Origin of the sequence: Aeromicrobium sp. CFBP 8757 (assembly GCF_014841755.1) — a bacterium.
In the GTDB taxonomy this organism is placed as follows: domain Bacteria; phylum Actinomycetota; class Actinomycetes; order Propionibacteriales; family Nocardioidaceae; genus Aeromicrobium.
This window is the reverse complement of the sequence record NZ_JACYUM010000001.1, coordinates 226,019-679,552: the sequence shown is the minus strand read 5'-3', so window position 1 is coordinate 679,552 and position 453,534 is coordinate 226,019. Positions and strand designations below refer to the sequence as shown.

Here is a 453,534-nt window from a genome sequence, read left to right as displayed (position 1 = left end):
ATCGGTCGATGCCGCCCGGGTGCCGTCCCGCCTAGCGTCGGAGCCATGACGAGGCGGACGCGGTGGCTCCCGGTGCTGGGTGTGCTCGTGGCCGCACCGTGGTTCGCTGAGATGGCGTGGGGCGGCATCGCCGTGACCGAGCTGCCGCTGGTGCTGCTGTTCCTCGCCCCCCTCTACGGCAGCGCGGCGCTGCTGGTCCGCGAGGTCGCGCGGCGCGCCGGGGGCGGGTGGCCGTCGATGCTGATGCTCGCCGCGGCGTTCGGCGTCGTGCAGGCGGGCGTCGTCGACCAGTCGCTGTTCAACCCCGCCTACGGACGCTTCGACTTCCAGCATCCGGTGCACGTCGCCGGGCTCGACGTCAGCCTCTACTTCCTCTTCGCGTTCGTGAGCGGTCACGTCGTCGCGAGCATCGCGACGCCGATCGCCCTGGCCGAGGCGTGGACGCGCGCGCCGTCGCGGCGCAGGCCGTGGCTCGGACGGCGCGGGCTGCCGGTCGTGGCGACCGTCTACGTGCTCGCGAGCGTCGTCAACCACCTCGGCGTCAAGGACGAGGAGGGGCACGGGTTCCAGGCGGCACCCGTGCAGACGGTCGCCGCGGTCGTCGCGGCGGCGCTCCTCGTGGCGGGCGGCGTGCTGTGGCGCAGGCGCGACGTGACGGACGTCCGGGTGCCGTCCACCGTCGCCGTCGCGGCCATCGGCTTCGCGGCGTACTTGCTGTACCTGCCCGGGGAGTCCGGCGCCGCGCTCGCGGTGGGGGTCGTCGTGGCGGCCGGCGTCGTCGCGGTGGTGGGCAGGTGGTCGACGAGCCCGCGCTGGACCGACGACCACGTGACGGCGCTCGCGATCGGCTCGGTGCTCGTGGGCGTCGTGATGCCATTCCTGGTCGAGCCGTACGACGACGGGGTGACCGCGGGCCGCGAGATCGTCCAGGACACCGCCGCGGCCGTCGTCTGCCTCGCCGGCGTCGCCGTCACGTGGTGGCGACTGCGCGTGCTGGCGAGGCGCCGCCCTACATCAGGTCCTTGAGCTCCTTGGGCAGCTCGAACGGCTGGTCGCCCTGTGCGGGGAAGCCGAAGGCGTTCGCGCCGTCCTTGGCGGGTGCCGCACCCGTCGCGGCTGCCGCACGCTTGGCCGGGTTGCCCGACACGCGCTTGCCCTTCTTCTTCTGCTGGGGCTTCTGCTTGGCGCCGGCCCGCTTGCCGGCACCGGGCATGCCGGGCATGCCCGGCATCCCGCCGCCCTTGGCCATCTGCTGCATCATCTTGCGTGCGTCGAAGAACCGGTCGACCAGGCCGTTGACGTCCTTGACCTGCGTGCCCGAGCCCTTCGAGATGCGTGCGCGGCGCGATCCGTCGATGATCTTGGGGTTCTCGCGCTCGGCCGGCGTCATCGACAGGATGATCGCCTTGATCTTGTCGACCTCGCGGTCGTCGAAGTTCTCGATCTGCTCCTTGTACTGGCCCATGCCCGGCAGCAGACCCATGATCTTGGTCATGGAGCCCATCTTCGAGATGGCCTCCATCTGCTTGAGGAAGTCGTCGAGGGTGAACGAGCCCCCCATGAGCTTCTCGGCGTCCTTCGCGGCCTGCTCGGCGTCGAAGGCCTTCTCGGCCTGCTCGATCAGGGTCAGCACGTCGCCCATGTCGAGGATGCGGCCCGCCATGCGGTCGGGGTGGAAGGCGTCGAAGTCGGTGAGCTTCTCGCCCGTCGACGCGAACATGATCGGGCGGCCCGTGATGGAGCGCACCGACAGGGCGGCGCCACCGCGGGCGTCGCCGTCGAGCTTGGTCAGGACGACGCCGGTGAAGTCGACGCCCTCGAGGAACGCCTCCGCCGTGACGACGGCGTCCTGGCCGATCATCGCGTCGATGACGAACAGCACCTCGTCGGGGTCGACGGCGGCGCGGATGTCGGCGGCCTGCTGCATCAGGTCGGCGTCGATGCCCAGACGTCCGGCGGTGTCGACGACCACGACGTCGTGGAGCGTGCGTCGGGCCTCGGCCAGACCCGCCGTGGCGACCTGGACGGGATCGCCCACGCCGTTGCCGGGCTCGGGCGCGAACACCGTGACGCCCGCGCGCTCACCGACGACCTGCAGCTGCGTGACGGCGTTGGGCCGCTGCAGGTCGGCCGCGACGAGCATCGGCGACTTGCCCTGCTCCTTGAGCCACAGGCCGAGCTTGCCCGCGAGCGTCGTCTTCCCGGCGCCCTGGAGGCCCGCCAGCATGATGACGGTCGGACCGTTCTTGGCGTAGCGGATGCGCCGCGTCTCGCCGCCAAGGATCTCGATCAGCTCGTCGTTGACGATCTTGATGACCTGCTGGGCCGGGTTGAGCGACTGGCTGACCTCGGCGCCGAGGGCGCGCTCCTTGACCCGCGCGATGAACTCGCGGACGACCGACACCGCGACGTCGGCGTCGAGCAGGGCGACCCTGATCTCGCGGGCGACGGTGTCGATGTCGGCCTCGGAGAGCCGGCCCTTGCCGCGCAGGTTCTTGAACGCGGACTGCAGGCGGCCTTGCAGGGTGTCGAACATGGGGCTGCGACGTCCTCTGGTGGAAGAAACGAGATCGTCCCAACTCTAACCGAGCCCGCCGAGGAGTCGCGTACGCCCGGCGAGGAGTCACTCCCGCCCGTCCGCGAGTCACTCCCGCCGCTGCGCTGCTCGGCGTACGTGACTCGCCGCCGGGCGTACGTGACTCGTCGGCGGATGGGGGCTAGGCGAGGGCGGACGCGATGGCGTCGCGCAGCGAGGCGGACGTCGCGTCGTCCGGGCGGTGCCCGTCGGCGTCGACGACGTAGAAGACGTCGCGCACCTCGTCGCCGTACGTCGACATGTGCGCCGACCGGATCGACAGGCCCGACGAGGCGATCTGGTCGCACACCGTCCACACCAGTCCGCGCCGGTCGAGCGCCCGCACCTCGATCGCGGCGGCCGTCTCGGTGACGCGTCCCAGCAGCCGCACGCGCGCGTCGGGCGCATCGGGGATCGACGACAGCTCGAGACGCCCGGCCAGATCGAGCTCGCCGGCCATCGCAGGCCGCAGCCGCTCGGTCAGGCGGCCCGCGTCGACGTCGGCCCGCGACACCTCCCACAGCGTCACCGCGGCGTCGCCCAGCGTCACGGTGCGGGCCGACCGCACGGCCAGGCCGGCCAGCGCCAGCCCGCCGGCGAGATCGGCCATGACGCCGGCCCGGTTCGCCGTCACGATCGTCAGCAGCGACCCGCCGCGGTGCGACTCGACCGTGAGGGTGAAGTCGGACGGGCCGGTGGTGCCGTGGTCGGGGATCGGGACGTGCGCGGGCCACCCCTCGTACGTCGTCGCGTCCGGGGTGACGACCGAGTCGTCGAGCACCCGGCGCACCTTGCCGACCAGTCCCTCGATCAGACCCTGCCGCCAGCCCGACCACGCCGTCGGGCTGGTGGCCCGCGCGTCGGACGCCGTCAGGGCGCTCAGCAGGTCGAGGAAGTCCTCCGTGCCGACGATCTCGGCGACGTTCGCCGCGGTCGACGGGTCCTCGATGTCGCGCCGCGTCGCGATCGTGGGCAGCAGCAGGTGCCAGCGCACCAGACGCCCGATCGTCCGCGCGTCGTCGTCGCCGAAGCCCCACCGGGTCGCGATGCGGACGGCCATGGGCTCGCCCACCTCGGAGTGGTCGCCCGCCACGCCCTTGCCGATGTCGTGGAGCAGGGCGGCGACCGCCAGCAGGTCGGGGCGTGCGACGTCGCGCTTGAGCCCCGCGGCGATGACGCACGTCTCGAGGCTGTGCCGGTCGACCGTGAACCGGTGCACCGGCGACGACGAGCCGCGCAGGCGGATCGCCGCCCACTCGGGCAGCAGACGGTCCACGACGCCGGCGAAGTCGAGCTCGTCCCACACCGGCAGGAGGCCCGGACCCGCGGTCAGCAGGTCGACGAGGTGCCGCGTGGTCGAGGCCGGCCAGGGCTCGGGCAGCTCGCCCATCGCGGTCGCGAGCCGCCGGGCCGAGCCCGGGCTGATCGGCAGCCCCTGCCGTGCCGCCGCGGCTGCGGCCCGCAGGGCGAGCTCGGGGTCGGTGCCGGGATCGGCGTCCTTGGTCACGATGACCTCGCGGTCGAGCACCCCCACCCCGTCGTCGAGCGCGACCACGAGCGGCCCCCTGGACGTGAACGCGCCCTTGCGGGTGATGGGCTCGAGGGCGTCGTCGACCTTGCGCCACGCCAGCGACGCGAGGTGCGCGATGCGCCGCCCGACCTGGCGCGTGTGCAGGTCGAGCTCGACGGGCTCCATGCCGAGCAGGCGCGCGACGTCGGGGACGACCTCGGCGTCCAGCCGCTCGACGCGACGCCCGACCGTCTCGTGCAGCGCGTCGCGGACGTCGAGCAGCGCGCCCCGCAGCATCTCGGACTCGCCGTGCGGGACGTCGATCAGCCACGTCGCGACGAGCGCGCGCAGCGTGACGCTGTCGCGCAGGCCGCCGCCCGACTCCTTGAGGTCGGGCACCGCGGCGTGCGCCAGCCACCCCGCCCGGTCGATGCGGGTCGTGCGCGCCTCGCGGACCTCCGCGACGCGGGTGCGTGCGTCGCGACGCCAGTCGGCGAGCACCTGCGACCGCAGGGTCAGGACGAGCCCCGCATCGCCCGCGACGGCGCGGGCGTCGAGCATCCCCATGGCCGCCCGGTGGTCGGTCGCGGCGGCCTCGCGCATCTGGATCGTGTCGCGCACCGAGTGGTCGAGCGCCACGCCGTCGTTCCACAGCGGGTACCAGACGGCCTCGGCGACCTCGCGCACGAGCGCCTCGTCGACGGACGGGTCGTGCAGCAGGACGACGTCGAGGTCGCTGAACGGCGACAGCTCGGACCGCCCGTAGCCGCCGACCGCGACGAGGGCCAGGCCCGATCCCTCGCGGGGGTCGCCGCCGTGGGACGGTGCCGCGTCGGCGAACAGCTGCCGCAGCCGGCGGTCGGCGTCCAGCGCCCGGTCGGCCCGACGCTGGGCGAGCTCGCGGTGATCCGTCACGGCCACAGGCTAGTCACCCCGCACGCACCGCTGGGCCCGACGCGTGCACGCGTCGGGCCCAGCGGTGGAGGTGCAGCGGGTCAGAGGGCTGCCTCGTCGGTCTCGCCCGTGCGCACGCGCACGACCGAGTCGACCGGGACGACCCAGACCTTGCCGTCGCCGATCTTGCCGGTCTGCGCCGACGACGTGATCGTGGCGACGACGCTCTCGACGTCGGCGTCGTCGACGACGACCTCGAGGCGGATCTTGGGCACCAGCGAGACGTCGTACTCGGCACCGCGGTAGACCTCGGTGTGCCCCTTCTGCTGTCCGTACCCGCTGGCCTCGGTGACCGTCATGCCGGCGACACCGGCCGCGGCGAGTGCCTCGCGGACTTCTTCCCACTTGTGCGGCTTGATGACCGCGGTGACAAGCTTCATGCTCAGAGCTCCTTCAAGAGGTTGGACCCGCCGCTGCTGCTTCCGTAGTCGTACGCCGTCTCCAGGTGCTCGACCTGATCGATGCCGGTCACCTCGTCCTCCTCGGAGACGCGGAAGCCGATCGTGACGTCGATCAACTTACCGATCGCGTACGTGAGGACGAACGAGTAGGCCAGCACGACGAACGCCGCGACGAACTGCTTGCCCAGCAGGCTGAGGCTGCCACCGTAGAACAGACCGTCGCCGACGGCGAGCAGACCGATCAGCAGGGTGCCGACGAGACCGCCCACGAGGTGGACACCGACGACGTCGAGCGAGTCGTCGTAGCCGAGCTTGTACTTCAGGCCGACCGCGAGGGCGCACAGGACGCCGGCGACCAGGCCCAGGAAGATCGAGCCGAACGGCGACAGCGCACCGGCGGCCGGGGTGATCGCGACGAGGCCGGCGACGGCACCCGACGCGGCTCCGAGGCTCGTGCCCTTCTTGTCGCGGAAGAACTCGACCGCGAGCCAGCCGATGATCGCCGCGCCGGTGGCGACGGCGGTGTTGACGAACGCGAGACCCGCGAGGCCGTTGGCTCCGACGGCCGAGCCGGCGTTGAAGCCGAACCAGCCGAACCACAGCAGACCCGCGCCGAGCAGCACGAACGGCAGGTTGTGCGGACGCATGGGGTCGCGGCGCCAGCCGACGCGCTTGCCGAGCACCAGGGCCAGGGCCAGGCCCGCGGCGCCCGCGTTGATGTGCACCGCGGTGCCGCCGGCGAAGTCGACCGCCTCGAGCTTAGTCGCGATCCAGCCGCCGTCGTCACCGAAGTCGAAGACCCAGTGCGCGACCGGGAAGTAGACGATCGTGATCCAGATGACCGAGAACAGGATCCAGGCCGTGAACTTGGCCCGGTCGGCGATCGCGCCGCTGATCAGGGCGAGCGTGATGATCGCGAACATCAGCTGGAAGGCGACGAAGACGTACTCGGGGATCGTGCCGTACGCGGTGTCGACGGAGATGTTCTGCAGCCCGAGGCGGTCGAAGCCGCCGAGGAACTGGTTGCCGCCGGGGCTGAACGCGAACGAGTAGCCGTACAGCACCCACAGGACGGGGACGATGGCGAGCGCCGAGAAGCTCATCATCATCATGTTGAGGACGGTCTTGGAGCGGACCATGCCGCCGTAGAAGAACGCCAGTCCTGGCGTCATGAGCAGGACGAGGGCCGAGCTGGCCAGGATCCACGCGGTGTCGCCGGTATCCATGAAACCTCCGAAGTGATGGACGCGGGCGAGGTGCCGCCCGCTGCATCACAGCCTGATGTCGGAGGATTTCCGATTGCGGTGCCCGATGTTGCGCCCGTGTCACGAAACGCGCTGCTGCGTTAACAGCATGTTTCGGGACGGCCCCGGCGGCGTCAGGACAGCAGGGCGTCCACGAACTCGTCGGCGTCGAACGGCGCGAGGTCGTCGGCCCCCTCGCCGAGACCGACGAACTTGACCGGCACGCCGAGCTCGCGCTGGACCGCGATGACGATGCCACCCTTCGCGGTGCCGTCGAGCTTGGTCAGGACGATGCCCGTGACGTCGACGACCTCGCCGAACACGCGCGCCTGCGTCAGGCCGTTCTGGCCCGTCGTCGCGTCGATGACCAGCAGCACCTCCGTGACGGGCGCCTGCTTCTCGATGACGCGCTTGACCTTGCCCAGCTCGTCCATCAGGCCCGACTTGGTGTGCAGGCGTCCGGCGGTGTCGACCAGGACGACGTCGGCGCCGTCGGCGATGCCGCGCTGCACCGACTCGAACCCGACGCTGGCGGGGTCGCCGCCCTCGGGGCCGCGGACGGTCGGGACGCCGACCCGCTCGCCCCACGTCTGCAGCTGGTCGGCGGCGGCGGCGCGGAACGTGTCGGCCGCGCCCAGCACGACGGTCTTCTCGTCGGCGACCAGCACCCGCGCCAGGCGTCCGACCGTCGTGGTCTTGCCGGTGCCGTTGACGCCCACGACGAGCACCACGCCGGGCCTGCCGTCGGCGCCGGCGGACGACAGCGAGCGGTCGAGCGTCGGGTCGACCAGGCGCACGAGCTCGGCCCGCAGCGCCGCCTTGGCCACCTCGGGATCGGTGACGCCCTCGACCCGCAGCTTGGTGCGCAGGTTGGCGACGAGCTCGTCGGTCGCGCCGACACCCACGTCGGCGGCCAGCAGCGTGTCCTCGATCTCCTCCCACGCGGCGTCGTCGAGCGTCGAGCGTCCGAGAACGGCCAGCAGGCCCTTGCCCAGGGAGCCCTGCGACTTCGCCAGGCGGGCGCGCAGGCGGACCAGGCGGCCCTGCGGCGCCTCGGGACGCTCGAGCGTGTCGACCGCGGTGCCGTGGTCGGCCTCGGCGGGCTCGGGCTCGGCCGGCACCTCCGGGTCGGGCGAGATCGGGGTCGTCCCGTCCGGCTGGTCGATCTCGCGCGTCGGCGGGGCCGGGGGCAGCTGACGGCGGCCGCGCGTGATGACGAGGGCGGCGCCTCCACCCACGACGACGACGGCGACGATGATGCTGATGAGGGCGATGAGCTCGTTCGTGGTCACCGCACGATCCTAGGTCCTCGGGTGACGTGGTCCACATCACGGCGGGACGACCTCGGCGTCCGTGTGCCGGCAGCGCGCGTGTGCCACGCTGGAGACATCCATGGACCCCGCACGGGGCCGTGAGACGAACAGGAGAACCACCATGGTCGACGCGACCCCAGAAGAGACCGCGCCCTACGGGGGCGGACCCGCCGCTCCCCCGGCCGCCCGCAAGCGCATCCGCACCCACACGCTGCAGCAGATGAAGGACCGCGGCGAGAAGTGGACGATGCTCACGGCGTACGAGCAGTTCACCGCCGGCATCTTCGACGAGGCGGGGGTCGAGGTGCTGCTGGTCGGCGACTCGGCGTCCAACAACGTCTTCGGCAACGAGACGTCGCTGCCCGTCACGGTCGACGAGCTCATCCCGCTGGTGCGGGCGGTCTCCCGCTCGGCGAAGCACGCGCTGGTGCTGGCCGACCTGCCGTTCGGCTCGTACCAGGCCTCGCCCGAGCAGGCGTTCCACACGGCCGTGCGGTTCATGAAGGAGGCGGGCGCGCACGCCGTCAAGCTCGAGGGCGGCACCGCGATGGCCCCTCAGGTCAAGCTGCTGACCGACGCCGGCATCCCCGTCTGCGCGCACATCGGCTTCACGCCGCAGGCCGAGCACAACCTGGGCGGCTACCGCGTGCAGGGTCGCGGCGACGGTGCAGCCCGGCTCGTCGAGGAGGCGAAGGCGCTCGAGGCCGCCGGGGCCTTCGCGATCGTGATGGAGATGGTGCCGGCTCCCGCTGCCGCAGCGGTCACCGCCGCGCTGCGCATCCCGACCGTCGGCATCGGCGCGGGCGTCGAGTGCGACGCCCAGGTGCTGGTCTGGACCGACATGCTCGGCATCAACACGGGGCGCGTGCCCCGCTTCGTCAAGAAGTACGCCGACCTGCACGGCGTGATGCTCGGCGCTGCCCAGGAGTACGTCTCCGACGTCAAGGGCGGGTCGTTCCCGGCGGCCGAGCACTCGTTCGAGAGCTGACGCCCGCCGGTCCTCACCCCGTCAGGCGCCCCAGCCGCCCAGCCGGACGCCCAGGGCGGTGACGGCGGCGAGGACCGGCAGCCCGGCCAGCGGCACGAACGTGGACGCCGCCGGCCGGGTGCGCGCCCAGCGCGACGTCCAGACCGCGATCGGCACGATCGCCACGACGTGCAGCACCACGCCCCACCACGGGGCGTAGACCATCGTCGTGACGGCGAGCCACAGCAGCACCAGCAGGCCGACGACGCCGATCCACGGGCCCGAGCGCTCGAGCTGCAACCCGCTCCTGCGGCTGCGCCGCCGTCGACGCCGGGTCGAGCCGATCACGGCTCCTTCGGCGCCTCGTCGTTCCAGTCGGGGTCGTCGTCCCACGACTTGGTGCGCTCGGCGGCGATCTCGAGCGCGTGCGAGGCCTCCTCGGCGGAGTCGTACGGGCCGAGGCGGTCGGCCGCCCGGCAGCCCTCCTCACCCTCGACCGTCTTGTGCTTCGTGCAGTAGTAGAACGCGTGATCTGCCATGGCCCCATCCTGCACCAGGTGGCGCTGGGCCGCTGCCACTAAACTCGCCCGGTGACTGTGCTGACCGCCGGCCGGGTGTCCCCCGAGCGCGCCGTGCCCTCCTCGATCGACCGCCCCGAGTACGTCGGCCAGATCGCGCCGCTTCCCTACAAGGGCCCGCTGGTGCGGGACGAGCGGACGATCGAGGCGATGCGGGTCGCGAGCCGCATCGCCGCGCAGGCGCTCGACGCCGTCGAGGCCGCGATCGCCCCGGGCGTCACGACCGACGAGCTCGATCGCGTCGGGCACGAGTTCCTGGTCTCGAACGGCGCCTACCCGTCCACGCTCGGCTACCGCGGCTACCCCAAGTCGCTGTGCAGCAGCGTCAACGAGGTCATCTGCCACGGCATCCCCGACGACCGGCCGCTCGAGGACGGCGACATCGTCAACATCGACATCACGGCCTACATCGGCGACGTGCACGGCGACACCAACAAGACGTACCTCGTCGGCGACGTCGACCAGGAGTCGCGTCTGCTGGTCGAGCGCACCCGCGAGGCGACGATGCGCGCGATCCGCGCCGTCAAGCCGGGGCGCGAGATCAACGTCATCGGACGCGTCATCGAGACGTACGCCAAGCGCTTCGGCTACGGCGTCGTGCGTGACTTCACGGGCCACGGCGTGGGTCCGGCGTTCCACGACGGGCTGGTCGTCCCCCACTACGACGACCCGTCGGCCGACACCGTGATCCAGCCCGGCATGACGTTCACGATCGAGCCCATGCTGACGCTCGGCGGAACCGACTGGGACATGTGGGACGACGGCTGGACCGCCACGACCCGCGACAGGTCGCGGACGGCCCAGTTCGAGCACACCCTCCTGGTCACCCGCGACGGCGCCGAGATACTGACACTGCCCTGACCGCGGTGGCGGTCAGGGCAGCGTCGGTGGGGGTGGTGACCGTCAGGACGGGATGTAGTTGAACTCGTCCGGGTTCGGGCCGGTGCGCTCGTCCTTGTTGAGGGCGCTGATGAAGCCGACCTCGGAGTCGGACAGCTCGAAGTCGAAGATGTCGAAGTTCTCCTCGACGCGGCTGCGCGTGACCGACTTCGGGAACACGATGTCGCCGCGCTGCACGTGCCAGCGCAGGACGACCTGGGCCGTCGTCTTGCCGTGCTCGGTCGCGATGCCCTGGATGACGGGGTTGTCGAGCACGATGCCCTTCGCGATGGGCGACCAGGCCTCGGTCGCGATGCCGTGCTCGGTGTTGACCGCGCGCACGTCGTCCTGCGTCAGGAACGGGTGCACCTCGATCTGGTTGACCGCGGGGACGACGTTCGTCTCCTGCACCAGCCGGCGGATGTGCGAGGGCTGGAAGTTCGAGACGCCGATCGAGCGGGCGCGGCCCGTTGCGTAGATCTCCTCGAGCGCCTTCCAGGTCTCGACGAAGTCGACGTCGATGCCCGGCAGCGGCCAGTGGATCAGGAACAGGTCGACCTTCTCGAGGCCGAGCTTGTCCATCGTGCCGTCGAACGCCTCGAGCGCGTCGTCGTGGGCGTGGAAGCCGTTGTTGAGCTTGCTCGTCACGAAGATCTCGTCACGGGCGATGCCCGACTCGGCGATCGCCTCGCCGACGCCCTTCTCGTTGCCGTACATCTGGGCCGTGTCGATGTGGCGGTAGCCGACCTCGAGCGCCTGGAGCGTCGCGTCCTTCGTCTCGTCGGGATCGATCTGGAACACCCCGAAACCGAGCTGAGGAATCGAGACACCGTTGTTGAGATCGATGGTGGGAACGCTCATGAAGCCTCCTGGGCTGGACGTCTGGTGGGATGGCCTCACCTCTCGTGGAGGGGCCGCCATCGACACTACCCATCCTGGGCGAGCGGCAAACTCGCGCGCGTCCTCGACCCCGCGAGGACGCACGACCCGTAGCCCGCTCGCACCCGTGTAGCGTCCGGGCGTGTCCAGTGCCCGCCGATCCGGTTCTCGTCGGCGCAGCGCGTCGCGGGCCCGCAGCGCGAAGCCGCTGCCGCCGCTCCCGGTGCCGTCCGGTCCGGGCGAGCGCGTGTGGGTGCTCGACGTGCCCTACGGAACGCAGGTCGACGGCGCCACCTGGCATCCGGCGGTGAGGACCCACCTGTTCGTCGGGCGGTCGCTGCCCCCGCACCTCGCCCCCTACTCCCCCGGGGCGCACACGCTCGGTCGCTTCGTCGAGAACACCCTGAACCCCGACGACCCGGCCCCGAGCCCCGAGGCGACCGGCGCCCTGGAGCCGCGGAGGATCCAGTTCGAGGCGGCCGACGCGATCGCCGAGCGCGCCGCCGCGGGTGGCCGCCTGTTCCTGCTGGCCGACGAGCCGGGAGTCGGCAAGACGATCTCGGCCGTCCTCGGCGCGACGGCCGTGGGCGACCTGCGCGGCGCCCGACGGGTGCTCGTGGTGGCCGACCGGCCCGCTGCCATCACGATCGGTCACTGGTGCCGGACCATCACGGCGCTGGGCGACGGCGGTCTCGAGTGGGTCGTGATCACGTGGGACCGGCTGGACAAGGTCGCCGACCACGCGTGGGACGTGATCGTCGCGGACGAGGCGCACGCGTTGCGACGGACCACGACGAAGCGGTGGAAGGCCTGGGCGAAGGTGTCGGGGCACGCGCGACCCCACGACAGCGCGCCGTTCGTCATCGCGACGACGGCGACCCCCGGGCACACGCCTCTCGAGCTGCCGTACCTCGCCCCCGCCTACGCGCAGGCGTTGGGCGAGCCGATGCGGGAGTGGACCGCGACGACGCAGCCCGGCACGGCGTTCGTCGCGGCCCTCGAGCGCCACGGGGTGGGGGTCGAGCACGGCCGGTACGGCGCGACCTGGACGACCGATCCCGGCCGGCGTGCGACCGACCTGGCGCTGGTGCGCGGCTGGCTCGCCGACGAGCAGCCTCCGGCGATCCTGCACCGCGCGGCACCGTGGGGTCCGGTGCCGATCTCCGGCATGCCGGTGACGCTCACCCCGTCCGAGCGGGCCGCCTACGAGGCCGAGTGGGGCGAGTTCTGCCGCGAGATGGACATCGCCCGGCGCGGGCGCAGCGTCGCGAAGGGGCGGGCCGCCCTGCTGCGCTTCCGGCAGAAGGCCGGGTTGATCCGGGTCGACTCGACGGTCGACTGGATCGCCCAGCAGGTGCGCTCCGAGCGCCAGGTGGCGTGCTCGGTCGAGTTCGTCACGACCGCCGCCGAACCGATCACCGACAGATTGCGCGACTCCGGCATCGACGTGGCGACGATCTACGGGGACGGCCGCTTCGACGCCGAGGCCGAGCGGCTCCGGTTCCAGACGGGGCAGGCCCCGGTGTGCGTCTTCACGACGGTCGCCTCGATCAGCCTCCACGCCGGCGAGTTGCTGGCGGACGGCCGTCGGGCGAGCACCGAGCCGCGGGTCGGCATCTTCCACCAGGCTCGGTTCTCGGGCATCGCGGCGCGGCAGGTGACCGGCCGCACCCACCGCGACCACCAGGTCTCGCCGTGGCACATCGCCTACGCGGAGGGAACGGTCGAGGAACAGGTCGGCCGGGTCATGGTCGAGCGGATCGCCGCCGCCTCCGACTCCGTGGGCAGCGACACCGAAGGCCTCGTCGACGTCGCGCAGCTCCTCGGCGCCGACTGGCTGCCGCCCGCGACGATGACGGCGGACGACGGCTGATCGCGACACGGATCGCCGACCACAACGTGCTCATCGCGACACCCTTGTAGTTCCCGAGCCGTCAGCGGGACGTCGATCACGCCGCCCCGGCGTCGTGCACACCCTGCATCTCGCTACGGTTGAGTGTCGGTGGTGGCGTCTAGGTTGGATGTATGGCCACCTTCGCACCTGCTCCGATCGACGTCCTGGGTGATGTCGCGCGGGAGCAGGCGCGTGCTGAGGCGCGGTCGGTGGTGGCGATGCTGGAGTACAGGGACGCCGAGATGGCGCGGATCGAGCTGCTGGAGTCGCCGATGCGTCGGTTGGTCGAGCGCGGCGCGATCGCGTTGAGCATTGGTGAGGCGATGGGATTGTCGGAGGGGCAGGTGGTGCACCGGTTGGCGTTCGCCGACCGGGTCCGCGACCACTCGTCCACGACGTGGGAAGCGTTCCTGGACGGTCGCATCGACTTGGTGCGGGTGCGCGAGGTCGGGCACACGATCGGCCAGCTCAAGCGCACCGAATCGGTCGACCTGCTGGACCGGCGGGTGGTGCAGTACGCGCAGACCCACACGGTCGCCGAGCTGCGGGCCTGGCTCAAGCGATTCGTTCGCCGGGTCGAGGCCGATCTGGCGATCGAGCGGGCCGAGGACGAACGCACCAAGCGGCACGTGACGGTCCAGCACGGTGACGACTCGATGGGTTTCCTGGGCGCGTACCTGCCGTCGCACGAGCTTGCCGCGATCGCCGACCGGATCCGCAAGGGCGCCCGCCGTGGTGTCGACCCCGACGACGACCGCACCGTCGCCCAGCGTGAGGCCGACCTGCTGGTCGCGTGGTGCACCGACTCCGATGCCACCGAGGCTGCCGTCGAGGCGAACATCGGCGTCACGATCGGTGCGGACGTCCTGGCCGGCGCGAACCCCGGCTTTGCCGAGTCCACCGACGGCACCTGGGGAGTCCCCGCCCAGTGGATTGCTGACGTGGCCGAATCTGGCAGCGTGTTCTGGCACCGCATCATCACCGACCCGGTCGGCAACGACGTCCTGGCCCACGAATATCTCGGCCGATTCGCCCCGGATGTTCTCAACGTGGCGTTGAGGTTCTTGTACGGAACCTGCCAAGGCCCCGGCTGCATGGTCCCGGCCGAACGATGCGACATCGACCACCGCATCCCATACCCCGAAGGCCCCACCAGGGGAGACAACCTCGGACCCCTGTGCCGACGACACCACACCTACAAGGGCCACGGCGTCCTGCACTGGACCACCAGACCCGACGCCGCTTGACGAACGCCCGAGAGCCGCTAGCGTGCGGCGCATGCCCATCAAGCTCGAGAACATCGGGATCGCCGTGCGCGACCTCGAGGCAACGATCGCCTTCTTCACCGACCTCGGCCTGACCGTCCTCGGCCGCGACACGGTCAGCGGCGAGTGGACCGACACCGCCGTCGGGCTGGACGGCAACCACGCCAACATCGCGATGCTGCAGACACCCGACGGCGACGGGGTGATCGAGCTCTTCGAGTACGTCCACCCCGCCGCGATCGAGACCGAGCCCTCCCAGCCGAACCAGATCGGCATGCACCGGGTGGCCTTCTCGGTCGACGACATCGACGAGGCACTCGCGATCGCCGCCCGGCACGGCTGTCATCCGCTGCGCGGGGTGGCGACCTACCGGGACGTCTACAAGCTCACGTACGTGCGCGGCCCCAGCGGCATCATCGTGATGCTGGCCGAGGAGCTGAAGAAGGGCGAATGAGCCGGCCTGTAAGCCGGATCCTGTCGTGGGCGACCATCCATCTGGGACGCCCATTGCTGGGCGCCTCGTGCAACCTACCCGCTGACATCGGACGAGCAGCCCGTCAGCGCAAGCCACCCGCCGCCGAAGCGTCACGCGGCCCTCTTGGTCTTGCTCCCGGTGGGGTTTACCTAGCCGTCCCGGTCACCCGGGACGCTGGTGAGCTCTTACCTCACCGTTTCACCCTTACCCGCACCCGCGCTCCGAGGAGCACGGGCCGCTGGCGGTCTGATTTCTGTGGCACTGTCCCGCACGTCGCCGTGGGTGGCCGTTAGCCACCACCGTCGCTCTGTGGAGTCCGGACTTTCCTCGACGCCCCGCGAGGGACGCCGCGGCCGCCCGGCCGACTCATTCGCGTCGCCGATCCTACCGTGGGCCCTTCCGGTAGGTTCTGCGCGTGACGCACGACCTCGGATCCCTCGCGGAGATCATCGGCTTCCTCGTGGCGATGACCGTGCTGGCGCAGGCCTGCGCGGACGAAGGCCTCTTCACAGCACTCGGCGGTCGGGTGGCCCGCGGCGCCCGCGGATCGAGTCGCCGGCTGCTGGCCTACGCCGTCGCGACGGCCGCGATCGTCACGGCGACCCTCAGCCTGGACGCAACGGTCGTGCTGCTGACGCCCGTGCTGCTCGCGGCGTCGGCTCGGCGTTCGTACGCCTACGCGTCGGTACGGCTCGCCAACTCCGGCTCGACGCTGCTGCCGGTCTCGAACCTGACCAATCTGCTGGCCTTCGGGTCGACGGGCCTGACGTTCCTCGGGTTCACGTGGGCGATGCTGCCCGTCTGGATCGTCGCCGTGGTCGCCGAGTACCTGGTCCTCCGCGTGTGGTTCAGGAGCGAGCTGCGCGACGCCGCCCCGGTGCCCGTGGACGTCCAGCCCGTTCCACTCGTGCCCGTCACGGTCGTCGTGCTCGTGCTGATCGGGCTCGGCAGCGGGCTGACACCGTGGATCCCGGCCGCGATCGGTGCGGTGATGCTGAGCACGCGCGCCCTCGTGCGACGCCTGTCGACGTGGCGCGAGCTGCTCGACGCGGCCAACCTGCCGCTGGCCGCCGTGATCCTGGCGTGGGCCTTCTCCGTCGGCTACATCGGATCGACGAGCCTCGGCGACCGGTTGACCGACGCCCTGCCGTCCGGCGAGGGCCTCTGGTCGCTCCTGGCCGTCGCGCTGATCGCGATGATCGCTGCGAACCTGGTCAACAACCTGCCGGCGACGCTGCTGCTCCTGCCGGCCGCCGAGGCCGCCGGTCCGGGCCCGGTGCTGGCGCTGCTGGTGGGGGTCAACGTGGGCGCCAACCTGACGATGATCGGCTCGCTCGCGAACATCCTGTGGCGCAAGTCGGGCGGACGCAGCGTGTCCACGATCCGCGAGTTCCACACGATCGGGTTCGCCACGACGCCCGTGCTCGTCGCTCTCTGCACCGTCGTCCTGTGGGCCTGGACGTCCGTCATCTGGTGACGGATAGGGTCGGGGCGTGCTGATCCTGCTCCCCCCGTCCGAAGGCAAGACCCGGCCGGAGGACGGACCGCCGCTCGACCTCGACGCGCTGTCGTTCGCGCGGCTGAACCCTGTCCGCGAGCAGCTGCTGCGCAGTCTCGTGAAGCTGTCGTCGGGCAACCCGAGGCGTGCCGCCGAGGTGCTCGGCCTGGGTCCCACGCAGGCCGGCGCGATCGCGGTCAACGCCGTCCTTCCCGACGAGCCGGCGGCACGCGCCGACACCGTCTACACGGGCGTCCTGTTCACCGCCCTCGACCCCGCCAGCCTCGACGACGTCGCACGGCGGCGCGCCGACGAGTCCCTCGCGATCGCGAGCGCGCTGTTCGGGCTGGTGAGGCCCGGCGACCTCATCCCCGCCTACCGGCTGTCGGGCACCGTCAGCCTCCCGCGCCTGGGGCCCGTCGCCGGACGCTGGCGCACTCCCCTGCCCCGTGTCATGGCCGAGGCCGTCGGCGACGGGCTGCTGGTCGACCTGCGCTCGGGCACCTACACCGCGCTTGGCAAGCCACCCGTCGAGCTCGCCGAGCGCACCGCGACGATGCGGGTGCTGCACGAGCACAACGGCCAGCGCAAGGTCGTGAGCCACTTCAACAAGGCCACCAAGGGACGCATCGTCCGCGGCCTGCTCGAGGCCGGGGCCGAGCCGCGGACCGTCGACGAGCTGCAGGCGACGCTCGCCGACCTCGGATGGACGGTCGAGCGGGCCGGCACGCGTCTGGACGTCGTGGTCGACGAGGTCGCGACGAGCTGAGCCGGCCCGTCAGGGGACGATGTTGAAGCCGCGCAGCGACGCGGGGCCGTCGGGCCACCACGACACCGTCGTGATCGAGGCGGGCGACAGCTCCATCCGGTAGATCACGCCCATCGGGGCGTCGAGCGCGAGTCGCACCAGCATCTTGATCGGCGTCACGTGGCTCACGACCAGCACGGTCCGGCCCGCGTACCGGGCGGCGAGGCGGTCGCGCGCGTCGGCGACGCGCTCGTGCACGGCGTCCATCGACTCGCCGCCGGGCGGCGCGACCGAGCTGTCGGCGAGCCACGCGGTGAGCTCGTCGCCCCAGCCCTCCTGGATCTCGGCGAACGTGTGGCCGTCCCAGTCGCCGAAGGCCGTCTCGACGACACCCTCGTCGATCTCGACGTCCAGACCCAGCACGTCCGCGGCGGCGGCTGCCGTCTCACGCGTGCGGCGCATCGGGGAGGCGACGATGGCGTCGATCGAGCCGTGGTCGGCGAGCCAGCGGGCCGCTCGGCGCGCCTGCTCGCGGCCGGCCTCGGTCAGCTCGGGGTCGGCCGTGCCGCCGCTGCCGCTGAACGCCTTGCGCTCGGTGGCCGCCGTGACGCCGTGGCGCAGCAGGACGAACGTCGTGGCCGTGCCGGACGAACCGCCCCAGCCCTTGGACGGAGCGGGAGCTGCCGTGGCGGCAGGCGTGGCTGCCGCGGCCGGCCCCGTCACGAGCCCCGAGCCGCCGTCGCGCTGGCTGTCGAGCGCGGCATTGGCGAGGGCGTCGGCGGCCTTGTTCTGCTCGCGCGGCACCCACGTCCACGTGGTGCCGCGGGGAGCGAGCCGGCGGGCCTTCTCCGCCAGCGGGATCATGCTGGGGTGCTTGACCTTCCACCGTCCGGCCATCTGCTCGACGACGAGCTTGGAGTCCATCCGCACCTCGAGCTCGGCACCGTCGGCGTGCTCGAGGTAGAGCTCGAGACCGGCGATCAGCCCGGCGTACTCGGCGACGTTGTTGGTCGCGACGCCGATCGTCTCACCGCGCTCGACGATGACCCGGCCCGTGCCGGCGTCGCGGAGCAGCGCCCCGTACGACGCAGGACCCGGGTTTCCGCGCGAGCCGCCGTCGGCCTCGATGACGACCCGCGAGGTCACAGACCGGACTCGGCGGTGCGCACCAGGATGCGGCTGCACTCGGGGCAGCGCAGGACGTCGTCCTCCGGCTGCGCAGCGAGCTCACGCAGGTCGGCCCCGTTGATCTCGAGGCGGCAGCCCTCGCAGCGACGGGCCCGCAGCGCGGCCGCGCCGGTGCCGTACTGCCCACGCAGCTTGTCGTAGAGCGTCACGAGGTCCTCCGGCACGTCGGCGGCGGACGTCGCGCGATCGGCCTGCGCCGCGGACGCCTGCTCGTCGAGCACGGCGATCGCGGCATCGCGCGCCGCGACCTTCTGCTCGAGCTCGGCGGTGACGGCCGAGAGATCGCCCTGGACGTTCGTCAGCCGCGCCTGCGCCTCCTCGAGCGACTGCATGATCTCGAGCTCCTCGTCCTCGAGGGTGCCGATGCGGCGCTCGAGGGCGACGAGCTCGTGCTGCAGGCTCGCGAGGTCCTTGGGGTTGCTGACGGCGCCGGAGTTGAGGCGCTCCTCGTCGCGGGTGCGACGGGTCTTGACCATCTCGACCTCGGCGTCGGCCTTCTTCTGGGCGCGGGTCAGGTCGGACACGGCGGTGTCGTGCTCGATGCGCTGGCCGTCGAGCTCCTTGAAACGGGCCTCCAGCGCGGTGATCTCCGCGAGCTCGGGCAGGGTGTTCTTGCGGTGCTGCAGCTGGGCGAGGAGGGCGTCCTGGGCCTGGAGCTCGAGGAGCGCGGCCTGGGCGGTGGGATCGGCTTTCACAGTCACACCGTACCGGGCAGGCTCGCGGTCCACGGATCGGTCACGATCGTCGACACCCGTACCTCGAGCCCGGGCAGGGTCGACCTCAGCGCGTCGGCGGCGACCGGCAGCCACGTCCACTCGGCCGACCAGTGCGGCACGTCGATCACGGCGCACGGATCGGGCTGCTCGAGGTGCTCGCTCACGGGGTGGTGCCGCAGGTCGGACGTGACGTAGACGTCGGCTCCCTGAGCCTGTGCGGCTCCGAGCAGGAAGTCGCCCGATCCCCCGCACAGCGCGACGGTCTCGACCATCCGGTCCGGGTCGCCGGCGATGCGCACGGCGCTGTGGTGCGACGGCAGGTTCGTCGCGACACGGCGCGCGAACTCGTCGAGCGTGACCGGTGAGGCCAGCGTGCCGATGCGGCCGCTGCCGCGCTCGGGTGAGTCGTCGGGCTCGAGCGGGCGGACGTCCTGCACGCCCAGCGCGAACGCCATCGACTCCGAGACGCCGAGCGGTGGGCAGTCGGCGTTGGTGTGGCACGTGTGCAGCGCGATGCCGTGGCTGATCAGGGTGTGCACGACGCGACCCTTCGGCGAGTCGGCCGCCACCGACGTGACGCCCTTGAGCCACAGGGGGTGGTGGACGACCATCAGGTCGGCACCCCAGGCGACGGCCTCGTCGACCACCGCGGTGACCGGGTCGACGGCCAGGAGCACCTTGGTGACCGGCGCGTCGGGATCGCCCGCGACCGTGCCGACGGCGTCCCAGTCGTCGGCCCACCGCGGGTCGTACAGGCCGTCGAGCACCGACACGACGTCGCGCAGGACCGTCACGTCGCCGCTCACGACGGACGCGCGGCCGGCGTCTGCTCGGCCGTCAGCGAGGCGTCACGGACGACGACGTCACCGAGGGCCTCGTCGATCGCGGCCATGGCGTCGTCGCCCAGCGCGACACCCGACGCCTTGGCGTTGTCGGTGACCTGCTCGGGCCGCGAGGCACCGATGATCGCCGCGGAGATGTTGGGCCGGTGCAGCACCCACGCCACCGCGAGCTGGGCCATCGAGATGCCGGCCTGGTCGGCGATCGGCTCGAGCCGAGCGACGGCCTCGAGCACGTCGTCGCGCAGCCACCGGCTGATGTTCTGCGAACCACCCGACTCGTCGGTCGCGCGGGAGCCCTCGGGAACGGGCTGGCCCGGCTTGTACTTGCCGGTCAGCACGCCCTGCGCGATCGGCGACCACACGATCTGGCCGAGGCCGAGCTCGTCGCTGGCCGGCACGACCTCGTCCTCGATGACGCGCCACAGCATCGAGTACTGCGGCTGGCTCGAGATCAGCGAGAAGCCGAGCTCACGGGCCAGCGTCTGCCCCTCGCGGATCTGCTCGGCCGTCCACTCCGAGACGCCGATGTAGAGGGCCTTGCCCGACCTCACGACGTCCGCGAACGCCTGCATCGTCTCCTCGAGCGGCGTGTGCACGTCGAAGCGGTGCGCCTGGTAGAGGTCGACGTAGTCGGTCTGCAGACGGGTGAGCGATCCGTTGATCGACTCCATGATGTGCTTGCGCGACAGGCCGGAGTCGTTGGGGCCTCCGGGACCGGTGGTCCAGTAGACCTTCGTCAGGATCTCGAGCGACTCGCGCCGCTGGCCGGCCAGGGCGCGACCGAGCACCGACTCCGCCTTGGTGTTGGCGTAGACGTCGGCGGTGTCGAAGGTCGTGATGCCGACCTCGAGCGCCTGCCGGACGCATGCGGTCGCCGCGTCCTCCTCGACCTGCGAGCCGTGGGTCAGCCAGTTGCCGTAGGCGATCTCGGAGATCTTGAGACCGCTGTTGCCCAGATATCTGTGTTCCATGCCGACCAACGTACCGACGAATGCCTCAGCCGACCTGGGCCAGCACGAGCGGGAGCACCGCGCCGGCGCCGTGGCGGCGCAGCTCGCGCGCCGCGACCGTCAACGTCCACCGGCTGTCGACCCGGTCGTCGATCAGCAGCACGGGCCTGCCCCCGAGTGACTGGAGCCCGTCGGCGAGCGCCGGACCGACCGCGAGCTGGCCCCACACGTCGGCCAGCCGGTAGGCGCTGTTGCCGCCGGGCCCGCCCCGCGATCCTTCGCCGACGAGGTCGAGGGACCCGAGATCGGTCAGGCGGCCGATGCGCGCGATGCCTCGCGCCATCGAGTCGACGAGCTGCGGCTTGGACCGCGACGGGATGCTGACGACCGCGGCGGGGCGCTCGGCCCAGCCCCAGTCCTTCAGCACCCGGACGCAAGCCCCCAGCAGCTCGTCGCCGATGGGCCCGTCGGGCGCTCCGGCGGCGAACAGCTCGCGCAGCGCACCACCCCAGCCGAGGTCGGTCAGACGGGCGACCGCGCGGCCCGCCTCGGCGCGGTCGTCGACCGGGATCTTGCCCTTCGCCTCGACGCCCAGGCGCTCGGCCCCGGTCGGCCACTGACCGCGTGGCTCGACCTCGACGCCGACCTTGTCGAGCGTGCCGGACGCGACCTGGGTCGCGGCGGTGTCGACACCGGTCGGGAACCACGGGCCCGCGCAGTTGTCGCACCGGCCGCACGACGCCGCCGTGGTGTCGTCGAGGTCGCGCTGCAGCATCTCCATGCGACACGTCGCGTCGTGCTGGTAGGTCAGCATCGACTGCTGCTCGGCGTCGCGGGCCGCCGCGATGCGCTCGTAGCGCTCGCGGTCGTAGACCCAGGGCTGACCGGTCGCGACCCAGCCGCCCTGCACCTTACGCACCGCACCGTCGACGTCGAGCACCTTCAGCAGCAGCTCGAGCGGGGTGCGGCGCAGGTTGACCCGGGCCTCGAGGGCGGGCGTCGACAGCGGCGCCTCGCCGAGCTCGCCGATGACGGCCGCCGCCCGCTCCTCGCTCGGCATCGACGACGTCGCGAAGTACGTCCAGATGTCCTTGTCCTCGCGCCCGGGCAGCAGCAGGACGTCGGCGTTGTCGGTGGCGCGGCCGGCACGTCCGACCTGCTGGTAGTAGGCGACGGGCGACGAGGGTGCGCCGAGGTGGATGACGAAGCCGAGATCGGGCTTGTCGAAGCCCATGCCGAGTGCGCTGGTGGCCACGAGTGCCTTGAGCTCGTTGCCCTTGAGCTGGCCCTCGAGCTGCTCGCGCTCCTCGGGGTCGGTGCGCCCGGTGTAGGCGCGCACGGCATGGCCACCCTCGCGGAGCAGCCGCGCGGTGTCCTCGGCCGCGGACACCGTCAGCGCGTAGATGATGCCGCTGCCGGGCAGCTCGGCGAGGTGGCTGAGCAGCCAGCCGAGCCGGTCGCGCGCCCCGGGCAGCTCGAGCACGCCGAGGCGCAGCGAGGTGCGGGCCAGGGACCCCCTGATGGTCAGCACCTCGCCCGCGGCGCCGAGCTGCTCGGCGACGTCGGTGACGACGCGGGCGTTGGCCGTCGCGGTCGTGGCCAGCACGGGCAGGTCGGACGGCAGCTGCCCGATCAGCTCGGCGAGCCGTCGGTAGTCGGGGCGGAAGTCGTGCCCCCAGTCGGAGATGCAGTGGGCCTCGTCGACCACGAGCATGCCCATGCGCTCGATCAGCGCGGGCAGCTGCTCGTCGCGGAAGCGCGGGTTGTTGAGCCGCTCCGGAGAGACCAGCAGGATGTCGATCTCGTCGGCGGCGAGCTTGGCCCGCGTCTCGTCCCACTCGTGCGGGTTGGCCGAGTTGATCGCGACGGCACGGACCCCTGCTCGCGCCGCGGCCGCGACCTGGTCGCGCATCAGCGCGAGCAGGGGCGAGACCAGCAGCGTCGGACCCGCACCGCGCTGGCGGAGCAGCAACGTCGAGATGAAGTAGACCGCCGACTTGCCCCACCCCGTGCGCTGGACCACCAGGGCACGCCGGTGGCCGTCGACGAGGGCCTCGATCGCCTCGAGCTGCCCGTCGTGGAAGACGGCGTCGTCGCGGCTGGTGAGGCGCCGCAGCGCGGTCGTGGCGTCGGAGGCGGTGCTGGTCGCAGAAGGCATACGAGCATCGTGTCAGGAGCCCACGACACCTCGGTCGCGGCGGCCGTCAGGCGGTGGACGACACCAGCACCGCCGTGCCGTCGACGTCCTCGCACCGAACGACTCGTGCCGACAGCCCTGCCCGCTCGAAGGCCTCGGCGGTCAGTGGCGCCTGCCGCATGCTGGTCTCGACGAGCAGGTGGCCACCCGGTGCCCACCAGTCCGCCACCCCAGCGGCGAGCCGTCGGTGGAACGCGATCCCGTCGGGGCCACCGTCGAGCGCGGTGCGGGGCTCGTGGTCGCGGGCCTCGGGCGGCATCGACGCGATCGCGTCGGTCGGGACGTACGGCGCGTTCACGACCAGCAGGTCGACGCGCCGGCGCAGCTCGATCGGCAGCGCCTCGAAGAGGTCACCCCCGTGCAGGTGGCCGCCGAGCGGCTCGACGTTGCGGCGGGCGCAGGCCACCGCCGCCGGGTCGACGTCCGCTGCGTGCAGCTCGATGCCCGGCACCTCGTGGTGCAGCGCCACGCCAACGGCCCCCGTGCCGCAGCACAGGTCGACCACCACGGACCCCTGGCCGACCAGCCCGGTCCCGTGCTCCACCAGCACGCCCGAGCGGGCCCGTGGCACGAACACTCCCGCGTCCACGACGACCCGCCGTCCGTGGAACTCGGCCCACCCGACCACGACCTCGAGTGGCTCGCCCCGCAGCCGGCGAGCCGTCATCTGCTCGAGCTCGCCCGGCGAGGCGGCGGACGACCGCAGCACGTCGGCCTCGTCCTCGGCGAAGACGCTGCCGGCCGCGCGCAGGCGTGCCACGAGAGCAGAGGACATCGATGAAGTCACCCCGACATCGTGTCACCGCACGCGGACGCGGTACGTGCGCGTGAAGCCGGCCGTGCTGTCCGTCCCGGAGTACTTCACCGTCACGGTGCGGGTGCCGGCCGGGATGCGCGACAGCTTCAGTGTCGCGCGGCCCTGCCTGACCTTGACGGTCTTGACCCGCTTGCCGTACGAGACGGTGACCTTGCCGCCGGGACGGGTCTTGGTCACGGCTCGCCTGATCGACACGGACACCTTGACCGAGTCGTTGCCGCCCCTGCGTGCGACGGTCGCGCGCACCGCCGCCTTGAGCCTCACGTCGAGCCCGGAGACGTCCTTGCCGCGCTTGACCGTCACGACCCGCGCCGTCGGCCGGCTCGAGCCACCTCCGAGGTACCGAGACGCCCATGCCTTCCTCGGGTCGACGACCCGCACCACGTACGACCCCTTCGGGATGCCCGCGAGGGTGAACCGGCCGTTCGCGCGCGTCGCGACGGAGCGGCTGGCGGTCCCGTTGACGGCGGTGACACGGACGCTCGCGCCCTTCACCGCCTTGCCCGAGTAGCCCGTGATGCGGCCCGAGAGGGTCGACGACGAGGGCAGAGCCGAGAACGCCGCGAAGGCCAGATCGGCCAGGGCCTGCTCGCCCTGCGCGTTGGGGTGCAGGATCACCGGGTTGGTGCCGCCGATGACCGGCTCGACCCAGCGTGTCCCGATCGGCTTGCAGGCGTCGCGGCCCTCCGACGGTCCGTTCAGGTCGACGTACGTCGCACCGGTCGCGGACGCGGCCCTGCGGACGGCGTCGTTGAGGGTGCTCTGCAGGCTGCGCAGGTAGGGGACGTCGCCCGTCGCGACCGGCACGCTCACATAGCAACCGACGGTGGCCGGCAGGATCGACGGGTAGCCGAGGATGATGACGCGCGCGTCCGGCGAGCGCTGCTGCACCGCCGTCAGCGCCTTGACCAGGGCCGGGTACGTCGTGTTGCGCACCGTGTTCTCGAAGGAGTCGCCGTTCTGGTCCTTGCACGGGCTGCCCGTTCCTAGCGTGGACAGGCCAGCCGTGACGCATTTCTGGATCGCACCGCTGAACACGCTGCTGTCGTTGCCGCCGATCGTCATCGTCACCAGATCGGTGTCGGCCGTCAGCCGGTCCAGCTGCGGCGCGACGTCGGAGAACTGCGGCTGGAAGTAGTCCGTGGTGTCGGCCCCGCTGCACGACGCGTCCGTCAGGTTCGCGTTGAGCCTTGTCGCCAGCACGTGCGGGAAGTTGAGTGTCGACTGCGCGCAGTTCGGGGAGGCACCAGGGGCGAGAGGCAGCAGACCGGCTCCGGCGCTGTAGGAGTCACCCAACGCCACGTAGCGCAGCGGTGCCTGCGCCGGCTCGTCGGCGGACGCCATCCCGGATGGTCCACCGACGGCCGTCAGGCACACGACGATCCCGGCAGCAACTGTTCGACGCATACGCATTCCTCGACTCGATGTGAAGGGGACTCCCCCTGAGTGACCCACGTCACATCGAGACACGGTAGCCGCGCGATCTGGAATCCGCAGGCTTTCCGGGCGGCGCTACTTCACCGTGACCCTGACGGTCTTGGAGAAGCCGGCCGTGCTGCCGGTGCCCGAGTAGTCGGCGACGAGCTTGCGCACACCCTTGCGAAGGCCCGTCAGCGTCACGGTCGCCGTGCCCTTGGTGACCTTGACGGTCTTCGTGATGCCCTCGTACGAGAGCGTCAGCGTGCCACTCGGGGCGCTGCCCGAGGCCTTGCGCGTGATCCGGAACGCGACCTTGGCCGTGCCCGCACCGGTCCGGGTGGCGATCTTGGCCCTCGCGACGGACTTCAGCCTCGTGTCGACGGAGCGGACGGGCTGACCCGAGACGACCGTGATCGGCTGACGCACGGACTTGTCGGGGCCACCGCCCAGGTACTGCGACGCCCACACGCCGTCGGGGTCGTCGTACCGCACCTGGTACGAGCCGGAAGGAAGAACCTCGCGGACGGTGAAGCGACCGCTCGACCGCGTCACGCCGACCTCGCTGACGCCTGCACCGGTGATGCTGACGTGGATGCCCTTGAGGGACCGGCCCGAGGTGTCGGTGACCTGTCCCGTGACGGTCGTCGTCGGCGGCAGCGCCTTGGCCGCGGTGAGGGGTGGGACCTGCCGGCGCTCACCGGCGCCGACCGCGATGCGCTGGGCGACCGAGTCGTCGCAGTCGGCGAGCGCGTTGGTCGCCGGGGAGAAGCACTGGGCCGCGTACGGCGCTCCCCTGACGATCAGCGCGTTGTACGTGCCGGGGGCGACGCCGCCGAGCGTGAACGTGCCGTCGGCCTTCACCGTGGCGTCCTCGGCCGTGGCGAACTCCGGGACGAAGTAGTTGTCGCGCGTCTCCTCGTCCTCCTCGCTGGCGATCGTCACCTCGAGGGCACGCGGGTCGCCGCCGTCGGAGCGGGTCACCGTGCCGGTGATGATCCCGGCGCGCTGCGCCCAGACGTTGCGCGTCACGACCTTGCCCGCCTTGGGGCGGACGGACCGGTGCGTCCTGACGATGTTGCCGGAGCGGTCGCTGACCACGACGGCGTACCCGGCGGACTCCGACGAGAGCTTGACCAGCGACACGCCGGAGATCGTGTAGCGCCCCTTGCTGTCGGTGTTCGCGGTCTTGACCCGCGCGTACTCGGGGTCGTCGACGTCGTCGCCCATGTCGCGGTACAGCTGGACCCGCGCGAACGACACGGGCTTGCCGTCGAGCGTCACGACGCCCTTGACGGTGGCCTTGCTCGTCGCGGCGACCGCCGGCGACGTGAGCCCCCCGGCCAGCAGCGCGATCGCCGCCACCACCGCGGCGACGGCGCCGCTCCTCGTGATCGATGACGTCATGACACTCCCCTCTTGTTGCCGGCACGCAGGTTCGCGCCGGGTCCTGCAGCTGCTCGTTCGTCAGGAGCGAGACTCACCATGACCGAACGACACCCCGCGCGAAAGACCGGGCGGAACACGTTCCGTCACCTCGGCGAGAAGCCGCGCGTGAATCCCGCGGTGTTCGACGTCCCGGAGTAGACCGCCGTCACCGCGTGCCGCGATCCGGGAAGTCCGGTCAGCCTGACGGTGACCTTGCCGTTCTTCACCCGAGCCGTCGCCGACGAGCCCGCCGACGTGATCGTCATCGACCCGCTCGGCCGTCCACCCGACACGCGTCTCACCAGGGAGAACGTCACCTCGATGAATCCCTTGCCCGACCTGAACGAGACCCTGTTCTTGGTCGCCGACTTCAGCCGCGTGTTGAGCCCGGCGGCGGGCTGCCCCGGCGTCACGACGACCTGGCGACGCACCGTCAGGTCCGTGTCACCGCCGAGGTACTGCGACGCCCACACGCGCCGAGGATCGTCGTACCGAACGGTGTACTGGCCGGCGGGGATGCTCCCCCGCAGCGAGTACCGACCGCTCGACCGCGTCAGGACCGTCTCCCGCACGGAGTCGCCCAGCACGCTGACCTCGATGCCCTTCAGCGGTCTGCCGGACGTGTCGGTGACCGTGCCAGCCACCTTGGTCACGGGTGGGGCGAACGTCGTCTTGGTCACCGTCGGCAGGACGCGGGTCTCGCCGGGCCTCAACGTGATCTTCTTCTGCTGGAACGGGATCGACTCGCAGGAGCCCAAGGAGCTGCTGACGAGGTCGTAGCACTGCACGGCGTGTCGGCCGTCCATGAGCTGCACCGCGTCGTACCCGGTGGCAGGAACCCCGGCGAGACGGAAGGTCCCGTCGGCCCGCACGGCCGTGTCGAAGACCGGCTTCAGCTTGTCGTAGGACCCCGGGAGGAGATCGTCCCGGTTCGAGTCGAGGGTGATCGTCAACCCGGCGGGTGAGCGGCCGTCCGACGTGTTGACCGAACCCGTCACCGTGGCCGCCGCCGCGAGGCGCACGTTCCTCGTGAGGGTCCTGCCCGTCTTCACGACCACCGTCCGATAGGTCTTGACGCCCGCGCTCGAGCGGTCGGTCACCAGCACGGCGTACGTGCCGCTCGAGGACGTCGCCGACAGACCGGAGAAGTCGTACCGGCCCTTCCGGTCCGTGTTGTCGGTCTTGAGGCGCGACGAGACCTCGCGCTCCTCGGTCGTCGTGTCGTAGACGAGGCGGAACAGCTGCACCTTCGCGAACGGGACCGGCCTGCCATCGAGCGACACGACACCTGTGAGCCTCGCGGTGCTGCCGGCCGCGGAGGCCGGCGCCATCATCCCGGCGGCCACGAGCGCGACGGTGGCGAGGAGCGCCGAGGCGGCTCTGACGGCGGGTGTCTTCATGGGTCCCCCTCAGGACGGGCACCCCGTGCGGACGCCGATCCGAAGTTACGCCTGGGGCTGGTGTGAAAGCAACGACCTGTCACCCGGGCCCGTCCGTGTCGCTCGAGCCGGCGACTCGGCAGCGAATTCCGCGGGCACCCGCGACGTCACGACGAGCCGTCGTGCCCGGGATCGTCGTCCGGGTGAGCGGCGAGCAGCACCCGCCGATCGTAGGCACGATCGACGGGACGTGTGCGCAGCCGCACGTCGATCGTCCGTGCAAGCACCCGGCAGGGGTGGGCGAAGAGGGACTCGAACCCCCGACCGTCCGGGTGTAAACCGGAAGCTCTAACCAGCTGAGCTATTCGCCCTCAGGACAGCGGCACACTACCGCAACGACCGGCACGGGGCGGCACACGCAAAGGCTGCGGCTGCCAAGGTCTCGGGTCCCTGGCAGCCGCAGCACGTTCATCAAAGCGCATCGGCAGGCCCAGCCGCAGCCGATTCAGGAAGATTTAGGGAAAGCCGAGGCGCTCACGCCAGGTCGGCGAGCGCGGTCCGATAGTCAGCAAGATCGCGGGCCTCACCGATGCCGTTGACGACCTGCCAGCGCAGGATCCCCTCGCGGTCGATGACGAAGGCGCCGCGGTTCGGCGCGCCGGCGTCCTCGTTGAACGAGCCGTACGCGCGCGACACGTCGCCGTGCGGCCAGAAGTCGCTCAGGATCGAGAACGTGTAGCCGTCCCGGTCCGCGAATGCCCGGTTCGAGAAGAAGTGGTCGCACGAGATCGCGAGCACCTCGGCGTCGTCGGTCTCGAAGGCCTCGAGGTTGTCGCGGATCTCGCACAGCTCGCCCGTGCAGATGCCGCTGAACGCGAACGGGAAGAACACGAGCACGACGTTCTTGCCGCGCAGGGACGACAGCGAGACGTCCTCGCCGTGCTGGTTCTTGAGCGTGAAGTCGGGTGCGGCGTCGCCGATGGAAAGAGTCATGCACCGAGCCTAGTGCGCTGAAGTCCGCCAGGGAGCGAAGCGAGCGTGAGGGCCGAGCCTGAGGCGATTCGCGGGCGTCAGTCCCCCTCGCTCCGCTCACGGTCGGCCGCCGGCGGCCTCCCTGGGGGACGACGTCGAATCGCCAGGGAGCGAAGCGAGCGTGAGGGCCGAGCCTGAGGCGAATCACTGGCGTCAGTCCCCCTCGCTCCGCTCACGGTCGGCCGCCGGCGGCCTCCCTGGGGGACGACGTCGATACCCAGGGAGCGAAGCCCCAGGTCAGCACGAGCGTCAGCGGCGCGGCGCGGCGAGCTCGATCGCTCGCCACGCCTCGCGGTCCGGCGGCTTCGCCGCGCACGCTCACGCTGCGCTGGCGCGCTTCGACGCTCGGGCGCGGCGCGCCCTCGGTCTCAGCGCTTGTGGGCGGTGAGCCGGGTGGCGGCCCAGTCGGCCGTCGCGGCGGACGTCGTGGTGACCGACAGACCGGCCACCTCGGCGGCCTCGACGACGTCGGCGCCCGGGACGTAGTTGTCGCGGCCCACCTTCGGCGTCAGGAGCCACACGTTGCCGCCATCGACCAGGTCGGTCAGGGAGTCGACGAGTGCGTCGGTCAGATCTCCGTCGCCGTCGCGCCACCACAGGATGACCCCCTCGACGTCCTCGCCGAAGTCGCCGTCCACCAGGTCGTTGCCGGTGTGACGCTCGATCTCGACCCGAAGTTCCTCGTCGACGTCCTCATCCCAGCCAAGCTCCTGGATGACGGTGTCAGGACCGAAGCCCAGCTTGCCCGCGTCCACCGGTATGTCTCCTCGCGTTCGTCGAAAACCTACTCAAAAGTAGGTTCGTCGGCATGGGTTGCCGGTATCACAGTAGCGAACCGGAGGTGGAATGATGGACACGTCCACAAGACAACTGGGAGTGAACATGCCGCAATCCGGCCAGGAACGTCCGCCCGTCATCCACGAGGGTCTTCCGACCCAACTGCCTGACATCGACCCCGACGAGACGGCCGAGTGGCTGTCCTCGCTCGACGACATGGTCGACAGCCGCGGACGCAGCCGTGCTCGTTACGTGATGCTCAAGCTCCTCGAGCGGGCTCGCGAGCAGAACGTCGGCGTGCCGGCTCTGCGCAGCACCGACTTCATCAACACGATCCCTCCCGAGCGCGAGCCGTGGTTCCCCGGCAACGAGGCGATCGAGCGTCGCATCCGCTCCTACATCCGCTGGAACGCCGCCGTCATGGTGTCGCGCGCCAACCGTCCCGGCCTGGGGGTCGGCGGTCACATCGCGTCGTACCAGTCCGCGGCCAGCCTGTACGAGGTCGGCTTCAACCACTTCTTCCGCGGCAAGGACCACCCCGGCGGCGGTGACCACATCTACTTCCAGGGTCACGCGGCGCCCGGCATCTACGCCCGCTCGTTCCTCGAGGGCGGACTGAACGAGACGCAGATGGACCGGTTCCGCCAGGAGCACTCGCACGGCGAGGGCAACGGCCTGTCGTCGTACCCGCACCCGCGCCTCATGCAGGACTACTGGGAGTTCCCGACCGTCTCGATGGGCCTCGGCGGCATCAACTCGATCTACCAGGCGCGCTTCAACCGCTACCTCCAGAACCGCGGCATCAAGGACACCAGCCAGCAGCACGTCTGGACGTTCCTGGGCGACGGCGAGATGGGCGAGGTCGAGTCGCTCGGCGCGATCGGCGTCGCCGCTCGCGAGGAGCTCGACAACCTGACCTGGGTCATCAACTGCAACCTGCAGCAGCTCGACGGACCGGTGCGCGGCAACGGCAAGATCATCCAGGAGCTCGAGTCCACGTTCCGTGGTGCGGGCTGGAACGTCATCAAGGTCGTGTGGGGACGCGAGTGGGACGACCTGCTCGCCCGCGACACCGACGGCACCCTCGTCAACCAGATGAACCGCACCCCCGACGGCGAGTTCCAGACCCTGTCGGTCGAGACCGGTGCCTACAACCGCGAGAACTTCTTCGGGCCCGACCCGCGCCTGCAGAAGATGGTCGAGCACCTCACCGACGGCGACATCGAGCGTCTGCCTCGCGGCGGTCACGACTACCGCAAGGTCTACGCCGCCTTCGAGGCCGCCCAGAAGCACACGGGCCAGCCGACCGTCATCCTGGCGCACACCGTCAAGGGCTGGCTGCTGGAGTCGTTCGCCGGACGCAACGCGACGCACCAGATGAAGAAGCTGACCAAGGACGACCTCAAGGGCTTCCGCGACCGCCTCAACATCCCGGTCTCCGACGAGCAGATCGACGGCAGCGACATCGCGCCGTTCTACCACCCGGGTCCCGACAGCGAAGAGATCCAGTACATGAAGGCCCGGCGCGAGGCACTGGGCGGCTCGCTGCCCAAGCGCATCGTCAACCCGACGACCGTCAAGCTGCCCGACCCGAAGGTCTACGAGGAGCTCAAGAAGGGCTCGGGCAAGCAGCAGATCGCCACGACGATGGCGTTCGTCCGCCTGCTCCGCGACCTCATGAAGGATCCCGAGATCGGACGTCGCATCGTCCCGATCGCGCCCGACGAGTACCGCACGTTCGGCATGGACTCGATGTTCCCGTCGGCCAAGATCTACAACCCGGCCGGCCAGACGTACGAGTCGGTCGACCGCAAGCTGCTGCTCGCGTACAAGGAGTCGGCCCAGGGCCAGCTGTTGCACGAGGGCATCAGCGAGGCCGGCGCGATGGCGTCGGCGATCGCGGCGGGCAGCTCGTACTCGACGCACGGCGAGCCGATGATCCCGGTCTACATGTTCTACTCGATGTTCGGCTTCCAGCGGACCGCCGACTCGATCTGGGCGATGGCAGACCAGCTGGCCCGCGGCTTCCTGATCGGCGCCACGGCCGGACGCACGACGCTGACCGGTGAGGGCCTCCAGCACGCCGACGGCCACTCGCCGCTGATCGCGCAGACCAACCCGGCCGTCGTGCACTACGACCCGGCGTTCAGCTTCGAGATCAGCCACATCGTGAAGCTGGGCCTGGAGCGCATGTACGGCACGACCGACCAGCACCCGCACGGCGAGGACGTCATCTTCTACCTGACGGTCTACAACGAGGCGTTCAACCAGCCGGCCGAGCCGGAGGACGTCGACGTCGAGGGCCTGCTGAAGGGTGCCTACATCTACCGCAAGGCGTCCGGCGAGGGCGTGCCGGCGCGCATCATGGCGTCCGGCGTCGCGGTGCCGTGGGCGCTCAAGGCCCAGCAGATCCTGGCCGACGACTACGGCGTCGCCGCCGACGTCTGGTCGGTCACGTCGTGGAACGAGCTCGCCCGCGACGCCATCGCGGCGGAGAAGTGGAACCTCAACAACCCCGGCGAGTACAGCAAGATGCCGTACATCACGTCGCGGCTCATGGACTCCAGCGCCGTCACGGTCGCCGTCAGCGACTACATGCGCGCCGTCCCCGACCAGATCGCCCGCTGGGTCCCCGGTCCGTGGCAGTCGCTCGGAGCCGACGGCTTCGGCTTCGCCGACACGCGCGCGGCGGCCCGTCGCGTGTTCCAGATCGACGCCGAGTCGATCGTCGTGTCGGTGCTGCAGACGCTGGCCCAGCGCGGCTCGGTGCCGCCGGAGAAGGCCCGAGAGGCCTTCACCCGGTTCCGCATCGACGACCCGACCGCCGTGGCCGATGTCGAGCAGGTGGGCGGCGACGCTTGAGACAGACCTCGTGGCTGAGGTTGGGCATGGGCGCCTAAGATGGCGTCCATGCTCCGTTGGCCTCGTGCGTTCCTCCGCTGGCCGTACGCCTTCGCCTTCTGCCTGTCCGTCGCGGTGGGCGCGACCGCGATCTACTTCTCGCACGACCTGAACGTCGGTCTGAAGGATCCCGAGGGCTTCCTCGGGCCGGCCTACATCCGGTTGCCGCTGCTGGGCGTCCTGCTGTTCCTGGTCGGCATCGTGCCGCAGGCCATCCACCGGTACGGCGTCAAGAACACCCTGTCGGGCGTCCGCACGATCGTCCGCAACGAGTGGACGCTCAAGCGCGTCGCGTACGCCGCGACCGGCATGGTGTCGTTCTACGTCTGCTACGTCAGCTACCGCAACCTCAAGAGCTACCTGCCCGAGCTGACCAACACGATCCACGACCGTGCGCTGCTCCAGCTCGACCACGTCCTGTTCTTCGGCAACAACCCGGCCGAGGTGCTGCACTCGGTTCTCGGCACCACGGTCGCCGCGCAGGTGCTGGCGGTGCTGTACGTGCTGTACCTGCCCGTCGTGCCGATCACGGTCGCGGCGGTGCTGGTGCTGCACCGCGACGTCACGGTGGGCGCCTGGTACGCGACCGCCGTGAGCCTCAACTGGGTGCTCGGCGTCGTCAGCTACTACAGCCTGCCGACGCTCGGCCCCGCCTTCTACGAGCCCCAGCGCTTCGCCGACCTTCCGGAGAACGGCGCCACGCAGCTGCAGATGTCGCTGCTGAGGGGCGCGTTCGGCTTCAAGGAGGATCCGCAGGGCGACAAGATCTTCGGCATCGCCGGCTTCGCGTCGCTGCACGTCTCGGTCGTGTTCACGCTGGCCCTGTTCCTGCACTACGCCGGCATCGCCCGCGCCATCCGGTACACCGCGTGGATCTACCTCGGCTTCACGATCCTGGCGACCCTGTACCTCGGCTGGCACTACATCGCCGACGACATCGGCGGCCTGCTGATCGGCTGGATCGCCGTGGCGGTCGGCGCGTGGGCCACGGGCAACACCCGGTGGCAGAAGCGCCGACGACTCGCGGCCGACGAGGACACCCCCGAGGTCGAGCCGACCCCCGTCAGCTGATCGCCGGCTCCGCGGCCGCGACGGGCACCGGCTCGGGCACGACGCTCTCGAGCTGGTACTGGTCTCCTCGGCGCAGCAGCGCCCTCCACCGTCCGCGGTGGTACGAGGCCGGGGCGTTGGCCTCGACGAACTCGACGACGATGCGCGAGAACTCGTCGGGATGGTCGCGGTGCGGGAAGTGGCCGGAGTCCTCGAACACGTGGACGTCCGAGACCTGGGTCGGGGCCGAGTCGGCGTGCGACGCCGGGATCACCATGTCGTCGCGGCCCCAGATCACGAGCACCGGCATGAGCCGCGCCAGATAGCTGCGGTCGGTCATGGTGACGTACTGGCCGCGCCAGTTGAGCACGTGGCTCGTGACCCTCTGCACCGCGGTGCGCTGGGCGGGGTCGGCCAGCGCCTCGTAGATGCGGGCCACCTCGCCGAGGTCGCGCGTGGCGCTGATCGGCAGCCGCGACATCGACGTCAGCGCGCCCGAGACGAGCGGACGCCACGGACGGAACGTGGCCGCCGCCAGCGCGAGACCGCTGCCGGGGACGGTCAGGAAGCGGATGAGGGGCGTGACCTCCTTGCCGAGGCCACCCGTCGACACCAGCACGACCCGCTCGGTGCGGTCGGGGAACTGGTACGCGAACTGCATCGCGACGCCACCGCCGAAGCTGTGGCCGACGACCGTGACCTTGTCGATGCCCAGCACCGTCAGGAGGTCGCGCATGCCGTTGGCGTACCCGCCGAGCGAGTAGTCGGCATCGGGCTTGTCGGACTCGCCGTGCCCGAGCAGGTCGGGGGCGATGACGGTGTAGTGCTCGGCCAGCGCCGGCATGACGTCGACCCACGTCGAGGAGTCGCAGGCCAGACCGTGGAGCAGCAGCAGTGCCGGCCCGGACCCCGCGATGCGAAATGCCCTGCGATAGCCGTGCACCACGACGTACTGGACGTCCTCGATGCTCTCCATCGAGCCAGTCTAGGGCTGGTCGGGCCATCCGGTCCGGCGGATCGGTCGAGGATGCCGTGATGCGCGGCACGGCGTCGTTAGACTGACCCCGTGCCTTCTCCCTCCTCGATCCACGAGCAGCTGACCGACATCCTCGTGCGCGTCGTCGACTGCCGCGCCGACGCCGTCGTCCCGTCCGCCGCGCTGGCCGAGCTGGGCACCGACTCGCTGACGATCGTCGAGGTCGGGGAGGAGCTGGGCCGCCGGTTCGGCGTCCGCCTGTCGGATGCGGCGATCGACTCCGTGGTCACGGTGCAGGACGCGATCGACGCCGTCGTCGCCCAGTCCGCCGCCGATCGTCCGACCCGCACCACGACGGCTCTCGCGAGCCCGCCCCCGCCCCCGGCCCGGCCCGCGGGTGCCAGCCGTGCCCGCAAGACCAGCTACGTCGCGACGTTCGTGTTCTTCGGCCTGGTCATCGGCGGCGTGCTGGGCCTCGGCGGTGCGGCGCTCGTGAGCGCCACCGGCATCAGCAAGGTCGACCTGCCACCCATCGGGGGCACGCCGACGCCCACCGCGACGACGCCTGAGCCGGCCGAGGAGACGACACCGGCGCCCGCGAGCCCCACGGCCGACCCCAAGCCCACGATCAACACGTCGAGCGAGCAGGTGTCCCCCGGTGAGCGCTTCCTGCTCAGCGGGGCGTTCCCCGGCAGCTCGGACGGCGAGGACCTGCAGGTCGAGGTCAAGGACGGCGGCTCCGGCGCCGCGTGGGACGACTTCCCGATCCAGACGCAGGTCCGCGACGGCGGCATCTTCCGCACCGAGCTCTACACCTCGCGCACGGGCGAGCGTCAGTTCCGCGTGACCAACAAGGCCACCGGGGAGTCGACGCCGTCGATCACGGTCACGATCGGCTGACTCGGCCCGGGGTCAGATGACCTGGTGCAGCCACCGCACCGGGGCACCGTCGCCCGCGTGCCGGAACGGCTCGAGCTCGGCGTCCCACGCGACGCCCAGCAGGCCGTCGAGAGCCGTCTCGAGGTCGACCTCGCCCAGGGCGGCCTTGACCCGGAACGCCTTGATGCGGTCCTCCGGGATCATGACGTCGCCGTGCAGGCCCGTCAGGGCGTGGAAGATGCCGAGCTTCGGCGTGTACGAGTAGCGAGCGCCCTCGCTGGACGACGTCGGCTCCTCGGTGACCTCGAAGCGCAGCAGCTCCCAGCCACGCAGGGCGGAGGCGAGCTTGGCGGAGGTGCCGGCGGGAGCCTGCCACGACAGCTCGGCCCGGTACGTCCCGGGCTCGGCAGGCTGCGCGACCCAGGCGAGATCGGGCGTGCCACCGAGCACACCGGCGACGGCCCACTCGACGTGCGGGCACAGCGCAGAGACCGAGGAGTGAATGAAGAGCACTCCCCGGGTGGGGGTCGTCGGCAAAGACATGTTCATGGTGCCTCCCTAGTTCGCCTTCCCCAGCGTCTTGAGAGCACCTGCAGACATTGTGACGTACGTTGGCCAGTGCGGACAACCTCAACCCCGTCAAGGAGTGTCGGATGACCACCACCGTGCACGACAACAGCGCCGAGACGCGCTTCGAGATCACCGTCGACGGACGCCTCGCCGGCTACGTCGACTACCGGCGCGACGGCGACGAGTACGCCCTGCCGCACACGCGCGTGTTCCCCGAGTTCGGCGGTCAGGGCATCGGCAGCACGCTGATCGTGGGGGCGCTCGACGAGATCGCCGCGCGCGGCGGCACGGTGCTCCCCTACTGTCCCTTCGTCCCGAAGGTCATCCGCGACCACCCCGAGTACCTGGCGCTGGTGCCGGAGGCCCAGCGCGGCACGTTCGACCTCTGAGTCACCCGACGGGGTGCACGTCGATGCCGTGCTCGCGCCACAGGTCGATCACGGCGGGCTGGTCGTCCCACGCCTCCAGCACCGTGAACCCGTCGTCGGTGATCTGCTGCAGGATCTCCCTCTTGACCACGACGTCCTTGCGGTAGTCGCCGACGATCCGCATGTGCAGGGCGTCGTGCGGCACGTCGTGCGCGACGAGCCAGTCGAGCGAGAGGTCGCGCCAGACGAACTCGCGAGACGTCACGACGATGACGGCGCGCCCCAGGGCGGCCTGCTCGCGGGCCGCCGTCACGACGTCCTCGTGCGGCGGGCAGCCGGCGGACGCGGCATGGAAGGCCGGGAAGTCCTTGTCGTCCCCCTCGATGAGGTGCACGATCTCGGTCGTGTCGCACAACGTGCCGTCGAGGTCGAAGATCACGGCGTCGCGCATGGTGCCCCTTCGGTCGTCCGGTGGTCCGGTGGTCCTCGAACCTACAGGTGCACCAGGTCCCGACGTGGGCGAAGTTCAGCCTGAGGTGTAAACCTCGTATACATTTCTGGCCAGCGGCGCCGCCGGGTCCCCGTCCGACCCGACGACGTCACTTCCGTCCGGGCCCGCCACCGCGTGGGCACACTCCCGCCGGGCGCAGCACCTCCGATCGAGAAGGCTTCGATGTCCGCGCATCCTCACTCCAACGAACCAGACGCCTCGCCCGCCCTGTGGCTCTACAAGGTGGACACGCCGTCCGGCGCGGACGCGCTCACGGACGCCGCCGCCTCCGCCGGGCTCACCGCGACCTCGTTCGAGCACAGCGGGAGCACGTTCGCCGCGTTCACGTGCTTCGACCACGTCGACGAGCGCGTGCTGCACTCCTGCCTCGCCGAGCACGGTCCGACCGCCACGTTCATCCTGACGTCGGACGAGACCGATGACGATCCGCGCGGATGGCTGTGACCCGCGCACCCGTGATCACGTCCGCGCAGGTGAACTCTCGACCAACTGCGCGCCGCCGTCGATCGCGCCGCGTCACAGTGTCTGGATGCGCACACCGAGAAGACTCCTGCTGGCCGAGGACGTCATCGTCAGCTCCCGCACCACCGGCCTGTTCAAGGGACCGGCGATGGAGTGCGAAGCAGTGGTAGGGAGGGTGGGGCTCGAACCCACGACCCAGGGATTATGAGTCCCCTGCTCTAACCGGCTGAGCTACCTCCCCGTGGTGCGCCAAACCTACCGGCCGCCCGGTGTCTCGTGCCGCTGAGGGGCGATGGTGGCACGAGCCCCCGCTGCGGTGACAGGATCTCCCCGTGACCGACGCACCCCTCCCCCCGTGGGCGGCCCGAGCCAGAACCGCGGCATCGTTCGCGTTCAGCGTCTTCGGTCTCGTGCTGATCGTGCGGTACGTCCTGCTGGTCGGCAGCGTCCTGGTCGGAGACGGCTCGTGGGGCGACACGGCTCCCCTGTGGCTGCAGATCCCGGCCGCCACCGCCGTGGGTCTCGCGGCGCTCTTCGCCCTCGTCCGCCTCGCCGGCGAGGTCGTCGCCGGCATCCGCACGCCCCGGCCGTAGGGTTCGCCGGGCGCGGGTGCACGCGACGGGCACGACGGGGCCTACAGTGAGGGATCGTCCAACCGGGCGCCCAACGTCAGGGCCACCATGGCAGAGACACCGGACGAAGCCTTCGCTCGACTGGCGAGCGACCTCAGCGAAGCCGCCACCGTGGCCCAGACCGCCGCGCAGATCGTCGACTTCGGCACCACCACGATCGGCACGCAGTTCGCCGGCATCATGATGATGCGTCGCCGGCGGACGTTCGAGACGGTCGTGTCGTCGGCACCCGTCGTCCTCGAGGCGGACGGTCTGCAGCAGCGGCTGCGGGAGGGGCCCGGCGTCGACCCGGCGATGCCGTCACGGACGATCATGTCCGCCGATCTCGCGCGCGACACCCGCTGGCCGCGGTGGGGGCCGGTCGTCGTCGACCTCGGGCTCGTCAGCGTCCTCTCGGCCGAGCTGCGGGCCGCCGGTCAGCGGATCGGCGTCATCAACTTCTACGGCGACCACGTGCGGCAGTTCACCGAGCAGGACGCCCACGTGGCGAGCCTGTTCGCGAGCCACGCGGCGGCCGCGCTCGCCGCCGTCACCCTGCGCGAGAACCTCCAGAACGCCCTCGACTCGCGCACCATCGTGGGTCAGGCCCAGGGGGTCCTGATGGAGCGCTTCGACGTCGACGCCGACCGGGCGTTCACCATCCTGCGGCGCTACTCGCAGGACGGGAACGTGAAGCTGACCGACGTCGCCCGTGCGTTGGTGGACAGCCGCGAGCTCCCCGGGACGTCGCCCGGTCTCCGCTAGGTCCGCCTCGTGGACCTCACACGCCCATGTGCGCGCCGGCGTCGGTCAGCACCTCGTGCAGGCGTCCGACGATGTCGTCGAGCAGCGCCCCGTCGCTGATCAGCGGCGGGGCGATCTGCAGGACGGCGTCGCCGCGGTCGTCGCAGCGGGCGATGAGCCCGGCGCGACGCAGGCGCTTGGGCAGGAAGCCGCGCAGCAGGTCGTCACGCTCGGCCTGGTCGAACCGGGTGGCGTCGTCGTCCTTGACCAGCTCCATCGCCCAGAAGAAGCCAGCACCGCGGACGTCGCCGACGATCGGCAGGTCGAGCAGCGTCTTGACCCGGTCGCCCAGCGCACCCGCCTGCGAGCGGACGTTCTCGAGCACCTGGTCGCGCTCGATGATCTCGATGCTCTTGGCCGCCATGACCGCACTGAGGGGGTGACCGCCGAACGTGATGCCGTGACGGAAGACCTTCTTGTGCTCGACCAGCGGGGCGATGACACGCTCGCGGACCAGGACCGCACCCATCGGCGCGTACGCCGACGTCAGACCCTTCGCGACGCTGATGAGGTCGGGCGCCACGCCCTCGCGGGACGACGCGAACCACTCGCCGATGCGTCCGAACCCCGTGATGACCTCGTCGGCCATCAGCAGGACGCCGTACTTGTCGGCGATGGCTCGCAGGCCCGTCCAGTAGCCGGCCGGCGCCGTGAAGCAGCCGCCGGCGTTCTGCACCGGCTCGGCGATGATCAGGGCGACCTCGTCGGCGCCGGCCGCCACGATCGCGTCCTCGACCTCGGCCAGCAGCCGCGCGCAGAACGCCGCGTCGTCGTGACCGTCGGGCTGACGGAACCGGTTGGTGTTCGACACCTTCGTGACGGCGACCGGCGGGGTGCCGAAGCCCTCCTTGAACGGCTGCACGCCGGTGAACGACAGCGCCCCGAGCGTCACGCCGTGGTAGGCGCGATCGCGCGCGATGGCCTTGGTGCGCTGCGGCTGGCCGATCGCGATGAAGTGCTCGCGCACCATCTTCCACGCCGACTCGACCGACTCCGAGCCGCCGCCGGTGAAGAAGACCCGGTAGTCGTCGGCCGGCGCCAGGCTGCTGACCTTCTCGGCCAGGTCGATCGTGGCGGGGTGCGCCGTGCCCCAGCTCGTGTTGAACGCCAGCTGCGTCAGCTGCTGCGACGCCGCCTCGGCCATCTCGGCCCCGTAGGAGTACCCCAGCTGCGAGCAGAACAGGCTCGACAGGGCGTCGATGTACTGCGCGCCGTGGGTGTCGTAGACGTACGGCCCCTCGCCCCGGTCGAGCACCATGAGGTCGTCGATCTCCTGCTTCGAGAAGTGCAGGATCAGGTGGTCCTTGGCGGACTGCTGCAGACGGTCGTGGTCGGGGCTGGGGGTGCGGACGTTCATGGCTCGCCTCTCGGAGGTCAGTGGTTGATGATGTGGTGCGCCATCTCGGCGCCGACCCGCAGGGCTCCGTCGACGTGCTGGAAGCCCAGCCCGGCCACGTCGGAGCTGCCGATCTGGATCGGGCCGACCTGCTCGCGCAGACGCGCGCCGAACCGGGTCAGGCCGCCGAGGTCGAAGCTCGACGCGTACGCGCCCTGGCCCAGCTCCTCGGACGTCCAGTCGCTCTCGAAGTACGACGACGGCTCGAGCGCCTGGTCGCCGTAGTACGCCGCCAGGGACGCCAGGATCGCGCCGCGCCGCTCCTCCGGCGAGAGCCGCAGCACCCCGTCGGCACGCTCGTCCGACACGAACCCCACGAGCGTCCCGCGGGTGTCGCCGTGGTTGGTGTTGTCGTACGCCTCGTGCACCAGCTCGTAGGGGCTGAAGACGGTGCCGGACAGTCCCGCGTCCCGCCAGAACGGCGTCGGGTACGTGATGTGCAGCTTGATGACCTGTCCGAACGACTGGTGCTGGTGGGCCTCGCGCTGCTCGGTGGGCAGGGGCGGGTCGAACCGGATGCGCGACACGACGGTCGGCGGCACGGCCAGCACGAGGTGGCGGCCCGACACGACCACGTCGCCGGCGACGACCTCGACACCGTCGTCGCTCCACCGGACGCGCTCGACGTCGTGGCCGGGGCGCACGGCGTCGCCGAGACGCTCGGCCAGGGCCAGGGGGACGCTCTGCAGACCGCCGACGACGCGCTTGTCGAGGATGAACTCGGAGTCGACGAGGTGCGTGAAGCTGCCGGCACTGGCCGCCATGTGGACGGCCTGCAGGGCCGAGAAGTTGTGCGCGGGCTTGGTCAGCATGGCCTGGGCGATGAACATCGCGATGTTGTCGCGCGCCTCCGGCTCGTCGGACCCGGCCTCGAGCCACGCCGCGAACGTCTGGCGGTCGAGCTCGTCGGCGTACGGCGCCTCCCACGGACGGGCGGGATCCATCTGCTCGGCGAGGGAGTCGAGCAGCTCGGTCAGCCGCGTCATCTCCTTCTCGACCTCGGGCGACACCGGGACCTGCTCGCCCTCGAACGTGCGACGCTCCCCCGTGATGCCGATGTAGACCGACTCGCCCTCGCGGTAGCGCGAGAACGTCTCGAGGCCCAGCTCGTCGATCGTGCGCAGCAGCTCCTCCTGGTCGGGCGAGACCCACTGGCCGCCGAGCTCGAGGTCGACGCCGTCGACCTCGTCGGTCCACAGGCGTCCGCCGACGCGGTCGCGCGCCTCGAGCACCACCACCGATCGCCCGGCCTTCTGCAGGGTGTGCGCCGCGGACAGGCCCGTGGCGCCGGCCCCGATGACGACGACGTCGACCTCGGACCTGGTCTGCTGTGTGCTCATGCTCATGCCTCCACGTTGCTCATGACGTGCTTGACCCGGGTGTAGTCCTCGAGCCCGTACGCCGACAGGTCCTTGCCGTACCCCGACGCGCCGAACCCACCGTGCGGCATCTCCGACACGAACGGGATGTGCGTGTTGACCCACACGCAGCCGAAGTCGAGGTCGGCGGTCATCCGCAGCGCGCGACCGTGGTCCTTGGTCCACACGCTCGCGGCCAGGCCGTACGGCACGTCGTTGGCCAGATCGGTCGCCTCGTCGTCGGTGCTGAACGCCTGCACCGTCAGGACGGGGCCGAACACCTCCTGCTGGACGATCTCGTCGTCCTGCCGGACGCCGGACACGATCGTCGGCTCGAAGTAGAAGCCGTCGCCGTCGACGCGGTGGCCACCGGTCTCGATCGTGGCGTGGTCGCCCAGCCCGGCGACCATCCGCTCGACGGAGGCGAGGTGGCCCGCGTTGTTCAGCGTCCCGTAGGCGGCCGTGTCGTCGTCCGGCGCGCCGGGGCGCGAGGCCCTCGCCTGCTCGACGAGCAGGCTCAGCAGCTCGTCGTGCACGCTCTCGTGGACGATCACGCGCGTCGCGGCCGTGCAGTCCTGACCGGCGTTGAAGAACCCGCCGACCGCGATGCCCTCGGCGGCCTTCTGCAGGTCGGCGTCGGCGAAGACCACAGCGGGCGCCTTGCCGCCCAGCTCGAGGTGCGCGCGCTTGAGGTTCCTGGCCGCCGAGACCGCGACCTCGATGCCGGCGCGCACCGACCCGGTGATCGCGACGAGGCCGGGCACGGGGTGCTCGACCAGCAGACGTCCGGTGTCGGCGTTGCCGTTGACGACGTTGAGCACGCCGGCCGGCAGGATCCCACCGGCGATCTCCGCCAGCCGGACCGTCGAGCGCGGGGTCGTGTCACTGGGCTTGAGGACGATCGTGTTGCCGGCCGCGAGCGCCGGGGCGATCTTCCAGATCGCCATCGCGAACGGGTAGTTCCACGGCGTCACCTGCGCCACGACGCCGATCGGCTCACGACGGATGCTCGACGACAGTCCCTCGACGTACTCGGCCGTCGCCTTGCCCTCCAGCAGGCGGGCGGCACCGGCGAAGAAGCGCAGCTGGTCGACGCCCTGGTCGATCTCCTCGGTCGCGATGTGCGCCTTGATCTGCCCCGTGTCGCGCGACTGCAGCGCGACGAGCTCGTCGCGGGCCGCCTCGACCGCGTCGGCGATCTGCAGCAGGGCGAGCTGGCGCGCCTTCGGGGTCGTGCGCCTCCACGTCCTCGACGCGCGCTGTGCCGCCCGGAAGGCGGCGTCGACCTCGTCGGCCGTCGACACGGGCGAGCGGCCGTCGACACGTCCCGTCGTCGGGTCGACGAGCTCGATGAAGTCGGTCGCCGCGGAGTCGACGAGCGCACCGTCGACGTAGTTCTGGACGACGTCCGTGATGGGCGCTGTGGTCATGCGGGCGGATCCTCCGTGTCGGGCAGCAGGACGTAGATCTTGCGGAGCGTCTCGGTGATGGTCCAGGTGGTGCGCTCCCCGGCGCGCAGGCGCACGACGGTCCCCGGGGCGACCGGGACGACCTCGCCGTCGGCGAACGCCACCTCACCCCGGCCCGTGAGCACGATGAACACCTCGTCGACCTCGGTGTCGGTGACCGTGCCGGCCGTCAGCTCCCAGACGCCGACCTCGACGCCCCGGGCCGCCACCAGCTCGGTCGACGACGCGACGGGCGTCCCGGCGACCACGTCGGCCGGGTGGAGGCCGTCGACGGTCAACGTCGTGGCCAGCGCGTCGTCGGTGAGCACGCGGTCGGTCGTCACGAGTCGAACCCCAGGCCGAGACGGTCGAGGGTGCGCAGCAGCAGGTTGCGGTGGCCCTCGCGGTGGTCGGCACGGTCGAGCGACCACTTGGTGGCCTCGATGCCGATCTTCGCGAACGGCTCCGGCGGGAACGGCAGCGGCTTCTTGCGCACCATCTCGAGCTGCGTGCGGGGGGTGCTCTCGCCCGCCAGCCGGTCGAGCATGACCTCGGCGGCGAAGCGGGTCGCCGCGACGCCGAGCCCCGTGAAGCCCGCGGCGTAGGCGACGCGTCCGCGGCGCGCGAGCCCGTGGAAGGCGCAGAACTGGGTCGACGTGTCGATCGCGCCGCCCCAGCGGTGACTGAAGCCGAGGCCCTCGAGCTGCGGGTACGTCGTCAGGAAGTGGGACGCCAAGGTGCGGTACGACGCCTCGCGGTCCTCGTACTCGGGACGCACCCGGCCTCCCGCGTGGTAGACCGCGTCGTAGCCGCCGTAGAGGATGCGGTTGTCGGCCGTCAGGCGCGAGTAGTGGAACTGGTTGGCCAGGTCGCTGACGCCCTGGCGGTCGCGCCAGCCGAGGTCGGCCATCTGCGCGTCGCTCAGCGGCTCGCTCATCAGGACGTAGTCGTAGACCGGCACCGTCGACAGGCGTGCGCGACGCAGCAGCGGACGGAAGACGTTGGTGCCCAGCGCCACCTGCGTGCTGCGCACCACGCCGCGTCCGGTCTCGACCGCCACACCGCCCGCGCGCGTCCGCAGGCCCGTGACCGCGGAGTGCTCGAAGATCTCGACGCCGAGGTCGGTGGCCACCCGTGCGAGCTCCGAGGCCAGGCGCCCGGGGTGGACCAGAGCGCAGTGGTCCTTGGTCCACAGCCCCGCCGCGTAGACGGGGCTGGCGATCGCGGCCTGCACGGCGTCGCGCTCGAGGAGCTCGCCGTGCTCGGCCTCGCGCAGCCACTGCACCTGGTGGGGCTCGTAGGCGACCTCGAGCGTCCCGGTGCGCTCGAGCTGGACGTCCATGCCGAGCTCGGCGACGTCGCGCTCGATCGCGTCGAGGTTCTCCAGACCCATCCGCTCGAGGGTGTCGTACTCGTCCGGCCACCGGGTGCGACCGTTGTCCTCGCCATGGGTCAGGCTCGCCTCGGCGAACCCGCCGTTGCGGCCCGATGCCGCCCAGCCGATCGTCTGCGCCTCGAGCAGCACCACGCGGGCCGACGGGTCGCGGCGCTTGGCCAAGACCGCGGTCCACAGGCCCGTGTAGCCGCCGCCGACGACCGTCAGGTCGGCGGTGTGCGATCCGACGAGCTGGGGACGGCTGACGAGCGGTGCGTCCTCGAGCCAGAACACCGCCGAGCGGGTCGACCGCAGGGACTCCGTGACGGCGCTCGCGCTCGGCGCGAGGCGCTCGAAGACCGTCGAGTGCCGCGTCATGCTCCTCCTCGTCCGGTGATGACCCCATCCTCGCCGAGTTCGAGGCCCGACGCCATTCACACAGCGTCTCGATCCTGGTTGACAGCATGACAATGTGTGAACCCGCGGGTACCGTCGAGCCGTGCCACTGACCCTGCGCTCGATCCTCGACCTGGACGTCGTCGCCGACGGCGATCCGTTGGTGCTGGCCGGCGGCGACGCGCTCGACCGCATCGTCCGGTGGGTCCACGTCACGGAGGTGGACGACGTCGCGAGCGTCCTGGGCGGCAGCGAGGTCGTCCTGACCACGGGTCTGCCGCTCGTGGGGCCGACCGCCGACCCGGCACGGTTCCTCGAGCAGCTGTCGGTGGCGGGCGCTTGCGGGCTCGTCGTCGAGCTCGCCGACCTCGCGGCCACGCTCCCCCAGGACGTCGTCGACGAGGCGGAGCGGCGGCAGGTGCCCCTGGTCGTCCTGCGGCGACCGGTGCGGTTCGTCTCGATCACCGAGGCGGTCCACCGACTCATCGTCGGCGAGCAGTACCAGGGCCTGGCCTTCGCCCAGCGCACCCACGAGGTGTTCACCGCCCTGAGCCTCGACATCGCCGACGCCCAGACGATCGTCTCGGCGGCGGCCGACCTGATCGACCTGCCGGTCGTCCTGGAGGACCTGACCCACCGGGTGCTGGCGCTCGCGCCGCAGCGGCGTCCGCAGAAGTCGCTGCTGGTCGACTGGGACGAGCGATCACGACGCAGCCCGACCCGCGACGAGCCGGGGCCGTGGGGCGCCGACCGCTGGGTGACGTGTCGCGTGGGTGTCCGCGGTGCACCGTGGGGACGTCTGGTCATCCCCGAGGCGGTGGACGATCCCACCCGTGCAGCCCTGGTGCTGCAGCGCGCGGCGCAGGCGCTTCAGATCTCGCGCCTGGTCGAGCGCGACACCGAGAGCCTGCAGTTCCGGGCCCAGGAGTCGCTGCTCCTCGACCTCACCGAGGGGCGCCTGCAGGACGAGGACGACGGCGTCGCCCAGGCCCGCGCCCTCGGCATGCCGGCCGCTGCGCTGTACCTGCCGGTCGCCGTGATGTTCGAGTCGGCGCCGACGACCGCCTCCGACAAGATCTCGGGGCAGCGACGCACCAGGGCCCACCTCGACACCGTGTCGCGCGCGCTGCGAGAGGCACGCGTCGACGGGTTCGCCGGCGGGTTCACGCCGGGCGGTGTCGGCGTCATCGTCGCGTTGGGCCGCACGACCCCCGAGGACGCGACGCTGACCCGCCTCGCGGCGGCCCTCGACCGGCTCGCTCCGGGGCGTCCGGGATCGCGCGGGCCCGTCATGGGGGTAGGCCGGCCCGCGCCGCAGCTGCTGGTGGCCGCCTCGCGCATGCGCACGACGGTCAACATCGCGCAGGCGGCCCGCGCCATGCCCGTCTCCGACCTCGGCTACTTCCGGTCGACCGACGTCCGCATCCGGGGTCTGGTCGCGCAGCTGCAGGACGACGAGCGGCTGCTCGCGTTCGCGGAGTCAGAGCTCGGCCCACTGCTGTCGCTCGCGCCCGCTCAACAGCACGAGCTGCTCGACCTGTTGCGGGCCTACGTCGGGCTGCGCGGCAACAAGACGGCGCTCGCCCACGACGTCGGCATCAGCCGGCAGGCCCTCTACGGACGCCTGCGCAAGCTCGAGTCGATGCTCATGGTCGACCTCGATGACTCCGACTCCTTCATCTCGCTGAGCCTCGCGCTGCTGGTGCATGACTACAGGAGCACCCTTCCGACTCCCCCGCGCTGACGCCGCCGAGCGGCGGTCAGACGATCCCGTTCCTCGTCGCGTAGGTGGCAGCAGCAGCGCGCGACGAGATGTCGAGCGCTCTGTAGATGTTGGCCACGTGCCGGTGCACGGTGTGCGTGCTGAGGAACAGCTCGGCGGCGATCTCAGCGTTGGACAGCCCCCCGGCGAGCAGTCGCAGGACCTCGGTCTCCCGCGCGGACAGGACGCCGGCGACATGACGCCCGAGAAGGGTCCTCGCCCGATCGATGGACGGTCCGGTACCGAGAGGTGCGAGCAGGGCGAGAGCCCGCTCCGCGTGGTCGTGCGCGCCACCGACGTCCCCCTGTCCGTGCAGGACGGCGGCGTACGCCACGCGGTACTCGGCCTCGTCGAACCGAAGCCCTGCCGCCACCGCGTACCGAAGCGCGTCCTGCCACGCGCCCATCGCACTGGCGTCGTCCCCGGCGAGCCGCGCACGGGCGGCGGCCGACTCCGCACGGAGCGCATCGGTGCCGATGGCCGTCGCGATCCCGCGCAGCTCGACCTCGGCCGCTGTCGCCGCGTCGATCCTCCCGACAGCCACAGCCGCTTCGACCACCACGGCCAGCACTCTCGCTCGCGCCAACCGACCATCTGCTGACACGCCGCGCGACAGCTCGGTCACCATCGACCAGGCCCCGTCCCCGTCGCCCCGGTCGAGGTGCAGGCGGCAGCGGCTGATGAGCGCGTCGGGTCGGAAGTCGGCCTGGACGAGGAGCACCTCAGCCTCTCTCCGCCGACCTTGCCGGCGGCGCAGCTCCCCCAGCTGGGCCACGGCCTCCCATCGCGATCCCCGCACCGAACGCGTCAGTCCGCTCACCACGCCGGTCAGTACCGCGTCCGCGGCGACACACTCGCACCGTGCGATCTGCACGCTGGCGTACTGGACACGGCAGACGGACAGCAGAGGCGCCAGGTCGTGACGAGTGCAGATCTCGTCGATGCGGGCACACCACGTCGCCGCTCGGACCGGGTCGCGCGCGTCCTGGCACGCACTGACGAGCCAGCAGCAGATCTTGCCCATCCACATCAGGTCCTCGACGTCGCCGGCCGTGGCGGCGCCTGCGGCAGCATCCAGCAGCTCCATGCCGGCAGTGACGTCGCCGAGCTGAACCAGAGCCAAACCTTCGAGGGCCTGCCCGACCATCGTCAGATCGTCCGTCCCCGTCGTCCGACCCAGCAGCTCGGCCGCACGCGCGTGCTCCAGTCCCGCTCGCGCCGCCGAACCGACGGTGAGCGCGACCTCCGCGCTGCGGGCCTCGAGCCATCCGGCCTCCGGCAGATCGCCCAGTCCCGCCAGAAGATCTGCGGCGCGGGCCAACCATCCCCGTCCGACGGGCACGCCGTGACCGAAGAGGATGGAGTCGTATCCCATCGTCGCGGCGACAACCGCAGCAGCCCGCTGGTCACCCAGCTCGCGAAACCCCCGATAGGCGGCCTCCCGGGCAGCCATGGCGGTTTCGGCGTCATCGAGCCACCACGCCGCCTGCGCGAGACCGTCGTGAGCGCGTGGGTCGCCGGTCCGGTCGATGAGGCCCCCGAAGCCCAGGGCCGCCTCGTCCCACCGTCCGGCTCTCAGCGCCGCCTCGGCGGTGGCCAGCTCCTGGGCGATCATGGCCACCGCTCGACGGGCTGCCTCGAGGGGCGAAGCTCCTCACACCCCGGCGCCGGCAGCCAGAGCATGCACGTCGGCCGTCGTGAGCGCATTGCCCGCGATGCCCCAGTCACCGCTCTGGACCTCGCGCACGACGCACCAGGTGACGGGCCTGATGTTCTCACCCTCGATGCCGACGAGCGCGTCGGTGAGCCTCGAGATGATCTCGCGCTTCTGCTGCGGACTGAAGACGTCCTTGATGACACTGACCTCGATGAGTGGCATGACGGTGTTCCCTTCTCACGGTGCGATTCCCCTGCGGAACCTGCACCTCGAGAGTGGCCGGCGGCAGACCCCGAGCGCTTCGCCCGGAGGGGCCATGTCGGCCCACAGAGCAGATGGCCCGTCCGGGCCAGGCGCGGTCCTTCTCCACACTCCGTGACGTCCATCACCCCAGTGTGGGCGCCCATGCCGCCGCCGTCGACCACGACGTGGAGGCCGTCCTCACCTACCTGCGGTAAACACGATCGACCGCGCCTCGCACGCCGCAGCGAGCGCCGCCCGCAGGCGCTCGACCTCGGACGGAAGGAGTGCGAACAGCGACGGCAGCCGACGCTCCACGTCCCACACGTCGGCGGACGTGGCCGAGACGTACGGGAAGTCGGTGGCGTCCGCGAAGACGTCCATGGCCGAAGGCCAGGGGTTCGTCCCGCGTCCGTCCGGCCTAGAAGGTGACGTCGAACTCGTGGCCGAGCTCGGCCCGGAGCCGGGCGACGAGCTGCGTGCCGACCTGCTCGGACGGACTGCCCACCTCAGTGGCCAGTGCCCAGGACACGAGGTCGTCCCGGAGCTGGTCGCTGAGGGTCGGGAAGTCCTCCGGACCGGTGCCACCCCCGACGCCCCACAGGGGCCAGTCGCTGTAGTCGGCGTAGATCTGGATGGGGATGCTGCCCGGGTAGGGGCTCACGCGCACGACGTGAGCACTCCCGTCGAGCTGGCGGCGGAACTCGTTCTCGAGGCGTCGGGCCTCGGCGACGAACCACCAGCGGGTGTTCTCGCGCCAGGTGCCCGCCCGCACCGAGTCCTCCGGCGTGAAGTTCTCCAGCAGATGGTCCTGCCACACCGCGAGGTCGTCGAGAAGCCGCTGCGAGACCCGCGGAAGGGCGGCCGCCCGGTCGTCGCCGGTGACGAGGAATCGTTCGAAGAGGTTGTTCCACCCCACCCTGATCCGCACCTCGACCCGCGTCGTCCTCATCACGTCCTCCGGTTCCGCGCGCCGTCCGGCGACACCCTCATGGCCACCATGAACAGCGCGGTCACCCCGAAGATGACGACCAGCGGCGGGAGGAAGAGCGGTGTCACGTCGATGTCGCCGGCGTTGGGTGACGGGTCGAACCGGGCGTACGCCATCAGGGCCGACACGACGACGGAGGCGAGCAGCGGGACGCGGGCCCATCCCGACCGCGGCAGCGCGATCAGGGCGAGGACGACCGCCACGATGCCGCTGCCACCCACGAGGTTGTCGTAGGTGTCGTAGCCGTACCGGGACGACAGGTCCCACCCGACGATCCACGCGACGGTCCCGGCCAGTGCCACGCCGACGCACGCCGCCACGGTCTGTCCCCTGCGCGTCACGGCTCCGTCACGCCGATCATCACGACGACGGCGGCCACGGAGGCCGTCGGACCCGGCTGGTTCACGCCGTAACCGTAGCCTCGGAGGCGCGACCGTGGTGGGCTACCAGGTCCAGTCGTCCTCGGGCGTGCCGTACGGGACGATCTCGGCACTGACCCGGTCTGCTGCCTGGAGCCGTGCCATGGCGACAGCCGATCCACCCACGGAGAAGTTGTTCACCTCGTCGACGTCCCAGCAGACCATCCACGCGCGGTCGTGCGGCCAGATCATCTGGGGCAGTTCGATCGCTCCCGGCTCGAGGTCGAGTGACGTCGGGTCGAGGGCGTCCTCGACGGTGCCGGTCAGGAGCGCGAACTCGCGGGCGGGGATCTCGAAGTGGGCGGCGCGCGGAAGTGAGTGGCCGAACCCGACCCAGATGGCGACGTTCAGGGCGTCGGGGGTGGACGTGTGGTCGCCGAGGACCGCCAGCACCGCTGCCAGGATCCGCTTGTCGTCGGCCGGGTGGTGGGAGTACCCGTGCGCCGTCACGTCGTCACGGTGCAGTGCCACTCGCGCGTACGTCTCGAAGACCGGGGGGCCGTAGGTGCCGACGACGTACCACGGTCCCTCGGCCGAGACGATCCAGTTGGCCTCGGAGGCGTCGCGCGTCGGCAGGAGACTCATCCCGCCACGGTAGTGACACGGGCGCCGGTCCGGAGCCACAACCGCCGACGCCGTGGCACAGGTGCCGAGCCTTTCGTGCGAACTGCGAGCCGCGTACTCTGCTTCGGATGAGCGTCGGCGGATGGACCTTTCTCTCGAACCACGGGCACGTCCTGGTGTGCTTGTCCCGGGACCCTCACGTGCGCACGCGTGACGTGGCGACCGCGGTCGGCATCACCGAGCGAGCCGTGCAGCACATCGTCCGCGACCTGGTGAGCGAGGGCTACATCGAGAAGGAGAAGGTCGGCCGCCGCAACCACTACGAGGTCGTCCGGTCCGAGCGCTTCCGCCACGAGCTCGAGGCCGGCGTCACCCTGGGAGCCTTCGTGGACCTGGTCCAGGGATCGCATCCACCGACGACCTGACAGATCCGTGCCGCCCCCCGCCCGTGCCCGCGGCGAGCCCTGCGGACGCGGCGCCGCGAGACGGCACTGCTCGACGGCATCGGCACGCGACGGGGCGCGCGACGGGCGTCGGAAGGTGCAGGGTCGGACGGCAAGAGCGTCGCGCCACCGTTCACGGGCAGCATGGCTGGGCCGATTCCCCGCGGCGCCCATCGCCGGGCCACGGGCAGTGTCCGGAACCCCAGTGCTCCGATGACCAGGACGGAGACGATGACCTCCGTGATGTTCTCATCCATCATGCGAACCTCTTCCTTGTCGACTACGTGTTGGGCCGGTGAGTGATCGACGGTCGTCATCGATCTGCTGTCGTGGAATCCTCGGCACCGTCCGACCCGCCGGTGTCCGCGCCGTCGTCGCCGTGCTGGGCAGGTGCGTGGCGGGTCGCTCGCAGACTGAGGACGACGGCCACGCTGATGCTGGTGGCGATCACGGTGAGCGAGAGCCAGATCGGGACCTTCCAGACGTCGAGGAGGAGCATCTTGACGCCGACGAATACGAGGATCGCGGCCAGACCGGCCTTCAGGTAGATGAAGCGGTGGATGAGGTCGGCGAGCAGGAAGTACATCGCCCTGAGACCGAGGATGGCGAAGGCATTGCTGGTGTAGACCAGGAAGGGTTCCTGGGTGACCGCGAAGATGGCCGGGATGGAGTCCACGGCGAAGACGATGTCGGTGACCTCGACCAGCACCAGGACGACGAACAGCGGCGTCGCCACCCACGTGCCCGCCTTCTTCACCCAGAACTTCTGGCCGTGGTACTCGGAGCTGGTGGGCACCCATCGACGGAGGAGACGCAGCACGGGGTTCCGCGTCAGGTCCATCTCCTCGTTGCGATGCGTGAACATCCGCCAGCCCGTGAGGACCAGGAAGGCGCCGAACACGTACAGCACCCACGCGAACTGCTCGATCAGGATCACGCCGCCGCTGATGAAGATCGCCCTGAAGATGAGGGCGCCGAGCACTCCGTAGAACAGGACGCGGTGCTGGTACTCCCGGGGGACGGCGAAGTAGCTGAAGATGAGGGCGAAGACGAAGACGTTGTCGACGGCCAGGGACTTCTCGATCAGGTAGCCGGCGTAGTACTCGCCTGCGCGCTGGGCGCCGTAGGCCCACCAGATGACGCCACCGAAGGCGAGACCAAGACTCACCCAGATGGCCGACCAGGTGGCCGCCTCCCTGACGGAGACGACATGAGCCGTGCGATGCGCGACGAGGTCCACCGCCAGCATCGCCAAGATCACGACCAGGACCGCTGTCCAGGCCCACAGGGGAACATCCATGCTTACCTCCACGCCCGCCGATGCGGGCCGTTGGAGGTCTCTCCCGCCGCCCCACGACATCAGGGGCGGCCGACACACCGGGCCGGACCTTGCCGACCGAACTGACGGTGGTGCCGCGAGTGGGGTACTCCCCTCTTGAGAGAAAGTATTCACGAACTGAAGTTCAGATGTCAAGGCTCACGCTTGATCGCTGCTTCGGGTGCAGGCGCACCTCTCAGACCGGGTGACTCGTCGGGGCCCTGTCAGCGCAGTCGGCGAACATGTCCGGACACCAGCACCACGACTGTCAAGGCCCAGAGGACGACGATCACCCAGCCGCGCGATCGGTCATCGTCGGACAAATGACTCCAGGTTGCGAGGAGACACAGACACACGGGTGCAATCGAGTCACTCCACCAACGCCGGCCTCTCCCGCGTCCCACCCACCAGGTGGCTCGACGAGTGTCATCACGATCGTCGGGAGCCGAATGCACCAAACACGTATCGCGAGAGTGGCGCACCTCTGTCGCAGATCGCGGACGTCGCGGGTCACCGCGATCCATCGATGACGGCAACCACCTGTCGGCTCGCGACCTTGATGGAGACAAGTCCTGGCCCGCCGCGGTGCTGTGAACCTAGAGTCCCGGAGTCCACACCTTGGTCGAAAACAGCAGTGCCCCTGACCGGCCCGGACTCGCGTCCGCACTGGTCAGGGGCACTCCCTGCTCCCCCACTTGGACTCGAACCAAGAACCCTCCGATTAACAGTCGAATGCTCTGCCAATTGAGCTATGGGGGATCGGCGCCTCACGGATGAGGAGCACGGTGGACAACATTAGCAAGCCCCAGGCGCAGTTGTCGCATCGCCTTGCCCTCGATCGTCCGGACCTGCGAGATCGTCAGTCCCAGCCGCTCCCCCACCGCCTCGCGCGACAGTGGATCCTCCCCGGAACCCCCGCCGGCGAAGCGCATGCGGAGCACCGCGGCCCCGTCGTGGGGCAGGTCCCGGAGCAGGTCGTCGAGCCCGTCGGGGTCACGGGTCACGTCGTCTTCGGATGCTGGCTCGAGATCGTCGAGCGGCACCTCCGGACGGTGCCGGCGCACCATCTCGGCGCCGATCCACCGCCACGCGAACGTCGAGAGCCGGACGCCACGCTCGGGGTCGAACCGGTCGACGGCGCGGATCAGGCCCACGGCGCCCGACTGCACCGCATCGCTGAGGTCGTCGCCGCGGATGCCGAGCGAGCACGCCCTCAGCGCGACGGATCGCAGGCCGGACGTGATCAGCTCGTGCCGCGCCCGCTCGTCGCCGTCGCGGGCCCGCCGCGCCAGCGCGAGCTCGTCCTCGGCAGCGAGCGGTGAGGCCGACATGAGCGTGCGGACGAAGCGATCCATGCCGCCAGCCTGCTGTCGGGGCGAGGCTCGCGCAGCCGTCCTCCCGACGCCTGTGCACTCCCCCGGCACTCGCGGTCAGCTGGGGACGTCGCCGCTGAGCAGCCGGTCGCGCAGCTGGCGCAGCTGCTGCTCGAGGCCGATGAGCTCGCCGAACATCCGGTTGTAGTCGTCGGCCTGATCGATCGGGTTGGTGCGCTGCAGCCTCGACTTGGTCTCACCGATGCGACGCCCCAGCGTCAGCATCTGCAGGCGCAGGATCACGGACGTCACGACGGCCCCCGTGTTGCCGTCGCGGGCGCGCATGGGCTCGACCGCGGCGATCGACAGGATGCGCTTGGCGTCGTCGTCGGCGATCGAGTCGGCCAGCCGGGGCAGCCAGTTGGCGTCGGGCGTGCTGGGCCACGCCATCGCCTCGACGTGCTTCCAGATGACCTTCGAGATCGGGTGCGTGAAGTCGTCGTCGTCGAGGTCGGCGGCGTGCACCGCGACCAGGTGCGGGTGCTGCACGATCGCCTTGAGCGCCTCGCGCTCGTCGGCGAACTGCGGCTGCCCGAAGTTCACCGCGGGCGACGGCAGGGACGGCGCCGGGGCCTCCTGCGTCGCGGTGCCGGCCTGCACGCCGTGCGCCGGGGGCCCGTCCTTGGCCTGCTTGGCCGCGATCGCGACACGACGCCGGTGCTCGCCGCGCACCTGGTCGACGTCGGTGCCGACGCGGCCCGCGATCTCGCGCAGCAGCTCGTCGACCTTCGAGCGGTCGCGGATCGCCGAGGCGAGCCCCACCGCCTCGCGCACCGCGTCGACCCGCTGGTCGCCCCGGTCGAGGTCGTACTTGCCCAGCATGTTGTCGAGCACGAACCGGTAGAGCGGGATGCGGGACGCCACGAGGTCGCGCACCGCCGCGTCGCCGTCGGCCAGGCGCAGGTCGCACGGGTCCATGCCGCGCGGCTCGACGGCCACGTACGTCTGCGCGACGAACTGCTGGTCGCCGTTGAACGTCTTGATCGCGGCCCGCTGGCCGGCCTCGTCGCCGTCGAACGTGAAGATGACCTCGCCGTGGAACGCCTGGTCGTCGAGCATCAGGCGGCGCATGACGCGCGCGTGGTCCTCGCCGAACGCCGTGCCGCACGTCGCGACCGCGGTCTTGACGCCGGCCTCGTGGCACGCCATGACATCGGTGTACCCCTCGACGATGACGGCCTGCCCCGACGACGAGATCGACCGCCGCGCCAGGTCGAGCCCGTAGAGCACCTGGCTCTTCTTGTAGATGGGGGTCTCGGACGTGTTGAGGTACTTGGCCTCGACCCGGTCGTCGTCGAACATGCGGCGCGCGCCGAAGCCGATGATCTCGCCCGTCATCTCGCGGATCGGCCACAGCAGCCGTCCGCGGAACCGGTCGTAGAGCCCGCGGCTGCCGCGGGAGGCGAGCCCGCCGACGACCAGCTCGTCGTCGGTGAAGCCCTTGCCCTTCAGGTGCGCGACGAGCTGCTCGCCGCCACGCGGCGCGAAGCCCATGCCGAAGGTCTCGGCGGCGGCCTGGTCGAAGCCGCGGTCCTTGACGAACTGGCGTCCGGCCTGGGCGTCGGGCGACGACTGCAACGTGGTGGCGTAGAAGGCGCCGGCCTCGCGGTGCGCGGCCAGGAGCCGCGGGCGCTGGTTGGGGTCGCGCCGGGGCCCCGGCGTGCCGCCGTCCTCGTAGCGCAGCGTGATGCCGCTCTTGGCCGCGAGCCGCTCGACGGTCTCGACGAAGCTGAGCCCCTCGATCTCCATCACGAACTTGAAGACGTCGCCGCCGGCCCCGCAGCCGAAGCAGTGGTACGAGCCCACCGAGGGCCGCACGTTGAACGACGGCGACTTCTCGTCGTGGAACGGGCACAGGCCCTTGCGCGAACCGCCGCCGGCGTTCTTGAGCGTCACGTACTGCTCGACGACCTCGTCGATGCGGGTGCGTTCACGGACGAGCTGGATGTCCTCGTCCTTGATGCGCCCGGCCATGAGGTGATCGTAGTCCGGCGCACCGACCGTCAGGGCAGCAGACGGGCCGCCCAGACCCTGGCCGACACGTCGGTGAGGCTCGCGACCTGGTCGATCACGGCGCGGCGACGCCCGGCGTCGTCGACCGCGGCGGCGAAGTCGGCGGCGAACTCCGCCTCGAGCTCGCGTCCGTCGGAATCGGCGAGCACGTCGACGAGGGCCAGCAGCAGCTCGCGCTGACGTCCGAGGAGGCCCGCGCGGTCGTCGGCGAGCATGACGTAGTGGGCCGCGATCGACTTGAGCACCGTGATCTCGTCGAGGGTGTCCACCGGCACCTCGAGGTCGGCCTCGAACCGGGTGAGGGGTCCCCTGCCCCACGCCTCGACGGTCGCGCGCTCGGCCGCGTTGGCGAACCGTCCGATCAGGGCGCTCGTGAGGCTCTTCAGCACCGCCCGCTCGGCGCGGCTGCCGTCGAAGGACGTCGTGGGCCACTCCCGCATGCGCTGCAGGCGGTCGAGGGCGGCATCGAGCCGGTCGTCGTGGGCGGTCGGGTCGTACCAGTCGCGGGCGACGTCGTGGATCGAGGCGATGTCGATCTCGCCGTCGCGCAGGCCGAACCAGCCCCCGACCACACCGTCCTCGACGTCGTGCACCGAGTACGCGATGTCGTCCGCGAGATCCATGACCTGTGCCTCGACCGGCCGGCGCAACGCCGGTGCACCATCGCGGAGCCAGGCGAAGACCGGCATGTCGTCGGCGTAGACGCCGAACTTGCCCGACCCGTCCGGCGCGTCCCCTCGCGCCCACGGGTACTTGACGCACGCCGAGAGCGTCGCCCGCGTCAGGTTCAGCCCGACGCTGCGGCCGTCCGGCGCGAACGTCTTGGACTCGAGTCGGCTGAGGATCCGCAACGTCTGGGCGTTGCCCTCGAAGCCGCCGCACGCCTGTGCCGCCTCGTCGAGCGCCACCTCGCCGTTGTGGCCGAACGGCGGGTGCCCCAGGTCGTGCGCCAGCGCGGCGGAGTCGACGACGTCGGGGTCGCAGCCGAGCGCCTTGCCGAGCTCACGCGCCACCTGGGCCACCTCGAGCGAGTGCGTCAGGCGGTTGCGGACGAAGTCGTCGGAGCCGGGACCCATCACCTGCGTCTTGGCCGACAGCCGCCGCAGCGCCGCCGAGTGCACGATGCGTCCCCGGTCGCGCTCGAACGGCGTGCGTCCGGGACGCTTGGGCGGCTCGTCGACGAACCGCTCCGACGCCTCGACGCCGTAGCGGTCGGTCATCGGATCCGCTTGGCCATGGTGATGTCGGTGGTCTCGAAACCGGACGACTCGTACAGGCCGATCGCGGTCTCGTTGTGGCCGAACACGTGCAGCCGAAGGGTCGCGACGCTGTGGTCGGCACACCAGCCCTCGGCCGCCTCCAGCAGCGCTCGACCGAGCCCCTCGCCGCGGCGTCCCTCCACGATCTCGATGTCGTAGACGAACGACTCGGGCGGCACCGCCGCGGGATCGGTGAACAGCCACAGGAACCCGACCTCGTCGCCGTCCACCAGCGCAACGAACAGGTCGTGCCCCGCAGTGGCCACGCCGTGCGGCAGCAGCTGGGCGTTCTCGCGGGCGGACCGTTCGAGCGCGCCCTCCTCGGGCCAGCTGCCGGCGTCGATCTTGTCCTGGGCGAAGCTCGCGACCAGGTGCTCGTTCCAGAGGACGAACCGCTCGGCGCTCATCCGTTCCAGCGTCAGGGTCATGCGCGGAAGGCTACCGGGGTCAGAACCGGCCGTTGCGGGGGCGGGGCTGGCACACGGGGCACCAGAACGACGACCGGTTCATGAAGGCGTCGCGGCGGATCGGCGTGCCGCACCGCTCGCACGGCCGCCCCTCCTGCCCGTAGGCCTTGAGCGACCGGTCGAAGTAGCCGCTGTTGCCGTTGACGTTGACGTAGAGCGCGTCGAACGACGTGCCGCCCTGGGCCAGCGCCTCGGTCATGACCTCGCCGATGTGCCCCAGCAGCGCCTCGATCTCGCGGGTGCGCAGGTGCCGGGTGTTGCGGGCGTAGTGCAGCGGGGTGCGCCACAGCGACTCGTCGGCGTAGATGTTGCCGACGCCCGAGATCAGGGTCTGGTCGAGGATCGCCCGCTTGACGCCGGTCTGGCGCCGGCGGATGCGCGCGGCGAACTCCGCCGGGTCGAACCGCGGGTCGAGCGGGTCGCGGGCGATGTGGGCGATCTCGGGCGGCAGCTCGGCGCCGTCCTCGCTGAACGCCATGCCGCCGAAGATGCGCTGGTCGACGAATCGCAGCTCGTTCTCGTCGTCGAGCGTCAGCGTGATGCGCAGGTGACGGTGCGGCGGCGCGTCCGGCGCCGAGACGAGGAACTGTCCGCTCATGCCCAGGTGGCACAGCACGGCGTCACCCTCGTCGAGCTGCATCCACAGGTACTTGCCGCGTCGGGCGGCGCCCACGACCGTCCGCCCCTCGAGGCGGTGGACGAAGTCGGCCGGGCCCGCGAGGTGCCGCCGCAGCGAGCGGACGTCGTGGACCGTGACGCCGGCGATGCGGCGTCCGACGACGTGGTCGACGAGGCCCAGACGGACGACCTCGACCTCGGGGAGCTCAGGCACCGTCAGGCGCTGGGGGTCTCGAGGCCGGCACTGATGCGACGCCAGGCGATCTCGGCGACCATCTGCTCGGCCTCCTTCTTGGAGCGGCCGTGCCCGCCGTCGTACGTGCGGTCGCCGACGACGACCTCGGCGGTGAAGCTCTTGTCGTGGTCGGGGCCGGTGCCGACCAGGACGTAGTGCGGCACGCCCAGGCCGTTGTTGGCCGAGATCTCCTGCAGCGACGTCTTCCAGTCGAGGCCGGCGCCGAGCTCGGCGGCGACCGCGATCACGGGGTCGAAGACCCGGTGGACGACCTCGGCGGCCCGCTCGATGCCGAACTGCACGTAGATCGCGCCCAGCAGGGCCTCGACGGTGTCGGACAGGATCGAGGCCTTGTCGCGACCGCCGGTCGACTCCTCGCCGCGGCCGAGGCGCACGTGCTCGCCGACGCCCAGCGTGCGCGCGACCTCGGCGAGCGCCTTGGCGCTGACGACCGCGGCCCGCAGCTTGGCGAGCTGGCCCTCGGGCAGGTCGGGGTGGTTCGTGAACAGCGTGTCGGTCACGACCAGCCCGAGCACCGAGTCGCCCAGGAACTCGAGGCGCTCGTTGTTCGGCACCCCGCCGTTCTCGTAGGCGAAGGAACGATGGGTCAGGGCATGCTGGAGGAGCTGCGGATCGAGGTCCTGGACTCCCAGGACCTCCCGCAGCTCCCCAGCCTCTGCCGGTGTCTCAGGGATCAGAGGACCTGGCGGCGCTCGCCGCGAGCTCCGTACTGACCGCACTTGGTGCACGCGTGGTGCGGCTGCACCTTGGAGTCGCACGCGGGGTTGGCGCAGTCGACGATCGCCGTCGCGGTGGTCTTCCACTGCGAACGACGGTGACGCGTGTTGCTGCGCGACATCTTCCTCTTCGGAACGGCCACGATCTACTCCTTGCTGTCGTCGGACGAGGTGTCCGACTCTGACTGGTCGGCTGACGGGACCGGTTGCTCCGCCAGCTGGCTCAACGACGCCCATCTCGGGTCGATCGCCTCACCGTGTGTGTGCCCTGGGTCATCCGCGAGTCGCGCCCCACACTCGGGGCACAGTCCCGGACAGTCCGGAGCACACAACGGGTTCTGCGGCAGTGCGAGCACCACCGCGTCCCGCAGAACGGGCTCGAGGTCGAGCAGCTCGTCCTCGAGGACATGATCCTCCTCGTCCGCCTCCTCCTGGCTGGAGGGTGCGTCGTAGAGGTACAGCTCCTGGAATCCCACCACGACAGCTTCGTCGATCGGGTCCAGGCATCGCACGCACTCGCCCACGGCCCGTGCCGAGAAGGTTCCCGTTGCCAAGATCCCCTCCATGATCGCCTCGAGCCGGAGCTCGAGCTCGATCGTGGAGCCCTCGGGCACGGCGTAGACGTCGTAACCCATCTCTGCCGGCGCCTCGACGGACCTCGTGAAGGTGCGTTCGGCACCGGGCTTGCGACCCATCTCGTGGGTGTCGAAGACCAGCGGTCCGATATGCACGTTCACTCATCCATCCAAGAGCACGACGAAAGATCAACCTGCGAACAGGCCGAAGAGAATCGTAACCCGCCGGGCGGTGCCGAGGCCAATCGCCCCGCGGTTCGGCGCGCGTGTCGGTGGCGGGTGCGACAGTGGTGTCATGACCGACGGAGCACTGTCCGAAGGGACCGTGCTGCACGCCGACCTCGACGCCTTCTACGCCTCGGTCGAGCAGCGCGACGACCCGTCCCTGCGCGGACGTCCGGTCATCGTGGGCGGCGGTGTCGTCCTGGCCGCCAGCTACGAGGCGAAGGCACGCGGCGTCCGCACCGCGATGGGCGGACGCCAGGCGCTGCAGGTGTGCCCCGACGCCGTCGTCGTCCCGGCCCGGTTCGCGGCCTACACCGAGGCCAGCCGGGCGGTCTTCGAGGTGTTCCACGACACGACCCCGATCGTCGAGGGCATCTCGATCGACGAGGCGTTCCTCGAGGTCGGCGGCCTGCGGCGCATCCGCGGCCTGCCGTCGACGATCGCGGCGCAGCTGCGCGTCGACGTCCGCGAGCGGGTCGGGCTGCCGATCTCGGTCGGCGTGGCGCGCACCAAGTACCTCGCCAAGGTCGCGTCGGCGGTCTCCAAGCCCGAGGGCCTGCTGGTCGTCCCCGTCGACCGCGAGCTCGAGTTCCTGCACGCCCTGCCCGTCGAGCGGCTCTGGGGCGTCGGCAAGGTCACGTCGGGCAAGCTGCGCGACGCGCGGATCACGACGGTCGGCGACGTCGCCGAGATGTTCGAGAGCGAGCTCGTGGCGCTGCTGGGCCCGGGTGCCGGACGTCATCTGCACGCCCTGGCCCACAACCGCGACCCCCGGCCCGTGCAGACCGGGACGCGCCGCGGCTCGATGGGGGCCCAGCACGCCCTGGGCCGGGGCGAGCACTCCCCCGCCGAGCTCGACCTGATGCTGCTGAGCCTGGTCGACCGGGTCACGCGCCGCATGCGGTCGGCCGGTCGCACGGGCAGCACCGTGACGATCCGCCTGCGCTTCGGCGACTTCACCCGCTCGACGTCGTCCCACACGCTGTCGCGCCCCACGGCCCACACCGTCACGGTGCTCGACGTCGCGCGCACCCTGCTGGCGTCGCGCGCTGGCGTCATCAAGGAGAAGGGCATCACCCTGATCGGCGTCTCGCTGGGCTCGCTCGACGACCAGCCGGCGCAGCTGGCGCTGCCGCTCGACGTCACCAGCGGGGCCGAGCTCGACGACGTCATCGACGCCGTGCGCAACAAGTTCGGCGGTGCCGCGGTGCGCCGGGCCGTCCAGCTCGGCTCGTCCGACCCGACCGCGGCCCCCCACCTGCCCGACTGAGGGCTAGGTGTACTTCTTGGTCAGCTCGTCGTTGACGAAGGCGGGGATCAGGCCCGAGACGTCGCCGCCGTGCTTGGCGACCTCCTTGACCAGGCTCGACGCGAGGAACGAGTACTCCGGGGACGTCGGGATGAACACCGTGTCGACCTCGGTCAGGCTGCCGTTCATCTGCGCCATCTGCAGCTCGTAGTCGAAGTCGGTGACGGCGCGCAGCCCCTTGACGATCGCGTCGACCTCGTGGGTCGTGCAGAAGTCGACGAGCAGGCCCGTGAACGAGTCGGTCGTGACGTTCGGCAGGTGCGCCGTGGCCCGGTCGAGCAGTGCGATGCGCTCGTCGATCGAGAACAGGCCCTGCTTGTTCTGGTTGACCAGCACCGCGACCACGACCTCGTCGAAGAGGCGCGCGGACCTCTCGATGATGTCGAGGTGACCGTTGGTCACGGGATCGAACGAGCCGGGGCACACGACCTTCGTCATGGCAGCGACCGTACCGCAGGGCGTCCGAGCCACAGCGTGGTCTCGCCGTACTTCCTGCTGCGCAGCGCCTCGACGCCCACCGGCCACCCGAACGGGTCGCGCGTCGCGCGCTCCACCACGAACAGGGCCTCCGAGGCGCTGTACTCGGCGAGGGACCGCACCAGCCCCGTCACGACGTCGGTCGCCATCGCGTAGGGCGGATCGACGAACACCAGGTCGAACCGCGGGTCGTGCGGATGGAGGAGGAAGGCGCTGGCGGTGGTCTTGAGGACCTCGGCCCGCTCGAGGCCGAGCTCACGGACGTTGGCCCTCACGACGGCGGCGGCCCGCCCGTCGGACTCGACGAACGTCGCGTGCTCGGCGCCGCGCGACAGCGCCTCGAGCCCCAGCGCGCCGGAGCCCGCGAACAGGTCGAGCACGCGCAGCCCGTCGAAGCCGCCCAGCTCGGACTCCAACGACGAGAACAGGGCCTCGCGCACCCGGTCGGACGTCGGCCGGGTGCCGTCGCCCTTGGGCGTCTGGATGCGCCGGCCCCCGAGGGCTCCGGCGATGATGCGGGTCATGGGCGCTCCGTCACGTGCGGTCGAGGTAGTCGGCCTGCTCGGAGTGCTCGAGGTCGTGCACGGCGGCGGCCAGGGTGGGGTGCTGGGAGAGGGCTGGGTCGGCGGCGACCAGCGCGTCGGCGACGGCCCGCGCGTCGTCGATGACGTCGCCGTCGCGGACGACCGACAGCAGCCGCAGGCTCGAGCGCACGCCCGACTGGGCGGCACCCAGCACGTCGCCCTCTCGCCGCAGCTCGGCGTCGAGCCGCGACAGCTCGAAGCCGTCGGTCGTGGACGCGACGGCGTCGAGCCGCTCGCGGGCCGGGGAGTCGACCTCGCTGGAGGTCACGAGCAGGCACAGGCCCGCCTCGGAGCCACGGCCGACCCGTCCGCGCAGCTGGTGCAGCTGCGACATGCCGAAGCGGTCGGCGTCCATGATGACCATCGCGGTGGCGTTGGGGACGTCGACGCCGACCTCGACGACGGTCGTCGCGACGAGCACCTGCAGGTCGCCGGCCGCGAAGGCCGCCATCGTGGCGTCCTTCTCGTCGGGGGTCATGCGCCCGTGCAGCGCGCCGACCCGCAGGCCGTGCAGCTGACCGCCGACGAGCTCCTCGTGCAGCTCGACGAGCGAGTGGGTCTCGGACGTGCCGTCGTCGTCGGGCCCCCCGATGCGGGACACCACGACGTACGCCTGGCGCCCCTTGGCGACCTCCTCGCGCACCCGCTCCCACCCCCGCTCGAGCCAGGCCGGACGTTCGAGCGCCGGCACGACCGTCGTCTGGATGGGCTGGCGCCCGGCCGGCAGCTCGCGCAGGGTCGAGACCTCGAGGTCGCCGAACACCGTCATCGCGATCGTGCGCGGGATCGGCGTGGCCGTCATGACCAGCACGTGGGGCTTGACCTCGGCCCGGTCGACGAGGGCCGCGCGCTGCTCGACGCCGAAGCGGTGCTGCTCGTCGACGACCAGCAGGCCCAGCTCGGCGAACTGCACGTGGTCCTGGATCAGGGCGTGCGTGCCGATCACGATGCCGGCCTCGCCCGATGCCGCGTCGAGCAGCGCGGCGTTGCGGGCCTTGGCGCCCATCGAGCCGGTCAGCAGCCGGACGCGCGTCGCGACGTCGGCGCCGCCCAGCATGCCCCCCTTGGCCAGGTCGCCGAGCATCGCGGTGATGCCGCGGTAGTGCTGCGAGGCCAGCACCTCGGTGGGGGCCAGCAGCGCGGTCTGGGCTCCGGCGTCGACGACCTGCAACATCGACATCAGCGCCACGATGGTCTTGCCGGAGCCGACCTCGCCCTGCAGCAGGCGGTGCATGGGGCGGGTGCGCGACAGGTCGGTCGAGATCTCGTCGACGACGTGGCGCTGACCGTCGGTCAGCGTGAACGGCAGCTGCTGCTCGAACCGGTCGCGCAGCTCGTCCGCGACGGGCGGGCGGGCCGAGGCGCGCTCGAGCTCGAGGGCGTGCCGGCGCTGCGCGAAGACCGTCTGGACGACGAAGGCCTCCTCGAACTTCAGACGCTTCTGCGCCGTGACGGCCTGGCCCATGCCGTGCGGGCGGTGGACGGCCTCGAGAGCGGCCCGCAGGTCGCCGAAGCCCCGGGCCGCGCGGACGTCGGCCGGCAGCGGGTCGTCGAGGGGGTCGAGCGCGTCGAGGCACAGGCCGATGAAGCTCTCGAGCTTCCACGTCGGCACCGACCCCGTGGCCTTGTAGATCGGCAGGACGCCGCGCGACAGGCGCGACGAGGCCGTGTCGCCCTCGGCGTCGAACAGGTCGTAGTCGGGGTGGGTCAGCTGCAGGCGACCGTTGAACGCGCCGACCTCGCCCGAGAAAAGGCACATCTTCCCGGGCAGCATCTTCTCGGCGAGCCACCGCTGCTGGAAGAACGTCAGCGAGAGCCGGGCACCGGTGTCGTCGGTGACGACGACCTCGGTGCGGGTGCGCCGGCCGCCCGGCCCGAACGAGTAGTTCTTGGCCTCGACGACCGTCGCGAGCACCGTCGCGTGCTGGCCGACCTGCAGGCTCGCGAGGTTGCTGGCCCTGCCGAGCTCGACGTAGCGCCGCGGGTAGTGCCGCAGGAGGTCGCCGACGACGTGCATGCCGAAGTGCTTGGCCAGCGGCTTGGCGGTCTTGTCGCCCAGCACGTTGACGATCCTGGTGTCGAGGTCGGCCATCACTCGACCGCGATGAACAGCGGGTAGTTCTCCTGGCCGCCGTCGTAGACCACGACGTCGACGTCGGGGCGGACCGACCGCAGGCGGGCGGTGATCGCGTCGCCGTGCCCCGGGTCGGCCCCCTCGCCCAGCACGACCGTGACCATCTCGCCGGCCGGCGACAGGATGCGGTCGATGATCTCGAGCGCGACCGTCAGCACGTCGTCGCCGATCACGGCGAAGTCGCCCGTGATGGCCCCCAGCACGTCGCCCGGGCCGACCGGGCCGACCATCGTCATGCCCGGCTCGGTGGCCAGCGTGACGGCACCGTGCTGCGTGTGCGCCGCGGCGCTCGACATCGCGACGACGACCTCGTCGAAGCCCAGGCCGGGGTCGTGGACCGCGAGCGCGGCCAGGCCCTGCACCTGCGCGTGCGTCGGGATGACGGCGACCCGGACGCCGTCCTGCCGGGCGGCCTGCGCGGCAGCGACGAACTGGCGGATGTAGCGGTTGTTGTTGGGCAGCACGATGATCTCGCCGGCGTCGACGTCCTGCAGCGACGCGCTCATCTCGGCGACCGTCAGCGGACGCTCGCGGGTGAACTCGAGCGTCTGCGCGCCGGACTCGTGGCACAGCTCGGTGAGCCCGGCCCCCGTCGTGGCGGCGATGATGACGCGGCCCTGGCGCGGGCCCTTGGCCATCTGGTCGGCGAAGTGCGTGACGGCGATGCGGTACGGACGCCCGGCCGCGATGCCCGCCTCGATCGCGGCGCCGACGTCGTCGACGTGCACGTGCACGTTCCAGAGCCGTTCGCCGCCGACCACGACGAGCGAGTCGCCCAGGCCCATCAGGGCCGAGCGCAGGGCGGGGATCTGGTCGTCGTCGGCCTCGAGGAGGTACATGACCTCGTACGACGGGCCGTCGGCGCTGAGGTCGTCGCCCGTCACCGCGGCGGGCTGGGGGACGTGCGCCAGCACCTGCTCGGGCACCCGCCCCGTGAGCGCCTGCTCGGTCGCGTCGAGCACGACGACCAGCGCCCGTCCACCGGCGTCGACGACCCCGGCGCGACGCAGCAGGTCCATCTGCTCGGGGGTGCGGGCCAGCGCCTCGCGGGCCGCACGGGCGGCCTTGGCGAAGACCGTGCGGCCGTCGACCCCCGCCTCGGCGGCCTCGGTCGCACCGACCGCGGCGGCCTGGGCGACCGACAGGATCGTGCCCTCGACCGGGGCACCCACCGCGGCCCAGGCGGCGTCGGACGCGGCCACGAAGGCCTGCGCGACGTCGGCGGCACTGACCTCGCGGTCGATCGACAGGTCGCGGAAGCACGCCCGCACGAGCTGCGACAGGATCACGCCGGTGTTGCCCTTGGCGCCGGTCAGCAGGCCGTCGACGTACGCCTTGACGAGCTGGTCGAAGCCCGCGTCGACGGGCTGCGACTCCGCTGCGTCGGCGCCCGACATGAACGTCAGGTAGGCGTTGGTGCCGGTGTCGCTGTCGGGCACCGGGAAGACGTTGAGGGCATCGATCTCGGAGCGGGCCGACGCCAGCGCCGCGGCGCACAGCTGCGTCCACGCACGGAAAGCCGCGGCGTTGAGGGTGAGGCCCATGGGGCGAGGCTATCGGTCGCCGCCGTCACCGTGACGGACCAGACGGCCTGATTCGCGTCGACGTCGGGTCGTCGGCTATTCTTGAGCGGTTGTCTACGGGCCGGTCGGTCGGTGGGCGCCCCTTTCGTTCGAGCACCGTCTCGAGAAGTCTCAAGCTTTCAGGAGTTCGCCATGGCTGCGGTCTGTGATGTGTGTGCCAAGGGACCTGGTTTCGGCCACAACGTCTCCCACTCGCACCGACGCACGAAGCGTCGTTTCGATCCCAACATCCAGCGCGTGCGCGCCGTCGTCAACGGCACCCCGCAGCGGGTCAACGTCTGCACGTCGTGCCTCAAGGCCGGCAAGGTCTCGCGCTAGTCATCACCGGTCACGTCCTGCTCTGGTCACCAGACGGGATATGACTTTAGAGTCACTCTCGTGAGCAACGAGATGACCACCCGCGTCCACGCCTTCTGCGACGACGCCATCGGCGACCTCGACTCCGTCGGGGTCGCCGCTGCCGTTGCCGCGGGGACCATCAGCGCCCGCGAGGCCGCCGAGGCGGTCATCGCCCGGGCCGAGGCCCTCGAGCCCGTCCTCAACGCGATCCAGACGCCCGACTTCGACCGCGCCCTCGCCGCCGCCGACCGGCCGACGTCCGGGGTCCTCGCGGGAGTCCCCTCGTTCGTCAAGGACAACACCCGCGTCGCCGGGCTGCCCACCGACCAGGGGTCGCTGGCCGTGCGCTCGCGACCCGCGACGTCCGACGACCCGTTCACCGAGCAGCTCCGGTCGACGGGCCTCGGCGTGCTCGGCAAGACCGCGATGCCCGAGTTCGGCTGGAACGCGTCGGCCGAGTGGGCGACGCTCCCGCCGACCCGCAACCCCTGGCACACCGACCACTCCGCCGGCGGGTCGTCGGGCGGCTCGGCCGCCCTCGTCGCGTCCGGGGTCGTGACGATCGCCCACGCCAACGACGGCGGCGGCTCGATCCGCATCCCCGCCGCCGCCTGCGGGCTGGTCGGCCTCAAGCCGACCCGGGGTCGCGTCGTCCCGGCCGCCGAGTCGGCGAGCCTGCCGGTCGACGTGGTCTCCAACGGCGTCGTCACGCGGACGGTCCGCGACACGGCGTACTTCCTGGCCGGCACGCAGCGGTTCAGGCCGGCCGCGGGCATGAAGCCCCTCGACCTGGTCGAGGGACCGTCGGCCCGACGCCTGCGCCTCGGGCTCGTGCTCGACTCGGTGACCGGCGCACCGACCGACGACGACTGCCGCGCCGCGACCCTCGCGACCGTCGACCGGCTCACGGCCCTGGGCCACGACGTCGTCGAGGTGCCGATCCCCGGCGACGCCGTGCGGTTCATGCACGCGTTCAAGCACTACTGGGCCCTGCTGGCGTTCAGCACCCACCACTTCGGCAAGCAGGCGATGCACAGCCCCGACTTCGACAAGCGGCTGACCGACCCCCTGACCCGCGGGCTGGCACGCCGCTTCGTGCGCAACGCCTGGCGCACGCCGGGCGCGCTGCGCACCCTCAAGCAGTCCGAGCAGCTGTACCGGGACGCGTTCGCCGACGTCGACCTCATCGTGTCGCCCACGCTCGGCTACGTCACCCCACGGCTCGGCCACCTGAACCCGTCCGTCGAGTTCGAGGTGCTGTTCGACCGGCTCGTGCAGTACGCGGCCTTCACGCCGCTCAACAACGCCTCGGGCGGACCCGCTATCTCGCTGCCCCTCGCCCGGACGTCCGACGGCCGCCCCGTCGGCGTGCACTTCTCGGCCCTGCACGGCGACGAGCAGACGCTGCTCGAGCTCGCGTACGAGCTCGAGTCCGACCGGCCGTTCGCGCGGATCCAGGACTGAGGGTGCCGCTCGTACTGCGTCGCATCACGCTCGACGACGAGCAGCAGGTGCGCGCGGCCGCCGAGACCATGACGGCAGATGGTGGGAGGTGGTCGTACCGCTTCGAGCCCGAGCTGCCGTGGGACCAGTACATCGCACTCGTACGGGCCCGTGAACAGGACGCCGGGCCCGACGACGTCGCCCACGCCGAGCTGCTGGCCGACGTCGACGGCACCGTCGTCGGACGCGCCACGATCCGACTCGAGCTCGACGACTTCTTCCGCACGCTGGGCGGGCAGATCGGCTACCTGGTGCTCCCCGCGCACCGCGGACGCGGCCACGCCACCGCGATCCTGCGCCAGTCGCTGGTGTTCCTGCGCGAGCACGGCATCGGCGGGCCGGTCCTCGTCACGTGCGACGACGACAACCACGCCTCCGCGGCGGTCATCGAGAAGAACGGCGGGGTGCTCGAGTCCGTCGTGCCGGGCGTCGCGGACGTCCCCAAGCGGCGGTACTGGATCGGTTGAGCCGGGGGGCCCTGGGCTGGCGTCTGCTGGGGCCGAGCGGGCCCGATCGCTCGCCACGCCTCGCAGTCCGGCGGCTTCGCCGCGGTGCGCTCACAGTCGCTGCGCTCCTTGGCGCGCTTCGACGCTCGCTCGCTGCGCTCGCTCGGTCTCAGCGGAAGTGCTGGTGGCCCTCGGGGCCGTCGTACGTCTTGCCGTCGACCGTGACGCCCGCGCCGTCGGACACCCGGCCGACCCGCGTCCACGCCGACGGCAGCTCGGTCTCGGAGCTGAACGTCGCGACCAGGGCGTACGAGTCGCCCCCCGTCAGGACGAAGTCGAGGGCCTTGCGGCCCAGTGCCTCGCCGACCGTCGCGACCGCCTCGGGGATCACGAACGCCGACGAGTCGAGGTCGATCGCGACGCCACTGGCCTCGGCGACGTGGCCGAGGTCGGCCAGCAGGCCGTCGCTGACGTCGGTCATCGACGTCGCGCCGAGCCCCGCCGCCTGGGGACCGGCCGCGTACGGCGGGTGGGGCACCTTGTGCGCCTCGACCGCCGCCTTGGGCGAGCGGAACCCACGACTCAACGCCGCGAACCCCGCCGCCGCCAGACCCAGGTCGCCCGCGTACGCGACGACGTCGCCCGGCAGTGCGCCGGACCGCCGCACCGGGCGGGCCGCGTCGCCCATCGCCGTCACGGCGATCACGATCGCGTCGGACGCCGTCACGTCGCCGCCCACGATGTGCGCCCCGACGTGCGAGCACTCGATCTCGAAGCCCCGCACCATCTCGAGGGCCCACTCGGCGGGCAGGTCGGCGGGCGCGCCGAACCCCACCGTCATCGCGGTCGCGACCCCGCCCATCGCGTTGATGTCGGACAGGTTCGAGGCCGCCGCCTTGCGGCCGACCTCGCGGGCCGACGACCAGTCGCGCCGGAAGTGCCGTCCCTCGATCAGCAGGTCCGTCGACACCACGAACGTGCCGTCGTTGGTCGAGACGTGCGCGGCGTCGTCGCCGGGGCCCAGGAGGACGTGCCGGTTGTCGCCGATCTGCGCGCGCACCTGGTCGATCAGCCCGAACTCCCCCAGGTCGCCGATCGTCGGTCCGCCCGAGGTCTGAGAAGTCATGAGTCCATCTTCTCGCAGGCCCGGGCGGGCACGCCGCCGGGATCCGGTAGCGTGTCACAGTCCCGTCAGTTCTCGAAGGAGCACATCAGATGGCCGTGCAGGCTTACATCCTCGTCCAGACCGAGGTCGGCAAGGCGGCCGACGTCGCGAAGGCGATCGAGGCCATCGAGGGCGTCACGCTCGCCGAGGACGTCACGGGACCGTACGACGTCATCGTCCGCGCCGAGGGCCCCAGCATGGACCAGCTCGGCACGCTCGTCGTCTCGCGCATCCAGGCGGTCACGGGCATCACCCGCACGCTCACCTGCCCCGTCGTCCGCATCTGACGGTCCGCCACCCCCGCCCGCCGGCCCCACCCCCATGAGACGTCCCTGGCTCGCCGCCGTGCTCGTCGTGGCCGGCTGCAGCCCCGGCCTCGGGGTCGACGCGTATCCCACCGATCCCGCGAGCCGGGTCGACTGCAAGGCGCTGTTCGCCGACGCCCCCGCGAAGGTTGCCGGCCAGGACAGCATCCTGGTCAAGGACGACACCGCGATCGCGTGGGGCGCTCCCCCGATCATCCTGCGCTGCGGCGTCGAGAAGCCGGCCGCCCTGACCCGCTCGTCGGCCTGCTACCCCGTCAGCGGCGTCGACTGGTTCAGCGAGACGACCAACGACGGCTACCTCTTCACGACGGTGGGCCGGTCGTTCTACGTCAGCGTCGAGGTGCCGAAGGAGTACGACCCCGCCTCGGACGCGCTGGCCGACGTCGCGACCGCGGTCCAGAAGCACGACCGGTCGGTGCAGCCCTGCGTCTAGCGGGCCCCTCGGCCCCGCCGCAGGGTCAGCGCAGACCCGTGGAGCGACGCAGGGCGAGCTGGATCAGCCGGTCGACCAGCTCGGGGTACGAGACGCCGCTGGCCTGCCACAGCACCGGGAACATCGAGTACGGCGTGAAGCCCGGCAGCGTGTTGATCTCGTTGATGACCAGGCCGTCGTCGGTCGCGAAGAAGTCGACCCTGGCCAGACCCTCGCAGCCCACGGCCTCGAAGGCCTGCACGGCGTACGTGCGGATGCGCTCGCTCAACGTCACCGGGATGTCGGCCGGGACGACGTTGGCGCTCGTGCCGTCGAGGTACTTGGCCTCGAAGTCGTAGAAGTCGTGGCCCGTGTCGTCGGCGACCGTGATCTCGCCGACGACGCTCGCGACGGGCGTGCCGTCGGGCTGCTGGATCACGGCGCACTCGAGCTCGCGCTTGCCCTTCGCGGCCGACTCGACGATGACCTTGGGGTCGAACGCCCTGGCCTGCTCGACGGCGCCGTCGAGCCCGTCCCACGTGTCGACCATCGTGACGCCCGAGCTCGACCCGGCACGGGCCGGCTTGACGAACACCGGCAGCCCGAGGGCCCTGATGCGGTCCTCGACCCGCGAGCGGTCGTTGGTCCACTCCCACGGCCGGATCGTGACGTACGGGATCTGCGGCAGGCCGGCCGCCGCGAAGACCGTCTTGGTGAACGGCTTGTCCATGCTGACGGCGCTGGACAGCACCCCGGCGCCGACGTAGCGGACGTCGGCCATCTCGAGCATGCCCTGCAGCGTGCCGTCCTCGCCCCACGGTCCGTGGAGCAGCGGGAAGACCGCGTCGAACTCCCGCAGCCGCTCCCACGCGAACGACGGCAGGTCGGCGCGCACCGAGGGCAGCGTGCCGGGCTCGGCGTCGTCCCAGACGGCGGTCTCCTCGACCCACGAGCCGTCGCGGGTGATGCCGACGGCCTGGACGTCGTAGCGGTCGGTGTCGATGGCCGTCAGCACCTCGCGGGCGGTCAGGCACGACACGCCGTGCTCGCTCGAACGGCCACCGAAGACGACGGCGAGGCGGGGCTTGGCGGAGGCGGGGGTGGCGGGGCTCATCGCTCAGAACCCTATCGCCTCGGATGTTGGAGCCCGGTGCACAATGGCTGGATGCATGGACACGATCTGTCGCCCTCGACCATCGCAGTCGGAGCCGGCCGTCCTGACCGCGTGCCGGGGGGCCCTCTCAACGCACCCATGACGATGGCCAGCGCCCTCGTCCCGGGCGGCTCCTCGGAGTACGCCCGCCAGGGCAATCCCACCTGGGAGTCGTTCGAGTCGGTGCTCGGAGCCCTCGAGGGCGGGCGTGCGCTGGCCTTCTCGTCCGGCGTCGCGGCATCGGCCGCGCTGTTCGACCTCGTGCCGATCGGTGCGGTCGTCGTCGCGCCGCGCCACGCCTACTACGGCACGATCGCACAGCTCGTCGAGCGCGACCGCCGCGGCCAGGTGCAGCTGCGGCTCGTCGACATCGACAACACGCCGCAGGTCGTCGAGGCCTGCCAGGGCGCCGCGCTCCTGTGGATCGAGTCGCCCACCAACCCGGCCCTGCAGATCGCCGACATCGAGACGATCGCGCGCGCCGCGACCCAGGCCGGCGCCGCCGTGGCGGTCGACAACACCTTCGCCACTCCCCTGCGCCAGAAGCCGCTCGAGCTCGGTGCCGACTTCTCGGTGCACTCGGCGTCCAAGCTGCTGGCCGGGCACAGCGACGTCATCCTCGGGGCCATCGTGACGGCCGACGACCGGGCGCACGCGGCGCTCGAGAAGCGCCGCACGGTGCTGGGCGCGATCCCGGGCGCGATGGAGACCTGGTTGGCCGTGCGCGGCATGCGCACCCTGCACGTCCGCCTCGACCGTGCCGAGGCCAATGCCAAGGAGCTGCACCGCCGGCTGTCGGACTCGCGGCACGTCGTCTACAGCCGCTACCCCGGCTTCGGCACGATCATCGCGTTCGAGGTGTCCGGCGGCGCGGCCGCGGCGCAGAAGATGACCGAGCAGAGCGACATCATCACGTACGCGACGAGCCTCGGCGGCGTCGAGTCGACGTGGGAGCGGCGTCGTCGTCACCCCGGCGAGCCGGAGTCGGTGCCCGAGGGCCTCATCCGCCTGTCGGTCGGCATCGAGGACGTCGAGGACCTCTGGATCGACATCCAGAACGTCCTGGCCGCCGTCACCTGACCCAGGGCACGGCGCCGGGCCCGGTCAGACGGTCTCGGGCTTGGCGGTGCGCGAGATCAGGCGCTGCACGAGCTCGTCCGGGCTCATCTCGCCCGCGACGAGCGCGGCGACGTGCTCGACGATCGGCATCTCGACGCCGTTCAGCTTGGCGAGCTCGCTGACCGAGCGGCACGACTTGACGCCCTCGGCGACCTGGCGCGTCTGCGCCGTCACCTCCTCGACGCTCATGCCCTCGCCGAGCTTCTCGCCGAACGTGCGGTTGCGCGACAGCGGCGACGAGCACGTCGCCACGAGGTCGCCCATGCCGGCGAGCCCCATGAACGTCACGGGATCGGCGCCGATCGCAGCGCCGAGGCGTGCCGTCTCGGCCAGTCCACGGGTGATGACGGACGCCTTGGTGTTGTCGCCGAAGCCCAGCCCCACGCACACGCCGACCGCCAGCCCGATGATGTTCTTGGCCGTGCCCGCCAGCTCGCACCCGATGACGTCGGTCATCGAGTACGGACGGAACGCCGCGGAGTGGCACAGCTTCTGCAGCCGCTCGGCGACGGCCTGGTCGGTGCACGCCACGACGCTCGCGGCGGGCTCGCGATCGGCGATCTCGCGCGCCAGGTTCGGGCCCGACACCACGGCGATGCGCTCGGGGCCGGCACCGGTCATCTCGGCGATGACCTCGCTCATCCGCAGGTGCGTGCCGAGCTCGATGCCCTTCATGAGGCTCACCATGACGGCGTCGGACGGGATCGCACCACCCCACGTGTCGAGGTTGCCGCGCAGCTGCTGCGACGGCACCGCCAGCACGACGACCTCGGCCCCGGCCAGCGCCTCGGCCGCGTCGGACGTCGCCGAGATCGCGTCGGGCAGCACGACCCCCGGCAGGTAGTCGGCGTTCTGGTGGGTGTCGTTGATCGCGGCGCACAGCTCGGGCCGTCGTCCCCAGATGCGGACGTCGTTGCCGGCGTCGGCCAGCACCAGCGCGAAGGCGGTTCCCCACGACCCGGCTCCCATGACAGCGATCTGCGCCATTGACGACTCCCCATTCCCTCGTGTGCACGGTGTTGGACGAGCACGGTGCCTGACCCTCAGGGCTTGTAGTTGCTCTTGGGCCTGCTCAGCGAGTGCACGTCGATCCTCGGCGACGACGGCAGCTCGCCGCGCACCTCGGCCATCATCGCAGTCAGGGTGTCGATGAGCCGGTTGGTGGCCGTGTCGAGCAGCTCCTCGGTGAGCTCGCGCCCCTCGAGGTCCGACAGGTCGACGGGGTCACCGACGCGGACGTGGATCGTCTTGCGCGGGAACAGGCGCAGCTTCTTGCTGTACGGCCACAGGACGTCCTGCGGACCCCACTGCATGACCGGCACGAGCGGACGTCCCGTGGCCAGCGCGACCCGCACGGCCCCCGTGCGGCCGCTCATGGGCCATGCCGCGGGATCGCGGGTGATGGTGCCCTCGGGGTAGATCGTGACGACGCTGCCGGCCTCGACGGCCGCGATCGCCGCCCTCAGCGACTCGGCGGCGCCCCGGGTGCTGCGGTAGACCGGGATCTGCTCGGCGCTGCGCAGGATGCGACCGCCGACCGGCAACGTCATGAGCGTGTCCTTGGCCAGGAACCGCGGCGAGATGCCCTGGTCGACCATGAAGTGCGAGATCAGGAACGGGTCGAGGTGCGAGATGTGGTTCGGCGCCAGCACGAATCCGCCGGACGGGAGCTTCTCCTGGCCCTGCCAGTCGCGCTTGGTCAGCACCATCAGCAGGGGGCGGACGAACAGCACGATGAGGCGCATGGCTCTCGGGAAGTCGCGTCGCTGCATGCCGACGAGCCTAGTGCGTGCCGGCCGCGACTAGGCTCGGCCTCATGCAGGGAACCGTGGCGAGCTTCGACGCGACGACCCGGACAGGTCATGTGCTCACCGACGACGGCGTGCGGCTGGACTATCCGGCCGCCGCGCTCGCCGAGCACGTCCGGCACCTGCGGGTGGGCCAGCGGGTCTTCGTCGAGGTCGAGCCCGACACCCGCGACGTCACCCGCGTCGGCATCTGGCGCTGACGAGGGGTGGTGGCGGGGACGGCCCCCCTCGTCAGCGCGACGCGGTCAGAGCGTGACGGGCTTGTACGACGGGCGGGCCTTCTCGTACGCCTCGATGTCGTCGGCGTGGCTCAGCGTGATGCCGACGTCGTCGAGCCCCTCGAGCAGGCGCCACCGCGTGTAGTCGTCGATCGTGAACGAGTCCTCGATCGCGTCGGGGCCGTCGCCCGCGCGGACCGTGCGGTTCACGAGGTCGAGGCTCACCGTGGCGCCCGGGTTGGCGTCGAGGTGGTCCCACAGCCGCTGGACGACCTTGTCGTCCACCTGGGCGGCGAGCAGGCCCGACTTGCCAGAGTTGCCCCGGAAGATGTCGGCGAAGCGCGGCGACACGACGACCTTGAAGCCGAAGTTCTGCAGCGCCCACACGGCGTGCTCGCGCGACGAGCCGGTGCCGAAGTCGGGACCCGCGACGAGCACCGTCGCGTCGGCGTAGACCGGACGGTTGAGGACGAACTCGGGATCCTTGCGCCACGCCTCGAACAGGCCGTCCTCGAAGCCGTCGCGGGTGACCTTCTTGAGCCAGTGCGCGGGGATGATCTGGTCGGTGTCGACGTTGCTGCGACGCAGCGGGACGGCGACACCGGTGTGGGTCGTGAACTTCTCCATGGTCAGGCTCCTGCCTTCTCGAGCTGGGCGAGGTCGGCGGGGCCGGCCAGGTGGCCGAGGATGCCGGTCGCGACGGCGACGTCGGGCGAGACGAGGTGCGTGCGCCCGCCCTTGCCCTGACGACCCTCGAAGTTGCGGTTGGACGTCGAGGCGGCTCGCTCACCGACCATCAGCTGGTCGGGGTTCATGCCGAGGCACATCGAGCAGCCGGCGCCGCGCCACTCGGCGCCCGCGTCCTTGAAGATCACGTCGAGGCCCTCCTGCTCGGCCTGCAGGCGCACGCGCACCGAGCCGGGCACGACCAGGATGCGGGTGTCGGGCGCGACGGTGTGGCCCTCCATCAGCGCAGCGGCGACGCGGAGGTCCTCGATGCGTCCGTTGGTGCACGAGCCGATGAAGACCGTGTCGACCTTGATGTCCTTCATCGGCGTGCCGGCGGTCAGGCCCATGTAGGTCAGGGCGTTCTCGGCGGCGATGCGCTCGTTGTCGTCCTCGAACGAGGCGGGGTCGGGGACGTTGCCCGACAGCGGAACGCCCTGGCCCGGGTTGGTGCCCCACGTGACGAACGGCGTGATGGTCGAGGCGTCGATCGTGATGACCTTGTCGAACTCGGCGTCGTCGTCGGTGACGAGGCTGTCCCAGTGGGCGACGGCGGCGTCCCAGTCGTCGCCGGTCGGGGCCGACGGACGTCCCTTCAGGTAGTCGTAGGTGACCTGGTCGGGAGCGATCAGGCCGGCCTTGGCGCCCCACTCGATCGACATGTTGCAGATCGTCATGCGCGCCTCCATCGACAGCGCACGGATCGCGTCGCCGCGGTACTCCACGATGTAGCCCTGGCCGCCACCGGTGGTCTCCTGCGTGATGAGCGCGAGGATCAGGTCCTTGGCGGTCGAGCCGGCCGGCAGGTCGCCGACGACCTCGACGGCCATCATCTTGGGGCGGGCCTGCGACAGCGACTGCGTCGCGAGCACGTGCTCGACCTCGGACGTGCCGATGCCGAACGCGATCGAGCCGAAGGCTCCGTGGGTCGCGGTGTGCGAGTCGCCGCACACGATCGTCATGCCGGGCTGGGTCAGGCCGAGCTGCGGGCCGACGACGTGGACGATGCCCTGGTCGATGTCGCCCATGGGGTGCAGGCGGACGCCGAACTCCTCGCAGTTGCGGCGCAGCGTCTCGACCTGGGTGCGCGACACGATGTCGGCGATGGGCTTGTCGAGATCGGTCGTCGGGATGTTGTGGTCCTCGGTCGCGATCGTCAGGTCGGGACGGCGCACGGGACGTCCGGCCAGCCGCAGGCCGTCGAAGGCCTGGGGGCTCGTGACCTCGTGGATCAGGTGGAGGTCGATGTAGAGAAGATCGGGCTCACCCTCGTGGCTCCGGACGACGTGCTCGTCCCAGACCTTCTCGGCAAGTGTCTTGCCCATGGTGCTCTCCTCGTTCTCCTGCGCCGCAGGACCCGGTCGTCAGTGCCGCGATTGCAGGCACTTGCGTCTCACAATGCGATACGGCAGTATCAAGTCATGGACAACTCTAGCGGAGTCGGCGTTCTCGACAAAGCCGCGATGGTGCTCGCGGCGCTCGAGCCCGGACCGGCGACCCTCGCGGGTCTCGTGGCGAGCACGGGCCTCGCCCGCCCCACGGCACACCGGCTCGCCGTGGCCCTCGAGCACCACCGGCTGGTGGCCCGCGACATGCAGGGACGGTTCATCCTGGGCCCCCGCCTCGGCGAGCTCGCCGCCGCCGCCGGCGAGGACCGCCTGCTCGCCGCCGCCGGTCCGGTGCTGGCCCGGTTGCGCGACATCACCGGCGAGTCGGCGCAGCTGTTCCGCCGCCAGGGGGACTTCCGCGTGTGCGTCGCCGCCGCGGATCGTCCGACCGGACTGCGCGACTCGATCCCCGTCGGCGGCCAGCTGACGATGGCGGCCGGCTCGGCCGCCCAGATCCTGCTGTCGTGGGAGGATCCCGAGCGCATGAACAAGGGGCTGCTCAAGGCGACGTTCTCGGCCGCCGAGCTGTCGGCCGTCCGTCGCCGCGGCTGGGCGCAGAGCGTCGGCGAGCGCGAGAACGGCGTCGGCTCGGTGTCGGCGCCGGTGCGCTCCCCCTCGGGCAAGGTCGTCGCCGCGGTGTCGGTGTCGGGCCCGCTCGAGCGACTGACGCGTCAGCCGGGACGCATGCACGCCCCCGCCGTCGTCGCCGCGGCCGAGCGTCTGTCGCAGAGCCTGCGTCGCTCGTCGTGACCCCGCTCGGACGTCATCCCGAGCGGCTTGCACAGCCCTCGCTCGGGATGACGTCCAGCGGTTGCTAGGCCGCGAGGTCATCGGGGGCCACGATGCGAACGCGGTCGTCGGTGGCCAGGAAGACGGGCCAGACGTCGACGGGCACGCGACGCCCGGCCGCGTCGAGCTCGCGCGCCCACAGGCGGTCGCCCGCGCGCTGGTCGTCGCCGCCCGGGCGCGCGTACAGCAGCGCCACCGAGCCGCCCGGCACGCTGTCGAGCACCACCGACGTCAGCACGCCCAGCAGCTTGGCGACCTGCTCGACGTCGGGACGCTCGGGGCAGTCGTCGATCTTCAGCAGGATCGACGTCCACTTGCCCACGGGCCCCAGCACGACGCACCACACCTGCGGTCGCGAGAACCCCCACGGGCCCTTGAGCGAGCGCCACAGGCGGTCGAGATCGGAGATGGCGCGGATGGGCGGCAGCTGGTCGGGCGGCGGGGGCACGCACGAGTCGTCGTCAGTCATGCTCCGACCCTGCTGCGGACCGGCGCACGCGTCGAATGCCCCATCCACAGGCAGGACGTCATCCCGCGCGAGGCACGAGACGCACGCGCGAGATGACGTCAGAGGAGGTGGGTCAGGCCAGGGCGGCGATCAGCTGGTCCTTGCGCATGCGCGAGTAGCCCGGGACGCCCTGCTGGCGCGCGGCGGCCCGCAGCTGCGCGACGGTGCGCTCGGACGCGGCCGGGGCTGCCGGCTCGGCGGGCTCGGCCGGCAGGGCCGAGTCGGCGGGGGCGGCGGTCTCGACCGGCGCGGGCTCGGCAACGGGCTCCGCCGCCGGGGCGTCGTGGCGCACGACGGACTCGACGGTCTGCCTGACCTTCTTCGAGCTGGCGTCCTTGGCCTTCTTGGCCTTCTTGACCGAGGCCGAGGCGGTCGCGCGCAGCTTCTTGGCCTCCGCCTTGAGCTCGGACGTCTTCCGCTCGAGCTTCGCGACGCTCTTCTCGAGGGACGCGACCGTGGCCTTGAGCGTCTTGATCGTCGCGCGGGCGGCCACGAGCTCGGTGTCGTCCTGGGCGGCCCTCGACTTCTTCGAGGCCTTGGCCTCCTTCGGAGCCTTGGAGGCCTTGGGGGCCTTCGGCGGCTTGATCTTCGGGGCGGACGTGGTCTTGTTCTTGGCGGCCATGAGGCTCCTCCGGTGAGATGTCAGGGGCAGATCGTCGCACCCCAAGGTGAACAGAACGGTCAGATCAGCACGGCGAGCAGCTCGTCGCGGCTCATCCGCGAGTAGCGGGGCACCCCCTGCTCGCGGGCGGCGGCGCGCAGGCGGGTCACGGTCCACGTCGCCTCGGGCAGCTCGGGGGCGTCCTTCAGCGCCAGCGGCTCGGCCCGTGGTCGGTCGTCGCCGGCGTGATCGGCGATGGCCTGGCGGAGCTTCTTCTCGCTCTTGGCCGCCGACCGCTTCTTGGCCATCTCGGCCGCGTCCGCGATCGCGCGCTCGGCCCGCCGGGTGACCTTCTCGACCCGCGACTTGTGCTTGGCCGCACGGCGCTTCCAGGTGTCGACCTGGCCCTCCAGCATCTCGACGCGCGCCCTCAGCGCCGTGACCTGGGCGTTGAGCTCCTCGACCGTCGTGGTCGCGAGCTCGAGCTGCGCCTCGAGCGCCTGTCTGTCGGCCATCGTGTCCTCCGTCCGGTGTGCTGCTGGCAGCATCATGGCGGATCTGCGTGAACCGTGCGCGACGGACATCTCAGAACAGGCCCGGGCGCTCCAGGTCGAGCAGGGTCCGCTTGCGCTCGACGCCGCCCGCGTAGCCCGTCAGCGATCCGTCGGCACCGATCACGCGGTGGCACGGGACGACGATCGGGAGCGGGTTGGCACCGTTGGCGGCGCCCACGGCACGCGAGATGCCCGGCTCGTACCCGAGACGTCGCGCGATCTCGCCGTAGCTCGCGGTCTCGCCGTACGGGATGCGCAGCAGCTCGGACCACACCTTCTTCTGGAACTCGGTGCCGTCGCTGGCCAGCGGCAGGTCGAACCGCGTCCGCTCCCCCGCGAAGTACTCGCCGAGCTGCTGCTCGGCACGGTCGAGCAACGCGTCGGGCGCCTGCTCGCCGCGCGGCGCGTCGGCCCCGAAGCCGATCGCGGTGACCAGGCCCGCGGAGGTGTGGATGCGCAGGCCGCCGATGGGTGAGTCGATCCAGCGGGTCGTCATGGTCGGATCCCTTCGAAGGCGGCGGTCGCCCGCCACAGGTGCATGCCGGCGTACGAGCGCCATGGGCGCCACCGCTCGGTGTCGGCATCGGCGATGCCACGCCGGTCGAGCTCGCGACGGAGCACGAGATCGGTCGTGAGGAGGACGTCGGGGTGGGCCAGAGCGCGCATGACGACGTAGTCGGCGGTCCAGGGGCCGATGCCGCGCATCGCGAGCAGCTGGGCGCGCACGGCGTCACGGTCACCACCCGGGGCGAGCTCGAGCTCGCCGCCGGCGACGGCGTGCGCGAGGCCCACGATCGTGCGGGCGCGTGCGTGCGGCATGCCCATGTCGGTGGGATCGGCGCCCGCGAGGGCCTCGGGCGTCGGGAACGCGTGCGTCAGCCCGAAGGCCGTCGCGAGCCCGAAGTCGACGGGCGTGCCGCGCAGCGGCACCTGGCGACCCAGGACCGTGTTGGCACCGGCGACGGAGACCTGCTGCCCGACGATCGTGCGGACGGCGACCTCGAAGCCGTCGACGTGCGACGGGACGCGCAGACCGGGTGCGGACGCCACGAGGTCGCGCAGCTGGGGGTCGGCGCCGAGAACGCCGTCGATCGCCACCGGGTCGGCGTCGAGGTCGAGCATGCGGCGCGCGCGACCGATCGCGACGGCGGTGTCGCGCAGGTCGGCCAGCTCGAGCTCGCAGGCGACGTGGTCGTCGTGCAGGGTCAGCGCCATGACGCCGAGGCCGTGCGGGAGCCTCAGCACCCGGACGTACGTGGAGTCGCGGATCGCCTCGACGCCCGGCAGCACGTGCGCCGCGAGGAAGTCGAGCATCGCGTCGGCGTGGAACGGCTGCCGCACGGCCAGGCGCACCGTGATGCGACCCGTGGGCGTGGTCCGGCGGCGGCCCCGCATCTGCGTCGGGGTCAGCGCGTACGTCTGCCGCACCGATTCGTTGAACTGGCGGATCGACGAGAACCCCGCGGCGAACGCGACGTCGGACATCGGCATGTCGGTCGTCTCGATCAGCACCCGGGCCGCGTGCGAGCGGTTGCTGCGCGCGATCGCGAGCGGGCCGGCACCGAGCTCGTCGGTCAGCAGCCGCGTGACGTGCCGGCTGCTGTAGCCGAGACGATCGGCCAGGCCGTCGACCCCCTCGCGCTCGACGACGCCGTCGCCGATCAGCTGCATCGCGCGACCGACCGCGTCGGCCCGCACGTCCCACTCCGGCGAGCCGGGCGTCGTGTCGGGACGGCACCGGCGGCACGCGCGGTAACCGGCCTCCTGCGCCGCGGCGGCCGACGCGTGGAACGTGACGTTGCCGGGCTTGGGCGTGACGGCGGGACACGACGGACGGCAGTAGATGCCGGTCGTCGACACCGCGGTGTAGAACACGCCGTCGAACCGCTCGTCGCGGGCCTGGACCGCCCGGAAGCAGCGCTCGTGATCGGTGTGCATGCCTCCATCATGACGGTCCCCACCGACAGGCACTGGCGGGTATCGGACACGCACGCCCCCGACCGTCCGCCGCACCGTGATACACCGTGCTGGTGACCCCTGACGACGCCCGCGCCCTCGTGCACGTGACGTGGGTGGCTGCGGCGGAGCTCGACGACGCGCTGCTCGTGCGTCTCGTGGGCGACGTGACCGGGACGACCGACGGCGTCCGCGTCGTCCGCGCGTGCCGCACGTGCGGCAGCGACCGGCACGGCCAGCCGCGGGTCGTGCGCGAGCCGGGAGCGGCCCGCGTGTTCGTCAGCCTGGCACGCTCGGGCGGCCGGGCGGTGGTCGCCGTCACCGACGTCGGCGACGTCGGCGTCGACGTCGAGGAGGGCGGGGCCGCCGCCCCCCACGAGCTCGCCGACTGGGTGCGGGCCGAGTCGCTCGTCAAGGCGACCGGTCACGGTCTGACGATCGACCCGGCCACTCTCGACGTGGACCGGCGGACGGTCGACCTGGCGGCCCCCGCCGGTTGCGTGGCCGCCGTGACGGTGCTGACGGGCCGGCTCCTCGACGTCACGACGCGGTAGGCAGCTCCGGCAGCACCGTGCCGCGCAGCCACGCGTCGAACAGCGGACCGACAGCCGCGCCGCACAGCTCGGCCGCGACCGCCACGAACTCCTCGGTCACGACCGAGCCCGTCGCGTAGCGGGTCGTCCACGTGCGCAGCAGCGTGAAGAAGTCGTCGTCGCCGACCGTCAGGCGCAGGGCGTGCAGCAGCAGGGCGCCGCGCTTGTAGAGACGGTCGTCGAACATCAGGTCGGGCCCGGGGTCGCCGAGGACGAGGTCCTGCGGCAGCTGGTCGAGCTTCTCCCAGTGCTCCTCGGCCTGGTCGTCGGCCGACGGTCCGCCCGACTCCTCCGACCACAGCCACTCGGCGTAGCACGCGAAGCCCTCGTGCAGCCAGATGTCGCGCCAGTGCGCCAGCGTGACGCTGTTGCCGAACCACTGGTGGGCCAGCTCGTGCGCGACGAGACGCTGGTGCTCCCAGTCGCGCGTCATGAAGTTGGAGCCGAACACCGACAGGCCCTGCGCCTCGAGCGGGATCTCGAGCTCGTCCTCGGTGATCACCGCGGTGTACGACGCGAAGGGGTACGCGCCGAACAGCCGCACGAACAGCGCCATCATCTCGCCCTGCCGCTCGAACGCCGCGACGCTCTCGGACCGCGTGCCCGCCGGGAAGACCGTGCGGATCGGCACGGGGCCGGGGTCCTCGACGGACTCGTAGCGGCCGATCTGCACCGTCGCGAGGTACGTCGTCATGGGGCTGCTCTCGACGTGCCGCCACACGACCGAGCCCGCCCGGCGGCGCTGGCTCTCGAGCACGCCGTTGGCGACGACGACGTAGCCGACCGGGGCCGTCAGCTCGATCTCGTACGTCGCCTTGTTCGACGGGCGGTCGTTGCACGGGAACCACGACGGGGCCCCGTGCGGCTGGGAGGCCACGATGACGCCGTCCGCGAGCTCCTCCCAGCCCGCGTCGCCGTCGAGCCCCGGCATGGGGCGCGGCGAGCCGGCGTACGCCACGACGACCGTGAACGAGCTGCCGGCCGCGATCGCCGTCTTGGGGCGCACGACCAGCCGGCTCTTGTGGTGCGTGTACTTGGCGGCCGGCGCGCCGTCGACCGTGACCTTCGAGACGCGCAGGTGGTAGAGGTCGAGCTCGAAGCGCTCGAGGTCGTCGATCGCGGTGGCGGTGATGACGGCCCGACCGCCCAGGCTGTTGGAGTCGACGGTGTACGTCAGCTCGAGGGCGTAGTGGTCGACGTCGAACGAGTGGTCGCCGTGACCCGGGACGTACGGGTCGATCGTGTGGTCCGAGGCCGCCTGCGACTTCACTGGGCGTCGTCCTCGGCCCAGGGGCCGATGGGGTTGCCGATCCAGCGCGTCTTGCGGGGCACCGACTCGCCGCGCATGACCAGCGACATCGGTCCGATCGTGGCGTGCGAGCCCAGACCCGCCGCGGGCAGGATCACCCCGTGCGGTCCGAGGGTCGAGCCCTTCTCCAACGTCACCGTGTCCATGCTGAGTATCCGATCATGGAACAGGTGCGTCTGCACCACGCAGCCCCTGTTGACGGTCGTGCCGTCGCCCAGCACGATCAGGTCGGCCTCGGGCAGCCAGTACGTCTCGCACCAGACGCCCCGGCCGACCCGGGCGCCCAGCGTGCGCAGCCACAGGTTGAGCACGGGCGTGCCGGACGCGCTGCGGGCGATCCACGGCGCGCCGAGCAGCTCGACGAAGGTGTCGGCCAGCTCGTTGCGCCACACGAACGAGCTCCACAGCGGGTGCTCCCCCGCCCGGACGCGTCCGACCAGCACCCACTTGGCCAGCGCCGTGACGAGGGCCGCGACCGCGCCGACCACGATCATCACGACGCCCGCGAGCACCGCGGCCTGCCACCACCCGAGCCGGTCGGCCACCACGAGCTGCGCCACGACCGCGGCCAGGGCGGCGAGCGCGACACCCACCAGCGGCACGACGCGGGCGAGCTCGATGAGGGCCCGCGCGACGCGCAGGCGCCGGGCGGGCTCGTGCGTGCGCGACAGGTCGGCGTCGCCCGCGGTGCGGCGCAGCTTCTGCGGCGGGCTGCCGAGCCACGACGTGCCCTTCTTGGCCTTGGTGCGCTGGGGGGCTGCCGACAGCACCGCGACGAGCCCGCCCTTGGGCACCTTGCGACCCGGAGCCGTCATGCCGGAGTTGCCGACGAACGCGTGACGGCCGATCTTGACCTGCTCGACCCGCAGCCACCCGCCACCCAGCTCGTACATGCCGAGCATCGTGTCGTCGGCGAGGAAGGCGCCGTCGTTGACGGACGTGAGCGCCGGCAGCATCAGGACCGTCGAGGCCTCGACGCCGTCGCCGATGCGCGCGCCCAGCAGACGCAGCCACATGGGCGTGAGGGTGCTCGAGTACAGCGGGAACAGCCAGGTGCGGGCGTCGTCCATGAGGCGGAACACCGACCACGCCTGCCAGGCCTGACGGCTGTGGACGGCGTGGGTGCCGCTGGTCAGGCCGAACGACTGCACGCGCACCACGACGACCACGAGCACCGACAGCGTCACGAACGCGACGACCGCCGCGACGGGCGAGGCCAGGGCGAGGCGCACGGCGGCGTCGCCCAGGCCGTCCGCCGGCGCGACGAGCGGCACGACGGCGAGCCCTCCCACCACGACGGCGACGACCGGGAGGCACGCGAGCACGACCGCCGCGACCCCGTAGGCGACCGTCCAGCGCAGGTGGCGCGGGGCGCGCGTCGTGGTCTGCGGCCCCCGCGCCGGCCCGATGCGACGGGCCGGCGCGCCCGACCAGTACTCGCCGTCGGGCACGTCGCCGAACACCGCCGAGCCCGCACCGATCTCGGCACCCGCCCCGATCCGGGCCCCTGGCCCGAGCAGGCTGCGCACGCCGATCCGCGCATCGGCCCCGATGTCGACGGCGCCGACGTGCAGCGTGTCGCCGTCGATCCAGTGGCCCGTCAGGTCGACCTCCGGCTCGACCGACGCACCCGTGGCGACGGTCAGCAGGCCTGTGACGGGCGGCAGCGAGTGCAGGTCGACGTCACGGGCGACGCGCGCACCCAGGGCCCTCGCGTACAGACCGAGCATCGACGCCCCCGAGAGCGATCCGGCCCGCAGCTCGTCGGCGACGTGCTCGGCCAGCCACAGCCGCAGGTGCACGCCGCCGCCGCGCGGGTGCGTCCCCGGCTCGACGCCGCGCAGCAGCAGGCGGGCCGCCAGCGCGGCGAGCGTCATGCGCCCGGGCGGCGTGACGAGCAGCAGCGCGCCGACGACGATCCACGCCCACGACACCTGGGGCAGCCACGTCCACCCGAGCACGTCGGCGACGACGTGCGAGCCGGCGGCTGTCCACGTGAGCCAGCGCAGGCCAGTGATGGTGCGCAGCGGGATCGTCAGCAGCACCTGCGCGACCTGCGTCGACCGGCGCACCGGGCGGACCGACGCGTTGCGAGGCGCCTGCGCCGTCGACATCGCGTCGAGCGTGCCGGCCAGCTCGGCCACCGACGGGTGCGCGTACACGTCGGCCACCGTGACCTCGGGGAACTGCTCGCGCAGGCGGCCGACGAGCTGGGCCGCGCTGAGGCTGCCGCCGCCCAGGGCGAAGAAGTCGTCGGCCGGGCTCGTGACGACAGCACCGAGCAGCTCGAGCCAGATGTCCTTGAGCCACGAGGCGGTGCCTGCGAGCTCGGCCGCCGCCCCGGACGCGGCGACGCCGGGCAGCGGCCACGGCAGCGCGTCGCGGTCGATCTTGCCCGAGGTGCGGGTCGGCATCGACTCGAGACGACCCAGGCGCGGCACGAGGGCCTCGGGCATCTGCCGGCGCAGGATGTCGAGCGACGCGCGCTGGTCGAAGGTCTCGTCGGTCGCGACGTAGCCGACGAGGATCTTGTTGCCCGCACCGGTCGTGCGGATCGCGGCGGCCGCCGCGACGACTCCCGGCAGCCCGAGCAGCGCGTTGTCGATCTCGCCGAGCTCGATGCGACGGCCGCCGATCTTGATCTGCTCGTCGGCGCGTCCCCCGAACACCAGGCCGTCGGGATCGAACACCACGAGGTCGCCGCTGCGGTAGGCCCGCTCCCACCCCAGCGTCGGCATCGGCGCGTACTTCTCGGCGTCCTTGGCGGGGTCGAGGTAGCGCGCGAGCCCGACGCCGCCGATGATCAGCTCGCCGGTCTCGCCCGGTGCCACGTGCACGCCCTGCGCGTCGACGACCGCGAGGTCCCAGCCCGCGAGGGGCAGCCCGATGCGCACGGGCTCACGGGCGGCGAGCTGCGCGGCGCACGCGACGACGGTCGCCTCGGTGGGGCCGTACGTGTTCCAGACCTCGCGGTCGGGTCCGGCGAGGCGGTCGCCGATCTCGGGCGGGCACGCCTCGCCGCCGACGATGAGGAGCCGGACGTCGTCGAGCACGCCCGCGGGCCACAGCGACACCAGCGTCGGGACCGTCGAGACGACCGTGATGCCGTTCGCGATCATCCAGGGCCCGAGGTCTCCGCCGCTCTTGACCAGCGACCGCGGCGCCGGCACGAGGCACGCCCCGTGGCGCCACGCCAGCCACATCTCCTCGCACGAGGCGTCGAAGGCGACCGACAGACTCGCCATGACCCGGTCGCCCGGTCGGAGCGGCGCGTCCTGCAGGAACAGCGCGGCCTCGGCGTCGACGAAGGCGGCGGCCGAGCGGTGGGTCACCGCGACGCCCTTCGGCGTGCCGGTCGAGCCGGACGTGAAGATGACCCACGCGTCGTCGGTCGTCGAGGGCGGTCCGACGTCCGCCACGGCGCCTGCGGTCCTCCGGGGCGAGATCACGAGCTCGTTGCCGACCACCGCGGCGACGTCGGCCTCCTCGAAGACCGTGCGCGCCCGCGAGTCGGGGTCGTCGACGTCGACCGGCACGTACGCCGCTCCCGCGACGAGGATGCCCATGATCGCGACGTAGAGGTCGATCGTGCCGGAGTCGACCCGGACCCCCACCGTGTCGCCGCGCCCGACCCCCCACTCGTGCAGCTCGGCGGCGAAGGCGTCGGCCGCCTCGCAGAACTCGACGTACGTCAGCACGCCCGAGCCGTTGTCGAGGGCGGGCGCGTCGGGCGCCTCGAGGGCCGTCTGCCGCACGATGTCGACCAGGGTGCGGGGCCCGGGAGCTGCCGACGAGCGCAGGAGGGAGGAAGTGGCTGCATCGAGCCGCGGTGCCGTCACGGCACCAGCATGGGCCCATCACGTGAACGAGCGGTGAACGGCGCCGCGGTCGTCGGCGGCGCCGCGCCATGTTTCGACCGTGTGACCCCGTCTCATCTCCGCACGGCCGTCGACGCCCGGGACGACGGGCTTCTCCGAATCGTCACATTAACGCTCTGTTAACCGTAGCCAACCACGCGACCTTCAGGGCAGGCTGTCCTCACCCGTGGGTGCCCCCTCGCCGGGCGGCACCCGTCCGCACCCCACAGGAACGAGCCCATCCGTGAGGAACTCTCGCGCTCTCATCGGCGTGACCGGTCTCGCGCTCGCCGCGACCTGCGTGCTCTCGAGCACCAGCGTCGCGGCGACAGCCGTCGAGCCGTCGTCCGGCACCACGTCCACCCCGACCCCCGCACCCGGCCGCGGTCCCTCGACCGCCACGACGGTCGAGCCGCTCAGCAAGGCGCAGGTCGTCAAGCGCGCCGCCGAGACGGCCGTCGCGGGCGACCCGATCAGCATGCCGACGTCGTACCCGTACCAGCCCAACCTCAAGGTGTACCGCGACAACGCCGACGACGCGGCCCACTCGGCCGAGCTGATCGGGCACCCCGAGATCGCCCCGAAGCTGCTCGACCTGATGGCCGAGAGCGACCGGGTCTCGGCGCAGGTCGTGGGCCAGTCGACCGAGGGACGCGACCTGTACCTCGTCACGGTGACCGCACCCGAGTCGGAGGCCGAGACGGCGCAGCAGACCGCCTGGAAGAACGAGATGAAGTCCGATCCGGTCGCCGCCGCGCAGGACGCCGCCCTGCTGCGCGACTACAAGACGCCGGTCTGGATCAGCAACAACATCCACGGCAACGAGTGGGAGGGCACCGACGCGGCGATGAAGTACATCGACTACCTCGCGACGGCGCCCCTCAGCGAGGTGCGCAGCATCCTCGAGAACAACCGGCTGTACTTCTCGCCGTCGCTCAACCCGGACGGTCGCACCAACGCGACGCGTGCCACGGCCCTGGGGCTCGACCCCAACCGCGACATGATCACCAACTCGACGCCCGAGACGAAGTCGTTCATCCGCCAGGCCCAGGCGATCCAGCCGATCTACGCGGCCGACTTCCACGGCTACACCAGCGTGCTGCAGATGGAGCCCACCGGACCGCCGCACGGCTCGAACTACGAGTACGACCTCGTGATGCCGCACAACTACGCGCTGGCGCTCAAGGTCGAGAAGGACGTCGTCGACGCCGCGATCCCGGGCAACACGTACCGCAACATCACGACGGGCGCGATCGTCTCGGAGAACACGTCGGCCGACACGGCGCACATCAAGATCCCCTACCGCGACACCCCGGACGGCTGGGACGACTTCCCGCCGATCTTCACGGCGCAGTACGCGTCGTTCTTCGGTGCCGCGGCCGCCACGGTCGAGCTGCCCAAGGGTCGCAACGGGACGCCGGCAGGTCGCCAGTCGCCGGCCAACGCCGTCATCAACTCCGCCGTCGCCTACCAGACCATGACGAGCATCGTCGACTACATGAACACCGCCGGCACCGCCAAGGACATGATCAAGAACCAGATCGAGACCTTCCGTCGCGGCGTCGCGGGTGAGCCGAAGGACAACCTCACGGTCAGCAAGGTCAGCAGCGTCCCGGGCCCGACCCAGTGGCGCTCGCTCTGGGACGTCGCCGACGACCAGGAGAAGATCACCCTGCCCCGGGCCTACGTCATCCCCGTGGGCGACGGCCAGCGCTCCGCGAGCGACGCCGGCCGCCTGGTGCAGCAGCTGCTGACCCACGACGTCGAGGTGGGCACGCTGGCCGCCGACACGACGGTGGGCGGCACGACCTACCCGAAGGGCTCGTACGTCGTCGACATGCACCAGCCCCTGCGCGGACTGGCCAACGCCCTGCTCGACCTGGGCGAGGACATCTCGGCCAAGGTGCCGTCGATGTACGACATCTCGGCCTGGAGCTACGCGTACACGTGGGGCGCCACGGTCGACAAGGTCGGCCTGACGACGGACTCCCCGATCGGCACCGTCTCGCCGATCACGGCGCCCGCGTCGAACGTGTCGACGCCGGCGAAGGCCGGCTACCTGACGTTCGACGTCGCGGGCGTCGCCGACTACCAGGCGCTCAACGCCCTGCTCGAGGACGACGAGCAGGTCTCGATGCTCGCCGACGGATCGGCCGTCGTCGGTCCCGAGTCGTACGACGCCGCGAAGGAGGTCGCGTCGACGTTCGACATCGACCTCGACGTCGCGACGAAGGCCGATCTCGACGCGCTCGACGATGCCGGCACCAAGGCGCTGGCCGATCTGACGATCGGCTACGTCGGCACGCAGGACGACAAGCTCTCGCTGCAGCAGCTGGGCTTCGACGACCTCGTGGCCGTCACCGCCGCGTCGGTCAACGCCGATCCCACTGTGCTCGACGGGATCGACGTCCTCTGGGTCGGCTCGACCTTCAACACCGACGACCGCGCTGCGACCAGCACGACCCCCGCCGTCAGCTACCTGCCCGCCCGCACGGCCGTGCAGAAGCTCGTCGCACGTGGCGGTGCCGTCCTGGGCCGCGGCAGCGCGGGGTTCGGCGCCGCCGTCTCCGCCGGCCTCATGAGCGGGACCGTCGTCAACGGCAACAGCTCGGGCAACGGCATCGTCGACGTCGACACGCCGGCCGGCTCGGTGCTCGCGCCGTACGCGCAGGACAGTGCGTTCATCTACCCGGCGTTCTCCTTCACCGGGCTGGGCGAGGGCGTCAGGACCGAGCAGACGTACGCGGCCAAGCCGTTCCTGGCCGGGCACTGGCGTGGCACCACCGAGACGAACGGCCCCGCGACGGCGGCCGGCAAGGCCTCGGTCGTGTCGTACGTCAAGCCGACGACGGGTGCCAAGTCGATGGTGTTCGGCACCTCGGTGTTCTTCCGCACCCACCCCAAGGGCGGGATGAGCCAGGCCGCCCGCGGTCTGTTCTGGGCGGGTCCGACGGGTGACGCGGTCGTGGCACCCGGCGGATCGGGCGTCTCGATCACGTCGGTCTCGCCGGTCACCTACCCGGCGTCCGCGTCGGTGACGGTCGCCGCGTCCGACGCGTCGGGCGCCTCGCTCGACGGCACGGTGGAGCTCACGGCGGGCGGCACGGTCGTCGCCTCCGGCGCCACCAGTGGCGGCAAGGCCACGCTGACGGTCCCGGGCCTGACGCCCGGCACCACGTCGGTCGTCGCGACGTTCACCCCGTCGTCGGCGCGCTTCACGGCGTCGACCAGCGCCCCCGCCGCGATCTCCGTGGCGAAGGCGAGCCCGAGGCTGACGCTGAAGGCCAAGAAGTGGAAGGTCGCGAAGAAGGCGCGGGTCACCGTGTCCCTGTCGGTGCCCGGCGTCTCGACCGGCGGATCGGTCGTCGTGACCGACAAGGGCCGCAAGGTCAAGACGATCTACGTCAAGGCCGGCTCGTCGCGCACCGTCACGCTGAAGCTCAAGAAGGGCACGCACCAGCTGCGCGCCACCTTCTCGGGCAACGGCCTCGTGGCACCCGGCACGACCAAGGCGGTGAAGGTCCGCATCCGCTGACGTCGACCCTGCAACGACACCGCGGCCGGTTCCCCTCGGGGAGCCGGCCGCGGTGCTGTGCGGGACGGTACGGGTCTCTCGTGGTCAGCGCCCGGCCGCCACGTGGTTGGCGGCCAGGTACGACAGGCCCAGTGCCGGGAGCAGACCGTTGCCGGCGAGGTAGCCGCCGGCCCCGTGGCCCGAGATGCCCATCGCGGCGCCGCCGGCCGCGTACAGCCCGGCGATCGGCGTGGCGGAGTCGTCGACGACGCGGGCGTGCTCGTCGACGCGCAGCCCGCCCTGGGTGTGGAACAGCGCCGGGCGCACCGCGACCGCCGCGAGGCGTCCCGTGAGCTCCTGCTCCCACGACGTGCGGCCGAGCTCGTCCTGCGCGTCGCCGCGGGCCATGCGCTGCGTCCGAGCGAGCGTCTGCTCCAGCCCGTCGGCGTCGATGCCGACCTGCTCGGCGAGCTCACGCGCCGTGTCGGCCCACTTGACCGCACCGGACGCGCGCGTGTCGAGGTAGTCCTGGAACACCGAGCACGCCTCGTCGATGCGGGCGTCGAGGATGATCCAGGCCTGGCCGTCCGCGTGCTGCAGCACCGCGGCCGCGTACTCGGAGTAGCCGGTCGTCTCGTCGCCGAAGCGCCGGCCGTGACGGTCGACCAGGAAGGCACCGTGCATCACGGTCGCCCAGCCGGTCAGCGTCGCGGCGGGCATCGCGAGAGCGGCGTGCCCCTGGTACGCGTCGAGGTAGGCCGTCGCACCGCCGAGGCGCGTGCCGATCGAGAGCGCGTCGCCCGTCGAGGCCTCGCTGCCGTGGTAGACCGCGTCGGCGATCTCGGGGGCGTGCTGCGCGACGAGGTCGCGGTTCGCCGCGAAGCCGTTGGTCGCCAGCAGCACCGCGTCGGTCGGGATCTCCTCGGCGCCACCGGGCGTCGAGACGACGACCGCGCGCACGCCCGACTCCCCCACCAGCACGTCGTCGAGGTGCGCGGGGACGAGGAAGTCGATGCGCGGGTGGCGGCGCGCCTCACGGACGAGGTGCGACAGCATCGAGCGGCCGGACCGACCGGGCACGGTGTGGCAGCGGGTGCGGCTGTGGCCCGGATAGTCGAAGTCGGTGACGAGCGACAGGGGCATGCCCACCTCGTCGGCGAGCCACTCCACGAGCTCGGCGCTGACGCCGGCCAGCGTCGTGGCCAGCGCGGAGTCCGCCTCGTCGTGGGTCTTGGCCATGATGTCGCCGACGAACGTCTCGGCCGAGTCGTCGACGCCCGCGTCACGCTGCCAGCGGCTCCCGGCCCCCGGGATCATGGCCGTCGACATCGCGGTGTTGTTGCCCACCGCGAAGTGCTCGTTGGTCTCGACCACCAGGACGTCGAGGCCCAGCGACGCGGCGCGCAGGGCCGCGGCCAGGCCACCGCCCGCACCCGCGACGACCAGGTCGGGCCCGCCCTCGGCGTTCACGCGGCGCTCCCGTCGAGGGACGCTCGCAGACCGATCAGCCGCAGCGCGGTGGCCGTGGGATCGACCAGCACCGCACCGCCCGCGCTCGGGGCGACGTCGACCGCCGAGCACGCGTTGAAGACGAACCCGCCGTCGAGGTCGGCGACGCTGCGCTCCACCGTCTCGTTCCAGACCCGGTCGTCGGCGATCGCGTCGAACGACAGGTCGAGCACGCGCGTGTCGGGTGCCGTGAGGCCGTACGACGCGAAGCGACGGTCGAGCTCGGCCGCGATCGCGGGGTTGCGGGCCACCGAGAACAGGGGGGTCCCCTGGCTCGCCAGGAACGACGCCGTGAGCCGCCCGATGCCGAGCAGCGGACGGGCCAGGCCGTCCTGGTCGTCGATGCCCGGGTCGAGCACGCAGTCGGGCAGGAACGCGTCGAAGCCCTCCGGGTCGGCCGCGGCGAACGCCGCCAGCACGGCGCGCTCGGACGTCGCGACGTCCTCGGGCGTCTCGAGCGCCGTCGGGGCGCCTGATCCTGTGCCGATGTCGCGCAGCACGACCTCGACGCCGTCGGGGCTGTGCTCGTCGTAGCGGGCCTGACGGCGGGCCAGCTCCTGCTCGCCGACCGCGATGGGCGTGAACGACAGAATCCTCATGATGTCTCCTTCGTCGGCGCGGGCGGGTCGATGCCGAGCGCGCGCGGATCGTTGGGGTGCTCGGCCAACGGGTGCACCTGGATGTCCATCCACGGGTGCAGCGGCAGCGACGTCAGCGCCTCGTGCAGCACCGTCGCGTCCGGGACGTCGTACAGGCTCCAGTTGGCCCACCGGCCCGGGATGCGCCACAGCCGGCGCAGGTGTCCCGCACCCGCCAGCCGCTGGCCCTGCAGGAGCTCGGCGGCGAAGATCTCCTCGCGCTCCTGATCGTCGTCCCGCCCGGGGGGCCAGACGATCTCGATGTGCACCAGGAACTCGGGCATCAGGTGCCCAGGTAGGCGGCGCGGACCCGCGGGTCGTCGGCGAGCTCGGCGCCCGAGCCCTCCAGCACGATCGCGCCGCTCTCGATGACGTACGCCCGGTCGGAGATCGCCAGCGCCTGCGACGCGTTCTGCTCGACGATCAGCACCGTCACACCGGTGTCGCGGATCTGCCGGATCGCCGCCAGCACCTGGGCCGACAGGTTGGGCGCGAGGCCCACCGACGGCTCGTCGAGCGTCAGCACCGTCGGACGCGCCATGAGCGCGCGGCCGATCGCGAGCATCTGCTGCTGACCGCCCGACATCGTGTTGGCGCGCTGCGAGCGCCTCGTCGCGAGGATCGGGAACAGGTCGAAGACCTCGTCGAGCGACGCCTTGATGCTCGACCGCGGCTGCGAGTACGCACCCATCTCGAGGTTCTCGATGACGTCGAGGTCGCCGAAGAGGGCGCGGTCCTGCGCCACGTGCAGCATGCCGGCGCGCACGATCTCGTCGGGACGCAGCGACTGCACCGGCTCCCCACCGAGCAGGATCTCTCCCCCGGTGGCCTTGATGATGCCGGCGACCGCCCGCAGGGTCGTGGTCTTGCCGGCGCCGTTGGCACCGATCAGCGAGACGATCTCCTTCTCGTCGACCCGCAGGTCGATCTCGTGGAGGATCTCCAGGCGGCGGTAGCCGGCACTGAGGTTCTTGAGCTCGAGCATCTAGTAGTCCTCTCCGAGGTAGGCCTCGATGACCTGCGGTTCGGCGATGACCTCGGCGGGGACGCCCTGGGTCAGGACCCGTCCGTCGTGCATCACGACGAGCCGCTCCGACAGCGCCATGACGGCGGCCATGATGTGCTCGACGAACATCACCGTGAGGCCGTCGCCGTGCAGGTCGCGCAGCAGCTCGATCATAGGGGCGCGCTCGGCGGGGACGAGCCCCGCCAGCACCTCGTCGAGCAGGATCATGCGGGGCTCCATCGCGAGCGCCCGCGCGAGCTCGAGGCGCTTGAGCCCCGCCGTCGGCAGGCTGCCCGACGCCGCGGTCGCGTACTGCTCGAGCTGCACGCGCTCGAGCACGCCGAGCGCGTGCCGGCGGGCGTCCTTGCGGGACCGCCGGCCCAGCGACGCGATCGTCACGTTCTCGAGCACCGACATCGACTCGAACGGCCGCATGAGCTGGAATGTGCGCACCAGACCGGTGCGCGCGACCCTCTGGGCCGACCAGCCCGTGATGTCGGTGCCGTCGAACACGATGCGGCCCGACGTGGGCTCCTGGCTGCCGGCCAGCAGCGAGAACAGCGTCGTCTTGCCGGCGCCGTTGGGTCCGATGATGCCCAGGAACTCGCGGTCGTCCACCGTCACGTCGACGGTGTCGACGGCGGTGAGGCCCGTGTACTTCTTGGTCAGTCCCTCTACCTCGAGCAGGCTCATGAGCGCCACCGATCCCTGATGGTTCCGAAGATGCCCTTGGGCATCACGATGACGATGATGATGAGCAGGGTCGCGTAGACCGCGACGTCCAGGCCCGACGTTCCCTGCAGGAACGACAGGAAGCCGGGCGGGTTGCGCAGCACCGTCGCGACGAGCTCGGACAGCGGGCCGACGACGGCCGCGCCGATGACGGGGCCCCAGATCGTGCCGATGCCGCCGATGACCGCCGGGATGATGGCCTCGACCGACACCGCCGACCCGAACGCCTGCTCGGGCCCGACGAAGAAGTAGTACTGCGTGTAGTAGACGCCGGCGACCGCCGTGACGCCGCAGCTCAGGGCGACGGCGATCAGGCGCGCCCGCATGGTGTCGATGCCGAGCGACGACGCCGCGACCTCGTCGTCGCGCACGGCCTGGGCGTACTGCCCGGCCCGCGAGCGGACGTAGAGGATCGAGATCAGCACCGCGACGGCGAGGATGGCCAGCGGGATCCAGAAGTACAGGGGGCTGCCCTGCTGGAACTGCAGCATCGACCACGAGTCGCTCGGGAGGATCTCGACGTTGAACCCCTCGGTCTTGTTGAGCACGTCGAGGTTCTGCACGATCAGCAGGAACATCTGCGCGAACGCGAACGTGGCCAGCGCGAAGTACGAGCCCGCGAGCTTGTAGCGCAGGCACATGTACGCGATCGCGACGCCCACGGCCGCCGACAGCACGGCCGCCACGACCATCGAGATCCAGGGCGAGATGCCGTGGTCGACCAGCAGGTACGCGCCGGTGTAGGCGCCGATGCCGAAGAACGCGGCGTGGCCGAAGCTGAACATGCCGCCGAAGCCGCTCATCAGGTTCCAGCCGACCGCCATGATCGCGAAGATCAGGGTGCGGATCGCGACGCTCTGGGCCTGCTCGCCGAGGAGCAGCGGCAGCAGCGAGAGCACCGCGACGCCGACGACCAGCACGACGAGCTGGCGCCGCATCCAGGTGTCCTTGAGCCGCGGGTCGTCCGCCGCGGGGAGCTCGTGCGCCGTGGTGGGGCGCGGGGCTGTGGTGTCGGTCATCACTTGGCTCCGTACAGACCTTGGGGGCGCAGGAACAGCACCATGACGAACACCGCGAACACCAGGATCAGCGATCCGGTGCCGGGCAGGTACAGGGCTCCGACCGTCTGGACCAGGCCGATGACCAGGCCGCCGATCGTCGCGCCGAGCACGCTGCCGAGGCCTCCGAGCACCACGATGACGAAGGCGAGGATCGTGAACTGCTCGCCGACCGACGGGGTGAGGCTCGTGAACGGGGTCATGAGACCGCCGGCGACGGCGACGCTGGCCGCGCCGATGCCGAACGTCAGCGCGTAGACGCGCCGCACGTTGACGCCGACGAGCGCAGCGCCCTGGGCGTTGGCGGCGACGGCGCGGATCGACAGGCCCAGCGACGTGCGTCGCAGCACCAGCGTCAGCGCGACGCCCACCAGCACGGCGCCGACGAACGCGATGATGCGCGAGTACGACGCGATCGCGCCGAACACCTCGAACGACCCGTCGATCGGCGTGCCGACCGACTTCGGCCGGCCCGTGAAGATCATCAGCAGGACGTTGGCGATCAGCAGCTGGATGCCGAGCGTCACGAGCAGCGGGCCCTCGTGGCTGCCGGTCGACGTCAGACGGTTGAGCAGGAAGTGCTGCACCATCATGCCGAACAGGAACATCACGGGGATCGCGAGCAGCGTCGCGACGTAGACCGGGATGCCCGGGCCGGCGACGAGCGCGTACACGACGTACATCGACATCGTCAGCATCGAGCCCTGCGCGAAGTTGACGACGCCGAGCACGCCGAAGATCAGCGTCAGGCCGATCGAGACCAGCGCGTAGACACCGCCCAGCAGCAGGCCCGTGACGATCGACTGCGTGACGAGACCGCTGTCCTTCCCGCCCACCGCGAAGACCGCGGCGAGCAGGACGACGACGGTGACCGCCACGACCGTCGTGGGGTGCGTGCCGACCCGGACGACCCGGGTCGGCCCGTCACCACGGGTGGTCGCTTCGGTCATCGTGCCGGGGCCGCGGGGAAGACGAGGTCCTTCGTCGCGACCTCCTGCGGGAAGACCTGCTCGACGTTGTCGCCCTGCACCTGCATGACGATGACCGTCGCGTTCTCGTTCTGGCCGCGCTCGTCGAACGTGATGGGTCCGTCGAAGGCCAGCAGCGGGTCGTCGATCTCGATGCCGGAGATGGCCTCGCGCAGCTTCTCGGGGTCGTCCGAGCCGGACTTCTCGAGCCCGGCCGCGATGACCTCGACCGCCTGGTACGACAGGATCGACGCGGTCTCCATGGGCTTGCCGTACTTGGCCTCGAAGCGCGTGCGGATGTCGGTGACGCGCTCGTTGTTGGCGTCGTAGTGGTAGTTGGCGCTCAGCACGTTCTGGCCCGAGGCACCGGACGCGGCGGGGAACGAGCCGTCGTCGAAGGCTCCGTTGGCGATGCCGTACAGGCCCTGGATGTCGGGACCGAGCTCCGAGACCGCCTTGGCGATCAGGACGCCGTCGGGGAAGTACCCGGTGGCCACGATGACGTCGGGGTTGATCGATGCGGCCTCGCGCACCTGCGTCGTGGCGTCGGAGAAGTTGGTGCCGGGGTACGTGATCTCCTTGACCGTCGTGATGCCCTGCGCCTCGGCCTCCTTCTTGAACGCGTCGAAGACGCTGTCGCCGAAGGCGCCCTCGATGTGCAGGTAGGCGACCGTCTTGATCGGGGTGCCCTTGTCCTGGCCGATCTTGACCAGCGAGTCGGCGCCGGACGTGCCCATGCTGGTGGCGTCGGGCTGCACGCGGAACGAGTACTTGTAGCCCTGCTCGAGGATCTTGTCGTCGACCGCGACGTCGATCACGAACGGCACGCGTCCGCGCTCGGCGACCGCCGCGACGTTCTGGGTGACGTCGCTCTGGTAGGTGCCGATCAGCGCGACCGCGCCGTCGCCGATGAGGCGCTGCGCCTCGCTCTGGCCGACCTCGGCCTTGCCCTGGCTGTCACCGCCGGCGAGCTCGAGCTGGGCGCCGTCGAGCGCCTTGATGCCGCCCGCCGCGTTGATGTCGGCGACGGCGAGCTTCGCGCCGTCGTCCATCAGCCCGCCGACACCGGCGAGAGGACCCGAGGTGGGGTGGATCGAACCGATGGTGACGGTGTCCGAGTCCGAGGAGCCTCCATCGGAGCTGCCGCACGCGGCCAACCCTCCGGTGACGACCAGTGCGGTCATCACGCTCGCGATCTTCTTCATTCCAGGACCTGCCTTCCGTGCCGGGGGGCACCAGATGTGTGTTCCACTGAAAGGAACGCTCTTCAGGGCGTGTGTTCCGCTCAGCGAACTACTGCGCAGAAGCCGACGGCCACTTTCACGTCACTATTCCATGACAAGGCCGCGATTACTAGATCTAGATCACACCGAAACAAAGATGTTACAGTTCCGCTCAGCGGAACGCCTACGTTCGTCGAGAGGAACATCATGACGTCAACCCATCCTTCCCGTCCTCCGGCGGAGAGCGCCAGCGGCACCGAGTCGGCCGATCGCGTCGCCGACGTGCTGGTCTCGTTCACACGCTCGGACCGTCCGCTCGGCGTCTCGCAGATCGCCCGCGACCTCGGCCTGAGCAAGGCCGTCGTCCACCGCATCCTGCAGTCGCTGGCGTCGCGCGCGCTCGTGCAGGCCATCCCGGGCGACGCCCGGTACGCCCTCGGGCCCACCGCGGTCGGGCTCGGCACCAAGGCGTGGAGCCAGCTCGACGTCCGCAGCCTCGCGGCACCCGCCCTGCGCCGGCTCCGCGACCAGACGCGCGAGACCGCGACCCTCTCCGTGCTGGTCGGCAACCGGCGCATCTACCTCGACCAGTACGAGAGCCCGCAGGAGGTCAAGATGGTCATCGAGATCGGACCCCAGTTCCCCCTGCACTCCGGCGCGTCGAGCCGGTCGATCCTGGCCTTCCTCCCCCAGGCCTTCATCGACGAGGTCGTGGCCGAGCTCGTCGACCTGCGGCCCGACGTCGACCCGGACGAGTTCCTCGACGGCCTCGCGCAGGTGCGCGACCTCGGGTACGCGACGTCCACCAACGAGCGCAACACCGGGGCCGCCTCGATCGCGGCGCCGTTCTTCGACGCGAGCGGCAACGTCCTGGGCTCGATCAGCTCGTCGGGCCCGGCGGCCCGGTACGCCCAGCCCGCCGACGAGTCGCACCAGGAGCACGTCGCCCAGGTGCTCGCCGCAGCGCGCTCCATCACCCGCCTGCTGCAGCCGGCCCGCTCGTGAGCGCCACCGCACGCGTCCTGCCCCGGTCGTTCCTCTACGTCCCGGCCAATCGCCCCGAGCTGTTCGACAAGGGCGTGGGGGGCCCGGCCGACGCCCTGGTCGTCGACCTCGAGGACGCCGTGCCCGTGCCCGCCAAGGACGCCGCCCGCCGCGGGCTCGCCGCCTGGCTGGACGCCCGTCCGGCGGACGCCACCGGGCCGGAGATCTGGGTGCGGGTCTCCCCCGAGTTCCTCGACGCCGACCTCGACGCAGCGGTGCGCCCGGGCGTGCGCGGGCTCTTCCTCGCCAAGTGCTCGACCGAGCAGCTCGACGCCGCGGCGCCCCGCCTGGCCACCCTGGAGGACGAGCGGCACGTCTCCCCCCGGCTCGACGTCGTCGGCCTGGTCGAGACGGCCGAGGCGCTGCGCGACCTCGCCGCCCTCACCACCCACGCCCGGCTCACGACGCTGGGCATCGGCGAGGTGGACCTGCTCGGCGACCTGCGCATGACCCGCTCCCCCCGCACGGCCGCGGCGATCGACGCGTTCCGCACGCAGGTCGTCGTGCACTGCGCGGCGGCCGACCGCTCGGCACCCGTCGCCCCGACGTCGACCGACTTCCGCGACCTCGAGGCGTTCGAGGAGAGCACGCGCCACCTGCTCGACCTGGGGTTCCGGTCGAGGACCGCGATCCACCCCGCCCAGGTCGGGGTCGTCAACACCGTCGCCAGCCCGTCGGCCGAGAGCCTGTCGGCGGCGCAGGAGGTGCTCGACCAGTTCGAGCGCTCGCAGGGCGGCATCACCCTCGACGCGCGAGGCCGGCTCATCGACGCCGCCGTCGTGCGCGAGGCACGAGAGACGATGGGCCGGCGCCGCTGATCGCGGCGCCGGCCCGGCGTCAGGTCGTGCGGTGTCGGCTCCCGCCGTGCGGCGTCAGCTGCCCGAGCGCTTCTGGAACGTGCCGCGCGGCTCGCCGACGATCGCGCCGTCGGCCCAGACGACCTCGCCGCGCAGGTACGTGTCGGTGACCCGGGCGGTCAGCTCGAAGCCCTCGAACGGCGTGTACTCCTGCGTCGAGACCGAATCGGCCGCCCGCACCGTGTACTGCACGTCGTCGTCGACGAGGCTGAAGTCGGCGTCGTAGCCGACCTGCAGGTCGCCCTTGTTGGCCAGGCCGAAGCGGTCGGCGGGGTTGCGGGCGGTCAGCTCGGCGATCGCGTTGTACGACAGCCCGCGCTTGCGGCCCTCGGAGATCATGCCGGGCAGCAGGTACTCGGTGCCGCCGAAGCCGGACTTCGCGACGAACACGTCGTCGCGCGGCTCGCCGAACTTCGTCTCGTCCTTGCAGCACGCGTGGTCGGACGTGACCCACGAGAAGTTGCCCGCGAGCAGGTGGTCCCACAGCGCCTCGACGTCCTCGCGCGAGCGCAGCGGCGGGTTGACCTTGCCGCCGAGGTTCGCGGTGTGGAAGTCGGCCAGCAGGTGGCCGACCGTGACCTCGCGGCGGAAGTTGATGTGCGGGAACGTGGCCTGCATCATCATCGCGGCCTCGATCGCCTTGCGAGACGTCAGGTGCAGCAGGTTGATGTTGGGCAGCTCGGTCTCGTGCGCGAGGTACGACGCGATCGTGATCGCGAGGCCCTCGGAGTGCGGCGGGCGCGACGCGCTGTACGCCTCGAGGCCCTCGAGCGTGCCGTCGGCCTCGACGAGCTTGGTGTACGCCCGCATGATCTCGGCGGTCTCGCAGTGCAGCGACAGCGAGATGTGGTCGCGGTCGGCGGCGAAGCGCTCGTCCTCGCGGGCCTTCTGGATGCCGCGCATGACGAACTCGAAGTGCGCGATGTCGTACGACTCGTCCTCCGGCAGCATCAGGAACGAGCCCTGGTCGGTCGAGCGACCGTGCAGGCCGTGGCTGCCGTAGAACATGAAGACCTTGAACGACGGGACGCCGTTCTCGACGAGGTACGGGATCTCGTCGATGTGCTGGGCCAGGATCGGCGCGATGTGGAAGCCGTAGTCGATGTAGGCCTTCTTCTCGGTCGCGGCGAGCACCTCGGGGAAGATCTCGGTGTACGGACCCGAGCGGTTCAGGTAGTACGCGCCGGTGCGCATGTACGTGATGCCCGAGGTCACGCCGCCCTGGGCCGACGCCTGGCTCTCGCTCGCGGCGTCCTCGCCCAGCTCGTTGTAGATGCCCCAGTGCTGGTGCACGTCGACGGCACCCGGGAACAGGTGCTTGCCGCCGGCGTCGAGCACGGTCTCGGCGCGGCTCGCGTCGAGGTCGGCCTCGAATGCCGCGAAGCGTCCGTCCTTGACCGCGACGTCGAGGCGCTCGGGGGCCTCGTGGCCCGGGCGCACGACCTGGACGTTGGTGATGATGAGGTCGAATTCAGGCATGGGTCAGTCCTTTGCTCGGAGCAGGGTCGATCAGGGTCAGGGGTGTCAGCAGGTCGTCCATCGTCGACGCTCCCGCGAGGTCGCGGCACACCGCGGACAGCGCGGCGACGGCGGCGGGGTCGAGGTTGCGGCCCGCGTTGGTCGCGAACTTCGACGCGATCTCGTCGAACGACAGCGGTCGCTGCGGCCCTCCCCGCGTGGTCAGCACCTTCTCGACGACGGTACGCCCGTCCTCGAGCTCGGCGGTCAGCACCGCCGGGAACTGGTGCGGGAAGATGTCGGTGCACTCGTCGTCGGCCACGACGTCGACCTTCGCCATGATGGCGCGCCGCGCCGGGTCGTGGGCGAGCTCGTCGGTGTAGTCGTCGAGACCGGCTCCCAGACCGCTGCCGCCGAGCAGGCCGACGGCGACGGCGTACGGACCGCTGAACTGGGCCATGTACCCCGTCTCGGGTGACCGCTTGACGTCGATCGGCTCGCCGATCGTGCGCAGGTTCGGCGCGGGGACGCCCAGCGTCAGCCGGCGGACGTCGCCGGGTGCGATGCCGGCGACCCGCAGCGCGGACGCCGCGTCGACGGCCGCGTGCGTGAAGTGGTTGGCCGGGTAGGGCTTGACGAAGATGCCGGGCACCGACCAGGTCGTGCCGAGGCCGTCGCTGACCTGGGACGGGTCGTACGTGCCGTGCAGCCACGACTGGAAGAAGCCGAAGCGCCCCTCCAGGACGGTCGGGGGCCCGGTGATGCCGTACTCGACGAGGCTCGCGGCCGAGATCGCCGCGTGCGCCGCCCACCCGCAGTGGATGCGCTTGACGGTTCCGCCGGTGCGGTTGGCCTCGATGATGCCCGACGCCATCGACGCCGCGACGCCCATCGTGTCGGTGATCGCCGCGGCCGAGGCACCGCCGATGACCGCTGCCGCGACCGCACCGCCCATCGCGCCGCAGATCGACGTCGCGTGCTGGCCGTTCTCGAAGAACGTCGAGTTCTTCTTCTCGGCGTCGTAGCCGGCCATGCCGAGCCGGACGCAGACCTCCAGGCCGATCGCGATGCCGCGCACGAGCTCGCGCCCGTCGGCGCCGTGCGCCTGCGCCGCGGCGAGGGCCGCGGGGACCACGGTCGCGCTGGGGTGCAGCACCGACGGCAGGTGGGTGTCGTCGTAGTCGAGCGAGTGCGCCAGCACGCCGTTGACGAACGCGGCGAGGTTGGCCGGCAGCGGGGCGTCGACGCCGACCGCCGACGCCGGTCCCCCGCCGGCCTGGTCGCGGGCCCACGAGCGGGCCGCGCGGCTGGTGTCGAGGTCGGCGGCCGCGACGGCGATGCCGAGCGTGTCGAGCACGCGCATGCCGACGCTCTCGACGACGTCGGCCGGGAGGTCGTCGTACGACGTGCCCTCGGCGAAGGCCGCGATCTGCTGGGCCAGGGTCAGCTCGCTCATGCCGACGTCACCGCCAGCGGGCGCACCGGCGAGCCGGTCGCGCCGTAGATGTTGAGCGGGATCAGCACGAAGGTGAACTCGTGGCGCTGCTTCGCCGCGAGCTCCTCCAGGTCGAGGGCCTCGATGATGTAGATGCCGTTCTCGACGAGCAGCACGCGGTGTGCCGGCAGGAGGGCGTGACCGCCGCCCGGCGCGAGCCGCTCGAAGGCGATCGTGTCGGCTCCCGCGGCGTGCACGCCCCGCGCGGCCAGCCACTCGGCACCGGCCTCGCCGATGCCGGGCACGCCGCTGGGGCCGCCGACGTACGGCGCACCCTGCGAGAACAGGCTGCCCCAGCCGCTGCGGATGAGGACGACGTCGCCCTCGCGGACCTCGACGCCCTCGCGCTCGGCCGCGGCCTCGAGGTCGGCGACGGTGATCTCGTAGCCGCCGTCGCAGACGTCGACCCCGAGGAGGGCCGGGATGTCGAGCAGCACGCCGCGCCGGACCATCGGCGCGATGGTGTGCACGCCGAGCTCGTCGTACTTGCCGCCGACGCCCGCGGCCGCCGCGTCGACGCCGCCGAACATCTTGCCGTCGTGCGACACGTGGGCCAGCGCGTCGATGTGGGTGCCGACGTGCGTGCCGGTCGTGATCATGTCGTTCGCGGCGCTGCCACCGTCGGCGCGGGTCATGTCGCCGTGACGGCGCGGCAGGGTGTGCCAGAACTGCGGGTGGTTGGGCGACTGCGGCATGCCGACGCGCAGCTGGCGCCCGAGGTCGACCACGTCGACCCCGCCGAGGGTGGCCTGGAGGAACGCGTCGGTCATCGGACGACCCCCGCGCTCGTGAGCTCGGCGATCTCGTCGGCGGAGTAGCCGGACTCGGTGAGCACCTCGTGCGTGTCCTGGCCGAGGGCACGGCCCGTGAAGCGGATCGCGCCCGGGCTCTCGCTCATCCTCCACATCACGTTGTGCTGCAGCAGCGGACCGACATCGGGGTCGTCGACCTCGAGCAGCATCTGTGTCTCCTTGATGTGGGGGTCTTGGGTGATGTCACGGGCGTCGTAGACGGGCGCGATCGCGGCACCGGCCGCCTCGAAGACGTCGAGGACCTCGGTGCGGTCGCGCTGCGCGATCCAGTCGCCGACGTACTCGTCGAGCAGGTCGACGTGCTCGGCGCGACCGGCACCCGTCGCGAACCACGGCTCGTCGATGACCTCGGGGTGCCCGACGAGCGTCAGGACGCGCTCGGCGATCCGCTGCGCGCTGGTCGACACGGCGACCCAGGCACCGTCCGCCGTGCGGTACGTGTTGCGGGGCGCGTTGTTGGTCGAGCGGTTGCCGTGGCGCTGGGCGACGACGCCGAGCTGCTGGTAGTACGTCGGCGCCGGGCCGACGGCCGTCATGATGGGCTCGAGGATGCTGAGGTCGACGACCTGTCCGGTGCCGGTGGCGTCGCGGTGGCGCAGCGCCATCAGCACCGCCGACGACGCGGCGATGCCGCAGATGCTGTCGGCCAGGCCGAACGCCGGCAGCGTCGGCGGGCCGTCGGCCTCGCCCGTCGCGTCGGCGAAGCCGCTCATCGCCTCGGCCAGCGTGCCGAAGCCCGGGCGCGCCGAGTACGGGCCGGTCTGGCCGAAGCCCGTCAGGCGGGCCAGGACGAGTCCGGGGTTGTCGGCGAGCAGCACGTCGGGCCCGATGCCCCAGCGCTCGAGCGTGCCGGGCCGGAAGTTCTCGACCACGATGTCGGCCTCGGCGGCGAGCCGGCGGAACACCTCGGCGCCACCGGGTGCCTTGAGGTCGAGAGCGACGGTGCGCTTGTTGCGGCTGATCTCCTTCCACCACAGCGGGACGCCGTCCTTGCTGGCGCCGTGGCCGCGCATGTTGTCGCCGCCGGCGGGGTGCTCGATCTTGACCACGTCCGCACCGAAGTCGCCGAGGATCTGGCAGCACAGCGGGCCCGCCAGGATCGTGGACACGTCCAGCACCCGGACACCGGACAACGGCATGGGAAGGTCAGTCACGAAGACACCTGTTTCGCTGAGAGGAACATCTGTCCGGCTCACTCTAATGGTCCGATGCGGCGAGGGGAACCCCGTCGGCGCCGCTTTCTGACTCGTCGCCTGTCGTCTCGGCGCAGATCATTGACGCGCTCACGGCGCGCCGCGTAGCGTCCACACTCATGAGCACCTCACACACGTTTCGCCCAGCGGAACAGCGAGCCGCCACCGACGAGCTGGCACGGCTCGCGACCACGTGCCGGCGCGACGGGGTGCCGCCCGAGGTCCGCGACCGGGTCGCCACGATGCTGGTGGACCTGCTCGGCGTCACCCTCGTCGGCAGCAGGACCCCCGAGCTGCAGGTGCTGGCGGCGTCCTGGCAGGCCGAGCGCGGGACCCACGCGACCATCGGCTCGTCCGTGACCGGCACGGCCGAGACCGTGGCGCACCTGGACGCGATCGCCGCCTGCTGTCTCGAGCTCGACGAGGGCAACAAGCACGCCGCGGGCCACCCGGCCGCCCACGTCCTCTTCGCCGCCGTCGCCGCCGCCCGGATCGCCGCCAGGCCGGTGACCGGGCCCGAGCTGGTCGATGCCGTCGCGGTCGGCTACGAGGTGGCGGCCCGCTTCGGCCGGGCCACGACCCGCGACCCGCGATGGCACACCCACGGCCACTGGGGTGCGACCGGCGCGGCGTGCGCCGCCGCGCTGCTGCTCGACGCGACGACCGAGCAGGTCGCCGCCGCGATCGACGCGTCGACGACGCTGGTGCAGGTCGCCCCGTGGGAGGTCGTGCTGACCGGCGGGTTCAGCCGCAACCTGTGGATCGCGGGGGCCAACCGCGCCGGCCTGGACGCCGCCCGCCTCGCGCTGGCAGGTCTGGTCGACAACGCCGGCAGCGCCCAGCACACGCTCGGCGACGTCATCGGCACCCTCGACCCGACGAGCCTGGTCGACGGGCTCGGCGAGGACTGGCTGACGACGCAGGGCTACACCAAGCAGCACGCCTCGTGCTCGTACACGCACGCCGCGGTCGACGCGGTGCAGGCGCTGAAGGCCTCGTACGGCCTGCACGGCGACGACGTCGCGCGGGTCGTCGTGCGCACGCACTCGCTCGCCACCCCGCTGTTCCAGCGCGACCCGGGCTCGCGGTTGGCCGCGATGTTCTCGCTGCCGTTCGTCGTGGCCGCGGCGGTCGTCAGCCCGGCGATCGACGCGACGACGCTCGACCCGGACGGTCCGACGTTCGCGGTCGCGCAGGAGCTCAGCACGCGGGTCGAGGTGTCCGCGGCTCCCGCGCTCGACGCCCTGCTCCCCCACCGCCGCGCCGCCGAGGTCACGATCGTCCTGCACGACGGCACCGAGCTGGGCCTCGGCGTGCCGAACCCGATCGGCGACTCCGACCACTTCCCGATGTCGGCCGCCGACGTGACGGCCAAGGTGCGGCGCCTGGTCGGCGACGACGACACGCGACGCATCCTGGCCGTCGTGGCGGCACTCGCAACGAGCACCGACGCCGTCGCGACCCTCCGCGCGCTGCCCTGAGCGAGGCGCGCGGAGGGTCGGACCCGACTCACCTGACGCGAGCCGTCCTGGCGCTCCTGCTGCGGCCTACCTGACGCGGGCCGTCTTCCTGCTGTTCCGCGCCTCGGTCACGTAGCCCGGCTTGTTGGCCGTCACGCGCACCACCACCCGCTTGCCCCGGTAGGCCTTCGCGAGGCGGAGCGTCGGCCGGTTGCCGCCGACCCGGTGACCGTTGACGTACCAGCGGTAGGACAGCTTCACCCCGGCGTCGTATGACGCCCTGCGGACCGTCAGGGTGCGACCGACCTTGCGCGTCCCCTTGACCGAGGGCCGCGGGGACCGCGCCTGCGCGCCGGCGACGACACGCTGCCCGGCGCTGGTCTGCGAGACCGTGCGGTACCCGTCCTTCGAGCCGCGCACGGTCACCGCCAGCACCGCGCGATGGTCGGCCGGCGTCAGCGAGTACGTCGGACCGGTGGCACCGGTGACGGGTGAGCCGTCGCGGGTCCACTGGTAGGCCAGGGCCGTCCCGGCGTCCCACGTGCCGGCGTCCGCCGTGACGCTGCCGCCCACCTGCACCGTGCCCCTCACGGCGGGGACCGGTGTCAGGACGAGATCGCCCTCGACGACCGCGCCGGTCGGCTCGCTGGTCCGGGTCGCCGTCGCATAGCCGGCACGGCGACCCGTCACCTCGAAGGCCACCCGGTCACCGACCATCCCTGCCGCCGGGGTGAACGTCGTGCCCGTGGCGCCCTCGACCGCGTCGCCGTCGACGAGCCAGCGGTACGACAGCGTCGTGTCCGCGGCCCACTCGCCGGCCGATCCGGTCAGCTCCACGCCGACCTTCGCGACACCCTGCACGGTCGGGACGGTCGTGGCCTGGTCACCGGCGGCGACCTCGACCGTCGGCTCGCTCGTCGTGGTGACCGAGGTGTAGCCGTCCCGCTTGCCGGTGACCGCGAAGGTCACGATCTTGGCGGCAGCCGACGCGTCCGGGGTGAACGACAGCTCCATCGCGCCCTCGACCGCCGATCCACCGACGAGCCACTGGTACGTCAGCGTCGTGCCCGCGTCCCAGGCGCCCGGCGTGCCGGTCAGGGCCACTCCGACCTTCGGGGTGCCGCTGATGGTCGGCCGGGGTGTCTCCACCAGCGCACCCGGCGCCACCTCCGCCGTCGGCTTGCTCGTGCGGGTGACCGTCGCGTAGGCCTCCCGCGTGCCGGTCACCGCGACGGTGACGGTCTTGCCGACCGTCGCCGCACCCGGCGTGAAGGTCGAGCCCGTCGCTCCGTCGACGGCGACGTCGCCGGCGGACCACTGGAACGTCAGCGTCGTGCCGTCGTCCCAGGTGCCCGGGTCGGCCGTCAGCTCGGCACCCACCGTGGGTGTGCCGCTGATCGTGGGCACCGGTGTCGCCGTCTGCGCCGCGGGCGCGACCGCCACGGCCTCGCTCACCTTCGTGACCGCCGTCGGGTAGCCCGGTTTCGTGCCGGTGACGGCGACCGTCAGGCGCGCGCCGACCTGGGCGAGCGTCGGGGTGAAGGTGACGCCGGTGGCGCCGGTGACCGGCGAGCCCTCGACCGACCACTGGTAGGCGAAGGTCGTGTTGTCCTCCCAGACGCCCGGAACGGCCGAGACCGGCGCGAGCGCCCGTGGTGCGGCCGAGAGGGTCGGCGTCGGGACGTCACCGAACTCCCCCGCGACGACGGGCGCCGTGGCGGTGCTCGTCCTGGCGACGTTGCCGTAGCCGGACTTGGTGCCGGTGACCGTCACCGTGACGGTCTGGCCCACCTGGGTCGCGAGCGACGGGACGAAGCTCGGGCCGGTTCCGCCGTTGGCCGCGGTGACGTTCACCCCGTTGACCGCCCACTGGTAGGTGAAGAACGTCCCCGGCTCCCAGGTTCCGACGTCGAGCGTGAGCCGTCGGCCGATCTTCGGGGTGCCGCTGACGACGGGCGTGGAGCCGGTCTGGGTCGTGCGCGCGACGGCTGCCGTCGCCTCACTGGTGCGCGTGACGGGAGACGCCGAACCCTTCGACCCTGTGACCATCACGCGGACGGTCAGGCCGACCGCCGTCACGCTCGGCGTGAAGGTCGACGTCGTGGCGCCGGCGACGGGCGTCCCGTCGACGAGCCACTGGTAGGTGAACGTCGTGCCTCCGGCCCACCCCGCCGTGGCGGCCGTGAGGGGCTGACCGACCGTCGGCGCCCCACCCGTGACGGTCGGGACGGCGGACGGCGACACGGGCGGCGCACCGACCGTGACGGTCGAGGTGCAACCGGCGCACGTCGAGCCCAGCGTGCTGGCCCGCGCGGCGGCCTTCAGGCTCGCGCCCGTGGCGTCGTCGGCGACGGCCACCGGGATCGTGACGGTCGAGGTGGCCCCGACCGCGGTCGACGGGACCGTCCACGTCAGCGTCGTGCCGTCGACGCTCGTGCCCTCGGGCAGGGTGCCCAGGGACGCGTCGTCGAGCACGTCGGCGAGATCGACCGTCACGACGCTGCTGGTCTGCGCGACCCGGCCCGTGTTGCGGCTGGTGAGCGTGTACGAGGCCGCAGCGCCCGCCGAGACCGGGGTGGTCGGGCCGGCCAGGGCGAGGGTGAACTTCGCCGGCCAGGACGGCTTGCCCGCGCGGTAGATCCACTCGTCGAAGAAGGCCGTCAGGTCACGCCCCGAGATCTCCTCGGCGAGCGCGATGAAGTCGGTGGTGCGCTTGCTGGTGCCGATGTGGCGGTCCTGCCACGTGCGCATGAGCGTGGCGAAGTCGGCCGCGCCGATCGCGGTGCGCAGCGCCTCGAGCGTCATCGCGCCGCGGGTGTAGACCTGCGCGCCGAACAGCTGGGACGCCTCCGCCATGCGAGCGGTCGGGACCGCCCACAGAGAGCTGGTGGTGCTCGCGTTGCTCCACGACGTGAAGTACGAGCTCTCGGTGCTCGTGGTGGAGCTCCCGGCTCCCTCGTAGGCCGTCTGCGCCTCCGTGTACGTCGCGGTGCCCTCGCTGACCCAGATGTCGTTCCAGTCGGTCGGTGACACACCGTCGCCGAACCACTGGTGCGTCAGCTCGTGGATCGTGGTGGACCGGCCCGCGCTGTTGGGGAAGAACGACCGGTCCTGCGTCTCGAGCGCGTAGTTGATCGCGGACGGGACGACGTCGGTGACGAGACCGACGCTGTTGCCCGGGTAGGGGCCGTACTTCGTCTCCAGGAAGTTCAGGATCGACGTCAGCTGGGCGCGGGTCGCCTGGGTAGTCTGCTGGTTGGCCACCGAGATGGCGGGGTCGATGAACGACCACTCCGGCAGCACCCGTCCGCTCGCGAGCGTGATCGACGACTCGTACATCGTGTAGCGACCCACCGAGATCAGGCTCACCATGCTGGCCATGGGCTTCTTCTGCTCCCACACCCAGGTGGTGCGGGAGCCGTCCTTGCTGGGTGTGCGGGACGCGAGCTCGCCGTTGCTCACGACCGCGGCGTCCTTGAGACCGGGGTTGGCCGCCGCGGCCGTCGCGGACGTCGCCAGCTTGCTCGGCGCGTCGACCGAGATCGTGTAGGTCGCCTTGTCGCGCGGCGTGTTGTTGTTCGGGAAGGCCGTCATGGACCCGACGGGCTGGTTGACGAACGTCGCGCCGTCCGTCGTGTTGTTCCAGCCCTCGTACGAGCCGTCGGTGTCGGTGTGGCGCACCGGGACGCCGGAGTAGGTGACGACCGTCGAGAAGTCGCCCGACACGGGGGTCGCGGGCGTCACGACGAGCTTGTGGACGTCGGTCGTGGCGTCGTCGACCGTCGTGTTCTCGATGCGCGTGAACGTCGCGGGCCTGCCGTCGACCGTCACCGAGTCGACGTTGAGCGTGCTGGCCTCGAGCGTGCTGGCCGAGCCCTGGAAGTCGAAGGCGTAGGACGACAGCGGGGCGCCCGTCGTCCGTGCGTCGACGGTCGTGCGCGCGGTGCGGAACGACGTCGCCGCCGGGGCGTTGTTGGTGCCGGACACCGCCACGTCGACCGACAGGTCGATGTCGTAGTGCAGGGCGTCGTAGCCGGAGTTGCCCTGATTCGGGAAGAGGCTGTCCCCCGCCGTCAGTCCGCCGTCGACCGCGTCGGCGGCGACGGCCGCTCCCGTCCCGGTCGTGACGACGAGCGTCCCGGCGACCAGCGCCAGGGATGCGATACGTGCCAGGTGTCGTGATGCGAGCGCCATGCGCCCTCCCTCGGAGTCGTGCCCGCGTTGGAACCCCACCCCAGGGTCGACGGATCGTGGCTGATGATGCCCCGACCTGATGTCAGGGACGTTTCAAGATCGTTGCTGCAGGAAATGATCGGGCAACGACCTCGATCCGTCACGGGAACGGCCGGTCCTGGGACGTCCCGACATACAGAAGACCCCCTGGCCAGCGCTTCGGCTGATCAGGGGGTCTTGTCCATGGTAGCCCCGACGGGATTCGAACCCGCGCTACCGCCTTGAGAGGGCGACGTGCTAGGCCGCTACACAACGGGGCCATGGGTGGTCTTGCGACCTCGAGAACCCTACCAAAAGGCCTTCGCAGGCTGTTCGGAGGGTGTCGCTGGGATACTAGGACTCGAACCTAGAATGGCGGTACCAGAAACCGCTGTGTTGCCAATTACACCATATCCCACTGGCTGCGGACGCTGTCCGAACCGAGGTCAGACTTTACCCGACGGGGCGCCCGCAGCCCAAACCGGGTCACCCCAGCGCGGCGTCCAGGCGCGCGATCGTCCGGCGGTGGCCGAGCAGCTCGAGCGACTCGAACAGCGGCGGGGAGATGCGGCTGCCCGTCGCGGCGACGCGAACGGGCCCGAATGCCAGGCGCGGCTTGAGACCCATGCCGTCGATCAGGGTGAGCCGCAGCGCGCCCTCGATCGTGCTGGTGGTCCACTCGGCGGTGCCGGGGATCGCGTCGAGCGCGTCGCGGGCGGCGCGCACGACCTCGAGCCCCTTCTCGTCGAGGTTCTTGGCCGCGTCGGCCTCGTCGACCGAGAACTCCTCGTCCGAGACGAACAGGAAGCGGAGCATGTCGACGGCCTCCGTGAGCAACGTCATGCGCTCGTGCACCAGCGGCGTCGCCGCGGCCAGCACCCCCAGCTGCGTCTCGGTCGGCATCTCGTCGATCAGCCCGGCGTCCTGGAAGTACGGCACCAGGCGGTCGCGCAGGTCGGCGTCGGTCAGCAGGCGCACGTGCGAGCCATTGATCGCCTCGGCCTTCTTGATGTCGAAGCGCGCGGGGCTGGCGTTGACGCTGCCGATCTCGAACGCCTCGACCATCTCGGGGATGCTGAAGACGTCGCGGTCGTCCGCGATCGACCAGCCGAGCAGGGCCATGTAGTTGAGCAGGCCCTCGGGCAGGAAGCCCTTCGGCTTGTAGTCGAGCAGGTTCGACTCGGGATCGCGCTTCGAGAGCTTGCGGTTGCCCTCGCCCATCACGAACGGCAGGTGTCCGAACTCGGGCGTGAACCCTCCCCCGATGCCGATCTCGGCGAACGCCTCGTACAGCGCGATCTGGCGGGGCGTCGAGCTCAGCAGGTCCTCGCCGCGCAGCACGTGCGTGACGCCCATCAGCGCGTCGTCGGTGGGGTTGGTCAGCGTGTAGAGCGGCTGGCCGTTGGCGCGGACGATGACGAAGTCCTGCACGTTCTCGGCGCCGAACGTGATCTCGCCGCGGACCAGATCGGTGAACGTCCAGTCCTTCTGCGGCATCTTGAAGCGAATGACGGGCTCGCGGCCCTCGGCCTCGTACGCGGCGGCCTGCTCGGGCGTCAGGTCGCGGTGCAGGCCGTCGTAGCCACTCGGCTTGCCGGCGGCCCGGGCCGCGTTGCGGCGGGCCTCGAGCTCCTCGGCGGAGTCGTACGCCTTGTAGGCGTGTCCCGCGTCGAGCAGCTGCTGGGCCACGTCGGCGTAGACGTCCATGCGCTCGGACTGGCGGTAGGGGCCGTTCGGTCCGCCGACCTCGGGGCCCTCGTCCCAGTCGAGGCCGAGCCAGTGCATGACCTCGACGAGCAGCGCGTACGACTCCTCGTTGTCGCGCGACGTGTCGGTGTCCTCGATGCGGAACACGAACCGTCCGCCGTGATGGCGGGCGAACGCCCAGCTGAACAGGGCCGTGCGGGCCATGCCGACGTGCGGGTTGCCGGTCGGGGACGGGCAGAAGCGCGCCACCACGGGACGGGACGGGGAGTCGGTCGAGATGTCAGTCATTGCGGGAGACCACCTGGTTCGTGAGGGTGCCGATGCCCTCGACCGTCACGCTGACGCTGTCGCCGACCTGCATGGGGCCGACGCCGTCGGGCGTTCCGGTGAGGATGACGTCGCCGGGCAGCAGCGTCATGAAGGACGAGACGTAGGCGATGACGTCGGGCACCGTGAAGACCATGTCGGACGTGCGACCGTCCTGCTTGGTCTCGCCGCCGAGCTCGGTCGACACCCGGACGTCGGACGGGTCGAAGTCGGTCTCGATCCACGGACCGAGGGGGCAGAACGTGTCGAAGCCCTTCGCGCGGGCCCACTGGCCGTCCTTCTTCTGCAGGTCGCGAGCCGTGACGTCGTTGGCGACGGTGTAGCCGAAGATGACCTTCTTCGCGTCGTCGGCCGGGACGTCGCGGCAGATGCGTCCGATGACGACCGCGAGCTCGCCCTCGAACTGCACGTCGCTGCTCTGCTCGGGGTAGAAGATCGGCTCGCCCGGCCCGATGACGCTGGTGTTGGGCTTGAGGAAGATCAGCGGCTCCTCGGGCACGTCGTTGCCCAGCTCGGCGGCGTGCTTGGCGTAGTTCCTGCCGACGCACACGACCTTGCTGCGCGGGATGACCGGCGCGAGCAGCCGGACGTCCGCGAGCGGGATCTTCTGGCCGCTGAGGTTGAGGCCCGCGTAGAGCGGGTCCCCGTTCAGCACGGCGATGGTGGGGACACCGTTGTCGTCCCCGATGACTCCGAAACGAGGATCGTCGTCCCCGGCAAACCTGGCGATACGCATAGGACCCCAGCCTATCGGTCCTGGCCGGGGCCCCTCGACGCCTAGCCGACCGGGGCTGCCTCGCGCATGAGCAGGTGCTGCACGGCGGCCGCGCCGGCGACCATGCCGGCGGCCTGCGACGTGACGATCGACGACATCGGCATGGGCAGCGCCGGCACGTGTGCGGCGTCGCCGGCGGCGAACACGCCGGGCACCGAGGTCGCCTGGAAGGCGTCGACGCGGACGCAGCCCGAGTCGTTGAGCTCGAGGCCGAGCTGCTCGGCGAACGGTGCCGACTGGCTGAACGTCGGCGCGATGAACATGCCGCCGACCCGCAGCGTCCCGCCGTCGTCGAGGGTCAGGTCGAGGCCACCGTCGACGCGGGCGATGCTGCGCACCCGACCGTGGACGTCGACCAGTTCGGCTCCGATGCGGCCGAGCATCGCGGTGAGCCGGTCGAGGTGCGGCCCCTCGAGGTCGAGGGCGACCCGCTGCCCCGCCGTCTCGTGGCCGTGGCAGAACGGGCAGGCCGCGATCTCCTTACCCCAGGCCTCGGCCAGTCCGGGGATGTCGGGCAGGGCGTCCCTCACGCCGGTGGCGAGCACGAGGGTGGCCGCGCGCACGGTCGTCCCCCCGACGTGCACCGCGAAGCCGTCGCCGTCGCGCTCGACGCGCTCGGCCCTCGCCTCGCGCACCTCGACCGTCGCGTAGGCCGCCAGGTCGGCCCGGGCGAGGCGTCGGAACTCGGCGGGCGCGATGCCGTCGTGCGTCGCGTAGTTGTGGGCGTGGTCGACCGTGGCGTTGCGGTAGTCGCCGGAGTCGAGCAGCAGCACGTCGCGGTGCATGCGTCCGAGGGTGAGGGCTGACTGCAGGCCGGCGGGTCCGCCGCCGATGACGATGACGTCGTGCATGGTGATCTCCTGGGGTCGTGGGTTGCGTGACCCCTTCATCGTGTGAGTTCATGTCGACATGAAGTCAAGTCTGCGCTCGATCGGCGACACGGCGGCCCGGTTCGGCCTCGACACCCACGTGCTGCGGCACTGGGAGGACAAGGGGCTGCTGCGGCCGGAGCGCGACGGCGCCGACCGGCGGCGCTACGGCGACGACGACCTCGTGCGCATCGCCGTCATCCTGCGCAGCAAGGCCGCCGGCATGACGCTCGACCAGATCGCCGTCCTGCTCGACGACGACCACGGGCCCAAGCGCCACGCCGTGCTGCAGGAGCACCTGACCGACCTCGACCGCCGCATGGAGGAGATGCGGCTGTCGCGCGCCATGACGCTGCACGCCTTCGAGTGCGAGGCGCACGACGTGACGCGCTGCCCCGGCTTCCGCGCCACGATCGAGGACGTCCTCGCGGGCACCGCGCCGTGGCCCGAGGTGCAGGCGCTGCCGTAGCTGCGCCAGCGGACGGGAACGGTCAGGCGCTGCCGTAGCGACGGTTGCGCGCGGCGTACTCCTCGACGGCGGCCCACAGGGCGCGACGGTCGACGTCGGGCCACGCGATGTCGCTGAACACCATCTCGGCGTACGCCGACTGCCACAGCAGGAAGTTGCTGGTGCGCTGCTCGCCGGACGTGCGCCAGAACAGGTCGACGTCCTCCATGTCGGGCTCGTCGAGGTAGCGCGCGAACGTCTTCTCGGTGACCTTGTCGGGGTTGACCCGCCCCGCGGCGACGTCGCGGGCCAGCGCTGCCGCGGCGTCGGCGATCTCGGCGCGCCCGCCGTAGTTGACGCACATCGTCAGCGTCAGCACGTCGTTGTCGCGGGTCAGCTCCTCGGCGGTCTCGAGCTCCTTGATGACGCTGCGCCACAGGCGGGGACGGCGCCCGGCCCAGCGCACCCGCACCCCCAGCTCGTGCATCTCGTCGCGCCGACGACGGATGACGTCGCGGTTGAAGCCCATCAGGAAGCGGACCTCGTCGGGCGAGCGCTTCCAGTTCTCGGTCGAGAACGCGTACGCCGACACGGCCTTGACGCCGATCTCGATCGCGCCCTCCACGACGTCGAACAGCGCCGCCTCGCCCATCTCGTGACCCGCCGTGCGCGGCAGGCCACGCTGCTTGGCCCAGCGGCCGTTGCCGTCCATGACGATCGCGACGTGCCGCGGCACCTGCGCCAGCGGGATGCTGGGCGGCGTCGCCCCGGACGCGTGCGGCACCGGGCGGCGCACCGGTCGCCTCACCGGTCGACGTGGCTGAGCGAGCGCAGCCCCCGCTCGAGGTGCCACGACAGGTAGGCGCTGACGATGCTGCTGGCCTCGCGCCGCGACCGCTCGTCGGCCGTGCCGACGGTGGGCCAGTCGCCGCTGAGCAGCCCGGCCAGCAGCGTGACGGTGAACGGCGACGGGGCGGCCGAGCCGGCGACGCGACAGTCGTCGCACAGCATGCCGCCCGATGCGGCGTGGAAGTTGCGGTGGGGGCCCTCCTCGCCGCAGCGCGCGCAGCCGTCGAACGTCGGCGCGTAGCCGGCGATCGACAGGGCCCGCAGCTGGTACGAGTCGAGGATCAGGCCCGGTGCCATGGTGCGCTGGCGCAGCGCGCGCAGGGCGCCGACCAGCAGCTGGAACTGGGCGACGGCGGGCTCGCCGTCCTCCTGCACGAGCCGCTCGGCCGTCTCGAGCATCGCGGTGCCGGCGGTGTAGGCCTCGTAGTCGAGCCCGAGGTCCTTGGCGAAGGCGTTGACGGTCTCGACCTGCGTGATGATGTCGAGCGAGCGCCCCTCGGCGAGCTGCACGTCGACGTGCATGAACGGCTCGAGCCGCGCGCCGAAGCGCGACGTCGTCTTGCGGACCCCCTTGCCCACGGCGCGCACGATGCCGCGCTGCCGGGTCAGGAGCGTGATGATGCGATCGGCTTCACCCAGCTTGTGGACCCGCAGCACGATGCCGGTGTCGCGGTAGAGACTCACCCGTCCATTGTGCCGTGCGGCGGGGACGTTTGCGCCACCCGGCGCGCCACGGTCGGCCCGCACAGCCGACCACCTGCAGGCCTCAGTCGAGACAGAACTCGTTGCCCTCGGGATCGTGCATCGTGATGAAGCCGTGCTCCATGCGTCCGTCGGGCTCGACCCGGTAGGCGCGTCGGGCCCCGATGGCCTCCAGACGTGCGGCCTCGGCCTCGAGCGCCTCCATGCGCTCGTCGCCCACCAGGCCCGGGGCCGCCCGGACGTCGAGGTGCAGGCGGTTCTTGCCGGTCCTGCCCTCCGGCACCCGCTGGAAGAACACCCGCGGCAGGCCGTCCGCGACGATGGCCGAGCGGGAGTTGCGCTGGTCGGGCGGCACGCCGAACGCCTGCAGCGCGTCGTCCCAGGAGTCGAAGCCCGGCGGTGGCCCCTGCACCTCGTAGTCGAGGGCCTGGGCCCAGAAGGCGGCCAGCACCGCGGGGTCGGAGCAGTCGATCGTGATCTGGACGGTCTTCGGCATGACGACAGCGTCCCGCAGGCCGCCGACAGATTCCAGTGGCAGGATCGGACGGATGGGAGCGGTGCTGGGGGTCGACGGGTGCAGGCTGGGCTGGGTCGGCGTGCGGTGGGACGGCTCCACCGACGTGCTGGTCGCGGCGACGATCGCCGAGCTCGTCGAGGCCGCGGGGCCCGTCGAGGCGGTCGCGATCGACATCCCGATCGGGCTGCCCGCCGACGTGCCACGGGTCGCCGAGGGGCTCGCCCGCCGTCTCCTGCCGGGCCGGGCGTCGACGGTCTTCAACGCCCCGGCCGCGGCGGTGCTCGACGCCGCCGACTACCCCGCCGCGAACGCGGCCAACAAGGCCGCGCTGGGCCTGGGGCTCAGCAAGCAGACGTGGTACCTCGTGCCGAAGATCCGCGACGTGCACGACTGGCTGACGTCCGATCCCGGTGTGCCGGTCGTCGAGGCGCACCCCGAGGTGTGCTTCGCGGCCATGAACGGCGGCGTGCTGGTCGACGGCAAGACGACCGTCCCGGGCGAGGCGCTGCGCCGCGCGCTGCTGGCCGCGCACGGCATCGACGTGGTCGCCGAGCGCCGGCGGGGCGTCGCGGTCGACGACGTCCTCGACGCGGCGGCGACGGCCTGGACCGCACGCAGGGTCGCCGACGGCGTCGCCGAGCGTCTCCCTCCCGAGCCCCGGGACCACCCGCACCCCGCCATCTGGACCTGACCACGAGACGGTGACCTGGCGACGTGTCCCGGTGGAGGACAGGTCGCCAGGTCACCGCTCCCGGGGAGGACAGGTCGCCAGGTCACCGCGTCGCGGCGCGCTCGGCCTCGTAGAGGTCGTACGGATCGTGCAGGGTGCGGCCGAGGACGTCCTGCAGCCAGCTCGCGTCGCGGGCCGTGCCCTCGCGCGTGCCGTCGACCGATCCGTCGCCCGTCAGGTTGGACGCGAAGATGCCCGCCGCCGACTTCGGCAGGAAGTCCTCGTAGACGATCGGCTGCAGCGTGCCGTCGCCCGCCCGCGCGTAGTACGCCAGGTCGGCCGCGTCGAGATCGACGTCGGTGGACGGGAACGCGTCGACGCCCTGCGCGTCGTACAGGTCGCGACCCGCGGGCGTCAGCGCGACTCCCCTGGCCTCGACCTCGCCGAACCGCACCCGCAGGTCACCGGACGCCAGCGAGCCGTCGGGCTCGCGGAACGTCCGCGGCTCCGCCAGCGCCCGGAACGACGTCTGCCGCAGCAGGACGTCGGGCCGTCCGCCCTCGGCGCGCGGCGGCCCCTGGATACGGTCGATCATCTCGACGCCCCGCGCGGACATCCGCGCGTAGAGGTCGTCGATGTCGAGCACCCGCGGCGTCAGGTGGTTGATGTGCGTCGACGCGACGCCGCCGATGTCGGCCGCGACGCTCGACACCTCCTCGAGCCGCGCGTACCAGGCACGGTCGACGGGCTCGGGCGACAGCGCGAACGCGGCCGTCGCCAGCTCGAGGAACCGGTCGGCCTGGGCGGACGTCAGCTCGTGCTCGCCCTCCATGAGGTCGGCCAGCTCAAGCAGCTCGTCGGGGAACAGCGTCCGGGCCGCGAGGAACTCCCGCAGCTCGGCCTCGAGCCCCTCGTCGAAGAACCGTCGGTCGTCGACCACGAGCAGCGACGTGAACACGCGGAACGGGTTCTCGTCGAGCTCGGGCCGGGCGGTCGGGCGGAACGCCGTCGACACGACGGGGATCGCGGGCGTCGCCTCGCGCAGGTCGTAGAACCCCACGGGGTACATGCCGCACGCCCCGAAGATGCGGGCCACCTGCGCCAGCTCGTCGGTCGTCCCGAGCCGGATCGCCCCGTGCCGCTCGGCCGTGACCCGGCCGATCGACCCGAACCGCTCGGCGTCGTCGCGACTGGCCAGGACGTCGGCGTTGACCTCGGCCGAGACCTCGACCAGCGTCGTGTAGGCCGGCACCTCGGAGCCGTACAGCTCCGACAGCGCCGCGGCGAACCGCGCGCGCAGCGCCGTCGGCGACACGGCCACCCCGACGTCAGACAAACTCCACCCCCTGCGCCAGAGGCAGCTCGGTCGAGTAGTTGACGGTGTTGGTCGTGCGGCGCATGTAGGCGCGCCACGCGTCCGAGCCCGACTCGCGTCCGCCACCGGTCTCCTTCTCGCCGCCGAACGCGCCCCCGATCTCGGCGCCGGACGGGCCGATGTTGACGTTGGCGATGCCGCAGTCGGAGCCGACGACCGACATGAAGGTCTCGGCCTCGCGGACGTCGAGCGTGAAGATCGACGACGACAGGCCCTGCGCGACCTCGTTGTGCAGCGTCAGCGCCTCGTCGAGCTCGGAGTACGTCAGGACGTACATCAGCGGCGCGAACGTCTCGGCCCTGACGATCTCGGTCTGCCGCGGCATGTCGACGATCGCCGGGCGGACGTAGAAGCCGTCGCCCTCGACGTCGGCGCGCGTGCCACCGGTGACGAGCTCGCCACCGTCGGCACGGGCGATCTCGATCGCGGCGCCGAACGCGTCGAACGCCGCCTCGTCGACCAGAGGGCCGACCAACGTCGACGACTCGAGCGGCGAGCCGATCGGCAGCGTCTCGTAGGCGGCCTTCAGGCGGGCGACCAGGTCGTCCTTGATCGACTCGTGGACGATGATGCGGCGCAGCGACGTGCACCGCTGGCCCGCCGTGCCGACGGCCGAGAACACGATGCCGCGCACGGCGAGGTCGAGATCGGCCGAGGGCGCGACGATCGCGGCGTTGTTGCCGCCGAGCTCGAGCAGCGTCCGTCCGAGGCGGGCGGCCACCCGGGGGGCGACCTCCTTGCCCATCCGCGTCGACCCGGTCGCCGACACCAGCGGCACGCGCGGGTCGTCGACCATGACCTCGCCGACCGTCCGGTCGCCGACCAGCACGGCCGACAGGCCCTCGGGGACGCCGGCGCGACGGCCCGCCTCGACCGCCAGCGCCTGGCACGCCAGCGCCGTCAGCAGCGTCTTCTCGGACGGCTTCCAGACCACGGCGTCACCGGCCACGAAGGCCAGCGCCGCGTTCCACGACCACACCGCGACCGGGAAGTTGAACGCCGAGATGACGCCGATGACGCCCAGCGGCAGCCACTGCTCCATCATCCGGTGGCCGGGACGCTCGGTCGCGATCGTGAGCCCGTGCAGCTGGCGCGACAGGCCGACGGCCAGGTCGCAGATGTCGATCATCTCCTGCACCTCGCCGAGGCCCTCCGACACGATCTTGCCGGCCTCGATCGTTACCAGGGCGCCGAGGTCGTCCTTGTGCTCGCGCAGCAGCTCGCCGAGCTCGCGGACGAACTGCCCGCGCACCGGCGCCGGGACGGTGCGCCACCGGCCGAAGGCGTCGTGGGCGCGACCGATGACGTCGGACGCCTCGTCGGCGGTGTGCGACCGCAGTCGCCCCAGCTCGCTGCCGTCGATCGGCGACCGGCACACCAGGTCGCCGTCGGCGACGAACGGGTCGCCCGCACCGAGACGGTCGAGGATGTCTGCTGCCTGCTTCGCGACGCTCGTCGCCGATGATGCGCTCATGCTCACACCTTCCCCTGCTCGGCGAAGTGACGACCGGCCTGGGTCGAGAACAGCGCCTCGAGCGTGATGTCCTCCTGCTTGACGAAGCCCGTCGCGGGCAGCGTGCCGTCGGCCACGAGCTCGACGACGCTGACGGCCGAGGCCGCCGTGGTCCACGAGATCGCCCGCCACGTGCGTCCGGAGATGTCGAGCGGCTTGTATGCGCGCACGTGGTTCTCGCGGAACGGCTGACCGTTCTTGCGCCCCTCGACGGCGGCGTGGATGTAGACGACGTCGTCGTTGACCGGCGGCTTGGAGTCGACCAGCATCTGGCCGACCAGGTCGCGCTGCTCGCGCAGGTTGAGCTCGTCGAACAGGAAGTGCATCTGGTCGAAGTGGCCGGGGTAGCGCAGCGTCTTGTAGTCCAGACGGTGCACCGAGCCCTCGTACGTCTCGCACATCGTGCCGAGCCCGCCGGACGTCAGCGCCGCCTCGAGCTCGATGCCACCGATGAACACGCGCTCCTTCTCGGTCATGGCCGGCACCATCTGGCGGTGGCCCTGACGCAGCACCTCGCAGTCGTTGAGGTACTCGTTGACGACGCCCTCGGGCGACCAGTTGATGGCGTAGCCGAGCAGGCCCGTCGGGTTCTGCGGCAGCGCACCGACCTTCAGCTCGATCGACCGGATCTCGTCGAAGGTCTGGGCGATCGAGGCACCGATGATGCCGATCAGACCGGGCGCGAGGCCGCACTGGGGCGCGAACGCGGCACCGGGGCGGTCGGCCGCGAGCTCGATGACCCGGTTGGTCGTGGGCACGTCCTCGGTGAGGTCGAAGTAGTGCACCCGGGCGTCGTACGCGGCCTCCGCGACGGCGATGTTGAGGTGGAACGGCAGGCACGACACGACGGCGTCGACGCCGCGCAGCGACTCGCGCAGGCCCTCGGCGTCCTGGACGTCCAGCAGCTTGGTCTCGAAACCGAGGTCGGGACGCGACGCCGCGTCGTAGCCGACGACCTTGAAGCCGGACTCCCCCAGCAGGTCGGCGACGAGCTCGCCGACCTTGCCCAGGCCGAACACCGCGACCTGGTTGATGATGCGTGACATCGCCACTCCTCCTCGCCACGGTGGGTCGCACCACGGCATCTCGACGCGCCGACTGTGATCGGCGTCACGAGGAGGATATCGCGCGAATGTTTCGTTTGTGTACCGGCTGGCCGGTACACCAAACTGCAACCTGCCGGCTCGGCGGAGGCCCAGGGATGGATCGCGGCGCCGTCCGCGTTGACCTCCCACGTCCCACCACCGACGCCGAGGAGCCCCATGCCCCGCCTCACCGGGGGCCGCGCCTTCGCGGTCGTCGCGATCGCCTTCCTCGTGACGATGATCGGCACGACGCTGCCGACGCCGATGTACGGCATCTACCAGCAACGTCTCGGCTTCTCGCTGACCACCGTGACGGTCGTGTTCGCGACCTACGCGGCGGGCGTCCTGGTGGCCCTGCTGGCGTTCGGGAGGTGGTCGGACGCCCTGGGCCGCCGCCCCCTCCTGGTGGCGGGCCTCGCCACGTCGCTGGCCAGCGACGTCGTCTTCCTGGTGGCCGACGCCACCTGGGTGCTGCTGCTCGCGCGCGCCGTCTCGGGCATCTCGGCCGGCATCTACGTCGGGACGGCGACCGCCGCCGTCCTCGAGGCCGCTCCCGAGCGCTGGCGCTCGCGCGCACCCCTGGTCGCGACCGCGGCCAACATCGGCGGGCTCGGGCTCGGACCCGTCGTCGCCGCCGTCCTGGTCGACGCCCTCCCGTGGCCCGTGCACCTGACGTTCGTCGTGCACGCCGCGATCGGGGTCGTCGTGCTGGTGCTGCTGACGCAGGTGCCCGAGACCGTCGAGGTCTCCCCCGGTGCCCGGCCCCGCCTGCAGCGTCCCACCGTGCCGTCCGAGGCCCGCACGACGTTCGTCGGCGCCGGGATCGCCGGGTTCGCGGGGTTCGCGGTGTGCGGCCTGTTCACCGCGGTGTCACCGCGGTTCGTCGCGGAAGCCGTCGACGACCCGCCCGCCCTCGTGTCGGTGTCGGTCGTCGCGGCGCTGTTCGGCGCGTCGGTCCTGGCGCAGGTCGTCTGGCACCGTCTCCCGACCGACACCGGCGTGACGCGCGGATGTGCACTGCTGGCCGCCGGCATGCTGCTGTTCACGGCGGCGCTGGCCACCGAGGACCTGTGGCTCATGCTGCTCGCGGCCCTGATCGCCGGAGCCGGGCAGGGCGTGTCGTTCAGCAAGGGGCTCGCCGCGGTGCTCGGTCGCGTCGAGCCGCACGAGCGCGCCGGGACGACGTCGGCGTTCTTCGTCGTCGCCTACGTCGCGATCTCGGTGCCCGTGATCGGCAGCGGCATCGCGTCCGACCACTGGGGGCTCGACCCGACCGGCATCGCCTTCTCGGTCGCCGCGGCCGTCCTGGCCGCCCTGGCGCTGGTCACGCTCGTGCTCGACCAGCGCCGCACCGCACGCCGCTGAGCCTGTCCTCCACGCGCGGGAGGACAGGCCCGGCGGGGGACGTCAGCCCGGGATCGTCTGGGCGACGGCGCGGTTGGCCGCCGACACGACGGCCCGCAGCGACGCCGTCACGATGTTCTCGTGGATGCCGACGCCCCACACCGTCTCGCCCGCGACCTCGCACTCGATGTAGGACGCCGCGAAGGCGTCGCCGCCGGACGACAGCGCGTGCTCGGAGTAGTCGAGCAGGCGGATGTCGGCGCCGGCCTGGCGCATGCCGTCGATGAACGCCGCGACGGGACCGTTGCCCTCGCCCTTGAACTCCTGCACCTCGCCGCGCACCCGCAGCTCGACGACCTGCTGGTCGCTGCCGTCGGTCGCGGTGATCGAGCTGAAGCTCTCCAGACGGTACGGCTCCTCGCGCTGCAGGTACTCCCGCTGGAACGCCGCCCAGATCGACGCCGGCTCGATCTCGCCGGCCTCGCCCTCGGTGAGCTGCTGCACGATCTGGCTGAACTCGATCTGCAGGCGTCGCGGCAGGTCGAGCTGGTGGTCGTTCTTCAGGATGTAGGCGACGCCGCCCTTGCCCGACTGGCTGTTGACCCGGATGACGGCCTCGTACGACCGGCCGACGTCCTTGGGGTCGATCGGCAGGTACGGGACGGCCCACGGCGCGTCGTCGACCTCGACGCCGGCCGCGGCCGCGTCGACCGCCATGTGCTCGAAGCCCTTCTTGATCGCGTCCTGGTGCGAGCCGCTGAAGGCCGTGTAGACCAGGTCGCCGCCGTACGGGTGACGCTCGGGGACCGGCAGCTCGTTGCAGTACTCGACCGTGCGGCGGATCTCGTCGATGTCGTGGAAGTCGATCTGCGGGTCGATGCCCTGGCTGAACATGTTGAGGCCCAGCGTGACCAGGCAGACGTTGCCGGTGCGCTCGCCGTTGCCGAACAGGCACCCCTCGATGCGGTCGGCGCCGGCCATGTAGCCCAGCTCGGCGGCCGCGACGCCCGTGCCCCGGTCGTTGTGCGGGTGCAGCGACAGCACGATGCTGTCGCGGCGCGGCAGGTTGCGGTGCATCCACTCGATCGAGTCGGCGTAGACGTTGGGCACCGCCATCTCGACCGTCGCGGGCAGGTTGATGATCAGCGGCCAGTCGGGGGTCGGGTCGATGACGTCGATGACCCGGCTGCACACCTCGAGGGCGTAGTCGAGCTCGGTGCCCGTGTACGACTCGGGCGAGTACTCGTAGGAGATCTTCGTGTCGGGGGTGTGGATCTCGGCGTACTTCATGCACAGCCGGGCACCCTGCGTCGCGATGTCGGTGATGCCGTCCTTGTCGAGACCGAACACGACGCGACGCTGCAGGGTCGAGGTCGAGTTGTAGAAGTGGACGATCGCCTGCTTGGCGCCGACCAGCGACTCGAAGGTGCGGTCGATCAGGGGCTCGCGGCACTGCGTCAGCACCTGGATCACGACGTCGTCGGGGATGTGCCCGCCCTCGATGAGCTGGCGGACGAAGTCGAAGTCGGTCTGGCTCGCGCTCGGGAACCCGACCTCGATCTCCTTGTAGCCCATGCGCACGAGCAGCTGGAACATCGCCAGCTTGCGGGGCGCGGTCATGGGGTCGATCAGGGCCTGGTTGCCGTCCCGCAGGTCGACGGCGCACCAGCGCGGGGCCTGCGAGATCGTCGTGGCGGGCCAGGTGCGGTCGGGCAGGTCGATCGGCGCGAACGGCTGGTAGCGCTGGAACGGCATGCCGCTGGGACGCTGGGGGCTGGTGGCGTAGCTGGTCATCGGTTGTCCTCGGGGTGTCTGTCTGGTGTGCTCGTCGGGCTGGCGGCCGGGACGTGACAAACTCCGCGCCGAGGGGTCCGACCTAGAGGACCTCGACGCGGCAGAGAAGAAGCGAGCGGATCTGCAGCACGCGCCTAGGCTAGCAGCATGACGTCTGACACCAGCACCGATCACTCGACCACGGGCGCCTACGTGCACGCCGGTCAGGAGTTCGACCGCGACATGAACTACATCCCCGACCGCATCGTGCGCGACCCCTCCGCCGGCTCCGAGCCCGACGAGTCGGGCCAGGACCGGCCCCTGTGGCCCGTCGAGGCCGGCCGCTACCGCCTCGTCGTGGCCAAGGCGTGCCCGTGGGCCAACCGCGCGATCATCGTCCGCCGCCTGCTGGGGCTCGAGGACGCGATCTCGATCGGCTACTGCGGCCCGACGCACGACAAGCGCAGCTGGACGTTCGACCTCGACCCGGACGGCGTCGACCCCGTGCTGGGCATCGAGCGCATCCAGGAGGCGTACCTGAAGCGCTACCCCGACTACCCCCGCGGCATCACCGTGCCGGCGATCGTCGAGATCGCGTCGGGCGAGGTCGTCACGAACGACTTCCCGTGGATCACCCACGACTTCTCGACCGAGTGGGTCGACCACCACCGCGAGGGAGCCCCCGACCTGTGGCCCGCCGACGTCCGCGACGAGATGGACGACGTCATGAAGCGGATCTTCACCGAGGTCAACAACGGCGTGTACCGCTGTGGCTTCGCGGGCTCGCAGGAGACGTACGAGGCGGCGTACGACCGGCTCTGGACGGCGCTCGACTGGCTCGAGGAGCGCCTCGCCGACCGCCGCTTCCTGATGGGCGACTCGATCACCGAGGCCGACGTCCGCCTGTTCACGACCCTGGCGCGGTTCGACGCGGTCTACCACTCGCACTTCAAGGCCAGCCGCCAGAAGCTCACCGAGATGCCGGTGCTGTGGGCCTACGCCCGCGACCTGTACCAGACCCCGGGCTTCGGCGAGACGATCGACTTCGAGCAGATCAAGCAGCACTACTACGTCGTGCAGACCGACATCAACCCCACGCAGATCGTGCCGGTCGGGCCCGATCCCGCGGTGTGGCTGACCGAGCACGGTCGCGAGGCGCTCGGCGGCCGCCCGTTCGGCGACGGCACCCCGCCCACGCCCGAGGTCTGAGCCGCCTCAGCCCCCCATGCCCGGCGCACGGGGGGCGGTGGCACGGCCCATGATGTCGGCGACGACGTCGTCCTTGGCGTCGGCGTAGTCGTTCATGTCGTCCCACTCGCGGGCCGCGAGCTCGCGCTTGACGTCCTGGTAGCGCCGACGGTCGTCGGGATGGGTGCGGAGCCAGTCGCGGAACACCAGGTGGTGCCGTTCCCACTCGCTGCCCGGCGCGCACACGTGCAGGTGCACGTCGCGTTCAGGCGTCCGGAGCATCCGGTGCCCGGGCTCCCGCACGCGCAGCACGTAGCCCGCTGCCTCGAGGTCGGGCACGTACGCGTCCTCGTCGGCGGGGTCGGCGACCGTCAGGTCGATGTCGACGATCGGCTTGGCCGCGAGTCCGGGGACGCTGGTCGAGCCGATGTGCTCGACCGCCAGCGCCCGGTCGCCGAGCGCCGCGACGATGCGGGCGCGCTCCCGCTCGAACCGCACGGCCCACGCCGGGTCGTGCTCGACGATCACGATGTCGCGCTTCTCGCGGCCCCCGATCAGGACGTCGTCGAGGGGGTCGTCGGCGGCACTCACTCCCCCAGTCTGCCGGACGCTACGCCGGGGACGACGTGCCGACCGGATCGGGCAGCAGGCGCACCGGCGTCCGCCCGGTCAGCGACTGCGGCAGGAACGTCGCGAGCAGGCGACGCCGCCCGGACGCCCCGGCACGCAGCGACGACGTGACCGCGACGAGGTCGTCGACGCCGTCGCCGTCCGGCTGCTCGCCCCGCGAGAACCGCACCTGCTCGACCCGTCGCAGCAACGCCTCGAGCGACGCCTGGTCGACGCCGGGCTGCTGCGCCAGGCGTCCGGCGAACCCGCGGGGGGTGTCGGCTGCCGAGGCCGGGATGCGCAGGTCGCGGGCGACGTCCTCGAGCTCGCGCCACAACGGCTCGACGTCCGCGCGTCCGCGCGCGAGCCGCCACCTGCGGCGCAGCGCGCGCAGCGCCCACGGCACGGCACCGACGACCGCGAGCGCCGCCAGCGTGACGATCGCGCTGCGCGGCGCGGTCGACGTCTCGTCGGCCTGCGCCTGCGGCGTCGCGGCGTCGTCGAGGCGGTCGGCACCCTGCTGCGGGACGGGCGCCTGCGACTCGGGGGTGTCGGGGGTCTCGGCGTCAGGGGTGTCGACGACGGGCTCGACGAAGGCGGTCGCGTCGCCGATGCTGGTCGTCGGGTCGAAGCGGACCCAGCCGACGCCCTGGAAGTAGATCTCGGTCCAGGCATGCAGGTCGTCGGACGTGTTGGTGTAGACCGTCTCGCCGTCCTCGAGCGCGCCCGCCGAGCCCGGTGCGTAGCCCACCGCGATGCGCGCCGGGATGCCGACCGAGCGCGCCATGACGGCCATCGCCGACGAGAAGTGGACGCAGTAGCCGGCCTTCTCCTGCAGGAACTCCGCGATCACGTCGACGCCGTTGCCGTCGTAGTCGCCGGCCACGGGCGCGGTCTCGGAGTAGCGGAAGTCGCCGTTGCGGAAGAAGTTCTGCAGCGCGAGCGCGCGGTCGTAGTCGTTGTCGGCGTCGGCCGTGACCTCACGGGCCGTGCGCTCGATGACGGCCGGCATGCGCTCGGGCAGCTCGAGGTACGACTCCAGCGCCGGGCCGATCCTCGTGCGGATGTCGCGCATCTGCTCGGCGGTGGGCTTCACGTCGAGGCTCGGCACGGTGTAGGTCTCGCCCCGTGAGTCGTCGCTGCGCGACGAGAGCGTCATGCCCGCCCGACGGAACGAGAAGGCGCCGTCGAGGCCCGTCACGGTGCCGGTCGCCGGGTAGGGCACGGGCAGGAACGAGCTGCGCAGGTTGTCGATGTTGATCGTGGTCGTCCCCTCGTCGACCTCGATGCCGTCCTTGATCAGCATCTCGCCCTCGAACAGGTCGTTGCGCACCGTCTCGGTGGGGCGCCACGTCCTGCCGGTGAAGTCGCGCAGCGTCGCGACCTTCAGGTACTGCGCCTCGTCGAACGACGTGCGGTACGTCAGGGCCGTCGTGGTGCTGTTGCGTCGCAGGTTCTGGCCCAGCTCGAGCATGGGGTTGATGCCCCGCCCGAACACCGTCGGCGGGGGCTTGCCCCACGACGCCGCGACGGCGCTGACGTCGGGCGCGACGACCGGGAAGGCGACCGCCGCGGCGAGCGCGCCCGCCCCCAGCGCGAGGGCCGGTCCCGCTCCGCGCCGGGAGGCACCGACCGTCGTGGTGCGCGACCGCAGCAGCACGAGCCACAGCGCCGCCACCGACAGGAACAGCCAGACGGGCGGCGTCTCGCCGGCGATCAGTGCCGGCGTGGCGAACACCGCGAGCAGCAGCGCACCGATCAGGGGGGCCGCCCGCCGCCGCTGCAGCATCACGTCGGCGACGACCACGATCAGGCCGAACGACGCCGCCACGACCAGCACGATCGGCCGCGCCGCACCGACCGGCGCCTGCTCCTCGACGATGATCTCCTGCGCTGCCGCCACCAGGTCGGCGAGCGCCGTGACGGTCTGCGGCGTCGGGACGACGGCCAGGAGCGTCTCGGGCACGAAGATCCAGGCGATCGCGACGAGCTCGACGACGATCGCGACCGGGGCCACGAACCGCGCACCCAGCCCGCGCAGCACGGCGCACGTCAGCCCCGTCATGAGGGAGACGAGGATCGTCGTCACCCACCAGTCGCGTCCCGCGACGATCGTGCCGAAGCCCGAGAGCAGCAGGACCAGGGCCAGGGCGATGACGCCGTGGTCGAACCACGTCTGCCGCGCACTCCCGGACGGCGGCCGCGTCGACGGGTCAGCGCGCAGCACGGGCGGGCTCTCCCTGTCGGGACGTGCCGTCGAACGCGGCCCACGCCTCGGCGAGGTCGTCGCCGGGCGTCCACGCCACGACGTTCCAGCGGGCGCCGTCGAGGACCTCGAGCGCCTGGGCCGCCGTGCCGTGCGCCACGAGCGCCAGGATCGTCCGCGACGCCGACAGCGCGGCGACCCACTGCTGGGCCCGCTCGACCGTCAGACGTCCGAGCACGACGAAGGCCGCACCGTCGGCATCGTGACGGCCGGGCCGGTCGGCGGGATCGGGCTCGAGCAGCGCGAGGTCGACCATCGCGTCCTCGAGCGTGTCGTGCCCCTCGGCGACGACCCGGTCGAGCGACGTGCTGTTCGACTGCAGCGCCACGACGTAGCCCGCGCGCGCCAGGTGCGCCGTGATCGACGCCGTCGCCGTGACCGCCCACTCCAGGGCCGGCGAGTGCTCCCACGAGTCCTTGCGGTCGCGGGCCGTGCCCTGGCTCGACGGCTCGGTGTCGACGATGACCGCCGCGCGAGGGGTGACCTGGCTCTCCTCCTGCCGCACCATGAGCTCGGCCCGGTGGGCGCTGGCCTTCCAGTGGATGCGCTTGAGGGCGTCGCCCGGCAGGTAGGCGCGGGCGATGATGTCGTCGTCGCCGACGCCGACGTTCTGCGGCGCGGGCCTGGTCGCACCGTCGTCGCCCGCCCCGCGCGGGGTGATGGGCGGCAGGTCGATCCGCCGCGGCAGCACCGTGAGCGGCTCGACGCCGCCGAACGTGTGCCGCCGGTGCACCAGGCCGAACGGGTCGTGCACGTCGACCCGCAGGGGGCCGACGAGGTGGCGTCCGCGGCGCAGGCCCTGCAGCTCGTACGAGAACGTGGCCCGTGCGTCGGCGCCGCGGCTGCCGCCGAGCGACGGCAGCGCGCCCGTGTGGTCGCCGGTGACGCCGGCGGGCAGGCGGTCGTCCCAGTCGGCCTCGAGGCACGGCAGCACCGACAGGTTCGTGACACGGACGGTCGCCCGCGTGGGCCTGCCGAGCGCCACTACCTGCGGCGAGAACGAGCGCTCGATGCGCACCCGGGAGTGCCCCACGAACACGAAGACGGTCGACACGACCAGCAGCCCGAGCAGCAGACCGGTCACGTAGAGCAGCGCCGGCAGCGACAGCACGGGCGCGGCGACGAACATCACGAGCGCCACCACGGCGAAGCCGATGCCCCGTCGGGTCACGACGACGGACGTCACCGCACGACGCAGCGCGGACGAGCGGTCGCGGGCCACGTCAGCTCTGGTGGACCGCGCCGGCCGGGACCGGTGTCTCGGCGACGATGCGCGCGACGACGTTCTCGACCGACGACACCCCGCGCATCGCGATCAGGCGGTGCGGCAGGACGACCTGGACCAGCGCGTCGACGTCGTCGGGCAGCACGAAGTCGCGGCCGTGGACGGCGGCGCGCGCCTTGGCCGCCCTGATGAGCTGGAGCGTCGCGCGGGGGCTGGCGCCGAGGCGCAGCTCGGCGTCGGTGCGCGTGGCCTGGACGATGTCGACGACGTACCGCTCGACCGCCGACGACACGTGGATCGCCCGGGCGACCGCGATCATCTCGGCGATGTCGTCGATCGTGGCGACCGCCGAGAGCCCGTCGAACGGGTTGTACGAGTCGCGCTGCTGCACCATCGCGAGCTCGGCGGACGCGTCGGGGTAGCCCATCGAGATGCGCGCCATGAACCGGTCGCGCTGCGCCTCGGGCAGGGCGTAGGTGCCCTCCATCTCGAACGGGTTCTGCGTCGCGACGACCGTGAACGGCGTGGCGAGCGAGTAGGTCGTGCCGTCGACCGTGACCTGCCGCTCCTCCATCGCCTCGAGCAGCGCCGACTGCGTCTTGGGCGACGCACGGTTGATCTCGTCGCCGATCACGATGTTGGCGAACACCGCACCGGGCTTGAACTCGAACTCGCGGTCGCTCTGGTTGTAGACCGAGACGCCGGTGATGTCGGACGGCAGCAGGTCGGGGGTGAACTGGATGCGTCGCACCGAGCAGCTGACCGACCGGGCGAGGGCCTTGGCGAGCACGGTCTTGCCGACGCCCGGCACGTCCTCGATCAGCAGATGACCCTCGGCGAGGAACACGACGAGCGCGGCCTCGGCGGCCTCGGGCTTTCCGTCGATGACCCTCTCGATGTTGCCGAGAATGGCCCGCGCTACGGTCTCGAACTCCATACGCGATGTTAGGCACACCAGCGCAAACACGCAGTGCGATTCGGGCGGAACGGTTCGTCGGGACGAAGGAATCGGGGTTTGTCCGCCCGCGTGCGGACAAACGTCGATTCCTCGCTCTGTGCGGCGGCGGTGGGCGGCGTGGTCGATACGTTGAGGTCATGGCCCGACTGCTCATCGTCCACCACTCGCCCACCCCCAACCTGGCCCGCATCCTCGACGCCGTGGTGGCCGGCGCGCGACACGAGGACATCGAGGGCGTCGACGTGGAGGTCCGCCCGGCGCTCGAGGCGACGGTCGACGACGTCCTGGCCGCCGACGGATACGTCATCGGCACGAGCGCCAACATCGGCTACATCTCGGGCGCCGTGAAGCACTTCTTCGACGTCACGTTCGACGTCGCGAGTGCCGAGACCCGCGGGCGTCCGTTCGGCTACTACGTCCACGGCCGCAGTGACACCAGCGGAGCCGAGCGGGCGATGCAGTCGATCACGACGGGCCTCGGCTGGTCGAGGGTCGTCGACCCCCTGTGCTTCCTCGGCGACCCCGACGACACCCACCTCGCCGCCGCGACCGAGCTGGGCGCGACGGTCGCCGCCACGCTGATGCCGTGACGGTCCTGAGACAATGGCGGCATGGCCGATCCTGACCTCACCCGCACTGCTCGCCGCCGCCGCATCATCGGCGGGGCCCTCGTCGCCGCCTTCGCCGTCGTGCTGATCGCGATCGTGGTGGTGCGCAGCAACGGCGAGAAGGTGCTCAACGAGAACGCCGAGACCCTCGTGCTGGTGGGTGAGAAGACCGGCGGCGGGATGGACGCGCTCGGTCGCGGCACCCTCGCCGACGTCGGCGGGTGCCTGGGGTGGGCCCCGTCCGCCGGCGAGGAGCGCGGCACGGTCGTCATCTGGCCGCACGGGACGACGATCAAGACACCGGATCCTCTGCGCGTGACGGTCGACGGCACGACGTACGAGCTCGGCGACTCGGTCGAGCTCGGAGGAGGCACCGTCGGGCCCCTCGCACCGTCCGACCACTTCTACGACAAGGTGCCGGCCGGGTGCAGGGCGTCCGACGTGTTCGTCGCGAGCGACGGCTGACGACGAGCGGCGCTTGACCCGTCGCGGGAGAATGGACGCATGACCGCTCCCGACTTCCTCCCCACGCTGTCCTCCGGCTCGCACGACGCCGAGCAGGGCGAGGCCTGCGTCATGGAGTACGTCTCGCTGCTGGCGGGCGAGGAGTGGAGCGACCGCCCCGAGTGCACGCACCCCCTGCTGGCCCACGAGGCGCGCACCACCAACGACCTCCTGCGCGACGGCGACCGCTCGCGTCTCGTCCCGCTGATCGGACGCCTGTTCGGCACGACCGACGACTCCCCCGAGCTGCGCGCCCGCCTCCGCATCACCCAGGCCCGCCAGGTCGTCGCGCTGATCGAGCCGTCCGCCCGGTCGCGTGCGCTCGTCGCGATCGAGCACGCCGAGACGTGGATCGGTCGCGACGGCACCGACGACGACGTCCGCGAGGCGTTCGCGTCGGCGATGGGATCGGCCGTCGCCGAGGGCGACCTCGACCCCGAGCACGTGGAGTTCCACGTCGGCATGTCGCGCATGTTCCCGTTCGCGCTCTCCCCCGAGCTCAAGGCGGCCGAGGCGTACGCCCTCGCGGCTCTGGTGGTCGCGCACCGCGTCGCCGCCGGCGAGTGTCGCGCCGACTGCGCCAACGGACCCGCCCGCGCCCGCCGCATGGTCAAGGACCTCAGCGGCCTGATCGACGTCTACGACCGGGTCACGGGGCGCGTCGCCGTCGACGTCACGCCCGACCAGGTGCGCGAGCTGGCCGACAGCCTCGCCTGACACGGCGGTTCAGCGCTTGGCGTGCGACCACTCGAGCAGCCGCTCGACGGGCCACGTCGTGACGATCCGGTCGGCCGGGACGCCCATCGCGTCGGCGCGCTCGGCGCCCAGGTCGAGGAAGTCGAGCTGGCCCGGCGCGTGGGCGTCGGTGTCGATCGAGAACAGGCAGCCCGCGTCGAGCGCCAGCTCGATCAGGGGGTCGGGCGGGTCCTGACGTTCGGGACGCGCGTTGATCTCGACCGCGACGTCGAACTCGGCGCACGCCGCGAACACCGCCTTGGCGTTGAACTCCGACTCCGGACGCTTGCCGCGCCCGCCCTGCACCAGACGCCCCGTGCAGTGCCCGAGCACGTTGGTGTGCGGGTCGGCGACCGCGGTCATCATGCGTCGGGTCATGGCGCGGCGTTCCATCCGGAGCTTGGAGTGCACACTGGCCACGACGACGTCGAGCCGCTCGAGCATCTCGTCGGTCTGGTCGAGGCCGCCGTCGTCGAGGATGTCGACCTCGATGCCGCTCAGCAGCTGGAAGTCGTCGTACGTCGCGTCGACCTCGGCGACGACGTCGAGCTGCTGGGCCAGCCGCTCGGCACTCAGGCCGTTGGCGATCTTGAGCCGCGGGGAGTGGTCGGTCAGCACCTGGTACTCGCGGCCCCTCCACCGGGCGACCCGGGCCATCTCGGCGATCGGCGAGCCGCCGTCCGACCACTCGGAGTGGCTGTGCAGGTCGCCGCGCAGCTCGGCGCGCAGCGCCGCTCCCCCGGACGCCAGGGGCTCGGCACCCTCGTCGCGGAGCTCGGCCAGGTAGTCGGGGACGTCACCCTCCACGACCTGGCGGATCACGCCGAACGTCCGGTCGCCGATGCCCTTCACGCGCTTGAGCTGGCCGTTGCGGGTGCGGGTCGCGACCTGCTCGGGCGACAGGTCGTCGATGGCGGCGGCGGCGTTGCGGAAGGCCTCCGCCCGGTAGGTCGACGCCCGCGACCGCTCGAGCCAGAACGCCACTTCCTTCAGGGCGTCGACGGCGGTGAGGTCTGGCATCCCCCGAGCCTACGGCGACGCGACCCAGTGCGCCGGTCGCCGCAGTCCGGGCGGGACGAGCGTCGCGGCGTCGCCCTTCGCCGAACCCACCTGCGTCTGGGTCAGGAACAGGCAGCCCGTCAGGTCGGCTCCGTCGAGGCGGGCGTCGCGCAGGTCGGCGCCGAGCAGGTCGGCCTGCCGCAGGTCCGCCTGGCGCAGGTCGGCGGCGATCAGGATCGAGCCGCGCAGGTCCGCTCCTCTCAGACGTCCACGGCGCAGCCTCGCGCCGAACATCGGCGCCCCACGGTGGTCGGGTCCGTCGAACGGCTCGCGCACCAGCGCGCTGACACGCTGCAGCAGGGGTGAGACGACCGCGCGGTGGGCGGGCAGGTCGATCGCGTCGAGGTGCGCGGCGTCGGTGCGCGTGAGCTCGACCGTGCGTGCGGTGGCGGCGTCCAGCTCGTCGCGCAGGCCGTGGGCCTCCGGCCGTTCGAGGCACTCGGCCAGGTACCAGAGCATCTCGTGCAGCTGCCGCATGACCGGCAGGGCCGCGAACATCGACGCCGACGTCGACGGGTCGTCGCGCCAGCTCACGCCCCCGAAGGTCACCTGCGAGACCTGCTGACCCGCTCCGAAGCAGTCGTACACGGTGCACCCGCGGTACCCCTCGTCGCGCAGGCGCGAGTGGATCGAGCAGCCGAAGCCCTCGTCGAGGTTCACGCACGGGTCGCCGGCGTCCTTGTCGACCGGGAAGTCGGCCGACCGCTCGAACGCGAGCGCCACGCAGCACAGTCCGAAGCAGCTGCCGCAGTCGGCGACGAGCTCGAGACGGTCCACCCGGCGACCCTATTACGGTGGTGCGCATGAGCCGTCGTCACGTCATCGTCCATGGCACCGTCCAGGGGGTGTTCTTCAGGGCGTCGTGCCAGCAGGAGGCCACCCGGGTGGGCGTCGCCGGGTGGGTCGCGAACCGTCCCGACGGGACGGTCGAGGCCGAGCTCGAGGGACCGGACGACGCAGTCGCCCACCTGGTCGACTGGTGCCGCACCGGCCCTCCACGCGCGGTCGTGACGGGCGTCGACGTGACGGAGCGGGAGCCCTCGGGCCACAGCGGTTTCGAGGTGCGCTGAGCCCTGTGCACGACGCCGGACGTGTGTCGGTGGGCGGTAGTAGATTGGACTCATTCGAACAGGTGTTCTAGTCGAGTCAGGTCGGGGGTGGTGTGGTGATCGTGGATCAGCTGTCGTCGCTGGCCGATGACCTCGCCGCGCTCGAGCCCTGGCAGTTGACGGGCACTGAGGTGCGCGAGGTGATCGTGGCGGTGCAGCGCACCCGCACCGCCCTGGACGCCACGATGTCCAAGCTCGTCGGCTGTGCCGATCAGATGGGGTTGGCGAAGGACGACGGTGCGTCGTCGACGACGGCGTGGTTGTCGGCGGCGGCGAACATGACCAAGGGGGCGGCGTCCAAGCTGATCGGCCTGTCGAAGGGCACCGGGTGCGAGGCGACTCGTCAGGCGTGGGGTCGCGGTGAGCTGTCGACCGATCAGGCGGCGGTGATCATCAAGGCCATCGGCGCGCTGCCGGACTGGGTCGACGAGCAGCCCCGCGCCGACGCCGAGACGCACCTGATCGCCCTGGCCGCCGAGCACGACCTGGAGGGCCTGCAGCGGTTGGCGCACCGGGTGCTGGAGGTCATCGACCCCGACGGCCACGACGAGCACCTCGGCGAACAGCTCCGGCAGGAAGAGGAACGGGCCCGGGTCCGCACCCGGTTCGCCATGGCTCGCCGCGGCGACGGCACCTCACGCGGCACCTTCGTCCTAGGTGACACCGACGCCGACGTCCTGCGCGCCGCGATCGAGGGGATCATCGCCCCCCGCCGCAACGCTGCGGCCGCCGAGTCGTTCGGGATGGGCGCCGATGACTGGGCCAACCTCCCGCGCGACCAGAAGATGGGCCACGCGTTCGCCGAGCTCGTCAACCACCTGCCCACCGACGCCCTGCCCACCGCCGGTGGACTGGCTGCGACCGTCGCGGTCACGATCGACGCCGACAACCTGGCCACCGGAACCGGAACGGCCACCAACACGTCCGGCACCACGATGTCGGCCACCAAGGCCCAACGGATGGCGTGCAACGCCCACCTGGTGGCACTGCTGCTGGACGGCGACTCGCGCGTCGTCGACCACGGCACCACCCGCCGCCTCTACGACCGTCACCAAAGACTGATCCTGGCGACCCGCGACGGCGGCTGCGTGTTCCCCCGCACCCAACCATGGGCCGACCGCAGGGAGGCTGGCGCACGGGCGAAGCCCGCAGCGGTGAGGAACGAACCGCTGTTACGGCGAGGAACGAGCCGTGCGCCCCACTTCCACCACCACCTCGTCCACGAGGGGCAGTGGACCGCTCGCATGGCCGACGACGGGGTCGTCGAAGTCATCGCACCACCGCACGTCGACCCCGACCAGACCCCACAGCGCCACTCCCGCTTCGCCCGACAACACCCCCGCGCCGGCTGAGGCACCTCGGGCATCGCTGCCCGATTCCTGCTTCAATCCCAGGACGTTAAGAACACCCGCCTGTTACGGTCTGGCGATGAATCGACTCCGCGGCATGTTCGTGTCCGCGCTCACCGTCGTGCTGGTCGGCGGCTCGCTGCTGGCGGCGCCGCCCGCTCAGGCGGCGGACAGGGACTGCGGCGACTTCGCCACGCAGACCGACGCCCAAGCGTTCTTCATCGCCAACGGCGGCCCCGGCTCGGACCCCCACCGCCTCGACCACGACGGTGACGGGCTGGCGTGCGAGGACCTGCCGTGCCCCTGCAGCACCTCCTCGGCGCCCGCGCCACCTCCGCCCGCGCCCCCGGCGCCCGTCGCCGCGCCGTGCGCCGTGAACCCGAAGGTCACGGAGAAGGCCGTCGTGGTGTCGGTGATCGACGGCGACACCCTGCGGGTCAGGATCGACGGCACCCGCTCCAAGGTCCGGCTGCTCGGCATCAACTCACCCGAGCGCGGGAAGAAGGGCTACGGGTCGGCCACGAAGGCGCTGAAGAAGCTGACCCCCGTGGGTCGGACGACCGTGCTGACGAGCGACCCGACCCAGCCGTACGCGGACGTCTACGGCCGCGCCCTCCGATACGTCAAGCGCGGCTCGAAGGACGTCAACAAGGCGCAGCTCTCGAAGGGCTGGGCCCGGTTCTACGACGCCCGGCAGTGCGACCCGCTGACCAGGAAGAAGAGCTACAAGAGGGCGGAACGATCGGCGAAGAAGCACGATCGCGGCATCTGGGGGTAGGGACGCCGACCGCTCAGAAGCCGAGCTTGCGCAGCTGCTTGGGATCGCGCTGCCACTCCTTGGCGACCTTGACGTGCAGGTCGAGGTAGACGGGCGTGCCGAGGATCTTCTCGATCTGCGAGCGCGAGTCGCTGCCGATCTGGCGCAGGCGGGCCCCCTGCTTGCCGATGATGATGCCCTTCTGGCTGTCGCGCTCGACGTACACGTTGACGCGGACGTCGATCAGCGGCTTGTGCTCGGGACGGTCGGCGCGCGGCACCATCTCGTCGACCACGACGGCGATCGAGTGCGGGAGCTCGTCGCGGACGCCCTCGAGGGCCGCCTCGCGGATGATCTCGGCGATGAGCGTCTCCTCGGGCTCGTCGGTGAGCTGACCCTCCGGGTACAGCGCCGGGCCCTCGGGCAGCGTGCCGACCAGCAGATCGGCGAGCAGCCCGATCTGGTCGTCGGCGACCGCGGAGACCGGGATGATCTCCTGGAACTGCAGCCCCAGGTCGGCGCTCACCTGCTGGATCGACAGCAGGTGGTCCCGCAGCTTGTCGGGCTTGACGAGGTCGATCTTCGTCGCGATCGCGAAGATCGGCTTGCGGCGTCCGCGGCCCGTCTTCTGCAGCTCGGCCAGCTCGCGCATCAGGAACTTGTCGCCCTCACCGACGCTCTCGTTGGCCGGCAGGCACATGCCGATCGTGTCGACCTCGGACCACGTCGAGCGCACCAGCGCGTTGAGCCGCTCGCCGAGCAGGGTGTGCGGCTTGTGCAGGCCGGGGGTGTCGATCAGGATCAGCTGCGCGTCGTCGCGGTTCACGAGGCCGCGGATCGCGTGGCGCGTGGTCTGCGGCTTGGACGACGTGATCGCGATCTTGCCGCCGACCAGGGCGTTGGTCAGCGTCGACTTGCCGGCGTTGGGACGTCCGACGAAGCACGCGAAGCCGGAGCGGTGCGCGCTCACGTGGTGCGCACCTTGACGACGGTGCCGCTGGGATCGGCCAGGTAGACCGCGATGCCGTGACCCGACACGTCGCGCACCGCGGTGCCGTCGACGACGGGCTCGGGCACCATGTCGCCGACCAGTGCCGCGGCCTCGATGCCGGTGGCACCGGACGACACGGCCATCGCGACGGCCAGGTCGAGGGCGTCGACGCGCAGCGACGGCAGGTTCACGGTCGAGGCGACGTACGTGCGTCCGTCCTGGTCGCGCACCGCCGCGCCGTGCTCGGCGGTGGTGCGGGCGCGCGAGCTGCGCGCCAACGTCACCAGCTTGGCGTCTTCAGGACTGAGATCCATGGTCGGACCCTTTCGGTCGTCGTTCGGAGGGGTCGGGGACGTCGGCGGGCTCCAGGCGGCTCACGACGACGTGCCCGATGCGGTTGCGGCGACCCGACGGGCCCTCGGCCTCGAAGCGCAGGCCCTCGACCTCGACGACGCTGCCGCGGATCGGCACCTTGCCGAGGTGCTTGGCCATGAGACCGCCGACGGAGTCGACGTCCTCGTCCTCGATCGGGATGTCGAAGAGGTCCTCGAGGTCGTCGACCTCGAAGCGTGAGCTGACCCGCCACGAGCCGTCGGACAGCTTCTGGCTGGCATCGGGCTCGGTGTCGTACTCGTCGGTGATCTCGCCGACGATCTCCTCGAGGATGTCCTCGATCGTGATCATGCCCGCCGTGCCACCGAACTCGTCGACGACGATCGCGACGTGCATGCGCTGGGCCTGCATCTCCTTGAGGAGGTCGTCGGCCGGCTTGGTGTCGGGGACGAACAGGCACGGGCGCGTGATCGACTCGATGCGCTCGGTCGTCTCGGCGGTGTGGTTGTCGAACACCCGCTTGGTGACGTCCTTCAGGTAGGCCATGCCGACCACGTCGTCGAGGTTCTCGCCGACGACGGGCATGCGCGAGTAGCCGCTGCGCAGGGCCAGCGACATCGTCTGGCGCAACGTCTTGTGCCGCTCGACGAACACCAGGTCGGTGCGCGGCACCATGACCTCGCGCACGATCGTGTCGCCCAGCTCGAAGACCGACTGGAGCATGCGCCCCTCGTCGGTCTCGATGATCGAGCTGGCGGCGGCGAGGTCGACGAGCTCGCGCACCTCGACCTCGGACGCGAACGGGCCCTCGCGGAACCCCTTGCCCGGCGTGACGGCGTTGCCGAGCAGGATCAGCAGCTGCGGCAGGGGGCCCAGCAGCCGTGTCAGGACGATGACCGGGACGGTCGACGCCAGGGCGATCGACTCGGCGTGCTGACGTCCGAGGGTGCGCGGACCCACCCCGATCAGCACGAAGCTGACGACGACCATGATCGCGACCGCGACGCCGAACCGCGGCCACAGCCCGTCGAGCTGGTCGGCCACCACGAGGGCGACCAGCACGATGCTCGCGGTCTCGGTCAGGACGCGCATCAGCAGCACCGAGTTGAGGTAGGCCGCGGGGTCGTCGAGGATGCGGACGAGGCCCGCGGCACCCGAGCGGCCCTCGTCGTCGAGCTCCTCGGCGCGCGCCTTGGAGAACGCCGAGATCGCGGCGTCGACGCTGGCGAGCGTGCCGGCGACGACGGCGAGCACGACGGACAAGATGATCGGCAACCACGTCATCGCGCCGACCTCACGCGTCCTCGGGGTCGACGCCCGCGGCCGACTGCTGCCACTCGAGCAGGAGCCGGCCCTGGATGCCGAACATCTCCCGGTGCTCGTCGGGCTCGGCGTGGTCGTAGCCCAGCAGGTGCAGGATGCCGTGCACCGTCAGCAGGTCGATCTCGTCGCGGGTCGTGTGACCTGCGGCGGGCGCCTGCTGCTCGGCGACCTGGGGGCACAGGGCGATGTCGCCGAGGTAGCCCTCGGGGCTCTCCTCGCCGTCGGTGCCGGGCGTCAGCTCGTCCATCGGGAACGACAGGACGTCGGTCGGGCCCTTCTTGCCCATCCACTGCTCGTTGAGCACCGCGATGGTCTCGGGGTCGACGAGCCGCACCGTCAGCTCGGTCGCGGGGTGCAGCCGCATGCGGCGCATCGCGAAGCGGCAGAGCCTGGTCAGACCGACGACGTCGACGTCGGTGCCGGACTCATCGAGTACGTCGACGTTCATGGGAGTCAGCACCTGCCTCGTGCGTGTCGGACTCGAACTCGCCGTAGGCCGCGACGATCTGGCCCACCAGCTTGTGCCGCACGACGTCGGTCGCGCTGAGGTGGGCGAAGTGGATGTCGCTGACGTCGTCGAGGATGTCCTGGACGACCCGCAGGCCGCTCTTGTTGCCGCTCGGCAGGTCGACCTGCGTGACGTCGCCCGTGACGACCATCTTGGAACCGAAGCCCAGGCGGGTCAGGAACATCTTCATCTGCTCGGGCGTCGTGTTCTGCGCCTCGTCGAGGATGATGAACGCGTCGTTGAGCGAACGGCCTCGCATGTAGGCCAGCGGCGCGACCTCGATGACGCCGCCCGTCAGCAGCTTGGGGATCGTCTCGGGGTCGACCATGTCGTGCAGGGCGTCGTAGAGCGGACGCAGGTACGGGTCGATCTTCTCGCTGAGCGAGCCGGGCAGGAACCCCAGGCGCTCGCCGGCCTCGACGGCCGGACGCGTCAGGATGATGCGGTTGACCTGCTTGGCCTGCAGTGCCTGCACGGCCTTGGCGACCGCGAGGTACGTCTTGCCGGTGCCGGCGGGGCCGATGCCGAAGACGATCGTGTGCTTGTCGATCGCGTCGACGTAGCGCTTCTGGTTGACCGTCTTGGGGCGGATCGTGCGACCGCGGTTCGACAGGATGTTGAGGCTCAGCACCTCGGCGGGCTTCTCGCGCGTCTCGGTGCGCAGCATCGACAGGCTGCGCTCGACGGTCTCGCGCGTCAGGTTCTGCCCCGTGCGCAGGATCGTCACGAGCTCGTCGAGGAGCCGCTCGACGAGCGCCGACTCGGCCGGGGGTCCCGTGACCGTGATGGTGTTGCCGCGCGCGTGGATGCGCGACGAGAAGGAGTCCTCGATCAGCCGGAGGAACTCGTCGGCCGGCCCCAGCAGGGCGACGGCCGGGACGCTGGCCGGGATCGTGAACGTGTGTGCGGGTGTCGTGTCGTCAGTCATGTGGTCCCAATCGTACGCGGAGACGTCGCGAGCGCAGCGAGCGAACGTCGGAGCGCGCCAGCGGAGCGTGAGCGGTTCGCGGCGAAGCCGCCGTCCAGCGAGGCGTAGTGGGCGGTCGAGGCTGCTCGGCCCCCTGGCGGCACCCGGTGGTCGGGCCTCAGCCCGGGGGCCAGGTGAGGTCGCGGCCCGCGATGACGTGGCCGTGGGTGTGGAACACCGTCTGGCCCGCACCCTCGCCGGTGTTGAACACGAGCCGGTACGAGTCGTGTCCCTCCGCGACCGCGATGCGGCGCGACTCGACCAGCAGGTCGACGGCCGCCTCGGGCGAGGCCAGCGCGAGGCTCGCGGCGTCGGCGGCGTGCAGCCGCGGGATGACCAGGACGTGGGTGGGCGCCTGCGGGTTGATGTCGCGGAACGCCACGGTGTGGTCGGTGCTCGACACGATGTCGGCGGGCACGTCGCCCGCGACGATCTTGCAGAACAGGCAGTCGGGCACGGAGTCGAGGCTCACTTGAACGCGTCCTTGATCTTGTGGAAGACACCCTTGTGGTGCGTGCCCATCATGGCCTCGGGACGCTCCTCGTCGCGCAGCGACGCGAGCTGCTCGAGCAGCGCGCGCTGCTGCTCGTCGATGCGCGTCGGCGTCTCGACGACGACCTGCACCTTGAGGTCGCCCCGGCCCGGCCCGCGCAGGCGGGGCACGCCGAAGTTCTTGATCGTGATGGTCTCGCCGGACTGCGTGCCCGACGCGACGTCGAGCCGCACCGTGCGGTCGGCCTCGTCGGTGCCGGCGACGTCGGCCTCGAGCGTCGGCAGGTCGAGGTGCGTGCCGAGCGCGGCCGCCGTCATCGGCAGGCTGACCTGGCAGAAGAGCTGGTCGCCCTTGCGCTGGAACACGGGGTGGCGCGCCACGTTGATCTCGAGGTAGAGGTCGCCGGCGGGTCCGCCGCCCGGGCCGACCTCGCCCTCTCCCCCGAGCTGGATGCGGGTGCCCTGGTCGACACCGGCCGGGATCGTGACCGTGATCGAGCGGCGCGACCGCACGCGGCCCTCGCCGGCGCACTCGGGGCACGGATCGGGGATGACCGAGCCGAAGCCGTGGCACGTGGGGCACGGGCGGGACGTGCGGATGTCGCCGAGCAGCGACCGCTGGACGTGCTGGACGTCGCCGTGGCCGTGGCACGTGCGGCACGTCTCGGGCTGCGACCCGTTGGCCGCACCGCTGCCCTCGCACGTCGTGCAGGTGACGGCGGTGTCGACCTTGATCTCGTGGGTCGCGCCGAAGGCGGCCTCGGCAAGGTCGACGTCGAGGCGCAGGAGCGCGTCCTGGCCGCGCTGCTGCCGCGAGCGCGGCCCACGCTGCTGACCGTTCTGGCCGAAGAACGCGTCCATGATGTCGTCGAAGTTGAAGCCCTGGGCGCCGCCGCCGAAGCCGCCGCGGGCACCTCCGCCCATCGGGTCGCCGCCGCGATCGAACATCGAGCGCTTCTCGGCGTCGGACAGCACCTCGTACGCGACCGTCACCTCCTTGAAGCGGTCGGACGCGTCGGGGGCGTCGTTGACGTCGGGGTGCAGCTGGCGCGCGAGCTTGCGGTAGGCCTTCTTGATCTCCTCGGGGGTCGCCTCGCGGGCGACGCCGAGCGTTGCGTAGTAGTCCTGTGCCATGAGTACTGGATAGCCCTTACGTGTGGTGGGTCAGTTGTCGGCCAACGTGCGGCCGACGTAGCGGGCGACGGCGCCGACGGCGGCCATCGTCGCGGGATAGTCCATGCGGGTGGGTCCGACGGTGCCGAGCGTCGCGAGCGCGAGGTCGTCGGCCCCGTACGCCGACGAGACGACCGCCGTGCTCGACAGCCCCTCGTGCCCCGTCTCGGTGCCGATGCGCACCGAGAGGCCCGTCGTGGCCTCGCCGAGCAGCCTGAGCAGCACGACCTGCTCCTCCATCGCCTCGAGCACCGGCTTGATCGCGGTGTCGAAGTCGCTGCCGAAGCGCGCCAGGTTGGCGGTGCCGCCGACCGCGATGCGCTCGTCGGACCGCTCGTTGCTGAACGTCTGCGTCAGCGTCGTGACGATCGACGTGACGACGGGACGGTCGTTGACCGCGAACGTCTCGATCAGGTCGGCCAGCTTGAGGGACGCCTCGGGGAGCCGCTCGCCCATCGTCGCGCGGGTGATGCGGGTGCGCAGATCGGCGACCAGGTCGTCGGTGAGCGTCTCGACGAGCTCGATGATGCGCTGCTCGACGCGGCCGCTGCTGGTGATGACGACCAGCAGCACGCGCGACCCCTCGAGGGCGACGAGCTCGATGTGGCGCACCGTCGAGCGGGTCAGCGACGGGTACTGGACGATCGCGACCTGGTTGGTCAGCTGCGCCAGCACCTTGACGCTGCGCTGCACGACGTCGTCGACGTCGACCGCGCCGGTCAGGAACGTCTCGATCGCGCGGCGCTCGGCCGGGGTCAGCGACTTGACGGTCGACAGGCGGTCGACGAACAGCCGGTAGCCCTTGTCGGTCGGGATGCGACCGGCGCTGGTGTGGGGCTGCGTGATGTAGCCCTCGTCCTCGAGCACGGCCATGTCGTTGCGGACCGTCGCGGGCGACACGCCCAGCTGGTGCCGGTCGAGCAGCGAGCGGGAGCCGACGGGCTCCTGCGTCGCGACGTAGTCCTCGACGATGGCGCGCAGGACGTCGAGTCGGCGGTCGTCTGACATCGGTGCCCCTCTCGTCGGGCTCGGTCGGGCCTGCTCGTGATGGTGGCCGGTCGTCCAGCGCGTCGCGTTGGCACTCTCACCGGCCAAGTGCCAGTCTAACGACGTGGAGGGAATCAGCGAGACCCCTGACGGGCACGTCATCGTCACAGGCGGTGAGCGTTCCCTCACATACGCGCCCCGACGGGTCACGGTCGACGACGGCACCGTCGTCGCGCACGAGTCGCAGGGCGGCGAGATGTCGTCGGTCTGGGCCGCCGACCTGGGCGGTCCGTTCTTCGTCGAGGTCGCCCACCTGGGCGACGGACCCGTGGGCGGCGAGCTGGTCATGACCGTGACGCACATCGGCCCCGACGAGACCCGACGCTTCGTGGCCCTCGGCGACCTGTGGGCCGCCGACCTTCCGGCTGCCGCCGCGCGGGGCTGGGCCGTCTGGGCCGCGGCGGTCGACCTCGCGCTCGGCCTGCTCGACGGCGACGTCGCGCTGCTCGGCACCGGCGTGGACGGCGCACCGCTGACCAAGGACGACGTCGAGGACCTGCACCAACGACTCCTGGGAGCCCTGCATGGTTGACCGTTACGGCAGCGACGTCCTGTCCGGCGACTGGAAGAAACCGCCGCGAGGACGCTCCGAGGAGGTCGTCGTCGAGCGCGGCATGATCGTCGAGGACGCCACCAGCGGCTTCTGCGGCGAGGTCATGGCCGTCGAGAAGGACCTCGGCATGATGATCCTCGAGGACCGCCGCCTCAAGCGTCGCTCGTTCCCCCTCGGCCCCGGCTACCTGCTCGAGGGCAAGCCGGTCGTCCTGCGTCCGCCGTCGGCGGCGACCAAGCAGACCGCGACCCGCACGGCGTCGGGGTCGCGGGCCGTCCACGGCGCGAAGGCGCGCGTCGCGCTGCCGAGCCGCATCTTCGTCGAGGGCCGGCACGACGCCGAGCTCGTCGAACGGGTCTGGGGCGACGACCTGCGCATCGAGGGCGTCGCGGTCGAGTACCTCGGCGGGATCGACGACCTGTCGTCGATCGTCGACGACTTCGCCCCGACCGCCGAGCGGCGGCTCGGCGTGCTGGTCGACCACCTGGTGCCGGGCTCGAAGGAGACGCGCATCGCCGAGCAGGTGTCGGGACGCCCGCACGTGCTGGTGGTCGGCCACCCCTACGTCGACGTCTGGCAGTCGGTCAAGCCCGCCCGCCTGGGCATCGAGAAGTGGCCCGTCATCCCGCGTGGCCAGGACTGGAAGCACGGCATCTGCCGCTCGCTCGGCTGGCCCCACACCGACCAGGCCGACATCGCCCGGGCGTGGAAGCACATCCTGAGCCGCGTCGACTCCTACGCCGACCTGGAGCCCGAGTTCCTCGGGCGGGTCGAGGAGCTCATCGACTTCGTGACGGCCCCCCGGGACTGAGCCGCTGCCCCGTCCCGGACGGGCGCTACGAGATCGTGACGGCCGACGTGCCGAGCAGGCGGTCGGAACCGGCCGTGCCCGGCGTGTTCAGCGCGTACACGAACAGCACCGTCGGGCCGCGGGTCGCGAGCGTCGTGTAGCGCTCGAACCGGAAGAACTCCGTGCTGAAGCGGTACTGCTCGACGCCGGGCGTGCCGACCGGACCGCCGACCGTCACGAGGTAGCTGCGCTGCCCCGCCTCGACGTCGGGCTCGTTGGCGGTCGCCGACAGACGCACGACGCCGTTGCCCTCGCCCCGCGCCCACAGCATCGCACCGGCGGGAGACCCGTCGGTGTCCTTGAAGTGGATGAACCCCGACGGCCAGGCGCTGCCCTTGCGCTTGAGGACGCGCCACATGAACGTCCCGCCGAGGTGGTCCTCCGAGATCACGATCGAGCCGTCCGACCGGACCGCCTCGACGTACGCGACGTGGCCGCCCTTCGAGGCGCCGTGGTAGCGCGGCTTCCACCACGCCACCGAGCCGACCTTGGGCGTCCGGCTGACCGGGATGCCGGCCTTGCGCGCCGCCGAGCCCCACGTACCGGAGTCGTTGGCCCCGGGCGGACGCGGCACGGTCCGACCGTGCGTCAGCCGGTAGGCCACGTAGTTGGTGCAGTTGTGGCCGGCCCGCATGCTCCAGAACGACCGCCCGTACACCGGCGCGTAGCCGCCGTGGGCCCGCCCCTCGGCGGCACACGCCCGGAACCCCTTGCACAGCGTCGTCGAGCTGGGTGCCGCCCCCGCGGGCCCCGCCATCACGACCGCCGTCGTCATCATCATCGTCGCGACCGCCACGAGCGCAAGAAACGCCCGTACCAGCCGATGTGCGTGGCACATCGCTCCCTCACCGCTCTCCCTGGTACTTCATCGAGCCCACTCCCACGGGCTCGCTCCCTGGCGTCAGACTAGGTGGTAACTCGGTGTGACGCGCGCGAATCAGTCGACGAGCTGGCGGACCACGGCGTCGGCGAGCAGCCGACCCGTGCGCGTCAGCACCAGGCGGTCGTCGCCGAGCGTCACGAGATCGCGGTCGAGGAGGTCCGGCACCTGCGACCGCGCGCCGTCGCCCAGCGCCGACACCGACAGCCCCGACCGCAGCCGCGTCTCGAGCATGATGCGCTCGACGTGCGCCGTCGCGGCGTCGATCGACTCGCCGTCGTGCCGTGCGCTGCCGTCGGCCGCCAGCCGCTGCGCGTAGGCCGCGGGGTGCTTGACGTTCCACCAGCGCTCCCCCGCCACGTGCGAGTGCGCTCCGGGGCCGATGCCGAACCAGTCGTCGCTGTGCCAGTACAGGAGGTTGTGACGGCACTGGGCCGCCTCGTCGCGCGCCCAGTTCGACAGCTCGTACCAGCCGAGGCCGGCTTCCGTCAGCAGGTCGTCGGCCAGCAGGTACTTGTCGGCCGTCTCGTCGTCGTCGGGCATCACGACCTCACCGCGGCGCACCTTGCGGGCGAATGCGGTGCCCTGCTCGACGATCAGGGCGTACGCGCTGACGTGATCGGGCTCGAGGGCGACGGCCTGCTCCAAGCTCGTGCGCCAGTCGTCCATCGACTCGCCCGGCGTGCCGTAGATCAGGTCGACGCTGACCTGCTCGAAGCCCGCCTCGCGCGCCCACCGGACGGCCTGCGGGACGCCGGCGGGGTCGTGCGTGCGCTCGAGCGTCGCGAGCACGTGCGGGACGGCCGACTGCACGCCGAACGAGATGCGGTTGAAGCCGCCGGCCCGCAGCGTCGCCAGCGACTGCGGGGTGACCGAGTCGGGATTGGCCTCGGTCGTGACCTCGGCACCGTCGAGCAGACCGAACGAGTCGTCGACGGCGCGCAGCATCCGCACGAGGTCGCCGGCCGGCAGCTGGGTCGGCGTGCCGCCGCCGAAGAACACCGTCTCGACGGGGCGCCCTCCCCCGGCCGGCCCCGAGGCCACGATCTCGCCGATCGCGGTGTCGGCGTACGAGGCGCGCGTGGCACCCTCGCCGAGCTCGTCGGCGGTGTACGTGTTGAAGTCGCAGTACCCGCAGCGCACCGAGCAGAACGGCACGTGCACGTAGACGCCGAGAGCCCGGCCCCGCGTCGTCGGGGTCGGGCTCTCGGCGTGTGGCACCCGCTAAGCGTAGAAGCCGTCGAGGATCGCCTTGTTGTTGGCTTCGACGACGTTGCGCTTGACCTTCATGCTGGGGGTGATCTCACCGGACTCGATCGACAGGTCGTGGTCGAGGATCGCGAACTTCTTGATCGTCTCCCAGCGGTTGACCTTGGCGTTGAGCTCGTCGATCTGGCCCTGGACGACCTCGCGCATCTGCGGCGAGCTCACGACCTCGGTGTACGACTTGCCCTCCATGCCGTGGTGCGTCGCCCACTCGGCGACCGCGTCGGGATCGAGGGTGATGAGCGCCGAGCAGAAGTTGCGCTCGTTGCCGTGCACCAGGATCTGGCTCGTCAGGGCGCTGATGCCCTTGAACATGCCCTCGATGTGCGGCGGGGCGACGTACTTGCCGCCCGAGGTCTTGAACAGCTCCTTCTTGCGTCCCGTGATGAACAGGAAGCCGTCCTCGTCGATGCGCCCCTCGTCGCCGGTGTGCAGCCAGCCCTCGTCGGTCAGCGTCGACGCGCTCTCGGTGTCGAGGTTGTGGTAGCCGCGCATGACGTGCGGGCCCTTGATGAGGATCTCGCCGTCCTCGGCGATCTTGGCCTCGCTGCCCGGGAACGCCATGCCCACCGAGCCGATCTTGAAGTTGTCGGGCTGGTTGACGAATGCGCCGGCCGAGTTCTCGGTCAGGCCGTAGCCCTCGAGGATTAGGACGCCCGCGGCGTGGAACCACTCCGCGATGTCGGGAGACAGGGCCGCCGCGCCGGAGATGAAGAACCGCACGCGGCCGCCGAAGCGGGCACGCACCTTGGAGAACACCAGCTTGTCGGCGAGCGCGAACTGGGCCTTGAGCACCGGCGAGACGGGCTGGCCCGACCGGATGGCGCGCGAGTGCGCGAGGCCGACCTTCTCGGCCCAGCGGAAGATCTTGAGCTTGGCCCCGCCCTCGGCCTCCGTCATGCCGATGATGCGGCCGTACGCCTTCTCGAAGATGCGCGGCGCGGCACCCATGAACGTCGGCCGGACGATCGCGAGGTTGTCGACGATCCGCGGGACGCGGCCGTCGATCGCGGTCGCGAAGCCGATCGCGAGCTGCGTCGACAGCAGCACCTTGCCGAACGAGTGGGCCATCGGCAGCCACAGGAACTGCAGGTCGTCCTCGGTGAGGATGTCGGCGGCCACCATGACGTAGCCCTCGTAGACCCAGCCGTCGTGCGCGAGGCGGACGCCCTTGGGCCGTCCCGTCGTGCCGGACGTGTAGATCAGCGTCGCGAGCGAGTCGCCGGTCAGGGCCGCGACGCGGTCCTCGACGACGGTCGGGTGGTCGGCGAGGTGCTTCTCGCCCAGCGCCTCGAGGTCGTCGAAGCTGATGACCCAGTCGCCGTCGGTGGTGCCGTCGAAGACGACGACCTTGCCGACCGACGGCAGCTCGGAGTGCTTGGCGCGGAGCTTGGCGACCTGCTCGTCGTCCTCGGCGAACACGACCTTGCTGTCGGAGTCGGCCAGGATGTAGGCGACGTCGTCGGCCATCGTCGTCGGGTAGACCGTCGTGGTCGCGGCGCCGGCGGCGTTGATCGCCAGGTCCGACAGGACCCACTCCAGACGGGTGCCGGACGCGATCGCGACACGCTCCTCGGACGCGATGCCGAGCGACACGAGGCCGGCGGCCAGGCGCGTGACGCGATCGCCGGTCTGGCTCCACGTCAGCGACTGCCACGTCTCGTTGGCGTCGGGGTACCGGTAGGCCTCGCGGGAGCCGCTCTTCCTCACTCGGTCGAAGAACATCGCGGACACGCTGGTCGGGCGACCCTCGATCACGGCGAGCTGTTCGGGGGTGACGGCAGGAGCAGGCATCTGGTGATCCTTCGCTGTACGTACTGGGGGAATGTGGTGCCGATCACCTTAACCTACTGGCCGGTCACCTCGGCCGGTCGTTGCGACGTTCACCCAACCGGCGGGCGACGAACGAGTCGATGCGCGGCTCGTCGGCGAGCCGCGGGATCAGGGCCCGCTCGGTCGTCAGCGCGCGGAACAGCAGCTCGACCGTGATGTCGTGGTCGCGGCGCTCGACGACCTCGATCACGTCGCCGGTCTGGACGGGCCCCTCCTCCAGCACCCGCAGGTACGGGCCGGGCCGGCGACCGGCCATGAACCGTCGCACCCACTGCGCCTCGTCGAGGAAGCCCTGGAAGACCGAGCACGGGATGCGGACGCCCGCGATCTCGAGCAGCGCCCCGCCGACCCGCCAGCGGTCGCCCGCCCTCGCACTCGTCAGGTCGATGCCCTCGGTCGTCAGGTTCTCGCCGAACTGGCCGGGCCGCAGCGTCCGACCGAGCTCGTCCGACCACGCCTGCAGGTCCTCGGCCGCGTAGGCGTAGACCGCCTGGTCGGGCCCGCCGTGGAACACCTGGTCGGCGATCTGGTCGCCCGCCAGCCCCACGACGTCGACGTGCACGGGCCCCTCGACCGGGCGCTTGTCGATCGCGCTGCGTCCGAGCTTGCCCCACGGCACGTCGACCGTCCGCCCCACGTTGACGGACACGAGACGGGCTGGCATGGGTCGAGGCTATCGCCGAGAAGAGCCGAGGTGCGCCGCGGATGGCATCGTGGACGCATGACGGATCGAACGGACGTGGTCGTGGTCGGCGCTGGGCTCGCAGGGCTGGCCTGCACCGCACGGCTGCAGCAGCTCGGCGTCGACGCCCGCCTGCTGGAGGCCTCCTACGCGGTGGGCGGCCGGGTGCGCACCGACGTCGTCGACGGACACCTGTGCGACGTCGGCTTCCAGCTGCTCAACCCGGCGTACCCGGCGGTGCGGGAGCTCGTGGACGTCGACGCCCTGCACCTCCAGCCCTTCGCCGCCGGGGTGCGGGTGAGACGGGGCGCCGGCGCCGTCACGCTCGGCGACCCCCGCCGTGAGCCGCGGCTGCTGGCCTCGACCCTGCGCAGCGGTCTGCTGCGGCCCAGGGAGCTGGCCGGCCTGGCGCGCTGGGCGGCGCCGATCCTCGGCGGCGAGCGGCGCATCATGCGGGGCGACGACACCACGCTGGCGGGCTCGCTCGACGCGGCCGGCGTGCACGGCCCCCTGCGCGAGCAGGTGCTGGAGCCGTTCCTCGCCGGCGTCCTGGCCGACGACACCGGCGTCACCTCGGCCCGGTACGCGCGTCTGCTGATCCGGTGGTTCCTGCTCGGCACGCCCGCCCTGCCACGCGACGGCATGCGGGCCCTGCCGGCCCAGCTCGCGACGACGCTGACGCGACCGGCCGAGACCGGCACACGCGTGGTGGGGATCGACCGGACGTCGGCGGGCGTCACGGTGCGCACGGCGTCGGGGTCGGTCGACGCGCGCGCGGTCGTGGTCGCCACCGACGTCGACGACGCGACGGGCCTGGGTGTCGTGCCGGCCGCCCCGACCGGCGGTCTGGTCACGTGGTGGTTCAGCGCGCCTGCGGGCCTGCCGCAGGACCGCCTCCTCGTCGTCGACGGCGATCGCGGTCCCGTCGTCAACTCGGCGGTCGTCTCGGCCGCCGCCCCCAGCTACGCCCCGCCCGGGCGCGACCTCGTGCAGGTGACGACGCTGGCCGGAGCCGGACTCCCCGACGCCGCTGCGCTGGCCGAGGCGGCGCGGCTGTGGCGCGTCGACGTCGCCGGCTGGGACCTCCTGGTGCGCCACGACGTCGTCCGGGCGCTGCCGAGGTCGACCCCGCCCCTGGACCTGCGGCGGCCGTCCGACGTCGGCGGCGGCGTCTTCGTCTGCGGCGACCACCGCAGCACGCCGTCGATCCAGGGTGCGCTCGCATCCGGGCAGCGGACGGCCCGCGACGTGGCCACCGCCCTCGGGGCGCGCTGACGCCCGTCCCGGGTCGGGACCCGTCGGCCTACTTCTTGTCGACGTCGCCGGTCGAGAGCGCGGCGATGAACGCCTCCTGGGGGACCTCGACGCGGCCGACCATCTTCATGCGCTTCTTGCCCTCCTTCTGCTTCTCGAGCAGCTTGCGCTTGCGGCTGATGTCGCCGCCGTAGCACTTGGCGAGCACGTCCTTGCGGATCGCGCGGATGTTCTCGCGGGCGATGACGCGCGCACCGATCGCGGCCTGGATCGGCACCTCGAACTGCTGGCGCGGGATGAGCTCCTTGAGCTTGCCGGCCAGCGAGACGCCGTACCCGTACGCGTTGTCGCGGTGCACGATCGCGCTGAACGCGTCGACGACCTCGCCCTGCAGCAGGACGTCGACCTTGACCAGGTCGGACGCCTGCTCGCCCGTCGGCTCGTAGTCGAGCGACGCGTAGCCCTTCGTGCGGCTCTTGAGCGCGTCGAAGAAGTCGAACATGATCTCGCCCATGGGCAGCGTGTACTTGATCTCGACGCGGTCCTCCGACAGGTAGTCCATGCCGATCAGCACGCCGCGGCGCGCCTGGCACAGCTCCATGATGACGCCGATGTAGTCGGACGGGCTGAGCACCGTCGCCCGGACGACCGGCTCGAGGACCTTGTCGATCTTGCCGTCGGACGGGTACTCCGACGGGTTGGTGACGACGATCTCCTTGCCGTCCTCCATCTCGACGCGGTAGACGACGTTGGGCGCGGTCGAGATGAGCTCGAGGTTGAACTCGCGCTCGAGGCGCTCGCGGACGATCTCGAGGTGCAGCAGGCCGAGGAAGCCGATGCGGAAGCCGAAGCCCAGCGCGCCGGACGACTCGGGCTCGTAGACCAGTGCCGCGTCGTTGAGCTGCAGCTTCTCGAGCGCGTCGCGCAGCGTCGGGTAGTCGTCGCCGTCGAGCGGGTAGAGGCCCGAGTAGACCATCGGGTTGGGGGTCTTGTAGCCGCCGAGCGGCTCGGTCGCGCCGCGGATGTTGGACGTCACGGTGTCGCCGACGCGCGACTGCCGCACCTCCTTCACCCCGGTGATGAGGTAGCCGACCTCGCCGACCCCCAGGTCGGGCGCCTTGACGGGCTCGGGCGAGATCACGCCGACCTCGAGCATCTCGTGCACCGCACCGGTCGACATCATCTTGATCTTGTCGCGGTGGCTGAGCTTGCCGTCGACGACGCGGACGTACGTCACGACGCCGCGGTACGTGTCGTAGACCGAGTCGAAGATCAGCGCGCGCGGCGGGGCGTCGGGATCGCCCTTCGGCGGCGGGATCTCGTCGACGATCAGGTTGAGCAGCTCCTCGACGCCCTGGCCCGTCTTGGCCGAGACGCGCAGGACGTCGTCGGGGTTGCCGCCGATGATGCCGGCGATCTCCTCGGCGTACTTCTCGGGCTGGGCGCCCGGCAGGTCGATCTTGTTGAGCACCGGGATGATGTCGAGGTCGGCGTCGATCGCGAGGTACAGGTTCGCCAGCGTCTGCGCCTCGATGCCCTGCGCGGCGTCGACGAGCAGCACGGCTCCCTCGCACGCCTCGAGGCTGCGGCTGACCTCGTACGTGAAGTCGACGTGGCCCGGGGTGTCGATCATGTTGAGGACGTAGACCTCGCCGGCGTCGTCGCCGCTGCTCTTGACGAACGGCATGCGCACGGCCTGGCTCTTGATCGTGATGCCGCGCTCGCGCTCGATGTCCATGCGGTCGAGGTACTGGGCCTTCATGTCACGGCCGTCGACGACGCCGGTGTGCTGCAGCATGCGGTCGGCCAACGTCGACTTGCCGTGGTCGATGTGCGCGATGATGCAGAAGTTGCGCAGGACCTTCGGGTCGGTGGCCCCGGGCTGGGGGACGGGGCGGGTGCTCATGATGAGACATTCTCCCATCACCCGGCGCGGGATCGTGCCGCGAGGCGCACCCGGTCACCGATTTGAGAGCACGGGCCACCGACTGATAGAGTTGGCGGTCGCGTGCCTCGGCACGTCCACACATCTCTGGGCACCGTCTGCGTGCCGTCTTCATCGTCGAGTACAACACCAAGAGAAGTAGGTCTCCCCCGTGGCGAACATCAAGTCGCAGATCAAGCGCAACCGCCAGAACGAGCTGGCTCGTGAGCGCAACAAGTCCGTGCGCTCCGCGCTGAAGACGGCCGTTCGCCGCTTCGAGGAGGCCGTCGCCGCGGGCAACACCGACGACGCCAAGAAGTTCGCCAGCGTCGCGACGCAGAAGCTCGACAAGGCGGCCTCGAAGAAGGTCATCCACAAGAACCAGGCGGCCAACCGCAAGTCGGCCATCTCCAAGAAGGCCGCTGCGCTCTGATCGCGCCGGCCTGACACAGGCCCCGCTGTCGACCGACAGCCACCGCAACGCCCCGGCTCACACCGGGGCGTTCGTGCGTCCCGCGTCCTGGCGTCTCGGCGCGGACGACGTGCCGTACGTCGAGACCAGCCGCACGACCGCCTCGAGCGGGCCGCGGCGCGCGAACGTCAGCCAGACCGTGGCCAGGGCGCACAGCACGACGACCTGCAGCAGCCAGTCGCCGTAGCTGCCCAGGCGGGCCGTGGGGTCGTCGCCGGCGTTGGCACGGACGGCCAGCCGCCAGCTCCAGAGCACGTGGACGGTGTAGAGCGTCAGGGTCATTGCGCCGGCCGCCCGGACGGGTCGCAGCACCAGACGCGCCCACGGCACCCGGGCGACCAGCGCGCAGAGCCCGATCACCACGAGCGCCGAGCCGATCGCCCCGAGGACGTTGAGCGGGCGCGAGGTGTGCTCGCCGACGAGCCACAGCTCCTTCCACGTGGCGGGCTCGTACGGGTAGGCGCTGGAGACGAACAGCTGCCGCCAGCCCTGCACGTACCACTCGTCGAAGACGCCCCGCGAGATCGCGACGGCCCCCGCGGCGAGCGAGCCCGCCAGCAGCACGACTCCCCCGCCCAGCACCGCGACCGCGACGCGTGCACGCCCCAGGTCGAGCCGTCCGATGCCGAGGCCCACCAGCACGTACGCGAACCACACCCCGGCGGGGTAGGCACCCCACACGACGAGCTCGGTCAGCAGCGACCACGGCGGCACGACGTCGGACAGCTCGGCCTGGTCGGCGACGACCGGTGCGTGCGCGATCTGCAGCCACAGCAGCAGCACCGGCACCACGACGGCCCAGACCAGCCCCAGCCCCAGCAGCACGCGGGCCCGCAACGGACGGAACGGCAGGGCCACGACGATCATCAGGCCGTAGAACGCCAGGATCACGTACACCGGCATCTGGTCGAGCGAGCCGAGGCAGAGGCCCAGCACCACCAGGATCGCCGCCCGGATGCCGGTCGCCCGCACCGACCCGGCGCCGTGCGGGTCGCGGCGGTGCACCAGCGACAGCGCGACGCCGGCGAGCATCGCGAACAGGGGCGCTGCCCGGCCGCTCGCGATCATCTGGCCCACGGGCGGGTCCTCGCCCACCCACGAGGGCCCGAGGTGGACGAACATCATGCCGATCAGTGCCAGGCCGCGCGCGAGGTCGACGGCGTCGACCCGGCTCGCCCGCGTGCCGACCACCTACCGCCTCCGGCGCGCGGCGACGGCGAGCACCATCCGCTCGACCGCGAACGCGGGGTCGGCGGCCCCGCCCTTGACGTCGAGATCGGCCTGCGCGACCGCGGCGATCGCGCCCGCGAGGCCGGCGGCGTCCCAGCTGCGCAGCTGCGCCCGCATCGACCGGATCTTGAACGGCGGGGCGCCGATGTGGGCGGCGAGCTCGTTGTCGCGCAGGCCCTCGGGCGCCCCCGACAGCTTGGCCAGCGACCGCAGGCCCGTCGCGAGGGCCGACGTGATCAGGACCGGTGCGACCTTGGCCGACTCGGCCCACCGCGCCTGCTCGAGCGCGACGTCGATGCGTCCGTCGATCGTGGCGTCGGCGATCTCGTAGCCCCGCACGTCGGCGCGTCCGCCGAAGTACTGCTGCACCAGCGACGTGCTGATGTGCGCGCCCTGCTCGAGGTTGGCGACGAGCTGGTCGGCGGCGCCCGCGAGCGCCCGGAGGTCCTGCCCCACCGCGGCGACGAGGTACGTCGCGGCTTGCTCGTCGATGCGGGCGCCGAGGTCGCGCACCTCGGTGAAGACCCAGCGGGCGTAGTCGCGCTCGTACTTGGGCTGCTCGACCTTGACCTCGCTGACGACCGAGGCCTTGCGCAGCTTGTCGAGCAGGCCCTTGCCCTTCTGGCCGCCGCTGTGGACCAGCACCACGGCGATGTCGGGCGACGGCTCTGCGACGTACGCCAGCAGCTCGCCCTGCGCCACCTCGGGGAGGTCCTGCAGCTCGGTCAGCACCAGCGCGCTGGCGTCGCTGAAAAGCGACGGGCTCGTGAGGCCCGCGAGCTCGCCGGCCTGCAGGCCCGAGGCGGTCGTCGTCGCGACCTCGCAGTCGGGCTGCTCGGCCGTGACGACCTTGACGGCCTTGGCCCGTGTGCGGTCGGCGAGGAACTCGGCATTGCCGGTGATGAGCAGGATCTTGCCGAATGCCGAGGCCACCTGGCGATCCTAGCCTCGACTCACGACGGACATCCGGCCGTCGCGCACGACGACCGCGATGTCGCCGTCGCGGTCGGTGCGCCACCACGCCGTGCCGTCGTCCCGCAGCATCGCCAGCAGCGCGGCGGTCGGGTGGCCGTAGTCGTTGTGCTCGCCGACGCTGATCGTCGCGATGCGCGCGTGCGCCGCCGCGACGAAGCGGGGCTCCTGGTCGGCGCTGCCGTGGTGGGCGACCTTCAGGACGTCGGCCGCGACGTCGGCACCCGAGCGCAGGATGCGTTGCTGCGCCTCCGCCCCGACGTCGCCCGTCAGCAGCAGCCGCACGCCGCGCACCGTCGCGCGCAGCACGACGCTCACGCCGTTGCGGTCGCCGGCGGGCGGCTCGTCGGCCGGCGGCCACAGCACCTCGGCCGACGTCTCGCCCAGCGCGAACGACTCCCCCGCCTCGGCCACGTGACGCGGCACGCCGCGGATCGGCGGCCCACCCGACGTGCCGACCACGACCTGGTCGACCCGGCGCCCCTCGACGGCTCCGCGCCAGCCGTCGACGTGGTCGGCATCGCCGTGCGTCAGCACCAGCAGCCGCACGGTGCGGACTCCCAAGGACGTCAGGCACCGGTCGACGGGGGCGTCGTCCTCGCCGACGTCGACCACGACGGCCTGGCCGGGACCCACCGGCAGCACCGTCGCATCGCCCTGGCCCACGTCGCAGCTGACCATGACCCAGCCGGGCGGCGGCCACCCGGTCTCGGGCGGACGCCAGATGCCGACGGCGAGCCCCAGCACGAGGCCCACGAACAGCACGGGACGGGACGCCATGCGCACGGCGACCCACGTCGCCACCGGCACCACGACGAGCAGGACCTGCCACGGGGCGTGCCACTCGAACGACGAGGCGTCGAGGCCTGCCGCGGTGTGCCCCACCGTCAGGATCCAGCTCGCGCAGGCCCCCGCGGCCGTGCCGCACACCTGACCCAGCGGCGCCCACACGAGGGCGAGCAGGCCGCCGACCAGACCGGCGACGGTCGCGGGTGCGACGGCGGGCGCGGCGAGCAGGTTGGCGAACACCGCGACCAGCGAGACCTCGCCCGACAGCGCCGCGAGCGCCGGCGTGCACACCAGCTGCGCCGCGAGCGGCACGCCGATCGCGAGCGCGCACCACCGCGGCATCCACGCCTCGAGCCGGCGCGCGAAGACCGGTGCCAGCACGAGGATGCCGGCCGTCGCGCTGACCGACAGCACGAAGCCCGCCGACCTCGACAACCACGGGTCGAGGAACAGCAGCCCGACGACGGCCCAGCACAGGGCCCGCAGGCCGCCGTGCGAGCCCAGGCCGAGCGCGGCGACGCCGACCGCGCCCATCGCGGCGGCCCGCACGACGCTGGGCTCGGGACGTGCCAGCAGCACGAAGGCCGCGATCGACAGGAGCCCGACGACCCACAGGCCCCGCCGTCCGAGGCCCCCGGCACGCGCCACCGCCATCGTCACGCCGAGCACGATCGTCAGGTTGGTGCCCGAGACGGCCGTGAGGTGCGTCAGCCCGCTGCGCCGGAAGTCGTCGTCGACGGCGTCGGTGATGCCGCCCTCGTCTCCGTCGACGAGCGCGGGCACGAGCCCGCGCGGCTCGTCCGACAGGTGTGAGACCGACCGCCGGACGCCCTCGCGGACGTGCTCGGACGCCTCCCACCACCACGCCGCGCCCATCGCCGGGCCGATGCGTCCGACCCTGATCGTCACGCTCTCGTCGGACCGGTCGGACGGCGCGAGACGTCCCTGCACCACGAGCCGCCGACCCACCACGAGGCCGTCGGGGCGCCCGTCGACGAACGCCGTCGCCGCATCGCGCACCCGCAGGTCGAGGTCGCCGGCCGCGACCCGCCGGACGACGACGCCCACGACGGTCGACGCGACGCCCCGGCGCTCGATCGTGCGCGCGTCGCTGCTGACCTGCACCTCGAGGGTCACGAGCTGCCCGCTGCGGGCGAGGTCGGCCAGGGGCGAGTGCTCGACCGTCGCGAGCCGCCACGAGCACGAGACCGCCACGGCGGCCACGCAGACCGCGGCCAGCGCGAGCGGGACGACCTTCCGGCGCCACGAGGCCGCGACGACGACCACCGCGGCCGTGCCCACCACGGCGGCCGTCACGGACCCCGACGTCACGAGCCACGCCGCCAGGCACCACAAGGCCACGGCCCCCGGCACCATGCGCCCGTCGTGCGTCACACCACGACGAGGTCGCGCAGCTCGGCCAGCGTCGCGTCGCCGATGCCCTTGACGTCGAGGAGGTCGTCGACCGAGGTGAAGCGACCGTTGGTCTCGCGCCACGCGAGGATCGACTGCGCCGTCACGGGTCCGACACCGGGCAGGGTGTCGAGCTGCTCGGCGGTCGCGGTGTTGAGGTTGACCTTGGCCGCCGCGCCGCCACCCGGCCCGACGCCACTCACGGCTCCACCCGGGGCGGGGGCCGCCGCGTCCACCGGCTCGAGGCCCACCAGCACCTGCTCGCCGTCGGTGAGCTCGCGGGCCATGTTGAGCGTCGTGGTGTCGACGCGGCCCTTCAGGCCACCCGCAGCCTCGATCGCCTCGTAGACCCGTGACCCCTTCGGCAGGGTCACGATGCCGGGGCGACGCACCCGACCGACGACGTCGACGATCAGCTCGGCAGGATCGGTGGTCGGCGGCGAGGCCCCCGCCGCCGACGACGACGACGGCGCCGACGAGCCGAACGCCAGCGGCGCGACGGGCTCGCTCGTGCGGGGTCGCCCCGCGAGCAACCACCACACCAGCAGCACCGACGCCGCGACGGCGACGACGGCCAGCGCCCGGGCGTGCGGGACCTCGAGCCGGCGGCGCTGCGGCGCGTCGGGCTCCTCGACCGGCGGGAGCTCGGCGTCGAACGACGCCGCGAGGCGCGCGAGACGCCGCCGCGCGATGTCGGCGCGGGTCTCGTCGAGCGGGTCGTCTCGGTGCAGCGGCTTCACACCTCGAAACTAGGCACCGCCGGACGTCCGCGGCAGTCGTCCGACGCCCGCTGTGGACAACCTCATCCGGCCGCCGGACCGGTGGGGACCGCACGCCGTCGGGCGAGCGCCTGGGCTCAGCGCGGCGTGATCGTCACGGAGATCATGCCGGGGCCCACGTGGGCGCCGATCGCGGCGCCGACCTCGTCGACGGGGATCGACTCGACCGCCAGCGACGACGCGAGCCGCTCGGCGACCGCGGTGGCGGTCGCCAGGCTCGCGAGGTGCTGGACGCCGATGTCGAAGCCGGCCTCGCACGCCCCGGCCGTCTCGACCGCCAGCGCCTCGAGCCGGGCCAGTGCCTTGGCCTTGGTGCGGACGCGCTCGAGCGGGACGACCGCGCCGTCCGCGATCGTCAGGATCGGCTTGACCGCCAGGGCCGAGCCGATCAGGGCGGCCGCGGCCCCGACCCGTCCGCCCCGGCGCAGGTACTCGAGGGTGTCGACGTAGATCAGCACCGACGAGGCCTCGCCGGCCCGCCGTGCGGCGTCCGCGACGCCGGCGGCGTCCTCGCCCGCGTCACGGGCCCGCGCGGCGCGGCCCGCCGCGAAGCCCGTCGCGATGCCGACCTGCGTCGAGTCGATGCACGTGACCGGGACGGACGACTGCTTGGCGGCGAGCTGGGCCGACTCGAGCGTGCCCGACATGCGTCCGCTGAGGTGCACCGAGACGACCGACTCGGCGCCGTCGGCGGCGAGGCGCTCGTACACCGCGAGGAAGTCGTCGGGGGTCGGCCGCGAGGTGCTGACCGGGACGAACGCGGACAGTGCCTCGGCGATCATGTCGGCGGTGACGTCGTCACCCTCGGTGTAGGTGTCGGCACCGATGATGACCTGCAGCGGGACGACCTCGATGTGCTCCCGCTCGGCGTCGTCCGGCGACAACGAGGACGTCGAGTCCGTCACGATGCCGATCATGGCCCCAGCCTATCGGTACGTGTCCCAGATCACGTCGTCACCACGGGGCGAAGGCCCCCCGCGCTCAGACGACGATGCTGACGAGCTTGGGGGCCTTCACGATGACCTTGCGGATCTCGCGGCCGTCGATCGACCGGACGACGTTGGGCTCGGCCAGGGCCAGCGCCGTCAGCTCGTCGTCGGTGACGTCGGGGCTGACCTCGAGCTTGCCGCGCACCTTGCCGAGCACCTGCACGACGCACGTGACCGACGACGACGTCAGGTGCGCCGGGTCGGCCTCGGGGAACGACGCGCGGATCAGCGACTCGTCGTGGCCGAGCCGCGACCACAGCTCCTCGGAGACGTGCGGTGCCAGCGGTGCCAGCATCAGCACGAGCGGCTCGACCGCGGCGCGACTCGTGACGCCGGCCTTCGTGAGGTGGTTGGTCAGCTCGATCAGCTTGGCGACCGCGGTGTTGAAGCGCAGGTTCTCCATGTCTCCGCGGACGCCGTCGATCGTGGTGTGCAGGACGTGCAGCGTCGCGGCGTCGAGGTCGGCGTCGTCGACCAGCGACTCGCCGGTCTCCTCGTCGACCAGCAGGCGCCACACCCGCTGCAGGAAGCGCTGCGACCCCACGACCGCGCGCGTCTCCCACGGGCGCGACACGTCGAGCGGGCCCATCGACATCTCGTACACGCGGAACGTGTCGGCTCCGAACGCGTCGTACATCTCGTCGGGCGTGACGACGTTCTTCAGGCTCTTGCCCATCTTCCCGTACTCGCGGGTGACGGGGCTGCCGTCGTGGAAGAACGAGCCGTCGCGCTCCTCGACCCCGGCGGCGTCGACGTACACGCCGCGCTCGTCGGTGTACGCGTACGCCTGGATGTATCCCTGGTTGAACAGGCGGTGGAACGGCTCCTCGCTCGTGACGTGCCCGAGGTCGAACAGCACCTTGTGCCAGAACCGCGCGTAGAGCAGGTGCAGCACGGCGTGCTCGACGCCGCCGACGTACAGGTCGACGCCGCCCGTGCCGCCGGGCGTGCGGGGGCCGAGCCAGTAGCGCTCGTTCTCGGGGTCGGTCGCGGCCTCGGCGTTGTGCGGGTCGGTGTAGCGCAGCTCGTACCACGACGACCCGGCCCAGTTGGGCATCGTGTTGGTCTCGCGGCGGTACTGGCGCGGCCCGTCGCCGAGGTCGAGCGTCACGTGCACCCACTCGTCGGCGCGCGCCAGCGGCGGCTCGGGGTTGCTGTCGGCGTCGTCGGGCGCGTACGTCTTGGGCGAGTAGTCGGGGACGTCGGGCAGCTCGACCGGCAGCATGTGGTCGGGCACCGCGATGGGCTGGTCGGACTCGTCGTAGACGATCGGGAACGGCTCGCCCCAGTAGCGCTGGCGGCTGAACAGCCAGTCGCGCAGGCGGTACGTCGTGGTGCCCTCGCCGGCGCCGTGCGCCTCCAGCCACGCCACGACGGCGGCCTTGGCCTCGGTCACGCCCAGCCCGTCGACGTCGAGGTCGCCGTGCGACGAGTTGATGGCGGGACCCTCGCCCAGGAAGACCCCCTCGTGGCCCTCGGGAGCCTGGATCGTCGGGACGATCGGCAGCCCGTACGCCGTGGCGAACTCGTGGTCGCGGGCGTCGTGCGCCGGGACGGCCATGATCGCGCCGGTGCCGTAGCCGGTCAGCACGTAGTCGGCGATGAAGACCGGGACCTGCTCGCCGTTGACGGGGTTGGTCGCGTACGAACCGGTGAAGACACCGGTCTTCTCCCGGTTCTCCTGGCGCTCGACGTCCGTCTTGGCCGCGGCCATGGCGCGGTAGGCGGAGACGGCCTCGGCGGGCGAGTCGACGCCGTTGGTCCAGCTGCGCGGCGTGCCGGTGGGCCACTCGTCGGCGACGATCGCCGACACGAGCTCGTGCTCGGGGGCCAGGACCGCGTACGTCGCGCCGAACAGGGTGTCGGGACGCGTCGTGAAGACGTCGAACGACGTCGCGGCGGCCTCGACCTGGAAGCGGACGCGGGCGCCGTGCGAGCGTCCGATCCAGTTGCGCTGCATGTTCTTGACCGACTCGGGCCAGTCGACGCGCTCGAGGTCGTCGATCAGCCGGTCGGAGTACGCCGTGATGCGCATCTTCCACTGGCGCAGGTTGCGGGTGAACACCGGGAAGTTGCCGCGCTCGCTGCGACCCTCGGCGGTGACCTCCTCGTTGGCCAGCACGGTGCCGAGGCCCGGGCACCAGTTGACGGGCGACTCGTCCACGTACGCCAGGCGGCGCGAGTCGATCAGCAGACGCCGCTCGAGGGGCTCGAGGTCGGCCCACCCGGCGCCGTCCGGCGCGGTGCGCGCGCCCGACTCGTACTCGGCGCGCAGCTCGCTGATCGGGCGGGCGCGCTGCTGCTCGTCGTCGTACCAGGACTCGAAGATCTGCACGAAGATCCACTGCGTCCAGCGGACGAAGTCGGGGTCGATCGTGGCGAAGCTGCGGCGCGGGTCGTGCGCCAGGCCGAGGCGGCGCAGCTGGCGTCGCATGTTGGCGATGTTGGCCAGCGTGTTGGTGCGCGGGTGCTCGCCGGTCTGGACCGCGTGGATCTCGGCGGGCAGGCCGAACGCGTCGTAGCCGAGGGCGTGCAGCACGTTGTCGCCCCGCATGCGGCGGTAGCGCCCGACGACGTCGGTGGCGATGTAGCCGAGCGGGTGCCCGACGTGCAGTCCGGCACCCGACGGGTACGGGAACATGTCCATGATGAAGTACTTGTCGCCGAGCGGCTGACCGTCCTGCGTCGTGCCGGCGAGGTCGCCCACGGGGTTGGGGGCCTCGAACGTCCCCTCGGCGTCCCACCGGTCCTGCCAGCGTCGCTCGATGTCGCCGGCCAGGTCACTGGTGTAGCGGTGGGAGGCGGAGGTCTCGTCAGGCGTGGTCACCGCCCGAATCCTACCGGGGGCTCCCCCCACCCCCGCCGACGAGTCACGCACGCCCGCCCGCGAGTCACCCACGCCCGGCGACGAGTCACGTACGCCGGACGGCCACGAACCCGCGGTGACTCGTCACGGGGCACGAGCGACTCGTCGGCGGTCAGGTGGGGTCGGCGGGGACGACGACGGGGCGCAGGCGCGCCCACGCCGCGAAGGCGATCGCGACGACCAGCATGCCGATGCCGCCCCACAGGTTGATGTTGAGGCCGTCGCCGCGCGCCAGCTCCTCCTCGGTCGCGTTGAACAGCCCGAGCAGGATCAGGATGATGCCGTAGGCGCCCAGCAGTCCCCCGATCACGAATCGGATGTCGAACACGCCCGCCTTCTTCTTCTGCTGCTGCTCACTCATGGCGATCTCCTAGCGGAACATCAGGTTGAGGACGATGACGATGGCCAGGCCGATGCCGGCGAGCTTCGTCGGGGACTGGTACCAGGGCAGCGAGCCCTCGTCGGGGTCGACCAGCGACTCCTTGGGCGTCAGGGAGTACACGAGACCTTCGAGCTCCTTCGGGTCGCGAGGCCTGGTCATGAAGGTCACGATCACGCTGACGACGATGTCGACGACGAACGCCGCACCGGCCGCGGCGAAGCTCGCGCCCTGGCCCGACAGCTCCAGCACCCCGGTGCTCGCCCCGCCGAACGCGTCCTCGCTCAGGAACGCGACCGCGACAGCGGCGGCGGTGCCCGCGACCAGGCCCGTCCAGCCCGCCGTCGCCGACATCCGCTTCCAGAACATGCCGAGGATGAAGGTCGCGAACAGCGGCGCGTTGAAGAAGCCGAACAGCGTCTGCAGGTAGTTCATGAGGTTGTCGTAGTTCGACGCGAAGTAGGCCGTGCCGATCGCGATGACGGTCGCCGCGACCGTCGCGACGCGCCCGACGCCGAGGTAGTAGCCGTCGGGCCGGTCCTTCTTGACGTACTGCTGCCACAGGTCGTACGAGAACACCGTGTTGAACGCCGAGATGTTCGCGGCCATGCCGGCCATGAACGACGCGAGCAGGCCGGCGATCGCGACGCCGAGCATGCCGTTGGGCAGCAGGTCGCGCATCAGCAGCAGGATCGCGTCGTTGTACGTCGCGCCGCCGGCGTCGCCCTGACCCGACTTGAGGTTGGCGATCTCGGGGATGATGATCGCCGCCGCCATGCCGGGGATGATCACGATGAACGGGATGAACATCTTCGGGAACGCGCCGATGATGGGCGCGCGCCGCGCCGACGACAGCGAGTCGGACGCCATCGCCCGCTGCACCTCGACGAAGTTGGTCGTCCAGTAGCCGAACGACAGCACGAAGCCCAGGCCGAACACGATGCCGATCGTCGACAGGACCGGGTTGTCGATGCCCGTCAGGTCGGTGCCGGGCCACGACGACAGCTGCTCGGGGCCGGGCTGCACCTTGTCCTTGATGCCCTGCCAGCCGCCGACCTTGTGCAGCGCGATGATCGTCAGGGGCGTCAGGGCCGCGACGATGACGAAGAACTGCAGCACCTCGTTGTAGATCGCGGCCGACAGGCCGCCGAGCGTGATGTAGCTCAGCACCACGATCGCCGCGACGATCAGCGAGACCCACAGCGGCCAGCCGAGCAGCCGGTTGACGATCGTCGCGAGCAGGTACAGGTTGATGCCCGCGATCAGCAGCTGCGCGATCGAGAAGCTCAGGGCGTTGACGAGGTGGGCGCCGGTGCCGAAGCGCCGCCGCATGAACTCGGGGACGCTGCGCACGCCGGAGCCGTAGTAGAACGGCATCATCACGATGCCGAGGAACAGCATCGCCGGGACGGCGCCGATCCAGAAGTAGTGGAACGTCGCGACGCCGAACTCGGCGCCGTTGGCCGACATGCCCATGATCTCGACGGCGCCGAGGTTGGCCGAGATGAACGCCAGCCCCGTGACCCACGCCGGCAGCGACCGCCCGGACAGGAAGAAGTCGAGGCTCGACGACACCTGCCGCCTGGCCAGCACCCCGATCCCGAGGACGACCGCGAAGTACAGCGCGATGATCGTGTAGTCGAAGAAGTCGGCGTTGAGCCTGAACGTGTCGTCTGCTGCCCGAAGCATCGGGACCCCCGTCTCGTGCGGGTCGCGGCCCCCGCGGCCGACCCACCCGGGGACGTTACTCCCGACCGGTCAGGGACGCATGTCAGCCCCGGCCGCGGCGTCGAACGAGTCGGCCAGCCGGCGCAGCAGCCGCACGAGGTCCGCACGCTCGCGCCCCGAGAGGCCGGCCAGCATCCGCGCCTCGTTCGCGAGGTGGGCGGGGTAGGCGTCGTCCATCAGCGCGATGCCCGCCGTCGTGAGGCGGACGCGCCGCCCGCGGGCGTCGGCCTCGTCGACCCGACGCTCGACGAGGCCGAGCCGCTCGAGCCGGTCGAGCCGCTTGCTGACCGCGCCCGACGTCACCATCGTGCGGGCCCCCAGCTCGGACGGCGTGAGCTCGTACGGCGTCCCGTCCCGGCGCAGCGTCGCCAGGACGTCGAAGTCGCCGTCGCCCAGACCATGCTCGGCGAACACGGGGCGCCGCAGATCGTCGGCCTGGTCGGCCAGACGCGAGAGGCGTCCGATGACGTGCAGGGGCGACGAGTCGAGGTCGGGACGCTCGGCCGCCCACTGCCCCACGATCGTGTCGACGTGATCCTCGGCGCTCATGGGTTGATCATACCTTCCCCGGAAGATAGATTGCCTTCCATGGAAGATATTTCCCGCTCGTGGCGGGACCCGCTCATCACCGTCGTCGCGCCGATCGCCTGGGGCACGACGTACACCGTCACGGCGGAGATGCTGCCTCCCGACCGCCCGCTGTTCTGCGCCGTCGTCCGCGCGCTCCCGGTCGGGCTGACGATCCTGGTGCTGCGCCGCACGCTCCCCCGCGGCTCGTGGTGGTGGCGATCGCTGGTGCTCGGCACCTGCACGATGGGGCTCTTCTTCGCGCTGCTGTTCGTCGCCGCCTACCGTCTGCCGGGCGGGCTGGCCGCGACCGTGACCGCGATGTCGCCGCTCGCCGTCATGGCGCTCGCCGCCCTCCTCATCGGCGAGCGCGCGACGGTCGGGGGCGTCGTCGGCGGCGTGACGGGCACCGTCGGCGTCGCGCTGCTGGTGCTCCGCGCCGACGCGTCGATCGACGCCGTCGGCCTGCTCGCGGCCCTCGGGGCGGTCGCCTCCGCCGCGCTCGGCTTCGTGCTGCTGAAGAAGTGGGACCGGCCCACCGACCTGCTGACGATGACGGGGTGGCAGCTCACCGCGGCGGGGCTCGTCCTGCTGCCGGTCGCGGCCGTCGTCGAGGGGCCTCCCCCGGCGCTCGACGGCCGCGACGTGGCGGGCTTCCTGTGGCTCGGCGTCGTCGGCACGGGCCTGGCCTACGCGTGCTGGTTCCACGGGCTCACCCGCATGACGGCCGGCAGCACGGCCCTGATCGGCCTGGTCAACCCCGTCGTCGGGACGCTGCTGGGCGTCGTCGTGGCGCACGAGGCGTTCGGCACCGCCCAGGCGGCCGGCGTGGCGCTGGTGCTCGGCGGCGTGGTGGCGGGCCAGCCCGCCGCGCTGTCCGCGGTGCGTCGCCTCGGGCCCTCGCGTCTGTCGCAGCGCGCGCCTACCGTGGAGGCATGTCCCACGGCATCGTCCCGCCCTACCTGCTGAGGCACCTGTCCGAGCTCGACCGCGACGACCTGCGCGCGGCCACCGACGCCGCCCACCGCGCACTGCTCGCACCCGGCCCGCCCCGCACGAGCCGTCGCTCCGCCGTCCCGGCCGGGCCGGACGTCCCCGTGGCGCCCACCGCCCCCGAGCGGACCATCAGCGACGCCGCCGGCGCCGAGACGCTGCCCGGCGACGTCGTGCGCCGCGAGGGTGACGAGCCCACCGGCGACGTCGCCGCCGACGAGGCGTACGAGGGCCTGGGCGCGACGTACGCGCTGCTCGCCGAGGTCTTCGGACGTGCCTCGATCGACGGCGCCGGCCTCCCCCTGCTCGCCACGGTTCACTACGGCCGGCAGTACGACAACGCCTTCTGGGACGGCGGCCGCATGGTGTTCGGCGACGGCGACGGGCAGGTGTTCGGCCGCTTCACGGCGTCGCTGTCGGTCATCGGGCACGAGCTCGCCCACGGAGTCACGCAGTGCACCGCCGACCTCGTCTACGAGGGCCAGTCGGGCGCGCTCAACGAGTCGATCTCGGACGTGTTCGGCGCGCTGGTCGAGCAGCACTCCCGGGGGCAGTCGGCGGCGCAGGCCAGCTGGCTGATCGGCGAGGGCCTGTTCACCGACCAGGTCGAGGGCAGCGCGCTGCGCTCGATGAAGGCACCGGGCACCGCGTACGACGACGACGTCCTGGGCAAGGACCCGCAGCCCGCGACGATGGCCGACTACGTCGACACGACCGACGACAACGGCGGGGTGCACCTCAACTCGGGCATCCCCAACCGCGCGTTCCACCTCGTCGCCACGGCGCTGGGCGGCAACGCGTGGGACGCGGCCGGCCCCATCTGGTACGACACGATCACCGGCGGCCTGTCGCCGAGGGCGACGTTCGACGAGTTCGCGGCCGCGACGGCCGCGGCCGCGGCGACCCGCTTCGGCGCCGACTCACGCGAGCACCGGGCCGTTCGCGAGGCGTGGTCGACGGTGGGCCTGCCGATCGGCGAGACTGGCACCGACGGCACGGGCGCCGCCCGCCCACGCGACAACCGCTGAGGGCCGTCGGTCAGGAGCCATCGGTGGACGAGCTGCCCTTCGTCATCACGGTCGCCCGGACGGGCGGCTTCGCCGGCCTGCGCCGCGAGTGGTCGATCGAGGTGTCCGCACCCCACGAGGCCGAGCACTGGCGACCCATCGTCGAGGCCTGCCCCTGGGACACGACCACCGCCTCGGGCGCCGCGCCCGACGGATTCGTCTACGACCTGCGCGTCGCCGGCCACGAGGCGGTCGTCGCCGAGCGCGAGCTCGAGGGGCCGTGGCGACAGCTCGTCGACGAGGTCAGACGATCGGCCGAGGCCTGAGGCCGAGGCTCAGAGACGCTCGACGAGCGCGTTGATGCGGGGGCAGCTGGGCTCGACCCGCTCGCCGACCCAGATGCTGACGGTGCGGCGGTCGTCGATCTCGTCGGGGATCCACTCCTCGACCCACGCGGCCACGGCACGGGCCGCGGCGACACCGTCGCCCTGCGGCGAGCGCTCGACGCGGTGGACCGTCACGCGCAGCGGCGCCGCGAGCAGCGGCAGCTCGTCGTCGACGCCGGCCTCGATCAGCACCTGTCCGTAGGCGTCGGCCGGCAACCACGCGAGGGCCGCGACGATGCCGGGCAGATCGGCGACGTCGCCGGCCAGGAGCACGTGCTCGGTCGGCATGCGGCGGCGGTGGGATCTCACCCGCTCAGAGTAGAGGTATGCCTAACCTCACTTCAAGCGGGGGTGACGCACGCCACGCGGCCGGCGGACGCACGAGCCCCCGCCCCGTCGCAGTGACGGGGCGGGGGCTGCGCGGACGGATCAGGAGGCGATGTGCGCCTGGAGGAACCAGCGGTCCTTCGTCAGGCCCCGCTCGATCTCGATCGCGACGTCCTGGCTGCTGAGGTCGATGTCGTCCAGGCCCGTGACGGCCGCGCGGACCGTGACCAGGGCGGCGTCGATCTGGCGGACGGCGGCGGCCGCGGTGTCCTGCCACGACTGGAAGCCGTCGGCGAGGACAGGCAGCGTCGACTGGGCGGCGACGGTCTGCAGGCGGGCGTCGACCGGCAGGCCGAGGGCCACGATGCGCTCGGCGGCGGTGTCGGCGTAGTCCTGCGCGTGCTCGACGACCAGGTCGAGGGTCTCGTGGACGCCGACGAAGCTGCCGCCGCGGACGTGCCAGTGCGCCTGCTTGCCGTTGACGACGAGGGCCTCGAGGTCGCGGACGACGGGGCTCAGGAACTGCGCGACACCGGCGGCGATCTCGGAGGTCGTGGCGAGGTCGGACGGGGCCTGCGTGTGAAGTGAGGTCATGACTCCACCCTGCCCACTTCTCCTTGCGGTTTCAACGAAGAGCAGGCTGACCTAAGGGTTGCGAGGGGAGGCTTGCCTGTCTCGCGCGCCCCGGCTCACGACAGCGCGCAGAAGGCCTCGACCTTGGTGGTCGGCCCCGACACGATCAGCTCGTCGCCGTCGAAGACCTGCGTCGTGGCCTGCGCGTAGGTGAAGTCGCTGCCGCGCGACTTGATCGCCACGATCGTGACGCCGTAGTCGGCCCGCAGCTTGGCCTCCTGCAGCGTCTTGCCGCACGCGCGGGAGGGCGACCGGGTGCGCGCGATCGCGAAGCCCTCGTCGAACTCGATGAAGTCGGTCATGGTGCCGGTGACCATGTGCGCGACCCGCTTGCCCATCTGCGACTCGGGCCGGATGACGTGCGTCGCGCCGACGCGCTCGAGGATCGCGGCGTGCTTGCCGCTGATGGCCTTGGCCCAGACCTCCTTGACGCCGAGGTCGAGCAGCCCGAGGACGGTCAGGACGCTGGCCTCGATGTCGGTGCCGATGCCGACAACAGCGACCTGGAACTGCTCGGCGCCGATCTGGCGCAGCGCCTCGGTGTCGGTCGTGTCGGCGGCGACGACGTGCGTGAAGTCGCTGGCGTACTTCTGCACGATGTCGGCGCGCTCGTCGACGGCCAGCACGTCGTGGCCCAGCTGCACGAGGGAGCGGGCGACGGCCGTGCCGAATCGACCGAGCCCGAGCACGATGACCGGGGCGGTCGGAGAGGTGTTGCGGTCCTTAGCCAATGATCGGTTGCTCCTCGGGAAGTTGGTACCGCGGCATCCTACGTCGCAGGACCAGTGCCCCCGCCGCGGCGATCGTGCCGACGCGTCCGAGGAACATCAGCACGATGATGACGCACTGGGCGTCCACCGGCAGATCGGGAGTGATGCCGGTGCTCAACCCGACGGTCGCGAAGGCCGACGTGCACTCGAACAGCACCTCGTCGAACGCGAAGTCGGTCATGAGCATGACGAGGAACGTCGTCACCGTCACGAGCATCACGGCGAGCAGGGCGATCGTGACGGCGGTGCGGACGACCCGGGGGCCGACGCGGCGGGCGCCGATCGTGATGTCGGGGTCTCCGCGCAGCTCGGCCCAGATGACGTAGGCGAGCAGCAGGAACGTCGTGATCTTGATGCCGCCGGCCGTGCTGGCGCTGCCGCCGCCGATGAACATCAAGATGATGCCGATGTTGAGCGTCTCGGGCCGCACCTGGCCCCAGTCGAAGCTGTTGAGGCCACCCGACCGCGGCATGATGCCGCCCTCGACGCCGGTCACGACCTTGTGCCACACGCCCTGCCCGCCGAGCGTGGCCGGGTTGCTCCACTCCAGCGCCAGGAACACGACCGCGCCGAAGACCAGCAGCCCGATCGAGCCCCAGACCGTCAGGCGGGTGTGGATCGTCCACCGCGCGGGCGTGCGCCACCCGCTGAACAGCTCGGCGAGCACCGGGAAGCCGATCGCGCCGAAGAACACCGCGAGCGCGATCGGGATGATGATCAGCCCGTCGCCCGCGTAGCCCACGAGGCTGTCGCGGTTGAGCGAGAAGCCGGCGTTGTTGAACGCCATGACGGCGTCGAACACGCCGTGCCACAGCGCCGTCGGCAGGTCGTCGAAGTAGGCACCGCGGTAGCGGGCCGTCAGCGCGACCGCCGTGACGGCCTGGAAGAACACCATCGTCAGGGCGACGCGCTTGAACAGCGGGCGCACCTCGCCGATGTTGACGACGTGCATGTCGGCCTGGGCCACGAGCCGCGTGCGCAGCCCCAGCCGCCCGCCGATGAACAGCCCGAGGACCGTCGCGAGCGCGACGATGCCGAGACCGCCGATCTCGACGAGCACCAGGATGATGCCCTGCCCCGCCGGCGACCAGTACGTCGACGTGTCGACCGTCGCGAGCCCCGTGACCGTGACGGCGGACGTCGACGTGAAGAACGCCGGCATGAAACCGGGCGAGGACTGGCCCGACCGCGCGAACGGCAGCAGCAGGAGCAGGGTGCCGACGAGGATCAGCGCGAAGAACGTCAGGGGGAGCAGACGCACCGGGTGGGCGATCGAGGCCGGCAGCGAGAGCCTCCGAGGGCGGAGCACGGCACGACGTTACCCCAGGATCGGGCCGCCCCCCTCGTGATAATTTCGTCGATATGCCCTCTCCCGTGAACGCCGCCCGCGCGGCCGCCTCCCGACTGGGCAGATCCCAGGAGCTCCCCGCCCTCGCGGCGACCGTCGGAGGACTCCTGCTGGCGGTCCTCTGCGCCGTCGCGGGCCTCGAGATCGCAGCGCTCCTGCTGCTGCTCGTGTCCGTCGTCGGCGAGGCCTTCTTCGAGCGGCGCCCGGCGGCGGCGGGCATCCTGCTGCGTCACGCGTCGGTCGGCGTCCCGATGCGCTTCGCCCTGCGGCTCGTCGTCGCGCTGGTCGCGACCGAGCACGCCGACTCGGTGGGCGCGTGGCGCGCGCTGGCCGCCGTCGGCGTCGCCGAGGTCGTGGTGCTGTGCGCCCGCGCCCTGCACGTCACGTACCGCGAGATCGGCCCGCTCAAGCCGATGCGCACCCGCAACGTCCCGGGCGACACGCGCATCCACGACGCTCCCCCGGCCCGTGTCGTCGAGGTCGTCGTGAGCCAGCTGCTGGTGCTGGTGCCGACGCTGGTCGGCGCGCCGTGGTGGCTCGTGGTCGCGCTGGCGGCCGTCGGCATCGCCGTGCTGGTCGCGGCGTCGGTTCCCGACATGCGGGCGTCGTGGCGCATGCGCCAGCAGAAGCGGGCCACGGGCTTCACCGGACCGCTGCGCCAGGTGCAGGACTTCCTCGACGACTACCGGCCCGAGGTCGTCGTGCACCTCAGCGGTCCCGACACCGCCGCCTACCAGATCAACACGTGGCTCGAGGCGCTCGAGTCGCTCGACCGCCGGGTCTTCATCGTCCTGCGCGACCCGCCGCTGTTCGGCCGCATGGCGTCGACGTCGATCCCCGCGCTCGAGCTGCGCGATCCCGGCGAGCTCCTGATGCTCGACTTCCGGGCCGCGCGGATCGCGCTGTACCCCGCCAACACCGGCAACAACATCCACCTGCTGCGGCTGCCGACGCTCATGAGCGCGTTCATCGGCCACGGCGACAGCGACAAGAGCGCCTCGAACAACCCGTTCTCGCGCGCGTACGACGAGCTGTGGGTCGCGGGCGAGGCCGGTGCCGACCGCTACCGCCGCTCGGGGCTGGGCATCCACGAGGGCCAGTACCGCTACGTCGGACGTCCGCAGGTGCACGCGATCTCGCGCGAGCCGGCTCTCGGCGCCGAGGACGTGCCGACCGTGCTGTACGCACCCACGTGGGAGGGCGTCAACCTCGACCAGGAGTACTCGTCGGTCTCGGCCGTCGGCGTGCGCGTCGTCGAGGCGCTGCTGGCGGCCCAGCCGCCCGTGCGCGTCGTGTTCAAGGCACACCCGTTCACGGGCCAGCGCGACGCCAAGTACCGCTTCGTCCTGGCCCGCATCGCGGGCCTGATCGACGACGCGGCGGCCCGCACCGGGATCGACCACCGCGTCGTCAAGGGCGGCTCGATCAACGAGTGGTTCAACCGCGCCACGGCGCTCGTGACCGACATCTCGAGCGTCGTCAGCGACTTCCTCGCCAGCGAGAAGCCGTACGCGGTCTTCAACCACACCGATCTCGACGACGCCGCGTTCCGCGAGGAGTTCCCGTCGACCGGCGCCGGAACGACGATCGGGCGCGACGGCCGCGGCATCGCCGAGTTCATCGACGTCGTGACGCGCGTGAGCCCCGACCTGCACGCCGAGCGGCGGGCGTCGCTGGCGGCGTACCTGCTGGGCCCGCCGGAGCACCGTTCGCTCGAGTCGTTCCAGGCCGCGATCGACGCCATGATCGCCCGGTCGGAGGCCGACCGGGCCGCCTACCGCGACGGGACGCCCACCAGCGAGATCCCCCCGACCGACGCCAGCGACCTCCTCTGACCGGGCCGACCCGACCATGGGCCGAGCGAGCGCAGCGAGCGACGGCACGCGCCCGGGCGAAGCCCGGCAGTCGCGAGGAACGAGCGGCTGGGGCGCCGAGGGACGAGGCGCGCGCGATAAGGTGATCCGGTGACTTCGGCTACCGGGAACATCGTCATCGCGATCGTGACGTACAACCGGTCGACGTTCCTGCGCGAGCTGCTGGCCAGCGCCGCCGCGATGCGCACGCAGCCCTTCCGCATCGTCGTGGTCGACAACGCCAGCACCGACGACACGCAGGACGTCGTCACCGCCGCGGCCGCAGACTTCCCCGACGGCGTCCTGGTCAACCACCGCCTCGCGACCAACACCGGCGGGTCCGGCGGCTTCAGCGAGGGCACCCGGGTCGCGCTCGAGCTCGGCGCCGACTGGGTGTGGCTGATGGACGACGACGTCGAGATCCTGCCCGACGCGATCGAGCAGTTCGCGCCGTGGATGCAGCGCTTCCGAGTCATCCACGGCCGCCGGTACGACTTCGACGGCTCGCCGTTCTACTGGCAGGCCAAGTTCAACGAGTTCCTCGGCGTGCCCCTGCCCTACAGCGGCAAGCAGTTCGGCCGCGACGGCTACGCGATCACCAACTCCGGGACGTTCGAGGGCATGCTCATCCACGCCGACGTCGTGCGGAGGATCGGCCTCCCCGATCCGCGGTTCTTCATCTCGTGGGACGACGCCGCCTACGCGTGGCTCGCCGCCCAGCACACCGACGTCGTGTACGTCGATGCCTTCGTGCTCAAGCGCAAGCGCGAGCAGAAGCAGGTCAACCTCGGCATCCGTCACCTCAACGACGGCAGCCCGCTGTTCCGCTTCCACGTCATCCGCAACCGTGCCTACGTCGGCCGGTACTTCGCCGAGTACGGCAAGCTCAACCGGTTCGGCTTCGGGCTGGGCACGGCGCTGACCCTGGCCAAGGAGGTCTTCCGCCTCGTGGTCGTGCAGCACACGCTCAAGGGTCTGGGCGACCTCGCCCGCGGGTTCCGCGCCAACCGGGCCCTGTGGCGCGACGACACGTGGCGCCCGATGGATCCTGCCGACGTGCCCGCCCCCCTGCCCCCCGCGGGCGGACGTCCGTGAGCGCCGACCTGCTGGTCGTCGGCTCGGGCTTCTTCGGGCTGACGGTCGCCGAGCGCTGCGCGACCGAGCTGGGCCTGACGGTGCAGGTCATCGACCGTCGGCCGCACATCGGCGGCAACGCGTACTCCGAGGCCGACCCCGAGACCGGCATCGAGGTGCACCGCTACGGCGCCCACCTGTTCCACACGTCCAACCGGCGCGTGTGGGAGTACGTCAACCGCTTCACCGACTTCACCCCGTACCAGCACCGCGTCTACACGACGTACCGCGGCGAGGTCTTCCCGATGCCGATCAACCTCGGCACGATCAACCAGTTCCAGCGCGCCGCCTACTCCCCCGACGAGGCGCGCGCCTGGGTCGCCGAGCAGGCCGCCCGGCTGACGCACGAGCCCACGAACCTCGAGGAGAAGGCGATCTCGCTGATCGGCGAGCCGCTCTACGAGGCGTTCATCAAGGGCTACACCGCCAAGCAGTGGCAGACCGACCCGCGCGAGCTGGGCGCCGACATCATCAGCCGGCTCCCGGTGCGCTACACGTACGACAACCGCTACTTCTCCGACACCTACGAGGGGCTCCCGGTCGACGGGTACACCGCGTGGATCGAGCGGATGGCCGACCACCCCAACATCACGGTGACCCTCGACACCGACTTCTTCGACGAGAGCCAGCCGTTCAACAAGACGGCGTGCGTGGGAGTGACCCCGGTCGTGTACACGGGCCCCGTCGACCGGTACTTCGACAGCGCCCACGGCGACCTGTCGTGGCGCACCCTCGACTTCGAGACCAAGGTCCTGCCGACCGGCGACCACCAGGGCACGACGGTCATGAACTACGCCGATCCCGAGGTCGGGCACACCCGCGTGCACGAGTTCCGCCACTTCCACCCCGAGCGCGACTACCCTGCCGACCGCACCGTGATCATGCGCGAGTTCAGCCGGTTCGCCGAAGCCGACGACGAGCCGTACTACCCCGTCAACACGCCGCAGGACCGCGAGCGGCTGCTGGCGTACCGCGAGCTCGCCGCGGCCGAGCCGGGCGTGCTGTTCGGCGGACGCCTCGGCACCTACCAGTACCTCGACATGCACATGGCGATCGGCTCGGCCCTCAGCATGGTCGACAACGTGCTGACGCCCCACTTCTCCGACGGCGCACCCCTCACCGGACCGCGCCGCGACGCCCATGGCGTCTGAGGCCCGTGTCGGGCTCGTCCACCGCCTGCGCATCTGGGCGATCGGGCGGCTGCGGCGGTCGCGCCTGCTGCCCGCCGGGATGCCCGACAAGCTGACCGACGAGTCGCGCCTCGGGCGGCGCTTCGACCAGCAGGTCATGCTGTACTTCCCGACGACCCTCGACAGCCTCTACCAGCTGCGCCCCTGGTTCCACGCCCTCGCGGCGCTCGACGCGACGCACCCCGTCGTGTGCGTCTTCAAGGACTCGCGCACGGCCCGTGTCGTGCGCGACGAGACGGGTCTCGACTGCGTCACGCTGGCGCGCTACGGCCAGCTCGACGAGATCCTGTCGCTGTCGGACGTCAAGCTCGCGCTGTACGTCAACCACGACCCGGTCAACTTCGAGAGCCTGCGGTTCACGTCGCTGGTGCACGTCTACCTGGGTCACGGCGACAGCGACAAGGGGGTCTCGGTCTCGAACCAGGTCAAGGCGTACGACCTGTGCTTCCTGGCCGGGCGGGCCGCGCTCGAGCGCACCGCCTCGGCCGTCATGCTCTACGACGCGGCGGCCCGCAGCGTGCTGATCGGTCAGCCGCAGCTCGACGCCGCCCCCGTCGTCGTGCCCGCGCCCGACCCGTCGCGCCCCACCGTGCTGTACGCCCCCACGTGGGAGGCCTCCCAGCCGTCGGTCTCGTACGGCTCGCTCGAGACTCACGGCGTCGACCTCGTGCGCGCGCTGTCGGGCCGCTACCGCGTCGTGTACCGGCCCCACCCGCTCAACGGCGTCATCCGCGCCTCGTACGCCGCGGCCGACGCCGCGGTGCGCGAGCTCGCCGACCGCGTCGACACCGACGTGCCGATCGAGCAGTCGTTCGCCGACGCCGACCTGCTCGTCACCGACGTCTCGGCCGTGACGCTCAGCTGGCTGCCGACCGGCCGGCCGCTGCTCGTCACGACGCCGACCGTCCCGTATCCCCCCAGCGCCCTGATGGACGCCGTGCCACAGCTCGCCCCCGGCGACGCCTTCGCGGACGTCGTCGCGACCCACCTGGCGTCCGATCCCGCGCGGGCGGCCCGGGCCGCGCTCGTCGAGCGCTACCTCGGCGACCCGAGCCCCGGCGTCGCCACCGCGCGCTTCATCGCGGCGTGCGGCGACGCGATGCAGCTGCGCGACCGCGAGTGGGCGGCCCGTCGCGCGGCCGGCGCCACCGGCCCCTGATGGCGACGCAGCGCACCCCGCGGCCGGCCACCCGGTCGCGGTCGCAGGCCCGACCGCCCTCGCGCAGCGGGAGCGGACGTGGCGGTGGCGGCACGCGCAACCGCCGGGGCCGTCAGGGCCGACGGGGCCGGTCGACCCTGCCGGCGTACCTGCTGGGCGTCGTCGGCGCCATGGTCGTGGTGCGGCTGCTGTACCTCGGCGAGCCCGCGGGGCGCGACGAGGCGGGCTTCCTCATCGTGGGTGCCGGCTGGGACCACGGCACGTCGCTCTACGGCTCGTACTGGGTCGACCGTCCGCCGCTGCTGATCTGGGTCATGGAGCTCGCCGGCACCGTCACGACGCTACGCCTGTGGGGGCTGGCGGCCTCGGTGCTGACGGTGCTGGGCGTCGCGCGCGCCGCCCACGTCGCGGGAGGCGAGCAGGCCGCCCGCTGGGCCGCCGGCGCCGCCGCGCTGTTCGGTGCCGCCCACTGGTTCGGAGTCCCCCGCACCAACGGGGAGATGCTGGCGGGCGCGTGCGTCGCCTGGGGATTCGCCCTGTCGGCACAGGCCCTCGTGCGGCCCAGCGGCCGCACGTGGCTGTGGGCCGGCTCGGCGGGCGTGCTCGGCGCGGGAGCCGTGCTGATCAAGCAGACCATCGTCGACGGTCTGGTGTTCTCGATCGTGCTGGCGCTGCTGGTCGGCTGGAACCGCAAGCAGCGGTCGACCGCGGTCACCGCGATCGTGTCGGTCGTGATCGGCTTCGTGCTGGCGATCGCGGCCGGCCTCGCGGCGGCGAACGCGCGGGGCACGTCGCCCGGCGAGCTGTTCGACGCGCTCGTCACGTTCCGCGCCGACGCCGGCGAGGTCATCCGCACCTCGGCGTCCGACGCGACGGCCGAGCGCCTCGCCGTGCTGGTCGTCACGTGGGTCGTCAGCGGGCTGGCGCTGGTGGCGGTGCTGACGACCGTGAACGCGCTGCGGCGTCGCGATCCCGTCCTGCAGGCGACATGGGTCGTCATCGTCGTCGTGACGGCGTCGGCGCTGCTGGGCGGCAGCTACTGGAGCCACTACCTGCTGCAGCTCGTGCCGGCCTCGGCGCTCGCGGTCGGCCTGGTCGCGGGCCGCGTGCGACCGCGCACCCGCACCGTCGCGGCCGCCGTGGTCGTGGCGCTGACGGCCGGCAACCTGGTGTGGTCGGTCGTCAGGCCGCCCGCCGACGGCGTCGACGCGCGCACCGTCGGCACCTGGCTCAAGGCGTCCGGCGCGGCCGACGACACCGCAGTCGTGGCCTACGGGCAGCCCAACGTGCTCGCCGCGGCGCACATGGCCAGCCCCTACCCGTACCTCTGGAGCCTGCCGGTGCGCACGCTCGATCCCGACCTGGCCCAGATGTCGGCCGTCATGGCCGGTCCCGAGCGTCCCGTGTGGTTCGTCGACTGGTCGGGCATCGACTCGTGGGGCGTCGACCCCGCGGCGCTCGAGCGCGTGCTGGCGATGCGCTACCGCAAGGTCGCCGACGTCTGCGGCCGGACGATCTGGCTCGACCGCTCGCGTCCCCGCCCGCTCGCGACCCCCGGCAGCTGCTCGTGACCACGACGACCGAGCGCGCTGCGACGACCCCGTGGCGCTGGCGGGCACCCGCGCTCGCGGTGTTCGCGGTGCTGTTCGCAACCGGCGTCGTGCTGATCGGCGTGCCGACCGATCCGTTCCAGCTGTTCTTCTGGCTGTGGCTCGCGACGATCGCCTTCAACGTCCGCGCCCCGTGGCGGGCCCACCTGGCGTTCCCGCGCGACTGGTGGCCGGCGTTCGCCCTGCTCGTGCTGTACCTCTACAGCCGCGGGCTGTCCGACGAGATCGTCGCGATGCCGGTGCACTGGACGATGCCGATCCGCGTCGACGAGTGGCTCGGCGGGGGCGAGCTGCCCACGGCCCGCCTGCAGGACGCCCTGTGCGCGTCGCCGTGCAGCGGCACCAGCCCGCCGCGCTGGTACGACGAGGTGCTGACGACGGTGTACTTCACGCACTTCGTGGCCGGCCTGACACTCGCCGTCGTGATGTGGCTGCGCGACCGCGCGACGTGGCTGCCGTGGATGCGGCGCTACGTCGTCATCAACTTCGCGGCGCTGGTGATCTACGTGCTCTACCCCATGGCGCCGCCGTGGCTGGCGTCGAAGGAGGGCTACGTCGACCGTCCGCTCCCCCGCCTGACGGGGCGCGGCTGGGACGACCTGGGCCTCGGCGGGTTCCACGTCGCGCTCGCGAAGGTCGGCAACCCCGTCGCCGCGATGCCCTCGCTGCACGCCGGACTGGCGATGCTGATCGCGCTGTACGGCATCTGGCGGCTGCGCGGCGCCTGGCGCTGGCTCCTGCTGGTCTACCCCCTGCTGATGGCCACGGCGCTGGTCTACTACGCCGAGCACTACGTCGTCGACGTCCTGGCCGGCTGGGCCCTGGCCGCGGCCGTCATGACGGGGTGCGGCTGGTGGGAGCGCCGTCGTCGGCAGCCCGCCGACGACCCGGCGCCCTCGGCTCCCCCGGCCTGACGGCCCAGCGGCGACGGTGCTCCCAGAACCCCGCCAGCAGGAAGGCCCGGTGCAGACCTGCCGCACGGTCGCGCGGCGGGACGAACGACAGCCGCTCCAGCACCGCGGCCCGCGTGCGCCGCACGGGTGAGCGCGAGCGACGCGGCAGCGGTGGCAGCTCGCCGCGGCTGCGGCGGTCGAGCAGCTCCTCGACCGCCGCGACCCAGGTGTTCTCGGCCGGGTCGTGCAGGTAGTTGTCGTCGAGCCACTCCGGTGCCGGGTGCCGGAAGTCCGCGGCCACCAGGCGGCTGGTCGAGCCGAGCAGGCCGCTGCCCACCAGCACGGTGTTGATCTGCCGGTGCCCGACGCCGAAGTCGTCGATCGCGAGGCACGGCACCCCCTGCGCCACGGCCTCGAGCAGCGCCGTCGAGCTGATCGTCGCGAGGCCCACGGCCCGCCGCAGGTGCCGGCCCATCGCACCGCCCTCGACCGTCAGGTTGGGCGGCAGACGCGTCCCCGCCTCGGCGAGACCGACCAGCAGGTCCTCGTACGGGAACTGCTCGACGTGCGTCTGCGGCTCGCCGTCGCGGGCGCGCACCTTGACCACGACCGTCAGGTGCGGGTGCGCCCACGCCGTCTCGACGAGGCGCTCGAGCATCCACAGCCGGTCACGCCGCGAGGCCGGCACCATGGCCTGGGCCGCGAACACGATGCGGTCGCGCACGACGGCGGGACCATCGGGCTCGATCGCCGGACCGCCGCGGCCGACCAGGTACGGGATCGTCGTCAGCTCGAAGCGGTGGTGGTGGTCGACCGCCGCGAACTCGCGCAGCTCACGACGGCTCTGCAGCACGAAGACGTCGGCGCACCGCCGGTACCGCAGCCCCGGCGTCAGCACCGGGATGGAGATGCCGGCCAGCCCCGACACGACGACGGGGCGACCGCCGGTCTCGGCCAGCAGCGCACCGAGCGACTCGACGGCCATGCCCCGCGCCGCCGCGACGACGACGTCGGGGTGCCACGTCGTCAGCAGGTCGATCAGCCCGGCGCGGTCGGCGCGCTCGACGTCCGGTGCGACGAAGCGCGTGCCGGCCAGCGCCTCGACGACCTGCCGGGCACTGGGCTCGGCGTTGCCCCGCAGCACCACGAGCCGCACGGACCAGTCGTCCGGCACCTGCCCGGCCAGCGCCGCCCCCCACTTGACGTAGGAGTCGGAGTCGGTGACGAACAGCGCCCGCGGCGGTGGGGAGGCCGATGCCGCCCCGCATGCCGTCGACGTCGCGGGGACGTCCTGCGTCACACCACGGCCGCGGCGACGTCGACGCGGCGCAGGCGCTTGAGCTGGGCGTGCTCGCCCGGCATGACGCGCTTGACCCCGTCGCCCAGCGCCTTCTCGACGACGCGGATGTCGCGGACGAGGTCCATGAACGCGTGCGGCTCGAGGCTCGCGGCCTGGTCGGAGCCCCACATCGCGCGGTCGAGCGTGATGTGGCGCTCGACCGCCGTCGCGCCGAGCGCCACGGCGGCGACCGAGATCTGCTGGCCGCGCTCGTGACCCGAGTAGCCCACCGGCACGCGGTAGCGGGCCGACAGCACGGGGATCATGTGCAGGTTGGCCTCCTCCGGCGGGAGCGGGTAGGTCGACGTCGCGTGCAGCATGACGAGGCCGTCGGTGCCGAGGATCTCGACCGCGGTGTCGATCTGCTGGATCGTGCTCATGCCGGTCGACAGGATCACGGGCTTGCCGGTCTCGGCGAGCGCGCGCAGCAGGGGCAGGTCGGTGACCGACGCGGAGGCGACCTTGTGGGTCGACACGCCCATCTCCTCGAGGAACTCGACCGACGGCACGTCCCACGGCGACGCGAACCAGTCGACGCCCTGGGCGAGGGCGTGCGCGGCGATCTCGCCGTACTGCTCGCGCTCGAACTCGACCCGGTAGCGGTACTCGAGGTAGCTCATCTCGCCCCACGGCGTCTCGCGGCGGGTCGCCTTCATGTCGGCGGGGGTCGAGATGTCGGGCGTGCGCTTCTGGAACTTGACCGCCTGCGCCCCGGCCAGTGCCGCGACGTCGATGAGCTTCTTGGCCACCGCCACGTCACCGTTGTGGTTGATGCCGATCTCGCCGATCACGTACGTCGGACGGCCGTGGCCGACGATCTCGTCGCCGATCTGGACCCATTCAGTCATGGTCGTTGCCCTTCTGTCGGGGTGACGAGGTCGTCGGACGACCTCGCCTCGTGTCCGGCGAGCACGCGGTCTGCGAGCTCCCGGACTGCTCCGTCGCCACCGTGGCGGCGGAGCACGATGGGGGACGCCGCGCGGACGTCGCGGTGGGCGTCGGCGACGACGACGGGCCAGCCGACGGCGCGCAGGCAGGTCAGGTCGTTGACGTCGTTGCCGAGGAAGGCGACGTCGGCCAGGTCGACGCCGATCCCGTCGGCCCAGTCGGTGAGGGCGCGCAGCTTGTCGTCGCAGCCCGTCACGGCGTCGACGCCGAGCTTGGCGGCCCGCGCGCGGACGACGGGATTGGTCTCGGACGACAGGATCAGGAACGGGATCCCGGCACGCCGCAGCCGGGCCACGCCCATGCCGTCGGAGCGGTTGACCTCGACCGACTCGACGCCGTCCTGGTCGACCGTGACGCGGTCGGCGGTGTGCACGCCGTCGAAGTCGGTCACGACGGCCCGCGCGCGGATCGGCGACGGAAGCGGGTTCAGCACCGTCTCGCGCCGCGAGTGGAGCAGCTCGGCGAGGGCCAGGTCGTGCTCGGTGTCGATCTCGAGCGCCTCGGCCGGGTCGACCTCGACGATCCGCAGCCGTCCGAAGAAGCGGTGCCCGTGCTCGCGGAAGCCGCGGGTGCGCATGACGTAGAACGCGCCGGTCTCGGCGTGCTCGGGCTCGCGGTCCTGACGACGCTGGCGGACCGCCGCGTCGTGGTTGACGCCCTCCGGGCCGTGCGCGCCGTGGCGCCACAGGTGGACGTCGGAGCGCACCGCGCTGAAGGCCACGTCGCACTCCCCCGAGCGCACGAGGGCGACGGCCCGGTCGACGTCCGATGCGCGGATGAAGGGGCTCGTGGCCTGGACGAACACCGTCACGTCCGGCACGACACCGTGCGAGGCCAGGTGGGCGAGGGCGTGCTCGAGCGCCGACTCCGACGACGCCTCGTCACCCGCCAGCCCCGTGGGACGTTCGACGACGCGTGCGCCGGCGCGGCTCGCGACGGCCGCGATCTCGGGATCGTCGGTCGAGACGAACACCGCGCCGATCGTCGAGCTGGCGCGCAGGGTGCGCACCGCCCGGGCCACGAGCGGTTCGCCGCCCAGCAGGCGCAGGTTCTTGCGCGGGACGCCCTTGGAGCCGCCGCGGGCCGGGATCACGGCGCAGACGCCGCCGGTCGAGGCCCGGGGTGCCGCGGACCGGTCGGTCACGAGGTCGTGGCTCATCGGTCACCTCCTGGCGGTGCGTGCGGGTGGGCGGGTGTCGTGCCGACGCTAGGAAGCACGGGCGACCGGAGGGTGAACGTGGCCGCTCCTCGTCGCGAACGTCACGGGTCGCGCACGCACCGGTCGGCGTCCCGTCGCCCGTGCGCCGACGACCCGGACAACCGCGGCCCAACAGTCGGTGAACCGTCGGGTCGCGGCCCGTCGGGGCCCCGTCGCCGCAGGTACCGTGCGGAGGTGGCTCCACCCGACCCCGTGCCCGGACGCACGCCGTGCACGGCCCTGCTCGTCGCCGCCTTCGACTCCCAGCTCAAGTGGTGCGCCGGCATCCGCGACGAGCTCGAGGCCCGCGGCGTCTCGACGCGTGTCGTCGTCCCGGACACCCGGTCGGCCCTGTCGGACCGGCAGGTGCGCGACGCGGGGTTCGACCGCCCCGGACGGGCCGATCGGGTCGACCGTCTGCCGTGGGACGACCTGGTCACGGCGTGCCTGTCGAGCGACGTCGTCGTCAGCGCGCTCGCGGGCCCGTCGACACGGCGGCTCAGTCTCGACGTCGCGGACGGCCTCGCGGCGCTCGCCGACCCCGTGGCCGGCCCCGTCCTCGTCTCGGGCTGGGTCGGCATCATCATCGAGAAGATCACGGCGGGCTACCTCGACCGGTCGGGCACCGACGTCGTCGCGGTCAACTCGACCGCCGACCTGGCCCACTTCCGGCGCACCGGCAGCACGCTGGGGGTCCCGACCGACAACCTGGTGCTGACGGGCCTGCCGTTCCTGTCGTCCGAGCCGAGGCCGCCCCGCACGGGCCCCGTCACGACGGTGCTCTACGCCGACCAGCCGACCGTCCCGGCGACGGCGCCCGAGCGCGCCTACGTCTACCGGCGCCTCGTGGAGCATGCCCGCCGGCACCCCGAGCGGCAGGTGCTGCTGAAGCCCCGTCACCGTCCCGGCGAGGACACGTTCCACCGCATGGCACACGCGCCCGAGGGGCTCCTGCCGCCCGGCGACCTGCCGACGAACTTCCGCATCGACCACACGCCCGTGCCGGAGCTGCTCGACCGCGTCGACCTCCTCGTCACGATGTCGTCGACGGCGTGCCTCGAGGCCGTCGACCGGGGGGTGCGGGTGGCCCTCATGCTCGACCTCGGGGTGCACGAGCGGCACGGCAACCACGTCTTCCTCGACAGCGGACTGCTCCGGACGTTCGACCAGGTCGACGCGGACGATCTCGGGACGCCGTCCGCGAGCTTCGTCCACAGCTGGTTCGGCGACCGGCACCTCCCGGCGCCCGTCGTGATCGTCGACCGGGTCGAGGAGCTGCTGGCCTCGGGCCGGCGACCGTCGCGCGGGGTGTGGTCGAGCACGTACTTCACGGGTGCGGCGCGGCACGTCGCCGACCTCGAGACGGCCGAGGCGACGACGCCCCTGCGACGGGTGTCGAGGGCCTGGGCCCGACGGGTCGAGGTGCACGGGCGCCTTCGCGGCACGGCCGCCCACGGTGCCGCCCTGCTGCTGCCGCCGGCCGTCGTCATCCCCGCGCGGCGACTGGCCGCGTCGCGCCGCCGGTGACGCTCGGGGGTGACGCGCGAGCCCCCCTCAAGACAGATAGTCTTCGACCACGTCCGCGGGGTCGCGGACACATCCGGGGGAAGGAACCCACATGTCATCCGAAGATCTCGTCCGCGAGGCGCAGGACCCGTCCACGACTCCCGGACGGCTGGCCGAGCTGGCCCAGGCCGACCGTGCGACGTGGCCCGCGATCGTCTTCAACCCGGCCGCGTACGACGGCCTGCTGCAGTGGCTGGGCGAGCGCGGCGACCCGACCGTCGACGCGGCGCTCTCGGCGCGCGCGGCACAGGCCGCGGCGCTGAACCCGCCGACACCGCCCGCGCCCCCGGCGCCGCCCGCGCCGCCCGTGGCCGAGGAGCCGGTCGAGCCCGTCGCCCCCGAGCCGGTCGAGCCCGTCTCGCCGGTCGCCGAACCGGTCGTGCCGGCCGCGCAGGCGCCCCACGAGCAGGCGCCCGTCGAGCCGGCGCACGAGCCCACCGTCGTCATCCCGTCGCAGCAGGCCGCCACGGCGTCCGATCCCGAGCCGACCGCGGTCTTCCCGTCCGAGCAGCCCGCGCACCCCGGCCACGACGCCCCGGCCGCGACCACCTCGGCGTTCGGCGCCGTCCCGCCCGCCGGCACCCCGCCGCACGCTGCCCCGGCCGACGGAGACGGCGACGGCAGCGGCAGCGGCGCCCGGCCGCTGGGCGTCGTCATCGCGATGGTCGTCGTGGTGCTGGCACTGATCGGCGGCGCCGCCTGGGGCGCCACCGAGGTCTTCGGCGGCGACGACGACACGCCGACGATCTCCGCCGGCGGCGACGCCACGACCGATGCGCCCGAGCCCGACGACGAGCCGACCACCGCGGCTCCCAGCACCGAGGCCCCCGACGACAGCGGCGGCTCCACGACGTCCGGCGAGTTCTGCACCGAGATGACCGACATCCAGCAGCGCAGCATGGACGTCCTCGGCGGCACCGGCACCGGCAGCGGCTCGACGCCCGACCTGGAGGACATCCAGGAGAAGTCGCGCGAGCTGATCCAGTCGTACAAGGACCTCGAGGACATCGCTCCCGCCGAGGTCAAGGGCGACCTCGAGACGATGTCGTCGTACCTCGACACGATGATGAACCCGGCCGCGGGTGGCGGGGCCGACGGCATGGACGAGTACTTCGCGGCGGCCCAGCGGCTCGGCACCTACTACGCCCAGAACTGCCTCTGACCGACGCGTCCGGGCCTCGCGTCGCTACGGCGTGGGGCTCGGGCTCGGGCTCGGCGTGCGCAGCGCGTCCGAGCTCGACGTCCACGTGAAGTCGCCGTCCGGGCCGTCGATCGTGACGGTGGCCAGCGCGATCTTCTCGGTGCCGGTCGCGGTGCGGACGCTGCACCGGAACGTCGTGCCGATCGCGGAGTCGACCTTCTTCGGGCAGCGGATCCGCAGGTCGCCGCCGGTGCGCTTCTCGAGCCGTCGCTCGATGTTGTCGGTCACCCCGTTGGTCGACATGTAGACGACCTTCGTCGTGGTCGGCGTCGCCTCGGGCTCGTCGTCGCCGCCGCCCGTGGTCTTGATCATGAAGTAGATCGCGGCCACCAGCGCGATGCCCACGAGGCCGAGCATGATGTTGAGGAACGTCTTCACCGCACGGATCCTAGCCGGGCGCGTGCCGACGCGCCGTCTCACGACGGGCGCGGCGCCGGCGTTGCTGGCACGATGTCCCCATGACCAGCCCCCTGCCTCCGGACGACCGGACCCCGAGCGACCCGTCCACCGCGGACCGGCCGACCGGCGCGACGCACGACCGTCCCGCCACCGAGCCGGCCCCCACCACCGACCGTCCCGACACGACTCCCCCGCGTGGCCTCGACCGCAACGGCCGCGTCAAGCGCACCCGCGCCAGCGGCCTGTGGGTCGGGCTGATCACCGCGGCCGTCCTCGCGATCGCGTTCCTCGTCTTCATCGCCCAGAACTCCGAGAAGGTCTCGATCAAGTTCCTCGGGTTCGAGGGTCAGCTGTCGCTGGCGATCGCCCTGCTGCTGTCGGCCGTGATCGGCGCGCTCGTCGTCGCCGTCCCGGGCATCGTGCGCATCGCGCAGCTGCGCACGGCGCTGCGCAAGAACGCCAAGCACTGACCTGACGTACCGCGACCGGCCCGGTCGCGACCGGTGCAGCGCCGCAGCGTCAGCTGCCGCCGCCGATCGCGGCCGGGCCGTCCTCGCGACGGATGTCGATGATGTGCCCGGTCTGCTGCGACAGCAGGACGTCGAGCGACTGGCGGGCCACGACCATCGAGCTGAGCAGCGTCCCCTCGGGCTCCTCGCCGAACGCCTTGGTGCGCATCGGCGTGCCGGTGCGCTCGGGGTTGACGCAGTTGACCCGCACCTCGCCGGCCCACTCGTCGGCGAGCGCCTGCGTCAGGTTGACGACGGCCGCCTTGGCCGACGAGTACAGCGAGTAGCCGCCGCGTCCGCGCGTGTACGACGACGACGTGAACAGCAGCAGCGACCCCCCGGCCTGCGCCAGGTGCGGGTGGAACTCCTGCGCGATGAAGATCGGCGCGAGGTAGTTGATCTCGGTGGCGGCGAAGATCGTCTCCTCCGACGTGTCGGCGAGGTCCTCGATGACCAGCACGCCGGCGGTGTTGACGACGAAGTCGATCGAGTCGGACTCCTTCAGCACGGCCTGGGCGGCCGCCGCGATGTCCTCGCGACGGTCGACGTGGGTGTTGGTGGACGACCGCGAGAACGTGTGCACCGTCGCGCCGAAGCCGCGCGCCAGGTCGGCGATGTCGCCGCCGATGCCGTACGAGCCGCCGAACACGACCATCGTCTTGCCCGCGAGGGCCGCGCGGTACTGGTCGTCGGTCAGCGCGTCGGGCACGTCGGCCGAGTGCAGCTGGAAGAGCTTGTCGGCGATGTAGACGTCGATCGGCTCGGTGACCTTCATGTTGCGCTCGTGGCCCGTGACGACCGCGATCGGCACCTCGGGCAGGTAGCGCAGCACGACGGTGCAGTCGTCGGTCGCGGTGAAGTCGGGGTCCTGCCAGGCCAGCTCGTAGGCACGGCGGATGACCGACAGGCGGAACGCCTGCGGGGTCTGGCCGCGTCGCAGCAGCGAGCGCTGCAGGACGTCCTGGATCGTCTCGGCACCCGAGTCGTCGACCGGGGCGTCGTGCACCTGCACGACGGTGTCGGCCGACGGGATCGCGGTGTCGACGGCCTGGTGCGTGCCGAGCGCGGCGACGACGTCGCCGATGATCGTCTGCGACACGAGCGGCCGGACGGCGTCGTGGAACAGCACGTTGCACTCGTCCTGGCCCAGGGCCTCGAGCGCCCGGCTCGTCGACTCGTTGCGGGTCTGGCCGCCCTCGACGATCTGCGAGACCTTGCCGTAGCCGCCGTTCTGCACGATCGCCCGGACGGGGTCGAGGTGGCCCGGCGTCATCAGGATCACGATCTCGTCGATCAGCGGCGACGCCTCGAAGGCGGCGATCGTGTGCTCGATGATCGTCTTGCCGGCGATCTTGATGAGCTGTTTGGGGATCGACAGGCCGACCCTGGTCCCGGTGCCACCCGCGAGGATGACGGCCACGTTGCGCAGTTCGGTCACCCGACGAGGTTACCGGCCCGGACGCGTCAGGGCCTGCCCGGTCGCCTCACGGCGTGCCGGGTCGCATGACGGCGTCGGACTGCTGCGACTTCCAGGCCCGGAAGCCCTCCTCCGTCGTCCCGCGGCGCCAGTAGGCCGAGACCGAGATGTCGGCCCGCGCGATACCGCGCTCGTCGAGCAGGTGGGGCCGGACGCTCTTCAGCAGCGCCGACTCGCCGTGCACGAACGCCTGCACCCGACCGGCGGGCCAGTCGAGCGCCCGCACGGCGTCGTCCAGCAGCGTCGTGGTGCCGGCGACGGCGTCGCCGCGGTGCAGCCAGCGCACCTCGACGTCCGCCGCGCTCGTCACCGCGATCTCGTCGTCGGGGCCGTCGACCTCGACGAGCGCCAGGGCGCGCACGCCCGCGGGCAGCGCCTCGAGCGAGGCCGCGATCGCGGGGAACCCCGCCTCGTCGCCGACGAACAGCAGCAGGTCGGCGGTGGTGTCGGGCACGTACCCGCCGTTGGGTCCCCTCAGGTGGATGACGTCGCCCGGCTCGGCGCGCGCGGCCCACGGGCCGGCGACCCCCTCACCGCCGTCGATGCCGTGGATCACGAAGTCGATCGCGAGCTCGCGCGCCCCGGCGTCGACCCACCGGATCGTGTAGGTGCGCAGCACGGGCCACGCCTCCTGCGGCATGGTCTGCTGGACGACGTCGAGATCGAGCGGATCGGGGTAGTCGTGGCCGTCGGCCAGGAAGACGAGCTTGCCGTAGGCGTCGGTGTAGGGCTCGCGCATGGCCCGGTACGCCGCCTCGAACGCGTCGAAGTCGTCGCCGCCGAGGACGATGCGCCGCATCGACGGCGCGACCTGCTCGGTGCGCACGACCGTGAGTCGGACGGGACGATTCCTGCTCATTCGACTGGCCTCACGTGTGTAGCCTACTGACGTGAACCCCGGCATCGACATGGCCCAGCTCGACCCCTCCACCCGCGTCCAGGACGATCTGTTCCGGCACGTCAACGGACGGTGGCTCGACACCGCGGAGATCAAGCCCGACCGCGCGACGGCGGGATCGTTCGTCACGCTGGTCGACGAGGCCGAGGCGAAGGTCCGCACCATCATCGAGACGGCCGGCGAGTCGCCCGTCGACGACGAGCAGCGCAAGATCGCCGACCTGTACGCCAGCTTCATGGACGAGGAGCGCGTCGAGCAGCTCGGCGCCCAGCCGCTGGCCGACGAGCTCGCCCGCGTCGACGCCGTCACCGACGTCCCGTCGTTCGTGCGGGTGCTCGGCGACCTCGACCGTCAGGGCATCGGCAGCGTGTTCGGCATGTACATCGGTCCCGACCGCGGCAACCCCGACCGCTACGTCACCCACCTCGGGCAGGGCGGCATCGGCCTGCCCGACGAGTCGTACTACCGCGAGGACGACTCGGCCGACATCCGCGCCGCGTACGTCACGCACCTGACGACGATGTTCGGGCTCGCGGGCCTCGACGACGCCGAGGGCCGCGCCGCGCGCGTCATGGACCTTGAGACCCGCCTCGCCGCCCACCACTGGGACCGCGTGTCGTGCCGCGACGCCCAGAAGACCTACAACCTGCTCGACGTCGACGGCCTGCAGGCGCTGTCGCCGTCCTTCGACTGGGCCTCGTGGTCCGAGGGAGCCCAGGTGCCGGCCGCTGTCATCGCCGAGGTCGTCGTGTCCCAGCCGTCGTTCCTCGAGGGCCTCGAGACGCTCCTCGTGCCCGCCGAGCTCGACGCGTGGAAGGACTGGCTGCGCTGGCAGGTCGTCCACAGCGCCTCGCCGTACCTGTCGTCGGCGTTCGTCGCGGCGAACTTCGAGTTCTACGGGCGCACGCTGAGCGGCACCGACGAGCTGCGACCGCGCTGGAAGCGCGGCGTCGGCTTCGTCGAGGGCGCGATGGGCGAGGCCGTCGGCCGCATCTACGTGCGCACCGAGTTCCCGCCCGCGTCCAAGGAGCGGATGGGCGAGCTGATCGACAACCTGCTCGAGGCGTACCGCCAGAGCATCGCCGAGCTGCCGTGGATGAGCGAGGAGACCAAGCAGCGCGCCCACGCCAAGCTCGACTCGTTCAACCCCAAGATCGGGCACCCCGACGAGTTCCGCGACTACTCCGCGCTCGAGACCGCGCCCGACGACCTGCTCGGCAACGTCCGCCGCGCGATCGCCGTCGCGACCGACCGCGAGCTCGCCAAGATCGGCTCGCCGATCGACCGCGACGAGTGGTACATGACGCCGCAGACCGTCAACGCCTACTACAACCCGACGATGAACGAGATCGTCTTCCCCGCCGCGATCCTCCAGCCGCCGTTCTTCCACGCCGACGCCGACGACGCCGTCAACTACGGGGCGATCGGCGCCGTGATCGGCCACGAGATCGGTCACGGCTTCGACGACCAGGGCTCGCAGTACGACGGCACCGGCGCGCTGAGCAACTGGTGGACCGACGACGACCGCGAGGCGTTCGAGAAGCTCACGACGGCGCTCGTCGCCCAGTACGACGCGCTGAGCCCCGTCGGAGCCGACGGCAGGAAGGTCAACGGGTCGTTGACGATCGGCGAGAACATCGGCGACCTCGGCGGACTCGGCATCGCCTACCGCGCCTTCCGTCTCACCGAGCCGGGCGACGACGCGATCGACGGCCTGACCCCCGACCAGCGCTTCTTCATCTCGTGGGCGCAGGCCTGGCAGTCCAAGGTGCGCCCCGCCGAGACCGTCCGCCGCCTGACGCTCGACCCGCACTCGCCGCCCGAGTTCCGCTGCAACCAGGTCGTCCGCAACATCGACGCCTTCTACACGGCCTTCGACGTCACCCCCGACGACGAGCTGTGGCTCGACGAGGCCGAGCGCGTCACGATCTGGTAGGCCGCACGGCTCGTTCCTCGCCGTTCCAGCGGCTCGTTCCTCGCCGCTGCTCGCTTCGCTCGTGCGGCTGTCCTCTCTCGCTGCGCTCGTTCGGACTCGTGGTCGGGTCATGGGTGGTCGAGGGTGCGTGTGGCCTGGACTAGGTTGCTGGGGTGAACTCCGACTCTGACGTGCAGCGGCGGATCGTGTCGGTGCTCGTGCTGGTGCAGGTCGTCGGCGGCATCGGGAACGGCGCCGGGCTCGCCGTCGGCGGGCTGCTGATCAAGGACATCACGGGGTCGTCCGGCTGGTCCGGCATGGCGGTCGTGATGCTGACGCTCGGCGCCGCGGCCTTCACGATCCCGCTGTCGTCGCTGGCGGCGAGGCGCGGACGACGTCCCGCCCTCACGCTCGGCTGGCTCAGCGGCGCGGCCGGTGCCCTCGTGACGGTCGTCGGGTCCGAGACCCGGTCCCTGCCCGTCGCCCTGCTGGGCCTGCTGCTGTTCGGGGGCAGCACCGCGGCGAACCTGCAGTCACGGTTCGCGGCGGTCGACCGGGCCGCGCCCGCCCAGGTGGGCCGCTCCCTCTCGGTCGTCGTCTGGTCGACGACCGTCGGCGCGGTGATCGGGCCCAACCTGACGGGTCCCGGTGCCGCCGTCGCCGACGCGCTCGGCCTCCCCGACCTGTCGGGGCCCATGCTGTTCTCCGCCACGGGCTTCGCGGTGGCCGGCCTGCTGACCGTCGCCCTGCTGCGGCCCGACCCCCTCGTCGCGCGGGCCGCCGGCCAGGCTCCCGCCGCACGCGGCGTGAGGGCGGCCCTCCCCCACGTCCGCGGTCGCACCCTCACCGCGATCTGGGCGATCGCGTCGTCGCACGCCGTCATGGTCGCGGTGATGGCACTGACGCCCGTGCACATGGAGGACCACGGCGCCTCGCTCGAGATCATCGGCCTGACGATCAGCCTGCACATCGCCGGCATGTACGCGCTGTCACCGGTCATGGGCTGGCTCGCCGACGCCTGGGGGCAGGACCGGACGATCCTGCTCGGGCAGTCGGTCCTGCTGCTGGCCGCCGGGGTCGCCGGCACGTCGGGCGAGTCGCAGGTGCAGATCACGCTCGGTCTCGTGCTGCTGGGCATCGGCTGGTCGGCCTCGGTCATCGCCGGCGCCGCCGCCCTCACGACCTCGGTCGATCCGTCCGCGCGTCCGCTCGTGCAGGGCTTCTCCGACCTCGCGATGAACCTCGCCGGGGCGTCGGGCGGGCTGCTCGCCGGCCTCGTCGTGGCCCTCAGCGGCTTCGGCACGCTCAACGCCGCCGCGGCGGTGCTGGTCGTCCCGGTCGTCGTGCTGGTGCTGTCGGGCCGGCGGGTCGCCGCCCGGACCGCCGACGCCGCTAGCGCCGCAGGATCGTGAACCGCACCCAGTCGACGACCGGCAGAACCACGTTGTAGCGCACCACGTCGACGCCGTCGAGCACGTCGTAGCCGCGCTCGACCGTCCAGTCGGTCACCGGCTGGGCGGCACCGAGCACGACGTCCTCGACGCGCTCCCACGTCCGGTCCGACACGAACAGCAGGGTCACGCCGAGCGTGCTGAGCGCGCTCCACGGCTGCGCGAAGACGACTGCGAGCAGCACGTTGACCACGACGGCCAGCACGATCACGAGTCGACGCGTGTACCGGTTCAGCAGCAGCGGCCCGAAGAACAGCTGCGAGAGCAGCACGCCGTACGTCAGCAGCGCCAGCAGCACGCGGTGGTCGGCGAGCAGGTCCGACAGCGCCGGGAACGGCCGCGACTCGGGCAGCTGCAACGTCGAGTACAGGGCCGTGCCCTGCTGCCACGACCGGTCGGCGACCTTGTCGAGCCCCGCGGCCATGGCCGCCAGCACGGTCTGTGCACCCAGCGCCACGAGACCGACGTTGTGCAGGCCCGCCGACAGCCACGTCGGCAGCGCGTCCTCCTCGCGGGACGCCTCCTTGCCCGCGGCGAGACGGCGACTGCGTCGTGCGGCGTCGAGCGACCAGTGGTCGGACGCGCGCATCAGCAGCAGCCACAGCAGCGTCAGGCGCACCAGGTTGTCGCCGGGCGACCCGACGACCGGGTTCTGGCCGACGACCGCGATGAACCCGATGAACGTCACGACGTTGGCGGCCTTGGCGTGCCAGCCCAGCACGAACGCGAGGGCCGCGAGCATCGTCACGACGTACAGCAGCGTCAGCACGTCGGAGCTGACGCCGTCGAGCAGCGTCAGCTCCGGGAAGCTGCTGATGGCCCGCGCCGGCTCGGCCCACACCGAGCCTTGGCCGACCCACATGTCGCGGGTCGAGAAGTTGGAGGCCAGCAGGCCCAGCACCGCCAGGCCCGTCGCGATGCGGCAGACCGCCGCCGCGCGGACGGCGTGCCGCGTGCCCACGAGCCAGTCGTCGATCCCGGCCCTGAGCCCCTGCACGGAGCCCACGAGCCCACGCCACCACGTCGTCATGATCACTTCTTCACGTAGGAGTCGAAGGTGTCGCGGGCGTCGAGCGAGCCCCGGAAGGCGCGGCGCCACCCGAACGAGAAGTCACGGAACGCGACGTCGTCCAGCGACGTGGTGGCGCGGTCGGCGTACGACGGCACGGTGCGGCGGCCGGCCCGGAACTGCACCTCGACGATGCGTCCGTCCTCGCCCCACCTGGCCTCGGCGTACAGCGACGCGAACTGCGTCGCCATCTGGTCGTAGGCCTGGAAGAACCGGACGGCCTCCGGACGTCCGCCGGCGCCCTCCAGGGTCGGCCTGACGGTGCTCGGCAGGTCGTCGGCGGTCAGTCCCCGCACGATGCGCCGCTGCGCCTCGCTGAGGTTGAACATCGCGAGGTTCAGGTTGGTGGCGAGCCGCCGCGCGATCAGGTGGGCGCGCTCGGGTGCCACCTCGTGGCGGTTGGCGCGGTTGTCGTCACGTGTCACGTCGACCCACTCGGTCGCCGCGCCCTTGCCACCTGCGTCGGGTGCGACGTAGGCACGGACGCTGAACGACTCGTCGACCTGCTGCGTGCCGATGCCGACGACGTCGCGCCCCTGCTGGAAGTACGGGTCGACGTAGCTGGCCAGCCGCCCCTCGCCCACGGCGTCACGGACCGGGCTCGACGGCGCGAGCCACAGCGCGAGCGCCACCGAGTGCACGAGGACCACGACGAGCAGCAGCTCGACGATCCACCGGTGCCGGGGACGCTCGACGGCGTCCTCCACGGGCGTTGGCGGCATGCGAGTCATCCTAGGTCTGGGCGGGGTCGGGCCGGACGCACGACTGCCGGCAACCCACAGGGGTCGCCGGCAGTCGTGTCGATCGGTCAGACCTGGTTCAGGCGACGCTTCTCGTTGAGGAGCACCGCACCACCGAACAGCAGCAGGGCGATGCCCAGCAGCCAGAACGGGAGCAGGTTCGGCGCGCCCGTCGACGGCAGGGCCGTCGTCACGTCGGCATCGGCCTGCGCGTCGGCGTCGGCCACGGTGTCGGAGTCGTCACCGTTGTCGGCGTTGGCGTCGGCACCGTCGGAGACCGAGTCGCTGCCGTCACCGTTGTCGGCGGGAGCATCGGAGTCGTCGGCGGCGGCGACCTGGTCGCTGACGACGTCAGCAGCCAGCGTCGCAGCCTCCGAGGCGGCCAGCTCGACGTTCAGCGAGCTGCGCAGGACGTTGATCTTCAGTGCCGACGTGCGGTAGTAGTCGCCCACCGCGGCCGCGCTGATGGAGCCGGCGTTGACCGTGCCGGTGCTGAGCGTCGGGGTCTTGGACTGCGACTGGTTGTTGGCCGTCAGCTCGACGAGGCTGTTGAGCGACGGGACAAGCTGCGACAGCGCGGCGTCGATCGGGGTTCCCAGCTGCGTGACGGCGCTCGTCGCCTGCGTCAGGGCCTGCACCAGCGGCGGGACGAGCTGGCCGGTCAGGTCCGTCAGCTTGATCGGCAGCGCGGTGCCCGCCAGCGTGACACTGACGTCGACCTTGCCCAGGTTGGTGACGAGATCGCTGATCGCCTTGTCGAGCACGGAGGTGATCTTGTCGCTGACCAGCCCGGTGGTGATGAACTGCAGCAGGTTCGTGTTGGGCGGCAGCTGGTTCAGGTTGACGCCGGCGGCCGTCAGGATCTGCTCGAGGTCGAGCGTGATCTTGCCCGTGTTGAGGTCGACCGACACGCCACCGCTGGAGAAGTTCGCCAGGCCGGTCGTGAGCTGGTCCAGACCCGTGACCTGGACCTTGATGAGCTGGTCCAGCCCGGCGGTGAGCCCCTGCACGCCCGACAGGAGGGGGTTGACCGCGCAGAGGTCGACGCCCGTGATCGGGGCGGCGGGGTTGTTCAGGATGGGGTCGAGGAGGTCGGCCAGCGCGCCCAGGTCGAGTGAGTCCAGCTGGGCGAGCAGCGTCGTCGTGGTGACGTTGAGCGTGTTGCCGACCAGCGGGCAGATCTGGGCAGCCGAGAGCGTGATGTTGTCGGCTGCCTTGACGGGCGCGACAGCGGTGGACAGCTGGTTGACGAGCGTGCCGATGAGCGGGACACCGACCTGCAGGTTGGCGCCCGCGATCTTGTAGCTGCGCGACGGGTTGCCCTTGTCGACGGTCGTGTTGGACGAGACGGCGCCGAGGCCCAGGTCGACGCTGGCGAGGTTGTCGTTGATGCCGGACAGCGGCCCGTTCTTCAGCGAGACCTTGGCGTCGGCGGGGACGCCGCCGTTCGTGGTCAGGGCGGCACCGGAGTCGTTCACGGCGCCCGAGGCGCCGATCGCCTTGCTGGTCGACTCGGCCGACGCGTACTGGTTGATCGCACCGGCGGCACCGCTGGCGCTCAGGAACTTGGCGAGGTCGAGGTTCAGACCGCCGGGGATGTTGATCGGGAGGGCCGACAGGACGGTCAGGTCGAGCGGGTTCTTGTTGGCACCGGCGTTGCCGGGGTTGGCGGCCGTGACCCCGCGCAGCTGGGCGAGGGAGTCGAGGTTGGTGCCGCCGATCGATCCGGTCAGGAACCGTCCCGTCGAGTACGACTTGGTGGCGTCGGCGCCGTTGGCGGAGAACGACACCGCGGCGGTGACGATCACCGTCGCCGTGCCGAGGGCCAAGGTGTTCCTGGCAAGCTTGTTCATCGAGAAAGGACTCCCTTAGAGGTATGAGGTTCCGATGCCGAACGCAGGAGTTCGGGACCGCACATGTGACATGAGCCACGTTACTGAGAAGTACTGTACTCATAATTTTGGGCACATCTCCAAGACTGCAACGAACAAAGTGCCACTCAGGTTATGTGACCTTGGTCCCATCTCGACCGGGACTTTCATCTGATGTCCGCGCGACCCTCTGGTGCACCCACGAGCGCGCTCGGACCCACGAGGTGTCGCTGACGAGGATCATGTCGACCGCGATCATGACCAGCGAGAAGTACATGATCCCCATGAGCAGGCCGATCCCCAGGTGCATCGCGGTCACGACGACGAGCGCCACGAACCGCGTCGGGCGGTATATCAGGAAGACCGGGAAGAACATCTGCACGAAGATCGCGGTGTACGTCGCGCCCGCGACGAACGCCGAGCTCGCGTACAGCGGGTGCAGCACGTCGTTCCACGGCGAGTACGCGTCGGTCTGCAGCGGGTAGTACACCGCGGTGCCGTCCTTCCACACCGCGCTCTGCACCTTCCAGAACGACGACCCGAGGTAGACCATCACGACCTGGTGGACGATCAGGATCGTCGCGAGGTTGTGCAGGGTGTTGCTCATCCACGCGGGGACGATGCCCGGCACCTCGCCCCGCCGGCGTCGGCTGCGGGCGTCGAGCGACCAGTGACGGCCCGCGTCGGTGAAGCACATGTAGAGCAGCACCATGCGCAGGATCGCGTCGCCCCCGGAGCCGACGAACGGGTTGCTGACGTACAGCGACACCCACAGCAGCAGCGTCATGAACGACGACGCCCGCGTGTAGAGCCCCAGCATCATCAGGACGCCGAACACGATCGTGGCCAGGTACGCCAGGTCGAACCACGTGCCACCGGTCTGCGCGAACAGGCCGAGGAACGACGGCCAGCCGCGGCCGGCCAGCACCTGCTCGGTCCACCGCGACCCGTCGCCCCACGTGTACTGCCGGTCGGGCCAGTTGACGATCAGCTGGCTCGCGACGATGAAGCCCAGGATCACGCGGGTGACCGACAGCCCGTACGTCGAGTGCTTGTCGTCGGTCAGCCAGGCCGCGGCGCGCGCGATCACCGGTGGCTCCGGTCGAAGTCGCGGACGGATGCCCGCTCGGACGCCGAGCCCGGGGTCGGTCGCCGCCACCCGCCGACGTCGCGCACCACCTCGGGCCGAGCGGCGCGGCGCTCGGCCGCGGTGCCGCCACGGGCGGCGAACGGCGTGACCCCCTGGCGCCTGATCGCGTACCGCACCGCGGTCAGCTCGACGTCGGGGTACCGCGCCTGCAGGACGTCGGTGGCCAGCTGCGTGGCGGCCCGCTCGTAGCGCAGGAACCCGAGGCGCGCCGTGGGTGAGGCGCCCGCCGACTCGAGCTCGTCCGACAGCTCGGTCCAGCTCGGCGGGTCGGTCTGCGGCGAGCTCGTCACGACGACCTTCTGCGAGTCGTCGAGGGCCGCCGCGCGGCTCTGCAGCGGCGACACGAGCTTGTTGGTGACGTAGCCCGCCCGACCGCCGATCAACCGGTGCCGGACGAGATCGAGCTCGACGGCCGTCCAGTCGACCCACCCGGTGCGCACCTGGTCGCCGTCGGCGTCGGTGTAGGCGGCCTGGAACAGCAGGCTGCGGTCCTCCGAGATCGGGTTGGGCGCGAACAGCCGCCAGTTCTGCGTGAAGTACGGGTCGAGGTACGACGTCTGCCCGCGCGCCGCGTCGGAGTAGCGGTTCGGCGGCAGCGCGGCGAGCGTCACCGCCACGAGGTGCAGGCCCACGATCGTGACGACGACCGCGATGAAGGCAGATCGCAGGGTCGGTCGGGGCACGGGCACACGCTACCAACGCGCGGCCCGCCGGGAGGGGGGTCGACGTGACGTGCGTCGCAGTAGAGTGCACAGCCGAGGCGGCGCCCGCCGGCTCGGCTGGAGGGGGAAGTTCTGTGGAGGTCCTGCACACCGCGATCGCGATCGTCCTGGCGGTCGGTCTGATCATCGTCGTCAAGGTCGATCCGGTGATCTCGCTGATCATCGCGTCGCTCTACCTGGGGCTGGCCGCCGGCGTCGGCTTCGCGGACACCGTCACGGCCATCACGACGGGCTTCGGCAACATCATGGCCGAGGTGGGCCTGCTGATCGGGTTCGGAGTGCTGATCGGGGCCCTCCTGCACTCGATGGGCACGTTCACCAAGCTGGTGCACGCCCTGCTGGCGCTGGTGGGGCCCGGACGTCTGCCCTACGCCCTGACGGGTGCGCTGTCGACGATCTTCCCGTCGATCTACGTCGACGTGCAGGTCGTCCTCGCCGCTCCCCTGGCCCGCTCGTCCGCCCCGCACATCGGCCGCCGCGGGCTCCCGCTGCTGGCCGGCGCGATCGGCACCGGCATCTTCGCGGGCTACGTGTTCGTGATCCCCGGGCTCGCCGCGGTCTCGATCGCGGGACTGCTCGACATCCCGCTCGGCACATGGCTCGTCTACGGCATCGTGCTCGGCCCCCTGACGGCGATCCTGACGACGTTCCTGTTCTCGCTGCTGCTGCGCACGCGGTACTGGAAGCCCGAGCACGACGAGGAGAGCGGCGCCGCAGACGCACGCGAGGTCGCCTCGACCGAGGCCGCCGACGAGCGGGCGCGGGTCGCCGAGAAGGGCGCCGACCGCGGGCTGCCCCTGGGCGTCCTGCTCCTGCCGATCCTCGTGCCGCTGCTGCTCATCGCGTTCGGGGCCTTCGCCGACCTGGGCGACTTCTCGAGCCCGGCGATCGCGTTCCTCGGCGACGCCAACATCGCGCTGTTCATCGGTCTCGTGGGTGCCTACGTGCTGTCGCGGACGACGGCGGGGCGCGAGTCGACCGACGGCGCGCTGTCGTCGGGCTTCAGCACGACCGGCGAGATCCTGCTGATCACCGGAATCGGCGGCTCGCTCGGCGAGGTCATCACGGCCACGGGCCTCGACAAAACGCTGTCGGACCTGTTCTCGGCCGACGCCGGCGCACCCATCATCGTCAGCGTGCTGCTCGCCTGGTTCATCGCCGCGCTGCTGCACCTGGCGATCGGCTCGGTGTCGGTCGCCGCGATCACCGCCGCGGGCATCATCGCGCCGGTCGTCGCCTCGACGGGGGTCGCACCGATCGCGATCGGTCTGGCGATCGCCTCGGGCGCGATGTTCGCGCTGCAGGTCAACAGCAACTTCTTCTGGATGTTCAAGTCGTTGCTCAACCTGACGACGCAGGGGGCGCTCAAGACGATGACGGTCGTGACGAGCATCGCGTCGCTCATCTCGCTGCCGATGGTCATCGCGATCGCGCTGGTGGTCTGACCGCCCGGGAAGCTCACGAGAACGACGAAGGCCCCGCCATCAGGCGGGGCCTTCGTCGTACCGGGTGGAGCATAGGAGATTCGAACTCCTGACCTCTTCCATGCCATGGAAGCGCGCTACCAACTGCGCCAATGCCCCGCGGTGAGCCCCTCAGCAGGGCCTCGCCAAGCCTAGCGTGTCCCCTCCGTCTTCCCCAAACCGGGTCACTCCTCGTCCGACATGACGGGCTCCGGGAGGGTGCCGGCGTTCCACTCGGTGAGCCGCCACTTCGACCAGTCGCCGCTGCGGTTCTCCTCCAGGACCGACCACGAGCAGTTGCTCAGGCCGCCCAGGCTCGACCAGTGCGTCTCGGGGATCTGCAGGAAGGAGCAGACGCCGGTGCGCAGGACGGCGCCGTGGGCGACGACCACGAGCGTCCCCCCGGCCGGCAGTTTCACCAGGTGGTCGCGCAGGGCGTCGGCGAACCGCTCGCCGGCCTGCCGGTGCGTCTCGCTGCCGGGGATCTGCGTCTCGTCGCCCTCGACCCAGGCGCGCATCCCGTCGGGGAACGCGGCCCACGCCTCGCGCCACGTCATGCCCTCGCGCTCGCCGAAGTTCATCTCGCGCAGCCGCGGGTCGAGCTCGATCTCACGCCCCGTCACCTCGCCCAGCTGACGCGCCGTGTCGTGCGCGCGCACCAGGTCGGAGCTCACGATCCGATCGGGCTCGAGGGCGGCCAGACGCGCTGCTGCCGCGCGGGCCTGCTCGCGGCCCACGTCGTCGAGCTGCGTGTCGGACTGACCCTGCACGCGCCCCGCGAGATTCCACTCGGTGCGACCGTGCCGCCACAGGACGATGCGGCGCTGCGACCGTGACAGCGTCACGCGACGGCGACGGTCGGGCAGTCGCTCCACAGCCGCTCGAGGGCGTAGAAGACCCGCTCCTCCTGGTGCTGCACGTGCACGACGATGTCCTGGAAGTCCAGCAGCACCCAGCGGCCCTCGCGCTCGCCCTCGCGGCGGACGGCCTTGACGCCGAGCGCGATCATGCGCTCCTCGATGGCGTCCTGGACGGCCTTGACCTGGCGCTGGCTCGACGCCGAGCACAGCAGGAAGACGTCGGTCAGGGCGAGCTGCTCGGAGACGTCGAAGGCGATGATGTCGGTGGCGAGCTTGTCGCCGGCCGCGTCGGCGGCGGCGCGGGTCAGCTCGACCGCGCGGTCGGTGGCTGTCATGTGGGGCTGCCTTCTCGTGCGGAGGTGTCGGTGGTCGTGGGTGCCCGGTAGAGCTCGTGCTTGCCGATGTACTGGACGACGCCGTCGGGGACGAGGTACCAGACCGGTTCGTCGCGCTCGACGCGGTGACGGCAGTCGGTCGACGAGATCGCCAGGGCGGGGATCTCGACGAGCGTGATGCGGTCGGCGGGCAGGCCGTCGAGCGTCGCGTCGTCCATCTCGTGACCGGGACGGGTCACGCCGACGAACTGGGCCAGCTCGAACAGCTCGTCGTGGTCGCGCCACGTCAGCAGCGCGGCCATCGCGTCGGCGCCCGTGATGAAGTACAGGTCGGCGTCGGGGTGCAGCGCCGAGAGCTCGCGCAGCGTGTCGATCGTGTACGTCGGGCCGTGACGGTCGATGTCGACCCGGCTGACGTTGAAGCGCGGGTTGGCGGCCGTCGCGATGACGGTCATGAGGTAGCGGTCCTCGGCCGGGGAGACCGTGCGATCGGCCTTCTGCCACGGCTGGCCCGTCGGGACGAACACGACCTCGTCGAGGTCGAACCACGACTGGACCTCGCTGGCCGCCACGAGGTGACCGTGGTGGATGGGGTCGAACGTGCCGCCCATGACGCCGACGCGCCGGCGGGCGGGTACCACGCCGGTCAGGAGTGCTCGCGTCCCTTGCCGAACGCCAGCAGGGCCAGGACGAGGACCACGAGGATCGCCAGGGCGATCGCGCCGACCGCGTACGGGTTGATGCCGATGTCACGCAGCTGGTGCTCGGACTCTTCGGCGGCGACGAGGAACGAATGCATGGGCCGAGGATATCAGTGAGCCGCCGACGGCGACGCGTCAGCGACCCCGCCCCGCACCCACGGCTCGCCGAGGCGGCTCAGCGGACGTGGCCGTCGCCGGTCACGACGTACGTCGTGGTGGTCATCTCGGTCAGCCCCATGGGGCCACGCGCGTGCAGCTTCTGCGTCGAGATGCCGATCTCGGCCCCGAAGCCCAGCTCTCCCCCGTCGGTGAAGCGCGTCGACGCGTTGACCATGACCGCGGCCGAGTCGACGCCGCGCGTGAACCTGGTGGACGCGGCCAGGGACGACGTCACGATGGCCTCGGTGTGCCCCGACGAGAACCGCCGGATGTGTGCGACGGCGTCGTCGAGCGACTCGACCACCCGCGCGGAGATGTCGAGCGACAGGTACTCGGCGGCGTGGTCGTCGTCGGTGGCGGCCACGACGGCGGGGTCCGCGGCGCGGAACGTCTCGTCGCCGTGCACCGTCACCCCGGCCTCGTGCAGCGCCCGGACGACCCGCGGCACGAAGTCGGCGGCGACGTCGCGGTGCACCAGCAGCGACTCGGCGGCGTTGCAGACGCTCGTGCGGTGGGTCTTGGCGTTCATCACGATCGCGAGGGCCATGTCGAGATCGGCATCGGCGTCGACGTACACGTGGCAGTTGCCGACGCCCGTCTCGATGACGGGGACCGTGGACTGCTCGACGACCGCCTGGATCAGGCCGGCCCCTCCCCGGGGGATCACGAGGTCGACGAGCCCACGCGCCTGCATGAGGTGCGTCGCCGACGACCGGTCGTCCGCCGGGATCTGCTGGACGCAGTCGGCCGGCAGACCGGCGTGCTCGAGGGCGCCGCGCATGACGTCGACGATCGCCGCGTTCGAGCGGGCCGCCGACGCCGATCCGCGCAGCAGCGCCGCGCTGCCGGCCTTGAGGCAGATGCCGGCGGCGTCGGCGGTGACGTTGGGCCGCCCCTCGTAGATCATGCCGATGACGCCCATCGGCACGCGGACCTGCTGCATGCGCAGGCCGTTGGCCAGCGTCGAGCCGCGCACGACCTCGCCGACCGGGTCGGGCAGGCCCGCGACGTCGCGCAGCCCCTGCGCGAACGCGGCGACCCGCGACGCGTCGAGCCGCAGCCGGTCGACGACGTTCTCGCCCGTGCCCGCGGCGCGGGCCGTCTCGACGTCGACGTCGTTGGCCGCGACGATCGCGTCCGTCGCGGCGACCAGCGCGTCGGCCATCGCGTGCAGCGCGGCGTCCTTGTCGGCGCGCGTCGTGAGCGCGAGGGTGGCGGCGGCGGTGCGAGCGCGGCGGGCGGCGTCGTGGACGAGTTCCTTCACGCCCCAGATCGTACTGGCGCGGGTCAGACGAGCATCAGGTCGTCGCGGTGCACGACCTCGCGCTCGTACTCGGCGCCCAGCTCGGCGGCGAGCTCGTGCGTCGACCGTCCCAGCAGGGCGGGCAGCTCGGCGCTGTCGTAGTTGACGATGCCGCGCGCGATCACGACGTCGTCGGGCCCGACCATGTCGATCGGGTCGCCGGCGCTGAACGTGCCACCGACGCCCGTGATGCCCGCCGGCAGCAGCGACGCCTTGCGAAGCGTCAGCGCGCGGACCGCGCCGGCGTCGAGGTGCACGCGCCCCTTGGCCGTGCTGGCGTGCGCGAGCCACAGCAGACGGGTGGGACGTCGACGGCCCGTCGCGTGGAACGTCGTGCCGACCACCTCGCCGGAGAGCGCCGCGGCCGCGTTGGCGGCCGACGTGAGCAGCACCGGGATGCCCGCGCCGGTCGCGATGCGGGCGGCCTCGACCTTGGTGACCATGCCGCCGGTGCCGATCGCGGACGCGCTGGGCCGCACGATGTCGAGCGCCGCGAGGTCGGCCTCGCCGCGCACGTCGGGCACCAGGCTCGTGCCCTCGAGCGACGGGTCGCCGTCGTACAGGCCGTCGACGTCCGACAGCAGCACGAGGCGGTCGGCGTGCACCAGGTGCGACACCAGGGCGGCCAGCCGGTCGTTGTCGCCGAAGCGGATCTCGCTGGTCGCGACGGTGTCGTTCTCGTTGACGACCGGCACGACCCCGAGGTCGAGCAGGCGCGCGAACGTCTGGAACGCGTTGCGGTAGTGGCTGCGGCGCGTGACGTCGTCGGCCGTCAGCAGCACCTGTCCGACCACGAGACCGTGCTGCGAGAAGCGCTCGGCGTAGCGGGCGATCAGGGCGCCCTGGCCGACGCTGGCGGCGGCCTGCTGGGTCGCGAGGTCGCGGGGACGCCGCGACAGGCCGAGCGGCGCCAGCCCTGCGGCGATGGCTCCCGAGCTGACCAGGACGATCTCGTCACCGCGACCGCGAGCAGCCGCGAGGGCGTCGACCAGCGCATCGACGCGCTCGGCGTCGAGGCCGCCGCCGGCCGAGCTCAGCGACGACGACCCGACCTTGACGACGACGCGCGCCACTAGCGGACGTCCTCGCCCTCGCCGCCCTCGCGAGCGCCATCCTCCAGGTCGTCGGCGTCCTCGGGGAAGCTCCAGTCGGGCGGGCGGCTCTCGCCGCGCGCCTCGCGACGCTCGGCCTCGAAGGCCCGCTTGGCCGCGAGCTCCTCGCGTCGCTGCACGTTGGTGCGACGGTCGGACTGGTCGATGCGCAGGTCCTCGCCGCGGCGGCCCAGCACCTCGGCACCGGCCGTGATCTGCGGGTCGAAGTCGAACACCACGGCGTTGTCCTCGTCGCCGATGACGACGTCGTCGCCGGCCGTCGCGCCGAGCTTGAGCAGCTCGTCCTCGACGCCCAGCCGGTTGAGCCGGTCGGCCAGGAAGCCGACCGCCTCGTCGTTGGAGAAGTCGGTCTGGCGCACCCAGCGCTTGGGCTTCTCGCCGCGCACGACCCACTGGCCGTTGACCTGCGTGATCGTGAACTCGCGACCGACCCCGGCCTCGGCCTTGGGACGCAGGACGATGCGGGTGATCTCGGCGACGGGCGTCGCGGCGCGCCGCGAGGCGACGATCTCGGCCATCGCGAACGACAGCTCGCGCAGGCCGGCGTGGCTGGCCGCCGACACGTCGAAGACGTCGAGGCCGCGCGCCTCGAGCTCGTCGCGCACGAAGCCCGCGATCTCCTTGGCGTCCGGCACGTCGGTCTTGTTGAGCGCGACCAGCCGGGGACGGTCGAGCAGGTCGCTGCCGGTCGCCTCGGAGTAGGCCTTCAGCTCGGCCTCGATGACGTCGAGGTCGGTCAGCGGGTCGCGGCCGGGATCGACCGTCGCGCAGTCGATGACGTGCACCAGGGCGGCGCAGCGCTCGACGTGGCGCAGGAAGTCGTGGCCGAGGCCGCGTCCCTCGCTGGCACCCTCGATCAGGCCCGGGACGTCGGCGACCGTGAACGTCGTCGAGCCGGCCGTGACGACGCCGAGGTTGGGCGCCAGGGTCGTGAACGGGTAGTCGGCGATCTTGGGCCGGGCCCGCGACAGCGAGGCGATCAGGCTGGACTTGCCGGCGCTTGGGAACCCGATGAGGCCGATGTCGGCCACGACCTTGAGCTCCATCGTGATGGTCAGCTCGTCGCCGGGCTCACCCTTCAGGGCGAAGCCGGGGGCCTTGCGCTTGGACGAGGCCAGGGCCGAGTTGCCCAGGCCGCCACGCCCGCCCGCCGCGATGACGAGCTCGGTGCCGGGACCGATCAGGTCGGCCAGCACCTCGCCCGAGGAGTCCTTGAGCACCGTCCCGTCGGGGACGCGCAGCACGAGGTCCTCGCCGTTGCTGCCGCTGCGGTTGTTGCCCGCGCCCGGGGCACCGTTGGTGCCGCGGCGGTGGGGCTCGTGGTGGTAGTCGATGAGGGTCGTGACGTCGGCGCCGACCTGCAGGATGACGCTGCCGCCATTGCCGCCGTTGCCGCCGTCGGGGCCTCCGAGGGGCTTGAACTTCTCGCGGTGGACCGAGGCCACACCGTCGCCACCGGACCCGCCTGCGACGTGGAGCGTCACCTTGTCGACGAAGCTGGGGACAGCCATCGGCCGCTCCTTCCGTACGGGCCCGGGTGCGGGCGTGGATCGATGAGGGGAAAGCAGAGTGGGGCGGTCCGCAGCTGCGGACCGCCCCACCTCACTGGTTCTACTGCGTTCTACGGGTGTTGCTCCAGGCGTTACGCGACAGGAACGCCCGGGACGATGTTGACGACCTTGCGTCCACGACGACGGCCGAACTCGACCGCACCCGCCGACAGCGCGAAGAGCGTGTCGTCGCCGCCACGGCCCACGTTGGTGCCGGGGTGGAAGTGGGTGCCACGCTGGCGGACGATGATCTCGCCGGCGTTGACGAGCTGACCGCCGAAGCGCTTCACGCCGAGGCGCTGTGAGTTGGAGTCGCGGCCGTTCTTGGTGGAGGCTGCGCCCTTCTTGTGTGCCATGTGCTCAGTCCTCTACTTCTTGATCTCGGTGATCTTGACCTGGGTGTACTTCTGACGGTGACCCTGACGCTTCTTGTAGCCCGTCTTGTTCTTGTACTTCTGGATCACGATCTTGGGACCCTTCGTCAGGCCGAGGACCTCGGCCGTGACGGTGATCTTGGCCAGCGAGTCGGCGTCGGCCGTCACTGTGTCGCCGTCGACGAAGAGGACGGCGGGAAGCGCGACCGTCTCGCCCTCGGCCTGGACGACCTTGTCGATCTCGATGACGTCGCCGACAGCAACCTTCTGCTGGTTGCCGCCACTGCGCACGATTGCGTACACCACGGAATCCTCACTCATTTCAACTCTGGGGCACGGCCCACGACAAGCAGGACGCGCGAAGAACGGGGCGCTGGACGCACCGAAGGGACAGTTTACGTAGCCGGACCCTCGCGGGTCAAAACGGGGTCATCTCCCCCGTCGCCGCCACCAGCGAAAGGGAGCGGCTCGGCAGGTGCCGGAGGACCGGCCGGCTTGCTCGCCGCACCGCGCTTGCGCGCCGTACGCCGGATCGTGACGGGCTTCTCGGCCGGTTCGGCGCTCGCGGCCGCCGGGGCCTCGGACGTCGGGGACTCGACCGGTGCGGCCGGTGCTGTGTCAGGTGTCACAGGCGAGACGGCCTCGGCAGGGGTCGCCTCGGACGTCTGGGGAGCCGGTGCGACGGCGTCAGCGGCAGCCGGCGCAGCGGGAGTCGACGGCTGCGGCTTGGGCGTCTCGGACCTTGGAGTCTCGGACCTGGGGGCCTCGGCCTTGGGCTCGGGGGGCCGCGGCGCACCGCCCCGTCCTGCGCCGTTGCCCTGCTGGTTGCCGCCGTTGGAGCGCCCACCGTTGGCGTTGCCGCCGCCGCTGTTGTTGCCGTTGCCATTGTTGTTGCCGCTGTTGCCGCCGCGGCCACCACCGCCGCGCTGGCCCCGGCGGGGCTCGTCGCGCTTCGGCTCGACGGGGGCGTCCTGGATCAGGACGCCACGGCCGTGGCAGTGGTCGCACTCGTGGCTGAACGACTCGAGCAGGCCCGTGCCGATGCGCTTGCGCGTCATCTGCACCAGACCCAGCGAGGTGACCTCGGCGACCTGGTGACGCGTGCGGTCACGGCCCAGGCACTCGACGAGGCGTCGCAGCACGAGGTCGCGGTTGCTCTCGAGCACCATGTCGATGAAGTCGACGACGATGATGCCGCCGATGTCGCGCAGGCGCAGCTGGCGCACGACCTCCTCGGCGGCCTCGAGGTTGTTCTTGGTGACGGTCTCCTCGAGGTTGCCGCCCGAGCCGGTGTACTTGCCGGTGTTGACGTCGACGACCGTCATGGCCTCGGTGCGGTCGATGACCAGCGAGCCGCCGGACGGCAGGAACACCTTGCGGTCGAGCGCCTTGTGGATCTGCTCGTCGAGGCGGTACGACGTGAAGGCGTCGACCTCGGTGTCGTCCCAGCGCTTGACGCGATCGGTCAGGTCGGGCGCGACGTGGTCGATGTAGCCCTTGATCATGTCCCAGGCGTCGTCACCCTCGACGACGAGACCGTGGAAGTCCTCGTTGAACAGGTCGCGGACGACCTTGATCATCAGGTCGGGCTCGGAGTAGAGCAGCTCGGGGGCCTTGCCCGCGGCGACCTTGCCCTCGATGACCTCCCAGCGGGCCGACAGCGCCGTGACGTCGCGCGTCAGCTGGTCCTCCGTGGCGCCCTCGGCCGCCGTGCGCACGATGACGCCGGTGTTCTCGGGCAGCACCTCCTTCAGGAGGGTCTTGAGGCGCGCGCGCTCGTTCTCGGGCAGCTTGCGCGAGATGCCGCTGGTCTGTCCGCCGGGGACGAGCACCAGGAAGCGGCCGGGCAGGCTGACCTGGCTGGTCAGGCGGGCGCCCTTCTGGCCGATCGGGTCCTTGCTGACCTGCACCAGGATCGTCTGTCCGGGCGACAGGGCGTCCTCGATCTTGCGGGCCTTGCCGTTGCCGAGCGTGGTCCAGTCGACCTCGCCGGCGTAGAGCACGGCGTTGCGCCCGGCACCGATGTCGACGAACGCGGCCTCCATGCTCGGCAGCACGTTCTGCACCTTGCCGAGGTAGACGTTGCCGATGATCGAGACCTGCGACTCGCGCGCGACGTAGTGCTCGACGAGGACGTTGTCCTCGATGACCGCGATCTGCGTGTAGTCGTCGCGCTGGCGCACGACCATCTCGCGCTTGACCGACTCGCGGCGGGCCAGGAACTCGGCCTCCGACACGATCGGCGCACGACGACGTCCGGCCTCACGGCCCTCGCGGCGACGCTGCTTCTTGGCCTCGAGGCGGGTCGAGCCCTGCACGCCGGTGATCTCGTCCTCGGCGCTGCGACCGTTGCGGACCCGCACGACGGTGTTCTCGGGGTCGTCGGGCTGCACGTCGGCACCCTCGCCGGCGCGGGCACGACGGCGACGGCGGCGCGTGGGGCCGTTGCCGTCGTCGTCGGACTCGTCGGTCTGGTCGGCGTCGGCGTCGGACGACTCGTCGGTGTCGCTCTCGCCCTTGCGGCGGCGACGTCCGCCGCGGCTGCGGCGACGGCGACGGGGTGCGTCGGGATCGTCGTCGTCGGACTCGGCGTCGTCCTGCTCGTCGGTGTCGGTGTCCGTGTCGGCGGTCTCGGGTCGGGACCGACGGGCCGGGGCGAGGCCGGGCTCGGGGGCCTGGAACATCGCGGCGACCGCGGCCACGGGCGCGGCGGCCGCGGCGGTGTCCTCGAGCACCTCGGCGGGCTCGGCGTCGTCGTCCACGGTCTCGTCGACCGGGTCGGCGACGGGCTCGGGGGCCGACGCCTTCTTGGTGGCGCGGCGCGCGGGCGCCTTCTTCGCGGCCTTCTTGGCCGGCGCCTGGGCCGCCGGGGCGGCCTGCTCGTCGTCGACGGGCTCCGCGGCCGCGGGAGACTTCGCCGCCCTGGCCTTCGCGGGAGCCGCGACGGGAGCCGCGACGGGAGCCGCGAAGCTGACGGCCGCGGGCGGGCCCGCGGGACGCCCGGCCGCGCGGCGGCGCGTCTGCGGTGCGGGGCTGCTGCTGGCGGTGGTGCTGTCGGTCGGTGTCTCGTTCTCGTCGAGCATGCGCTCTCCTTCGCCCTGCGCCGATCGGGATCGGCCCCTGGCTCGTCTGCGGTCCGGCCTGCGGACCTGAAGTTCGGTCAACCCCTGCGCCACGCGCGGGGGTGTGACGGCGTCATCCGGTCTGTCACATCGACTCCCACACCTGCCGCCGCGGTCAGCACCCGATCAGGGCACGTCGCGGTCGAAGGCAAGTGGATCGCCCACCGAGCCGTCCCCCGCATCTAGAGGACCTTGGGCCAAGCGAGTCGCGATGGGCGTCTGCTCGAGCTCGAGGCCCCCGCTGGAACGGAGTCCGGCAAGAACGTCGTCTGGTCGTATCGACGGTGTGTCGTGTCGCACAACCACGTCCAGTATCGCACACGGTCCCGACGGGGTCTCGTCAGAACGCGCCACGAGGCGCAGCACGGCGGACCGGCAGTCGAGCGTGCGGAGCCCGCGCTTCATCATCCGCTCGATCAGGACCTCGTCGGCGGCGAGGAATCCCTCGACCGCCGACGCGGCGTGCTCGGCCGTCACGCCGGGCAGCGCGATCTGCCAGGCGCTGCCCTGCAGACGGTCGGCGAGCGCACCGGGGCGGGCCACGACGACGTCGACGATGTCGAGCCCCTCGGGCAGCGCGGCGTCGAGCAGGCCACGGACCTCGTCGGCGTCGCACGGGCGCGTCATGCCGATCTCGAGGTACTCGGCCTCGCTCGCCGCACCGGTCGGCGACGCGTTCGCATAGCTGATCTTGGGATGCGGGGTGAAGCCCGACGAGAAGCCGATCGGGATGCCCGCGCGGCGCACCGCCCGCTCGAAGGCACGGGCGAAGTCGCGGTGGCTCGTGAACCGCAGACGTCCGCGCTTGGCGTAGCGGATGCGCAGCTTCTGCACGATCGGCAGCTGCGGGTTCGGCGCTTCGGGATTGGGGGTTCCCTCGAGGGTCGTCACCCGTCGAGGTTACCCGCGGGCCGCCCGGGACAATGGACCGGTGACGACTCCCTCCCCCGCCCCCACCACCGGCGGACGGTGGCTCGTCGCGGCCGCCATCGTGCTGCTCGCCGCCAACCTGCGCGTCGCGGTCGGCAGCATCGGCGTCGTGCTGGGCAGCGTCCGCGACGACCTGGCGATGAGCGCGACGGTCGCCGGCGTGCTGACGACCCTGCCCGTCGTGTGCTTCGCGGTCTTCGGCGTCGGCACCGCCGGTCTCGTGCGGCGGGCCGGTCTGCACCGCGCCGCGGCCGCCGTGCTGGTGCTCGTCGCGGCGGGCATCGTCACGCGCTCGCTGGTCGACAGCACCGTCGTGTTCCTGCTGTGCAGCGTCGTGGCGCTGGCCGGCGCCGCGGTCGGCAACGTGATCCTGCCGCCGCTGGTCAAGGCGCACTTCCCCGACCGGATCCCGCTCGTCAGCTCGATGTACGGCGCGTCGCTGATGGCGGGCGCGTCGCTGGCATCGGCCGCGACGGTGCCCCTGTCGGACGCGCTCGGCGGATGGCGCCAGGGCGTCGGGGCGTGGGCCGTGCTGTCGGTCGTCGCGCTCGTGCCGTGGCTGCTGATGCTGCGGCGCGACGTCCACGGCTCGCCCGAGGCGCACGACCGGCTGCCGATGTCGGTCGTGCTGCGCTCGCGTCTGGTGTGGGCCATGGTGCTGCTGTTCGCGGCCCAGTCGGCCGCCGCCTACGCGCAGTTCGGCTGGTTCGCCGAGATCCTGACCGATGCGGGCATCTCGGACGGTTCGGCGGGGGCGCTGCTCGCGGTCGTCAGCGCCGTCGGCATCCCCCTGACGCTGTCGCTGCCGTGGCTCATGCGCCTGACGGGCGACACCCCCTACCTGCCGTGGGCGTTCGCCGCCGTGACGGCGATCGGCTGGCTCGGCGTGCTGGTCGCGCCCGCGACGACGCCGTGGGCGTGGGCCGTGCTGCTGGGGCTCGGCGGCGGCGCGTTCACGTGGTCGTTGACGATGATCGCGCGCCGCACCCGCACGACCGCCGGCACCGCCGCCCTGTCGGTCGCGACGCAGGGCTTCGGCTACCTGATCGCGGGCCTGGGGCCGTTCGGCGTCGGTGCGCTGCACGACGCGACGGGCTCGTGGACCGCGCCGCTGGTCTGCCTGATCGGGCTCGCCGCGGTCATCGCGGTGTGTGGCACGGTCGTGGCGCGGCCCGTGATGCTCGAGGACACCCTCGGGGCCCGGCGGGGCGACTGACCCCGCTGGAGCCTCAGCCGGCGACGGGGCGCGGTGCGCTGCCGGTCGTCCGACGCGCGCGACGGCCCTCGCGGGCCAGGTGCGCGATCAGGGCGAGGCGGTCTCCCCCGTGCTGCTCGATCGCGCGCTCGGCGGCGACCCGTCGGCGCTCGAGCGTCCTCGTGAGCTCGCGCTCCTGCTGCTGGACCTGGGCCTGGGCGGTGAATTCGGTGAACATGATGTCTCCTCTCGACATCACCCACACTCGTCGCTGAGGCACGCCCACCACATCGGGCGAATGCCCTGACCCGGCCGTCCACGGGCTACCTCAGACGTCGTGCCGCTACCTCAGACACGGCCGCCCCGGTCGCGCGGTTTCCCAGGTGAACTTGGGAAACCGCGGCCCGTCGCCGCTGGGAACGGGGTTCGCACGGGAACCGAGCACCTCACCCCTGTCGCAACCGGGGTGAGGTGCTCGGTTCAGGGGTCGGCCCCGGAGGCTTCCGGGGTTCACCTGGGAAACCCGCCGGCCCCTGAAGATTCCCAGGTGAACTTGGGAAACCGCGGCCGCGGCCGTCCGTCGCGCGGGTCAGACCACCGTGAGGGGCAGGAGGTTCTTGCCCGTGGGACCGATCTGGATCTCGAGGTCCATCTGCGGGCACACGCCGCAGTCGAAGCACGGCGTCCAGCGGCAGTCCTCGACCTCGAGGGCGCCCGACGGGTCGATCGCGTCCTGCCAGTCCTCCCACAGCCAGTCGCGGTCGAGGCCCGCGTCGAGGTGGTCCCACGGCAGGACCTCGGCGTACTCGCGCTCGCGGACGGTGTACCAGTCGAGGTCGACGGGCTCGTCGGCCAGCGCCTCCTCGGCCTGGGACGCCCAGCGGTCGTACGAGAAGTGCTCGCTCCAGCCGTCGAAGCGTCCGCCGTCGCGCCACACGGCCTCGATGATCCGGCCGACCCTGCGGTCTCCGCGCGACAGCAGTCCCTCGACGATGCCGGGCTTGCCGTCGTGGTACCGAAAGCCGATCGCCTTGCCGTACCGCTTGTCGGCCCGGACGAAGTCGCGCAGCTTCTGCAGGCGCGCGTCGGTCGTCTCGTGGTCGAGCTGCGACGCCCACTGGAACGGCGTGTGCGGCTTGGGCACGAAGCCGCCGATCGAGACGGTGCAGCGGATGTCGTGGCGACCGGACACCTCGCGACCGGTCTGGATGACGCGCTTGGCGAGCTCGCCGATCTGCATGACGTCCTCGTCGGTCTCGGTCGGCAGACCGCACATGAAGTACAGCTTGACCTGCCGCCAGCCGTGCGAGTACGCCGCCGCGACGGTCTGGATCAGGTCGTCCTCGGAGACCATCTTGTTGATGACCTTGCGCAGGCGGTCGCTGCCGCCCTCGGGCGCGAACGTCAGGCCCGAGCGGCGGCCGTTGCGGCTGAACTCGTTGGCCAGCGTGATGTTGAAGGCGTCGACGCGGGTCGACGGCAGCGACAGCGACGTGTTGGTGCCCTCGTACCGGTCGCCGAGCTGCTTGGCGACCTCGCCGATCTCGGTGTGGTCGGCGCTGCTCAGCGACAGCAGGCCGACCTCCTCGAAGCCCGTCTTGTCGAGCCCGTTCTGCACCATCTGGCCGATGCCCTCGATCGAGCGCTCGCGCACGGGCCGCGTGATCATGCCGGCCTGGCAGAAGCGGCAGCCGCGCGTGCACCCGCGGAAGATCTCGACGCTGAAGCGCTCGTGGACGGTCTCGGCCAGCGGCACCAGGGGGTTCTTGGGGTACGGCCAGGAGTCGAGGTCCATCAGCGTGTGCTTCGCGATGCGCCACGGGACGCCGGGACGGTTGGGCACGACGCGCTGGATGCGCCCGTCGGGCAGGTAGGCGACGTCGTAGAACTTGGGGACGTAGACGCCGCCCGACTTCGCCAGGCGCATCAGCACCTCGTCGCGACCGCCCGGGCGTCCCTCGTCCTTCCACTCGCGCACGACGGCGCTGATCGCCAGGACGATCTCCTCGCCGTCGCCCAGCACCGCGGCGTCGATGAAGTCGGCGATCGGCTCGGGGTTGAACGCCGAGTGCCCGCCCGCGATCACGATGGGGTCGTCGTCACCGCGGTCGACCGCGTGCAACGGCATGCCGGCGAGGTCGATCGCGGTCAGGAAGTTGGTGTAGCCGAGCTCGGTCGAGAACGAGATGCCCATCAGGTCGAAGGCCCTGACCGGACGGTGGGCGTCGACCGTGAACTGCGGGATGTCGTTCTCGCGCATGACCTTCTCCATGTCGGAGAAGACCGCGTAGGTGCGCTCGGCGAGGATCCAGTCGCGCTCGTTGAGCACCTCGTACAGGATCTGGACGCCCTGGTTGGGCAGGCCCACCTCGTAGGCGTCGGGATACATCAGCGCCCAGCGCACCTCGGCGTCGTCCCATGGCTTGCTCGTGGCGTTCAGCTCGCCCCCGACGTACTGGATCGGCTTGCCGACCGACGGCAGGAGGGGCTCCAGGCGGGGGAACAGCGACTCGACGGACATGACTCAAGGGTAGGCGCTCGACGCACCGCGACCGAAACCGTCCCGTCGACGTCTCGCTAGGGTGGGCGCCGTGAGACGACGCCAGCGCACGCCCCAGCCGTTCACGGTCCGCTACGTGCCGGTCGCGACCGACGGGTCGCTCGACCAGACGCTGACCATCACGAACAACACCGAGGTGTCGGTGCAGCCGACCCTCCGGTTCACGCCGCGCAGCATGTACGGCATGGAGCTGCCGCACGTCACGACGCTCGGCGTGAACGGCTCGCACCTCGGCCGCGCGCTCCTGCCCGCCGGAGGCACGCTGCGCGAGGTGCTGCGCTTCGACGGCCAGGGCTCGCGCCAGGTCAGGGGCGTCGACGTCGAGCTCGTGAGCGTCGAGGAGACCGACCACCCCGCGCTCGAGAACGACACCCGCACCGTCATGATCGACCTCGACCAGAAGGCGACCGACGACCCGACCGACTTCTGGGGCATCGGGATGGTCAACCCCAACGACTTCGGGGTCACGATGCGCGTGTCGCTGCTGCAGCTCGAGGAGCGCGACCGCGACAACCCGCGGCAGGTCGTCGACGTCGTGACGTTGCAGCAGGACGTCGACATGGCCTCGCAGTCCAACCACGTCGTGTGGCTGCCCGAGGACGTGCGCGGACAGTTCCACGAGGTCGTGCACTGCCTCGTGCCGCCGACGTTCGCGTAGCCGGCCGGGCCGGACGTCAGTCGGTCGACGTCACGTCGATCGCGCCCTCGGCGAAGTCGACCCGCACCTGGAAGCGCCCGCGGTGCATCACGATCCACGAGTCGTCGTCGGCGACCTCGACCCGGAAGTCGGTCAGCGACGGATCGGACAGCTCGGGGATCTCGCGCCGCAGCGCGATCAGCGAGCGGTGCAGCTCGAGGATGTCGGCGTGGTCCTCGTCGGCGAGCTCGGACCAGTCGAGCCTCGACCGCTCGAACGTCGCGACGTCCATGGGGTCGGGCACCTCGGACTCACCCCACCCGTGGCGTCCGAACTCCTTGCGGCGCCCGGTGCGGACGGCGTCGGCCAGGTCGGGGTCGGGGAACGAGGCGAAGAACTGCCACGGCGTCGACGCGGCCCACTCCTCGCCCATGAAGAGCATCGGCGTGTAGGGGCCGAGCAGGACGATCGCCGCCCCGCACGCGAGGAGCCCCGGCGAGACGGTCGCCGAGATGCGGTCGCCCGTCGCGCGGTTGCCGATCTGGTCGTGGTTCTGGACGTAGGCCAGGAAGGCCGTGCCGGGCAGGGCCGCGGTGTCGACGGGCCGCCCGTGCGAGCGCCCGCGGAACGACGACCACGTGCCGTCGTGGAAGAACGCGCCCCGCAGGGTCTTGGCGAGCGCGCCCCGGGCCGCGAAGTCGGCGTAGTAGCCGTCGGTCTCGCCCGTGAGGCGGACGTGGAGCGCGTGGTGCAGGTCGTCGGACCACTGGGCGTCCATGCCGAGGCCGTTGCGGTCGCGCGGGGTGACGGTGCGCGGGTCGTTCAGGTCGGACTCGGCGATCAGGGTCAGCGGACGTCCGAGGGTCTCGGCGAGCCTCTCGGTCTCGGCGGAGAGCTCCTCGAGGATCGGCAGGGCCCGGGAGTCGGCGAGCGCGTGGACGGCGTCGAGCCGCAGCCCGTCGACGTGGAAGTGCTCGAACCACGCCCTGGCGTTGTCGAGCACGTAGCGGCGGACCTCGTCCGATCCCGCGGCGTCGAGGTTGAGGCCCGGTCCCCAGTCGTTCTCGCCGGCGAAGTACGGCCCGAACCGGTCGAGGTAGGCGCCCGACGGGCCGAGGTGGTTGTAGACGACGTCGAGCACGACACCCAGGCCGCGGGCGTGGCACGCGTCGACGAAGCGCTTGAAGCCGTCGGGTCCGCCGTACGGCTCGTGCACGGCGCCCCACAGCACGCCGTCGTAGCCCCACCCGTGGGGGCCGTCGAACGAGTTGACGGGCAGCACCTCGACGAGGTCGATGCCCAGGTCGACGAGGTGGTCGAGCCGCTCGATCGCGGCGTCGAACGTCCCGCCGGGCGTGAACGTGCCGATGTGCAGCTCGTAGATCACCGACCGGGCGAGCGCGCGTCCGGCCCAGTCGCCGTCGGACCACTCGAACCGCGCGTGGTCGTACGTGCGGGACGCGGCGTGCACCCCGTCCGGCTGCCAGCTGGAGCGCGGATCGGGCAGCGGCGTCTCGTCGTCGCCGAGAAGGAATGCGTAGTCGGTGCCGTGCGGGCCGTCGACGTCCGACCACCACCAGCCGGCGCCACCCCGCCTCCAGGGCTCCATGTCGTGGACCGTGTCGCCGACCTTCAGACGCACTCGATCGAGGTCAGGACACCACACCGTGAACGTCATGCCCCGAGCCTAGGGGAGGACTCAGTACGTCACCTTCCGGGCGACCCAGTCGCCGCCGCAGCGCCCACGGTAGGCGACGGATCAGCCCCGCACGAGCAGCGCGACCGGGTAGCGGTCGAGGACGGACGCGAGCCGCGCCGACGACCCGTCGACCGTCTCGCCCGTCAGGGCGTCGGTCCACTCGCCGGCCGGCAGGGCGAGCGTCGTGTCGCGCCAGCCGCCGGACTCCCCCAGCCCGACGGGCAGACGGGTCGCGACGACGACGAGGTCGTCGCCTCGTCCGTACTCGACCGCGTGATCGGCGGCCGGCCCCTCGGCCCGCATCGGCCGGTAGCCCCGGAACAGCTCGGGACGGTCGCGACGCAGCGTCAGCACGCGGTGCACCAGCAGCAGCTTGGCGGCGCCCGTCTCGTCGACCGCCGGCACCTCGCCGTCGTCGAGACGCGCGAGGACCGTGCGGCGCAGCGCGTAGTCGACGGGGCGACGGTTGTCGGGGTCGACGAGCGAGAAGTCCCACAGCTCGGTGCCCTGGTAGACGTCGGGCACGCCGGGGGCGGTCAGCTGCAGCATCTTCTGGCTCAGCGCGTTGGTCCAGCCGGGTCCGGTGATGCGCTCGACGAAGGCGTCCACGTCGTCGCCGACCGCGGCACGCACGGCGGCGGGCCAGTCGCGGATGCTCTGCTCGAACTCCTCGTCGGGCTCGGTCCACGTCGTGCGGATCTTCGACTCGCGCGCCGCCTTGAGCAGGTAGTCGACCAGGCGCTCGTCGCTGATCGGGGCGGCGCCGACGAGCGTCTGCCACGCCAGCAGCTCGAGCGACGGCTCGCCGAGCCCGCACCGCGCCGACCACGTGCGGACGAGGTCGGCGAACTCGTCGGCGACCTCCGACAGCACCGCCATGCGGGCGCGGACGTCCTCGGACCGCTTGGTGTCGTGCGTCGTCAACGTCGTCATCGCGGCGGGCGATCCCCCGTCGCGCGCGGCGGCGAGACGGTGCAGCTCGTCGACGTCGATGCCGAAGCGGTCGGGCGAGCCGCCGACCTCGTTGAGGGCCGCGAAGCGCGTGTAGCGGTAGAACGTCGTGTCCTCGGTGCCCTTGGCCACGACCATGCCGGACGTCTGCTGGATGCGGGTCGCCAGCTCGCCGTCGGGCTCGCCCGTGACCTGGCGGTCGAGCGCGTCGAGCGCGTCGGCGAGGTCGGGACGCCGCTCGCGCGCCGTCGCGATCGAGCTGCGCCAGTGATCGGCCTCGTCGGGCAGGTACGACCGGTAGACGTCGAACGCGATCATGGTCTCGGCGACCGCGGCGCGGGCATCGGCCTCGTCGGCATCGACCAGGGCCGCGATGCGACGCACCTCGGCCACCAGGATCTCGTCGGTCACGAGCCGGCGCGCGTCCTGCTCGACCGCGGCGTAGTCGGTGTCCTGGCCCAGCTCGGCGGCCAGCGACGTCAGCGGCGCCTCGCCGGCCGGGTCGACCAGCACGCCGAAGATCTCGCCCAGCGCGTCGTAGCCCGTCGTGCCGTCGACGGGCCAGCTCTCGGGCAGGTCCTCCCCCGGGTGCAGGATCTTCTCGACGACGATCCACGCCCCGGGCGCGGCGTCGCGCAGCCAGCGCATGTAGCCCGTGGGGTCGGCCAGCCCGTCGGGGTGGTCGACGCGCAGGCCCGTCACGTCACCGTCCGCGACCCAGCGCAGGACCGCGGAGTGCACCATCTCGAAGACGTCGCGCTGCTCGACGCGCACGGCGGCCAGCGTCGTGATGTCGAAGAAGCGCCGGTAGTTCAGCTCGGTGTTGCCACGCCGCCAGTCGACCAGCTCGTAGGGCTGGCGGTCGTGGATCTCCTGTGGCGTGCCGTCGGTGTCGCCCGTGATCGGGAAGCGGTGATCGAAGTACACGAGCTCGTCGTCCTCGACCGTCAGCTCGTCGACGTCGTCGGCCGAGCCGAGGACCGGCACGAGGATGCGGTCGCGGCTCCAGTCGACGTCGAACCAGTGCGCGAACTGCGACGCCCGCCCCTTGGTCAGCAGGTCCCACCAGAACGGGTTGGCGGCGGGCACCTCGACCGACATGTGGTTCGGCACGATGTCGACGACGAGCCCCAGGCCCGCGGCTCGCACCGCGTCGGCCAGCGCGAGCCGCCCCTCCTCGCCACCGAGGGCGGGACGCGCGACCCGCGGGTCGGTCACGTCGTAGCCGTGCGTCGATCCCGGCGTGGCGTCGAGCACGGGCGACACGTACACGGCCCCCACCCCCAGCGCGTCGAGGTAGTCGACGACGTCACGGGCGTCGCCGAAGCCGAACTCCGGCCGCAGCTGCAGCCGGTACGTCGACGACGGCGTGGTCACGACGCGACCCTCTGCAGCACCACCAGCGACCGGGCCGGCAGGGTCAGCGTGCCGCCGGCCGGGACGACGTCGCCCATCGGCGTGGTGTGCACGGTGCCGGCGCAGCTGTCGACCACCAGGCCCCAGCCCGGGCCGTACTCCTCGCCGGGCACGGTCCACTCGATGTCCTCGAAGTGGGCGTTGAACGCCATCAGGAACGAGTCGTCGACGACCCGCTCGCCGCGGCGGTCGCGGTCGGCGATCGCCTCGCCGTTGAGGAACATCACGATCGACTTGCCGAAGCCGTCGTCCCAGTTCTGCTCCTGCATCTCCTCGCCCGCGGGCGTGAACCAGCCGATGTCGCCCAGGTTCTCCGCGCTGCGCTCGCCCTTGCGGATCGGCCGGCCCTCGAAGAAGCGACGGCGGCGGAACACGGGGTGCTGCTGGCGGAACGCCGCCAGCGCGCTCGTGAACTGCGTCATCTCGTGGTCGTCGGCCGCGCGCGACCAGTCGATCCACGCGACCTCGTTGTCCTGGCAGTACGCGTTGTTGTTGCCGCCCTGGCTGCGTCCGAGCTCGTCGCCGTGCAGGATCATCGGGACGCCCTGCGACAGCAGCAGCGTCGCCATGAGGTTGCGCCGCTGGCAGTCGCGCAGCGCGACGACCTCGGCGTCGTCGGTCGGCCCCTCGACGCCGCAGTTCCACGAGCGGTTGTCGTCGGCGCCGTCGTTGCCGTCCTCGCCGTTCTCGTCGTTGTGCTTCTCGTTGTACGCGACCAGGTCGGCCAGCGTGAAGCCGTCGTGCGCCGTGATGAAGTTGACCGACGCGTACGGGCGGCGGCCGTTGTCCTGGTACAGGTCGGACGAGCCGGTGATGCGCGAGGCGAACTCGCCCAGCGTCGAGGGCTCGCCGCGCCAGAAGTCGCGGACGACGTCGCGGTACTCGCCGTTCCACTCCGTCCACTGCGGGGGGAACCCGCCGACCTGGTAGCCGCCGGGGCCGACGTCCCACGGCTCGGCGATGAGCTTGACCTGGCTGACCACCGGGTCCTGCTGGACGAGCTCGAAGAAGGTCGCGAGCTTGTCGACGTCGTAGAACTCGCGCGCCAGCGTCGCGGCGAGGTCGAAGCGGAAGCCGTCGACGTGCATCTCGGTGACCCAGTAGCGCAGCGAGTCCATGATGAGCTGCAGCGCGTGCGGGTTGCCGACGTTGAGCGAGTTGCCGGTGCCGGTGTAGTCCATGTAGAACTGCTGGTCGTCCTCGACCAGGCGGTAGTACGACTGGTTGTCGATGCCCTTCATCGACAGCGTCGGCCCGAGGTGGTTGCCCTCGGCGGTGTGGTTGTAGACGACGTCGAGGATGACCTCGATGCCCGCCTCGTGCATCGCGCGCACCATGCCCTTGAACTCCTCGACCTGCGCGCCCGGACGCGACGTGTACGCGTCGTGCGGGGCGAAGAAGCCGATCGTGTTGTAGCCCCAGTAGTTCGTGAGGCCCTTCTCGACCAGGTAGTGATCGGTCACGAACTGGTGGACGGGCAGCAGCTCGAGCGCCGTCACGCCGAGACCCTGCAGGTGCTCGACGACCGACGGGTGGGCCAGGCCGGCGTACGTGCCGCGCAGCTCCTCGGGCACGTCGGGATGCGTCATGGTCAGGCCCTTGACGTGCGCCTCGTAGACGACCGACTCGTTGTAGGGCGTGCGGGGCAGGCGGTCGTTGGCCCAGTCGAAGAACGGGTTGGTGACCAGCGAGTACGGCACGTGGCCGGCGGAGTCGAGGTCGTTGCGCTCGTCGGGGTCATCGAACGAGTAGCCGAACAGCGAGTCGTCCCAGTCGACGCCGTGCGAGAAGGCCTTGGCGTAGGGGTCGATCAGCAGCTTGTTGGGGTTGCAGCGCAGGCCCTGCGCGGGCTCGTACGGGCCGTGGACGCGGTAGCCGTAGCGCTGGCCGGGGCCGATGCTCGGCAGGTAGCCGTGGTGGACGAAGCCGTCGACCTCCTCGAGGTGCACGCGGGTCTCGGTGCCGTCCTCGTCGAAGAGGCACAGCTCGACCTTGTCGGCGACCTCGGAGAACAGGGCGAAGTTGGTGCCGACGCCGTCGTACGTGGCACCCAACGGGTAGGCGCTGCCGGGCCAGGGGTGCAAGGGGTCTCCAGTGGTTGTGATGGACATCTGTCACCGATTACCCCCATTCGGCAGGGGCAACCCGTGGGGAGCTGTGAGGTCAGTCGCCCGGAGGCGGACGCTCGGCGCGCAGCGGCGCGACGACCGTCGCGACGTGCTCGTCGTCGAAGAACTGCTCGAGCGTCACGGGCAGCGGGATCCGCCAGTTGGGGTACTCGTCGACCGTTCCGGGGAGGTTGGGCTGGCGACGCTCGCCGACGACGTCGGTGGGCGCGCTCAGCACGAGCCGCGACGCGGCGCGGGCGATGACGGCGTGCAGCGCGACGACCGGGTCGGTGACGTCGATGCCCTCGTCCCGCACGAGGGCCATCAGCGCCTCGCGGTCGGCGGCCGCCTCGGCGAGCGAGTCGTCCACCGGACCGTCGAGCAGGTCGAGGGACGCGCGCAGGCGCACGTGTTCGGCGTCGAGCCATCCCGTCGCGGTCGGCAGGTCGTGCGTCGTGACGCTCGCCATCGTCGCGGGCTCCCAGTCGCCGGGACGCCGGAACGGCTGGCCGTCGGCGTCCCAGTCGCGCTCGAACCACAGCACGGCCGAGCTCAGCATGCCGCGCTCGTGCATCGTCTCGGTCACGACGTCCTCGACCGTCCCGAGGTCCTCGCCGACGATGATGGCCCCGGCGCGGTGCGCCTCGAGCGCGACGACCGCGAGCATCGCGTCGGCGTCGTAGTGCACGTAGGTGCCGCGGTGCGCGGGCTCTCCCGGCGGGATCCACCACAGGCGCCACAGGCCCGCGATGTGGTCGATCCGGATGCCGTCGGCGTGGCGCAGGACGCTGCGCACGACCTCGCGGAACGGCTGGTAGCCGGCTGCGGCGAGCTCGGCGGGACGGAACGGCGGCAGGCCCCAGTCCTGGCCCAGCTCGTTGAAGGCGTCGGCGGGGCAGCCCACCCGCACCGACGGTGCGAAGACCTCGCGCTGCGACCACGTGTCGGGACCGCCCGCGCTGACCCCGACGGGCAGGTCGTGGACGATGCCGACGCCCATGCCGCCCTCGCGCGCCGCCGCCCGCGCCGCGTCGAGCTGCTCGCGGCACCGGTGCTGCAGCCACACGTGGAAGGCGATCCGGTCGGCCAGCTCGACCCGCAGCTGCGTCACCGCCGGGCCCGCGGGGTCGTGCAGCGTCGTGGGCCAGTCGCGCCAGTCGCCGCCGTGCTGCTCGGCCAGCGCGCAGAACGTCGCGAAGTCGCGCAGGGCGTCATCGGGCTCGACGGCCCGTTCGGCCTCGGGCCGGTGGGGCCACAGCAGCTCGAGCGCCGCGAGCTTCGCGTCCCACACGGCGTCGTGCTCGATCTCGTCGGTGTCGCGTTGCGGCGCGAGGGCCAGGACGGCCGCCTGCAGTGCGGCGTCGGCGGACCGGTAGGCGGCGGTGTCGGTGACCCGCAGGTACAGCGGGTTCGCGAAGCGCCGGCTGGCCGGTGAGTACGGCGAGCGCTGGATCGGGTGCGTCGGCGAGACGGCCTGGACGGGGTTGACCAGCACGACCCCGGCCCCCTGCTCGGTGCCGGCGCGACGGGCGAACTCCGCGAGGTCGCCGAAGTCGCCCATGCCCCACGAGTCGGCCGACCGCAGCGCGTACAGCTGCAGCATCCAGCCCCACGTGGGGCGGATGTCGTCCATGCGGGCCGGCGCCACGATCACGGTCGACGTCCGCTCGCCCGCGACGGCGGTGTGCCAGCCGAGCGGCAGGTCGGACGGCAGGGGCTCCCCCGCCCCGACCTCACGGCTCGTGCCGTCCTCGAGGTCGAGGCGCACCGCTACGTCCAGCGACGTCGGACGCCCCTCGACGACGACGACGGTCGGCGGCAGCGACGTCGTGCGGTCACGCTCTCCCGCCGCGGCGAGCGACGCCTCGACGGCCTCGTCGGAGGTGGCGTCGACGTCGAGCATGCCGAGCACCGCGACGACGAGGGACGGGTCGACCTGCACCGGCGTGCGGTCGGACCCCTCGTACTCGGTCGCGACGCCGTGGGCGCGGGCCAGCTCGGCGAGGTTCGGAGGACACGTCGTCTGCGGCACGCGACCAGCATCGCGGACGGACCCCGACGGTGCCAATCCACGCGGTGTGACCTTCGCGCCCGCACGCCCGCCCGGCACCGCCGACGGTCAGCGGCCCGTGAAGGTCGCCTTGCCGGGTCCGCTCTCGACGAACGACGTCATGCCCGCGACGCGGTCGTCGGTCGCGAAGAGCCCCGAGAACTCGACGCGCTCGATCTCGAGCCCGGTCTGCAGGTCGACCTCGAGACCGCGGTCGACGGCGTTCTTGGCGGCGCGCAGCGCGAGCCGCGGCCCGCCGACGAACTGCGACGCCCACTCGACGGCCTTGCCGTAGACGGCGTCGGCGGGGTGCACCTGGTCGACCAGGCCGATCGCGAGCGCCTCGGCGGCGTCGACGAAGCGTCCCGTGAAGATGAGGTCCTTGGCCTTGGCCGGGCCGACGAGCCGCGCGAGGCGCTGCGTGCCGCCGGCGCCGGGGATGATCCCCAGCAGGATCTCGGGCTGCCCGAGCTTGGCGTCGTCGGCCGCGAAGCGCACGTCGGTCGACAGCGCCAGCTCGCACCCGCCGCCAAGGGCGAAGCCCGTGATCGCCGTGACGGTCGGCTTGCTGATCGCCGCGACGTCGCGCGTGAAGGCCTGCAGCAGGTGGGCGTGCCTGACCATCTCGGCGTGCGACATCGTGGCCATCTCCTTGACGTCCGCACCCGCCGCGAACACGCGCTCGCCGCCGAACAGGACGACCGCGGCGACGTCGTCGCGCTCGTCGGCCTCGCGGGCCACCTCGCCGAGCTCGCGCTGCAGCTGCGCGTTCAGGGCGTTCATCTTCGGGCGGTCGAGGCGGATCGTGCCCACCCCGTCGCTGACCTCGAGCCGGACGAATTCAGTCATGTCGTGCCTCCACACCGTCTCTGGCGACCGACGTGCCGCCGTCGCGACCGAGCATAGGAGGTGCGGCACCTGTCGGGCGTCCGCCCCCGCGCGTCGGCGTGACGAGGAACAGCGGGGCGGCCGCGCCCAGCACCAGCCCGCCGACCACCATCGCGGCACCCGGCGAGGCGCTGGTGGCCACGGCACCGAGGACGACCGCGCCGACCGCCGCACCGGGGTGCATCGCCATCGACGCCAGCGACAGCACCGTGGCGCGGTTCTCGGGTCGCGCCTGCTGGTGCAGCAACGTCTCGTAGACGGCCCCGGCGGCCGAGTGCACGGCGTACGTCGCGAGCAGACCCGCCACGAGCCCGACGGGTCCGGCGGCCACCCCCATCGCGACGACCGTGAGGGCCTGCACGACCTTGAGCGCGACCGACACCGCCACGAGGCTCCACCGGCGCAGCAGCCAGGGCACGGCGGCGGCTCCGACGGCCGAGACCGCCCAGGCCCCCGCGGAGGCGGGCCCCATGACGGTCGCCGCGAGGTCGCCGTCCCCCAGCATCTCCTCCAGCCGGACCGGTGTCATCGACTCGAACGCGACCAGGCCGAAGCCCCACAGCACCTCGACCGCCACGAGGGCGCGCAGGACGCGTGAGCGCAGCAGCAGACGCGCGCCGTCGGCGATCGCCCGCGGGGTGGCCCGCACCGACCGGACGACGCCTCCCACGCGGGCCGAGCGGTCCTCGTCCATGAGCACCCAGGCCGCCACGACCTGCACGACCGCGAGCGCGCAGGCGACCCGGTGGGGCACCGCCAGCGCCTCGGCCCGGCCGAACGGCGCCCAGGCGACGAGGCCCGCCGACAGCAGCGCACCCACCGCGATCGACAGGCCCACGACCGCCGCGTAACCCGCCAGGCCCCGCGCCACCTCGGCGCTGCGAGCCGGCTCGGGCACCTGCTCGCCGACCGTGTCGACGAACCACGCGTTCAGCGGGCCGCTGTCGAGCGCGCGGAACACGCCGGTGAGGGCCACCGCCGCCGCGAACACCACCGGCGTCTGCGCGACGGAGTACAGGCCGTACGCCACGGAGGCCACGACCGCCGACGCGATCCAGACCGGACGCCGTCCGAGCGTGTCGGCGAAGCCGCCGGTGGGCAGCTCGAGGAGCAGCACGACGACGCCCTGCACCGCCAGGACGCCCCCGAGCTCGGCGACCGACAGACCCCTGTCGAGCGGCAGCAGCGCCATCACGGGCACAATCAACCCGGTCGGCAGCCAGCGGACCGCCGCGAGCAGCCAGAACCGCGACCGGACGCTCACGACGTCTGCGGCAGCGTGATGACGTGCAGGGCGACGTGCTCGGAGCCCTGCCGGTGCGAGTAGCGCTCGACCAGCGCGTGCAGCTCGTCGCCGAGCGCCTCGAGGTCGGCGGGGTCGAGGCGCAGGTCGTAGTCGCTGTGCCCGAGGCCCGGACGGTGATCGGTCCACGCCTCGAGGCCGTTGCGCAGGTGCTCCTCCTGGCGGCGGCGGACGACGTCGACGAACTCGCGTCCCCCGTCGAGCTCGGCGAGGCCGGTCGGGAACGACGTCGCGTCGTGCAGCGCCCTCCACCGGCGCTCGCGACCCGACGGCTGCTCGTCGTCGTCGCCGACGAAGCCGAAGCGCTCGAGCTGGCGGAGGTGGTACGACGTCGAGCCGCTGGACTCCCCCAGCGCGCGGCCGAGCTCGGACGCCGTCGCGGGCCCGTCGGCGCGGAGACGGCCGAGCAGCGAGAGCCGCAGGGGGTGCGAGACGGCCTTGAGGGTCTCGAGGTCGTCGACGACCTTGCGGGTGAGTGCCATGCGCCCACGATAGAACCGCAAAGAGTTCTTTGCAAACAGTTCTTTGCAGCCCCCGCGTGGTCTGCCCGGCGCTCATCGCACGCCCACCCTCCTCACAGGCGGCACCCAGCCTCGCGATCTTGACTGGCAGCACCGACCACCAGGGAGATCCCATGAACGACCAGCCCACCGCCTTCGCACGGCCCGCCGCCCGTCCCCGTCCGCGCCGCCGGATCGCCGTCCTGGCCACCACGGCCGTCGCGGCCGCCGGCATGACGGCGTTCGGCATCACCGCCGGCCAGGCCGACTCGACCGGCACGTCGGTCGCGACCCAGCAGCGCACCCTCACCGCACCCTCGTCGGGGTACGGCTACGGCGGATTCGGCGGCCCGGCGACCCTCCCGGACGGCCGCAGCGGTCTCGGCGGTATCAGCGGTGACGGGAGCACGTCGGGCTCGACGCAGCAGACCACCGCGACGGACGCCTCCGAGACGCAGGAGAAGGGGCTGGTCTACATCGACACGACGCTCGACTACGGGTCCGGCCAGGCCGCCGGCACCGGCATGGTCCTGACGTCCGACGGCGAGATCCTGACCAACCACCACGTCGTGGAGGGCGCGACGTCGATCTCCGTGGAGGTCGTCTCGACCGGCACGACGTACGACGCCGAGGTCGTCGGCTACGACGCGACGCACGACGTCGCGGTGCTGCAGCTCGTCGACGCGCAGGGCCTCGCCACGGTCACGACCGACACCGCCGAGACCGTGGCGGTCGGCGACTCCGTCACGGCGGTGGGCAACGCCAACGGCGACGGCGGTGCCGCCAGCGCCGCGGCCGGCACGGTCCTCGGCGTGGACCAGTCGATCACGGTCTCGAGCGAGACCGGCGGCGACGCGAGCCGGCTGACGGGGCTCATCGAGATCGACGCCGACATCATCGCGGGCGACTCCGGCGGCGCGCTCTACGACGACGACGGCGAGGTCGTCGGCATGAGCACCGCGGCGTCCAGCGGCTCGGCCGACATCACGGGATACGCCGTGCCGATCGCCCAGGCGCTGGAGATCGCCGACCAGATCGAGGCGGGGACGTCGAGCGGCACCGTGCAGATCGGCAACCACGGGTACCTCGGGATCTCGCTGTCGGCGGAGGTGACGGGCGCGCTCGTCGCCGGGGTGCAGGACGACTCCCCCGCCGCGGACGCCGGCATCGTCGCGGGCAGCACGATCACGTCGCTCGGCGGCCGGGCCGTGACGTCGTCCGACGCCCTCGCGTCCGCGGTGGCCGAGCTCGCCGTCGGCGACCGCGTGACGGTCGCGTGGACCGATCCGTCCGGTCGGGCCCACACCGAGACCGTGACGCTCGGCGAGGGCCCGATCGGCTGAGCGACCACGGTTCGGACGCACGGGCGAGCCGTGCCGGGCCGGGGCCGATAGCCTGACGGCATGCCCGTGAGCCTGCGTGACGACGACCTCGCCCTCGAGCCCACCTCGGGATCCGACGAGTTCACGGGATTCGCGATCGTGCTCGGCGGCGAGCGGCTCGGCACCGTGGCCCTGCGCCGCGAGGGCCCGGGCACCGCGTCGATCCGCTGGAACTCCCGCATCGAGAAGCCGTTCGTGGTCGCCCGGGCGCTCCGGCTGGCCGTGGCCCACGCCTTCGACGCGCTCGACGTCGGCCGGGTCGAGGTGCGCCTGTCGACCGACGACACGCGTGACGTCCGGGCCGCCTCGATCGCCGGGCTGCGGCGCGAGGGCATCGTGCGACGCCCCGGCGACGGCGCCGACGACGTGCTGATGGCCCGCCTGGTCGACGACCCGCCCGCCGACACCCGCGAGGGGTTCATCGCGATCCTCAACGCCGGGCTGCCGACGAAGCGGATCATCAGCCAGGGCCTGGTGCGCGACGAACGCGGCCGCGTGCTGCTGTGCGAGCTGACCTACAAGCAGGAGTGGGACCTGCCCGGCGGCGTCATCGAGGTCGGCGAGGCGCCGTCCGTCGGGCTGGTGCGCGAGCTCGAGGAGGAGCTGGGCACCACGGTCGAGGTGCGCGACCTGCTGACCGTCAACTGGCTGCCGGCGTGGCGCGGCTGGGACGACGCGTGCATCTTCCTGTTCGACCTCGGCGTCGTCGACAGCACGATCACCGACGGCATGACGCTGCAGCCCACCGAGATCAAGGCGGTCCACTGGTGCGACCCCGCCGACGTCCGCGATCGCGCCACCGATGCCGCGATCGAGCTGCTCGAGGCCGTCGACGCCGGCTCGCTGCCGGTCTACCGCGAGGCGCCCAAGCAGCCCGAGTGACGTGACCCGTCGGGGCGACCGTCAGCCGGTGGCGCCGCCGCCGCCCTGACCGCCCTCGCCGCCGACGACGCCGCCGTACTGGCCCAGGGCCCGCGGCTCGCCGGCTCCGCCCGGCAGGTACAGCAGCACCTGGTGCAGGTAGCTGAGGGTGCCCGAGCCCGAGATGCCCTCCGACAGGAACGCACGCTGCGGCGAGCCCTCGGGCCACGTGACCGTCAGCCCGTCGGCGACGGTGTAGGTGTCCTTGCGCAGCAGCGTCACGAACGCCAGGGCTCCCCCGTCGCCGGTGCGCAGGGCGTACTGGACGTCCTGCGCCTCCCACGTCTGGCTGAACGTCACGTTCTCGAGGTCGGCATTCGTCGCTGCGGTCGTGCGCATCTGCTTGATGAACGAGTCGTCCGCGATCTCGGCCGACTGCTCGGCCCCCGGGTCGGCCAGCACGGCCGCGTAGGCGTCGGCCGCCTCCTGGGGCGACATCGCCATGCCGACGCCGTCATCGGCCCCGACCGTGCGGGCAGCCCCGTCGGCGCGGCGGATCGCGGGCAGCTCCGTGCCGGAGAGCGTCTCGGGGCTCGCGGTCAGCAGCCACGGGTCGACCGACGACGCCCGCTCGAACACCTGCACGCGGTTGACGCCCAGCTGCCGGTCACGCACCACGGCGCTGAACCACAGCGGGTACTTCGTGAAGCGCGGCACCTCGACGTCCGTGACCTCGACGTCGGAGGTGTCGCCCTCCTGCGTCGTGGACGAGCCCTGCGACACCGCGAACGAGCCGGAGTCGATCGCCAGCACGGCGCCCGTCTCGACGGTCGACAGCGGCTTCGGGTCGAGCAGCGCGACGGCCGAGCTGCGCACCTCGCGGTAGCGGTCGATCACCGTGGTCACGGTGTCCGCGCTGGCCGCGGTCTTGCGCGGGGTCAGGTCGTCGCGCTCGTGCGGGACGGCGCAGGCCGTCAGCGCCAGCGAGCACGCGAGTGCCACGATCGTCCGCCTCACGGCCTGCCCCCTCCGTCGTCCGTCTCGTCGTCGACGACCTCGAACTCGGCGAGCTCGTCCTCGCCGACCTCGTGCTCGACGCCGTCCTCGTCGACGAAGACGTAGACGACGCGCTCGGGCTCGGGGTCGGGGTCGGGCTCGGGGTCGGGGTCCGGGGCGGGCTGCGCGCGGTCGCGACCGGCGGCGATGTCGGCGGCCGTCAGCACGCCCGGCACGACGACCTGCGGCACGGTCGGCACGGGCTCCGGCTCCGGCTCCGGCTCCGGCTCCGCGTCAGCGTCGGGCGTCGGCTGCGGCAGGTCGTCGTCCGCACCGACCTCGTCGACGACCTCGAGGTCGGCGGCCTCCTCGGCCGAGATCTCGTGCTCGACCCCGTCGTCGTCGACGTACACGTAGACGATCTCCTCCTCGAGGTCGTCCCCGAGGTCGTCCCCGTCCGCGTCGTCGCGCCGTCGCGAGCGGATCGCGAGGACGCCGACCCAGAGCACCGCCAGCCCCAGCAGCGACGTCGACGCGCCCTTGAGGAAGCCGTTGTTGACGCCGTACGCCAGCGTCACCTCGAGGCCCGCCAGGTTCGACGAGCCGACCGACAGGATCGCCAGCGAGACCGACTCGTCGGGCAGCCGGGCGCTCAGCGTCGCACCGCCCAGCCGGGGCTCCGACGTCGCGATCCACCAGTCGAGCGCCGTCGGCGCACCCGGCAGGGCGGGCGCACCGTCGACGGCGCGGGTCGTGATCGTCCACGGCCGGTCGAACGACGTGACCTCGAGCCGCCGGGTCCCGGCCAGGTAGCTCTGCACGTCGACGGTGTTGCCGAGACCGATGAACACGGGCTTGCGTGCCGGCAGCTCGGCCCGGACGTCGATCTTGACGTCGGCCCAGCGGATGACCTCGGGTGCCGTCACGACCGCGATGTCGTCGGTCTCGATCGCGTGCGGGCCGGTCGAGAGCCGGCTGTCGGGCCCCAGGACGACCATGACCCCGGCGCCGGTCGCCGCGAGCAGCACGCCGAGCACCGACAGCGCCCAGCCCCACCACGTCCGCATCGACACTCTTCCTGTGCGGGCCACCGCCGGTGGTGACGCCGCCCCGACCATACCCTCAGGAGCCCTGCGATCCCGTGCGACGACACCACGACGGCGGGCGAAAAGAATCCGGGTGCGTCCGTCCGGGACGCGGGCTCAGAACAGGGCGGTGGCGAGGGCCCGCCGCGCGGTCATGACGGACGGATCGGCGATGCCGACGACCGTGAACAGCTCGAGCAGCCGCTCGCGGACGCGCTCGCGATCGTCGCCCGACGTCGCGCGCACCAGGCCGATGAGCCGGTCGAAGGCGTCGTCGACGTGGCCGCCGCTGATGTCGAGGTCGGCGACCAGCATCTGGGCGTCGATGTCGTCAGGACGGTCGGCGGCCGCGGCCCTCGCCGCCTGCAGGTCGGCGCCGTGGGTGCGCGACAGCCACTTGACCCGCGCGAGGCGCTCGGCGACCTCGACGTCGGCCGGGTACTGCACCCGCAGCTTCTCGTACTCGGCGACGGCGGTGTCGAAGTCGCTGGCCATGAAGGCCTCCTCGGCCGCCGCGAAGCGGGGATCCTCGGGCTCCTCCTGCTCGGCGGCGTCGGGTGCCGCGCCGGTCGGCTGCGCACGACCCGTCAGCCCGTTCTCGGCGGCGATGCGCACCAGCTCGTCGAAGTAGCGGCGCATCTCGGCCTCGTCGACGGTGCCCTGGAACAGCGGCACGGGCTGGCCCTTGACGAGCCCGGCGACGTACGGCACGCCCTGCGCCTGCAGCGCCTGGGCGATCTGCGGGCTCGCGTCGACGTCGACCCGCGCCAGCATGATCTGCCCGCCGTAGGAGTCGACGACCGAGCCGATCAGGTCGTTGAACGCCCCGCTCTGCGGCGAGCGCGACGACCACAGGCCCAGCACCACGACGTACGACATCGAGGCCTCGAGGGCGACCGACTGGAACGTCGTCTCGTCGATGTCGACGGCGTAGGAGCTGCCGGAGGCGTCACCGGCCCCCTGGGCGGCGGCCGTACGCGCGGCGGGCTGCTTCAGTGCGGACAGATCGATGGCACCGGGTCGCGAGAAGTTCATGACCCCATACTAGGAACCCGCGGCACGGGCGCGCGCCCGGTCAGTACTGCTGGTCGATGATGCGCTGCTGGTCGTGCGGACGACGGCCACGCAGACCGGCGTCCTGCACGACCTTCTGGATCGCGTGGTCGATGACGTCGACGTCGGCGATGTAGCGGATGTGCCGCACACCCTGCTCCTGCGCCGCCGACTCGAAGGTCATGTGCCCGTACGTGAACGGCCACCGCCCGAGGAGCGGACGCTCGACCGTCACGTCGAGGATGCGGTTGATCGGCACCGTCGCCCGCTTGGTCGAGAAGATGCCCGTCACGCGGAACACGCGCATGTCGGTCAGCACGAAGATGTCGCGGCGGTCGCGCAGCCACAGGTAGACCGCGTGCCCGGCCAGCCCGGCCGCGAGCAGCAGCGGGAGCCAGCCGATGCTGACCGGGCCGATGACCGCGAGGACGACCAGCAGCAGCGCGCCCGCGAGCTCGGCCAGCGCCCGCGCGTAGACGATCGGGTGGTGCGCGTACTCGCCGACCTTGTGCTCGGTGGGGTTCTGGAGCAGGTTGCCGTCGATGTCGTGATCGGGCAGCAGCTCCAGGACCCAGTCGAGCAGCGCCCGGATCATGGCAGGACTACTCGACGAGCTCGTTGAAGAAGATGCCGAACTGCCGGAAGGCGTCCATGATCGCGCCGAAGGCGTCGCTCACGGCGTCGGCGGCGCTGGCCGGGGTGTTCAACAGGTAATAGATGACGAACCCGACGACGAGCAGCGCGATGACCTTTTTCAGCACCGTCCCATCGTGACCGACGGCGCGTCCGATCCCCGACAGGCGCGCCGAGGCCGTCAGAGGTGCTCGACCAGCGTGGCGGCGGCCGCGAACGGGTCCGACTCGCCGTCCAGCACCTGCTGCGCGAGCGTGTCGAGACGGGCGTCGCCCGACAGGTGCGCGAACCGCGAGCTGACCTCGAGCAGCGCCAGCGCCTCGATCTCGCGCCGCGTGCGGGCCAGGCGGCGGCGGACGAGCTCGCCCGAGGCGTCGAGGTGACGGTGGTGGTCGGTGATGGCCTGCACGACCTCGTCGACGCCGTCGCCGGTCGTCGCGGTCGTCAGGAGCACGGGCGGCCTCCACGCGTCGTCGCCCCGGTCGGCCATGCCGATCACCGAGCGCAGCTCGCGCCGGGTCGACTGGGCGCCCTCGCGATCGGCCTTGTTGACGACGAAGACGTCGCCGATCTCGAGGATGCCGGCCTTCGCGGCCTGGATGCCGTCGCCCATGCCGGGCGCCAGCAGCACGAGCGTCGTGTCGGCCAGGCCCGCGATCTCGACCTCGGACTGACCCACGCCGACCGTCTCGACCAGGACGACGTCGCACCCCGCGGCGTCGAGCACGCGCAGCGCCTGCGGGGCCGTGGCCGACAGGCCGCCGAGGTGGCCGCGGCTGGCCATCGACCGGATGTAGACGCCCTCGTCGAGCGCGTGGTCCTGCATCCGCACCCGGTCGCCCAGCAGCGCGCCGCCCGAGAACGGGGACGTCGGGTCGACCGCCAGCACGCCCACCCGCCGGCCCGCGGCCCGCAGCGCGGTGACGAGCGCCGAGGTCGACGTCGACTTGCCGACACCCGGCGAGCCCGTGATGCCGACGACGTGGGCGTGGCCCACCAGCGGGGTCAGGGCGGCGCTGACCTCGCGCAGCGACGGCGACCTGTCCTCGACCAGCGAGATCAGCCGCGCCACGGCCCGTGGCTGACCGTCACGTGCCTGCTGCACGAGGTCGGCCACGGACGTGGCGCGGCTGGTGGGGCTCATCGAGGGACCGGTCGCCGATCGACTACTTGGCGGGGACGCGCAGGATCAGCGCGTCGCCCTGGCCGCCGCCACCGCACAGGGCGGCCGCGCCGACGCCGCCGCCGCGACGACCGAGCTCGAGCGCGAGGTGCAGCGCGATGCGGGCGCCGCTGGCACCGATGGGGTGGCCGAGCGCGATCGCGCCGCCGTTGACGTTCACGATGTCGGCGGAGATGCCGAGCCCGGCGGTGCTGGCCAGGCCGACGGCGGCGAACGCCTCGTTGATCTCGACGAGGTCGAGGTCGGTGGGCGCGATGCCCTCCTTGCGGCACGCCTGCGCGATCGCGTTGGCGGGCTGGTCCTGCAGGCTCGAGTCGGGGCCCGCGACGACGCCCGCGGCGCCGATCTCGGCGATCCACGACAGGCCGAGCTCCTCGGCCTTGGCGCGGCTCATGACGACGACCGCCGCGGCGCCGTCGGAGATCTGGCTGGCCGATCCCGCCGTGATGGTGCCGTTCTTGTCGAAGGCCGGACGCAGCCTGCCGAGCGACTCGGTGGTCGTGTCGGCGCGGACGCCCTCGTCGGCCGCGACGACGACCGGGTCGCCCTTGCGGGTCGGGATCTCGACCGGGACGATCTCGTCGTCGAAGACACCGTTCTTCTGGGCTGTCGCGGCCTTCTGGTGCGATGCGGCGCTGAACGCGTCCTGCTCCTCGCGGGTGAACTTCTGCTGGTCGGCGTTGATCTGCTCGGTGAGCCCACCCATGGCCTGGTCGGTCAGGGCGTCCCACAGACCGTCGGCGGCCATGTGGTCGACGAGCTTGGTGTCGCCGTACTTGGTGCCCTCGCGCGATCCCAGCAGCATGTGCGGGGCCTGCGTCATCGACTCCTGGCCACCCGCGACGATGATCTCGTGCTCGCCGGCGCGGATCAGCTGGTCGGCCAGCGCGATCGCGTTGATGCCCGACAGGCACACCTTGTTGATCGTCAGCGACGGGACGTCGAGCGGGATGCCGCCCTTGTGCGCGGCCTGGCGGGCGGGGACCTGCCCCGCGCCGGCCTGCAGCACCTGGCCCATGATGACGTAGTCGACCTGGTCGCCGGAGACGCCGGCCTTCTCGAGGGCCCCCTTGATGGCCAGGCCACCCAGGTCGGAGCCCGACAGGCTCTTCAGGCCGCCCAGCAGGCGACCGATCGGGGTGCGGGCGCCGGCGACGATGACGGACGGGTTCGCGGACTGGTTCATGGAGCGGCTCCTTGGAGGACAGTCCCGAGAAGACGGAGCTCGAGACGGTGCTGGGCACTTTACCCATCGGTAACACGGGAACATCCCCGGTGTGCGCTGGATCACCCCACGAGCGTTCTTCTCACTAGGTTGCCAGACTGACTAGTCGGCGCTACGGTCTAGCCATGGACGACGACCTCCCCTCCGAGTGGCTGCGCGCCCTGCTGTCGCTGGCCGTCCTGTCGGTCGTCGCGCAGGACGAGACGTACGGGTACGTCATCATCCAGCGCCTGCGGTCGGCCGGACTCGGCACCGTCAAGGGCGGGACGCTCTACCCCGTGCTGAACCGTCTCGAGTCAGCCGGGCACGTGACGTCGTCCTGGCGCGAGGGCGTCGGCGGCCCCGGACGCAAGTTCTTCGCCGTCACCGAGGAGGGCAGGACCCACCTGGCCGAGCGATCGGCCGCCTGGCACACCTTCACCGACCGGGCGGCGAGCCTGGTCCCCGACCAGAGGAATCGCCGATGAGCGCCGACCACCCCCGATCCGACTACCAGCAGCGACTGGTGCTGGCGCTGCGCCTCAAGGACGTCCCCGGCGACCGCATCGGGGAGATCGTCGCCGAGGTCGAGAGCCACGTGGCCGACACGGGTGAGGACCCGACGGACGCGTTCGGCACGCCGAAGGCGTACGCCGCCAGCCTGACCGAGGAGCACCGGCCCGAGCCGAGGTGGCGCACGGCCGTCAGCATCGCGGGCTCCGGGATCGCCGGCTGGCTGCTCGCGCAGGGCCTGTTCGCGGTGCTGCTGGACCACCTCTACTGGGGACGACCCGGCTGGGTGTGGATCGTCGCAGGACTCGCGATCGGCGTCCCGGGGTGGCTCAGCGTGTGGCGCCGGTCCACGAGCGTCCGCGACCCGCGCACCGGCACCGACCTCGTGCCGTTCTCCCCCGGCGGGCTGGCGCTGCTGGTCGGCGGGCCCGTCGTGCTCGTCCTGGGCGCCGTCGCCGCGATCCGCGTCTGGGGCTGACGACCTCCCCCTGCTCATCTACGCTGCTGCTCATGACTGAGCCCCTCGTGCCCGCGCACCTGCTGTTGACCATCGACCACGTCGGCATCGCCGTGCCCGACCTCGACGACGCGCTCGAGTTCTACGCGTCGACGTTCGGCCTGCACTCGGTGCACGAGGAGGTCAACGAGGAGCAGGGCGTCCGCGAGGCGATGCTCGCCGTCGGCGACTCCGACACCCGCATCCAGCTGCTGGCCCCGCTCAGCGAGGAGTCGACGATCGCCAAGTTCATCGCCCGCAACGGCCAGGGCATCCAGCAGCTCGCCTACCGCGTCGCCGACATCGACGCGGTCTCGGCGACCCTGCGCGACCGCGGCGTCCGCCTGCTCTACGACGCGCCGAAGCGCGGCACGTCCGACTCGCGGGTCAACTTCGTCCACCCCAAGGACGCCGGCGGCGTCCTGGTCGAGCTCGTCGAGCCGGCTGCGGCGTCGTCGCACTGAGTGCTGGATCACAGTCACGACGGGTGACGCCCGAGGTTACGACTCGGTAACCTTCCCGGAATATCTACCTGGAGGTACACCGTGCAGCAGATCCTCGATGCCATCCTCGCCGGCGACACCGCCCCTGAGGACTTCGCGGCCATCCCCCTTCCCGAGACGTACAAGGGCATCACCGTCCACAAGGACGAGGTCGACATGTTCGCGGGGCTCGCGAGTCGCGACAAGGACCCCCGCAAGAGCCTGCACCTCGACGACGTGCCGGTGCCCGAGCTCGCACCCGGCGAGGCGCTCGTGGCGGTCATGGCCAGCGCGATCAACTACAACACCGTGTGGACGTCGATCTTCGAGCCGGTGTCGACCTTCAGCTTCCTCGAGCGCTACGGCCGCCTGTCGGAGTACACCAAGCGCCACGACCTGCCGTACCACGTCGTCGGCTCCGACCTGGCCGGCGTCGTGCTGCGCACCGGCCCCGGCGTCAACGCCTGGAAGCCCGGCGCCGAGGTCGTCGCCCACTGCCTGTCCGTCGAGCTCGAGAGCCCCGACGGCCACGACGACACGATGATGGACCCGCAGCAGCGCATCTGGGGCTTCGAGACCAACTTCGGCGGCCTGGCCCAGCTCGCGATCGTCAAGTCCAACCAGCTGCTGCCCAAGCCCGACCACCTGACGTGGGAGGAGGCCGCCAGCCCGGGCCTGGTCAACGCGACCGCCTACCGCCAGCTCGTCAGCAAGAACGGCGCCCACATGAAGCAGGGCGACGTCGTGCTGATCTGGGGCGCCTCCGGCGGCCTCGGCTCCTACGCGACGCAGATGGCGCTCAACGGCGGCGCGATCCCCGTGTGCGTCGTCTCCTCGCCCGAGAAGGCCGAGATCGTCCGCTCGCTGGGCGCCGAGCACGTCATCGACCGCTCCGCCGAGGGGTACAGGTTCTGGAAGGACGAGAACACCCAGGACCCCAAGGAGTGGCAGCGCTTCGGCAAGAAGATCCGCGAGCTCACGGGCGGCGAGGACCCCGACATCGTCTTCGAGCACCCGGGCCGCGAGACGTTCGGCGCCTCGGTCTACGTCACCCGCAAGGGCGGCACGATCATCACCTGCGCGTCGACCTCGGGCTACATGCACCAGTACGACAACCGCTACCTCTGGATGAACCTCAAGAACATCAAGAGCTCGCACTTCGCGAACTACCGCGAGGCCTTCGAGGCCAACCGCCTGATCGACAAGGGGCTGGTGCACCCGACGCTGTCGCGCGTGTACTCGCTCGAGGAGACCGGGCAGGCCGCGCTCGACGTCCACCACAACCTCCACCAGGGCAAGGTCGGCGTGCTGTGCCTGGCCCCCGAGGAGGGCCTGGGCGTCCGTGACGAGGCCAAGCGGGCCAAGTACCTGACCGAGATCAACCGCTTCCGCGGCATCTGACCCGGCACCGCACCCGCACCGTGGAGGGGCGCGCGGACGGCCGACACGAGCCGTTCGTGCGCCCTTTTTCGGCGGGTAGTCTGGGTCGCACCAGACCTCTCCTCCGCTCGCGACGAATGGGATCCGCATGTCCGACCAGCCCGGCCTGTCCATCTTCGACTCCTCCAGCTCCGACACCTCGTTCCCGCTGGCGCGCCGCGGTGGCTACGACAGCGACGCCGTCGACGCGTGGGTCCGCACCCAGAGCGCCGAGCTGCAGCGGGCGCACGAGAGCATCCGGTCGACGCAGAGCGAGAACGAGAACCTGCGCGAGACGATCGAGAAGCTGACCGAGCGCGTCGAGGCGGTCGAGACGCCGAGCTACACGGGCCTCGGCAACCACGCGGCCCAGCTGCTGGGCCTGGCCGAGCAGGAGGCCGACGACGTGCGCAACCGCGCCACCCGCGAGGCCGACGAGCTGCTCAAGAAGGCCGAGGAGGAGGCCGCGATGGTGCGCGCCACCGCCGATCACGACGCCGAGGAGATGCGCGGTCGCGCGGTCGCCGAGCTCGAGGAGAAGCGCAAGCAGCTGCTCGAGGACGCCGAGGCGATGCACGCCGACGCGATCGCCCACACCGAGGACCTGCGCGCCCAGGCCGAGCGCGAGGCCGCCCAGCTGCGGCTCGCCGCCGAGCAGGACGCGCAGAACATGCGCCTCGGCGCGACGCGCGAGGTCGAGCAGGCGCGCGCCGCCGCCGACCGCGAGGTCACCGAGGCGCGCCGCGTGCTCGCGGTCGAGAAGGAGCGCCTGGCCCGCGAGGCGTCCGAGAACCACGCCTCGGCGATGGAGCAGACCGGCAAGCTCGTCCAGGACTCCGAGACCCGCGCCGCGGCGGCCGACGAGCGGGCCCGCACCGTCATGGCCCAGGCCGCGGCGACGCGCGAGGCGGCCGCCGCCGAGGCCGCCCGCCTGCTCGAGAACGCCAAGGTCCAGGCCGACCAGCAGCTGTCGAGTGCCAACGCCGAGGCACAGAAGATCCGTCTGGGCGCCACGACCGATGTCGAGCGTCAGACCCGCTCGCTGCGCACCGAGGTCGAGGAGCTGCAGCGCAAGCGCGACGGCATCATGGCCCAGATGGGCCAGCTGCGCGACATCGTCGCGACGTTCGCCCCCGACGCCGCCAGCGCCGCGCCGAGCCGTGACGCCGCCGACGACGAGACGGACGACGACGCCGACGCCGACGAGTCGGACACCGAATCCGACGTCGACGTCACCGACGCCGACACGGACGGCGACGACGACGGCACCGACGAGCCCGGGACCGCCTCGCGCTGACGTCCAGCAGGCGGCGGACCGGCTACGGCTGGTCCGCCGGCTGCACCGGCACGTCCGCGAAGGCCGCGACGGTGCGGTCGGCGTACGCCGACGAGTCGGCCCGCTCGACCGGCCCGTCCCACGTGCTCGGCAGGGGCACCGCGACGCCGGGCGCGATGCGGTGGACGATCTCGTCGAGCGCCCGCTCGGAGTCACCGACCCACAGGTGCTTCGCGCCCTCGACACCGACGACCTCGGCCTGCGGGATCACGGCGAACCGCTCACGGGCCTCGGCGGGCTGCAGGTAGTCGTCGTGCTCGGGGACGAGCGCCGTGACCGGCTTGCCCGACTCCGCCCAGGCGGCCAGGTGCTCGGGACGCGAGTACCGCAGTGGCGGCGACAGCAGCACGATGCCCGCGACGGACGGCTCGAGGCCGTACATCAGCGTCAGGTCGGTGCCGAACGACCAGCCGACCAGCCAGATGTCGGGCAGGTCGGCGAGCTCGGCGTGCTCGACGGCCGCGGCGACGTCGAAGCGCTCCCCCACGCCGTTGTCGAACGTCCCCTCGCTGGTGCCCTGCACGCTCGACGTGCCGCGCGTGTTGAACCGCAGCACCGCGACGTCGGCCAGCGCGGGCAGGCGGTACGACGCCTTGCGGAACAGGTGGCTGTCCATCATGCCGCCGTGCGTCGGCAACGGGTGCAGGCAGATCATCGTCGCGACGGGCGGACGGTCGAGCGGCAGCGCGAGCTCGCCGACCAGGCTCAGCCCGTCGGCGGTCTCGAGCGTCAGCGCCTCTCGGCGCGCCGGCAGGATGGTGTTGCCGCGGATGCGTTCGGTCATGGGTTCCCTAGTGCTTCCTCGCCCAGCAGGCGGTGTGCCAGTGTCGTCGTTCGTCGATCGCGGCCTCGCTCAGCAGGGCCTTCTCGACGGGCCACACCACGAGGTGCGGCAGCCCCGCCCGGATCAGCTGCGAGCAGCCCGGGCAGCGGTACTCCTTGGTCGACGAGCCGCGCAGCGTGCGGACGACCCACTCGCCGTCGGCCTTGTGCTCACGGGCCTCCGAGCTGGTCCGCAGGACGGGTGCCGGCGGTCGGGCGACACGGCGGCGAGGCATGGCGCCAGTCTAGGACGACCCGGTCGGCGCCCGGACGTCACCGGCAGTAGCGACGGATCCACCCGGCCCCGGCCGTCGCCCGCGACAGCGCCTCGTCGAACGTCACGACCACGACGTCCTCGGAGTCGAGCGGCTGGTACAGCACGACGTCGGTGAGCACCGGCTCCTCGCCGCACGAGCGTCCCAGCCCCTCCTGCCGGTCGATCGCGCGCGCGAGCGGCAGGCCCATGACGTCGGCCTGCGTCACGACGCGGGTGACCTCACGGCCGTACGCCTCCTCGAAGGCGCGGAGGGCGACGAGCCCGACCAGCAGCGCGAGCACCGCGCCGAGCGTCACGGCCCGCACCAGGCGGGCACCCCGCAGGGCGCGGCTGCTGATCGACATGGGGCTCCTGTGCGAGTACGTCCCCCCGCACACAGCAACGAGGCCGGTACCCCTGGGGTTACCGGCCTCGTCGAGTCGATCCTCGGAGCTGCTGGATCAGTACGTGTGGAAGCCCTCGCCGGTCTTGCGACCGAGCCGGCCCTCGGCGACCAGGCGCTCGAGCGTCGGCGCGGGCTGCCAGCCCGCGTGCCCGAAGGTCCCGACCAGCGACTGCTGGATCGCCAGCGACACGTCGTTCCCGACGACGTCGAGCAGCTGGAACGGGCCCATCGGCAACCCCGTGGCCTTGAGCGCCTCGTCGATCTCGTCGAGGCTCACGTCGCCCGACTCGAGCAGCCGGACGGCGTCGTTGAGGTACGGGAACAGCAGCGCGTTGACGATGAAGCCCGCCCGGTCGCCGCACGAGACGGGGTGCTTGCCGGTGGCCAGGCACAGGGCCCGCACGGTCTCGTCGACCTCGACCGACGTGTCGTCGGCGGTGACGACCTCGACGAGCCGCATGATCGCGGCGGGGTTGAAGAAGTGCATGCCGATGACGTCCTGCGGGCGCGACGTCGCCGCGGCGCACGCGTTGATCGACAGCGACGACGTCGTGGTGGCCAGGATCGCGCCGGGCTTGGCGATGCGGTCGAGATCGGAGAACAGCGCGAGCTTGACGTCGAGGTCCTCCGCGATCGCCTCGACGACGATGTCGGCGTCGGCGAGCGCCTCGCGCTCGGTCGCGCCGGTCAGGCGTCCCAGCACGTCGGCGCGGCCCTGCTCGTCGAGCTTGCCGCGGGCGACGGCCTTGTCGAGGCTCTTGGTGATCGCGGCGACGACGCCGGCGACCTTGTCGTCGCCGCGACCGACGAACGTCACGTCGTAGCCGGCCTTGGCGAACACCTCGACGATGCCGGACGCCATCGTGCCGGTGCCCACGACGCCGACGCGGCGGATCTCGTGGCGCAGCTGCGGCGCGGCGACGCCCTCGGCGCCGGCGGCCGAGGCGAACGTCGTGCCCTCGGCGGCCTGCGTCGTCAGCACCGCGGCGGGCTGGTGCAGCTCGTCGCCGGTCTCGGCGTAGAGCTTCTCGAGCCCCGACACGACCGTGCCGGCGCCGATCGCGTCGACCAGGGCCAGCGGGCCGATCGGGTAGCCGCAGCCGAAGCGCATCGACGCATCGATGTCGGCGCTGGTGGCGTAGCCGCTCTCGTACATCGTGGCCGCGTGGTTCAGGTACGGCAGCAGCAGCGTCCGCGCGACATCGGCGGCCGGGTCGTTGGCGGTCAGACGGTCGACGACTTCCTGCATGGCTACTCCTCAGTAATATGACGGTCGTGACACACTAGCGTGGCCCTGCCTGCCGCCCTAGGGGGAATCATGAAACTTCGTATGACGATGGCCACAGCCCTGACCGCCGCCACGCTGACGATGCTGTCCGCCTGCGGCTCCGCTTCCTCGGACGACGCAGCCGCCGATCCGACCGCCTCCCCGACGCCCACTGCGACGATCAGCGAGGCCCCGTCGGTCGACCCGCAGGACCCCGCCGCCGTGGCGCTGCGCGGCGACTGGGAGATCCCGTCCGAGCAGTACGTCCTGCACCTCGTCGAGGACGGCACGTTCATCGAGGACTTCCAGGGCGTTGTCGACTTCCGCACCGGCAAGTACGAGGTCGAGGGCGACACCGTCTCGCTGGTCGGCGACGACGGCAACACCGACAAGGGCACGGTCGTCGACGACGACACGCTGAAGTTCACGCTCGGAACGGCCACCCGACTCAAGTGAGACTGGTCATCGCCCGTTGCCAGGTCGACTACGCGGGACGCCTGGCGGCCCACCTGCCCCTGGCCACGCGACTCATCATGGTCAAGAACGACGGCTCGGTGCTGATCCACTCCGACGGCGGCTCGTACAAGCCGCTCAACTGGATGAGCCCGCCGTGCACGCTGCGCGAGGGCGTCACCGACGAGGGCGTCGTCGAGTGGACGGTCACGGCCGGCAAGACCGACGACACGCTGCGCATCCTGATCGAGGAGGTGCTCGAGGACACCGCTCACGACCTCGGCATCGACCCCGGTCTGCGCAAGGACGGCGTCGAGAAGCACCTCCAGGAGCTGCTCGCCGAGCACACGACGGCCCTCGCGCCGGGCATGAGCCTGGTGCGTCGCGAGTTCATGACGGCGATCGGCCCCGTCGACCTGCTGTGCCGCGACGCGTCCAACGCCGCCGTGGCCGTCGAGATCAAGCGGCGCGGCGACATCGACGGCGTCGAGCAGCTGACCCGCTACCTCGAGCTGATGAACCGCGACCCGGCCCTGCGCCCCGTGCGCGGCATCTTCGCGGCCCAGGAGATCAGGCCCCAGGCGCGGACGCTCGCGACCGACCGCGGCATCGAGTGCGTCGTCGTCAACTACGACGAGCTGCGCGGCATCGACGACCCCAGCCTTCGGCTGTTCTAGGGCGTCACTGCAGCGGCAGGTCGAACACCGTGGTGCCGAGCTTCTCCCAGCGGTCGATCTCGCAGCCGTCCTGACGGCTGAAGCTCGCGTCGACGTCGGCGCCCTCGTACGTTCCCGTGACCGTCGCGGTCTGCGGGCCGCCGAAGACCATGGTGCACGACTGGTCAGCCGCGACGGGCTCGAACACCGATGCCCCGGCCGCCGCGATCGCGTCGCAGGCCTGCTCGGGCTGGGGGTGGTCTCCCCCGGCCGGGTCGCACGTCAGGCGGTACGTCTTCGGCGCGGCGCCCTCGCCGCTCACGACCTCGATCGTCAGCGACGTGCCGGACGCGGCCGCGTCGCCGTCGGGCGCTCGCCCCTCCCCGTCGCTGGCGGCGTCGGAACCGCAGGCCGACAGGGACACGAGGGCCGCGACCGCGACGAGCGCCGACGCGCCCGCCCTACGCACCGGCGATCCTCGGCGCGGTCGGATCGGCCTCGCCACCCGTGTCCTCGCGGGCGACCCAGTCCTCGATGCGCTCGTAGTCGTGCTTCGAGCGGGTGACGACCGCGAGCAGGTCGCTCATCGAGGAGACCTCCTCGACCTGCTCCTTGATGAACCACTGCATGAACTGGTCGGACGCGAAGTCGCTGTGCTCACGGGCGATGCGGGTCAGCTCGTAGATCTGCTCGGTGACGCGCTGCTCCTGCGCGAGGGCCGTCGCGACGGGCTCGACGACGTCGGCGAACGCGACGCGGGGCGCCGGGAGGGCCGGGATGACCGGCACCTGGTCGGCGTCGAGGAGGTACTGCACCATCATCATGGCGTGGTCGCGCTCCTCCTCGGCCTGCCGGTAGAACAGCGCGGCCATCTGCGGCATCGTCAGCGCGTCGTAGTACGTCGCGATCGCGACGTACTGCTGGTGCGCGCTGAACTCGTGACCGATCTGCTCGTTGAGCCGTTCGACGAATGCTGGTGCTGCCATGTGTCCCATGTCTCCAGTCTCTCGCATAAGGCGAGCCTCACCTCACGCTGGTATCGTGGTGTCGTGCCCAAGATGCCGAAGAAGAAGTGCTGCAGCGACAAGCCCGCCTGCAAGCGCTGCCCCCTTCGCATGATGAAGGAGGGCACGCTGCCCGACGGCTACACCGTCAAGAAGCGCCGGCTCGTCAAGGTCGACGGGAAGGTCGACGGCAAGGGCAAGAAGTCCTCCTCGAAGTCGCGCTCGAAGGTCGCTGCCTGATCTCGTCCCCAGCGTAGGGCACCCGCGCGCCTCGCGAGGTCATCCCACGGGTGGACGCGGTGTCGCCGCGTCGTCACTAGGCTGGGCCCCATGCACGGACGGTCACGGCTCCACCGGGCGCTGGACTCCGTGGGGTTCGACGTCCTGCTGGTCGGCGTGCTGCTGGTCGTCCCCCTGGTGATCGGGGCCGCCTCGTCACAGGCCGAGCTGCTGGTCAGCGCCGTCCTGGTCGCGCCTCTCGTGATGCGCCGACGCGCCCCCGTCGTCTCGTTCACGGCGATCGGCCTGATGCTGCTCGCCCAGGTGCTGCTGACCGACACGACGCTCTACGGCGACGTGGCCCTGCTCTTCGGGCTCTACGCCATCGCCGCGTACGGGCCGCGGTGGGCGGTGTGGGCAGGGCTCGCGACGGGGCTGCTCGGTGCGGTCGTCGCGACGGAGGACTGGCTCGGCGAGCTCAGCGACGCCCGGTCGTACCTCTTCTCGCTGACGTCGCTGGCGACGATCGCCTTCGCCTCCTGGCTGCTGGGCTACCTGGCGCGCACGCGCCGTGCGTACGTCGCGACCCTGGAGGAGCGTGCCGCGCAGCTCGAGCGCGACGCCGCCCAGCAGGCGCAGATCGCGACGGCCGCCGAACGTGCCCGCATCGCCCGCGAGATGCACGACGTCGTCGCCCACAGCCTCTCGGTCATGGTGGTGCAGGCCGATGGGGCGCTCTACGCGTCGCGTCGTCGTCCCGAGCAGGCCGTCGAGACGCTGCGGACGATCTCGGCGACGGGGCGGTCGTCGCTGACCGAGATGCGCAAGCTGCTCGGTCTGCTGCGCGACGAGACCGCCGGCGCGGCCCTGGCCCCCGTGCCCGGGGCCGGCGACCTCACCGACCTGGTCGCGCAGCTGCGCGACAGCGGACTGCCCGTCGAGCTCGACGTCGCGGGCGACCTGACACGCCTCGACGTCGCCACGGGCCTGACGACGTACCGGATCGTGCAGGAGGCGCTCACCAACACGCTCAAGCACGCCGGCCCCGACGTCTCGGCCTCGGTCGAGGTGCACGTCACGACCGACACGGTCCGCATCCGCGTCGACGACGACGGCCGCGGCTCGTCGGCCGCCGACGACGGCCAGGGGCACGGCATCGTCGGCATCCGCGAGCGCATCGCGGTCCACGAGGGCGAGGTCGAGGCCGGTCCGCGGCCCGGCGGCGGCTTCCGCGTGACGGCCGTCGTGCCCCTGCAGCCGCCGAGGGAGCACCCGTGAAGGTCTTCCTGGTCGACGACCAGCAGCTCGTGCGGGCCGGCTTCCGCATGCTGATCGAGTCGCAGGACGACATGGAGGTCGTCGGCGAGGCCGGCGACGGCGCCGAGGCCGTCGAGCGGCTCGCCGCGACGGCCGCCGACATCGTGCTGATGGACGTCCGCATGCCCCGCATGGACGGCGTCGAGGCCACGCGCGCCCTGGCCGCGCGGGGCGAGCGTCCGCGGGTCGTCGTGCTGACGACGTTCGACCTCGACGAGTACGTCCACGACGCGCTGCGGGCGGGGGCGTCGGCCTTCCTGCTCAAGGACGCCCCGCCCGAGGTGCTGCTCGCGGCGGTGCGCGACGTCCACGCCGGCGACGCGGTCGTGGCCCCCAGCGCGACCCGACGCATGCTCGAACGCTTCCTGCGCCACCCGACCGCCGCCGATCCCGACCACGACGTGCGACTGGCGCCACTGACGGCGCGCGAGCGCGAGGTGCTCGGGATGATCGCCCGCGGGCGGTCCAACCGCGAGATCTCGGCCGAGCTGTTCCTCGCCGAGGCCACCGTCAAGACGCACGTCGGTCGCATCCTGGCGAAGACCGGGTCGCGCGATCGCGTCCAGCTCGTCGTGCTGGGCTACGAGACCGGGCTGGTCGCCCCCGGCACCTGAGTCATACCCAGGTCGTACGCCGAGGGACGAGCGGGGTCCCTCAGGCTGACGACCGGCCGCTCGATCCTTCCTAGCGTGGTGGACGCACCCATCGTCCAGCACAGGAGCACCCATGAGCGCGTCCCCCGTCCTCACCCACCCGCAGACGTCGCCCGGCATCGCCGCCCGCACGACGGGGCTGACCAAGGTCTACGGCAGCGGCGAGGCGCAGGTCCATGCCCTCGCCGGTGTCGACCTGACGATCGAGAGCGGACGCTTCACGGCGATCATGGGCCCGTCCGGCTCCGGCAAGTCGACGTTGATGCACTGCCTGGCGGGGCTCGACCAGGCGACCTCTGGCGAGGTCGTCGTGGGCGACCAGCGGCTCGCCGCGATGTCCGACAACGAGCTGACGCGCTTTCGCCGGCACCACGTCGGCTTCGTCTTCCAGGCCTTCAACCTGCTGCCGATGCTGACGGCGAAGCAGAACATCCTGCTGCCGCTCGACCTCGCCGGCGTCGACCCCGACTGGGCGTGGTTCGACGAGCTGATCGGCGTCCTGGCGCTGAGCGACCGCCTGGGCCACCGGCCCACGCAGCTGTCCGGCGGGCAGCAGCAGCGCGTCGCGGTGGCCCGTGCGCTGATGAGCCGCCCGCAGATCGTCTTCGCCGACGAGCCGACCGGCAACCTCGACAGCCGCACCAGCTCGGAGGTGCTCGACTTCCTGCGACGGTCGGTGCGTGAGCTCGGGCAGACCGTCGTGATGGTGACGCACGAGCCGTCGGCCGCGGCGTACGCCGATCGCGTCGTGCTCGTGGCCGACGGCCGCGTCGCGGGCCAGCTCGACGCCCCGACGCAGGACGACGTCCTCGACGCGCTGCGCACGATGGGGGCCTGAGCCGTGCGCACCGTGATCCTCGCCTCGATGCGCACGTACGCGCGTCGCTACGTCGCGGCCCTGCTGGCCGTCGTGATCGCCACGGGCTTCATCGTGGCCGTCAACGCGCTCAGCGCCGCCGCCCGCGACGGCTCCGCCCGGGCGGTCGGGCAGCAGTACGGCCGCGCCGACCTCGCGATCCCCGGCACCGGCGACCTCGAGGGCTTCGCCGACGTCGTGCGGCGGGTGGCCGCCGTCGACGGCGTCGACGCGGTCGCCGTCGACTGGACCGCGTACGTCGGCGCGACCCTGCCCGACGGACCGCACGACCTGGCGCTCGGCAGCATCGCCACCTCGGCGGCGCTGCGCTGGCAGGAGGCGACGACCGGACGGCTGCCCGCCCCGGACGCCGGCGACGAGATCGCGCTGTCGGCCTCCGACGCGCGACGTCACGGCGTGTCGCCCGGCGACACCGTCACGCTCGACCTGCCCGGTGGCGACCGCCGGATGACCGTGACCGGCACCGTCGACGACCAGGACGGCCCGCTGTCGGCCGCCGTCTACCTGCCCGAGAAGGCGTTCGCGTCGCTGGGCGACGTCGCGGGACCGGTCGATGCCGTCGTCGCGACGCGCGGCGACCCGTCGTCGGCGCGCACCACCGTCCAGGCGGCGGCCGGCGACACCTCGGTCGTCGACGGTGCCGCGTACCGCGAGACCCTACGACTCGACGCCACCCGGGGCGTCGACGTGTTCCAGAAGCTCATCTACGTCTTCGCCGGCATCTCGCTGTTCGTCGGCGCGCTCGTCATCGCCAACACGTTCACGATCCTGCTGGCCCAGCGCGCCCGCGACCTCGCCCTGCTGCGCTGCATCGGCGCGGTCCGGTCGCAGGTGGCGCGTTCGGTCGTGGTCGAGGGCGTGCTGCTCGGCGTGGTCGGCTCGATCGCCGGCGTGCTGCTGGGACTCGGCGTCGCCGTCGCCGGCGCGGGGCTGATCGGGCACCTCTCCCCCACGACGCCGATGGGATCGCCGTCGCTGTCCCTCGCGTCCGTCGCGGTGCCCGTGCTGCTGGGCGTCGCCGTCACCGCCGCGGGCGCGTACCTGCCCGCGCAGCGCGCCGGTGCGCAGTCGCCGCTCGCGGCGCTGCAGCACCACGACGTCGTCGAGCTGCGCACCCGCTCGGGGGCCGTCCGCCTCGTCGTCGCCGCGGCACTGCTCGCGACGGGCGGGGCCGGGCTCGCAGCGGGGCTGGCAGGATCGCTGCTCGTCGGGATGCTCGGCGGGATGCTGTCGTTCATCGGCGTGCTGCTGCTGACGCCCGTCATCGTCCCGGCCGCGATCCGGGCCGCCGGCCCGCTCGCACGTCGTCTCGGCCTGGCCGGCCGCCTCGCGCACCTGAACTCGCTGCGCAACCCCCGGCGCACCGCGGCGACGTCGACGGCCCTGCTGATCGGTGTCACGCTCATCACGGCCGTCGTGGTCGGATCGGCCTCGATCTCGCACAAGGTCAGCACCTCCCTCGACGTCAACAACCCGATCGACCTGACGGCGACGTCGTCCGGGTCGATCCCCGGTCGGGTCGCCGACGACATCGCGGGCGTCGAGGGCGTCGACGGCGTCGCCGAGCTGCCCGGCGTCTCCGCGCGGGTCGGCGGTCAGGACGTCGAGGTGCTGGGCGTCGACGACGCGGCGCTCGACCTCGTCCACGGCACGCCGACGTTCTCCCCGCTCGCCCCCGGCACGATCGTCCTGCCGTCCGGCATGACGTCGGCCGAGCTGTCGCCGTCGGGCGAGACCGTCGCGGTCACGATCGCCGGCGAGACGCGCGACATGACCGTCGCCCACGGCACCGGCTTCGGCGAGTCGCCCCTGGTGAGCCGAAGGACGCTCGACGCGATCGGCGCGACGTCCGACGGCACCCGCGCGGTGTGGGTGCGGGCCGACGCCTCGGCCGACCCGGGGGACGTCACCGCGGACGTCACGGCCGTCGCCCGCACCGCCGACCTCGACGTCTCCGGCGGGCTGCCGGACCGGGCCGACGTCGTGAAGGTGCTCGACGTCATGCTCAGCGTCACGATCGGACTGCTCGCGATCGCGGTGCTGATCGCGCTGATCGGCGTCGGCAACACGCTCAGCCTCTCGGTGCTCGAGCGGGTCCGCGAGAACTCGCTGCTGCGGGCGCTCGGGCTCGAGCGGTCGGGGCTGCGCGCGATGCTCGCGATCGAGGCGCTGCTGATGGCCGGCGTCGCCGCGGTGCTGGGCGTCGCCCTCGGGACGGCGTACGCGTGGTTCGGTGTCCGGACGGCCTCGGTCGGCGTCTTCAGGACGTCACCGGGGCTCACGGTGCCGTGGGAGCAGATCGGCCTGATCCTGCTGGTCGCCGCGCTCGCGGGCCTGGTCGCCTGCGTCCTGCCGGCCCGCCGCGCGGCCCGGATCACACCCGCGGCGGGTCTGGTGGCCGACTGAGGCTGCGGGTCCGGGACGGGGCTCCTACCGTGGATGGCATGACCGACATCCAAGCCCAGTCCCGGACCCTCCTCGACCTGCACGCGGCCCCCGAGCTGCTCAAGGTCGTCAACGTGTGGGACGCCATCAGCGCCCGCGTCGTCTCCGACGTCGAGGGCATCCACGCCCTCGCGACCGCCAGTCACTCGATCGCCGCGTCGTACGGCTACGAGGATGGCGAGAACATCCCCGTCGAGCTCATGATCGAGGCGGTCGGCACGATCGTGTCGGCCACCGAGCTGCCCGTCACGGCCGATCTCGAGGCCGGCTACGGCAACCCGGGCGACACCGCCCGCCGGGCGATCCAGGTCGGCGTCGTCGGCGCCAACCTGGAGGACCAGATGAAGCCGCTCGCCGACTCGGTCGCCGCGGTCGAGGCCGTCCTCGCGGCCGGTCACGCCGAGGGCATCGACTTCGTCCTGAACGCCCGCACCGACGCGTTCGTCAAGGCCGGTGACCGCCCGCACGCCGACGTCCTCGCCGACGCGATCGAGCGCGGCTCGGCCTACCTCGCGGCGGGCGCGCCGGTCGTGTTCGTGCCCGGCCGGCTGACCGAGGACGACGTCAACGCCTTCGTCGACGCGTGGGGCCCGCAGAAGCTGACCGTCATCGGCGTGCCGGGCTCGCTGCCGCTCGCGCGCCTCGAGGAGCTCGGCGTCGCACGGGTGTCGTACGGGCCCACGAGCCAGTCGGTCGCCCTCATGGCCCTGCAGGACCTGACGGCCGACATCGTCGCCGGCGGCGGCCTGCCGGAGGACTTCCGCGGTCTCAACTGACCCACGGGCTCACGAGCCACCCCCTCACCCACGGGTGGGCGGGTGGCTCGCGAGCGTCAGGTCAGGCCGTTGGCCCGGCGGATCTCGTCGACGATGCGGTCCATGATCGTGGTCATGCCGAAGTCCTTGGGCGTGAAGACCGCGGCGACGCCGGCGGCCTCCATGCGGCGGGCGTCCGACTCCGGGATGATGCCGCCGACGATCAGCGGGACGTCGCCGATGCCGGCGTCCTGCATGGCCTTCTGCACGTCGGGGACGAGCTCCATGTGCGAGCCCGACAGGATCGACAGTCCGACGGCGTGGACGTCCTCGGCCACCGCCGCCGCGACGATCTGCGCCGGCGTCAGGCGGATGCCCTGGTACACGACCTCGAAGCCGGCGTCGCGGGCACGCACCGCGATCTGCTCGGCCCCGTTGGAGTGCCCGTCGAGGCCCGGCTTGCCGACCAGGAACCGCAGGCGGGTGCCCAGCTCGTCACCCGTCGCCCGCACGCGCTCACGGACGGCCGTCAGCTCGGCCCCGGCCTCGGCGACGCTCGCGACCCCGCTGACGCCCGTGGGCGCGCGGTACTCGCCGAACACCTCGCGCAGCGCGCCGGCCCACTCCCCGACCGTCGCCCCGGCCCGCACGGCCTCGAGCGTGGCCTGCATCAGGTTGGCCTCGGTCTTGGCCTCGCGCTGCAGCCGCTGCAGGGCCTCGTCGACGGCGCCCTGGTCGCGCTGCTCGCGCCAGGCTCGCACGTCGGCGATCGCGTTGCGCTCGGCCTCGGGATCGGCCGTCATGATCGCGCCGTCGAGATCGGCGGTCAGCGGCGACGGCTCGGTCTCGACGTACGAGTTGACGCCCACGACCTTCATCTCGCCGCTCTCGATGCGGGCACGGCGCTCGCTGTGCGAGCCCACCAGGGCCTGCTTCATGTAGCCGGACTCGACGGCCGCGACGGCTCCGCCCATCGCCTGGACGCGGTCGATCTCGGCCTTGGCGCCCTCGATCAGCTCGGCGACCTTGGCCTCGATGACGACCGAGCCCTCGAAGATGTCGTCGTACTCGAGCAGGTCGGACTCGAAGGCCAGCACCTGCTGCAGGCGCAGCGACCACTGCTGGTCCCACGGACGCGGCAGACCCAGCGCCTCGTTCCAGGCGGGCAGCTGGACGGCGCGCGCCCGCGCGTCCTTGCTCAGCGTGACGCCGAGCATCTCGAGCACGATGCGCTGCACGTTGTTCTCGGGCTGCGCCTCGGTCAGGCCCAGCGAGTTGACCTGCACGCCGTAGCGCAGACGTCGCATCTTGGGGTCCTGGACGCCGTAGCGCTCGCGGGTGATCTCGTCCCACAGACGTCCGAAGGCGCGCATCTTGCACATCTCCTCGACGAAGCGCACGCCGGCGTTGACGAAGAACGAGATGCGGCCGACGACCTTCTCGAACTCCTCGGGCGGCACCTGGCCGGAGTCGCGCACCGAGTCGAGCACCGCGATCGCGGTCGTCAGGGCGTAGGCGAGCTCCTGCGTCGGCGTGGCTCCCGCCTCCTGCAGGTGGTAGCTGCAGATGTTGAGCGGGTTCCACCGCGGGATCGTGCTGACGGTGTACGCGATCATGTCGGTCGTCAGCCGCAGCGACGGCGCGGGCCCGAACACGTACGTGCCGCGCGACAGGTACTCCTTGATGATGTCGTTCTGGGTCGTCCCCGACAGCGACGACGGGTCGACACCCTGCTCCTCGGCGGCGACCTGGTACATCGCCAGCAGCCACATCGCGGTGGCGTTGATCGTCATCGAGGTGTTCATGGTGTCGAGCGGGATGTCCTGGAACAGCCGCCGCATCGCGCCGAGGTGCGGGATCGGGACGCCGACCTTGCCGACCTCTCCCCTGCTCAGCTCGTGATCGGGGTCGTAGCCCGTCTGCGTGGGCAGGTCGAAGGCGACCGAGAGACCGGTCTGGCCCTTCGCGAGGTTGCGACGGTAGAGAGCGTTCGATTCTGCGGCCGAGCTGTGTCCGGCGTAGGTCCGCATCACCCAGGGCTTGTCAGGCATAGCCAGCAGGTTACCTGTCCGTAACCTGCTGAGGACAGAGTGCGGCGTGGATCACATCCACTCGCCGCCTAGGATCGGCGCATGGTCAACCTCACGCGGATCTACACCCGAACCGGCGACGACGGCACGACGAACCTGGGCGACATGAGCACGACCAGCAAGCTCGACCTGCGTCTGGCCGCCTACGCCGACGTCGACGAGGCCAATGCGCAGATCGGCCTGGCCCTGTCGTTCGGGACGCTCGACGACGACGTCGCGGCCGTGCTGACGCACGTGCAGAACGATCTGTTCGACGTCGGTGCCGACCTGTCATGCCCCGTGGTCGAGAACCCCGAGTACCCGCCGCTGCGCGTCGAGCCCGCGTACGTCGACCGCCTCGAGGCGTGGTGCGACCACTACAACGAGCAGGTGCCCAAGCTGCGCTCGTTCATCCTGCGCGGCGGCACGCCGGCCGCGGCGTCCGTGCACGTCGCGTGCACCGTCGTGCGACGCGCGGAGCGGTCGGCCTGGGCCGCCCTCGAGGAGCACGGCGAGACGATGAACATCCTGACCGCGAAGTACCTGAACCGGCTCAGCGACCTGCTGTTCATCCTCGGTCGGTACGCCAACCGCGAGACCGGCGACACCCTCTGGGTGCCGGGTGGTGAGCGCTGATCGCGCTCTGCGCGATCAGCCGCGAACCAGGCTAGCGAGCGGAGCGAGCGTGAGCGTTCCGCGGCGAAGCCGCCCGCAGCGAAGCCAGGTGCGCGATCAGGCTCGCTCGAGCCGGCGCACCCACTGAGCTTCGCCTCGGGCTTCGCCCTCACGTTCGGCCGTGGGCGGCCTCACTGGCGAACTGGTGAGGCGAGCTCACGGGGCGACCGGGTGGGGCAAGCCCAAGGGCGAGCGAGCGGGGTTCAGTCCCAGTCGATGCGCTGGGTCGTGTAACCGCCGGAGACCGGTGCCGGCGCGTCCCAGTCGATGACCTTCGGAGCCTTGGGCTTCTTGACCTTGGCCTTCACCACGGCGGTGGCGTCACTCGACGTCGCGGCCGATGCGACGGGAGCGATCCCGACCACCGCCACGGCCGACACGAACACACCGACAACGAGTCGCTTCATCACGTCAGACACCTTCGGTTCCAGGGGGGGGGCGGGCCGATCGGCCCGGAGAACGTCTGTCGATTCTCGCCGCTGGGTCGCGGGGCGTCAACCACTTCGGCCGCATCGCCGGCGCCTAGAGGACGTTGTTGACCCGCTGGCCCGGGGGCGACGACTCGAGCCACGACAGCAGCCCCGTCAGCGCGTCCGGGCTCATCGCGAACTGGCGCACGTCCGAGGCGAAGGCGGTGCCCACGATCAGGTGACCCGGGTGGATCGCGTGCACCTCGTCGCCCTGCGGCTCACGGCGCCCGTCGATCTGCACGTCACCGCGCACGAACCGGTACCGCGGGCGCCACGACAGCGAGAACGTCCGGAACCAGCGCAGCTCGGTGTCGCCGTAGACCGCCAGGCCGTGCATCCACCCGCGCGCCTGCGCGTCGGCGCCGCGCGTCACGCTCATGTCGAACGCGCCGCCCGATCGCGCCAGCAGACGCCCGCGCACGAGCAGCCCGACCAGCAGCAGCACCAGCAGGACGACGACGAACAGCAGGGAGTCGAGCAACCACCACCACAGCGGCACGCCCATCTCCCTCCCGCCGTCTCAGGCCCCGTGAAGTGCTATGTCTTGTCGACGAGGCGCAGCTTGGCCTCGGCGCGGCGCTCGGCCTCGGTGTCACCCTCGGCGCGAGCGGTCTCGATGTCGGCCTTGACCGCCGCGGCGTCGATCTCGGAGGCCAGGAACGCGTCCTCGCTCAAGATCGACACGTGGTTGTCCGAGACCGACAGGAAGCCGTCACCGACCGCGACGCGGACGATCTCGGACCCCTCGAGCGGCCTGATCTCGACGACGCCGGGCACGAGCAGCGAGAGCAGCGGGGCGTGGCCCGACAGGACCCCGAGGTCTCCGGCGACGGTGCGCGCGAGAACCTCCCGGGCCTGTCCGGACCACACGACGCGGTCCGCCGCGACGAGCTCGATCTGCAGAGCCTTGCTCTGATCCGACGAAGCCATCAGATGCTCTTCTGGATTTCTTCCCACTTCTTGTCGACGTCTTCGAGACCGCCGCACATGAAGAAGGCCTGCTCAGCCACGTGGTCGTAGTCGCCGTCGCAGATCTTGGTGAAGCCGTCGATGGTCTCGTCGATCGAGACCGTCGAGCCCTCGATGCCCGTGAACTGCTTGGCCACGTAGGTGTTCTGCGACAGGAAGCGCTGGATGCGACGAGCACGCGACACGAGCGTCTTGTCCTCTTCGCTGAGCTCGTCGACACCGAGGATCGCGATGATGTCCTGGAGCTCCTTGTTGCGCTGCAGGATGCTCTTGACCCGGTTGGCCGTGTTGTAGTGGTCGGCACTGATGTAGCGGGGGTCGAGGATGCGCGACGTCGACGTCAGCGGGTCCACCGCGGGGTAGATGCCCATCGAGGCGATCTCGCGGTTGAGCTCGGTCGTGGCGTCCAGGTGCGCGAACGTCGTGGCCGGGGCCGGGTCCGTGTAGTCGTCGGCGGGGACGTAGATCGCCTGGAGCGACGTGATCGAGTGACCACGCGTCGAGGTGATGCGCTCCTGCAGGACGCCCATCTCGTCGGCCAGCGTGGGCTGGTAGCCCACGGCCGACGGCATGCGGCCGAGCAGCGTCGAGACCTCGGAACCGGCCTGCGTGAACCGGAAGATGTTGTCGATGAACAGCAGCACGTCCTGGTTCTGGACGTCGCGGAAGTACTCGGCCATCGTCAGGGCCGACAGGGCGACGCGCAGACGCGCTCCCGGCGGCTCGTCCATCTGGCCGAAGACCAGCGCCACCTTGTCGAGGACGCCCGACTCCTCCATCTCGACGATGAGGTCGTTGCCCTCGCGGGTGCGCTCGCCGACGCCGGCGAACACCGACACGCCGTCGTGGTCCTTGGCGACGCGGGCGATCATCTCCTGGATCAGCACGGTCTTGCCGACGCCGGCTCCACCGAACAGGCCGATCTTTCCGCCGAGCACGTACGGCGTCAGCAGGTCGATGACCTTGATGCCGGTCTGGAACATCTCGGTCTTGGGCTCGAGCTGGTCGAACGAGGGCGCCTTGCCGTGGATGCCACGACGCTCCTTGACCTCCCACACCTCGCCCTCGGCGAGGTTCATGACGTCACCGGTGGTGTTGAACACCTTGCCGAGGGTCTGGTCGCCGACCGGCACCGTGATGGGCTCGCCGGTGTTGGTGACCGTCGCGCCGCGGACGATGCCGTCGGTGGGACGCAGGCTGATCGCGCGGATCAGGCCGTCGCCGATGTGGAGGGCGACCTCGAGGGTCAGCGTCTCGGTGACGCCGTCGATCGTGGTGTCGACCTTGAGAGCGTTGTACATGTCGGGGATCGCGTCGCTCGGGAACTCGACGTCGATCACGGGGCCGGTGACACGAGCGACCCGGCCCGTGGCCAGCGTCGCGTCGTCCGTGGTCAGGTCTGCGGTCTGTGCAGTCATCTCTCTCACTCACTCCCAGCGGTGGCATCGGCGAGCGCGTTGGCGCCGCCCACGATCTCGCTGATCTCCTGGGTAATACCCGCCTGGCGGGCCTGGTTGGCTGTCCGGGTGTACTTCTCGATGAGGTCCTGCGCGTTGTCCGTCGCCGACTTCATCGCCTTCTGGCGTGCCGCGAGCTCGGAGGCCGAGGCCTGGAGCAGGCAGTAGTAGATGCGGCTGTGGACGTACTTGGGCAGCAGCGCGTCGAGGACGTCGTGGGCCGACGGCTCGAACTCGTACAGCGGCAGGACGTCGTCGGCGCTGGGCGCCTCCGTGCCCTCGACGACCTCGAGCGGGAGCAGACGGATAACGTCGGGCTCCTGCGTCAGCATCGACTTGAACCGCGTGAACACGACGTGCAGCTCGTCGGACGCCAGAGCGGGATCGAGCTGCCCCCCAGATTCAGCAGAGTCGTCGGTCTCGCTCAGGGCGAACGTGCGGACCAGCGTGTTGCCGATCTCGCGGGCGTCCGAGTACTGCGGCTGGTCGGAGAAGCCCGTCCACGACTCGACGAACTCGCGTCCGCGGAACCGGTAGTACGCCTCTGCCTTGCGACCGCTGAGGTACAGGTCGACGTCCTTGCCCTCGCCCTGCAGCTTCTCGACGAGGCGCTCGGCCTCCTTGAGCACCGCCGAGGAGTAGGCGCCGGCCAGACCACGATCGCTCGTGATGACCAGCACCGCCGCCTTGGTGGGGTTCTCCTTCTCGGTCGTCAACGGGTGGTCGACGTTGGAGAAGGTGGCGACGGCCGACACGGCGCGCGTGAGCTCACGGGCGTACGGCGCTGCCGCCGCCGCTCGCTGCTGCGCCTTGATGATGCGCGACGCAGCGATGAGCTCCATGGCGCGCGTGATCTTCTTGGTCGCCTGGGTCGACCTGATCTTCGCGCGTAGCTCGCGGACCGATGCGGCCATCGTCAGCCCCGCTTCTGCTTGACGATCTGCTCCTGCTCGACGTCTTCGTCGGACAGGGCCTCGAACTCCTCGTGACCGGCCTTGATCGAGCCGCCCCCGGAGGTCTCGAACTGATCGGTGAACGAGTCGTACGCCTGCTCGAGGGCCGAACGGTTGTCGTCCTCGAACTTGCCGGTCTCGCGGATGGCGTCGAGGATCCCGGCGTGCGAGCGCTTGAGGTAGTCGAGGAACTCGGTCTCGAAGCGCGACACATCCTCGACCGGGACGGCGTCGAGCTTGCCGGCCGAGGCCGCCCAGATCGACACGACCTGGTGCTCGACCGGGAACGGCGCGTACTGGCCCTGCTTGAACAGCTCCATGATGCGCTGACCACGGGCGAGCTGCTGCTTGGACGCGGCGTCGAGGTCGGACGCGAACATCGCGAACGCCTCCATCGCGCGGTACTGCGCGAGCTCGACCTTGAGCGAGCCGGTGACCTTCTTCATCGACTTCTGCATCGCGGCGCCACCGACGCGCGAGACCGAGATGCCGACGTCGACCGCGGGACGCTGGTTGGCGTTGAACAGGTCGGACTGCAGGAAGATCTGTCCGTCGGTGATCGAGATGACGTTGGTCGGGATGTACGCCGAGACGTCGTTGGCCTTGGTCTCGATGATCGGCAGACCCGTCATCGAGCCGGCGCCCAGTTCGTCGCTGAGCTTGGCGCAGCGCTCGAGCAGCCGCGAGTGCAGGTAGAAGACGTCACCCGGGTAGGCCTCGCGGCCCGGCGGACGACGCAGCAGCAGCGACACGGCGCGGTACGCCTCGGCCTGCTTGGACAGGTCGTCGAACACGATGAGCACGTGCTTGCCGGCGTACATCCACTCCTGGCCGATGGCCGAGCCGGTGTACGGGGCGAGGTACTTGAAGCCCGCGGAGTCGGAGGCGGGAGCGGCCACGATCGTGGTGTACTCCAGCGCGCCGGCCTCCTCGAGGGCGCCACGCACCGAGGCGATGGTCGAGCCCTTCTGGCCGATCGCGACGTAGATGCAGCGGACCTGCTTGTCGGGGTCACCCGACTCCCAGAACTCCTTCTGGTTGATGATCGTGTCGATCGCGATCGCGGTCTTGCCGGTCTGGCGGTCACCGATGATCAGCTGACGCTGGCCGCGGCCGATGGGGGTCAGCGAGTCGATCGCCTTGAGGCCCGTCATCATCGGCTCGTGCACGCTCTTGCGCTGCATGACGTTGGGGGCCTGCAGCTCGAGGGCGCGACGCTTGTCGGTCACGATCTCGCCGAGGCCGTCGATCGGGGCACCCAGCGGGTCGACGACGCGACCCAGGTAGTTGTCGCCCACGGGGACCGACAGGACCTCGCCGGTGCGGCGCACGGTCTGGCCCTCCTCGATCCCGGAGAACTCACCGAGGATGACGACGCCGATCTCGCGGACGTCGAGGTTGAGGGCGAGGCCCAGCGTGCCGTCCTCGAACTCAAGGAGCTCGTTGGCCATGGCCGAGGGCAGACCCTCGACGCGCGCGATGCCGTCACCGGCGGTCGCGACGATGCCGACCTCTTCGGTGGCCGCAGCGCTGGGCTTGTAGTCGGCCACGAACTTCTGCAACGCGTCACGGATCTCGTCCGGACGGATGGTGAGTTCCGCCATGTGTGTGCCTGCCTTCTTCTTCGGTGAAAGACTGTTTCGGGGGAGTTCTGGTCAGCCTGCGAGTCGCCGGCGGGCGACCTCGAGGCGAGTTGCCATGGAGCCGTCGACGACCTCGTCACCGACGGAGACGGCGATGCCTCCGACGATCGAGGGATCGACGACGATGTTGAGGTGGACGTCGCGCCCGTACTTCTTGGCGAGCGCGGCGGCGAGCCGGGTCTTCTCGGACTCGCCCAGCTCGGTGGCGACGCGCACCTCGGCCAGCAGGCGGCTGCGACGCTCGGCCGCGACGACGCCGAAGGCGGTCAGCGCGCGCTCGAACGATCCGGTCCGCGCGGCGGCGGCCTGCGAGGCCAGCGCCAGCGTCGTGCCCGAGACCTTGCCGCCCAGCAGGGTGCGCAGCAGCTCACCCTTGGCCGCGGGCGCGAGCGCCCGGTCGGAGACGATCTGGCGCAGCTCGGCGTCGGACCGCACGAAGCGGCCGACCTCGAACAGCTCGGTCTCGACCGCGTCGAGGTCGCCCGCACTGTCGGCCGAGGCCACCAGCGCGGTCACGCCGGCGGTCTCGAGACCGTCGGTGAGATCGCGACCCGACGCCCAGCGACCGCTGACAGCGACCCGCAGGACCGTCAGGGCGTCGGCACTGACCTTGCCGCCGAACACCTGCTCGGCCAGTCCGGCCTTGGCCTGCGCCTCGGTCGACGGGTCGGTCAGCACGCGCCGCAGGGCGGGTTCACGGTCGAGCGTCGCGACGATGTCGAACAGCTCGACTCCGAGGTCGCCCGACCCGGTCCCGGCAGCGCTCACGGCTGCCAGGACCTCGTCGAGAGACTTCGCTGAAATGCCTCGCATCAGTTCGCCGACTCCTCGAGCTCGGCGATGAAGCGCTCGACCGTGCGCTTCTGGGCCGCGGAGTCGTCGAGGACCTCGCCGACGATGCGACCCGCGAGCGCGGTGGCCATGGACCCGACCTCGCCCTTGAGCTGGGCCAGGACCTGGGCACGCTCGGCCTCGACCTGCGCGTGCGCCGTCGTGGTGATGCGCTCGGCCTCGGCCTGGGCCTGGGCCCGGAGCTCGGCGATGATCTGCGCGCCCTGCTCCTTGGCCTCCTCGCGGATGGCGGCGGCTTCGTGCCGCGCCCCCGCGAGCTGGGCCGTGTACTGCTCGAGAGCTGCCTTGGCCTCCTTCTGGGCGGCCTGGGCCTCCTCGATGCCACCTTCGATGGCCGCAGTGCGCTCCGCGTAGGCCTTCTCGAACAGCGGGGCGACGACCTTCCAGATCAGCAGGAGGAGGATCGCGAAGAAGACGAGCCCGATGACGATCTCCGCGAGGTGCGGGATCAGCGGGTTCAGCTCTTCCTCCTCCGCGTTCTCCGCGGCGGCGAACACGAGTGTCGAGATCATGTGGTTGCCTTTGGTCGAGTGATCGGAATCAGGTGTTGCTGGCCTTGAGGACGAACGCCAGGGCCAGTCCGATGATGAAGAACTGCTCGGCGAGGACGAAGCCGAGGATCGCGATCTGGCGCAGCTTGCCCTCAGCCTCGGGCTGACGGGCGACACCGGTGACGAACGCGGCGAAGATCAGGCCGACGCCGATACCGGGGCCGATCGCGGCGAGGCCGAGACCGACCATGTTCAGAGTGCCGATGGTTTCCACGGCGTTTCCTTTCGTTGCGACACGGAGAGTCCGCGTCGTGGATGTGGAGGGATGACGATGAAGTTGTCGTTCGGGTGCTGGTCTCAGTGCTCGTCAGCGATGGCTTCGCTGATGTACATCGAGGTCAGGAGGGTGAACACGTAGGCCTGGAGGAACATGATGAGGATCTCCAGGAAGCTGATGCCGATGGCCAGGACCACCGAGAAGACGCCGGCGACCTTGTTCAGGACGGGGTCGGAGTGGAGCAGCAGGTACTCGCCGCCAAGCGCGAAGAGGATCACGAGCAGGTGGCCGGCGAACATCGTGGCGAACAGACGCAGCGTCAGGGTGACGGGCCGCAGCAGGATGTTGGACAGGAACTCCAGCGGCACCAGCAGCAGGAGGATGGGGCCCTTCATGCCGGCCGGCACGGTCTCGTGCTTGAGGTAGCCGAGGAAGCCCTTCTTGGCGATGCCGGAGCCGTTGTAGACCAGCCACGACAGGACCGCGATGGCCAGCGGGTAGCCGATGTGCGACATCGTCGGGAACTGGATCACCGGGATGATGCCGTAGAAGTTGTTCACCAGCACGAACAGGAACAGCGAGAACAGGAAGGGCACGTACTTCTGGAAGTCGTGCGAGCCGATGTTCTCGCGGGCGATGCCGTTGCGGACGAAGCCGTAGACGAGCTCGCCGGCGAACTGCAGGCGTCCGGGGACCACCGCGGCGGGGCGGGCCATCGCGTAGAACAGCGCCACGATGATCACGACCGACAGCGCGACGAGCACCATCGGCTTGGTGACGGCCGAACCGGCGATGCCGGGGAGATCGAAGTCGGACGGCCCGGGGCTGGGCGGACCGGTAACCGCACCGAATGCGATGGAGGCGAGCGTCACTCATTCACCTTTGTCTCATGGCGCGGTCGCCCTCGACTCGCGTCGGTGGGGCATACGGCCAGCGTCATTGTCGTGCGAGGAGTCGTGCGCTTGGCAGTGACCCGGTTCGCTCTGCCGAGGCTATCAGGGTCTGCTCAGTCCTTGTTACTCAGGTCATAGGTCGGGGTGCGGTCGTTGCGGTACGCGACGATCTGCAGAAACGTCCACGCCAACGACGCCGCGATGGCCGTGATCCCGAAGGCCATGAAGTCGATCCGGTCGGCCAGGCCGCCGATGTCGAACAGCAGCGCGAGCACGATCAGGGCGGCCACCGACTTGACCCCGAGGAACGTCAGGGCGACCGGCAGCGACATCGCCGCGCTGCGCCGCACCAGCGGTGTCAGGACGACGGGGGTCGACCCGAGGAACAGGATCACGACCGCTCCCCCGAGCAACGCGCCGTAGACGCCGTCGGCCCCCTCGGCGACGCCGAACGCGGCGGCGGCGACCGCCGTGACGGCCACGACCGGCAGCAGCACGCGGCGCACCGCGCCCATCCGTCCGTTCCTCATGACCACACCTTCTCCTCGAGCTTGGGCAGCAGGAACACCGCCGCGACCGTCAGCACGGCCAGGGCGCCGAAGCCCGCGATGGACTGCCAACCGCTGAACAGGCTGATCACGACGCTGCCGAAGGCCACGAGGCCCGCGAACGCGTACATCAGCAGGACGGCGCGGCGGTGCGAGTGGCCGATCTCGAGCAGGCGGTGGTGGATGTGCATCTTGTCGGGGCTGAACGGCGACCGGCCGGCACGGGTGCGCCGGACGACCGCCAGGGCCAGGTCGACGAACGGCACCAGCAGGATCGTGAACGGCAGGATCAGCGGCAGCAGCGTCGGCAGGAAGCTGCGCTCGGCACCGCCGATGCCCTCGGAGATCTCGGTCGCCGGGAACTGGCCGGTCAGGCTGATCGACGAGCACGCCAGCACGAAGCCGATCAGCATCGAGCCCGAGTCGCCGATGAACATCCGGGCCGGGAAGAAGTTGTGCGGCAGGATGCCGATGCAGGCCCCCGCGAGCGCCGCCGTCAGCAGCGCCGCCGCGATGGCACGCGTCTCGCCGTTCTCGACCGCCAGCACGAAGGCGTAGGCGAAGAAGGCCACGGCGCCGATCGCGACCATCCCGGCCGCGAGCCCGTCGAGGCCGTCCACGAAGTTGACCGCGTTGGCCGTCCCGACGATCAGCAGGACCGTGAAGATCATGGCCTGCGCCTGGTCGAGGCCGATGTAGTTGCCGTACAGCGGCAGGTAGTAGAACTGCACGCCCTGCGCGACGACGATGATGCCGGCCAGCACCTGGCCCGCGAACTTGCTCAGCGCGTCGAGCTCGTAGAGGTCGTCGACGACCCCCACGACGCAGATCACGATGCCGCCCAGCACGACGGCGCGGACGTCGTCGAACACCCCGTCGTCGGCCAGCGAGAGGAACGGCAGGCTCGTCGCGACGAGGTAGGCCGCCAGGAGCCCGCCGAGCATCGCGGGACCGCCGAAGTACGGGGTCGGGATGGCGTGGACGTCGCGGTCGCGCACCCGCGCGACGGCGCCGAGGTGATAGGCGGCCTGGCGGGCGATCGACGCCAGCAGGTACGTCACGCCGAGGGCCACGCCGAAGACGACCAGGTACTCGCGCACTAGGCGGGCCCGCCCTCGGTGTCGTCCGCCGGCTCGATCGTGTTGTTGAACTGGTGCAGCACCTCGAGCGGGACGGCGCCCTGGCGCAGCACCCGCGGGGTCGTGCCCGTCGCGTCGAGGATCGTCGAGGGCGTGCCCGACGCCGTGGGCCCGCCGTCGAGGTAGACCGCGACCCGGGCACCGAGCATGCGCTCGGCCTCGTCGACGTCCTGGGCCGCCGGGGAGCCCGTCGTGTTGGCGCTGCTGACGGCCAGCGGGCCGGTCTGCTTCAGGAGGGCGAGGGCGCGCCTGTCGTCGGGCATGCGGACCGCGACGGTGTTGTGCGTCTCGCCGAGGTCCCACGTCAGCGAGGGCTGCTGCCGGCACACGATCGTCAGCGGGCCGGGCCACAGCGCCTCGACCATCGTGCGCAGCCACGCGGGGACGTCGACGGCGAGCGCGTCGAGCGTGGTGGGGGCGCCGACCAGCACCGGGGGCGGCATGTCGCGGCCGCGGCCCTTGGCGTCGAGCAGGTTCTGGACGGCGCGGGGCGAGAACGCGTCGGCGGCCAGGCCGTAGACCGTGTCGGTCGGCAGCACCACCAGCTTGCCCGTCTCGAGGGCGGCCTGCGCAGCCAGCAACCCGCGGTCGTACTCCTCGTCCACGCTGCAGTCGAACCTCACCCGCCCATCCTAGGCGGTCGCCCCTGTCCCCCACCCCACCGCCGACGAGTCACTCCCGCCGCGTCGCGAGTGACCCACGCCCGCCCGCGAGTCACTCCCGCCGCGTCGCGAGTCACTCCCGCCGGACCACGAGTGACTCGTCGGCGGGCGTACGTGACTCGTCGGCGGGCGTGAGTGACTCGTCGGCGGGCGTACGTGACTCGTCGGCGGTGCTCAGAACCAGCTGACCTGGTGGAGCAGGAAGGCGATCGTGAGGAACTGGATCAGGCGGCCGGTGAACACCATCGTGAGGAACAGCCACTGCGGCTGCTTCGACGCGCCCGCCAGGATCGTCACGAGCGCGAGGGGCGGGATGCCCGTCAGCGACGACATGAACGCGGTCAGCCCACCCGAGTACGGCCGGTCGAGCAGCGTCAGGAGCCAGTCGTTGACGCGCTTGACCCACCGGAAGAAGCGCGTGCGCGCGAGCCGTCGCCCGACCCGTCGCATGAACGCCGTGAACGCGCTGCGGGGTGGCCTCGGCTCGACCATGCGGATCTTGTTGGTGCCCTTGCGGGCGAGCTGGAAGACGAAGGCCTTGCCGATCGTCGTGGCGATGACGTGGATCAGGATCAGCAGCGCGAGGAACGGCCGGCTGTTGACGGTCGCCCCGATCGCGACGACGTAGACCTCGGCGTTGACGAACACCGGGAGCACCGCTGCGCCGAGACCGACGGCGATCGCGGCACCGATCAGTCCCAGCTCGTCGAGGCCCATGGTGCGTCCGAGCCTATCGGCGGGGCTTGGTGGCGGTGACGTAGCGGGGTCGGTCGGCGAGGTCGCGGTGGTCGCGCACGTCGGACCAGCGTCCCGTGAAGACGGCCGGGGCCGACTCGCCCTGCGCGTCGGCGTGCTCGGCGCCCACGACTCCCCCGGGCCTCAGCAGCCGCCACGCGACGCGGTCGACGACGCGCATCGCGTCGAGGCCGTCGTCGCCCGACCACAGGGCCAGCGCGGGGTCGTGGTCGCGGGCCTCGGGGGCCACGCTCTCCCACGCGTCGAGCGGGATGTACGGCGGATTGGCCACGACGACGTCGACCTGGCCGTCGAGGTCGGCGAAGGCGTCGGCCATGTCGCCGAGCCGCAGGTCGACGCCCGTGCCCACCAGGTTGCGGCGTGCCCACTCGAACGCCGGCTCGTCGAGCTCGACGGCGTGCACCCGTGCACCGGGCACCTCGTGGACGACCGACAGCGAGATCGCCCCCGCACCCGCGCACAGCTCGACGACGACCGGCGCCTCGAGCGTCCGGGCGTGGTCGATCGCCCACCCCGCGAGCAGCTCGGTCTCGGGCCTCGGGACGAAGACCCCCGGCCCCACCTCGACGTCGACGTAGCGGAAGCCCGCCGACCCCGTCAGGTGCTGGAGCGGCACCCGGGACGCCCGGGCCTCGACGAGCCGCTGGAACTGCTGCACCTGCATGCCGTCGGGGCGGGCCGCGCCGAGCAGCATCATGCGTGGCACGCCCGTGACGTGGCTCAGCAGCACCTCGGCGTCGTGGCGCGGCGACGACACTCCCCCGGCGTCGAGATCGGACGTCGCCTGCTCGAGCAGGCGCTCGGCCTGCGACCGGACGGCCATCGTGCGCCTACGCCCCGGACTCGACGGCAGCGAGCCGGACGGCCAGGTCGGCGTCGACCAGCGAGCCGATGACGTCGTCGAGCGCCCCGTCCATGACCTGGTCGAGGTTGTACGCCTTGAAGCCAGTGCGGTGGTCCGACAGGCGGTTCTCGGGGAAGTTGTACGTGCGGATGCGCTCGGAGCGGTCGACCGTGCGGATCTGCGACTTGCGCACGTCGGACGCCTCGGCGTCGGCCGCCGCCTGCGCCGCGTCGAGCAGGCGCGAGCGCAGGATGCGCATCGCCTGCTCCTTGTTCTGCAGCTGGCTCTTCTCGTTCTGGCAGCTCGCGACGATGCCGGTCGGGACGTGCGTGATGCGCACCGCCGAGTCGGTCGTGTTGACGCTCTGCCCGCCGGGGCCCGACGACCGGTAGACGTCGATGCGCAGGTCGGCGTCGTGGATCTCGACGTCGACGTCCTCGGCCTCGGCCAGCACCAGGACACCCGCGGCGGACGTGTGGATGCGGCCCTGCGACTCCGTGACGGGCACGCGCTGGACGCGGTGCACGCCACCCTCGAACTTCAGCAGCGCGTGCGGGGCCTCGCCCGGCTCGGGCGTCCCCTTGGCCTTGACGGCCATCGTGACGGACTTGTAGCCGCCGAGCGCCGACTCCGTCGCGTCGAGGACCTCGGTCTTCCAGCCCCGCTGCTCGGCGTAGCGCGCGTACATCCGCTGCAGGTCGCCGGCGAACAGGGCCGACTCCTCGCCGCCCTCGCCGCCCTTGATCTCCAGCAGGACGTCCTTGGCGTCCTGCGGGTCACGCGGCACCAGGAGGCGCTGCAGCCGCTCGGACAGCTCGTGCAGGCGCGGCTCGAGGGCGTCGATCTCGGCGGCGAACGAGGAGTCCTCGGCGGCGAGCTCCCGCGCGGCCTCGAGGTCGTCGGTGGCCTGCTGGAAGTCGCGGTACGTCTTGACGATCGCGCTCAGCTCGGCGTAGCGCTGGCCGAGCTTCTTGGCCAGGCCCGGGTCGGAGTGCACCGACGGATCGCCCATGCGCTCCTCGAGCTCGGCGTGCTCGCGGACGAGGGAGTCGACGGCCTCGAACATGACTGGCTCCTGGGTGAGGGACGGACGGGGTGGACGCGGGGCGGACACAACGACAGCGCCGACCCGAGCCCGGTGGGGGCTGGGGTCGGCGCTGGCAGGTCGCTACTTCTTGGCGTAACGCTTCTCGAAGCGGGCGACGCGTCCGCCGGTGTCGAGGATCTTCTGCTTGCCCGTGTAGAACGGGTGGCAGGCGGAGCAGACGTCGGCGCGGAGAACGCCCTCGGGCGCCGTGCTCTTGGTCGTGAACGTGTTGCCGCAGGTGCAGGTGACCTCGGTGTCGACGTAGTCGGGGTGGATGCCGTTCTTCATGATGTGTCCTCTCGGCGGTCGCTGGGTCGTCCCGCGGAGTGCGGTGGCGTGAACCAGAACCAAGGATGAATTGTGCCAGTTGGCACACGGTTCAGCGAAATCGGGGGCGGGTTTATTCCGCGGGGAGGAGCTTCTCGATGTCGCCGCGGATCTTCTCGGGCTTGGTCGCCGATCCGTAGCGCTTGACGACGTTGCCCTCGGCGTCGACCAGGAACTTGGTGAAGTTCCACTTGATCTTGGACGGCCCGACACCGCCCTTCTCCTTCTTCAGCCACTGGTACAGCGGGTGGGCGCCGTCGCCGTTGACCTCGATCTCGGAGAACAGCGGGAACGAGACGCCGAAGTTCTTCTCGCAGAACGTCGCGGTCTCCTCGTCGCCGTCGGGGTTCTGGTTGCCGAACTGGTCGCACGGGAAGCCCAGCACGACCAGACCGCGGTCGACGTACTCCTGGTAGACCGCCTCGAGGCCCTTGAACTGGGGCGTGAAGCCGCACTGGGTGGCGGTGTTGACGATCAGCAGCACCTTGCCGCGGTAGTCGGCCAGGAGGCGCTCGGTCCCGTCGATCGAGGTCGCGGAGAAGTCGTAGGCGGTGGTCATGCGTCCATCGTAGGCGCGGCCCGTGGCACCGACCATCCCAAAGCTGCGCACCCGGGGCTTGTTGGCCGAAAACCTTCTGCGCGCAGAGAATCTGGCCTACCCTGAGGCTCATCGGACCCGAGGCCGCCCTGCCGGCCGGGGAGCGGGTCCGTCGGAACTGGGAGGTCCGACCATGAAGACTTTCGCCTGCGGAGACGTCGTGCCGGGATGCCGGGCGTCGTGGGTGTGCGACACCGAGGACGACATCCTGGTGCAGGTGGCCACGCACGCCGCCGACCACGGGATCGTCGAGGTCTCGGACGAGCTCGTGGCCGCGGTCCGGGCCCACATCGTCGCCGTCGCCTGAACGGCGTGGCCACGATGGGCTCGCTCCCCCGCCTGCCGGGGGTCGACACGACTGACGCGGGTCCCGCCCGTGACGCCGGTGTCAGGGTGCTGCACCAACCCATCCTCGACGTGGCGCGCGGCACGGCCGCGGGGTTCCACGCCGTGCCCGAGGTGTCGCGCGGACGTCTCGCCGACCCGGTCCCGCGCTGGGCCGTCACGGTGCGGACGATCGACGCCGCCCTGACCGCGTCGGCGACCCTGCCCACCAACACGTTCATCTCGGTGCCAGTCCCGCTCGACCTGGTCGCCGATCCCGCCGTCCGGTCGCGACTCGCGGCCCACGGCCAGCTCGGCGGGGTCGTGCTCGACGTGACGGACTTCAGCAGCGAGCTGGTCTCGCGGGCCGTGCCGGCGCTCGACGACTACCGTGCCGCGGGCGCCCGCATCGCGGTCGGCGGCCGGGACGACGCCCAGCCGGAGCTCGGAAGCATCGTGCGGCTGCGTCCCGCGATCATCCGCCTGGGTGCCGCGTGGACACGCGGCATCGACACCCACCCGAGCCGGCGCACCGCGATCGAGGTGACGGGCCAGCTCGCGGGAAAGCTCGACGCGTGGATCCTGGCGGACGCGGTCGAGACGGCCGCCGAGCTGCGGGTCCTGGCGCAGCTCGGCGTGCCGCTGGCGCGCGGGCCGTTCGTCGGCGTGGCCGGCCCGGCGTGGCCCGCGATCCCCGGCGCGACGCGGACCGCGCTGCCGCCGGCCACGAGGAGGCCGGACGGCGTGCTGCGATCGCTGCTGCAGCAGGCCTACACGACCCGCCACCCCGAGGCGACCCGCAGCGTCCTGGCCGAGGCGACGGGCTTCGAGCACGTCGTGGTGGTCGACGAGCAGCACCGCCCCGTCGCGCTGCTGCACCACACGGGCGGCCGGCACGAGCCGGTCGACGTCATGACCGTCAACGTCGACACCCCGGTCGCCGATGCCGTCTCCCGCGCCATGGCACGGCCCCCGGAGCACCGCTTCGTCCCCCTGTGCTGCACCGACGGGGCGGGACGCTTCGTCGGGATCCTGCGCATGGAGCGGCTCATGGCGCACCTCGTCGACGGCGCCTCGGGGCAGCCCACCTGACGGGGGTCGCCCCGATCGACGCGGACGACGAAGGGGTGGGCCCGCTCCTGCGGATCCACCCCTCGTCAGTCGGCGGGCCGGGCGTCGTGCCCGGCCCGTGACGGCTCAGCCCGCGGGCAGCGCCTTGGTGACCTGCGTCAGCAGGTCGGCGTTGTCCTTGGTCCTGGCGAGCGTCTCGAGCACCAGCTCGAGACCCTTCTGACCGTCGACACCGGCCAGGCCGCGGCGGAGCCGGCCGGCCTCGGCGAGCTCGTCGGCGCCCATCAGCAGCTCCTCGCGGCGCGTGCTCGACGCGGTGAGGTCGATCGCCGGGAAGATGCGCTGGTCGGCGAGGTCGCGGCGCAGACGCAGCTCCCAGTTGCCGGTGCCCGTGAACTCCTCGAAGATGACCTCGTCGGTGCGCGAGCCCGTCTCGACGAGCGCCGTCGCGAGGATCGTCAGCGAGCCGCCGTCCTCGACGTTGCGGGCCGCGCCGAAGAACTTCTTCGGCGGGTACAGCGCGGACGAGTCGACCCCGCCGGACATGACGCGACCCGACGTCGGACCGGCCAGGTTGTAGGCGCGTCCCAGCCGGGTGATGCCGTCGAGCAGCAGCACGACGTCGTGGCCCAGCTCGACCAGGCGCTTGGCCCGCTCGATCGCGAGCTCGGCGACCATCGTGTGGTCGGTCGCGGGACGGTCGAACGTGGACGCGATGACCTCGCCCTTGACGGAGCGCTGGAAGTCGGTGACCTCCTCGGGACGCTCGTCGACCAGGACGACCATCAGGTGGCACTCGGGGTTGTTCGCCGTGATGGCGTGCGCGAGCTGCTGCAGGACCATGGTCTTGCCGGCCCGGGGCGGCGAGACGATGAGACCGCGCTGACCCTTGCCGATCGGCGCGACCAGGTCGACGACGCGGCCCGTGACACCGCCGGCCTCGCCCTCGAGGCGCAGGCGCTCGGTCGGGTGCAGCGGCGTGAGCTGCGAGAACTCGACCCGCTTGGTGGCCTCGTCGAGGCTCATGCCGTTGACCGAGTCGATCTTGACCATCGGGTTGAACTTCTCCTTGCGCTCGCCCTCGCGGGGCTGGCGCACCTGGCCGACGACGGCGTCACCGCGGCGAAGGCCCCACTTGCGGACCATCGACAGCGAGACGTAGACGTCGTTGTCGCTCGGCAGGTAGCCCGTCGTGCGGACGAAGGCGTAGTTGTCGAGGATGTCGAGGATGCCCGCGGCGGGCACCAGGACGTCGTCCTCGGTGTAGGACGTGTCGACGTCCATCGCGCCGCCGCGACCGGCTGCGGCACCGTTGCGGTTGCGGCCGCGACGGTTGCGGCGACGGCCGCCCATCTCGTCGTCGTCCTCCGGACCGTTCGCCGGGGCACCGCCCTGGTTGCGGTTCTGCGCGGGCGCGTTGCCGCCGTTCTGGTTGTTCTGGTTGTTCTGACGGCCGCCGCCCTGGTTGCCGTCCTTGGCCTGGCCGCCGTCCTTGGTCTGCGCGGCGTCCTTGTTCTGGCCGCCGTCCATGTTCTGGCCGCCGTCCTTGTTCTGGCCGCCGTCCCTGTTCTGACCGCCCTGGCCTCGGCCGCGACCCCGTCCACGGCCGTTGCCGGTTGCGTTGCCGTTGGCGTTGCCGCCGTCGGAGTCGTCGTCCTTGGGCTGCTCGTCGGCACGGCCCTCGGCGCGCGTGTCTGCCTTGGCGTCGCGGTCCTTCGCGGCGGCGCGACCCGCGCGGGCGGGCTGCTCGGCCTCGGGCTCGGCCACCTCGGCGGAGGCCTGGTCGGCCTTCTCGGCGGCCGGCTTGTCGGCCTTGGCGCGACGGCTCCGGACGGGCTTCTCGACCTTCGCCGGTGCGTCGGCCGCGGCAGCGGTCGCGGTGTCGGTCGAGGGCTCGGCGACGGGCAGCGTCACGGCCGCCGGCGGCGTCGTGTCGACGGCGGGGCCGGAGGCGGCCTTGACCGCGGCCTTCGTCGAGGTGCCCGCGTCGCCGCGGGCGATCTTGATGGCGTCGATCAGAGCGCCCTTGCGCATCTTCTCGGCGCCGGTGATGCCGAGCTCGGAGGCGATCTCCTGGAGCTCGGCGAGCACCTTGCCGCCCAGTCCTCCGCCGGTGCGCCTCGGCGCGGCGGTGGCCGCGGGAGCGTCGGTCGGCGTGGACGCGTCGGATGTGGTGGTGTCGGTCACGTAGGTTCCTTACGGGGGATGAGGCCACACGGCCAGTGCTCCGGGAGTCCGGGAGGCATCAGGGCTGGCCCGTATCTGACGGGCGGCGAAGTGGCACTGCTCACTTGCGGTGGAGCTGTCGGGGAGTTGTACTCGACTCCGACCCGCTCACCATAACACCCTCGGGTGCGACGGCTCAGCGGCCGACGACCCGGACGCCCGTCGCGTCGACGTCGAGCTCGTGGACCGACCAGCCCGCGGGCACGGCTTCGGCGACACCGCGCGCGAACGCCAGCACCGTCGGACCCGCGCCGGAGATGATCGTGGGCACACCGTCGACCCGCAGCGCCCGCAGCAGCTTGTAGGAGTCGGGCATCGCCTCGGCCCGGTACGCCTGGTGCAGGCGGTCCTCGGTGGCCGAGATCAGCCGGTGCGGCGCCCCGGTGAGGGCCGCGACGAGCAGCGCCGCCCGTCCCGCGTTGACCGCCGCGTCGCGGTGCGGGACCGTCTCGGGCAGCAGCCCACGGGCCTTCTCGGTGGACACCGCGGTCGACGGCACGAACACCGTGACGGCGACGTCGGTGTCGAGGCGCTCGACCGATGCGGCGGCGCCGTCGATCCACGAGATCGTGAGACCGCCGAAGAAGGCGGCCGCGACGTTGTCGGGGTGTCCCTCGATGTCGACCGTCAGCTGGAAGGCCGCGGCGTCGTCGAGCAGCTCGTCGCCGCCGTCGACCAGCGCGCGGGCCAGCACGACGCCGCCGACGATCGCGGCCGCCGACGAGCCCAGCCCGCGTCCGTGCGGGATGACGTTGTCGCACGTCAGGCGCAGGCCCGTCGGGCGTCCGCCCAGCAGGTCGAAGGCAGCGTGCATCGCCTGCACGACGAGGTGCGTCTCGTCGAGCGGGACGCCGTCGCGCCCCTCCCCCGTCACCGTGATCTCGAGGCCCGAGTCGATGACCTCGGCGGTGATCTCGTCGTGCATCGACAGGGCCAGGCCCAGGGCGTCGAAGCCCGGGCCGAGGTTGGCGCTGGAGGCCGGCACGCGGACCGTGACGGGCCCCTGGACGAACGTCACCGCAGTCCGGCGGCCTCGGCCGCCGCGTCGACGTCGAACTCGATGATCGCGTCGACGAGCGCACCGGCACCCGACAGCGCCGTGTCGATGTCCTTGAGCCCGTGGCCCGTGACCGTGACGGCGATCGTCAGGCCCGGGTCGACCTGTCCCGCGGCCGCGGCCTCGACGAGGCCGGCGACGCCGGCTGCCGAGGCCGGCTCGACGAAGACACCGTCGCGGGCGGCCAGGTCGCGCTGGGCCTGCAGGATCTGCTCGTCGCTGACCGACCCGATGCGGCCCGCCGACTCGTCGCGGGCGGCCTCGGCGAGGTGCCACGACGCGGGGTTGCCGATGCGGATGGCCGTCGCGACGGTCTCGGGGTGCGGGATCGGCGCACCCTGCACGATGGGGTCGGAGCCCTTGGCCTGGAAGCCCCACATCTGCGGGGTGCCCGACGACACGCCCGCCTCGGCGTACTCGCGGTAGCCCAGCCAGTAGGCCGAGATGTTGCCCGCATTGCCGACCGGCAGGACGTGCAGGTCGGGCGCGGCACCGAGCGAGTCGACGATCTCGAACGACGCGGTCTTCTGCCCCTGCAGCCGCACGGGGTTGACGGAGTTGACCAGAGCGACGGGGTACTTGTCGGCCAGCGCCCGCGAGAGCTGCAGGCACTCGTCGAAGCCGCCCTTGACCTGGATGACCTCGGCGCCGTGCATGACGGCCTGGGCCATCTTGCCCGCCGCGATCTTGCCGTGGGGCACCAGCACGACGGGCGTCAGGCCCGCCTGCGCCGCGTAGGCCGTCATCGACGCCGACGTGTTGCCGGTCGAGGCGCACACGACGGCCCTGGCTCCCTCGCCCACGGCGACCGACACGGCGGTCGTCATGCCGCGGTCCTTGAACGAGCCGGTGGGGTTGTTGCCCTCGACCTTGAGCCAGACGTCACCGCGCACGAGGCCCGACAGCCACGCCGAGCGGACGAGCGGCGTGCCGCCCTCGCCCAGCGAGATGACGGGCGACCCGTCGGTCACGGGCAGCCACTCGCGGTACTCCTCGATCACGCCGCGCCACACGTGTGCCATCAGAATCCTCCCTCGACGCGCATCACCGATGTCACGTCCCTCACCATGTCGAGACCCCGCAGCGACGCGACGGTCGCCGACAGCGCGGCGTCCTCGGCCTCGTGGGTCACGATGACCAGCTGGGCGTCGGACCCGCTGCCCTCCTGCCGGACCGTCTTGATCGAGACGTCGTACTCCGCGAACGCGCTCGCGACCGACGCCAGCACGCCCGCGCGGTCGTCGACGTCGATCGAGACGTGGTAGCGGGTGCGCGCCCGGCCCATGTCGAGCACCTCGAGCTGCGCGTGGGTCGACTCACCGGGCCCGAACACGTCGCTGCGACGGTTGCGGGCGACCGAGACGACGTCGCCCAGCACGGCGCTCGCGGTGGGGGCACCGCCGGCGCCGGGGCCGTAGAACATCAGCTCGCCGGCCGCCTCGCTCTCGACGAAGACCGCGTTGTACGCGCCGCGGACGCTCGCGAGCGGGTGCGTCAGCGGGATCATCGCGGGGTGCACGCGCGCCGAGACGGCCGGGCCGTCGGGCGTCTCGTGCCGCTCGCAGATCGCCAGCAGCTTGACGACGCAGCCCATCTCGTCGGCCGAGCGGACGTCGGCGGCGGTGACGTCGGTGATGCCCTCCCGGTGCACGTCGCCGATCGTGACGCGCGTGTGGAACGCCAGCCCCGCGAGGATCGCGGCCTTCGAGGCGGCGTCGAAGCCCTCGATGTCGGCCGTCGGATCGGCCTCGGCGTAGCCGAGCCGCTGCGCCTCGTCGAGCGCCTCGGAGAAGCCCTGGCCCGTCGTGGTCATGGCGTCGAGGATGAAGTTCGTGGTGCCGTTGACGATGCCCAGCACGCGCTGCACGCGGTCGCCGGCCAGCGACTCGCGCAGCGGCCGGACGATCGGGATCGCGCCCGCGACGGCGGCCTCGAAGTAGAGGTCGCGCTCGGCCTTGTGCGCCGCCTCGAACAGCGTCGCGCCGTCCTCGGCGAGCAGGGCCTTGTTGGCGGTGACGACCGAGGCGCCGTGCTCGAGCGCCGACAGGATCAGGTCGCGGGCCAGGTCGATGCCGCCGATGACCTCGATCACGACGTCGATGTCGCCGCGCGAGACCAGTCCGGCCGCGTCGGTCGTGAACAGCTCGTCGGGCACGTCGAGGTCGCGCTCGCGACCGAGCCGCCGGACGGCGATGCCCACCAGCTCCATCGGCGCGCCGACGCGCTGCGCGAGCTCGTCGGCGTCACGCGTCAGCAGGCGGGCGACCTCCGTGCCGACGACGCCGCAGCCGAGCAGGGCGACGCGGATCGGGCGTCCGGGGGTCCACGCGACGGGATCTGACGATGAGGGGCTCACCGGGCAAGGGTATCGGCGTCGACGGCCCACCCCCGCACTCCCCTGCAACCGCGGACGCCGAGGGGCCACGACACATCGGAGACATGCCGTCTGGATATCATCGTGGCCGGTCGGGGGGCCGACTCGGAGCCTCCCTCACGACGCCCGGGGGCACCATGACACGTTCGGCACGACTCACCTCTTCCTCCCATCCACGACACGGCCGACGACCGCGTCGGATCGCCGGCACGCTCACGGCCCTGTGCCTGGGCATCACCGGCCTCGCCGCCCTGCCGGCCCAGGCCGCCGGCGCCGGTTCGATCACCGGCACCGTCTTCACGCAGGCGGTCGGTGGCACGCCGCAGGCGGCCACCGGCGGATACGTCTACCTGTCCAAGAAGTCGGCGGACGGCGACTTCTACACCAGCGTCGACTCCGACCCCTCCACGGCGGGTACCGATGGGTTCTCGTTCTCGGGCAGCACCTTCACGCTGTCCGGGCTCGAGCCCGGGTCCTACAAGTTCGAGATGGCCTCGGCCAGTGCTCAGGACGGCGGCGACTACCAGCGCGAGTACTACAACGACGCCGAGTACGAGTGGGACGCGACCCCCGTCGAGGTCGGGTCCGGCGAGACCTCGGTCGACCCCATGGTGCTCGAACCGGCGGGCCAGATCAGCGGACGCGTCACGGATGCGTCCGGAGCCCCGCTCGCGAACGCCAACGTCTCGTTCCAGCGCACCGCGCTCGGCGGCTCGAACGGTGTGCAGACGGATGCCGACGGCCGCTACTCGACGACGAACATCTTCGGCGAGGGTCTCGTCAAGGGCGACGTCCGCGTGACGGCGAGCAAGAGCGGCACGTGGGAGACCGACGAGCCCAGCTACGTCAGTGAGTACTGGAAGGACGCCAGGACCTACGCCGCGGCCACGCCCGTCAAGGTCGTTCCAGGCGCGACCACGAAGGGTGTCGACTTCACGCTCGACGTGGCACCCCGCATCCGACTGACGGTCAAGGATCCGGAAGGGCAGCCCGTTCCCAACGCCGACGTGGGCATCTTCGTCTTCTACGACGGCGCGTGGGGCCCCTACCAGGCCGGCCCCAACCTGACGGACGGCTCGGGAGTCTTCCGCAAGACCGTTGCCGTCGGCGAGAAGTACAAGTTCTTCATCGATCCGCCGGAGGGTGTCGGCGGGGTCACGGAGTGGTACGACGACGCCTACAGCGAGGCAGACGCGAAGGTGGTCTCGGCCACCGAGGACGGCCAGGTCGTCGACATCACGATTAAGCTCGGCGCCGCACCTGCGGTCACCCCGGCTCCCGCACCCGCCCCGACGCCGACCGTGGTGCCCGCTCCCGTCGCACCCGGACGGTTCGCGACGTCCAAGGTCTCGGTCCAGGGCACCGCGAAGGTCGGTCGCACCCTGCGCGCGTCCACCCGCGCCTGGGCTCCGTCACCGGTCAGCCTGAGCTACACGTGGTACCGCAACGGCAGGGTGGTCAAGGGCCAGAAGAAGGCTGCGTACACGCTGCGCAAGGCCGACCAGGGCAAGCGCATCACGGTGCGCGTCCACCAGCGCAAGGCGTCGTACACGACCGCGAGCCGTCTGAGCGCCAAGACCCCGAAGGTCAGGAAGCGTTAGCGCTGCTCACCCGCGACGCCGACGCGACGGCCAGCACGCCCACGGCCGCGGCCAGGCCGAAGACCAGGACGTAGCCGGCCGTCGCGTCGATCGTCAGCATCGCGGCGAACACGACACTGCCGACCGACAGGACGAGCGACTCGGCCACCGCGTCGTTGACCTGCATCGCGGCGCTGTTCGCGCCCTGCTCAGCCGTGGACGAGTGGTCGAGGAGCAGCACGCCCAGCGTGGACACGGCCAGGCCCATGCCGAGGCCTCCCACGGCCCACACGGTCGCGATGGCGAGCACCGGCACCGCAGGGACGAGGGTCAGGAATCCCGAGCACGTGCCGAGCAGGACGCACACCGCCCCGACCCGGACGCGCAGGGGCTTGGACGACAGCCCAGGGACGTTGGCGGCGAGCCACGAACCACCGAACCACAGGACAGCGGCACTCGTCAGCAACAGTCCGGCCTGTGACACGCCCAGCCCGCGGTGATCGACGAGCGAGAGGGGCACGTAGGTCTCAGCGCCGAAGAACGCCGCGCTCAACAGGCTCCGGGTCGCCACGACGCCCGGGAGGCCGCGTCGCCCTCGCCACGTCCCCACCGGAACGAGCCGTGGGGCGAACACGACGATCACGGCGACCGCCACGACGAGAAGCAGCGGCCACCAGGCGACCCCGCGATGACCCGCCGCGCTGACACCGACGACCCCCGCGGCCACCCACACCGCCCACAGCGGACGCCGGCGGTCGACCACGACGTCCGGGTCGCCGTCGATCGCATCGAGCGCGCGCCACACCAGGCCGAGCGACGCCACGGCGATGACCGGCACTCCCAGGAACACCCACCGCCACCCGAACAGATCGGCGATCGTGCCGGCGACGAACGGGCCCATCAGAGCCGGCAGCAGCCACGCGCTTGTCATGACGGTGAAGACCCTGGCCCTCAGCTCCTCCTCGAACGTACGGCCGATGACGACGTAGAGGCCCACCCCGACGAATCCCATGCCGAGCCCCTGCACCGCCCGACCGACGAGGAACACCGGCATGTTCGAGGCGAGGCCGGCGACGACGAGACCCACGACGAAGATCCCCACGCCGGCTCGCAGTCCCGCGCCTGGACCACGCCGGTCCGTCCACGGGCCCGCCAGCATCATCGACACCACGCCGATCGCGATGGGCGTGGCGAACGACAACGCATACAGACCGATACCGTCGAGCTCCTCGGCGACCAGCGGCATGACCGTGGCCACCGCGAGCGACTCGAACGCCACGAGGAAGGCCAACGAGAACACGCCCAGGACGACGAGGCCATGGGGCCCCGTCCAGAGCTTCTCACGGGCCGGGTGGGGGTGGATCGTCATGCCGGGCTGCTCCTTCGTCGTGGGGAGATCCCATCCGACAACCTCAAGCGCAGTTGAGGTCAAGCCCGACGCTCCGGTGACCCGCGCGGGCTGGCAGGCTGTCGCCGTGAGCTCGATGTCCCCGACCGGCGACCACGACCGCGCCGCCTCGGCCCGAGCCGGCTTCCGGGCCGCCCTCCCCTACGCCGCCGTCGGCCTCGTCCTGTCGATGTCGTTCGGCATCCTGGCTCGCGACTCGGGCTTCTCCGCGGAGGCGACGATCGTGATGTCGGCCATCGTGTTCGCCGGCTCGGCGCAGTTCGCCGCCGTGTCGATCCTCGCCTCGGGCGGCACCGCGACCGCCGCCGTCGCGGCAGCGGCGCTGATGAACTCGCGCTTCCTGCCGATGGGCATCGCACTGGGACCTTCCCTGCCGGGCCGCGCGCCGTGGAGGGCGGCCCAGGGCCAGGCCGTCGTCGACGCGTCGTGGGCGATGGCGAACCGCGGCGACGGGACGTTCGACCGCTGGTTCCTGTTCGGCTCGACGGCACCGCAGTACGTCACCTGGATCGTCGGCACCGTGGTCGGCGCGCTGGGCGGCGACCTGTTCAGCGATCCGTCCCGGTTCGGCCTCGACGCGATCTACCCGACGTTCTTCCTGGCCCTGATGCTCGCCGAGGTGAAGGACCGGACGACCCTCGCCGTCGCGGTCGTCGGTGGGCTGGTCGCGCTCAGCCTGGTCCCGGTCGCGCCGGCCGGGCTGCCGGTGCTGGCGGCGAGCCTCGTGGCCCTGTGGGGACTCCGCCGAGCGGGGCGGGCCGCATGACCGCGACGATCTGGTGGACCATCGCGGGCTGCACCGTCGTCACGGCGATCATCAAGGGCATCGGGCCGGTGGCCTTCGGCGGACGGGAGATGCCGCCGCGGGTCGTCGGGGTCATCGCCCTCATGGCGCCCGCGCTGCTGGCGGCACTCGTCGTGACGAGCACCTTCGCGACGGGCGACCGCTGGCACGTCGGCGCGCACACCGTCGGCGTCGCGACCGGCGGCGTCATCCTCGTGCGCAAGGGCCCGCTCGTCGTCGCGGTCGCGGTGGCGGTCGCCGTCACGGCAGCGCTGCGCGCGTTCACCTGAGCCACGACCTCACCTATGGTTGAGGTCGTGGCGAGCGATCGGGTGGACCTGACCCCGGGAGCCGTCTCCGAGCGCACCGGCGTCTCGGTGCCCACCCTGCACTTCTACGAGCGCGAGGGGCTCATCGAGAGCCACCGCACGTCCGGCAACCAGCGCCGCTACCACCGTGAGGTGCTTCGTCGCATCGCGTTCATCCGCGTCTCGCAAGGGGTCGGCATCTCGCTGGCGCGCATCCGGGAGGCACTCACGACGTTGCCGGACGACCGAGTGCCGACGAAGGCCGACTGGTCGCGCCTGTCGCGCCGGTGGCGAGCAGACCTCGACGCCCGCATCGAGCAGCTGCAACGCCTGCGCGACGACCTCGACGGCTGCATCGGCTGCGGATGCCTGTCGCTGAAGAGCTGCGCCCTCTACAACACCGACGACGTCCTGGCGGCCCGCGGCCCCGGGCCGAGACGGCTGTTGGTCGACCGCGACGGCGGAGACGACGACGAGCCCCTCGTCAGCCCGCGAGGCTGATCGCCAGGTTGATCGTCGTCGCGACGACCACGGTGCCGAAGACGTACGACAGCAGTGCGTGACGCAGCACCAGCCCGCGCAGCTCGCTGGTGCGCAGGTTCGTGTCGGAGATCTGGAACGTCATGCCGACCGAGAGCGCGACATAGGCGAAGTCGACGAACCGCGGCGGGGCGTCGGTGTTGAAGTCGATGTCACGACCACCGCTCGGCAGCGGCTCCCCCTCGAAGTACTGCGCCGCGTAGCGCAGCGTGAACAGCGTGTGCACCAGCAGCCACGACAGGGCGACACCCGCCAGAGCGGTCGCGGCCAGCGCTCCCGACCGGGCGTCGGACGCGTCGTGGCCCTCGACCAGCAGCATCGCCACGGCGCCCAGGCTCGCGACCGAGGCGACGAGCACCAGGGCGTCCGCGAGCCCGCGCGCCGGGTCCTCGCGACGCGCGTGGGTCGCCGTCGCCGCGGCGTCCATGCGCCCGATCACCAGCCACACCCACACGACGTACAGCAGGCACGCCGCTGCCCACCCCACGACCAGACCCAGCTCCCACGAGTCCCAGACCGTCACACCGGCCCCGACCACCACGGCGACGACGACCATCGCGGCGAACCGTGCCGCGTAGCGGTGCGTCACCGGCGCGGGCATCGCGACTACCCGACGTCGAGAGTCAGCAGGTCGTCCTCGGTCTCGCGGCGCAGGATGACCCGCGCCTCGCCGTCGCGCACCGCGACGACCGCGGCCCGCGGGACGTGGTTGTAGTTGCTGGCCAGCGAGCGGCAGTACGCGCCGGTGCCGGGGACGGCGAGCAGGTCGCCCGCCTCGACGTCGCCGGGCAGGAACTCGTCCTTGACGACGATGTCGCCCGACTCGCAGTGCTTGCCGACGACGCGGCTCAGCACGGCGGGCGTCTCGGACGTGCGGGAGGCCAGCGTGCACGAGTAGTCGGCCCCGTAGAGCGCGGGACGGATGTTGTCGCTCATGCCGCCGTCGACCGAGACGTAGCGCCGCGAGGCACCGCCGTCGAGGGCGACCGACTTGCTCGTGCCGACCTCGTAGAGCGTGAACGTCGACGGTCCGGCGATCGCGCGGCCGGGCTCGATCGACAGGTGCGGCACGGCGATGCCCATCGACGCGCACTCGTCGTCGACGATCTTCAGCATGCCGCGGGCCAGGTCGGCGGCCGTCGAGGGATCGTCCTGCGTCGTGTAGGCGATGCCGAAGCCGCCGCCGAGGTCGAACTCCGGCATCGTGACGCCGAGCTCGGCCTGCACCTGCGCGTGCAGGCGCAGCACGCGGCGGGCGGCGACCTCGAAGCCGTCGGTCACGAAGATCTGCGAGCCGATGTGCGAGTGCAGGCCGCGCAGCTCGAGACCCGGCTCGGCGATCACGCGCCGGACGGCGTCGAGGGCGTCGCCGCCCGAGATCGAGAAGCCGAACTTCTGGTCCTCGTGGGACGTCGAGATGTACTCGTGGGTGTGCGCCTCGACCCCGGCCGTCACGCGGACCATGACGGCTGCCGTGACGCCGAGCTCGGCGGTCAGGTCGCGCAGGCGCCCGATCTCCTCGACCGAGTCGATGATGATGCGGCCGACACCGGCCTGGAGCGCACGGCGCAGCTCGGCGACCGACTTGTTGTTGCCGTGCAGCGCGATGCGGGCGGGCGGGACGTCCGCCCTCAGCGCGACCGCGAGCTCGCCGCCGGTGCAGACGTCGAGGTTGAGGCCCTCGTCGGCGATCCAGCGGGCGGTCGCGACGCACAGGAACGCCTTGGCGGCGTAGTAGACGTCCGCGTCGGGGAACGCCTCCTTGAACCCGCGCGCACGACGCCGGAAGTCGTCCTCGTCGACGACGTAGGTCGGGGTGCCGAACTCGGCGGCCAGGTCGGTCGCCGAGGCGCCCGCGACCGTCAGGACGCCGTCGACCTTCGCGACGCCGTCGGACCACAGGTGCGGGACGAGCTCGTTGGGGTCGTCGGGGTTCTTGAGCCAGGCGGGACCGCGGTCGCCGGCCTGGCCGTGCAGGGCACCGGCCTCGTGGGAGCGCATGCCTACATCCTCTCGGGAGCGGTCACGCCCAGCAGGGCCAGACCGTTGGCGATGACCTGACGCGTCGCGGCGACCAGCATGAGCCGGGCCCGGTGCAGGTCGCTCGGGTCCTCGTCGCCCTTGGGCAGGACGTGCGCGACGTCGTAGAACTTGTGGAACGCCGAGGCGGTGTCCTCGAGGTAGCGCGCGATGCGGTGCGGCTCGCGCAGCTCGGCCGCACGGGCCACGACCTTCGGGTAGTCGGCGAGCGAGCGCAGCAGCGCACCCTCCTGCTCGACCGCCAGCAGCGACGGGTCGAACGTCGCCTCGTCGATCGTGACGCCGAGGTCGACCGCGTTGCGGATGATCGACGAGAGGCGGGCGTGCGCGTACTGGACGTAGTAGACGGGGTTGTCGCTGGTCTGGCTGGCCCACAGGTCGAGGTCGAGGTCGATCGTGGAGTCCATCGAGTAGCGCGCCAGGGCGTAGCGCGAGGCGTCGACGCCGATCGCGTCGACGAGGTCCTCCAGCCGCAGCACCGTGCCGGCGCGCTTGCTCATGCGCAGGGGCTCGCCGTCGCGCACCAGGTTGACCATCTGCCCGATCAGCAGCTCGAGGTTGACCTTCGGGGTGTCGCCGAAGGCGGCGCACATCGCCATCATGCGCGAGACGTATCCGTGGTGGTCGGCGCCCAGCATGATCAGGCATCGGTCGAAGCCCCGCTCGCGCTTGTCGAGGTAGTACGCCAGGTCTCCCGAGATGTAGGCAGGCTGGCCGTCGGACTTGATCACGACGCGGTCCTTGTCGTCGCCGAACTCGGACGTCTTGAGCCATGTCGCGTCGTCCTGCTCGTACATCATCCCGAGCTCGCGCAGGCGGGCGATCGCGCGGTCGACGGCGCCCGAATCGTGCAGGTCGTTCTCGTGGAAGTAGACGTCGAAGTCGACGCCGAAGTCGTGCAGGCTCGCCTTGATCTCGCCGAACATCAGGTCGACGCCCTCGGCGCGGAACGTCTCGAGCGCCTCGTCGTCGGGCAGCTGGGCGGCGCCGGGGACCTTGGCCGTGACGGTCGCCGCGATGTCGGAGATGTACTGACCGCCGTAGCCGTCCTCGGGTGCGTCCTCGCCCCGGGCGTCGGCCAGCAGCGAGCGCGCGAAGCGGTCGATCTGCACGCCGTGGTCGTTGAAGTAGTACTCGCGGGTGACGTCGGCGCCGATCGCCGTCAGGATGCGACCCAGCGAGTCGCCGACCGCGGCCCACCGCACGCCACCGATGTGGATCGGGCCGGTGGGGTTGGCGCTGACGAACTCGAGGTTGACCCTCTGACCGGCGTAGAGGTCGCTCGTGCCGTACGACGTCCCGGCCGCGACGATCTGCGGAGCCAGGGCGCCCTGCGCACCCGCGGCGACCCGGATGTTGAGGAAGCCGGGTCCGGCGATCTCGGCGCTCGCGACGCCCTCGGCCGACGCCAGCTGGTCGGCCAGCAGCTGCGCGAACTCGCGCGGGTTCATGCCGGCCTTCTTGCCCAGCTGCAGCGCGATGTTGGTGGCGTAGTCGCCGTGCTCCTTGACCTTGGGTCGCTCGACGAGCACCTGGGCGGGGACGCCGTCCGGGAGGGCCACGGCCCCCGACTCGGTCAGGGCGGTCAGGGCGTCGACGATCGTGCTGGAGAGCTGCTCGGGGGTCACACGACCAGCGTATCCGCCGCGTCGACCGGGCCCGGACGTGGACGACCCGCAGGGCTGGGGCTCAGGCCCCTCACCGAGCGGACACACTCGGCACCCTGCGGGTCGGATGACTGCGGGTATTCGCCGTCACCGGTCCAGTTGACGCTGAACTGGGGTCCGCGACTAGCGGACAGCCACCTCACATGTCCAAGACGAATTCATTCTTCGGACCACCTCCTTTCCGTGTACCTGAAACGGTACGTCCGTCAGGGGCCCGGTTCAAGAGGAACGCGTCAGGGGGCGCGACGCGCGCGCGTGCGGTCGAGGACGTCGCCGACCGTCACCACCAGGTGGTCGGGGTCGAACGGCTTGGTCACGTAGGCGTCGACCCCCGCCTCGGTGGCCCGCTGGATGTCGGCGGCCTGCCCCTGCGTCGAGACCATGACGACCGCGATGTCGCGCGTGCGCCGGTCGGCGCGGATCGCCGTGACGGTCGCGACGCCGTCGAGCCGCGGCATCATGACGTCGACCGTGATGAGGTCGGGCATCGTCTCGAGGCGCTTCAGGACGTCGAGGCAGTCGACGCCGTCGACCGCCTCGTCGACGTCGTAGCCGGCCAGCTCGAGGTTGGTGCGGATCAGAAATCGGATCGAGGCCGTGTCGTCGACCACGAGCACTCTGGGCATGGACACCACGGTAGTGGGCGTGGGGTAGGCTCACACCGCAGTTGGCCGCATTGGCCCCCGTAGCTCAGGGGATAGAGCGCCGCCCTCCGGAGGCGGAAGCGGAGGTTCGAATCCTCCCGGGGGCACCGATCGTCTCGGTGCCGTGCACCAGGCAGACCGGCGTGACCGAGCAGCGGATCCCCTGCGGAAACACCCACAGCGTGGAGCCCCTCATGGACCGCCTCGACCTCGGAGTCATCGCCCGCACCGCCAAGGAGAACGAGCGGCGGCTGCCGATCCACCCGCGGCACCTCGAGCGCCTGTCCGCCGCGGTCCGCCCGCACGTGTTCCTCGAGGAGGGCTACGGCGAGACGTTCGGCGTCGGGGACGACGAGCTGCGTCCTTTCGTGGGCGGGCTGCTGTCGCGCGCCGAGCTGATCGAGCGCTGCGACGTGATCCTGCTGACGAAGCCGAGCGCCGACGACCTGCTCGAGCTGCGCGAGGGCCAGACGCTGTGGGGCTGGCCCCACTGCGTGCAGGACCACGCGCTGACGCAGGCCGCGATCGACCGCCGCCTGACCCTGATCGCGTGGGAGGTCATGAACCACTGGAGCGGCGACGGCAGCTTCCTGCTGCACGTGTTCCACAAGAACAACGAGCTCGCGGGCTACGGATCGGTGCTGCACGCGCTGCAGATCGCGGGCCTCACCGGAACGTACGGTCGCCGGCTCAACGCCGCCGTCATCGGCTTCGGGGCCACGGCCCGGGGCGCCGTCACGGCCCTGAGCGCCAACGGTATCCACGACGTCGACATCTTCACGCAGCGCGGCGTCGCGGCGGTCAGCGCGCCGATCCACTCGGCGCGCATCGTGCACTTCGACCCGGCGGACTCCCCCGCCGAGAGCCGCGCCCTCGTGGACCAGCAGTGGGTGCCGATGCCGGCCCTGCTGGCCGAGCACGACGTCATCGTCAACTGCGTCCTGCAGGACCCCAACTCGCCCATGACGTTCCTCACGGACGCCGACCTGCCGACGCTGCCGTCGGGCGCGCTGGTCGTCGACGTGTCGTGCGACGAGGGCATGGGCTTCGAGTGGGCCAGACCCACGACGTTCGACGACCCGACGTTCACGGTCGGCGACAACGTCACGTATTACGCGGTCGACCACAGCCCCTCGTACCTCTGGAACTCCGCGACGTGGGAGATCAGCCAGGCGCTGCTGCCGTACCTCGACACGGTGTTGTCCGGGCCGGCCTCGTGGGACGGCAACGAGACGATCCGCCGGGCCATCGAGATCCGCGACGGCGTGGTGCAGAACCCTGCGATCCTCGCGTTCCAGCAGCGCTCGGACGTCCACCCGCACGCCGTCCTCTGAGAACCCGGTTGCGGGATGTCCGCGCGCCAGTAGCGTCGATGACACACATCGACGAGAGGTTTCACAGCATGCCCACACGCACTGCACGCACCGCTTGGGACGGGACGTTCGAGGACGGCTCCGGACAGGTCGAGCTGACCGACTCGGGGCTCGGCACCTTCGAGATGTCGTTCAAGAAGCGGTCGTCCGACGACGGCGGCGGCGCCACGAACCCCGAGGAGCTGATCGGCGCGGCCCACTCGTCCTGCTACTCGATGCAGCTCGCAGCCCTGCTGGGCCAGAAGGGCGCGACCCCCGTCTCGATCGAGACGACCGCCAAGGTCACGCTGGGCGAGGACCCCGACGACAAGGGCTTCAAGATCCACAAGATCGCCCTGACCGTCCGCGCCGAGGTCGAGGGCATCGACGAGGCGGGTTTCCAGGCCGCGGCCGAGGACGCCAAGGCCAGCTGCCCGCTGAGCAAGGCGCTCGCGTCGGTCCCCGAGATCACGCTCGACGCCTCGCTCGAGTCGGCCTGACCGACACCGCCGGACCCGATCGGGGAGGTCCGCCGTCACGTCGTGGCGGCGGACCTCCCCATTGTCGTGCCGGGGGGCCTCACCCGTGCGCGCAGGCCGCGTCGACGTCGTCGTAGGCCACCAGCGTCAGGCCGTCCCCGGCGTCCCGGTCGGGCAGCACGCCGTCGGGATCGACCAGCACCACCGGGTGACCGTCGAGGTGCAGCCGGCGGGCCGCCTCGAGCACCATGCGGCGGCCGGCGGCGTTGACCTCGTACACCCGCGTCAGGTCGAGCACGACCGTGCCGGGTCCCTCCGGCTCCTCGGCGAGCGCGTGCAGGATCGACTCGGCCTCGGCGAAGCGGACGTCACCCTGCAGCTCGTACACGCTGGGACGCTCGCCGTCCCCCGCCCGTTCCTGCCGGACGGCTGACCGGCTGCCCTGCGACGACTCCATCAGGTGCAGCCCCATGTCGCGCGACAGACGCTCGAACAGCTGCACGCCGCGCGCGCTGTTGCCGTGCTCGTCGAGGCGCGGCGAGAACACCGCGATGCCGACCTGGCCCGGCAGCACGCCGATGATGCCACCGGACACGCCGCTCTTGGCCGGGATGCCGACCGACGAGAACCAGTCGCCCGCCGCGTCGTACATGCCGCACGACGCCATGACCGACAGCACCTGCCGGCACACCGCGGGGTCGAGGTGACGGCTGCCCGACACGGGATCGGCGCCGGCGTTGGCCAGCGTCGCGGCCATGCGGGCCAGGTCGCTCACCGTGACGTCGATCGAGCACTGGCGCGTGTAGCCGCGGACGACGTCGACGGGGTCGTCGTCGATCGCACCCACCGTGCGCAGCATGTGGGCGATCGCGAGGTTGCGGTGCGCACTGCCCATCTCGGACTCGAAGACGTCCTCGTCGACGTGCAGCCGGCGCCCCGCGAGGTCGCTGTAGAAGTCGAGCAGACGCTCGACGCGCCGCTGTGACGACCCGCCCTCGACCAGGGCGTGCGCCGCGATCGCGCCGGCGTTGATCATGGGATTGCGCGGACGCCCCGTCGACGCCTCGAGCGAGATCTCGTTGAACGCGTCGCCGGACGGCTCGACGTCGATCTTCTCGTGGACCACCTCGAGGCCGCGGTCGGCCAGGGCCACCGCGTACGTGAAGGGCTTCGAGATCGACTGGATCGAGAACTCGACCTCGGTGTGCCCGACGGGGTACACGTGGCCGCGGACGGTCCCGAGGGCCGCCCCGAACCGATCGGGGTCGGCGCGCGCCAGCTCGGGGATGTAGTCGGCGACCTCGCCGGAGTCGCCGTCGCACTGGCCGAGCACCTCGGCCAGCCAGTCCTCGATCGGAACCTTCACGGGCGTCCCTCCAGGCAGGCGTCGGCGGTCAGCCGCGAGCATCCCACACGTCGCGGAACGGGCACGACGTGGCGACCCGTCGCGATGCCGTGTGACCCAGCCGTCGGCCGCACCTGCCTGCGGCGGGCTGGTGCCTCGCGTTAGTGTGGTGAGCACACTTTCACCTGCGCGCCAGCACACACATCGGAAGAGGCGATCGAGGCTGTGGCCGAGTCCTCCCAAGACCATTCAACTCCTGATTTCGGCACGAACCAGTGGCTCGTCGAGGAGATGCACGACCGCTACCGGGAGGACCCCTCCTCGGTCGACGAGACCTGGGTCGCCTTCTTCACCACCGGTGACGGCGCCGGCCTGAGCGCCCCCGCGTCGACCAACGGGACGGCGCCCGCCGCTGCCCCCGTCACGCCGCCGACGTCGCCCGCGTCCGACACCCCGCCCGCGCCCAAGACGACCCCGGCCACCGCGGCCCCGCCCGAGGAGAAGGCCCCCGACTCCCCCGCGCCCGTCAAGCCGACCCCCGCCGCCGCACCGGCCGAGGCCGCCGCTCCGGCGCCCAACGGCAGCCCCGCCGCGAAGGCCAAGACCCCCGCCGCCCCCGCGTCGTCCGGCAAGGCCAAGGCCGCCGACATGCCGGCCGCCGACAAGCCGGCCGGTCCCGGCGACGTCGAGAAGGTCGTGCTGCGCGGTGCCGCCGCCCGCACCGTCGCCAACATGGACGCGAGCCTCACGGTGCCGACCGCCACCAGCGTCCGCTCGGTGCCGGTCAAGCTGCTGTTCGACAACCGCACCGTGATCAACAACCACCTCGCCCGTGCCCGCGGCGGCAAGGTCTCGTTCACGCACCTGATCGGCTACGCGATCGTCCAGGCCGTCAAGGCCATGCCCGAGATGAACACGGGCTACGAGGTCGACGAGAAGGGCAAGCCCAACCAGCTCAACCCCGAGCACGTCAACTTCGGCCTCGCGATCGACCTCAAGAAGCCCGACGGGTCGCGCACGCTGCTCGTGCCGTCGATCAAGGCCACCGAGACCATGACGTTCGCGGAGTTCTGGGCCGCCTACGAGACCATGGTCCGCAAGGCCCGTGACGGCAAGCTCGAGGTCTCCGACTTCCAGGGCACGACGCTCAGCCTCACGAACCCCGGTGGCATCGGCACGAACCACTCGGTGCCGCGGCTCATGTCCGGCCAGGGCGTCATCATCGGCGTCGGCTCGATGGAGTACCCGCCGGAGTTCCAGGGTGCGTCGGAGCACACGCTGGCGCAGATGGCGATCAGCAAGATGATGACGCTGACGTCGACCTACGACCACCGGGTCATCCAGGGCGCGCAGTCCGGCGAGTTCCTCAAGCGCGTCCACGCCCTGCTGCTCGGCGAGAACGGCTTCTACGACGAGATCTTCCGCGCCCTGAAGATCCCCTACGAGCCGATCCGTTGGGCCCAGGACATCGCGGTCAGCCACGACGACGAGGTGCACAAGCAGTCGCGCGTCCTCGAGCTGATCCACGCGTTCCGCGTGCGCGGCCACCTGATGGCCGACACGAACCCGCTCGACAACTCGCCGCGCAGCCACCCCGACCTCGACACGGCGTCGCACGGCCTGACGCTGTGGGACCTCGACCGCGAGTTCGCGACCGGCTCGTTCAAGAGCGACAAGCGCTTCATGAAGCTGCGCGAGATCCTCGGCATCCTGCGCGACTCCTACGCCCGCACGATCGGCCTGGAGTACATGCACATCCAGGAGCCCGCCGAGCGCGAGTGGTTCCAGGAGCGCATCGAGCGCCCGCACACCAAGCCGCCGCGCGAGGAGCAGCTGCGCATCCTGCAGAAGCTCAACCAGGCCGAGGCCTTCGAGACGTTCCTGCAGACCAAGTTCGTCGGCCAGAAGCGCTTCAGCCTCGAGGGCGGCGAGACCACGATCCCGTTCCTCGACGAGATCTGCGAGGCCGCCGCGGCCGACAAGCTCGACGAGGTCTGCATCGGCATGGCCCACCGCGGCCGCCTGAACGCGCTGGTCAACATCGCCGGCAAGCGTCCCAGCCAGGTCTTCCGCGAGTTCGAGGGCAACATCGACCCCCGCACCGTGCAGGGCTCCGGCGACGTCAAGTACCACCTCGGCGTCGAGGGCGAGTTCACGTCCGGCAACGGCGACCGGGTCAAGGTCTCGATCGCGGCCAACCCGTCGCACCTCGAGGTCGTCGACCCCGTCCTGGAGGGCATCGCCCGCGCCAAGCAGGACCGCCTCAACCAGGGCGCGGCGTACCCCGTCCTGCCCGTCCTCGTGCACGGCGACGCGGCGTTCGCTGGTCAGGGAGTCGTCGCCGAGACGCTCAACCTGTCGCAGCTGCGCGGCTACCGCACGGGCGGCACGATCCACCTGATCGTCAACAACCAGGTCGGCTTCACGACGTCGCCGTCGTCGTCGCGCTCGTCGACGTACTGCACCGACGTCGCCCGGATGATCCAGGCGCCGGTGTTCCACGTCAACGGCGACGACCCTGAGGCGTGCATCCGCGTCGCGCAGCTCGCCTACGAGTACCGCCGCACGTTCCACAAGGACGTCGTCATCGACCTCGTCTGCTACCGCCGCCGCGGTCACAACGAGGGCGACGACCCCAGCTTCACGCAGCCCCTGATGTACGACACGATCAACGCCAAGAAGTCGGTGCGCAAGCTCTACACCGAGGCCCTGGTCGGTCGTGGCGACATCACGCTGGAGGAGGCCGAGGCGGCCCTGACGGACTACCAGGCCCAGCTCGAGCGCAACTTCGCCGAGGTCAAGGAGGCCGCGTCCGATCCCGACTACACCCGGACGCCCGACTACCCCGAGAAGCCCGAGCACGCCGGCGAGCTCGTCACCGCGATCTCGACCGAGACGATGAAGGCCATCGCCGACTCGTACACCAACGTGCCCGAGGGCTTCACGGTCCACCCGAAGGTGCTGCCGCAGCTCCAGCGTCGCGCGCAGTCCATCTCGGCCGGCCCCATCGACTGGGGCACCGGCGAGATCCTCGCGATGGGCTCGCTGCTGCTCGACGGTCGTCCCGTGCGCATCTCCGGCCAGGACACCCGACGCGGCACGTTCTCGTCGCGGTTCGCGACCATCATCGACCGCACGAACGCCGACGAGTGGACGCCGCTGTCCAACGTCGGCGACGAGCAGGCGTCGTTCCACGTCTACGACTCGCTGCTCAGCGAGTACGCCGCTCTCGGCTTCGAGTACGGCTACTCCGTCGCGCGGCCCGAGGCGCTCACGATGTGGGAGGCGCAGTTCGGCGACTTCGTCAACGGCGCCCAGTCCGTCATCGACGAGTACATCTCGGCGGGCGAGACCAAGTGGGGCCAGAAGTCGGGCGTCGTCCTGCTGCTGCCGCACGGCTACGAGGGACAGGGGCCCGACCACTCCTCGGCACGCATCGAGCGCTTCCTGACGCTGTGCGCCGACGAGGCCATGACGGTCGCGCAGCCCTCGACCCCCGCGTCGTACTTCCACCTGCTGCGGCGTCAGGCGCTCGAGAGCGAGCACCGTCCGCTGATCGTCTTCACCCCGAAGTCGATGCTGCGCAGCAAGGCCGCCGCCTCCCAGCCCGACGACTTCACGACGGGCTCGTTCCGTCCGGTCATCGGCGACGCCGCCTTCGGCGACGGCGCGGCCGACCCGTCCGCGGTCGACCGGGTGCTGGTGTGCTCGGGTCGCGTCACGTGGGACCTGATGGCCGAGCGCGACAAGCGCGAGGCCGACGGCTACCGCACCGCGATCGTGCGCCTGGAGCAGATCTACCCGCGTCCCGTCGACGAGCTCAACGCCGAGGTCGCCCGGTTCACCAACGCCCGCGAGGTGCGCTGGGTGCAGGACGAGCCGGCCAACCAGGGCCCGTGGCCGCACGTCGCGCTGCACTTCAGCGGCGAGTTCGACGGCGTCCCGCTGGTGCGCGTGTCACGCCCGGAGTCGTCTGCGCCCTCGGTGGGCTCGCACAGCCGCCACGTCGAAGAGCAGGCCGAGCTCATGGCGCAGGCCTTCGCCTGAGTCCGGACGCTCATGTACTTCACGGATCGCGGCATCGAGGAGCTGCAGGCCAGGCGGGGTGACGAAGAGGTCACCTTCGCCTGGCTCGCCGAGCAGCTGAGCACGTTCGTCGACCTCAACCCCGACTTCGAGATCCCTGTCGAGCGGCTGGCCACCTGGCTCGCCCGCCTCGACGACGAGGACGAGTAGGCTCCCCGCATGGCCAAGATGTTGATGTGCCCGTGCGGCGAGCAGCTGGTGGGTCGGTCCGACGACGACTTCGTCACCGCGGTCGACGCCCACCTGCAGACCGCCCACGAGGGACGCACCTACCCCGCGAGCATGATCCTGCAGATGGCGCAGCCGTTCCCGGACGACCAGCTGCCCTGACCCGCCCCGGCCCGGCCCAGCCCAGATCTGCGGAGAACAGGACCTTTCAGGGACGGCAGAAGCGTCCGCTTCTCCGCACTTCTGGGCTGGGTGAGCTTCAGTCCGTCACAGGGTCAGGACGATCTTGCCGAAGACGCTGCCGTCGATGACGCTCTGCAGGCCCGAGGCCGCCTCGGCCATCGGGATCTCGCGGTCGATCAGCGGTCGGGTGCCCGTGACGTCCATGAACTGCGCGAGCGCGTGCAGCTCGTCGCGGGTGCCCATCGTGGAGCCGTGCACCCGCATCTGCTGGAAGAAGATGCGGGTCAGCTCGGCGTGCGACGGCGCGTCGCCCGACGTCGCGCCCGAGATGACGATCGTGCCGCCGGGTCGCATCGACTTGACCGAGTGCGACCACGTCGCCGCCCCGACGGTCTCCATCACGGCGTCGACCTTCGACGGCAGCCGGGCGCCCGACTCGAAGGCCTCGTGGGCGCCGATCTGGACGGCCCGCGCCCGCTTGTCCTCGTCGCGGCTCGTGGCGTAGACGCGGAACCCCGCGGCGCGGGCCAGCGTGATCGCGGCCGTCGCGACGCCGCCGCCGGCGCCCTGCACGAGCACCGTGTCGCCCTGCTTCAGGCCCGACTGCGTGAACAGCATGCGGTAGGCCGTGAGCCATGCGGTCGGCAGGCAGGCCGCCTCGGCGAACGACAGGCCCTCGGGCTTGGGGACGACGTTGCGGGTCGGCACCGCGACCTTCTCGGCGAACGTGCCCTGGTGCCGCTCCGACAGCAGCGACCGACGGGGGTCGAGCGTCTCGTCGCCCCGCCACGACGGATCGCTGATCACGGCGTGCACGAGCACCTCGTTGCCGTCCTCGTCGTAGCCCGCGGCGTCGCAGCCGAGGATCATCGGCAGCGCCTTCTCGGACAGGCCGACTCCGCGCAGGCTCCACACGTCGTGGTGGTTGATCGAGGCGGCCTTGACCGTCACGGTCGTCCACCCGTCGGGGACCTCGGGCTCGGGGCGCTCGCCCACGACCAGTCCGGACAGTGGGTCGCTAGGGGTGATCTGACCGGCGTAGACGGCGAACATCGTGGCTCCTCCAGGTGATCGGACGGGGTGGGCTCAGTACGGACGGCGGGCGAGGCCCTCGCGGCGGGCGGTGTCGGTGACGGCCCGCGAGACCGCCGTGGCGACACGGGGGTCGAACGGCGACGGGATGACGTACGTCTCGGAGAGGTCGTCGCCGACGAGGTCGGCGATCGCGGTCGCCGCGGCGATCTTCATGCCCTCGGAGATGCGGGTCGCCCGGACGTCGAGCGCGCCGCGGAAGATGCCCGGGAACACCAGGACGTTGTTGATCTGGTTCGGGAAGTCGGAGCGGCCCGTCGCCACGACCCGCGCGTACCGGTGCGCGACGTCGGGGTGCACCTCGGGGTGGGGGTTGGCCATCGCGAAGACGATGGCGTCCGGCGCCATGCGGGCGACGGCCTCCTCGGGCACCGTGCCGCCCGAGACGCCGACGAACACGTCGGCACCGTCGAGGGCGTCGGCGATCGAGCCCGGGCGGGCCCAGCCGGCGGTCTGCTCGGCGAGCCAGCCCTTGACCTCGTTGAGGTCGTCGCGACCCGGGTGGATCACGCCGGCCCGGTCGACGACGGCGATCTTGCGCACGCCCGCCGACTGCAGGATCTTCATGATCGCGACGCCGGCGGCGCCCGCGCCCGAGATGACGACCTTGAGGTCCTCGAGGTCGCGATCGGTCAGGCGCGCCGAGTTGATCAGCGCGGCGAGCGTCACGACGGCGGTGCCGTGCTGGTCGTCGTGGAAGACGGGGATGTCGAGGCGCTCGACGAGCCGGCGCTCGATCTCGAAGCAGCGGGGGCTCGAGATGTCCTCGAGGTTGATGCCGCCGAACGACGGCGCGAGCCGCACGACGGTCTCGACGATCTCGTCGACGTCGGTCGTGTCGAGCGCGATCGGGATCGCGTCGACGCCGCCGAACTGCTTGAACAGGATCGCCTTGCCCTCCATGACGGGCATCGACGCCGCGGGGCCGATGTCGCCGAGGCCCAGCACCGCGGTGCCGTCCGTGACGACCGCGACGGTGTTGGAGACCCACGTGTAGTCGTGGGCGGTCTCGGGATCGGCCGCGATGGCCTCGCACACGCGGGCGACGCCGGGCGTGTAGGCGAGCGAGAGGTCGTGCGCGTCGCGGATCGGCACGGAGGCGGCGATGCTCATCTTGCCGTTGCGGTGCAGCGCGAAGACGGGGTCCTCGGGATCGGGGACGTCGGAGCGGACGTCGATGTCGGTGGCGACCATGGGGGTGCTTCCTCGGGAATCATCCGTCGGGACGACGGGACCTGGCTGACGGGAAGAGCTGACGGGACCGATCAGGTCGCCGGTGCGGTGTCGAACCGCGGCTGCTTCGAACCGCCGGGGCGGGAGGGGCGGGTTGTGCCCGCCCCGTCATCGTGTCACACGCGGCGAAGGCTCACACGACGTGGTCGTCGGCGAACGCCTGCGTGACGGGCGGGGCCAGCAGGCACGCCAGCGCCACGACGGCCGGGACCGCCATCGCCGGCGACAGCCACGCGGGGTCGCCCCGGAAGTTGTACGCCAGCCCCAGCACGATCAGCTGCGCGAAGACCAGGGGGCTGCGGGCCCACGACTCCCCGACCACGACGCGGGTCGCGGCCCAGGCCAGGCCTGCCGCCACGACGAGCAGGAAGATCGTCGCGCCGACGCCCAACCCGATGCGGTCGGACGACACGCTGAACAGCTCGAGCGCTGCGAGGACGGCGAAGACCGAGGCCTCCGCCAGCACGATCGCCGAGGCGATCAGGAGCAGGGTTCTGGCCGTTCCCGACGGCCGTCCGGGAGACGTCACGGCGCCAGCGTAGGCACCATGTGACTCATCCGACAATTCGCGGCGTGTCGTTGCCCTTGTAAACGCCCCCGAATGTTGAAACCATGGGACTCAATGCCCGCTGAGCAGGTCAAACAGATCTATCACGGGCGCAACACCGAACGGGAAGGAGTGTCCCCATGGATTGGCGCCACAAGTCGGCATGCCTCGATGAGGATCCTGAGCTCTTCTTCCCCATCGGCAACACGGGTCCCGCCATCTTGCAGATCGAAGAGGCCAAGGTCGTATGCCGCCGCTGTGATGTCCGCGAGCAGTGCCTCCAGTGGGCACTCGAGTCCGGACAGGACCACGGTGTGTGGGGAGGCTTGAGCGAAGACGAACGTCGTACGCTGAAGCGTCGCAATGCACGGGCACGTATTCGTACTGCCTGAGCGAACGCACGTATCGGTGAACCCCGTGGCCTGACGGCCGCGGGGTTCTTTGTGTCCCGTCGCGGGCGCGGCGCCCGGCGCTCAGACCGTCAGCGTGATCGCGACGGTCGTCCCGCCGCCGACCCGCTGCTCGAACGCGAGCGAGCCGCCGAGCTCGCCCTCGACCAGCGTCGTGACGATCGACAGCCCCAGGCTGCCCGACGCGTCGAAGTCGGCGGGCAGTCCCGCGCCGTCATCGCTGACCCGCAGCCGGATCTTGTCGCGGATGCGGTTGACCGCGAGCGTCAGGGTGCCGCCCGCCTCGCCGTAGGCGTGGGCCGACGCGTTCTGGATGAGCTCGGTCAGCACCATCGACAGCGGCGTGGCGATCTCGCCCGGCAGCTGCCCGAAGCTCCCGAACCGCTCGGGCCTGATCGCGTTGGCGCCCGCGGGCCCCTGCGAGACGTCGAGCACGGTGTGCAGCAGGCGGTCGGCGATCTCGTCGAACTCGACGAAGTCGGTGAACGACTGGCTCAGCGTCTCGTGCACCAGGGCGATCGAGCCGACCCGGCGCACGGCCTCCTCGAGCGCAGCGCGCGCCTCGGGGTTCTCGGTGCGGCGGCCCTGCAGGCGCAGCAGCGCCGCGACGGTCTGCAGGTTGTTCTTGACCCGGTGGTGGATCTCGCGGATCGTGGCGTCCTTCGAGACCAGCTCGCGCTCGCGCAGCCGCAGCTCGGTGACGTCGCGCAGCAGGATCAGCGAGCCGCTGCGCTGACCGGTCGACCTCAGCGGGATCGTGCGCACCAGCAGCGAGGCCGTGCCGTTCTCGATCTCGGCCTCCGACGCCTCGCGCCCGCTCAGGACGCCCCGTGCCCCGCGGTCGGTGGGCCGGCGGCCCACCAGGCCCGTCGTCACGTCGCCCAGCTGCGTGCCGACGAGGTCACCGACCAGCCCGAGGCGGCGGTAGGCCGACATCGCGTTGGGGCTCGCGTAGCGCACCAGCCCGCGGGCGTCGGTGCGGATGAAGCCGTCGCCGACCCGCAGGGAGTCGGCGAGGTCGGAGCGCGATCCCGGCGTCGGGAACTCGCCGCGCCGGATCATCTCGCCCAGCTCGCCGGCGGCCTCGAGGTACGCGTTCTCGAGCGTGCTGGCGGTGCGCAGACCGGCCTCGCCGCTGCGCCGCACGACGACGCCGATCGTCCGCGACGCCCTGCGGACGGGGATCGCCTCGATCAGGATGCGCGTGCCGTCGTGCTGCTGCTCGACGTGCCCCGTCACGTGCCGGCCGGTCGTCATCGCGACCTCGAGCGGGTGCTCGCCCCGCGTCGGCACGAAGGTGCCCGCGACGTCCTCGAGCAGCGTCGTGGGACCGGTCGTCGGACGGATCTGCGCGCCGGCCCACATGCCCTTGGCCTCGCCGTCGGGCACCCACAGCACGAGGTCGGAGAACGACAGGTCGGCGATGATCTGCCAGTCCGACACCAGCGCGTGCAGCCACGCGACGTCGGCGGTGGTCAGCGACGTCTGGAACTGCGCGATGTCGTCCAGCGAGGGCACCCGAGCAGCGTAGTGGGGGCCCGGTCACGTGGCCGCCCGTGACACGATGACGGCATGTCGGAGGCGTACTGGCAGTCCGTGATGCAGAGCGGCATGGACGTGCCCGCGGACCGCGGACTCGACGAGTGCACCGTCGAGCTGGTCGAGATGCTCGGTCACCCGAACCCGCGCACGCGCGAGGACCTGGCCTACCCGCTGCTGACGACGTGGATCACGCGTGGCGTCTACGACCAGCTGCTGGCGGGGCTCGGCGACGGCATCGCACCGGGCCTGCGCCACGGGCTCGGCCACGACGGCGACGTGTCGGTGATGCGTCGCTCCTACAGCGCGCTGATGCTGGCCGAGATCATCGGCCGCGACAACAACGAGCACCTGATGTCGTCGGCGTCGGTGCTCGACTGGGGCGACCGGGCCACCGCCTGGTACGTCCGCGAGCAGGACCACCGCGGGTGGATCCCCGAGCAGGGGTGGGCCAACTCGATCGCGCACGGTGCCGACCTGCTGGCCGCCCTCGCCCGGTCGCGCCACTTCGGCCGGCTCGAGCTGACGGTGCTGCTCGACGTCATCGCCGACCGCGTGCTGACGCCGACGGCCTACATCTGGCGGCACGGCGAGGACGACCGTCTGGCCTACGCCGTCATGACGCTGCTGCACCGCAACGAGCTCGACCCCGTCATCGTCGAGCCGTGGCTCGTCCGCCTCGGCCACGGCATCAAGCCGCCGCAGACCCGGGGGCACCTCGAGGCCGAGTGGCCCTCCCCCGGCGTCCGCAACGCGTCGTCGTTCCTGCGGGCGCTGCACCTGCAGCTGGCCCTGGGCGTGCAGGGGCGCGACGACCTGCGGGCCGACGCCGAGCTGTTCGCCGAGCAGCCCGCCCACCGCGCCGACCTGATCCTCGCGGTGCTCGACCAGATCCGGGCCGAGCAGCCGTGGCTGTACCGGCCCACGACCCGGGCCCGTCCGCTCACCTGACCCCGATCCACCCATCCAGTAACGTGCGTCACATGACGACCGATCAGGCCGGACAGGCCCAGCCGACCACCGACGACCCGCAGCACGGCGGCATCCTCGCCCTCGACGTGGCCCGCGCCCACGGCGTCTCGACGCTGTTCACGTTGTCGGGTGCCCACGTGTTCCCGATGTACGACGCCGCCGTGAAGACCGAGCCGGCGATGCCGATCGTCGACGTCCGGCACGAGCCCACCGCGGTGTTCGCGGCCGAGGCGATCGGCAAGCTCACCCGCACGCCCGGCCTCGCGGTGCTGACCGCCGGACCCGGTGTCACCAACGGCGTCAGCGCCGTCGCGCAGGCCAGCTTCTCGGGCTCGCCGCTGGTCGTCGTCGGTGGACGCGCGCCCAACAACCGCTGGGGCACCGGCAGCCTGCAGGAGCTCGACCACCCGCCGATCTTCTCGTCGATCTCGAAGTCGTCGACCACGGCGCACACCGTCGCCGACATCGCCCCGACGATGGACGAGGCCTTCACGCTGGCCGGGTCGTCGCACCGTGGGCCTGCCTTCGTCGACGTGCCGATGGACGAGTTCTTCAACAGCGCACCGGCCGGCCGCCCGTCGCAGGGCAACACGACCGCACCCGTCCAGCCCGACCCCGACGCGCTGCGCGCGATCGCCGAGCTGCTGCGGACGTCCGAGCGTCCCGTGCTGGTGCTCGGCACCGACGTCTGGGCCGATCGTGCCGAGGTCGCGGCCCTGCAGTTCGTGCAGGAGACCGGCGTGCCGGTCATCTCCAACGGCATGGGGCGCGGCATCGTCCCCGGCGGGCACCCGCAGCTCGTCACGAAGGCCCGTTCGACGGCGTTCAACCGGGCCGACCTCGTGATCGTCGTCGGCACGCCGCTGGACTTCCGGCTCGGCTACGGCGTCTTCGGCGGCAAGGAGGGCGCGACCCCGGCGCGCACCGTGCACGTCGCCGACTCCGCCGGCCAGGTGTCGTCGCACGCCGACACCGCGGCGACCGCGCACGGCGACCTCAGCCTGTTCTTCACGGGCCTGTTCGACGCGCTCACGGCGCCGGCCGCCCACGGTCGTCGCCCCGACTGGACGCCGTGGCTCTCGACGCTGCAGACCGAGGTCGCCGCCGCGACGGCCCGCGACACCGAGCTGCTGACGGCCGAGGCCGACCCGATCCACCCCGCCCGCATCTACGGCGAGCTGCTCCCCCGCCTGGCCGACGACGCCGTCGTGATCGGCGACGGCGGCGACTTCGTGTCGTTCGCGGGCAAGTTCGTCGAGCCCAAGCGCCCCGGCGGCTGGCTCGACCCCGGGCCCTACGGATGCCTCGGCGCGGGCATGGGCGCGGCGATGGCGGCCCGCATCGCCCGTCCGTCGAGCCAGGTCGTGCTGCTGTACGGCGACGGCGCGGCCGGCATGTCGCTGATGGACGTCGACACGCTCGTGCGGCACGACCTGCCGGTCGTCATGGTCGTCGGCAACAACTCGGCCTGGGGCCTCGAGAAGGGGCCGATGCAGTGGATCTACGGCTACGACGTCGCGGCCGACCTCGCACCGCAGACCCGCTACGACCAGGTCGTGACGGCCCTCGGCGGCGGAGGCGAGATGGTGACCGATCCCCGCGAGATCGGGCCGGCCATCGACCGCGCGTTCGCCTCGGGCATCCCGTACCTCGTCAACGTCATGACCGACGTCGATGCGGCGTACCCCCGTGCCACGACCGGCATCTGACCTGCTGGTCCGCGTCGCGCGCGCCGACGAGCACCGGGCCGTCGGCGCGCTGACGGTCGCCGGCTACGACGCCGACGGTCACCTCGTCCGGCCCGACGGGACCTACGACGACCGGTACGCCGCCGTGATCGGCGACGTCGCGACGCGCGCCGCCGACAGCGAGGTGCTGGTGGCGCTCGACGGTGACCGGCTGGTCGGCACCGTCACGTGGTGCCCCTACGGCTCGGGGTTCGCCGAGCTCGCGAGGCAGCCGCACCAGGGCGAGCTCAGGACGCTGTCGGTCGATCCCGACGCGAGGGGCCGCGGGACGGGCCGCGCGCTCGTCGAGGCGTGCCTCGAGAAGGCCCGCCGGGCGGGCCTGACCGAGGTGCTCCTGTGCTCGCTGACCGAGATGGCGACGGCACACCGCCTCTACCTCTCGATGGGCTTCGTGCGGCGTCCCGACCTCGACTGGTCGCCCGTGCCCGACGTGCACCTGTGGGGCTTCGCGCTGGCCCTGCCACCCGGCGACGACGGTCGGTGAGGGTACCCTCACCAGGTGCCCCCCGACGTCCTCGCTCCACCGACGTCACCCGCGGGCCTGATGTGGCGCGGCATCCGACGTCACCGGGCGCGGCTCGCCGGCTGCTACGCCCTCATCACCTCGTGGCTGCTGTGCGAGGCCCTCGTGCCGATCGTCATCGGCGTCACGATCGACCGTGCCGTCGCGACGGGCGAGGTCGCCGAGATCGCGCTCTGGGGCGGCGTGCTGGTCGTGCTGTTCGTCGTGCTCAGCTACTCGTACCGCTTCGGGGCCCGCCTCGGGGTCGGCGCGCTGCAGCTCGAGATCCACCAGCTGCGGGTCGAGATCAGCCAGCACGTGCTCGGCGCGGAGGGCGCGCGCACGGGCCTGCTCCCGGGCGAGACGCTGTCGCTCGCGACGTCCGACGCCGAGACGATCGGCGAGTTCCTCTGGCACGTCGGCTACACGCTCGCGGGGCTCGTCGGCGTCGTCGCGAGCGCGGTCGTGCTGTTCGGCATCGACCTCGTGCTGGGGCTCGTGGTGCTGGTCGGGGTGCCGCTGGTGCTCGTCGCGATCCAGGTCGTGACCCCCCTGATCGCCCGCGACACGAGCGACCAGCAGGCCGGCATCGCCCGTGCCACCGGCATCGCGACGGACCTCGTCAAGGGGCTGCGGCCCCTGAAGGGCATCGGGGCCGAGGACGTCGCGACGTCCCGCTACCGCGGTCACAGCGCCGTCGCGCGCGACGCCAGCATCCGCACGGCACGGTCGACCGGCTCCATGTACGGGCTGACCGCGACGCTCAGCGGCCTGTTCCTCGCGCTCGTCGCGTACCTCGCCGGCACCCGGGCGCTCGACGGCGACATCACGATCGGCGAGCTCGTCGCGATCGTCGGGCTCACGCAGTTCCTCGCCGAGCCGATCGCCGGGCTCGGCCAGACCAGCGCCCAGGCCGCCCGCTCGTTCGCGTCGGCCCGGCGGGTCGTCGACTTCCTGGCCACGCCCCCGCTCGCGACGTCGGGCGAGACCGAGCTGCCCGACGAGCACGCCGACCTCTCGCTCGTGGCCGTCTCGACCGGCCCGCTGCGCGAGCTGGACCTCGACACGCGCGCCGGCGAGCTCGTGGGCGTCGTCGTCGACGACCCCGCGAGCGGCGAGGCCCTCGTGCGCCTCGTCCGCGGCGAGGTGCGACCCGACGACCGGTCGGGGGCCGTGACGCTCGGCGGCCACCCCGTGGACGACCTCACGATCGACGCGCTGCGCTCGCGGGTCGTGGTGAGCCAGCACCACGTCGACCTGTTCGAGGGGACGCTGCGCGCGACGGTCGACCCCGACGGCGAGCTCGACGCCGCCCACTTCGCGCGGGTGCTCGACGCCTCCGCCGCGAGCGACGTCGTCGACCTGCACCCCGACGGCCTGGAGCAGCCCGTCACGGCGGGCGGCACGACCCTGTCGGGTGGGCAGCGCCAGCGCCTCGCGCTGGCCCGCGCCCTCGCGACCCGAGCGCCCCTGCTCGTCCTGGCCGAGCCGACCAGCGCGGTCGACGCCATGACCGAGCAGCGCATCGCCGAGGGCATCCGCGCGCTGCGTCACGGTGCCGGTTCGACGCTGTCGACCGTCGTCATCACGTCCAGCCCTGCCCTGCTCGCCAGCGCCGACCGGGTCGTGCTGGTCAGCGAGGGGCGCGTCGTGGCCACCGGCACGCACCACGAGCTGTCCCGGCGCGACGACTACCGCGAGACGGTGCTGCGATGACCCGCACCCTGCTGCCGATCGCGTCGCGCCGCGAGACCACCCGGCTGACCGCCATGCTGCTGCGCGCGCACGGGCGACCGCTCGCGGTGTCGGCGGCCGCCTTCGCCGTGGTCGGCCTGGCGGGTCTCGTCGCCCCGTGGGTGCTGGGGCAGATCGTCGACACCGTCATCGAGGGGCGCGAGTCGTCCGACGTCCTGCGAGGGGCCCTGCTGATCGGGGGCGCCGCCGTCGTCGCCGGCATCGGGACGGCCGTGTCGGTCACGTACCTGGCCCGGGCCGGCGAGCCCGCGCTCGCCGACCTGCGCGAGCGGGCCCTCGACCGCGCCGTGCACCTCGACAGCGCCCGGCTCGAGGAGGCGGGGGCCGGCGACCTGCTGTCGCGCATGGGCGACGACGTCCGGTCGGTCGCCACGTCGCTGACCCAGATCCTCCCGCTGCTGATCGGCTCGCTGGTCGCGGTCGTGTTCACGGCGGGTGGCCTGTTCGCGCTCGACTGGCGGCTCGGGCTGGCCGGGCTGGCGAGCGCGCCGTTCTACGCTTTGGGGCTGCGCTGGTACCTGCCGCGCTCGGGCCCGTACTACCGCCGTGAGCGCATCGCCCAGGGCGAGCGCGCCGAGGTGCTGGTGGGCGGCGTGCAGGGTGCCGCGACCCTGCGGGCACTGTCGCGCGAGCAGGCGCAGATCGACCGCATCACGCACCACTCGCGGCACGCCATGACGATCACGCTCGACGTGTTCGACCTGCTGCTGCGCTTCGGCGCCCGCACCAACCGGTCGGAGCTGATCGGGCTGCTCCTCGTGCTCGGGACCGGGTTCCTGCTGGTGCGCGACGACCTGACGACCGTCGGAGCCGTGACGGCGGCGGCCCTGTACTTCCACCGCCTGTTCAACCCCATCGGCGCGCTGCTGATGATCTTCGACGACGTCCAGTCGGCCGGCGCCTCCCTCGCACGCCTGGCCGGGGTCGCGCTCCTCGAGCCCGTCGTGACGGCCGACGCCCCCTCCCCCGTCCGCACCGGCGCGCTCGAGCTCAGCGCCATCAGCCACGAGTACGTCGTCGGCCAGCGGGTGCTGTCCGAGGTCACGCTGCGCGTGCTCGACGGCGAGCGGGTCGCCCTGGTGGGGGCCACCGGAGCGGGCAAGAGCACGCTCGGTGCGGTGGCCGCCGGCCTGCTGAGGCCCACGCGCGGACGCGTCACGGTCGGCGGCTTCCCGCTCGAGGCGCTCGAGCCCTCGCACGTCCGCTCGGCGATCGCGCTCGTGACGCAGGACGTCCACGTCTTCTCGGGCACGGTGCGCGAGAACGTCGACCTCGCGCGCGCCGACGCGTCCGACGACGAGGTGCGCGAGGCGCTGTCGGTCGTCCGGGCCCTGCCCTGGGTCGAGGCGCTGCCCGAGGGGCTCGACACCGTCGTCGGCGACCACGGGCACCTCCTCGCACCGTCGCAGGCGCAGCAGCTCGCGCTCGCCCGGGTCGTGCTGCACGACCCCCGGGTGGCGGTGTTCGACGAGGCGACGGCCGAGGCCGGCTCGAGCGGTGCGCGCGAGCTCGAGGAGGCGGCGATCGCCGTGACCCGCGGCCGGACCTCGCTCGTCGTGGCGCACCGCCTGACGCAGGCGCAGACGGCCGATCGCGTCATCGTCATGCACGAGGGCCGGGTGGTGGAGGAGGGCACGCACGACGAGCTCGTCGCGGCGGGCGGCCGTTACGCCGACCTGTGGTCCGCCTGGTCGACCTGACCCTCCCCCCGAGGAGGGGGTTACCGCCCCTCCGCGAGAGGGTTGCCGCCCCGGTCCGGGGCGGCAACCCTCTCCTCGGGGGGCCGTAACCCCCTCGTCAGCACTAGATTGGCGGCATGGACACAGCGAGCGTCACCCACGTGGTCGGCCCCGACGACACCGCGCGGGCACTCGGGTCGGGCGATCTCGACGTCCTCGCGACGCCGCGGGTGCTGGCGTGGCTCGAGGAGGCCACCTGCGCCGCGCTCGACGTGACGCCCGAGCAGACCAGCGTCGGCACCCGGGTCGATCTCGAGCACCTCTCCGCGAGCCCCGTCGGGGCCCAGGTCACCGCCACGGCCACGGTCGTCCACACCGACGGCCGCCTCGTGCGGTTCCAGGTCGTCGCGCAGGACGCGTCCGGCACCCTGCTGGCGTCCGGCGAGGTGCGCCGGGTCGTCGTCGACCGGGAGCGCTTCCTCGCTCGGATCGCACCTGTGGGAGACTGAGCCAACGACTTTCGAGGAGGAACACCATGGGCAAGACCGGCCGCAAGCGTCGTGCACGCCGCAAGAAGGGCGCCAACCACGGCAAGCGTCCCAACGCTTGACCTGAGCGCACCTCGTGCACCGAAGCCCCCGTCCTGATGGGCGGGGGCTTCGTCGTGGTCGGGCACCGGTCGGGCTACTCCTGCTCGTCGCCCAGCACGAACGCGTGCGCCAGGCCGGCGATCGCCGCACCGACGACGGGAGCGGCGATGAACACCCACACCTGCGACAGCGCGTCGCCACCGGCGAACCAGGCCACGCCGAGCGAGCGGGCCGGGTTCACCGACGTGTTGCTGACCGGGATGCTGATGAGGTGGATCAGCGTCAGCGCCAGGCCGATCGCGACACCGGAGAAGCCCGCAGCCGCCCGCTTGGACGACGCGCCGAGGATCACCAGCACGAAGAAGGCCGTCAGGACGACCTCGGTGACGACGACGGCCCAGAAGCCGTAGCCCTCCGGCGAGCGGTCGCCGAAGCCGTTCGACGCGAATCCCGATGCCGACGCGCTGAACCCGTCCTTGCCGCTGGCGATCGCGAGCAGCAGCGCGCCCGCGATGGTCGCACCGACGACCTGGGCGACGACGTACCCCGGCGCCTCACGCCACGCGAAGCGGCGCGCGGTGGCCAGACCGACCGTCACGGCCGGGTTGAAGTGCCCGCCCGAGACGGGCCCGAAGGCGTACGCGCCGGTCAGGACCGTCAGACCGAAGGCGGCGGCGATGCCCGGCGCGCCGACCTGGTCGCCGGCCAGCACGGCGGTGCCGCAGCCGCCGAGCACGAGCCAGAAGGTTCCCAGCAGCTCAGCGGCGAGCTTCTGCGACGTGGAGGGGTGGGTGGTGAAGTCGTTCACGGGCGTTCCGATCTCGAGGGAGGGTAAGACACCCCTCAGTCGTCACGAACCACCGGATCGTCACGCACCTGCCCTGTCGGATCCGTCACACTACCACGGCGGTCAGACCGGACGATGCTCCGTGATCTGCACCTGCACGGTGCGGATCGAGAGCAGCACCTTCTCGCGCAGAGGGACCGGCGCGGTCTCGGAGCACGACCGCGACACCAGTGACTTGACGACCCGCTCGAGGTCGTACTCGCTGAGGCACGTCGTGCACTCGTCGATGTGCGTCTGGATCTCGGCACAGCTCGCGGTGTCGATCTCCTGGTCGATGAACAGGTACAGGTTCTCGAGGGCCTGCTCGCAGTCGGGCCCCTCGCAGGGTGAGCTCATGCCTTGTCACCCGCTCCCGTGACGGCCATGCCGCGCTCGCGCGCGTAGTCGGCGAGCATCTCGCGGAGCATGCGGCGTCCGCGGTGCAGGCGAGACATGACCGTGCCGATCGGCGTGTCCATGATCTCGGCGATCTCCTTGTACGGGAACCCCTCGACGTCGGCGAGGTAGACCGCGTAGCGGAAGTCTTCCGGCAGGGCCTGCAGCGCGTCCTTGACGTCGCTGTCGGGCAGGTGCTCGAGCGCCTCCATCTCGGCCGACTTCAGGCCGGACGGACCGTGCGACTCGGCCCGGGCGATCTGCCAGTCCTCGATCTCGTCGGTGACCTGCTGCGGCTGGCGCTGCTTCTTGCGGTACGAGTTGATGTACGTGTTCGTCAGGATGCGGTACAGCCAGGCCTTCAGGTTGGTGCCGGGCTTGAACTGGTGGAAGGCGCTGAACGCCTTCGAGAAGGTCTCCTGGACGAGGTCCTCGGCGTCGTGCGGGTTGCGCGTCATGCGCAGCGCGGCCGAGTAGAGCTGGTCGAGGAACGGCAGGGCATCGGCCTCGAAGCGCGCCTGGCGCTGCTCCGAAGTCTCGGTCTCCCGCGTGTCGGGCACGTCAGGCGTTTCGGGGGTGACGGTCATCATCTCCCAGCCTACTCCCGGGACCGACGGCCTGCGCAGTGGCGTGATCGCTCGATCAGCCGCTGGATGGGTCTGTGTCAGCATGTGTCCTCCTGCCGGGTTCAACCGTCGGGAGGGGCGCGCTATTCCGGCGCGAGCGGCACGATCAGCTCGGGCCCGTTGTTGCGGACGTTGTTGACGGCGGTCGAGACGGCGACGGCGTCGAGCCGCCCTGGGGCCGCGGGGACCAGCAGGCCGAGCAGCTCGTCGGTCTGCCGCGGGGCGGGGTCGAGCCACTCGTCGTACGCCTGCGGCTCGAGGAACAGCGGCATGCGCTCGTGGACGTGGCCGAGATCGTCCTCGGCGGTCGTCGTGAGGATCGTGAAGCTGACGACCCACTCGTCGGCCTCGCGGTCCTTCCAGAACTCGTACAGCCCCGCCATCGCCAGGACCGAGCCGTCCTTCGGCGTGATGTAGAACGGCTGCTTGACGGGCTTCCTGCCGTCGTCACGGGGCTGGCCGGCGTACCACTCGTAGTAGCCGTCGGCGGGGACGAGCGCGCGGCGACGCGCGAAGGCCTTCTTGAACGACGGCTTCTCGGCGACGGTCTCGGACCGCGCGTTGATCATGCGGCTGCCGATCGACGGGTCCTTGGCCCAGCTGGGGATCAGGCCCCAGCGTGCCGTCAGCAGCTCGCGCTGCGGGGCCCCGCCGGACACGTCGCCGTCGCGCCGTCCGATCACGACGGGCGCGAGCTTGGTGGGGGCGATGTTGTAGTCGGCCTCGAGCTCGACGAAGGAGTTGGCGAGGTCGATCTCGAAGGCCTGGTGCAGCGTGGCCGAGGTCTGGGTCGTCGCGTAGCGCCCGCACATGCGTCCAGCGTGCCACAGCCCGCCGACGGCGGCGGCGCTATCGGCAGAGCCCGGCGAGCACCGGGGCGACGCCGTCGGCCGACGCGGGGAGCCGCTCGACCCACAGCCTGGCCTGGCCGGCGACCGCCGGCGTCCGGTCGAGCAGCAGCCCCAGCAGGCCGACCGTCACGTCGTCGGCGCGTTCGCGACCCGCCAGGACGGCGAACCGCCGGACGGTCAGCTGGACGACGGTCTCGTCACCGGTGAACACGGTGCGCAGCACGTCGGCGACGTCGAGGGCCCGCAGCGCGAGCTCGATCTCGTTGCCGAGGCCCCCGGCGGGCAGCTCGACGACGACGAGGACGTGCGTGTCGCAGGCGCGGCCGCCGTCGCGGTCGGCACCCCGGTAGGTCTCGTCGAGGCGCGACCTCAGGTGCGGCACGGTCGCCAAGGACGTCAGCGGGTCGTGGCACGAGGCGTCGGCGTGACGCACCAGCGCCGCGTCGGCCCAGGCGAGCGCGGCGGCCCGCGTCGCCTCGAAGTCGGGTGGTCGAGGGGCGTAGGCCCGCTCCACGTGGTCCATGACCTCGTGGAGCGGGACGCCCGTCTGCGCTGCACTCGCTCCCACCTCGTGTGCAACGCGCACCACGTCCGACGTCCCGCCGCGGACGGCGTCACGGAGGAGCTCGACGTGCGTTCCCTGGTCGCCCACCGGTGCTCCTCTCGTCGTCGGACACGAGTGAGACGGACGAGGTCGCAGGTCGTGACGCGGTTCGGCCCACATTTCTCGCCGCGCCGTTCGTGACCGGATCGCGGCGACGTCGTTGATCGTGCAGGAGGACCACACGTGGAGCAGACGCTCAGCAGCACCCAGCACCTGACGGACGACCGCGTCGTCGGCGACGCCGAGCTGATCGCGGCGGTGCGCGGCGGCGACACGTCCGCCTACGGCGAGCTGTTCGGACGTCACCGGGACGCCGCGCTGCGACTGGCCCGCCAGGTCGCGGGGACGTCCGACGCCGACGACCTGGTCGCCGAGTCGTTCGTCCGGGTGCTGGCCCTGCTGCAGGACGGCCGCGGGCCCGACGAGGCGTTCCGCGCGTACCTGCTGACATCGATCCGCCGCCTGCACATCGACCGCGTCCGGGCCCGCAACAAGGTCTGGTCGACGGCGCACCAGGCCGAGCTAGACCGCGCCGTCGAGTTCGTCGACCCCGCCGAGATGACGTTCGAGCACGGCGCGGCCGCCGTCGCGTTCTCGTCGCTGCCGGAGCGCTGGCGGCTCGTGCTGTGGCACCTCGACGTCGAGGGCCAGCGACCCGCCGAGGTGGCACCCCTGCTGGGCATGAGCCCCAACGGCGTCTCGGCCCTGGCGTACCGGGCCCGCGAGGGCCTCCGCCAGGCGTACCTGCAGCACCACCTCGCACCGACGCTGCACGAGGGGTGCCGCCGCACGACGGGGATGCTCGGCTCGTACGTCCGCAAGGGTCTGTCGGCGCGCGACACGGCCACCGTCGAGAAGCACCTCGACGGCTGCAGCCGCTGCACGGGCCTGTACCTCGAGCTGCGCGAGGTCAACTCGAACCTGTCGGGCGTGCTGGGCCCCGCGGTGCTCGGGCCGGTCTTCGCGGCGTACCTCGCCGCGGGCGCGGGCCTGGCGGCGCTCGGCGCCGGGGCCGCGACCGTCGCGGGCGCCAAGCTCGTGGCGGGCGGTGCGGCGAAGCTGGCCGTCGTGCCGGCCAAGGTCGTCGGGGCCGCGATGGCCAGCGCGGGCACGCAGGGCGTCGTCGCGGCGGCCGTCGTGACCAGCGTCGCGACGGCCGGCACCGTCGCCGTCACGACCGACTTCGGGCGGGGGCCGTCCTCCGCGCCGGTGGCCGCCGGACCGGCTGCCACCGGCGCGATCGCACCGCAGGGCGCCGGCACGACGACCGGGGTGCGTCCGACCGCGTCGCCGTCCACCGAGGCCGATGGCGCGGCGGGGACGGGGGCAGGGGCGGGCGCGGCGACCGACGCCACGACGCAGCCCCCGGCGTCGCCCGACCCGTCGCCCGCGGTCCCCCCGGTCGAGCCGTCCGAGGCGCCGACCGCCTCGCCCTCGCCGAGCGAGGAGCCGTCGCCGTCCGAGCCGTCGCCCTCGTCCTCGGAAGGCCTCGTCTCGCCCGAGCCCTCGGCGACGCCCACGCCCGTCGAGGACCCGGTCGTGCCGACCGACTACGGCGTCGGCGACGTCACGATCACCAACGACGGCCCGCTGCTGCAGCGGCGCTTCACGGTGCCGGTGACGTCGGCGACGGCAGGACGGGCGGCCGAGCAGTCCGTGACGCTGACGATGCAGTTCTCGCGGACCGTGCAGCTCGGGGACGTCGTGAGCCCCGGCTGGGACTGCGGACCCGCGACGCCGGGTCGCCCGCTCACGACGTTGACCTGCACGACGACGCCGGCGGCCGGTCAGGCGACGTCGTTCGTCGCCACGGTCCGCGGCCCCAGGCCCGACGGATCGATCTCGGTGAGCTCGCCCGGCGACCCCTCGTCGTCCAACGACGCCGTCACGTTCCGGGCGGGGCCGTACCTCCTGCTGCTCTGACGCCCTTGGTAGACATGGGTCATGACCCTGCTGCGCACCGTCGCCCGTCCGATGCTCGCGTCGATCTTCGTCGTCGGGGGCGCCGCCGCCCTGCGGGAGCCCGGGGCACGCGCGGCGAAGGCGCAGCCCGTCGCCGACCGGATCTCCCGTCTCGTGCCGCGCCTGTCCCTCGACGGTGCCGGGCTCACGCGTCTCAACGGAGGTGTGCAGCTCGTCGCGGGGCTCGCGCTCGCATCGGGCCACGTGCCCCGCACCGCGGCCCTCGCCCTGGCGGTGTCGCTGCCACCGACGACGGTCGCCGGGCACCCGTACTGGACCGAGACCGACCCCGCGGCGCGCGCCGCCCAGCGCATCCACTTCCTGAAGAACCTGTCGATCACGGGCGGCCTGCTGATGGCCACGCTCGACCCCGAGCCGCACAAGAGGTCCGTCGGCCGCCGCGCCAAGGACCGTCTCGACCACCTGCGCGGCTGACCCCGCCGCCGCGACGCCGATAGGGTGGCCGTGATGACTGAACCGCTGCCCTGGCTCGCCCCCCACCGCACCTCCCCCTTCGTCGGCGAGGTGCTGGTGCCCGGATCGAAGTCGCTGACGAACCGCGCACTCATCCTGGCGGCCCTCGGCGACGGCCCCTCGACCCTCACGCGCCCGCTCGGCTCCCGCGACACCCAGCTCATGACCGCGGCCCTCACCGCGCTCGGCGCGACGGTCGAGCGCGACGGCATGACGTGGACCGTCTCGCCGATCGCGCGCGGCGGCTCGGAGCCCGTCACGGTCGACTGCGGGCTGGCCGGCACCGTCATGCGGTTCGTGCCGCTGCTGGCCGCGCTGGGCAGCGCTCCCGTGACGTTCGACGGCGACGAGCACGCCCGCCGGCGTCCCATGGCCACGACGATCGCCTCGCTGCGGTCGCTCGGGGTCGAGGTCGACGACGACGGTCGCGACGCGCTGCCGTTCACGGTGATGGCAGACGGCGGGGTGCGCGGCGGCGAGATCTCGATCGATGCGTCGTCTTCGAGCCAGTTCGTCTCGGCCCTGCTGCTGATCGCGCCGCTCCTCCCGCTCGGCATCGACCTGCGCCACACCGGCGCGGTGCTGCCGTCGTTGCCGCACATCGAGATGACGGTCGCCGAGCTGCGCCGCCGCGGCGTCCGCGTCGAGACCCCCGAGCCCGGCCGCTGGGTCGTCCACCCCGGCCCGATCGACGCCCTCGACGTCGAGGTCGAGCCCGATCTGTCGAATGCCGGCGTGTTCATCGCCGGCGCCCTCGTCACGGGCGGCAGCGTCCGCGTCCGCAGCTGGCCCGAGCACACCGACCAGGCCGGTGACGCCTGGAGCCGGATCGTCCCGGCGTTCGGCGGCACCGTCGAGCGCGACGGGGACGACCTCGTGTTCTCGGCCGGCGGCACGCTCGACGGCGTCGACCTCGACCTGCACGACGTCGGCGAGCTGACGCCCGTCGTCGCCGCCATGGCCGCGCTCGCCGGCGGCCCCTCGCACCTGCGCGGCGTCGCCCACCTGCGCGGTCACGAGACCGACCGCCTCGCGGCGCTCGTCGCCGAGATCCGGCGGCTCGGCGGCGACGCCGACGAGACCGACGACGGTCTCGTGATCCGCCCCCGCCCCCTGCACGGCGCGACGTTCCGCACGTACGACGACCACCGCATGGCCCACGCCGCCGTCGTGCTGGGGCTCCGCGTGCCCGACCTGCTGGTCGAGAACGTCGTCACGACGATCAAGACGTACCCCAACTTCGCGCCCGTCTGGGAGCGCCTCATGACGAGCGGCTGATGGCCAGGGAACGCGACGACCACGACCAGTACGAGCGCCCGCGGCGCCACACCAAGCCGCGCACCAAGGTGCGGCCGAACTACGACGACGCCGACACCGCGCGGGTCGTGACGATCGACCGCGGCCGTTACGCCGTGACGCTCGACGCCGACGGCCGCGCCGTCACCGCCATGAAGTCGCGCAACCTCGGGCGCAAGGGCGTCGTGGTCGGCGACCACGTCAGGGTCGTCGGCGACGTCACGGGCGACGAGGGGACGCTGGCCCGCATCGTCGAGGTGACGCCCCGCCGCACGGTGCTGCGGCGCACCGCCGACGACGACGACCCGATCGAGCGCATCATCGTCGCCAACGCCGACCAGCTCGTGATCGTCGCGGCGCTCGCCGACCCTCCCCCGCGTCCGGGACTGATCGACCGGTGCCTCGTCGCCGCCTTCGACGCCGGCATGGAGCCGCTCGTCTGCCTGACCAAGTCCGACCTCGGCTCGGCCGACGAGCTCGTCGCGATGCTCGAGCCGCTGGGCGTCGCGGTCGTCGTGACCCGCCAGGGCGGCGAGCTCGACGCCGTCCGCGACTCGCTGCGCGACCGCACCAGCGTCCTCGTCGGCCACAGCGGCGTCGGCAAGTCGACGCTCGTGAACGCCCTCGTGCCCGATGCCAACCGATCGGTCAGCTACGTCAACGCCGTCACGGGACGCGGGCGTCACACGTCGACGTCCGCGATCAGCCTCGAGCTGCCGTTCGGCGGCTGGATCATCGACACGCCGGGCATCCGGTCGTTCGGGCTGGCGCACGTCGAGGTCGACGACCTGATCCGCGCGTTCCCCGATCTGCAGGACGCCGCCCGCGACTGCCCGCGCGGCTGCCTGCACGCCGCGACCGAGCCCGAGTGCGCCCTCGACGTCGCGGTCGCCGACGGCTCGCTGGCCGCCGAGCGCGTCGAGTCGTTCCGCCGGATCCTCGCCAGCATGAACCAGCGCGACGACTACTGACCGCAGGCCGTAGCCTGTGGGCCATGGCCCACTCGTACAGCGACGACCTGCGGCTCGCCCACGTGCTCGCCGACAACGCCGACAGCCTGTCGATGGAGCGGTTCCTGGCGATCGACCTGCAGGTCGACACCAAGCCCGACATGACGTACGTGACCGAGTCCGACCAGGCCGTCGAGACCGCGATCCGGCGCACGCTCAAGTCGGCCCGCACGCGCGACGTCGTCCTGGGCGAGGAGCAGGGCGAGCAGGACGGCGCCGGCGGAGGCGGAGGCGGAGGCGGACGTCGCTGGATCGTCGACCCGATCGACGGGACGTCCAACTTCGTGCGGGGCGTGCCGGTCTGGGCCACGCTGATCGCGCTCGAGGAGGACGGCGAGATCGTCGCCGGCTGCGTGTCGGCACCGGCGCTCGGGCGCCGCTGGTGGGCCAGCAAGGGCACGGGCGCGCACACGGGCAAGTCGCTGCTGTCGTCCCGCGAGATCAAGGTCTCGCAGGTGGCCGACCTCGGGGCCGCGTCGCTGTCGTACGCCTCGCTCGGCGGCTGGGACGCGATCGGTCGCGGGCAGGCCTTCGCGGCGCTCATGCGCCGGTGCTGGCGCACCCGGGCGTACGGCGACTTCTGGTCGTACATGCTGCTCGCGGAGGGGGCGGTCGACATCGCCGCCGAGCCCGAGCTCAACCTGTGGGACATGGCGGCCCTCGACGTCATCGTGCGCGAGGCCGGTGGCACGTTCACGAGCCTCGCGGGCGCACCCGGTCCGTGGGGCGACAACGCCCTGGCGACCAACAGCCGGCTGCACGACGCGGCGATGGCGTACGTCGGGCACTTCCCCGACGACGGCCCGCCCGATCTGTCGTGGACCGACGAGCCCGAGGACGACGACGCCGAGCCCGAACGCGACAACGTGCGGGCGTTCGAGTTCACCCGCGAGCCGGCCGACGAGGCTCCCTGACCCTCGCGCCACGGGTGTGACCGGGGTTACAGTGCGGGGAGTCGACGAAGGAGTCCCCATGCGCGTCCACGACGTCCTGACCTCGAAGGGCAGCGCCGAGGTGTTCACGATCTCCCCGGACGCCACGGTGCGCGAGCTGCTCGACGCGCTGGCCGAGCACGACGTCGGTGCGCTCGTCGTCAGCGACGACGGCACGTCGATGCTCGGGATCGTGTCGGAGCGCGACGTCGTGCGCAAGCTGCGCGACGTCGCCGACGCGAGGGGCACCGCGGTCGCCGACATCATGACGACCGACGTGCGGGTGTGCTCGCCCGACGACGCGTTCACCGACCTCATGGCCGTCATGACCGAGCACCGCGTGCGGCACCTGCCGGTGCTCGACGACGGACGTCTCGTCGGCGTCGTCAGCATCGGCGACGCCGTCAAGCACCGCATGGGGCAGCTCGAGTTCGAGCGCGACCAGCTCTCCAGCTACGTCGCCGGCGGCTGACCCCTCCCAGCCCCGGTCCCGCGCCGGACCCACGAGCGGTGCATCAAGGGTGCCGAGCGGCGCGTTCCGGTCCGACACGCCGTCTCAAAACGTCCACACCGCGGCACTCGCGGATCGGGTCGGTGGACGGGGGCGGGGCGACTAGGCTGGTGCGATCATGACGCACGACCGACGCGTGTCGCTGCCCGACAGCGAGCTGGGCTGGCGCTTCTCCCGCTCGTCCGGGGCCGGGGGCCAGCACGTCAACACGACCGACACCCGCGTCGAGCTGATCTGGTCGCTCGACGACACCGCCGCGCTCTCCCCCGCCCAGAAGGAGCTCGCGGCGTCCCGGCTCGCGACCCGCCTGGTCGACGGGACGATCACGGTCGTCTCGTCGCAGTACCGCTCGCAGCACCGCAACCGCGAGGCGGCTCGCGTCCGGCTCGAGGAGCTGTTGACGCAGGCCGTCATCCCCCCGCGCCCGCGCCGGGCGACCAAGCCGACCCGCGGCTCCAAGGAGCGCCGACTCGACGCCAAGAAGCGGCGCAGCTCGATCAAGCAGGGGCGCGGCGGCCAGGGCTGGGAGTAGCCGCCCTGGTGCCCGGCGATTGGCGCCGGGGCGGACGGGTACCGCGACGTGACACCGACATCGGAGGAATCATGACCATCGCCCCGCCCGAGCCCGCCACCCCCGACGAGGACGCCCCCGGCACCGAGCGTCCCGAGGCCCCCGACCTGCCCGATCCCGCCTTCCCCGAGGTGCTGCCCGACGCCGAGCCGGGCACCGAGCCCGATCGCGAGCCCGCGACCCAGCCCGACCCGACGGACGGCTGAGGCCTGGCCCCCCTCACACGAGGGGGGCCAGCCGCTCGCGGTGCCACGCGAGGTCGTCGGCCGTGCGGCCGTGCTCGTGTGAGGCACCGAGTGTCGACAGCGTCACGACCGCGGCCGCCGACACGTCGTGCTGACGCGTCAGCGGCCGTGTCGACGCCGACAGCGCCGAGACGGCCGCGGCGTGCGTCGCGGCCCCGCACAGCTCGAGGTCGACCCGCGCCTGCCCGCCGTCGGCGCGGGCGATCGCCCGAGCGAGCCGCAGCACCGTCATCCGGTCGGCCAGCGCCGCCCGCGCCTCCGGACGATGGGCGAGCCGGGGCTCGGACACCGCCACCTCGTCGAGGTGCACCGACGTCGACCCGCCCGCCCGGTGCACGACCCGGACGCCCGGGGCGTTCACGTCGACGAGCGCCACGACCTCGTTGTCGCCCTCGTCGACCGCGAGCACCACCAGCGCGCTCACCCCGCCTGCCCACGGCACGTCGTCCGCGACACCCGACAGCAGCCAGGCCGGGCGCGATCGCTCGGCGCGCAGGGACGGCCGGCCCTGCATCGCCATGACCGGCACGACCGGTCCCTCGAGGACGACGGTCGGCAGCGCGTCACCCACGACGGCGACGGCGAGGTCCGCCACCGACGGCAGGACGCACGACGTACCGGCGAGCCCGTCGTCGACCACCAGCGACACCGCGTGCAGCCACGCGTGCAGGTCGATCATCGCCGCCCGACGGGCGGGGTCGACCCACGCCTGCGGCCACGCTCGCGTCCAGGCGGCCCGCAGCGCACCCAGCCGTCCGACCGCTCCCTCGTCCTGGTCCGCCACGCCGTCACGGTAGCCAAGCGGCCCGTCCGTGACGTCGTCGGCAGCCTCTCGTTGGTCCAAGGGGCCGGCGAACGGCCCGGCCCACCCGTCGTCGTCCCACGAGGAGCGCACCCGTGCGCATCAGCCGACTCCACCGCGTCGTCGCCGCGGTCGTCATGTCCACCGTGGCGGTCTCGACCGTCGTCGCCTTCACCCGCGACGGCGGCCCGGCGTCGTCCTCGGCGAGCGCCGCCGCGCCGGCACGCGCCGAGCAGGCGCCTCCGGTCACCGACCCCGCTCCTGCCCCCTCGCCCGCGCCCTCGTCGTCGCCCGCGCCCTCCTCGACCCCCGAGGCGCCCGAGGCGTCCGCTCCGGCCACGACCGCCCCGCCGCGCCCGCCGACCGCGTCGGGGGGCACCGGCCGGACGACCGACCGCACGGCCCCCCGGCCCCGCCCCGCCACCACGACCTCCGCGCCGGCGACCCCCGCAGCCACATCGGCCCCGGCAGAACCGGCCACGACACCCGCCCCGACCGCGACGCCGACCGAGAAGAACCTGCTGGAGCGGCTGCTCGGGCAGTGACCGCGACGGCGTCGCCGTGGTGCTGCTCTCATTGACTCGACAGATCACATACTCGCGGTACGCTATTGTTCATCGCCGATGTCACATACGTGATGTCACGTCTTCTGGAGGCCCCGATGACCATCACCGCCGATGAGTTCCGCACCTCGATCGACCCCGACGACGAGCTCGCCCGTCTGCTCGTGTCGTCGCAGAAGCTCTCGTACGACCCGCAGACCGAGGTCGACTGGGACACCCCGCTCGACCCGACCCACCACGGCCTCAACCCCGAGTGGTCGACCCTCTACGGCACGTCGCTGTGGGACGAGATGACCGAGGAGCAGCGCATCACGCTGACCCGTCACGAGGTCGGCTCGATCATGAGCACCGGCATCTGGTTCGAGATGATCCTGCAGCAGATGCTGCTGCGCGAGCAGTACACCGCCGACGTCACGGGCTCGGAGTTCCAGTTCGCCCTCACCGAGATCGCCGACGAGTGCCGCCACTCGCTGATGTTCGCCCGCGCCTGCCAGGCCATGGGCGTCCCGCACTACACGCCCCACCGCGCCGTCGTCGAGATCGCCCGGGGCCTCAAGACCGTCGCGTCGAACGAGGTGGCCTACGGCTCGATCCTGGTCGCCGAGGAGATCCTCGACGTCATGCAGCGCGACTGGATGCGGGGCGAGAACGTGCTCCCGATCGTCCGCACGACGAGCAAGATCCACGTCGTCGAGGAGGCGCGGCACATGAAGTTCGCGCGCCACGAGATCCGCCAGCACCTCGAGGGCGTCAGCGCGATGCGCCGGCGCCAGAGCGCGTGGGTCATCGCGACCGCCGCCTACGTCATCGTCAAGAGCATGGTCAACCCCGCGGTCTACGAGGCGGCCGGCCTCGACCGCAAGCGCGCCGTGGCCGCCGCGAAGGCCAACGAGCACCACCACAACCTCATGCGCCTCAGCTGCGTGCACCTGATGGACTTCCTGTCCGAGGCCGGTCTGCTCACGCCCGCCGCGATGCGTCGCTACCGCGCCGCGCACATGCTCTGATGACGTACGTCGTCACGCAGGCGTGCTGCGCCGATGCGTCGTGCATGTCGGTGTGCCCCGTCAACTGCATCCACCCCGCACCGGGCGAGCCCGACTTCGGGCACACCGAGATGGTCTACGTCGACCCGCGCAGCTGCATCGACTGCGGGGCGTGCGCCGACGCCTGCCCCGTCTCGGCGATCAAGCCGCTCGAGCTGCTGAGCGGTGACGAGCAGGTCTTCGGCGACATCAACGCCGCCTTCTACGACGATCGCGAGGCCGGTGTCGACTGGTCGCAGCCGTCGTTCCCGATCGTCGAGGAGCCGCGAGAGCGTCCCCTGCGGATCGCCGTCGTCGGCACCGGTCCGGCGGCGTCGTACACCGCCCGCGAGCTGCTGACGACGTCGTCGGCGCACGTCTCGATGATCGACCGGCTGCCTGTCGCCGGCGGGCTGGTGCGCTCGGGCGTCGCCCCCGACCACCCCGACACCAAGCGCCTGGCCGACATGTTCACGTGGACGTACGACCACCCCCGCACGCGCATGTACCTCAACGTCGACGTCGGCGGCGACGTCAGCCACGCCGACGTCCTGGCCCACCACGACGCCGTGGTCTACGCCGTCGGCGCACGCCTCGACCGGGCCCTCGGCGTGCCGGGCGAGCACCTGCCCGGCGTGCACGGGTCGCCCGAGGTCGTCGGCTGGTACAACAGCCACACCGACGTCGACGCGGCCGCGGTCGACGTCTCCACCGATCGCGTCGTGGTCGTCGGCAACGGCAACGTCGCGCTCGACGTGGCCCGCATCCTGCTCGGAGACGTCGAGGCCCTCGGGCGCACCGACATCGCCGACCACGCCCTCGACGCGCTGCGCTCGGCGCCCGTCCGCGAGGTCGTCGTGCTGGGCCGCCGCGGGCCCGAGCACGCGGCGTTCACGCGCCCCGAGCTGCTGATGATGCCGCGCGGCATCGACGTCGCGATCGAGGCGGACGGACAGGTCGCCGACGAGCTCGCGGCTGCCGCGCCCGGCTCCAAGGCGGCCTCCATGGCCGGCCTGCCGCTGGTGGACGTCGACTGGTCGGCGCCGCCCCCGCCCGGTCGTCGTCTGGTGCTGGCGTTCCACCGCACGGTCGACGAGGTCGTCGGCGCCGAGCGGGTCGAGGGCGTCCGGCTGGGCCGCGTCGGCACCGACCGCACGGTCGACGTCCGCACCGGGCTCGTCGTGCGGTCGACCGGACACCGCGGCTCGCCCGTGGCCGGCATGCCCTTCGACGAGGCCACCGCGACGATCCCCCACACGTCGGGCCGGGTCGTCGACCCCGCCACCGGGCTCCCCGTCCCGGGGGCCTACGCCGTGGGATGGATCAAGCGCGGCGCGTCCGGCGGCATCGGCGCCAACCGCACCGACGCGCAGGAGACCGTCGCGACGCTGCTCGCCGACGCCCGCGCCCACCTCCTGCCGACACCTCCACGCCCCCCGAGCCCCCGCGGCTTCGCGCGGCTGCTGCGCTCGCGGGGGCTCGACGTCGTCGGGCGCCGACGCATGAAGAGGATCGACGCCGACGAGCGCCGACGCGGCGAGCAGGCCGGTCGCCCGCGGGTCAAGTTCGCGACGGTCGACGAGATGCTCGAGGGACGCCGCTGAGCGACCCGTAGGCTCGGCGCATGGCCACAGTCATCCTGGTGCGGCACGGCCGCACCACCGCCAACGCCAGTGGCGTCCTCGCCGGTCGCACCGCGGGCGTCCGCCTCGACGAGGTCGGACGCTCGCAGGCCGACCGGACGGGCGACCGGCTCGCCGTCGCCCCGCTCGTCGGCCTCGTCACGAGCCCGCTCGAGCGCTGCCGGCAGACGTCGAAGGCGATCCTCGGCCGCCGGGACGGCGAGCAGGACGTGCCGGTCACGGTCGAGCGCGGCATCACCGAGTGCGACTACGGCGAGTGGCAGGGCCGCAAGCTCGCCGAGCTGGCGAAGGAGGACCTCTGGAAGGTCGTGCAGACGCAGCCCTCGGCCGCCGCCTTCCCCGGGGGCGAGTCGCTGCAGGCGATGCAGGCCCGCGCGGTCGCCGCGATCCGCCGGCACGACGCGGCCTTCGAGGCCGAGCACGGTCCCGGCGCCGTGTGGGTCGCGGTCAGCCACGGCGACATCATCAAGTCGATCCTCGCCGACGCCCTCGGCATGCACCTCGACCTGTTCCAGCGCATCAACGTCAACCCCGCCTCGGTCTCGATCGTCCGGTACGGCAGCAGCCGGCCCGACGTCATCGCGACCAACACCGATGCCGGCGACCTGTCGTGGCTGCGCGCGAAGCCACCCGCCGAGGACGCGCAGGTCGGCGGCGGCGCAGGCCATGAGGCGCCCTCCCCACCACGCTCCTAGGATGGACCCATGCCACCGATCGTCCACGGATTCGACTGGCCCGACCGCTTGGTCGTCGGCACCGTCGGCCAGCCCGGGGCACGCACGTTCTACCTGCAGGCCCAGCAGGGATCCCGTCTCGTCAGCGTCGCGCTCGAGAAGGAGCAGGCCGTCGCGCTGTCCGAGCGCATCGAGGAGGTGCTCGACGAGCTGATGGGCGAGGAGGGCAACCCGTACAGCGTCCCCGCGCTGACACCGGAGGGCCTCGCCGACGACGACCCGCTCGCCCAGCCCGTCGAGGAGCAGTTCCGGGCCGGCGCGATGAGCCTCGGCTGGGACCCGCAGACCCTGCAGATCGTGATCGACGCGTACCCCATCATCGTGGTCGACGCCGACGAGCTCGAGGCCTCGCAGGAGATCGAGATCGAGATCGAGCCCGACGAGGTGCTGCGCGTGCGCATCCCCGTCGGCACCGCCCGGGCCTTCGCCAAGCGCACCCGCGACGTCGCCGGAGCCGGTCGCCCGCTCTGCCCGCTGTGCGGCGTGCCGATGGACGGCGTCGACCACGTGTGCGAGCTGCCCGAAGGGTTCCGGTGACGGTCGAGGCCGATCTCGCCGACGGCGACATCGAGCTCGAGGGACGCGTCATGCCGGCCTCGAACGCGACGTTCGTCGGCACGATCGGCGACGTCCGGGTCGTCTACAAGCCCGTCGCCGGCGAGCAGCCGCTGTGGGACTTCCCCGACGGCAACCTCGCCCGGCGCGAGGCGGCCGCCTACCTGGTGTCCGAGGCGTTCGGCTGGGACGTCGTGCCGCGCACGTGGCTGCGCGACGGGCCCATGGGCGTCGGCATGGTGCAGCTGTGGCAGGACGTCGACCCCGCCCAGGACGCCGTCGACCTCGTCGCGTCGTCCGCCGTGCCCGACGAGGGCTGGCGCCACGTGTTCGACGGCTACGACGGGCAGGACCGGCCGGTGTCGCTGATCCACGAGGACTCCCCCGAGCTGCGCCGCATGGCCGTGTTCGACGTCGTCACGAACAACGCCGACCGCAAGGGCGGCCACGTCCTCGAGATGGTCGGCGGCCACCGCTACGGCATCGACCACGGCCTGACGTTCCACGCCGAGCACAAGCTGCGCACCGTGCTGTGGGGCTGGGTCGGCGAGAACCTCGACGCCGACGAGCTCGCGGGCGTCGAGCGCGTGCGGGTCGCCCTGACCGGCGACCTCGGCGCCTCGCTCGGCGAGCTGCTGACCGCCGTCGAGCTCGGCGCCTTCGCGGCACGGTGCGACCGCCTGCTCGACGCGTGCCGCTTCCCCCGCCCGCGCGGCGAGATGCCCGCCATCCCGTGGCCGCCGTTCTGATGGCCGCCGACACGCTGCTCGTGGGCTGCGGCGAGCTGGGCGCCGACATCGGACTTCGCCTCGCCGCGCGCGGTCACGAGGTCATCGCGATCCGGCGCCGCGCCGAGCTCGTGCCCGCACCCCTGCGGGGCCTGTCGGCCGACCTGACGCGTGAGCTGCCCGACCTCCCGCCGCTCGACCTGACGCACCTGGTCATCGCCCTGACCGCCCGTCCGCGCAGCGAGGAGTCGTACCGCGCGACGTACGTCGACGGCATGGCCCGCGCCCTCGACGCCCTCGAGGCCGCGGGCCAGGTGCCGCGGCGCGCCGTGCTGGTGTCGTCGACCGCGGTGCTCGGCGACAGCGACCCCGGCGCCCTGCTCGACGAGTCGAGCCCGTGCCGTCCGACCGACGGACCCGGACGCATGCTGCTCGAGGCCGAGCGGCTGTTCGCCGCCCGCGTGCCCGGTGGCACGGTGCTGCGTCTCTCGGGCCTGTACGGCCACGGCGAGCCGCGCCTGGTCGACCAGGTGCGCCGCGGCGACGTCACCGATCCACACCGCTGGACCAACCGCATCCACCGCGACGACGCCGCCGCTGCGGCCGTGCACCTGCTGACCCGCGACGACGCCCCCGCACCGCTGTACCTCGGCACCGACGACGAGCCGTCGCCGCTGGGCGACGTCGCCGCCTTCGTGGCCGGCCGCATCGACGCGCCGGCTCCCCCGCCCGCCGACCCCGCCCTCGGGCACGGCAAGCGGCTCGACAACGGGCTGCTGCGGGCGTCCGGCTGGGTGCCCGCGTACCCGACCTACCGCGAGGGCTACGGCGCGCAACTCTGATCGCTGTCTGGTTCGCCACACGGGCGGACGGGAATCACCGCGCGCGCAGGCCGTTGACCTGAGTGGCCCCGATCCACCGATCGCGCCTCCCCCACCTTCAGGAGTAGTACATGACCGACGTGTTCGAGCCGATCAAGGTCGGCAGCTGGGATCTTCCGCAGCGCTTCGTGATGGCGCCCCTCACCCGCAACCGCGCGGGCGAGAAGCAGGTGCCGCGCGACATCGCCGTCACCTACTACGGGCAGCGCGCGGGCGCCGGCCTCATCGTCACCGAGGGCACGCAGCCCAGCGCCGTCGGCCAGGGCTACCTCGACACCCCCGGCATCCACTCGCCCGAGCAGGTCGAGGGCTGGCGCGCCGTCGCCGACGAGGTGCACGCCAACGGCGGACGCATCGTCGTCCAGCTGATGCACGTCGGCCGCATCGCGCACCCCGACAACAAGCACGGCCTCGAGACCGTCGCCCCCAGCGCGATCCCCGCCCCCGGGAAGATGATCACCGCGAACGGCCAGTTCGACCACGTCGTGCCCCGCGCCCTCGAGACAGACGAGATCGCCGGCATCGTCGAGGAGTTCGTGCACGCCTCGCGCAGCGCCGTCGAGGCCGGTCTGGACGGCGTCGAGCTGCACGCCGCCAACGGCTACCTGCTGCACCAGTTCCTCGCGCCGTCGTCGAACGAGCGCACCGACCAGTACGGCGGATCGCCGGAGAACCGCGTGCGCCTGGTGCTCGAGATCGCCGCCGCCGTGACCGAGGCGATCGGCCCCGACCGCGTCGGCATCCGCATCTCGCCAGCCCACAACATCCAGGGCGTCCTCGAGGAGGACGCCGCCGACGTCGCCGAGACGTACGGCCTGCTGGTCGACGGTCTCGCCCCACTCGGCCTGGCGTACCTGAGCATCCTCGCCGACACGACGACGGACCTGTACGCCGATCTGCGCACCCGCTTCGGCGGCACCGTCATCGCGAACACCGGCTTCGCGAGCATGACGACGCTCGACGAGGTCACGGACATCGTCGACGGCGGTCGGGCCGACCTCGTCGCCGTGGGTCGCGAGTACATCGCGAACCCCGACCTCGCGATCCGCTGGCGCACCGGCGCCGAGCTGAACGAGCCGAACTCCGACACGTTCTACGGCGGAGGCGCCGAGGGGTACACCGACTACCCGACGCTCGACGCGTCGAAGTAGCCCGCACGACCGTGGGCGCGGCCGCTTGGGGCCGCGCCCACGGGGTACCTCAGACCCCATGAAGCTCTCACGCGGGGTCGTCGCCATCGGGATCGCCAAGAAGGTCTACACCGAGGCGCGCAAGCCCGAGAACCAGGCCCGCATCAAGTCGGCCGTCGAGAAGGCGCGCTCGCGCAGGCTCTGAGCCTCCGTCAGGCCACCGCGACACCGGAGTCGGGATCGGCCAGCAGGTCGAGCAGGATGTCCTGGACGACCGCGAGCACGTCCGCCTCGGGCGCGACACTGGCCGCGAAGCCCGCCAGGTAGAGCAGGTTCTTGAAGAACAGCACGAGGTCCTTGGGCATCCTGAAGCCGTTGCGGGCCAGCACCTGCAGCAGCCGGCCCAGCGTGATGCCGAGCTGGTCGAACGTGACCTCCCCGCGCGAGCGGGTGCTCAGGAGGTCGAGCTCGGCCTGCAGCTCGTCGACGAGCGTCTCGACGTCCGCGTCGTGCTCGATCGCGCCGAACGACCGCATCGCCTCGATCTGCCCGCGTGCGTCGTCGCCCGCCCAGGCGGCGAGGTACTGCACGAGCCCGGCCCGCTGCGCCGCCGTCAGACGCCCCGCGATGCCGAAGTCGACGAGCGAGAACGTGCCGCGCGCCGGATCGACCAGCACGTTGCCGGCGTGCAGGTCGCCGTGGAACACACCGTGCCTGAGCGTCGCCTCGACGACGCCGCGGATGCCGGTGCGCAGCAGCTCGTCACCGTCCAGGCCCGCCGTGGGGTCGAGGCGGGTGTAGGCGACGCCGGGCAGCAGCTCCATCACGAGCACCTTCTCGGTGACCATGCCGGGGATCGGCCGCGGGGCCACCATGTGGTCGGCGCCCATCGCCTCGAGCACGGCACTGGAGTCGACCAGGTTGGCCGCCTCGAGCCGAAAGTCGAGCTCCTCGAGCGCCAGCTGCGCGAACAGCTCGACGAACCCGGTCAGGTTGGCCGACCGCGCACCGGCGTTGACCTTCTCGGCCGCGGCGGCAGCGAGTGCCAGCGTCTCGATGTCGGTGCGGAACCGTCGCCGCAGCCCGGGGCGCAGCACCTTGACCACGACCTCGGTGCCGTCCGTGAGACGTCCGCGGTGCACCTGCCCGATCGAACCGGCGGCCAGCGGCTCGTCGTCGAGCCACTCGAGACGGTCGCGCTCGGGGCCGAGCTCGCGCGCGATGACGTCCTGCGCGACGCCCGCGTCGAGCGCCGGCGCCTCGTCGCGGCACCATGCGAAGGCCTCGACCCATTCGTCGGGCACGAGACCGTCGCCGGTCGCGATGAACTGGCCGAGCTTGACGTAGGCCGGGCCGCTGGCGCGCACGAGCCGCTGCACGCGGGCCAGGGTGCCGGCGTCGGCGCGCGGCGGCTCGACCCGGAGCCCCACGGCCGCCGACGCCGCGGCCAGCAGCTGGAACGGCGCGGCCGGTGCCGCGACGCTGACGATGCGCCAGCCCGTCGTGGCCAGCGAGGCGATGGTGTCGGGCCACACCCGGGGCGTCGACAGCCGTCGTGCCTCGCGGGCGACGACGGCGCGCTGGTCGACGGCGTCGTGGTGCCAGCGCAGGGCCTGCTCGGTGAGCCCGGGGATCTCCGCCAGCCGCGCCGAGCCGCGGATCAACAGGTCGACCCGCGGGAGGGGCGGGACGGAGTGATCGGTGGCCACGCGAGGATTCATACTGGGAGAATCTCACATACTCTGAGTATGGGCGAGTGATCGGGCGCGTGCGTCACGTCACCCGCCGCCCGGCCGGTCGCCCGCGGGGTGGGCGGTCAATCGGCGCGGGACGCAAGACTCTGTGCCATCGCGTCGAACATCCGCACGAGCTGAGGCGCCAGGACGTCGTCGCTGGTGGCGAAGATCAGCACGAGGAGCTCGTCGGGGCTGGTCTCGACGACGAAGTCGACGTTGGTGTGCCACACGGGCTCGAGGCCTGCCGCCTCGTCGAGCGTGCGGTGGTTGCGACGCACCCGGCGCAGCGCCGGGAAGCCCGCGACCTCGGCGGGACCGGTCTCGACGACGCCCTCGACGCGCCCGAACATGCGCTGGACCTCGTCCATCACCTGGTCCTGGTCCAGCACGGCCAGCTCGGCCACCAGCAGCGAGGCGGACACCGGCACCCCCGCGATCGGCTCGACCAGGGCGTGCACCGTGTCGGCCCCCTGGGCGCGGGCCTGCGCCACGTGCTCGGTCAGGGCCCGTTCCAGGTCGATCCTGATCGTGACGAGCTCGTCGCGGGGCTTGCCGCGCATCGCCCCGTCGACGACCCGGCGGATGCTCTCGTGCGCGCGGTCCGCCGCCGTCGGGAGCGTGATCCAGCCCGGCGGCAGCAGAACGGTCCAGCGCTCGCCGACCTGTCGAGCGCGCGGGCCCTGGGCGACGTCGTCGTCCGACCGTCCGCTCACAGCCCCTTGACCTCCTGTGCCAGCTGCGCGACGGCGTCCGGCACCTCGCGACCCGCGACCAGGTCGGTGACGTCGCTGGACAGCGCCACGACGTATCCGTCGGCCGCTCGCGACCACAGGACGGCCGACACCTCGTGGACGACACGCTCCCGGCCCGCCGACAGCGCGATCCTCGCCGAGCCCAGCTCCGCCGGCCCGCTGCCGGTCGCCAGCGACGACACCGTGGGCGCGCTCACCGGCTCACCCTCGCCGAGCACGAGTGCGGCGACGTCCGGCACCGGGCCCCGGGGGTCGAAGCGCACCGCACGCATCGTGGCCAGCGCAATCGGACTGAGGTCGTCGTCGGCGGCCGTCAGCACCCAGGCCGCCAGCAGCCGGATGTCGTCGTCCTGCTCCGCACCGCGCACGAGGTCGAGTGCCGTGCCGGCCAGCCCCTCGGCGACGACGTCCACCGAGGGCGTGGCCGGGAAGCGGGACGCGAGGTCGTGCGCATAGTCCTGCACGCCCTGCTCCGTCACGGCGAGGTCGAGCGGCACCCACCGCGACAACCCACCGACCGAGATGCCTGTCATGTCGTCTCCTTCTGGTGGATCGTGATCGGGCGTCGCAGGTCGCGGACCCACCGTGCGCGCAGCGCGACGGCTTCGAGCGACACCAGCACCAGCGCGAACGCCCACAGGACGATCGGGATCGCCCACCACTCGTAGCGCGTCACGGACAGCAGGGACCCCAGGAGTGCGAGGAAGACCGCGATCTGCCGCAGGGTCGACGCAGCGGTGCCACCGTTGCCGTTCTCGACGTCGGCGTCCCCGGGGTGGGCGCGGGCGGTCGCGGGTCGCGGACCGTCGATGCGGGCGACAGGCCCCATGAACGGCTCCGCGTGGTGCCGGACGTCGATCCCGGCCTGCGAGCACGCCCGCTCGAGCTCCGGCAGCACGTCGCCCCAGGGGGCGGCACTCAACGTCAGCACCTGGCGATCGCCGACGTCGCGGAGGATCCAGTGCTCGGGATGGACGTCGAGCGTCCGGACCCCGCCCCGCCGAGGACCGAGCTGCCACCACTCGGAGGCCTCGGTGCGCAGCACCACGTCGTCCGCGCCGATCTGCAGCTCGTGGCTCGTGACCATCCTCGACGTCGGCCCCGAGGGGCGCGGCCGGACGCTCGAGCGACCGGCGGGGTCGAGGGGCGTCGTGACCAGCCGGTGGAACTCGCGGCGGCGTCGACGCGTCGACAGCGAGGGCCCCGTCAGCAGCGCGAGCGTCGGGACGACGACCCACCACGCACCCGTCGCCGGCAGCCCCGCGAACGCCAGGACGATGAGCAGCGCCATGCCGGGCGCCGCCCACCGGGGCGGCAGGACCGCCGGGTCGATCAGCGTCAGGACGTCATCGCGCCCCCAGGTGCGCGCCTGCCGGACGTCGGCCTCCGTGGGGGCCTCGACGGCTGCACCGAGCGCCTGCGCGACCGCCTCGACACCGCAGGCGTGTCGGAGCTCCTGCACCGTGGGCAGGTTGAACGACGCGGCCCAGACCTGGTTCCACGCGATCGCGACCATGCGTCGATCGCCGGACCAGAAGACGACGATCCCGAGGTGGGCGGGCGGCACGAACTGCCCGCTGGGCAGGTGGCTGCCGTCGATCGGCGTGATGCGGTCGATCACGCCCGCCTCGGCGAGCACCTCGGCGGGACTGCCCCGTCGGACGAGCGTCAGGGCGCCGCGGCGGTCGACCTCGACCCGCGTCGAACGGGCGTCGGGGATCGCGAGCCCCGTGAAGTCTCCCGCGACGAGGACCGGTGGTCTCACTTCCCGGCCACGGCGATCCGCCAGTGCAGGTTCTGCAGACGCTGGGCGACGTCGTCCGCGGCGTCCTTGCCGAGCCCCGACAGCGAGACGTCGAACTTGTCCATCGCGCCGTCGACCGAGATCGCCGTGTTGGCCAGGTTGAGGTTGACGGCCGTGGTCTGCAGCCGGAGCGCCGAGGCGAGGTCGTCGGCCGTGCCCGGCAGTCCCACGGCCTGCAGCGCCTTGATGCGTCCGAGGTTGGTCGCGGCGCCGGTGTCGAGGACCCTCAGGCGCTGGGCCAGCGTCGGCAGGGTCTGCTCGGCCGACGTGACCGCGCCCCGCAGGGCGTCGGTGCCGGTGTCCCACTCCTTGAGCGCCCACGTCTTCAGCGGATTGGCGTCGTCGGCGATGTTCAGCGCGTTCTTGGCGTTCTGCGCCAGGCCGGTGCGTGCCACCGCGGGGGCCGCGGCACGGCCCGCGTCCGCCGCGCCGCTCACGAGACCGGGCACCGCCTGGGTCGCCTTGATCGCTGCCTTCCCACCGAAGGCCGAGGCCACCAGGCCGACCGCATCCCAGGCGACGTCGCTCCACGAGGCCTTGCCGCTCTCGGAGACGACCAGCAGGGCGCGGGAGATGAGCAGACCGGCCGCGGCCACCAGACCCACGACGAAGACGACCGTCGCCACGACCGCCCAGATGGGACCGGTGGCGAAGATCGCGATGGCCAGGGCGACGACCGCGAGTCCGACGGCGATCCACTCCAGCACGTCGCAGATCGCGACCAGGACGTCGGCGATGTCGCGGATGGAACCCTTGACGTCGTCCCACCAGCTGTCGTCGAACTTCTCGGAGGCCTCGCCGAGGGCATCGGCGGCGTCGCGAGCGGCGCTGTCGAGATCGGCCAGCGTGTCCTCGAGATCGCGCCGCGCCTTCGCGAGAGCGCCCACAGCGGCGTCGTGACGGTCGGCCTCGGCGCGCGCCTCCTCCTGCTGGGCATCGGTGGGGTCGTCGACGCCGTCGAGCGGATCGGCGCTGTTGCTGCCGCGGTCGGACTCGGCCTGCACGGCGTCGTCGAGCGCGGTCTTGCTGCGGTCGCGGGCCGACTGGACATCGCTCGCGAAGGACCGCACGGCCCGGCCGGCCTCGGCGTACTTGTCGGCCGCCTTCTTGATGTCGCCGAGCGCGTCGTCGGACTTCTCGGCGAACGTCTCGGCAGCCTCGCCGCGCCAGCCGTCGAGCCTGCTCAGGCTGGACAGCGTCGAGTGCGCGGTGCGCAGGTCGTCGGCACGGCGCTCGAACCGGCGCGCAGCGGACCGCACGTCCTCGGCGTCGGAGGGCACGGGGTCGGAGTCGCGCTGCAGCAGGTCCCACCGTCCGGGGCGCGCGGTCATGAGTCCTCCTCCAGGATGTCGGCGACCTTGTCGGCCAGCTCCTGGTCGGCCTCGGTGAAGGCCTCGGCGGACTGCGACGCCATCTGCCCGAGGTTCTCGACCTTGGTGCCGACGAGCTCGCGATTGTCGTCCCACGCGTCGTTGAAGTCTCGCACCGCGTCGACGAGCCGCTGGTGACCCAGGTCGTCGGCGCCGAGGTCGTCGAGGACCTTGTCGTCCTTCATCGACGTGCCGAGCGTCACGAGTCGCCCTCCGAAGCCGTCGAGCAGACCGATCGAGTACTGCAGATCGGGCACGGTGTCTCCCTTTGGTTCTCACACGGTGGGGATGGTCGACGGGTGAGCGCACGACGGCCCCCCGATGCGCTCATCGTAGTGACAGGGACACGGTCGACGCCACCGATCCGGCATGCCGGAGGCCCGCGATCGGACCCACCCACCAGGACATGTCGTATGCAACGAGTTGCATGACGTGAGCACGGTTGCTACGTTCGCCCCGACGCACTCGCGACGACCGAACGACCGACCGCACCGGAGGCACCACCGTGGCACTGCCCGACATCCTGACCCAGCCCCTCGCCCTGCCCGTCGTGGCGTCGCCGATGTTCATCGCGTCCGGCCCCGAGCTCGTGATCGCGCAGTGCAAGGCCGGCATCATCGGCTCGTTCCCGGCGCTCAACGCGCGTCCGGCCTCCGAGCTCACGACGTGGCTGACGCGGATCGAGACCGAGCTGGCGCAGCACACCGCCGACCATCCCGACCGTCCCGCGGCCCCGTTCGCGGTCAACCAGATCGTGCACCGGTCGAACGATCGCCTCGAGGCCGACATGGCCGTCGTCGTCGAGCACCGGGTGCCGATCGTGATCACGTCGCTGGGCGCCCGCACCGACATCAACGACGCCGTGCACTCCTACGGCGGCATCGTGCTGCACGACGTCATCAACGACCGCTTCGCGCGCAAGGCCGTCGAGAAGGGCGCCGACGGCCTGATCGCCGTCGCGACCGGCGCGGGCGGACACGCCGGCACGCAGTCGCCCTTCGCACTGGTGCGCGAGATCCGCACCTGGTTCGACGGCCCCCTGCTGCTCTCGGGGGCCATCGCGCACGGCAGCTCGATCCTCGCGGCGCAGGCCGCCGGCGCCGACCTCGCCTACGTCGGCTCGGCGTTCCTGGCCACGTCCGAGGCCAACAACCAGCCCGAGTACAAGCAGATGATCGCCGGCAGCACGGCGTCCGACATCGTCTACAGCAACCTCTTCACGGGGGTGCACGGCAACTACCTGCGCGGCAGCATCGAGGCCGCCGGGCTCGATCCGGACGACCTGCCGGTCTCCGACCCCAGCGCGATGGACTTCGGCACGGGCGGCTCCGACGCCAAGGCGTGGAAGGACATCTGGGGCGCCGGGCAGGGCATCGGCGCGATCTCGGACGTCGTGCCGGTCGCCGAGCTCGTCGAGGCCCTCACGACGCAGTACCAGCAGGCGCGCACGCGCCTGAGCCTCTGACGTCCCCCACGGGCACGAAATCGGCGAGTCGAGCCGCAAAACGCCCGCCATGGCGCGAGTTCGTCACCCAATGACGCTAGTGTCGGAGCGGTGCCTGTCAGGCACGACCACGATCTACCCTCAGGAGAAGCTGTGAACAAGAACGAGCTCATCGCCCACGTCGCCGACAAGACCGGCTCGTCCAAGGCCGACGCGGGCACCGCGCTCGACGCCGTGCTCGACGGAATCGCCGACCAGCTCGCCGCCGGCAACCAGGTCGTCCTCTCCGGCTTCGGCACGTTCGAGACGCGCGAGCGCGCCGCCCGCACCGGCCGCAACCCGCAGACCGGCGAGTCGATCGACATCGCCGCCTCGACCTCGGCGGCCTTCAAGCCCGCCGCTGCCCTGAAGCGCAAGGTCGCCGGCAGCTGATCGACGCCCCACCACGCGAAGGGCGGCACCCCACCGGGGGTGCCGCCCTTCGCGCGTCCGGACCTCAGCCGTCGTACGGCACCTCGCTGCGCCACGTGGCCGGATCCTGCTCCGCGGCGGCGACGATCGCGGCGGCGACGCGGTCCGGCGTGAACGCGCCGTCGCGCGCCAGCACCCCGCGCACCGTCACCGAGACAGCGCGGATGCCCTCGCCGGCCAGTCGCGCGTCGAGGCTGTGCACGAGGTTGCGCACGCCCGCCTTCTGCACGCCGAGCGATGCGGCTCCGGACGACGGCTCGTCGGCGGCCATGCTGCCGGTCACCGTGATGCGCGCCCCATCGCCCATGAACGGGCGGGCGGCCTGCACGGCGGTCAGCAGGGCTCCCACGCCCACCGCGACGTCGGCCAGCAGCTCGTCGGCCGTCAGCTGCAGGGGGTCGTGCGGGCGGTACGCGCTGGGGTTGAAGTGCAGCACGTCGACCCGGCCGAAGGCCTGGGCCAGCCGGGTCACGGCGTCGGTGGCGGCCCGACGGTCGGTGACGTCGGCGATCTCGACGCGGACCTCCTGCGGGTCGGACGAGATGCCGTCGGCGAGCTGGCGCACGGCGTCCTCGTCGGCCCCCAGCAACCCGACGCGGTGGCCGCGCTCCGCGAACCGTCGGGCGACCGATCCGCTGACCCCCGGGCCCGCTGCGACGACGATGACGACCGGTGACTCCATGGCACGAGGGTAGGCGAATCCTGCCGCCACGACCACGGCCACGGACCGGCTCGCGTCAGGCGGTCGCCGGTGCGCCGCGGCGACGGGCCGTCACGCGCACCGCTGCGAGCGTGCCCAAGATCAGCACCGCCGCGACGACCGCTCCGATCACGACCTCGTCGGTGCCGTCGCTGCGGCCGGTGACGGCGATGCCCACCATGGCCCACGTGCCGGCCACGGCGTAGGCGACGTTGCCGCGCGTGGCGGCCAGCACCGCCAGCAGCGTGACGACGGCGACCGCGACGATCACGAGCTGCCACCCCACGACGTCGGCCTCGACGACGTCGGCGTCGACCAGTGCGGTCGACACGTTCAGGAAGAACGCCGCCGTGACCCAGCCCGCGTAGAGGCCGACCGACGCGCGTGTCAGGACGGCGAGCCAGTGCGGCGCGATCGCGTCGCGGGTGACCGTCAGCACGGCGTCGACGCCGGCGACGACCATGACCAGCAGGGCTGCGGCGGTCGCGGCGCTGCTGTCGAGCCCGGCGAGGGCGATCCAGACCGCACCGCCGACGTACAGCACCACCAGGTCGATCTGCAGACGACGCGAGACCGTGTCGGTGCGCGTGACGAGCACCGACACCGCCTGCACGATCGCCAGGGTGTAGATGACGCCCCAGATCGAGAACGCCCAGCCGACCGGGGTGATCAGCAGGTCCGGGCCCGATCCGCTGCCGGGCGAGCTGCCCGGCCCGTTGATCGTCACGAGGGGGGCCACCACCTCGAGCACCGCGGCGGCGAGCACCGTCCAGGCCAGTCCGCGTCCGCCGGCGGCCATCCGCCTCGTCCCTGTCGTCGTGCCGTGCGTCGTCGTCATGGGCGCTGTGTACCCCGTCGTCGGACGTCGAAAAGCACTCGGTGGCGCATCACGCCGGGCCGGAGCGCAACAGCTGGGTCAGCCGGTGCGCCCGGTCGAGCAGCAGCCGTCCGAGCTCGACCCGGCGGTCGTCGCGGAACCTCGACTCGACCCCCGTGAGCGACAGCGCCCACGCCGGCGAGCCCGACCGGTCGAAGACCGCTGCCCCCATCCCCCAGCTCCCCTCGACCACGAGCCCGGGATTGGTCGCGAAGCCGGACGTCCGCGTCTCGTGCACGCGCGCCGTCAGCGCCTCGACCGCGTGGGCGTCCCCCCAGGCGGGGGCGAGGTCGGCACCGGCGCCGACCAGGAACGCCTGCAGCTCGCGCTCCGGCAGGTGGGCGAGGATCGCCAGCCCGGCCGAGGCGACCCCCAAGGGGAACCGGATGCCCTCGCGCAGCACGTGCGAGCGCAGCGGGAAGCTGCCGTCCTCGCTCAGCAGGCACACCGTCTCGTCGCCGCGGCGGGCCGACAGGAACGCGCTCTCGCCGGTCTCGACGGCGAGCTCGTGGACGACCGCGCGGGCGTGGTGGCTGATGTCGTAGCGCGACGCGGCGGACGTCCCCAGCAGGTACAGCTCGGGGCCCAGGTGCCACAGGCCGGTGCGGGGGTCACGATCGACCAGGCCCTCGCGGGCCAGCGACGTCAGCAGGCGGTGCGCCGTCGGACGGGCCATCACCACCTCGCGCGCCACGTCGGTCGTCGAGACGCCGCCCGGCTCGTGCGTGCCGACCCCCCTCAGCAGCGCGCCGACGCGCGCGACGACCTCGATGCCCCGCCCACCCGACATGTCCGCCACGCCTGCATCATACGTCCACTGAGCGGACGCGCGTCGGTGATCCGTCCACGCTCGGAGCATCTCGCACGGCTGCACTGTGAGGCTATTGACGGCTGGAGCGCCTGCTGGCAGCGTTCGTCCAATGAACGAGATCAACGACGTCGTCCGCGACGGCATGACGATCGCGGTGGGTGGATTCGGCCTCAGCGGGATCCCGTCCGACCTGATCGAGGCCGTGCGCGACTCCGGCGTGACGGACCTGACGATCGTGTCGAACAACATGGGCGTGGACGGCAAGGGCCTCGGGCTGCTGCTCGAGAACCAGCAGGTCACCAAGGTCGTCGCGTCGTACGTCGGGGAGAACAAGCTCTTCGCCCGCCAGTACCTCGACGGCGTCCTCGACGTCGAGTTCAACCCCCAGGGCACGCTCGCCGAGCGCCTGCGGGCCGGTGGCGCGGGCATCCCCGCGTTCTACACCCGCACCGGCGTGGGCACCGCGGTCGCCGAGGGCAAGCCCACCGCGGAGTTCGACGGCGTGACGTACGTGCAGGAGCGGGGCATCGTCGCCGACCTGGCCCTGGTGCACGCCCACACCGGCGACGCGCACGGCAACCTGCGCTACCGGCTCGCGGCCCGCAACTTCAACCCCGTCGTCGCGACGTGCGGACGCATCACGATCGCGGAGGTCGAGCACCTGGTCGACGCCGTCGACCCCGAGCTCGTCCACACGCCGGGCGTGTACGTCACCCACGTCGTCCGGGCGTCCGACCGCGTCAAGGACATCGAGCAGCGCACGACGCGACCCCGCCCCGACGGCACCGCCGCGCCACGAGAAGGAGCCTCCGCATGAGCTGGACCCGCGACGAGATGGCCGCGATCGCGGCCCGCGAGCTGTCCGACGGCGACTACGTCAACCTCGGCATCGGCATCCCGACCCTGGTCGCCAACCACGTCCCCGCGGGCATCCGGGTCACGCTGCAGTCCGAGAACGGCATCCTCGGCATGGGCCCCTTCCCCTACGAGGGCGACGAGGACGCCGACCTGATCAACGCCGGCAAGCAGACCGTCACGGTCAACCCCGGCGCGAGCTTCTTCGACTCCGCCGAGTCGTTCGCGATGATCCGCGGCGGCAAGATCGACCTCGCGGTCCTCGGTGCCCTGCAGGTCGGCGCCAACGGCGACCTGGCCAACTGGGCCGTGCCGGGCGCCCTCGTCAAGGGCATGGGCGGCGCGATGGACCTCGTCGCCGGCACCCGGCGCATCGTCGTGCTGACCGACCACACCGCGAAGGACGGCAGCCCCAAGATCGTCGAGCACTGCACGCTCCCGCTCACCGGGCTCGGCGTCGTCGACCGCATCATCACCGACCGCGCCGTCCTCGACGTGACGCCCGACGGCCTCGTGCTCGTCGACGTCGCACCGGGCGACGACGTCGAGTCGGTCCGCGCCGCCACCGGCGCCCCCTTCACGACGCGCGGCTGAGCCTCCGGGGAGACGTCGGACACGGGTTCGGCTTCGGGGGCGGGGGTACGGTCGCGAGTGCCTGTCTTCACCCTCCCCGTCTCGCGAAGGACCTCCATGACCTCCTCCCCCACGCCCGGCCGCGCCCTCGTCGTCGGCGCCACCGGCATCATCGGCCAGGCGCTCAGCACGCAGCTCGTCGACGCCGGCTGGACGACGTTCGGCCTGTCGCGCAGCGGTGGAGGCATCGACGGGGTGACGCCGGTCGCGGCCGACCTGTCCGACCCCGAGGCGCTGCGGACGGCACTCGACGGCGTGGCGCCCGAGCTCGTGGCGATCACCGCGTGGACGCGCCAGGAGACCGAGGCCGAGAACATCGCGGTCAACGGTGCCGCGGTCCGCAACGTGCTGGCCGCCCTCGAGCCGGCCGGCAGCATGCGGCACGTCGCTCTCATGACGGGCCTCAAGCACTACCTGGGCCCGTTCGAGGCGTACGGCACGGGCGACATGCCCGACACGCCGTTCCGCGAGGAGGAGCCGCGGCTCGACCACCCCAACTTCTACTACGCGCAGGAGGACGAGCTGTTCGACTCGGCGCGGCGCTCCGGGCACACGTGGAGCGTGCACCGCTCGCACACGGTCTTCGGCTTCGCGACCGGCAACGCCATGAACATGGTGCTGACGATCGCGGCGTACGCCACGATCTGCCGCGAGCTCGACCAGCCGTTCGTGTTCCCCGGCTCCGAGCTGCAGTGGAACGGCGTCACGGACGTCACCGACGCCGACCTGCTCGCCGAGCAGATCATCTGGGCGGCGAGCCACGAGGCGGGCCACGACGAGGCGTTCAACATCGCCAACGGGGACGTCTTCCGCTGGCGGTCGCTGTGGCCGCGGATCGCCGAGCACTTCGGCGTCCGGTGGGAGGGCTTCGACGGCGCTCCCCGACCCCTCGAGCAGGCCATGGCCGACTCGGCCCCGGTGTGGCGGCGCATCGCCGAGCAGCACGATCTGGTCGAGCCCGACATCGACCGGCTCGCGTCGTGGTGGCACACCGACGGCGACCTCGGCCGCACCGTCGAGAGCCTGACCGACATGAACAAGAGCCGCTCGGCCGGATTCCTCGGCTTCCGCGACTCGCGCGAGAGCTTCTTCCACCACGTCGAGCGCTACCGGGCGGCCCACATCATCCCGTGACGGAGACTGCCGTGAGGCAGCCTTCTGGCATCCCAGCCGCGCGAGCAGTAATGTAGGTACATACCTACAAGGGGGTGGCGACGGTGACGACGATGAGTGCACGCGATTTCAACCACGACGTCAGCGCGGCCAAGCGCGCGGCAGACCACGGGCCCGTCGTGATCACCGACCGAGGCCAGCCGTCCTACGTGCTGCTCTCGATCGCGCAGTACCGAAGGTTGGGCGAGAGCGGCGCAGACCTCATCGACCGGCTGAGCATGGACGACGACCTCGACGTCGAGTTCGAGCCGCTCGCCGTCGATCTGCGGATCCCCGACCTGTGAGCTTCCTGCTCGACACCAACGTCGTCAGCGAGCTGCGCAAGTCACCTGGCCGCGTCGATGCACGGGTTCGCGCGTGGGTAGCCTCCCGAGACGTGTCGAGCCTGCACCTGTCTGCCATCACGATCATGGAGATCGAGATCGGCATAGGCCGCCTCGAGCGCCGAGACCAGATCCAGGCGGATCGGTTGCGAACGTGGCTGGACGACGCCGTGCTCGCTGCCTTCGCCGGACGCATCCTGCCGGTCGACCTGGCCGTGGCACGACGAGTCGCCCGCCTCCACGTGCCCGACCCCCGACCCGAGCGCGACGCCATGATCGCCGCCACCGCGACCGTCCACGGCCTCACCGTCGTCACGCGCAACGTCGCCGACTTCGAGTCGCTCGACGTCGCGCTGGTCGATCCTTGGTCGGTCCCGGCGGACGACTGACCCCGCGGCGGAGGTCTCGACGGCGGGCGGATGGGTACGGGCACCCCGCTCGCCCACCCCCTCGAAGGAGCACACCCATGACCGATCGACAGCGCGTCCTGGTCACCGGGGCCAGCGTCGCCGGCCCCGCCGCCGCCTTCTGGCTCGACCGTGCCGGCTACGACGTGACGGTCGTCGAGAAGGCGCCCGAGCTGCGTCCGGGCGGCCAGAACATCGACGTCCGTGCGACGGGCCGCGACGTGCTGCGGCTCATGGGCCTCGAGGACGCCGTCCGGAGCCGCAACACCGGCGAGATCGGCACGCGGTTCGTCTCCGAGGACGGCACCGTCGTCTCGGAGTTCGGCGTGCAGGAGGGCGACGGCCACGACGGTCCGACCGCCGAGCTCGAGATCCTGCGCGGCGCGCTGTCGCAGATCCTCGTCGAGGCCTGCCCCGACGGCGTGACGTGGCGGTTCGGCACCAGCATCACGGCGGTCGACGACGGGCCCGACGGCGTCGAGGTCGAGCTGTCCGACGGCACCCGCGACCGGTTCGACCTGCTCGTCGTGGCCGAGGGCGTCGGCTCGCACACGCGCGGGCTCGTCTTCGGCGACGAGCCGCAGGAGAAGGCGCTCGGCATGTACTGCTCGTACGCCGCGATCGAGCGCACCGCCGACGACGACCGGTGGTGGAACTGGTTGGTCGTGCCCGGCGGACGGCAGGCGGGGCTGCGGCCCGACGACGAGGGCACGACCCGGGCGATGCTGAACTTCGTGGTCGACTCCCCCACGCTCGAGGGCCTCGACGGCCGGCAGCTGCGCGCCGCGCTGCGCGACGAGTTCTCGGGCGTCGGGTGGCAGGTGCCGCGCATCCTCGACGGCCTCGACGACTCCGACGACCTGTACGTCGACTACCTGCGGCAGATCATGTGCCCCACGTGGCACCGCGGACGGGTCGTCCTGCTCGGCGACGCCGCCTGGTGCGTGACGCCCGTCGGGGGCGGCGGGACGTCGCTGGCCATCACGGGCGCCTACGTCTTGGCGGCCGCCCTGTCGCGCGCGTCCGAGGACGGCACGGACCACACCACGGCGCTCGAGGAGTTCGAGCAGTGGATGCGTCCCCTCGTCGAGGACGCGCAGGACCTGCCGCCCGGCGTGCCCCAGGCAGCGGCACCGCGGACCCGCGTCGGGGCCCAGCTGCTGAAGTGGGGCACCAAGGTCGCCGCGACGCCGGTCGTGCAGGGTCTCGCCTCGCGCCTGACGTCGGGCCCGGAGGCCGGTCGCGAGCTGCCGCGCTTCGTCGACGCCGCCGCGCGCTGAGCGTCGACGCTCGGCATCATGGGGACATGATCATCATCAACGTCCGCTTCCCCGTCCTGCCCGAGCACGCCGAGCAGTGGCCCGAGCTGAGCCGCGAGTTCACCGAGGCGACCCGGGCCGAGCCCGGCAACCGCTGGTTCACGTGGTCGCGCAGCCTCGACGACCCCACCGAGTACGTCCTGCTCGAGGCCTTCGACGACGACGCCGCCGAGGCGCACGTCGGATCGGACCACTTCAAGAAGGCCATCGCCGAGCTGCCCGAGTATCTCGCGGCGACACCGCAGATCATCAACACCGTCGTGCCCGACGACGGCTGGGGACCTATGGGCGAGATGTCGGTCGAGCCCCGCGGCTGAGACGCCGGGCGATCGCCGCCAGGGCCCGATCGAGGTCGTCGGACCCCGACCGGGCCGCGTCCGGGAGGACGGATCCGGCCGCGACCGTGGCGACGTGGGACGGCACGGCGAAGACGACGGCCCGTCGGTCCACGTAGGCCGATCGACGGACGGCCAGGGCGTGATCGTCTCCCTGCTGGCCACCGACGTCCGCGGGCATCGTCATCGTCCGCGGCGCCGTCGGGTCATCCGGCCTCGACGGTGACGGCCTCGCGCCGGACTCTCGTCGACGGCGTCGGGCAGACACACGCCGAAGGCGTGCGCCCACGCCGCCACCGCCTCGAGCGGCGCGGCGGGCGCGAGCACCGGCGCGTCGCCGGGGCCCGACCGGTGCGTCGTCACAGTCGTCCGCCCACCTGCTCGAGGATGTCGCGGGCCCGGTCCTTGGCGAGCGACGAGTAGTCGCGCAGCGCCGACTCGGCGGCGTCCCGGTCACCACCCTCCAAGGCGGTGGTGATGCGACGCTGGGCCTCGATGAAGCGCTGCGAGGTGATCGGCGTCGACCCGAAGCTGCGGGTCATGACCTGCTTGATCGAGAGTCCACCGAAGGCCGCCGACAGCACGTTGTTGCCGGCCAGCGCGACCAGCGCCTCGTGGAACAGGTAGTTCGCGTCGAGGTAGGCGTCGAAGTCGACGAACCGGTCGTCGACCAGCAGCTGCGCCATCGCGTCGAACCTCTGCCGCAGCTCCGTCACGTCCACTCCCCCCGGCTGGGACGTCACGAGGTCGACGACCCCGATCTCGATGGCGAGGCGCGCGTCGAACGTGGCGTCGGACGTCCTGGCGTCGAATGGCGTGATGACGTAGCCGGCGTCAGGATCCCGACGCACCAGACCGTCGGACGACAGCCGGGTCAGGGCGTAGAAGGCCGCGGCCTCGTCGACGTCGAGCGATGCGGCGAGGTCCTCGAGCGCCACGACGTCACCCGGAGCCCAGACCCGGTCGAGCACCTTCTGCCGAGCCTGGCGGTACGCCGCGTCGTCCCGGGTGAACTCGAACCTGCCGAATCCTCCCCGGAAGTACGTCAAGGGCTCGCCGTCACTGGCCGACGCGGACAGCACCCGCCCGAAGAAGGCGGTGTGCGTGCCACCGACGACGCGCTCGACCACCTCGCACTCGATGTGGGCCAGCGCCGCGCTGATCAGCGGTGCGCCGGCAGTCCCGGAGTGCACCTGCACGCCGGCGAACTTGTTCTCGCTGGGCACTGCGAACTTGTGCGCCAGCTCGGCCTGGCCGGCACCGAGGACGTTGACCGAGAACCGTCCGGAGCGCGACACGGCCCCGGCGGTCGGCACGGCGTTGTTCAGGCACGCCAGCATCATGGGCGGATCGGCCGACAACGACGTCACGGAGCTGGCCGTCATGCCGAACATCACGTCGTCGGCCGCCGCGGTCACGACGGTCACGCCGCTGGCGAGGTGTCCGACGACGCGACGGAACTCCTTCGCGTCGAGCGGCACGACGCCGTCGTGGTCCTCGCGGTCCTGCGTGGGAGATGTCATGGAAGCGACCCTTTCGTGTCGATGCCACCGTCCGGCTCGGTGCCGGACAGGAAGGTGTGAACGGCGTCGGCGAAGGCCGTCGACGACTCGATCACGGCCGCATGCCGACCCGGAAGCCACACCGACCGGACGTCCGGCACGTCGCTGGCGAACCGGTCCACGGCCGCCCTGAACGGATCGGCGTCGTCGAGACCGCACACCACGAGCGTGGGCCGGACCATGCGCGGCAGGAGATCGCCGGTGTCGACCGACGCCAGCACGTCGCACGCCCGCGCGTACCCCTCGGGGTCCGTCGCCCCGAGTCGGGTGCGAGCCCGGCGCACCTCGGGGCCGTCCTGGTCGAGGAAGGCGCGACTGAACCAGAGCTCGAGGGTCGGATCGACGACGTGCGCGGTCCCCGAGGCGCGCACCGACGTGGCTCGATCTCGCCACATCTGCTGCATGCCGGCCGGGTAGACGGGGACGGCATCGGCGACGACGACCCGGTCGACGCGCTCGGGGTGCTCCGCCGCGATCCACTGCGCGACGAGACCGCCCAGCGACATGCCGACGACGTTCAGCCGACCGCCACCGATCGCGTCGAGCCGGCGGAGCACCGCGGACCCCAGGTCGGCGATCCCGGCACCGACGGGCAGCGCCGGCTCCGAGCCGTGTCCCGGCAGGTCGACCGCCACGGCACGGTCCAGGAGGGGCATGACCGGGGTCCAGAAGGAGCTGTCCGCACCGAGCGGGTGCAGGAGCACGGTCGGCGTGCTCACGTCGCCGCCCTGGACGGCGGCTCGAGCCGGATCGCGTACGGGGACGGAGTGCGGGCCGCGTTCATCGTCAGGGCCAGCGTCGTGTAGTAGCCGACCGCTGCGACCAGCTCGACGAACGCCTGCTCGCCCAGCTCGTCGACCGCCCGCGAGTAGGAGTCGTCGTCGACGGCCCCGTGGTGGAGCAACGCCGACGCGACGTCGTGTCCGACGAGGAGGTCCCGACGATCGGTCACCGGGCGGCGCCACGCGGCGACGTCGACGACGACCTCCTCGGGCACCCCCGCGCGGATCGCGAGGGGCTGGTGGTGCCCCCACTCGAACTGCTGGTCCCAGTGCCTCGCGACCACCAGCACGACGAGCTCGAAGACGGCGTCGGGCAGGCAGCTCTCGTAGCGCAGGTACGCACCGACCCGCTGCAGCCGGGTCATGAGCTCGGGGCTCCGCAGGAGCGGTACGAACGGACCGAGCACCTCCTTGCGCGGACCGGCGACCATCTCGCGCACGGCGGCGCGCTGCTCGTCGCTCATCGTCTCGTGCTCGAGCGGCGGCAGGCGATCCGGTCTCGACGGGTCCATGCGGTCAGACCCCGATGTGCGAGTTGACGGCCGGCATGACGTTCTGCGCCATCAGCTCCATCGACCGTCGTCCGAGACGCTCGTCGACCCAGTCCATGCCGGCGTAGACGAGCTCGCCGAAGTCGCCGACCTCGTCCCTGAAGCCCACGATCCTCTCGGCGACCTCGTCGGCGGTGCCCGCGATGACCAGGTCGTCGAGGACGCCCTCCAGCGTGACGTCGTCGTCGGGCTGGTCGCGACTGGTCTTGAACAGCTCGAGCCGGCCCATCTTCTTCATCTTCTTGAACATCTGCGAGTAGTAGAAGCGGTAGGGGCTCTGGGGATCGTCGCGACCGTACCGGAGCGCCTCCTCGTGGGTGTCTGCCACGAAGATCGTCCGGGCGACGCGCCAGTCGGCCGTGTCGGCCACCAGGCCGGCGGACTGCTTGCCCTCCACGTAGTTCGGCCAGTGCGTGGCGACCCACTGCGGCAGCAGGAAGTTGGCCGACAGGGGGTGGAAGTCCTTCTGCCCCATCGCGATGACGCCCTTCGAGAACGGCGCGACCACGGTGCCCACGATCTCGGGGCGTGGCGTCTGCAGCGGCTTGGGGATGATCCCGACCCCCATCTCCGCGTCCGTCGTGCGACGGGTCGAGACCACGAAGCGGTTGTCGGGCAGCTCGATGTCGTACGGCGGCTCGGCGGCCCACAGCGCCGTGATCACGTCGACGGCCTCGGCGAACATCTTGTTCCGGTCCTCGTCCAGGATGCCGAGGATCTCGGCGTCGGACGCCAGCGCTCCCGGGCTGACGCCGAGGATGAACCGGCCGCCCGACAACGTGTCGAACATGGCCGAGTTGATCGCGACGAGCGCCGGGTGCTGGTGCGAGAGGTTGGTCGTGCCGGTTCCCAGGCGGATCTGCTGGGTGTCCGAGATGAGCGTCGCGAGGAAGAGCAGGCTGTTGGTCACGTTCTCGTGCACGTCGGTCAGGTGCTCCCCGATGAACGCGTCGTGGAACCCGAGCTGATCGGCCAGCACCACGTTCGCGCGGTCCTCCTGGAGCGTCTCCTGCCACGGTCGTCCCGTCGGGTGGAGAGGCATCGCGAAGTATCCGAGTCTCATGTCAGTCCTTGATCTGTCGAGTGGTGTCTGTGGGTCCATGCTGGTGTCACGCGTGTCGCAGATCACTGTCGGCTGGAGTGAATCGGTGCTGCCTGATCTGACTGGTCACGTGAGTTCGGACGACGGCGCGACGCTGTGCGCGAGGACGCCGAAGACCGAGGCCGTGTCCTGCTGGGCGCGCCCCTGGGCCATGGCCATCGCGTAGTACGTGCTGCTCGCGGACAGGAGCGGCGTGGGGCTGCTGACGTGGGCCGCGAGCTCCTCGATCGCGCGGAGGTCCTTCTGGAAGATCTCGACCCGCGCCGTCGCCCGGTCGAAGTCGCCGCTCACCATCAGGGGTCCCCGCACCGCGAGCATCTTCGACGCCCCGGCCCCGTCGCCCACCGCCTCGAGCACCTGGTCGAGGTCCAGGCCCACGCGCTGCGCCAGGAGGAGGGCCTCGGCCGCCGCGAGGTTGTGCACGGCGACGAGCAGGTTGGCCACGAGCTTCATGCGCGTGCCGTTGCCGAAGTCGCCGACCGCGTGGAACGCCCTCGTCATCGAGGCGACGACCGGCTCCGCCCGCTCCAGCGCAGCCGGGTCCGAGCCGCTCAGGTACGCCACGACGTCGCCGACCTCGGCCTGGGCGCTGGTGCCGCTCACGGGGCAGTCGAGCAGCGTCATGCCCAGCGCTGCGGCGGCCTCGTGCGCCGCCTGCTTCTCGGCGAGCGTGAGCGTGCTGGTCTCCACGATCACCAGGCCGGCGCACTCCCCCTCACCGAGGCGCTCGATCACGGCGCGCACCGCCGCGTTGCTCGGCAGCGAGGTCACGACCACGCCGACGCGGCCGCACAGCTCGATCACGTCGTCGACCGTCGGCGCCTCCGCCGCGTGGCGTCGCAGGGATCTTTCGTCCAGGTCGTGACCCACGACGGTCCAGCCCGCCTCGCGCAGGTGGCGCGACATCGGGCTGCCCATCGCGCCGAGTCCCACGAAGCCGACCTCCCGGTCCTGCCCCACGCCACCTCGCGCGGTCATCGGTTGACCTTGTGGATCCCGGGGATCCACGAGCCGCCGATGCGGGCGTCGGCGGTCGACTCCCGCTTCAGGGCTGCCTCGAAGAGCCGGTCCCGCGCCTCGTCCGCCCGACGCTGGATGTCGGCGACGTCGGTACGCAGCATCACCCCGTCCCGCTTGACGAAGCGCCCCCTGACCAGCACGGCTTCCACGAGCCCCGGGTGGCCCGAGTACACCAGCGCACCGGTCGGGTTGTTGAGCGGCGCCATGCCGAGGCTGTCGGCGCGCACGACGATGACGTCGGCGTCCTTACCCGGGGTGAGGCTGCCCGTGACGTGGTCGAGCCCGAGGGTCCGCGCACCGTCGATCGTCGCGAACTCCAGGACGTCCTGGCACGAGAGCCGGACGCGGTCCTGCTCGCCGGCGTGCTCCTCGGCGGCGTTGTCCAGGGCCCGCTGAATGCTGATCGTGGCTTTCATGACGTTGAACATGTCTCCGCCGTTCGACACGCACACGTCGACCGACAGGCTCGGTCGCACGCCGACGTCGAGAGCACGACCGGTGGCGGGCCACCCCAGTCCCATCTGCGCCTCGACATCGGCCGAGACCGAGATCGAGCCGCCGGAGTCGGCGATCATCTGGAACTCGTCGGGCGCCAGGGAGCTGCAGTGCACGTGCGTGACCTTGTCGTTCAGCATCCCGTTGGCGTGCATCCAGGCCACGGGTCGGCGCTTGCCCCACTCCCCGTCGCCGTTGTGGACGGTCACCCGCGTGCCCAGCTCCTGGATCAGCTTCCAGTCCTCGTGGGCGACCGCCGGGACGCTGAACTGGGGCCCACGCAGGGCGAAGGCCATCGTGTTGAGCTGGTCGTCGGACGAGAAGTGCTCGGCCTGGATGCGCAGGACGTCGCGGCTGTGCGGCACCTCACTGGGAAGCTGCCACATCGTGGCACCTCCGCCGTGGGCGAAGACCGACCGCATGCCGGTCGCACGGAGGCCCTCGACCGCGGCGTCGCCGTGCTCGGGGGTGTCGATGTTGTGCGACCAGTCGAGCAACGTCGTGATCCCGCTGTCGAGTGCCTCCACGCCACCGAGGAGGTTGCCGAGCTGGGTGTCCTCCGGCCGGAAGTCGCCACTGAGACCGAGGTGGACGCCGGTCAGGTACTGACCGTGCGTCCAGTCCGACCCGATGTGGCGGATCAGCGACTGCCACAGGTGGCGGTGCGTGTCGACGAAGCCGGGCATGACGATCGCGCCCGTCGCGTCGAGGGTGTCGCAGTCGGCGGCCCGCAGACCATGACCGATCTCGACGATGCGTCCGTCCTCGATCAGGACGTCGGCGTTCTCGAGCTGGCCCACGGCGGGGTCCATCGTCAGAACGGTGGCATTGGTGATCAGGATGCGCTCGGCGGTCATGTGCTCTCCAGGGGTGACTGTGATGTACGTCTCCCAGTCAAGCGATCCCCGGATCGTGCGGCATTGGCGGACCCCGTGATCTTGACGCCGGTCCGATGGCAGGAACCGTGAGTCGGTGCGCCCTGCGCCTACGCGACGTTCATGATGCGCCACAGGCGGAGGGCCACCTGCAGCTCGGTCCGGCGGTCCTGCGTCGGCCCCAGGAGGTCCTGCGCCTTCTGCAGCCGGTTGCGGACCGTGTGCTCGTGCAGCTGGAGGTGCTCGGCCGCGGCGACGTGGCTGCCCAGGCGGAAGGACGCCTCGAGGGTCGCCCGCAGCTTGCTCGCCTCGGACGTGTGCTCGGCCAACGGCCCCAGCTCGCTCGCGACGAACTCGGCCGCGAGCTGGCGGTCGCGCATCAACAGGATCTCGAGCCGCAGGTCGCGGTAGCGCACGACGTCCGGCAGCTCTCCGCTGTCGACGGAGGCACGGATCTCCTCGACGCTGCGCACCTCCTCGAAGGCACGCAGGAAGCCCGACAGGCCCGCGGCCTGCTCGCTGACGCTGGCGCGCACCTCCATCGACCCGAGCAGGTCGACGGCGCGCACCATCCGGTCGTCCGACCATGGCTTGCTCGACCCCAGCCACACCACGGAGCTGCCGAGCGTCACCGGGTACACGATCGTGTGCATGGGGCTGACCGAGGTGCGCAGCGCGTTGACGATGCGCTGCGAGTCCACCTGAGGGACCTCCGGCAGCTGGACCGCGAGGTGGTGACCTCCCAGCGAGTAGTCCAGGGTCATCAGGTCGGCCGGCGACAGGACCTCGCCCGAACCGTCGAGGATCTCGCGGATCAGACGTTGACGGACGTGCGCACGCGACTTCTTGAAGGCGTCCTCCGACCGCGAGAAGCTGAGCGCGGCACTCGAGATGACCACCTCGGTGTAAGAGCCGATCGTGCGGGTCAGCGCCACGACGGCCGCGAGGGCGTCGAGCCTGCTCACGTCGGCGTTCTCGGCCGCCTCGGCCAGGACGCCGGCCCACTCGTCCCACTGGATCGCGAAGCTGTTCCGGTACGAGCGCTGCAACGAGGCGTGAGGGACCCTCCTCTCCGCCTCCAGCTCGGCGAAGCGCAGGGGGTGCACGAGCAGCAGGTTGCCCAGACCGACCTCTCCGCACAGCACGTCCTTCAGGGTCGAGGCGTTCTCCGTGACGCTGCGGTGCAGGGCCTCGACGAAGGCCGTGTCGTCGCGGCTGTCGGCGAACGCCAGCCCCATCGACTCGCCCACGATCCGCGAGATCATCGGGGAGATGTCGTGCGCGGCGAATGCCTCGATCGCCCATCCCGGCAGCGGCAGGACCGGCCTCTCGGTGGGCGGCGCGCTCATCGGACGGGTCACGGTGATGCTGTCGGGGGCCAACGTCACATCAGATCCTCTCGAGGTTCCCGCTGGCAGCAGATCGCACGATGGCCTCGAACGTTGCCACGTTCAGCGCGATCTGCTCGGGTGACACAGGATAGGGCTCTCCACCCCGGACGGACTCGGCAAATCGTTCGAGATTCTCCCGGACCGACGGGAAGGGCGGATGGTGACGCGTCGCCACCTCGCCGCCCCGCACGCAGCTGGCGACGTCCCACCCCTGGGGGTTCTCGGGATGCGCCCGGTCGCGGATCTCCGCCCACCCCGTCGAGCCCATGACGCACACGCGTCCCACGAAGGGAGTCGTCAGCGAGGCCGAGATCGTCGCCGTGGCCCCCGACTCGAACCCGAGCGTGACCGAGAGCGTGTCGCCGTTCGCGAACGCGGTCGCCAGCGTCGCGAGGCGTGCCCACACCGACACCGGCCGGCCGAGGATGCTGATGGCCAGGTCGACCAGGTGGATGCCCGTCGCGGAGAGCGGCCCGACCGGGGCCAGCTCGTTCGAGAGCCGCCAGTTGTCGGGTGGCAGGTCGAGGAACTTGTCCTGGCTGAAGTTGCCCTCGAAGATCAGCGGCACCCCCAGCTCGCCGTCGCGCACCCGCTGCTGCAGCTCCTGCACGGCGGGCTCGAACCGACGTTCGTGCCCGATCCCCACCTGGACCCCCGCCTCCGCCACCGCCCCGAGCGCGGCCCGGGCCTCGGCGGAGGTGACGGTGAACGGCTTCTCGCAGAAGACGTGCTTGCCGGCACGCGCCGCCGAGATCACCTGGTCGGCGTGCATCGGGTGCGGCGTGCACAGCACGACCGCGTCGACGTCTGGCGACGAGAGAGCCGCCTCGTACGAGGACGCCATGGCGATGCCGAGCCGGTCGCCGACCTCGACACGCCGGGCGTCGTCCGGCTCGACGCCCAGGGCGACCTCGATCCACTTGCTGTCCGACAGGCTCGCGGCGATCGTGGTCCCCCACCACCCCATGCCGACGACGGCGACCCTGACCTTGTGCGATCCGCTCATTGCGCCGTGTACCCTCCATCGACCATCAGGGCGTGACCTGTCACGAACGACGACTCGTCGGACGCGAGGAACAGTGCCGCGTCGGCCTGCTCGTCGACCGTCCCGAGACGACCCAGCGGGTGCCGGTCGAGCAGCCAGCCCATCGTCGCCTCGCGGTCGCCGGTGGCCTCGGCCCACGTCTCGAGGAACTCGGTCCGCGTCGCGCCGGGGCACAACGCGTTGACCCGGACCCCGTCGGGGGCCAGCTCGAGGGCCAACGACCTGCTGAAGCTGATGGCGGCCGCCTTCGTCATGGCGTAGGCGACCGAGCCTGCGGCACCCACGACACCGAAAGTGGACCCGAGCGTGATGATGCTCGCGTGGTCCGAGGCCCGCAGATCGGCGATCGCGTGCTTGCTGACGAGGAACATGCTCGTCAAGTTGCAGGCCACGACCTCGTCCCAGCTCTGACGCGACATCTGCTCCAGTGGACCCGCCGGCGCGATGCCGGCGTTGTTGACGAGGATGTCCAGGCCCCCGCACTGCTCCCGGGTGAACCGGACCAGCGACTGCACGAACTCCTCGTCCGTCGCGTCGCCTGCCAGGAACCGGGCGTCACCTCCCGCGGCCCGGATCGTCGCCGCGGTCCTCTCGCCCTCGGCCGCCCGCCTCCCCGTCAGCACGACCGAGGCTCCCTCGGCGGCGAAGCGGCCGGCGATCGCGGCCCCGATGCCGCTCGTCGAACCGGTGACGATCGCGCGGCGGCCGGCGAGACGGCCCGACCCGCTCACAGCGCCATGTTCGCGACGGCGGCCTGCTCCAGCGAGATGAGCGACATGCTCTCCTCCGGCGGCAGCACGACTCCCGTGGTGCGAAGGACCGCGTCCATGATCCAGTCCCGGGAGGCCTCGGCCTTGGCCCGGGCGGCGTCGTAGTCGACACCGACCAGTCGGCCGTGACGCTTGACGACCTTGCCGGCCACGAACACCGTGTCGACGTCCTGCGGGTGCGAGTGGAAGATCACGGTGCCCGGTTCCTCCAGCATCGGCCACATGTTCGGGCTGTCGGCGCTGATGATGAGGACGTCGGCCTGCTTGCCCACCTCGAGGCTCCCCGTGACCGACCCCAGACCCAGTGCCTCGGCGCCGTTGATCGTGCCCCAGGCCAGCGCGTCCATCGAGCTCGTCGCGAGCGTGAGCGGCATCTCCTGCCGCTGGTTGAACGAGTCGTTGACGCGCACGCGAGCGTCCTGCAGGCCCAGTCGGAGCTGGCCGACGACGTCACCGCCGTTGAGCGTGATGATGTCGCAGCCCACGGTCGAGCGGATGCCGTGCTCCTTGGCCTCGTTGAACACCGGGTGGCCCATGCCCATCTGGATCTCGGTGTCCGGCGTCGAGACGATCGTGCAGCCCGCGTCGGCGAGGTACCTGAACTCGTCGGGCGTGCTGGTGTTGCAGTGCACGTGGATCTGGCTCTCGTGCAGCAGTCCTGCGTGGTGCATCGGCGCCACGCCCTGCGACACCGTCACGCCGAAGTAGTTGTTGTTGTGGATCGACTGGGGCACTCCCATGTCGAGGGCCGCGCGGATCTCCTTGACCGACGACGACCACGGGATGAGACCCGTCTCCGTCAGCGCCATGCCCATCGTCACGAGTCCGTCGGGCGACGACAGCAGCTCGTCGTGGATGCGCTGCGCGTCGGCGATGCGGTCCTCGACTGAACCGAACGCGGGGTGGTCCACGGGGGCCGGCACGAACCCGTAGCCGTAGACGGCCCGCATGCCGCTCGCGAGCAGCGCCTCGACCCCCGCCGTCGCGTGATCGGGGCTGTTGTTGCTGTGCGAGTAGTCGAAGACCGTGGTCACCCCGGCGTTCAGGGCCTCGAGCGCGCCGATGTGGTTGCCGGCGGCGATGTCCTCGGGACGCAGCACCGGCGAGATGCTGAACCGGATGCCACGCATGTACTCGTGCAGCGTCCAGTCGGTCAGCATCGCCCGGAGGTTCGTCTGCCACATGTGCCGGTGGTTGTCCACGAACCCGGGCATCACGATGCCGCCGTGCGCGTCGATGACCTCCGCCCCGTCCTGCGGCAGGTCGTGCCCGATCTGCAGGATCGTGTCGTCCCCGATCAGCACCTGCCCCCGCGACAGCGTCGTTCGGGCACGATCCATCGTGATGACGTAGGCATTGGTGATGAGGGTCTTGTGCATGCGCGTTCCTTGCTCTGGTGGTCGGTGGACGCCGGGTCCCGGGCGGAAGACGTCAGGCCCGGGCGCGCCTGACGCGGGCGAGACCCCGCCTCGCCGCCGGTGTCGTCAGGACGGTCGCGGCGATCAGGAGTGCTCCGGTCAGGAGGCTGATGACGTACTGCGGGGTCGCCATGGTGCTGAAGAGCTGGTTGAAGAAGCACAGTCCCGTCGCCCCCGCCACCACCCCGAAGGCCGTACCGCGTCCGCCGCTCAACGCGACGCCGCCCAGCAGCGTCGCCGTGACGGCGAAGATCAGGGGCGACAGACCCGGGTTCGAGGCGGCCGTCGCGACGCCGTAGCTCTGCAGGGAGCCGCCGAGCGCCGCCAGCCCCGCCGAGGCGACGAACGTGCCGATGACGATCGCGTCGACGCGGACCCCTGCCGTCCGGCTGGCACGACGGCCTCCGCCGGTGGCGCGCATGTCGCGCCCGATCCGGGTCGCCGCCAGCACCCCGATGACTCCCGCCATGACGGCGAGGGCCACGAGGCTCCGCACCGAGAGCACCTGGGCGATCGGCTCGTTGAGTCGGGCGCTGAGATCGAGGTTCCCGTACGGCTGGCTCTTGTTGTCGCCGATCGTGCCTGCCACCCCGAGCGACAGCAGGTACCCGCCGAGCGTGATCGCCATCGAGTTGACGCCGAGCAGGGCCACCACGATTCCTTGGACGAGACCCAGCAGCGCGCACACCACGATCGCGACCAGGACGCCCGTCACCGGGCTCTGCTCCCCCAGCTTGACCGCGAGCATCCCGCCGAGAGCGAAGGTGCCGACGACCGACAGGTCGAACTCGCCGATGATCATCGTCAGCCCCAGGGCCAGCGCGACGAGGCCGAGGCCGGCCAGGCTCTGGAGCGAGTTGTAGACGCTGAACGCATTCGCCTCGCGGTCCGCCAGCGGCGGGATCACGAACAGGGCCACGAGCATCAGGACGGGGAACAGCAGAGGGACCAGGCTGGCCCACGACCGCGACCCCGCCGTCGCGATCGGCCGGGATCGTACGTCGGTGCTCATGCGCGTGTCCTTTGGTTGCTGTTGAGGTGGTTGACGAGGATGACGCACCCGACGATGAAGCCGAGGACGGCGACCTGCACGGGCGTCGAGTAGCCGCGCAGCAGGAGCATGTCGGCAATCGCGGCGATCAGCACCGCGCCCACCGCGGAGCGGACGACCGACCCCCGCCCACCGGTGACGGCGGATCCACCCACGAGCACCGCCGCGATCGAGTCGTAGGTCAGGGTGCCGGTCGCGCCGAGCGTCCCGCTCTGGTTGAACGCACCGAGCAGCACACCGGCGACCCCCGCGGTGACGCCGGCGGCAGCGAACGCCACGACGGTCAGTCGCGTGATCGGCAGCGCCCCGGCGCGGGCCGCGCGTGGGTTCTCACCCATCAGGACCAGCTGGCGTCCGCTGGTCGTCCTCACGAGCAGCCACTGGCCGAGGACGGCCAGGGCGATGAAGACGTACACCGGCAGCGGCACCCCGAGCAGCGGCTTGGCGAGGAAGCTGAAGTCCGGGGCGTCGGCGGGCGGGTAGACCGACACGCCACCCGTCACCCAGGTCGCGCCGCCCTCCTGCAGGGCGCCCGCACCGATCGTCACGATGATGGCGTTCGCGCCCAACCGGCCCACGACGTATCCCTGCAGACCGACCAGCACGGCCGACAGCACGATCGTGAGGACGACCGCCGGCACGAGGCCGAACCGGAGGAAGTAGAGGAAGGCCATGGCGCTGACCGCGACCGTCGTGCCGATCGACAGCGAGAAGAGCTGCCCGCCGATCACGATCGCCGTCGCCCCGATCGCGACGATGCCGACGATCGCGGCCGAGTTCAGCACGGCCTTGAGGTTCGAGACACTGTAGAAGCCGTCGGTCGTGAGCGTGCCGGCGAGCATCACGAGCACGAACAGGAGCACCGACCCGCGCAGGACGTGGGACCGCCATCCGGGCGTGAGGGCGGCCGCACGTCGCGCCGTCGTGGTCGCGGCGCTCATGCGACCTCCTCCTCGACGCGGCCGTGCGTCATGTCGGTCAGGACGCGGGCGGCGGTCACGTCGGCCCGGCTGCGGACGCTCACGACCCGCCCGCCGAACATCGTCACGACGGTGTCGGACAGCTCCATGACCTCGTCGAGCTCGGTCGAGCAGAAGACGACCCCCTTGCCGTCCGCGGCGGCCGCACGGATCAGGTCGTGGATCTCGGCGCGACCACCGACGTCCACCCCTCTCGTCGGCTCGTCGAACAGCAGGACGACTGACGACGGGCGGCGCAGGGAACGGGCGACGAGCACCTTCTGCTGGTTGCCCCCGCTGAGCGATCCGACCGGGTGGCCCGACCGGTCCGGTGCGATGTCGGTCAGCCCGAGCAGCTCGCCGACGGCCCGGCGGTCGCTCGCGCGCCGCACCAGGCCCCAGCGACTCAGGAGCGGGAGCCGTGTGGCGACGACGTTCCGCGCGATCGAGTGGGTGAGGAACAGTCCCTCCTGCTTGCGATCGCTCGTCGTGTAGAAGATCCCACGCGCGGCCGCCGTCAGGGGCGACGTGAGCCTCAGCGGACGGCCGGCCACCTCGACCTGTCCCGTCGCCAGTGGCTCGAGACCTGCCAGGGCCCGCATGATCTCCGACGCCCCGCACCCGACCTGGCCAGCGATCCCGATGATCTGACCCTCCGCGACCTCCAGGTCGACGCCGTGGACGGACGGGGGCACCGAGAGCCCGGTCACCGACAGGACGGTGGAGCGGGACGGGTCGGGAGCGCGGTCCGTCGCACCGGACTCGGGCAGATGCCCCAGCATCATCGTCACGATCGAGTCGCGGTCCAGCGTCGCGACCGACTCCGTGCCGATCGTCCTGCCGTCCCGCAGGACGGTGGCGCGCTGGCAGAGCGCGAGGATCTCGCCCAAGCGGTGCGAGACGTAGATGATCGAGCGCCCGTCGGCAGCCATCGCGCGCACCGCCGCGAACACCATGTCGATCTCGTGGTCGCTGAGCGTCGCGGTCGGCTCGTCCAGGATCAGGATCTTGGCGTCCCGGCTCAGCGCCCGGGCGATCTCGACGAGCTGCTGCTCGCCCAGCGACAGGCTGGACACAGGTGCCCCGAGCGCCACGCGTTCGAGACCCAGCGAGTCGAGGATCTCCCGCAGCCGCGCCGGCGGGACAGAGCTGGACCGCGCCGCCCCCAGCATCATGTTCTCGGCGACCGTGAGCGTGGGCACGAGACTCAGCTCCTGGTCGACCAGGGCGACACCGTGCATCTGCGACTGACGCGGGTTCCTGGCCTGCACGTGCTCCCCGTCGATCAGCACCTCACCGGAGTCCGGCTGCACCAGGCCCGACAGCACCTTGACCAAGGTGCTCTTGCCCGCCCCGTTGTGGCCGAGGAGGGCGTGCACCTCGCCTGCCCTGACGTCGAACGAGACGTCGCTGAGCGCCGCGAAGGCTCCGTACGTCACGGTGACGCCACGCACGTCCAACCGGGTGCCCGGCTCGTTCACGACCTCTTCGTCGTCGGTCGGGGGCGCTGCGTCGCCCAGGTGCTGCGTGCGGCCCGGTGCCGCGGTGCGGTGCGTCGCGTCCGAGACGGCGACCGTCTTGTCCTGCCTCATGCTGATCAACTTTCTGTCAGGTGCGATCCGGCGGCCCGCCACCGAGGAGTTGGTGGCGGACCGCCGGTGTCAGGTCAGGCGATCGAGCAACCGGCCTCGAACTCGGCCAGGTTGGCCTTCGTGACGCGGTTCTCGGTGTTGAGGTTCACCTTGGGGATGTCCTCGCCCTCGAGGAACTTGGTCGTGTACTCGACGACGAAGTCGCCCTCGGCGTCGGGCGCCTGGGTCGCGGTGCCGTACTGCAGGCCGTTCTTGATGTTGTCGATGCCGACCTTGAAGCAGTTGCTGCCCGAGACGATCAGGCCCTTCTTGTCGACCCCCACCGGGATCCCCGCCTGCTCGGCGCTCTGGATGATCGCGTTCGCCTGGTAGTCGGCCATGCCGTAGGCACCCTGGATCCCGCCCTTGCTCTCGTACTGCGCGAACAGCTGGGAGGCGATCTTGCCCGTGAGCGCCGGGTCCCAGTTGCCGTTCTTCTCCTCGACCAGGTCGAAGCCCGGGTTCTTCTTCAGCTCGGCCTTGAACGCCTTCATGCGGTCCCCGCTGGTGGCCGTCGCATCCGCACCGGTGATCGCGACGATGTTGCCGCCGTCGAGGCCCTCGGCCTTCATGCCCTCGACGATGTTCTGCGCCGCGTAGGTGCCGAGCGCCGCCTGGTCGGCGTTGATCGTGGAGGCCACGTTGTCCTCGGCCTGGGGGGCCGGCATCGAGTTGATGATGATGACCGGGATGTTCTGGGCCTTCGCCTGCTGGATCGACGGCACCAGCGAGTTGTCGTCCGTGGGCGCCAGGAGGATGAGGTCGGGCCTCGAGGCGATGGCGCTCTGCAGGTTCTGCACCTGCTGGGCGACGTCGAACGGGTCCTGCAGGTGCTCGACCTTCGCGCCGGCCTTCGTGAGGTCGGTCTTGATCGTCTTGGTGTAGACCGCGCACCACGGGTTCAGGTCCGGGCAACCGACCATGATGACGCTCTTGCCGTCGACTCCTCCGGACGGGCCGCCGCCGGCGCTGCTCGACGATCCGCCACCACACGCCGACAGCGTGATCACCGCCAGCGCGATCACCAGCCCGAGGAGCGCACGGGACCGTCCGCCGGATCGTCGGGAGCCGCGCTCCGCACCGGTCGTCGCCCGGCGGGCCGCGCTCTCCGTCGTCCGGTCGCGCCTGGTGGGGATCTGCTTCTTCATGCCAAACCTCAATCTCACGTGTGACTGGTGTCACTGACCATGAGCGCTATTGAAGTCTTGCGTGACCCACGACACAGTGACGCGGGGCGTGAAGATCCCTCGGGAATATCACGGAAACCGTCAAGGCACGGCAGGGCGGAGGCTCAGCCTCGGACGGCCTCGGATCGAGACGTGTTCTCACGTGCACCCGCGTCGTCGCCGCCCTCGACGGCGGCCTCGCGGGTCGGGTATATGTCGAAGGCCTGCGTCAGACCCGTGACCCTCAGCACCGAGTCGATGCGGCGGTGCGTGACCAGGCGCAGCTCGCTGCGGCGGCTGCGGGCCTTGCGGCGCAGCAGCACCAGCACCGCGATGCCCGAGGAGTCGACGAAGGGGACCTCGGTCAGGTCGAGCACGAGCGTCACGGGGTCGATGCCGAGAGCACGCAGGCCGACGTCCCGGAACGCGGCGGCACTCGCGATGTCGAGGTCACCCGTGACCGCGAGGACGACCTGCCCGTGGGCGCGCTCCTCGTGCCACGTCATGTCGGCCGCCACCGCGGGCTCCGTCCTGTCCGGCCCACCCTTGTCAGCGGACGATCAATACGCTACCGTGCCGTGGCGATCCGGCACGTCGACGCGATGGGCATGCGCGACCCCGGCACCTCTGACAGGCTTGCTGCCGTGGCCACTTCCCATGCGTCCGGCTCGACCGACGACGACCCCTGCACGACGCTGAGCCTTCCGTTCGACACGCTCAGCGTCCGCGTGGCCCGCAAGCGCCTCGCCGCCGAGCTGGCCGATCTGGGCTTCCGCCAGACGTTCGTCGACGACGCCGAGCTCGTGCTCGCCGAGCTCGCGGCCAACGGCATCGACCACGGCCGCCCCAACGCCCGCGGCGAGATCGACATCTCGTGGTGCGTCGAGGGCGACCTCGTCCGGATCAGCGTGTGCGACAGCGGTGAGGCCACGCACCTGAAGGCCATGGAGTTCAACGACCACTCGCTGCGCGGACGGGGGCTCGCGATCGTCGAGCACCTGTGCGACTCGTGGGAGGTGCAGACCGACGACGGTCTGCGGGTCACCGCCGAGCTGCGGCACGACCACACGTTCCAGAGCGCCTGACGGCCAGACCGCCTGGCGGTCAGTCGGCGGCGATCGCCAGCACCGTCGTCGCGGTGCGCAGCACCAGGTGGTCCCAGGGGTCGGCGAGGTCGCGACCCGTCACGGCCCGCGAGCGCCGGAGCCGGTGCCGCATGCTCTGCGGGTGCAGGCCCAGGCGACGCCCGGCCTCGGTCGACGAGCCCGTGAGCAGGTACGCCGACAGGCCCTCCAGCACGTGCGCCTGCCCCGGTGCGAGCAGCGGGCGCAGCGCGGTCGACGCGAAGGTGCGGGGATCGACGCGGGGCTCGCCGCGCAGGAGGGCGACGAGCAGGGCGTCCGCCTCGTCGAGCGGACCGCTCCCGAAGGCCTCGGCGGGGGCGTGGCGCACGGCCGCGGAGGCGACCCGGAACGTCGCGGGCAGGTCGGCGAGGGCGACGTCGTCCACGACGCAGACGCGCCAGCGCGCGGACGGCGTCGCGTCGACGACCGGCCGGGAGTGCAGCAGCACACCCTGCCCCGACCGGGTCGTCGTCAGCACCAGCGCGTCGCCGTCGGGGTCGTCGACCGCCGCCGCGAACCGGGCGACCTCACCGGCCGTGACCTCCTCGCCGTCAGGGGATCCGACCACCGTCAACCCGAACCGCGACGGCAGCGCGATGCCGAGCTGCTCGGACCGGTCGGCCAGGGCCGCGGTCGAGGTCTGCCGCCCCGTGACGAGGTCGTCGGCGAGCGCCCGCACGACGTCGGCCCGGTCGCCGGTGAGCCGGGTCGTCGCCGCCGTGTGACCCGCGAACAGCACCTCGGAGATCTCGTCGAGGCTCTCGAGCAGCACCCGGTTGAGCGCGAGGGCGTCGTCGAGCGTCAGGTCGTCGCCGGCCATCTGGTGGATCAGGTCGCTGGCCTCGACCGCCGCGACACGGTACGCCCGCAGCACCGCGAACAGCGGACGTCCGTCGGTGCCGCGGGCCACGCCGATGCCGTGGAACTGACGCAGGTCGGCCTCGTCGAGCGACGTGCCCGATACCCAGAGCTCGAGCAGCCGTTGCACGCCCCACGCGGCGATCGCCTCGGTCTCGCGGCGCTGGGCGTCGCCGAGCGTCGCGTACGCGGGGATCTGCTGACGGATCGCGCCGGAGATGCGCTCGGTCACGACGGTCCGGGACGCCACGACGCGCTGCTGGATCCGGCCACGCTCCGTCTGCCCCACGGCCGTCGACCTCTCTGTCACCTCGCGGTGGGCGGCGTGCTCACCCGGTGACAACACATCTTGCCCCAGCGACCGCGGTTCTACATCCTGAGTGACAGGCCGGACGGGCCACGACCGAGGAGCACACAGTGGACGCAGACATCATCGTCGTCGGCGCGGGCATCGCCGGACTCACCGCCGCCGCCGAGGCGGCCGACCGGGGACGGTCGGTCGTGCTGGTCGACCAGGAGGGCGAGCAGAACCTCGGCGGTCAGGCGTTCTGGAGCCTGGGCGGCCTGTTCTTCGTCGACTCCCCCGAGCAGCGACGCATGGGCGTCAAGGACTCGCTCGCGCTGGCGACGCAGGACTGGATGGGCAGCGCGCAGTTCGACCGCGAGGAGGACGCCTGGCCGCGCCGCTGGGCCGAGGCCTACCTCGACTTCGCCGCCGGCGAGAAGCGCGCGTGGCTGCACGAGATGGGGCTGCGGCTGTTCCCCGTCGTGGGGTGGGCCGAGCGCGGTGACGGACGCGCCGAGGGGCACGGCAACTCGGTGCCGCGCTTCCACCTCACGTGGGGCACGGGCCCCGGTGTCGTCGCACCGTTCGAGCGGCGCGTGCGCGAGCACGTCGCGACCGGCCGCATCGCGTTCGCGTTCCGACGCCGGGTCGACGGCCTGGTCGTCGAGGACGGCGCCGTCGTCGGCGTCCGGGGGGCCGTCCTCGAGCCCACCGCGGTCGATCGCGGCGTCGCCTCGAGCCGGGTCGAGACCGGCGAGTTCGAGCTGCGCGGCCAGGCCGTCATCGTGACGTCCGGGGGCATCGGCGGCGACCACGACCTCGTCCGGAAGGTGTGGCCGGAGCGGCTCGGCACCCCGCCCGCGACGATGGTCGCCGGCGTCCCCGCCCACGTCGACGGGCGCATGCTGGCCATCAGCGAGCATGCGGGGGCCCGCGTCATCAACCCCGACCGCCTGTGGGCGTACGTCGAGGGCCTGCGCAACTGGGACCCGATCTGGGACAACCACGGCATCCGCATCCTGCCGGGCCCGTCGTCGCTGTGGCTCGACGCCACCGGCAGACGCCTGCCGGCACCGTACTTCCCGGGGTTCGACACCCTCGGCACGCTGCGGCACCTGCGGGGCACAGGGCACGACTACTCGTGGTTCGTCCTGACGCAGAAGGTCATCGAGAAGGAGTTCGCGCTGTCGGGCTCGGAGCAGAACCCCGACCTGACCGGCAAGGACGTCAAGCTGCTGCTGAGCCGGCTGAAGGCCGGGGCGCCCGGCCCGATCGAGGCGTTCAAGAACCACGGTGAGGACTTCGTCGTGGCCGACGACCTCACGGGGCTGGTCGCCGGCATGAACGAGGTCGGCGACACGGGGCACGTCGACGAGGCCGACCTGCGACACCTGCTCGAGGCGCGCGACCGCGAGATCGACAACGACTTCACCAAGGACGCGCAGATCACCGCGATGCGGGGCGCTCGTCGGTATCGGGGCGACAAGCTCATCCGGGTCGCGACGCCGCACCGGTTCCTCGACCCGAAGAACGGCCCGCTGATCGCGGTGCGGCTCAACATCCTGACCCGCAAGACGCTCGGCGGGCTCGAGACCGACCTGTCCGGACGCTGCCTGACCCCCGACGGCGCTCCCCTGCCGGGGCTGTACGCCGCGGGCGAGGTCAACGGCTTCGGTGGCGGCGGCATGATGGGCTACAACGCGCTCGAGGGGACGTTCCTCGGCGGCTGCCTGTTCTCCGGACGGGTCGCGGGCCGCGCGGCGGCCGACGCCGTCGGCTGATCAGGCCGGCGACGTCGCGAGCGAGTCGATCAGCGCCTCGACCCTCGCCCTGACCTCGTCGCGGATGGGGCGGACGGCCTCGATGCCCTGCCCGGCCGGGTCGTCGAGCACCCAGTCCTCGTACCGCTTGCCGGGGTAGTACGGGCACTCGTCGCCGCAGCCCATCGTGATGACGACGTCGGAGGCGCGCACCGCGTCGTCCGACAGCTTCTTGGGCTGCTCGCCGGCGATGTCGATGCCGACCTCGGCCATGGCCTCGACGGCGGTCGGGTTGATCTGGTCTCCGGGCATCGATCCGGCCGACAGCACGTCGATCCGGTCACCGGCCAGGGCCGCCAGGAAGCCGGCTGCCATCTGCGAGCGTCCGGCGTTGTGCACGCAGACGAACAGGACGGTGGGGCGGTCAGACACGGGTGCCTCCTGCGGTGGGGGACGAGGTGGGTCCGTCGGTGAAGAACCTGCGGGCCCAGAGCGAGACGTACACGAGTCCCACGAGCACCGGGACCTCGATGAGGGGGCCGACGACACCGGCCAGGGCCTGGCCGGAGGTGACCCCGAAGGTGCCGATCGCCACGGCGATCGCCAGCTCGAAGTTGTTGCCGGCAGCCGTGAACGCGAGCGTCGCGGTCTTGGCGTACCCGAGGCCGAGCCACCGGCCGATCACCATGCCGGCACCGAAGGTGATCGCGAAGTAGACGAGCAGCGGGACGGCGATGCGGACGACGTCGAGCGGCCGGCTGGTGATCGCGTCGCCCTGCAGGGCGAACAGCACGACGATCGTGAACAGCAGCCCGTAGAGCGCCCAGGGCCCGAGACGGGGCAGGAACGTCCCCTCGTACCAGTCGCGCCCCTTGGCCTTCTCGCCGATCGTCCGGGTCAGGAACCCTGCCACGAGGGGGATGCCGAGGAAGACCAGGACGCTGGCGGTGATCGCCCACACCGAGAAGTCGGCGCTCGTCGTGGACAGGCCGAGCCATCCCGGCAGGGTCTGGAGGTAGAACCACCCGAGGGCGGCGAAGGCGACGACCTGGAAGACCGAGTTGATCGCGACCAGCACGGCCGCGGCCTCGCGGTCACCGCAGGCGAGGTCGTTCCAGATCAGCACCATCGCGATGCACCGGGCCAGGCCCACGATGATCAGGCCCGTGCGGAACTCTGGCAGGTCGGGCAGCAGCAGCCAGGCGAGGGCGAACATCAGCGCCGGCCCGAGGATCCAGTTGAGCGCGAGCGACGCCACGAGCAGCCGCCGGTCACCGGTCACCCGGTGGGTCTCGTCGTACCGCACCTTGGCCAGGACGGGATACATCATCACGAGCAGGCCGATCGCGATCGGCAGCGACACCGAGCCGATCCTCACGGCGTCCAGGGCGTCGTCGAGGCCGTCGACCGTGCGGCCGAGCACGAGCCCGACGGCCATCGCGACGACGATCCAGACGGGCAGGAAGCGGTCGAGCCGCGAGAGGCCGGAGATCACGTCGGTGTCGGCCGGTGGGGACGTCTGCGGAGTGGTGCTCACGCGACCATCTTGACGCCCCGGCGCCGGTCAGTCAAACTTGACTCAATGAACACTGAGCGAAATGACCTGGCGCGTCGGGCCCACCAGCACGCTGCACTGGCGGACGTGACCCGCCTCGCCGTCATGGACGCGCTCGAGCTCGGTGACCGATCGCCGAGCTCGCTGCAGGAGCTGGTCGGCCTGCCGTCGAACCTCCTGGCCCACCACCTCGGGGTGCTCGAGGAGGCGGGGCTCGTCGTCCGGCGCCGGTCGGAGGGAGACCGCCGGCGCACCTACCTGACCCTCGCGTCGGCCGACGCGTCCACCGGCCCGGCACCGACCCCCTTGGCCGTCGCCCGGGTCGTGTTCGTGTGCTCGGCCAACTCGGCCCGGTCACAGCTCGCGGCCGCACTGTGGGCCGAGGCGAGCGACGTGCCCGTCGCATCGGCCGGCACCCGACCGGCCGAGAGCATCGCGGACGGTGCGCGTCGCGTCGCCGAGCGCCGTCACCTCGCGCTGCTGTCGTCGACCCCGACCTCGTTGGGTGACGTCACGGCCGACGGCGACTTCCTCGTCGCGGTCTGCGACCAGGCGTACGAGGAGCTCGCGTCGACGTCCTCGCCCGCCCTGCACTGGTCGGTGCCCGACCCCGTCCGGCAGGGCGGCGACGCGGCCTTCGACTCCGCGTACCTCGACCTGCGGCGCCGTGTCGCCGCGGTGGCCCCGCGACTCGTCGCCTCCTGACCGGCGTCAGACGCCCGCCGTCGCCGCGGGGAGCCCCGCGAGGAGGCAGACTGCCCGCATGAGCACGATCGATCCGGCGCAGTCGGCACTCGCCGTCGCCGTGCTCGTCGGGCTGACCCTGCTGACGCTGACGCTGTCGCGTGTCCACGTCCGCCGTGACGCCATGGTGGCGGTCGCCCGGGCAGCGGTGCAGCTCGTGGCCGTCGCGCTCGTCATCGCCTGGGTGTTCCGGCACCCCGAGGGCGTCGCGCTGTACCTGGGCGTGATGATCGCCGCCGCGACCGCGACGTCGGTGCGACGCATCGGCTGCGGTGCCCGTCTCGCGCCGCACGTCGGCGCGGCGATCGTGGTGGGCGCGACGACCGCCGTCGTCACGGTGCTGGCGACCGGCGCGCTGGAGTGGCGCTCGCAGACCGTCGTGCCGTTCGCGGCACAGATCGTCGGCGGCTCGATGACGGCGGCGTCGCTGGCCGGTGGACGCATGCGCGACGACGTCGCCCGCGACTGGGGCCAGGTCGAGGCCTGGCTCGCGATCGGGGCCTCCCCCCGGCAGGCGACGTCGACCTTCGGTCGGCTGGCCGTCGCCCGGGCGCTCGTCCCGGCGATCGACCAGACCCGCAGCGCCGGGCTCGTGACGCTGCCCGGCGCGTTCGTCGGCCTGCTGCTCGGTGGGGCCTCCCCCGCCGAGGCCGCTGAGGTGCAGCTGCTGGTGCTGGCGGGGCTGCTCGCGGCGCAGACGGTCGCCGCGATCCTCACCGTCCGCCTGCTGGGCCCGTGGCTCGGCTCGACCCAGCCCGTCACGACGGACTGACCGACCCTTCCTCGCGACGAGGTGGATCCGCAACCGTCTCGGGCTTCAGGAGGTTGCGGATCCACCTGCCACACAGCGGGCGCCTCCGACCGTCAGGAAGAGGCGAGCGGCTCGCCCACGGCACCGTCCGTCGCGGCCGCAAGCGCGGCCGACAGCTGTCGCTCGGCGCTCAGCACGAACGTCTTCGTCAGGTGCGTCGTCTGGCGGTAGACCAGCACGTTGCCGATGACGGCCGCGCAGCGCTGACCGTCGGGGCAGATCGTCGAGGTCAGGTCGGCCACCGACACCCCCGGCACCTCGGCGGCGGCCTCGCGGGCGGCCGGGGCGCCCGAGGCGGCGATGCCCGCGTCGCGGTCGAAGGCGCACCGCGGCAAATCCTTCGGGTTCTGGGCGACGCACTCGTACACGGGCTGCGTCGTCGGCGCGGGGTTGTCGAGCAGCGCCGTGATCGGGATGCCCGCGCGGGTCAGGGTGCCCCAGTACGAGACCAGGCCCCCGACCATCGCGTCCTTCGTCTCCTGGCTCCGATCGGTCGCCCCCGCCGGCAGCGCCGTGCCCTGACGGTGCGACACGACGACGAGCTCGGGATCGAGCGCGAGCACGTCCTTCAGCACCGTGCGGCCCCAGGCCCGGCAGTCGGTGTTGTTCTTGCGGTCGAGGTCGACGTCGGTCCACGAGCACGCCGACTTGGTGAACTGGACGACCTTGAAGCCCTCGCGCCGCCCGATCGCGGCGATCGCGGGCTGCCACTGGGCGATCTTGGAGTCTCCGACGATCACAACCGTGCGGCTCGACGACGTGTCGCCCGACTCGCACGGCTTCGGGACCGCGTCGCCGTCCCTGACCTGGCAGCCGGAGCCGTCGTCGTAGAACGCCGGACGGTCGTCGACCGCCTCGGTCGCGAGCGGACGCATGCGGCCGACCTCGCGGATCGCCGACCAGTCGACGTCCTGGTTCGAGGGGTCGAGCAGCGCCGCGGCTCCGGGGCTGGCCGAGGTCGTCGCCTCGTCGACCCCGCCGGCGGTGGCCGAGACGGCCAGGCCCCAGCCGACGCCCACGCCGACGGCCGTCAGCGCCAGGCCCATGCCGATCGCCCGGCCGTTGGGCTTGAAGAACGTGCCGAACCGGATGGGGTTCTCGATGAACCGGTTCGACAGGTACGCCGGGACGATCGAGGCGATCATCGCCAGCACGACCCACCGCAGCTGCAGGTCGGGACGCTCGGCCTGGACCGCGACCAGGATCGGCCAGTGCCACAGGTAGATCGAGTACGACAGGCCGCCGACCCAGACCATGGGCGGCAGGCTCAGCAGCCGCTGCGGAGACCCGGGGGTCGCGCGCAGCCCGCTCGCGATCATCAGCGCCGCGCCGACCGTCGGCACCAGCGCGTTGGCACCCGGCCACGTCGTCGCGTCGTCGAACACGAGCACCGCGTACGCGATCATCGCGATGCCGACCCAGCCGCCAACGGCCCGCACGACGGCGGGGAGACGCTCGACCTGCGAGGCGCCCAGCGCCAGCAGCGCGCCGATGCCGAGCTCCCAGATGCGGGTCGTCGAGACGAAGTACGCCGTCGCGGGGCTCGAGGCGGTCTGCTGCACCGAGTACGCGAACGACGCGAGCGTGACGACGCCGAGCACGCCGAAGGCACCGAGCCTCCACCGGCGCGCCGCGATCAGCCCGATGACCAGCATCAGGATCGGCCAGACGACGTAAAACTGCTCCTCGACCGCCAGCGACCAGTAGTGCTGCACGGGCGACTGGCCCACGTCCTCGGCCAGGTAGTCGACGCCGCGGTCGGCCAGGCGCCAGTTCACGACGTACAGCGCCGCCGAGACGATGTCGCCGCCGAAGTCCTTGCGCTGCGTGATCGGCAGGAACGCATAGGCCACGGCTGCCGAGAACAGCAGCACGGTCGCGCTGGCCGGCAGGAGCCGCTTCATCCGCCGCGCCCAGAACGTCGTCAGGCTCACGCGCCCCGACCGCGACACCTCGCGCGCCAGCAGACCCGTGATCAGGAAGCCCGAGAGCACGAAGAACACGTCGACGCCGACGAAGCCGCCGGCCAGGAACGGCACCCCCGCGTGCGCGACGAGCACCGAGCCGACCGCGATCGTGCGCATCCCCTCGATGTCGAGGCGGATCGTGCGCCCGTGGTCGGGCCGGGTCAGCGCCGTCGCCTCCGGTGCGGAGGACGGTCCGCGGTGCTGGGCGGCGGTCATGCGCGTCTGCTCCCTGGGCTGGTGGGACCCGACGATCCCGGACGGCCTGTGAGAAGGCCGCCCGGGATCGGGGTCGAGATCGTCAGCCGGTTCAGCGGCTGAAGCGGAGGTTGCCCGCGTTCTTGGCGCGACCGGCCTTCACCGTGATGAAGTGACGGCCCTTGAACGCGCGGCCGATGCCGCGCCACGAGTCGGCGTTGACCGAGATCTGGTACCGGCCGGGCGCCAGGCCCGCGACGTAGAAGTTGCCCTTGCCGTCGGTCAGGTCGGTGCGCAGGACGCGCTTGCCGTCGCGCGAGGACAGCGTCACCATCATCTCCTGGTTGGTGCGGCCCGGCGAGCGGCTCACGTGCCCCTTGACGACGCCGCCCCGCTTGGAGGTCAGCGTGGTGCGGCGCTCACCCGTGCCGGTGCCGGTGATGTCGACGGTCTTGACCTGGCCGTACCCGAGGGCCTTGCAGTGAAGGCGGTACATCCACCCCTTGCCACCACGGGGCTTCTTGCCCTGCTCGGCGTCGGTGGCCGGGTTCGGGTTGGCGCGACGCGCCAGCAGCTCGAGGCCACGGTTCTTGTTGCCCGGCAGCTTGCTCAGGTACGGGAACGTCTTCCACCGCTCCGATCCGCGGTCGAGACCGTTGAAGTAGGAGTTGTTGTTGGTGTAGCGGCTCGGGTGCCAGTCGGCGCAGCCCGTGCGGCGGCCGAGCTCGACGTAGTAGCGGCCCGGCGGCAGGTTGTAGAACGTCGTGCGGCCGCTGCTGGACGCCTGCCGCTGCGCGACGATCGGCGAGTCGAGGATCGCGGTGCGGGGCGCGGCCTCGCGGATGCTGATCCAGCGGTCGCCCTCCGCCGTGGCCTTGTACCCGCGGAAGAGGCTCTTGACCGTCAGGTGATTGCCGCTGGCGCCGACCGCGACCGGGAAGTTCGTGCCGCCCGCGTCGAGGGCGATCATGTTCGACCGCGAGTAGCGGTACTCCTGGACGTCGAAGCAGCTGCCGAACTGGTTGTTCCAGCGGGTCTCGCCGTCCAGTCGAGCGCCGATCATGTAGCGACGGTCACCGGGGGCGTAGGGCAGGAAGTCGAAGCGGTAGGTGCCGTTGGAGGCCGTCGCCGACGAGAAGACGTTGCCGCAGCCCGCGATGTCGAGCTCGCGGCGCGCGTCGCGTCCGCCGCTGTACGAGGCCGGAGCCCCGGCGACCGTCAGCTGGGCGCCGGCCGGTGCCGTGCCGGAGATCGACGAGTACCGGAAGTCGGCGCGGAAGGCGCCGTACTTGGTGGCCTTGACGACGGTTGCGTCGCGCAGGTGGCGTCCGCCGCTGGAGGCGGCGTTGTTCTTGCCGCGCCAGTACCACGAGCGGGCCTCGCCGGCGCTCGACTGGGCCACGATCCGCAGGCGGTAGGGCTTCGACGACTTGTTCTTCGAGCCGTTGAGCGGGATCGCGAACGAGTACGACCCGCCGTCCGGGATGTCGTTGGCGAACCGGACGACCTTGGTGTTGCCGCCCTTGACGACCGAGATCAGCTCGACCCGGGTCGGACCGACGTTGCCGGCCCCGCCGGGGCCGGAGACCGTGCCGGTGATGACCTGCGAGCGAACCGCTTCTGCAGGTGAGGCGACGAGCACCCCGGCGACGAGAGCCCCGAGAGCCGGGACCGCTAGAGCAAGACGAAACTTCATGGAATCCCCGACATCGGCTGTTGGACGAACTCGGTGAGACTACCAGCCGAAGGCATGGATCTCGTAGCTTCTGGCGCCGCGGTGCGACAGGACGTCGCTCGCAGCGTCGAGCAGGGCCTGGTCACACGTGGTCGGGCCGACTGGTCGCCGAGGGTCTGGAGGTGGTCGCACGCCGGGATCATGAGGGAGCTGCGCTCCTCACCCAACGACGACATCCTCGGGGGTCAGCGAATCGGTCGGCCCAGGGCCCGCGCGAGGCCTTCCGGATCGGCGGCCGTGATCGTCGCCCCGGGGTGCCGGATGATCTTCGTCGGGTCGATCCCGGGGACGGGCTCGCGGAACGAGACGCACAGTCCGGCGCGGCCGTTCGTCGCGAACGTGATGCCACGGTCGGCGAGCGACAGGTGCGGAGGCCCCGCGGTCTTGGCGAACCCGTAGGGCCCGGTGACCTCGGCGTCCACGACGTTGTCGATCGGCGACGTGAGCCTCCACCACCCGAACCGGACCGTCAGCGACGTGTCGTCGACCTCGATCCACGCCCTGGCCGGCGTCACGCCGACGAGACGCGCGGCGCGGCGGTAGCGCTCGTCCCATGCGAAGTCGAAGCGGTGCGGGCCGGTCGGTGGCGGGGTCATGCCGGAGGCGTACCCGGCTGGGCGTCCCGCAAGCGGTCCTCCCCTGCCGAGGCCGCCGCGCGGCGGGGGTCGTCAGGGGGCAGCGAGTCGATCGGGACGCGCCGGGGGTGGGCGGCCGAGCCCGTCACGACGTGCGTCTGGCCCGGACGGACCCGGAGCGCCTGCTCGCCCACGACGTCCCGGGGGGTGGGCGGGTCCTGCAGGGCCTCGCGGACGATGTGGCGCGGGTCGTACTGCGTCAGGTCCCAGTCGGACCGCTGCAGCGACACGCCCGAGTCGTGCTCGGCCCGGGCGCGGGCCGTCTCGAGCAGCGACCGGAACGACCGAACGAGGCGGGCGAGCTCGTGGGCGTGGACGGGCAGCCGCTGCGGCCCGATCAGCACCCCGGCGACGATCGCCACCAGCAGCAGCTTCTCGAAGGTCAGTCCGAACACGACGCGCTCCTCTCCCGGGCCGCCAGGGCCCGGTCGTGCAGGTGGGCGACCAGCAGGGCGGCACCGAACAGCGCCGACATCGGCAGGGCGACCATGAACATCGACAGGACGTCGGCGGCGGGCGTGACCAGGGCGCTGAAGAGCGCGATCACGACGACGATGACCCGCCAGCTCCGACGCAGCGTCCGCGCCGACACGAGCCCCACGACGTTCAGCATGACCATGAACACCGGCAGCACGAACGCGACGCCGATCGCGATCACGATCTTCATGACGAAGTCGACGTAGTACGACGCCGAGAGGATCGTGCTGTCCTCCGCGGGCGCGAAGCCCGTCAGCATCGTCACCATGTGCGGGAACAGGACGAACCCGAACGCGCAGCCGGCCGCGAACAGCGGCACCGCGGCGGCACCGAAGCCCAGGACGTACCTCTTCTCCCGGCGCGTCATGCCGGGGGTCACGAAGGCGAACAGCTCGATCAGCCAGACGGGGCTCGCGAGCACGACGCCCGCGAACACCGCGATCCGGAGCCGCAGGTCGAACGCCCCCGTGACGGTGTCGTAGTTGAGGCTCGCGTCGCGCGACCGGGCGAGGTCCTCGACGGGCTGCCGCAGGACGTCCAGGACCTGGTCGGACAGCGCGAAGCCGACCGCGACCGCCACGACCAGGGCCACCGCCGAGCGGACGCCGCGACGCTTCGCCTCGGCCAGGTGACCTGCGAGCGGCATCGTGCCGCGCGCGGCGGTGGCGGTGGTCATGCGGCGCGCTGACCCGTGACGGGGTCGACGGCGGCGTCGGTCGAGGAGGCGTCGTGCACCTCGTCCTTCAGGATGCGCATCGACTGGCCCACGCCCTTCGCGAGCTGCGGCAGCTTGGAGGAGCCGAAGACGAGAAGGACGATCGCGAGGATGACGAGGGCGTGCCAGCCCGTGAGGTTCTGCAGCATGGTGTTCTCCTGGTGTGTGTCGTGGTGGGGGTCGTGCGGTGGGTCGCGTGAGGGGTGGGGCGTCAGCCGTCGTCGCGGCTCGGCGGGGTGCCGCCGGCACCGCCCGACGGCGGTTCGCCGCCACCACCGGCGCCTCCCCCGCCTCCCCCGCCGCCGCTGACTCCGGCCTCGGTCGTGGGGTCGATCGCGACGGCCAGCGAGCCGACGAAGCCCGACGACGTGTTGCCGGTCAGCGTCGCCATCTCGAGCTCGTGGCCGTCCGAGAACACGTTGTCGGTGTCGAGGCTGACCTGCGCCAGGTTCTCGGTCGACCCGGCGTACGCGTCGAGGGCGTAGATGTCGGCGAGCACGTCCTCGGGGAAGGCGACCTGTGACGTGGCGATCGCGTTCTCCGCCGACGTGGCCGAGTCCGCGTCGGGGTAGACCTCGAAGTGCAGGTGCGGCCACCGGCCCGTGTAGCAGGCCGGGACGATCGTCGAGAACGTCAGCGCCCCATCGGCGTCCGCGACCTGGATGCCGCGCAGGTACGTCTCGTCCTCGACGCCCTCGGAGTACATCGAGTAGCGGCCGGCCGCGTCGCACTGCCACAGGTAGAGGGCCGCACCCTCGAGCGCGGCGCCGTCGGCCGACAGGTCGGTCAGCGTGAAGGTGAACGACAGGGGCACGCCCTCGGCGACGGTGCCGCCCTCGAGGCTCGACGTGATGTCGCTGCGCACGATGCCCGACTCGTCGAGCACCGTGACGCCGTTCGTCCCGTCGGCCGGGTACGGACCGTTGGTCTCCTCGGGGATCTCGCCGGCGGTGGTGGCGGTCGTCGTCCCGGCGGAGGCGGACGATCCCGAGCCACCCGACGATCCGCCCGAGCACGCGGCGAGGGCGAGGGCGCCCGCTCCGAGACCCAGCGCGCTCAGCACGTGACGTCGCGACAGCAGGGTCGTCAGGTCGAAGCCCGCGCCCTGGTCGACGACCTCGTCCTCGGGACGGACGAGTAGCCGCCCTTCGTAGGCGGGCCCCTGCGGGGTCTCGTCGGGTTCGGGGATCTGGCTCATGGTGTGCTCCTGACTGCTGGGTGGCTGTGTCACCACCGTGGCGCCGCGAGCAGTCAGGGCGTTGTGCCGATCCTGTGAGCCTCCCGTGAGCGCCGCGCGATCAGCGGCCGGTCGTCACCAGAGCACCTCGTTGACGGGGCCCACGGCCTCGGGCGTCTCGGCACCGATCATCTCGAGCAGGTCGATCTCGATCGACCGGCAGATCGCGGTCATCGGCACGTCGTGGACGCGGTCGAGGAACGGGTCGGCCAGGTCGCGCCCGATCTGCACCGCGAGCAGGAACATCACGCCGACCAGGCCCGAGCCGACGGGCGTCCACCACTGCAGGTCCTTGTAGACCGCGAACGGCAGGACGAGGCAGAAGGCCCGGGCGAAGAACGAGGGCAGGAAGCGGTACTGCACCGGCAGGGGCGTCTTCTTGATGCGCTCGAGCCCACCTTGGGAGTCGGTCAGGACGCTCAGCGTCGACTCGACCTGCACGCGGGCGATGTCGCTGACCATCCCGCAGCGGTGGGCCTCGGCGAGCAGGCGGCCGAGGTGCGACAGCACGGCGGTCGGGGCGTTCGTGGCGCGACGGACGCCGGCCACCGCCGCCTCGTCGAGGTACACCTCGACCTCGGGCGCCAGCGGCTGGCCGCGCAACGACGTCCGCAGCGACTGGACGTACGCGATCTGGGCCCGCACCATCTCCTCGACGATCCCCGGCCGGGCGTGGGGCACCGTGGTGTCGAGCAGGGTCGTCGTCTGGCGCGCGAGGTTGCGGGAGTGGTTGACGATGCTGCCCCACAGCGTCCGCGCCTCCCACCAGCGCGCGTACGACGCGTTGACCATGAAGCCGAGGAACAGCGCGATGGCCGTCCCGTAGAGCGTGTACTGGATCGTGATGCCGCGGAACTCGATCCAGCCGACCTGGAAGGCGATCGTCACGCCGACGTCCCACGCCAGCAGCACGGCCACCGGCACGAGCAGCGGTCGCCAGGCGGTGGTCGTCATCGGCAGCCGCGAGGTGATCATGGATCCAGTGTGCGGGCCGGTGCCGCGGTCGGCCGGGTGGAATGACGCGACTCACACCGGCTGCTGGTTCACTGGCCCCATGAGCTCGGACGACGCGGTGATGCCGCTCCCCGGAGGCGGACACGCCGATCCGCCCGAGCGGCTCAGCCCGTTCCAGCAGCACGTCGTCGCGGTCGTGTCGACACTCGAGCCGGGCGATCTCGTGACCTACGGCGAGGTGGCCCTCGAAGCCGGCCACCCGGGCGCGGGGCAGGCCGTCGCGAACGTCCTGCGGCGCGTGCCGGGGCTGCCGTGGTGGCGTGTGCTGCCGATGGACGGGCGCCTGTACCGCCAGCACCGCGAGGTCGCGACACCCCTGCTCGTCGCCGAGGGACACCGGGTCGACGAGACGGGCCGGGTGCACCCGGCGCCCTGACGTCAGGCGCCGAAGCGCTCGCGTCCCTGCACGGCGGACGATCCCAGATCGCTCTTCGGCAGCGCGGCGCCCGTGCGGGCGGCCTCGATCCAGTCGTCCGTGCTGCCGACCGCCGCGAAGTTCGAGTTCAGGAGCACCATGAGCGTCTGGTGCACCTGCTCGGCCGAGACCTCGCCGGCCTCGTTCGACAGGTGGATGGCCCCCGACGCGTCCGACAGCACCTCGGCGTCGATGCCGCGGATCTCGGCGTCGACGGCCGTCGCGATGTCGCAGTTGTTCGTCATGTAGCCGACGATCGTGACGGTGTCGACGTGCCGCTCGGCCAGGAACTCGGCGACGCCCTCACCGGTGAAAGCGCTGCCCAGCACCTTCGAGGCGCGGTGGAAGCCGGGCGCCAGGCGACGCTCGATCTCGGGGTGCAGCGACCAGCTCGACGAGCCGACGGCGAACACGGGCGACCCCTCAGGCGCCTCGTGCTGCAGCACCACGACGGGCAGGTCGAGCTCGACGGCGGTGTCGATCGCACGGGCGATGTTGGCCAGCGTCTCGTCGCGGGGCGGGTACTGGACCTGCAGGATGCCGTCGAAGTACTCGTTCTGGACGTCGACGACGATGAGCGCGCGGGTGGTGGTCACGATGGTCTCCTCGGGGTGGTGGACCTCCATGCTCGCCGCCCGGCGCCGCTATCGTGAGTGGCGCAGAAGCCGACTACCGATGGATTCAGGACAGACCATGCGCATCGCGATCCACGCCTTCGAAGGCATCAGCCTGTTCCACCTCGCGGTGCCCACGACGGTCTTCGGCGAGGTCGACCACCTCGGCCTCGCGCCGGACTGGTCGACCGTGGTCTGGAGCAGCGCGCCGCGGGTCACGACGGCCGAGGGCGTCACGCTGGACGACCTCGCCGGGCCCGACGCCGTCCTCGACGCCGATCTGCTGGTCTTCCCGTCGTGGCATGCCGACCTGCGCCCGGCCGATGCCGACGTCGCGTCCGCGATCGACGTCGCCGCGCGGCGGGACGTCGGCCTCGTGGGCCTGTGCCTCGGCGCGTTCCCCCTGGCCGGCTCGGGAGTCCTCGACGGCAGGACGGTCGTGACGCACTGGGACGCGGCCGACGAGCTCTCGGCCAGGCACCCCGCGGTGACGGTCACCGCCGATGCGATCTACGTCGACCACGGCGACGTGCTGACGTCGGCCGGCACCGCCTCGGCGATCGACGCGTGCCTGCACGTCGTGCGGCGCGAGCTCGGGTCCGAGGCGGCGGCGACCCTCGCGCGGTACCTCGTCGTCGCGCCCCACCGCGACGGCGGCCAGGCCCAGTACATCGCGCGGCCGATGCCCGACCCGGACGGCACGGGGCAGCTGGGCCCGACGATCGACTGGGCCCTCTCGCACCTCGACGAGCAGATCTCGGTGGAGACGATGGCGGCGCACGCGCGCATGAGCAGACGCAACTTCACCCGGCGGTTCGCCGAGGTGACGGGGTCGACACCCGCCCGCTGGCTCGTGACACGGCGGCTCGACGAGTCCCGTCGCCTGCTCGAGCGCTCGTCGCTGCCGATCGAGGCGATCGCCGCCCGCACCGGCTTCGGCAGCGTCGTGACGTTCCGCCAGCGCTTCGGCGACGCCTACGGCACGACGCCCACGTCGTACCGTCGCCGGTTCGCCGGCACCGCGTAGGGCGGTTCTGTCAGGCCCCGCGGCTACCGTCGGACGGATGCAGCTCACGGCCACGATCCGCACCCGTCCCCGACCCGGAACACCCCTCGACGACCTCGTGATGGACGTCATCACGGCTCGCGCCGACGACTACGACACCGCGCGCGACGCCCTCGACGACCGCGTCCCCGACGGCTGGCAGGTGCTGTCGGTCCGGTCTCACTGACGTCCTCAGCGCGGTGGGAGCCGGTGCGCCCGGTGAGGTGCGGGTGTCCGTGGGTCACGATGAACGCATGACGACCTCATGGAAGCACGGAGCGAGCCTCTACCAAGGCCGCCGCGCGATCGGCGGACGCATCGAGGTCGGCCGCGGACGATTCGAGTTCGTGCCGCACGTGCTGGACCGTCGCACCGGCGGGAAGCCCTTCACCGTCGACCTTCGCTCGATCACGGCGGTCGAGCGGACGGACCGTAGCTGGAATCCCCGCACCTTCTCCCCCAGAAGATGCCTCTTGGTCACGACCAGCAGCGGGGCCGAGGCGAAGTTCCTCGTCAACCGCCTCGATGAGCTCGTCGACCGCCTCATGGCCACGATCAACGAGTCCGATGCCACCTAGCCGACCGTCGCCCGCGGCCGACGACCGAGACCGACGCAGCAGGCAGCACGCCAGGACGATGCCATGAGGCTCACGGACCGCATCGCGCTCCGGGCCGTCGTGGTCTCGGTGGCCGCCCTGGTGGCCGCGTGCGCGAGCACGCCCGTCGACCGTCCGGGGCGCGACGCCGGCGCGCGACCGTCCGACGTCGCCGACGTCTCGGCGACCACCGACCAGGCCTTCTCCGCGCTCGAGAAGAGGCACGACGCCCGCGTCGGGGTCTTCGTCCTGGACACCGGCTCAGGACGCTCCGTGACCTGGCGCAGCGGCGAGCGGTTCGCCTTCGCCTCGACGATCAAGGCTCCGCTGGCGGCCGCGGTCCTCGACCTCGTCCCGTCCGAAGACCTGTCGCGGGTCATCCGCTTCGACGCCGGGGACCTGGTGCCGTACTCCCCCGTCACCGAGCAGCACGTCGGCACCGGGATGACCCTGCGGGCCGTCATGGACGCGGCGCTGCGCTTCAGCGACAACACCGCGGCCAACCTGTTGTTCGAGGAGGTCGGCGGGCCCGCGGGCCTCGACCGCGCGCTCGAGCGTCTCGGCGACCGCGTCACCCGGCCGGTGCGCATCGAGCCCGACCTGAACTCCGCCGTGCCGGGCGAGGTCCGCGACACGACCACCCCGCGGGCGATCGCGACGACCGTCGGCGCCTACGTCCTGGGCGACACCCTGCCCGCGAGCGATCGCGACCTCCTGCGGACACTGATGGTCGGCAGCACGACCGGCGACGAGCTGATCCGCGCCGGCGTCCCCGACAGATGGGTCGTGGCCGACAAGACGGGCAGCGCGGACCACGGCGTCCGCAACGACGTGGCCGTCGCGTTCCCGCCGGGGCGTGCAGCCGTGCTGATCGCCGTCATGACGAGCCGTGACGACGTCGACGCCCCGTCCGACGACGCCGTCGTCGCCCCGGCGACCCGCATCGCCGTCGACGCCCTGCGGTAGTCGGTGCCTCGCACGAGACTATGACTATTCATGTTCTACCTATAGCCTGTAGTTTCTCGGTCGGCCACCTGGTCGACCACGACGAGGGGCACACGATGGCACGAGCAGGACTCACGTCCGAACGGATATCCGAGGCGGGCGCAGAGCTCGCGGACGAGGTCGGGCTCGACCGGGTGACAGTCTCCGAGGTGGCTCGACGACTCGGCGTCAAGGCACCGAGCCTGTACGCCCACGTCGCGAGCTCGGACGACTTGCGCACCCGGATCGCGCTCCTCGCTCTCCAGGAGATGGCCGACCTCGGTGCGGAGGCGCTGGCCGGCCGGGCGGGTCAGGACGCGCTGGCAGCACTCGGCGACGTCTACCGGGACTACGGCCACCACCACCCCGGCCGGTACGACGCCGCGCGGCTGCCGCTGGACGCCGCGACGGCCGCGGCCAGCGCGGGCCCCCGGCACTCGGCCATGATGCGAGCGGTGCTGCGGGGCTACGACCTGACGGAGGCCGACCAGACCCACGCCGTCCGGCTGCTCGGGAGCGTCTTCCACGGGTACGTCAGCCTCGAGCGGGGCGGCGGGTTCAGCCACAGCAGTCCCGACGCCCAGCAGTCGTGGGAGAAGATCCTCGAGTCCCTGCACGCCCTCCTGCTCGGCTGGCCCACCTCATGAGCGCCACGAACCCCCTGCGGACGACACCGATCACGGCCGACCTGGTGCGCGGCGCCATCGAGCTCGAGCAGACCACGGACGGCGTGATCCCGCACCGGTTGCCCGCCTGGGCGCGTCGGCAGAGCGGCGACGGCCAGCTGCTCATGGCCGAGTCACAGCCGTCGGGCGTCCGTCTGGCGTTCCGCACCGACGCGACGGTCGTCGAGCTGCGGACCCGGCCGACCAAGGTCTCGTACCGGGGCGCTCCTCCGCGTCCGGACGGCGTCTACGACGTGGTGGTCGACGGCGTGCTCCTCGACCAGGGTGTCGTCGCGGGCGGCAACGTGCTCGAGATCGACCTGGCGACCGGGTCGGCCGCCACCCGTCCCGGGCAGGCCGCCTCCGTCCGCTTCGAGGGCCTGCCCGCGCGGGCCAAGGACGTCGAGATCTGGCTGCCGCACACCGAGACCACCGAGCTCGTGGCGATCCGCTCGGACGCCTCGATCGCCCCGGCCGCCGACGACGCCCGCCGCGCGTGGCTGCACCACGGCAGCTCGATCAGTCACGGCTCGAACGCCGCCAGCCCCAGCACCACGTGGCCCGCTCTCGCGGCGGCTCGTGGAGGGGTCGCCCTGACGAACCTGGGCATGGGCGGCAGCGCCCTGCTCGACCCGTTCACGGCCCGCACCATGCGGGACACGCCGGCCGATCTCGTCAGCGTCAAGATGGGCATCAACCTGGTCAACCTCGACCTCATGCGGCTACGGGCGTTCGGGCCGGCCGTGCACGGGTTCCTCGACACGATCCGGGACGGTCACCCCGACGTCCCCCTGCTGGTGATCTCCCCCCTCTGGTGCCCGATCCACGAGGAGACCCCCGGGCCGGGTGCCGTCGAGATGAGTGACGGGCAGGTGCGGTTCGTCGCCACCGGCGACCCGTCCGAGCGGGCTGCGGGCAAGCTCACGCTGGGCGTGATCCGCAGCGAGCTGTCCCGCATCGTCGAGCAGCGCTCGGCGACCGATCCCCACCTGCACCACCTCGACGGACTGGCCCTCTACGGCGAGGCGGACGCCGTCGACCACCCCCTGCCCGACGCCCTGCACCCGGACGCGGCGACGCACCGGCTCATCGGCGATCGCTTCGCCGCGACGGCCTTCGGCGACGGTGGCGCCTTCGCCCCTGTCGGGGGCTGATCAGGCTCGCGCGACGAGCCGCCGTCGGTGCGGGTGCGCGAACGCCGGCAGACGCCTCAGGAGAGCCCGCCCGACGACGTGCCGGGGACGACGGTCACCGCGTTCCCGGCGATCGAGATCCTGACCTCGGTGGTGTTGTTGCTCTCGTCGGACTCGGTGACGGCGCCCACCGCGTCGGCGTGCACGCGCACCGTGTACTCGCCGTCGGCGAGGTCCGTGACGTCGATGGCCTGGTCCGGGAGGGTGGTCGGGTACGTGTCGCCCCATCCCCTGCTGAGGCCGTGGATGATCGTCAGGGCGTCGGGCAGGCCCTTCCCGCACGAGGTCGCATCGGTGTAGACGGGTGCGGCCGGTACACGGGGTTGCGCCCTGAACGGCTCGTACGAGGTGTTGTCCTGCATGCAGTAGCCGTGCTTCTCCGCACGTGCCGCCACGGCCCCGGTCGCGTCGAGGAGCTCGTAGGTGTCGAAGTCGCGCACGTGCCAGTGGTCGTGGCCGTCACCGGCGAAGTAGAACTGCACCTCCGGCTTGGCCACGGAGCCCAGCAGCGCGCCGCTCGGGTCGTAGAAGCTCTGGAACGCCCGCCACGAGGCGGCGTCGGGACTGGAGCGATCGGCGACGATCTCCCCCGGTCCGTCGCCGACGTTCATCGTGATCACGCCGAACTTCAGCAGCTTCCTGCCCGCCAACGCGGGGAAGGAGGGGTTGAACGGCGCCGCGGGGACGATCATGAAGCAGGTTCCCCCCGTCGCCGCGGAGTCGCCGAGACCGCACTTCGTCAGGTCCTTGATCCGCAGGTCCGGGAGGGCCGCACCCGCGGGTGCCCGGTCGACGACCTTGATGCAGTCGGCCGCACCCGCGGCCCGCGACGTCTCGGCCCCCACCTGCACCCAGGCCTGCGGGCTCTGCACCCACTCCAGGCGGCCGGCGTCCCAGGCCCACGACACGACGCGTGTCTCGTCGCGCCGGGTCACGGTCAGCTGGGGGCAGCTGGGCACTTCGACGACGCGTTGCTCGACGATCGAGGCGGGTCTCGGGCACGTGCTCGGGCTGGGGGCGTTCGCGCAGGTGACCTGCGGTGCGGCCAGCACCTTGACCGTGATGACGTTCGAGACGTCGGCCACGCGGCCTCGTGAGTACAGCACCGTGCGGAACTTCACGCGCCCCGCAGTCCTCCACGACTGGGAGCTGAACCGGTAGGCGCCGTTGCGCACGCGCTTGACGGCGCGCGTGACCCATCGGCGCGTGCCGGGCTTGCGGCGTTGCAGGACGAGCTTGTGCTTGCCTGAGCTCAGCCCCGAGGTGTAGCCCTTGATCGGGATCCGCGCGCCGACGTAGCGCGCACCGACCGAGTTCAACGTGGTGTCGGCCGACGCCCGCTGCGCCTCCAGCTGCCGCGCCGACGACGCGTTCGTCTCTGCGCCGGTCGCTGCAGGCGCGACGGCCGGCACTCCCAGCGTCACCACCACGGACAGCGTCACGATCGCGGCGGCCCTGCGGGGCCAGGTGCGGGAGCTGGATGCGGTCACGAGACTGCCACCTCTTCACGAGCAGTTGTCGTCGTCGCGAGCCGACGACTGGACGCCCCTTCGTCTATGCATCACTCGACCCCACCGCTCGCCCCATCATCAGGGTCGAAGGTCCCTGGGAGCGTCGAAGAAGTCCCTCTGCACGACCTGCCGCACACGACGGAGGGACGACCGCACGTGGCGGTCGTCCCTCCGGAGCTCGCGTGGATTCAGCTGTTCAGCTTGCCGGCCACGGTGAGCACCCGGGTGACCAGGTGGTCGAGCGCGGCCGTGTCGGCGTCGTCCAGGTCGCTGCCCGCCACCTTGCTGACACCGTAGGGGTTGCCGTCGTTGAACTTGACCTGGTCGGTGTAGCCGGGCGGGACGATGATGCCGCCGAAGTGCGCGAACGTCGTGTTCATCGCCTCGAGGGTCGTCTCGTGGCCGCCGTGCTGGGTGGAGGCCGAGGTGATGGCGGCGTACACCTTGTCGGCGAGCTTCCCCTCCTGCCACAGCGGGCCCAGGGTGTCGATGAACGACTGCAGCTGGCTGGTCACGTGGCCGTAGCGCGTCCCCGACCCGAAGATGACCGCGTCGGCCCAGTCGATGTCGGCGGGCTCGGCCACGGGCTGGTCGGCCACCGACTCGGCGTGCGCGGCCCACGGCTCGACGCTCTTCACGACGTCGTCGGGAGCGGTCTCACGTACCCGGCGCAGGCGCACCTCGGCTCCACTGCTCTCGGCGGTGGCCGCGAGGCAAGACGCCATCGAGTGGATCGTTCCGTAGCTGGAGTAGTAGATGATCGCGAGTTTCGTCATGATTCGACGGTACCCACGTCGTCGGGTGCCCGCATGGCGCAATCAGGTCCCGATGCGCCACCGGCCGTGCACCAGCGCCCGATCCGCATCGCTGCCGATCCGGGTGCGGCGCCGCCGAAGGCGTCACGGACGTCGTCGAGGGCGATGCCGGCGAAGGCCGCGGCGTCGCCTATCTGGACCTCTCGGGGCGGGGTCGGCAACGGGTGCATGACCTGTCGAAGCGGGACGAGACGTGCTTCGAGCAGAACCAATGACGCTGCCCCTGGTGCCGCACTCAGTCGGAGTCGAGCGCGTAGAGGTATTCGGCGGTGTCGCGCGCCTCGTAGGCCGTCCAGTACAGCGGCGCGATGGCGGTCGCGGACGCCTCTTCCGGCCCGGAGTCGATCAGCAGGTTGATCGCGACGTACGCGGCGTGCACGCCGGAGCCGGCGAGTGCGCCGTTCAGGTTGACGGCCCAGTTGCGCAGAGCCGCCGAGGCGGCATTGATGTTGCCCATCATCGGGATCGGGCTGATCGAGCCGCCGCCCGTCGTGAACAGCAGCGTCCCCGAGCGGCGTTCCAGCATCTCGGGCAGCACCTCGCGGACCGCCGCGATGGCCGAGTACAGGTAGAACTCCAGCTGGGGTGCCATGGAGTCGACGGTGAGGTCCAGCGCTCCGACCATCTCGAGTCCCGGTACCGGCGAGTGCGGGGCCGGCGAGAACTCGAGCACGTCGATCGAGCCGAAGCTCTCCTTGGCCGAAGCCAGGGCGGCCGCAAGGCTGTCGCGGTCCATCACGTCGCCGGCGAAGCCGCGCGCCTCGATGCCCTCGTCGCCCAGCGTCTTGGCGAGCTCGTCGAGGCGGCTCTGCGTCCGGGAGATGAGTGCCACGGAGAATCCCTTCTCTCCGAAGACGCGGGCGATGGCGAGTCCCAGACCCGGTCCGGCTCCGACGATGGCGATCGTGCTCATGGCATGCTCCTAAGTGGGGATGTACGTTCACTTAGGAGCCTACACGTAAGCGGGGACTGCTCTCCACTTAGTCGTGTGCGCTCAGGTTCGTGCCCCGCGCGGACGGCAACCGTCCAGCAGGATGGCGGCCACGCGGGCCGACGCCGCCTCGGCACCGTCCCGATCCGCCGCGTCGAAGCCGGCGATGACGCCCTCGTGCGCCTGGAGGAGCATCACCACGTCGACGCCTGCGAAGTCGGCGCGCAGCACCCCGGCGGCGCGTGCCCGATCCACGAGCAGCTCGAGACCGTCGTCGGCTCGTCGATGCTCGCGGGCCAGGCGACCACCCTCGGGGAAGGACCGGAGCAGGGCAGTGGTGAAGGCCCGGTCCTCGCGCTGCAGCTCGAACAGGAACGTCAGGTACTCCGCGAAGGCCTCCCACGGGTCAGCGCGGTCGACGAGGCCCTCGACCTCGTCGGCGCACCGCACGATCTGGTCGGCGAACACCAGCTCGAGCAGGTCGTCCCTGGTCGGGAACCGCCGGTACAGCGTCGCCGAACCCACGCCGGCACGCCGCGCGATCTCCGCAATCGGGGCATCGGCTCCCAGCTCGGCGAACGCGGATCGTGCCGCCTCGGCGATGCGCTCGCGGTTGCGCGCGGCATCTGCCCGTAGCGAGCTCTCGCCGGTCGACCCGGGTGGTGACACCATCGGCCCAGCCTATCGCCGCGGGTGGACGAGCTCCTCTCAGTCCGGATGGAGGTCGGCGTCAGGCGGTCCGGCCGTCCAGGACAGGAACTCGGTCGTCAGCCCGTCGCGTGTCGGAGCGCAGACGTAGGGCCCGGCGCCGATCTCGTCCTCGGTGCGCAGCGGTGCCACCCGCACGAGCTGGAAGGCTTGATCGTCCAGCCTGGCCCGGATCGTCACGGACTCGGCGGTCCGGCTCACCCGGATCGTGACCCGACCGCCGGCCCAGCCCGGGACGGGTGCGACCGACCAGTCCGACCACCCATCGGTCACGACGGCCCCCAGCTGGAGGACGCCGTCGGAGCGCTCCACGCCCGCCTTGATCCACCGGGTCTCGTCCACCTTCAGGAAGACACCGGCCTGGTCGAACTGCTCCGGCAGATCCGCGACGAACGTGACCTCGACGCTCGAGCTCGGTGGCATCCCCGCCAGCAGCGCGTGCTCGCTGGCGTGGACGAATCCGTAGGACGTGTGACGCCACGCGTCACTACCCTCGGCGGCCGTCACCAGCAGGCTCGTGCCACGCTCCACGGCCGACGGCGGTGGTGTCGTCCACGAGCCGGACCGCCAGTGCAGGGCGACGGGAGCCGAACGGTCCGCTGGAGGGGTCACCGAGCCAGCGTCCCACACGCGAGCACGCCAACGACCGTGCCCTCAAGGTCGCTGACGACCAACCCGCCCACCCAGCATGCAGACCCGCGGAGCACCCCAAGGACGAAGCGCAGCCCAGCATCCGTGGTCCATCGCGTCGATGTCGCGGACCTGGTCACCTCGTCGGCAACTGCCCGCCCCGTCGTGCCGGCCGGAGCCGACTCGAGCGCGAGGCGGAACAGGACGGCGGCGTCGAGAGCGTGGACGGCCAACCCGCTGCGAGGGCTCGGTCGGCCAGGAGGCCGCACACATGACGAAGGCCCTCACAGTCAATCCTGTGAGGGCCTTCGTGGTGGTAGCGGGGACAGACCAGAACGTCTGGACCTGCCACCCTGCTAAAGGCCTTCTGAGCGTGAAGTTGATGGTTGCGGTAGCAGATGCCACCCCATGCACCATAGATGACTGGCACGACAAGAGCGGCGCAGAAGGTCTTGCCAACCCTGACGGCTAGACCGGCTTCGACGCGTCCGGCAGATGCACCGCGACCGCGCCCATCGGGAGGTCAGATAGGTCTTCGAGCCCGTCGCTGAGCCCGCTGTGGGTTCCCGTGAAGTTCCTGCCCGCCGGGCCGAAGCGGCTGATGAAGTGGTCCCCTGACCAGTGGTCGTCCTTGCTCGGGCCGGCAACTTGCACCACAACACTGTTCGTGGCTGCTGGTGTGCGGCGCCATGACTTCGTGCTGCCATACGCGGGTCGACCGAACTCGTCGACTTCGACGGTCGGGCCAGGACTTCGTCCAGCCGTGCATTTGCTCGGGATCCGGGTCGGTCACACGGCCTGCAGCGATCATCGCTGCTGCGACGCGGCTGAGTTCTTCAGCAGCCTCGAGGATGGCGGAGCGGAGAATTTCCTCGTCGAGGAGCCGGGCGCGGTGCGGAGATCGCTGCTGCTTGTTGCAAGCTCCCAGCTCCTTGCGCACGGTGTCGAGTACTTCACCAACAGGGCCATGGCGACTGCACTCCCGGGAGGAATACACGATCGACCCAACCCTGGCTTCGGGCGACAGGTTGGCCATTCGCGCAATCTCGGCCAGCAGGAACGGGGCTCCCCACGGAACTGCTCCGCCACCTCCACGGCTTCGCCGCTCCCCTTCACCTCGCAGACGACGGAAGCACCGTCGACGGCGTAGAACACGAACCCTCGAGGTTCGTCGAGTCCGAGGATGTCCAGCTCGATGTCGATCGCGTGTTCGGCGATGACGCCCCAGGTGGCGGCGTGAGCTCGAAGCCGGTCACCAAGTGGCGCATCGGTCGGGCTGGAGGTGCGTTGGCCGCCCGTGGAGGTCGTGCTTGCTGAGGGTGCTTGAAGCAGACACAAGTGGTGCGGCGCACCTGTCCGTCCCCCTTCGTCGCGCTTCCTCTACTCCATCTTGTCCGGGTTCAGGTCGGTACGTATCAGGCTGCGATTCTGTCGCGGGGTAACGACACCGCTGTAGTCCTACGCTCGCTCAGCTCGCTCAGCTCGCTGACAAGACACCCGGCTGGTGCCCAGACACGCGTCCCACCGCTCTCTATCAACGCAGCAGTCATGTTCTGATACCTGATATACGGTGAATGTCACCGAAGGGATCACCATGCCTCAGCCGTCTCAGCCATCCGTCGACGCCCTCGGCAGTCTTTGGCGCCGACCGGGCGACCGCGCTGCGTCCCACCTAGGCATGACCGTGCGCGACCGCGTTGCGGGGGAACTGCGGCACAGGATCCTGCTTGGGTCGCTCGTCTCAGGCCAACGCATCGACCTCGATGCGCTGTCCGCGGAATTCGGAACCAGTCGGACCCCCGTGCGGGAGGCGTGCCTTGATCTGGCGAACGACGGCCTGGTGAGACTGGCACCCCGGAGTGGCATCACCGTCCTCGGCATCACGGACTCGGACCTGCTGGACAACTTCGAGCTGATGGCGTCCCTTTCCGGCATGGCGGCAGGTTGGGCGGCCGAGCGTGCGAATGACGATGAACGCGCCCGTATGCGGGCGCTGAGCGAGGCTGTGGCCCAGGCATCGTCCAGCGGCGGCGACGTGGCGACTGCGAACTTTGAGTTCCATCGCAGCGTGAACCAGTCCAGTCACGCGCCGCGAGTGACGGCCCTGATTGCCCGCGCGGCTCGTCTTTTCCCTGACCGCCTCTCGGACGTCGTGCCAGAGCAAGCAAGTTGCAGCCTGCCTGAGCACGCACAGATCGTCGACGCCATCGAGGCGGGCGACGGACGTCTCGCTCGCTCGGTGATGGAAGGCCACTTCCACCAGGCGGCGGATCGTCTGCGCCACCACCTTGCAGGTCGAGTGGACGACGGCGGCGCACAAGGCACCTAGGTAGACCCCGCCTACGTGACCGGCACTGTTCCGAAACGCTCTGAAATCTGATATACCAGATACAAGCGGTTATTCGAGATGATCGCTCACAGACGACCAGGGAGCCCTCATGGAACAGCCTGCTACCGCCCATCTTGGAACGACGTCCCGCACCGCCTCCCTCCTGGACGCCTTGGAACGCGCATGGGGACGAGGCGAAGTGGATGCGCTTGACGGGGTGCTGGCGTCTTCGTTCGTCCGTCACGGACGAAGCTCGCAGCAGTCGCGCGAAGAGCTGAAGGCCTCGATCGTCGACATGCGTCGCGCCTTCCCCGACCTCACGATGACCGTGGAACGAGTCGTCGAAGGTAGCGACGAGGTCGCCCTCTACTGGACGAGCAACGGAACGCTGACGGACACCTACCTGGGCCTCCCAGCCACGGGGCGTACCTACTCCGTCTCCGGCGCGACGTTCTCCACGTTCGATGGCGACACCGTCGTCGAGGAGTCGGTCATTTACGACCGACGCGGGAAGTACTCGTCCCTAGGCGTGCCGCTCAGTGGGTCAGGCGCCGACGAGGTGGCTGTCGACTCGGCAGCCGGACCTGATGCAGTCCGCGCGATGCACCGCACCATGATCACCGGTGTGACGGTCGTGTCGACCGACAGCAACGGGGAGCCCCGGGGGCTGGCCGTCAACGCCTTCTCCAGTGTCTCGCTGGAGCCGCCGCTCATCCTGATCTGCGTCCAGAAGAACAGCTCCACCTACTCGCACCTGATCGCCTCGAAGTACTTCGGCGTGAGCGTGCTCGCCGCCGACCAGATGGGCGTTGCGCGGGTCTTCGCCACCAAGCAGGAACGGAAGTTCGACCACGTCGAATGGCACCGCGGCGAGCTCGGAGTTCCGCTGCTCGACGGTGCCACCTCCACGATGGAGGTCGAGCTTCAAGACACCCTCCATGCCTCCACCCACACCATCTTCATCGGCCGAATCAAGGCCGTCGCCGGCAGCAACTCAGCCCCGTTGATCTACACCAACGGCCAGTTCTTCGACGGCGGGCAGCTGGTTGCCGCCGAAGACCTGGCGTCCTGACCTTCACCTCACGAGGAGACACGACATGACCGAACTCGAGATCTACAGCTACACAAGCCCTGCGGCGAACGGGCAGTCCATCGCGGACATCACCAGCACCATGGCCGCCGTGAAGGGTCTGGACCGCGGGCTCATCGGCTATCACAGCTTCGGACCGGACGGCTTCGTGCTGTCGGGACTCACGCTGGCTGCCAACCCCGAGCTGAACGTCCTGCTCGCTCATCGGCCCGGAGTGATGGAGCCGCCCGTCGCGGCTCGTGCCCTGAGCACGCTGAGCCGCATCTCGGGCGGCCGCATCGACGTCCACATCCTGGCGGGCGGAGCTCCCGGCGACCAGCTGCGCGAGGGCGACTACGTCGCTCACGACGACCGGTACGTGCGGGCCGCCGAGTACGTCGACGCCCTCCAGGCCATCTGGGCCGCCGAGGAGCCGGTGTCCCACGAGGGCCAGTACTACAAGTTCGAGGACGTTCGTCCGAACGAGATGAAGGCCATGCCTGTCCGCATCCACATGGGCGGTGCCAGCGGTGCGGCGCTCGAGTTCGGTGCGGCCAAGGCTGACGTGTACATGCTGTGGGGCGAGCCCCAGGCTGACGTGCGTGACCGCATCAAGGAGATCGAGGACAAGGCGGCAGGCTACGGCCGCCCGCGCCCCCGCATCAGCCTCAGCTTCCGGCTGTACCTCGGAGCGACCGACGAGGAGGCCTGGGAGCGTGCTCGTAGCGAGCCGGTCTACCAGAAGTTCATCGCCAAGGGCGGACAGGTGTCGGACCGCGTGCACGCCGAGGATGCCGGGCGCAACCGCCAGCTCAAGGCTGCTCAAGAGGCCGAAGTCCATGACGACTGCATGTGGACTGGCATCGTCGCGGCCATGAACGGTCTCGGCAACGCCTCGGCGCTCGTGGGCACGGAAGACAGGGTCATGAAGACGCTGGCGGCGTACCGCGAGATGGGAGTCGACAGCTTCCTCATCTCGGCCGAGGGCGGGGAGTGGGACCAGTCCCTGGCACCTGTGGCCGAGAGGATGCGGCGTGAGCTCGCCTGAGACGGTCGTCCTCCGCAGGGAGTCGGAGACGACCGCCGTGCTGACCTTGGCACGCCCCGAGCGGCGCAACGCGATCAACGGCCGGCTGGCCGCTGAGCTCGCCGAGGCCGTGGCGACGATCGAGGGGTGGGGCGTCCTCGTCGCGACGCTCGACGCCGAAGGACCCGCCTTCTGCGCCGGCGTCGACCTCGCGGAGCTGGACACGGGCGGCGCGGCCCTCGACTCGGTCGTGGACTCGCTTCTCGCGGCTCCCATCCACTGGACCGCGGTCGTCCAGGGCGCGGCCCGCGGCGGCGCACTGGCGATGCTCGGCGCGTGCCCCCGTGTCCTCTGCGGCGCCTCCGCCACCTTCGGGCTTCCTGAGCTGTCCAAGGGGTTCTTCCCCTCTGAGCTGATCGGCGCTCAGGCGGCGGCGGTCGGACGGCGAGCAGCCTTCGACCTCGCCTTCTCCGCGGCGCCCGTCGACGCGGAGGAAGCCCGCAGGATCGGCCTCGTCTCGCAGATCGTGCCCGACCACGAGCTGCGAGACCACGCGGTGGCGACGACCACCGCACTGGCGACCGCGGATCCCGAGGCCATTCGCGTCGGCGTCGCCGCCTGGCAGTCGACGGTGCGCGCAGCGGTGTAGGCCTTCTGGCTCGTCGCGTGGCATGCGGTCCGTGCCACGCGACGCGTCAGCCCGGCAGGGGCAGGCTGCGCACGGCCAGGTCTGCGTGGTGCTCCGCGACCTCGGCGGCGGTCGCCGAGCCCTCGTCGTGGAACCACTGACGAGGTCCGTTCGCCATCGACAGGAACGCCCTCGTCGTCATCAGCACGTCGCGATCCGTGTCCGATGGTGGTGCGACTTCACGCAGCAGGCCGAACAAGTACTGCTCGTGACGGTGTCGCTCGTCGAGCAGCTCGGCCCACCACGTGTCGACCGAACGAACGACGCCCACCTCCCGTCCGTACAGAGCCGCCACGGATCGGTGCTTCAGCACCCACTCGACGTGCCGCGCGATAAAGGTGCGAACACCCTCGAGAGGCACCAACGATGCGTAGTCGGCTTCGGTCACGACGAAGGCGTGAAGCCGCTCGTGCGTGCGCAGCACGACGCGGAAGAGTAGCTCCTCCTTCGAGGAGACGTAGTAATAGAGGCTTCCCTTCAGGATGCCCGCTGCATCGGCGACGTCCTGGGTCGTTGTCCGCTCGTAGCCTTGGTCGGCGAACAGACCCTCGGCTGCGTCCAAGATCACGGCGCGGCGGCGATGACCCTTCTCCCCGGTCGCGTGCCGGTCGCCTCGGCTCATGCCGGAAGGGGGCCGGTGTACTCGACCGAGTCGCCCGCCGCGTGGCGCCAACGATTGCCTTGCTCAAGCTCCTCGACGACATGTGCTGTCAGGCCGAGGGAACGCGCCGCGATTACGACACCCCGGATCGACCGCCACGGGAACCCGAGGTCCAGAAGGACCGCCGCGAGAGCGCCGGTCACGTTGGCGCGCCGCAGGTTCTCTCGCCCAGTCGATTCGCCCAAGGCCGTGCCGAGGATGTCCAGGGTCTCGCAGTACCTGCCCGCGACGCCATACGACTCGGCCAGACCCAACAGCTGGATGGCGCGTGGGTCCCCACCTGTGTGCTGGGGGTGACCGAAACCTGGCACCTGCTCGCGCCGCTCCTTGCGGTCCGCCACCAGGCTCGCGCACACCACCGCGGCGTCTGCTCCGTCCGAGGTCCTCTCGAGTATCTCGGCCAGGATCTGGCCCACTTCCTCGCCCGATCCGCCGTGCCAGTCCGCGATGCTGAGCGACGCTCCGGCGATGCTTGCCTGGATCGGGGTGCCGCAGGACGCCAGTGTCCTCGCGATGATCGTCGTCGGCGAGATGCCGTGGTCGGCCAACGTCACCAGGATCGCATCAAGCATGTTGCGCTCCGGCGCGGACGGCAGGTCTCCTCGCATGAGGAGGAAGGCCATGTCGGCGTAGGTCACGGAACCGACCAGGTCCGTCAGGCGGTGCCCACGAATGATCACGTCATCGGCGTTCACCTGGGCGATGGCAGTTCGCCAGCTCATGTCGGACATCGGTTCGCTCCTGGTCTCGGTGTCGCGCGGCCGAAGCTCATCGCGCACATGTTTTTGACTAACGTTTGAATCCTAGGCGATGCGGTCCTACGATGTGGGCCAACCGCCCCGAACGAGGAGATAGCCATGCGAAGCCCACGCGACTTCTTTCTGCCGTTGGCGATCGGCGCACCCGAGCCTCCGCGCGTCATCCCACCGGTCGCCTCGCGGATGATCCACTTCTTCGATCCCTCGAACGCCCGCATGATCGACAAGCTGCCAGCCCTGGCGCCGACCGTCGATGTCCTGCTCGGCAACCTCGAAGATGCGGTCGAGATCGATCGCAAGGGGGCCGCCAGGTCGGGCCTCGTCGAGGTCGCGCGGACCGTCGACCTAGGCACGACATCGCTGTGGGCCCGCGTCAACGCACTCGACTCGCCGTGGATCCTTGACGACCTGACAGACCTGGTGCTGCAGGCAGGCGAGCGCATCGACGTCTTGATGCTGCCGAAGATCCAGGGCCCCGAAGACATCCACTACGTCGACCGCCTCGTGGCGCAGCTCGAGGCGCGGGCCGCCCTGAGTCGTCCGATCCTGCTGCACGCGATCCTGGAGACGGCCCGCGGAGTGGCGAACGTGGAGGAGATCTGTCTGGCGAGCCCCCGCCTGCAGGGAATCTCGCTCGGGCCGGCCGATCTCGCCGCCGACCGCGAGATGAAGACGACCAACGTCGGCGGCGGACACCCCGGATACCTCGTCCGGGCCGACCCGGTGGACCGGAACTACGAAGCGCCACGCGTGACGGCGCAGCAAGACCTCTGGCACTACACCGTGGCCCGCATGGTGGACGCTTGCCGTCTTGCCGGGATCCAGCCTTACTACGGACCCTTCGGCGACATCGCCGACGTGCTGGCTTGCGAGGACCAGTTCCGGAACGCGTACGTCATGGGGTGTGTCGGCGCGTGGACCCTGCACCCGAAGCAGATCGAGGTCGCCCGCAAGGTCTTCACGCCCGACCCAGACCAGGTCGCGTGGGCCCGCCGTGTCGTCGAGCAGCTGGTCGACGGTGCAGGGGCCGTGATGATCGACGGCAAGATGCAGGACGATGCGTCCTACAAGCAGTGTCAAAAGATCCTTGCCTTCGCTGACCTCGTGGCGGCACGTGACGCCGCCGTGAGTGCGGCAGGATGACACCCAGTCGGTTGCTCGAGGGCCAGGTGGCCGTCGTCACCGGTGGGACCCGCGGGATCGGACGCGCCATTGTCGAGACCTTCACGTCGCACGGTGCCGTAGTGGTAGCGCTGAGTGCCACGGGGCGCGACGTCTCGGGGATCGACTCCCGGCGGTGCGACGTGTCGGACGAGGCCTCGGTCGCCACTACCTTCGCCGCCGTCGTGTCCCAGCACGAGCGGATCGATGTCCTGGTCAACAACGCAGGCACTGCGGTCGACAGCGTCATCCACCGCGGTTCCTTGGAGGACTTTCGCCACGTGCTCGACGTCAACCTCCAAGGCACGTGGCTCTGCACGCGCGAAGCCCTGAGGCACATGCGCGCGCGTGACGGCGGAGGCACGATCGTCAACGTGGCGTCAATCGCCGCGAAGGCGGGAAACCTGGGTCAGGCTGCGTACGCGTCCTCGAAGGCGGGCGTCGAGGCGCTGACCCGAACCACCGCACGCGAGGGAGCGCGACACGGCATCCGCGCCAACGCGATCCGCCCGGGCCTCATCTCCACCGACATGACCGCAGGGATGCCGCAGCACTCATGGGACGACAAGCTCGCGTCCATCCCGTTGGCTCGGGCCGGACGCCCCCGCGAAGTCGCGCAGGCAGCGTTGTTCCTGGCGTCGGACATGTCGAGCTACGTCACGGGCGTCGTACTGGATGTCGCGGGCGGCCGCGAGATGTGACTGCGGGCTGGAGAGGTGCTCCGCCATGCAATGGTCGACAACTGTCGACGTTCGTCTACTCAACTGCTATCGTCACGCGTCACAGGGTGACCCCGGACACATAGGCGCAGCTGATGCCTCACGTTTGGCCGCGCGCGCACGTGTCGTCGAACTCTGCGTCGGCCTCCATGGCTGATGGGATCCGAATCGTCTTGTCACGTCAACGATCAACAACGAGGAGACACATGAACAGGAAGCTGGAAGGCCGGGTCGCACTCGTCACAGGGGGCGCCCGCGCGCAGGGGCTCTCCCACGCCCAGCTGCTCGCCGAAGAAGGAGCTGACGTGATCCTCGTCGACTCCGTGTCCGCGATCGACACGATCGCCTACGAGATGCCAGGACCCGACGAGCTGGATGAAGCCGCAGAACAGGTCCGGAGCCTCGGGGGCCGCGCCATCACGATCGAATCCGACGTGCGTGACGGCAACCGGCTCGGCATCGAGGTAGCGAAAGCGGTCGACCAGCTCGGACGTCTCGACATCGTCGTGGCCAACGCAGGGGTCCTCGGGCCCACCGGCCCGTCGTGGGAGATGACGCGCGAGCAGTGGAGCACCGTGGTGGACATCAACCTGACCGGGGTCTGGGAGACGTTCAGGGCGACGCTGCCTCACGTCATCGCTGGCGGTCGCGGCGGCTCGGTCATCGCCATCAGCTCGATCGCCGGCCTTCGCGGCGTGCCGAACGCTTCCCACTACACCGCCTCCAAGCACGGCGTAGTCGGCTTGATCGGCTCGCTCGCCAACGAGCTCGCCCAGCACGGAATTCGCGCCAACACGGTGCACCCGACCAACGTCCGAACCCCCATGATCGACAATCCCGGGACGGCCAAGCTCTTCCGACCGGACCTCGAGGCGCCGACGCTCGACGACAGCGCCGAAGCCCTCCGGGCTATCAACCTCCTCCCGGTCCCATGGGTCGATGCGAAGGACGTCTCAGCAGCGGTTCTGTGGCTGGCGAGTGACGATTCGCGCTATGTGACAGGTGCTTCCCTGCCCGTAGATGCCGGCATGCTGGCCAAGCACGCCCACTGACGCTCGAGCCGCACCAGACGTCATCGCCATTCCCATCGAGGCCAGCAGCGGATACGTTGGTGTCCAACAGTCGGCACTTGTCGGCATCAGCTACTGATCGCGGCTTGGCGCACACGCGACCGACTACATGCCTGGGGGACGACAATGACAGAGGACAGCGACATCCGGCGGAGCGACGGAACGCTCTACGAAGACCTGCGCGCCAAGATCGTGGCGGGTGACCTGGTCCCGGGAACGCCGCTCGTCGAGGGTGCGCTCGCTTCGGAGTACCAGGTCAGCCGATCCCCGGTGAGGGAGGCACTGAGTCGACTCTCGTTCGAGGGCCTGGTCGAGCGGCACGAACGCGCGTTGCGGGTTCGTGTCCTCAAGCCCGAGGATGTGCTCGAGATCTACGAGGTTCGCATCGCTTTGGAAGCCGCCGCGGCGCGTGCGGCGGCCATGCGGCGGACCGATCTCGATCTCGCTCGACTGCAACGCGCTATCGGGGCCATGCAGGAGCTCAGTGACGACGACGCCAAGCAGCGCGCCAAGCTCGCTCACTCCATGCACTTCGTGATCTGGGCCGCGACCCACAACAAGGCGCTGATTCAGACGCTCGAAAGCGTCCAGCTGCTTGTTCAGGGGCTGGCTTCGACCACGCTTCACTACCCCGATCGGTGGCAAGCCTTCTTGCAGGAGTCCGTCGACATCCTCGAAGCCGTCAAGGTTCAGGACGTGGAGCGGGCGGGCGAGGTCGCCGCTCTCCAGATGACGAATGCGCGAGACTTCCGCATTCGTCTCTACAGCTCCAGCGTGAACGGCGAGCTGCCCGCGTTCATCTGACCAAGACTCCTGACCGCGCCGGTAGACCGGCTCCGAGACTCGACCGCACGGCGCGACTGCGCCGTGCGGTCGTCGTATACCCGGTCCCAAGCGCGCCCCTCGAGCCCGCGCCTGAGAGCGACATCACTACTCCTTGGACGAGGTGCTTCCGCATGGATCGAACGATCGCGCGACAACCCGGGCGCCAGAATCGTTGCAATTGGAGACCACTGGCCAATTTGTACTCGACGGTCGACAACGGTCGACGCCGGTGTTATGTTGTGGATCACACTCGGCTGGATGTCGCCATCTGTCCACGCCCCGGCACTCACGCACTAGGAGCACGACATGATTCACCTGCACTCACGACGTACCGGGGGAGCTAGGCGCGCGCGCACCGGCGCCGCGATCGCGGCAGCAGCCTGCCTTGCACTCGCGGCCTGCGGTTCGGGAAGCGGTGCCGCTGGCGGTGGCGGTGGCGGTGGCGACGAGACCGTGAAGATCACGGTCCTGACCGACAGCAGCGGCAAGGCCGCCTTCTTCGGCACGGCCATCGCCGATTCCGCCAAGTTCACCGAGAAGTACATCAACGACAAGGGCGGGATGGACGGCAAGAAGGTCGTCATCGACGTGCAGGACACCACGTCTGCGGTCGGCACGGCATCGCAGCAGATGGCAAAGGCCGTCAGCGGCGACACCGACGCGGTGATCTTCGGCGTGCTCACAGAGGAGGCACTTGCCATCGCACCGCTCGCGCAGGATGCGAAGCTTCCGATGGTCAACATCCAGGCCGGCGGCGACGGCGTGACCGAGGTCGGCGACTACATCTGGCGCATCACACCTCAGCAGGCGCTGTTCTACCCCAAGTTCGCGAAGTACCTGGCGGAGAAGAAGGGCACCACGTCTGCCTCGGTCTTCTACGTCACCGACAACGCACCGTCCGTCGAGCTCGCGACCAAGGTGATGCCGAAGGCGTTCGCCGACGCCGGCATCAAGGTGCTGGACAAGGTTGCGAGCAGCTCGACCGAGACCGATCTCAGTGGCGCCGTCTCCAAGCTGATGAAGGGCAACCCGGACCACATCCAGACCCAGGCCATCGGGGCGCAGAACGTCACGCTCATCACTCAGCTGCGACGCGCAGGCTACAAGGGAACCATCGGCGGTGGCACGTCCCTCGGCGCGGGTGCTTTGACTGACCTGCCTGCTGACCAGAGCAACGGCATCCTCTACTACTCGTCGTTCGTCGGCTCCCCCGATCTTCCCTGGAAGGCGGGTTCGGAGTTCAGCGTGGCGTACGAGAAGGCAACGGGAGATCAGCCGAACACCTTCCACGCAGAGACGTTCGATGCGTTCAACCTCATCCAGGAAGCCGTTCTCAAGTCCGGCGGATCCTCGCGCGAGGACATTGAGAAGGGCATGAATGAGGTGGCCTCGAGCGGCGGGCTCGCCGCAGCGCAGGCCGAGAAGCTCACCTTCGATGAGCGTGACGCCAAGGGCCCCGGCGTCGTCATCGAGTGGCAGGACGGCAAGGAGACCCTCGCTCCGGGTCAGTAGGACCGCCTCTGTGGAGGGGCGCGCCTGGCGCGCCCCTCCACTCATCTCGATCTCCGCGGGAAGGACCTCGCATGCTGCAAGACCTGGTGAACGCCCTCACCTTGGGCTCCATCTACACGCTGTTCTCGTTGGGGCTCAGTCTCGCCTGGGCGGGACTTGGAATCCTCAACCTGGCCCACGGGTCCATCTTCATGACGGGCGCTCTGACGGCGTGGAAGCTGAGCCAGACAGCGCCTCAGCTTCCGTTCGTCGTCGTCCTCCTGGTTGCCGTGGTCATCGGAGGCGCCCTCGGCCTCGCCATGGAGTTCCTGGTGTTCCGCCCGGTCCGCAAGCGGGCCACGAGTGAGCACCAAAGTGCTCTCACCATGGTCATCGCCACTGTTGCGACCGCGGCTCTCCTGATCGCTGTCGCGGTCCAGATCACCGGGGGCCAGCCGCGCTCGGTCGGCCGCGACCTCTTCACGGTGTCGACGTACGACCTAGGGTCCGTACGGATCTCGAACATCCAGCTCATCATCATCGTGACCGCTCTGGTTGCCTCTGCCGGTGTGGCGAGGTTCATCCAGAAGAGTCGTCACGGGCGCGCCCTGCGCGCACTGGCCGTCGACCGCGACATGGCCAAGATGTCGGGCGTCTCTGCCGATTTCCTCTCCGCAGGAACCGTGGCCGTTGCGGGAGCTGCCGCCGGCCTGGCAGGCCTCCTCCTGGCCGTTCAGGTCAACGCCGTCGAGGCGCATGTCGGCGAGCCGCTCCTCTTCAAGGCCTTCGCCATCTTGATCATCGCCGGCGTGGGCAGCATCCGCGCCACCGTCATCGCGGCGTTCGCACTGGCTGTCATCGAGACGGCCGTGGTCGCGTACTGGGCATCCGACCTGCGCGACGTCGTGGTGTTCGCCGTCATCATCGCCTTTCTGGTCGTCAGGCCGCAGGGCATCTCATCGAAAGGATGGCAGCGGGCATGACCAACTGGTTCCTCGTCAACGCGCCCCTCATTCAGACGTTCTCAGTCCTCGCACTGCTCGGCTACAGCGTGCAGCTGGCCGTACGCGCCGGGGTGCTCTCGTTCGCGACGATCGGCTTCTACGCGGTTGGCGGATACGTGTCGGCTCATCTCCTCAAGGAGGAGGGCTGGCCGGCTGCACTGGTGCTGATGTCGACGGTCCTGCTGGGAGGCGTTCTTGCGGTGATCATGTCGCCGATGCTGACCCGCTTGAAGGCTCTGTACCTGGCCATGGCCACCCTGGCGGTGACTCTCTTCATCCAGGCGCTAGCCCAGTCCTGGGAGGGGTTCACCGGCGGCGCACAAGGCATGTTCCTCATTCCCCGGGTTCTTCCGCAGTGGCTCATGCTCATCCTCGTCGCAGCCGTGGTCGCCCTTGCCTGGTACACCCAACGAGGCGCTTGGGGGCGGGCGGTCACGACGCTGCGCGAGGATGACGTGCTCTCAGCCGCACTCGGCATCCGGGTGACTCGCTACCAAGCGGTGGCTTTCGTCATCAGTGCCATGGTGGGGTCGCTGGCCGGCTTCGTGCAGGTCTCCACCGTGGGAGTCTTCGGACCGACCGACGTCGGGTTCAGCACGGTCGTCGCCTCCCTCACAGTCATGGTGCTCGGCGGGACCGTCGTGTGGATCGGCCCTCTGATGGGCGCGGCGCTCTTGGCCCTCATGCCGGTCTACCTGACAGGTACCGGGAGCTGGAACCTGATCATCCAGGCACTGGTCCTCCTTGCCGTCGTCGTCTACCAACCAGACGGGCTCGCGGGCCTGCTGCGAGCGGTGTGGAACATGATCGGCAAGGTGCGCCGGACATCCGAGACGAAGCACGTGAAGGAGAGGGTCGCATGAGCATCTTGGTTCTGGATGACGTCAAGGTGCACTACGGAGGAGTCAAGGCGGTCGACGGGGTGAGTTTCGCGGTGGAGCCCGGTCAGCTGTGCGGCGTCATGGGCCCCAACGGTGCCGGCAAGACGACCATCATCAACGCCATCACGGGGACCACCCGGCTCTCGAGCGGATCCATCGCCTTTCGCGACAAGCCGCTGACGTCGGTGAAACCGTACGAGATGCGCCGCATGGGACTGATGAGGACCTTCCAGGGCATCCGACTGGTTCCCGAGCTGAGCGTGCGGGACAACGTCCGCGTTGCGGCAGAGCAGCGTGGCTCACGTCGAGGTTGGGGCGCACGCGCGACGGAGAAGCTGCCGGTCGATCAGGTCGTCGACAAGACGCTGGAGAGGCTGGGTCTTGACGTGGTGAGAGATCAGAAGCCGACTGCTCTCCCCTACGGGACCCAGCGGCGGGTCGAGATCGCGCGGGCCCTGTCGACCCAGCCTGACCTGATCCTGCTGGACGAGCCTGTCGCGGGGATGAACCAGACCGAGCGCGCCGAGATCGCGGCCATCCTGCGCGAGCTCCGTGCCGATGGCCTGGCCATGCTGGTCATCGAGCACGATCTCAAGATGCTTCTCGACCTCTCGGACCACCTGGTGGTCCTGAACTTCGGAAAGCTGCTCGCGAAGGGCGAGCCCCACGCCACTGCTCGACTGCCCGAGGTGCAGCGCGCTTATCTAGGAGACGGTCATGGCAACGCTTGAGATCCACGCGGCCAACGTTCGATACGGCAAGGTTCACGCCGTTCGGGACGTTGACCTGACGGTCGACCAGGGTGAGGTGGTGGTTGTCGTCGGACCGAACGGCGCGGGAAAGAGCTCGCTGATGGGCGCGATCAGCGGCATCGTCGCGCTGGAGTCCGGACGCCTCGAGTTCGAGGGCGCAGACATCTCTGGGATGGCACCGCACAAGATCGCCAGGCGCGGGCTCATCCAGGTTCCGGAGGGTCGGCACATCTTCGCGCCGCTCACGGTCGAGGAGAACCTGATGGTGGGCGCATACGCCCGCAAGGGAAAGCAGGAGATTCGCGACGATCTGGACAAGATCTTCGGGATGTTCCCCATTCTCGAACAGCGCCGTGACGGGATGGCCGGTCTGCTCAGCGGTGGCGAGCAACAGATGCTCGCCTTTGGGCGCGCGCTCATGGGCAAGCCACACATCCTTCTGATCGACGAGCCCTCCATGGGCCTGGCGCCCGCCTTGGTGGACCAGGTCATCGCGGCGATCGCCCGCATCGCGAGCGAAGGCATCGCCATCTTGATGGTCGAGCAGAACGCGCACGCGGCCTTCGGCGTAGCCGACCGCGCCTACGTGCTGGATCAGGGAACAGTCGTCCTGACAGGTGCGGCGTCGGACGTGTCGTCGGACCCCCGCGTCGTAGAGGCGTTTCTCGGCGTTGCTGAGGTGGGCGATCGTGACTGACCTCGCCGCCGACCGGCAGCTCGACCACGACGTCATCATCGTCGGAGCGGGGTTCGCCGGACTGTACATGCTTCACCGCCTGCGCAGCGCAGGATTCTCGGCACGGGTGCTCGACGCGGCCGACGGCGTGGGAGGCACCTGGTACTGGAACCGCTACCCCGGCGCTCGGTGCGACGTGCAGAGCTTCGACTACTCGTACTCGTTCTCGGACGAGCTGCAGCAGGACTGGACGTGGTCCGAGCGCTACGCGACTCAGCCCGAGATCCTTCGCTACATCGAGCACGTCGCCGAGCGGTTCGACCTCAACCGCGACGTGCAGCTGGGCGCCACGGTCCTGGGGGCCACGTTCGACGACGCCCACTCACGCTGGACGATCGAGCTCGAGGGTGGCCAGCATCTGGTCTCGACCTACGTGGTCATGGCTACCGGTTGCCTGTCAGTGCCCAAACGTCCGTCGTTCGCGGGCCTCAGCGACTTCAAGGGCGAGACCTACATCAGCGGGGAATGGCCTCACCACCCCGTTCAGCTGAGCGGCAAGCGGGTCGGAATCATCGGTACCGGGTCGACGGGCATACAGCTGACCACGGCCATCGCCCGCGAAGCAGGAGAGCTGCTGCTGTTCCACCGAACGCCGAACTTCAGCCTGCCGGCCCAGAACCGACCGCTTGACGAGGAGTTCACGCGTGAGCTCAAGTCGCAGTACGACCAGCGCCGGCAGGAGGCGCGGACGACAACGCGCGGCTATCCCGTGCCGCCGATCCTCAGCGACCTCTCTGCTCTCGAGGTAGAGCACGAGCAGAGGCTCGAGGTGTACGAGGCGGTCTGGCGCAACGGTGGCCCCGTCTTCACCAGCTCGTTCGCCGATCTGTTGACCAACCCGGAGGCGAATGCCACCGCGTCGGAGTTCGTCCGCGGGAAGATCAGCTCGATCGTGCAGGACCCCGCGACGGTTGAGGCGCTCACTCGGTTCGACCATCCGCTTGGTACCCGGCGACCATGCGTCGACACCGGGTACTACGAGACGTTCAACCAACCGAACGTCGCATTGGTCGACGTTCACGACGACCCGATCGTCGAGATCACGGCCGACGGGATACGTACTGCCTCCGGCAGCTACGATCTCGACGTCATCGTGTTCGCACTCGGGTTCGACGCCATGACCGGCGCGCTTCTCCGCATGGGGATCACAGGTCAGGACGGCACCACCCTGCCCGAGAGATGGAGCGACGGCCCATCTGCATACCTCGGTGTGGCCATGTCGGGCTTTCCCAACCTGTTCACGGTCACGGGCCCGGGGAGCCCCTCTGTCCTGACCAACATGGTCATGGCGATCGAGCAGCACGTCGACTGGATCACCGGGATCCTGGAGTTCGCACGCGATCAAGGCACCGATCGCGTGGAGGCCGACGCCGACACCGAGAAGCTCTGGACCCAGCACGTGGTCGCCATCGCTGACGAGACGTTGTTCCCTCGAGCCAACTCCTGGTGGACCGGCGCGAACATCCCGGGCAAGCCTCGCGTGTTCATGCCGTACGTCGGAGGTCTGGGTCAGTTCCAGCAGGTTCTCGACGACGTCCGCACGCACGGGTACGAGGGCTTCAGCTTCTCGTAGGCTGCGGCGACTCGACACCGAGAATCTTAGGACGACCATGACATTGCACCCCGTGATCTCCGCCATCATCGACCGGCAGCGGTCTCTAGGCGCCCCTGGGCTTTCTGACGGCAGCCCCGACGACGCTCGGGCCATGCTTGCGAGCGGGCGGGACGGGCTGGGCGGCGGGCCGGACATGGCCACGATTCAAGACGTCGTGATCCCGGGACGGTCGGGACCAGTCGCCGCACGCGTGTTCGTGCCGGCGGGCGAGGTCGTCGGGGTGATGGCCTACCTCCACGGCGGCGGCTGGGTCCTCGGAGCCCTCGACGACTTCGACCCCCTCGCGCGGACGCTCGCCGATGCGACCCGATGTGCGGTTGTCCTGCCTGACTACCGCTTGTCGCCCGAGCATCCGTTTCCGGCGGGGCTAGAGGACGTCGAAGACGCAATCGTATGGGCGGCGACTGCTGCCCTTCCTGTCGCGCGACCCTTGCCGCTGGTCGTTGCCGGCGACAGCGCAGGCGGCAACCTGGCCACCGTCGCGCTTCGGCGCCTCGGGGGCACGGTCCAAACTGCGCTGCAGGTGCTGATCTACCCGGTGACGGACTGTGCGTTCGACACACCGAGCTACCGACAGCACGCGGACGGCCTCCCACTGACTCGGCGAGACATGCAGTGGTTCTTCGAGCAGTACGCACCTCAAGACATGTGGGCTTCCCCCGACATCTCACCGGCGCGTGCCGCCGACGTCTCGGCTCTACCACCGTCTGTCGTCATCACGGCCGAGTACGACGTGCTGCACAGCGAAGGGCAGAGCTATGCCGCACAGCTCCAAGCGGCTGGCGTGCCCACGCACCTGCAGACGTACCCCGGAGTCACGCACGGCTTCCTGCGAATGCACAACTTCCTGGACGTGGCCCGTGATGCCGTCGCCGACATCGCGTCAGCGGTGGCCCGGGGCGTCTCGGAACCTGCCGAAGAGCCCTCGTGAGGCTGGCACCCGCCCCTGGCTCAGAAGGACGTCACCACTGAACGGATGACTGAGCCGGAGCGCAGCTTCTCCCACGCAGCGGGGATGTCATTCAGTCCGATCTCTTGCGACACCAGATCGTCGAGATTCAGCCGGCCTTGGAGGTAGTAATCGGCGTACATCGGGATGTCACGCTTGAGGTTGGTGGAGCCCATGTGCACGCCTGCGACACTCGTGTGGGCGCGGAGCATGCTGAGCGAGGAGTCGATCTCCAGCGTCGTTCCCGGCTTCGCAAGACCCACGAAGTGCACACCCCCGCCCTTTCCTGCGAGTTCGACGGCCTGCCGCTGGGTCTGGGGCAGCCCGATGACCTCGAAGGCGTGGGTGACGCCGCCTCTCAACAGGGTCCTGACTGCGGCAACCGGGTCGACGCCTGAGGCGTTCACGACGTCGGTCGCGCCGAAGCGTCGTGCCACAGCCAGCTTTCCGTCGTCGATGTCGACGGCCACGATGCGCATGGCTCCGGCCAGTCGCGCGCCGCTGATGACGTTCAGTCCGACTCCCCCCGTACCGATGACCGCGACGGTGTCCCCCGGACGCACCTGCGCGGTGTTGATGGCGGCCCCGGCACCTGTCACCGTGGCACACCCGATGATGCACGCCGCGGCGAAAGGGATGTCGTCGCTGACGACGGCGAGCTGGTTCTCGTGCACCAAGGCCTGCTCGGCGAATCCGCCGATGCCGTGTGCCTGCTCCATGGCGATGCCGCGGCGTGTCAGCCTCGGCGGCTCAGTAGTGGCCCGCAGGGTGGAGTTGGGTGTGGTGCACGCGAAGGTGTGCCCTGACGTGCATTCGATGCAGCGTCCGCAGAACTTCACCAGACAGGCGACCACGTGGTCTCCGACGCGGGTCGTCGTCACACCTGGGCCGACGGCCGAGACGACGCCGGCGACCTCGTGACCGAGAACTGTTGGCATCGGCAGTCCGAAGTCGATCTCCGCCAGGTGCAGATCGCTGTGGCACAAGCCCGAAGCGCGCACGTCGACCAGCACCTCCATCCCCCGCGGCTCGTCGATGTCGAGCTCCTCGACGACGAATCCCTGTCCCACTCCGTTGACTACCGATGCCTTCACGCGGGTCTCCTTAGCTGCTGCAGTCGAGCCGGTCCAAGGGTCGCATCCACGACGCAGGCAGACACCGACTCGCTGGCGGTCACTCGCAGTCTAGATCAGCATGCAACGGTCGACAAGGGTCGACGGACGTCTACGTAAGTGTTACGGTGGCGCAGCGGGAGTGACCCGCAACACGTTCTGAGCAGGAGGTGCGTCGTGCAGGAGACCGAGCAGCAGCCAACGGAATACGAGGGCCCAGTCCTGGACGCCTTCCTTCACACCCCGTGGCTGGGCGATGACGACGCCGCCGACCCTCGCGGAGATGCCGTGGACTGGCACGGCGACGAGCGCCTCGCTCGCGTGATGCACACGTTCAGCCACACAGATGCGGACGGCCGACCGGTGGAGAAGCTCACGGCGGCTGCACTGCTGGCAGACATGGACGCCGCCGGAGTGGATCGCGCGATCCTACCTGCCAAGGTCTATTACAGAGCTACGGAGAAGGGCGTCCGCGCTGTCCACCGGGAGATCGCGGCACTGGCGGACGCCAGCGGCGGGCGACTGAAAGGTGTGGCGACCATCGTCCCTCCTGAGCTCGGGCCCGGAACGTACTGGGACGCGATGCAGAACGTGCGAGTCATCCGTGACGCTCACAGCGACTCCGGCATCGTCGGAGTTCACCTGACGCCGTCGCCTTGGGGCATGGCACCCAACCACAAATGGTTCTATCCGGTATTCGCCGTGTGTGCGGAGCTGGACCTGGCCGTGTTCGTCCACGTAGGCACGCCCGGCCCCTTGTGGCCCATGGAGCACCACCATCCTGCCCACCTCGACGAAGTGGCACTGGCCTTCCCCACGCTGCGGATCGTCGCTCACCACATCGGCGACCCCTGGACGGACATCGCCGTGAGGCTGGCCGCCCGCCACCCCAACTTCTACATCTGCACGTCGGCATGGTCTCCCAAGCGCTATCCGCAGGAGCTCCTGGACTTCATGGCCGGCGGCTGGCACGGGACGGTCGGCAGCCACAAGGTGCTCTTCGCCTCGGACCACCCACTGCTCGACATGAGTCGTGCCGTGCGGGACGCTCGTCGGCTCCCACTCCCGGACGACAAGCTGGCCGACGTCCTGCACGACAACGCGAACCGCCTGTTCTGGGCCGACCAAGGAGCCGCACGATGACCTCACCGCTCTCGGGCATCACGGTCCTCGACCTGACCCGCAACCTCGCGGGCCCCTACGCCACGATGATTCTCGGCGACCTGGGAGCACGCGTCATCAAGGTCGAGCGCCCCGGAGTAGGAGACGACACGCGCCAGTGGACCCCGCCCCGGTGGGAGGACCACAGCGCTCTTTTCCTCGCCATCAACAGGAACAAAGAGAGCCTCGAGGCCGACATCACCTCCCCAGAGGGGGCTGACGTCATCCGTCGTCTAGCGGCAACCGCAGACGTGGTGGTCGAGTCCAACCGGACGGGAAGCCTCGCCAAGCACGGGCTCGGATTCGACGACCTCTCGGCCATCAACCCACGGCTCGTCTACTGCTCGATCAGTGGTTTCGGCAGTGTCGGCCCAGACCGTGACCGACCCGGTTACGACACGATCGTGCAGGCGGCGTCAGGTGTCATGAGCATCAACGGCGAGCCGGACCGACCCCCATCGCGCGTCGGGCCGTCCATCATCGACCAGGGAACCGGCATGTGGGCTGCGCTAGGCGTGCTCGCTGCGCTGCGCCAACGCGACCTCACCGGAGAGGCTCAGCTCATCGAGACGAGCCTGATGGAGAGCGGCGTCGCGTGGATGGGCTACTTCGCCTCCAACTACATCGCCAGCGGAGTGGTCCCCCAGCCGCAAGGCTCTCGGCACGCCCAGATGGCACCGTACGAAGGCTTCATGACCCAGGACGGGTTCCTGTTCATCGCAGCTCTCAACGACAGCCTCTTCGCGCGCCTCTGTGCCGTGCTGAATCTAAACGACCTGGTGCACGATCCCCGCTACGTCGACAACGCGGCACGCGTCGCGCACCGCGACGAGCTCAGCGGCACGATCGGCGCCGTGATGCTCCAGCGCAGCGCGGGCGAGTGGGAGAAGGTCCTCCGCGCCGCCGGTCTCCCGTGCTCGCGCGTCAACACAGTCGACCAGGTCATCAGTGACCCGCAGGTCGAAGCACTCGGGATGGTCCGCTCGTGGCCGCACCCCGACATCGAGGACTTTCGCTTGATCGACCATCCGCTCTCGTACAACGGCACCCGGTCGTTCCGTCAGGACGCGCCGCCGTCGTTGGGCCAGCACACAGCAGCCATCCTTGCCGAGGCAGGATACGACGAGGAAGCCATCTCGGCGATGGTTTCCTCACATCGCCCGCCCGTCCCCGTGACGAGCGCCGGAGAGGACTTCCCCGCATGACGATCATCGAAGACATCCAGGTCCTGGCCCCGACCGACGGCCGCCACCGGCAGATGCTGATCGACGGCCAATGGGTCGACGCGCTCAGCGGCGAGACCATGGAGACACGAAATCCCGCGACGGGAGAGCTTCTTGCCACTGTACCGCGCAGCCGCACCGAGGACGTCGACCGCGCTGTCGCCGCCGCCCGGCGCGCGCTGGCCGGTCCGTGGTCACGTTTCACCCCGGCAGACCGGCAGCGAGTGCTGCTGACCGCTGCCGACCTCGTCGAGCAGCACTGGGACGAGATCAGCCTCAGCGACACCCTCGACATGGGCAAGCCGTGGACGCGTGCCCGCGCCGACAAGGGACGGGTGTCCGGCATGCTCCGGTACTACGCGGGCCTCGCGACCTCGCTGGACGGCCGGACGATCCAGAACTCCCAGCCCGGAGAACTACTCAGCTACACGGTCAAGGAACCGGTCGGCGTCGTCGGTGCCATCATCCCCTGGAACGCTCCGGCGGCCGCAACCGTGTGGAAGACAGGGCCCGCCATAGCCACAGGCTGCACTGTTGTCCTGAAGCCATCGGAAGAAGCTCCGCTCACACCACTCCTTCTCGCCGAGCTTCTCACCCGCGCAGGCCTGCCTGACGGCGTGATCAACGTCGTCACCGGTGACGGCCTGGACGCAGGAGCCCCGCTCGCATCACACCCGGACGTCGACAAGATCACCTTTACGGGCTCTACCGTCACTGGGCAGAACATTATGCGCGCCTCGGCAGGCAACCTCAAGCGCGTCACGCTGGAGCTGGGAGGCAAGTCGCCGCAGATCGTCTGCGCCGATGCCGACCTCGACACCATCGTGCCCACGGTGGCCCTGTCGGCGTTCGCCAACTCGGGACAGATCTGTATCGCGGGGTCGAGACTCCTCGTCCACCGTTCGGTGCACGAGGAACTTGTCGCACGGCTCGCTGCCTTCGCGAAAGACCTCAAGGTCGGGCCGGGTGTGGACGAGGACACGCAGATCGGGCCGTTGGTCAGCGATCGCCAGCTGCAAAAAGTGCTCGGCTACCTCGACGCAGGCACGGCGGACGGGGCCTCGATCGAAGCCGGAGGTGGCCGCGCCTCCGACGGCGTTCTCGCAGCAGGTCACTTCGTGCAGCCGACCGTCTTCGGTGGCGCCACGGACGACATGTCGATCGTCCGCGAAGAGATCTTCGGCCCAGTCATCTCCGCGCTCCCGTTCGACACACTCGACGAAGCGGTCGAGCGTGCCAACGCCACGTCATATGGGTTGGCAGCGGGTGTGTACTCGCGTGACGTCGGCACGTGTCACCAGCTGGCGTCACGCATCAAGGCGGGCACCGTGTGGGTGAACACGTATCACGCCTTGGATCCGGCGGTGCCGTTTGGCGGGTTCAAGTCCAGCGGGTTCGGCAAGGAGGGTGGCACCGAACACGTCGAGGAGTACCTCTCGACCAAGACGGTGTGGCTGAAGCTGGACTGACCCTTCAAGCATGTCGGCCTTGATGGCCTCAGGTCAGGACGCCGGGCGCGCGGCACGCAGCACGGGGGTGATCTGATCACGACGATGCCCGGCAGTCCGAAGCCGTTGTCGATGAGGTCCTCGACGAGGATCCCGTGCGCCTCTCCGATACGGAGGCCGAGCATGCGCATCAGCCACAGCCCGATCGGGTGGACCGCATGCAGTCGAGCTGCGATGCGGCTGGACTGTGCCTTGTCGGTGCCGCAGATGGCCAAGCTCCTGCGGTGCTGCGGTGCTGCGGCACCGCGACGCCATGGTCCTCGGCGAACAGGCAGACCTGGTCTTAGACCCATGTGATGTCGCCGACCGCCTCTTGTAGCAGACTCCCCTCGCGTCGAGGACCACGCTTCAATCCGCCTTCCGAAGCCCGCAGAACATCTTCGAGAAGAGACGCTTGACGGAGCAGCGATGTCCGGCTGGCGAAATCGAGGTCGAGGTCGGCACTGCCCATGCAAGCAACAAGGCCTGATCAGCATCTCTACTGATCAGGCCCTGTTCGTGGTAGCGGGGACAGGATTTGAAGCTGGCCACACGGCTGCCTAGTTTGGCCTGTGATTGCACAGATAACAGGCCACCGCGGGCTCATCCTGGTCGTGACAAAACCGGACAGAAGGTCACGGCAGATGACAGGTGTCAGGTCACGCGGAGGTCACGAACCGAGGGGGCCACCGTGGCAAGAACAGCAACCGAAACAAAGGCACTGGTCAAGGCTATCGAGAAGAGACGTAAAGCCGGCAGGGCGAACTTCGGGACCGTCGACCTTCTGCCGTCTGGGCGGTTGCGCGCCAGGTATGTCGGGCCCGACGACCACCGCTACTCAGCACCCCACACCTTCGACGCCCTCGTCGACGCTGACGCCTACCTCGTCACCGTCCGCCAAGAGATCCTCCAAGGCACGTGGCTCTCCCCCGCCGACAAGAAACGCGCGACCAAGACCTCAGCTGCCGCGTCGACCAGTGTCAACGAGCTGTTCAACGACTACCTCGACGAGGGCGACCTCAGACAAGGCACCATCGACCTCTACACCTACCAATGGGACCGCTTCATCCGCGAAAGCATTGGAACCGAACCCGTCGCTGACTTGACCGCGACCGACGTCGCGACCTGGCGCACCACCCTCCCCGCAGGCGCCCGCCAGCGCGAACAGTCTGAAGACCTGCTTCGAGCTGTCCTCGGCCTTGGTGTCGAACGCAGACTCATCACGTTCAACCCAGCAGCCCGTACCCGTCGCAAACGCAAAGGCCGCGACACCCGCGCCAGAGCACGCGACACCATTCTGCTCACCGCCGCCGAAGTCGTACTCCTCGCCAAAGCCATGCCGCCCCAGCGGTCCTTCGCCGTGCTGATCTCGGCATGGTGCGGACTCCGCCAGGGAGAGCTGTTCGCCCTGCGCAAGTCTGACCTCACCATTGTCCGAGACGACCGAAACCGCATCACGGCAGCGACCGTGTTCGTCCGACGGTCCGTCGTCCGCTCCAAACAACCAGACGGCACCATCCTGGCCCACGAGGACGACCCGAAATCCGACGCCGGCATCCGCCGCGTCGCCGTCCCACCCCACATCCTGGCCGACCTCGACCACCACCTCACCCGCTACGCCCAACACGGCGACACCGGACTCATGTTTCCCAACTCCCGAGGCGGCTACCTGCACCCGTCCACCCTCTACGGAGATCAACCCGGGACCTTGCGCCCCGACAGCCGACGCGCCACCGCATCCAAAGGCTCCGGCTTCTACCGCGCCCGCACCACCATCGGCCAACCGCTTCTAAAATGGCACGCGTTGCGCCACCACGCCGTCACCCGCGCCGTCTACGCAGGAGCCACCCAAGCCGAACTCCTCGAACGCTACGGCCACTCCAACATCGCCAGCTCCGCCATCTACCAACACGCCGACCAAGGACGCGACCAACAAATCGCCGCACAAATGTCCGCCCGCGCCACGGTCGCAAACTGAGCGACGTGGCAGTTCCAGGTGCCACATACGCGCACGTCGCAGTTGGCTCGTTGGTCAACGAACCATGAGCATCCGTTGCGGTCGAATGACGTATGACTCACTCGGGTCAGTCATGGCATCCACACCTGCCGACGGCAGTTCGAAGGAGGACGCACACCATGGGCTGAAAGACGCCCGCAAATCCGATGTACCAAGCCCGCTAGATTCGCCAAGTGATCTCACTCCCATCTCCCACGGGCGACCTCGACCTCGGCCACATCGTCGCTTCCGCAGGCATCGCCCTTGACGAAGTCGTTCTCCTGCGTCACACATACCGTTCGGGTAGCGATGATGAACTTCAAGGGCCAGCTGACCTTGAGACCGGAAGGCTGCACGACTTCACGAGTAGGCAAAGCCTCAAGAGCAAGTTGGGCAAGACCCCGCCGCGCATCTGGCTGGTGTTCATCGCAGATGGCAGACACCGATCTCGATTCGTGAAGGCATACGAGAACCTGGGCGAACTGGTCGACCAACGAACCGAGACCCTGCGCTACTTCAACCTGAAAGAGACTGAGCTCATGTCTTCGCTCAGTGGCCGGCTCGTGGTCGAGTGGTCCAAAGACACCATCAACTGGGCCAAGAGCGGCACCGCTGCGGCCAGGTTCCCGATCGTGGAGATTGCAGACCCGGCGCGGGTGCCATTTCCTGGCTACGACTTCGTGAGGGTCAGCCACGATCAACTCCAGGACGTGATAAGCGACCCTCGCTACGAATCCTGGCGGACGGCACTCGGCTCAGTACAGGGCATCTACGTCATCACTGATACCGACAGCGGCAAGCTCTACGTCGGCAAGGCCGATGGTGCTGAGCGCATCTTCGGCCGCTGGTCGCAGTATGCAAAGGACGGCCACGGCGGCAACAAAGGGCTACTGGAGCTGGTTGGACTCGACCCCGACCACGCTAAGCATTACGCCTTCAGCATTCTCCGAGTGTTCGGACCCACAGTCCCAACGCCCGAGGTAGATGCCGCCGAAGAGCACTACAAGAACGCGCTCCAGACCAAGAAGCCGTTCGGACTCAATCACAACTGAACGCTGAGCACTCTGCCAACAGGCCTCGGCCGATAGTCACGAAGCGCTCCACGGATCTGGGTGACCAGAACGCGGTGAAGCGGCGAGCCCTTCCCGCTCGAACAGATAACCCGTCTGGCGTTTCGGTACTGTCCGAGACACCAATGCCCCACGAGGAGACCTAGTGCGAGACGAAGCACTCGAGGCGCCGAGCCTTACCGAGGGCGACGACGCCCTCGACCGCGCGCAAGTAGAGAACGAGCAGACCGAACTTCGTGCTTTCGTGAAGGACCTCAGCGGTGATGACATCAAGTCTGGCGTGTGGTTTGCCAAGTTGCTGAGCTTCTCGTTGAGCGCGTACGCCGACAAGGTCGACTGGCGATACTTCCAGGAAAAGTACAAGGGGGTTCCGGCGGACGCAATAGTCGACCAGCGGATCAAGATGGCTGCTCGGTACGCCGCCATCGAGGGCGGTCTCTCCGCGAGCGCCTACACGGGCGCCATCGCCGCGACGATCGGATCGGCAGGTGGCGCGTCGCCGGCCACGGTCCCCGCTGCTCTGGCGACATTCATGGTCGACGTCGTTTACGTCACCCAGCTGCAGATGCGACTTGCCTACGACGTCGCCGTTCTTTACCGCGTACCGATGGACTTGTCGGACCCGGAGGACTTGTGGAAGCTGATTCGGGTCGCATTCACCATCAAGGGCGGTGAGGTAGCGCGCGAAGGTGTCGTGAAGGCGGTGCCAGTTCTCGTGCGTCCGTTGATCAAGCGCTTTTACTCCCGCGGTGTGCTGCAGGCAGCCAAGGGTCTACCCGTCGTTGGTAAGTACCTGCTGCAGCGCAACGCCATCAAAATCGGCATCCCACTCGTCGGCGTTCCACTTTCTGTGGTGGTCAACCGCTACACGACCCTGATCGCCGGAAAGCACGCTCGCGCAGTGTTCAGAAATGAGGCACGAGTTATTGAACTGGCGGAGCGCCTCTGCGAACGGTCCCGGCACCCGCACTCGATGCTGTGGATCGCATGGCTGGTCATCAACGCCGATCCCGGCATCTCCGACGACGAGGCTTTGCTGTTCCGCCACCTTGTCGCGATCGCTGAGCGCAGGTACCAAATTGTTGACGACGAACTCGCTCAGTTGATCGACCTGAAAGTCGACGACGTCTGGCGACGGCTCGATGCAGAGGACGGGGACCTCAGCGACGTCTTAGACCTAGCAACGACTGTTGCGAAGGTGGACGGGGATCCGACCAAGAAGGAACGGGTTCTCCTTATCGAGATCGCGAAGCGGTGTGCGAGGGGACGAGACAACTTTCAGGGCTAGTGGCGGTTCCCGCCCCTTACTATATCGAGTCCAAGTGGTGCCGATTCGCGGTGAAATGACGTGGAGTTCGTCACGATCAGTGCCGCAAGCGACTATTGCCGTCGCGACGACAACTGGCACGTTCGAAGGCAAACAGCCATCGTTGTTTCATGCTCACCACGATCCTGCCCGTCGTCATCCTGGCCGTAGTCGGATACATCATCTATGACGGCAGGCGGAGACTTGCGAGAGGCGGAATTGGTCCGCGAGTCGGCTATATCCCTCGACGTCTTCGACCCGCGGTTAATCGCCACTTCTCACGACGAAGTTGGCCGGTGCCGTTCGACGAAGACGGAAACCGTAAACCGACCTGAAAATTCACCCCAGCTGCGGTGAAATGACCCGGATCCTTCGTGGTGAGCCGACGATGCGCGTTCAGGTAGCCGCCAATGATTGGTGTGCGAAGCGGTTCAAAGCGCGGACGGTTGGGAGTGACGAAGGCTGTTGAACGTGCCGAGGGCAGACGGTCACGGCCCCCGCAGGGAACTGCGCGCTACCCGAATCGCTGACGATCGAGACCCTTTGGCCTATCGATACGTTCCCAGCGTTCGACCCCTTTACGTTCATACCGACGCAGGAAACGAGCGCGTTCGAGAGCTGCAACCGCTTCTGCGGTGGCTACCTCATTTGGCAGTCTCAACATGCTTATCGGTCCACTGGCGTAGAGCCGCGAGACGATATACGAGACCAGCCGGACAGCAACTTTGCCTTCATCGCTCAGGCCGTCGGCCCACGACCACTCTTGTTCAGAAGCCCAGGCAGCGAATGCCGGAGTTCCTGCCCACCATGAGAGCGTTCCGTAGACGTCAGCGTGATCAATCGTCGGTGACGACAAGGTGGCGAATTCGCGCTCCGCCGCGGCCGCACGTCGGCGGTCTTCGGCCTGTCTCAAGGCCTCTCTATACGCCTTCTCTTCCACAGCCCGGTTGATGGCATCCTCGCGGGCAATGGCGAGAGCGGCTATCGCCCCATCAAGATGTGGTGTCCAGAATTGCTCGTCTCGGAGTTCGCATTCAATCAAGAGGCTCCAATTCTCTTGAAGGTCTGTGACAGTGCCGACCTCTATACCCGTGCCGATTCCGCCGTTCCGTACGTGCAGCGCATACCCGCGGTCGGCTTGTTCCGTGGCAGCGGCGGTCTCTGCACCAACTCCGTATAGCCACGTCACATGATCGACCTGTCTGCGATATCCCTCATCACGACGCTGCCACTCATTCACACCGATCGGAGAAAGCTGAACCTCGATGGTGTGACGGCGGGCGCGGACAATGACGTGGAGATCTGCTCGACCGTCCGGCGCTAGCTGACTTTCGATTGTGGCGCTAAGCCCTTGTTTCTCTAGCCAGGCGACGAGCGCCTGCTGGATATGGAGGTGCTCGTACGAACGAGCGGCACTTGCACTGTCGCCTGAAAACACGCATTCAGCGCCGGGGTGATGACGGAAGTACGGGACTCGGATCGGCCCGGCAGCCAGAATCAGCCCGCCACCACAGCCCCCAGCCCTTCTGCCGCACCAGAACGCCTCACGGTGACGCGCCTTGAGCCTCAAAGCCCCCGCACGATCCGTCGACAACTCAACCGCGGTCGTTCCGTCAGGGCCATCGACAACCGCGTGAGCAAGTTCTCCTTTGCCGCGCCCGAGGGGCTCGGCGTTCTCGATGCGAGATCTCATGGACCTAGAGTTACAACGCCCACTGACACTCTGGCATCGCGCCCCCTTGCGGTGGAATGACGTATGGCTAGGCCGTCACTCGTTTGGGAACTCGAGTTCATCCTCCGGGGGAACGGTCCAATGCCGAATGACGCGAGTTACGGAGTGTTCGGTATGCAGGCCGCCGTCCTCTAGGACCTGCTGGTCATGAACTTCGACGGTTAGGCGATCGCCCTTTGCGAATCTGACACGCCGTTCCTCGATCTGACGCTGGAATTCTGGATCAGCGATCGCAACCCAGAACGGTGTTGTTCCGTCCGTAACACGCCACTTGTTGCCGGTCCTGAATGAAGGCTTGAGGATGTCGACGGTCATGATGCGGTGGTTGTCCGAGACGATGACATCCGGCTCGGGCTCTACGTTGAAGGTCGGGCGATCTGACGGCTCAATCGCGGCGACGGATTGCCCATCGATCTCGATCTCCAAAGAGTCGACGCCATCCATGCGAAGCGGCTCGCTCGCAGTAAGCATCGCGCGGTTGAAGTCGATGTTCTGAATTACGTCGCCAGCCCGCGCATCTGCCTCGATGAAAGTGCCGTCGGGGTAGTGAATACGCACTTGGCCGGAGCCTAGTTCTTCAGTTCGCTCACTTCGTCGACCACCATTTCGTCCTCGCTTCACTGCCCAACGAACTGCTCCGGCGAAGATTGCCGTCAAGCCAGCAGCCACTTCGATCGCCTGCGCGTCGTCGGTGGTCATGAGATCGACGAAGCCGTCCCAGGAGACGAACAGTTCAGCCATGAACGACCCGTCTTCAGGGGGGCCGATCTCGAGGGCAGGTGGAAGGGTCCGAGAATCTCCTGCAACCAGATGGGCGGCCGCAACCGCGTCCGCAAGGCCTAACAGTGAAGGCGATAGAGCCCGCACGTCGATTCGATGGTTTTCGACAGCTGGCCCATCAAACTTGATAGCGAAGCTTCCCCGCGAGATTGCCACGACCGTAGTCAAGCACTACGTCGCAGATCCGCACGGTCTTTCGTGAAGTCGATCGACCTGTTGGCTAGTCGATTCACCGACGCCCTTGTCCGACGTTTCGGTGTGATGTGGTTGCACGGCCGGGGGAAGCCCTTGAGCTGGCAATCGTCGGGGTAGCCGCCGATGGCGAAAACGTCATTAGACTGACCTCTTCACCGTTGTTGTGCGCGTGAAGAATTGCGTCGCGATCGGCCGCAGTTCGGACTTCTCGAGAGCCATCGCCGCTTGCCCGTGCCATGGGATAGTCAACGCCTGGATGAATCGAGACGGTTCGAGGCGCGCGTGACCAGTCACGATCTGGATCGGCCTGACCCGCTCACTGCTACGAAGCCGCGCGTTGTCGCGACTTACTGTCTTCCTGAGCGGTATCTTCGCACCATGCTGGCTAACCCGCACGACATTCGGGCGCGGCTGGCTGCCTTCGTCTCCTATCGCGCCGCGCACCTTGATGGTGACGAGAAGAGCGAAGCCCAAATTTTCCTTGAACGCTTCTTCCAAGCGTTCGGGCACGACGGGATTGCCGAGTCAGGGGCTCGCCTCGAGGAGCGGATCCGCGTGACCGGGCGAGCGGTAAGTTTCGCTGACTTTCGCTGGAGCGACCGGTGCATTATCGAGATGAAGAAGGCCGGCACCGACCTCAAGCGCCACTACCGCCAAGCATTCGAGTACTGGATCGGCGCGGTGCCGAACCGCCCGCGCTATGTGGTGCTCTGCAATTTCGACGAGTTCTGGATTTACGACTTCGACGTCCAACTGGACACGCCCGTGGACAAGGTCACGATGTCGGATCTCGTCAGCCGACACGAAGCACTTTCTTTCATGCTTCCTATCCGGCGTGCGCCAATTTTCGGCAACGATCTGGAAGCGGTCACCCGTAGAGCTGCTGCCGAAGTTTCGGGCGTCTTCCGGTCGATGAGAGCTCGCGGAGTCGACCGGCTCGTTGCTCAACGTTTCGTCCTCCAGTCAGTGGTGGCCATGTTCGCAGAGGACATTGGTCTTCTGCCCGAGAAGTTCTTCACGCGCGCTGTCAACGACGCGCAGACGGGAACTGAGGCGTACGACCTCGTTGGCAACCTCTTCATTGCGATGAACACGCCTGGCGATACCGCGGGTGGCCGTTACGTGGGGACTCCGTACTTCAACGGAGGTCTCTTCGCAAACGTAGAGCCTGTCGAACTGACAGACGACGAGCTCAGAGTGCTTCGCGCTGCTTCAACAACAAACTGGTCCGACGTGCGCCCAGAGATATTCGGAACGCTGTTCGAACAGTCCATGGATGAAGGCGAGCGTCACGCGTACGGTGCTCACTTCACATCGCCCGTCGACATCGCAAAAGTTGTCTTCCCAACAATCGTGAAGCCATGGATGGACCGCATCGCGACTGCTGCGAGCATCACGGACCTCGAACTCATCCTGCTAGATATGGCGTCTTTTAGAGTTCTCGATCCAGCGTGCGGGTCGGGCAACTTTCTCTATGTCGCGTACCGGGAAATGCGTCGCCTGGAGCACGAGGTCAAGGCGCAGATTGATGACCGCCGACGGTCGGGGGATATCCGAGCACAAAGCGCACTTTCGTATGTGACCCCAGATCACTTCCTCGGTATTGACAACAATCCGTTTGCGGTCGAGGTCGCCAAAGTCACTATGACGTTGGCGAAGAAGCTCTCTGCCGACGAGCTCGGCGAAACTCAAGACGTCCTGCCGCTGGACAATTTGGACGCGAGCATCGTCAGTGGCGACGCGCTATTCGTACCGTGGCCACACGCCCACGCGATCATCGGAAACCCGCCCTACATCGGCAGACGAAAGATGGCCGACGAGTTGGGGCTTGGCTACATCCAGCGTCTTGCGCAGCGGTACCCAACGGTTGGCGGGGTCTCCGATTTCGTCACCTACTGGTTCCGGCTCGCGAATGATGCGCTTCGTGACGGTGAGCGGGCCGGCTTGGTTGCCACCCAAGCCATCCGGGACGGTGGATCGAGGGTGGCTTCGCTGGACTACGTTTCTGAGCACGATGGTGTTATCTACGACGCCGTGTCATCGCAGGCCTGGTCTGGCGAAGCGGCAGTCACTGTCAGCATCGTTAACTGGGTAAAAGGACGCGATCACGCGCCCGATGAACGAATCCTGTGGCTTGATGGCGGCGACCTTCGGCTCCCACTGGCAGAAATTCCACCCACACTTCGGCCTGACACGGATGTCAGCAGGGCGGTCCCTCTCGCGCTCAATAGGCGCCCTAAGGTCTGCTTCCAAGGTCAGACCACTGGCCACGTTGCGGGTTACGAGCTGACTCGGGCCGAGGCGCGCCGACTGATCAGAGAGCATCCGGGTTCGGCGGACGTCATCTTTCCGCTCGTTGGGGGTGACTCGATGCTGAAGACTCTGAAACCAGACAAGTTCATCATCGACGTTCCCGACAAGGAACTCATGGACGCCGAGTTTAAGTATCCCGCCGTTATGCGTCATCTCCGAGAGAACGCACTCCCGCACTGGTTTGCCGAGGCAGAGAAGGAAGAGTCCAAGAACGCGGCACTGTTAAAGACCGATCCGGACGGTCGACCGGTGCTCGTCAAGACGCAGTTCTTGAACAGCGGATGGTGGAGACATTGGCGACGCCGCGAAGAGATGCTGGAGGCCTACTCCGGACTTGACCGGTACATCGCGCTGACCATCGTTGCGGCGAAGGAGAGACTCTCGGTCTACCAGTTCGTCGATGCATCCATTCGTCCGAACGCGCTCCTCCAAGTGTTCGCGTTCGACGACGATTACTCGTTCGGAGTCCTGTCCTCAGGGGTTCACCGCGCCTGGTTCGATGAGCGGTGCTCGCGGCTTGAATCGCGGCCCCGCTACACACCTACAACTGTGTGGGATTCATTTCCATGGCCACCCGACCCGCAGCCACAACAGGTCGCCTCGGTCGCCGCTATAGTCGAGGAAATCATTGAGTTGCGCGAGATCTACACGTCACGGGGTGCGACGCTCACGAAGCAATACGACGCCCTCAGACAGCCAGGCGCATCTCGACTGCGGGATCTTCACGCAGCCTTGGATTCAGCAGTCTTGGCGTGTTACAACTTTTCACCGGACGACGATCTCCTGGCTCAATTGCTGGCGCTGAACTTCGCTCTCTCAGAAGATCCGGCTCAGGGTCGCCGACCCGGACCCGGGGACTTCTCCGAAGCCTATTCGACCACCTGGCGCTTGAAGGCCGATCCACTCGTCGTTTAGTTGACGCGCGAGATGGGAAGTCGTGACTGACGGCGTGCTACTTGGTCACCGGTCGTAATCGGGAGCCTCAGGATTGGGCGAACGGCGACTTGGCGGTCAGCTGATAATCCGATAGCAGAACGCTGCTGCCCTTTCTCAAGCTCAGACGATGGTAGCCACGGCAACTGCGGCCGGGCAATCGAGCACGTCTTCATGGTTTGTACCTGTGAGGCCGCGCCTACGCGAACCGGAGCGATTCACGCCTCGAGATATGCGAAATCTGGGCGGCTGGGTGCGACGCAGTCTCGAAGGCGCGCTCTACGCTAACGACCACTCGGCGCGAGGATCGCGGGCCGATTTGCCGCTCCAGGTGACAAGTCCCTCCCCTTGCAAGGCTCGCAAGCGCTTAGTGGTCGCAGGCCTGCTGAGTGAGATTGCTTCGGAGATCTCGCCGGTACCCAGCCCTTTGCCTGCGACTCGAAGGACTTCGAGGATCTGTTGCGAGCCGGTCGGTAGACGCATTGCCTGAGTGGGACCTAGCCGGGGAACAGTGGCCAGAATCAGGCGCACACTGCCAGCGCCTTGCTTGTAGACAGGATCGTTGAGCCCAACTAGACGCATCTCTTCGAAGATTCGTTTGATGCCTTCGCCAAGCTCCTGCCCAATTCGCAGGTCGGCGCAGACTCTTGCGATGCGTGGGTTGCGCGCGAAGCGGCTGATCTCAAGAGGGGCTGTCGGGTTGGCCAATCCGGGGAAGCGGCCAGGGCTTTCTATTTCGATGCGGTCCGGGTAAATCTCGACGCGGATGTGATCACCAGCAAGGCTGTAGGAACGGTGAATGACAGCGTTGACGAGCCCCTCGAGATAGGCGTCTCGGGGCACGATGGGACGGCTCTCGAACAGCCCAGAGGCGTCCAATGATCGACGTTTCGGGACGAGTTCCTCCATGACGCGACTAGCTTCTTGAATGGCACGTGGAATCGGTCCTTCGACACGTATGTCGAGGTCGTCTTCGATTCCGAGTCGTGCGCCCGTGCCGCGCTCTGTTGTGAGGAACTTGATTATGCGGATGTATGCCTGAGGGAAGAGTTGTTGCGGGTATGGCGCGAACAGTAGGTATCCGGCGTTGGTCAGTTCTTTTTTGTGCGTCAGGAGGCTTCGCGCAGCAAGCAGCTTCTGAGTAGTTCCTTTCGCTCCGGTGCGAGACCGATAGTTCGAGATGAGGTCGGCATCTAGGTCAGCGACTTGCACGTCGGGAACTGCTCGACCGTCGTACTGGCTCTGCCCCTTGTCGAACTCGAGCTCCTGGCGGTGAGCGAAGCTCAGGCGCCTCGACTCGTCACCAACCCGCAAGTAGACCTCGTCGTTCGCCAGTTTGTGGACGACTTCGCTCGGATCGATGCGGATCACCAGGAGCGTGTCGGCGGCACCGTTACTGTTCAGGCACCCCTGCTGATCGAAGCGCGCACGCACCGGCGGGATCGTGTGGTCCATCGGAGTCTGACGGAAGTCGTTGAGCTTGGACCTGTGCGTCTTCATGCCCTCCACGGCGCCGTCACTCAGGCCGACGACGACCGTCCCTCCTTCGGCATTGGCGAAGGCGACCAGAGCTTTCGCAAGATCGCGAGGCGCGATGCGCACCGACTTTCGGTCGAACCATTGGTCCTCGTGAAGGGCGAGCAGTCGCTCCCCTACCTGGGGTATCGGCGCTGCGAGAGCTTCATCGACTTCGTTCGACGGCATAAACCTACTCTAAACATGTTTAAGTAGATCTGCGCCCGCCCCGGTTGCGAACTCGCACCGCTGAGTAACTACTTGCATCAAATGTTTCGAGTCTTAACTCGAATCGTTCGAGTAGAGCGAGTTCGCCGCGCATCGGCCACGACTTGCAGCTGGGACTTCCGGAAGGCCCGCTTCCCAGACCGGGTGAACCGGAATGGAATCTTGTCTGCACTGGCCAACTGAAAGACCCGCGTCCGCGTGACACCAAGAACCTGTGCGGCTCCCACGCCGTTCAGCCACGGGTTGGCCGCGAATGCCTCGACTTCGGCACGGGAGTACAGGAGTCGACCTCCGCGCACCTCCGTGAGCAGTCCTTCGCGTCGTAATCGAGCGACCGATTCCTCTCCCACTCCCAGCACGGTCGCAGCCTCTGCCCTGCTGATCGCGTCTACGTCGAGGGGTAAGGGCTTTGTCACAATCACCAGCGTGCCAAGGACTTCCCAGGGAGTCCAGAGCAGATCCTGGCTTTCGCCCAAACACGCGGCCATTGCTTGCAGCGGGAAACAGGATCAACGCCTCCGCCTCCGAAAACAGGGGCGCCCAGAATGACTGCAATTGCAGAGGTCGCTTCGGGCGACTCGTACCAGACGCAGGCGCAACTGGCGGCCTGTTAGGTCACGAGACACGAATGGCTGGAACCAGATTTCCTCTGATTCCAGCCATTTGATTGGTAGCGGGGACAGGATTTAAAGCTGGCCACACGGCTGCCTAGTTTGGCCTGTAATTGCAGAGATAACAGGCCACCGCGGGCTGATCCTGGTCGTGACAAAACCGGACAGAAGGTCACGGCAGATGACAGGTGTCAGGTCACGCGGAGGTCACGAACCTAGGGGGCCACCGTGGCAAGAACAGCAACCGAAACCAGGGCACTGATCAAGGCTATCGAAAAGAGGCGTAAAGCCGGCAGGGCGAACTTCGGGACCGTCGACCTTTTGCCGTCTGGGCGGTTGCGCGCCAGGTATGTCGGGCCCGACGACCACCGCTACTCAGCACCCCGCACCTTCGACGCCTTGGTCGACGCCGACGCCTACCTCGTCACCATCCGCCAAGAGATCCTGCAGGGAACGTGGCTCTCCCCCGCGGACAAGAAACGCGCTACCAAGGCCCTCGCTGTTGGCACCATCACCACCAACGAGCTGTTCGCTGGCTACCTCGAAGAGGGCGACCTCAGACACGGCACCATAGACCTCTACACCTACCAATGGGACCGCTTCATCCGCGACAGCATCGGCACCGAACCGGTCACTGAGCTGACCGCGACCGACGTCGCGACCTGGCGTACGACGCTGCCCACCGGCGCGCGGCAACGCGAACAGGCAGAAGATCTCTTGCGTGCTGTTCTTGGGCTCGGTGTCGAGCGACGGCTGATCACGTTCAACCCCGCCGCCCGCTCCCGACGCAAGAGGAAAGGCCGCGACACCCGCGCCAAAGCACGCGACACCATCCTCCTCAGCGCCGCCGAGGTCACCCTCCTCGCCACAGCCATGCCCGCCCAGAGGTCGTTCGCCGTGCTGATCTCCGCCTGGTGCGGGCTCCGCCAAGGTGAGCTCTTCGCCCTCCGCAAGTCCGACCTTCAAATCGTTCGCGACGACCAGAACCACATCACCGCAGCGACCGTGTTCGTCCGAAAGTCCGTCGTGCGCTCAATCCAACCCGACGGTTCTGTCCTGGCGCATGAGGACGACCCGAAATCCGACGCCGGCATCCGCCGCGTCGCTGTCCCGCCGCACATCCTGGCCGACCTCGATCACCACGTGGCTCGGTATGCCCAGCATGGCGACACCGGCCTGATGTTTCCCAACAGCCGCGGCGGCTACCTGCACCCCTCAACGTTGTACGGCGAACAGCCCGGCACCCTGCGCCCCGACAGCCGGCGCGCCAACGCATCGAAAGGTTCCGGCTTCTACCGCGCCCGAACCACCATCGGCCAGCCCCTGCTCAAGTGGCACGCGCTACGCCATCACGCCGTCACCCGCGCCGTCTACGCCGGAGCCACCCAGGCCGAACTGCTCGAACGCTACGGCCACTCCTCTATCGCCAGCTCAGCCATCTACCAACACGCCGACCAAGGACGCGACCAACAAATCGCCTTGCACATGTCCAATCAGGCGCAGACCTGATCTGAGCTGTGAATCGCCCCGGGTTTCGTGGAGGCTCGATTAGTTGGATCCGGCCTCGATGAGGACGGGTGTTTCAGGGTAGTGCTGGATGCCGTGCTGAGCCCAGTGTCTGGCCTCGAGCTCGGCGGGTGGGACGTGGCCGATCTCGCCGTGCAGGCGCCGGTGGTTGAACCAGTCGATGTATTCGGCGACGGCGATCTCGACGTCTCGGACGGACTTCCAGCCACCAGCCGGGCGCATCATGGGGTTGCGGATGCACTCGGCCTTGAACAGCGAGTTCAGCGCCTCGGCCATGGCGTTGTCATACGAATCGCCCTTCGATCCGACCGATGCAACAGCGTCGGCTTCAGCGAGCCGCTCGGTGTAGCGAACAGCTCGATATTGGACTCTTCGGTCGCTGTGGTGCGTCAGACCGGTGACGTCTTGGCCGGCCCGCAGCCGTGACCACAGGCCCATGTCGAGGGCGTCCAGTGCCAGATCGGTGCGCATGTGGGTCGAGACCTGCCAGCCGACGACCATCCGACTGAACACGTCCAGCACGAACGCGGCATAGACCCAGCCCGAGTGCGTACGGATGTAGGTGATGTCCGCGACCCACAACTGGTTCGGCGCCTTGGCGACGAACGCCCGGTTGACGAGGTCAGCCGGCCGCGGCGTCTCAGCACCGTCGCTGATCGTTGTCCGTCGCGACTTCTCCCGCCTGATCCCACGCAGTCCTTCAGCCCGCATCAGTCGTTCGATCGTGCAGCGGGCGACCGTCACGTCCTGGCGGACCAGCGTGGCGTGGATCTTCCTGGCCCCGTAGACCCCGATGCTGTCGGCGTGGGCCTGGTGGATCAGCGGGACGTGAGTCGCGTGCCCGCTGGGTGAGGGCCCAGGATCCGAACTGGACACCGTGCCCCATCAGCGTCGCTACAACATCTCCGCGGAATAAATCTGGACGGTCGTTCGCGACGCCTATGGCACCGGCACACTCGTCTGATCACATTGGACACGGTGCAGTAACCGGCACCTGCCGAGATCGGCACCTCACGGCCTCTGAAACGGCGCTTCGCCGCCGTTTGCATACCTGCGCATGCATGTAGTTTAATCATCAATGACATCTCAGGAAGCAGGCCTCATGCAGTTCGGAATCTTTACCGTCGGAGACGTGACCCGCGACGCCGTCAGCGGACACACCCCCAGCGAGGCGGAGCGGATCCGCGACTCGGTGGCGATCGCGGTCAAGGCCGAGGAGGTGGGTCTCGACGTGTTCGCCCTGGGCGAGCATCACAACCCGCCCTTCTACCCGTCGTCCCCGACCACGTTCCTGGCGCACGTCGCGGCACTCACCCAGCGCATCGTGCTGAGCACGTCCGTGACGCTGATGACCACGAACGACCCCGTGAAGCTCGCCGAGGACTATGCGATGCTGCAGCACCTCGCCGGCGGCCGCATGGACCTCATGGTCGGACGAGGCAACACGGTCCCGGTCTACCCCTGGTTCGGCAAGGACATCCGCCAGGGCGTCGCTCTCGCGCTGGAGAACTACAACCTGCTGCACCGACTGTGGCGCGAGGACGTCGTCGACTGGGAGGGCGACTTCAGGACCCCGCTGCAGGGATTCACCTCCACGCCTCGCCCCTTGGACGACGTCCCGCCGTTCGTGTGGCACGGCTCGATCCGCACACCCGAGATCGCCGAACAGGCGGCCTACTACGGCAACGGCTTCTTCGCCAACAACATCCTGGCCCCGAACTTCCACTTCAAACCGCTGGTCGACCTCTACCGCCGGCGGTTCGCCCACTATGGGCACGGCACCCCTGAGCAGGCCATCGTCGGCCTGGGCGGTCACGCGTTCATCGCCCGCAGGTCGCAGGACGCTGTCGACACCTACCGTCCCTACTTCGAGGCGAGCCCGGTGTCGGGCAACAGCCACGCGTACGACGGCTACCGTCGCGACACGCCCATGAGCGTCGGGAGCCCACAGGAGGTCATCGACAAGACGATGACCTTCCGCGAGGGCTTCGGCGACTACCAGCGGCAGCTCTGGAACGTCGACGGCGGCGGTCTGCCGATCGAGGTCGTCATGGAGCAGATAGAGCTGCTCGGCTCGGAGGTCGTGCCGGTGCTGCGCAAGGAGATGGCGAACAATCGCGGGGTGGGCGTGCCCGACGCCCCGACCCACGCGAGTCTCGTGACGGCCAAGTACGGCGACACGGCACCGCGCCAGCCCCGCCCGAACGCCAACGTAGGCGACAACCTGACCGGCGCGGTCCCCTACCAGTCCGACGACCTCGCCGACGGTGCCGCGTGACGAGCGACAGCGCACCACCACAGGCACGCGCAGGGACCGTCAGGGTCACCCTGGTCAGTGCCGGCATCAGCGACCCGTCCTCGACGCGCCTCCTCGGTGACCGACTGGTGGACCGGCTGACGGGGTCGTTGGCCGCGGGCGAGGGCGACGTCGACACGCAGGTGATCGAGCTCGCTCCCCTGGCCGTCGACATTGCGCAGGCACTGGTCGGCGGACTGCACGGCGACAACCTCGCGACGTCGATCGCCCGCCTGGCACAGACCGACGTCTTGGTCGTCAGCACCCCGGTCTACAAGGCGGGGATCAGCGGACTCCTGAAGTCGTTCGTCGACGTCCTCGACAACGACCTCCTCGTCGGCAAGCCGGTGCTGCTGGCATCGACGGCCGGCAGCGCGCGCCACGCGATGGTCGCCGACGACCACCTGCGACCACTGTTCGCGTTCATGCGATGCGTCGTGGCACCGACGTCGGTGTTCGCCGCGCCCGAGGACTGGGCCGACCCGGCCACGTCGCGCCGGATCGAGCGGGCCGCTCACGAAACCGCGGTGCTGTGGCGCGCCGACACCGAGCGCGCCATCTCCGACAGCGCGTGGGGCAGCTACCAGCACCAGTTCGGCGGCCAGGCGACACGGTCCGAGCAGTCCGGGGACGACGTCGACTTCGACACGGCCCTCATGCGACTCGCCACCGGCCGCCGTCCGCGCGACGTCTGAGGCGCGGCGATCAGACGTCGGCGATCAGGCGCCGGCACAGGTGCCGCAGCTGCTCGAGCTCGGCCGGTGACAGCGCCCGCGTCATGACGGACTCGACCTCGACGGCGTGCCGCCCTCCGACCTCGCGGTGCAGCGCCGTTCCCGCCTCGGTGAGGCGCAGGACCGTGGCTCGACCGTCCTGTGGGTCCGGCGCACGCACGATCAGCCGGCGGTCCTCCAGACGCCCGACCAGCCGCGACATGCCCGCCTGGGTCAGCAGGGCGTCGGCACACAGGTCGGCCATCCGGGCACCCTCCGGAGCCTTCGAGAGCGCGTACAGCACCCCGTACTCCCTCGTGGACAACGAACCCCAGGCATCGCTGTCGACGAGCTCCTTGCCCAAGGTCATCTGGGCGCGGAACAGCGCTTCCCAGGTCTCGTTCGCGAGCTGGCGCGGGGGCTCGGTGGGCACAGGGCGAACCTATCCGATCGATCTCATGTGGCGGTGACATCCGGAACGAAGACCGGCTCCCGGCAGCGGAGCGACGAGCGCACCGCTGCCGAGAGCCGGTCGAGGAAGATCAGAACATGCCGTTCGCATGAGCGGCGTCGGCGGGGTCACCGACCGGCTGAAGGACGTCCCAGTGCTCGACCGTCTTGCCCTCGTCGTTCATCCGGTAGATGTCGACACCGGCGACGCCGCGGTCGGCGGGGTCGTCGTTGTAGAGGTTGCGGAAGTTGACGTGCGCGTAGACCCAGTCCCCCGACGCGATGAGGCGATGGACCTCCACCCTGGAAACCGGCCGAGTCGAGTTGATGTATCCGAATCCCTGCGCCAGGCCGTTGACGCCGTCGGGGACCACCGGGTTGTGCTGGATGTAGCCCTCGGCGACGTACTCGGGAACCGTCTCGACGGCGGTCTTGTTGTTGATCATGCCCTCGTACAGGGCAAGGACGTTCTCGATGTTGCGGACGGCCTTGGTGTCTGTCGGGTCGACGATGGTGATCATGGTGCTGCCTTTCGGGTGAGGTGGCCCGCCGGCCAGGCGGACGAGATGATGGCCGATGGTGGCCGGTGAGGGTGTCACGAGGTCGGCGTGATGATGCTCAACCGGCGCGCGTCCTGATCCTCGGGTGAGGTGCCGGCGACGTACGACAGGAAGGCCGCTGCTTCCTCGCCGACCGGCACGCGCCGCGGGACGGGCGTCTGCTCGACGAGCTCGACGATCTCTGCGGCGGCGTCTGCAGACGGCATCCCTCCGGACTGGCCGGCGTTCAGGACGGCCACGAACGCCTCGAAGGACGGTCCGTAGAGTGAGCGCTGCTCGTCCGTGAGGCTCGCCCGGACGGCGTCCAGCGCCGCCGCGGTCTTGGCGGGGCCGCCAGTGCGCATGCTGCCCGGAACCGCCACCACCACGTCGATGCCGAAGCTCGCCAGCTCTGCACGGTAGATGGTCGAGAAGGCCTCGAAGGCGGCCTTGGAGGCGCTCGACGGACCGTTGAAGGGGACCGGGAAGTCGACCGACATCGTGCTGACCTGGACCAACCGCCCCCGAGCCTCGCGGAGCGACGGGAGGAATGCGTTGGTGACACTGAGGGCGCCAAACACGTTGACCTCGAACTCGCGCCGGATCGCGGCCATCGGGATGACCTCCAGGGGGCCTGGGGTGAGGATGCCGGCGTTGTTGACCAGGACCCCGAGGCCGTCGGGGAGCTGCGGCGCGATGGTGGACGCCCACGTCCGGACCGACTCCTCGTCGGTGATGTCGACGCGCGCCAGGGTGACGGCGCCATCGGAGGAGCGTTCGAGCTCCTCGATCTCCTCGGCGCTGATCGCGGTGCCGAACACGCGGTAGCCCTTGGCTGACAGGCCGAGCGCGATGTCGCGCCCCAGCCCACTGCCGGCTCCGGTGATGACGGCTGTTCGATTGATGCTCATGATGAGGCCTCCTGCCCACACCGGGTATGTCCCGGCCGCCGTGGCGCTCGTCCGTCTCTCGGCCGATGCTCTGCGACATCTTCGAGACTACTAGATAAATGCTTGCGCAAGCATCTATTTGTGTCGTGACGTGGATCTCATCGAACGCGCGCAGCGTCGAGGGACGTCGGACACGCGCTCAGGTGAACGACGGGTAGTCGGTGTAGCCGATCTCCGAGCCGCCGTAGAACGTCTCGGGAACGGGCTCGTTGAGGGGCAGGTCCCGGGCCAGTCGCTGCGGCAGGTCAGGATTGGCGATGAAGGCCCTCCCGAAGGCCACGGCATCGATGAGTCCCTCCCGGATCAGCGGCACCGCCTTCTGGACCGTGTATCCGCCGGCCGCCACGATGACTCCCGGATAGACCGACCGGAGCTCACGCCGGAGACCGTCCGGGAGCAGAGCTGCTCCGGTCCAGTCCGGTTCGGACAGGTGCAGGTAGGCCAGGCCGCGACGGACCAGCTCGGCCGCGACGTGCAGCCCCGTGTCCGCACCGGCCGGGTCGTCGAGGCCGTTGATGCGCCCGACCGGCGAGATGCGCACACCCACGCGATCCGGTTCCCACGCCTCGCAGACGGCGTCCACGATCTCCAGCACCAGGCGTGCGCGGTTGTCGATCGTCCCGCCGTAGGCGTCGTCACGGGTGTTGGACTCCGTCGAGAGGAACTGGTGCAGGAGATACCCGTGGGCGGCGTGCACCTCGACGGCGTCGAAACCGGCTGTGCGCGCGTTCGCGGTCGCCCGCCGGAAGTCGTCGACGAGTCGGGGGATCTCCTCGAGCGCGAGCGCCCGCGGGGTGGGACAGGGCACACGTACCGGCTGACCGTCGTCCCCACGGATCGTGGTGCGATTCCTGAAAGGCGACGCACTGGCCGAGACCGGCGCCTGCCCACCGTGGAAGGACGCATGGGAGACCCGACCGACGTGCCACAGCTGGGCCGCGATCGTCCCGCCGGCCTCGTGGACGGCGTCCGTGATGCGGCGCCACCCGCGCACCTGTTCCGCGCTGTGGATGCCCGGTGTGTCCATGTACCCCTTGCCCTCGGGCGAGACCTGCGTGCCCTCCGAGACGATCATGGCGGCGCCGGCTCGCTGCACGTAGTACCGCAGCATCGCGTCGTTCGGCAGGTCCGCCGGAGCCGTCGCCCGCATGCGCGTGAGCGGAGCCATCCACACCCGGTGCGGAAGGTCGAGGGCACCGACGGTGAGCGGCTCGGACAGCAGGTCGCGGTCGCGCCCCGGTCGACCGGCTGGAGGCGGCCTCACGTCGATGCCCCGTCTGTCGAGGAACCGATGATGAGATCCGCGGCCAACCAGGCGAGCGCCATGACGGGCGCGGCCGTGTTGCCGGACACCTGGAACGGCAGGACAGACGCGTCGACGACCCTCAGACAGTCCACTCCCCTGACCCGCAGGGCCGCGTCGACGACATCGTCGTCGTCCGGTCCGACCGCGCAGGAGCCGACGGCGTGGTAGATCCCGTTCCCGTGCTGACGCGCATGCCCGACGACCTCGTCCGGCGTCGACACCGACGGCCCGGGAAAGACCTCGTCGGACACCAGGTCCGCCAAGGGCGAAATCGACAGGACGCGACGGGCGTGGTCAAGGATCGACGCGGTCGCGGCACGCTCGACGGCGTCCTCGAGGAAGGCGGTCGTCACCACGGGCGCGCGGCCCGTCGTCGCAGGACCCACGTGCACCGAGCCGGTCGTCGTGGGCCGGAGCGCGTACCCCGTGAAGAGCATCCCCGAGTACGGCGCGAGCCTCATCTCCTCGGACGTCTCGTCGATCGCCATGGGCACCCACACTCCCTGCACGTCTGGACGATCGACCTGCGGGGACGAGCGGAAGGCACTGACGACGTCGTACCCGCCCGTGGCGATCGGTCCCCGACGGGTCGCGAGATAACGGGCGCCTCCGAGCACCTGCTTGGCAAGGGTGTTCAACGACTCGGTCGGCCCGTGGCGGTCGCGGAAGCGCACCTGCATGCTGACCGCGCGCTGCTCGACGACCCGTTCACCGACGTTCGGGCTCTCGACGAGGGTCTCGATGCCCGCCGCCCGAAGGACGTCGGAGCGCCCGACGCCTGACCGCTCGAGCAGCAACGGGCTCTCGACGGTGCCCGCGCACACCAGCACCTCCCGTCGGGCCCGGACCTCGAGAGCCCGGCCTCCCCCGACGATCGCGACGCCGGTCGCGCGCCGGCCCCTGAGCAGTATCCGCTCGGCCCGTGAACCAGTCATGACCGTCAGGTTGGGACGGCGCCGAACCGGTGCCAAGAACGCGGAGGCGGCGCTGACCCGGCGCCCACGGTGGATCGTCGCGGGCGTGTATCCGATACGTTCGTCGTCCGAGTCGTTGAAGTCGTCGGTGCGACGCAGGCCGACCGACCGAGCCGCCTCGAACAGGGCGGCGGTGACCTCGTCGCCCCGGCTCGGCACCGACACCGCGAGCGGTCCGCCAGCCCCGCGCGACGTGGAAGCACCGAGCGAGTGGTCCTCCAGCTCACGGTAGGCCCGCAGGAACGCGGCGCTTCCCCACCCGGGGTTGCCCGCGGCCTCCACTGCGTCGAAGTCGGCGGCGGCACCGCGGACGTACATCATGCCGTTGACCAAGGTCGACCCCCCCAGGCCGCGACCGCGGACCCAGACCTCCGACGGGTCGCCCGTCGTGCCAGGGCGGGTCGGGTAGCGGTGCACGTAGCGGTCGGACCGCAGGGTGAAGAAGAAAGCCCTCGGGACGGCCAGCAGTGGATTGTGGCCGCGGCCGCCGTCCTCCACGAGCAGCACGTCGACCGCGGGGTCGGCCGACAGGCGGTTGGCCAGGACGCAGCCGGCCGCTCCGGCCCCGATGATGACGTAGTCGTAGGTCATCGACGCGTCCGTCTCGTCGTCATCGGCAGCCACCGCGGCGCGAGGCATCGCGGCGACCGGGCTCGCAAGGCACCCCACCACACACCGGCCCCGTAGGCGAGGTGCTCGGCGCGCCGTGCCAGCACGAAGCGCACCGGGTCGAGGCGCGGATGCAGCGCACGGTAGGACAGCAGGCCGTCCGCGACTGACAGCACCGCGACGACCCGACGGACGCGCCCCGACAGCAGGCACAGCACGAGCGCGGCCGGAGACCAGTGACGGAGCACGAGCCCCGAGGTCTGGCGAGCCACTCCGACTCCCGTCGCGACGAGGACCGCTCGCTTCTGCTCGGCGGGCAGCTCGGGCACGGCGGACACCACGCGCCGCGACGCCATCGCGGCGGCGACCGTCGCGAGTGCCAACGACCAACGCCGCTGCACCAGCACACCGGCGACGGCCGTCGCGGCAGCGGGTGTCAGGACGGCCGGAGCGACGCGGTCTGCGTGCCGTGCGGCCAGGGGCGCGGCGCTCGTGCCGTAGAAGGCCTTGCGACCCAGCCACCGGCCCGTGGACCGGCGGCTCCGGTGACGCGCGTCGATCTCGGCGGCGTGCCGCACCCGTCGGCCCTCAGCGTGCATCCGCCACACCAGGTCGACGTCCTCGCCGCAGCGCATCCGCGTGTCGAAGCCGGCACCCAGGTCCGCCATGCGCACCACCAGGCAGGCGCTGGGGACGTACGCCACCGACGACCAGCCGCGCGTCGTGGCAGGCACCGGTCCCAGGTCGAGCGAGCCGCTCACGTCCTCGTACGCCGCCAACCAGCCGTCGCCCCCGGTCGCCCTGATGCGAGGTGCCACCGCGGACAGACCCGGATCGACCATGTGCCGCAGCAGTCTGCGCAGCGCGTCGGGCGAGACCTGGACGTCTGAGTCGACGAATGCCACGTACGGCGTCACGACCTGCATCGATCCGAGATTGCGCGCCGCGGCGGGCCCGAGGTTGTGATCGAGCCGCACGAGACGCGCTCCGTGTCGGTCGACGACCCGCACGAGCTCGCCGGCGTCTCGCGACGCGTCGTCCACGACGACCACCCGGACCATGCCCGATAGACCAGTCAGCAGGTCGTCGACCCCTGCGTGATCGTCCCGCACCGGCACGACGACGGTCAGCTCGTCCAAGGCGGGCGACGGGAGACCGTCGAGCACCGGATCGGCGAGGTCAAGGTCGAGCAGCCGGCTCGCGAGCCCGGCTCGGGCCGGCGAGTCGGCCACCAGGTCCCGGTCGCATATGAGGTCTCGTGCGACAGGACTGATCCGCACGACCCGCGAGCCCGACCTGAGGAAGTCGCCCACCTCGACGTCGTCGTGCAGCCGGACGGCGAATCCGTCCAGGAGGTCATCCGACCGGGTCGTCACCGGGCTGCGCGGGCCGACGGGAGGGTGAGGGTGCCGTGGGCATCGGTCGATCCGAACGTGATGCGGCGAACCACGTCGACCACCATCGTTCTCAGCACCTCCTCGCCGTGCTCGGCCGAGGCACCTGTCGGATCGCCCAACACACCGTTCGGTGACACTGCCGCTATGCCGCCGGCCATCACCAGGGGAAGGATCTGCGCCAACGGTCGGGTCTCGCCAGCCTCGGCGTGCTCGATCCGCACCGACTCCGGCCGCAGGTGCAGCATCAGCGAGGTCTCGGTCAGCCCTGCGTGCAGGTCGACGCCCTCGGTCGCGCACGGCACCCACGCGACGTCATGTCCCTCGGCAGCCATGCGAAAGGTTGCCTTGGCGAGCGGCGCGACGTTGCCGCCGTGCCCATTCACGAAGATGATCCGCCCCGCCCAGGTGGCCATGGACCGGACGATCTCGGTGACGACCGCCTGCAGGACGTCCGATCCCACCGACGTGGTGCCCGCGAACGACTGGTGCTCGCCGCTGGACCCGTACGTGATCGGCGGAGCGACGACCACCAGTCCCCCGTCGAGGGACTCTGCCGCTCCACGAGCGACCGCTTCGGCGATCGCCGTGTCGGTGTCGAGCGGGAGGTGGGGGCCGTGCTGCTCGATCGAACCCACCGGCACCAGCACCATCGGCCGGTGCGGCAGGTCGGTCCACGTAGCGTCGGCGAGCAGCGTCACGTCAGGCCGTCGCCGCGATGTCGTCCGGGACGGCCGAGGTGACTGCCGCGCCGAGTCTGCGCTCGAAACCGGCCGGGACAACGAGCATGTCGCGGTCGAGCTGGTCGATCGACGACAGACCCATGCCGAGCAGCGAGGAGTCGATGCCGCCGCGCAGGACGTCCAGGACGTTGCCGACGCCGGCCTCGCCGTTGGCCGCGAGGCCCCAGAGGTAGGCCCGGCCGATCATCACGGCGCGGGCACCCATCGCGACGGCCTTGACGACGTCGCTGCCCCGGCGGATGCCGCCGTCGAGCAGCACCTCGATCTGGTCGCCGACCGCGTCGGCGACGGCGGGCAGGGTGCGGATCGGGGCCGGGGTGCCGTCGAGGTTGTTGCCGCCGTGGTTGGAGACCGAGATGGCGTCGACGCCCAGGTCCACCGCGCGGCGGGCGTCGTCGACCCGGCACACGCCCTTCAGCATGAAGGGCCTGCCCGAGAGCTGGTACCACTGCTCGCGCATCCACTGCACGTCCTCCCACGTGGGCGGCGGGGTGCTCATCCACTCGTAGTAGGCGCCGAAGAACGTCGGTCCCTTGGCCTGGCCCGGGGCGGCGAGGTTGGGTGCCGTCAGGTCGGGCAGGTCGCTCGCGAAGGACGCGAGCCAGCGCGGCTTGCGGATCACCTGGGGCGCGAACTTGAGCGCGGTCTTGAAGTCGACCTTCTCAGGGATCTCGGGGCTGCCCCAGTCACGTCCCATCGAGAACGACCAGTCGAGCGTCGCGATCAGGCCGACGGCTCCGGCGGCGTGCGCGCGCTGCATGCGCTGGATCATGACGTCGCGGTCACCGGTCCAGTACATCTGGAAGAAGGTCTGCGGGTTGGCGGCGACGACCTCCTCGACCGAACGGGAGGCGAAGTTGCTGAGACCGATCACCGTTCCGCGCGAGGCTGCGGCTCGCGCCACGGCGACCTCGCCGTCGGGGTGGACGGCCTGCACCCCAGTGGGCGACATGATGACCGGCAGCGAGATCGGCTGACCCATCACCGACGTGGTCATCGACCGCTCCGGCTGGTGCCCCGCCACGTGCGGGGCGAAGCCCAGCTCCATGAAAGCGGCCTCGTTGTCGGCGGTCGACTGACCGCGCTCCGACCCGGCCACGAGCGCGCCGTAGACCGACGACGGGAGGCGCTTCTTGGCGCGCCGCTGGGCGACGGCGACGGACTCGAACCAGGGGTTCTGAGCCCAGGGATTCTTTGACATGCGGATTCTCGTTTCGATCAGAGGGTGAAGCCGGCGAGAGGATTCTCGGCGCACGCCGAGACCGGCGGTCTCGTCGCCTGGACAGCGAGCGCGTCGTCGCGCCGCGAGAGCGTCAGCATGACCGGCTGGTTGCGGGTGGGGTTCTTCTTCGAGTGGTCCTTGCCCTGCTCGGGCAGCACGCGCTCGCCCGATGCGAGCGCGTCCTCGCCGAAGCCACGGACGCACTCCGGGTCGGGTCCGTCCAGCGGCAGGCCGGTGAAGAACTTCGCGGCCATGCAGCCGCCGCGGCAGGCGTCGAAGAACGCGCACGACGTGCAGGCGCCGGAGGTCTGCGGCGAACGGAGGTCACGGAACAGCTCGGACATCTGCCAGACGTTCTCGAACCCGCCGTCGGCCAGGACGTTGCCGGCCAGGAAGTTGTCATGGATCGCGAACGGGCACGCGTACACGTCGCCGATCGGGTCGATCAGACAGACCACGCGACCCGCGCCGCACAGGTTGAGGCCCGGCAGTGCTCCCCCACCGTCGGCGACCCCGAAGGCCGAGAGGTGGAAGAACGAGTCGCCCGTCAGGACGTTCTCGCCGTTGGCCACGAGCCAGTCGTAGAGCTCGCGCTGCTGCTCGGGCAGCGGGTGCAGCTCGTCCCACACGTCGGCGCCGCGACCCGACGGACGCAGGCGCGTCAGGCGCAGCGTCGCGCCGTACTGGTCGGCGATGGCCTTGAACTCGTCGAGCTGGCCGATGTTCTGGCGGGTGCAGACGACCGAGATCTTCGCGTCCTCGAAGCCTGCGTCCTGCAGGTTCTTCAAGGCGGTGATGGCGGTGTCGAACGAGCCGGGCCCGCGGACGTAGTCGTTGACCTCGGGTGTGGCGCCATCCAGCGAAATCTGGACGTCGACGTAGTCGGTCGATGCCAGGAAGCGGGCCCGCTCAGGGTTGAGGCGAACCCCGTTGGTCGAGAACTTGACGCCCACGTCGTGCGAGACCGCGTAGTCGAGCAGCTCCCAGAAGTCGGGGCGGATCGTCGGCTCGCCGCCGCCGATGTTGACGTAGAAGACCTGCATACGTTGCAGCTCGTCGATCACGGCCTTGCACTGCTCGGTGCTCAGTTCGCGTGGATCGCGCCGGCCCGACGACGACAGGCAGTGCGCGCACTCCAGGTTGCAGGCGTACGTCAGTTCCCACGTCAGGCAGATCGGCGCATCCAACCCGAGCTCGAACTGCTCGATCAGGCTGCCGCCCTCGGGACGGGCGACGACGGGACGGGTCTCCAGGATCGTCATGCGACTGCTTCCTTCGCGTTCGTGGTGCGCGGGCGGATCATGTCGGTGCCGGCCAAGCCCTGCAGCGCCGCGACGTAACCGGGCCACTGGGACTCGGGCACGCCGGCTGCCTCCAGGGTCGAGCGGACGTCGGGGTGGGCGGCGAGGCCGCGGACGACCTCCACGAGCAGCATGCGCTTGAGGAACGTGAGCTTGCGGTTGCCGAAGTGGTAGGCCATCGCACCGAAGGGTTCAGGGCGCAGCGCCACGGCAGGCGACAGGTTCCACGCCTCGTCGAGCATGGAGTCTGTGGTCGGCATCGTCATGGTCATGAGCTCAGTAGACGCCGCACATGCCGTCGATCGAGACCTCTTCGATGAGGTCCGACGCGTCGAGTGCGAGCTCTTCGGTGGCGGTCGTGTCGGAGGTGGGGCTCAGGTTCATGAAGGCTCCTGTGGTCGGGGTCACAGCGCTCTGTGACGTGGGACATACAATAGTGGCATGCAACGCCATAAAGGAAGAGGTCGACGCAGAATGTAAGATTCGCTCTGCCATGACTGCCTCCCACGCGCGCACCGTCGGTCGACCGGCGGCCACCGACCACGCAGCGATCGAGCACGCGGCGTTCCGACTGTTCGAGGCCCAAGGGTTCGACGAGACGACGATGGACCAGATCGCGAGCGCGGTCGGCGTGGGCAAGCGGACCCTCTTCCGGTACTTCCCCTCCAAGAACGACATCGCCTGGGGCCAGTTCGACGCCTCGCTGGAGCACTTCCGGCGGCAGTTCGAGTCCGTGCCAGAAGGAACCTCGCTGGCGGAGGCTGTGCACGGGTGCGTGGTCGCGTTCAACACCTTCGACGACTCCGCGTTGGACCAGCACCGACTTCGCATGCGGCTGATCCTGCGGACGCCCGCCCTGCAGGCCCACTCGGCGATCAAGTACGCGGCCTGGCGCGAGGTCATCGCCGGATACGTCGCGCGACGACTGTGCCTGGAGGTCGACGACCACCTGCCACGGCTCATCGGACATGTCAGCCTGGCGGTCTCCGTCGCGACCTACGAGCAGTGGCTAGACGATCCGAGCAGCTGTCTGCCGACGCTGCTCGACGAGCAGCTCGACGGACTCAGGGCCTACCTCGGCCACGGCCCCGCCGCTTGACCGTCGTTCGCACCTGCACCCCGGCCCCCCGCCGCACCCGACGCCTTGACAGCCGTCAACTGAAGACCCATTCTGGGACGACCAGTTTGTAGAGAGTCATTCACATTCGAGCGGGGTGCACCAGTCCATGAGGATGTCGAGCCTGGCCGCCGGTCCCGCGGAGTCTCCACGACCGTGGCGCGTCCCGGTGGTCGAAGCCTTCCACGACGTCGCCGTCCTGGCCACGGGTCAGGTCCCCGTCGCCGAGCTGCTGAGACTCATCGGCCGGCGGATGTGCGAGCTGCTGGCCCTTCATCGTTGCTCGGTCTACCTCCGTCGTGAGGACGGCACGTTCCAGGGACAGGTCGGTTTCTGCGCCGCCGGCGAGGTCATCGACGGCCGAGTCAGTCGTCTCGTATCCGGCACTGCCGCAGACCAGTTCACCGCCGAGATCCTCCGATCGATGTCGCCGGTGGTGCTGCAGGACGACCCCCGCGACCCCCGCCTGCTTCGTCGGGTGATGCGCATCTGGGGGGTGCGCGACATGTTGGGCATCCCCTTGGTCGTCGCCGACGACGTCATCGGCATCGTCTACGTCGACAACCAAGGACACCATCGGACGTACACCCGGCAGGACATCCAGGTCGCCCAGGCCTTCGCCGGGCTGGTGGCACCGATCGTGCACCTGGCCTCGCAGCTCGCGCGACGCACCGCGCACGGGGACGCGGTCGAGGGTCGACTCGTTGTGCTGAGCCGCTCCGACGCCGTCCGGTCGGCGATCGACGACGCCGCGGCCGGCGTCGGCTCCGACGCCGCCACCCTCGTCCGAGTCCTGGGCTCCTCGCTCGACCGCCCCGCCGCGCATTACGACGCCGACCTGCGGCGCGTCGAGTACGACGCCCCGCACACCGGACCGGCCCACCCGAGTGCGGGGGCCTGCCGCGGCCCGCTCGCCACCTGGCCCCGCGCCGTGACCCGACGACTCGATGCCGGCGAGCCGTTCGTGATCACCCCGGCCGGGCCCGCGTGGCCGCACCGCACCATGGTCGTCCCACTCCTCACCCGCGGCGAACGACTCGGGTATGTGCAGGTCTGCGAGACCGGGAGGCCGTTCGACCGGGTCGACGTGAGTGCTCTGACCCACGCCTCGGCGACCATCGGCCTCGCGTCACTGCTCGACCGTCGTGCCGCCCTCGGCGCAGCAGCACGCCTCGACGACCTCATGACGGAGATCTCCCGGCCACACCCCGACCCGAGACGCCTCTGCGCGGTCGCCGACCGAGCCGCGCTCGACCCGGACAGACGGCACGGCATCGTCTACCTCGACCGCACCGCCGCCGGACACCCGACGGATGGCTCGGATGGCGTGTCGCCCGCAGAGCGACTCGAGGCGCTCCGCTCGATCCTGTCGACGCACACCGGCAACCTGCGGTCGCTCGTGGTCGTGGCGTCGACGAGCCTCGGTCCGGCGGACGTCATCCTGTTCTCGGTCGCCTGCACCGGCGCCGACACCGCCACGACGCAGGACGCACTGATCCGATCCGTCAGCGGCGCACTGCCGACGTTGGCGGCGATGCTGGACGTCCGGTTCGTGGTGGTGTCCGCCCCACAGCCGGACCTCGTCGACCTGCCGGGAGCCGTCGAGGACGCCCGGCACCTCGTCGAGGCCGTCGTCGCCGCCGGCATGCCGCCGCAGGTGCTCGACCTCGAGGGCGGCGCCGTGCTACGCCTCGCCCATCGGCGAGGCGCGTTGGGTGATGCGATCGAGCACGCCCGTCGCGTCCTGCGGCCATTGACCGACTACGACGCGGCGCACGGCGGAGCACTGGTGCGCACGCTCGATGCCTATCTCGACGCGGGCATGAGCCGACGCTCCGCCGCCACGGCGCTCGGGGTCCACGAGAACACGGTCGGCTACCGGTTGGGGCGCATCCGTGACCTGTCGACGGTCGACCCCGACGATCTCGACGACCTCATCCGAGCGCGGACCGCCCTCCAGCTGCTCGCGGCATCCCCGAACCCCATCTGAACCATCCACCACGACAAAGGACACCATGCCCACGAACCTGTTCGCGCCCTTCGACCTCGGACCCCACGTCCTCAAGAACCGCATCGTCATGGCTCCCATGACCCGTGCCCGACGGCCCGACACCGTCGCCGACGGGACGACCGCCGAGTACTACCGGCAGCGCGCCGGCGCCGGCCTGATCATCACCGAGGGCACCTGCGTCTCGCCTGAGGCGCAGGGATACGCCTTCGTCCCGGGGATCTGGAACGACGAGCAGGTCCGCGGCTGGGCCGGCGTGACCCGAGCGGTCCACGAGGCCGACGGCGTCATCTTCGTCCAGCTGTGGCACGTCGGACGCGTGTCTCACTCATCCCTGCAGCCTGATGGCGGCGCGCCGGTCAGCTCGACCGACCGCTCGCCGCGAGGCGAGGGCACGATGGCCTTCGTCGTCGGCGCCGACGGCACGCCCGAGTTCGCCGCCACGACCCCGCCGCGCGCGTTGCAGACCGACGAGCTGGCTCGCGTCGTCGCCGACTTCGGGCAGGCCGCTGCCAATGCCGCAGCCGCGGGCTTCGACGGCGTCGAGATCCACGGCGCCAACGGCTACCTGTTCGAGCAGTTCCTCAACCCCGGCCTCAACGACCGCGAGGACCACTACGGGGGGACCATCGAGAACCGCGCCCGCCTGGTGCTCGAGGTCGTCGACGCCGCACTGGCGGCGATGGGCGACGGCCGCGTCGGCGTCCGCTTCTCGCCGTACGGAGAAGTGTTCGACAACCCGCCCTACGACGAGACGCGGGAGACCTACCTGCATCTCGCCGCCGAGCTCGCGCAGCGTCCCCTGGCCTACGTGCACCTGGGCGACCAGGCCAGCGGCGGCATCCCGTTCTCCGCGGAGTTCCTTCACGACTTCCGCACGACGCTGGGCAAGCCCGTCATCCTGGCCGGAGGCGTCACCCGTGACCTCGCCGCCGACTACGTCGACCGCGGTCTGATCGACCTGGCCGCCTTCGGACGTCCCTATATCGCCAACCCCGACCTCGCAGAGCGACTCGCGCAGGGTGTCGAGCTCGCCGACCCCGATCCCGCCACGTTCTACGGCGGCGGGCCGGAGGGGTACACCGACTACCCGGCCGTCGACGTCAGCGTCTGACCCCGGGCCGCCGCCGAGCCGCGGACCGGCTGGCGGCGCACCTCCTCCTAGGCGAGGTGCGCTGCCAGCGACGGCGAGGCCCGAACCGTCTCGGCCGCCTCCTCGAGCAACAGGTCGACGGCCGGGCCCAGGCTGTCGAAACCGCCGCCGAGGGTCTGGCCGGACTCGTGCCGCACCCTGATCTGCTCGAGGAGCACCGCCAGCTTGAACCTGCTGAACACCACGTACCAGTCGAGCTCGACCGACGGCATGCCCCTGCGTTCGAGATAGATGGCCACGGCCTCGTCGGCGGACGGGAACCCGGGCGCGGCCATCAGGCCCCGGGTGATCGGGTTGAACGGTCGGTCCGGGCTGTCCCAGAACATCAGAAGGGTCGCCAGGTCGGCCAGCGGATCTCCCAAGGTCGCCATTTCCCAGTCGAGCACGGCCGCGACGCGTGTCGGTGCACTGGGATCGACGATGACGTTGTCGAGACGGTAGTCGCCGTGCACGATCGTCGCCTCGGACGTCCGCGGCATGCTGCTGCGCAGGACGGTGCCGAGCTCCCGCACGTGGCTCAGCGGGCGTCGGCGCACGTCGTCCATCTGCCGGACCCACCGGTCGACCTGACGCCCGAGATAGCCCTCGGGACGTCCTAGGTCGCCCAGCCCCACCGAGCCGGCATCGACGTCGTGCAGGTCGGCCAGCACCCGGACCAGATCGGTTCCCAGCGCGCGACGCTGCGGCTCGGTCAGGTCCCGCACGTCGTCGAGATCACGGATGACCCGACCCGTCACCTCCTCCATCAGGTAGAAGGGGGCTCCGAGCACGGTGGCGTCCGCGCACTCCACGATCATGGGCGGGACAGGCACGGCACTTCGCGCCAGCCCCGTCATCACGGTGAACTCCCGTCCGACGTCGTGTGCACCAGCCGTGACGTCGCCCAAGGGCGGACGTCGCAGGATCCACCGCGAACGACCGTCGGACACCCGGCACGTGATGTTGGACTTGCCGCCCCCGACGAGAGCCACCGACAGCGGGCCGGCGAGATCGACCCCGCGGGCCCGCAGATACGCGGCCAGCGCCTGCGGGTCGACGGCTCGGCGGATGTCGACGTCGACGTCGTTCATCCTCGCGCCCCCAGTCCTCGCCCGGCCCGTTGCTCGGCCCGTGCCACGGTCCGAAGGTGCACCTCGTCGGGTCCGTCGAAGATCCTCATGGCCCGGTGCCAGCCGTACATCGTCGCGAGTGGCACGTCGTCGCTGACGCCGGCACCGCCGAACACCTGGATCGCGCGGTCGATGACGCGGGCTGCGACGCCCGGGACGATCGCCTTGACCTGGGCCACCTCCGTGGCCGCCGCCCGGTTGCCCCGGAGATCGATGAGCCGGGCCGTCCGCAGGCACATCAGGCGAGCCTGGTCGATCTCGAGACGCGACAGGGCGATCTCGCGCTGGACCATGCCCTGCTCACCGAGCGGACGTCCGAACGCGATGCGCCCGTTGGCCCGGTCGACCATGAGGTCGAGAGCCCGCTCGGCGGCGCCCAGCGCACGCATGCAGTGATGGATGCGGCCCGGGCCCAACCGTGCCTGCGCTGCCGCGAAGCCGCCTCCCTCCTCCCCCAGGAGGTGGGAGACCGGCACCCGCACGTCGTCGAGCCGGATCTCGCAGTGACCGTGCTGGTCGTGACGACCGAACACGGGAACGTCGCGCACGACTGTCAGGCCCGGGGTCCCGATCGGCACCAGCACCATCGACTGCTGGCGGTGCCGTTCGGCGGCCGGATCGGTCTTGCCCATCACGATGACGACCGCGCAGCGCGGGTCGGCAGCGCCGCTGGTCCACCACTTCCGGCCGTTGACGACGTAGTCGTCGCCGTCGCGCACGATGCGCGTCTCGATGTTCGAGGCGTCGCTGCTGGCCACCTCGGGCTCGGTCATGGCGAACGCCGAGCGGATCGTCCCGTCCAGCAGCGGGCCCAACCAGCGTACTTTCTGCTCCTCGGTCCCGAACAGGTGCAGGAGCTCCATGTTGCCGGTGTCAGGGGCCTGGCCGTTGGTCGCGGCCGGCGCCAGGTCGAGGCTCCACCCCGTGATCTCCGCGAGCGAGGCGTAGTCGAGCTGCCCGATGCCCGACTCGCTCGGCAGGAACAGGTTCCACAGTCCCCTGGTCCGCGCCTCGGCCATGAGCCGCAGCACGACCGGCGGGACCGAGTGGTCATCGGGGCCGACGCTCCGCCGGTGCTCGGCCAGCTCGCCCTCCGCCGGGAGCACCGAGGTCGTCATGAAGTCCAGCAGCTCGTGCCGCAGCGCCAGACCGCGCTCCGAAGGCCTGAGATCGAGCTCGGCCCCACCTGTCGGATTCATGGGGTCTCCTGGAGAGGCTGCGCGCCGTCGGGGATGGGTGAGACACCGCGGCTCATCCACGGGACGAGCTCGTCGAGATGGTCCGACACGCGGTCACTGAATGCGGGCGAACGCTTGCGCAGGAAGGCCTCGATCCCTTCTTGGGCGTCGGCGCTGATGCCCCGCCGGTTGAGGGCCAGCGTCTCCGCGTGGTGCGCCGCCAGCGGGTGAGGGGCCGAGCTCATGTCCCACAGGAGACGGCGGACGAACGCGACCGACATCGCCGACGTGTCGTCGGTCATCTGATGCGCCAAGGCATCCGCGGCAGTCAGCAAGTCATCAGGTGCGTGCACCGCCGAGACGAGGCCTGCCGCCAGCGCCTCCTCCGCACGGAAGACCCGTCCGCTCGTCATCCATTCCAGTGCCGTCGGCATCGACACGACCCGTGGCAGGAACCACGACGAGCACGACTCGGGCACGATGCCACGGCGTGCAAAGACGAAGCCGAACTTCGCTCCCGGCACCGTGAGGCGGACGTCGGCGGCGAGCACCATGGTCGCTCCCACGCCCACGGCATGGCCGTTGATCGCGGCGATGATGGGCTTGCGGGACGCGAACATGCGCAGCACCACGCGCCCGCCGCCGTCGCGCCGCATCATCATCGGGTCACCTGGCCAGCGGAACTGCGTACCCTCCGGAGCGTCGGGACTCTCGCGCCACAGGTCGAAGGAGTCGGCTGCACCCGACAGGTCCATCCCGGCGCAGAATGCCCTGCCCTGACCCGTCAGGACTATCGCGCGAACGGCGTCGTCCTGATCGCACCGGTCGAGGCAGTCGATGATCTGCTGCTCCATGACGTCAGTGAACGCATTGAGCTGGTCGGGGCGCGCCAGCTCGATCGTGGCGACGCCCTGCTCCACGCGCAGCTCGACCTGGCGACCCGCCGTCACGTCCGTCATCGGCGTCGGAACGCCGCAGGGCGCTTGCCGAGGAAGGCCGCTGTCGCCTCGGACTGGTCGTCCGTCATGGCGGTGAACACCTGCTGCCGGTTCTCGTACTCGACCGAGGCATCGAAGGAGGGCGTCTCCAGTGCCGTCCACATGCCCTGCTTGGTCATCTCGACCGACAGCGGCGCATTGGCGAGGATCAGTCGGGCCGTGGCCAACGCCGACTCGATCAGCTCGGCCGACGGCACGATGCGGGCCACCAGACCCCCGGCCAGCGCCTCGTCAGGACCGAAGCGGCGTCCCGTGAGCATCAGCTCGTGCGCTCGTCCCGCGCCCATGATCCGCGGCAGGAGCCACGAGACGCCCAGGTCGCAGGCCGAATAGCCGGCCGTGATGAACGAGACCGCGAACACCGCGGACTCGGCGGCCACCCGCACGTCGCTGGCGCATACGAGGGCCAGGCCGGCACCCGCAGCCGGCCCGTTGACAGCCGCGATGACCGGCTGCGGCAGGTCCCGCAGCCGTTGCGACAACCCGGCGATCTCGACCTGTCGGGTCATGGTGCGACCGACGCGCCCCTCGACCTCGATCCGGTCGTCGTCGCCGAAGCCGTTGAGGTCGAGGCCGGCACAGAACGCACGTCCGGCGCCGGTGAGGATGACGACCCGCACCGACCGGTCCGCGGCGATGCGGTCGAGCGCCTCGGCGAGCTGCTCGGTCACGTCGACCGTGAGGGCGTTGAGCGCCCCCGGACGATCGAGCGTCACCAGGGCGACTCCCTCTTCGGGTGTCTCGACGGTCACGTGTCGGGTCATGGCTTCCTCTTTCCGGTCGCGACCACGATCTGTCAGCGGCCACGGCACTGCAACCCACCGTCCGACCCGCTTTGTGCATCTCCACAAACGATCGGTCGACCCTGGTTCCACGTCTGGCCCCGCGCGTCTAGATTCGCCGGCGTGACCGATCTCCCCCCGTCCGAGCTCCTCGCGATCGTCGATGCGTTCATCGACGACGCCCGCCACCTCGAGGCCGATCCCCGGGCCTATCTCGCCGCCCGTTTCGATGCCGGCCTGGCATGGGTCCACCATCGGGTCGGGACCGGTGGCCTGGCTGCGCCCCGCCGTCTCCAGGGGGCTGTCGACGAGGCGTTCCGCGTCGCCGGAACTCCTGACAACTCCTACCGCGAGCCCGATGTGGGGCTGGGCATGGCGGCACCCACCATCGAGACGTACTGCGAGCCGGGGCTGGCCGCGCGTCTGCTCCGCCCGCTCTACACAGGGCAGGAACGATGGTGCCAGCTCTTCAGCGAACCGGGTGCCGGATCCGACCTCGCCGCCGTCTCCACGAAGGCCGCGCGTCGCGACGGAGGGTGGGTCGTCGACGGGCAGAAGGTGTGGACGTCCAACGCCCATCATGCCCGGTGGGGCATCCTCCTGGCGCGCAGCGACGCAGGGGTTCCCAAGCACCAGGGGCTGAGCTTCTTCGTGTGCGACATGACCGATCCGGGTGTGACGGTGCGACCGCTGCGCCTGCTGACCGGGGACGCGGAGTTCAACGAGGTGTTCCTGGAGCAGGTCGCCATCCCCGACGAGCACCTGGTCGGGGCCGCCGGCGATGGATGGCGTGTCGCGCAGACCACCCTCGGCAACGAGCGGGTCGCGATCGGCGCGACCGGGGGCTCGACGCCCCATCCGGCCTCTCAGATCGCGGAGCGCTGGCGAGACGAGGCCACGGTCCGCACTCCCGACCTGCATGCGCGCCTGATGCGGTTGTGGGTCGAGGCCGAGGTGTACGGCTGGCGGTCGATGCAGGCTGCCCAGTCCCGCGCCGAGGACGACTCCCCCGGCCCCGCCGGAAGCGGCATGAAGCTGAGCTTCGCGCGGCTCTCCCAGGCCACGACGAGCCTCGAGGTGGAGATGGGCGCGGCGGACGGCGTCGCCTACGACGACTGGTCGATGCGGCTGACCGAGCACGCGGATTTCACCGGCCGCAACCCCGCCTACCGGTACCTGCGCGCCAGAGGCAACTCGATCGAGGGCGGCACGTCCGAGATCCTGCTCAACATCATCGCCGAGCGCGTGCTCGGCCTACCGCCCGAGCCACGTACCGACAAGCACCTCCCGTTCAACCAGGTGGCCCGATGACTGTCCTCGACCTGACCGTCCGCCAGCACGAACGGGACTACGCCGTGATCGTCGAGGGATGGCTGGCGCGCCATCACGGTGCTGCCGCCGAGCACTCCGTGCTGGATCCGCAGGAGTCCGCGGCGCTCTGGAGCAGGGCTGACTCGGATCTGGGCATCGCGGGTCTGCTGGTGGCCGAGGAGCTCGGCGGTCACGGCGCAGGACTGCGCGAGGCCGCCGTGGTGGCGCGTGCGCTGGGGGCCCTTCCGGCACCGATCCCCTTCGTCCATCGAGCTGTCGTCGCCACGCCACTGCTGGCGGCGTTCGCCTCCGACGACGTCGGCCGGGCCGCAGCGACGGCGCACACACGTCCTGCGCTCGTCGTCCCGCAGACCCTGGCGCTGGGATCCGACCCCTTCGCCGAGATCGAGCTGGATCAGGCAGGAGAGCTGTCGGGGACGGTGCGCGCCGTCGCGGCGGTGCTCGACGCCACCCATCTCGTCGTCCCCGCCCGCACGGCCATGGGCAGCGCCATCGTCCTGGTCGCGGCCGACTCGTCCGCCGTGACCATCACGATGGAGCAGTCGCTCGACCTCAGCCGCCCGGTGGCGACCGTCGAGCTCGATGGGGCCTCCGGGGCGTTGCTCGCCGCGGGAGACGCAGCGGAGCGAGAGCTGAGGCGAGCTGTGCTGCGCGGCATCGCGATGATCGGCTCCGAACAGGCTGGCATCGCTCGAGCCTGCCTGACATCGGCTGTCTCGTACACCGCGACACGGCACCAGTTCGGGCGACCCATCGGGTCGTTCCAGGCACTCAAGCACCGGATGGCCGAGATGTGGCTCGTCACGACCTCGGCCGAGGCCGCGGCCATGGCCGCAGCCGATGCGCTCGCGACGGACGACCCGCAGGCCGAGGCGACGGTCCTCGCCGCTGCGGTGCACATCGGGGACGCCGCTGTCCTGGCCGCAGAGGAGTCGCTCCAGCTGCGAGGAGGCATCGGCATGACCTGGGAGGACACCTCTCATGTCATGCTCAAGCGCGCCAAGGTCGACCAGGTCGCGCTCGGCAGCCCCGGACAGTACCTCCTGCGGCTCGCCGAGCTGACTGGACTCCCCCCGGCACAGCCCGCTCCGTGACGATCATGCCGGCATCGACAGGCAGAAACGTGTCGGTCCCGGCTCGGGATCCACCCGAGCCGGGACCGACCGCAGGGTCAGAGAATCGCGCCCGCGTCGACGGGCAGGGGCACACCGGTGACGTAACGTGCCTCGTCCGAAGCGAGCCACAGCACTGCGTTGGAGATGTCGATGGCCTCGATCCACGGGATGGGCATCTTGTTGTAGCCCGACGCCGCCTCGACCATGTCCTCCTGCTTCGGATCGGCCAGATCGGGCCGGAACAGCCGGTAGGTGGACTCGTTGCGGATCATGTCCGTGTCGACGGTCGTGGGGTGGATGCTGTTGACCCGGATGGACTCGGGCGCGAGCTCCACCGCCAAACTGCGCATGATGCCGACCACGCCGTGCTTGGCCGCGATGTAGTGACCCAGGTTGGCGGCTGCGTGCAGACCCATCGACGAGCTGGTCAAGATGATGGACCCGCCACGACCGCCCGCACGGATGTGCGGGATGGCGGCCTTGTACGTGCGCCACACTCCGGTGAGGTTGATGTCGAGCATGCTCGTCCATGCCTCCTCGGGGATGTCCTCGGACTTCGACGGCAGACCGGTGATCCCGGCATTGGCCGACACGATGTCGAGCCGCCCGAGCTCCGCGACGCCCTCGTCGACGACCGACTTGACCTGATCGAAGTCACGCACGTCCGCCTGACGGGCGAAGATCCGCTGGCCCGTCTTCTCGACCAGGCGGACGGTCTCCTCGAGGTCTTCCTCGGTCGACCCGCTCGCCGGCTGGAACGGCTGCTCCGTGAGCGCGTCGAGGACGATGATGTCGGCGCCCTCCTCAGCGAGTCGAACCGCGTGGGAGCGACCCTGCCCGCGCGCTCCGCCGGTGATGAGTGCGACCTTGCCCTGAACTCTTCCCATGGTGCTGTCCTTCGTCGTGTCGATGGTGTGGTGTGGTGTGGTGCATGCCGTCCCGGGGCCCGGGCGGCGGACGTCAGATGCTGTAGACCTCGTACACGACGCCCGGCTTGGTGAGCCGGCCGCGTCCGACGAACTGGGTCGTGTTGACCCAGCTGTAGCGGGGGTCGCCGGTCTCGAGCTTCACGGCGATGCCCAGGTACGCCTGGTCGAAGTCGGTGCCAGGCCCTGCAGGGTCGAGGATCGCGGCGAGCGCCGCCTCGTTGGTCTCCATGTAACCCTCGTAACGCACGTAGATGACGGCGTCGTCGTCGGTCCGGATCTGCGTGCGCACGTCGATGCGCCCGAAACCGTCGGGGACGATCAACACCCAGTCGGCGCTCGGGCCGAAGATGGAGCCGTTGATGCGCGTGCCGCTGACGGTGCCGGCGACGACCTCGCCGATCGCCCGCTGTCCCGAGGCGGTCGGCTCGCCCGCGTAGTGGGTCTCGCCGCGGGTCAGGTCGAGGGTGAACTCGTGCTGCGGGCTGAGGGTCCAGTCGGATGTCATGTGGTGTTCCGTTCTTGGTGTCGGGGAGGTCAGGTCGGGTTCAGGTCGGGGTCAGGCGTAGACCGGTGCGATGTCCATGAAGATCTGGTAGCGGGTGATGAGACCCTCGCCGTCGAGCTCGAACACATTGGTGCAGGGCAGAGTCAGCACCTGACCGTCCAACCGCGTGTAGGTGACCTCGAGCTCGGTCAGGATCACCGAGCCGAGCCGCACGGCGTGCACGATGGCGTGTGAAATGGCTGTGATCGAGCTGTGGAACGCCTGCGATCCGGCCAGCATCTCCGCGTGGCCGGAGACTGCGTCCGCATTTCCGAAACGCATGGACGCCTCGGGGGCCATCCGCGCGATCAGTGCCTCGCTGTCGCCGACGTCGACGAGCGCGAAGAGGTCCTTGACCCAAGCGGTCGCGTCCTGTGCTTCGATGGTGGTGGTCATGTGTTCTCCTGGTGGTGGGACGAGTCGAGACTGGTGTGGTGCATGCCGTCAGTCGAAGATGACGACGCCGCGGATGTTCTGGCCCGAGTTCATGTCGGCGTAGCCCTGCGAGACCTCGTCGAGCGTGTAGGTCTTGGTGATCAGCTCGTCGAGCTTGAGCCGGCCCTCGCGATACATCCGGATCTGGCGAGGGATGTCGACGCGTGCGTTGCCCGCCCCGTACATCGAGCCCTGGATGCGCTTCTGGAAGAACGTCAGCTCCATCCCGCTGATCGGCAGACTGGTGATCGACGGCGGGACCATCCCGGTCAGCACCAGGGTGCCGGCCTTGCGGATCGCCGAGAAGCCGTCGGCGACGTCCTGGCCCTGCACGACGCCGATCGTCAGGATCGTGGAGTCGGCACCTTGACCGTTGGTCAGCGATCGCGCGAAGTCGGCCGCCTCGGGGATCGTGGCGAACGCGTGCGTGGCACCGAGAGTCAGGGCCGATTCGCGCTTGAACGCGATGGGGTCGACCGCGATGATCGTCGACGCGCCGGCGTGGGAGGCGCCCTGGATCGCGTTCATGCCGATGCCCCCGGCACCGGCGACGATGACGACGTCACCGGGGGCGACCTCGGCGGAGTTGACCGCCGAGCCCCAGCCCGTGCCGACCGCGCAGCCGAGGAGGCAGACCTTGTCCAGCGGGAGGTCCTTGTCGACCTTGATCGCCGAGTCGACCGAGACGACGGTGTGCTCGGCGAACGTGCCGAGCCCGGCTGCCTGCCCGACGGGCGTGCCGTCGGGCAGCTGCACGCGGAAGTCCGTCGGGTCGTCGAGACGGCTTCCCACCATCGTCAGGGCACCGAGGTCGCACAGGCTCGACTGGCCCTGGGAGCACCAGCGGCACTTGCCGCACGCGGGCAGGAACGCGAAGATCACGTGGTCGCCGACGTCCCAGCCGGGTGTGTGGGGACCGACCTCGAGGACGACACCCGCACCCTCGTGGCCGCCGATGAACGGCAGGTGACCGGGCGACAGGTCACCCGATCGCATGTGATCGTCGGTGTGGCACAGCCCGGTGGCGACCATCTTGATCAGGAGCTCGCCCTGGCGCGGGTCGTCGAGCTCGACGGTGGTGACTTCGTACGTGCCGGGTGATTCGCGCAGGAGCGCGGCGCGGGTCTGCATGGTGGTGCCTGTCTGTTCGGTGGGGACGGAAGAGGGAGATCAGCTGAGGCCGGGGCCGGACTGCACCGGCGTCGAGACATGGGCGGGGTAGGAGTCGAGCAGGATCGACTTGGTCTCGAGGTAGCCCGAGACGCCCTCGATGCCACCCTCACGCCCGATGCCCGACTGCTTGAAGCCGCCGAAGCCCATCCAGGGATCGAGACGGAAGGCGTTGTGCGACACCGCACCCGTGCGCAGCTGGCGGGCCACCGAGTAGGCGCGCTCGACGTCTCCAGTGAACACCGCGCCGCTGAGGCCGAAGTCGGTGTCGTTGGCGATGCGGACCGCATCGGCCTCGTCCTCGGCTGCGATGACACTGGTCACCGGGCCGAAGATCTCCTCTCGCGCGATGACGTGATCGTTGCTGACGCCGGCGAACAGGGTCGGCTCGATGAAGTAGCCACGGTCGAGGCCAGCCGGGCGGTGACCGCCAGTCACCAGGCGGGCACCCTCAGCGACCCCCTGCGCGATGTAGCCCTCGACCCTGGTGCGTTGCGCCTCCGAGGCCAGCGGGCCCATCATCGTCGCCGGGTCGAACGGGTCACCCACCGTCGTGGCCGCGAACCGGGCGGCCAGCGCGTCGACGAGGGCGTCGTGCCGGTTCTTCGTGACGATCACGCGGGTCAGCGATCCGCAGACCTGGCCCGTGATGAAGGACGCCTGGAACGCGAGGGCGTCGGCGGCCGCATCGATGTCGTAGTCGTCGAGCACGATCGCGGGCGACTTGCCGCCGAGCTCGAGGGTCGCCCGCCCGAGCCGTCCACCGAGGATCGATCCGATCTTGCGACCGGCTGCGGTCGATCCCGTGAACGAGATCTTGTCGACGCCACGGTGCCGTACCAGCAGCTCGGAGACCTCCCGGTCGGCAGTGATCACGTTGAACACGCCGGGCGGCAGGCCGATGGAGTCGGCGATCTCGGCGAGCACATAGCCTGCGGCGGGCGCCTCGGGCGAGGCCTTGATGATGATCGTGCAGCCGGTCAGCAGAGCGGGAGCGGCCTTCCAGACCATCATCATCGCCGGACCGTTCCACGGCACGATCGCCCCGACGACACCGACGGGCTCGCGCACGACGAGTCCGGCGGCGGCGGAGTTGGGCCCGGGGTTGCGGGACGTCTCGAAGGGGTAGGTGGTGGCCAGGCTCGCGTGGAACCGCAGCACCTCGGCGAGCTCGGCCGCTCCATACTGCGTGACGGGCAGGATCGCGCCGGTCTCGTAGGTCCAGAGAGTCGAGATCTGCTCGACGCGACGCTCGAGCTCGTCAGCGAAGGCCGTGAGATAGCCCGCCCGCTGGACGTGCGTCATGCGGGGCCAGGGTCCGTGATCGAAGGCCTGGCGCGCCGCTGCGACAGCTCGGTCGAGGTCGGCTTCCTGGGCCTCTGCCACCGTGGCGAACACCTCCTCGGTCGCCCCGCTGTGAAGGGCGAAGGTCGAGTCCGTCGACGGAGCGACCCACTCGCCTCCGATGTAGAACTTGTCGGAGTTGTTCAAGGTCACGGAGGGCTCGATCGTCGTGCTCACAGCAGGTCTCCCAAAGGCGTTCGATGAAGAAATGTAGAAGTAGGTTTACATTCACATATCGCCCGGCGAGTGTCAAGGGTCACACGACACGGGTGTCGTTCGCGGGAGCGTCCGGGGCTGGGCACGCCGAGAACCCCCGACCCGCGCGGGGTCGGGGGTGATCGGCACGGACCCGAGCGAGACGAGTCAGAAGCGCATCAGGTCGCCGGAGAGCCCTCCAGCAGGGTCCGCAGATCGCGCTTGAGCAGCTTGCCCGACGAGTTCGTCGGCATCGTGTCGACGAAGTGGACGCGCCGTGGCCACTTGTACTTCGCGAGCACACCGTCGAGGGACCCGATCAGCTCGGCCTCCGTGGCCGACGCGCCCGGACGGAGCTCGACGAACGCCACGGGCTGCTCGCCCCGATCCGCGTCGGGCACGCCGACGACCGCTGCCAGCGACACCGCCGGATGGGTCGACAGGACCTCTTCGATCTCGAGCGGGTTGATGTTCGCCCCTCCGGCGATGATGAGGTCGGAGATCCGGTCACTGAGGAACAGGTAGCCGTCCTCGTCGAGGTGCCCCACGTCACCGGAGCGGTAGTAGCCCTGCGCATCGACCTTGTCCGGGCCCAGCGGCTCCTGGCCGAGGTAACCTCGCACGATCATGGGCGTGCGGATCAGCACCTCGCCACTGGTGCCCGGTGGGACGGCGTCGCCGGCCTCGTCGACGATGCGGATGTCCACGTGCCGGAAGGGCCGGCCCACGGTGCCGGGCTTGGCCCTGTTCTCGTCCAAAGACGCCCCGGCGATCATGCCGGTCTCGATGGCCCCGTAGCTCTCGTAGACATCGGCCTGCAGAGTCGTCGCCGCGCGTTCCTTCAGCGCATTGCCCACCGGTGCTCCGCCGACCTGGATGAACCGCAGCGAGGACAGGTCGTGCTGCCGCAGGAGCTCGACGGGTTGCGCGAGAGCGCGGGTCAGCATGGTCGGCACGCACGTCCAGTGCGTGATGCGGTGCCGCTCCACCAGGCTCGGCAGCTCGACCGGATCGAACTTGCGCTGCAGCACGACCTGTCCCCCGCTGGCCAGGGCCGACCGGGTGTATGCAGGCCCGATGCCGTGGTGCAGCGGCAGGCTGACCAGGGAGACGGTGCCCGGTCCGCCCACGGCTCCTTCGAACGCCACCGAGTGCGCGTACTCGGCCAGCTGCGCCGGACCGAAGCCAGCATCGCGCCGGTCGGACAGCAGGACGCCCTTGGGGGCACCCGTCGTGCCCGACGAGTACAGGATCATGGGTGCCAGGTCGGAGGCGGCCCGCACCGCGGCAGGGTTCTTGTCGATCAGCGCGTCGAACGACACGGGCAGCACCGGCCGGTCCGAGAGGTGGACGACGGCACGCAGGGCCAGGGGCCCGATCGCCTGCACCAAGGGGGCGGGATCGTCGTCGTCCAGGATCAGCGCGACCGTCCCGCTGTCGCGCAGGATCGGCAAGACCTCCCGTGGCGTGAAGCGGTAGTTCAGGCCCACCAGGGTGCCGCCGATCTTGGCGATGGCCAGGCTGGTGACCAGCCACTCCAGCCGGGTGTGCATGCGCACCGCGACGCGGTCGCCGTTGCCCAGCCCGAGGCCTGCGAGCCCCTCCGCCAATCGGGCGGCCCGGTCGTCCCACTGCTCGTAGCTGAGCGACCGGTCACCGTCCCAGGCTGCGATCGCGCTGGGGTCGTCCGGCGTGAACGGCGCACTGGACATGTCAGGTGATGCCATGAGACTTCCTTCTGTGGGTGTGGAGCTGGTCAGCTCAGGCCGCCGGGCTGGCCACCGCTGACGGTGACCACCTGGCCGGTGACGAAGTTGGAGAGGGGCGAGGCGAGCCAGAACGTCGCGTCGGCGGCGTCACGGATCGTGCCCGTCGTGCCGAACAGCGTGCCGGTGGGCCGTGCCTCGTAGATGCTCTCGGGATCGAAGTCCTCAGCCAGGCCGCCCCTCGCCTCCAGCACCTTGTCGGCGATGCCGAGCACGACCTCGTTGCCCCCGCTGCGAATGGTGTTGTTGGCCGAGCGCGGCGCCCCGAAACGGGTCGCGATCGGCCCGAACGACACGGCGTTGACGTTGACGTGGAAGCGTCCCCACTCGATCGCCAGCGACTTGGTGAACGACTCGAGCGCGCCCTTGCCGGCTGCGTAGTTGGCGCCGCCTGCCAGGCCGAAGCTCGCCGCGATCGCCGAGACGTTGACGACCTTGCGATGCCTGACCGGCGAGCCGTCCTCGGACTCGACCGGCAGCTGCCGCAGGAACGGAGCCGCCGCGCGCACCAGACGGAACGGCGCCACGGCATGGATGTCGAGCATCGCCTGGAACTGGTCGTCCGACATCTTGTGGATCACGGCGTCCCAGAAGTATCCGGCGGCGTTCACGACGATGTCGACGGAGCCGAACGCGTCGGCGGCGTGGGCGACCAGGCGGTCCGGGACGGCCGGGTCGACCAGGTCCCCACCGAAGTAGGTGGCATGGTCGCCGAGGCCCGCCGCGACCTCCTTGACGAGTGTCTCGTCGAGGTCTGCCAGGACGACGCGCGCCCCGTTGGCGGCCAGGGTCTCGGCAGTCGCCCGTCCGATCCCCTGCGCCGCGCCCGTCACGATCGCGACCTGCCCCTCGAGCAGTGTGGTCCTGATGCTCGGTTCGATCAGCATGTCGTCACCTTCCTTTCCACTGTGGTGTGCGCTTCTCGGCGAATGCCGCAAGCCCCTCGTGCCGGTCGGCCGAGTCGATGGCCTGCCGAGCCAGCTCCTTCTGGTGGACGAAGGCCTCGGCCTGCGTCCAGTCGCGTGCCCTTGTCACGATCTGTTTGGTCGCCGCCAGTGCCGTCGGACCGTTGACGAGCAGTTGCTCGGCCCAGTGCACGGCCTCGGCCAGGGCTTGCCCCGGCTCGACCACCCGATTCACCAGACCGTGCCGATGCATCGCCTCGGCCCCCTGCGGCTCGCCCGTCAGCACCATCTCCATCGCCAGGTGATACGGGATGCGGGTCGGCAGCCGGAACAGCGCGCCTCCCTGGGCCACCAGGTTGTGCCGCACCTCGGGAACGGCGAACTGGGCCGCCGACGAGGCCACGATGAGATCGCAGCACAGGCATGCCTCGAGACCGCCGGCGACGGCGAACCCCTCGACGGCGGCGATCAACGGCTTGTCGGGCGGGCGCTGGAAGATGCCGAAGTCGCCGCGAGGAGTGCCCTTGATGACACCGTCGCTCGCTCGGATCGCCTTGAGGTCGCCTCCGGTCGAGAAGTTGCCGCCCGCGCCCGTCAACACCCCGACGAACAGGTCGTCCTGCTCGTCCAGCAGGTCCAGGGCCGCGCACAGGAGGTCGGCGGTCTCGTCGTCGCTGCAGTTCATGACCTCAGGGCGGTTCATCGTGATCACCAGGACGTGCCCGCGCTGCTCGGTGAGGACCTTCGGGGGAATGCTCATGCCTGGCTCGTTTCGGGTGAGTGGTGACGTCGACGGATCGGGAACGACACGGTGATGTTCAGGAACGGAGGACATGGACGTAGCAGACGGCGCCGACCCCGACCATGTGCGCCAGGCCCGTGCTGGCCCCGGCGTGCTGACGGGCACCAGCTTCGCCTCTCAGCTGCCGGACGATCTCGACGATCTGACCGATGCCCGTCGGTCCACCGGGGTGGCCCATCGCGATGAGCCCGCCCGAGGCGCTGATCGCCGTGCGCCCACCGATGTCGAACTCGCCGTCGACCACGCGCGACAGGTACGTGCCCGGGGCGCACAGCCCTGCGGCCTCTGCGTACAGCGCCTCCTCGACCGTGAAGGCCTCGTGGAACTCGACCACGTCGAGATCCGCGGTCGCGGTCTGGGCCTCGCGCATCGCACGGTTGATCGTCTCGGCCGACATCACGGTGTCGGGATCGATGCTCTGCGCGGCCCGCTCGCTGCTCGCGGCCGACGACGCGATCCGGACCGCGCGACCGGCGTCGAGCCCCAGGTCGCGGATGGCGTCCTCGGAGACGATCACGACGGCCGCCGCCCCCTCGCCCACCGAGGTGGCCTGCAAAGGCGTGACCGAGCCGGCCAGGCGGGGCCCGCCGAGCACCTCGTCCAGGGTGCGGGTCTTCTGACGCTGGGCGAACGGGTTGAGTGCACCGTTGGCATGGTTCTTGACCGCGACGTGGGCGAAGTCGTCGGGTGCCACGCCGAACCGGTCGGCGTACTGCTGGGCCAGGAGCGCGAAGTGTGTCCACGGCACGACGGCGTCGTCGGCCAGCGACGGGACGCCCGTCTCGGACCGTCTCATCCGCGCCGCGTCGGGCTTGTCGACACCGACCACCAGGGCGACGTCGCTGATGCCGCTGGCGACCTCGATCGCCGCGAGGCGCACCGCCGCCGATCCCGTCGCCGACGCGTTCTCGACGTGCACGAACGGGCCCCCGAGGGCACCGAGGTGCCGGAGCATGGGCCGGCCGGGCGCCGCGCCGAGCAGGGCGCTGCCCACGTAGGTGGACTCGACCTGCTCCCACGCGACGCCCGCATCGACCAGGGCGGCTCGGATGGCCGTCAGCCCGAGCGTCACGTAGGGGGCGTCGGTGACCCGCTGATAGGGGTGCATCCCGATGCCCACGACGTGGACCGGACGGAGGTCACCGATCAGGCGAGCCATCACCGGCCTTCCGTCGCGAGGTCGTCGTCGGCCACCAGCACCCGGAGCCGAGGGGCGTCGTGGTCGGCGCCGGCGTCGGTCACCAGCGTGGTGACGACGGTCGCGCCCGTTCTCAGGAGAGCTTCCGACGAGGGATCGGCCAGCGCCTTGACCGCGACCCCGTCCTCGGTCATGAACGCGACGACGGTGAAGGGCGGCGGGAGCAAGGGGTCCGGGTGACGCTCGACCTCGGCGTAGGAGATGACGCGTCCACGACCGGTGAGGGCCTGCGGCACGAGATCGATGCTGCCGCACTGCTCGCAGCCGTGCCCCTGCATGGGGAAGAACGTGTAGCCGCACGCCGTGCACCGGCCGCCCAGAAGTGCCGGTTGGCGCGGGGCAGCAGTCGTGCCCTCGACGCTGAACAGCGCTTCGACAGCGTGTGAAGCTGATGTCGGCTCGTGCACCGGGACCTCCTCGTGGGGTGATTGACGGACGTGCCATGCGACAGGCACCATATGTGAATGTATCTTTACATTTCGGCGCTTCCAGCACAACCCTCGCGGGCCGGTGCTTCGCCGATGCCTCGAGCCGTCCCGGCCGATGGGCTAGGATGCGACAGCATGACCGTGCCCACTGTGAATCCCCCGGTTGCGAGGCAGGCTCGCAGCCGCAAGACCCATGGTCGAATCTTCGAGGCCGGCACCGAGCTCCTCCTCGAGGGAGGTATCGAGTCGCTGACCGTGGCAGACGTCGCGAAGCGCGCCGGCGTGTCGATCGGGAGTGTCTACCGCCGGTTCGGCAACAAGGACCTCCTGCTCGTCGCCATCCAGCGAGAGCACGTCTCGGGATACGCCACCTCGTACGATGCTCGCGTCGCAGCCGCAGACCTGGCCACGTGCACCGACCCTGCGCTGGTCGTGCGCACGGCGCTCACGTGCCTGGTCAACGGACCCCGCAACGACAGGCGGCTCCTGCGCGTCTTCATCCTGCTCGGCACGCAGAACGAAGCCGTCCGAGAGATCGGCGAGGAGTCGACCCGGGCCTGCGGTGACGTGTTCCACCGAGCCCTGCAGCCCATCCGGCACCGCATCAGGCACCACGACGTCGATGCGGCGATCGAGTTTGCCTACCGACTCATCAACGCCACCTGGTCGCACCGGGTCGTTCACGGAGACATGCAGTCGCACGGGCCCCTGCCGTGGCGCGACATGATCGACGAGCTCAGCCGGGCCGTCACGATGTACCTCCTCGGCGAGCTGCCCGACGACTCTCCCACCCACTGACAGCTGAACGCCGCAGCTCGTGGGGGTGCCGTCGGGCACCGCTCTCAGCGCCCGAGGAAGCCGGCGTCGACCGGCAGGACGATCCCGGTGACGTACCGCGCCTCGTCCGAGCTGAGCCACACGATCGCGTTGGAGACGTCGACCGACTGGATCACCTGCACGGGCAGGGCGTTCTGCATGTTGCCGCCCATGTCCGGCGTCTCCTCGAGGAACTTGCGCAGGTAGTCGTTGTTGATCATGGGCGTGTCGACCCCCGTCGGCATCACGACATTGACCCGGATCATCTCGTCGGCCAGCTCGTTCGCGAGGTTGCGCATGAGGCCGACAAGACCGTGCTTCGCCGCCACGTACGCGCCGACACCGACCAGACCCTTCTGACCCCCCGTGGAGCTCGTGAGGACGATCGAGCCGCCGTTCCCGCCCTCGATCATGTGAGGGACCGCGGCCTTGATCGTCTTCCAGACACCCGTCAGGTTGATGGCGATGGCGTCCTCCCACGCTTCGTCCGAGATGAGCCAGGTCCTGTCGGACAGGGTGCCGACGCCGGCGTTGGCTGAGACGATGTCGAGCCGCCCGAACCGGTCGACTCCCTGCTGCACGAGGTCTGTGACGGCTGCGGTGTCGCGGACGTCCGCCTCCGTCGCGAGGATGCGACCGCCGATCGCCTCGACCTGCGCGACCGTCTCGGCGAGGTCCTCGGGCGTCGCCAAGGGGTAGGGGACAGTGTCGAGCTGACGGCACACGTCGAAGGCGATGATGGCCGCGCCCTCCTCGGCGAGGCGGATCGCGTGGGATCGTCCTTGACCGCGTGCAGCGCCTGAGATCAGCGCGACCTTGTTCTCGAGTCTTCCCGGCATGGTGGTGTCCTCCTGTGTGAGTGGCCCGGTGAGGCCTGGAAAAGTTCAGTCAGCGGTGACGGGCGCTGGACCCGAGTCGTTCTTGCGACGGCGCAACGCCTGGCGCAGCACGGCGATCCGTGCGCCCCAGAGGGACAGGCCCACCGCTGCGATGAGGGCGAGCCCGTTGAACAGGTCGGTCACCCACGTCGGCGCTCCCCCGAGCTGGAGACCCTTGACGCCGGTCGCCAGCAGGAAGATCGCCAGCAGGGTGCCCCAGACGTTGAACCGTCCGAGCTTGATCTGGGTGGTGCCCAGGAAGGCGGCTGCGAAGGCGGGGAGGAGATAGGCGGGTCCGAGGTCGGGGGTCGCAGTGGCCAGCTTGGAGGCGAGCAGAATGCCCGCGACCGAGCACAGCAGCGACGAGGCCATCAGGGCGCCGAACGTGATGCGCTTGGTGCGGACGCCGGCGAGTCGAGCCGCTTCGGGCCCCGCACCGGTCGCCGCGACGCGTCGACCGAGCGGAGTGTGCTCGAGCACGTACCAGACGATCGCGGCGATCACGAGCATGTAGAGCGCCACCACCGGCACGCCGAACACCTCGCTGCTGGTCAGGCTGGTGAGCGACTCGGGGACGCCCGTGATGATCTGGTCGCCCGAGATGGCGCGCATCGGAGCGATGAGCACCGAGCTCATGCCCAGCGTCGCGATGAAGCTGTCGATACCCACGATGACGACCAGGAAGGCGTTGACGGCGCCGATCAGCAGCCCGACTGCGAGGGTGACGATGATGGCCGGCACGACCGGCATGCCCTGGCGGCCGGTGAGGTCGGCCACGATGATCGCCGACAAGGCGACGACCGAGCCGATCGACAGGTCGAACACACCTGCGGCCAGGGGCAGCAGCACCCCGATCGCGATGATCGCGGTGATCGCCTGCTCGTTCGCGATGGTCCTGACCGTCACGCTCGTCAGGAACGTGTCGGGCACCCAGAGCGCGAACAGCAGGATCAGTGCGCCCCAGATGTAGACCCCGGTGTAGCGAGCGAGGACGGGGACACCGGATCGCTTCGTGGACCCGGCCGCGGAGGTGCCGGCACGTGGCGCGGACTCGCTCTCGGGGGCCTGCTTCTCGTTGATGACGGACATGTCATGACTCCTTGTCTGGCGCGGGGGCCGCTGACGCGGCGAGGGTGAGCTCACTGATGGCCGTGACGCTCAGCTGGTCGCGGTGCACCTCGGCGACGACGCGACCATCACGCATGATCAGGACACGGTCGCTGATGGCGGCGAGCTCCTCGTAGTCCGTCGAGGCGATCACGGTCGACGCGCCGACGCGGGCGCTCCGGGCGAGGAGCTCGTAGATCGAGGCCTTCGCGCCGACGTCGACGCCCTGCGTCGGTTCGTCGAGCAGCATCACCAGGGGCTCGCACCGCATCCACCGAGCGAGGACCACCTTCTGCTGGTTGCCGCCGCTGAGCGTCGACAGCGTCGCCTCGGCGTCGTGCGGCACGACGCCGAGGCGATCGAGCCAGACGCCGACCTCCCGACGCTCGGCCCGGGCGCTCAGCCATCGGCCGAGTCCGAAGGGGATACGAGGCAGGGTGACGTTCTCGCGCAGGCTGAACGACGGCGTCGCGCCGCGCTTTGCCCGGTCGGCCGGGATCAGCGCCATGCCTGCCGCGATGGCATCGTGAGGGGTGAGCCCGTCGTGCCGCACGCCGTCGACGACCACGTGACCGCTGGTCACCGGCTTCGCGCCGAACAACAAGTAGGGCAGCTCCTCGCGACCGGATCCGTCGATGCCGGCGATCCCGACGATCTCGCCGCGGTGGACGTCGAAGCTCACGTCGCGCACGACGTCACCGCTGAGACCGTTCACCGACAGGACGACGTCGTCGCGCGGTGCCGGGGGGTCGGGGTAGAACTGCTCCAGCGGACGACCCACGATGAGCGCGACGAGCTCGTCGTGACTGATCGAAGCGGTGTCGACCGTGTCGACGAGCAGCCCGTCGCGCAGGACCGTGACGCGGTCGGCGATCTGGAAGACCTCGTCCAACCGGTGCGACACGTAGAGCACCGTGCCCCCCATCGTCCTGATCCGCCTGACGAGCTCGAAGACCAGAGCGACCTCGTCGGCGGGCAGGGCAGCGGTCACCTCGTCGAGGACGAGCACACGCGCCGCTTGCACGCCGTCGCGCAGGGCTCGTGCGACCGCGACCATCGTGCGCTCGGCCGGACCCAGGTCTCGCACCATCGCACCGGCATCGATCTCGATCCCCAGGCCGTCGAGGAGCGTCTGCGCCCTGCGCCTCTCGCGCCCGTCACTGAGCCACCGACGATCCTGGTCGCTCGCCCCGAGGGTGAGATTCTCCGAGACCGTCAGGTCGTCGATGACGCCCAGGTCCTGGTGGACGAACCGCAGTCCGGCCGCAGCCGCCGAGGACGCCGAGCCCAGGCGCAGCGACTCTCCGTAGACCTGCGCGTCCGGCTCACCCTGCGGCTGGTGGAACCCGGCCAGGAGCTTAATCAGTGTCGACTTGCCGCACCCGTTCTGCCCGAGCAGGGCGTGGACCTCGCCCTCACGCAACGACAGGTCGACGCCGTCCAAGGCCTTGGTCGCACCGAACACCTTGGTGACGGAGCGGAGCTCGAGTGCGGTCGCGGCGAGCGCGACCGCACTCGTGCCCTGGGTCATGAAGCGGCGCTCCAGGCACCCGTGAACGTCTTGGCCAGATCCGGGACGGTCCACAGGTTCTCCAGGTCGGCCGAGTCGATGTTGCTCTCGTCGAAGACCTGCACCTTGCTGTCCGGATCGAGCAGCTCGGCCGGCGCGCTTCCCGATCCGGCGAAGCGGGCGGCGACGTCCATCATCCGCCAGACGCCGGTCAGGCTCTCCAAGGTGACGGCGGCAGCCTGCGTGCCGTCCTTGATGGCCTTCAGATCGGTCGGCTGCGCCCAGGACGTCCCGACCTTCGCCGAGAGCCCCGCCGCCTTGATGGCCGGCCCGACGCCAAGCACGAAGGCCGACTGCGTCGACAGCACGTAGGTGATGTCGGGGTTCTTCTGCAGGTAGCTGACGACCTGTCCGGGGATCTGCTTGCCCACCTGGGTGACCTGCACCTTCAGTCCCTCGATCTCGCACGAGGGACACAGCTTCTCCACCCGCGCCTTGGCACCCTCGAAGGCGGCGACGTGCAGCGGGTAGGCGCCGTCGTAGAGCACCACGGCCTTGGCCTTGCCGTTGGAGTCGGCGATCGCCCAGTCGGTCAGCGTCGCCGTGCCGGCGGCCCACACCTTGCTGGCGTTGACCGTGGCGTCGACGCCCTGGTCACCGACGTTGAGCGGCGTGGAAGCGAGGATCACGTTGATGCCCTCCTCGTCCGCCTGCTCCATCTGCGGCTTGATGACCTCGTCGGGCACGAGGCTGTACGAGATGATCGACTGCGGCTTGTCGGACAGCGCCTGGGTCCAGGCCGCCGAGACCGCCTCGGGGGTGAGGTCCGATCGAGTGATCGTCAGATCCCAGTCAAGGGCCTTGGCGGCCTCCTCGTAGGTCGGCTCGGCGCTCAGGCACTCCGGGAGCTTGCACGAGATGACCGTGACCTTGACGCCGGCCGGCACCTTGGCGGTGAGGGCCGGCAACGTCAGTGCCGTCGGGTCCTGGCGGTAGCCCTCGACCAGCTTCTTGGCCTCGGCGACCCCGGCGGAGCTCGCCTCGGACCCCGCGTCGGACGCGCCGTCCGAGGAGTCGTCACTACCTCCGCATGCGGCCAGAACCATCGACGCCGCGGCGAGGCCGATCAAGGCCTTCGTCCGCCGGACTACGAGCTTTGCCATGTTGTCTCCTTGATGAGTCACGTCGCGTCCCGAGCCGAGACCTGAGTGATGTTCCACACGTTCGGCAGGTGTTTGCGAACGAACACTCACATTCGCATGCTGGAATTCCGGTGTCAAGGGACTTGGCCGCTCGTTTCTCGGCGATGTGTGACCAACGTCGCAGCCGCCCGTCGGACGCGCCGGGGCGCGCAGAAGCCTTCCCGGACCGGCGGGAGACCGCGCGGTCCGGGATGCTGGGCAGAAGCGTCAGCCGCCGCTCACGCGCCCCCGGACGTCACCGAAGCCGATCCTCGACCCGTCGGGTCCCGGTGCCGATCCCTCAATGACGATCTCGTCCCCGTCCTCGAGGAACGTACGCTCCCGGCCATCGACCACGACCGGTTCGGCTTCCCCCCAGGTCAGCTCGATGAATGCCCCGCGCTGGTCCCGCTCCGGACCCGAGATGGTGCCCGACGCGAAGAGGTCACCGGTGCGCGAGGTGGCGCCGTTGACGGTCGTGTGGGCCAGCATCTGGGCGGGCGACCAGTACATGCTGGAATAGGGCGGCCGCGACACGACCTGCCCGTTCCACCGCACGGCGAGGTCGACGTCGAGCGCCCACGAGCGCCGCTCGCGCAGGTACGGCAGCGGTTCGGGGTCCTGGACGGGGCCGGTGATGCGTGCGTCCTCGAGGGCCAGCAGCGGCACGACCCATGGCGAGATCGACGTCGCGAAGCTCTTGCCCAGGTGCGGGCCGAGAGGCACGTACTCCCACGCCTGGATGTCGCGGGCCGACCAGTCGTTGACCAGCACCGCACCGAAGACGTGCTCGGCGAAGTCGTCGGTGCCGATGGGCCCGTCGGCCGGTACGCCGACGACGAACCCCAGCTCGGCCTCGATGTCGAGCCGCTGGCTCGGCCCGAACTCGGGCTCGGACCGATCCGGGACACGGCGCTGCCCGTTCGGCCGCCTGATCGGCGATCCTGACACCACGACCGTCCCCGCCCGGCCGTGGTAGCCGACCGGCAGGTGCTTCCAGTTCGGCATCAGCGGCTCGGAGTCGGGACGGAACAGCCGCCCGAGGTTCGTCGCGTGGTGCTCCGATGCGTAGAAGTCGACGTAGTCCGCCACTTCGATCGGGAGGTGGAGCGTCACCGAGTCGATCGGGTGCACCGACCCCTCGTCGACCTCGTCGGACAGGACCAGCTCCGTGACCTGGCGCCGCACCTCGATCCAGCGGTCACGTCCTTGCGCCATGAACGCGTTGAGCGTCGGCTGGGCGAGGTCGTCGCCGCCCAGGGTCGCGGACAGGTCGACCACGGCGTCGCCGAAGCGGACGCCGATGCGTCGGGCCGTGCCCTCCGTGCTGAAGACGCCGTAGGGGAGGTTGTGGACGCCGAACTCGGAGCCGGCTGAAACGTGGAGACGGGTCATGGGGTGCTGATTCCTTCTGGCGGGGCGGAGGGGGTCGGGAGCAGGCCGAGGGCGGTCAGGTCGTCGAGTGGCTCCTGGATGCTGCAGGTCCCGAAAGACAGGAGGCTTCTCGGTGCCGACACCCGCGCGATGCGCGAGACGATGTCGCCGGAGTCCCGGTTGGCGAGGAGGGCGGCGAGCTCGTCGGGCCCGGCGCCCTCGGCCGCCGACTGGGCGGCGAGCAGGACGTTGAGGTAGCCGTGCTGCTCGAAGCGGTTGTCCCGGCCCGTGTTGCGCACCGCGTGGTGCAGTCCTGCCGTGGCCTTGAACGCGACGCCTCGGCGGGACGCCTCCTGGATCACGTCCGCGAGCTCGGCCTCGTCGGGGTGGGCCTCGGCCGTGACGCCGCCGGTGCGCAGCTTCGCGCGGGCCCCCAGGTCGGCGACGACGTCGAGCACGCGCAGGCGACGTGCGTCGCGCGGGATCTCGACGTGGACGTCGATCGAGCCGTCGAGCAGCCCCAAGGGGGCGAGCTCGTCCGGACTGGCCCCCTCGGGGAGTGCGACCTCCACCGCAACGACCGTGAGGCCGTCGATCCCCGACACCTGTTCGAGAGCTGCCCGCACGGTGCCCGGGCCTCCCGGGGCGGTGAGCGACAGGCGGATCGGGCGCGGCGGTGTCGTCAGCTCCCTCAGCCGTGGGATCGGGAAGACGAACGGCCCCACGAGGTCGGCGTGGCCGGAGTCCAGGTGCTCCAGGTGCTCCGAGAGCGCCCGCCCGAGGGGCGCGTTGCCGGGCGGGAAGAGCGCAGCGTCGTCGCACAGTCCCAGGAACAGATCGGGGATCATGTGAGCGGACCGCGACCGGCCCAGGTCCACGCGTAGCCGTCGTCCTCGCACGCCCGAGCGCCCTCGCCGAGCTCCAACGGCCGGAACGTGTCGACCATGACGGCGAGCTCGTCGAAGAACTCCGCCCCGATGCTCCGCTCGTAGGCACAGGCCTGGGGCCCGTGGGCATGGCCGCCCGGGTGGACCGAGATCGACCCGGGTCCGATGCCCGACCCCTTGCGGGCCTCGTAGTCGCCCCCCACGTAGAACATGATCTCGTCGGAGTCGACGTTGGAGTGGTAGTACGGCACCGGGATCGCGAGCGGGTGGTAGTCGACCTTGCGGGGCACGAAGTTGCAGATCACGAAGTTGGCGCCCTCGAAGACCTGGTGCGCGGGCGGGGGCTGGTGCACGCGCCCGGTGAGCGGCTCGTAGTCGGAGATGTTGAACGTGTACGGGTAGAGGCAGCCGTCCCAGCCGACGACGTCGAACGGGTGGTCGGCATAGGTGTACCTCGTGCCGACGATGCCGGTCGAGCCGCGGTGCTTCACGAGCACCTCGACGTCCGTGCCGTCCAGGACGAGGGTTTCGGCGGGTCCGTGCAGGTCGCGCTCGCAGAACGGGGCGTTCTCGAGCAGCTGGCCGAACCTGGAGAGGAATCGCTTCGGAGGCACGATGTGGCTGCTCGCCTCCATCACGTACGCGCGGACGGTCCCGTGCGGGATCCAGCGGTGCGTCGTGGCCCGTGGCACCAGGACGTAGTCGCCCTGCGTCGCCTCGAGCGCTCCGAACACGGTCTCGAGCCGGGCAGACCCCTCCTCGATGTAGACCATCTCGTCGCCGATCGAGCTGCGGTAGAGCGGCGAGTCCTTCGATGCCACGACGTACGAGATGCGGATGTCGGCGTTGCCCAGGATCAGCCGTCGACCGGTCACGACGTCGGTGCCGGCCACCACCTCGTCGGGGAACAGCTCGTGCAGCATCAGGTGCCGCGGCTTCAGCGGATGGTTGGGGACCGTCGACTGGTCGGGCAGCTCCCACACCGTGGCGTCGACGATCGCCGAGGGAATGTGACGGTGGTAGAGCAGGGACGAGTCGGACGAGAAGCCCTCCTCCCCCATGAGCTCTTCGTAATAGAGAGCGCCGTCGGGATCACGGTGCTGCGTGTGCCGCTTCGGCGGGATGCCGCCGATGTGCCGGTAGTAAGCCACGGGTGATCTCTCCTCCATGCGTCGCCAGGTAGTTCACACATTAACTACCTGCCGGTTCGCGCGCAAGGGTCGCACCGATCAGCGGCGGGTGCGCACGTCGATCTCGCTGCGGTCGGTGATCAGCTTGTTGAGCAGCGCGATCAGCGTGTGCTGCTCGGGCTCGGAGAGGGCACCCGCCCAGGCGCGCTCGCGCTCGTTCTGGGCCGCAAAGACGTCGACCATCGCGTCGTGCCCGTGAGGAGTCAGCGAGAAGCGGGCCGACCGCCCGTCGAGGTCGTCCGGCGTCCGATCGAGCAGCCCGTCCGCGACGAGCGACTTCGACAGGTTCGACACCGCGGCTCGGCTCATGCCTGCGACCTGGGCGGCCCGGGCAGGCTCGATGGGGCCCGCCAGCCAGGTGACGAACAGCAGGCGGAAGGACGACCACGACCATCCGCGCGGACGGTGCACGGCGGCCTCGAAGTCGTAGGTCATGACGGTGGACGCACGATTGAGAGTCAGCGCCAGCTCTGTGGCGAGCTGGTGCTCGTAGCCGTAGGTCGATCGCAGCGTCGCGTTGGCGCGCTCGATGAACGACCAGAAGGTGAGGT

General features: G+C 70.9%; 444 protein-coding genes, 7 tRNA genes and 1 other RNA gene (1 of these 452 running past the window's edge). 166 read left to right on the top strand and 286 right to left on the bottom strand.

Annotation, left to right across the window (positions count from 1 at the left end; all coding sequences use genetic code 11):
* Positions 1–45 precede the first annotated feature (45 nt).
* On the top strand, positions 46–1,026 hold the full coding sequence (locus tag IFT73_RS03320) for a hypothetical protein (RefSeq protein ID WP_192166371.1): 981 nt from the start codon (positions 46–48) through the stop codon (positions 1,024–1,026).
* Here IFT73_RS03320 and ffh read toward each other — a convergent pair.
* The 5 genes from ffh to ftsY form a co-directional block, all read right to left on the bottom strand.
* Positions 1,010–2,536 (bottom strand): signal recognition particle protein, encoded by a 1,527-nt coding sequence (ffh, locus tag IFT73_RS03315; RefSeq protein ID WP_192166370.1) that lies wholly within the window; start codon positions 2,534–2,536, stop codon positions 1,010–1,012. The genes IFT73_RS03320 and ffh overlap by 17 nt on opposite strands.
* 181 nt (positions 2,537–2,717) lie before the next feature.
* Complete coding sequence (locus IFT73_RS03310; RefSeq protein ID WP_192166369.1) at positions 2,718–5,000, bottom strand: [protein-PII] uridylyltransferase; 2,283 nt, start codon at positions 4,998–5,000, stop codon at positions 2,718–2,720.
* 80 nt (positions 5,001–5,080) lie between these two features.
* Positions 5,081–5,419, bottom strand: a complete 339-nt coding sequence (locus IFT73_RS03305; RefSeq protein WP_056607616.1) for a P-II family nitrogen regulator — start codon at positions 5,417–5,419, stop codon at positions 5,081–5,083.
* A 2-nt stretch (positions 5,420–5,421) separates the two neighbouring features.
* A complete protein-coding gene (locus tag IFT73_RS03300) occupies positions 5,422–6,666 on the bottom strand; it encodes an ammonium transporter (RefSeq protein ID WP_056607614.1) in 1,245 nt (414 codons plus the stop codon).
* A gap of 152 nt (positions 6,667–6,818) precedes the next feature.
* Positions 6,819–7,976, bottom strand: a complete 1,158-nt coding sequence (gene ftsY / locus IFT73_RS03295; protein ID WP_192166368.1) for a signal recognition particle-docking protein FtsY — start codon at positions 7,974–7,976, stop codon at positions 6,819–6,821.
* 142 nt (positions 7,977–8,118) lie between these two features.
* Here ftsY and panB point away from each other — a divergent pair, with 142 nt between their 5' ends.
* Positions 8,119–8,985 carry a 3-methyl-2-oxobutanoate hydroxymethyltransferase gene (panB, locus tag IFT73_RS03290; protein WP_192166367.1) on the top strand — a complete coding sequence of 289 codons (867 nt, stop codon included), beginning with the start codon at positions 8,119–8,121 and terminating at the stop codon, positions 8,983–8,985.
* A gap of 21 nt (positions 8,986–9,006) precedes the next feature.
* On the opposite strand, the gene IFT73_RS03285 is transcribed toward panB, so the two are convergent.
* Together IFT73_RS03285 and IFT73_RS03280 are read right to left on the bottom strand one after the other, a co-directional pair.
* Complete coding sequence (locus tag IFT73_RS03285; RefSeq protein WP_192166366.1) at positions 9,007–9,312, bottom strand: hypothetical protein; 306 nt, start codon at positions 9,310–9,312, stop codon at positions 9,007–9,009.
* Positions 9,309–9,503: a hypothetical protein gene (locus IFT73_RS03280; RefSeq protein WP_192166365.1), complete on the bottom strand. Its 195-nt coding sequence runs from the start codon at positions 9,501–9,503 to the stop codon at positions 9,309–9,311. Before IFT73_RS03280 ends, IFT73_RS03285 begins: the two co-directional genes overlap by 4 nt.
* A 51-nt stretch (positions 9,504–9,554) precedes the next feature.
* Here IFT73_RS03280 and map point away from each other — a divergent pair, with 51 nt between their 5' ends.
* Positions 9,555–10,403, top strand: coding sequence for a type I methionyl aminopeptidase (gene map / locus IFT73_RS03275; RefSeq protein ID WP_192166364.1), 849 nt, complete (start codon positions 9,555–9,557; stop codon positions 10,401–10,403).
* Between the two features lie 42 nt (positions 10,404–10,445).
* Here map and IFT73_RS03270 read toward each other — a convergent pair whose 3' ends face one another.
* On the bottom strand, positions 10,446–11,282 hold the full coding sequence (locus tag IFT73_RS03270; RefSeq protein WP_192166363.1) for an aldo/keto reductase: 837 nt from the start codon (positions 11,280–11,282) through the stop codon (positions 10,446–10,448).
* Positions 11,283–11,442: 160 nt separating this feature from the next.
* On the opposite strand from IFT73_RS03270, the gene IFT73_RS03265 reads away from it, so the two are divergent.
* The 3 genes from IFT73_RS03265 to IFT73_RS03255 all read left to right on the top strand — a co-directional run bounded on the left by IFT73_RS03265 (position 11,443) and on the right by IFT73_RS03255 (position 14,913).
* Positions 11,443–13,173, top strand: a complete 1,731-nt coding sequence (locus IFT73_RS03265; protein WP_192166362.1) for a helicase — start codon at positions 11,443–11,445, stop codon at positions 13,171–13,173.
* Positions 13,174–13,325: 152 nt separating this feature from the next.
* A complete protein-coding gene (locus tag IFT73_RS03260) occupies positions 13,326–14,441 on the top strand; it encodes an HNH endonuclease signature motif containing protein (RefSeq protein ID WP_192166361.1) in 1,116 nt (371 codons plus the stop codon).
* A gap of 31 nt (positions 14,442–14,472) precedes the next feature.
* Positions 14,473–14,913, top strand: coding sequence for a VOC family protein (locus IFT73_RS03255; protein ID WP_192166360.1), 441 nt, complete (start codon positions 14,473–14,475; stop codon positions 14,911–14,913).
* Here IFT73_RS03255 and rnpB read toward each other — a convergent pair.
* Positions 14,907–15,303: RNase P RNA component class A (gene rnpB / locus IFT73_RS03250), an RNA gene on the bottom strand. The genes IFT73_RS03255 and rnpB overlap by 7 nt on opposite strands.
* A gap of 46 nt (positions 15,304–15,349) precedes the next feature.
* On the opposite strand from rnpB, the gene IFT73_RS03245 reads away from it, so the two are divergent.
* Together IFT73_RS03245 and IFT73_RS03240 are read left to right on the top strand one after the other, a co-directional pair.
* On the top strand, positions 15,350–16,411 hold the full coding sequence (locus tag IFT73_RS03245; RefSeq protein WP_192166359.1) for an SLC13 family permease: 1,062 nt from the start codon (positions 15,350–15,352) through the stop codon (positions 16,409–16,411).
* A 16-nt stretch (positions 16,412–16,427) separates the two neighbouring features.
* Positions 16,428–17,201, top strand: coding sequence for a peroxide stress protein YaaA (locus tag IFT73_RS03240; protein WP_192166358.1), 774 nt, complete (start codon positions 16,428–16,430; stop codon positions 17,199–17,201).
* 9 nt (positions 17,202–17,210) lie between these two features.
* Here the strand turns inward: IFT73_RS03240 and IFT73_RS03235 are convergent, their stop codons facing one another.
* From IFT73_RS03235 to IFT73_RS03180, 12 genes are all read right to left on the bottom strand, one after another.
* Positions 17,211–18,326, bottom strand: coding sequence for a bifunctional RNase H/acid phosphatase (locus IFT73_RS03235; protein WP_192166357.1), 1,116 nt, complete (start codon positions 18,324–18,326; stop codon positions 17,211–17,213).
* Positions 18,323–19,063 carry a C4-type zinc ribbon domain-containing protein gene (locus tag IFT73_RS19490; RefSeq protein ID WP_192166356.1) on the bottom strand — a complete coding sequence of 247 codons (741 nt, stop codon included), beginning with the start codon at positions 19,061–19,063 and terminating at the stop codon, positions 18,323–18,325. The genes IFT73_RS03235 and IFT73_RS19490 overlap by 4 nt, the downstream gene beginning before the upstream one ends.
* Before the next feature lie 2 nt (positions 19,064–19,065).
* Positions 19,066–19,890 (bottom strand): Nif3-like dinuclear metal center hexameric protein, encoded by an 825-nt coding sequence (locus IFT73_RS03225; protein ID WP_371811141.1) that lies wholly within the window; start codon positions 19,888–19,890, stop codon positions 19,066–19,068.
* Positions 19,887–20,897: an aldo/keto reductase family protein gene (locus tag IFT73_RS03220; RefSeq protein WP_192166355.1), complete on the bottom strand. Its 1,011-nt coding sequence runs from the start codon at positions 20,895–20,897 to the stop codon at positions 19,887–19,889. Before IFT73_RS03220 ends, IFT73_RS03225 begins: the two co-directional genes overlap by 4 nt.
* Before the next feature lie 25 nt (positions 20,898–20,922).
* Positions 20,923–23,034, bottom strand: a complete 2,112-nt coding sequence (locus tag IFT73_RS03215) for an ATP-dependent DNA helicase RecQ (RefSeq protein ID WP_192166354.1) — start codon at positions 23,032–23,034, stop codon at positions 20,923–20,925.
* A 46-nt stretch (positions 23,035–23,080) separates the two neighbouring features.
* Positions 23,081–23,848 carry a putative protein N(5)-glutamine methyltransferase gene (locus IFT73_RS03210; RefSeq protein ID WP_192166353.1) on the bottom strand — a complete coding sequence of 256 codons (768 nt, stop codon included), beginning with the start codon at positions 23,846–23,848 and terminating at the stop codon, positions 23,081–23,083.
* 24 nt (positions 23,849–23,872) lie between these two features.
* Positions 23,873–25,234, bottom strand: a complete 1,362-nt coding sequence (locus IFT73_RS03205) for a GDSL-type esterase/lipase family protein (RefSeq protein ID WP_197983472.1) — start codon at positions 25,232–25,234, stop codon at positions 23,873–23,875.
* Positions 25,235–25,402: 168 nt separating this feature from the next.
* Entirely contained in the window at positions 25,403–26,713 is a 1,311-nt protein-coding gene (locus IFT73_RS03200) for a carboxypeptidase regulatory-like domain-containing protein (RefSeq protein WP_192166351.1), read from the bottom strand.
* 125 nt (positions 26,714–26,838) lie between these two features.
* Complete coding sequence (locus tag IFT73_RS03195; RefSeq protein WP_192166350.1) at positions 26,839–28,134, bottom strand: carboxypeptidase regulatory-like domain-containing protein; 1,296 nt, start codon at positions 28,132–28,134, stop codon at positions 26,839–26,841.
* Between the two features lie 276 nt (positions 28,135–28,410).
* A tRNA-Val gene (locus IFT73_RS03190) sits at positions 28,411–28,484 on the bottom strand.
* A gap of 163 nt (positions 28,485–28,647) precedes the next feature.
* Entirely contained in the window at positions 28,648–29,106 is a 459-nt protein-coding gene (locus tag IFT73_RS03185) for a peroxiredoxin (RefSeq protein WP_192166349.1), read from the bottom strand.
* 407 nt (positions 29,107–29,513) lie between these two features.
* Positions 29,514–29,900, bottom strand: coding sequence for a DUF3052 domain-containing protein (locus IFT73_RS03180; RefSeq protein WP_082556119.1), 387 nt, complete (start codon positions 29,898–29,900; stop codon positions 29,514–29,516).
* A 127-nt stretch (positions 29,901–30,027) separates the two neighbouring features.
* Between IFT73_RS03180 and aceE the strand changes: the two genes are divergently transcribed.
* A complete protein-coding gene (gene aceE / locus IFT73_RS03175) occupies positions 30,028–32,784 on the top strand; it encodes a pyruvate dehydrogenase (acetyl-transferring), homodimeric type (protein ID WP_192166348.1) in 2,757 nt (918 codons plus the stop codon).
* A 48-nt stretch (positions 32,785–32,832) separates the two neighbouring features.
* The gene (locus IFT73_RS03170) at positions 32,833–33,894 is read left to right on the top strand and encodes a phosphatase PAP2 family protein (RefSeq protein WP_192166347.1); all 1,062 of its coding nucleotides are present in this window, start codon (positions 32,833–32,835) and stop codon (positions 33,892–33,894) included.
* Here the strand turns inward: IFT73_RS03170 and IFT73_RS03165 are convergent.
* Positions 33,887–34,849, bottom strand: a complete 963-nt coding sequence (locus IFT73_RS03165; protein WP_192166346.1) for an alpha/beta fold hydrolase — start codon at positions 34,847–34,849, stop codon at positions 33,887–33,889. The two genes, IFT73_RS03170 and IFT73_RS03165, sit on opposite strands and share 8 nt — an antisense overlap.
* Before the next feature lie 90 nt (positions 34,850–34,939).
* On the opposite strand from IFT73_RS03165, the gene IFT73_RS03160 reads away from it, so the two are divergent.
* Positions 34,940–35,749 (top strand): phosphopantetheine-binding protein, encoded by an 810-nt coding sequence (locus tag IFT73_RS03160; protein WP_192166345.1) that lies wholly within the window; start codon positions 34,940–34,942, stop codon positions 35,747–35,749.
* Between the two features lie 12 nt (positions 35,750–35,761).
* On the opposite strand, the gene IFT73_RS03155 is transcribed toward IFT73_RS03160, so the two are convergent.
* Positions 35,762–36,271, bottom strand: a complete 510-nt coding sequence (locus IFT73_RS03155) for a DUF3145 domain-containing protein (protein ID WP_192166945.1) — start codon at positions 36,269–36,271, stop codon at positions 35,762–35,764.
* Between the two features lie 68 nt (positions 36,272–36,339).
* On the opposite strand from IFT73_RS03155, the gene IFT73_RS03150 reads away from it, so the two are divergent.
* Positions 36,340–36,687 carry a GNAT family N-acetyltransferase gene (locus IFT73_RS03150; protein WP_369797559.1) on the top strand — a complete coding sequence of 116 codons (348 nt, stop codon included), beginning with the start codon at positions 36,340–36,342 and terminating at the stop codon, positions 36,685–36,687.
* A gap of 1 nt (position 36,688) precedes the next feature.
* Here IFT73_RS03150 and IFT73_RS03145 read toward each other — a convergent pair whose 3' ends face one another.
* Positions 36,689–37,117 carry a hypothetical protein gene (locus tag IFT73_RS03145; protein ID WP_192166344.1) on the bottom strand — a complete coding sequence of 143 codons (429 nt, stop codon included), beginning with the start codon at positions 37,115–37,117 and terminating at the stop codon, positions 36,689–36,691.
* Between the two features lie 222 nt (positions 37,118–37,339).
* On the opposite strand from IFT73_RS03145, the gene IFT73_RS03140 reads away from it, so the two are divergent.
* Entirely contained in the window at positions 37,340–37,621 is a 282-nt protein-coding gene (locus IFT73_RS03140; RefSeq protein WP_192166343.1) for a hypothetical protein, read from the top strand.
* 182 nt (positions 37,622–37,803) lie between these two features.
* Here the strand turns inward: IFT73_RS03140 and IFT73_RS03135 are convergent.
* A tRNA-Met gene (locus IFT73_RS03135) sits at positions 37,804–37,880 on the bottom strand.
* Between the two features lie 91 nt (positions 37,881–37,971).
* Between IFT73_RS03135 and IFT73_RS03130 the strand changes: the two genes are divergently transcribed.
* Both IFT73_RS03130 and IFT73_RS03125 read left to right on the top strand, forming a co-directional pair.
* Positions 37,972–38,232: a hypothetical protein gene (locus tag IFT73_RS03130; protein ID WP_192166342.1), complete on the top strand. Its 261-nt coding sequence runs from the start codon at positions 37,972–37,974 to the stop codon at positions 38,230–38,232.
* An 87-nt stretch (positions 38,233–38,319) separates the two neighbouring features.
* On the top strand, positions 38,320–39,015 hold the full coding sequence (locus IFT73_RS03125; RefSeq protein ID WP_192166341.1) for a GAF and ANTAR domain-containing protein: 696 nt from the start codon (positions 38,320–38,322) through the stop codon (positions 39,013–39,015).
* Between the two features lie 16 nt (positions 39,016–39,031).
* Here the strand turns inward: IFT73_RS03125 and IFT73_RS03120 are convergent, their stop codons facing one another.
* The 5 genes from IFT73_RS03120 to IFT73_RS03100 are packed head-to-tail and all read right to left on the bottom strand — an operon-like array spanning position 39,032 to position 45,009.
* Positions 39,032–40,411 (bottom strand): aminotransferase class III-fold pyridoxal phosphate-dependent enzyme, encoded by a 1,380-nt coding sequence (locus tag IFT73_RS03120; protein WP_192166340.1) that lies wholly within the window; start codon positions 40,409–40,411, stop codon positions 39,032–39,034.
* A gap of 17 nt (positions 40,412–40,428) precedes the next feature.
* Entirely contained in the window at positions 40,429–41,796 is a 1,368-nt protein-coding gene (locus IFT73_RS03115; RefSeq protein ID WP_244632842.1) for an NAD(P)/FAD-dependent oxidoreductase, read from the bottom strand.
* Positions 41,793–43,238, bottom strand: a complete 1,446-nt coding sequence (locus IFT73_RS03110; RefSeq protein WP_192166339.1) for a gamma-aminobutyraldehyde dehydrogenase — start codon at positions 43,236–43,238, stop codon at positions 41,793–41,795. Before IFT73_RS03110 ends, IFT73_RS03115 begins: the two co-directional genes overlap by 4 nt.
* Positions 43,235–43,600 (bottom strand): cupin domain-containing protein, encoded by a 366-nt coding sequence (locus tag IFT73_RS03105; RefSeq protein ID WP_192166338.1) that lies wholly within the window; start codon positions 43,598–43,600, stop codon positions 43,235–43,237. Before IFT73_RS03105 ends, IFT73_RS03110 begins: the two co-directional genes overlap by 4 nt.
* Positions 43,597–45,009 (bottom strand): FAD-binding oxidoreductase, encoded by a 1,413-nt coding sequence (locus IFT73_RS03100; RefSeq protein ID WP_192166337.1) that lies wholly within the window; start codon positions 45,007–45,009, stop codon positions 43,597–43,599. Before IFT73_RS03100 ends, IFT73_RS03105 begins: the two co-directional genes overlap by 4 nt.
* A 121-nt stretch (positions 45,010–45,130) precedes the next feature.
* Here IFT73_RS03100 and IFT73_RS03095 point away from each other — a divergent pair, with 121 nt between their 5' ends.
* On the top strand, positions 45,131–46,771 hold the full coding sequence (locus IFT73_RS03095) for a PucR family transcriptional regulator ligand-binding domain-containing protein (protein ID WP_192166336.1): 1,641 nt from the start codon (positions 45,131–45,133) through the stop codon (positions 46,769–46,771).
* A 16-nt stretch (positions 46,772–46,787) separates the two neighbouring features.
* Here IFT73_RS03095 and IFT73_RS18780 read toward each other — a convergent pair whose 3' ends face one another.
* The 6 genes from IFT73_RS18780 to IFT73_RS03065 all read right to left on the bottom strand — a co-directional run bounded on the left by IFT73_RS18780 (position 46,788) and on the right by IFT73_RS03065 (position 50,681).
* Entirely contained in the window at positions 46,788–48,404 is a 1,617-nt protein-coding gene (locus IFT73_RS18780; RefSeq protein WP_192166335.1) for a helix-turn-helix transcriptional regulator, read from the bottom strand.
* Between the two features lie 39 nt (positions 48,405–48,443).
* A complete protein-coding gene (locus tag IFT73_RS03085; protein ID WP_192166334.1) occupies positions 48,444–48,668 on the bottom strand; it encodes a tautomerase family protein in 225 nt (74 codons plus the stop codon).
* Positions 48,669–48,887: 219 nt separating this feature from the next.
* Complete coding sequence (locus tag IFT73_RS03080) at positions 48,888–49,070, bottom strand: hypothetical protein (protein ID WP_192166333.1); 183 nt, start codon at positions 49,068–49,070, stop codon at positions 48,888–48,890.
* Between the two features lie 37 nt (positions 49,071–49,107).
* Positions 49,108–49,638: a hypothetical protein gene (locus IFT73_RS03075; RefSeq protein WP_192166332.1), complete on the bottom strand. Its 531-nt coding sequence runs from the start codon at positions 49,636–49,638 to the stop codon at positions 49,108–49,110.
* Positions 49,638–50,018 carry a hypothetical protein gene (locus IFT73_RS03070; protein ID WP_192166331.1) on the bottom strand — a complete coding sequence of 127 codons (381 nt, stop codon included), beginning with the start codon at positions 50,016–50,018 and terminating at the stop codon, positions 49,638–49,640. The genes IFT73_RS03075 and IFT73_RS03070 overlap by 1 nt, the downstream gene beginning before the upstream one ends.
* Before the next feature lie 102 nt (positions 50,019–50,120).
* Complete coding sequence (locus IFT73_RS03065; RefSeq protein WP_192166330.1) at positions 50,121–50,681, bottom strand: hypothetical protein; 561 nt, start codon at positions 50,679–50,681, stop codon at positions 50,121–50,123.
* A gap of 107 nt (positions 50,682–50,788) precedes the next feature.
* Between IFT73_RS03065 and IFT73_RS03060 the strand changes: the two genes are divergently transcribed.
* The gene (locus tag IFT73_RS03060; protein ID WP_192166329.1) at positions 50,789–51,085 is read left to right on the top strand and encodes a winged helix-turn-helix transcriptional regulator; all 297 of its coding nucleotides are present in this window, start codon (positions 50,789–50,791) and stop codon (positions 51,083–51,085) included.
* 331 nt (positions 51,086–51,416) lie between these two features.
* Here IFT73_RS03060 and IFT73_RS03055 read toward each other — a convergent pair whose 3' ends face one another.
* The 10 genes from IFT73_RS03055 to IFT73_RS03015 all read right to left on the bottom strand — a co-directional run bounded on the left by IFT73_RS03055 (position 51,417) and on the right by IFT73_RS03015 (position 59,818).
* A complete protein-coding gene (locus IFT73_RS03055; RefSeq protein ID WP_192166328.1) occupies positions 51,417–52,403 on the bottom strand; it encodes a TerC family protein in 987 nt (328 codons plus the stop codon).
* Positions 52,404–53,107: 704 nt separating this feature from the next.
* Positions 53,108–53,180: transfer RNA gene (locus IFT73_RS03050), tRNA-Asn, on the bottom strand.
* An 8-nt stretch (positions 53,181–53,188) separates the two neighbouring features.
* Positions 53,189–53,776 (bottom strand): sigma-70 family RNA polymerase sigma factor, encoded by a 588-nt coding sequence (locus tag IFT73_RS03045; protein ID WP_192166327.1) that lies wholly within the window; start codon positions 53,774–53,776, stop codon positions 53,189–53,191.
* A 75-nt stretch (positions 53,777–53,851) separates the two neighbouring features.
* Positions 53,852–55,768 (bottom strand): DNA primase, encoded by a 1,917-nt coding sequence (dnaG, locus tag IFT73_RS03040; protein ID WP_192166326.1) that lies wholly within the window; start codon positions 55,766–55,768, stop codon positions 53,852–53,854.
* Positions 55,769–55,797: 29 nt separating this feature from the next.
* On the bottom strand, positions 55,798–57,027 hold the full coding sequence (locus IFT73_RS03035) for a deoxyguanosinetriphosphate triphosphohydrolase (RefSeq protein WP_192166325.1): 1,230 nt from the start codon (positions 57,025–57,027) through the stop codon (positions 55,798–55,800).
* Positions 57,024–57,494: an N-acetyltransferase gene (locus IFT73_RS03030; protein ID WP_192166324.1), complete on the bottom strand. Its 471-nt coding sequence runs from the start codon at positions 57,492–57,494 to the stop codon at positions 57,024–57,026. Before IFT73_RS03030 ends, IFT73_RS03035 begins: the two co-directional genes overlap by 4 nt.
* A 19-nt stretch (positions 57,495–57,513) precedes the next feature.
* Positions 57,514–58,365, bottom strand: a complete 852-nt coding sequence (gene mutM, locus IFT73_RS03025; protein WP_192166323.1) for a bifunctional DNA-formamidopyrimidine glycosylase/DNA-(apurinic or apyrimidinic site) lyase — start codon at positions 58,363–58,365, stop codon at positions 57,514–57,516.
* Positions 58,366–58,367: 2 nt separating this feature from the next.
* Entirely contained in the window at positions 58,368–59,165 is a 798-nt protein-coding gene (gene rnc / locus IFT73_RS03020; RefSeq protein ID WP_369797557.1) for a ribonuclease III, read from the bottom strand.
* Positions 59,081–59,266, bottom strand: coding sequence for a 50S ribosomal protein L32 (gene rpmF / locus IFT73_RS18775; protein WP_056607529.1), 186 nt, complete (start codon positions 59,264–59,266; stop codon positions 59,081–59,083). Before rpmF ends, rnc begins: the two co-directional genes overlap by 85 nt.
* A gap of 3 nt (positions 59,267–59,269) precedes the next feature.
* Positions 59,270–59,818 (bottom strand): DUF177 domain-containing protein, encoded by a 549-nt coding sequence (locus IFT73_RS03015; RefSeq protein ID WP_056610065.1) that lies wholly within the window; start codon positions 59,816–59,818, stop codon positions 59,270–59,272.
* Positions 59,819–59,993: 175 nt separating this feature from the next.
* Here IFT73_RS03015 and dinB point away from each other — a divergent pair, with 175 nt between their 5' ends.
* A complete protein-coding gene (dinB, locus tag IFT73_RS03010; protein WP_192166322.1) occupies positions 59,994–61,193 on the top strand; it encodes a DNA polymerase IV in 1,200 nt (399 codons plus the stop codon).
* Between the two features lie 3 nt (positions 61,194–61,196).
* On the opposite strand, the gene coaD is transcribed toward dinB, so the two are convergent.
* From coaD to IFT73_RS02990, 4 genes are read right to left on the bottom strand one after another with little or no spacing between them, the layout of a single operon-like run.
* Entirely contained in the window at positions 61,197–61,670 is a 474-nt protein-coding gene (gene coaD, locus IFT73_RS03005) for a pantetheine-phosphate adenylyltransferase (RefSeq protein WP_192166321.1), read from the bottom strand.
* On the bottom strand, positions 61,667–62,233 hold the full coding sequence (gene rsmD / locus IFT73_RS03000) for a 16S rRNA (guanine(966)-N(2))-methyltransferase RsmD (protein WP_192166320.1): 567 nt from the start codon (positions 62,231–62,233) through the stop codon (positions 61,667–61,669). Before rsmD ends, coaD begins: the two co-directional genes overlap by 4 nt.
* 10 nt (positions 62,234–62,243) lie before the next feature.
* A complete protein-coding gene (recG, locus tag IFT73_RS02995) occupies positions 62,244–64,385 on the bottom strand; it encodes an ATP-dependent DNA helicase RecG (protein ID WP_192166319.1) in 2,142 nt (713 codons plus the stop codon).
* Positions 64,385–65,971 carry a DAK2 domain-containing protein gene (locus IFT73_RS02990; RefSeq protein WP_192166318.1) on the bottom strand — a complete coding sequence of 529 codons (1,587 nt, stop codon included), beginning with the start codon at positions 65,969–65,971 and terminating at the stop codon, positions 64,385–64,387. Before IFT73_RS02990 ends, recG begins: the two co-directional genes overlap by 1 nt.
* A 171-nt stretch (positions 65,972–66,142) precedes the next feature.
* Here IFT73_RS02990 and rpmB point away from each other — a divergent pair, with 171 nt between their 5' ends.
* From rpmB to IFT73_RS02975, 3 genes are read left to right on the top strand one after another with little or no spacing between them, the layout of a single operon-like run.
* Complete coding sequence (gene rpmB, locus IFT73_RS02985) at positions 66,143–66,328, top strand: 50S ribosomal protein L28 (RefSeq protein ID WP_056607517.1); 186 nt, start codon at positions 66,143–66,145, stop codon at positions 66,326–66,328.
* 60 nt (positions 66,329–66,388) lie between these two features.
* Positions 66,389–67,813: an amidase gene (locus IFT73_RS02980; protein ID WP_371811140.1), complete on the top strand. Its 1,425-nt coding sequence runs from the start codon at positions 66,389–66,391 to the stop codon at positions 67,811–67,813.
* A gap of 2 nt (positions 67,814–67,815) precedes the next feature.
* Positions 67,816–68,319, top strand: coding sequence for a GNAT family N-acetyltransferase (locus IFT73_RS02975; protein ID WP_192166317.1), 504 nt, complete (start codon positions 67,816–67,818; stop codon positions 68,317–68,319).
* Between the two features lie 148 nt (positions 68,320–68,467).
* Here IFT73_RS02975 and IFT73_RS02970 read toward each other — a convergent pair whose 3' ends face one another.
* Positions 68,468–69,424 (bottom strand): thiamine-phosphate kinase, encoded by a 957-nt coding sequence (locus IFT73_RS02970; protein ID WP_192166316.1) that lies wholly within the window; start codon positions 69,422–69,424, stop codon positions 68,468–68,470.
* 89 nt (positions 69,425–69,513) lie between these two features.
* On the opposite strand from IFT73_RS02970, the gene IFT73_RS02965 reads away from it, so the two are divergent.
* Positions 69,514–69,750, top strand: coding sequence for an Lrp/AsnC family transcriptional regulator (locus IFT73_RS02965; protein ID WP_056607512.1), 237 nt, complete (start codon positions 69,514–69,516; stop codon positions 69,748–69,750).
* Positions 69,751–69,784: 34 nt separating this feature from the next.
* Complete coding sequence (locus tag IFT73_RS02960; RefSeq protein ID WP_192166315.1) at positions 69,785–70,222, top strand: DUF3515 family protein; 438 nt, start codon at positions 69,785–69,787, stop codon at positions 70,220–70,222.
* 25 nt (positions 70,223–70,247) lie between these two features.
* Here IFT73_RS02960 and IFT73_RS02955 read toward each other — a convergent pair whose 3' ends face one another.
* A complete protein-coding gene (locus IFT73_RS02955) occupies positions 70,248–71,315 on the bottom strand; it encodes a D-alanine--D-alanine ligase family protein (RefSeq protein ID WP_192166314.1) in 1,068 nt (355 codons plus the stop codon).
* A gap of 138 nt (positions 71,316–71,453) precedes the next feature.
* On the opposite strand from IFT73_RS02955, the gene IFT73_RS02950 reads away from it, so the two are divergent.
* A complete protein-coding gene (locus tag IFT73_RS02950) occupies positions 71,454–72,434 on the top strand; it encodes a PLP-dependent aspartate aminotransferase family protein (RefSeq protein ID WP_244632841.1) in 981 nt (326 codons plus the stop codon).
* 24 nt (positions 72,435–72,458) lie between these two features.
* Here IFT73_RS02950 and IFT73_RS02945 read toward each other — a convergent pair whose 3' ends face one another.
* Positions 72,459–73,460 carry an NAD(P)H-dependent glycerol-3-phosphate dehydrogenase gene (locus IFT73_RS02945; RefSeq protein WP_192166312.1) on the bottom strand — a complete coding sequence of 334 codons (1,002 nt, stop codon included), beginning with the start codon at positions 73,458–73,460 and terminating at the stop codon, positions 72,459–72,461.
* A gap of 56 nt (positions 73,461–73,516) precedes the next feature.
* Positions 73,517–74,245 (bottom strand): 1-acyl-sn-glycerol-3-phosphate acyltransferase, encoded by a 729-nt coding sequence (locus IFT73_RS02940; protein WP_192166311.1) that lies wholly within the window; start codon positions 74,243–74,245, stop codon positions 73,517–73,519.
* Positions 74,246–74,289: 44 nt separating this feature from the next.
* Here IFT73_RS02940 and IFT73_RS02935 point away from each other — a divergent pair, with 44 nt between their 5' ends.
* Positions 74,290–74,481: a cold-shock protein gene (locus IFT73_RS02935; RefSeq protein ID WP_192166310.1), complete on the top strand. Its 192-nt coding sequence runs from the start codon at positions 74,290–74,292 to the stop codon at positions 74,479–74,481.
* A 45-nt stretch (positions 74,482–74,526) separates the two neighbouring features.
* Here IFT73_RS02935 and leuD read toward each other — a convergent pair whose 3' ends face one another.
* Both leuD and leuC read right to left on the bottom strand, forming a co-directional pair.
* Positions 74,527–75,126 (bottom strand): 3-isopropylmalate dehydratase small subunit, encoded by a 600-nt coding sequence (gene leuD, locus IFT73_RS02930; RefSeq protein ID WP_192166309.1) that lies wholly within the window; start codon positions 75,124–75,126, stop codon positions 74,527–74,529.
* 2 nt (positions 75,127–75,128) lie between these two features.
* On the bottom strand, positions 75,129–76,550 hold the full coding sequence (gene leuC, locus IFT73_RS02925) for a 3-isopropylmalate dehydratase large subunit (protein ID WP_192166308.1): 1,422 nt from the start codon (positions 76,548–76,550) through the stop codon (positions 75,129–75,131).
* Positions 76,551–76,646: 96 nt separating this feature from the next.
* On the opposite strand from leuC, the gene IFT73_RS02920 reads away from it, so the two are divergent.
* Complete coding sequence (locus IFT73_RS02920) at positions 76,647–77,363, top strand: IclR family transcriptional regulator (RefSeq protein ID WP_056607493.1); 717 nt, start codon at positions 76,647–76,649, stop codon at positions 77,361–77,363.
* A 64-nt stretch (positions 77,364–77,427) separates the two neighbouring features.
* Here the strand turns inward: IFT73_RS02920 and IFT73_RS02915 are convergent, their stop codons facing one another.
* The 5 genes from IFT73_RS02915 to IFT73_RS02895 form a co-directional block, all read right to left on the bottom strand.
* Positions 77,428–77,871: a hypothetical protein gene (locus IFT73_RS02915; protein WP_192166307.1), complete on the bottom strand. Its 444-nt coding sequence runs from the start codon at positions 77,869–77,871 to the stop codon at positions 77,428–77,430.
* A 112-nt stretch (positions 77,872–77,983) separates the two neighbouring features.
* Positions 77,984–78,532, bottom strand: a complete 549-nt coding sequence (locus IFT73_RS02910) for a Rho termination factor N-terminal domain-containing protein (protein WP_192166306.1) — start codon at positions 78,530–78,532, stop codon at positions 77,984–77,986.
* A 59-nt stretch (positions 78,533–78,591) separates the two neighbouring features.
* A complete protein-coding gene (locus IFT73_RS02905; RefSeq protein ID WP_056607487.1) occupies positions 78,592–79,026 on the bottom strand; it encodes a hypothetical protein in 435 nt (144 codons plus the stop codon).
* A 70-nt stretch (positions 79,027–79,096) separates the two neighbouring features.
* Positions 79,097–79,561 (bottom strand): methylated-DNA--[protein]-cysteine S-methyltransferase, encoded by a 465-nt coding sequence (locus tag IFT73_RS02900; protein WP_192166305.1) that lies wholly within the window; start codon positions 79,559–79,561, stop codon positions 79,097–79,099.
* The gene (locus IFT73_RS02895; protein WP_192166304.1) at positions 79,558–81,003 is read right to left on the bottom strand and encodes a DNA-3-methyladenine glycosylase 2; all 1,446 of its coding nucleotides are present in this window, start codon (positions 81,001–81,003) and stop codon (positions 79,558–79,560) included. Before IFT73_RS02895 ends, IFT73_RS02900 begins: the two co-directional genes overlap by 4 nt.
* A gap of 92 nt (positions 81,004–81,095) precedes the next feature.
* On the opposite strand from IFT73_RS02895, the gene IFT73_RS02890 reads away from it, so the two are divergent.
* Complete coding sequence (locus tag IFT73_RS02890; RefSeq protein WP_192166303.1) at positions 81,096–81,575, top strand: 4'-phosphopantetheinyl transferase superfamily protein; 480 nt, start codon at positions 81,096–81,098, stop codon at positions 81,573–81,575.
* Here IFT73_RS02890 and IFT73_RS02885 read toward each other — a convergent pair.
* Both IFT73_RS02885 and IFT73_RS02880 read right to left on the bottom strand, forming a co-directional pair.
* A complete protein-coding gene (locus tag IFT73_RS02885; RefSeq protein WP_192166302.1) occupies positions 81,562–82,884 on the bottom strand; it encodes a M1 family metallopeptidase in 1,323 nt (440 codons plus the stop codon). The two genes, IFT73_RS02890 and IFT73_RS02885, sit on opposite strands and share 14 nt — an antisense overlap.
* Positions 82,881–86,762, bottom strand: coding sequence for a Pls/PosA family non-ribosomal peptide synthetase (locus tag IFT73_RS02880; protein ID WP_192166301.1), 3,882 nt, complete (start codon positions 86,760–86,762; stop codon positions 82,881–82,883). Before IFT73_RS02880 ends, IFT73_RS02885 begins: the two co-directional genes overlap by 4 nt.
* Before the next feature lie 262 nt (positions 86,763–87,024).
* Between IFT73_RS02880 and IFT73_RS02875 the strand changes: the two genes are divergently transcribed.
* The gene (locus IFT73_RS02875) at positions 87,025–90,315 is read left to right on the top strand and encodes a M14 family metallopeptidase (protein WP_192166300.1); all 3,291 of its coding nucleotides are present in this window, start codon (positions 87,025–87,027) and stop codon (positions 90,313–90,315) included.
* An 84-nt stretch (positions 90,316–90,399) separates the two neighbouring features.
* Here IFT73_RS02875 and IFT73_RS02870 read toward each other — a convergent pair whose 3' ends face one another.
* Genes IFT73_RS02870 through IFT73_RS02835 form a run of 8 tightly spaced genes read right to left on the bottom strand, consistent with a single transcriptional unit; the run spans position 90,400 to position 97,389 of the window.
* Positions 90,400–91,764, bottom strand: a complete 1,365-nt coding sequence (locus IFT73_RS02870) for an FAD-binding protein (RefSeq protein ID WP_192166299.1) — start codon at positions 91,762–91,764, stop codon at positions 90,400–90,402.
* On the bottom strand, positions 91,761–92,402 hold the full coding sequence (locus IFT73_RS02865) for a hydantoin racemase (protein WP_192166298.1): 642 nt from the start codon (positions 92,400–92,402) through the stop codon (positions 91,761–91,763). Before IFT73_RS02865 ends, IFT73_RS02870 begins: the two co-directional genes overlap by 4 nt.
* Positions 92,399–92,725 carry a muconolactone Delta-isomerase gene (locus IFT73_RS02860; protein ID WP_192166297.1) on the bottom strand — a complete coding sequence of 109 codons (327 nt, stop codon included), beginning with the start codon at positions 92,723–92,725 and terminating at the stop codon, positions 92,399–92,401. The genes IFT73_RS02865 and IFT73_RS02860 overlap by 4 nt, the downstream gene beginning before the upstream one ends.
* Positions 92,725–93,426, bottom strand: a complete 702-nt coding sequence (locus IFT73_RS02855) for an ABC transporter ATP-binding protein (RefSeq protein WP_056607466.1) — start codon at positions 93,424–93,426, stop codon at positions 92,725–92,727. Before IFT73_RS02855 ends, IFT73_RS02860 begins: the two co-directional genes overlap by 1 nt.
* A complete protein-coding gene (locus tag IFT73_RS02850; protein WP_192166296.1) occupies positions 93,427–94,140 on the bottom strand; it encodes an ABC transporter ATP-binding protein in 714 nt (237 codons plus the stop codon).
* A complete protein-coding gene (locus tag IFT73_RS02845; RefSeq protein ID WP_056607462.1) occupies positions 94,137–95,198 on the bottom strand; it encodes a branched-chain amino acid ABC transporter permease in 1,062 nt (353 codons plus the stop codon). Before IFT73_RS02845 ends, IFT73_RS02850 begins: the two co-directional genes overlap by 4 nt.
* Positions 95,198–96,187 carry a branched-chain amino acid ABC transporter permease gene (locus IFT73_RS02840; protein ID WP_192166295.1) on the bottom strand — a complete coding sequence of 330 codons (990 nt, stop codon included), beginning with the start codon at positions 96,185–96,187 and terminating at the stop codon, positions 95,198–95,200. The genes IFT73_RS02845 and IFT73_RS02840 overlap by 1 nt, the downstream gene beginning before the upstream one ends.
* Entirely contained in the window at positions 96,184–97,389 is a 1,206-nt protein-coding gene (locus tag IFT73_RS02835; protein WP_244632963.1) for an ABC transporter substrate-binding protein, read from the bottom strand. The genes IFT73_RS02840 and IFT73_RS02835 overlap by 4 nt, the downstream gene beginning before the upstream one ends.
* 246 nt (positions 97,390–97,635) lie before the next feature.
* Between IFT73_RS02835 and IFT73_RS02830 the strand changes: the two genes are divergently transcribed.
* On the top strand, positions 97,636–98,433 hold the full coding sequence (locus IFT73_RS02830; RefSeq protein ID WP_192166293.1) for an IclR family transcriptional regulator: 798 nt from the start codon (positions 97,636–97,638) through the stop codon (positions 98,431–98,433).
* Entirely contained in the window at positions 98,430–99,290 is an 861-nt protein-coding gene (locus IFT73_RS02825; RefSeq protein WP_192166292.1) for an aldolase/citrate lyase family protein, read from the top strand. The genes IFT73_RS02830 and IFT73_RS02825 overlap by 4 nt, the downstream gene beginning before the upstream one ends.
* 54 nt (positions 99,291–99,344) lie before the next feature.
* Here IFT73_RS02825 and IFT73_RS02820 read toward each other — a convergent pair whose 3' ends face one another.
* The 4 genes from IFT73_RS02820 to IFT73_RS02805 are packed head-to-tail and all read right to left on the bottom strand — an operon-like array spanning position 99,345 to position 104,233.
* Positions 99,345–100,808 (bottom strand): dihydroorotase family protein, encoded by a 1,464-nt coding sequence (locus IFT73_RS02820; protein WP_192166291.1) that lies wholly within the window; start codon positions 100,806–100,808, stop codon positions 99,345–99,347.
* The gene (locus IFT73_RS02815; RefSeq protein WP_192166290.1) at positions 100,801–102,243 is read right to left on the bottom strand and encodes an MmgE/PrpD family protein; all 1,443 of its coding nucleotides are present in this window, start codon (positions 102,241–102,243) and stop codon (positions 100,801–100,803) included. The genes IFT73_RS02820 and IFT73_RS02815 overlap by 8 nt, the downstream gene beginning before the upstream one ends.
* A complete protein-coding gene (locus IFT73_RS02810; protein ID WP_192166289.1) occupies positions 102,240–103,052 on the bottom strand; it encodes a cyclase family protein in 813 nt (270 codons plus the stop codon). The genes IFT73_RS02815 and IFT73_RS02810 overlap by 4 nt, the downstream gene beginning before the upstream one ends.
* The gene (locus IFT73_RS02805; protein ID WP_192166942.1) at positions 103,049–104,233 is read right to left on the bottom strand and encodes a CaiB/BaiF CoA-transferase family protein; all 1,185 of its coding nucleotides are present in this window, start codon (positions 104,231–104,233) and stop codon (positions 103,049–103,051) included. Before IFT73_RS02805 ends, IFT73_RS02810 begins: the two co-directional genes overlap by 4 nt.
* A 173-nt stretch (positions 104,234–104,406) precedes the next feature.
* Between IFT73_RS02805 and IFT73_RS02800 the strand changes: the two genes are divergently transcribed.
* Positions 104,407–105,768: an MmgE/PrpD family protein gene (locus tag IFT73_RS02800; RefSeq protein WP_192166288.1), complete on the top strand. Its 1,362-nt coding sequence runs from the start codon at positions 104,407–104,409 to the stop codon at positions 105,766–105,768.
* Positions 105,769–105,834: 66 nt separating this feature from the next.
* On the opposite strand, the gene IFT73_RS02795 is transcribed toward IFT73_RS02800, so the two are convergent.
* The 6 genes from IFT73_RS02795 to IFT73_RS02770 all read right to left on the bottom strand — a co-directional run bounded on the left by IFT73_RS02795 (position 105,835) and on the right by IFT73_RS02770 (position 113,619).
* Positions 105,835–109,941 carry a M1 family metallopeptidase gene (locus IFT73_RS02795; RefSeq protein ID WP_192166287.1) on the bottom strand — a complete coding sequence of 1,369 codons (4,107 nt, stop codon included), beginning with the start codon at positions 109,939–109,941 and terminating at the stop codon, positions 105,835–105,837.
* A 223-nt stretch (positions 109,942–110,164) separates the two neighbouring features.
* Positions 110,165–110,240, bottom strand: a tRNA-Glu gene (locus tag IFT73_RS02790).
* A 65-nt stretch (positions 110,241–110,305) separates the two neighbouring features.
* A tRNA-Gln gene (locus IFT73_RS02785) sits at positions 110,306–110,377 on the bottom strand.
* Positions 110,378–110,445: 68 nt separating this feature from the next.
* On the bottom strand, positions 110,446–111,954 hold the full coding sequence (gene gltX, locus IFT73_RS02780) for a glutamate--tRNA ligase (RefSeq protein ID WP_192166286.1): 1,509 nt from the start codon (positions 111,952–111,954) through the stop codon (positions 110,446–110,448).
* Positions 111,947–112,729, bottom strand: coding sequence for a fumarylacetoacetate hydrolase family protein (locus tag IFT73_RS02775; protein WP_192166285.1), 783 nt, complete (start codon positions 112,727–112,729; stop codon positions 111,947–111,949). Before IFT73_RS02775 ends, gltX begins: the two co-directional genes overlap by 8 nt.
* A 41-nt stretch (positions 112,730–112,770) precedes the next feature.
* On the bottom strand, positions 112,771–113,619 hold the full coding sequence (locus IFT73_RS02770; protein WP_192166284.1) for an NAD(P)/FAD-dependent oxidoreductase: 849 nt from the start codon (positions 113,617–113,619) through the stop codon (positions 112,771–112,773).
* Positions 113,620–113,677: 58 nt separating this feature from the next.
* On the opposite strand from IFT73_RS02770, the gene IFT73_RS02765 reads away from it, so the two are divergent.
* The gene (locus IFT73_RS02765) at positions 113,678–114,106 is read left to right on the top strand and encodes a MerR family transcriptional regulator (protein WP_192166283.1); all 429 of its coding nucleotides are present in this window, start codon (positions 113,678–113,680) and stop codon (positions 114,104–114,106) included.
* Positions 114,107–114,128: 22 nt separating this feature from the next.
* Here IFT73_RS02765 and IFT73_RS02760 read toward each other — a convergent pair whose 3' ends face one another.
* From IFT73_RS02760 to IFT73_RS02750, 3 genes are all read right to left on the bottom strand, one after another.
* Positions 114,129–114,881, bottom strand: coding sequence for an isoprenyl transferase (locus IFT73_RS02760; RefSeq protein ID WP_371811139.1), 753 nt, complete (start codon positions 114,879–114,881; stop codon positions 114,129–114,131).
* A gap of 8 nt (positions 114,882–114,889) precedes the next feature.
* Positions 114,890–115,618, bottom strand: coding sequence for a DNA repair protein RecO (gene recO / locus IFT73_RS02755; protein ID WP_056607432.1), 729 nt, complete (start codon positions 115,616–115,618; stop codon positions 114,890–114,892).
* Between the two features lie 82 nt (positions 115,619–115,700).
* Complete coding sequence (locus IFT73_RS02750; protein WP_192166281.1) at positions 115,701–116,132, bottom strand: VOC family protein; 432 nt, start codon at positions 116,130–116,132, stop codon at positions 115,701–115,703.
* Positions 116,133–116,184: 52 nt separating this feature from the next.
* On the opposite strand from IFT73_RS02750, the gene IFT73_RS02745 reads away from it, so the two are divergent.
* Complete coding sequence (locus tag IFT73_RS02745) at positions 116,185–116,844, top strand: DUF429 domain-containing protein (protein ID WP_192166280.1); 660 nt, start codon at positions 116,185–116,187, stop codon at positions 116,842–116,844.
* A gap of 82 nt (positions 116,845–116,926) precedes the next feature.
* Here IFT73_RS02745 and IFT73_RS02740 read toward each other — a convergent pair whose 3' ends face one another.
* Genes IFT73_RS02740 through IFT73_RS02730 form a run of 3 tightly spaced genes read right to left on the bottom strand, consistent with a single transcriptional unit; the run spans position 116,927 to position 120,757 of the window.
* A complete protein-coding gene (locus IFT73_RS02740) occupies positions 116,927–118,159 on the bottom strand; it encodes a VOC family protein (RefSeq protein ID WP_192166279.1) in 1,233 nt (410 codons plus the stop codon).
* Complete coding sequence (locus IFT73_RS02735) at positions 118,152–119,672, bottom strand: aldehyde dehydrogenase family protein (RefSeq protein ID WP_192166278.1); 1,521 nt, start codon at positions 119,670–119,672, stop codon at positions 118,152–118,154. The genes IFT73_RS02740 and IFT73_RS02735 overlap by 8 nt, the downstream gene beginning before the upstream one ends.
* A 2-nt stretch (positions 119,673–119,674) precedes the next feature.
* Positions 119,675–120,757, bottom strand: coding sequence for a saccharopine dehydrogenase family protein (locus IFT73_RS02730; RefSeq protein WP_056607421.1), 1,083 nt, complete (start codon positions 120,755–120,757; stop codon positions 119,675–119,677).
* Positions 120,758–120,973: 216 nt separating this feature from the next.
* Here IFT73_RS02730 and IFT73_RS02725 point away from each other — a divergent pair, with 216 nt between their 5' ends.
* Complete coding sequence (locus IFT73_RS02725) at positions 120,974–122,161, top strand: MFS transporter (RefSeq protein ID WP_192166277.1); 1,188 nt, start codon at positions 120,974–120,976, stop codon at positions 122,159–122,161.
* 42 nt (positions 122,162–122,203) lie between these two features.
* Here IFT73_RS02725 and leuA read toward each other — a convergent pair whose 3' ends face one another.
* A complete protein-coding gene (leuA, locus tag IFT73_RS02720; RefSeq protein WP_192166276.1) occupies positions 122,204–123,934 on the bottom strand; it encodes a 2-isopropylmalate synthase in 1,731 nt (576 codons plus the stop codon).
* A 147-nt stretch (positions 123,935–124,081) separates the two neighbouring features.
* Here leuA and IFT73_RS02715 point away from each other — a divergent pair, with 147 nt between their 5' ends.
* The gene (locus IFT73_RS02715; RefSeq protein WP_192166275.1) at positions 124,082–125,122 is read left to right on the top strand and encodes a glutathione S-transferase C-terminal domain-containing protein; all 1,041 of its coding nucleotides are present in this window, start codon (positions 124,082–124,084) and stop codon (positions 125,120–125,122) included.
* Positions 125,123–125,128: 6 nt separating this feature from the next.
* Here IFT73_RS02715 and IFT73_RS02710 read toward each other — a convergent pair whose 3' ends face one another.
* The 4 genes from IFT73_RS02710 to IFT73_RS02695 are packed head-to-tail and all read right to left on the bottom strand — an operon-like array spanning position 125,129 to position 130,138.
* Positions 125,129–125,692: a GrpB family protein gene (locus tag IFT73_RS02710; protein ID WP_192166274.1), complete on the bottom strand. Its 564-nt coding sequence runs from the start codon at positions 125,690–125,692 to the stop codon at positions 125,129–125,131.
* Between the two features lie 19 nt (positions 125,693–125,711).
* Positions 125,712–127,937 (bottom strand): DUF3488 and transglutaminase-like domain-containing protein, encoded by a 2,226-nt coding sequence (locus IFT73_RS02705; RefSeq protein ID WP_192166273.1) that lies wholly within the window; start codon positions 127,935–127,937, stop codon positions 125,712–125,714.
* Positions 127,924–129,198 (bottom strand): DUF58 domain-containing protein, encoded by a 1,275-nt coding sequence (locus tag IFT73_RS02700; protein ID WP_192166272.1) that lies wholly within the window; start codon positions 129,196–129,198, stop codon positions 127,924–127,926. Before IFT73_RS02700 ends, IFT73_RS02705 begins: the two co-directional genes overlap by 14 nt.
* Position 129,199: 1 nt before the next feature.
* Positions 129,200–130,138, bottom strand: a complete 939-nt coding sequence (locus IFT73_RS02695; RefSeq protein WP_192166271.1) for a MoxR family ATPase — start codon at positions 130,136–130,138, stop codon at positions 129,200–129,202.
* A gap of 158 nt (positions 130,139–130,296) precedes the next feature.
* On the opposite strand from IFT73_RS02695, the gene IFT73_RS02690 reads away from it, so the two are divergent.
* From IFT73_RS02690 to IFT73_RS02680, 3 genes are read left to right on the top strand one after another with little or no spacing between them, the layout of a single operon-like run.
* Positions 130,297–130,749 carry a flavodoxin family protein gene (locus tag IFT73_RS02690; RefSeq protein ID WP_192166270.1) on the top strand — a complete coding sequence of 151 codons (453 nt, stop codon included), beginning with the start codon at positions 130,297–130,299 and terminating at the stop codon, positions 130,747–130,749.
* 21 nt (positions 130,750–130,770) lie between these two features.
* Positions 130,771–131,232 (top strand): hypothetical protein, encoded by a 462-nt coding sequence (locus IFT73_RS02685; RefSeq protein WP_192166269.1) that lies wholly within the window; start codon positions 130,771–130,773, stop codon positions 131,230–131,232.
* Positions 131,233–131,271: 39 nt separating this feature from the next.
* A complete protein-coding gene (locus IFT73_RS02680) occupies positions 131,272–131,988 on the top strand; it encodes a hypothetical protein (RefSeq protein WP_192166268.1) in 717 nt (238 codons plus the stop codon).
* Positions 131,989–131,997: 9 nt separating this feature from the next.
* Here the strand turns inward: IFT73_RS02680 and IFT73_RS02675 are convergent, their stop codons facing one another.
* Together IFT73_RS02675 and IFT73_RS02670 are read right to left on the bottom strand one after the other, a co-directional pair.
* Entirely contained in the window at positions 131,998–133,026 is a 1,029-nt protein-coding gene (locus IFT73_RS02675) for a PHP domain-containing protein (RefSeq protein ID WP_192166267.1), read from the bottom strand.
* Positions 133,027–133,035: 9 nt separating this feature from the next.
* Positions 133,036–133,842 carry a pentapeptide repeat-containing protein gene (locus IFT73_RS02670; protein WP_192166266.1) on the bottom strand — a complete coding sequence of 269 codons (807 nt, stop codon included), beginning with the start codon at positions 133,840–133,842 and terminating at the stop codon, positions 133,036–133,038.
* 26 nt (positions 133,843–133,868) lie between these two features.
* On the opposite strand from IFT73_RS02670, the gene IFT73_RS02665 reads away from it, so the two are divergent.
* From IFT73_RS02665 to IFT73_RS02655, 3 genes are all read left to right on the top strand, one after another.
* The gene (locus IFT73_RS02665; RefSeq protein ID WP_192166265.1) at positions 133,869–134,135 is read left to right on the top strand and encodes an acylphosphatase; all 267 of its coding nucleotides are present in this window, start codon (positions 133,869–133,871) and stop codon (positions 134,133–134,135) included.
* A gap of 95 nt (positions 134,136–134,230) precedes the next feature.
* A complete protein-coding gene (locus tag IFT73_RS02660; RefSeq protein ID WP_206759089.1) occupies positions 134,231–135,526 on the top strand; it encodes a DUF222 domain-containing protein in 1,296 nt (431 codons plus the stop codon).
* Positions 135,527–135,602: 76 nt separating this feature from the next.
* Positions 135,603–136,301, top strand: coding sequence for a thermonuclease family protein (locus IFT73_RS02655; protein WP_192166263.1), 699 nt, complete (start codon positions 135,603–135,605; stop codon positions 136,299–136,301).
* A 13-nt stretch (positions 136,302–136,314) separates the two neighbouring features.
* Here the strand turns inward: IFT73_RS02655 and era are convergent, their stop codons facing one another.
* The 8 genes from era to hrcA all read right to left on the bottom strand — a co-directional run bounded on the left by era (position 136,315) and on the right by hrcA (position 143,075).
* On the bottom strand, positions 136,315–137,250 hold the full coding sequence (gene era / locus IFT73_RS02650; protein ID WP_056607388.1) for a GTPase Era: 936 nt from the start codon (positions 137,248–137,250) through the stop codon (positions 136,315–136,317).
* The gene (locus tag IFT73_RS02645; RefSeq protein ID WP_192166262.1) at positions 137,247–137,585 is read right to left on the bottom strand and encodes a cytidine deaminase; all 339 of its coding nucleotides are present in this window, start codon (positions 137,583–137,585) and stop codon (positions 137,247–137,249) included. The genes era and IFT73_RS02645 overlap by 4 nt, the downstream gene beginning before the upstream one ends.
* Positions 137,569–138,888, bottom strand: coding sequence for a hemolysin family protein (locus IFT73_RS02640; RefSeq protein WP_192166261.1), 1,320 nt, complete (start codon positions 138,886–138,888; stop codon positions 137,569–137,571). The genes IFT73_RS02645 and IFT73_RS02640 overlap by 17 nt, the downstream gene beginning before the upstream one ends.
* A gap of 10 nt (positions 138,889–138,898) precedes the next feature.
* Positions 138,899–139,375, bottom strand: coding sequence for an rRNA maturation RNase YbeY (gene ybeY / locus IFT73_RS02635; RefSeq protein WP_056607381.1), 477 nt, complete (start codon positions 139,373–139,375; stop codon positions 138,899–138,901).
* Positions 139,353–140,363: a PhoH family protein gene (locus IFT73_RS02630; RefSeq protein ID WP_192166260.1), complete on the bottom strand. Its 1,011-nt coding sequence runs from the start codon at positions 140,361–140,363 to the stop codon at positions 139,353–139,355. The genes ybeY and IFT73_RS02630 overlap by 23 nt, the downstream gene beginning before the upstream one ends.
* 157 nt (positions 140,364–140,520) lie before the next feature.
* A complete protein-coding gene (locus tag IFT73_RS02625) occupies positions 140,521–140,874 on the bottom strand; it encodes an HIT domain-containing protein (protein ID WP_192166259.1) in 354 nt (117 codons plus the stop codon).
* Positions 140,871–142,028, bottom strand: a complete 1,158-nt coding sequence (gene dnaJ / locus IFT73_RS02620; RefSeq protein WP_192166258.1) for a molecular chaperone DnaJ — start codon at positions 142,026–142,028, stop codon at positions 140,871–140,873. Before dnaJ ends, IFT73_RS02625 begins: the two co-directional genes overlap by 4 nt.
* A gap of 30 nt (positions 142,029–142,058) precedes the next feature.
* The gene (gene hrcA, locus IFT73_RS02615; RefSeq protein WP_056607373.1) at positions 142,059–143,075 is read right to left on the bottom strand and encodes a heat-inducible transcriptional repressor HrcA; all 1,017 of its coding nucleotides are present in this window, start codon (positions 143,073–143,075) and stop codon (positions 142,059–142,061) included.
* Between the two features lie 103 nt (positions 143,076–143,178).
* Here hrcA and IFT73_RS02610 point away from each other — a divergent pair, with 103 nt between their 5' ends.
* Positions 143,179–143,646: a hypothetical protein gene (locus tag IFT73_RS02610; RefSeq protein ID WP_192166257.1), complete on the top strand. Its 468-nt coding sequence runs from the start codon at positions 143,179–143,181 to the stop codon at positions 143,644–143,646.
* Complete coding sequence (locus tag IFT73_RS02605; protein WP_056607369.1) at positions 143,639–144,478, top strand: DUF3097 domain-containing protein; 840 nt, start codon at positions 143,639–143,641, stop codon at positions 144,476–144,478. The genes IFT73_RS02610 and IFT73_RS02605 overlap by 8 nt, the downstream gene beginning before the upstream one ends.
* 25 nt (positions 144,479–144,503) lie before the next feature.
* On the opposite strand, the gene IFT73_RS02600 is transcribed toward IFT73_RS02605, so the two are convergent.
* From IFT73_RS02600 to IFT73_RS02585, 4 genes are all read right to left on the bottom strand, one after another.
* Complete coding sequence (locus IFT73_RS02600; protein WP_192166256.1) at positions 144,504–145,313, bottom strand: CHAP domain-containing protein; 810 nt, start codon at positions 145,311–145,313, stop codon at positions 144,504–144,506.
* Between the two features lie 141 nt (positions 145,314–145,454).
* Entirely contained in the window at positions 145,455–146,618 is a 1,164-nt protein-coding gene (gene hemW / locus IFT73_RS02595; RefSeq protein WP_192166255.1) for a radical SAM family heme chaperone HemW, read from the bottom strand.
* Between the two features lie 3 nt (positions 146,619–146,621).
* Positions 146,622–148,457, bottom strand: a complete 1,836-nt coding sequence (locus tag IFT73_RS02590; protein WP_192166254.1) for a long-chain fatty acid--CoA ligase — start codon at positions 148,455–148,457, stop codon at positions 146,622–146,624.
* Between the two features lie 64 nt (positions 148,458–148,521).
* On the bottom strand, positions 148,522–149,160 hold the full coding sequence (locus IFT73_RS02585; RefSeq protein ID WP_192166253.1) for an MOSC domain-containing protein: 639 nt from the start codon (positions 149,158–149,160) through the stop codon (positions 148,522–148,524).
* A gap of 57 nt (positions 149,161–149,217) precedes the next feature.
* Here IFT73_RS02585 and IFT73_RS02580 point away from each other — a divergent pair, with 57 nt between their 5' ends.
* Entirely contained in the window at positions 149,218–150,453 is a 1,236-nt protein-coding gene (locus IFT73_RS02580) for an NAD(P)/FAD-dependent oxidoreductase (RefSeq protein WP_192166252.1), read from the top strand.
* Between the two features lie 28 nt (positions 150,454–150,481).
* On the opposite strand, the gene lepA is transcribed toward IFT73_RS02580, so the two are convergent.
* Positions 150,482–152,338 (bottom strand): translation elongation factor 4, encoded by a 1,857-nt coding sequence (gene lepA / locus IFT73_RS02575; protein WP_056607358.1) that lies wholly within the window; start codon positions 152,336–152,338, stop codon positions 150,482–150,484.
* A gap of 190 nt (positions 152,339–152,528) precedes the next feature.
* Here lepA and rpsT point away from each other — a divergent pair, with 190 nt between their 5' ends.
* Positions 152,529–152,789, top strand: a complete 261-nt coding sequence (gene rpsT / locus IFT73_RS02570) for a 30S ribosomal protein S20 (protein ID WP_192166251.1) — start codon at positions 152,529–152,531, stop codon at positions 152,787–152,789.
* A gap of 57 nt (positions 152,790–152,846) precedes the next feature.
* Here rpsT and IFT73_RS19485 read toward each other — a convergent pair whose 3' ends face one another.
* The 9 genes from IFT73_RS19485 to IFT73_RS02525 form a co-directional block, all read right to left on the bottom strand.
* Positions 152,847–154,019, bottom strand: a complete 1,173-nt coding sequence (locus IFT73_RS19485) for a DUF418 domain-containing protein (RefSeq protein ID WP_192166250.1) — start codon at positions 154,017–154,019, stop codon at positions 152,847–152,849.
* Complete coding sequence (holA, locus tag IFT73_RS02560) at positions 154,020–154,991, bottom strand: DNA polymerase III subunit delta (RefSeq protein ID WP_192166249.1); 972 nt, start codon at positions 154,989–154,991, stop codon at positions 154,020–154,022.
* Between the two features lie 9 nt (positions 154,992–155,000).
* A complete protein-coding gene (locus IFT73_RS02555) occupies positions 155,001–157,214 on the bottom strand; it encodes a ComEC/Rec2 family competence protein (RefSeq protein ID WP_192166248.1) in 2,214 nt (737 codons plus the stop codon).
* The gene (locus IFT73_RS02550; RefSeq protein WP_192166247.1) at positions 157,211–157,972 is read right to left on the bottom strand and encodes a ComEA family DNA-binding protein; all 762 of its coding nucleotides are present in this window, start codon (positions 157,970–157,972) and stop codon (positions 157,211–157,213) included. Before IFT73_RS02550 ends, IFT73_RS02555 begins: the two co-directional genes overlap by 4 nt.
* Before the next feature lie 116 nt (positions 157,973–158,088).
* Positions 158,089–158,928, bottom strand: coding sequence for a DegV family protein (locus IFT73_RS02545; RefSeq protein ID WP_192166246.1), 840 nt, complete (start codon positions 158,926–158,928; stop codon positions 158,089–158,091).
* 64 nt (positions 158,929–158,992) lie between these two features.
* Positions 158,993–161,827 carry a leucine--tRNA ligase gene (gene leuS / locus IFT73_RS02540; RefSeq protein ID WP_192166245.1) on the bottom strand — a complete coding sequence of 945 codons (2,835 nt, stop codon included), beginning with the start codon at positions 161,825–161,827 and terminating at the stop codon, positions 158,993–158,995.
* A 151-nt stretch (positions 161,828–161,978) separates the two neighbouring features.
* Positions 161,979–162,227 (bottom strand): hypothetical protein, encoded by a 249-nt coding sequence (locus IFT73_RS02535; RefSeq protein WP_192166244.1) that lies wholly within the window; start codon positions 162,225–162,227, stop codon positions 161,979–161,981.
* A 9-nt stretch (positions 162,228–162,236) separates the two neighbouring features.
* A complete protein-coding gene (locus IFT73_RS02530; protein WP_192166243.1) occupies positions 162,237–163,934 on the bottom strand; it encodes a sodium:solute symporter family protein in 1,698 nt (565 codons plus the stop codon).
* A gap of 69 nt (positions 163,935–164,003) precedes the next feature.
* The gene (locus IFT73_RS02525; RefSeq protein ID WP_192166242.1) at positions 164,004–164,522 is read right to left on the bottom strand and encodes a MarR family winged helix-turn-helix transcriptional regulator; all 519 of its coding nucleotides are present in this window, start codon (positions 164,520–164,522) and stop codon (positions 164,004–164,006) included.
* Positions 164,523–164,561: 39 nt separating this feature from the next.
* On the opposite strand from IFT73_RS02525, the gene IFT73_RS02520 reads away from it, so the two are divergent.
* From IFT73_RS02520 to IFT73_RS02510, 3 genes are read left to right on the top strand one after another with little or no spacing between them, the layout of a single operon-like run.
* On the top strand, positions 164,562–165,509 hold the full coding sequence (locus IFT73_RS02520) for an EamA family transporter (protein WP_192166241.1): 948 nt from the start codon (positions 164,562–164,564) through the stop codon (positions 165,507–165,509).
* Positions 165,476–166,561: a M4 family metallopeptidase gene (locus IFT73_RS02515; protein ID WP_192166240.1), complete on the top strand. Its 1,086-nt coding sequence runs from the start codon at positions 165,476–165,478 to the stop codon at positions 166,559–166,561. The genes IFT73_RS02520 and IFT73_RS02515 overlap by 34 nt, the downstream gene beginning before the upstream one ends.
* 23 nt (positions 166,562–166,584) lie before the next feature.
* Positions 166,585–166,866: a protealysin inhibitor emfourin gene (locus tag IFT73_RS02510; protein ID WP_192166239.1), complete on the top strand. Its 282-nt coding sequence runs from the start codon at positions 166,585–166,587 to the stop codon at positions 166,864–166,866.
* A 9-nt stretch (positions 166,867–166,875) separates the two neighbouring features.
* Here the strand turns inward: IFT73_RS02510 and IFT73_RS02505 are convergent, their stop codons facing one another.
* The 4 genes from IFT73_RS02505 to IFT73_RS02490 form a co-directional block, all read right to left on the bottom strand.
* On the bottom strand, positions 166,876–167,235 hold the full coding sequence (locus IFT73_RS02505; protein ID WP_157432512.1) for an SIP domain-containing protein: 360 nt from the start codon (positions 167,233–167,235) through the stop codon (positions 166,876–166,878).
* 120 nt (positions 167,236–167,355) lie between these two features.
* Positions 167,356–167,847, bottom strand: a complete 492-nt coding sequence (locus IFT73_RS02500) for a Dps family protein (RefSeq protein ID WP_192166238.1) — start codon at positions 167,845–167,847, stop codon at positions 167,356–167,358.
* A 95-nt stretch (positions 167,848–167,942) separates the two neighbouring features.
* Positions 167,943–168,617 (bottom strand): TrkA family potassium uptake protein, encoded by a 675-nt coding sequence (locus IFT73_RS02495; protein WP_056607334.1) that lies wholly within the window; start codon positions 168,615–168,617, stop codon positions 167,943–167,945.
* Positions 168,610–169,965, bottom strand: coding sequence for a TrkH family potassium uptake protein (locus tag IFT73_RS02490; protein ID WP_192166237.1), 1,356 nt, complete (start codon positions 169,963–169,965; stop codon positions 168,610–168,612). The genes IFT73_RS02495 and IFT73_RS02490 overlap by 8 nt, the downstream gene beginning before the upstream one ends.
* A gap of 53 nt (positions 169,966–170,018) precedes the next feature.
* Between IFT73_RS02490 and IFT73_RS02485 the strand changes: the two genes are divergently transcribed.
* The 6 genes from IFT73_RS02485 to IFT73_RS02460 all read left to right on the top strand — a co-directional run bounded on the left by IFT73_RS02485 (position 170,019) and on the right by IFT73_RS02460 (position 177,864).
* Complete coding sequence (locus IFT73_RS02485; RefSeq protein WP_192166236.1) at positions 170,019–171,839, top strand: CDP-glycerol glycerophosphotransferase family protein; 1,821 nt, start codon at positions 170,019–170,021, stop codon at positions 171,837–171,839.
* Between the two features lie 129 nt (positions 171,840–171,968).
* Positions 171,969–172,952 carry a glycosyltransferase gene (locus IFT73_RS02480; protein ID WP_192166235.1) on the top strand — a complete coding sequence of 328 codons (984 nt, stop codon included), beginning with the start codon at positions 171,969–171,971 and terminating at the stop codon, positions 172,950–172,952.
* Complete coding sequence (gene glf, locus IFT73_RS02475) at positions 172,949–174,142, top strand: UDP-galactopyranose mutase (RefSeq protein WP_192166234.1); 1,194 nt, start codon at positions 172,949–172,951, stop codon at positions 174,140–174,142. The genes IFT73_RS02480 and glf overlap by 4 nt, the downstream gene beginning before the upstream one ends.
* Positions 174,132–175,340, top strand: coding sequence for a CDP-glycerol glycerophosphotransferase family protein (locus tag IFT73_RS02470; protein ID WP_192166233.1), 1,209 nt, complete (start codon positions 174,132–174,134; stop codon positions 175,338–175,340). The genes glf and IFT73_RS02470 overlap by 11 nt, the downstream gene beginning before the upstream one ends.
* Complete coding sequence (locus IFT73_RS02465; protein ID WP_192166232.1) at positions 175,340–176,911, top strand: hypothetical protein; 1,572 nt, start codon at positions 175,340–175,342, stop codon at positions 176,909–176,911. The genes IFT73_RS02470 and IFT73_RS02465 overlap by 1 nt, the downstream gene beginning before the upstream one ends.
* Positions 176,908–177,864, top strand: a complete 957-nt coding sequence (locus IFT73_RS02460; RefSeq protein ID WP_192166231.1) for a phosphatase PAP2 family protein — start codon at positions 176,908–176,910, stop codon at positions 177,862–177,864. The genes IFT73_RS02465 and IFT73_RS02460 overlap by 4 nt, the downstream gene beginning before the upstream one ends.
* On the opposite strand, the gene IFT73_RS02455 is transcribed toward IFT73_RS02460, so the two are convergent.
* From IFT73_RS02455 to IFT73_RS02445, 3 genes are read right to left on the bottom strand one after another with little or no spacing between them, the layout of a single operon-like run.
* Positions 177,785–179,143 (bottom strand): DUF6716 putative glycosyltransferase, encoded by a 1,359-nt coding sequence (locus IFT73_RS02455; RefSeq protein WP_192166230.1) that lies wholly within the window; start codon positions 179,141–179,143, stop codon positions 177,785–177,787. The two genes, IFT73_RS02460 and IFT73_RS02455, sit on opposite strands and share 80 nt — an antisense overlap.
* Entirely contained in the window at positions 179,140–180,030 is an 891-nt protein-coding gene (locus tag IFT73_RS02450; protein ID WP_192166229.1) for an N-acetylneuraminate synthase family protein, read from the bottom strand. The genes IFT73_RS02455 and IFT73_RS02450 overlap by 4 nt, the downstream gene beginning before the upstream one ends.
* Complete coding sequence (locus tag IFT73_RS02445; RefSeq protein ID WP_192166228.1) at positions 180,027–181,289, bottom strand: acylneuraminate cytidylyltransferase; 1,263 nt, start codon at positions 181,287–181,289, stop codon at positions 180,027–180,029. Before IFT73_RS02445 ends, IFT73_RS02450 begins: the two co-directional genes overlap by 4 nt.
* Positions 181,290–181,523: 234 nt before the next feature.
* Here IFT73_RS02445 and IFT73_RS02440 point away from each other — a divergent pair, with 234 nt between their 5' ends.
* On the top strand, positions 181,524–182,855 hold the full coding sequence (locus IFT73_RS02440) for a DUF6716 putative glycosyltransferase (protein ID WP_197983469.1): 1,332 nt from the start codon (positions 181,524–181,526) through the stop codon (positions 182,853–182,855).
* A 91-nt stretch (positions 182,856–182,946) separates the two neighbouring features.
* Positions 182,947–184,056, top strand: coding sequence for a hypothetical protein (locus tag IFT73_RS02435; protein WP_192166227.1), 1,110 nt, complete (start codon positions 182,947–182,949; stop codon positions 184,054–184,056).
* Positions 184,057–184,080: 24 nt separating this feature from the next.
* Here the strand turns inward: IFT73_RS02435 and IFT73_RS02430 are convergent, their stop codons facing one another.
* Positions 184,081–184,473 (bottom strand): hypothetical protein, encoded by a 393-nt coding sequence (locus tag IFT73_RS02430; protein ID WP_192166226.1) that lies wholly within the window; start codon positions 184,471–184,473, stop codon positions 184,081–184,083.
* Between the two features lie 80 nt (positions 184,474–184,553).
* Here IFT73_RS02430 and IFT73_RS02425 point away from each other — a divergent pair, with 80 nt between their 5' ends.
* The gene (locus tag IFT73_RS02425; RefSeq protein WP_082556104.1) at positions 184,554–184,964 is read left to right on the top strand and encodes a lipopolysaccharide assembly LapA domain-containing protein; all 411 of its coding nucleotides are present in this window, start codon (positions 184,554–184,556) and stop codon (positions 184,962–184,964) included.
* 49 nt (positions 184,965–185,013) lie between these two features.
* Here the strand turns inward: IFT73_RS02425 and IFT73_RS02420 are convergent, their stop codons facing one another.
* Together IFT73_RS02420 and IFT73_RS02415 are read right to left on the bottom strand one after the other, a co-directional pair.
* On the bottom strand, positions 185,014–186,441 hold the full coding sequence (locus tag IFT73_RS02420; RefSeq protein ID WP_056607312.1) for a bifunctional cytidylyltransferase/SDR family oxidoreductase: 1,428 nt from the start codon (positions 186,439–186,441) through the stop codon (positions 185,014–185,016).
* A gap of 46 nt (positions 186,442–186,487) precedes the next feature.
* Positions 186,488–187,339, bottom strand: a complete 852-nt coding sequence (locus IFT73_RS02415; protein ID WP_192166225.1) for a siderophore-interacting protein — start codon at positions 187,337–187,339, stop codon at positions 186,488–186,490.
* Positions 187,340–187,388: 49 nt separating this feature from the next.
* Here IFT73_RS02415 and IFT73_RS02410 point away from each other — a divergent pair, with 49 nt between their 5' ends.
* Both IFT73_RS02410 and IFT73_RS02405 read left to right on the top strand, forming a co-directional pair.
* Positions 187,389–189,314, top strand: coding sequence for a M13 family metallopeptidase (locus IFT73_RS02410; RefSeq protein WP_192166940.1), 1,926 nt, complete (start codon positions 187,389–187,391; stop codon positions 189,312–189,314).
* A 152-nt stretch (positions 189,315–189,466) separates the two neighbouring features.
* Positions 189,467–190,705 (top strand): MFS transporter, encoded by a 1,239-nt coding sequence (locus IFT73_RS02405; RefSeq protein WP_192166224.1) that lies wholly within the window; start codon positions 189,467–189,469, stop codon positions 190,703–190,705.
* Here IFT73_RS02405 and IFT73_RS02400 read toward each other — a convergent pair.
* The 5 genes from IFT73_RS02400 to IFT73_RS02380 all read right to left on the bottom strand — a co-directional run bounded on the left by IFT73_RS02400 (position 190,686) and on the right by IFT73_RS02380 (position 196,257).
* On the bottom strand, positions 190,686–191,774 hold the full coding sequence (locus tag IFT73_RS02400) for an HTTM domain-containing protein (RefSeq protein WP_192166223.1): 1,089 nt from the start codon (positions 191,772–191,774) through the stop codon (positions 190,686–190,688). The two genes, IFT73_RS02405 and IFT73_RS02400, sit on opposite strands and share 20 nt — an antisense overlap.
* Positions 191,775–191,776: 2 nt before the next feature.
* Positions 191,777–192,535, bottom strand: coding sequence for a DUF5819 family protein (locus IFT73_RS02395; protein WP_192166222.1), 759 nt, complete (start codon positions 192,533–192,535; stop codon positions 191,777–191,779).
* An 86-nt stretch (positions 192,536–192,621) separates the two neighbouring features.
* Positions 192,622–194,406, bottom strand: a complete 1,785-nt coding sequence (locus tag IFT73_RS02390) for a choice-of-anchor G family protein (protein ID WP_192166221.1) — start codon at positions 194,404–194,406, stop codon at positions 192,622–192,624.
* A gap of 151 nt (positions 194,407–194,557) precedes the next feature.
* A complete protein-coding gene (locus IFT73_RS02385; protein WP_192166220.1) occupies positions 194,558–195,514 on the bottom strand; it encodes an HTTM domain-containing protein in 957 nt (318 codons plus the stop codon).
* On the bottom strand, positions 195,511–196,257 hold the full coding sequence (locus IFT73_RS02380; RefSeq protein WP_192166219.1) for a DUF5819 family protein: 747 nt from the start codon (positions 196,255–196,257) through the stop codon (positions 195,511–195,513). The genes IFT73_RS02385 and IFT73_RS02380 overlap by 4 nt, the downstream gene beginning before the upstream one ends.
* 113 nt (positions 196,258–196,370) lie before the next feature.
* Between IFT73_RS02380 and IFT73_RS02375 the strand changes: the two genes are divergently transcribed.
* Positions 196,371–197,741, top strand: a complete 1,371-nt coding sequence (locus IFT73_RS02375) for an SLC13 family permease (protein ID WP_192166218.1) — start codon at positions 196,371–196,373, stop codon at positions 197,739–197,741.
* A 65-nt stretch (positions 197,742–197,806) separates the two neighbouring features.
* Here the strand turns inward: IFT73_RS02375 and IFT73_RS02370 are convergent.
* From IFT73_RS02370 to IFT73_RS02315, 12 genes are all read right to left on the bottom strand, one after another.
* Positions 197,807–197,879: transfer RNA gene (locus IFT73_RS02370), tRNA-Ala, on the bottom strand.
* 65 nt (positions 197,880–197,944) lie between these two features.
* A complete protein-coding gene (locus IFT73_RS02365) occupies positions 197,945–198,604 on the bottom strand; it encodes a histidine phosphatase family protein (RefSeq protein WP_197983468.1) in 660 nt (219 codons plus the stop codon).
* Entirely contained in the window at positions 198,601–198,954 is a 354-nt protein-coding gene (rsfS, locus tag IFT73_RS02360; RefSeq protein WP_056607295.1) for a ribosome silencing factor, read from the bottom strand. The genes IFT73_RS02365 and rsfS overlap by 4 nt, the downstream gene beginning before the upstream one ends.
* Positions 198,951–199,565, bottom strand: coding sequence for a nicotinate-nucleotide adenylyltransferase (nadD, locus tag IFT73_RS02355; RefSeq protein WP_197983610.1), 615 nt, complete (start codon positions 199,563–199,565; stop codon positions 198,951–198,953). Before nadD ends, rsfS begins: the two co-directional genes overlap by 4 nt.
* 35 nt (positions 199,566–199,600) lie before the next feature.
* Positions 199,601–199,753, bottom strand: coding sequence for a hypothetical protein (locus tag IFT73_RS02350; RefSeq protein ID WP_192166217.1), 153 nt, complete (start codon positions 199,751–199,753; stop codon positions 199,601–199,603).
* A gap of 77 nt (positions 199,754–199,830) precedes the next feature.
* Positions 199,831–201,078 (bottom strand): glutamate-5-semialdehyde dehydrogenase, encoded by a 1,248-nt coding sequence (locus IFT73_RS02345; RefSeq protein ID WP_371811138.1) that lies wholly within the window; start codon positions 201,076–201,078, stop codon positions 199,831–199,833.
* Between the two features lie 23 nt (positions 201,079–201,101).
* Entirely contained in the window at positions 201,102–202,190 is a 1,089-nt protein-coding gene (proB, locus tag IFT73_RS02340) for a glutamate 5-kinase (protein WP_192166216.1), read from the bottom strand.
* Positions 202,190–203,740 carry a GTPase ObgE gene (obgE, locus tag IFT73_RS02335; RefSeq protein WP_192166215.1) on the bottom strand — a complete coding sequence of 517 codons (1,551 nt, stop codon included), beginning with the start codon at positions 203,738–203,740 and terminating at the stop codon, positions 202,190–202,192. The genes proB and obgE overlap by 1 nt, the downstream gene beginning before the upstream one ends.
* Positions 203,741–203,871: 131 nt before the next feature.
* The gene (gene rpmA / locus IFT73_RS02330; RefSeq protein WP_056607289.1) at positions 203,872–204,135 is read right to left on the bottom strand and encodes a 50S ribosomal protein L27; all 264 of its coding nucleotides are present in this window, start codon (positions 204,133–204,135) and stop codon (positions 203,872–203,874) included.
* A gap of 12 nt (positions 204,136–204,147) precedes the next feature.
* Positions 204,148–204,456: a 50S ribosomal protein L21 gene (rplU, locus tag IFT73_RS02325; RefSeq protein WP_056607287.1), complete on the bottom strand. Its 309-nt coding sequence runs from the start codon at positions 204,454–204,456 to the stop codon at positions 204,148–204,150.
* A gap of 92 nt (positions 204,457–204,548) precedes the next feature.
* Positions 204,549–207,236, bottom strand: coding sequence for an Rne/Rng family ribonuclease (locus IFT73_RS02320; protein ID WP_192166214.1), 2,688 nt, complete (start codon positions 207,234–207,236; stop codon positions 204,549–204,551).
* A gap of 165 nt (positions 207,237–207,401) precedes the next feature.
* Entirely contained in the window at positions 207,402–208,166 is a 765-nt protein-coding gene (locus IFT73_RS02315) for a TIGR03936 family radical SAM-associated protein (RefSeq protein ID WP_371811137.1), read from the bottom strand.
* 40 nt (positions 208,167–208,206) lie between these two features.
* On the opposite strand from IFT73_RS02315, the gene IFT73_RS02310 reads away from it, so the two are divergent.
* Positions 208,207–209,421 carry an MFS transporter gene (locus IFT73_RS02310; RefSeq protein ID WP_192166213.1) on the top strand — a complete coding sequence of 405 codons (1,215 nt, stop codon included), beginning with the start codon at positions 208,207–208,209 and terminating at the stop codon, positions 209,419–209,421.
* A gap of 13 nt (positions 209,422–209,434) precedes the next feature.
* Here IFT73_RS02310 and IFT73_RS02305 read toward each other — a convergent pair whose 3' ends face one another.
* The gene (locus tag IFT73_RS02305) at positions 209,435–209,638 is read right to left on the bottom strand and encodes a hypothetical protein (protein WP_192166212.1); all 204 of its coding nucleotides are present in this window, start codon (positions 209,636–209,638) and stop codon (positions 209,435–209,437) included.
* Positions 209,639–209,989: 351 nt separating this feature from the next.
* Positions 209,990–211,921, bottom strand: coding sequence for a TIGR03960 family B12-binding radical SAM protein (locus tag IFT73_RS02300; protein ID WP_192166211.1), 1,932 nt, complete (start codon positions 211,919–211,921; stop codon positions 209,990–209,992).
* Positions 211,922–211,991: 70 nt separating this feature from the next.
* Between IFT73_RS02300 and IFT73_RS02295 the strand changes: the two genes are divergently transcribed.
* Positions 211,992–212,618 (top strand): hypothetical protein, encoded by a 627-nt coding sequence (locus IFT73_RS02295; RefSeq protein ID WP_192166210.1) that lies wholly within the window; start codon positions 211,992–211,994, stop codon positions 212,616–212,618.
* Between the two features lie 16 nt (positions 212,619–212,634).
* Here IFT73_RS02295 and treZ read toward each other — a convergent pair whose 3' ends face one another.
* From treZ to IFT73_RS02260, 7 genes are all read right to left on the bottom strand, one after another.
* Positions 212,635–214,275 carry a malto-oligosyltrehalose trehalohydrolase gene (gene treZ, locus IFT73_RS02290; RefSeq protein WP_192166209.1) on the bottom strand — a complete coding sequence of 547 codons (1,641 nt, stop codon included), beginning with the start codon at positions 214,273–214,275 and terminating at the stop codon, positions 212,635–212,637.
* Between the two features lie 81 nt (positions 214,276–214,356).
* A complete protein-coding gene (gene treY / locus IFT73_RS02285; protein WP_192166208.1) occupies positions 214,357–216,624 on the bottom strand; it encodes a malto-oligosyltrehalose synthase in 2,268 nt (755 codons plus the stop codon).
* Positions 216,621–218,747, bottom strand: a complete 2,127-nt coding sequence (gene glgX / locus IFT73_RS02280) for a glycogen debranching protein GlgX (RefSeq protein WP_192166207.1) — start codon at positions 218,745–218,747, stop codon at positions 216,621–216,623. Before glgX ends, treY begins: the two co-directional genes overlap by 4 nt.
* 79 nt (positions 218,748–218,826) lie before the next feature.
* On the bottom strand, positions 218,827–220,803 hold the full coding sequence (malQ, locus tag IFT73_RS02275) for a 4-alpha-glucanotransferase (protein ID WP_192166206.1): 1,977 nt from the start codon (positions 220,801–220,803) through the stop codon (positions 218,827–218,829).
* Positions 220,804–220,890: 87 nt separating this feature from the next.
* Positions 220,891–221,670, bottom strand: a complete 780-nt coding sequence (locus IFT73_RS02270) for an enoyl-CoA hydratase/isomerase family protein (RefSeq protein ID WP_192166205.1) — start codon at positions 221,668–221,670, stop codon at positions 220,891–220,893.
* On the bottom strand, positions 221,663–222,973 hold the full coding sequence (locus IFT73_RS02265; RefSeq protein WP_192166204.1) for an MFS transporter: 1,311 nt from the start codon (positions 222,971–222,973) through the stop codon (positions 221,663–221,665). Before IFT73_RS02265 ends, IFT73_RS02270 begins: the two co-directional genes overlap by 8 nt.
* Positions 222,970–223,494, bottom strand: coding sequence for a winged helix-turn-helix domain-containing protein (locus tag IFT73_RS02260; protein WP_056607267.1), 525 nt, complete (start codon positions 223,492–223,494; stop codon positions 222,970–222,972). The genes IFT73_RS02265 and IFT73_RS02260 overlap by 4 nt, the downstream gene beginning before the upstream one ends.
* A 152-nt stretch (positions 223,495–223,646) precedes the next feature.
* Here IFT73_RS02260 and IFT73_RS02255 point away from each other — a divergent pair, with 152 nt between their 5' ends.
* Entirely contained in the window at positions 223,647–224,855 is a 1,209-nt protein-coding gene (locus tag IFT73_RS02255; protein WP_192166203.1) for a S1C family serine protease, read from the top strand.
* Positions 224,856–224,915: 60 nt separating this feature from the next.
* Positions 224,916–225,776 carry an NUDIX hydrolase gene (locus IFT73_RS18590; protein ID WP_197983465.1) on the top strand — a complete coding sequence of 287 codons (861 nt, stop codon included), beginning with the start codon at positions 224,916–224,918 and terminating at the stop codon, positions 225,774–225,776.
* 21 nt (positions 225,777–225,797) lie between these two features.
* Here the strand turns inward: IFT73_RS18590 and IFT73_RS02245 are convergent, their stop codons facing one another.
* The 7 genes from IFT73_RS02245 to IFT73_RS02215 all read right to left on the bottom strand — a co-directional run bounded on the left by IFT73_RS02245 (position 225,798) and on the right by IFT73_RS02215 (position 231,891).
* A complete protein-coding gene (locus tag IFT73_RS02245; protein ID WP_192166202.1) occupies positions 225,798–226,772 on the bottom strand; it encodes a hypothetical protein in 975 nt (324 codons plus the stop codon).
* Positions 226,769–227,818 carry a hypothetical protein gene (locus IFT73_RS02240; protein ID WP_192166201.1) on the bottom strand — a complete coding sequence of 350 codons (1,050 nt, stop codon included), beginning with the start codon at positions 227,816–227,818 and terminating at the stop codon, positions 226,769–226,771. The genes IFT73_RS02245 and IFT73_RS02240 overlap by 4 nt, the downstream gene beginning before the upstream one ends.
* Positions 227,819–227,953: 135 nt before the next feature.
* Positions 227,954–228,871, bottom strand: a complete 918-nt coding sequence (locus IFT73_RS02235; RefSeq protein ID WP_192166200.1) for a tetratricopeptide repeat protein — start codon at positions 228,869–228,871, stop codon at positions 227,954–227,956.
* Positions 228,872–228,911: 40 nt separating this feature from the next.
* The gene (locus IFT73_RS02230) at positions 228,912–229,484 is read right to left on the bottom strand and encodes a PH domain-containing protein (protein WP_157432503.1); all 573 of its coding nucleotides are present in this window, start codon (positions 229,482–229,484) and stop codon (positions 228,912–228,914) included.
* A gap of 7 nt (positions 229,485–229,491) precedes the next feature.
* Positions 229,492–229,650: a hypothetical protein gene (locus IFT73_RS02225; RefSeq protein WP_192166199.1), complete on the bottom strand. Its 159-nt coding sequence runs from the start codon at positions 229,648–229,650 to the stop codon at positions 229,492–229,494.
* A 53-nt stretch (positions 229,651–229,703) separates the two neighbouring features.
* Positions 229,704–230,666, bottom strand: a complete 963-nt coding sequence (gene meaB / locus IFT73_RS02220) for a methylmalonyl Co-A mutase-associated GTPase MeaB (RefSeq protein ID WP_192166198.1) — start codon at positions 230,664–230,666, stop codon at positions 229,704–229,706.
* A 22-nt stretch (positions 230,667–230,688) separates the two neighbouring features.
* Complete coding sequence (locus IFT73_RS02215; RefSeq protein WP_192166197.1) at positions 230,689–231,891, bottom strand: acetyl-CoA C-acetyltransferase; 1,203 nt, start codon at positions 231,889–231,891, stop codon at positions 230,689–230,691.
* 164 nt (positions 231,892–232,055) lie between these two features.
* On the opposite strand from IFT73_RS02215, the gene IFT73_RS02210 reads away from it, so the two are divergent.
* The 5 genes from IFT73_RS02210 (at position 232,056) to IFT73_RS02190 (ending at position 236,116) form a co-directional block, all read left to right on the top strand.
* Positions 232,056–232,397, top strand: coding sequence for a PadR family transcriptional regulator (locus IFT73_RS02210; RefSeq protein ID WP_192166196.1), 342 nt, complete (start codon positions 232,056–232,058; stop codon positions 232,395–232,397).
* Positions 232,394–232,900: a hypothetical protein gene (locus IFT73_RS02205; RefSeq protein ID WP_192166195.1), complete on the top strand. Its 507-nt coding sequence runs from the start codon at positions 232,394–232,396 to the stop codon at positions 232,898–232,900. The genes IFT73_RS02210 and IFT73_RS02205 overlap by 4 nt, the downstream gene beginning before the upstream one ends.
* A gap of 32 nt (positions 232,901–232,932) precedes the next feature.
* Positions 232,933–233,382 (top strand): methylmalonyl-CoA epimerase, encoded by a 450-nt coding sequence (mce, locus tag IFT73_RS02200; protein WP_192166194.1) that lies wholly within the window; start codon positions 232,933–232,935, stop codon positions 233,380–233,382.
* Between the two features lie 81 nt (positions 233,383–233,463).
* Entirely contained in the window at positions 233,464–234,801 is a 1,338-nt protein-coding gene (gene ccrA / locus IFT73_RS02195; protein WP_056607252.1) for a crotonyl-CoA carboxylase/reductase, read from the top strand.
* Between the two features lie 127 nt (positions 234,802–234,928).
* Positions 234,929–236,116, top strand: coding sequence for a DivIVA domain-containing protein (locus IFT73_RS02190; protein WP_192166193.1), 1,188 nt, complete (start codon positions 234,929–234,931; stop codon positions 236,114–236,116).
* Between the two features lie 22 nt (positions 236,117–236,138).
* Here IFT73_RS02190 and IFT73_RS02185 read toward each other — a convergent pair whose 3' ends face one another.
* From IFT73_RS02185 to IFT73_RS02170, 4 genes are all read right to left on the bottom strand, one after another.
* Positions 236,139–236,939 carry an alpha/beta hydrolase gene (locus tag IFT73_RS02185; protein ID WP_192166192.1) on the bottom strand — a complete coding sequence of 267 codons (801 nt, stop codon included), beginning with the start codon at positions 236,937–236,939 and terminating at the stop codon, positions 236,139–236,141.
* 7 nt (positions 236,940–236,946) lie between these two features.
* Positions 236,947–237,213: a hypothetical protein gene (locus IFT73_RS02180; protein ID WP_192166191.1), complete on the bottom strand. Its 267-nt coding sequence runs from the start codon at positions 237,211–237,213 to the stop codon at positions 236,947–236,949.
* 37 nt (positions 237,214–237,250) lie between these two features.
* On the bottom strand, positions 237,251–237,598 hold the full coding sequence (locus IFT73_RS02175) for a hypothetical protein (protein WP_192166190.1): 348 nt from the start codon (positions 237,596–237,598) through the stop codon (positions 237,251–237,253).
* 96 nt (positions 237,599–237,694) lie between these two features.
* Entirely contained in the window at positions 237,695–238,888 is a 1,194-nt protein-coding gene (locus IFT73_RS02170) for a 3-hydroxyacyl-CoA dehydrogenase family protein (RefSeq protein WP_192166189.1), read from the bottom strand.
* An 87-nt stretch (positions 238,889–238,975) separates the two neighbouring features.
* Between IFT73_RS02170 and IFT73_RS02165 the strand changes: the two genes are divergently transcribed.
* Together IFT73_RS02165 and nucS are read left to right on the top strand one after the other, a co-directional pair.
* On the top strand, positions 238,976–239,362 hold the full coding sequence (locus IFT73_RS02165) for a hypothetical protein (RefSeq protein WP_192166188.1): 387 nt from the start codon (positions 238,976–238,978) through the stop codon (positions 239,360–239,362).
* Positions 239,359–240,036, top strand: a complete 678-nt coding sequence (gene nucS / locus IFT73_RS02160; protein WP_192166187.1) for an endonuclease NucS — start codon at positions 239,359–239,361, stop codon at positions 240,034–240,036. Before IFT73_RS02165 ends, nucS begins: the two co-directional genes overlap by 4 nt.
* A gap of 4 nt (positions 240,037–240,040) precedes the next feature.
* On the opposite strand, the gene IFT73_RS18770 is transcribed toward nucS, so the two are convergent.
* Both IFT73_RS18770 and IFT73_RS02150 read right to left on the bottom strand, forming a co-directional pair.
* Positions 240,041–240,484: an SSI family serine proteinase inhibitor gene (locus tag IFT73_RS18770; protein WP_192166186.1), complete on the bottom strand. Its 444-nt coding sequence runs from the start codon at positions 240,482–240,484 to the stop codon at positions 240,041–240,043.
* Positions 240,477–241,001, bottom strand: coding sequence for a ferritin (locus IFT73_RS02150; RefSeq protein ID WP_192166185.1), 525 nt, complete (start codon positions 240,999–241,001; stop codon positions 240,477–240,479). The genes IFT73_RS18770 and IFT73_RS02150 overlap by 8 nt, the downstream gene beginning before the upstream one ends.
* Positions 241,002–241,073: 72 nt before the next feature.
* Here IFT73_RS02150 and IFT73_RS02145 point away from each other — a divergent pair, with 72 nt between their 5' ends.
* The 6 genes from IFT73_RS02145 (at position 241,074) to IFT73_RS02120 (ending at position 247,306) form a co-directional block, all read left to right on the top strand.
* On the top strand, positions 241,074–241,259 hold the full coding sequence (locus IFT73_RS02145) for a hypothetical protein (protein WP_056610030.1): 186 nt from the start codon (positions 241,074–241,076) through the stop codon (positions 241,257–241,259).
* A gap of 90 nt (positions 241,260–241,349) precedes the next feature.
* Positions 241,350–242,516 (top strand): sensor histidine kinase, encoded by a 1,167-nt coding sequence (locus IFT73_RS02140; RefSeq protein WP_192166184.1) that lies wholly within the window; start codon positions 241,350–241,352, stop codon positions 242,514–242,516.
* Complete coding sequence (locus IFT73_RS02135; protein WP_371811136.1) at positions 242,513–243,169, top strand: response regulator; 657 nt, start codon at positions 242,513–242,515, stop codon at positions 243,167–243,169. Before IFT73_RS02140 ends, IFT73_RS02135 begins: the two co-directional genes overlap by 4 nt.
* Before the next feature lie 112 nt (positions 243,170–243,281).
* Positions 243,282–244,046: an ABC transporter ATP-binding protein gene (locus IFT73_RS02130; RefSeq protein WP_192166183.1), complete on the top strand. Its 765-nt coding sequence runs from the start codon at positions 243,282–243,284 to the stop codon at positions 244,044–244,046.
* Between the two features lie 3 nt (positions 244,047–244,049).
* Positions 244,050–246,491 (top strand): FtsX-like permease family protein, encoded by a 2,442-nt coding sequence (locus tag IFT73_RS02125; protein ID WP_192166182.1) that lies wholly within the window; start codon positions 244,050–244,052, stop codon positions 246,489–246,491.
* 38 nt (positions 246,492–246,529) lie between these two features.
* On the top strand, positions 246,530–247,306 hold the full coding sequence (locus IFT73_RS02120) for an isocitrate lyase/phosphoenolpyruvate mutase family protein (protein WP_192166181.1): 777 nt from the start codon (positions 246,530–246,532) through the stop codon (positions 247,304–247,306).
* 56 nt (positions 247,307–247,362) lie between these two features.
* On the opposite strand, the gene IFT73_RS02115 is transcribed toward IFT73_RS02120, so the two are convergent.
* Entirely contained in the window at positions 247,363–249,336 is a 1,974-nt protein-coding gene (locus IFT73_RS02115; protein ID WP_192166180.1) for a protein meaA, read from the bottom strand.
* An 81-nt stretch (positions 249,337–249,417) separates the two neighbouring features.
* On the opposite strand from IFT73_RS02115, the gene IFT73_RS02110 reads away from it, so the two are divergent.
* Positions 249,418–249,990: a cob(I)yrinic acid a,c-diamide adenosyltransferase gene (locus IFT73_RS02110; protein WP_056607223.1), complete on the top strand. Its 573-nt coding sequence runs from the start codon at positions 249,418–249,420 to the stop codon at positions 249,988–249,990.
* A 242-nt stretch (positions 249,991–250,232) separates the two neighbouring features.
* Here the strand turns inward: IFT73_RS02110 and IFT73_RS02105 are convergent, their stop codons facing one another.
* The 18 genes from IFT73_RS02105 to IFT73_RS02020 form a co-directional block, all read right to left on the bottom strand.
* Positions 250,233–250,436, bottom strand: a complete 204-nt coding sequence (locus tag IFT73_RS02105) for a hypothetical protein (protein WP_192166179.1) — start codon at positions 250,434–250,436, stop codon at positions 250,233–250,235.
* Between the two features lie 115 nt (positions 250,437–250,551).
* A complete protein-coding gene (locus IFT73_RS02100; RefSeq protein ID WP_192166178.1) occupies positions 250,552–250,998 on the bottom strand; it encodes a DUF2550 domain-containing protein in 447 nt (148 codons plus the stop codon).
* 38 nt (positions 250,999–251,036) lie between these two features.
* Positions 251,037–251,429 (bottom strand): F0F1 ATP synthase subunit epsilon, encoded by a 393-nt coding sequence (locus IFT73_RS02095; protein WP_056607219.1) that lies wholly within the window; start codon positions 251,427–251,429, stop codon positions 251,037–251,039.
* Complete coding sequence (gene atpD / locus IFT73_RS02090; protein WP_056607217.1) at positions 251,429–252,886, bottom strand: F0F1 ATP synthase subunit beta; 1,458 nt, start codon at positions 252,884–252,886, stop codon at positions 251,429–251,431. The genes IFT73_RS02095 and atpD overlap by 1 nt, the downstream gene beginning before the upstream one ends.
* 5 nt (positions 252,887–252,891) lie before the next feature.
* Positions 252,892–253,839: a F0F1 ATP synthase subunit gamma gene (locus tag IFT73_RS02085; protein ID WP_192166177.1), complete on the bottom strand. Its 948-nt coding sequence runs from the start codon at positions 253,837–253,839 to the stop codon at positions 252,892–252,894.
* Between the two features lie 2 nt (positions 253,840–253,841).
* Positions 253,842–255,482 carry a F0F1 ATP synthase subunit alpha gene (gene atpA, locus IFT73_RS02080; RefSeq protein WP_192166176.1) on the bottom strand — a complete coding sequence of 547 codons (1,641 nt, stop codon included), beginning with the start codon at positions 255,480–255,482 and terminating at the stop codon, positions 253,842–253,844.
* A 51-nt stretch (positions 255,483–255,533) separates the two neighbouring features.
* The gene (locus IFT73_RS02075) at positions 255,534–256,334 is read right to left on the bottom strand and encodes a F0F1 ATP synthase subunit delta (protein ID WP_082556096.1); all 801 of its coding nucleotides are present in this window, start codon (positions 256,332–256,334) and stop codon (positions 255,534–255,536) included.
* Entirely contained in the window at positions 256,334–256,885 is a 552-nt protein-coding gene (locus tag IFT73_RS02070; protein WP_056607208.1) for a F0F1 ATP synthase subunit B, read from the bottom strand. The genes IFT73_RS02075 and IFT73_RS02070 overlap by 1 nt, the downstream gene beginning before the upstream one ends.
* A 28-nt stretch (positions 256,886–256,913) precedes the next feature.
* Complete coding sequence (locus tag IFT73_RS02065; RefSeq protein WP_197983596.1) at positions 256,914–257,114, bottom strand: ATP synthase F0 subunit C; 201 nt, start codon at positions 257,112–257,114, stop codon at positions 256,914–256,916.
* A 107-nt stretch (positions 257,115–257,221) separates the two neighbouring features.
* A complete protein-coding gene (gene atpB, locus IFT73_RS02060) occupies positions 257,222–258,013 on the bottom strand; it encodes a F0F1 ATP synthase subunit A (protein WP_371811135.1) in 792 nt (263 codons plus the stop codon).
* A 134-nt stretch (positions 258,014–258,147) separates the two neighbouring features.
* Complete coding sequence (locus tag IFT73_RS02055) at positions 258,148–258,564, bottom strand: hypothetical protein (RefSeq protein WP_192166175.1); 417 nt, start codon at positions 258,562–258,564, stop codon at positions 258,148–258,150.
* A complete protein-coding gene (locus IFT73_RS02050) occupies positions 258,561–259,682 on the bottom strand; it encodes a glycosyltransferase family 4 protein (RefSeq protein WP_056607199.1) in 1,122 nt (373 codons plus the stop codon). Before IFT73_RS02050 ends, IFT73_RS02055 begins: the two co-directional genes overlap by 4 nt.
* Complete coding sequence (locus IFT73_RS02045; protein ID WP_192166174.1) at positions 259,682–260,344, bottom strand: L-threonylcarbamoyladenylate synthase; 663 nt, start codon at positions 260,342–260,344, stop codon at positions 259,682–259,684. Before IFT73_RS02045 ends, IFT73_RS02050 begins: the two co-directional genes overlap by 1 nt.
* A 213-nt stretch (positions 260,345–260,557) precedes the next feature.
* On the bottom strand, positions 260,558–261,100 hold the full coding sequence (locus IFT73_RS02040; protein WP_192166173.1) for a VTT domain-containing protein: 543 nt from the start codon (positions 261,098–261,100) through the stop codon (positions 260,558–260,560).
* A gap of 13 nt (positions 261,101–261,113) precedes the next feature.
* Positions 261,114–261,962, bottom strand: a complete 849-nt coding sequence (gene prmC / locus IFT73_RS02035; RefSeq protein WP_192166172.1) for a peptide chain release factor N(5)-glutamine methyltransferase — start codon at positions 261,960–261,962, stop codon at positions 261,114–261,116.
* Between the two features lie 7 nt (positions 261,963–261,969).
* Entirely contained in the window at positions 261,970–263,049 is a 1,080-nt protein-coding gene (prfA, locus tag IFT73_RS02030; protein ID WP_192166171.1) for a peptide chain release factor 1, read from the bottom strand.
* Positions 263,050–263,151: 102 nt separating this feature from the next.
* Positions 263,152–263,358 (bottom strand): 50S ribosomal protein L31, encoded by a 207-nt coding sequence (gene rpmE / locus IFT73_RS02025; RefSeq protein WP_056607186.1) that lies wholly within the window; start codon positions 263,356–263,358, stop codon positions 263,152–263,154.
* A gap of 112 nt (positions 263,359–263,470) precedes the next feature.
* Positions 263,471–263,956 carry a glutathione peroxidase gene (locus IFT73_RS02020; RefSeq protein WP_192166170.1) on the bottom strand — a complete coding sequence of 162 codons (486 nt, stop codon included), beginning with the start codon at positions 263,954–263,956 and terminating at the stop codon, positions 263,471–263,473.
* 172 nt (positions 263,957–264,128) lie between these two features.
* Between IFT73_RS02020 and IFT73_RS02015 the strand changes: the two genes are divergently transcribed.
* A complete protein-coding gene (locus tag IFT73_RS02015; protein WP_192166169.1) occupies positions 264,129–264,302 on the top strand; it encodes a DUF1059 domain-containing protein in 174 nt (57 codons plus the stop codon).
* Positions 264,303–264,316: 14 nt separating this feature from the next.
* Complete coding sequence (locus tag IFT73_RS02010; RefSeq protein WP_244632921.1) at positions 264,317–265,411, top strand: EAL domain-containing protein; 1,095 nt, start codon at positions 264,317–264,319, stop codon at positions 265,409–265,411.
* A 105-nt stretch (positions 265,412–265,516) separates the two neighbouring features.
* On the opposite strand, the gene rho is transcribed toward IFT73_RS02010, so the two are convergent.
* The 4 genes from rho to IFT73_RS01990 all read right to left on the bottom strand — a co-directional run bounded on the left by rho (position 265,517) and on the right by IFT73_RS01990 (position 271,029).
* Positions 265,517–267,577, bottom strand: a complete 2,061-nt coding sequence (gene rho, locus IFT73_RS02005) for a transcription termination factor Rho (protein WP_192166167.1) — start codon at positions 267,575–267,577, stop codon at positions 265,517–265,519.
* A gap of 175 nt (positions 267,578–267,752) precedes the next feature.
* Positions 267,753–268,634, bottom strand: a complete 882-nt coding sequence (gene thrB / locus IFT73_RS02000) for a homoserine kinase (protein ID WP_192166166.1) — start codon at positions 268,632–268,634, stop codon at positions 267,753–267,755.
* A complete protein-coding gene (gene thrC / locus IFT73_RS01995; RefSeq protein ID WP_192166165.1) occupies positions 268,631–269,695 on the bottom strand; it encodes a threonine synthase in 1,065 nt (354 codons plus the stop codon). Before thrC ends, thrB begins: the two co-directional genes overlap by 4 nt.
* Entirely contained in the window at positions 269,695–271,029 is a 1,335-nt protein-coding gene (locus tag IFT73_RS01990; RefSeq protein ID WP_192166164.1) for a homoserine dehydrogenase, read from the bottom strand. The genes thrC and IFT73_RS01990 overlap by 1 nt, the downstream gene beginning before the upstream one ends.
* Positions 271,030–271,184: 155 nt before the next feature.
* Here IFT73_RS01990 and IFT73_RS01985 point away from each other — a divergent pair, with 155 nt between their 5' ends.
* A complete protein-coding gene (locus IFT73_RS01985) occupies positions 271,185–272,648 on the top strand; it encodes a carboxypeptidase-like regulatory domain-containing protein (RefSeq protein WP_192166163.1) in 1,464 nt (487 codons plus the stop codon).
* Here IFT73_RS01985 and IFT73_RS01980 read toward each other — a convergent pair.
* The gene (locus tag IFT73_RS01980) at positions 272,635–273,996 is read right to left on the bottom strand and encodes an MFS transporter (RefSeq protein WP_192166162.1); all 1,362 of its coding nucleotides are present in this window, start codon (positions 273,994–273,996) and stop codon (positions 272,635–272,637) included. The two genes, IFT73_RS01985 and IFT73_RS01980, sit on opposite strands and share 14 nt — an antisense overlap.
* A gap of 115 nt (positions 273,997–274,111) precedes the next feature.
* Between IFT73_RS01980 and IFT73_RS01975 the strand changes: the two genes are divergently transcribed.
* From IFT73_RS01975 to soxR, 3 genes are read left to right on the top strand one after another with little or no spacing between them, the layout of a single operon-like run.
* Positions 274,112–274,801, top strand: a complete 690-nt coding sequence (locus IFT73_RS01975; protein WP_192166932.1) for an AzlC family ABC transporter permease — start codon at positions 274,112–274,114, stop codon at positions 274,799–274,801.
* Positions 274,798–275,109, top strand: coding sequence for an AzlD domain-containing protein (locus IFT73_RS01970; RefSeq protein ID WP_192166161.1), 312 nt, complete (start codon positions 274,798–274,800; stop codon positions 275,107–275,109). The genes IFT73_RS01975 and IFT73_RS01970 overlap by 4 nt, the downstream gene beginning before the upstream one ends.
* 15 nt (positions 275,110–275,124) lie before the next feature.
* Complete coding sequence (gene soxR / locus IFT73_RS01965; protein WP_192166160.1) at positions 275,125–275,628, top strand: redox-sensitive transcriptional activator SoxR; 504 nt, start codon at positions 275,125–275,127, stop codon at positions 275,626–275,628.
* On the opposite strand, the gene IFT73_RS01960 is transcribed toward soxR, so the two are convergent.
* The 4 genes from IFT73_RS01960 to IFT73_RS01945 all read right to left on the bottom strand — a co-directional run bounded on the left by IFT73_RS01960 (position 275,612) and on the right by IFT73_RS01945 (position 280,000).
* The gene (locus IFT73_RS01960; RefSeq protein WP_192166159.1) at positions 275,612–276,268 is read right to left on the bottom strand and encodes a DUF1345 domain-containing protein; all 657 of its coding nucleotides are present in this window, start codon (positions 276,266–276,268) and stop codon (positions 275,612–275,614) included. The genes soxR and IFT73_RS01960 overlap by 17 nt on opposite strands.
* Positions 276,269–276,273: 5 nt before the next feature.
* Complete coding sequence (lysA, locus tag IFT73_RS01955; RefSeq protein ID WP_192166158.1) at positions 276,274–277,668, bottom strand: diaminopimelate decarboxylase; 1,395 nt, start codon at positions 277,666–277,668, stop codon at positions 276,274–276,276.
* 2 nt (positions 277,669–277,670) lie between these two features.
* Complete coding sequence (argS, locus tag IFT73_RS01950) at positions 277,671–279,335, bottom strand: arginine--tRNA ligase (protein WP_192166157.1); 1,665 nt, start codon at positions 279,333–279,335, stop codon at positions 277,671–277,673.
* 272 nt (positions 279,336–279,607) lie between these two features.
* Positions 279,608–280,000 (bottom strand): response regulator, encoded by a 393-nt coding sequence (locus IFT73_RS01945; RefSeq protein WP_192166156.1) that lies wholly within the window; start codon positions 279,998–280,000, stop codon positions 279,608–279,610.
* A 53-nt stretch (positions 280,001–280,053) separates the two neighbouring features.
* Between IFT73_RS01945 and IFT73_RS01940 the strand changes: the two genes are divergently transcribed.
* The 3 genes from IFT73_RS01940 to IFT73_RS01930 all read left to right on the top strand — a co-directional run bounded on the left by IFT73_RS01940 (position 280,054) and on the right by IFT73_RS01930 (position 281,870).
* Positions 280,054–280,125, top strand: a tRNA-Arg gene (locus tag IFT73_RS01940).
* Positions 280,126–280,212: 87 nt separating this feature from the next.
* Positions 280,213–281,352, top strand: coding sequence for a N(5)-(carboxyethyl)ornithine synthase (locus IFT73_RS01935; RefSeq protein ID WP_192166155.1), 1,140 nt, complete (start codon positions 280,213–280,215; stop codon positions 281,350–281,352).
* Positions 281,353–281,420: 68 nt separating this feature from the next.
* Positions 281,421–281,870 carry an OsmC family peroxiredoxin gene (locus IFT73_RS01930; RefSeq protein WP_192166154.1) on the top strand — a complete coding sequence of 150 codons (450 nt, stop codon included), beginning with the start codon at positions 281,421–281,423 and terminating at the stop codon, positions 281,868–281,870.
* A gap of 79 nt (positions 281,871–281,949) precedes the next feature.
* On the opposite strand, the gene IFT73_RS01925 is transcribed toward IFT73_RS01930, so the two are convergent.
* On the bottom strand, positions 281,950–283,215 hold the full coding sequence (locus IFT73_RS01925; RefSeq protein WP_192166153.1) for a glutaminase: 1,266 nt from the start codon (positions 283,213–283,215) through the stop codon (positions 281,950–281,952).
* Between the two features lie 204 nt (positions 283,216–283,419).
* On the opposite strand from IFT73_RS01925, the gene IFT73_RS01920 reads away from it, so the two are divergent.
* From IFT73_RS01920 to IFT73_RS01910, 3 genes are read left to right on the top strand one after another with little or no spacing between them, the layout of a single operon-like run.
* Positions 283,420–287,241, top strand: coding sequence for a multifunctional oxoglutarate decarboxylase/oxoglutarate dehydrogenase thiamine pyrophosphate-binding subunit/dihydrolipoyllysine-residue succinyltransferase subunit (locus tag IFT73_RS01920; protein WP_192166152.1), 3,822 nt, complete (start codon positions 283,420–283,422; stop codon positions 287,239–287,241).
* Positions 287,242–287,253: 12 nt separating this feature from the next.
* Positions 287,254–287,430, top strand: coding sequence for a DUF6104 family protein (locus tag IFT73_RS01915; RefSeq protein WP_188111919.1), 177 nt, complete (start codon positions 287,254–287,256; stop codon positions 287,428–287,430).
* Between the two features lie 9 nt (positions 287,431–287,439).
* The gene (locus IFT73_RS01910) at positions 287,440–287,610 is read left to right on the top strand and encodes a hypothetical protein (RefSeq protein ID WP_192166151.1); all 171 of its coding nucleotides are present in this window, start codon (positions 287,440–287,442) and stop codon (positions 287,608–287,610) included.
* A gap of 105 nt (positions 287,611–287,715) precedes the next feature.
* Here the strand turns inward: IFT73_RS01910 and IFT73_RS01905 are convergent, their stop codons facing one another.
* The 3 genes from IFT73_RS01905 to IFT73_RS01895 form a co-directional block, all read right to left on the bottom strand.
* Positions 287,716–288,684, bottom strand: coding sequence for a zinc-binding dehydrogenase (locus IFT73_RS01905; RefSeq protein WP_192166150.1), 969 nt, complete (start codon positions 288,682–288,684; stop codon positions 287,716–287,718).
* A gap of 33 nt (positions 288,685–288,717) precedes the next feature.
* Positions 288,718–289,917 carry an NADP-dependent malic enzyme gene (locus IFT73_RS01900; protein WP_056607136.1) on the bottom strand — a complete coding sequence of 400 codons (1,200 nt, stop codon included), beginning with the start codon at positions 289,915–289,917 and terminating at the stop codon, positions 288,718–288,720.
* Positions 289,918–290,089: 172 nt separating this feature from the next.
* Positions 290,090–290,485, bottom strand: a complete 396-nt coding sequence (locus IFT73_RS01895; RefSeq protein ID WP_056607133.1) for a hypothetical protein — start codon at positions 290,483–290,485, stop codon at positions 290,090–290,092.
* Between the two features lie 158 nt (positions 290,486–290,643).
* Here IFT73_RS01895 and IFT73_RS01890 point away from each other — a divergent pair, with 158 nt between their 5' ends.
* Positions 290,644–290,895 carry a WhiB family transcriptional regulator gene (locus IFT73_RS01890; RefSeq protein WP_082530375.1) on the top strand — a complete coding sequence of 84 codons (252 nt, stop codon included), beginning with the start codon at positions 290,644–290,646 and terminating at the stop codon, positions 290,893–290,895.
* Positions 290,896–290,976: 81 nt separating this feature from the next.
* On the opposite strand, the gene IFT73_RS01885 is transcribed toward IFT73_RS01890, so the two are convergent.
* Complete coding sequence (locus IFT73_RS01885) at positions 290,977–292,431, bottom strand: histidine kinase N-terminal domain-containing protein (protein WP_192166149.1); 1,455 nt, start codon at positions 292,429–292,431, stop codon at positions 290,977–290,979.
* Between the two features lie 54 nt (positions 292,432–292,485).
* Here IFT73_RS01885 and IFT73_RS01880 point away from each other — a divergent pair, with 54 nt between their 5' ends.
* The 7 genes from IFT73_RS01880 (at position 292,486) to IFT73_RS19480 (ending at position 299,718) form a co-directional block, all read left to right on the top strand.
* On the top strand, positions 292,486–293,403 hold the full coding sequence (locus IFT73_RS01880) for a DUF2785 domain-containing protein (RefSeq protein WP_192166148.1): 918 nt from the start codon (positions 292,486–292,488) through the stop codon (positions 293,401–293,403).
* A 32-nt stretch (positions 293,404–293,435) separates the two neighbouring features.
* Entirely contained in the window at positions 293,436–295,133 is a 1,698-nt protein-coding gene (locus IFT73_RS01875; RefSeq protein ID WP_192166147.1) for an acetolactate synthase, read from the top strand.
* Positions 295,114–295,656: a GNAT family N-acetyltransferase gene (locus IFT73_RS01870; protein ID WP_371811134.1), complete on the top strand. Its 543-nt coding sequence runs from the start codon at positions 295,114–295,116 to the stop codon at positions 295,654–295,656. The genes IFT73_RS01875 and IFT73_RS01870 overlap by 20 nt, the downstream gene beginning before the upstream one ends.
* Positions 295,657–295,671: 15 nt before the next feature.
* A complete protein-coding gene (locus IFT73_RS01865) occupies positions 295,672–297,390 on the top strand; it encodes an ABC transporter ATP-binding protein (protein ID WP_192166145.1) in 1,719 nt (572 codons plus the stop codon).
* The gene (locus IFT73_RS01860; protein ID WP_192166144.1) at positions 297,387–299,129 is read left to right on the top strand and encodes an ABC transporter ATP-binding protein; all 1,743 of its coding nucleotides are present in this window, start codon (positions 297,387–297,389) and stop codon (positions 299,127–299,129) included. The genes IFT73_RS01865 and IFT73_RS01860 overlap by 4 nt, the downstream gene beginning before the upstream one ends.
* Positions 299,130–299,245: 116 nt before the next feature.
* Positions 299,246–299,617: a thioesterase family protein gene (locus tag IFT73_RS01855; protein WP_192166143.1), complete on the top strand. Its 372-nt coding sequence runs from the start codon at positions 299,246–299,248 to the stop codon at positions 299,615–299,617.
* 26 nt (positions 299,618–299,643) lie between these two features.
* Complete coding sequence (locus tag IFT73_RS19480; protein ID WP_369797015.1) at positions 299,644–299,718, top strand: 50S ribosomal protein bL37; 75 nt, start codon at positions 299,644–299,646, stop codon at positions 299,716–299,718.
* A 74-nt stretch (positions 299,719–299,792) separates the two neighbouring features.
* On the opposite strand, the gene aqpZ is transcribed toward IFT73_RS19480, so the two are convergent.
* The 5 genes from aqpZ to IFT73_RS01830 form a co-directional block, all read right to left on the bottom strand.
* The gene (gene aqpZ, locus IFT73_RS01850; protein ID WP_192166142.1) at positions 299,793–300,506 is read right to left on the bottom strand and encodes an aquaporin Z; all 714 of its coding nucleotides are present in this window, start codon (positions 300,504–300,506) and stop codon (positions 299,793–299,795) included.
* Positions 300,507–300,608: 102 nt separating this feature from the next.
* Positions 300,609–300,881 (bottom strand): mycothiol system anti-sigma-R factor, encoded by a 273-nt coding sequence (rsrA, locus tag IFT73_RS01845; protein ID WP_192166141.1) that lies wholly within the window; start codon positions 300,879–300,881, stop codon positions 300,609–300,611.
* Entirely contained in the window at positions 300,878–301,510 is a 633-nt protein-coding gene (locus tag IFT73_RS01840; protein ID WP_192166140.1) for a sigma-70 family RNA polymerase sigma factor, read from the bottom strand. The genes rsrA and IFT73_RS01840 overlap by 4 nt, the downstream gene beginning before the upstream one ends.
* Positions 301,511–301,629: 119 nt before the next feature.
* Positions 301,630–302,358: an SOS response-associated peptidase gene (locus IFT73_RS01835; protein ID WP_192166139.1), complete on the bottom strand. Its 729-nt coding sequence runs from the start codon at positions 302,356–302,358 to the stop codon at positions 301,630–301,632.
* 37 nt (positions 302,359–302,395) lie between these two features.
* Positions 302,396–303,049 (bottom strand): hypothetical protein, encoded by a 654-nt coding sequence (locus tag IFT73_RS01830; RefSeq protein ID WP_192166138.1) that lies wholly within the window; start codon positions 303,047–303,049, stop codon positions 302,396–302,398.
* Positions 303,050–303,184: 135 nt separating this feature from the next.
* On the opposite strand from IFT73_RS01830, the gene IFT73_RS01825 reads away from it, so the two are divergent.
* From IFT73_RS01825 to IFT73_RS01790, 8 genes are all read left to right on the top strand, one after another.
* Positions 303,185–304,924 carry a sigma-70 family RNA polymerase sigma factor gene (locus IFT73_RS01825; RefSeq protein WP_192166137.1) on the top strand — a complete coding sequence of 580 codons (1,740 nt, stop codon included), beginning with the start codon at positions 303,185–303,187 and terminating at the stop codon, positions 304,922–304,924.
* A gap of 21 nt (positions 304,925–304,945) precedes the next feature.
* Positions 304,946–305,398, top strand: coding sequence for a DoxX family protein (locus IFT73_RS01820; RefSeq protein WP_192166136.1), 453 nt, complete (start codon positions 304,946–304,948; stop codon positions 305,396–305,398).
* 33 nt (positions 305,399–305,431) lie between these two features.
* Complete coding sequence (aroA, locus tag IFT73_RS01815; RefSeq protein ID WP_192166135.1) at positions 305,432–306,715, top strand: 3-phosphoshikimate 1-carboxyvinyltransferase; 1,284 nt, start codon at positions 305,432–305,434, stop codon at positions 306,713–306,715.
* Positions 306,715–307,704 carry a ribosome small subunit-dependent GTPase A gene (gene rsgA, locus IFT73_RS01810; RefSeq protein WP_192166134.1) on the top strand — a complete coding sequence of 330 codons (990 nt, stop codon included), beginning with the start codon at positions 306,715–306,717 and terminating at the stop codon, positions 307,702–307,704. Before aroA ends, rsgA begins: the two co-directional genes overlap by 1 nt.
* Before the next feature lie 23 nt (positions 307,705–307,727).
* Complete coding sequence (locus tag IFT73_RS01805; RefSeq protein WP_192166133.1) at positions 307,728–308,657, top strand: inositol monophosphatase family protein; 930 nt, start codon at positions 307,728–307,730, stop codon at positions 308,655–308,657.
* A gap of 58 nt (positions 308,658–308,715) precedes the next feature.
* Positions 308,716–309,147, top strand: coding sequence for a CBS domain-containing protein (locus IFT73_RS01800; protein ID WP_192166132.1), 432 nt, complete (start codon positions 308,716–308,718; stop codon positions 309,145–309,147).
* Positions 309,148–309,304: 157 nt separating this feature from the next.
* Positions 309,305–309,718 (top strand): alternative ribosome rescue aminoacyl-tRNA hydrolase ArfB, encoded by a 414-nt coding sequence (arfB, locus tag IFT73_RS01795; protein ID WP_056607072.1) that lies wholly within the window; start codon positions 309,305–309,307, stop codon positions 309,716–309,718.
* Positions 309,719–309,789: 71 nt separating this feature from the next.
* Entirely contained in the window at positions 309,790–309,963 is a 174-nt protein-coding gene (locus IFT73_RS01790; RefSeq protein WP_192166131.1) for a hypothetical protein, read from the top strand.
* 13 nt (positions 309,964–309,976) lie between these two features.
* Here the strand turns inward: IFT73_RS01790 and IFT73_RS01785 are convergent, their stop codons facing one another.
* A complete protein-coding gene (locus tag IFT73_RS01785; protein ID WP_192166130.1) occupies positions 309,977–310,786 on the bottom strand; it encodes a hypothetical protein in 810 nt (269 codons plus the stop codon).
* 113 nt (positions 310,787–310,899) lie between these two features.
* Here IFT73_RS01785 and IFT73_RS01780 point away from each other — a divergent pair, with 113 nt between their 5' ends.
* The 9 genes from IFT73_RS01780 (at position 310,900) to IFT73_RS19195 (ending at position 318,268) form a co-directional block, all read left to right on the top strand.
* Positions 310,900–311,349 carry a hypothetical protein gene (locus IFT73_RS01780; protein WP_192166129.1) on the top strand — a complete coding sequence of 150 codons (450 nt, stop codon included), beginning with the start codon at positions 310,900–310,902 and terminating at the stop codon, positions 311,347–311,349.
* A gap of 116 nt (positions 311,350–311,465) precedes the next feature.
* The gene (locus tag IFT73_RS01775) at positions 311,466–312,374 is read left to right on the top strand and encodes a diiron oxygenase (RefSeq protein ID WP_192166128.1); all 909 of its coding nucleotides are present in this window, start codon (positions 311,466–311,468) and stop codon (positions 312,372–312,374) included.
* A complete protein-coding gene (locus tag IFT73_RS01770) occupies positions 312,374–313,996 on the top strand; it encodes an FAD-dependent oxidoreductase (protein WP_192166127.1) in 1,623 nt (540 codons plus the stop codon). The genes IFT73_RS01775 and IFT73_RS01770 overlap by 1 nt, the downstream gene beginning before the upstream one ends.
* Positions 313,997–314,016: 20 nt before the next feature.
* Positions 314,017–314,730: a histidine phosphatase family protein gene (locus IFT73_RS01765; RefSeq protein WP_192166126.1), complete on the top strand. Its 714-nt coding sequence runs from the start codon at positions 314,017–314,019 to the stop codon at positions 314,728–314,730.
* Positions 314,731–314,739: 9 nt separating this feature from the next.
* A complete protein-coding gene (locus tag IFT73_RS01760; RefSeq protein ID WP_192166125.1) occupies positions 314,740–315,306 on the top strand; it encodes a DUF3090 domain-containing protein in 567 nt (188 codons plus the stop codon).
* The gene (locus tag IFT73_RS01755) at positions 315,303–316,073 is read left to right on the top strand and encodes an SCO1664 family protein (RefSeq protein ID WP_192166124.1); all 771 of its coding nucleotides are present in this window, start codon (positions 315,303–315,305) and stop codon (positions 316,071–316,073) included. The genes IFT73_RS01760 and IFT73_RS01755 overlap by 4 nt, the downstream gene beginning before the upstream one ends.
* On the top strand, positions 316,058–316,894 hold the full coding sequence (locus tag IFT73_RS01750; protein ID WP_197983463.1) for an NAD-dependent epimerase/dehydratase family protein: 837 nt from the start codon (positions 316,058–316,060) through the stop codon (positions 316,892–316,894). The genes IFT73_RS01755 and IFT73_RS01750 overlap by 16 nt, the downstream gene beginning before the upstream one ends.
* 110 nt (positions 316,895–317,004) lie before the next feature.
* Positions 317,005–318,084, top strand: a complete 1,080-nt coding sequence (locus IFT73_RS01745; protein ID WP_192166123.1) for an alkene reductase — start codon at positions 317,005–317,007, stop codon at positions 318,082–318,084.
* Positions 318,085–318,142: 58 nt separating this feature from the next.
* Positions 318,143–318,268 carry a hypothetical protein gene (locus tag IFT73_RS19195; RefSeq protein WP_256435393.1) on the top strand — a complete coding sequence of 42 codons (126 nt, stop codon included), beginning with the start codon at positions 318,143–318,145 and terminating at the stop codon, positions 318,266–318,268.
* Between the two features lie 7 nt (positions 318,269–318,275).
* On the opposite strand, the gene IFT73_RS01740 is transcribed toward IFT73_RS19195, so the two are convergent.
* The 6 genes from IFT73_RS01740 to IFT73_RS01715 form a co-directional block, all read right to left on the bottom strand.
* Positions 318,276–319,772 carry an ABC1 kinase family protein gene (locus IFT73_RS01740; RefSeq protein ID WP_371811132.1) on the bottom strand — a complete coding sequence of 499 codons (1,497 nt, stop codon included), beginning with the start codon at positions 319,770–319,772 and terminating at the stop codon, positions 318,276–318,278.
* A gap of 107 nt (positions 319,773–319,879) precedes the next feature.
* Positions 319,880–320,512 carry a hypothetical protein gene (locus tag IFT73_RS01735; RefSeq protein ID WP_192166121.1) on the bottom strand — a complete coding sequence of 211 codons (633 nt, stop codon included), beginning with the start codon at positions 320,510–320,512 and terminating at the stop codon, positions 319,880–319,882.
* Positions 320,509–321,084, bottom strand: a complete 576-nt coding sequence (locus tag IFT73_RS01730) for a hypothetical protein (protein WP_192166120.1) — start codon at positions 321,082–321,084, stop codon at positions 320,509–320,511. Before IFT73_RS01730 ends, IFT73_RS01735 begins: the two co-directional genes overlap by 4 nt.
* Entirely contained in the window at positions 321,081–322,316 is a 1,236-nt protein-coding gene (locus IFT73_RS01725; RefSeq protein ID WP_192166119.1) for a hypothetical protein, read from the bottom strand. The genes IFT73_RS01730 and IFT73_RS01725 overlap by 4 nt, the downstream gene beginning before the upstream one ends.
* The gene (locus tag IFT73_RS01720) at positions 322,313–323,686 is read right to left on the bottom strand and encodes a WXG100 family type VII secretion target (protein WP_192166118.1); all 1,374 of its coding nucleotides are present in this window, start codon (positions 323,684–323,686) and stop codon (positions 322,313–322,315) included. The genes IFT73_RS01725 and IFT73_RS01720 overlap by 4 nt, the downstream gene beginning before the upstream one ends.
* Positions 323,683–323,982, bottom strand: coding sequence for a hypothetical protein (locus IFT73_RS01715; protein WP_192166117.1), 300 nt, complete (start codon positions 323,980–323,982; stop codon positions 323,683–323,685). Before IFT73_RS01715 ends, IFT73_RS01720 begins: the two co-directional genes overlap by 4 nt.
* A 248-nt stretch (positions 323,983–324,230) precedes the next feature.
* On the opposite strand from IFT73_RS01715, the gene IFT73_RS01710 reads away from it, so the two are divergent.
* Both IFT73_RS01710 and IFT73_RS01705 read left to right on the top strand, forming a co-directional pair.
* The gene (locus tag IFT73_RS01710; RefSeq protein ID WP_192166116.1) at positions 324,231–325,190 is read left to right on the top strand and encodes a nitronate monooxygenase; all 960 of its coding nucleotides are present in this window, start codon (positions 324,231–324,233) and stop codon (positions 325,188–325,190) included.
* A 132-nt stretch (positions 325,191–325,322) separates the two neighbouring features.
* Positions 325,323–325,601 (top strand): HU family DNA-binding protein, encoded by a 279-nt coding sequence (locus IFT73_RS01705; RefSeq protein ID WP_056607038.1) that lies wholly within the window; start codon positions 325,323–325,325, stop codon positions 325,599–325,601.
* 64 nt (positions 325,602–325,665) lie between these two features.
* On the opposite strand, the gene IFT73_RS01700 is transcribed toward IFT73_RS01705, so the two are convergent.
* The 3 genes from IFT73_RS01700 to IFT73_RS01690 are packed head-to-tail and all read right to left on the bottom strand — an operon-like array spanning position 325,666 to position 328,007.
* On the bottom strand, positions 325,666–326,322 hold the full coding sequence (locus tag IFT73_RS01700; protein ID WP_192166115.1) for an SDR family oxidoreductase: 657 nt from the start codon (positions 326,320–326,322) through the stop codon (positions 325,666–325,668).
* A gap of 55 nt (positions 326,323–326,377) precedes the next feature.
* Entirely contained in the window at positions 326,378–327,178 is an 801-nt protein-coding gene (locus IFT73_RS01695) for an MFS transporter (protein ID WP_192166114.1), read from the bottom strand.
* A gap of 49 nt (positions 327,179–327,227) precedes the next feature.
* Positions 327,228–328,007: an IclR family transcriptional regulator gene (locus IFT73_RS01690; protein WP_192166930.1), complete on the bottom strand. Its 780-nt coding sequence runs from the start codon at positions 328,005–328,007 to the stop codon at positions 327,228–327,230.
* A 130-nt stretch (positions 328,008–328,137) separates the two neighbouring features.
* Here IFT73_RS01690 and IFT73_RS01685 point away from each other — a divergent pair, with 130 nt between their 5' ends.
* The 7 genes from IFT73_RS01685 (at position 328,138) to IFT73_RS01655 (ending at position 333,055) form a co-directional block, all read left to right on the top strand.
* The gene (locus IFT73_RS01685) at positions 328,138–328,845 is read left to right on the top strand and encodes a CoA transferase subunit A (RefSeq protein WP_192166113.1); all 708 of its coding nucleotides are present in this window, start codon (positions 328,138–328,140) and stop codon (positions 328,843–328,845) included.
* Positions 328,842–329,477 carry a CoA transferase subunit B gene (locus IFT73_RS01680; RefSeq protein ID WP_056607028.1) on the top strand — a complete coding sequence of 212 codons (636 nt, stop codon included), beginning with the start codon at positions 328,842–328,844 and terminating at the stop codon, positions 329,475–329,477. Before IFT73_RS01685 ends, IFT73_RS01680 begins: the two co-directional genes overlap by 4 nt.
* Before the next feature lie 96 nt (positions 329,478–329,573).
* Positions 329,574–330,650, top strand: coding sequence for an SDR family oxidoreductase (locus IFT73_RS01675; RefSeq protein WP_192166112.1), 1,077 nt, complete (start codon positions 329,574–329,576; stop codon positions 330,648–330,650).
* 92 nt (positions 330,651–330,742) lie between these two features.
* A complete protein-coding gene (locus IFT73_RS01670; protein WP_197983462.1) occupies positions 330,743–330,973 on the top strand; it encodes a type II toxin-antitoxin system prevent-host-death family antitoxin in 231 nt (76 codons plus the stop codon).
* Complete coding sequence (locus IFT73_RS01665; protein ID WP_192166110.1) at positions 330,970–331,401, top strand: type II toxin-antitoxin system VapC family toxin; 432 nt, start codon at positions 330,970–330,972, stop codon at positions 331,399–331,401. Before IFT73_RS01670 ends, IFT73_RS01665 begins: the two co-directional genes overlap by 4 nt.
* A gap of 77 nt (positions 331,402–331,478) precedes the next feature.
* Positions 331,479–332,699 carry an FAD-dependent monooxygenase gene (locus IFT73_RS01660; RefSeq protein WP_192166109.1) on the top strand — a complete coding sequence of 407 codons (1,221 nt, stop codon included), beginning with the start codon at positions 331,479–331,481 and terminating at the stop codon, positions 332,697–332,699.
* Between the two features lie 26 nt (positions 332,700–332,725).
* Entirely contained in the window at positions 332,726–333,055 is a 330-nt protein-coding gene (locus IFT73_RS01655) for a putative quinol monooxygenase (RefSeq protein ID WP_192166108.1), read from the top strand.
* Between the two features lie 377 nt (positions 333,056–333,432).
* Here the strand turns inward: IFT73_RS01655 and IFT73_RS01650 are convergent, their stop codons facing one another.
* The 15 genes from IFT73_RS01650 to IFT73_RS01580 form a co-directional block, all read right to left on the bottom strand.
* Positions 333,433–334,596 (bottom strand): flavin reductase, encoded by a 1,164-nt coding sequence (locus IFT73_RS01650; protein WP_192166107.1) that lies wholly within the window; start codon positions 334,594–334,596, stop codon positions 333,433–333,435.
* Positions 334,593–335,354 (bottom strand): alpha/beta fold hydrolase, encoded by a 762-nt coding sequence (locus IFT73_RS01645; RefSeq protein ID WP_192166106.1) that lies wholly within the window; start codon positions 335,352–335,354, stop codon positions 334,593–334,595. The genes IFT73_RS01650 and IFT73_RS01645 overlap by 4 nt, the downstream gene beginning before the upstream one ends.
* Positions 335,351–335,881 carry a carboxymuconolactone decarboxylase family protein gene (locus IFT73_RS01640; protein WP_197983461.1) on the bottom strand — a complete coding sequence of 177 codons (531 nt, stop codon included), beginning with the start codon at positions 335,879–335,881 and terminating at the stop codon, positions 335,351–335,353. Before IFT73_RS01640 ends, IFT73_RS01645 begins: the two co-directional genes overlap by 4 nt.
* A 52-nt stretch (positions 335,882–335,933) precedes the next feature.
* Complete coding sequence (locus IFT73_RS01635; RefSeq protein ID WP_192166104.1) at positions 335,934–337,031, bottom strand: LLM class flavin-dependent oxidoreductase; 1,098 nt, start codon at positions 337,029–337,031, stop codon at positions 335,934–335,936.
* Between the two features lie 105 nt (positions 337,032–337,136).
* Positions 337,137–338,048: an NAD(P)-dependent oxidoreductase gene (locus IFT73_RS01630; RefSeq protein ID WP_192166103.1), complete on the bottom strand. Its 912-nt coding sequence runs from the start codon at positions 338,046–338,048 to the stop codon at positions 337,137–337,139.
* Positions 338,045–339,442 carry an amidohydrolase family protein gene (locus IFT73_RS01625; RefSeq protein ID WP_192166102.1) on the bottom strand — a complete coding sequence of 466 codons (1,398 nt, stop codon included), beginning with the start codon at positions 339,440–339,442 and terminating at the stop codon, positions 338,045–338,047. The genes IFT73_RS01630 and IFT73_RS01625 overlap by 4 nt, the downstream gene beginning before the upstream one ends.
* A gap of 128 nt (positions 339,443–339,570) precedes the next feature.
* Complete coding sequence (locus IFT73_RS01620; protein ID WP_192166097.1) at positions 339,571–340,848, bottom strand: helix-turn-helix domain-containing protein; 1,278 nt, start codon at positions 340,846–340,848, stop codon at positions 339,571–339,573.
* Position 340,849: 1 nt separating this feature from the next.
* The gene (locus IFT73_RS01615; protein WP_192166095.1) at positions 340,850–341,857 is read right to left on the bottom strand and encodes a Gfo/Idh/MocA family protein; all 1,008 of its coding nucleotides are present in this window, start codon (positions 341,855–341,857) and stop codon (positions 340,850–340,852) included.
* A complete protein-coding gene (locus IFT73_RS01610) occupies positions 341,854–342,627 on the bottom strand; it encodes an SDR family NAD(P)-dependent oxidoreductase (RefSeq protein WP_192166093.1) in 774 nt (257 codons plus the stop codon). The genes IFT73_RS01615 and IFT73_RS01610 overlap by 4 nt, the downstream gene beginning before the upstream one ends.
* Entirely contained in the window at positions 342,624–344,045 is a 1,422-nt protein-coding gene (locus IFT73_RS01605) for an amidohydrolase family protein (RefSeq protein ID WP_192166091.1), read from the bottom strand. The genes IFT73_RS01610 and IFT73_RS01605 overlap by 4 nt, the downstream gene beginning before the upstream one ends.
* A gap of 52 nt (positions 344,046–344,097) precedes the next feature.
* A complete protein-coding gene (locus IFT73_RS01600) occupies positions 344,098–345,096 on the bottom strand; it encodes an ABC transporter permease (protein ID WP_192166089.1) in 999 nt (332 codons plus the stop codon).
* Positions 345,093–346,076, bottom strand: a complete 984-nt coding sequence (locus tag IFT73_RS01595; protein WP_192166087.1) for an ABC transporter permease — start codon at positions 346,074–346,076, stop codon at positions 345,093–345,095. Before IFT73_RS01595 ends, IFT73_RS01600 begins: the two co-directional genes overlap by 4 nt.
* Complete coding sequence (locus IFT73_RS01590) at positions 346,073–347,686, bottom strand: sugar ABC transporter ATP-binding protein (protein WP_192166085.1); 1,614 nt, start codon at positions 347,684–347,686, stop codon at positions 346,073–346,075. Before IFT73_RS01590 ends, IFT73_RS01595 begins: the two co-directional genes overlap by 4 nt.
* 74 nt (positions 347,687–347,760) lie before the next feature.
* Positions 347,761–348,873 (bottom strand): sugar ABC transporter substrate-binding protein, encoded by a 1,113-nt coding sequence (locus IFT73_RS01585; protein WP_192166083.1) that lies wholly within the window; start codon positions 348,871–348,873, stop codon positions 347,761–347,763.
* A gap of 143 nt (positions 348,874–349,016) precedes the next feature.
* Positions 349,017–349,397 carry an STAS domain-containing protein gene (locus IFT73_RS01580; protein ID WP_192166081.1) on the bottom strand — a complete coding sequence of 127 codons (381 nt, stop codon included), beginning with the start codon at positions 349,395–349,397 and terminating at the stop codon, positions 349,017–349,019.
* 138 nt (positions 349,398–349,535) lie between these two features.
* On the opposite strand from IFT73_RS01580, the gene IFT73_RS01575 reads away from it, so the two are divergent.
* Entirely contained in the window at positions 349,536–349,976 is a 441-nt protein-coding gene (locus IFT73_RS01575; RefSeq protein ID WP_206759088.1) for an ATP-binding protein, read from the top strand.
* A gap of 19 nt (positions 349,977–349,995) precedes the next feature.
* Here the strand turns inward: IFT73_RS01575 and IFT73_RS01570 are convergent, their stop codons facing one another.
* Positions 349,996–351,162, bottom strand: coding sequence for a PucR family transcriptional regulator (locus tag IFT73_RS01570; RefSeq protein ID WP_192166077.1), 1,167 nt, complete (start codon positions 351,160–351,162; stop codon positions 349,996–349,998).
* Between the two features lie 128 nt (positions 351,163–351,290).
* On the opposite strand from IFT73_RS01570, the gene IFT73_RS01565 reads away from it, so the two are divergent.
* Positions 351,291–352,940, top strand: coding sequence for an FAD-binding dehydrogenase (locus IFT73_RS01565; protein WP_192166075.1), 1,650 nt, complete (start codon positions 351,291–351,293; stop codon positions 352,938–352,940).
* Here the strand turns inward: IFT73_RS01565 and IFT73_RS01560 are convergent, their stop codons facing one another.
* Both IFT73_RS01560 and arsB read right to left on the bottom strand, forming a co-directional pair.
* Positions 352,941–353,351, bottom strand: a complete 411-nt coding sequence (locus IFT73_RS01560; RefSeq protein ID WP_192166073.1) for an arsenate reductase ArsC — start codon at positions 353,349–353,351, stop codon at positions 352,941–352,943.
* A complete protein-coding gene (gene arsB, locus IFT73_RS01555; protein WP_371811131.1) occupies positions 353,344–354,456 on the bottom strand; it encodes an ACR3 family arsenite efflux transporter in 1,113 nt (370 codons plus the stop codon). The genes IFT73_RS01560 and arsB overlap by 8 nt, the downstream gene beginning before the upstream one ends.
* Before the next feature lie 105 nt (positions 354,457–354,561).
* Between arsB and IFT73_RS01550 the strand changes: the two genes are divergently transcribed.
* Positions 354,562–355,179: a helix-turn-helix domain-containing protein gene (locus IFT73_RS01550; protein WP_371811130.1), complete on the top strand. Its 618-nt coding sequence runs from the start codon at positions 354,562–354,564 to the stop codon at positions 355,177–355,179.
* Between the two features lie 58 nt (positions 355,180–355,237).
* Positions 355,238–355,990: an ABC transporter permease gene (locus tag IFT73_RS01545; RefSeq protein WP_192166069.1), complete on the top strand. Its 753-nt coding sequence runs from the start codon at positions 355,238–355,240 to the stop codon at positions 355,988–355,990.
* A 92-nt stretch (positions 355,991–356,082) separates the two neighbouring features.
* On the opposite strand, the gene IFT73_RS01540 is transcribed toward IFT73_RS01545, so the two are convergent.
* The 8 genes from IFT73_RS01540 to IFT73_RS01505 all read right to left on the bottom strand — a co-directional run bounded on the left by IFT73_RS01540 (position 356,083) and on the right by IFT73_RS01505 (position 363,965).
* Entirely contained in the window at positions 356,083–358,212 is a 2,130-nt protein-coding gene (locus IFT73_RS01540) for an acyltransferase family protein (protein ID WP_192166067.1), read from the bottom strand.
* A gap of 91 nt (positions 358,213–358,303) precedes the next feature.
* The gene (locus IFT73_RS01535) at positions 358,304–359,887 is read right to left on the bottom strand and encodes a carboxypeptidase-like regulatory domain-containing protein (protein ID WP_192166065.1); all 1,584 of its coding nucleotides are present in this window, start codon (positions 359,885–359,887) and stop codon (positions 358,304–358,306) included.
* Between the two features lie 224 nt (positions 359,888–360,111).
* The gene (locus IFT73_RS01530) at positions 360,112–360,522 is read right to left on the bottom strand and encodes a hypothetical protein (RefSeq protein ID WP_192166063.1); all 411 of its coding nucleotides are present in this window, start codon (positions 360,520–360,522) and stop codon (positions 360,112–360,114) included.
* Complete coding sequence (locus tag IFT73_RS01525) at positions 360,519–360,956, bottom strand: twin-arginine translocase TatA/TatE family subunit (RefSeq protein WP_192166061.1); 438 nt, start codon at positions 360,954–360,956, stop codon at positions 360,519–360,521. Before IFT73_RS01525 ends, IFT73_RS01530 begins: the two co-directional genes overlap by 4 nt.
* On the bottom strand, positions 360,944–361,714 hold the full coding sequence (gene tatC, locus IFT73_RS01520; protein ID WP_192166060.1) for a twin-arginine translocase subunit TatC: 771 nt from the start codon (positions 361,712–361,714) through the stop codon (positions 360,944–360,946). Before tatC ends, IFT73_RS01525 begins: the two co-directional genes overlap by 13 nt.
* Positions 361,711–361,902, bottom strand: a complete 192-nt coding sequence (gene tatA, locus IFT73_RS01515) for a twin-arginine translocase TatA/TatE family subunit (RefSeq protein WP_056606964.1) — start codon at positions 361,900–361,902, stop codon at positions 361,711–361,713. Before tatA ends, tatC begins: the two co-directional genes overlap by 4 nt.
* A 62-nt stretch (positions 361,903–361,964) precedes the next feature.
* On the bottom strand, positions 361,965–362,951 hold the full coding sequence (locus IFT73_RS01510; RefSeq protein WP_192166058.1) for a 3,4-dioxygenase subunit beta: 987 nt from the start codon (positions 362,949–362,951) through the stop codon (positions 361,965–361,967).
* A gap of 114 nt (positions 362,952–363,065) precedes the next feature.
* On the bottom strand, positions 363,066–363,965 hold the full coding sequence (locus IFT73_RS01505; protein WP_197983460.1) for a bestrophin family protein: 900 nt from the start codon (positions 363,963–363,965) through the stop codon (positions 363,066–363,068).
* A 79-nt stretch (positions 363,966–364,044) separates the two neighbouring features.
* Here IFT73_RS01505 and IFT73_RS01500 point away from each other — a divergent pair, with 79 nt between their 5' ends.
* Positions 364,045–364,380, top strand: coding sequence for an MGMT family protein (locus IFT73_RS01500; protein ID WP_056606958.1), 336 nt, complete (start codon positions 364,045–364,047; stop codon positions 364,378–364,380).
* A 2-nt stretch (positions 364,381–364,382) separates the two neighbouring features.
* Here the strand turns inward: IFT73_RS01500 and IFT73_RS01495 are convergent, their stop codons facing one another.
* Positions 364,383–365,015: an isochorismatase family protein gene (locus IFT73_RS01495; RefSeq protein WP_197983459.1), complete on the bottom strand. Its 633-nt coding sequence runs from the start codon at positions 365,013–365,015 to the stop codon at positions 364,383–364,385.
* A 97-nt stretch (positions 365,016–365,112) separates the two neighbouring features.
* Between IFT73_RS01495 and IFT73_RS01490 the strand changes: the two genes are divergently transcribed.
* From IFT73_RS01490 to IFT73_RS01465, 6 genes are all read left to right on the top strand, one after another.
* On the top strand, positions 365,113–366,060 hold the full coding sequence (locus tag IFT73_RS01490; protein ID WP_192166054.1) for a GlxA family transcriptional regulator: 948 nt from the start codon (positions 365,113–365,115) through the stop codon (positions 366,058–366,060).
* Between the two features lie 37 nt (positions 366,061–366,097).
* On the top strand, positions 366,098–366,265 hold the full coding sequence (locus tag IFT73_RS01485; protein ID WP_157432493.1) for a hypothetical protein: 168 nt from the start codon (positions 366,098–366,100) through the stop codon (positions 366,263–366,265).
* Between the two features lie 67 nt (positions 366,266–366,332).
* Complete coding sequence (locus IFT73_RS01480; RefSeq protein WP_192166052.1) at positions 366,333–366,656, top strand: hypothetical protein; 324 nt, start codon at positions 366,333–366,335, stop codon at positions 366,654–366,656.
* A gap of 63 nt (positions 366,657–366,719) precedes the next feature.
* Entirely contained in the window at positions 366,720–367,640 is a 921-nt protein-coding gene (bla, locus tag IFT73_RS01475; RefSeq protein WP_192166050.1) for a class A beta-lactamase, read from the top strand.
* 95 nt (positions 367,641–367,735) lie between these two features.
* Positions 367,736–368,305 (top strand): TetR/AcrR family transcriptional regulator, encoded by a 570-nt coding sequence (locus tag IFT73_RS01470; RefSeq protein ID WP_192166048.1) that lies wholly within the window; start codon positions 367,736–367,738, stop codon positions 368,303–368,305.
* Positions 368,302–369,477 carry an SGNH/GDSL hydrolase family protein gene (locus tag IFT73_RS01465; RefSeq protein WP_192166046.1) on the top strand — a complete coding sequence of 392 codons (1,176 nt, stop codon included), beginning with the start codon at positions 368,302–368,304 and terminating at the stop codon, positions 369,475–369,477. Before IFT73_RS01470 ends, IFT73_RS01465 begins: the two co-directional genes overlap by 4 nt.
* A gap of 56 nt (positions 369,478–369,533) precedes the next feature.
* Here the strand turns inward: IFT73_RS01465 and IFT73_RS19475 are convergent, their stop codons facing one another.
* The 5 genes from IFT73_RS19475 to IFT73_RS01440 all read right to left on the bottom strand — a co-directional run bounded on the left by IFT73_RS19475 (position 369,534) and on the right by IFT73_RS01440 (position 374,093).
* Positions 369,534–371,006, bottom strand: a complete 1,473-nt coding sequence (locus IFT73_RS19475; RefSeq protein WP_192166043.1) for a lysyl oxidase family protein — start codon at positions 371,004–371,006, stop codon at positions 369,534–369,536.
* A 209-nt stretch (positions 371,007–371,215) separates the two neighbouring features.
* Positions 371,216–371,803 (bottom strand): NAD(P)H:quinone oxidoreductase, encoded by a 588-nt coding sequence (gene wrbA, locus IFT73_RS01455; protein WP_192166041.1) that lies wholly within the window; start codon positions 371,801–371,803, stop codon positions 371,216–371,218.
* 274 nt (positions 371,804–372,077) lie between these two features.
* Positions 372,078–372,755 (bottom strand): SDR family oxidoreductase, encoded by a 678-nt coding sequence (locus tag IFT73_RS01450; protein ID WP_192166039.1) that lies wholly within the window; start codon positions 372,753–372,755, stop codon positions 372,078–372,080.
* A gap of 81 nt (positions 372,756–372,836) precedes the next feature.
* Positions 372,837–373,445, bottom strand: coding sequence for a TetR/AcrR family transcriptional regulator (locus tag IFT73_RS01445; RefSeq protein ID WP_192166037.1), 609 nt, complete (start codon positions 373,443–373,445; stop codon positions 372,837–372,839).
* A gap of 36 nt (positions 373,446–373,481) precedes the next feature.
* Positions 373,482–374,093 (bottom strand): DUF1349 domain-containing protein, encoded by a 612-nt coding sequence (locus tag IFT73_RS01440; RefSeq protein ID WP_371811128.1) that lies wholly within the window; start codon positions 374,091–374,093, stop codon positions 373,482–373,484.
* A gap of 1,696 nt (positions 374,094–375,789) precedes the next feature.
* Here IFT73_RS01440 and IFT73_RS01435 point away from each other — a divergent pair.
* The 4 genes from IFT73_RS01435 (at position 375,790) to IFT73_RS01420 (ending at position 379,185) form a co-directional block, all read left to right on the top strand.
* Positions 375,790–376,440, top strand: a complete 651-nt coding sequence (locus IFT73_RS01435; RefSeq protein ID WP_192166035.1) for a GntR family transcriptional regulator — start codon at positions 375,790–375,792, stop codon at positions 376,438–376,440.
* A gap of 109 nt (positions 376,441–376,549) precedes the next feature.
* Positions 376,550–377,512 (top strand): flavin reductase, encoded by a 963-nt coding sequence (locus tag IFT73_RS01430; protein ID WP_192166032.1) that lies wholly within the window; start codon positions 376,550–376,552, stop codon positions 377,510–377,512.
* A 25-nt stretch (positions 377,513–377,537) separates the two neighbouring features.
* Positions 377,538–378,557, top strand: a complete 1,020-nt coding sequence (locus tag IFT73_RS01425; protein ID WP_192166031.1) for an LLM class flavin-dependent oxidoreductase — start codon at positions 377,538–377,540, stop codon at positions 378,555–378,557.
* Positions 378,544–379,185 (top strand): enoyl-CoA hydratase/isomerase family protein, encoded by a 642-nt coding sequence (locus IFT73_RS01420; RefSeq protein WP_192166029.1) that lies wholly within the window; start codon positions 378,544–378,546, stop codon positions 379,183–379,185. Before IFT73_RS01425 ends, IFT73_RS01420 begins: the two co-directional genes overlap by 14 nt.
* 46 nt (positions 379,186–379,231) lie before the next feature.
* Here the strand turns inward: IFT73_RS01420 and IFT73_RS01415 are convergent, their stop codons facing one another.
* Positions 379,232–379,846: a TetR/AcrR family transcriptional regulator gene (locus IFT73_RS01415; protein WP_192166027.1), complete on the bottom strand. Its 615-nt coding sequence runs from the start codon at positions 379,844–379,846 to the stop codon at positions 379,232–379,234.
* A complete protein-coding gene (locus tag IFT73_RS01410; protein ID WP_192166024.1) occupies positions 379,843–380,616 on the bottom strand; it encodes a citryl-CoA lyase in 774 nt (257 codons plus the stop codon). Before IFT73_RS01410 ends, IFT73_RS01415 begins: the two co-directional genes overlap by 4 nt.
* Before the next feature lie 126 nt (positions 380,617–380,742).
* Between IFT73_RS01410 and IFT73_RS01405 the strand changes: the two genes are divergently transcribed.
* The 11 genes from IFT73_RS01405 (at position 380,743) to IFT73_RS01355 (ending at position 391,828) form a co-directional block, all read left to right on the top strand.
* Positions 380,743–381,786, top strand: coding sequence for a CoA ester lyase (locus IFT73_RS01405; RefSeq protein WP_192166022.1), 1,044 nt, complete (start codon positions 380,743–380,745; stop codon positions 381,784–381,786).
* A 26-nt stretch (positions 381,787–381,812) separates the two neighbouring features.
* Positions 381,813–382,505 carry an SDR family NAD(P)-dependent oxidoreductase gene (locus tag IFT73_RS01400; RefSeq protein ID WP_197983458.1) on the top strand — a complete coding sequence of 231 codons (693 nt, stop codon included), beginning with the start codon at positions 381,813–381,815 and terminating at the stop codon, positions 382,503–382,505.
* A gap of 224 nt (positions 382,506–382,729) precedes the next feature.
* Positions 382,730–383,575, top strand: a complete 846-nt coding sequence (locus IFT73_RS01395; protein ID WP_192166017.1) for a mycofactocin-coupled SDR family oxidoreductase — start codon at positions 382,730–382,732, stop codon at positions 383,573–383,575.
* A 144-nt stretch (positions 383,576–383,719) separates the two neighbouring features.
* On the top strand, positions 383,720–384,397 hold the full coding sequence (locus IFT73_RS01390) for a GntR family transcriptional regulator (protein ID WP_192166015.1): 678 nt from the start codon (positions 383,720–383,722) through the stop codon (positions 384,395–384,397).
* Between the two features lie 327 nt (positions 384,398–384,724).
* Positions 384,725–385,930: an ABC transporter substrate-binding protein gene (locus IFT73_RS01385; protein ID WP_192166013.1), complete on the top strand. Its 1,206-nt coding sequence runs from the start codon at positions 384,725–384,727 to the stop codon at positions 385,928–385,930.
* Between the two features lie 71 nt (positions 385,931–386,001).
* Positions 386,002–386,892 carry a branched-chain amino acid ABC transporter permease gene (locus IFT73_RS01380; RefSeq protein ID WP_192166011.1) on the top strand — a complete coding sequence of 297 codons (891 nt, stop codon included), beginning with the start codon at positions 386,002–386,004 and terminating at the stop codon, positions 386,890–386,892.
* Positions 386,889–387,776, top strand: coding sequence for a branched-chain amino acid ABC transporter permease (locus tag IFT73_RS01375; RefSeq protein ID WP_192166009.1), 888 nt, complete (start codon positions 386,889–386,891; stop codon positions 387,774–387,776). The genes IFT73_RS01380 and IFT73_RS01375 overlap by 4 nt, the downstream gene beginning before the upstream one ends.
* The gene (locus IFT73_RS01370; protein ID WP_192166007.1) at positions 387,773–388,525 is read left to right on the top strand and encodes an ABC transporter ATP-binding protein; all 753 of its coding nucleotides are present in this window, start codon (positions 387,773–387,775) and stop codon (positions 388,523–388,525) included. Before IFT73_RS01375 ends, IFT73_RS01370 begins: the two co-directional genes overlap by 4 nt.
* Positions 388,512–389,243, top strand: coding sequence for an ABC transporter ATP-binding protein (locus IFT73_RS01365; RefSeq protein WP_192166005.1), 732 nt, complete (start codon positions 388,512–388,514; stop codon positions 389,241–389,243). The genes IFT73_RS01370 and IFT73_RS01365 overlap by 14 nt, the downstream gene beginning before the upstream one ends.
* The gene (locus tag IFT73_RS01360) at positions 389,236–390,855 is read left to right on the top strand and encodes a flavin-containing monooxygenase (protein WP_371811127.1); all 1,620 of its coding nucleotides are present in this window, start codon (positions 389,236–389,238) and stop codon (positions 390,853–390,855) included. Before IFT73_RS01365 ends, IFT73_RS01360 begins: the two co-directional genes overlap by 8 nt.
* Before the next feature lie 52 nt (positions 390,856–390,907).
* Entirely contained in the window at positions 390,908–391,828 is a 921-nt protein-coding gene (locus IFT73_RS01355; RefSeq protein ID WP_192166003.1) for an alpha/beta hydrolase, read from the top strand.
* Positions 391,829–391,848: 20 nt separating this feature from the next.
* Here the strand turns inward: IFT73_RS01355 and IFT73_RS01350 are convergent, their stop codons facing one another.
* Entirely contained in the window at positions 391,849–392,940 is a 1,092-nt protein-coding gene (locus IFT73_RS01350) for a Zn-dependent alcohol dehydrogenase (RefSeq protein WP_192166001.1), read from the bottom strand.
* Positions 392,941–393,135: 195 nt separating this feature from the next.
* Here IFT73_RS01350 and IFT73_RS01345 point away from each other — a divergent pair, with 195 nt between their 5' ends.
* From IFT73_RS01345 to IFT73_RS18585, 6 genes are all read left to right on the top strand, one after another.
* A complete protein-coding gene (locus IFT73_RS01345) occupies positions 393,136–394,101 on the top strand; it encodes an amidohydrolase family protein (RefSeq protein WP_192165999.1) in 966 nt (321 codons plus the stop codon).
* Positions 394,098–395,324: a CaiB/BaiF CoA-transferase family protein gene (locus tag IFT73_RS01340; protein ID WP_192165997.1), complete on the top strand. Its 1,227-nt coding sequence runs from the start codon at positions 394,098–394,100 to the stop codon at positions 395,322–395,324. Before IFT73_RS01345 ends, IFT73_RS01340 begins: the two co-directional genes overlap by 4 nt.
* A complete protein-coding gene (locus tag IFT73_RS01335) occupies positions 395,321–396,811 on the top strand; it encodes an aldehyde dehydrogenase (protein ID WP_192165995.1) in 1,491 nt (496 codons plus the stop codon). Before IFT73_RS01340 ends, IFT73_RS01335 begins: the two co-directional genes overlap by 4 nt.
* A 709-nt stretch (positions 396,812–397,520) precedes the next feature.
* A complete protein-coding gene (locus IFT73_RS01330; protein ID WP_192165994.1) occupies positions 397,521–398,807 on the top strand; it encodes a hypothetical protein in 1,287 nt (428 codons plus the stop codon).
* A gap of 212 nt (positions 398,808–399,019) precedes the next feature.
* Complete coding sequence (locus IFT73_RS19470; RefSeq protein WP_192165992.1) at positions 399,020–399,877, top strand: GIY-YIG nuclease family protein; 858 nt, start codon at positions 399,020–399,022, stop codon at positions 399,875–399,877.
* A 163-nt stretch (positions 399,878–400,040) separates the two neighbouring features.
* Entirely contained in the window at positions 400,041–401,183 is a 1,143-nt protein-coding gene (locus tag IFT73_RS18585) for a hypothetical protein (protein ID WP_197983457.1), read from the top strand.
* A 532-nt stretch (positions 401,184–401,715) separates the two neighbouring features.
* Here the strand turns inward: IFT73_RS18585 and IFT73_RS01315 are convergent.
* Together IFT73_RS01315 and IFT73_RS01310 are read right to left on the bottom strand one after the other, a co-directional pair.
* Positions 401,716–402,894, bottom strand: a complete 1,179-nt coding sequence (locus tag IFT73_RS01315) for a competence protein CoiA family protein (RefSeq protein WP_192165990.1) — start codon at positions 402,892–402,894, stop codon at positions 401,716–401,718.
* Between the two features lie 75 nt (positions 402,895–402,969).
* Complete coding sequence (locus tag IFT73_RS01310) at positions 402,970–403,674, bottom strand: hypothetical protein (RefSeq protein WP_192165988.1); 705 nt, start codon at positions 403,672–403,674, stop codon at positions 402,970–402,972.
* Between the two features lie 612 nt (positions 403,675–404,286).
* On the opposite strand from IFT73_RS01310, the gene IFT73_RS01305 reads away from it, so the two are divergent.
* A complete protein-coding gene (locus IFT73_RS01305; RefSeq protein ID WP_192165986.1) occupies positions 404,287–407,136 on the top strand; it encodes a class I SAM-dependent DNA methyltransferase in 2,850 nt (949 codons plus the stop codon).
* 297 nt (positions 407,137–407,433) lie between these two features.
* On the opposite strand, the gene IFT73_RS01300 is transcribed toward IFT73_RS01305, so the two are convergent.
* Positions 407,434–408,858 (bottom strand): ATP-binding protein, encoded by a 1,425-nt coding sequence (locus tag IFT73_RS01300; protein WP_192165984.1) that lies wholly within the window; start codon positions 408,856–408,858, stop codon positions 407,434–407,436.
* Positions 408,859–408,935: 77 nt separating this feature from the next.
* Positions 408,936–409,385, bottom strand: coding sequence for a helix-turn-helix domain-containing protein (locus tag IFT73_RS19465; RefSeq protein ID WP_371811126.1), 450 nt, complete (start codon positions 409,383–409,385; stop codon positions 408,936–408,938).
* 351 nt (positions 409,386–409,736) lie between these two features.
* Here IFT73_RS19465 and IFT73_RS01290 point away from each other — a divergent pair, with 351 nt between their 5' ends.
* Positions 409,737–411,017 carry a hypothetical protein gene (locus tag IFT73_RS01290; protein WP_192165980.1) on the top strand — a complete coding sequence of 427 codons (1,281 nt, stop codon included), beginning with the start codon at positions 409,737–409,739 and terminating at the stop codon, positions 411,015–411,017.
* 39 nt (positions 411,018–411,056) lie between these two features.
* On the opposite strand, the gene IFT73_RS01285 is transcribed toward IFT73_RS01290, so the two are convergent.
* Positions 411,057–411,911, bottom strand: coding sequence for an IS3 family transposase (locus IFT73_RS01285; RefSeq protein ID WP_192165979.1), 855 nt, complete (start codon positions 411,909–411,911; stop codon positions 411,057–411,059).
* Between the two features lie 226 nt (positions 411,912–412,137).
* On the opposite strand from IFT73_RS01285, the gene IFT73_RS01280 reads away from it, so the two are divergent.
* Positions 412,138–413,313: a CE1758 family FMN-dependent luciferase-like monooxygenase gene (locus IFT73_RS01280; protein ID WP_192165978.1), complete on the top strand. Its 1,176-nt coding sequence runs from the start codon at positions 412,138–412,140 to the stop codon at positions 413,311–413,313.
* Positions 413,310–414,026: a CE1759 family FMN reductase gene (locus IFT73_RS01275; RefSeq protein ID WP_192165977.1), complete on the top strand. Its 717-nt coding sequence runs from the start codon at positions 413,310–413,312 to the stop codon at positions 414,024–414,026. The genes IFT73_RS01280 and IFT73_RS01275 overlap by 4 nt, the downstream gene beginning before the upstream one ends.
* Positions 414,027–414,036: 10 nt before the next feature.
* Here IFT73_RS01275 and IFT73_RS18755 read toward each other — a convergent pair whose 3' ends face one another.
* The 11 genes from IFT73_RS18755 to mftA all read right to left on the bottom strand — a co-directional run bounded on the left by IFT73_RS18755 (position 414,037) and on the right by mftA (position 423,916).
* On the bottom strand, positions 414,037–414,477 hold the full coding sequence (locus IFT73_RS18755; protein ID WP_192165976.1) for a MarR family winged helix-turn-helix transcriptional regulator: 441 nt from the start codon (positions 414,475–414,477) through the stop codon (positions 414,037–414,039).
* A 109-nt stretch (positions 414,478–414,586) separates the two neighbouring features.
* The gene (locus IFT73_RS01265; protein ID WP_192165975.1) at positions 414,587–415,015 is read right to left on the bottom strand and encodes a nuclear transport factor 2 family protein; all 429 of its coding nucleotides are present in this window, start codon (positions 415,013–415,015) and stop codon (positions 414,587–414,589) included.
* A gap of 74 nt (positions 415,016–415,089) precedes the next feature.
* Positions 415,090–415,944 (bottom strand): SDR family NAD(P)-dependent oxidoreductase, encoded by an 855-nt coding sequence (locus IFT73_RS01260; protein ID WP_192165974.1) that lies wholly within the window; start codon positions 415,942–415,944, stop codon positions 415,090–415,092.
* Between the two features lie 178 nt (positions 415,945–416,122).
* Positions 416,123–417,247, bottom strand: coding sequence for an N-ethylmaleimide reductase (nemA, locus tag IFT73_RS01255; protein WP_371811125.1), 1,125 nt, complete (start codon positions 417,245–417,247; stop codon positions 416,123–416,125).
* Positions 417,244–418,854, bottom strand: coding sequence for a GMC family oxidoreductase (locus IFT73_RS01250; protein WP_192165973.1), 1,611 nt, complete (start codon positions 418,852–418,854; stop codon positions 417,244–417,246). Before IFT73_RS01250 ends, nemA begins: the two co-directional genes overlap by 4 nt.
* Positions 418,851–420,248 (bottom strand): mycofactocin biosynthesis glycosyltransferase MftF, encoded by a 1,398-nt coding sequence (gene mftF / locus IFT73_RS01245; protein WP_192165972.1) that lies wholly within the window; start codon positions 420,246–420,248, stop codon positions 418,851–418,853. The genes IFT73_RS01250 and mftF overlap by 4 nt, the downstream gene beginning before the upstream one ends.
* On the bottom strand, positions 420,245–420,967 hold the full coding sequence (gene mftE / locus IFT73_RS01240) for a mycofactocin biosynthesis peptidyl-dipeptidase MftE (RefSeq protein ID WP_192165971.1): 723 nt from the start codon (positions 420,965–420,967) through the stop codon (positions 420,245–420,247). Before mftE ends, mftF begins: the two co-directional genes overlap by 4 nt.
* Position 420,968: 1 nt before the next feature.
* Positions 420,969–422,210 (bottom strand): pre-mycofactocin synthase MftD, encoded by a 1,242-nt coding sequence (gene mftD, locus IFT73_RS01235; protein ID WP_192165970.1) that lies wholly within the window; start codon positions 422,208–422,210, stop codon positions 420,969–420,971.
* A 17-nt stretch (positions 422,211–422,227) separates the two neighbouring features.
* Positions 422,228–423,493 carry a mycofactocin radical SAM maturase gene (gene mftC, locus IFT73_RS01230; RefSeq protein WP_192165968.1) on the bottom strand — a complete coding sequence of 422 codons (1,266 nt, stop codon included), beginning with the start codon at positions 423,491–423,493 and terminating at the stop codon, positions 422,228–422,230.
* Positions 423,490–423,792: a mycofactocin biosynthesis chaperone MftB gene (mftB, locus tag IFT73_RS01225; protein ID WP_192165965.1), complete on the bottom strand. Its 303-nt coding sequence runs from the start codon at positions 423,790–423,792 to the stop codon at positions 423,490–423,492. Before mftB ends, mftC begins: the two co-directional genes overlap by 4 nt.
* Before the next feature lie 16 nt (positions 423,793–423,808).
* A complete protein-coding gene (mftA, locus tag IFT73_RS01220; protein ID WP_192165963.1) occupies positions 423,809–423,916 on the bottom strand; it encodes a mycofactocin precursor MftA in 108 nt (35 codons plus the stop codon).
* Between the two features lie 109 nt (positions 423,917–424,025).
* On the opposite strand from mftA, the gene mftR reads away from it, so the two are divergent.
* From mftR to IFT73_RS01205, 3 genes are all read left to right on the top strand, one after another.
* Positions 424,026–424,631, top strand: a complete 606-nt coding sequence (gene mftR, locus IFT73_RS01215; RefSeq protein WP_192165961.1) for a mycofactocin system transcriptional regulator — start codon at positions 424,026–424,028, stop codon at positions 424,629–424,631.
* A gap of 187 nt (positions 424,632–424,818) precedes the next feature.
* Positions 424,819–426,639 (top strand): GAF domain-containing protein, encoded by a 1,821-nt coding sequence (locus IFT73_RS01210; protein ID WP_192165959.1) that lies wholly within the window; start codon positions 424,819–424,821, stop codon positions 426,637–426,639.
* 25 nt (positions 426,640–426,664) lie between these two features.
* A complete protein-coding gene (locus tag IFT73_RS01205; RefSeq protein ID WP_192165957.1) occupies positions 426,665–427,771 on the top strand; it encodes an alkene reductase in 1,107 nt (368 codons plus the stop codon).
* A 47-nt stretch (positions 427,772–427,818) separates the two neighbouring features.
* Here the strand turns inward: IFT73_RS01205 and IFT73_RS01200 are convergent, their stop codons facing one another.
* The 4 genes from IFT73_RS01200 to IFT73_RS01185 are packed head-to-tail and all read right to left on the bottom strand — an operon-like array spanning position 427,819 to position 431,859.
* Positions 427,819–428,880 carry a phosphotransferase family protein gene (locus IFT73_RS01200; protein ID WP_192165955.1) on the bottom strand — a complete coding sequence of 354 codons (1,062 nt, stop codon included), beginning with the start codon at positions 428,878–428,880 and terminating at the stop codon, positions 427,819–427,821.
* On the bottom strand, positions 428,877–430,118 hold the full coding sequence (locus tag IFT73_RS01195; RefSeq protein ID WP_192165953.1) for an acyl-CoA dehydrogenase family protein: 1,242 nt from the start codon (positions 430,116–430,118) through the stop codon (positions 428,877–428,879). Before IFT73_RS01195 ends, IFT73_RS01200 begins: the two co-directional genes overlap by 4 nt.
* On the bottom strand, positions 430,115–431,056 hold the full coding sequence (locus IFT73_RS01190; protein WP_192165951.1) for an enoyl-CoA hydratase-related protein: 942 nt from the start codon (positions 431,054–431,056) through the stop codon (positions 430,115–430,117). Before IFT73_RS01190 ends, IFT73_RS01195 begins: the two co-directional genes overlap by 4 nt.
* Positions 431,053–431,859 carry an enoyl-CoA hydratase/isomerase family protein gene (locus IFT73_RS01185; protein WP_192165949.1) on the bottom strand — a complete coding sequence of 269 codons (807 nt, stop codon included), beginning with the start codon at positions 431,857–431,859 and terminating at the stop codon, positions 431,053–431,055. Before IFT73_RS01185 ends, IFT73_RS01190 begins: the two co-directional genes overlap by 4 nt.
* On the opposite strand from IFT73_RS01185, the gene IFT73_RS01180 reads away from it, so the two are divergent.
* Positions 431,848–433,188: an acyl-CoA dehydrogenase family protein gene (locus IFT73_RS01180; RefSeq protein ID WP_371811124.1), complete on the top strand. Its 1,341-nt coding sequence runs from the start codon at positions 431,848–431,850 to the stop codon at positions 433,186–433,188. The genes IFT73_RS01185 and IFT73_RS01180 overlap by 12 nt on opposite strands.
* A complete protein-coding gene (locus tag IFT73_RS01175) occupies positions 433,185–434,303 on the top strand; it encodes an acyl-CoA dehydrogenase family protein (protein WP_192165947.1) in 1,119 nt (372 codons plus the stop codon). Before IFT73_RS01180 ends, IFT73_RS01175 begins: the two co-directional genes overlap by 4 nt.
* 77 nt (positions 434,304–434,380) lie before the next feature.
* Here the strand turns inward: IFT73_RS01175 and IFT73_RS01170 are convergent, their stop codons facing one another.
* From IFT73_RS01170 to IFT73_RS01125, 10 genes are all read right to left on the bottom strand, one after another.
* On the bottom strand, positions 434,381–435,211 hold the full coding sequence (locus IFT73_RS01170; protein ID WP_192165945.1) for a mycofactocin-coupled SDR family oxidoreductase: 831 nt from the start codon (positions 435,209–435,211) through the stop codon (positions 434,381–434,383).
* 73 nt (positions 435,212–435,284) lie between these two features.
* Positions 435,285–435,758 carry a DUF3237 domain-containing protein gene (locus IFT73_RS01165; protein ID WP_192165943.1) on the bottom strand — a complete coding sequence of 158 codons (474 nt, stop codon included), beginning with the start codon at positions 435,756–435,758 and terminating at the stop codon, positions 435,285–435,287.
* Between the two features lie 51 nt (positions 435,759–435,809).
* On the bottom strand, positions 435,810–436,193 hold the full coding sequence (locus IFT73_RS01160; RefSeq protein WP_192165941.1) for a nuclear transport factor 2 family protein: 384 nt from the start codon (positions 436,191–436,193) through the stop codon (positions 435,810–435,812).
* Positions 436,194–436,241: 48 nt separating this feature from the next.
* Positions 436,242–437,363 carry an NDMA-dependent alcohol dehydrogenase gene (locus IFT73_RS01155; RefSeq protein WP_192165939.1) on the bottom strand — a complete coding sequence of 374 codons (1,122 nt, stop codon included), beginning with the start codon at positions 437,361–437,363 and terminating at the stop codon, positions 436,242–436,244.
* Between the two features lie 39 nt (positions 437,364–437,402).
* Positions 437,403–438,923 carry an aldehyde dehydrogenase gene (locus tag IFT73_RS01150; protein WP_371811123.1) on the bottom strand — a complete coding sequence of 507 codons (1,521 nt, stop codon included), beginning with the start codon at positions 438,921–438,923 and terminating at the stop codon, positions 437,403–437,405.
* A gap of 197 nt (positions 438,924–439,120) precedes the next feature.
* A complete protein-coding gene (locus IFT73_RS01145) occupies positions 439,121–440,668 on the bottom strand; it encodes a class I adenylate-forming enzyme family protein (protein ID WP_192165937.1) in 1,548 nt (515 codons plus the stop codon).
* Positions 440,669–440,697: 29 nt separating this feature from the next.
* Positions 440,698–441,594, bottom strand: a complete 897-nt coding sequence (locus IFT73_RS01140; protein ID WP_192165935.1) for an SDR family NAD(P)-dependent oxidoreductase — start codon at positions 441,592–441,594, stop codon at positions 440,698–440,700.
* 4 nt (positions 441,595–441,598) lie between these two features.
* Positions 441,599–442,372, bottom strand: coding sequence for a crotonase/enoyl-CoA hydratase family protein (locus tag IFT73_RS01135; RefSeq protein ID WP_197983456.1), 774 nt, complete (start codon positions 442,370–442,372; stop codon positions 441,599–441,601).
* Between the two features lie 58 nt (positions 442,373–442,430).
* Positions 442,431–443,573 carry a thiolase family protein gene (locus IFT73_RS01130; RefSeq protein ID WP_192165934.1) on the bottom strand — a complete coding sequence of 381 codons (1,143 nt, stop codon included), beginning with the start codon at positions 443,571–443,573 and terminating at the stop codon, positions 442,431–442,433.
* Entirely contained in the window at positions 443,573–444,019 is a 447-nt protein-coding gene (locus tag IFT73_RS01125) for a zinc ribbon domain-containing protein (protein WP_192165932.1), read from the bottom strand. Before IFT73_RS01125 ends, IFT73_RS01130 begins: the two co-directional genes overlap by 1 nt.
* A 156-nt stretch (positions 444,020–444,175) precedes the next feature.
* Here IFT73_RS01125 and IFT73_RS01120 point away from each other — a divergent pair, with 156 nt between their 5' ends.
* Positions 444,176–444,838: a TetR/AcrR family transcriptional regulator gene (locus IFT73_RS01120; RefSeq protein ID WP_206759087.1), complete on the top strand. Its 663-nt coding sequence runs from the start codon at positions 444,176–444,178 to the stop codon at positions 444,836–444,838.
* 44 nt (positions 444,839–444,882) lie between these two features.
* On the opposite strand, the gene IFT73_RS01115 is transcribed toward IFT73_RS01120, so the two are convergent.
* The 8 genes from IFT73_RS01115 to IFT73_RS01080 all read right to left on the bottom strand — a co-directional run.
* The gene (locus IFT73_RS01115; protein WP_192165928.1) at positions 444,883–445,695 is read right to left on the bottom strand and encodes a mycofactocin-coupled SDR family oxidoreductase; all 813 of its coding nucleotides are present in this window, start codon (positions 445,693–445,695) and stop codon (positions 444,883–444,885) included.
* A 45-nt stretch (positions 445,696–445,740) separates the two neighbouring features.
* The gene (locus IFT73_RS01110) at positions 445,741–446,823 is read right to left on the bottom strand and encodes an ABC transporter permease (RefSeq protein WP_192165926.1); all 1,083 of its coding nucleotides are present in this window, start codon (positions 446,821–446,823) and stop codon (positions 445,741–445,743) included.
* A 1-nt stretch (position 446,824) separates the two neighbouring features.
* On the bottom strand, positions 446,825–448,372 hold the full coding sequence (locus tag IFT73_RS01105) for a sugar ABC transporter ATP-binding protein (protein WP_192165924.1): 1,548 nt from the start codon (positions 448,370–448,372) through the stop codon (positions 446,825–446,827).
* Positions 448,369–449,514 (bottom strand): substrate-binding domain-containing protein, encoded by a 1,146-nt coding sequence (locus IFT73_RS01100; RefSeq protein ID WP_192165922.1) that lies wholly within the window; start codon positions 449,512–449,514, stop codon positions 448,369–448,371. Before IFT73_RS01100 ends, IFT73_RS01105 begins: the two co-directional genes overlap by 4 nt.
* Before the next feature lie 246 nt (positions 449,515–449,760).
* Positions 449,761–450,927, bottom strand: a complete 1,167-nt coding sequence (gene fahA, locus IFT73_RS01095; protein ID WP_192165920.1) for a fumarylacetoacetase — start codon at positions 450,925–450,927, stop codon at positions 449,761–449,763.
* Positions 450,924–451,754: a hypothetical protein gene (locus IFT73_RS01090; RefSeq protein WP_192165918.1), complete on the bottom strand. Its 831-nt coding sequence runs from the start codon at positions 451,752–451,754 to the stop codon at positions 450,924–450,926. The genes fahA and IFT73_RS01090 overlap by 4 nt, the downstream gene beginning before the upstream one ends.
* A complete protein-coding gene (locus IFT73_RS01085) occupies positions 451,751–452,944 on the bottom strand; it encodes a homogentisate 1,2-dioxygenase domain-containing protein (RefSeq protein WP_192165916.1) in 1,194 nt (397 codons plus the stop codon). The genes IFT73_RS01090 and IFT73_RS01085 overlap by 4 nt, the downstream gene beginning before the upstream one ends.
* A gap of 78 nt (positions 452,945–453,022) precedes the next feature.
* Positions 453,023–453,534, bottom strand: the 3' portion of a protein-coding gene (locus IFT73_RS01080; RefSeq protein WP_192165914.1) for a MarR family winged helix-turn-helix transcriptional regulator. 31 nt of this gene lie beyond the right edge of the window; only the last 512 of its 543 coding nucleotides appear in the window; its start codon lies off the right edge, out of view; it ends in the stop codon at positions 453,023–453,025.

Excerpts from the sequence above, each read along its gene's own strand:
- IFT73_RS03320 (WP_192166371.1), top strand. The coding sequence starts at position 46 with ATGACGAGGCGGACGCGGTGGCTCCCGGTGCTGGGTGTGCTCGTGGCC.
- ffh (WP_192166370.1), bottom strand. The coding sequence starts at position 2,536 with ATGTTCGACACCCTGCAAGGCCGCCTGCAGTCCGCGTTCAAGAACCTG.
- IFT73_RS03305 (WP_056607616.1), bottom strand. The coding sequence starts at position 5,419 with ATGAAGCTTGTCACCGCGGTCATCAAGCCGCACAAGTGGGAAGAAGTC.
- IFT73_RS03300 (WP_056607614.1), bottom strand. The coding sequence starts at position 6,666 with ATGGATACCGGCGACACCGCGTGGATCCTGGCCAGCTCGGCCCTCGTC.
- panB (WP_192166367.1), top strand. The coding sequence starts at position 8,119 with ATGGTCGACGCGACCCCAGAAGAGACCGCGCCCTACGGGGGCGGACCC.
- IFT73_RS03280 (WP_192166365.1), bottom strand. The coding sequence starts at position 9,503 with ATGGCAGATCACGCGTTCTACTACTGCACGAAGCACAAGACGGTCGAG.
- IFT73_RS03270 (WP_192166363.1), bottom strand. The coding sequence starts at position 11,282 with ATGAGCGTTCCCACCATCGATCTCAACAACGGTGTCTCGATTCCTCAG.
- IFT73_RS03260 (WP_192166361.1), top strand. The coding sequence starts at position 13,326 with ATGGCCACCTTCGCACCTGCTCCGATCGACGTCCTGGGTGATGTCGCG.
- IFT73_RS03255 (WP_192166360.1), top strand. The coding sequence starts at position 14,473 with ATGCCCATCAAGCTCGAGAACATCGGGATCGCCGTGCGCGACCTCGAG.
- IFT73_RS03220 (WP_192166355.1), bottom strand. The coding sequence starts at position 20,897 with ATGGAACACAGATATCTGGGCAACAGCGGTCTCAAGATCTCCGAGATC.
- IFT73_RS03215 (WP_192166354.1), bottom strand. The coding sequence starts at position 23,034 with ATGCCTTCTGCGACCAGCACCGCCTCCGACGCCACGACCGCGCTGCGG.
- IFT73_RS03210 (WP_192166353.1), bottom strand. The coding sequence starts at position 23,848 with ATGTCCTCTGCTCTCGTGGCACGCCTGCGCGCGGCCGGCAGCGTCTTC.
- IFT73_RS03205 (WP_197983472.1), bottom strand. The coding sequence starts at position 25,234 with ATGGCGTCCGCCGACGAGCCGGCGCAGGCACCGCTGCGCTACGTGGCG.
- IFT73_RS03200 (WP_192166351.1), bottom strand. The coding sequence starts at position 26,713 with ATGACGTCATCGATCACGAGGAGCGGCGCCGTCGCCGCGGTGGTGGCG.
- IFT73_RS03195 (WP_192166350.1), bottom strand. The coding sequence starts at position 28,134 with ATGAAGACACCCGCCGTCAGAGCCGCCTCGGCGCTCCTCGCCACCGTC.
- IFT73_RS03185 (WP_192166349.1), bottom strand. The coding sequence starts at position 29,106 with ATGACTCTTTCCATCGGCGACGCCGCACCCGACTTCACGCTCAAGAAC.
- aceE (WP_192166348.1), top strand. The coding sequence starts at position 30,028 with ATGCCGCAATCCGGCCAGGAACGTCCGCCCGTCATCCACGAGGGTCTT.
- IFT73_RS03170 (WP_192166347.1), top strand. The coding sequence starts at position 32,833 with ATGCTCCGTTGGCCTCGTGCGTTCCTCCGCTGGCCGTACGCCTTCGCC.
- IFT73_RS03165 (WP_192166346.1), bottom strand. The coding sequence starts at position 34,849 with ATGGAGAGCATCGAGGACGTCCAGTACGTCGTGGTGCACGGCTATCGC.
- IFT73_RS03155 (WP_192166945.1), bottom strand. The coding sequence starts at position 36,271 with ATGTCTTTGCCGACGACCCCCACCCGGGGAGTGCTCTTCATTCACTCC.
- IFT73_RS03145 (WP_192166344.1), bottom strand. The coding sequence starts at position 37,117 with ATGCGCGACGCCGTGATCTTCGACCTCGACGGCACGTTGTGCGACACG.
- IFT73_RS03140 (WP_192166343.1), top strand. The coding sequence starts at position 37,340 with ATGTCCGCGCATCCTCACTCCAACGAACCAGACGCCTCGCCCGCCCTG.
- IFT73_RS03125 (WP_192166341.1), top strand. The coding sequence starts at position 38,320 with ATGGCAGAGACACCGGACGAAGCCTTCGCTCGACTGGCGAGCGACCTC.
- IFT73_RS03120 (WP_192166340.1), bottom strand. The coding sequence starts at position 40,411 with ATGAACGTCCGCACCCCCAGCCCCGACCACGACCGTCTGCAGCAGTCC.
- IFT73_RS03115 (WP_244632842.1), bottom strand. The coding sequence starts at position 41,796 with ATGAGCATGAGCACACAGCAGACCAGGTCCGAGGTCGACGTCGTCGTC.
- IFT73_RS03110 (WP_192166339.1), bottom strand. The coding sequence starts at position 43,238 with ATGACCACAGCGCCCATCACGGACGTCGTCCAGAACTACGTCGACGGT.
- IFT73_RS03100 (WP_192166337.1), bottom strand. The coding sequence starts at position 45,009 with ATGACGCGGCACTCGACGGTCTTCGAGCGCCTCGCGCCGAGCGCGAGC.
- IFT73_RS18780 (WP_192166335.1), bottom strand. The coding sequence starts at position 48,404 with ATGATCGCCCAGGAGCTGGCCACCGCCGAGGCGGCGCTGAGAGCCGGA.
- IFT73_RS03085 (WP_192166334.1), bottom strand. The coding sequence starts at position 48,668 with ATGCCACTCATCGAGGTCAGTGTCATCAAGGACGTCTTCAGTCCGCAG.
- IFT73_RS03080 (WP_192166333.1), bottom strand. The coding sequence starts at position 49,070 with ATGGACGTCTTCGCGGACGCCACCGACTTCCCGTACGTCTCGGCCACG.
- IFT73_RS03075 (WP_192166332.1), bottom strand. The coding sequence starts at position 49,638 with ATGAGGACGACGCGGGTCGAGGTGCGGATCAGGGTGGGGTGGAACAAC.
- IFT73_RS03065 (WP_192166330.1), bottom strand. The coding sequence starts at position 50,681 with ATGAGTCTCCTGCCGACGCGCGACGCCTCCGAGGCCAACTGGATCGTC.
- IFT73_RS03060 (WP_192166329.1), top strand. The coding sequence starts at position 50,789 with ATGAGCGTCGGCGGATGGACCTTTCTCTCGAACCACGGGCACGTCCTG.
- IFT73_RS03055 (WP_192166328.1), bottom strand. The coding sequence starts at position 52,403 with ATGGATGTTCCCCTGTGGGCCTGGACAGCGGTCCTGGTCGTGATCTTG.
- IFT73_RS03045 (WP_192166327.1), bottom strand. The coding sequence starts at position 53,776 with ATGGATCGCTTCGTCCGCACGCTCATGTCGGCCTCACCGCTCGCTGCC.
- dnaG (WP_192166326.1), bottom strand. The coding sequence starts at position 55,768 with ATGGCCGGGCGCATCAAGGACGAGGACATCCAGCTCGTCCGTGAACGC.
- IFT73_RS03035 (WP_192166325.1), bottom strand. The coding sequence starts at position 57,027 with ATGACCGACCGCTACGGCGTCGAGGCGTCGGAGCGGTTCGTCGACGAG.
- IFT73_RS03030 (WP_192166324.1), bottom strand. The coding sequence starts at position 57,494 with ATGACCCTGACGCTGGAACGGATGAGCGCCGAGCGGTTCGTCCTCTGG.
- IFT73_RS03015 (WP_056610065.1), bottom strand. The coding sequence starts at position 59,818 with ATGGGTCGCAAGCCCGGTGCCGAACGCACCTTCACGAGGTCCGTCGAG.
- dinB (WP_192166322.1), top strand. The coding sequence starts at position 59,994 with ATGACCGACGGAGCACTGTCCGAAGGGACCGTGCTGCACGCCGACCTC.
- coaD (WP_192166321.1), bottom strand. The coding sequence starts at position 61,670 with ATGACGAAGGTCGTGTGCCCCGGCTCGTTCGATCCCGTGACCAACGGT.
- rsmD (WP_192166320.1), bottom strand. The coding sequence starts at position 62,233 with ATGACCCGCATCATCGCCGGAGCCCTCGGGGGCCGGCGCATCCAGACG.
- recG (WP_192166319.1), bottom strand. The coding sequence starts at position 64,385 with ATGGCCGACCTCGACACCAGGATCGTCAACGTGCTGGGCGACAAGACC.
- IFT73_RS02990 (WP_192166318.1), bottom strand. The coding sequence starts at position 65,971 with ATGGGCCTCACCCTCAACGCCGCGGCTTTCCGTGCGTGGACGCAGCTG.
- rpmB (WP_056607517.1), top strand. The coding sequence starts at position 66,143 with ATGGCTGCGGTCTGTGATGTGTGTGCCAAGGGACCTGGTTTCGGCCAC.
- IFT73_RS02970 (WP_192166316.1), bottom strand. The coding sequence starts at position 69,424 with ATGACTTCTCAGACCTCGGGCGGACCGACGATCGGCGACCTGGGGGAG.
- IFT73_RS02965 (WP_056607512.1), top strand. The coding sequence starts at position 69,514 with ATGGCCGTGCAGGCTTACATCCTCGTCCAGACCGAGGTCGGCAAGGCG.
- IFT73_RS02960 (WP_192166315.1), top strand. The coding sequence starts at position 69,785 with ATGAGACGTCCCTGGCTCGCCGCCGTGCTCGTCGTGGCCGGCTGCAGC.
- IFT73_RS02955 (WP_192166314.1), bottom strand. The coding sequence starts at position 71,315 with ATGAGCCCCGCCACCCCCGCCTCCGCCAAGCCCCGCCTCGCCGTCGTC.
- IFT73_RS02950 (WP_244632841.1), top strand. The coding sequence starts at position 71,454 with ATGACGATGGCCAGCGCCCTCGTCCCGGGCGGCTCCTCGGAGTACGCC.
- IFT73_RS02945 (WP_192166312.1), bottom strand. The coding sequence starts at position 73,460 with ATGGCGCAGATCGCTGTCATGGGAGCCGGGTCGTGGGGAACCGCCTTC.
- IFT73_RS02940 (WP_192166311.1), bottom strand. The coding sequence starts at position 74,245 with ATGCAGCGACGCGACTTCCCGAGAGCCATGCGCCTCATCGTGCTGTTC.
- IFT73_RS02935 (WP_192166310.1), top strand. The coding sequence starts at position 74,290 with ATGCAGGGAACCGTGGCGAGCTTCGACGCGACGACCCGGACAGGTCAT.
- leuD (WP_192166309.1), bottom strand. The coding sequence starts at position 75,126 with ATGGAGAAGTTCACGACCCACACCGGTGTCGCCGTCCCGCTGCGTCGC.
- leuC (WP_192166308.1), bottom strand. The coding sequence starts at position 76,550 with ATGGGCAAGACACTTGCCGAGAAGGTCTGGGACGAGCACGTCGTCCGG.
- IFT73_RS02920 (WP_056607493.1), top strand. The coding sequence starts at position 76,647 with ATGGACAACTCTAGCGGAGTCGGCGTTCTCGACAAAGCCGCGATGGTG.
- IFT73_RS02915 (WP_192166307.1), bottom strand. The coding sequence starts at position 77,871 with ATGACTGACGACGACTCGTGCGTGCCCCCGCCGCCCGACCAGCTGCCG.
- IFT73_RS02910 (WP_192166306.1), bottom strand. The coding sequence starts at position 78,532 with ATGGCCGCCAAGAACAAGACCACGTCCGCCCCGAAGATCAAGCCGCCG.
- IFT73_RS02905 (WP_056607487.1), bottom strand. The coding sequence starts at position 79,026 with ATGGCCGACAGACAGGCGCTCGAGGCGCAGCTCGAGCTCGCGACCACG.
- IFT73_RS02900 (WP_192166305.1), bottom strand. The coding sequence starts at position 79,561 with ATGACGACCCGCTGGATCGACTCACCCATCGGCGGCCTGCGCATCCAC.
- IFT73_RS02895 (WP_192166304.1), bottom strand. The coding sequence starts at position 81,003 with ATGCACACCGATCACGAGCGCTGCTTCCGGGCGGTCCAGGCCCGCGAC.
- IFT73_RS02865 (WP_192166298.1), bottom strand. The coding sequence starts at position 92,402 with ATGAGGATTCTGTCGTTCACGCCCATCGCGGTCGGCGAGCAGGAGCTG.
- IFT73_RS02860 (WP_192166297.1), bottom strand. The coding sequence starts at position 92,725 with ATGCCCGAGTTCCTGGTGCACATCGAGATCGTCTGGCCCCCCGGGCGG.
- IFT73_RS02855 (WP_056607466.1), bottom strand. The coding sequence starts at position 93,426 with ATGCTCGAGCTCAAGAACCTCAGTGCCGGCTACCGCCGCCTGGAGATC.
- IFT73_RS02850 (WP_192166296.1), bottom strand. The coding sequence starts at position 94,140 with ATGAGCCTGCTCGAGGTAGAGGGACTGACCAAGAAGTACACGGGCCTC.
- IFT73_RS02845 (WP_056607462.1), bottom strand. The coding sequence starts at position 95,198 with ATGACCGACACCACAGCCCCGCGCCCCACCACGGCGCACGAGCTCCCC.
- IFT73_RS02840 (WP_192166295.1), bottom strand. The coding sequence starts at position 96,187 with ATGACCGAAGCGACCACCCGTGGTGACGGGCCGACCCGGGTCGTCCGG.
- IFT73_RS02835 (WP_244632963.1), bottom strand. The coding sequence starts at position 97,389 with ATGACCGCACTGGTCGTCACCGGAGGGTTGGCCGCGTGCGGCAGCTCC.
- IFT73_RS02830 (WP_192166293.1), top strand. The coding sequence starts at position 97,636 with ATGACGTCAACCCATCCTTCCCGTCCTCCGGCGGAGAGCGCCAGCGGC.
- IFT73_RS02820 (WP_192166291.1), bottom strand. The coding sequence starts at position 100,808 with ATGCCTGAATTCGACCTCATCATCACCAACGTCCAGGTCGTGCGCCCG.
- IFT73_RS02815 (WP_192166290.1), bottom strand. The coding sequence starts at position 102,243 with ATGAGCGAGCTGACCCTGGCCCAGCAGATCGCGGCCTTCGCCGAGGGC.
- IFT73_RS02810 (WP_192166289.1), bottom strand. The coding sequence starts at position 103,052 with ATGACCGACGCGTTCCTCCAGGCCACCCTCGGCGGGGTCGACGTGGTC.
- IFT73_RS02805 (WP_192166942.1), bottom strand. The coding sequence starts at position 104,233 with ATGCCGTTGTCCGGTGTCCGGGTGCTGGACGTGTCCACGATCCTGGCG.
- IFT73_RS02800 (WP_192166288.1), top strand. The coding sequence starts at position 104,407 with ATGAGCACCTCACACACGTTTCGCCCAGCGGAACAGCGAGCCGCCACC.
- IFT73_RS02795 (WP_192166287.1), bottom strand. The coding sequence starts at position 109,941 with ATGGCGCTCGCATCACGACACCTGGCACGTATCGCATCCCTGGCGCTG.
- gltX (WP_192166286.1), bottom strand. The coding sequence starts at position 111,954 with ATGACTGACATCTCGACCGACTCCCCGTCCCGTCCCGTGGTGGCGCGC.
- IFT73_RS02775 (WP_192166285.1), bottom strand. The coding sequence starts at position 112,729 with ATGCGTATCGCCAGGTTTGCCGGGGACGACGATCCTCGTTTCGGAGTC.
- IFT73_RS02770 (WP_192166284.1), bottom strand. The coding sequence starts at position 113,619 with ATGCACGACGTCATCGTCATCGGCGGCGGACCCGCCGGCCTGCAGTCA.
- IFT73_RS02765 (WP_192166283.1), top strand. The coding sequence starts at position 113,678 with ATGAAGTCAAGTCTGCGCTCGATCGGCGACACGGCGGCCCGGTTCGGC.
- IFT73_RS02750 (WP_192166281.1), bottom strand. The coding sequence starts at position 116,132 with ATGCCGAAGACCGTCCAGATCACGATCGACTGCTCCGACCCCGCGGTG.
- IFT73_RS02745 (WP_192166280.1), top strand. The coding sequence starts at position 116,185 with ATGGGAGCGGTGCTGGGGGTCGACGGGTGCAGGCTGGGCTGGGTCGGC.
- IFT73_RS02735 (WP_192166278.1), bottom strand. The coding sequence starts at position 119,672 with ATGAGCGCATCATCGGCGACGAGCGTCGCGAAGCAGGCAGCAGACATC.
- IFT73_RS02730 (WP_056607421.1), bottom strand. The coding sequence starts at position 120,757 with ATGTCACGCATCATCAACCAGGTCGCGGTGTTCGGCCTGGGCAAGGTC.
- IFT73_RS02725 (WP_192166277.1), top strand. The coding sequence starts at position 120,974 with ATGCCCCGCCTCACCGGGGGCCGCGCCTTCGCGGTCGTCGCGATCGCC.
- leuA (WP_192166276.1), bottom strand. The coding sequence starts at position 123,934 with ATGACCAGCTACGCCACCAGCCCCCAGCGTCCCAGCGGCATGCCGTTC.
- IFT73_RS02715 (WP_192166275.1), top strand. The coding sequence starts at position 124,082 with ATGACGTCTGACACCAGCACCGATCACTCGACCACGGGCGCCTACGTG.
- IFT73_RS02695 (WP_192166271.1), bottom strand. The coding sequence starts at position 130,138 with ATGGAGTTCGAGACCGTAGCGCGGGCCATTCTCGGCAACATCGAGAGG.
- IFT73_RS02690 (WP_192166270.1), top strand. The coding sequence starts at position 130,297 with ATGGCCCGACTGCTCATCGTCCACCACTCGCCCACCCCCAACCTGGCC.
- IFT73_RS02685 (WP_192166269.1), top strand. The coding sequence starts at position 130,771 with ATGGCCGATCCTGACCTCACCCGCACTGCTCGCCGCCGCCGCATCATC.
- IFT73_RS02680 (WP_192166268.1), top strand. The coding sequence starts at position 131,272 with ATGACCGCTCCCGACTTCCTCCCCACGCTGTCCTCCGGCTCGCACGAC.
- IFT73_RS02675 (WP_192166267.1), bottom strand. The coding sequence starts at position 133,026 with ATGCCAGACCTCACCGCCGTCGACGCCCTGAAGGAAGTGGCGTTCTGG.
- IFT73_RS02665 (WP_192166265.1), top strand. The coding sequence starts at position 133,869 with ATGAGCCGTCGTCACGTCATCGTCCATGGCACCGTCCAGGGGGTGTTC.
- IFT73_RS02655 (WP_192166263.1), top strand. The coding sequence starts at position 135,603 with ATGAATCGACTCCGCGGCATGTTCGTGTCCGCGCTCACCGTCGTGCTG.
- IFT73_RS02645 (WP_192166262.1), bottom strand. The coding sequence starts at position 137,585 with ATGGATCTCAGTCCTGAAGACGCCAAGCTGGTGACGTTGGCGCGCAGC.
- IFT73_RS02640 (WP_192166261.1), bottom strand. The coding sequence starts at position 138,888 with ATGACGTGGTTGCCGATCATCTTGTCCGTCGTGCTCGCCGTCGTCGCC.
- ybeY (WP_056607381.1), bottom strand. The coding sequence starts at position 139,375 with ATGAACGTCGACGTACTCGATGAGTCCGGCACCGACGTCGACGTCGTC.
- IFT73_RS02630 (WP_192166260.1), bottom strand. The coding sequence starts at position 140,363 with ATGACTGACGACACGACACCCGCACACACGTTCACGATCCCGGCCAGC.
- dnaJ (WP_192166258.1), bottom strand. The coding sequence starts at position 142,028 with ATGGCACAGGACTACTACGCAACGCTCGGCGTCGCCCGCGAGGCGACC.
- hrcA (WP_056607373.1), bottom strand. The coding sequence starts at position 143,075 with ATGTCAGACGACCGCCGACTCGACGTCCTGCGCGCCATCGTCGAGGAC.
- IFT73_RS02605 (WP_056607369.1), top strand. The coding sequence starts at position 143,639 with ATGGTTGACCGTTACGGCAGCGACGTCCTGTCCGGCGACTGGAAGAAA.
- IFT73_RS02590 (WP_192166254.1), bottom strand. The coding sequence starts at position 148,457 with ATGCCTGCTCCTGCCGTCACCCCCGAACAGCTCGCCGTGATCGAGGGT.
- IFT73_RS02585 (WP_192166253.1), bottom strand. The coding sequence starts at position 149,160 with ATGCCAGCCCGTCTCGTGTCCGTCAACGTGGGGCGGACGGTCGACGTG.
- IFT73_RS02580 (WP_192166252.1), top strand. The coding sequence starts at position 149,218 with ATGACGGATCGAACGGACGTGGTCGTGGTCGGCGCTGGGCTCGCAGGG.
- lepA (WP_056607358.1), bottom strand. The coding sequence starts at position 152,338 with ATGAGCACCCGCCCCGTCCCCCAGCCCGGGGCCACCGACCCGAAGGTC.
- IFT73_RS02545 (WP_192166246.1), bottom strand. The coding sequence starts at position 158,928 with ATGATCGGCATCGTGACGGACTCGACGTCCTCGTTGTCGCCGGACGAC.
- IFT73_RS02535 (WP_192166244.1), bottom strand. The coding sequence starts at position 162,227 with ATGAGTGAGCAGCAGCAGAAGAAGAAGGCGGGCGTGTTCGACATCCGA.
- IFT73_RS02530 (WP_192166243.1), bottom strand. The coding sequence starts at position 163,934 with ATGCTTCGGGCAGCAGACGACACGTTCAGGCTCAACGCCGACTTCTTC.
- IFT73_RS02525 (WP_192166242.1), bottom strand. The coding sequence starts at position 164,522 with ATGAGCGCCGAGGATCACGTCGACACGATCGTGGGGCAGTGGGCGGCC.
- IFT73_RS02520 (WP_192166241.1), top strand. The coding sequence starts at position 164,562 with ATGGAAGATATTTCCCGCTCGTGGCGGGACCCGCTCATCACCGTCGTC.
- IFT73_RS02515 (WP_192166240.1), top strand. The coding sequence starts at position 165,476 with ATGTCCCACGGCATCGTCCCGCCCTACCTGCTGAGGCACCTGTCCGAG.
- IFT73_RS02500 (WP_192166238.1), bottom strand. The coding sequence starts at position 167,847 with ATGACCTCACTTCACACGCAGGCCCCGTCCGACCTCGCCACGACCTCC.
- IFT73_RS02485 (WP_192166236.1), top strand. The coding sequence starts at position 170,019 with ATGCCCTCTCCCGTGAACGCCGCCCGCGCGGCCGCCTCCCGACTGGGC.
- IFT73_RS02470 (WP_192166233.1), top strand. The coding sequence starts at position 174,132 with ATGGCGTCTGAGGCCCGTGTCGGGCTCGTCCACCGCCTGCGCATCTGG.
- IFT73_RS02465 (WP_192166232.1), top strand. The coding sequence starts at position 175,340 with ATGGCGACGCAGCGCACCCCGCGGCCGGCCACCCGGTCGCGGTCGCAG.
- IFT73_RS02450 (WP_192166229.1), bottom strand. The coding sequence starts at position 180,030 with ATGACTGAATGGGTCCAGATCGGCGACGAGATCGTCGGCCACGGCCGT.
- IFT73_RS02445 (WP_192166228.1), bottom strand. The coding sequence starts at position 181,289 with ATGAGCCACGACCTCGTGACCGACCGGTCCGCGGCACCCCGGGCCTCG.
- IFT73_RS02435 (WP_192166227.1), top strand. The coding sequence starts at position 182,947 with ATGTCATCCGAAGATCTCGTCCGCGAGGCGCAGGACCCGTCCACGACT.
- IFT73_RS02425 (WP_082556104.1), top strand. The coding sequence starts at position 184,554 with ATGACCAGCCCCCTGCCTCCGGACGACCGGACCCCGAGCGACCCGTCC.
- IFT73_RS02415 (WP_192166225.1), bottom strand. The coding sequence starts at position 187,339 with ATGAGCAGGAATCGTCCCGTCCGACTCACGGTCGTGCGCACCGAGCAG.
- IFT73_RS02410 (WP_192166940.1), top strand. The coding sequence starts at position 187,389 with ATGGCCCAGCTCGACCCCTCCACCCGCGTCCAGGACGATCTGTTCCGG.
- IFT73_RS02400 (WP_192166223.1), bottom strand. The coding sequence starts at position 191,774 with ATGACGACGTGGTGGCGTGGGCTCGTGGGCTCCGTGCAGGGGCTCAGG.
- IFT73_RS02395 (WP_192166222.1), bottom strand. The coding sequence starts at position 192,535 with ATGCCGCCAACGCCCGTGGAGGACGCCGTCGAGCGTCCCCGGCACCGG.
- IFT73_RS02390 (WP_192166221.1), bottom strand. The coding sequence starts at position 194,406 with ATGAACAAGCTTGCCAGGAACACCTTGGCCCTCGGCACGGCGACGGTG.
- rsfS (WP_056607295.1), bottom strand. The coding sequence starts at position 198,954 with ATGACAGCCACCGACCGCGCGGTCGAGCTGACCCGCGCCGCCGCCGAC.
- nadD (WP_197983610.1), bottom strand. The coding sequence starts at position 199,565 with ATGGGCGGCACGTTCGACCCCATCCACCACGGTCACCTCGTGGCGGCC.
- IFT73_RS02350 (WP_192166217.1), bottom strand. The coding sequence starts at position 199,753 with ATGCATTCGTTCCTCGTCGCCGCCGAAGAGTCCGAGCACCAGCTGCGT.
- obgE (WP_192166215.1), bottom strand. The coding sequence starts at position 203,740 with ATGGCTGTCCCCAGCTTCGTCGACAAGGTGACGCTCCACGTCGCAGGC.
- rpmA (WP_056607289.1), bottom strand. The coding sequence starts at position 204,135 with ATGGCACACAAGAAGGGCGCAGCCTCCACCAAGAACGGCCGCGACTCC.
- IFT73_RS02320 (WP_192166214.1), bottom strand. The coding sequence starts at position 207,236 with ATGCTCGACGAGAACGAGACACCGACCGACAGCACCACCGCCAGCAGC.
- IFT73_RS02305 (WP_192166212.1), bottom strand. The coding sequence starts at position 209,638 with ATGTTCACCGAATTCACCGCCCAGGCCCAGGTCCAGCAGCAGGAGCGC.
- IFT73_RS02300 (WP_192166211.1), bottom strand. The coding sequence starts at position 211,921 with ATGTCCGTCGAGTCGCTGTTCCCCCGCCTGGAGCCCCTCCTGCCGTCG.
- treZ (WP_192166209.1), bottom strand. The coding sequence starts at position 214,275 with ATGACGTTCACGGTGTGGTGTCCTGACCTCGATCGAGTGCGTCTGAAG.
- IFT73_RS02270 (WP_192166205.1), bottom strand. The coding sequence starts at position 221,670 with ATGACTGAATTCGTCCGGCTCGAGGTCAGCGACGGGGTGGGCACGATC.
- IFT73_RS02260 (WP_056607267.1), bottom strand. The coding sequence starts at position 223,494 with ATGGCACTCACCCGCAAGGTCGTCGACGACCTCGAGACCCTCAAGGCC.
- IFT73_RS02255 (WP_192166203.1), top strand. The coding sequence starts at position 223,647 with ATGAACGACCAGCCCACCGCCTTCGCACGGCCCGCCGCCCGTCCCCGT.
- IFT73_RS18590 (WP_197983465.1), top strand. The coding sequence starts at position 224,916 with ATGCCCGTGAGCCTGCGTGACGACGACCTCGCCCTCGAGCCCACCTCG.
- IFT73_RS02240 (WP_192166201.1), bottom strand. The coding sequence starts at position 227,818 with ATGCGGACGTGGTGGGGCTGGGCGCTGTCGGTGCTCGGCGTGCTGCTC.
- IFT73_RS02235 (WP_192166200.1), bottom strand. The coding sequence starts at position 228,871 with ATGAACTTCTCGCGACCCGGTGCCATCGATCTGTCCGCACTGAAGCAG.
- IFT73_RS02230 (WP_157432503.1), bottom strand. The coding sequence starts at position 229,484 with ATGATCCGGGCGCTGCTCGACTGGGTCCTGGAGCTGCTGCCCGATCAC.
- meaB (WP_192166198.1), bottom strand. The coding sequence starts at position 230,666 with ATGAGCCCCACCAGCCGCGCCACGTCCGTGGCCGACCTCGTGCAGCAG.
- IFT73_RS02215 (WP_192166197.1), bottom strand. The coding sequence starts at position 231,891 with ATGAACCAGTCCGCGAACCCGTCCGTCATCGTCGCCGGCGCCCGCACC.
- IFT73_RS02210 (WP_192166196.1), top strand. The coding sequence starts at position 232,056 with ATGGACGACGACCTCCCCTCCGAGTGGCTGCGCGCCCTGCTGTCGCTG.
- IFT73_RS02205 (WP_192166195.1), top strand. The coding sequence starts at position 232,394 with ATGAGCGCCGACCACCCCCGATCCGACTACCAGCAGCGACTGGTGCTG.
- mce (WP_192166194.1), top strand. The coding sequence starts at position 232,933 with ATGACTGAGCCCCTCGTGCCCGCGCACCTGCTGTTGACCATCGACCAC.
- IFT73_RS02190 (WP_192166193.1), top strand. The coding sequence starts at position 234,929 with ATGTCCGACCAGCCCGGCCTGTCCATCTTCGACTCCTCCAGCTCCGAC.
- IFT73_RS02185 (WP_192166192.1), bottom strand. The coding sequence starts at position 236,939 with ATGACCGAACGCATCCGCGGCAACACCATCCTGCCGGCGCGCCGAGAG.
- IFT73_RS02180 (WP_192166191.1), bottom strand. The coding sequence starts at position 237,213 with ATGCCTCGCCGCCGTGTCGCCCGACCGCCGGCACCCGTCCTGCGGACC.
- IFT73_RS02175 (WP_192166190.1), bottom strand. The coding sequence starts at position 237,598 with ATGTCGATCAGCAGCCGCGCCCTGCGGGGTGCCCGCCTGGTGCGGGCC.
- IFT73_RS02170 (WP_192166189.1), bottom strand. The coding sequence starts at position 238,888 with ATGCAGGAAGTCGTCGACCGTCTGACCGCCAACGACCCGGCCGCCGAT.
- IFT73_RS02165 (WP_192166188.1), top strand. The coding sequence starts at position 238,976 with ATGGCCACAGCCCTGACCGCCGCCACGCTGACGATGCTGTCCGCCTGC.
- IFT73_RS02150 (WP_192166185.1), bottom strand. The coding sequence starts at position 241,001 with ATGGCAGCACCAGCATTCGTCGAACGGCTCAACGAGCAGATCGGTCAC.
- IFT73_RS02145 (WP_056610030.1), top strand. The coding sequence starts at position 241,074 with ATGCCGAAGAAGAAGTGCTGCAGCGACAAGCCCGCCTGCAAGCGCTGC.
- IFT73_RS02140 (WP_192166184.1), top strand. The coding sequence starts at position 241,350 with ATGCACGGACGGTCACGGCTCCACCGGGCGCTGGACTCCGTGGGGTTC.
- IFT73_RS02130 (WP_192166183.1), top strand. The coding sequence starts at position 243,282 with ATGAGCGCGTCCCCCGTCCTCACCCACCCGCAGACGTCGCCCGGCATC.
- IFT73_RS02120 (WP_192166181.1), top strand. The coding sequence starts at position 246,530 with ATGACCGACATCCAAGCCCAGTCCCGGACCCTCCTCGACCTGCACGCG.
- IFT73_RS02115 (WP_192166180.1), bottom strand. The coding sequence starts at position 249,336 with ATGCCTGACAAGCCCTGGGTGATGCGGACCTACGCCGGACACAGCTCG.
- IFT73_RS02110 (WP_056607223.1), top strand. The coding sequence starts at position 249,418 with ATGGTCAACCTCACGCGGATCTACACCCGAACCGGCGACGACGGCACG.
- IFT73_RS02105 (WP_192166179.1), bottom strand. The coding sequence starts at position 250,436 with ATGAAGCGACTCGTTGTCGGTGTGTTCGTGTCGGCCGTGGCGGTGGTC.
- IFT73_RS02095 (WP_056607219.1), bottom strand. The coding sequence starts at position 251,429 with ATGGCTTCGTCGGATCAGAGCAAGGCTCTGCAGATCGAGCTCGTCGCG.
- atpD (WP_056607217.1), bottom strand. The coding sequence starts at position 252,886 with ATGACTGCACAGACCGCAGACCTGACCACGGACGACGCGACGCTGGCC.
- IFT73_RS02085 (WP_192166177.1), bottom strand. The coding sequence starts at position 253,839 with ATGGCCGCATCGGTCCGCGAGCTACGCGCGAAGATCAGGTCGACCCAG.
- atpA (WP_192166176.1), bottom strand. The coding sequence starts at position 255,482 with ATGGCGGAACTCACCATCCGTCCGGACGAGATCCGTGACGCGTTGCAG.
- IFT73_RS02075 (WP_082556096.1), bottom strand. The coding sequence starts at position 256,334 with ATGCGAGGCATTTCAGCGAAGTCTCTCGACGAGGTCCTGGCAGCCGTG.
- IFT73_RS02070 (WP_056607208.1), bottom strand. The coding sequence starts at position 256,885 with ATGATCTCGACACTCGTGTTCGCCGCCGCGGAGAACGCGGAGGAGGAA.
- IFT73_RS02065 (WP_197983596.1), bottom strand. The coding sequence starts at position 257,114 with ATGGTCGGTCTCGGCCTCGCCGCGATCGGCCCCGGTATCGGCGTCGGC.
- IFT73_RS02055 (WP_192166175.1), bottom strand. The coding sequence starts at position 258,564 with ATGAGGAACGGACGGATGGGCGCGGTGCGCCGCGTGCTGCTGCCGGTC.
- IFT73_RS02040 (WP_192166173.1), bottom strand. The coding sequence starts at position 261,100 with ATGGGCCTCGACGAGCTGGGACTGATCGGTGCCGCGATCGCCGTCGGT.
- prmC (WP_192166172.1), bottom strand. The coding sequence starts at position 261,962 with ATGGCCGTCCGGTCGCAGGCCGAGCGCCTGCTCGAGCAGGCGACGTCC.
- prfA (WP_192166171.1), bottom strand. The coding sequence starts at position 263,049 with ATGTTCGAGGCCGTCGACTCCCTCGTCCGCGAGCACGCCGAGCTCGAG.
- rpmE (WP_056607186.1), bottom strand. The coding sequence starts at position 263,358 with ATGAAGAACGGCATCCACCCCGACTACGTCGACACCGAGGTCACCTGC.
- IFT73_RS02020 (WP_192166170.1), bottom strand. The coding sequence starts at position 263,956 with ATGACCACCGCCTACGACTTCTCCGCGACCTCGATCGACGGGACCGAG.
- IFT73_RS02015 (WP_192166169.1), top strand. The coding sequence starts at position 264,129 with ATGAAGACTTTCGCCTGCGGAGACGTCGTGCCGGGATGCCGGGCGTCG.
- IFT73_RS02010 (WP_244632921.1), top strand. The coding sequence starts at position 264,317 with ATGGGCTCGCTCCCCCGCCTGCCGGGGGTCGACACGACTGACGCGGGT.
- thrC (WP_192166165.1), bottom strand. The coding sequence starts at position 269,695 with ATGGCACACGTGTGGCGCGGCGTGATCGAGGAGTACCGCGAGTGGCTG.
- IFT73_RS01985 (WP_192166163.1), top strand. The coding sequence starts at position 271,185 with ATGACACGTTCGGCACGACTCACCTCTTCCTCCCATCCACGACACGGC.
- IFT73_RS01980 (WP_192166162.1), bottom strand. The coding sequence starts at position 273,996 with ATGACGATCCACCCCCACCCGGCCCGTGAGAAGCTCTGGACGGGGCCC.
- IFT73_RS01975 (WP_192166932.1), top strand. The coding sequence starts at position 274,112 with ATGTCCCCGACCGGCGACCACGACCGCGCCGCCTCGGCCCGAGCCGGC.
- IFT73_RS01970 (WP_192166161.1), top strand. The coding sequence starts at position 274,798 with ATGACCGCGACGATCTGGTGGACCATCGCGGGCTGCACCGTCGTCACG.
- soxR (WP_192166160.1), top strand. The coding sequence starts at position 275,125 with ATGGTTGAGGTCGTGGCGAGCGATCGGGTGGACCTGACCCCGGGAGCC.
- IFT73_RS01960 (WP_192166159.1), bottom strand. The coding sequence starts at position 276,268 with ATGCCCGCGCCGGTGACGCACCGCTACGCGGCACGGTTCGCCGCGATG.
- lysA (WP_192166158.1), bottom strand. The coding sequence starts at position 277,668 with ATGCGCTCCCACGAGGCCGGTGCCCTGCACGGCCAGGCCGGCGACCGC.
- IFT73_RS01945 (WP_192166156.1), bottom strand. The coding sequence starts at position 280,000 with ATGCCCAGAGTGCTCGTGGTCGACGACACGGCCTCGATCCGATTTCTG.
- IFT73_RS01935 (WP_192166155.1), top strand. The coding sequence starts at position 280,213 with ATGGACCGCCTCGACCTCGGAGTCATCGCCCGCACCGCCAAGGAGAAC.
- IFT73_RS01930 (WP_192166154.1), top strand. The coding sequence starts at position 281,421 with ATGCCCACACGCACTGCACGCACCGCTTGGGACGGGACGTTCGAGGAC.
- IFT73_RS01915 (WP_188111919.1), top strand. The coding sequence starts at position 287,254 with ATGTACTTCACGGATCGCGGCATCGAGGAGCTGCAGGCCAGGCGGGGT.
- IFT73_RS01910 (WP_192166151.1), top strand. The coding sequence starts at position 287,440 with ATGGCCAAGATGTTGATGTGCCCGTGCGGCGAGCAGCTGGTGGGTCGG.
- IFT73_RS01905 (WP_192166150.1), bottom strand. The coding sequence starts at position 288,684 with ATGTTCGCCGTCTACGCCGGTCAGATCACCCCTAGCGACCCACTGTCC.
- IFT73_RS01900 (WP_056607136.1), bottom strand. The coding sequence starts at position 289,917 with ATGGTCGCCACCGACATCGACGTCCGCTCCGACGTCCCCGATCCCGAG.
- IFT73_RS01890 (WP_082530375.1), top strand. The coding sequence starts at position 290,644 with ATGGATTGGCGCCACAAGTCGGCATGCCTCGATGAGGATCCTGAGCTC.
- IFT73_RS01880 (WP_192166148.1), top strand. The coding sequence starts at position 292,486 with ATGTCGGAGGCGTACTGGCAGTCCGTGATGCAGAGCGGCATGGACGTG.
- IFT73_RS01875 (WP_192166147.1), top strand. The coding sequence starts at position 293,436 with ATGACGACCGATCAGGCCGGACAGGCCCAGCCGACCACCGACGACCCG.
- IFT73_RS01860 (WP_192166144.1), top strand. The coding sequence starts at position 297,387 with ATGACCCGCACCCTGCTGCCGATCGCGTCGCGCCGCGAGACCACCCGG.
- IFT73_RS01855 (WP_192166143.1), top strand. The coding sequence starts at position 299,246 with ATGGACACAGCGAGCGTCACCCACGTGGTCGGCCCCGACGACACCGCG.
- rsrA (WP_192166141.1), bottom strand. The coding sequence starts at position 300,881 with ATGAGCTCACCCTGCGAGGGGCCCGACTGCGAGCAGGCCCTCGAGAAC.
- IFT73_RS01840 (WP_192166140.1), bottom strand. The coding sequence starts at position 301,510 with ATGATGACCGTCACCCCCGAAACGCCTGACGTGCCCGACACGCGGGAG.
- IFT73_RS01835 (WP_192166139.1), bottom strand. The coding sequence starts at position 302,358 with ATGTGCGGGCGCTACGCGACGACCCAGACCTCGGCCACGCTGCACCAG.
- IFT73_RS01820 (WP_192166136.1), top strand. The coding sequence starts at position 304,946 with ATGACCCTGCTGCGCACCGTCGCCCGTCCGATGCTCGCGTCGATCTTC.
- aroA (WP_192166135.1), top strand. The coding sequence starts at position 305,432 with ATGACTGAACCGCTGCCCTGGCTCGCCCCCCACCGCACCTCCCCCTTC.
- rsgA (WP_192166134.1), top strand. The coding sequence starts at position 306,715 with ATGGCCAGGGAACGCGACGACCACGACCAGTACGAGCGCCCGCGGCGC.
- IFT73_RS01805 (WP_192166133.1), top strand. The coding sequence starts at position 307,728 with ATGGCCCACTCGTACAGCGACGACCTGCGGCTCGCCCACGTGCTCGCC.
- IFT73_RS01800 (WP_192166132.1), top strand. The coding sequence starts at position 308,716 with ATGCGCGTCCACGACGTCCTGACCTCGAAGGGCAGCGCCGAGGTGTTC.
- arfB (WP_056607072.1), top strand. The coding sequence starts at position 309,305 with ATGACGCACGACCGACGCGTGTCGCTGCCCGACAGCGAGCTGGGCTGG.
- IFT73_RS01790 (WP_192166131.1), top strand. The coding sequence starts at position 309,790 with ATGACCATCGCCCCGCCCGAGCCCGCCACCCCCGACGAGGACGCCCCC.
- IFT73_RS01775 (WP_192166128.1), top strand. The coding sequence starts at position 311,466 with ATGACCATCACCGCCGATGAGTTCCGCACCTCGATCGACCCCGACGAC.
- IFT73_RS01770 (WP_192166127.1), top strand. The coding sequence starts at position 312,374 with ATGACGTACGTCGTCACGCAGGCGTGCTGCGCCGATGCGTCGTGCATG.
- IFT73_RS01765 (WP_192166126.1), top strand. The coding sequence starts at position 314,017 with ATGGCCACAGTCATCCTGGTGCGGCACGGCCGCACCACCGCCAACGCC.
- IFT73_RS01760 (WP_192166125.1), top strand. The coding sequence starts at position 314,740 with ATGCCACCGATCGTCCACGGATTCGACTGGCCCGACCGCTTGGTCGTC.
- IFT73_RS01745 (WP_192166123.1), top strand. The coding sequence starts at position 317,005 with ATGACCGACGTGTTCGAGCCGATCAAGGTCGGCAGCTGGGATCTTCCG.
- IFT73_RS19195 (WP_256435393.1), top strand. The coding sequence starts at position 318,143 with ATGAAGCTCTCACGCGGGGTCGTCGCCATCGGGATCGCCAAGAAGGTC.
- IFT73_RS01730 (WP_192166120.1), bottom strand. The coding sequence starts at position 321,084 with ATGACAGGCATCTCGGTCGGTGGGTTGTCGCGGTGGGTGCCGCTCGAC.
- IFT73_RS01720 (WP_192166118.1), bottom strand. The coding sequence starts at position 323,686 with ATGACCGCGCGCCCCGGACGGTGGGACCTGCTGCAGCGCGACTCCGAC.
- IFT73_RS01700 (WP_192166115.1), bottom strand. The coding sequence starts at position 326,322 with ATGGAGTCACCGGTCGTCATCGTCGTCGCAGCGGGCCCGGGGGTCAGC.
- IFT73_RS01695 (WP_192166114.1), bottom strand. The coding sequence starts at position 327,178 with ATGACGACGACGCACGGCACGACGACAGGGACGAGGCGGATGGCCGCC.
- IFT73_RS01690 (WP_192166930.1), bottom strand. The coding sequence starts at position 328,007 with ATGTCGGGTGGGCGGGGCATCGAGGTCGTCGCGCGCGTCGGCGCGCTG.
- IFT73_RS01685 (WP_192166113.1), top strand. The coding sequence starts at position 328,138 with ATGAACGAGATCAACGACGTCGTCCGCGACGGCATGACGATCGCGGTG.
- IFT73_RS01680 (WP_056607028.1), top strand. The coding sequence starts at position 328,842 with ATGAGCTGGACCCGCGACGAGATGGCCGCGATCGCGGCCCGCGAGCTG.
- IFT73_RS01675 (WP_192166112.1), top strand. The coding sequence starts at position 329,574 with ATGACCTCCTCCCCCACGCCCGGCCGCGCCCTCGTCGTCGGCGCCACC.
- IFT73_RS01670 (WP_197983462.1), top strand. The coding sequence starts at position 330,743 with ATGAGTGCACGCGATTTCAACCACGACGTCAGCGCGGCCAAGCGCGCG.
- IFT73_RS01660 (WP_192166109.1), top strand. The coding sequence starts at position 331,479 with ATGACCGATCGACAGCGCGTCCTGGTCACCGGGGCCAGCGTCGCCGGC.
- IFT73_RS01655 (WP_192166108.1), top strand. The coding sequence starts at position 332,726 with ATGATCATCATCAACGTCCGCTTCCCCGTCCTGCCCGAGCACGCCGAG.
- IFT73_RS01650 (WP_192166107.1), bottom strand. The coding sequence starts at position 334,596 with ATGACATCTCCCACGCAGGACCGCGAGGACCACGACGGCGTCGTGCCG.
- IFT73_RS01640 (WP_197983461.1), bottom strand. The coding sequence starts at position 335,881 with ATGAGCGACGAGCAGCGCGCCGCCGTGCGCGAGATGGTCGCCGGTCCG.
- IFT73_RS01635 (WP_192166104.1), bottom strand. The coding sequence starts at position 337,031 with ATGAGACTCGGATACTTCGCGATGCCTCTCCACCCGACGGGACGACCG.
- IFT73_RS01630 (WP_192166103.1), bottom strand. The coding sequence starts at position 338,048 with ATGACCGCGCGAGGTGGCGTGGGGCAGGACCGGGAGGTCGGCTTCGTG.
- IFT73_RS01625 (WP_192166102.1), bottom strand. The coding sequence starts at position 339,442 with ATGACCGCCGAGCGCATCCTGATCACCAATGCCACCGTTCTGACGATG.
- IFT73_RS01615 (WP_192166095.1), bottom strand. The coding sequence starts at position 341,857 with ATGAGCGGATCGCACAAGGTCAGGGTCGCCGTCGTCGGCATGGGGTGG.
- IFT73_RS01605 (WP_192166091.1), bottom strand. The coding sequence starts at position 344,045 with ATGCACAAGACCCTCATCACCAATGCCTACGTCATCACGATGGATCGT.
- IFT73_RS01600 (WP_192166089.1), bottom strand. The coding sequence starts at position 345,096 with ATGAGCACCGACGTACGATCCCGGCCGATCGCGACGGCGGGGTCGCGG.
- IFT73_RS01595 (WP_192166087.1), bottom strand. The coding sequence starts at position 346,076 with ATGAGCGCCGCGACCACGACGGCGCGACGTGCGGCCGCCCTCACGCCC.
- IFT73_RS01590 (WP_192166085.1), bottom strand. The coding sequence starts at position 347,686 with ATGAGGCAGGACAAGACGGTCGCCGTCTCGGACGCGACGCACCGCACC.
- IFT73_RS01585 (WP_192166083.1), bottom strand. The coding sequence starts at position 348,873 with ATGAAGAAGCAGATCCCCACCAGGCGCGACCGGACGACGGAGAGCGCG.
- IFT73_RS01580 (WP_192166081.1), bottom strand. The coding sequence starts at position 349,397 with ATGACGTGGCACGAGGAGCGCGCCCACGGGCAGGTCGTCCTCGCGGTC.
- IFT73_RS01545 (WP_192166069.1), top strand. The coding sequence starts at position 355,238 with ATGAGCACGATCGATCCGGCGCAGTCGGCACTCGCCGTCGCCGTGCTC.
- IFT73_RS01540 (WP_192166067.1), bottom strand. The coding sequence starts at position 358,212 with ATGACCGCCGCCCAGCACCGCGGACCGTCCTCCGCACCGGAGGCGACG.
- IFT73_RS01535 (WP_192166065.1), bottom strand. The coding sequence starts at position 359,887 with ATGAAGTTTCGTCTTGCTCTAGCGGTCCCGGCTCTCGGGGCTCTCGTC.
- IFT73_RS01530 (WP_192166063.1), bottom strand. The coding sequence starts at position 360,522 with ATGACCCCGCCACCGACCGGCCCGCACCGCTTCGACTTCGCATGGGAC.
- tatC (WP_192166060.1), bottom strand. The coding sequence starts at position 361,714 with ATGACCACCGCCACCGCCGCGCGCGGCACGATGCCGCTCGCAGGTCAC.
- tatA (WP_056606964.1), bottom strand. The coding sequence starts at position 361,902 with ATGCTGCAGAACCTCACGGGCTGGCACGCCCTCGTCATCCTCGCGATC.
- IFT73_RS01510 (WP_192166058.1), bottom strand. The coding sequence starts at position 362,951 with ATGAGCCAGATCCCCGAACCCGACGAGACCCCGCAGGGGCCCGCCTAC.
- IFT73_RS01505 (WP_197983460.1), bottom strand. The coding sequence starts at position 363,965 with ATGATCACCTCGCGGCTGCCGATGACGACCACCGCCTGGCGACCGCTG.
- IFT73_RS01500 (WP_056606958.1), top strand. The coding sequence starts at position 364,045 with ATGAGCTCGGACGACGCGGTGATGCCGCTCCCCGGAGGCGGACACGCC.
- IFT73_RS01490 (WP_192166054.1), top strand. The coding sequence starts at position 365,113 with ATGCGCATCGCGATCCACGCCTTCGAAGGCATCAGCCTGTTCCACCTC.
- IFT73_RS01485 (WP_157432493.1), top strand. The coding sequence starts at position 366,098 with ATGCAGCTCACGGCCACGATCCGCACCCGTCCCCGACCCGGAACACCC.
- IFT73_RS01480 (WP_192166052.1), top strand. The coding sequence starts at position 366,333 with ATGACGACCTCATGGAAGCACGGAGCGAGCCTCTACCAAGGCCGCCGC.
- bla (WP_192166050.1), top strand. The coding sequence starts at position 366,720 with ATGAGGCTCACGGACCGCATCGCGCTCCGGGCCGTCGTGGTCTCGGTG.
- IFT73_RS01470 (WP_192166048.1), top strand. The coding sequence starts at position 367,736 with ATGGCACGAGCAGGACTCACGTCCGAACGGATATCCGAGGCGGGCGCA.
- IFT73_RS01465 (WP_192166046.1), top strand. The coding sequence starts at position 368,302 with ATGAGCGCCACGAACCCCCTGCGGACGACACCGATCACGGCCGACCTG.
- wrbA (WP_192166041.1), bottom strand. The coding sequence starts at position 371,803 with ATGACGAAACTCGCGATCATCTACTACTCCAGCTACGGAACGATCCAC.
- IFT73_RS01450 (WP_192166039.1), bottom strand. The coding sequence starts at position 372,755 with ATGAGCACGATCGCCATCGTCGGAGCCGGACCGGGTCTGGGACTCGCC.
- IFT73_RS01445 (WP_192166037.1), bottom strand. The coding sequence starts at position 373,445 with ATGGTGTCACCACCCGGGTCGACCGGCGAGAGCTCGCTACGGGCAGAT.
- IFT73_RS01435 (WP_192166035.1), top strand. The coding sequence starts at position 375,790 with ATGACCGTGCGCGACCGCGTTGCGGGGGAACTGCGGCACAGGATCCTG.
- IFT73_RS01430 (WP_192166032.1), top strand. The coding sequence starts at position 376,550 with ATGGAACAGCCTGCTACCGCCCATCTTGGAACGACGTCCCGCACCGCC.
- IFT73_RS01425 (WP_192166031.1), top strand. The coding sequence starts at position 377,538 with ATGACCGAACTCGAGATCTACAGCTACACAAGCCCTGCGGCGAACGGG.
- IFT73_RS01415 (WP_192166027.1), bottom strand. The coding sequence starts at position 379,846 with ATGAGCCGAGGCGACCGGCACGCGACCGGGGAGAAGGGTCATCGCCGC.
- IFT73_RS01410 (WP_192166024.1), bottom strand. The coding sequence starts at position 380,616 with ATGTCCGACATGAGCTGGCGAACTGCCATCGCCCAGGTGAACGCCGAT.
- IFT73_RS01405 (WP_192166022.1), top strand. The coding sequence starts at position 380,743 with ATGCGAAGCCCACGCGACTTCTTTCTGCCGTTGGCGATCGGCGCACCC.
- IFT73_RS01395 (WP_192166017.1), top strand. The coding sequence starts at position 382,730 with ATGAACAGGAAGCTGGAAGGCCGGGTCGCACTCGTCACAGGGGGCGCC.
- IFT73_RS01390 (WP_192166015.1), top strand. The coding sequence starts at position 383,720 with ATGACAGAGGACAGCGACATCCGGCGGAGCGACGGAACGCTCTACGAA.
- IFT73_RS01385 (WP_192166013.1), top strand. The coding sequence starts at position 384,725 with ATGATTCACCTGCACTCACGACGTACCGGGGGAGCTAGGCGCGCGCGC.
- IFT73_RS01380 (WP_192166011.1), top strand. The coding sequence starts at position 386,002 with ATGCTGCAAGACCTGGTGAACGCCCTCACCTTGGGCTCCATCTACACG.
- IFT73_RS01375 (WP_192166009.1), top strand. The coding sequence starts at position 386,889 with ATGACCAACTGGTTCCTCGTCAACGCGCCCCTCATTCAGACGTTCTCA.
- IFT73_RS01370 (WP_192166007.1), top strand. The coding sequence starts at position 387,773 with ATGAGCATCTTGGTTCTGGATGACGTCAAGGTGCACTACGGAGGAGTC.
- IFT73_RS01365 (WP_192166005.1), top strand. The coding sequence starts at position 388,512 with ATGGCAACGCTTGAGATCCACGCGGCCAACGTTCGATACGGCAAGGTT.
- IFT73_RS01340 (WP_192165997.1), top strand. The coding sequence starts at position 394,098 with ATGACCTCACCGCTCTCGGGCATCACGGTCCTCGACCTGACCCGCAAC.
- IFT73_RS01335 (WP_192165995.1), top strand. The coding sequence starts at position 395,321 with ATGACGATCATCGAAGACATCCAGGTCCTGGCCCCGACCGACGGCCGC.
- IFT73_RS01315 (WP_192165990.1), bottom strand. The coding sequence starts at position 402,894 with ATGAGATCTCGCATCGAGAACGCCGAGCCCCTCGGGCGCGGCAAAGGA.
- IFT73_RS01310 (WP_192165988.1), bottom strand. The coding sequence starts at position 403,674 with ATGGCTGAACTGTTCGTCTCCTGGGACGGCTTCGTCGATCTCATGACC.
- IFT73_RS01305 (WP_192165986.1), top strand. The coding sequence starts at position 404,287 with ATGCTGGCTAACCCGCACGACATTCGGGCGCGGCTGGCTGCCTTCGTC.
- IFT73_RS01300 (WP_192165984.1), bottom strand. The coding sequence starts at position 408,858 with ATGCCGTCGAACGAAGTCGATGAAGCTCTCGCAGCGCCGATACCCCAG.
- IFT73_RS19465 (WP_371811126.1), bottom strand. The coding sequence starts at position 409,385 with ATGGCCGCGTGTTTGGGCGAAAGCCAGGATCTGCTCTGGACTCCCTGG.
- IFT73_RS01280 (WP_192165978.1), top strand. The coding sequence starts at position 412,138 with ATGCAGTTCGGAATCTTTACCGTCGGAGACGTGACCCGCGACGCCGTC.
- IFT73_RS01265 (WP_192165975.1), bottom strand. The coding sequence starts at position 415,015 with ATGATCACCATCGTCGACCCGACAGACACCAAGGCCGTCCGCAACATC.
- IFT73_RS01260 (WP_192165974.1), bottom strand. The coding sequence starts at position 415,944 with ATGAGCATCAATCGAACAGCCGTCATCACCGGAGCCGGCAGTGGGCTG.
- IFT73_RS01250 (WP_192165973.1), bottom strand. The coding sequence starts at position 418,854 with ATGACCTACGACTACGTCATCATCGGGGCCGGAGCGGCCGGCTGCGTC.
- mftD (WP_192165970.1), bottom strand. The coding sequence starts at position 422,210 with ATGTCAAAGAATCCCTGGGCTCAGAACCCCTGGTTCGAGTCCGTCGCC.
- mftC (WP_192165968.1), bottom strand. The coding sequence starts at position 423,493 with ATGACGATCCTGGAGACCCGTCCCGTCGTCGCCCGTCCCGAGGGCGGC.
- mftB (WP_192165965.1), bottom strand. The coding sequence starts at position 423,792 with ATGCCGACCACAGACTCCATGCTCGACGAGGCGTGGAACCTGTCGCCT.
- mftA (WP_192165963.1), bottom strand. The coding sequence starts at position 423,916 with ATGAACCTGAGCCCCACCTCCGACACGACCGCCACCGAAGAGCTCGCA.
- mftR (WP_192165961.1), top strand. The coding sequence starts at position 424,026 with ATGACTGCCTCCCACGCGCGCACCGTCGGTCGACCGGCGGCCACCGAC.
- IFT73_RS01205 (WP_192165957.1), top strand. The coding sequence starts at position 426,665 with ATGCCCACGAACCTGTTCGCGCCCTTCGACCTCGGACCCCACGTCCTC.
- IFT73_RS01200 (WP_192165955.1), bottom strand. The coding sequence starts at position 428,880 with ATGAACGACGTCGACGTCGACATCCGCCGAGCCGTCGACCCGCAGGCG.
- IFT73_RS01195 (WP_192165953.1), bottom strand. The coding sequence starts at position 430,118 with ATGAATCCGACAGGTGGGGCCGAGCTCGATCTCAGGCCTTCGGAGCGC.
- IFT73_RS01190 (WP_192165951.1), bottom strand. The coding sequence starts at position 431,056 with ATGACGGACGTGACGGCGGGTCGCCAGGTCGAGCTGCGCGTGGAGCAG.
- IFT73_RS01185 (WP_192165949.1), bottom strand. The coding sequence starts at position 431,859 with ATGACCCGACACGTGACCGTCGAGACACCCGAAGAGGGAGTCGCCCTG.
- IFT73_RS01175 (WP_192165947.1), top strand. The coding sequence starts at position 433,185 with ATGACTGTCCTCGACCTGACCGTCCGCCAGCACGAACGGGACTACGCC.
- IFT73_RS01170 (WP_192165945.1), bottom strand. The coding sequence starts at position 435,211 with ATGGGAAGAGTTCAGGGCAAGGTCGCACTCATCACCGGCGGAGCGCGC.
- IFT73_RS01165 (WP_192165943.1), bottom strand. The coding sequence starts at position 435,758 with ATGACATCCGACTGGACCCTCAGCCCGCAGCACGAGTTCACCCTCGAC.
- IFT73_RS01160 (WP_192165941.1), bottom strand. The coding sequence starts at position 436,193 with ATGACCACCACCATCGAAGCACAGGACGCGACCGCTTGGGTCAAGGAC.
- IFT73_RS01155 (WP_192165939.1), bottom strand. The coding sequence starts at position 437,363 with ATGCAGACCCGCGCCGCGCTCCTGCGCGAATCACCCGGCACGTACGAA.
- IFT73_RS01145 (WP_192165937.1), bottom strand. The coding sequence starts at position 440,668 with ATGGCATCACCTGACATGTCCAGTGCGCCGTTCACGCCGGACGACCCC.
- IFT73_RS01140 (WP_192165935.1), bottom strand. The coding sequence starts at position 441,594 with ATGCTGATCGAACCGAGCATCAGGACCACACTGCTCGAGGGGCAGGTC.
- IFT73_RS01135 (WP_197983456.1), bottom strand. The coding sequence starts at position 442,372 with ATGAGCATTCCCCCGAAGGTCCTCACCGAGCAGCGCGGGCACGTCCTG.
- IFT73_RS01130 (WP_192165934.1), bottom strand. The coding sequence starts at position 443,573 with ATGGCTCGCCTGATCGGTGACCTCCGTCCGGTCCACGTCGTGGGCATC.
- IFT73_RS01120 (WP_206759087.1), top strand. The coding sequence starts at position 444,176 with ATGACCGTGCCCACTGTGAATCCCCCGGTTGCGAGGCAGGCTCGCAGC.
- IFT73_RS01115 (WP_192165928.1), bottom strand. The coding sequence starts at position 445,695 with ATGCCGGGAAGACTCGAGAACAAGGTCGCGCTGATCTCAGGCGCTGCA.
- IFT73_RS01110 (WP_192165926.1), bottom strand. The coding sequence starts at position 446,823 with ATGTCCGTCATCAACGAGAAGCAGGCCCCCGAGAGCGAGTCCGCGCCA.
- IFT73_RS01105 (WP_192165924.1), bottom strand. The coding sequence starts at position 448,372 with ATGACCCAGGGCACGAGTGCGGTCGCGCTCGCCGCGACCGCACTCGAG.
- IFT73_RS01100 (WP_192165922.1), bottom strand. The coding sequence starts at position 449,514 with ATGGCAAAGCTCGTAGTCCGGCGGACGAAGGCCTTGATCGGCCTCGCC.
- fahA (WP_192165920.1), bottom strand. The coding sequence starts at position 450,927 with ATGACCCGTCTCCACGTTTCAGCCGGCTCCGAGTTCGGCGTCCACAAC.
- IFT73_RS01090 (WP_192165918.1), bottom strand. The coding sequence starts at position 451,754 with ATGATCCCCGATCTGTTCCTGGGACTGTGCGACGACGCTGCGCTCTTC.